This is a genomic window from Dactylosporangium sp. NPDC000521 (genome assembly GCF_042898305.1).
Lineage (GTDB): Bacteria > Actinomycetota > Actinomycetes > Mycobacteriales > Micromonosporaceae > Dactylosporangium.
The window spans coordinates 167,850-622,925 of the sequence record NZ_JBIAYW010000001.1; the positions used below are offsets into that span (position 1 = coordinate 167,850).

Here is a 455,076-nt window from a genome sequence, read left to right on the forward strand (position 1 = left end):
CCGGGCCGAGATTCGCGGTCAGCGCGGGGTCCACGGCCAGGGCGAAGGGGTTGGGCAGCCGGCGCGGTTCGCCGGGCAGCTCCAGCCACCGCTCGGGCCAGCCGGCCGCCTCCCGGTGCAGCGGCTGGCCCGGATCGAGGCGGTGCAGCAGGTGCCGGCGCAGCACCTCGGCGACGGGCATCGGCTCCAGCTTGGGTTCGCCGGCCCAGCCGGCGAGCAGCCCGCGCACGACCGCCGCGCAGATGGCGGCGAAGCTGTCCCGGTCGCAGGCCGTCACCAGGCGGCGGTCGACTCCGGTCACCTTCGCCTGCGGCACGCCGGCGAGCAGCGCCGACAGCACCCGGTGGTCGAGGAAGCTGCCGCCGACGACCTCCTGGAAGGTGATCCAGGATCCGTCCCCGACCCGGATCGGCTCGCCGAACGGCGCGCTGAGGTGTGCCTTGGCGTAGTCCGGCGCGTCGGCGAGCGCGTCCTTGTGCCGGGCGAACTCGGCCAGGTCCAGATGCCCGCTGTCCGCGACGTCGTGCTTGAGCATCAGCTTGCGCGCCGGGCCCGTGCCGACCTGGAAGACGGCGGCGACGTTCGCGGTGGAGCGGCCGTTGACGAACCAGCCTGCGTAGCGGTACTCGAGCCCCCGCAAGGCGGCCGACTCGGCCAGCGCGGTCGCGGCGGCCGGGCCCAGCTTGTCGGCGAGCCGTGGGTCAATCCAAGTTTGCATGCGGTCGTGCTCCTCGATGATCCGCCGGGCGGCTCCGGCCGGCCGGTCGTTGGCGCAGTGCGTCGAGATCAGCCCGGTTGGCGGCGGTGTCCCGGTGCCGCGGGCCGAGCACCCGGCGCCGACCGTCCAGTGCGATCCTGAGCTCTTCCTCCGCCGCCTGGTACACGCCGCGGCGGGCCAGGATCTGCCCGAGCCGGTGCCGGGTCGCGAGGGTGGCCGGGTGCTCGTCGCCGAGGGTGCGCCGCCGCGCGTCCAGCAGCGACCGGACCGCGGTCTCCGCCTCGTCGAGCTCGCCCAGGTCGGCCCGGACGTCGATGAGCGCGTGCAGGCTGGTGAGCGTGCGCGGGTGCTCACCGCCGAGGACCCGCCGGCTGACCTCGACGAGCTCGGTCAGACCGTCGGCGGCGGCCCGCAGGTCGCCGCGGTCGCGGGCGAGCAAAGCCAGGTGGTAGCGGGTGACGAGCGCCGCCGGGTGCTCCGCGCCGAGGATCCGCCGCTGCGCGGTGAACACCGCGTCAAGCTCCGATCCGGCGAGGTCGTGGCGGCCGCGGGCACGCAGCACGTCGGCGGCGACGTTGCGGGTCGTCAGCGTGTCCGGGTGGTCCTCGCCGAGGACCTTCCGGCGCAGCCGTAGCGTGTCGCTGAGGAGCCCTTCGGCACGGCCGAGCTCGCCCCGGTCGCGTAGGACGCGGGCCAGGTAGTGCTGGGTCGTCAGCGTGTCCGGGTCCTCCGGGCCGAGCACCCGCACCCGCGCCGCGTGGACGGCGCGCAGCTCGCGGACCGCGGTGTCGAGCCGGCCGAGGTCGTACTGGACCCGGCCGTGCTCGTGGGCGACGCCGAGGACCTGCGGGTGCTCGGCATCGAACACCTGCTGCCCGATCCGCAGCATCCGCTCCTGCGCGGCGGCGGCGCGCCGCAGCTGTCCGGTGGCCCGCAGGAAGCGGGTCGCCTGGATGGCCGGCGCCAGCAGGTCCGGTGGCACGTCCCGAGCGTGGATCTTGTACTCCTGGACGAGGCTGAGTGGGCTCTGGCAGTGCTCGGCGAGCACCTGCCAGCGCTCCCACGACGTCAGGTCGCGCGGGTCGAGGGCAGCCGTCACCCGGTCCAGCAGCCGCGCCAGCAGCGCCAGGTACCGGTGGACGTCGGCCCGCAGGTCGGGCTGGTGGCGGGAGGTCTCCCGCACGAGCGGGTGGATGGCGAGCGCGGTGGCGAGTGCGGGGTCGGTGGACTCGGTGTGGACCACCTCGACCAGCCCGAGGCCGTGCAGCGCGCGCAGCGCCTCCCACAGTTGATACCGGTCCGCGTGCGGAAACAGCGCCGAGTCGGCCAGCAGCTTCGGCACCAGCAGCAGCCCGTGCGGTACCGGCCCGGGCTCGAAGCAGGCCAGCAGGCGCAGCAACGCCCGGGCGTGCGGCACGCCCCGCTCGCCGAGCAGCTCGAGCGACGGCTCCCAGGCACGACCGATCAGGTCGCGGGCGCGCCGGTCCGCGGTGCCGGCGGCCTCCGACGGATGGGTGAACAGCTCCTCGTGGCGCCCCTCGGCGAGCGCGTCGGCGAACGCGCGGAACGTCTGGACGGGCCGCGGACCGGCCAGCGCGGGCGGGATCCGGCCGGCCTGCGACAGGAACTGCCCGGCGAGGCGCAGCGCGAGCGGCAGGCCGCCGAGCCGTTCGGCGAGGTCCTCTGCGTCCTGCCGGCTGCCGACGGCGGGTCCGGCAAGCTCGGTGAGGACCAGTCCACCGTCCTGTTCGGACAGTGGGCCGACCGGCACCAGCCGCAGCCACGGCGGCGGCGGGTCGCCCCAGGTGACGGCTCGGCCGTCGCGGGTCGTGAGCAGCACCATGCCGTGCCGGCCCTCGATCGGCCGCAGCCAGCCGGTGCCGTCGGTGAGCTCGCTGCCCGGCAGGGCGAGTCCGCCGCGCGGGTCGTCGACGTTGTCGATGATCAGCAGCCACGGCTCGGGGTGCTCGGCCAGCAGCCGCCACAGCAGGTCCGGGGAGCTGCCCGTGCTCAGCTGGTCGGGGCTCGCGCCCAGCTCGGCGGCGAGGGCGAGCATGCCGGCCCAGACGGACTCGGCGCCGCCGGCGAACACCCACCAGGTCCTGACGCTGCGGGCCAGTGCCTCCTTGGCGACGGCCAGGGCGATCGTGGTCTTGCCGCTGCCGCCGAGCCCGTGCAGCACGTAGGCGGGGCGCGGGACATCGACGCCGCCGGCCTGTCCGGGGATGTCGGGCCCGTCGGTGCTGTCGGGGTCGGTGGCGCTGAGCCCGGCCACCAGCTGCGCGACGAACTCGTCACGGCCGCGAAGGGTCGGCTCCACCGCGAGCCGGCCCACCGGCGGGCGGGTCGAGACCAGCGCCGTGCGCCGGAAGCGGCCCGGCCCGTCCGCCTCGGCCGGCGGCTCGGCCCGCTGTCGCGGGACGTACGCCGGCGACGAGGTCCCGCCGGGACTGCCGTCCGACGGGTGCGAGAGCCGGGTCCCGACGGGCGGATCGGCGTCGGCGGGCCATGCGCCGCCGGCACCATCGCCGGCACCATCGCCGGGGCCGGGCTGGTGTCCGGGCTGGTGTCCGGGGCGGACCCGTCGCAGCGCGTCCTCCCACTGGGCGACCGTGGACTCGTCGGTGATGCCGCACGCCGCCAGGAGCCGCCGGAGGATGTCCGGCGGATTGCGGCCCGGCAGGTGCTTGCCGCCGAAGTAGCCGCCGACGGTGCTGACCGGCAGTCCGGTCGCCGCCGCCACCTCCCGCACCGTGAGACCCGCGGCCCGCCGGGCCAGGACGAGCTGGTGGGTGAACTGCTGACGGCTGACGATGGCGGCGGGGGAGTCGGTGGTCTGCTTCACGGCGCCCCGCCCTGCGAGGTCGTCGACCGCGCCGGTGGCGCCCCGGTGGGCACCGCGGTGCCCGGCATCGGCGCGTGCTGCAGCATCAGGACGGTCAGGGCGAGCAGCCCGCCGGAGACCAGGAGCCGGGCCGGCCAGGGCGCGGGCTGCGGCTGGTACCTCGTGCTGGACTGCCCGGCGAAGGCCCTGAAGAGGATCACCGCGGCGCCGATGATGACCGCGACCAACAGCGGAGAGGTCGCGGTGAGCCCGGCCGCGACGGGGACGAGCGTGCCGACGGCGAGGTGCAGCACGTACGCCACCATGACCAGCCGCCCGGTCACCGCCGCGCCGATGCGGACGAGTCGCGGCCCGGTCCCCGTCCCCGTCGTCTTGCGGGCGAGGTTGAGGCAGACCAGGACGACCGCCGCGACGCCCAGTAGGCCAGCCCACCGTGCCGCCTCCGGCACCAGGTCGGCGATCCAGGCGGCCAGCGGGTCGGCCGCGCCGGTGACCGCGGCGGGCACGTGCGGCTGCAGCCGGTACACCCCGGTCCAGATCAGGTCGGACAGCTGGGGCATGTCACCGGGCCAGCTGGACAGCATCGGCCGCACGCTGAGCGCCTCCACGACGGCCAGCAGGACCACCACGAGCCACGGCGCGGTGTGCTGCCCGGCCCGGCCGTCCAGCCGGGACAGGACCCGGCCGACCGAGGACGGCACCGCGAAGCCCGCCGAGGGGTCGCGCCGGGCGGCGCGGCGCGCGGCGGACAGCGCCCGCTGGTAGTCCCGCGCGAACGGGCGCAGCGCGCCGGCGACGATGACTGCGGCGAGCCCGTCGGCGGCAGCCGGATCGGCTCGCATGGCGGCCCGGCGGCGCAGGCGCCACCACGGCTCGGCAGGACCCCTGGTGATGAAGAGCCGCCGGCGGCGCTGCACGACCGCCTCGACCCCGGTCGCCAGCAGGATCGCGTCCGCGCACAGGTCCCGCTCGACGGCGTCGGTCAGCACCCGGCCGGCCGGGCCCAGCCTCGCCGCCTGCTCCGCGTCGTTGTCGCCGAACTCGGCGGGCAGCGACGCCAGGCTGTTGGCCGCGATCGTGACCGCGCGCGGCAGCCGCCGGCCGAGTTCGGCGAGGACCTGGCACCTGTCGTTGCCGGCGGAGGCGCCGGCGGAGCAGCCGGGGTGCTCGCACCGGTGCCGGGCGGCGTAGGGCAGCACACCGTGGCGGACGATCTCGACGAGCAGCTGATGGCGGGCCGGGTCGCCGGCGAGCGCCCGGAGCCGGTCGACGGTGACCGGCTGCCCGCGGTAGCGCGGCGGGTATTCAGCGAGGTACGTGGCGGCGAACGCGACCACCGCGACGTGGGCCGCGATGCGGTTGCCGGCCCGGTCGCCGGCGATGTCGGCCAGCAGCCCCCGGTCGAACCGGTTGTCGGCGACGTCGTCGGCGAGCCAGTCGCGCAGCCTGGCCGCCCCGGCGCCGCTGAGCCACTCGGCCGCCTCCTCGCTCGCGTCGAGCATCGCGGCGGCGAGCGCCTGGGGGTCGCGGAACGGGGTGCTGGCGAACGTGATGGGCGCGCTGACGACGGACGTGGTGCGGCGGCGCACCGGGATCTTCCGGCCGGCGAGCCAGCCGCGGACCTCGGCGCCCCCCCACCGGTCGTCCGGGCGGCGGGTGAGGAGCCCGGCGACGAGGTCCTGCCAGGCGTCCGGCAGCTCCGCCACGTCGGGCTCGTCGAGGACCAGCGCGACCCGCATGGTGTCCTCGGTGAGGTCGGAGCCGTATACGAGGTGCCCGGTGAGCAGCTGGAAGCAGATCACGCCGAGGCTCCAGTACGGGCCGCGCGGGTCGTTGAGGCCGGCCAGGGCCTCCGGCGACATGTACGCGGCCTTCGCCATGAAGTCACCGAACCGTTCGCTGGCGCCGGTGCTGCGTACCCCACCGAGATCACCGAGCACGAGCTGCGGCTGCGGGCCGTCGGAGCGGACCAGCACGTTGCCCGGCGACAGGTCGGTCTGGCGCCGCTTGACGATGGTCTCCCAGAAGTCGAGCGCGTCGACGAGCTCTGCCAGGACCGCCCGCAGCCGCGGCTCGGGGAGGCGCAGCCCGTCGGGTGCCTCGCGGCGGACGAGGTCGGTGAGCGAGCCCTGCGGGAAGTACTCCATCGCCTCCCAGCCGACCCCGATGCCGTCGGCGGTGTGCGCGACGCCGTAGCCGAAGAGCCGGGGCAGGTAGCGGTGCAGCGCGGGGTTGTCGAGGCGTCGGCGGAGCCCGTCGTCGAACGGGTCGCCCGGGCGGTACACCTTCAACGCGACCGGCACGGCGAGGTTGTCGACGGCGTGGGCGTACCAGACGGTGGCCTCGCCGCCGCTGCCAAGCTGATGCCCGATGACGTAGCGGTCCAGCAGTTCCTGGGGGACGAACTGCCCAGCACCGGTGGTGGTGGCAGTGTCCCGCCCGATCCGGGGACCGGGCTGCAGACGGGTCACGGCCGGGCCGTCGTCACCGGCCGGCCGGGGGGTCGGAGCCCTCTGGATTCTGGTCGCTCCCGGCTGGAGCTCGGTCCGCGGTGCGGCGGACGGTCCGCGCCGGGTCTGCTGCTGCAGGCGGGTCGGCGGGTCGTTCAGCGGCGCTTCCTCTGGTGTCACGTCGGTTCTCCGTACTCGTTGAGCTGCACGATCTGACATGGCACGTCGAGTCCGAGCCGCAGCTGCTGACCGGGCTTCAGGGCCGTCGGCGTCTCGGTGCCGACCGGCACGCCGTCCACGAAGGTGCCGTTGGCGGAGTGCAGGTCCAGGATGTGGAGCTGCCCGTCCTGCCAGAGCAGGCGGGCGTGGACGCGGGAGACCTGGTCGAACGCGTCGATGCCGCCGCCACGGAACGACGGGGCCGATCGGCCGATCTCCAGGCCGGTGCCGGGGATGTCGACCATCTGACCCCAGGGACAGTCGAGCGCGAGACCGGACGGCGGCGCCTCCGGCTCGGGCCGGGGCTCGGGCTCGCGCCCGGGCGGGGGCTCGATCTGCTCGCGGACGAGCGGGACGAGGTCGACACGGCACTGGCCCGGGCGGTCGCGGCGGACCGTGCAGTCCGGGACCGGGCACACCCACGTCACGGCCGCCATGACGGCCGCCCGAGCTTGACGCCGGCGGTCCGGACGGACTGTTCCATCCGGACGAGGTCGCCGGTCCTGGGCACCCCGACGTAGGACACGGTGTGCTCGTCGACGACGACCTGGATGGGTGGCCGGTCCGGCCGGTGCGTCATGAACCTGGCGTAACGCTGCCGGCCGAGGTCGCTGGTCAGGTGCAGCCGCTGGTTCGCCGAACCGCGCCAGATCAGGGTGGTCGGCTCCGCCACCCGGAACGGACCGGTGATGACCGCGTCCACCAGGCCGAGGCCGCCCGGGACGAGCGCCTCGAAGTCCTCCAGCTCCCGGCCCGTGTAGACGAGCACGTCGGCCGGGTCGGCGCCGGGCGGCACCGCGGCGGACCGCACCGCGCGCAGCAGGGCCAGCAGCGCCTCCGGCTGCTCGGTCGGCTCACCGCCGCTGACCGTGAGGCCTGTCGCGCCGCGGGTCGAGGCCGCCGCCCACACGTCGCCGAACCACGCGTCGGGGACCTCGCGGCCGCCGTCGGCGGTCCAGGTGTCCCGCGACATGCAGCCGGGGCAGGCGATCGGGCAGCCCTGGAACCACACGCCGAGACGCCGGCCGGGCCCGAGGGCCGTCACCGGGAAGAAGGATCGCGCCACCCTGGCCATCAGCCGACCTCCACGTGCCACTCATCGTCGATGCCGACGATCGACGTCAGCGTGATGACGGACCCGGGCAGCGGCGCCTTCTCGAAGATCCAGCGGCCGAGCGGGTTGACGACCACCGTCTCGACCACGGTGCCGATGCCGCGGCCGCCGTCGGCGAGCCGCTCCACGACGATGTCGTTGAGTTTCGTCTCGACCTCCGGCGAGACTTCCAGGCGCAGGTCGTGGACCCGCTCGACACGGTCGGCGACCGACCGCAGCGCCTTGGCGACGATGCGGGGCGCGACGTGGGGACGGATGTAGTCGAGCACCACGTAGCTGTCGCCGAAGCGGTTGCGCAGCTCCGGGCGGCCGAGCGTCTGGTTGAAGAACGTCGTGAAGGCGTCGCGCAGCAGCCGCTCCACCTGCGCCGGCTGGGTGTGGTAGCTGACGGCCGGGGGTCCGCCCGGCGGGGTGCCCGGTGCGCCCGGGGACGTGCCCTGCTGCCCGCTCACGCCGAGGTTGGAGGTGAAGACGAGGAAGCACTCGGTGAAGTAGACGGTCGCGCCGCGGCCGTCGGTGAGCCGGCCGTCCTCGAGGATCTGCAGGAACAGGTCGAAGATTCTCGGGTGTGCCTTGTCGATCTCGTCGAAGAGCAGGACGCAGACGGGGTTGGCGCGCACGGCGTTGGTGAGCTCCCCGCCGGCCGCGTAGCCGACGTAGCCGGGCGGTGCGCCGATGAGCCGCTGATGGGCCTCGTCGGCGCGGAACTCGCTCATGTCGAAGCGCAGCGGCTCCGCACCAGCGCCCAGGACCAGGCTCGCGATCGCCTTCGCCAGCTCGGTCTTGCCGACGCCGGTCGGCCCGGCGAGGAACAGCACGCCCCGCGGCCGGCTCGGGGAGCTGGACACGTGGGCGCCGTTGAGACCGACCGCGGAGCGGATCAGGATGTCGACGGCCTTGCGCACCGCCCGCTCCTGCCCGACGACGCGCTCGTTGAGGTACGCCTCGGCGGTGCCGATCTTCTCCCGGAGCCGGTCCGCAGACCACGGATCGTCGGTGATGCCGACCTGCAGGAGCCGGGCGGCGTCGGCGTACCGCTCGGCCGGCATGCCGCGGTCGCGGGCGAGGCGGCCGCAGGCGACCAGGTCGCGGACCGTCATGCCGTGCGTCACCTCGGCCATCGCCCGCGCCCGGCCCGCCCGTTCGTCGTCGGAGGCGTCGGTGAAGAGCGTGGCGGCCGCGGCCGCCCGCACGTCCAGGGTCGGGCGGGGGACCGGCACGACCCGTAGCGCGCGGCTGCCGATGGCGAACGCGGGGTGCAGTTCCTCCTGCCGCTCGCAGACCCAGACCGTGGTGTTGTACGGCGCCATCGCGGTCCTCGGCCCGGCCCCGCGGGTCGGTACGGCCTGGTGGCCCAGCGCCTCGGCCCGGCCCAGCAGCGCCCGGTCGGCCGGGTCGAGCATGCCGTCCGCCGGCGCGAGCCGGGCAGTGTACGGCAGGACCAGCGCGACCGGTGCCTCCCGGTTCTGCACCACCCGGACCAGCAGCTCGCTGATCGCGGCGGGGGTCTCGTAGGTGGCCTGCAGCAGCGGGGTGATCCACGACGGCGGGTCGTCATCGACGGCGCGCGCGTCAAGCTTCGCGGTGACCGGGTCGAGCAGCAGCATCGCCGAGTAGCCGCGGGCGAGTATGACCCGCCAGAGCATCTCGGCCAGGTCGACGAGGTCGATCTCGACGCCGTCCCCGGTCGGGGTGGCCACCGGGTACAGGTCGCGGACATTGCCGCTGAGCAGGATCTGCGGGTGCAGGGGCAGCGACAGGTCGATCTCTCGGGCCCAGGCCGGCATCGCCGCGTCGTGTTCCAGCGACTTCACGCCGACCTCCCGCTCGTGCGCTGACCGGCCTGCCGCTGCCGTTCGTGCTCAGCCGCCCGCCGTCGCTGCTCCTGCTCCTGCGCCTGTTGCTGGGCGTCGATCTGGGCCTGGGTCTGCTGTGCCGGCCAGTGCCGCGCCGGCATCGTCGGGACCTGCGCCCGCGGCGGGCGGCGCAGCACAGCGCGCAGCTGCACGCCGCCGGTGGCGACCACCTCCTCGACACGGGCGAGGTCGGCGCAGACGAGCTGCTGGGCGCGCTGGTCACCACCGTCGTCGACGTCGTCGCGACGCACGATGGTCGTCAGGATCTGGTCGCGGTGCTCATCGACGGTGACGCGGACGCCGTAGCCCGGCGCGTTCGTCGACGTCAGCAGCCGCACGTCCCGTCCGTCGGCGAGCATGTCCTCGAACGACTCGCCGACCTCGTACCCCTGCGCCCGCAGCGCCGAGAGGACCTGCTCGGCGACCTCGGTCCGGGACCGGCGGCGGCGTTCACCGGCGGCGGCCTGCTCGATCACCGGCCGTAGCCCGGCCAGGTCCCGGTCGTCGGTCGCGGCCAGCCGCTCGCGTAGCTCCGTCCGCTCCTGCTGGCCCAGCTCCCCCGTCAGGCACAACAGCTCGGCGCGCAGCTGCTCGGCGGCCTCCCGGTCGCGGCGGCCCCGGATCGACGTCGTCACCCGCGACTCGAGATCGGTCAGCGCGCGGCGGGCGTGCGCGACGTCCATCCCGGCCACCCGCCCGGCCAGGTCGGTCAGCGTGGACAGGTCGTCCTCGGCGCAGCGCGGGGCCTCGGTCTCGACCAGCTCCACGGCGGCGCCGGCGAGCCTGGTCACCATGGCGGCCTGCTCCTTCGCCCGCGCCTCGGCCAGCGCGGCGCTGAGCGACGGCTCCTGCGGCAGCTCCGTCACCGCAGCCGGCAGCGCCGCCCAGCGCGCCGCCCGCTCCTGCGCGCGCCGCGAGGTCGCGTTGTCGAGCCGCTCCTGCAGGGCGTCGAGGCCGGAGCGGGCCTCCGTCACCACGATGCTCAGCTGCGCCGATGTCGCGTCCTGTGGCACGTCAGCGATGCGCGGCAGCTCGGCGCGGATGCCCTGGGACGCCAGTGCGGCGTGGAGCCGGCTCAGCGACCGGCTCCGGGCACGCAGACGCTCCAGCTCGGCGCGGAGCTCCGCCTGCCGCTGCAGCTCCCGTTCGCGCTCGTACGCCCAGTCGTATGACGTTCCGGAACTCAACGCGGCACCCCCGAGCATGTGGTGGGACCCATCGACTGCCGTTGACAGCCACAGACCGTACGTGAATCGTTCGGTGTCCATGACGAGGTCCGCCGAACTCTGACCACGGCGGCGGGTGGGTGCAGCCGGACGACGGGATCGCCGGACCGGCACATCCGCCTGCCGCCGCCGGTCGGCCCATTCAACGGCCCAGATGGGTGAAGCCGGCCCAGCGGTACGGCTCCACCAATCGGTCCAGGTTGACCTGGCGCACGAGCGCCGAAGCGCCCTCCGGCAGCCGCCGCCCGGGATCGAGCATCCACAGCTGCGCCCGGTGCAGCGCCTCGCCCGGGTCGTCGGGCGCCTCCCGCAGGAAGTGGTGGAGCATGTACATCATCAGGCCGGTGCTGGCGCTCGGCACCGCCCACATCGAGCCGACGACCGACGCGGCGCCGGCGACGAGGAACGCCGTGGACAGGGTCAGCGCCTCGTCGTATTCGGTGCCGCCGACATTGGTGGTGCACGCGGCGAGCACCACCGTGCCGATCCTGCGGTGCCCGACGGACAGCCGGATGAGGTCGTCGGCGCGCAGCGCCCCACCGGCGAGGCGCAGGTGGGACTGCGCCGGCCGCTCTGCGTCCACGACGCCGTGGCACGCGACGTGCAGCACCGCGGCGGGCGGCGCATCGGCGGCGGCGAGCCAGCCGCGGACCTCCGCGGGGGTGCCCGCCCCGGACGCCATCGCCCCGGGCTGCCCGAGGTACCCGCCGTCGGAGTAGAACGCCCGATGGACGGCGACCGCCTCGTCGACGCCGCTGGGCAGGTCACCCGTCGGGTCGCCGATCACCAACGACGCGCCCGAGGTCACCGGCGGGCGCCGGACCGTCTCGCACCACATGCGCGCCGATGGGGCGTAGGACACCGCGACGTCCTGCACCGCGTACCGGCGCTCGGCCCGGCCGACCAGCCGCCACGCGGCGTGCCACGGCACGATGGCGAGCATGCCGGTCGGGATCAGCACCAGCCGCGGTGGACGGTCCGGCACCAGCTCACGGCAGCGCTCCACGAGCGCCCCCATGGCGGCCCGCCACGCCCACGCGGACAGCTGGCTCAGTGACCAGCGCCAGACGTCGAGGTCGCCGCCGGCAAGCACCTGGGCGCCGTGGAACGTGTGCAGATACCACCCGAGCGGCGAGTCGTCGGCGCGCAGCGCGGGCAGCGGCAGCAGCTCGACGGCGCCGTCCGCGGGCACGAGGACCGCGAAGCCCGGCCCGGTCTCATCGCCGGCGACCAGGTAGACGAGTATGTCCCGGCGGGACCCGGCGAGCGCCGCGCCGATTTCCTCGACCGTCACCGGCGCCAGCAGCGACACGTCGTCTGCGTCCTGCGCGAGCCCGCTCACCACCCGGTGCCGCAGGTCGGCGAGGTCGAACAGCGCATCGGGGCCATCGAGCCGGTCGCCGGCCAGCCACTCCGCGGCGAGTTCCGGCTTCCCCCGGGCGACCAGCGCGTCATGGATGGCGCCGCCCGCGGCGGCAACCCCGAGCACCATGCCGCGACCGGCGTCCAGCGCCTGCACTAGGTCGGCCAGGATCGGCCCGCGGCCGGCGGCGTCGGAGGCGACTGCGTCGGCATGACACCACCGGGTCACCATCCGCACGTCGTCGGCCTGCCGCCGAGCGGCCTGCAGGCCGTAGTCGACGCCCGACTGCAGCACGATCTGCCAGGTGCGTCCGTGCATGGCGGCCAGGCCGTAGGCGCGGGACTCCGCGAGATCGTCGGCGCGGCCCCGCCGCCGGTGCCACCGGGCGAGGTTGAGTCGCGCGGACGCCCACATCCGGTCGCTGGGCTGCCGGCAGCGCTGCACGCTCTCCCGCGCCCAGCGCTGCGCCGCGTCCTCGATCACCGGGTCGGGATGATGTTCGAGCAGGCTGAACGCCAGGCTTCCGCCGAGGACCAGCAGATCACCGCGGACCGGCTGGGACCGGCTCACGGCGTCGACCGCCTCGACGAAGGCGCGGCCGGCGGCCTCCATCTCGGCCGGCACCCCCGTGGCGTAGGCCGGGACGCAGCGGGCCGCGCAGAGCACGGCCTGCATCAACTGATGCATCTGATAGCCGAACAGCCCGGCGGTGGCGGACGCGGTGCCGTTCGCCATGGCGTCGAACATCGCCGTGAACCCGGCCGCAGCGCGCTCGCCGCCGGGTGCCGCCTGCACGCGCAGCAGCGCGTCGAGGTACCGGCCGGAGACGTCCGCAGTGCTGCCGTCCCCGGCGATCGAGGCCAGGGCCTCCGCCGACTGGGTTCCCAGCAGGGTCGTGCTGCTGGTGGAGCTGGTGCGGGCCAGCACGGCGAACGACTGCATCATCTCCAGGTGCTGCGCGAGCGCGGGGTTGCCGGCCGCGTCCTTGTGCGCCTGGTAGAGCCCGCTCATCGCGCTGTCCAGGTCGCGCATGTCGCCGGTGTGGGTGCCCCGCATGTACTTCGCCATGGACACCATCCGGCGCAGCTCACCGGTCGTCTCGGTGTCGAACTCCGGCATCCGTAGCGCCTCGACCAGCGCGGGCAGGCCGTAGTCGCCGCCCTCCGCGCCGTCTCGCGCCTCGTACATGCCGATCGCGCTCTCGGCGATCGCGAGCATGTGCGGCCACTGTTCGTTGTCGACCGGGTGCTCGCGGGCGATGACCAGCAGCCCGCGCAGGTCGACGGTGTCCGGGGTCAGCAGCTCGCTGCCGACCGCCTTCACCAGCTGCCCGAGCACCATGCCCGCCAGGCGGGAGCGCATCTGCCCGTCCTCGCCCGGCTCGCCGCGCACCGCCTGGTGTGCGGCCTCGACCATGGCGGCCCGCGCGGCGAGGGCATCGGACTCCTCGACCTCACCGGCGGCAACCCGTCGCCGGTCGAGCTCGATCTGCGCGCCGAGGCGGTAGCGGTGGGCCATCAGCAGCATGTCGCGGTCCGGTGTCCCGGCGTCGATCATGCCGGTGAGCGCGTCGACGAGCCGCCCGGCGTCGTCGGCGTCTTCGAACATCTCCCAGCTCATCAGGAACGCGACGCACTGCGAGAGCCGCGGATACCACGAGTCGTCGCCGTCCGGGTCGAGGTTGGTGGCCACGCCGGCCCACAGCGCCGCGGCAGCGAGATCGTCGGCGTCCTGGTACAACTCGCCACGGTCGATGAGCAGCTCCGACAGCGCCATCGCCAGTTCGGGATCCGGCTGCTCGGACAGGTCGGCGGCGTGCCGCAGGCACCGGATCGCCTCGTCACGGTCGCGGTGGTCCTCGGCGCGTTCCAGCCGCAGGGACAGCATGAGGTACTGCGACCACCGCAGGTTGATCACCCGGGGCTCCCGCGGATCGAGCCGGGCGGCGGTCCGTTCGGCGATCTCGACGGCGAGGTCGATGCTCTTCGGGTCCTCGTCCAGTTCGCTGCGGCGGTAGTACGCGGTGCACAGCGCCAGCGCACCGGCGGCGAGCTCCGGAATCCCGGCCGGGAGGTCGTCGACCGTGGGCGCCAGGCAGGCGATGGCCATGTCGAGGTCGGCCCGCGCCTCGCCGCTGGTGAACCGCTCGGCGTACGCCGCGCCGAGCATCATCCGCAGGTTGTCCCGCACGTACGGGTCGGCGTCGTCGACCTGGATCCGCGCGAGGGCGTCGACGAGCACGTCGAGGTGCTGCGCTGCGCCGGGCTCGTCCCGCTGCTCGGCGTACCGGCCCCAGTAGTAGTCACCGAGCATCACGGCGACCGTGCCGCGGTCCACTGTCCCCGGCCCCGCACCCTCGAACGCCCGCTCGCCCCAGGCGATCGCCAGCGCGGCGTCCTCCGGCGTGCCCTCATCGCAGCGGTACGCGTGGGCGATCGACCTCGCGTAGCACCAGAACGGCAGGTCCGGGTGGTCGCCGCCGTCCTCGGTGGCCGCGGTCAGCTCCTCGAGCGCCACCGCCAGATCGGCGTCGTCGAGGCCGAGCTCGTACGCCTCCAGGTGCTCCATGCCCCGCTGCGCCCGGCTCGCGGCCGCGGTCTCGCCGGGCCCGTGCGGGTCGGTCAACACTGCGTCGGTCCCCTCCCTGTGCTGGCGTACTCCGCGTTCGCAACCCCGTGACCGTATGCAAATACAGCCGAGCGCCGGACCTGTGAACAGGGCCGCCGCCGGGTCCGTACAAAGTCCGTACAACGTGCCGTCCGGGCGGCGGTCCGTACACGGACAAGCCGTCCGACCTTGTACGGACATCGCCCCACCTGTTCCCCGCCGGCCCCGCTCCCGCCGACCATCGGACCCCGGCGGCCCGGTGCGCACCCCGCACCGCCGCCTCAACCGACGTCCCGCACGGCGCTTCCGCGGCGTGTGGGCACAGACGACAGGAGACCACCTTGAAGTACTGGCAGCGGATCGCCGTCGCCCTCACCGCGCTGCTGGTGAGCGTCGGCGTTGGACTCACCACCACCACGCCCGCGTACGCGGACACCAAGGGCTGCACGGTCTACGGCACGCGGACGGTGGCGGGCTACTCCGTCCCGGGCGGTAGCTACTGCGCGACGATCGTCGGCAGCGGCACCTGGGTCAGCGGCGTTCAGGGCGAGTTCTACGCGCCCAACCTGTGCAACTGGGACGTCACCGCCGAGTTCTTCGACAACGCCTGGAACTGGAAGACGACCTACGTCTCCGGCCACAACTACAACTGCAGCTACGGCACTGCCTGGGCGCCCTACATCGGCGTGTCCCGCAGCATCTCCAGCCTGACCGGCACCCAGAGCGGCTACATGTGCAGCACGCTGCGGGTCGGCTTCCAACGCGTCACGAGCGTCTGCAACTACATCTACTGAACCCACTCCCGCCGCGCCGGCCACCCGCTCCGGGTGGCCGGCGCGTTTCGCCATCCGACATGCGAGCCATTCTCGCTCTACACCGCTTCGAGACCAGCCGCTACACGTGATGGATATCGCTCACAGTTGCTCGAATTCGGGCTGCTCGGCCCGGCGGGCATACGTCAGCACCCGGTCCGCGGGAGATTCCGTGGCGCCACAACCCCAATTCGTGCCATGTGAACAGACTCGCAGGTAGGGCGATCCCGGCCAAATCATCACTAGGGTGGTCGGTAGGGTTTCCCCTCGCCGCACGCCGGTCGGCGTCCGTTCTGCGAGGTGAGACCGCGTTTCCGGTGATCACGGGCCCTTTGACCGCAGTGGATGCACACGAGAATGCCCCTTGATTGGTGCGGCATTATTTCGAGCAGGAAAACGGCTAACGCACGGCCGTCTGAAATTGGGGAGGGCTGGCGTGTTTCAGCGTGTCCACGAGCAGGTCGAAGACCAGGCAAGGCGCACACCGGACCGGGTTGCCGTGATCGCCGGCACCGTCCGGATGCGCTACGCGGAGCTCGACGCCCGCGCGAACCAGATCGCCCGGGAGCTGTCCCGGGCCGGGGCCGGTCCCGGTGAGCTCGTGGGCGTGTGCCTGGGCCGTGACGAGCACCTGCTCCCGGCGCTGCTGGGCGTGCTGAAGACCGGCGCCGCGTACGTGCCGATGGACCCGGCGTACCCGGCGGAGCGGCTGGCATACATCGCCGCCGACACGAAGATGCGGCTCGTCGCCACGACCCGTGCCGCGGCGTGGCCCGGCCTGGACGCTGTCGCGGTGGCGGTCGACGAGATCGGCGAGGACGCCGACGCGACCCCGCTCGACCAACCCGGCGACGGCACCGACGCGGCGTACGTCATCTACACGTCGGGCTCCACCGGCCGCCCCAAGGGCGTCGTCGTCGAGCACCGCAACACGATGAACCTGCTGCGGTACGAGGCCGAGGCGTACACCGCCGAGGAGCTGCGCGGCCTGCTCGCCACCGCGTCGATCTGCTTCGACCCGTCGATCACCCAGCTGTTCCTGCCGCTGGTCACGGGTGGCACGGTCATCCTCGCCGAGAACGTCCTCGCCCTGCCCGCGCTGCCGGCCCGCGACGAGGTCACGACCGTCTACGGCGTACCGTCGGCGCTCGCCGCGCTGTTGCGGTCGCCGCTGCCGAGCGGTGTGCGGGCCGTGTTCGCCGGCGGGGAGCCGCTGACCCGGGCGCTGGTCGACCGGATCTACGCCAACCCCGGCGTGCGCCGGGTGCTCAACCTGTACGGCCCGACCGAGTGCACCACGACGTGCGCGATCGCCGAGGTCGGCCGCGACGACGTCGGCGAGCCGCCGATCGGGCACCCGATCGCCGGTGCCGTCATGTCCGTGCGCGACGCCGACGGGCAGCCGGTCGCCGACGGCGAGCTGGGTGAGCTGTGGATCGGTGGTCCGGTCGTCGCCCGCGGCTACCTGAACCGGGACAGCGGCGGGTTCGGCGACGGCTGGTACCGCTCCGGCGACCTGGTCCGCGCCGACGGCGGAGTGCTGCGGTTCGCCGGCCGCGCCGACGACCAGGTGAAGATCCGCGGCTACCGGGTCGAGCCCGGCGAGGTCGAGGCGGTCCTCGTCCGCCATCCGGCCGTGCGCCGCGCCGGCGTCGTCGCCGCCGCCGACGAGGACGGTGTGTCCTACCTGGTCGGGCACGTGGAGGCGACCGGCCTCGACGAGCGGAGCCTGCGCGCGTGGCTGCGCCGCCGGGTGCCGGAGCACCTGGTGCCGACGCGGTTGGCGATCACCGAGCGGCTGCCCTTGAGCCCGAACGGCAAGATCGACCGGGCGGCCCTGCCCGCGGTCGCGGCCCGGCGCGGGACCGAGACCGCGTTCGTCGCGCCCCGCACGCCCGCCGAGGAGCGGCTCGCCGCGATCGTCGGCGACGTGCTCGGCATCGACGAGGTCGGGGTCGACGACCGTTTCACCGACCTCGGCGGGCACTCGCTGGCCGCGGCCCGGGTCTGCGCGCTCGCCGGCCGCGAGTTCGCGACCACGGTGCCGCTGGCCGCGTTCCTCGCCGAGCCGACCGTCGCCGCGCTCGCCCTTCTCATGCGGACGGGTTCAGCCCCGGTCGCGAACGGTCCGGTGCGGCACGAGGGCGTCCTCGAGTACCCGCTCACCGCGACCCAGCGTGGCCTGTGGACGCTGCGGCAGGTCGGCTCGGTGCCGGCCGTGACCACGGTGGCGTTCCGGGTCCGGCTCACCGGGCCGGTCGAGGTGCCCGCCCTGCGCTCGGCGCTGGCCGCGCTGGTGTCGCGCCATGAGGTGCTGCGCAGCCGGATCGTCGAGCGCGACGGCGAGCCGATCGCGGTCGTGGGCGGGTGGACGGACGTCCCCGTCGTCGAGCACGACCTGCGCGACCGGCCCGCGGCCGAACGCGCCGGGCGGGCGGACGCGATCGCCGAGGCCGCCGCCCGTCACGCCTTCGACCTGACCGGCACCGCGCCGCTGCTGCGGGTCGAGCTCGTCCGGCTCGCCGCCGGGGTGTCGGAGCTGGTGGTCGTCGCCGACCACATGGCCTTCGACGGCTGGTCCACCGGCACGTTCCTCACCGAGCTCGCGACGGACCTGGCCGCGCCCGGGACCGTCGAGCCACCGCCGGTGCAGGTCGGTGACCTCGCCTTCACGCCCGGCGGCGCGACGGACGCGTGGCGGGACGAACTGGCCGGCGCGTCGCCGCCGAGCGAGCTGTTCTCGGGCACCGGAAGCTTCCGCGGTGAGCGGATCACCCGCCCGGTGCCGCCGGCGAGCGGCACCGCCGTCTTCGCGGACTGGCTGACCGCGCTCGGGCTGCTGCTGGCCGGGTTCACCGCCCGCCGGGACGTGCTGGTCGGCGTGGTCGCGGCCCGGCGCGCCGGGCCGGAGCTCGACCGGGTCATCGGCCCGCTCGTCGACGTGCTGCCGGTCCGGCTGCGGCTCGAGCCCGCGGCCACCGTCCGGGACACGGTCGCGGCCGCGTCGGCGACGACGGCCCGCGCGCTGGACCGGCCCCGGCCGTCCACGGAAGACCTGTTCGCGGCCGTCGGCACCCAGTCACGCGGGGCGATGCTCACCCCGGTGGTGCTCTCCGCGCAGCCGTCCGGGATGCCGGTCCGGGTCGAGCGGGGCGGGGTGCGGCTGGAGCTGCTCAGCGAGCTGGGGTGCGGCGGGGCGCAGAACCCGTTGACCGTCTTCGTGAACGAGACGGCCGACGGGGTCGAGCTTCAGGTGGAGTACGACACCGGCCTCACGAACCGCGAGTGGGTGGAGGAGTTCGCGGACCGGCTTCTGCGCATGCTCGCCGAGGTCACCGCGGACCCGGATCGCCCGCTGAACCGCCTGCCGCTGGTCACCGCGGCCGAGGAGGCGCAGCTGCTCGACCTGGCCGCCGGTCCGCCGGTCCCGGCCGGCGCGCCGGCCACGGCGGTGGAGGCGATCGAGCGGCAGGTGCGGGAGCGCCCCGACGAGGTGGCCGTCGTCGGTGCCGACGACGAGATGACGTTCCGGCAGCTGTGGGACGACTCGGCCGCGATCGCGGCGGTCCTGCTGGGTCAGGGCATCGGGCCCGGCGATGTCGTCGGCGTGTGCCTGCCGCGCGACCACCGGATGCCGGCGACGCTGCTCGGGGTGTGGCGGGCCGGGGCGACCTACCTGCCGCTGGAGCCGGAGCTGCCGGCCGAACGCCTGGCCTGGCTCGCCGCGGACGGCGGCGCGAAGACCGTGCTCTGCCGGTCCACGACCGCCGCCGCGGCCGGGTCTGGCGCGCTGGACCTGGACCTGGACCTGGACCGGGTGCCGGCTGTGCCCGCTGTCGAGCCCGCGGCCGGGCTCCCCGTCGTCGGGCCCGGCGATCGGGCCTACCTGCTGTACACCTCGGGCTCGACCGGCAAGCCGAAGGGCGTGGCCGTCGCGCAGTCCAGCGTCGCCGCGCTCACCGAGGCGCTGCGCTTCGAGCCCGGCTTCGGGCCCGGGGACCGGATGCTCGCCGTGGCCACGCTCAGCTTCGACGTCTCGTGCGCGGAGATCTGGTCCGCGCTCGGCGTCGGCGCCTGCTGCGTGGTCGTCGACCGCGACAGCGCGGTGGACGGGTACCGCCTCGGCCGCCAGATCGCCGAGCACCGCGTCAACGTGATGAACGTGCCCCCGACGATCCTGCGCACCCTGCTCGCGGCGGGCTGGACCGGCGGGGCGGACCTGCGCGTGTGGGCCGCCGGCGAGACACTCGACCCGGCCCTGGCCCGGGAGCTGCTGCCGGTGGTGCGGGAGCTGTGGAACACGTACGGCCCGACCGAGGCCACCGTGTTGTCGACCGCGTTCCGCGTCCTCGAGGTCGGCGACGCCGTGCCGATCGGGCACGCGATGCTCGGCGAGCGGCTGTACGTCATGGATCCGCTGGAACGGCTCGTCCCGGCGGGCGTCGTGGGCGAGCTGTGGATCGGCGGTGCCGGGCCGGCCATCGGCTACCACAACCGGCCGGACCTGACCGCGGCCGCGTTCGTGCCCGACCCTGTCGTGCCCGGCGGGCGGTGCTACCGCACCGGGGACCTGGTCCGCCGCCGGCCGGACGGCGAGATCGTGTTCTGCGGCCGGCGCGACCATCAGCTGAAGATTCGCGGCTACCGCGTCGAGCTCGGCGAGATCGAGGCCGCGCTGCGCGCCCACCCCGACGTCGAGCACGCGGTCGTCACCGCGCGGGGCCAGGGTGCGGAGGCGCACCTCGTCGGCTACGTCGCTGGCCCGGTCACCGCCGGGCAGATGGCCGCCCACCTGCGCGCGAGCCTGCCCGCCTACCTCGTGCCGCACCGCTGGGTGGTGCTCGACGCGCTGCCGATGACACCCAGCGGCAAGGTGGACCTGGGCGCGCTGCCCGAGCCTGGCGAGGACCGGCCGCACCGGCCGGCCGAGTCGATGATGGAGCAGCTGGTCGCCGACGTCTGGGCCGAGATCCTCACCGCCGATCGCATCGGCGCCGACGACAGCTTCTTCGGTCTCGGCGGGCACTCGCTGGCCGCGACCCGGGCTGTCGGCCGGCTGCGCGAGACGCTGGGCTGCGCGGTTCCCGTGCGGCTGCTGTTCGACCATCCGGTCCTCGCGAACTTCGCGGGGCAACTCGAGCGGCTTGTCATGAACGACATCGTGGCCGAACCGGCCACCGGCAAGTAGGGAAACGCAATGACCTTGTCTGACCAGGACAGTTTACGGGCCCTCATGGAGCGGCGGGTCGCGGCTGCCCGCGCCGCCGCCCGGGCCGACGCGGAGATCCCGCGCCGGTCCAACCCGGACGCGCCGCAGCCGCTGTCACCGTCGCAGGCCCGCCTGTGGTTCAACGCGCAGTTCGAGACCAACACGTCGATCTATCACGTGCCCACGGTGCTGCGGCTGACCGGCCCGCTCGACGCCGACGCGTTGCTGGCCGCGCTGCGCGAGGTCGCCGCCAGGCACGAGGTCCTGCGCAGCGTCATCACGCCGCCCGGGCACGCCGTCGCCGGCCCGGCCGACCGGATCGAACTGTCCCTTGTGGACATCGACGAGCCGGGGCTGGACGCGGCGCTGCGGACCGAGGTGAGCCGGCCGTTCGAGCTCGACCGCGAGCCGCCGATGCGGGCCGTGCTCTTCCGGCTCGGCGCCGAGCACCACGTGCTGGCCCTGACCGTGCACCACATCGCCACCGACGCGTGGTCGCGGGACCTGATCTTCGACGAGATCGGCGCGATCTACGCCGCCCGGCTCGGCCAGGGCGCGCCGCCGGCCCCGCCGCGGCTGCAGTACGCCGACATCACCGAGTGGCAGGCCACGCGGACCGCGGACGACCACGTCGGCTGGTGGGTCGAGCGGCTGGCCGGGCTCGCCCCGGTGCTCGCGCTCCCCGTCGACCGGCCCTACCCGGCGGTGGCCGACTGGAGCGGCGGCTACCTGCGGTTCAACCTGTCCCCGGCCCTGGCCGAGCGGGTGCGCGAGACCGCTCGGGAATGCAACGCGACGCCGTTCATGGTGGTGCTCGGGGCCTGGCAGGCACTGCTGGGCCGGCTCTGCGGCAGCGAGGACGTCGCTGTCGGCGTGCCCGAGTCCGGGCGCCACCACCGCGCGACCGAGAGCGTCGTCGGCTGCTTCATCAACACGCTCGTGATGCGCACCGACCTGTCCGGCGACCCGACCGGCCGGCAGCTGATCGACCGCGTCCGGGAGACCACCATCGAGGCGTTCGCGCACGCCACCGCGCCCTTCGAGCGGGTCGTGGAGGCCGTGGCGCCCGAGCGCTCCACCGCCACGACGCCGATCTTCCAGTCGATGCTGTACCTGATGGAGACCGCCCAGCGCGACCCGGTGCTGCCGGGCGTGCGCGCCGAGCGGCTCGACGCCCCGCTCGATTTCAACAAGTTCGACGTGAGCCTGTCGCTGGAGGCCGAGGGCGGCGGCTACGAGGGGGAGCTGCACTACCGCCGCGACCTGTTCGACCGGGCGACGGTCGAGCGGTGGGCGCGCTGGCTGCTGGCCCTGCTCGACGGGATGCTGGCCGAGCCCGACCGCCCGCTCTCGCAGCTCGACCTGCTGAGCGACGCCGAGCGGGCCGACCTGGTGGCCCTCGGCACCGGCCCCGACCTGCCCGCCGACGCGCCCGCGACGGTGCTCGACGCGGTCCTCGCCCAGGCCGACGCCCGCCCGGCGGCCGTCGCCGTCGACGCCGTCGACGGCACCCTGAGCTACGGTGACCTGGCCGGGGCCGCGGCCCGGATCGCGGCCGCGCTGCGCGAGCACGGGGCCGGGTCCGGCGCGCCCGTCGGCATCTGCCTGCCCCGCGCCCGGCACCTGCCCGCCGCGCTGGTCGGCGTCTGGCGGGCCGGATCGGCCTACGTGCCGCTGGAGCCCGATCACCCGGCCGAGCGGCTGCGGTACCAGCTCAGCGACTCCGGTGCCAAGGTCGTCCTCGCCGCCGCGGAGACGCTCGACGTGGCCCGCGCGCTCGTCGAGGGCACCGGAGCCGTCCTCGTCGACCTGGCCGACGCGCTGGCCGCCGAGCCCGGCGAACTCCCCGCGCCCGGCCCCGACGACCTCGCGTACATCCTCTACACCTCCGGCTCGACCGGCCGCCCCAAGGGGGTGGAGCTCAGCCACGGCGCCGTCGCCGCGTTCGTCGCGGCCAACTGTGAGCTGGTGCCGGTGACGCCCGACGACGTGATGCTCGGCCTGACCGCGCTCTCGTTCGACGTGGCCGGGATCGAGCTGTGGTGCGGCCTCGGCAAGGGCGCCCGGCTGGTGCTGCTGGAGCGCGGCGTGGCCGTCGACGGGCACCTGGTGGCGCAGCGCATCACCGAGTCCAAGGTGACCGTGATGACCGCGACCCCGACCACGTTCCGGATGCTCGTCGCGGCCGGCTGGCAGTCGCCGGAGGTGCGGGGGATCGCCATCGGCGAGGCCCTCGACCCCGCGCTCGGCCGCGAGCTCACGGTCCGGCTCGGCGAGTGCTGGAACGGCTACGGCCCGACCGAGACCGCCGTGGCGTCCACGATGTACCGCCTCACCGCCCCCGTCGGCGACACCGTGCCCATCGGCACCCCGATGGCGGGGGAGTGGGTGTACGTGATGGACGCCGCCGGCCGCCTCGCGCTGCCCGGGACCATCGGCGAGCTGTGGATCGGCGGGGCCGGGGTGGCCCGCGGGTACCACGGCCGGCCCGACCTGACCGAGGCCGCGTTCGTCGCCGACCCGGTCCGGCCCGGCGAGCGCTGCTACCGCACCGGTGACCTGGTGCGCTGGCGCACCGACGGGCTGCTGGACTTCCTCGGCCGCCGCGACCACCAGGTGAAGGTGCGCGGACACCGCATCGAGCTCGGCGAGATCGAGTCGCAGCTGCGCTCGGCGCCGGGCGTGGCCGAGGCGGTGGTGACCGTCGCCGACCCGACCGGCGACGCGCACCTCGTCGGCTACGTGGTGCCGCGGCCGGGGTCGACGCCGGACACGCAGGCCCTGGAGGCCCTGCTGCGGGCGACGCTGCCCGACTACATGGTCCCGCGCCGCTGGATGACGCTGGACGCGCTGCCGGTCAACGCGTCCGGGAAGGTCGACCGCACGGCGCTGCCCGAGCCGCGGGACGAGGTGCAGCAGCGGGTCGCGCCGCGCACCGAGGCGGAGCAGCTGGTCGCCGAGATGTGGAGCGCCGTGCTGAAGCGCGACGAGCTGTCGGTGTACGACAACTTCTTCGCGCTCGGCGGGCACTCCTTGTCGGCGACGCTGGTCGTGGGCCGGCTCCGCGACGCGCTGGACTTCCCGGTGCCGGTCCGGCTGCAGTTCGAGCAGCCGGTGCTGGCGAACTTCGCCGCCGCGCTGGAGGCGTTGCTGCTGGCCGAGGTGGAGCAGGCGTGACAGTCACCGACACCCAGCGCTCGCTGCTGCAGCAGCGGCTGGCCGGGGCACGCCGCAACGCCGCCCGCACCGCCAGCACCATTCCCGCGTCCCCCGACCGGGACTCGCCGTCGCCGCTGTCGCCGGCCCAGGCCCGGCTGTGGTTCCTGCACCAGCTGGAGCCGGACAGCGGCGCCTACCACGTGACGGCCACCGTGCGGCTGACCGGTCCGCTCGATGTGGCCGCGCTGGCCGCCGCGGTCCGGGATCTGGCCGTGCGCCACCACGTGCTGCGCACCCGGTTCGTGGACCGCGACGGCGAGCCGAGCGCGGTGCTGGGCAGCGCGGACGACGTGCTCGTCGAGACCGACGGGGACCTGGACGGCTTCCGGCAGCGGGCGTTCCGGCTCGAGGAGGAGCCGCCGCTGCGGGCGCTGATCCGCCGCGACGGGCCGGACGAGCACGTGCTGCTGCTCGTCGTGCACCACATCGCCTTCGACGAGTGGTCCGTCGACCTGGCCCTGCGCGAGCTCGCCGACCTGTACGCCGCCCGCCTCGACGGCCGCCCGGCGCCGGACGCGCCCGGGCTGCAGTACGCCGACTTCGCCCGCTGGCAGGCCGGCCGGGAGCCGTCGGCCGCGGCCCTGGACCGGTGGGTCGAGCGGCTGCAGGGCCTGGCGCCAGTGCTGGACCTGCCGACCGACCGGCCCCGCCCGGCGGTGGCCGGCCACGGGGCCGGGGAGGTGCCGGTGCACGTGCCCGCGGCGCTGGCCGGCCCGCTCGCCGGCCTCGCCGCCTCCTGCGGGGCCACCCCGTTCATGGTGCTGCTCACCGCGCTGCAGGCACTGCTGGCCCGGGTGTGCGGCACGGACGACATCCCGATCGGCGTCCCGAACGCGGGCCGGCACCACCCCGACGTCGAGAAGATGATCGGCTGCTTCATCGGCACGCTGGTCATGCGGACCGACTGCTCCGGTGACCCGACCGGACGCGAGCTGCTGAACCGGGTCCGCGAGGTGGCGATCGACGCACTCGCGCAGTCCGAGACCCCGTTCGAGCGGATCGTGGAGCGGCTGCAGCCCGAGCGCAACCTCGCCCACACGCCGATCTTCCAGGTGCTCCTCAACGTGCTGGAGCAGCCGGCCGCGCCGCCGCGCCTGCCGCACCTGGACGCGCAGGGCATCCTGCTGCCGACCCACACCGCCAAGTACGACCTCAACCTCACGCTGTCGCGCGTGGACGACGGCTACCGCGGCATGCTGGTGTTCCGCACCGACCTGTTCGACGAGGAGACCGCCCGGCGGCTGATGGACTGGTTCCTGGCGCTGCTGACGGGCCTGGTCACCGAGCCCGACCGCCCCGTCGGCGAGCTGGCGCTGGAGCCCGGCGTGCGGCCCGGGCCGGACGGCCCGCGGGTGTCCTACCCGCTGGACCGGCCGCTGCACGAGCTCATCGCCCGCCACGCCGGGTCGACGCCGGAGGCCACCGCGGTGATCGCGGCGGACGGCCGGCTGTCCTACGCGGAGCTGGACCGGCGCGCCGGTGCGGTGGCGGCCCGGTTGCTGGCGGCCGGTGTACGGCCCGAGGAACCGGTCGCGGTGCTCACCGAGCGCGGGACGGCCCTGCCCGTGGCGATGCTGGGCACGCTGAAGGCCGGCGCCGTCTACCTGCCCGTCGACCCCGGCTACCCGGACGGCCGAGTGGCGGAGATCCTTGATGCCGCCCAGGCCCGGTTCGTGCTCACCGAGGCGGCGTTCGCGGGCCGTGAACCGTGCCGTGTCCCGGGCCGCGAGGCGATCGTCGTCGCGGACGTGACCGGCGAGCCGGCCGAGGCCGTGGCGGTGCCGATGGACCACCTCGCGTACCTCATCTTCACGTCCGGCTCGACCGGGCGGCCGAAGGGCGTCATGGTCGAGCACCGCAACATCGCGCACTACCTGCACGCGGTGGCGGACCGCATCGGGCACCACGGGTCCTACGCCCTGGTGTCCACCCACGCGGCCGACCTCGGCATGACGAACCTGTTCGGGGCGCTCGCCACCGGCGGCGTGGCGCACCTCGTGGACCGCGAGACCGCCACGGACCCGGAGGCGTTCGCGGCCTACCTGGCCGAGCACCCGGTCGACGCGATGAAGCTGGTCCCGAGCCACCTGGAGCTGCTGGCCGCGCACGGCGAGCTCGCCGCGCTGCTGCCCCGCGAGCTGCTGGTCCTGGCCGGCGAGCCGTGTCCGTGGGAGCTGGTCGACCGCATCGAACGGGTCCGGCCGGACCTCGAGGTGCAGGTCCACTACGGCCCGACCGAGACGACCGTCTCCGTCCTCGGCTGCGACGTGCGCGAGGTTCCGGCCGAGCGCCGCATCGGCACCGTCCCCATCGGACGCCCGTTCGCGAACGTCGAGTGCCGGGTGACCGACCGGGCGGGCCGGCCGGTGCCGGACGGGGTGCCGGGCGAGCTGCGCATCGGTGGCCCGAGCGTGGCCCGCGGCTACCTGAACCTCGTCGACGACCGCTTCCAGCAGGGGTGGTACCGCTCCGGCGACCGCGTCCGCGTCGACGCCCACGGCCTGGTGCAGATCCTGGGCCGGGTCGACGACCAGGTGAAGATCCGCGGTTTCCGGGTCGAGCTCAACGAGGTCGCCTCCGCGGTGCGCGGGGTTCCCGGCGTTGGCGAGGCCGTGGTGCTGCCCGTCGGCGAGGCGCACACGCGCCGGCTGGCCGCCTGGATCACGCCCGCAACCGCCGATCCCGGGCTGGTGCGGGCCGCGCTGCGCGACCGGCTCCCGGACTACATGGTGCCGTCGGCGTTCGTCGTCCTCGACCGGCTCCCGCTGACCGCCAACGGCAAGGTGGACCGGACCGCGCTGCCCGCACCGCAGCCGCCGGGCGCCGCCACCCGGGTCGCGCCGGAGTCCCCGACGCAGCTGCGGGTCGCCGCGGCCTGGGCCGAGGTCCTCGACGGTGCCGAGATCGGGCTCGACGACGACTTCTTCGCCCTCGGCGGCGACTCGTTCAAGGCCGTGCGCGCCGTGCGGGCCATCGACCCGCAGCTGCGGGTCATCGACCTGTTCACCCGCCCGACCGTGCGCGAGCTGGCCGCCTATCTCGACGGCGACACCGGCTCGACCGGGCTGCTGCACCGTCTCGCCGGCCCGGCCGACGCGACGCTGACCGTTGTCTGCGTGCCCTACGGCGGCGGATCCGCCGCGGCCTACGGGCCGCTCGCCACCGAGCTCGCGCAGCGATTGCCGGGCGCAGCCGTGCTGGCGATCGAGCTGCCCGGGCACGACCCAGCCCGGCCCGACGAGCCGCCGCTGCCGATGGCCGAGCTGATCGACCGCGTGGTGGCGGACCTGCCGACCGGCCCGGTGCTGGTCTACGGCCACTGCGTCGGCTCGGCGGCCGCCACCGAGCTCGCCCTCCGCCTGGAGTCCGACGGCCGCGAGGTCGCCGGGCTGGTCGTCGGCGGCAGCTTCCCGGCGGCCCGGCTGCCGGGGCGGGTGTCGTCCTGGCTGCACCGGCGCTTCCACGCCACGTGGTTCACGTCCGACCGGGCGTACCGCGACTTCCTGCGTACACTCGGCGGCCTCGACGACGAGGGCCTCGACGCCGACGTGATCCTGCGCAGCCTGCGGCACGACGTGGACGAGTCGCAGACGTGGTTCACCCGCGAGCTGACCCGGCCCGACCGGCGGCGGCTGCGGGCGCCCGTGCTGTGCCTCATCGGGGCGCGGGACCGCTCGACGGAGCTGTACCAGGAACGCTATGCGGAATGGGGCGCCTTCGCGGACCGCGTCGCGCTGGCGGTCCTGCCCCGGGCCGGGCACTACTTCCTCAAGCACCAGGCGGCGGCCGCGGCCGACGAGATCGCCGGCACGCTGCGGGAGTGGGGCGCGGGCCGGGTGCCGGAGGCGGTCCACACCGCGGTCACCGGCGGCCGGGCCCGGCGCGACCTGCGCGAGTTCTACGTCATGACGGCCGGCCAGACCGCCTCGCTGATCGGTGCCGCACTCAGCTCGTTCGCCCTGGGCGTCTGGGCGTACCAGCAGAACGGCCGCGTCGCCGACTACGCCCTCGTCACGATGCTGGCGCTGCTGCCCTCGATCCTGCTGCTGCCGGTGGGCGGAGCCGTGGCGGACCGGATCGACCGGCGGCGCATCATGCTGGCCTGCAACGGGGCGGGCGCGGTGGTCATGTCCGCGGTGGTCACCCTGCTGGCGCTGGGCCGCCTGGAGATCTGGAGCGTCGGGCTGCTGGCCGGGCTGCTGTCCGCGGTGACCGCCTTCCACCGGCCCGCCTATCTGGCCGCGGTCGCGCAGCTGGTGCCGAAGCCGTACCTGGGCCAGGCCAACGCGCTGGCGAACCTCGGCCCGGGCATCGGCATGCTCATCGCCCCGCTGGCCGGCGGCGCGCTGATCACTGCGCTGGGCATGCCGTGGGTGGTCGCGGTCGACGTGGTGTCGCTGCTCGTCGGCGTCGGCACGCTGCTGCTGGTGCGCCTGCCCGACCGGCTCTTCCGCCGTCAGGAGGAGACCTTCGTCCGCGCGATCGTCGGCGGCTGGCGGTTCCTCGTCCGGCGCCGCCCGCTCATGATCATGATCGTGTTCTTCGTCGTCGAGAACTACCTCGCGATGCTCGCCCTCGCCGTGACCGTGCCGACCGTGTACGCGTTCGGCGGCACGACAGGGGTCAGCGTCGTCACCGCGTTCAGCGGCATCGGGGCCGCCCTCGGCGCGCTGGCCATGGTGCTGTGGGGCGGCGCCGAACGCCGCGCCACGGGCATGGTGGGCTTCGTCATCGGGGTCGGCCTCGGAGCCGCGCTCGTCGGGCTGCGGCCCTCGACGGCGCTCGCGGCGGCGGGCAGTCTCATCTGGTACGCCTCGCTCACCATCCTCAACGCCCACTGGCTCGCGATCATCCAGGTCAAGGTCGGGCTGGAGCTGCAGGGCCGGGTGCTCGCCACGAACCAGATGCTGGCCGTGGCGATGACGCCGGTCGCGTTCCTGACCGCGCCGCCGTTCACGGACGCGGTCGCGCCGCTGCTGCGGCCCGGGGGTGCGCTCGCGGACACCGTCGGGCGGGTCGTGGGGGTCGGGGATGCCCGCGGTACGGGGCTGATCCTGCTGGCCTGCGGCGTGCTGCTGGTGATCTGGGGCGCGGTGGGCCTGGCCTACCGTCCCCTGCACCGGATGGAGGACGACCTGCCGGACGCCTCAGCGGGTGCCGAGATCCCCGACTCGCTGGACGAGGTCCAGGCCCAGGCCGACGAACAGGTGCGCGTGTAGTCCGACGCGCTGGGCGGCCGCGACGTTCTCGACGCGGCCGCCCACGAACAGCATGCGATCGGGGCCAGGCCGAGCTCGCGGCAGCACCAGCGACATGCCGCAGGGTCCGGTCTGGTCCGCCCGCGGAGACCGGCGACAACATCAAGAACCTCAGATACGCGTTCGTAGCGGCAGCAACCCGGGCCCCGGTACCGCGTCCTGCGCGACCATCTCGAGGTGGCGCTCGCGAGCGCGCTGAAGACCGCTCGGACCTCATCGTTGCCGCCGTGCCCATGCGGCTACGAGGCGATGACTGAATCCGTCTTCGTGACGATCTGCCCGCGCAGCGGGGCCAGCGTCGCGCCGATCTGGGCCACCTGATCGTCGGCCACGCCGAGGTCGGTCAGCGTGCCGGCCAGGTGGGCCACGACCGCGTCGAAGTCGGCGTCGGTGATGTCCAGCCCGGCGTGCGCGGCGGCCATGTCGCGGCCGGCGAAGATCTGCGGGCCGCCGAGCGCCGCGGTGATGAACGCCCGCTGGTGCGTCTTGAGCCGCTGGATGTCGACGTCGGTGAAGAAGCCCTCGAGGCGGGGATCCGTGAGGACGCGGGTGTAGAACTGCTCGACGGCGGCCTGGACCGCTGCCGCTCCGCCGATGGTGTCGTAGATGCTCATGTCGCCTCCTGCCTTCTGGGCACCGCTCGGGGTGCGGCGCCGGTCATCACGCGGCCGACCGTAGGGCGGACACGTTGTCCCCGTGTTGGCGATCGGCGACGCAGGGACTACCAATGCCGCACAACGCCCGGTGGGGTGTCGTGAAAGGCGGACCGAGACCGTCCGGTCACGGCACTCGGTCCTACGGGTGGCTGCTCAGACACTGTACAAGTAAATCGCGAATCACATAGACAGCGTTACCGGAATGAATCTTTGTCCGCGCGCTGAGCGCGGTCAGGACGGGCCCGCCGCGCTCCCGCGGATGCGTCCCGAGGCGTAGTGGCCGACCTGGATGGTCGGCCCGGGTGTGGCCGACGGGTCATCGAGCGGCGGGCTGCGTCGCGGTCATCGTGGCGAGGACTGCGCCGGCCGGGACGGCGGGCCGCCCGATGACGGTCTCCAGGGTCGGGTCGGTGACGGCGAACTCGCCCCGGCGGGCGGCGCGGAACATGCCGAGGGTGAAGTCGGCGGCCTGCGGTGGCATGCCGCGCTCGACCGCCGCGGCCTTCCACTCCTCGTCGTCCACGACGACCCGTTCGATGGTGCGCCCCGCGAGGTTGCTGAGGATGCCGGCGACGGCCTCGAAGTCGAGTGTCTCGGGCGCGGTCAGCGGTGCGGTGACGCCGTCGAGGATGCCGTTGCCTGCCAGTACCGCCGCAGCCACCTCCGCCAGGTCGGCGTGGTCGGTCCAGGAGACCGGGCCGTCCTGGGGCGCGACGAGCCGGCCGGTTTCCAGGGCGGCGCCGATGTAGTGGCCGAGCGTGCTGGTGTAGAACCCGTTGCGCAGGGCGGTGAAGGCGATGCCCTGCCGGGCGAGGTGCTCTTCGGTCAAGGCGTGCGTGAGCTGCGGTGCGAAGAGTGAGTCCTTCGCCGCGGCCTGGTGGCTCGTGTACAGGATGCGCTGCGCTCCCGCCGCGCGTGCGGCGTCGATGGCGGCGATGTTGGCCGCGACCGCACCGGCGCCGCGGATCGCGGCGGAGATGACCAGCACCTGGCTGGCGCCCTCGAACGCGTGCCGGAGCGTGTCGGGGTCGGTGAAGTCGCCGGTTCGGACGCGGACGCCGCGTTCGGCGAGCGCGGCGGCCTTGCCGGCGTCGCGGACGCTGACGCCCACGGTGTCGGCGGGGACCAGTTCCAGCAGCCGGGTGACGATCCGGGATCCGAGGTTGCCGGTGGCTCCGGTGACGATGATCATGTCGCTCCTTGTTTCCGTTGATATGGGCAGGACGTTATCAGTGATTTTCCAACGGAAACAAGATGCTGTTATCCTCGATACATGGAGCAGACACAGGTCGCCGTCGTCCGCGACGAGAGCCGTTCCGCCGTCCTCGACGCGGCCGCGCGGCTGCTGGCCGAGCACGGCGCCCGCGGCGTGACGACCCGGGCGGTGGCCCAGGCCGCCGGCATGCAGGCGCCGACCATCTACCGGCTGTTCGGCGACAAGGACGGCCTCATCGATGCCCTCGCCGAGCACGTCATGGCCACCTACGTCGCCGGCAAGTCGGTCTCGGCGGCGCGGCCCAGCGGCGACCCCGTGGCCGACCTGCGCGCCGGATGGCAGCTGCACGTCGAGTTCGGACTGGCCAACCCGGAGCTGTACGCACTGCTCAACACCCCCGGCCGCGGTACGCCCTCACCGGCGACGACCGCCGGCATCGAGGTGCTGCGCACGCTGGTCCGGAGGCTCGCCGCCGCAGGCCGCCTGCGCGTCGACGAGCGACGAGCCGTGGCCATGATCCACGCCGCCGGCACCGGCACCGTCCTGGCCCTGCTGGGCATGCCCGCGGCACTGCGGGACCCCGGCCTGGCGGACGTGATGTTCGATGCCGTCGCCGACCGGATCCTCACGGCCGCACCCCCGGCGCCGGACGCCACCACGACCACGGTCACGGTCACGTTCGCCACCATGGTGCCCGAACTGCCCGCGCTCACCGACGCCGAACGAGCCCTGATGACGGAGTGGCTCAACCGTTCACTCGACCAGGCGCAGCGCCCGCGAGACTGAGACCCGCGAACCGCAAACGGCGCTGCCGTGCCGCGCGAAGCGGTTCTGCAGCGCCCGCCTGGTCATGGACACCTCCACCGTCCGCAGCGAGCTCAACGACTGCGACCCGAGCTGCGCCGACGGCACGATCCACACCACCACGTATCGCTGCAACGGCACCGACTGCGTCAAGCGGTAGCCCGGTACCGCGCGGGCAGGTCCCCGGCCGGATCCTCGGCGCCGGGTTCCTCGGTTGCGCCGGACATGGCACGATCTTCAGATGGTTTCGCCGGAGGAGGCCGCTCGACGGCGGCGGTTGCGCGACGCGTACAAGAACGCCGAGCGCGCTGCCCGGACGGCTCTCATGCCGCTGGACAGGGACGCGCTCGGCGACCTGGTCGACTTCGTCGACGCCCACGTTGTGGACGAGGGCTGTGACCACACGAGGCGGTTCACCGAGCGATGGGCGGCCAGGCATCAGGTGTCCATGGACCGGCTCGCCGAAGGGCTCGAGGAGTTCCACGGGTTTTGCGACTGTGAGGTCGCCATGAACTGCGATCCCGATCTGGTCTTCGGCACGGCGCAGCGCTGAGGCGCTCCCCGTGCCCGGCCCACCGTTCGCGTGATCCGGCCGAGGTGCACGACGTGTTCGCGCCTTGAGCGACACGAAACTGCTTTGCCGCGGGTGCCGTTGAGGTAGCCGGAGGAGGCGGCGAGGTGCCTCCATCCGGGGGCGGTGAACTGGGTCGTGTGCGCGAGCGCGACAGGCGCACAGTGCGGTGAACCCGCTGCGTCGCGGCCCCGCCGCTCGGTTGGTCCGGACCCGCGCCGCTGGTCGGTGCCGCGGGTCCGGCCGACGACGCCCTGCACCGTCGGCGGCCGGTGCCGGGTGGCGGGGCATCACAGCGTTGTGACGGTCCAGAGGTTGTTGGTGTTGCTGTTGGGTGCCCACAGCGCCACGGCGGAGCCGGCGGTGGTGCTGCCCATGCCGTCCAGCGCGGTCCCGGTGCCGCGGTTGACGATCCGCCGGCGGCCGCTGCCGGCGTCGTCGAGCCGCCACTGCTGGTTGTCACCGCCGCTCCACGTCGACTGCCGGCACGGGGCGCCGTTGGCGGCGTTGCCCTGGCTGTCCAGGACCAGGCCGTTGGTGCGGTTGACGATGCGGCACCAGCCGCCGCCGAGGTCGACGATCTGCCACTGCAGGTTGGTGCTGCCGTCCCAGTTCCACTGTTTGACGCCGCTGCCGGAGGCGACGTTCCCGCCGCTGTCCAGCACCAGGCCCGTGGTGGCGTTGGCGATCCGCACGTACCCCTGGACCTGCGTCTGGACCGTCAGGCGGTAGGTGCGCCCGGACAGGCCCGGCAGTTGCACGACGTCGGTCTCCGGCCGGGTCACGGTGACGGTGCCGCCGGTGGTGGTGTCGGTGACCGTGACGGTGCCGGTGAAGGCCCGGCACCGCACCTTGGCGGTGCCGTCTCGGTCGAACCGGATGGTGATCTCGGTGGCCTGGCCGCCGCTCCACCGGGCCCCGACGGTGTAGCCGCCCCGGCCGCGCAGGCCCTGCACCTGCCCATCCGGCCAGGCCGTGGGCAGCGCCGGCAGGACGTGCAGCTCGGCGTTGTGGCTGTGCAGCAGCATTTCGGCGATGCCGGAGGTGGCGCCGAAGTTGCCGTCGATCTGGAACGGCGGGTGCAGGTCGAACATGTTCGGTGCGAGCTTGGCCGGGGTGGCGAGGATGCGGATGAGGTCGTGGGCGCGGGTGCCCTCCTCCATCCGCGCCCAGTAGTTGATCTTCCAGGCGAGCGACCAGCCGGTGCCGTCGTCGCCACGCAGTTCCAGGGTGCGGCGTGCGGCGGTGTACAGCGTGGGCGTGCCGCGTTTGGTGATCTGGTTGCTCGGGTGCAGGCCGTACAGGTGGGAGATGTGCCGGTGCGTGCTTTCCGGCTCGACCCAGTCGTAGAGCCACTCCTGGATGTTGCCGCGGGACCCGACCTTCATGGGAGGCAGCCGGTCCCGCGCGGCCAGGACCCGGGTCCGGAAGTCGGCGTCCACGCCGAGCACCTGGCCGGCCTGGGCGACGCCGTTGAACAGGTCCCGCACGATCTGGTTGTCCATCGTCGGGCCGGCACAGACGCTGACGCCCGAATGGTGGGGCAGTTCCGGTGAGTTCGACGGGTTGGTGACCAGGTACCGCAGCGTCGGCTCCTCCACGAGGGTGTCGAGGAAGAACTGGGCCGCGCCTTTCAGCGCCGGGTAGTTCGCGCGCAGGAACTCGGTGTCGCCGGTGAAGCGGTAGTGGTCCCAGATCATGGTGGCCAGCCAGGCGCCGCCGGTCTGCCACATCCCCCACAGCGCGCCGTCGACGACGGAGGAGCCCCGCCAGGCGTCGGTGTTGTGGTGGGTGACCCAGCCGCCGGCGCCGTACTGCACCTGCGCCGTGCGCGCGCCGGTGACCGCGAGTTCGCCGATCATCTTGAACACCGGCTCGTAGCACTCCGACAGGTTGGTCGTGTCGGCCGGCCAGTAGTTCATCGGCAGGTTCGCGTTGATCGTGTACTTGGAGTCCCAGGACGGGGTCAGTGAGTCGTTCCAGATGCCCTGCAGGTTGGCCGGCTGCGTCCCGGGCCGCGAGGAGGAGATCAGCAGGTACCGGCCGAACTGGAACAGCAGCGCGGAGAACTGCGGGTCGTTGACGCTGGCGTGCTGCGTGATCCGCACGTCGGTGGGCTGGTCGGCCGCGGTGGTGCGACCGAGGTCGAGCGTCGTGCGGGCGAACAGCCGCTGGTGTTCGGCCACGTGCCGGCTGCGCAGGTCGTCGTAGGACCGGGTCCGGGCGGCGTCGAGGTTGCGCCGGGCGATGCCCTGGTGGTCGCCCGAGACGTCGCGGTAGTTGACGTAGCTCGAGCCGATGGAGATCAGCAGCGTCACGCTGTTGGCGCCGGTCACCTGCAGCGTGCCGCCGGAGCTGCTGACGGTGCCGCCGTCGGCGATCGCCCGGGCGAGTGCGAGGAACCGGACCTTGCCGGTGAGGCCGCGCTGGTCACCGGAGATGCCGTCGATGGCGACCGTCGCGCTGTCCGGGCTGGAGGCGGTGGTGCGCTGCGGGCTGTCGAACCGGGCGGTGAACGTGATGGAGGCGGATCTGTCGGCGGTCAGGCGCATCGCGATGACCTGGTCCGGTGTGCTCGCGAGCACCTCGCGCCGGTATCGCACGCCGTTCTGCAGGTACGACACCGCGGTGGTGGCGTTGGTCAGGTCGAGGTAGCGGGAGTACTCCGACACCCCGGTGGCGCTCGGGAAGGTGAGCCGCAGGTTGCCGACCGTCTGGTACGCCAGTTGCGCGGAGGGGATGCCGAGCATGTTCTGGTCGATGAGGGTCTGTGCCTGGCTCCACTGGTTGGCGAACACCAGCTGGCGGATCTGCGCCAACGCCCCGGCGCCGCGGGGGTTGCTCTGGTCGTAGGGTCCGCCGGCCCAGACGGTGTCCTCGTTGAGCTGGAGCCGCTCCACGTCGGTGTTGCCGAACACCATGGCGCCCAGCCGCCCGTTGCCGATCGGCAGTGCGCGCAGCCAGTCGGTGCCCGCGCTCCGGTCGTACCACAACGCGAGGTCGTTGGCGGCGCGCACCTCGGGCGGCGCCGCGGCGGCGGACGGGTCCGCCGCCCACGGCAACAGCGCGGCCCCGGCGCCGGCCGCGCTGAACATCAGCACTTGCCGTCGTGTCACATCAGGCATCTCGGGTCTCCAAAGCCGATGGGTCCTTGCGGCGGCAGACTCCGCGGCGGTGCGGCTACGGGTGCGGCGGCGACGAGACCGGCGGGGTTGCGCTCCGCGGCACCGATGGGAGTCCGGCAAGGTGACGGCCAGGCTACAAACATATGATGTATCACGTCAACGGTTGGTATAGATCGACCTAAAATGCCGCGACTCCGATGTCTGCGGGCGCGATACATCTGATGGCATTGGCCTGCCGTGGTCGGTGCCTGCGTGGGGTGGCGGGGCGTCCAGTCGGCGGCACCGTACCGCCGATGATAACGCCAACACTCGATCGAAAGCGCTGATAGTTCCGCCGAAAACGGAGCATGGGAAGTGTTATGAACGGCAGTGGCGCCGAGTCGTGTGCTGGTATTACATTCATGCGGGCCGTTTGAATGCGCGGCGGTGTGCCGAGACCAAGCTCCTGAGCTGGGAAGATGCCGAATGTGGCGATGCCCGTGCGGGCGGTGTCGGTGGCTGAAATCGGTCGGGCTCTTGAAGCGGGGGCAAGGTTCTGGCACTGTCATTGCACGCTTCCGCCATGCAACCTGGAGCTCCGCGCACCGCCACGCGTGTGAGCGCTAACAACCGTCCGTCACCGGTGCGGAATCCGTCATCCAGCGCGCCGGCCGGGACGCGCGCGTGCCGTGTGCCCCGGCCGGCCCGCCACAGCCGTCCTTTGGAGGACTCCCATGTCTCCATCCCCCGTCTCCCGGCGGACGTTCCTGACCGTGCTCGGCGCGACCGGAGCCGCGGCGGCCACCGCCGGTGCCGACATCGTCCGGGCGCTGCCCGCGTCCGCCGCCATTCCCGGACCGACGAGCTACTCCGCCACGTGGGCGTCGGTCGACCAGCACCCGCCCGCGGCCGAATGGTTCCAGGACGCCAAGTTCGGCATCTACTACCACTGGGGTGCGTTCAGCGTGCCCGCGTACGCCAACGAGTGGTACCCGCGCAACATGTACAACAACGGCTCGAACGAGAACAACCATCACAAGAGCGTGTACGGCGATCCGTCGGTGTGGCCGTACCACAACTTCGTCGACGGCGCCCGGGACAAGGCCGGCAACCTCGTGCAGTTCGCGCCGCGGCTGCGGTCGGCCGGCGGCAACTTCGACCCCAACGAGTGGGCGCAGCTGTTCCTCGACGCCGGTGCCCGCTTCGCCGGGCCGGTGGCCGAGCACCACGACGGCTTCTCGATGTGGAACAGCAGCGTCAACGAGTGGAACTCGGTCAACCGGGGACCCCGGCTCGACCTGCTGCGGCTGCACGCCGACGCGATCCGCGCCAAGGGTCTGAAGCTGCTGGTCGCGATGCACCACGCGTACAACTTCACCGGCTTCTACCAGTGGGCGCCGGCGCAGTCCGACGCGAGCCTGCGCAAGCTGTACGGCCAGCTCGGCGCCGCCGCCGAGCAGCAACTGTGGTACGACAAGCTGCGCGAGGTGATCGACGGCTACCAGCCGGACATCCTGTGGCAGGACTTCAACCTCTCGCAGCTGCCCGAGTCGCGGCGGCTGGATTTCCTGTCGTACTACTACAACCGCGCGGTCGCCTGGAACAAGGAGGTCGTCGCCACCTACAAGGACGGCTTCAACAACCGGGGCGAGGTCTTCGACTTCGAGCGCGGCGGCCCGGCCGGCATCCAGAGCCCATACTGGCTCACCGACGACAGCATCTCCAGCTCGAGCTGGTGCTACACGGTCGGCATCGGCTACTACCCGGCCAACGCGCTGCTGCACGCGTTGATCGACCGGGTCAGCAAGAACGGCAACATGGTGCTCAACATCGCGCCGATGGCCGACGGCACCATCCCGTCCGGGCAGCGCACCGTCCTGTTGAGCATCGGCGACCACCTGCGCCGCTTCGGTGAGTCCGTCTACAGCACGCGCGCCTGGAGCGTGTTCGGTGAGGGGCCGACACAGATGGGCGGCGGGACGTTCCAGACGCCGCGGACCGGCACCGCGCAGGACATCCGGTTCACCCGCAGCAAGGACAGCCGCGTGCTGTACGCGACGATCCTCGGCTGGCCCGGCAGTACGGTCACCATCACCACACTGGCGGCGAACCGGATCGACCTCAGCACCCTGACTTCGGTGCAGCTGCTGGGTTCCTCCGCCGGCACGTACATCAACCTGCCGACGCGGACCCAGGACGGCAGCGGGCTGCGGATCACGATGCCGTCGGGCACCGCACCGTTCAGCGCGCCGGCGTACGTGGTGAAGCTCGTCTTCTCCGGAGCGATCCCGGTCCTCGGCGGCGGCAGCGGCGTCCCGACCGGCTGGGCACGGATCACCAACGTCTCCACCGGGCTGGCGCTGGACAGCGGCGGCAGTGTCGCGTCCGGGTCGCAGCTCAAACAGTGGAGCTGGGACGGCAGCACCAACCTGCAGTGGCAGCTGGTCGACGCCGGCGGCGGCTGGTGCCGCATCGTGAACCGCACCAACGGGATGGTCGCCGACAGCTGGGGCAACACCGCGAACGGCGCGACCGCGATGCAGGCGCCGTGGAACGGCGGCAACAACCAGCAGTGGCGGCTCGACAGCGTCGGCAACGGCCGCTACCAGATCGTCAACCGCGGCACGGGAACCGTTCTGGACAGCGGCGGCGACACCACCGTCGGCGCGCGGGTGAAGCTGTGGGCGCCGGGCTCCAGCACCAACCTGCAGTGGACCATCACCGCGGTCTGACCGTCGGCGTTGGTGGCGAGAACATCAGATGTTATGGCCGAACTGTGCCGGTAGATTAGGTGACGGTGAGTGATCCGTGCAGGGCTATGGACAGCCATCGTCACCTCGTCTATAAATACATCTGATGTCTGGCGGATCTCTGATCAGTCAGGTCCGCCGTACGCCCCGCACAACACCCCGCGCGCCGCGTGCGCCACCACACCCCGACATCCGGTCCACGCTCCCGCGTCCGCGGGCAGCGGCGGTCGACCGTGCCGACCTGCGCTTCGCGGCGCGCACCCACATCGAAGCGCACCACGGAAGGAGTCCGGTGAACCGTAAAGCTCTGCTCGGCTGCGGTCTGGCTGTCGCGCTCGGCGCGGCCACGCTCACCACTGGCTGCGGCAACGACGGCGGGTCCGGGACCGGCACCACAGGAAGTTCAGCGCCGCTGGTCGGGGTCGACTACCCCCGCTCGGACACCGACTTCTGGAACTCCTACATCAAGTACGCGCCGCAGTTCGCCAAGGAACTGGGTGTCGACCTCAAGGCCACCAACTCGCAGAACGACATCGCGAACCTCATCTCCAACGCGCAGACCTTCATCAGCCAGGGCGTGAAGGGTGTCGTGATGGCGCCGCAGGACACGGCGGCGATCGCCCGGACGCTGGGCCAGCTGGAGGCGAAGAAGATCCCGGTGGTCACCATCGACACCAGGCCGGACACCGGCAAGGTGTTCATGGTGGTGCGGGCCGACAATCGCGCCTACGGCACCAAGGCGTGCCAGTTCCTGGGCGCGAAGCTCGGCGGCAAGGGCAAGGTCGTCATGCTGCAGGGTGACCTGGCCTCGATCAACGGCCGGGACCGCACCGAGGCGTTCAACGAGTGCATGAAGAAGGACTTCCCCGGCATCACGGTGTTCGGTGAGGCGACCGACTGGAAGGCCGACGTCGCCGCGGCGAAGCTGCAGACCCGGTTCGCGTCGGACCCGGACATCAAGGGCATCTACCTGCAGTCGTCGTTCGCGCTGTCGGGCACGCTGCAGATCCTCAAGCAGAAGGGGCTGCAGGTCCCGCCATCGGACCCGAAGCACGTCTTCATCGTCTCCAACGACGGCATCCCCGAGGAGCTCAAGGACATCGGCAACGGCTCGATCGACGCGACGGTCAGCCAGCCGGCCGACCTCTACGCCAAGTACGGGCTGTACTACGTCAAGGCGGCGATCGACGGCAAGACCTTCCAGCCCGGGCCGACCGACCACGGCAGCACCATCATCCAGGTCCGTGACGGCCTGCTCGAGGACCAGCTCGCGGCGCCGCTGGTGACCCAGGACGGCGCGACGATCGGCGGCCAGCCCACCCTGAAGTCCGACGACAAGTCCCTGTGGGGCAACACCGCATGAGCTCCACCCGGCAAGGTTCGACCGACGGGCCGGTCGCCGGCGACCGGCCCGTCGTCGAGGCCGTCAACATCACCAAACGGTTCGGCTCGACGGTTGCGCTGTCCGACGCCGGCATCGCGGTCCGCGACGGCGAGACCCATGCCCTGGTCGGCCGCAACGGCGCCGGCAAGTCGACCCTCGTCAGCATCCTCACCGGCCTGCAGGCCCCCGACGACGGCGCCGTCACCTTCGACGGCATGCCGGCGCCGCCGCTCGCGGACCGCGACGGGTGGCGGCAACGGGTGGCGTGCGTCTACCAGAAGTCCACCATCATCCCGGCGCTGACCGTGGCGGAGAACCTGTTCCTGAACCGGCACGCCCGCGGCGCGGACCGGCTCATCCGCTGGTCCGTCCTGCGGCGCGAGGCCGAGCAGCTGCTCGCCACGTGGGCGGTGGACGTCGACGTGCGCCAGCCGGCCGCGACGCTGTCGGTGGAGCAGCGGCAGTTCGTCGAGATCGCGCGGGCGCTGTCCTTCGGTGCGCGGTTCATCATCCTCGACGAGCCGACCGCGCAGCTGGACGCCGCCGGGATCGGCCGGCTGTTCGAGCGGATCCGGGACCTTCGCGCCCAAGGGGTCACGTTCCTGTTCATCAGCCACCACCTGCAGGAGATCTTCGAGATCTGCGACCAGGTGACGGTCTTCCGCGACGCCCGGCACGTGCTGACCGCACCGGTGGCCGAGCTCAGCCGCCAGGCCCTGGTGGCGGCGATGACCGGCGAGGACGTGAGCATGCCCGAGGCCGTCCACCGGCCGCCGGCGACCGGCACATCCGTGCTGCTGTCGGTGCGCGGGCTGACCACCCGCTCCGGCGCGGAGCTGTCGATGCAGGCCCGCGCGGGCGAGGTCGTCGGCATCGCGGGCGGGGGAGGCAGCGGCAAGGTGGAGGTCGCCGAGGCGATCGTCGGGCTGTCCCGGCCCGTGGCCGGGACGGTCACCCTCGACGGCCGGGTGCTGCGCCCCGGCGACATTTCTGATGCGCTCGCCGCCGGTGTCGGCCTGGTCCCGCAGGACCGGCACCGCGAGGGCCTGGTGCCGCAGCTGTCGATCGCGGAGAACGTGACGATGACCGTCCCGCACCGCGTCGGGCGCAACGGGTTCATCTCGCCCGCGCGGCGGGACGCCGTCGCCAGGGACGCCATCACCGACCTCGCCGTCAAGGCGCCCGGCCCGCACGCGCCGGTCGCCGAGCTCTCCGGGGGCAACCAGCAGAAGGTGGTGATGGGCCGGGCCCTGGCCGGCGACCCGAAGCTGCTCGTGCTCATCACGCCGACCGCCGGGGTCGACGTGCGCTCCAAGCAGACGCTGCTCGGCGTCGTGGAGAAGGTGCGTCGTCAAGGTACCGCCGTGCTCGTCGTCTCCGACGAGCTGGACGACCTGCGCCAGTGCGACCGGGTGCTGGTGATGTTCCGGGGCCGGGTGGTGGGGGAGAAGGCGCACGGCTGGACCGACAACGAACTGGTAGCCGCCATGGAGGGGGTCGATGTCGACCATGACTGACACGTTGTCCGAGACCGCGGTGTCCTCACCGTCCGAGGTGCGCCGGAGCCTGGCCTTCGCGCGGCTTCGGGACCTGGCGCTGGTTCCGGCGATCGTCGCCGTCGCCGTCGTCGGGTACCTCGTCAACCCGGTGTTCCTGCAGTCCGACAACATCGTCAACGTGCTGCAGAGCATGTCGGAGATCTCCGTGCTGGTGCTCGCCCAGACGATGGTCCTGATCACCGGCAAGATGGACCTGTCACTGGAGTCGACGTTCGGGCTCGCCCCCGGCATCGCCGCCTGGCTGGTCGTCGACCCGGCGGTCACCCACGGACTCGGTGTCCACGCGCTGCCGCCGGCGCTGGCCGTCCCGGTCGTGCTGCTCGTCGGCGTTCTGGTAGGGGCCTTCAACGGGCTGCTCATCGTCCGCTTCGGGCTCAACGGCTTCATCGTCACCCTCGGCATGCTGATCGTCCTGCGCGGCCTGCTGACCGGCGTCTCCGGCGGCAAGACGTTCTTCGCACTGCCGCCGGCGATGACGTATCTGGGCTCCGCCTCCTGGCTCGGTGTCCCGGCGTCGGTGTGGGTGTCGCTGCTGCTGTTCGTCGCCGGGATCGTCGTGCTCGGCTACACCCGCGCCGGCCGGGCGCTCTATGCGATCGGCGGCAACGTCGACGCGGCCCGCGCGGCGGGCATCCGCACCGACCGGATCCTGTGGATCACCCTCGTCGTGGCCAGCATGCTGGCGGCCCTCGCCGGCCTGCTGATGAGCGGCCGGCTCGCCGCCGTGCCCGCCGCGCAGGGCGACGGCGCGATCTTCCAGGTCTTCGCCGCGGCGGTCATCGGCGGAGTCAGCCTCAACGGCGGCCGGGGGACCGTCTTCGGTGCCTTCACCGGCGTCCTGCTGCTCTTCATGATCATCAACGTGCTGACGCTGGCCGGCGTGCCCGCCCAATGGACGAACTTCCTCAACGGCGCGGTCATCCTGGTCGCGCTGGTGGTCTCCCGCATCACCGGCGGCAAGGCGCAGACTTGACGTAGGCGGCCGCCCCTCAGAGAACACCGAACATCGCATGTTTCGCCGAGCGATGCGACTGTCGCGTTCGCGAAACCGGCCATCCGCAAGCACATGCCGGACAGTGCTGCATCGGCAACGTGCAAATACATCAGATGTGCGCGGACGGCTGTCGATACCTCCGTCGCATTCGACGTCGCCTGCCGGGTGCTGCCCGCGCGGCGACACAACTTCCAGGAGCATCGGTGACTGAGCGCATCTCGTCCGTGGACACCATCGACGTCAGGTTCCCCACCTCCCGGCACCGCGACGGGTCCGACGCGATGAACCCGTTCCCGGACTACTCCGCGGCCTACGTCGTGCTGCGCACCACCTCAGGGGCGGAGGGCCACGGGCTCGTGTTCACCGTGGGCCGCGGCACCGAGATCGAGGTCGCGGCGATGCGGTCACTCGCCGGGATGGTGGTCGGCCAGCCCGTCGACGCGCTGCTGGCCGACCCGGGCGCGCTGGCCCGCCGGCTCACCGGCGACAGCCAGATCCGCTGGCTCGGCCCGGAGAAGGGCGTCGTGCACATGGCCGCCGGCGGGCTGGTCAACGCCGTCTGGGACCTCGCCGCCCGCCGGGCCGGCGAACCGCTGTGGAAACTGCTGGCCGGCCTCACCCCCGAACAGCTGGTGGCCCAGATCGACTTCCGGTACCTGCGCGACGCGCTCACCGAGGACGAGGCGCTCGCGCTGCTGCGCGCCGCCGCCGGCGGCCGCGCCGACCGGGAGCGGACCCTGCTGCAGCACGGCTACCCGGCCTACACCACGACGCCGGGCTGGCTCGGCTACGACGACGACAAGCTCGCTCGGCTCTGCCGCGAAGCCGTCGAGGCCGGCTACGAACTGATCAAGCTCAAGGTCGGCGGCAACCTGGCCGACGACGTGCGCCGGCTGCGCATCGCCCGGGAGGCGGTCGGCCCGGCGATCCGCATCGCCGTGGACGCCAACCAGATCTGGGGCGTGCCCGACGCGATCGCGTGGATGCGCGAGCTCAGCGCCTTCGACCCGTACTGGATCGAGGAACCGACATCACCGGACGACGTGCTGGGCCACGCCGCGGTCCGCAGGGCACTCGCGCCGGTCAAGGTCGCCACCGGCGAGCACGGGCACAACGCCGTCATGTTCAAGCAGCTGCTGCAGGCCGAGGCGATCGACGTCGTGCAGATCGACGCGTGCCGGGTCGGCGGCGTCAACGAGAACCTCGCGATCCTGCTGCTCGCCGCGAAGTTCGGGGTGCCGGTCTGCCCGCACGCCGGCGGTGTGGGGCTGTGCGAGCTGGTGCAGCACCTGGCGATGTTCGACTTCGTCGCGGTCAGTGGCAGCACCAAGGACCGGGCCATCGAGTACGTCGACCACCTCCACGAGCACTTCGTGGACCCGGTGCGGATCAGCGGCGGACGCTACCTGGCACCTACCGCACCCGGCATGAGCGCGCAGATCGTCCCCGCCTCGCTGGACGCCTTCCGATTCCCGGACGGCCCGGAATGGGCGGGTGCGGCGGACCAACCGCTGACGACCGCCGCCTGAGCACCATCCGCAGACACCGCGACCACGGAGGCCATGTGATCATCGACGCCCACCACCACCTGTGGCAGCCGGAACAGGGCTACCACTGGCTCGACGGGCCGGGACTGGAGGCCATCCGCCGGCCGTTCACACCCGCCGACCTGACCGCGGAGCTCACCGCGGCCGGCGTCGCCGGCACCGTGCTCGTCGAGGGCGGGCGGTGCGACGTCGCCGAGGCGGCCGAGTTCCTGGGCAACGCCGCCGACACCCCCGCCATCGCCGGGGTCGTGGCGTGGATCGACGTGGCCGCCCCGGACGTGGCGGCGACCATCAGCCGGTACCGGCGGCTGCGCGGCGGTGATCTGCTGGTCGGGGTGCGCGCACAGGTGCAGGGCGAGGACGACCCCGACTACCTCGACCGGGCCGACGTGCGGCGCGGCCTCGCCGCGATCGCCGCGGCGGGCCTGGTGTTCGACCTGGTGATCCGGGCGGATCAGCTGCCGGCCGCCGCCCGCGCGGCGCAGGCGGTGCCGCAACTGCGCTTCGTGCTCGACCATCTCGGCAAGCCGCGCATCGCCGACGGCGACGAAGGGCTGCGGCGGTGGCGCGAACCGTTCGCGGCCCTGGCCGCCAACCCGAACGTCACCTGCAAGCTGTCCGGGATGGTCACCGAGGCGGGCCCGGGCTGGACCGTCGAAGCGCTGCGCCCGTTCGTCGCCGCCGCCGTGGAGTGCTTCGGCCCCGGACGTCTGATGTTCGGCTCGGACTGGCCCGTGTGCCTGCTGGTCGCGGACTACCGCGGCGTACTGCGGGCACTGCGGGACGCGCTCCCGCCGCTGTCCCGGCGGGGGCACGCCCAGATCTTCGCGGGCACCGCGATCCGCACCTACGACCTGTCAGGGCGGCTGCAGGCCGCGCGGCGGACCGGGGCGCCGGGATGACCCGCGGCGCGGTCGCGGCCGACCGGTCAGGCCTTGCCGGACCGGCGGGCGTCGGCGACGGGCGAGGACAGCACCGTGCGCAGCCACGCCTCCGAGGTGTTGACGTGCAGCAGGGCGCTGGCGTGGGCGAGCAGCTGGTCCCGCGAGCGCAGGGCGAGATAGATCGCGTGATGTTCGTCGATCGTCTTGTGCGCCGAGTTGCCCTCGATCAGGCCGCGCCACACCCGGGCCCGCAGGGTGCGGCTCGACAGCCCGTCCAGCAGCGACGTCAGCGTCTCGTTGCCGGTCGCCGCGACCACAGTGCGGTGAAACGCCGTGTCGAAGCCGATGAGCTTCTCCGCGTCGTCGGCGGCGCTGCGCATGTCCTGCAGGATCTGCGCGAGCTCGTCGAGGTCGTCGTCGGACATGCGCAGGGCCGCCAGGCCGGTCGCCACCGGCTCCAGCATGCGACGCACCTCCATGACCTCCAGCAGGGTGTCGTCGCGCAGCAGCTCCACCGCCACGCCGAGGCCTTCCAGCAGCAGCCGGGGCGCGAGGCTCGTCACGTAGGTGCCGTCACCGCGACGCACATCGAGCACGCGGGCCGACTCGAGCACCTTCACCGCTTCCCGCACGCCGCTGCGCGACAGCCCCATCTGCGCGGCCAGCTGCTGCTCCGGCGGCAGCCGGGAGCCGGGCGGCAGCTCACCGCTCTGGATCATGCTGCGAATCCTGGTGATCGCCTCATCGGTCAGTGCCACCGAGTGTCCTCCGAACCCCGTCCTGCGTTCACCGGCATCGGGACCTGTCCCGGCGCATCCCCACTATAGATACATCAGATGTTTGCGGCCGTCAGGCGCCGTACCACGGCGCGGCGACGACGGCGGAAAGGCATATGGCATCCAATGCGGTACCGCCCCCTCGGCCGCACCGACCCCATCGACCTCATCCAGTGCCACGACATCGAGTTCGGCGACGCCGGACAGATCGTCGAGGAGACCCTGCCCGCGCTCGCGGTGCTGCGCGAGGCGGGCAAGGTGCGGTTCATCGGCGTCACCGGATATCCGTTGCCGGCACTCACCCGAGTCGCGCAGGCGGCCCCGATCGACACGGTGCTGTCGTACTGCCGGTACACGCTGCTCGACCGGGCGCTCGGTGCGACGGCGCCGCTGTTGCACGCCGATGGCACTGCGGTGCTCAACGCGTCACCGCTGGCCATGGGGCTGCTCACCCGGCGGGGCGCACCCGGCTGGCATCCCGCGCCGCCGGCGGTGCGCGAGGCCGCCGCCGCGGCGGCCCGGCTGTGCGACGAGCGTGGCGCCGACATCGCACAGGTGGCGCTGCGCTTCGCCGCGGAGCCGGAGGCGTTCGCCACGACGTTCGCCGGCTCCGCCGACCCGCAGGAGGTGACCCGCAACGTCCGGGCGGCGCTGGCTGAACGGGCGGCCGTCACCGGTGGACATCCTGGTCAACAACGCGGGCACGATCCGCCGGGCGCCGGCCGCGGTGCACTCCGACGAGGACTGGGACCACGTCCTGGAGGTCGACCTGTCCGCCCAGTTCGTCCTCGCGCGGGAGGTCGGCCGGGGGATGCTCGCACGCAACGAAGGGAAGATCATCTTCACGGCGTCGATGCTGAGCTTCCAGGGCGGCGTGACGGTCCCCGGCTACGCCGCCGCGAAGTCCGGCATCGCCGGACTGACCCGGGCCCTGGCCAACGAATGGGCCGGGCAGGGAGTCAACGTCAACGCGATCGCGCCCGGCTACATCGCGACCGACAACACCCAGGCGCTGCGGGACCAGCCGGACCGCAACAAGGCCATCCTCGAGCGGATCCCGGCCGGGCGGTGGGGCCGCGCCGAGGACCTGGCCGGTGTCACGGTCTTTCTCGCATCCGACGCGTCGAGCTACGTGCACGGCGCGGTGATCCCGGTCGACGGCGGCTGGCTCGCCCGTTGACCGCGCCGCCGCCTTCGGGGGCGCGGCTCGGCGAAGCGGTGTGGCGGCAGGCTACCGCCACACCGCGGTCGAGGCGCCGGGGTGGTCGCCCGCAGGGCATGCGGCGTCAGCCGGTGGTGCACGCCGTGCCGTTGAGGGCGAACGACGACGGCTTCGTGGTGGTGCCGGAGTGGTTTGCCTGGAATCCGATGCTGACCGAGGCGCCCGGTGGGATCGAGCCGTTGTAGGAGACGTTGTGTGCGGTCACCGCCCCGGACTCATCCGTGGGGATCGTTAACATGTCCTCCGTTTCAATGCTGGGGACCCGGTGCGAGGTCTGCGGCCGAATCACCGGCGACCGACCCGGGGTGAGCGATCACATTTCAGTATTGGTCCGGCCTCGTAGTTCAATCTGGCGTCAACTCGGACCACTTTCTGAAGATGGGTCACCGCAGTGGGCGCCGTCCCAGTTCGGAAGCTGTTTGATGAGCTGTGCTGGGAATTGTTATGGACCCGGGGCCTCTTGAGTCGCAATTCCTGGTGCGGAAAGTTACATCCTTCCCTCGCCTGGTAGCGGCGGCAGATGTGGATGGCCACTTGAATGGACGGCGTATTTCTGACACCGTCGGTGCCTCGTCATTAGCGCTAACATCGACATCTTCAGGGGCGATCGACGCGGAACGGCATCAAAGACCAGAAAGGCACGACATGACACAGGATCAGAAGGAACCCGTGCACTCGGAGCGGCGGTCGCTGAGCCGGAGAACCGTGCTGACCACCATGGGGGCCGTGCCGGTCCTCACGGTCGCGGCGTCGGTGCTGCGGGCGACGGAGGCCGCGGCGGCGACGGCGAACATCAATCCGTCCGCGGCGCGGCAGACGATCCGGGGCTTCGGCGGCATGGCGCACGCGGCATGGATCGGCGACCTCACCGCCGCCCAGCGGACCACTGCGTTCGGTGGCGGTGACGGCCAGCTGGGGTTCTCCGTGCTGCGGATCCCCGTCGGGGAGAACCAGGCGGACTGGAGCCGCGACCTGGCGACGGCGAAACGCGCCGTCGAGCTCGGCGCGACCGTCATCGCCTCGCCCTGGAACCCGCCCGCGAGCATGATCGAAACCTTCACCCGCGGCAGCCAGACCAACGCGAAGCGCCTGCGGTACAGCTCCTACGGCGCCTACGCCCAGCACCTGAATGACTTCACCACCTACATGCGCAACAACGGAGTCAACCTGTACGGCATCTCGGTGCAGAACGAGCCTGACTACGCGACCGACTGGACGTGGTGGACCTCCGCCGAAATCGTCCGGTTCCTGCGGGAGAACGCCGGCTCGATCGGAACCAGGGTCATCGCCCCCGAGTCGTTCCAGTACGTGAAGTCGATGTCGGACCCGATCCTCAACGACGCCACGGCGCTGGCCAATGTGGACATCATCGGGGCCCACCTCTACGGCACGTCGTATGCGAACTTCCCGTACCCGCTGTTCAAGCAGAAGGGCGCGGGCAAGGAACTCTGGATGACCGAGGTCTACTACCCGAACAGTTCCGATTCGGGTGACCTCTGGCCGCAGGCCCTCGACGTGGGGGAGCACATCCACCACGCCATGGTCGACGCCGAGTTCCAGGCGTACATCTGGTGGACGATCCGCCGCAGTTACGGGCCGATGCGGGAGGACGGCCAGATCAGCAAGCGCGGCGCGATGATGGCGCAGTTCGCCAGGTTCGTGCGTCCGGGCTATGTGCGGGTCGACGCGACGGCGAACCCGGCGACGAACGTGTACGTCTCGGCGTACCGGGGCGGCAACACCGTGGTGATCGTCGCGGTCAACAAGAACACCTCGTCGGTGAGCCAGCAGTTCACCCTGGCGGGCACCACCGCGTCCGGCAGCGTCGCCAGCTGGCTGACCGACGCGAGCCGCAACGTCGCGCCGCAGAGCGCGCAGACGATGGCGAACGGCTCGGTCACCGTCACGCTTCCCGCCCGCAGCGTGACGACGTTCGTGACCAGCGTGAGCGGCACCCCGCCGACCAGCCCGTCGCCGAGCATCACGCTCTCTCCCACGCCCAGCCAGTCTCCCACCGGTGGCTCGGGTCCCCGGGTCGCGTACACGATGAACACCTGGAGCTCTGGGTTCACGGCCAGCATCAGCATCACCAACACCGGCTCCGCGACGTTCAACGGCTGGACGCTCCGCTTCACCCTGCCTTCAGGCCAGGCCATCACGTCGGGCTGGAACGCCACCTTCACACCGTCCAGCGGCCAGGTGAGCGCCACCAACGTCAGCTACAACGGGACCCTCGCGCCCGGGGCCACCGTCGACATCGGCTTCCAAGCCACCCACACCGGGAACACTGCCGAACCGACCGCCTTCACTCTCAACGGCATCCCCTGCACCGTGGTCTGACCGGTGGACTCAGCACCGTACGGAAGCCCGGCGTTGTGCGTGCCGTCGTCTGACCAGCCAGACCCGGGTCAGCACGGCCATCGCGACCGCGATCGCGCCGGGCTACGTCGCGACCGACAACACCCAGGCACTGCGGGACCCGCCGGACCGCATTCGGGGTGGCATGTCACACCCAGGACCTCACATCGAGCGACTTCGCATCTTCGGTCAACCCGCCCCGGACCGAACAGATATCGGATGAGGGATGGCGTCACGGTTGCTAGCGCTGTGTCCACGAACGTTGGCCGGGATTTTCCAGATCGTCTTCGACCACCAGGACCAGGCCGGCGCCCTTCCGGACTCCATCACCCACTCCGAGGTCCTGTACAACTTCGTCAAGCCGCCCATTCACGGCTGGGCCCTGCGCAAACTGCGCCGGCACCTGCCCGGCCTCGACGCCGAGGACCTGCGAGCGACCTACACCGCGATGGCTCGCTGGAGCACGTTCTGGCTCTCGGCCCGCCGCGCCCCCGGCGAGACCCTGCCGCACTACCAGCACGGCAACGACAGCGGCTGGGACAACGCGACCACCTTCGACCCGCACCGCCTGGTGCAGTCCGCAGACCTCGCCGCCTTCCTCATCCTGCAGCTCCGCGAGCTCACCGACCTTGCCACGACCCTCGGACTCGCGGAGGAGGCGGGGCGGTGGACCGAGACCGCCGACCAGCTGCGGGCCGCGATGCTCGACACCCTGTGGGCCGGCGACCGGTTCGCTGCCCGCCGTCCCGGCACCTCCACGACGTGGACCAGCGACAGCCTCCTGAACCTCATGGCCGTGGCCCTCGGAGACGACCTGCCGCCGGCCGTCAGCGCCGCACTGGCCGACCGCATCCGCACCCACCTCACCGCGTACGGGCCGGCGACGCAGCACCCCCGGTCCCCGCTGTACGAGCCCGACGGCTACTGGCGAGGTCCGATCTGGGCTCCGTCCACCCTGCTCATCGAGGACGGCCTGCGCCGGGCCGGTCACATCCAACTCGCGGACGACATCAGCCAACGGTTCCGCGCACTGTGCGAACGATCCGGATTCGCCGAGAACTTCGACGCCCTCACCGGCGCCGGACTCCGCGACCGGGCGTACACCTGGACCGCGAGCGTCTACCTCATCCTCGCCGCCGATCACACGCAACGCACCGCCGCCCACCGGGCCGGCGCCATGAGCGCGCCGCAACCCTGACAGCCTCCCGCGAGCAGTGCGGCGAGCGGAAACGCGACGAGGGCCAAGATTCTGAAGCGCCGAATGTACGGCCGAGCCGGACTCCTGCTTCTGGGCACCAGGCTGTCAGTAGCTGAAGGTCACGGCAGGGTCGTCGCCGATCCACTGCCACATCTGGACGGTGCCGCCGGCTTCCGCGTTGCCGCGGAATCCGGCCGGGTCGACCTTGCGGGCCTGCACGCAGATCGGGCAGACCAGGAATGTGCCGCCGGCCTTGGCGTAACGGTCGAGGAGATCCGCCAGTGGGGGGCAGCCGTCGCAGGCGACGGCCTGGGCGAATCCCTCGGTGGCCAGCCGGACCGCCTCCTTGGTCAGGAACATCAGCGTCGGTCGTCCCTGCTCGGCCGCCCCCACGGCGACGAGGAACGCGACGGTGACCGTCTCGGCGTCCTCCAGACCTGTGTTGAGACTGATCACTGCCTTGTTCATGGTGTCACCTCTCGGTTCAGCGCAATGGTCCTACGTCGGTGATCAGCGTGCTCCGAGGCGCACCACCGGTCATCCGTGCGCGGCACGGAAAACCGCACGGACGCCAGGTCCGTGGAGGGACAAGTGCTCCTGTGCGTGCCGGGCTGCAACCGGCGACGTCGGCCTGCGGCGGACGCGAAGCGTTGGACGCAGCGGAAGACGGTGGCGTGGCCGGCCTCAACGCCACGACGTCACGGCAGGAGAGGTGGTGCTGTCGCTGCCGTATCCGCCAGGCCCGCGGTGTGCCATCGGTCGATCGAGGGCGATACGGTGCGGGGCATGACAGCTACGGGGGACGAGATCACGCCGGGCGACACCGCCTCGGACGCCCTGCGCGACGCCGGCCGCCTCGTGTTCGAGCACGGGCCGGTCGGCTGGCGCACGGCCACGCTGTCGGTCGACCTGGTCGCCCGCGGGCACGGCGGTGAGGGAGTGCGGTACGTCGCCGAGGACGGCAGCGGCCTGTACAACCCCGAGATGCGCCACGACGCGGTCGCCGCACCGATGCTCGAACTGTTCGGCCGGCTCACCGAGGGAACGAAGTTCCGTCAGGCCATGGTGCACCTGACCGTCGACGCCGACGGACAGTTCGACGCGGTCGCCCGGTTCGGGCTGCGCGAGTCGAACGTCGGCAGCTCCTACACCGTGCAGCTACGTACCGGCGTGCCACCGGAAAGCCTCGACCCGGACCCGGTCCCGCTGGATCCCACGTACGCCGGCGACCCCGACCGTGCGGTCGCGCTGCTGCTGGAACAGAGCGGCGACGACCTGCCTCCGGGCGCGACCGAGGACGAGATCGCGGCAGCGGAGGCGAAGCTCGGCCACCGGCTGCCGCCGGACCTGCGGGCGTTGTTCGCGCTGGCGGACGGCGGCGGCACGATCGACGGCTGGCGCCGGTACCCGCTAGCCGAGGTCACCGGCATGCACGGGATCACCTCGGCGCCGGCCGGAGGCGGCTGGCCGGAGGTGTGGAACCGGGTCGTCCTCGACGCCGACCCGGCCGGCACGGTCCGCCGGGCGAGCGGCCACCCCGGCTGGATCCCGATCGCCGACGACGCCGGCGGCAACTTCCTCGCCGTCGACCTCGCCCCGGCCCGGCACGGCCGGCCGGGCCAGGTCATCAACGTGGGCGTCGACTGGAGCACCCGCCCCGGGTACGTCGCCGACTCCGTCACCACAGTGCTGGCCGGCCCGCCACGCCGGACCTCCCCGCGACCCGACCTCCGGCTGGAGAAGCGCGGCGGCGGCGAGATCGACCTCGAACCGCTGCGGCGGCTGCCCGACGTCCAGGAGCTGCGCCTGTACTACGGCACCGTGAACACCGCCGAGCTCGCCGGGCTCCACCGGCTGCGCGTGCTGGCGATGACCGTCCGCGCGGACCTCGCACCGCTGGGAGCGCTGCCGGTGGAGCATCTCATGGTGAACGGGGCGTCGGACCTGGCGCCGCTGGCCGGCCACCCGGCCCTGCGTTCACTGGCCCTGTTCGGGGGCACCGAACCGCGCGACCTGACGCCGCTGCGGAGCGTCCCGAACCTGCACGGACTGTCCCTCGCCCGCGCCGCCACGGCCGACCTCACCGTCCTTGCCGACCTGCCGTCGCTGCAGTACCTGGACCTGACGTTCGACCAGTGGCAACAGCTGCGACCGCTGCTGGACCGCATCGACCTGCACGCGGCCACCCTCAGCGGCGACCCTACGCCCCGGCAGGCCATCGCCTGGCGAGCCCTCTTCGACGCCGACGCGGCCGAGACGGCCCGGCACACCAGGTCTGCCCGCGGCCGCCTGTGACCGCTTCGAGCTCGCCGCTCCGCGAGGTCAGCACCACGCCGCACCACGCGGCACCGCGCTCAGCGTGACAGCCGATCACCAGGCCAGGGGGAGGGTCGACAGATGCCAGGACAGGGCGGTGGCGAGGACCTGGTGGTCGTGCAGGGACGGGTGCCAGTCGCAGCCCAGCAGGTCCAGGCCCAGGGCGGTGTTGTCGTAGTACAGCGACGAGACCCGGGCGTCGCCGGCGCTGTTGCGGGCCTGGACGATCTGCTGGATCGAGTCGGCGAAGGCCGTCGTCATGTACGTCAGGTCTGGGTATGTGAGCACGATCTGCGTGCTCGTGCCGTACCGGGTCCGCAGCCTGTCGATGAACGTCTGGTACGCCGCGCGGTAGTAGGCGGCGAGCGCGCCGGTCGTCGACCACTTCTCGCCGGACGTCAGCGCCGTGGAGAAGTCGTTGATGCCCAGGCCGACCACCACGACCTGCGGCCGCCACGTGCTCGGCACCGGCCACACGCCGCTGTTGTACAGCGCCTGCAGGTCCTTGTCGTAGTAGCTCGCCGGGAAGTTGTACGCGGTGTTCTGGCCGCCGTAGTTGCGGACCATGCCCATGCCGGACCAGGCGATGATCTGGTAGTCGGCGTTGAGACCCTTCGCGGTCAGCGCGCCGAACGACGCGTCGGCGTTGGAGTTGCGGGTCACGCCGCCGTTGCTGTTGCAGTCGCGGGTCGTCGACATGTTGCCGTAGCCGGCGGTCCACGAGTCGCCGATGAACTCGATCTGCCGGCTGCGCCTGGCGGCCTTCGCCAGGATCGCGCCGCCGGTGTCGGCGACCAGGCCGCCGAACTCGCCCGCGGCCCACGGGCTCTCGGTCCGCTTCGCCAGCCGTACGGTGTGCTCGCCGCCCGGTAGGCCGCGCACCCAGTACGTGGTCCGCCCCGGCGCCACCAGGTTCGCCACGGTCGTGCCGTCGACCTGCACGACGTAGTCGTTGTTGGCGTCGTTGAGCACCAGGCCGACGCCGGTACCGCGGAACCGGCCCTCGAAGTACGTGCCGGGCCACGTGAACTGCACGGCGGTCCCGGCCGCTCGGACCCGCCCCACCGTGCTGACCTGATCCAGCACGGTCCCCGCCGGAGCACTGCCGGAAGCGGTGGGCGATGCCGTCGGTGAGGTGGAAGTCGTGCTACCCGTACAGGCGACGCCGTTGAGCGCGAAGGTCCCCGGCACGGGGTTGGACGCGTCGTTCCAGGTGCCGCCGAAGCCGAAGTTCGTGGTGGCGCCGGTGCCGAGGGCGGCGTTCCACGCGGCATTCGTGACCGTCACGGCGGACCCCGACTGGCTCACCGTGCCGTTCCACAACTGTGTGACGGTCTGCCCGGCGGTGAACGACCACGTCAGCCGCCAGCCGGCGAGAGGATCGCCGAGGTTGGTGACGTCCACGCTCGCGCCGAAGCCGCCCTGCCACTGGCTCGTCACGGTGTACTTGACCCGGCATCCGGCGGCGGCGTGCGCGGCCAGCGTCGTCGCGAGCACCCCGGTCGACCCGACGATGACCGTGGCGGCCGCGACGATCGTCGTACGGGACCACATCCGCGCTGATCGCATGGGCGCTCCTCCTCGATAGTTGTCGATGCGCTTCGATGCTGCCCCGATGCCGCCGCCCGCGCACGCCGCCGGGACCGGATCGCGTGTTCGGACGGCGTTCAGCAGCGGCGACGCGGCCCGCCGCCGGGAAACGTTCACGGCGATGCGCGCCGCCGACCACGTGCCACAGCACTCGGCCATGCAGCTGTACCCGTGCACGTTCGAGCAGTACGCGGCCGTCGCCGCCACCGTGCGGGTGACCGGGCCGGTTGCGCCCGGTTGGTAGCGTCCGCGCGCATGGGTGGCATTGTGCTCTCGATCAGTTTTGATGGTGACGGCGACGTCGACGCGGCGCGCGTGGCGATGTGGGAGGAGATGCGGACGTTCGCGCAGTGGTTCCATGTGCTCGGCGGGAAGGCCTACGACGAGCTGGACGACTACCTCGACGAGCTCGAACCGGCCGCGGAGCCGCATCAAGCCGGCGACCGGCGGATGTACTGGCGGTTCCCCAACCCCGCCGGCTGCTGCCCGCGCTCAATGCTCGCGTGGGCGCACTGGTGCATGGTCGCTGTCGCTGTCGACTGGGAGCAGATCGGGTACGTCGCCGGGCGGCGCGGGGTCACCATCACCGGACCGCGGCCCGACGTGGCGGCGGGCGAGGAGCGGTTGGTGGTCGTGCGCGACCGGCTGTGGCTCGTGGACGACGACGGGCTGCGGGGCGACAACCTGCTGCTGTCGTTCGACGAGCTGACCGAAGAGGAGGCCGGCCGCGTCGACGCCGCGCGGGAGCGGTGCGGGTGCGTGGTCTGCGCCGGGGTGCGGCCGGATCCCGAGATCCTCGCGGCGGTGCTCGCCGACCTGCACGGGGCCGACGACGGCCGGGCCGTGCAGGCCGCGTGGTACCTCGAGCGGATGGACAGCGCCACGCCCGAGGTCCTGGAGGCGCTCGTGCGGGTCGGCGAGCAGACCAGGCGGTTCCACTACGACGACTTCAGCCACCCGATCACGCGCTACGCCGGCCGCGTGCCCGGCGCGTGGACGCAGCTGATGGCCCTCGCGCCCGAGGTGGGCCAAGACGGGAGAGACATGGCCCTGCAGGCGTTGTTCCCGCTGTACGGTGCGCCGCATCGTACCGAGGACGAGCGGGACGCCTACCGGGCGGCGCTGCAAGCCGCCCTCGCCGAGTACGGCAGCGACACCGCGTTCTACCTGCTCAAGGACCTGGACTAGACCGGCCCGGCTTCTCGCGTATCGAGGACGCGTTGGTGCGACGGCGAGGGCGGGCACAGGTTCACTTCGCGGCGGGGTGCTTCGCGGTGGCCCGGCGCCCGAGAGCGGTCGCGGCGGCGATGGTTGCGGCCAGGCCGGCGAATCCGATCAGCGTGATGACGTCGAAGACCCGGCTGTCGAGGTCGGCGGCGAGGCGGGGCCCGAGCAGTCCGCGCGGATCGACGACCACGTCGACCGCGGCTCCGGACTCGTACTCGACCGTGTCGCGGAACTCGCCCGGCAGCGGCTCGCCGGCTGCGTCGTGCAGCGTGTAGTTGTACAGGCATCGGCCGTCGCGGCTCTCCATGCAGGACACGTCGCGGACCGTCGCGGTGGTGCGGGTGCCGGCGGCACGCAGGTACCAGTCAGCAGGGCCGGCAAACGCGGTCAGCAGCAGCACGAACACGAAGCCGAGCGCCACCCAGGTCGGCCAGATCCGCTCGGCGCTGAGCCGGAACAGCAGGAACGGCACGACCAGCAGTGCCGCGCTCGGTACCGCCGCCACCACCCACCACAGCGACCCGCCCAGCGCGCCCGCGAACCCGGCGATCAGCCAGACCAGCGACGTGGCGGCAACCAGCAGCGCGGCGTGCGGCCATCTGCCAGGCGACATGAACCTCATCATGATCACATTGTGGTCCGGGTATCACGGCGGGGCTGTCGAAAATCGGTCGTTTCGTGTACGGATCGGCGGCCGGGACGCCGGGAAGCTCGCCGAGCGTGGGCAGCAACGCTGGACGCGGTCGCCGAGGCAGGCTTCGTCCGGGCCGGCGAAGCCCCTCGACCGCCGGCGGCGACCGGGTCAAAGATCACCCAACTATAGATCGGTCTCGGTTTCGATCATGCGGAGCCGGTGCCGGGCCATGGCGAGGTTGGCGCGGTGCTTGAGCAGCACCAGGTAGAAGAACGTGCCTTTGCCGTTGCGGCTGGTCAGCGGTCGCAGCAGGTGGTATTGGCCGCCGAGGGTGATCAGGATGTCCTCGATCTGCTCGGTGATGCCGAGCATCTCGATGGCGCGCAGTTTCGCGCGGACGACGTCGCTGTTGCCGGCCGCGGCGATCGTCAGGTCGAGGTCGCGACCACCTCCGGCGGTGCCCAGGGCCATGCCGCTGGTGTAGTCCACGAGCGCCGCGCCGACGGCGCCTTCGATCTGCATCGCTTCCTTGAGCGCGACGTCCAGGTCCGGCATGACGTGTCCTCTCGATCCGGGGCTGCGGCGGTACGCAGACGGTCACCTCCATCGGCGCAGCGGTGAACGAGCGCCGGGAGCAGCACAACCACTGACGCGGTCGAGCGTGCGGACCGAGCGCCGATCGCATGTCGATGACCGGCCGGGTTCAGGATCGGGTTCCCGGCCAACGCCGCGTCGCACACGGTGTGCGATTCCGGTCGCGCCGAAGGCGAGACGATCTATGTGTTCGAGGGCCGTGTGAAGACTTCTTCAACTGCGCAAGTCGTCAACCGGTTGGCCCGCGACAGCCGGCGCCGGTCAGGGCCGGCCACGGTCAGGCGAGGAGGCGGGGGTGCCGGTTCCGCTGCATCAGGCGAAGGCCGAGCTGTTCCGCACATTGGGCCACCCGGCACGGATCCGGGTGCTGGAGTTGCTGCAGAACGGGCCGCGGCCGGTCCGTGACCTCCTCGCGGAGATCGACGTCGAGGCGTCAAACCTGTCACAGCAGCTCGCCGTGCTGCGCCGTGCCGGGATCGTCACGTCCTACCGCGACGGGTCGCTGGTGATGTACCGGCTGAGCACGACCCACGTGGCCGACCTGCTCGCGGTCGGCCGGCGACTGCTCGGCGAGCTGCTCACCGACCGGGACGAGCTGCTGGTCCAGTTGCGCAGCGACACCACCACGCCATCCTGACCGGCGACCAGCGACGAGCACTGCCCACGGCAGTTCGGCGCATCCCGACGCCGCACTGCCGCCGGTTCGCCTGACCATTCGAGGAGGGTTTCCTCGGCGCGGCGGCGTTACTGCCCGGAGGGCGGGCGCCTCGAGGTGGGCGCCCGCCCGGCAGTCGTCGCGGATGTCGGCGGTCGCGTTATGCAGTGCAGGTCAGGGCGGGTACGGCGTTGGTGCCGTTCCAGGTGCCCGTGAACCCGAACGAGGTCGTGCCGTTGGCCGGGACGGCGCCGTTGTACGACACGTTCGTCACGGTGACGGCCGAGCCGGACGTGCTCAGCGTGCCGTTCCACAGTTGCGTGATCGTCTGGCCGTTGGCGAACGTCCACTTGACCGTCCACCGCGAGATGGCGGCGGTCCCGGCGCGTACCGTGACCGAGCCCTGGAATCCACCCTGCCACGAGTTGGTGACCGTGTACGTCGCGGAGCAGGCGCCACCCGCCGGCGGGGGAGAGTTCGGCGGCTGCGAGGTGCCACCGCCCGGGGTGGTCGGCGGCGGGGTGGTCGGGTTGGTCCCGCCGTCGGGGGCGACCGCCCGGCCGGTCTGCGGGGAGATCATGCCGGCGCAGAGGTTGCGCGACGCCAGGCCCTGGGCGATGCGCGGGATGGCGGCGACGGTGTTGGCCGGCCAGTCGTGCATGAGGATGATCTGGCCGTTGGTGAGCCGCCCGGCGGCCTGGACGATCGCGTCGACGCTGGCGTTGTTCCAGTCCTGCGAGTCGACGTCCCAGATGATCTGGGTCAGGCCGTAGCGCGACAGGACCGACTGCAGGGTCGAGTTGGTCTCGCCGTACGGCGGCCGGAAGAGCTTCGGTGTGCCGCCGCCGGCGTTGGCGATTGCCTGCTGGGTGCGGGAGACCTCCGAGTCGATCTGTGCCTGGCTCTGCTGGGTCAGGTGCGGGTGGGTGTAGCTGTGGTTGCCGACCCACATGCCGGCGTCGACCTGCGCGCGGACCTGGGCCGGATACTGGGCGGCGTACTGGCCCTCGTTGAACATCGTGGCCCGCAGCCCGTTCTGGCGCAGGGCGTTGAGCAGGTTGCCGGTGTTGGTGCCCGGACCGTCGTCGAACGTGAGCCCGACGTACCCGTTACAGGTCGCGGCGTTCGCCGGGGTGGCGGCCCAGGCGACGAAGGTGGTGAGAGCCGCGGCCGCCGTTACGGCGACAGCGGTGGCGAGCAGACGGCTACGCGTGTTCATGATGCGCGCGTTCCTCCTCAGGGCGGCGTGCGACGAACCGGTCGGCGTCCGGCTTTGACGGGTGTCGATGGCGCCAGTATTGGGCCGCCTTCGCATTGGTGTCAAAGGTTTCGAAATTCGCTTCGCCCGGGCGTCAAGGGCGGGACCGTCGTCAGCACGCCTCTTCGATGACGAGCATGATGTGTCGCTGCTCGTCGCGGAACTCGGCCAGAGGCGAGGGTTTCCCGGCACCATCGGTCCGACCGCGGCGGACGGCACTGCTCTCGGCCGGGCCGCGTGTTCCCGTGCAGTGGGCGGTCAAACCTGCCGAAGCCGTTGTGGCGTAACGGGATTCGCGCAGTACGGTGGGGACCGACGCACCGGAACCCCCTGATGGGTGGTAGGCCGATGAACGAGACCGTGACGCGGAAGCGTGTGTGGGACAGCCGGCGGACCGCCAAGCAGCGGCATGCAGACGGCAAGCTGATCCGCCCGGCCGAGCTGCGGCAGGTGCTGGAGGCCGTCATCCACCGGGTGACACGGTCGCCCTCGAGGGTGACAACCAGAAGCAGGCGGACTTCCTGTCCAGGATCTTGGCCGGCGGCGACCCCGGCCGGCACATGCTGATCGGGTCGGTGTCCCGTGCGGAGCACCTCGACCTGTTCGAGCGGGGCATCGCGTCGCGGCTGGATCTGGCGTACGCGGGCCCGCAGAGCGTCCGGATGGCGCACCTGGTCGCCGATGGCACGGTGGCGGTCGGCGCGATCCACACCCACGTCGAGCTGTACGCGCGGATGCTGGTGGACCTGCGGCCGGACGTGGCGCTGCTGTACGCGTCCGCGGCCGACCGGCACGGCAACCTGTACACCGGTCCGAACACCGAGGACACGCCGACGATCGCGGAGGCCACGTCCTGACCACGCTCGCCGCCGCGGTACGCCCGCACACCACCACCGACCTTGCGATCGGCGACCTCGGCGTCCCCGCCGTCGCGCACCGGCCGCACCGCGCGGGGATCGCCGCCTGAAGCGGGAGGCACGAGATGAAGACGTTGCGCAGCACCCCGGCACTCGCCGCGCTCGCCACGGTCCTGGCCGTGGCCAGCGCCGGCGTCATCGGCGCGGACGGCCCGCCACCACCGCGCGCCGCGGTCGCGGCACCCACCGCGGCGGCCTGCGCCGGGAAGCCGACGGTCGTGCTGGTCCACGGCGCGTGGGCGGGCACCTCCAGCTGGAACGGCGTGACCGATCGGCTGCTGCGCGAGGGGTACGTGGTGCGCGCCTTCGCCAACCCGCTGCGCGGCCTCACCGGCGACGCCGCGGACCTGGCCGCGTTCCTGAAGACGATCGACGGGCCGATCGTCCTCGTCGGGCACTCCTACGGCGGCTCCGTCATCACCAACGCCGCGGCGGGCAACCCGGCGGTGCGGCAGCTGGTCTACGTCGACGCCGCCGCACCCGCGATCGGCGAGACGACCGCGCAGCTCAGCGGCGCGACCTCCGCCCTCGGCGCCCAGCCCGGCACCCTGTACGACCAGGTTCCCTACGCGGGCGCACCGTCCGGCGACGCCGAGCTGTATCTGAAGCAGCCGGTGTTCCTGCAGTCCTTCGGCCAGGACCTGCCCAAGCCGGTCGCGATGACCCTGTGGGCCGGGCAGCGACCGGCCACGATGCGTGCGTTCACGACCCCGTCGAAGGCCGCGGCCTGGCAGGCGATCCCGTCCTGGTACGTCATCGGTACCGCGGACAAGATCATCACCCCGGAGTCGCAGCAGGCGATGGCCCGCCGCGCCAACGCGAAGATCCTGCAGGTGCCGGGCGGCTCCCACCTCACGCTTGTGTCCCACCCGGCCCCGGTCACCGGCCAGATCCTCGCCGCCGTCCACGCAGCCTGCCCATCGTCCTGATTCTCGGCCGCCGTCAGCAGGTCAGCGAGCACTCTGGCTCCCAGGCTCGGAAGCCAGGTAGGCGCGCCAGCCGCCGTGGCCGGTGATGTCGGGGGCGTCTTCGACGGCGACGGCTTCGCACAGGAAGCCGGTGACGGTCGAGCCGTCGTCGAGGTGTACCTTTCCCAGCGCCATGGGGGAGGGGAGCGCGGCCAGGAACGGGCCGACCGCGGCGTGCGGCAGTTCCCACAGTTCGCCGTCGATGGCGGCGCCACCGTCGGCGACGCGGACCAGCCCCGGTTTCGGTGGTTCGGTGGGCAGGGCGTGCAGCCGATACTGCGGTGCGGTGCGGACCTGGCGGAGCAGGCGGCCACCCGCCTCGGTGAGCTGGTGGTTGAGCGGCTGTCCGGTCAGGTGCGCGCCGACCACCATCACCGGCAGTCCCCGGTGGTGCGGGCCCGTCGGGGTTTCGCCGGCCAGCAGGGCGGCGATGTCGGCGGCGACCGCGTCGGCGAAGCCGCGGGCGATGACCTGGACGCCGAAGTTGGTGCCGCCGGCCTCGCCGGCTGGGACGGCGACGGCGCTGAGGCCGAACAGGTTGCAGAAGTTGGTGTAGGTGCCGACGGTGGCGTTGACCCCGATCGGGTCGGCGGTGACCTCGGCGATCGTCGGGTGGATTGGGGTGGTCGGCAGCAGGAGCGCGTCCGCGTCGCCCCAGGCGGTCATGGCTTCGCGGCGCAGGTGCGCGAGCCGTTCGGTGTCGGCGACGAGAACGTGGGCGGGGATGTCGCGGGCGGCGCTGATGATGGCCCGGACGGTCGGGTCGATGTCGTCGGGGTGCGCGTCGATGAAGGCGCCGACGGCGGCGTACCGTTCGGCGACGAACCCGCCGTCGTAGAGCAGCTTCGCCGCGGCGAGGAACGGCGCCAGCCGGATCGGCCGCAGCCGGGCGCCGTGGGCCTCCAAGGACTTCATGGCATGTTCGAACGCGTCGAGCCACGCCGGTGACATGCCGGTCAGGTCGTCGCGGTCCGGCACGGCGACGATCGGGTGCGGCGGCGCCGCGAGCGGTGCGTCCGCCGGGAACGCCGCGTCGCTCATGATGGCGACGGCGTGTGTTGCTTCGGCGACGGTACGGGCGAAGACGGTGACGCAGTCGAAACTGCGGCAGGCCGGCACGACCCCGGCGGTGGGGACGAGTCCCGGTGTCGGCTTGACGCCGACGATGCCCTGGAACGCGGCGGGTACGCGGCCGGAGCCGGCGGTGTCGGTGCCGACGGCCAGGTCGGCGATGCCGAGCGCGACGGCGACGGCGGAGCCGGAGCTGGATCCGCCGGCGACTCGGGCGGGGTCGCGAACGTCGCGGACCGCGCCGTACGGGCTGCGGGTGCCGACGAGGCCGGTGGCGAACTGGTCGAGGTTGGTCTTGCCGAGGATCAGCGCGCCGGCGTCGGCGAGGCGTTGCACGGCCGGGGCGCTGTGGTCGGGTTGGTAGGCGTAGGCGGGGCAGCCCGCTGTGGTGGGCAGGCCCGCGACGTCGATGTTGTCCTTGACGGCGACGAGGCGCCCGGCCAGCGGCAGGTGTTCGCCGGCGGCGAGGCGGGCTTCCACGGTGGCGGCGTCGGCGAGCACGTCGCGTTCGGGGCGCAGCGTGATCCAGGCTTCGGGGCGTTCGCCGAGGGCGAGGCGCGCGTAGGCGGCGCGGACGCGGTCGGTCGGTGTCATGCGAGCACCACCAGAGGGCTGCCCGGAGCGACCTGGGCTCCGGGGGTGACGAGGATGTCGGTGACCGTGCCGTCCCGTGGTGCGGTGACGACGCTCTCCAGTTTCATCGCTTCCAGGGCGAGCAGCGGCTGCCCGGCGGTGACCCGGTCGCCGGGGCGCACGTCGACGCGCCACACGCTGGCGACGAACGGCGCCTCGACCAGCGCGCCGCCCTCCGGCACGGAGACTGCGCCGGCGGCGGGCGGCGCCGGAGGTTCGGGGCGAGGGTCGAACTCGCCGGCCGCCGCCCACGCGTCGCGTTCGGCGCTGAACGCGGCGGCCTGCGCCGCCCGGAAGGCGGCGATCGAGGCGGCGTTGTCGGCGAGGAAAGCCTCGTGGTCGGCGAGACGGAAGGTGCCGTCGTCGATGCGCAGCCGGTGCCGGCCGGCGGCGACGTCGGCGCGCAGGTCGAGCAGTTCCTCCGCGCCGACCGGGTACCACTGGATGCGGTCGAAGTGGCGCAGCAGCCACGGGTCGCCGGCTTCTCGCCGCCAGCGGGACCAGACCTGCACGGTGCGGCCGACGAACTGGTAGCCGCCGGGGCCTTCCATGCCGTAGATGCACAGGTAGGCGCCGCCGATGCCGACGGCGTTCTCCGGGGTCCAGGTGCGGGCCGGGTTGTACTTCGTGGTGACGAGCCGGTGCCGCGGGTCGAGCGGGGTCGCGACGGGTGCGCCGAGGTAGACGTCGCCGAGGCCGAGGACGAGGTAGCTGGCGTCGTAGACGGTGCGGTGGACGTCGTCGACGGACGCGAGGCCGTTGACGCGGCGGATGAACTCGATGTTCCACGGGCACCAGGGGGCGTCGTCGCGGACACCGTTGATGTAGCGGGCGATGGCTTCACGGGTGGCGGGGTCGTCCCAGGACAGCGGCAGGTGCACGGTCCGGCTGGGCACGGCCAGGTCGCGGGTGGCGGGCAGGTCGGCCTGCAGTGCGCGGATCACGCCGAGGAGCTTGCGTACCGGCAGGCGGGCGGGGTCGGCGTGGACCTGCAGCGAGCGGATGCCGGGGGTGAGGTCGACGACGCCGTCGAGGCCTTCGGCGCGCAGCCGGTCCATGAGGGCGTGGGCGCGTAGCCGCAGGCCGAGGTCGAGGGTCATCGGGCCGTACTCGATGAGCAGGTTGTCGTCGCCGGATCGCCGGTAGGTGACGTCGTCGTCGCGGGCCAGGATGCCGTCGTCGACGGGCTGCACGAGCGGTGTGAAGTCGAGGTCGGAGACGGGCACGAACCGCACGGTGTCGCCGGGGGAGAGCTGGCCGAGTTTCCACCGTTCGGCGGTGATGACGGTGGCGGGGCAGACGAACCCGCCGAGACTGGGGCCGTCCGGGCCGAGCAGGATCGGTACGTCGCCGGTGAAGTCGACGGCGCCGACGGAGTACGGGGTGTCATGGATGTTCGACGGGTGCAGGCCCGCCTCGCCGCCGTCGGTGCGTGCCCACCGCGGTTTCGGGCCGACGAGCCGGACGCCGGTGCGCGCGGAGTTGAAGTGCACCTGCCACTGCGCGGCGTAGAACGCGTCGATGTCGTCGCGGGTGAAGAACTCCGGTGCGGCGTGCGGCCCTTCGGTCACCCTGATCTGCCAGTCGCGGCGGATCTGTGGTCGCTGCGCCGCCGGTACGGCAGTGGCCGCCGAAGCCGGTGAGGGAGTCGGGGCGGTGCGCAGGACGTCGCCGAGGCGCAGGGTCCGGCCGCCGTGCCCGCCGAACTGCCCGAGCGTGAACGTCGCCGCGCTGCCCAGGTACCGCGGGACGGCGAGCCCGCCGGCGAAGAGCACGTAGGTCCGCAGCCCGCCCTCGGTCGCCCGGCCCACGTCGAGGACCGAACCGGCGGGCACCCGTACCGGCTCCCACTGCGGCACCGGGACGCCGTCGACGCTGACGGGCATCGCGGCGCCGGTGACACAGATCGTGGTGTCGGCGGTGAACCGCAGCGCCGGCCCGTCGACGGTGCACTCCAGGCCGGGGGCGCCTTCGGGGTTGCCGAGTGCGGTGTTGCCGAGCCGGAACGACAGGTCGTCCATCGGCCCCGACGGTGGCACGCCGACCTCCCACAGCCCGGTGCGGCCGGGCCAGTCCTGCACGGCCGTCAGGGTGCCGGCCCGTTCCACGACGATGCGCGGCTCCGTGTCGTCCACGCCGGCGAGGGTCGCCGTGCAGTGCCGGGCGGCGAGCACGTCGCCGTTGCCGGCCGCTGCCCGCAGCAGGCCGAGGTTCGTTTCGATGCCGTCGACGCGGGTGGCGGCCAGGGCGCTGCGCAGGTTGGCGAACGCCTCGTCGCGGGTCGCCCCGGTGACGATGACTTTGGCGAGCATCGGGTCGTACGCGGTGCTCACCTCGGTGCCGGCTTCGACCCAGCCGTCGACCCGTACGCCCGCGGGGAACGCGACGTCGGTGACGAGGCCGGCGCTGGGCTGATGGTCCCGGGTGGGGTCCTCGGCGTAGACGCGGGCTTCGACGGCGGCGCCGGCACCGCCCCGGCGGGGCGTGTCCAGGACGGTGTCGTCGCCCTGGGCCAGGCGCAGCATCCACTCGACCAGGTCGACGCCGAGGACCTCCTCGGTGACCGGGTGCTCGACCTGCAGGCGCGCGTTGACCTCGAGGAAGGACGCCTGTTCGCGTTCGGCGTCGTAGACGAACTCGACGGTGCCCGCCGACCGGTAGTTCACCGACGCGCACAGCGCCGCCGCCGAGGTGTGCAGCCGCTCGCGGACCGCGCCGGACAGTCCGGGCGCGGGCGCCTCCTCGATCACCTTCTGGTTGCGGCGTTGCAGGCTGCAGTCGCGGTCGCCGAGCGCGACGACGCGGCCGTGGCCGTCGCCGAAGACCTGCACCTCGACGTGGCGGGCGCGCTGCACGAAGCGTTCCAGGAAGACGCCGCCGCTGCCGAAGCTGGCCAGGGCGAGGCGTTCCACCCGGTCGTAGGCGGCGGTGAGCTCGGCCGGTGTGTGGCACGCCTGCATGCCGATGCCGCCTCCGCCGCCGGTCGCCTTGACCATCACCGGGTAGCCGATCCGGTCGGCGGCGGCGAGGGCGTCGTCGAGTCCGGCGAGCAGGCCGGTGCCCTCGATCATCGGTACGCCGGCGGCGTGCGCCAGTTCGCGTGCAGTGTGTTTGGCGCCGAACGCGGTGAGCTGGGCGGGTGTCGGCCCGACGAAGGCGAGCCCGGCCGCTTCGACGGCGGTGGCGAAGGCCGCGTCCTCGGAGAGGAACCCGTAGCCGGGGTGCACCGCGCCGGCGCCGCTGGACAGCGCCGCGCCGAGGACCCGGTCGACCAGCAGGTAGCTCTGCCGGGCCGGGGCCGGGCCGATCCGTACGGCCTGGTCGGCGAGCCGTACGTGCGGGGCGCCGCGGTCCGGGTCGGAGAAGACCGCGACCGTCTTGAGGCCGAGCCGGGCGGCGGTGCGGATGATGCGGCAGGCGATCTCGCCGCGGTTGGCGACCAGCAGGGTGTCGAACACGCGCTACTCCCCGGTGACGATCATGCGGACCGGCGTCGGGTCGAAGCCGTTGCACGGGTTGTTGATCTGCGGACAGTTCGACACCAGCACCAGCACGTCCATCTCGGCGCGTACCGCGACCCGCAGGCCGGGGGCCGAGATGCCGTCGACGATGCCGAGGCTGCCGTCCGGGTCGACCGGCACGTTCATGTACCAGTTGATGTTGCTGACCAGGTCCCGTTTGCCGAGCCCCCACCGGGCACCTTCGATGAGGAAGTTCTCGACGCAGGCGTGCTGGTGCTTGGTGTGCTGCCCGTAGCGCAGGGTGTTCGACTCCCGGCTGCAGGCGCCGCCGACGGTGTCGTGCCGGCCGACCTCGTCGCCGACGACGGTCATCAGCGCCCGGCCCTCGTTGGAGCGCAGCACGCTGCCGGTGGTCAGGAAGATGCCGCCCTGCGCGGCGATCGTGTCCGGCGCCGAATAGCGTTCGGCGGAGTCGTCGGCGTTGTAGAGCAGGCAGTCGACGGCCTGGTTGCCGTGCAGGTCCACGATGGTCAGGACCTGGCCGCGGCGCACGATCGCCGACCAGGGCGCGCGGGCCGCGACGGTCTCGTCGAGCACGATCCGGCCGGCGACCAGCGCCGGTGCTGCGGTGGTGGTCATGCGTTCCCCCGGGCGGTCAGGTAGTCCGCGGTGTTGAGCAGCGCGCGTTCGCCCTCCGGCGACCGCGACCACAACGCGTCCGTCGGCGCGGTGGGTGCGCCGGGCCGGGCCTGCACGCGGACGGGTGTGCAGGTGTACGCCTCCCGCGGGTCGAGCGGGTGCGGCACGTTGGCGAGCAGCACGACCAGCGGCAGCTCCGCACGCAGCTCGACCGTCGCCCCGGGCCCGGCCGACCCGAGCCAGGCGAACGTGCCGTCGTCACCGACGCGGACCCCCTGGAAGAACGAGATGCTCGGCGGCAGGTCCCGGCGGGTCAGCCCGTGCTTGGCGGCGGCCAGGACGAACAGCTCCCGCCCGGCCGGTGTCCCGGTGTGCGGGGCGCCGCCGCCGTACCTGCCGGTGTTGCTCGCGAGCGTCGAGGTGCCGCAGAACGTGTCCGAACGGTCCGGGGCGCCGGCCGTCACCGAGGCGAGGACCCGCCCCTGGTCGGACAGCAGCAGGTGGCCCTCGCCGATGTACGCCTGCCACAGGACCTTGACGGTGTCGGCGACGTTGAGGCGCTCCCACGGCTCGTCGGCGTTGAACAGCAGCACCGACACGCAGGCGTCGCCGTACAGGTCGGTCAGTTGCAGTGTGGTGCCGCGGGCGAGCCGCTTGCTGGCGTAGCCACCACCCGGGACCGTCTCGGCCCAGCTGAGGCCCGCACCGGCCGGTACGGTCGGCATGCACTCCACGACGGTGCCGCCCTGGGCGCGGGCGTGCGCCCGCGCGCCGCTGGTCGTTGCCGTGCTCATGCGGTCTCTCCCGCGGCGATGGGCGCGGTGATCGGTGTGGTGACGGGCGCGGCGAACGCAGGTGTCGGGCGCAGGGCGGTGACCCGGGCGCGGTGGCGCAGGTATGCCGCGGCCCCGGCGAGCAGGGCGGCGCCGACGAACAGCAGCGGGAAGTAGTGCAGGTACCAGTGCTCGCCGGCCGGGTCGTACACCTCCTGCCGGGGCCAGCCGAGGTTCAGGATCATGCCGATGCCGTACAGGACGGCCAGGGCGTTGACGACGATGCCGAACCTGCCGAGGGAGAACAGCTTGCCGCCGCGCTCCGTGGCGGCGGCCTCCTCGCTGGCCGGCCAGCCCTTGCTGCGCCGGATCAGCAGCGGGATCGTCACCAGGGCGTAGGCGATGTACAGCATGACGATGCAGACGCTGGTCAGGGCGGTGAACAGGGCGGCCTGGCCGATGTTGACGAGCAGGACCGCGGCCGCGCCGACCCCGACGACGATCGCCGGCCACGCGGGGGTACCGGTGCGCGGGTTGACCTTGCTGAGCGCGCCGGAGAACGGCAGGACGCCGTCGCGCGCCATCGAGAAGATCATCCGGCTGCCGGCGGTCTGGATCGCGAGGGTGCAGACCGCGACCGCGATCGCCACGTCGATCAGCAGGATCCGTCCGCCGGTCTCACCGAGGCGGCTCGTCAGCACGTACGGCAGGCCTTCGGTGGCGAGCCGGCCGTCGGTCAGGCTCGGCGCGGCCATCAGCGCGACCAGCAGCATCAGGCCACCGCCGATGCCGGAGGCGGCGAGCGCCCGCAGGATCGTGCGTGGCGCGATGTGCCGCGGGTCGCGGGTCTCCTCGCTGAGCTCGCCGGCACTGTCGAACCCGACCACCACGTACGCCGCCATCAGCGCCGACACCAGGAACGGGCCGACGTAGGACAGGCCGCTGCCCATCCCGCCGGTGTCGAAGACGACGCCCGGTCCGCGCTCGATGTTGAACAGCAGCAGGATCACGACGGCCGCCACGCCGATGATCTCCAGGGTCACGCCAGCGCTGTTGACGATCGCCATGAGCCGCACGCCGATGACGTTCACCAGCGTCGTCAACGCGATCAGGATCGAGCCGAGGACGACGGCGTTGGTGGCGCCGCTGGTCGAGGTGAGCGCTGGATCGCCGCCGACGAGCTGGAAGCCGGACCAGATCTGCGGGAGCACGACCTGCAGGGCGATGGCGGCGGCGGCGACCGTGACGATCTGCGCGACGATCATGACCCATCCGGCGAACCAGCCGATCGTGGCGTTCGACAGCCGCCGCGACCACTGGTAGATGCAGCCGGAGAGCGGGTAGCGGGCGGCGAGCTCGGCGAAGTTGAGCGCCACCATGAACTGGCCGGCGAAGACCAGCGGCCAGGTCCAGAAGAAGGCCGGGCCGCCGAACGAGAATCCGAAGGCGAAGAGCTGGAAGACCGTCGTGAGGATCGAGACGAACGAGAACCCGGCGGCGAACGACGCATAGCTGCCGATGCTGCGGCGCAGCTCGGGCCGGTAGCCGAAACCACGCAGGTCCGCGGCGTCGGCCCGGTCGCTCGCCGGCGGCGCCGCCAGGGTTGGAGTAGTGGACAAGACCGCCTCCTCGACGCAGGCGGCGGCGGGTCTGGGGGTCCCGCCGCCCGAATACCTGTCGGGTGACAGATTTCTCGCCGTGAGATCGACAGGCGTTTCTCCGCCGTAAACGTTCGATTGCCGGATGTCTCGGCGCGGTTACGTCCCGCTCACATCGCCCCGGACCCCGATCGCGTGCGACGATGCGGGCGTGAGCTCCGCACCTTCCGTCGGCCGTCCCCGCTCCGGAGCGCGGCGCCTGCCCGCCGGCACCGCCCGCGAGGAGATCCTCGACGCCGCGGCCGAGCTCTTCTCCGAACGCGGGTACGCCGCCACCTCGACCCGCATGATCGCCGAGATGGTCGGGGTACGGCAGGCGTCGCTGTACTACCACTTCAGCACCAAGGAACAGATCCTCGCCGAACTGCTCGAATCCACCGTCCGCCCGTCGCTCACCTACGCCGAACAACTCGCCCAGCAGGCGCTGAACCCCGCCGAAGCACTGCAGGCGCTCGTCCGGTACGACGTCGGGATCCTGCTCGGCGCACGATGGAACGTCGGCATCCTGTACGCCCTTCCGGAGATCGCGACCGAACCGTTCACCCGGTTCCGCGCCGAACGCGAGCAGCTCAGGTCCGCGTACCGCCGCCTCGTCGCCGCCGTCGCCGGCACCCCCTCAGCGGACGTGACCGGCGACCTGGTCTTCGGCATGGTGGAGAGCGTCATCGGCATGCGCCGCGACCTGCCGGCACTGCCCCCGGCGGACCAGCTCGGCCAGTCGGTCGCCGCGGCGGCCCTGCGCCTCGCCACGCCCCCTCGTTGACCGCACGCAATACTGTCCGTCCATGGGGATGGAACTGGCGACGCTGCCGGAGTGGGGTGGGCGTCGGTGTTCGGGGTCGTGGCCGTGGGCGCCGCCGCGGCGGTGGGCATCGGCGTGTACCGGCGGAATCGTCGCATCCTGCGGCGAGGTGCGCGCATGACGGCCGAGATCGTCGCGATCGACGCCGCGCCCGTCGACACCAACTCCGAGCGCCGGACCGTGCGACTGCAACTGCGTTTCGAAGGTGTCGAGGAGCATGTCCTGGACTTCATCGGGTACCGTCTGCGCACCGCCGACGCCGCGGCACTGACACCGGGTGCGAAGCTGCAGGCCTGGGTGCTGCCGGACGACGGATCCGAGATCCGCGTCGCCCGGCCCGACGACCCGAACCGGATCCTGTCGCTGCAGGCCGCTCCCGAGGTGTCCGGCCACTACCCCGACGGCGGCATCGACGGCATCGGCAACCTACTGTTCCCCGGCTGAACCACGACGCGTCGACGGGTCGGTGGCGTCGATGGCCCAGTGCGGGTCCGTGCGGTCCGTCGGGTCGAAGCGCACGTCGCGCTGCTCGTGCTCGCGGTGCCCCCCGCGGGCGCCGACGGGCCCCGCAAGGATCGCAGCGTCGCGGTTTCCTCAGCCGAGCGCCTCCCTGATCCGCTGGAGTGCGCTGTTGAAGGGGTACGACTGCAGCACGGCCCGCACCAGCCGCGGCACTCCGTCACTGATGATGCCGTTCTCAAGCTCGGTGACGACCGCTGCCCAGAACAGCTCCGGCGTCGCAAAGGCGGTGAAGCTGGGGACGCGACCCGGTGGATAGTCGATGTCATCGAGGATGTGGTGGGCCGCGGCCGGGTGGGGGACGAGATCGGCGAGCGCCGTGACGAGCGTCTGCGTCTCGTGCGGTCCCAAGCCTGTCTGCCGGGCCGGATCAGCCAGCCGCCGGAGCCGTTCGTTCGGCAGTTGGCGATCGACGTGGTGCAGCGTGAGTGCCACGCCATCGCCCTCCTTCCTCGCGCCGACGATGATGCCGACCACAGCGTCGTGTTCGGGAGACCACAGCGGCGCACCGCCGAACGCGTGATTGATGCCCCTCTTGGAGCTCGGGTCCACCTGCACGAGACCGGAGGTCAAGGTCGCCACGATCGTCCCGTACGCGGCCATGCCGAATCGATCGCCGTGCTCCGGCATGCCGAAGCTCCACCAACGGTGCCCGACCAGGTCGCCGGGCTCAGGGAAGCCCAGGCGCGGCAGCCGGACCGATCCGGGAATCGGCTCTGCCAGGATCAGTACGACGGCGTCGACCTGGTCGGCGGCTTCGGGTCGCCGAACCTCAACGACCTCGATCGGCTCGCCGATCCCGGCCTTGTCGAACCGGACCTGCAACCTGGATCCGTCCCGTTCCATGTAGCCGGGGGTCAGGAGCCGGTTGCGGTCCAACGCGAACGCTGCCCCCCTCACCTCGCCGTTCGCGAGCACCGTCGCGATCCATGAATCGTTCGAGGGCCCGAGCTGGGCCGTCGCCGTCGGGACGACGGCGGGCGGCTTCGCGGGTGCGATCCTGGAGAGGTCCTGGAGGCGGGTGTCGATGAGGTGGGCCACGGTGTCGAGGGCGTAGCCGAGGGAGTCGGGGTCCGTCACACCCTGGAGCAGGACGGCGAGCTTCTCGCCGAACCCGAAGTAGGCGACGTAGGGCAGTTTCGTGCGTTCCAGGACCACCCTTGCGTCGACGCGGCGGGGGAGCCAGTCCGCGTAGAACTCGCCGAAGCGCTGAGCGGCGATGCTCAGCCACTCGTTGACGAACTCGAGCTCGGTGCGGCTGTCGAAGCGGGACAGCAGCGGCAGGACCAGCGCCGGCGGTCGGTCGTAGGCCAGAGCCTGGCGGCCCGCCTGGGCTCGGCGCAGCACGTCCACGACGCCGTCGACGTTCTGGCGGTTGGCGACGAACACCGGCACGATCAGGTCGGGCAGAGCGATCAGGCAGACGCCGCCGATGTCCGTGATGCCGGTCCGGCTGTCCACGAGCACGACGTCGAACTCGGTGAGCCAGTCGGCGCGCAGCTGCTCGAAGTACTGTCCGCCGCCGTGCAGGTCGAAGAACGCCGGCCAGTCGAAGGCCAGCACCCGGGCGGGGTAGCCGGTGTCCTGGCGGCCGGTGGTCATGAGCGTCAGCGACTCCGCCCCGATCCGGATCCGGGTGACATAATCGTGCCAGTCCGGCGGCTCGGAGCGTGGGCGACGCACGCGGTCGTGCAGCATGTCGAGCAGGCCGGGGCGTGAGTCCAGACCGGCGTGGATGTCCGCGAAGTACCGCCAGACCCCCGGAGCCTCGAGGTCGAAGTCCACGACGAGGACCCGGCGCCCGGCCTTCGCCAGCAGCACGGCGATGTTGGCCAGTGCCATGGTGCGGCCGGTGCCGCCCTTGAACGAGTAGAAGGTGGCGATCATGCCGGATCGCCGCCCAGGCTGGGAACGGTGCGCTGGAGGGTCCGCCTGCGGTGCAGCTCGATGAACTGTTCCGTGGCGAGCCCGCTCCATCCGGCGTCGTGTTCGGGGGTCTGTCGCAATGCGTTCGCCACGTGAGCCGCCAGCACTCGCACCCGGTTGGACAACTCCTCTGCTGTCGGGCTTCCCGCAGCCAGCCAGGGGTTCGCGTACTGCTGGATGTCGTACCGCTGGATGTCGCGCAGCTGCGTGGGCAAGTCGTCGCCGTCGTGGATCACCGCGGCCACGACCAGTGGCGGCGGCGCTCCGCGTCCGTTGCCGACCGCCTCCCGCCGCGCGAGCATGTGGCCCAGCTCGGCAAGGCACCACTCGCTGCTGAAGTATTCGCGCGACCACAGACACATCAGCAGCTTCGAGCCGGCGATCCCTTCGGCGAGCTTGTGCGGCCACGAATCGCCGGTCTCGATGACGTCAGCGTCGAAGAAGATCCGCGGTGACGCGTCCAGCTCGGCTCCGAGCCAGTGCCGGAACATCGGCAGGAACGTCTCGCTGACGAAGCGCGGCCAGGCATTCGCCCGCCGGTAGCTCACGAAGACGTCGTACGAATACGGCACAGGCGATCCCGGAGGGAGACGGCGTCGGACGTGCAGGCCGAGTGTAGCGGCAGCATCACGTCCGGAAGCGGCGCGGCTCGCCCTGCGACACCTCAGGCTGGTCCGGCGTGTCGGCCGGATGGCATCCGAATGCCCCACAGATACCTCGGCATCGATCAGCTGCCACGGCTTGCTGCACGAGGTCGGGTTGCGGTGTCGCGGGCCGCGGCGGCCTCCGTCTCACCACCTCGCCTCGTTGACCGGCACCCGCACAATGTGGTGTGACGCCGGGTCGAACCTCGAAGGGTGGCAGCCGTGACGACCTCCGCGCGAGACGAGCAGGACCGGCGCGACGAAGACAACCGCCTGTGGGCGCACGGCATCCACATCGATGACAGCATCGTCCAGCGTGGGAACTACTTTCTTGTGGCCCAGTCGATGCTGGTCGTCGCGTACTCGATCCTGCTGTCCGTGAGCCAGCAGGTGCACCGGCTGGCCGTCGCCGCCGCCATCATCGCTTTCGTCGGAGTGGTGCTGGCGGGAGTGTGGGGCTATGTGACCTGGTGGGGCGTGCAGTACCTCCGCCACGTCCAGGAGGCGGCAATCGACCGGTTGCCGGAGTACAAGCAGACCCGCGAGACCTGGCGGTCACGGCGCCGCGTCTCCGCGCTCGATGTGTTCACGTACGTCATGCCGGGCATCGCGGGCGTCATGTGGGGCGCATTCCTCGTCTTCATCTGAGCGCGGAAGCGGAGTGCGGGATGACGCCTTCCGGCCTTGCGCGCGGGTCGGCTCCGCGGCGGTGCTGGCCGCTCCCCGCGCCGCCCGCCGTGCCGGCCGAGCTCGCGCCCGCGTACGTGTTCTTCGCCTCGTTCTTCGCCTCGCAGGAGTCGAGCTACGTCACCGGTGAGGTCCTCGGCGTCACGGGCGGCCAGCCACTGCCCTGACGTCGCCGGTCTCGGTGCCGGCCAGCGGGCTATTCGCCGCGCAGCAGGTCGGTCCTTGGTGGCACCCATGGGGCCGGGAAGCGGGGGCAGCCGTCCTTGCCCGGGCGGGCCTCCACCTCGGCGAGTCCGAGTCCCGGCTCGCGGTCGAAGCGCAGGTCGCCGACGACCCAGCCGCCGTCCTTCCGCTCGGCGAAGGGGACCCGGGCGAACTGCAGCAGCGCGTGCACGGCGCAGGACTCCGACGACAGTTCGGCGAGCAGCTGGGCATCGACGGTCAGCTCACCGGCCCAGACGACCTCGTCGGTCGTCGGCGCGGCGACCGGTGTCAGCGTGGCGGTCGTGGCGGTGCCGGACAGGGAGAGCTCCCTGCACCGGTCCGCGGGGATCCATCCGGGCGCCAGCGAGTGGAAGGCGCGCCGCACGACGTAGTTGTCCGGGGTCCGCTGTACCGCCAGGACCTCGCGGCACAGCGGGTTGGCCGGCATCGGCGTCAGCACCGTGTCGAGGGTACGGGCGTCGGGGAAGCGCTCCGCGAGCAGTGCCTCGACCCGGTGCCGCGCTGCCTGGGTGGTGCCGGCCAGCGTGGCGGTGACCGCCAGCCAGGCGACGATGCCGGCGGCGAGCGCGGCCCGGGCGGGCGCGAAGCGGCTGACGGCGGCGAGGCCGAGGGTCAGCACGGTCACGGCGGCGGCGAGCGACGGTGGCACGAAGCCGCTGAACCAGCTCAGGCCGACCGCTGCCGCCGCCACGAGGGCGATCAGCACCCGTGCGGTCCGGCCGGGCAGGACGAACAGCAGCGCCGCCGCGCACGCCCACAGCAGCGGCTCGACGATGAAGACGGCATCGCCGTAGAACCACCTGCCGTCGAACGGCCAGAACGGGTGGACCCCGTAGTTGTTGGTGGAGTCGAGCGCGATGTGCAGCAGCGGAGCGAGGATCGCCAGCCCCGCGAGCAGCCCGAGATCCGCCGGCCGTGGCCCGATTCTGCGGTACCGCCACCACGACCACACCGCCGCGAAGAGCAGCAGCGACAGGCCCAGCGACCCGACGACGGTGTGGGTGTGCCCGCGGTGATGCAGCAGGTAGTCCGCCGTCGTGCCGGCCCATCCGGTGTAGATGACGTCGGCGTCGGGCAGGTTGCCGCCGACCGCCATGACGGTGATGGCAACGCCGCGGCGTGCCCGGTCGCTCAGCACCGCCGACGGCGGCAGCGACCGGTGGACCGCCTCTCCGACCAGGACGCTGATCAGTGTGTGCGTGACGTTGTCCATGGCTGGTCATCGTAGATCCACGGGCGACGCCACCGGCGGGCGACGACCGGGGAGGGGCCCTCGTCGGGCATCGCGGCACGCCTGATGGGTGGACAATGTTGTGGGTGGTTGACAGCCTCCCCACGGCTGGCCGATGACACCGCGCCCCACCGAAACTCTGGCGTATTCATCGGCCAGACCGCCTCGATCAGGTGCCCGGACATGCCGCCGGTCGCGTGCGATCGGCGACCGACGACCGTCATCCAGTCGGGCCGTGTCGAGTTCTGCGTAGCCCTACTCGTTGGGCAGCGGTTGATGTGCCAGCTCGATAGCGTAGGGGTCGGTCATTCAATGTCCGCGACTGCTCGTGCGGCGGCCGTGTGTTCTCCTCGCGCCCGAAGCAGGCGCACGAGGAAGTACAGGGCGGTCTTGTCACCGCGCTCAGCACGCTGACGCAGTTCGCCATCGCGGCTGTCCTCGAACAGGAACCGGTCCAAGCGGCGCCGTGCGTGCACATCCGCTTCCGCCCGATCGGCCAACTCATTGAACAGCCGGGCCTTCACGAGCAGTTCCATGTGCCACAGGTGTGCGTTGTGCCGGTGATGGTCGTGGCTGTAGCACTCAGCGTACTCACTGACCAGGGCGATCGCTGTGGCCCAGTCACCACGTGCTTCAGCCGCCTCCGCCGATGCCTGGTCGAACTGCGACATCACCGCGCCAGTATGACGTCCAGCCGCAGGCTGCGATGCCGGCAATCGCCCGGAGGTCGCGTCAGTTGGCCGGCACCGCGCCGCCTGCCTGCCAGGTGTTCCAGGGCACGTTCCAGTCGCCGTACCCGTCCCAGGTCGGCATCGTCGGGCCGCCGGTGCCGGTGTAGGTGATCGGGTCGCCGACCTGGGCGAAGTCGAAGTACGCCTTGGCGTTTGCCTCGGTCAGGTTGGTGCAGCCGTGGGAGGTGCTGCGCTGGCCGATGTTGCCGCCGTTCCAGCTGGCCGAGTGGACGTACTCGCCGGAGTTGGTGACCCGTACCGACCACGGCACCTGCTCGTCATAGCCGTCGCCGACCATGTGTTCGACCGCCTTCTTCTCCATGACGACCTTGGTGCCGTTGAACGTGGGGGTACTCGCCTTGCCCAGCGACACCGGGAAGTCGAAGACCTGCTTGCCGTCGGAGGTCACGACCATCCGCAGAGTCTTGCCGTCGACCTTGCCGACGTTCGCCGGCCCGGTCTTCATGTCGAGGGTCAGGCTGTTGTCGTACACCAGCCCGGCCCCGCCCGACTTGCCCTTCGTGTCGAGGTTCATGGTGACCTCGGCGTGCGCCGGCCAGAACTCGGCCGGGCGGTAGTGTGCCTCGATCGGGTAGCCGGCGTAGATCGTGGACTTCTGGAAGTACCACGCGCCCTGGGCCGGCGCCCCGTTGACGGTGACCTGGGTCGCCGCGTCGAAGTCCTTGGCGCTGGTGATCGACGCCGACAGGTACGCGATGATCGGCATGCCCACGCCGTACGTCGCCCCGTCCTTCTCGTACAGCCGCACGTGCACCGGCTTACCGCTCGGCGCCGGCGACACCGAAGGCGACGCGGCCCCGGCCGGCTGCTGGCCCGCCGACGGCGCCCCCGACCACGAGGCCTGCGGCGCGGAGTTCCCGCCGCACGCCGTCAACCCGAGACCAAGGCCGGCCAGCAGCGCCGCCACCCGCACGCCGTGAGAGGATCGCATAACCACGACGATGCCCCTTATGCGTGCCCGCCGCCACCGCTGTCCGGCTCGACCACATCACAATCGGCCGGATCGACCCCTACTGTGAGCACGCGGAACGTCCCTTTCAGCCTTCACCCCTCAGTACCGCCGGGCGACGGCTTGATGCAGCGGCAAGCCTTGATCAGCTGCACGCTCGTAGCCGCCGACCGGGCGCAGTAGCTTGCCGTCGATCATCACGCTCCGTACGCCGCTCCAGGCGGCCTGGCCCATGGGCCGGTACGCTCTCGTGCCGATAAAGTGCGTTCAGATCTGATCGAGTTCGATCGTGAAGTGTTGAGGCGCCTGTACGCCCGCCAGTGTCCATGCCCAGCCGGGAAGGGCGAGAGCCTCGGCGAAGAAGTCGTCGAGAGGCATGCCGAAGGACCACATGAGCCCGGACCCGAGCGCTTCGGTTTCGGCACTGGGAGTCCAGTGGTACGTGCAGCGCAGTTGCCACATCACGTCCTCGTCGTCGGCCTCGATGAACTGCCGGGTGAGATCTGCGCAGAACTCACGCACGCCATCGAAGTTGAACGTTCCGGACTGGGCGAGTACCCCGTCGCCGTCCTCCTGGGGCGGCGCGGCATCATCGACCGGGACGGCAGCGAATCGCCGGAAGACCTCGACCGTCGTCAGCACGTCGTCGGCAGCGGCCTTGCCGGGGCGTACCCCGGCATGGTCAAGCATCGACGTCAGCAGTAATTTTGTCTCGCTGATCAACACGATCTCATCATCCCGCGTCGTTGCCTCACGCCGCCCTGAGCATAGCGGTCCACACGAAGATCACATGCACACTTCTAGCCGCTCTCCGATCGCCATCTCCGGGGGAGCGTGCACGCTGACGCGTTCTGGTGTGTCGAACGGATCTAGGCTCATGGGTGTGGACGTGGACGACTTCTGGACCTTCATCGAGCTCTCGCGCCACTCAGGGCCGACCCAACGGGAGCGTGAGACCTTCCTGGGGGACCGACTCGGCCGGATCTCCCGCCGCCACCTGCTCGACTTCGTCCAGCACCTGTCTGCCACCCGCGAGCCGGCCAACACGTATCGGCTATGGCGAGCCGCGGACATCATCATGACCGCGCCCTGCAGCATGGACTCCTTCCACTACTTCCAGATGTGGCTCGTCGGCCTGGGCCGGCACGCCTACGAGGCGGCGATCATGGATCCCGACAGCCTGGCCGGTGTACCGGAGGTCGTTCGGCTGGCGTCTCTTCCCCAGCCATGGCAGAACGAGGACTACCCGGGCTGGGAGTCGCTGGAGTATGTGGCGTGCGAGATCGGCGAACTCCGGCCCGACATCGACGGCGACATCCGCGATGTGGTCACCGAGGAACGCCACGTCCGTCTGCGTATGGACCCCAATCCGGACGACGTCCAATGGGCACGCCTGTCTACAGCCGAGATCGCCCGCCGGTACCCCCGGTTGTGGAAGCTGTTCGGCGAGGCCTGGACCGAATAGAACCGGACCCCGGCGAGAGCCGGTCCGGACATCACCTGTCCACAGCGATCTCTGCACGCGCTTGCCGACCAAATTCTTGGTCCAGTATCCGGATCTGCCGCCGACGGAGCGCGTAGGCCCATCACGCGGTGTGACGGGCGTCCTGCGCCATCCGGTGCGCAGACACGCCGATGAGCGCGCATTCGGCCAGGATGATCCCGTTCGACGAACGGGAGGCTGCTGAGGGCGAGGCCATGTGACGTAGATCGACAGCGGCGCCTAGCGGCGGGTGTCGACTGGACCGGTCATCGGAACGTCTTGCGGCGAATCATGGCGTCGTACCGGCCATGTTTCCCGGCGCTGCGTCCGGGCGGGGCAGCGCGGACAACTCGCGGTACGCGGCGAGTACCGCCGCGGTCCGCTCCGCGACCTCGGCGACCACGTCAGGCCTGTCCGTGGCGCCCTCGTCCGCCCATCGGGCCCGGCGCAGCGCCCTGCGGGCCTGCTCGGCACGGTACTGCTGGTGAGCATGCTCGCTGGAAACCTCGGCGAGCATGCGCAGCGCCCCGAGCCGCTCGGCTATCCGCTCGCTCAGCTCCTCGAGCCGGCCCCCGAGTTCGACCCGGCGGACCGCAACCTCCGCACGCAGCGGTGCCTGCGCGGCCAAGCCACGCACGGCGTCGTCAAGGTCCTTCAGTGCCCGGGTCACTTCGGCCCGCCGGAACAGCAGCACGGCAAGGCCCCACCGGGCCTGGTCCAGTGCCGGGCCGATGTGGGCGGGGTCGGCCATCACGCCGAGGGCCGGCCATGCCGCGCGGATGCGCGTGATCGACTGCCTGGCCTCGTGCCACGCGCCCCGCTCGTTCTGAGGCACGAAGACCAGCCCGTGTCGCGGACGGAGCGTATACGGCGCCAGCCCGCGGGTACTGATGCCAAACCCGTACAGCGGCACTGTCAGACCGATCGCCAGCAGTGGCGAGATCGGCCACAGCGCCAGGCCGAGCGGCGGAAAAAGCCACCACCAGCGCCACAGCCGCAGAGCCCAGGGGGCGTCCGGATCGCCAACCACGAACTCCGCCGGCTCGCGGGATGTATGCCTACCCACGGGCAGATCATCCCCTACCGGCACCACCCACAGCCGCCCTCCTGAGCCGCGGCCAGGGCCAATGCCCAGAGTGCGCCGTTATCGCCGCCGCAGGCCCCAGCGATCTGCGGCCTGCAACCATCGACAGCGCTTGAGCAGCTGCGCGCGTAGCCGCAGGTGTCGCGCGGCGATGGACTCGGAGATCGTCACGCTTCGTGGCGGCGGGCCAGGCATCGAATACACGATAACGCTCGGTCGGCTGGTAGCGCTCATCCTGGGCGTTGCGTGGACGCCTGACCTTGTTGACGTCAAGGAGATCTGGCCGGCGGATCGGCGGCATGGTCCTGGCACAGAGCATCTGCCGCCACACCATGTGCGGTCCTGCGCCCGTCAACCATGAAGGCGACGCCCCAGGCCCGGTCTCCGTGCTCACCAACGAAGACGCCGGACGACGGCGAAGGACTTCGGCATCCTCGTCTGCCGCGATTTGCGCGGTTGCGATTGGCGCCCGCTCGGTTGCAATCTGTTTCGCCCTGCGCGTTGCTGCGGAGCGCGGCGCCGAGTCATCGATCGGCGGGGTCGGTCTTCGCTGCCGTGCGCTTCGTGCGCGCGCCTTTGCCGGAATGGCTGGGCTTGTCGCCGCCGTCGCCGCCGTCGCTGTCGTCGCTGCCGGACGGTACGGGGAGGCGGGAGGTCGCTTCGGCGTACTTGATGAGCAGGCGGGCGAACTCCAGCCGCTCGGCTTTCGGCCAGTCGCTGGTGATGTACTCGAACGCCTGCCGGTGCTGGTGGCGGAAGTGGTCGAGCAGCGCGTTGCCCTCGTCGGTGAGCTGGATGATGGTGCGTCTGCCGTCTTGTTGTGAGGCCGCGCGGACGAGGTAGCCGTGGGTGATGCAGTCGCTGGCCATGCGGCTGGCCACGGAGGGGTCGACCATGAGGTGGTCGGCGAGGCTGCCGACGGTCATCTCCCGGCCGGCAAGCTGCGCTTCCTCGACGAGGTTGAGGACCAGGTTGCGGGTGAGGTCCTTACGGCCGCTCGGCGGATCGACCGGGGCCTGCATGGTGCGTCGCCGCATCCGGGCGAAGGCTCCGCCCACCGCATCCAACAGGTCCTGTTCTCGCTGTTCGAGCCCGCTCTCCCTGGTCACAGACATAGCCTACGCGAGAGAGTGCCGGTGAGCACATGCGTGCACTGTTGCACATAATTGCGAAGGAGCATTAATCTCCAGTGCGGCACGTCCGAACAGTCCAGGAGACGAGGTACGGCATGGTTACCGCCATCACGAACGCACGGGTGTTCGACGGTGAGAAGGTGCTCGAATCGGCAACGGTCGTCATCGACGGCACCCGGATCGCCGCGGTCGGCGGGGAGCCGCCGGCCGCGGCGGAGATCATCGACGCGGCCGGGGCGACGCTGCTGCCGGGCCTGATCGACGCGCACACCCACAGCTCCGACGACGCTCTCGCGCTGGCGCTGCGATTCGGCGTCACGACCGAGCTCGAGATGCAGGGCATGAACACGCGGCCCAACCGGTCACACATCACCGGCAACGACGCCCTCGCGGATGTGCGCTCCGCGGGGTTCGGCATCACCCCGCCCGGCGGTCACCCCAGCGAACTGTTCCCGGACGACTTCCACTTCGACCCTAGGCCCGGCGACGACGACGAGCACGGTGGACCCGGCGGGCCGATGCCGCTGATGCCGTTCGCCACCACACCGGAGGAAGCGGTCCGCTTCATTCCTCAGCTGGTCGCGGCCGGCTCGGACTACATCAAGTTCATGGTCGACGACGGTTCCGTGGAAGGCCACCCCGGACTGCCGATGCTCGACCAGGCCACCCTCGACGCCGGCGTGGCGGAGGCGCGCCGGCACGGCATGCTCACCGTCGCCCACACGCTCACGGTCGACGCGACCCGGATGGCGGTCGACGCCGGCATCCACGGTCTCGCCCACCTGTTCATGGACCAGGCACACACCGGCGACATCATCGAACGGATCGCCGCCGCCGGCGTGTTCGTCGTCCCGTGCGTCGTACTGGACGCATCCATGATGGGAGTCACCGCATCAGCGCTGGCCGACGATCCCCGCGTCGCCGACCGCCTCGGCGAGGCCTGGACGGACCTGCTCCGCGGCAGCTACAACCGGTACCCGCAGGGCAAGCTGGAGGACGTGCTGCACTCGGTCAAAGCGCTGCACGACGCCGGCGTCGACATCCTCGTCGGAACTGACGCCGCCCCGTTCCCGCTGCCCTTCATGGCCGGAGTGGCGCACGGCGCGAGCGTCCACCATGAACTGCAGTACCTGGTCCAGGCCGGCCTCACGCCGGTCGAAGCGCTCCGCGCGGCGACGTCCACACCCGCCCGCCGCTTCGGACTCGACGACCGCGGGCGCATCGCCGCCGGCCTGCGCGCGGACCTGCTCCTCGTCGACGGCGACCCCACCACCCGGATCGGTGACACGCTGCACCTGCGTACGATCTGGCGGCGCGGCACCCCCACCCAGCTCACGATCGACTGAACAAGGCCACGCACCAAGGAAGATGCGGTGTGCCGGGGCCGAGGGTCCTGGCGATGGTCGGAGAGCAGCCCCCGGCGGCTATGCCGCGGCGGGCAGCCGTTCGGGTTCGGTGGCCTTGGCAGTGGCGGACACGACAAGGTGGGCGTGTTTCGCGGTAACACACGGCGCCGGCCAGCCGCAGCTCTTGCAGAGGCCGCCCGGCGCCGCCTCGTGCCGTTCCAGGACTTCGGCGGCGGTCGTTGCCAGGACGCTGCCCGCGGGGACGATAAAGGTCACGGAGCGGTCGATACCCCGCCCGCCGGGCCGCGAACTCGTTCCAGCTGTGGTGTTCGCCACGATCGTCGGGCGCCGCGCAAGGAAACGCCGCTGGCATGACCGGATGCTGGTGCGGCCACATCGCCCGGCCGAGGGCGTTCACCTGGCCATCGACGCACACGCGATGGAGGTACGCGACCTGACCCGCTGGCCTGCGGGTGTCGGCGGCGAGCCGGATTGCGGGACGGTTGCAGTACCGCGGACGGCTGTAGCGGTCCGCGCGGCGGGCTCAGGTCGTCCTGCCGCCGGCCGACTGGGCTCCCATGGCGCAACGGTCCCCGCTCGGTGAGCTCCTGCGTGACCCGGTGCTGCTCGGCCTCGGCGGGCTGGCCCTGGTCGTGCCGGTGTGGTTTCTCGCCGGGCCGGGTGGCGGCGCCGTCTCCTGGGGGATCCAGGCGGCCCTCGACGTGTCGATCGTGGTGTTCGCCCGCCGGCTGCGGGCGCAGGGCGGGACGGAACGGTACCAACGGCGCTTCTGGCGGGCGATGGCGGTCGGCGGCCTGCTGTGCGCCGTCGGGGACGGAACGCAGACCGCGCTGACGGTGGCTGACCCCGGTGCCCCGGTGAACATCGTGCAGTCGCTGTGCGTGGTGTGCGCGATGACGGTGATGGCAGTGGTGATGCTGCGTCACCCGCTCGGTGATGCCGGGCGGCAGCGGATGCGGCTGTGGCTCGACGCGGGCGCCGTGCTGATCGGTGTCGCCGTCTTCCTCTGGTACTTCTCGATCGGGGCCGAACTGGACAGCCCACGCCTGGGGGACCGGCTGGCCGCCGCGGCCGGCGCTGTCGTCATGCTCGTGATCGTGCTGGGCGTGCTGAAGCTGATCCTCAGCGGTACCGCCCCGTTCACCCGGCAGGCCGGCATCGCCGGCTGTGTCGGGGTCGGCGGCACGGCCGTCGGCACCTCCGTCGCCGCCATCCTGACCGGCGTCACCGACCCGCGGATCGAGGCCGTCGCGTCGCTGCTGCCGTGCATCCTCACCGTGGCGAGCCTCCGCGTGCAGGAGGTCCAGCAGCGGCGCCCGGCCGAACACGTCAAGGCGCAGCAGCGCCATTTCAGTGTCATGCCGTACGTCGCCGTCGTCGCCACCGAACTGCTGGGCATCGTCGCCCTGCACATCGCCGGCGCGGACGCACCCACCTGGGGCGTGATGGTCGGCATCGTGCTGATCACCGCCGTGGTCCTCACCCGCCAGCTGATCGCCTTCCACGACAACGACCGGCTGCTCACCGACCTCGACCGCAGCATGCTCGAGCTGCAGCGGCTGCACGGCGCGCTGCGCCACCAGGCGACGCACGACGCCCTGACCGGCCTCGCCAACCGGGCCCTGCTGACCGAGCGGCTCGCGGCGATCGACACCGCCGCGCAGCTGAGCGTGCTGGTCATCGACCTCGACGGCTTCAAACAGGTCAACGATGCCCACGGCCACCACGCCGGCGACGCGCTGCTCGTCCAGGTGGCCCGCCGCCTCGACACGGCCGCCGGCCCGGACGCCCTGGTCGCGCGCCTCGGCGGCGACGAGTTCGCGCTGCTCCTGCCGGGCGCCGACGCCGACGTCGCGCACCAGCACGCCGCCACGGTCAGCGCCGTCCTCACCCGCCCGTACCACCTGCCCGGCACCGTCGCGCACGTCGGCGCCAGCGTCGGCGTCGCCACCGGTACCCCGGCCGACGCCGAAGCGCTGCTGCGCCGCGCCGATGCCGAGATGTACCGCTGCAAGCGCCGGGTCCGGCTCGACCGCCAGGCAACCGAGGCGATCCGCACCTGAACCGACGGTCGCTGCCGCCCGGAGCCCGTCAGTCCAGGCGGTGCATGGCGCGGCCGCGAGGATCATCGCGCCGATCCGCAGCAGCGTAGACGGATCGGTGGAGTCGTCGGCCGAAGGCTCGTTCTGCCGGCCTTGGTGACGCATCACCGCCAGGTCGTCGACGGGACCAGGCACAAACGGCCTCGGCTGCGTGCCCGCCGGGACGGTGTGTCAGGCGATGGCGAGCCGGTCCACCAGCAGCTGCACCCTCAGCTCGGCGCACTCCGGTAGCAGGCGGCCCGCGCGGGTCAGGGTCGCCAGGCCGTGCAGGGACGCCCAGAACACCTCGGTGAACAGCCCTGGGTCGACGCCGTCCCCGGCGACCTCGCTCAGGCTCTCCATCAGCGCGGCGAAGGCGTCCTTCAGCGGTTCGGGGGTGTCGTCCTGCGCGTACGTCAGACCGCCGTCGAGCTGGAACAGGGCGTCGTAGACCGCAGGGTTGTGTGCGGCGAAGTCGAGATAGGCGCGGGCCAGGGCGGTGACCCGGGCGCGCGGGTTGTCCTCGGCGGAGGTCGCGGCCCGCACCGCTGCGGCCATCTCGGTGGCGCCTTGCAGGGCGACGGCGCCGATGATCTCCCGTTTGCCGCGGAAGTGGCTGTACAGGACGGGCTGGCTGTATTCGATGCGCTCGGCGAGGCGGCGGGTGGTGACCGCGTCCCAGCCCTGCTGCTCGGCGAGTTCGCGGGCCGTCGCCACGATGAGCCGCTCGCGGACCGCCTGCTCGCGCTGTTTGCGTTCCTGTGTCGCCATGAACTGATCCTAGCACTGCTAGACAATCGAGCAGTGGTACTGCTAGCGTTGCTCTGTCAGCTAGCGCTGCTAGATTTCGGAGGTACAGTCATGCTCAACGCTCTTGGGGTCGTCACCGTCGTCATCGTCGGGCTGATGGTGGGGGTGGAGTTCTCCGTCGCCTTCATCATGAGCCGGATCCTGAACGCGCTTCCCGGGGACAGCGGCCAGCTCGGCCACGCCCACGGCGGCCGGATGCTCGGCGCCCTGATGCCGTTCTGGTACATCGGCTCACTGCTGCTCAGCGCCGTCTGGGCCGTGGCCGGATGGCAGGACCACGGCGCCGGACTCGTCGTCACCGCCGCCGGCCTTCTGGTCGTCAGCGTGGTCATGTCGATGCTGCTGCTCGTCCCGATCAACAACCGGAACAGGACCTGGACCCCCGAAAACCGGCCCGCCGACTGGAAGCAGCAGCTGGGCAGGTGGAACCGCTACCACTACGTCCGCGTCGCCGTCATCATCGCCGCCTTCGCCCTGCTGGCCGCCGCGCTCGCCTGATGGTGGTCAACGGCCTGTTGATCATGCGCGAGACCCGCACGGCCGGGGCGGTTCGGGACACCACCGCCACCGTTTGACGGTCCGCACGGCGCTGATCACCGCAGGCAGCGGCCGCACCCTCGCGGGTTGTACCGTGCGCGGATGTCCCAGCCATCGCGCACCCCGGTAGCCCTCGGGCTGACCGCGGTCGGGTTCGCCGTCCTCGGCCTGGCGGTCCTGCTCTACGGCACTTACATCGGAGTCCGGGACATCCTCGAGGTCGTGGCCCAGGACGTCGGCGCCGACCTCCCCGCCGACGTGTCCGAGGCCATACTCACCGCCGACGTGTTCGAGGCCTTGCTGCCGGCGACCCTGCTGGTGGCGGGATTGCTGGTGTGCGCGGGACTGGTGCTGGCGGGCCGGGACGCCGGGCGCGCCGCGCTCGTGTGGCTGTGCGGCGTCGGGCCAGTCGTGACCCTGACGCTGTACGCCAATCGCGGGCGCCTGTTCGGCAGCTGGGATTTCGGCGGGTGGATCGGCTTACCGGCGTGGGTGGGTGTGCTCGGTGTGCTGGTGGCCATGATCGGGCTGGCCGGAGCGGCGGTCATCCTCGGCGTCCCGGCCGCCCGCCGGGCGTTCGCGGCGACCGGCACCGACCATGCCGGCATCGAGCAGGCGGGCTGGACCGGACCGCCGGCGCCGTTGCGGGCGGCCGTGTACCGGTTCGCGGTGGGAGGAGCGCTCAGTCTTGCCGGGCCCGTCTACACCATCAGCGACGGCCTCGTGGACGGCGACCTGGCGGACCTCGCCAACGCTGCCGGCCTCATCTTCCTGGCCGGCGCCGGCGCGATCGCTGTCGCGGCCGCCGGGGCGTCCTGCGCGGCGTGGGTCGCCGGGCGCGGCTGGCCGAACGGGGCGCACATCGCCCGGATCGCCGGGGTGCTGCTGCTGCTCCTGCAGGTGTTGTCCCTGTACTGGGCCACCCGCACCACCACCGCCGGCCTGCGCTTCGACTTCCTCGAGCTCAAGCTGATCGGCACGCTGATGCTCGGGACCGTCGTGGCCGGCATCGCGGCGACCCTCGGCGGGTTCGCCGGGCTGGCCGACCCGCGCAGCGAGCGGTTCCTGCGACCGGCCAGCCGCCCCCTGCATCAGGGTCGGCAGTCCTGGACGGCGGTCGATCCGCGGCCCGCGGACGACCCGGCGCCAGTGGACGGCTACACCGTTCCTTAAGCCTGTCACATCGGCGGAGTGCTTCGTATCGCGCGCGCGGTGCAAAGGTGAGTGGGTGGATGCCGTTCTTGAGGCACCAACCTCGGCAACGCCGCGTGACGCTGCTACCTCCGCGACGCCCTCGGCCCAGCATCAGGTAGGCGTCCAGTGCCGCGCTCAGCTGCTTGATCGGCTCGCCGGTGCGCTGCTGCGCGGCGGTGATGACCTGCTGGTCGCGTGGCCGGCCGCTGTTGATTCCGGCCCTGCCACCCGGCGAACGGCGTACCGTCGTGGGAGAGCACGCGTCGGCGCGCCCTCGGCGCGGTGGGCGATCGGCCCGTGAACTGGCCCCTGCTGTGCACCTGCCGTTAGCGACCAGGGCGCAGCTGCCGGGAAGGTAGCCGTCATATGAGCACGCGGGAGCCCGGCACGGTAGCGGCCTCTCCGGGACCGGTGGGGTCCTTGCGCCGGGCACGGCGATGGCCGCTGCGGTCGTATCTGGTCGGGTTGGTGGTGCTGTTCGTGGTCGCCGCCGGGGTAGGTATCTATGCGGGCTGGGTGCAGGCCCGCCACGACGCGGTCGCCGCAGCCCGGGCTGATGCGTCGATGGCGGCTGGTCTGGCGGCGCGGCAGATCGGCGAGCACCTCGCCGTCGTGCGCGGCACCGTCGACTCCGTCGCGACCAGCCCCGCCGTGACGCAGGTGTTCGTCGACCCCAGCGCCTGCCGGCTGGCGTTCTCCCTCGGCGGCGCCGACGACGGGCACCTGGACGTCCTGCGCCCGGACGGGACCATCGCCTGCTCGTCCAAGCCGCCGCCCGGCGGTACACCGGCGAACGTCTACACCAAGGCGTCCTGGCTGCCCGGCGCGGTGCGCGCGGCGCAGACCATGGCGCCGCTCCGTGACGACCGCACCGGACGGCCCGCCTTCCTGGTCACCGCCGTGGTCCCCGGGCTGGGGCTGGTAGCCGCGTTCGTGGACCTGCCCGCCCTCGGCGCGGCGGCCGGCAACCTGTTCGGCGGCCCCCGCCACCTCGAATTCGTGATCACCACCGGGGACCGCTCGACCGTGCTGACGCGGTGGCCCGACGGGTCGCGGTGGGCCGGCACCCCGGTCCGCGACACCCGGCTCACGATGCACGACGACGGTACCGGTGCGGGGGCCGACGTGACGGGGCGGAAGCGGTTGTACGGCAGGAGCGCCGTCGAGGGCACCGGCTGGCTGGTCCTCGCCGGCGCGGACCGGTCGGCTGCGCTGGCCGGCGCCGACCGGCTCGCCCGGCATCAGGCTCTGATCGTGGCGCTCGGCCTGCTCGCGGGGCTGCTGGCCACCATGCTCGTGCAGCGGCGTGTCACTGGCCCGATCGGCAGGCTCCGCACCGCCGTGCACACCGCCACCACCTCCGGCAACCTGGACACGACCGTCACGGTCACCGGCCCTCGGGAGGTCGCCGAACTCGGCGAGGAATTCAACACACTGCTGACCACCGTCGACCGGGAGCTGCGGGAACGTCGCCGCGCCGAGGAGGCTGCCCGGGAACACGAACGCAACTACCGGCAGATGTTCGACGCCAGCCCCAACCCCGTCGTGGTCTTCGACGCCGACACCCTCGACATCGTCGCCGCGAACGCCGCCGGCGTGACCTACTACGGCCGGTCTGAGGAAACCCTCCTCACCATGACCTACACCGACCTGCTCGCGCCGCAGGAACCCACCGCGCGGGACGCCGCCGCGGCGACAGGCGATCCGTTCGGCCGCGACCGGCCGCAGCGCCACCTCAGGCACGACGGCACGATCACCGAGGTGAGCGTCACCACCTACCTCGCGTCGTTCGCCGGGCGGAAGGTCCGCTGCGCCGTCATCACCGACGTCACCGAACGCGAACACCTGCAACGGCGGCTACGCCAGTCCGACCGGCTCGAGAGCCTCGGCCAGCTTGCCGCAGGCGTCGCACACGACTTCAACAACCTTCTCGGCATCATCAACGGCTACGCCGGCATGGCCGCAGCCGACCTGGCACCGGTGGCCGCAGCGGACCCCACCTGGCGCACCCTGCACGCCGACCTCACCGAGATCGTCGCCGCCGGCGACCGCGCCACCGCCCTCACCCGCCAGCTGCTGTCCTTCGCCCGCGCCGATCCCGCACCCGAGACCCGGACCCTGGACCTCAACGCCGTCGTCACCGGCCTCGGCACCCTGCTGCGGCGTGCCCTCGGCGCGGACATCGCCCTCACCACCAACCTCACCGCGCAGCCGTCGCCGATCAAGGCCGACCCCAGCCGCATCGAGCAGGTCCTGGTCAACCTGGCGGTCAACGCCCGCGACGCCATGCCCACCGGTGGCACCCTCACCATCGAAACCGCACCCGTCACCGTCGACGAGCACTACGCCGCCCAGCACCCGGGCGCACGAACCGGCCGCTACATGCGGCTGCGGGTCAGCGACACCGGCACCGGCATGGACAAGGCCACCCTGGAACGAGCGTTCGAACCGTTCTTCACCACGAAACCCAAGGGCCACGGCACCGGTCTGGGCCTGGCCACCATCTACGGCATCATCACCCAGGCCGGCGGCCACGCCCAGATCTACTCCGAACCCGGCCACGGCACCACCGTCACCGCGCTGCTCCCGGTCACCGACGACCGCACCGAACCGGACACCATCCCGGCGGAGCAGCACCGGCCGGGCGCCGGCGAGACGATCCTGCTCGTCGAGGACGACGACAGCCTCCGCGCGATCACCGAACGCGTCCTGCACAACGCCGGCTACACGGTCCTGTCCGCCGCCGAGGTCGCCGCCGCCCAACAGCTCGCCGCGGCGAACCCCGACATCGCACTCCTGATCACCGACGTCATCCTGCCCGGCATGCACGGGCCCGCCCTCGCCGCGATCCTGCACCGCAGCCGACCTGAACTCCCCGTCGTCTACCTGTCCGGCTACACCGAGACGATCCTCGCCGTCCGCAGCACCATCCCCGCGGGCGCGACCCTGCTCACCAAACCGGTCAGCGCCCACCAGCTCCTGCACACCGTCAGCCGCGTCCTGGACCAGAGCACAGTGCGGGCCCTTGCACCGCGGCCACACCGACGTGGCACCGCGGCGGTGTCGGCGAACAGCGACACCGGCGAGCAGCGCCGGCCCACCGCAGACCAGGGGCTTGCGGATCAATAGGGGGCTGTGTGCTGGTCACCGGCGACGAGGCGGATGGTGAAACCGTCAGCCTCACGTTGCAGGCTGACGTAGGCGCACAACTGGTGCATGAGCCACAGTCCCCGGCCGCCGGACGAGCGGTCGGCGACCGGCATGAGCCCGGCGAACGGGTCGGCGGGGCCCGGTCCGACGTCGCGGACAGCCACCACCATCCGGCCGCCGGCCGCCCAGATCCGCACGTCCATCGGCCCTGCCCCGTGCAACCCGGCGTTGGTGACGGCCTCGCTCACGGCGACTTCCAGGCCACCGAGGTCGTCCAACCGGAGCCGGGCAACGTCGGCGACGGCGTTGACCGCCGCGCGGGCCTGACCGGGTGACGGGTCCGTCAGGTACATCAGCGGCTGCTGCCGCTCGAGCGGGTCACGCCAGCCGGTCCTCGGCTCGGCAAGGACCGTGACCGGGTCGGTGAAGGCCGGGTTCGGGTGGTCCCCGGTCGCGGTCGCCACGTACGGGTGGGTGCGGCGCACGTCGTGCAGGACATGGGCCGGGGTGGTCCGGGTGTCGTAGGGGCAGAGCCCCCAGATCGGGTAGTCGTCGTAGGCGACGTTGACCGCCGCCTCGTAGCGGGCCCACCAGTCCCACAGCGCCCCCGTACCCGGATGCGGCACGTCCCCGCCGACGCGGATCTGCCCGGCGCCACTGGCGACGTAGTCGGCGAACATCGCCCGGTACTGCCGGATCGCGCCGGCCGGGCGCAGGTACTGCGCGTCGCCGTCGATGAACCGGATGTCGCTGCGGGCGCCGAACGCGTCGCGCACCAGCCGCTGGTTGGCCGGGGCGAAGGCGGACACGACCGGCTCGCCGGCCGCCAGGCCGTCGGTGAAGAACGGCACCACCAGCGCGAGGAACTCGTCGTCGGAGGCGTAGAACCCGGCCTGGTGGAAGTAGCCGCGATGGTCCGCGGCGGTGCCGGTCCTCATGCAGTTACCCGCAGCTCGCGCAGCTCCAGCAGCTCGACCATCGTGTGCAGCACACTGCCGTGGGTCGTGTACAGCACGCCGGTCGTGCCGGCGTCCCGCAGCCACGCCGCGAGCTGCAGCAGCCGCTGGTGGTCGATGAACGACAGACGCCGGGCGTCGATGACCAGCTCACCGCCGGCGCCCGGCAGGTCGACGACGCGCAGGGCCGAGGCGAACAGCGACTGCGCGGCGAGATCGACCTCGCCGGCGAGCACCACGCCGAACGGCGGCTGCCCGGTGCAGTACAGCTGGAACGGCACGGCCACCGACTCGATCCGCGGGTGCAGGCAGGCCACGGCCGCCAGTGCGTCGGGGCTGACGGCGTCGCGCCGGACGCCGCACATGCCGTGCACCGGATGTCCGCTCATGAACCGGTCGATCAGATGCTCGTATCGCAGGTATGCCTCGCCGTGCCGCGGGTCGCCGGCCAGCGCACTGACGTCCGCCGCGACCCGCAGCCCGGTGTAGCCGTCCGCCAGCGCCGTCCGGGCCGCTACCGCGAACAGGTCCACCTGCTCCTGCGGGTCGAACACCAGCCCGAGCTCGTACATCGCATCGACCGCCGCGACACTGGCCTGCCCGCTGAGCAGCGCCGTGGTGAACCCGTCGACGCCGGCCATGTCCGCGGACAGCCCGGCGGGATCTCCGGCACCGATGTACATGATGCGCTGACCAGCGGCCAGCCCCGCGGCCACGAACCGGCCGGAACGGACCCGGAACTCGCCCGGATCGTCGAAGACGACACAGTGATGCTCATGCGTGACCGGCGTGCCAGCTCCACCGAGCACCGGCGCCGATACCTCCACCACCAGCCAACGGTAACAGCGTCCAGCGTTCCGTACCCGGCTGGCGGGCGGCGGTTTGAGAACCCCCTGACGGCCGGATAGCCGCGCGCGCGATCCACTGTTCGGGCGACGCCTGGGGTCGCGTGCCGAACGAACGCTGTCGGCGCTTGATTGCGCAATAGTTGCCAAGCGGACAAACCTAAAGTTTTCCTTAATTCGGTCTTTACAGCCGTAAAGCGAGCGGGCTAGGGTTTCCGGCAGTTGGTGCCGCTCCCGCGAAGTTCGCTGCGGCCGGTGTCAACCGCCGCCGCGAGGGCCGGGTGCACTGCGCTTTGACCGCATTGCATGAAGCCGTCGTCCTGCTAGCGCCTCCGCCGCGGCCTCGCGCCCGTGCCCGGGTCGACCGGGCCGGCGACGGCCCCTCGGCCGAAATCGGACTCGATGACGCACTCGTCGTGCGGCGCTGCCGCGCTGCGTTCCTGGCGTCGCTCCTCGCGTCCGATCCCGCCAGCAGTCCGAACACCTGAAGGAGATTGGATGCGTACCCGCAGGCCCGCAGCGTTGACCGCGCTGATGGTGGGCTGCTTGGCGCTCGTCGCCACGACGGTCGGTGCGTGCGGTTCCGCCAAGCCGGGCCAGACGCAGCTCGTGGTCGAGATCTTCGGCGACCTGGGATACCGCGACCTGTACGCCAAGTACGAGCAGAGCCATCCCGGGGTCAAGATCGTCGAGCACGTCGTCTCGTACGACGACCACCACAAGAACCTGCAGGCGCACCTGCTGGGCGGATCGGGAACCGGCGACATCGAGGCCATCGACGGTGGCTACATCTCGCAGTTCAAGGTCATGTCCGACAAGTTCGTCGACTTCCGGGACTACGGCGCCGACCCGGGCCAGTGGCTGCCGTGGAAGTCGCAGCAGGCGACAGGTCCAGACGGCAGCCTGATGGGGCTGGGAGCCGACGTCGGCGGCCTGGCGATGTGCTACCGCCGGGATCTGTTCGCACAGGCCGGTCTGCCGACCGACCGCGACGAGGTGGCCGCGCTGTGGCCGGACTGGCAGTCGTACATCGCGACCGGCAAGCGGTTCAAGGCCAACGCGCCCGACGGCGTCGCCTGGTTCGACTCCGGTTCCAACGTCTTCAACGCCATGATCGGCCAGGCGCCGGTCGGCTACACCAACGCCGACAACGAGGTGGTGGTGGCGGACAACCCGGCCGTCAAGGAGGCGTTCGACCTCGCGGTCGAGGCCGTGCAGGCCGGTGAGTCGGCGAAGCTGGCGACGTTCAGCCAGCAGTGGAACGCCGGTTTCCAGCGGGGATCGTTCGCCACCGTGGCCTGCCCGGCGTGGATGACCGACACCATCAAGCAGAACGCGCCGCAGACCAGTGGCAAGTGGGACATCGCCAGGATCCCCGGCGGCAGCGGCAACTGGGGTGGCTCGTTCCTGACCGTGCCTAAGCAGAGCAAGCACCGCAAGGAGGCCGCCGAGCTCGCCAGGTTCCTGACCGCACCTGAGCAGGCGAGCTGGGTCTTCCGCACCCAGGGTCACCTGCCCAGCCAGGCGGCGCTCTACGACGACCCCGCGGTGCTCGGCAACACCAACGCGTTCTTCAACGACGCGCCCACCGGCCGGATCTTCACCGAGTCGGCGAACAGCCTGCGGCCGCAGTACCAGGGCCCCAAGGACGGCGACATCGGACCGCTGATCGGCCTCGGGATCAACCGGGTCGACAAGGGCAAGCAACGGCCCGACGCCGCGTGGCGCCAGGTCCTCAAAGACGTCGCGAATGCCACCGAGCCGTAGAAAGGAACGACGAGCCTGATGGCAGTGATCGCACCCCCACCGGTGCTGCCCGAGCGGCCGGACACCACGCCGCAGAAGGTCGAGCGGTGGACGAGCCTGCGCCGCAAGTTCGACACGAGTGGCACCCCGTACCTCTACATCGCACCGTTCTTCGTGGTGTTCGCGGCGTTCGGGCTGTTCCCGCTGCTGTACACGGGCTGGATGGCCGTCAACCAGTGGAACCGCGACATACCCGGCAGCGAGGACACGTTCGTCGGGCTGGGCAACTTCGCGCGGCTGCTGCACGACGACTACTTCTGGAACGCGCTACGCAACACCGCCGTGATCGGCGTGCTGGGCACCGTGCCGCAGCTGCTGCTCGCGATGTGGATCGCCCACCTGCTGCAACGCAAGATGCGTGGCCGCACCCTGCTGCGGATGGGCGTCCTGCTGCCGAACATCACCTCGGTCGCCGCGGTCGGCGTGATCTTCGCCCAGCTGTTCGGGCGGGACCTCGGCCTGATCAACTGGGTGCTCAGCCTGGTCGGTCTTGGCAAGGTCGACTGGCAGGACGGCACCTGGCAGTCGTGGGTGGCGCTGGCCGTCATCCTGACCTGGCGCTGGACCGGCTACAACGCACTGATCTACCTCGCCGCGCTGCAGGCCGTGTCGGACGACCTCTACGAGGCGGCGGACCTGGACGGCGCCGGCCAGTTCCGGAAGTTCCGGACGATCACCATCCCGGCGCTGCGTCCGACCATCATCTTCAGCGTGATCATGTCGACCATCGGCACGATCCAGCTGTTCACCGAACCGCTGCTGTTCAACCCGGGCATGAGCCCGACCGGCGGCGACTCCCGCCAGTTCCAGACCCTCGCCATGTACGTGTACGAGCAGTTCTGGACCCACGGCAAGTACTCCTACGCCGCCACGGTCTCCTGGGCCATGTTCATGATCATCGTGGTGGCGGTCGGCGCGAACTACCTGTTGTCCCGACGCATTCGGAGCTCCTCATGACGACCCTGATCCCGGTGTCCCGGGCCATGACCGGCGGCCGCCGCGTCCGCGGGCGGTCCGCGGCGCCGGGCCAGCGCCGCGCCGGAACGAGGACCTACCTGCTGCTGGGGCTCGTCGCCGCGGTGTCGGCGTTCCCGCTGTACTGGTCACTGGTCGCGGCGTCCAACGACAACTCCGTGGCGGGGAGCTGGCCGCCCCGGCTGCTGCCCGGCAGCCACCTGTGGGAGAACCTGCAGCGGGCGTACACCCAGGCGAACTTCAGCCTCGCCCTGGCCAACTCGATCATCGTCGCGACCGTGGTCACGGTCAGCGTCGTGCTCACCAGCACGCTGGCCGGTTTCGCGTTCGCCAAGCTGCGGTTCCGCGGCCGCAACGCCCTGCTCGGGTTCCTGCTCGTGACGATGATGGTGCCGGCCCAGCTGGGCATCATCCCGCTGTACATCATGATGTCGCAGTGGCTCGGCTGGACCGGGCACCTGCAGGCGGTCATCGTCCCCGCGGCCACGTCCGCGTTCGGCGTCTTCCTGATGCGCCAGTACCTCTCCGAGGCGCTGCCCGACGCGCTGCTGGAGGCGGGCCGGATGGACGGATGCTCGACGCACCGGCTGTACTGGCACGTCGTACTGCCGGCGGCCCGGCCCGTCGCCGCGGTCCTCGCACTGTTCACCTTCATGAACACCTGGAACGACTTCTTCTGGCCGCTGCTGGCGCTGGGCCAGAGCAACCCGACCACCCAGGTCGCACTGTCCACACTGGCCGGTGGCTACTACATGGACTACTCGCTCGTGCTCGCCGGAACCCTGATCAGCACGGCACCCGTGCTGCTGGTGTTCGTCCTGCTCGGCAAGCAGATCATCGGCGGGATCATGCAGGGGGCGGTGAAGGCGTGACCTGGACCGTCTGGCTCATCCCGCACTTCCACTACGACCCGGTGTGGTGGAACACCCAGTCCGCGTACACGCAGACCTGGGACCAATCGCAGGCACCTGACGAGGGCGAGGCGCGCTACGCCTGGCCCGGGCACAGCGCGTTCAGCCTTGTCAAGGCGCACCTGGCGAAGATCGGCGAGGATCCGCGGTACAGCGTGGTCCTCGCCGAGGTCGACTACCTCAAGCCGTACTGGGACACCTATCCCGAGGACCGCGAGCTCATCCGGCGACTGATCGCGGAAGGCCGCCTGGAGCTGGTCGGCGGCACCTACAACGAACCCAACACCAACCTCACCGGCATCGAGACGACGATCCGCAACGCCGTGCACGGCAACGGGTTCCAGCGGCACGTCGTCGGGGGAGTCCCGTCCACCGCGTGGCAACTGGACGTCTTCGGCCACGACCCGCAGTTCGCGCAGGTGATGGCCGGCTCGGGGCTGACCTCGATCGCGTTCGCCCGCGGCCCCTACCACCAGTGGGGGCCGATGCTGACCAGCTGGAACATCCGTGAGCACCGCAAGCCGTTCGCGCCGATCCAGTTCCCCACCGAGTTCGAGTGGGTGTCGCCCGGCGGGGACGGCCTGCTCACCCACTACATGGCCGGCCACTACTCGGCCGGCTTCAGCCTCGACGCCGCCCAGGACCCGCAGACCGCGGCGGCGGAGCTGCACGAACTGTTCACCGAGCTGAGCCCGGCCGCCGCGACCCGCAACGTCATGATCCCGCTCGGCAGCGACTTCAGCCCTCCCATGCGCTGGGTCACCGACCTGCACGCCGCCTGGGAGCAGCGGTACCCGCAGGTGCGGCTGCGGTACGGCCTGCCGCGCGACTTCTTCGCCGCCGTGCGGGACGAGCTCGCCGCCAGAGGCGTGCACGCCACGCCACAGACCCGCGACATGAACCCGATCTACACCGGCAAGGACGTCACCGCGATCGACACCAAGCAGGCCCACCGCCTGGTGGAGACACTGCTGCTGGACGCCGAGAAGTGGGCCACGTTCGCCGCGCTGCACGGCGCCGCCTACCCCGCCGCGGCCGTCGACAAGGCGTGGCGGCTGCTGCTGTTCGGCGCGCACCACGACGCGGTCACCGGCACCCAGTCCGACCAGGTCTACCTCGACCTGGTCGCCGGCTGGCGCGAGGCGTACGACCTGGCCGCCGACGTGGACCGGTCGGCCCGCCGGCACCTGACCCGGCACGTCGACACCCGCGGGGAGGGCACCGCGGTCGTCGTGTTCAACCCCCTCGCACACCCCCGGACGGACACCGTCGGCCTCGAGATCGACCTCGACCCGGCCGCGGGTGTCACGCTCACCGACGACGGCGGGGTCCCGATCCCGTGCCTCACCGAAACTCTGGAGCACGCCGCCGACGGCCGGCCGGGCCGGGCGGTGCTGCGGTGGGTCGCACACGACGTGCCGTCGATGGGCTACCGCACCTATCGCCTGCTGGCAGGCACCGCGCAGCCGTCGGCGTCCACGTGGCACGTCGTCGACGCGACCGCCATCGCCAACGACCGCTACCAGGTCCGTGCGGATCCCGCGCGGGGCGGCGCCCTGACCGAGATCACCGACCTCGCCGCCGGCCGGGACCTCCTGCCGCCGGGCCGGGTGGGCAACGAGCTCGTCTGCGTCGCCGAGCACCGCGACCACCCCGAATTCGGCGAGGGCCCGTGGCACCTGCTCCCACACGCCACCGCCTGGCGCAGCACGGACACCGCGGCGACCGTCACCGTCGAACACTGCCCGATCGGCGAACGCATCACCGCAACCGCGACCGTCGACGGATGCCGCTACACGCAGCAGACCACCCTCTGGTACGGCATCGACCGCATCGACTTCGCCACCGACATCGACGGGTTCGCCGCCACCGACCGGCTCCTGCGAGTGCGCATCCCCTGCGACGTCCCCGGCGGCATGCCCGTCAGCGAGACCGCCGCCGCCGTCATCGGCCGCGGCTACGCCCTGCTCGACGCCGACACGGCAGAGCACCCCCGGACCCTGGACAACACCGCGCACCAGTGGTTCGGCCTCGCGGCGGCGCTGACCGTCCACCTGCACGATCCGCAGGAGGGCTCCGAGCGCTCGCGAGCGGTGTCCATCGCCGAGCTCGTCGTCCCCGACGGCGACGAAGGCCTGCCCTCGACCCGGCGGCTCGCCGTCGGGCTGGCCCGGGCTGGTGTCACCGCCACCGTGACGAACGCGACGGGACACCGGTACGGCGCGCTGGACACCGACTCCAACCTCCCCGACTGCCGCGTCGCGGTCGGCACCCCGCAGCGCAACGGGTTCGTCGCCGAACTCCTCGACCGGGTGCCGGCGCCATACGCCGCCGAACTGGCCGCCCAGCTCGCGGCCACCGGCACGGCCCGCCTCTGGATACCGGCCGAACGACCGCTCGGCGAAATCTGGCGGCCGGGCGCCGACGTGCGCTCGATCCGGGACCTGCCCGTCCTGCTGATCGCCGGCACCGACGCGGACGCCGAACGGAAGGCCCTCACCGAACTCCTCGACGACCTCGGCGACGCGAACGTGCACGTCACGCAGCCGTCCGAGCTGCACCACAGCGAGACGACCGTCGAGGACCACGCCGTCGCGCTGCTCAACCGCGGCACCCCCGGCTTCGCGGTCGAGCCCGACGGCACGCTGAACATGTCGCTGACCCGTGCGTGCACCGGCTGGCCCACCGGAACCGCGACCAACTTCCCGGACCTCAACGCACCGGGCGGGCGCAGCTTCCAGCACCAGACCAGCCGACGCTTCGAATACCACCTGGTGAGCGGCGCCGGCGGATGGCGTACCGCCGGGTTCGTCGCCGCCGGCGAGTCCGTCAACCATCCGCTCACCGCGACCGCCGCACCGGCCGGCGACGGGACGCTGCCGGCCACCGGGTCCCTGCTGAGCGTCGAGCCCGCCGGGGACTTCGTCGTCACCACGGTCAAGCCGCAGGGGGAGCCGCTCGCCACCGGCTCCACGGTGCCCGCCGACGCGTGCGACAGCCTGATCGTCCGCGGCTACGAGCCCCACGGCCGCTCCGGCAGCGTCGCGATCCGCCTCGCCGGCGGTATCGCCTCGGCCACGACCGCCGACCTGCTCGACCGACCCGGCGCGCCCGTCGAGCACGACGGCCGGCAACTGCGGCTGGACGTCGAGGGGTACCGGATCACGTCGCTGGCCCTTACACCGGCTCGCGCCGAACGGGGCACGACACCACTCGCGGCGGGCACCGAACCGGTCCAGCCCGTGTTCACCCGGTACTGGCTGCACAACTGCGGCCCCGCCCCCATGGGGAACCTTCCGGTCACGCTCACCCTCCGGCCGGACGACCAGCCGCAAGACGCCGGCGTGCGGCTGTGCGCTCAGGTCGTCTGCGACGACGCTGACGCCGGCTACGACGGGGACCTGCTCGTCGAGGCGCCATCGGGGTGGACCGCTACCCCCGGGTCGAAGTCCGTGACGGTTGCCGCGGGCGGCCACGTCAGCGTGCCCGTCACCGTGACGGCTCCCGACGACACCGAACCCGGCTGGTACGCGGTCGCGGCGAGCATCACCCACCAGGGCCAGCGGCTGCAGGACGCCCTGGTCGTGCCCGTGGGCCGGCCCGCGCCGGGCCCGTCGCTGCACGCGCGCGCCGACGCCAGGGAACTCACGCTGGCCCCGGGGGAACGTGGTCACGTCCGCGTGCGGGTGAGCCACGACCTGCGGACGCCTCTGCAGGGGCACGCCCAGCTCATCACCCCGCACTACATCTGGCCGTTGACGGACGAGCCGATCCGCGGCTTCACCGTCGCGCCCGGCTCCACGCTGGACGTCGAGTTCCCCGTCGCCGTCCCGGTCGGGACGCCACCGGGGGAGTTCTGGGCCCAGCCCAAGATCAGCGCCTTCGGCCGGATCGCCTACAGCGAACCCGTTCGCATCGTCATCCGCGCCGCCCCCTGATCCGGGCCCACCGCCAACCCTCGGCCTTGCACGGCGCTGCCAGGCCGAGGGTCCTGTGGCGCCGCCCTCGGCACGCCGGCCGCGAAGGTCGGCCAGGTGCTGGCGGTGCGTCGCGGGCAGGTCGTCGGGCCGGGGCATCTATGCCGCCACCGCCACGAGGTCCTTGCGGCGATCCGCACCGTCCACCGAGACATCGAGCTGATCGTCGAGAGGTACGCTGGGTAGCAGAGCCAGGGTCACGGGACGCGAGGCGGCTGGTGATGGGGGCTGACGGAGACCTCGCCCAGGTCGTTGAGCAACAGGCCGCGCTGCGACGAGTCGCCACGCTGGTCGCGCGCGGCGTGCCGCCGACCGAGGTCTTCGACGCGGTCGCCGCGGAACTGGATCGGCTTATCGGCGCCGACGGCGCGGTAGTCGACCGCTATGAGGCAGACGGCACGATCACCGTGCTCGCAAGCAGTGGCTCGGGACTCCCGGTCGGCACCCGCGGACCGCTGCAGGGGAGCCCTGTTTCGGCTCAGGTGTGGCGCACCGGCCGTTCCGTCCGAGTCAACAGCTACGTGGGCGGTTCCGGCCCGCTCGCCGCGCAGATTCGCGAGTTGGGGATCCGCTCGGCGGTGGGCGCCCCGATCGCCGTTGAGGGACGCCTCTGGGGGCTGACCGTGGCCTTCACGAGGCAGGAAGAGCCAATGGCCGCCGACACCGAAGCGCGCGTCGCGGACTTCACCGACCTGGTCGGCACCGCGATCGCTAACGCCCAGGCCCGAGCCGACCTGGTCGCCTCCCGGGCCCGGGTGGTGATCGCGGCCGACCAGGCCCGCCGACGCATCGAACGAGACCTGCACGACGGCATCCAGCAGCGGCTGGTCTCGCTCGCCGTGACCGCGCGCATGGTCGAGGCGGACCTGCCGGCCGGCACGTCCGAGCTGCGGGCGCGGCTGTCCGCGCTCACCGATGGGCTGACCGGCGCGCTGGACGAACTGCGGGAGATCTCCCGCGGCATCCATCCGGCGATCCTGTCCGACGGAGGCCTGGGACCGGCACTCAAGTCCCTCGGCCGCCGTTCCGCCGTCGCGGTGCAGCTCGACGTGTGCTCTGACAGGCTGCCCGAACCGGTCGAGGTGGCCGGCTACTACGTCGTAGCCGAAGCGCTGGCCAACGCCGCCAAGTACGCACACGCCACCGTCGTGCACGTCGACACAGCGGTCAGCGACGGCCGACTGCACATGACGGTGCGCGACAACGGCATCGGCGGCGCCGACCCGGCGAGCGGGTCCGGCCTCACCGGGCTCACCGACCGGGTCGAAGCTCTGGGCGGCACCATCACGCTGGACAGCCCGATCGGTCACGGCACCTGCCTACAAGTCGAGCTTCCCCTCGCCGTTCACTGACCACCGGCAATCGCGGGCGGCGCGAGGACGTCCGCCTCACCATCGAGCCCGGCGTCGGCTCGTGGACCGGAGCCCGGTCTGTTCCCCGTCTTCGGTCTGCCGCCGTACGTGGCTTTGCCAGTAGCTGGGTAGAAGCAGATGCAGCGCCGACCACAGGAACGAGTACGACGCCCGCCAGAACTGCTTGTCCCGCTCTTGGGGACGGTCATCGCTGCGGCGCGGAGCGTCGTGGAGTGCTGCGCGTCTGGGCCCGCCGCGTGGCGGCTCGCAGCGGCCCGGGAACTCGCCGGTTGAGGTGCGGCGCAGCGCCAGGTTGCGGCAACGCCGGCGTAGATCTGCCGCGCCGGGAACTCGCCCGCAGAAGGTTTGTACCGCCGGCATGAGGAAATCCTCGGCTTGGCGCCGCCGCGGAAGGACCAGCCGGGGTGGCGCCGCAGGTGGACTTCGTTTGGCTGCCGACAGCGGCCACGAACCTTGAAGAAGGTGAAGCGCATGGCGAAGTACCTGTTCCGAAGCACCTACACCACCGAAGGTGTTCGGGGCCTCATCGACGAAGGTGGCAGCGGCCGCGTCAAGCAGACCGAGGAGTTGGTCAGCCGCGTCGGAGGCCACGTGGAGTCGTACTACTTCGGCTTCGGCGGTGCGGACACCTACATCATCGTGGACCTGCCCGACAACTCCACGGCCGCCGCGGTTCGCCTCGCCGTCACCGCCTCCGGCGCGGTCGAAACGGAGGTGATCGCACTGCTGACGCCCGACGAGATCGACCAGGCCACCCACCAGAAGGTCGGCTACCGAGCACCCGGAGCCAAGTAGGCCAGATATAGGACCGCCCCGTGCCCGGTTGGAGGGCGCCAGCGTTCTCGAGAGCCGTGATGACCCTCCAGCCCGGTGCCGGCGGGAGACTATCCCACCCTTGCCTGCCTGAGCGGCGTTCGGAGTTGCCCGCCGTTGGCGCGGTTCGACATCTCAGTCCACAACGTCACCGGCATTGAGGATACTGTTCGGATCCGAACGAGCTGAGCCGGAAGCGCAGGAACCGCTGGCCGGCGATCTCGATCTCTCCATCGGGCCGGAATCCGAACCGTCGCACGGCGGCGGCGGTGCCCCGGGTGGGTGGCAGCAGCACGGTCACGTCGTGCAAGCCGAGCGGGCCGAACGCCTCGGCCAGGATCCGCTCGGCGATCGCCCGCCCGTGGCCCCAGAACGCCGGGCGCAGCACGAGGGCCAGGTCGGCCTCGCCGTCCTCGGGCTGCAGGCCGCCCCAGCCGGCGAACGTGCCGTCGACCAGCAACGCCCATGGACCGTAGCCGTGGTCGCGCCACATTGCCTCCTTGGCGGCCACCCAGGCAGCGCAGTCCTCCGGGCCGAAACTGCCGGTGGCGAGCGGCATGTGCCGGCGGACCCGGGGATCGTTCATGAGGTCGATCAGGTCTGCGGGGTCCACCTCGGTCAGCCGGGCCAGGGTCATCATTCCCGTGACGCTACCGGCGCCGGCGCTGCGAGCGGACCGGCATTCACGCTCTGCGTCCGTCGAGATGTGACTCATGATCCGGACGCCGGGAGACTCCTCACTGGAACGCGCTTTGGACGGCGGCTTGTGTCGCGCTCCGAAGGGATTCCTTCTTCACCGCATCCGCCGGGCCGGAGAACTTGAACCTGCCTGAGGCCACGATCGGACCGCGACGGGCGGCGCAGAAGTAGACATGCACCGGGAAGCCCTCCCAGGCCGTGTCCCGGCTCCGGTCGCACCATTCGTCGACCTCTGCCGTCGCTTCCTGCACGACCGCATCGCACTTCGCCAAATTACACCGTGGGTAGTCCTGCATCTGGACGGCGGCGATCCGGGCGTTCTTGTGCCGGCACGCCATGTCGGTCTAGATTGTGTACAAAACTGTGCGAGGGCGGGCGGTGGCTGCTGGTGATCAGGAGGGTGTCGTGCGCACCAGGGGAGAGCCTGTGACCGTCAGAATCTGTGAGGTGGGCCCGCGTGACGGCCTGCAGAACGAGCCGGACCACCTGAGCCCCTCGGTGCGCGCGGAGTTCGTCGACCGGCTGTCGGCCACCGGACTGACGAGCGTCGAGGTGGTCAGCTTCGTCAATCCCGACCGGGTACCGCAGATGAGCGGCGCGGAGGAGCTCTGTGCCGCGGTGAAGCCGGTGGACGGCGTCGATCATGTCGCGTTGGTGCTCAACGAGCGCGGATACACGCGGCTGGCGGCGACGCGGTGCGTGGAGGCCCGGATGGCCTTCTGCGTGACGGAGACGTTCAATCAGCGTAACCAGGGGCGTGCCGTTGAGCGGTCGCTCGCCGAGGCCGCCGCGATCGTGGCCGCGGCGCACGCCGACGGCCGGCGGGCCAGCATCACGCTGGCCGCGTCGTTCGGCTGCCCCTTCGAAGGTGTGGTCGACCCGGGACGGGTGCTGGCCATCGCGGAGCAGGCCGCCGCCACCGGCGCGGACGAGCTCATCTTCGCCGACACGATCGGTGTCGGGGTGCCGCGGCAGGTCACCCGCCTGCTCACCGGTGCGGCCGGGCTCGGGATCCCCCTCGGGCTGCACCTGCACAACACCCGGAACACCGGTTACGCCAACGCGATCGCGGGACTGGAGGCGGGGGCGTCGGTGCTCGACAGTTCCGTCGCGGGTATCGGCGGCTGCCCGTTCGCGCCGAACGCGACCGGCAACATCGCCACCGAAGATCTCGTCTACCTGCTCGAAGGTCAGGGCGTGAGCACCGGCGTCGACCTCGACGCGCTGCTGTCCGTCTCGGCCTGGATCACCGGGGTGCTCGGCCGGCAGCTGCCCGGTCAGCTGTTGCGGGCCGGGCGGTTCCCGAAGCCCACGACTGCACCACACGATTGATTGTGTACAATCTTGCGACGGCGGGAAGAGGCGATGTACGCATGGGTCAGATGTCGAAGTTCGAGGGCCGATCGGGTGCCGAGTTCACGATGACGGTCGAGCGTGGCAAGATCCGCGAGTTCGCCGCCGCTGTCGGCTCTGACCATCCGCTGTACTCCGGCGACGACCCGATCTCCCCGCCCACCTTCCTGGCGTCGAGCGCGTTTTGGATGACGGACGCCAATGCACCGTGGGGCGACGAGCCGCCGGATCTGTCGCGGGTCCTCCACGGCGGCCAGCAGTACGTGTTCCACGGGCCGCCGCCACGGGCGGGCACCGTGCTGCACGGCCGCCAGCGCATCGACCGCGTCTACTCCAAGCAGGGCCGGCGCGGCGGCATGCTCGAGTTCGCCGACATCGTCACCGAGTTCCGCGACACCGAGGGACGGCTGGTCGCCGAGGCCCGGTCCACGCTCGTCGTGACGGAGCAGGCCCCGACGGCATCGGCGCCGGCCGAATGACGGCGCCGCGCCCGACGGTGGGCCCGCTGTGCGCGCCGCTGGTGCAGGGCCCGCTCACCGTCACCGACTTCGTGCGCTACCAGGGCGCGTCCGGTGACATGAACCCGATCCATCACGACGCCGAGTTCGCGCGTGCCGCCGGGTTCCCGACGGTGTTCGCCGTCGGGATGCGGCAGGCCGGCGTCCTGGCCGCGTTCGTCGCGGACCAGCTCGGCCCCGACAACATCCGCCGGTTCGAGGTGCAGTTCCGCGCCATGGCGTGGCCGGGCGACATCATCACCTACACCGGTGAGGTCACCGCCGTCGAGGAGACCGCGACGCACACGGTCTGCACGGTCGAGGTCCAGGCGACCCGGCAGACCGGCGAGGTCCACCTCGCGGGCACCGCGGTGTTCGAGGTGCCCGTTTAGAGTCGTTCCACGATGGTGGCGTTGGCCTGGCCGCCGGCCTCGCACATGGTCTGCAGCCCGTACCGGCCGCCGGTCTGTTCGAGGTGGTTCACCAGGGTCGCCATGAGCCGCACCCCGGAGCCGCCGAGGGGGTGGCCGAGCGCGATCGCGCCGCCGCGCGGGTTGAGCCGTTCCGGGTCCGCCCCGAGGTCGGCCGCCCAGGCGAGCGGGACCGGCGCGAACGCCTCGTTCACCTCGTAGGCGTCGATGTCGTCGATGGTCAGGCCTGCCTTGGCCAGCACCTTGCGGGTGGCCGGGATCGGCGCGGTCAGCATCATGACCGGATCGTCGCCGGCGAGGGCGAAGGCGTGGAACCGGGCCCGGGGGCGCAGCCCGAGCTCGGCCGCCCGGGTCGCGCTCATGATCAGTACGGCCGCCGCCCCGTCGGTCAGCGGCGAGGAGTTGCCGGCGGTGATGTGCCAGCCGATCTGCGGGAACCGCTCGCCGGAGGCGGCGTCGTAGAAGGCGGGCTTGAGCCCGGCCAGGCCGGCAGGTGTGGTCGCCGGGCGGATGGTCTCGTCCCGTGTCAGCGGAGCGTCGCGGCCCGGCACGTCGACCGGGACGATCTCGTCGGCGAATGCCCCGGCGTCGGCGGCCGCCGCGGCCAGCGCGTGCGAACGGGCGGCGTAGGCGTCCAGCTGCTCGCGGGTGAGGCCCCAGCGGGCGGTCACCAGCTCGGCCGCGATGCCCTGCGACACGAGGCCGTTGCCGGCCAGCCGCGCGGCCACCCCCGGGCCGAACGGGTCGGCGCCGCCGACCATGGCGGTGCCCATCGGGACCCGGCTCATGGATTCGACCCCGCACGCCACGACGACGTCGTACGCCCCGGCCATCACGCCCTGGGCGGCGAAGTGCATCGCCTGCTGGCCCGACCCGCAGGCCCGGTCGACGGTCGTGCCCGGGACGGTGAGCGGCCACCCCGCGGCCAGCACGGCGTTGCGCCCGATGTTGGCGGCCTGCTCGGCGGCCTGGCCGACGCAGCCGGTGATGACGTCGTCGATCAGCGCGGGCTCGACGCCGGTGCGCGCGACGAGTGCGTGCAGCACGGTGGCCAGCAGGTCCACGGGGTGGAGTCCGGACAGCGCACCGCCGGGCTTGCCGCGGCCCGTCGCGGAGCGGACGATGTCGACGATCACCGCGTCATGCATGGGAGTCCCCTTGTCAGTGAGCTGGAGTCGACGGCCACTGCGCGACCGCGGCGGCCAGTTCGGGTGTCGCGCCCCAGGCGCGCACGACGTCGGCGGCCGAAGCCGTCGCCGCCGCGTGGCCGAGGGGGAGCCGGGGCATCCCGTCGGCGAAGGCCGCGCGGGCCACCGCCTGGCCGTGCCGCGGCGCCTCGCTGAGGTCGAGCACGGGCGTGAGGCAGGCGTCGGTGCCGGCGGCGAGGGCGGCCCACTCGTCGCGGGTCCGGGTGAGCACCGCCGCGGCGATCGCCGCGCGCAGCGCCGGCCAGCGGGCCGGATCGTCGCGGTCCTCGCGCAGCTGCGGTTCGAGCCCGAGCAGATCGGCCAGCGCTGCGAAGAACTGGGGCTCGAGGGCGCCGATCGCGACATGGCGACCGTCGGCGCAGGCGTACACGTCGTAGTAGGGCGCGCCGGTGTCGAGCAGGTTCGTGCCGGCTTCGTCCTGCCACTGCCCGTCGCGGTGCATGCCGTACAACATCGACGCGAGGTAGGTGGTGCCGTCGGTGATCGCCACGTCCAGCACCCGTCCGGTGCCGGTGCGCGCGCGTTCGACCAGCGCGGCCAGGACCGCCGTGACGAGGTACATGCCGCCGCCGCCGAAGTCGCCGAGCAGGTTGGCCGGGGGAGTCGGCGGCTGGCCGGCCCGCGCGGCGGCGTGCAGGGCGCCGGTGACGGCGATGTAGTTGATGTCGTGCCCGGCCGTGGCGGCCAGCGGTCCGGTCTGCCCCCAGCCGGTCATCCGGCCGTAGACGAGCCGCGGGTTGATGGCGTGGCAGTCCTGCGGGCCGAGCCCGAGCCGCTCGGCGACGCCTGGGCGGTACCCCTCCAGGAGCACGTCCACCGTGGGCAGCAGTCCGCGTACGACGTCCGCGGTCTCGGTGTCCTTCAGGTTGACGCCGGCCACGGGCCGGCCCCGCTCCAGCCCGCCGCCGCCGGGCACCTGGCCGGGGCGGCGCAGCGCGAGCACGTCGGCGCCCAGGTCGGCCAGCAGCATGCCCGCGAAGGGTTCGGGTCCGATGCCGAGCAGTTCCAGAACCCGCACGCCGCGCAGTGGTCCGTCAGCCATGACGCTGTCCTTCCATGTTCGCGGCGGGCGGCGCGGCCGCGATGGCCGACCGCAGCGCCCGGTCGAGCTCGTCGGGGTCGTCGGGCTGGGTGAAGGTCGGCTCGAGGTGCCAGCCTGAGGCGATGCCGACCTGCGGGCCGCGGACGTCGATGACGCGGCCGGTGATGTCGCGCGTGTCCGGCCGGCAAAGCCAGGCGACGACGCGCGCCACCCAGTTCGGGTCGAGCTCTTCGCGCCGGCGGTCGGTGATCTCGCCCTCGTAGCGGCGCAGCGGCGCCTCGGTCAGGCGGGTGAGGGCGCTCGGGGCCACGCAGTTGGCACTCACCCCGTACGGCCGCAGCTCCTGAGCCGCGACGAGCGTGAACGCGGCGATGCCGGCCTTGGCCGCGGCGTAGTTCGACTGCCCGATGTTGCCGAACAGGCCGGAGGCGGAGGTCGTGGTGATCAGCCGGCCGTCGACGTCCGCGCCCGCCTTGGCCCTTGCCCGCCAGTGGGCGGCGGCGTGATGGGCGACGGTGAAGGTGCCCTTGAGGTGTACCGCGATGACGTCGTCCCACTCGGTCTCGGTCATCGACGCCAGGGTCCGGTCGCGCAGGATGCCGGCGTTGGCGACCACCACGTCGAGCCCGCCGAAGGTGTCGGCGGCGAGCCCGACGAGTTCGGCGGTGGCGGCGAAGTCCGTCACGTCGTGCCGGCTCAGCAGGGCGGTGCCGCCCGCGGTCTCGATCTCGGCGGCGACCGCCGCGGCGGGACCGTCGTCGGCGCCGAGGTCGTTGACGATGACGGCGTGGCCGGTGGCGGCGAGGGCCAGCGCGTAGGCCCGGCCGAGGCCGCGTGCGGCGCCGGTGACGATGGCCGTTCGGCGCGGGCTCATTGGGCGACGATCCCGCGCTGCAGGAGGTCGTCCCAGGCCTTGTCGTCCACCTCGGCCAGTTCGCCGAGCACGGCGCGGGTGTGCTCGCCCAGGCGTGGCCCCACCGTGGACACCTCGCCCGGGGTGCGGGTGAACTTCGGGACGATGCCGGCCATCGGCCCCGCGGGGCCGGCGGCGGTCTCCGGCCGCAGCACCATCTCCCGGGCGGCGTAGTGCGCGTCGGTGACCATGTCGGCCGCGGTGTAGATCTTTCCCGCCGGCACGCCGTGATCCGCGAGGGTCTGCAGCAGGTCCGGTGCGGGGAGCGAGGCGGTCCAGTGCTCGATCTCCTCGTCGAGGGCGGCCGAGTTGCGGCCGCGGGCCTCGTGGCCGTCGAAGCGCGGGTCGGTCGCCAGCTCCGGGCGGCCCATGGCGTCGCAGAGCCGGCGGTAGACCGCGTCGGCGTTGCCCGCGATCGCGATGTCGGCCCCGTCGGCGGTGCGGTACACATTGGACGGTGCGACACCGGGCAGGACGCTGCCGGTTCGCGTGCGCAGGGTGCCCGCCCGCTCGTAGTCGACCATCGTGGACTCCATGAGTGCCGCGACCGCCTCGTAGATGGCGACGTCGACCTCCTGGCCGCGGCCGCTCGCGGCGCGCTCGACCAGCGCTGTGGAGGTTCCCACGACGGCGAACAGTGCGGCCAGGGAGTCGCCGAGACTGATGCCGGTCCGGGCCGGGCGTGACCCGGGGTCGCCGGTCGTGAACCGGATGCCGCCCATGGCCTCGCCGATGCTGCCGAAGCCGGCCTCGCGCGACCGCGGGCCGGTCTGCCCCAGCCCGGAGACGTGCACGACGATGATGCCGGGGTTGATGGCGGCGAGCGTCTGGTAGCCCAGGCCCCAGGTGTCGAGGGTGCCTGGCCGGAAGTTCTCCAGGACGACGTCGCAGTGCGCGGCGAGGGCCCGCAGCACGGCCTGGCCGTCCGGGTCGCGCAGGTCCAGCGCGACCGACTTCTTGTTCCGGGCGATGGCCGGCCACCAGAGGCTCTGGCCGTCCTGCACGACACCCCAGCGGCGCATCGGGTCACCCCCGGCGGGCGGCTCGATCTTGATCACCTCGGCGCCGTAGTCGGCCAGCAGCTGGCCCGCGAACGGTCCCGCGATGAAGCTGCCGAGCTCGAGGACCCGGATGCCCGACAGCGGACCTGAAGAACCGTGCTTCGTCACGATTGCTCCCTCGAATGTGCACAATCTTATGGCAGGAGCACGTAGAACTGGCGTTTCGGCGGTGCTCGTCTGCACTATTGCACACAATCGACGACTGCGGCACACTCCGATGATGTACGCCGCACACATCGCGCAGGACCGTCCGGACCGGGTGGCGATCATCATGGCGGAGGCCGGCACGCGAATCACCTACGGTGAGTACGAGTCGGAGGCGAACCGGTTGGCGCAGCTCTTCCGGCGCAGCGGCCTGCGCTTCGGCGACCACGTGGCGATGCTCATGGAGAACAACCCGCGCCTGCTGGAGAGCGAGGCGGCCGCCGAACGCAGCGGCCTGTACTACACCTGCATCAACCACTACCTGTCCCCGGACGAGGCTGCGTACATCATCAACGACAGCACCGCCCGGATCGTGGTCACGTCGGCCGCCAAGCTCGACCTCGCCCGGCAGCTGCCGCAGCGGTGCCCCCGCGTCGAACGCTGGCTGATGGCCGACTGCGCCGACCCGCCGGCGCCGTTCGAGTCGTACGACAGGGCCGTCGCCGGCCTGCCACCGGATCCGATCCCGGACGAACAGCTGGGCATGGCCATGCTCTACTCGTCCGGCACCACGGGGCGCCCGAAGGGCATCTACCACCCGCTCGCGGTCGCGCACCCGTCCGAGGAGCCCCTCGGGTCACGCATCCAGAGCCAGCGGTGGGGGCTCGACGAGTCCAGCGTCTACCTGTCACCCGCTCCGCTGTACCACTCGGCCCCGCAGGGCAGCGTGTCCATGACGCTGCGGGCCGGCGGGACCGCCATCATCATGGAGTCGTTCGACGCGGAGCGGTACCTCGACCTCGTCGCCGCCCACCGCGTCACGCACTCGCAACTGGTCCCGACGATGTTCTCCCGCCTGCTGAAGCTGCCGGAGGAGCGCCGCAAGCGCGCCGACGTCTCGTCACTGCGCACGGTCATCCTCGCGTCGGCCCCGTGCCCGCCCCAGGTGAAGCGCCAGATGATCGACTGGTGGGGGCCGATCATCCTCGAGTTCTACGCCGCCAGCGAGGGCATCGGCTACACGTTCTGCACATCGCGGGAGTGGCTGGACCACCCGGGCACCGTCGGCCGGGCCGCGAGCGGCGAACTGCTCATCCGGGCCGAGGACGGGAGCCTGTGCCCGCCCGGCGTGACCGGCACGGTGTGGTTCCGGGGGCCGGCCGGCTTCCAGTACTTCAACGACCCCGGCAAGACGGCGGCGACCCGTGACGCCGAGCTCGGCGCCAGCTCGGTCGGCGACATCGGCTACCTGGACGACGAGGCGTACCTGTACCTCACCGACCGGGAGAGCTTCATGATCATCTCTGGTGGGGTGAACATCTACCCGCAGGAGACCGAGAACCTTCTGATCACCCACGAGAAGGTGGACGACGCCGCGGTGATCGGCGTCCCCGATGACGACCTGGGGGAGGTGGTCAAGGCGGTCGTGCAGCTCGCCCCCGGGGTGGACGCCGGCCCGGCGACCGCCGCGGAGCTGATCGCCTTCTGCCGGGCGTCGATCGCCCACTACAAATGCCCCCGCTCCGTGGACTTCGTGACCGAGCTGCCCCGGCTGCCCACCGGCAAGCTCTACAAGCGCAAGCTCAAGGACCAGTACTGGGCCGGACGAGAGACGTTGATCCGTTGACCGGCGACGAGCTCCGGCGGCGCGTCGCCGGCTTCATCCGCGACACCGGCGGCGCCGACCGGACGGCGGCGCTGGGGGCCCAGTTCGACGCCGGGCTGGCCTGGGTCCACCACCCGGCCGGGGCCGGTGGGCTCGGCCTCGCCCCGGACCGGCAGGCCGAGGTGGACGCCTTGCTCGCGGCGGCCGGCCGGCTGGAGTCCTGGGAGCGCAACCCCATGGGCATCGGCATGGTCGCGCCGGCGCTGATGGCCCACGGCACGCCGGCCCAGCAGGCGCTGCTGCGACCGATCTTCACGGCCGAGCACATCTGGTGCCAGCTGTTCTCCGAGCCCGGCGCCGGGTCGGACATCGCCGGGCTGGCCACGCGAGCCGTACGCGACAGCCGTGGAGGCTGGGTCGTCGACGGGCAGAAGACGTGGACGTCGCTGGCGCACACCGCCCGCTTCGGGCTGGCCCTGGCGCGCACCGATCCCGGCGCCCCGAAGCACGCCGGGCTGACCGCGTTCCTGATCGACATGCGGGCCGCGGGCGTGCAGGTGCGGCCGCTGCGCGACCTGACCGGGGGAACGCACTTCAACGAGGTCTTCCTGGACGGGGTGCGGCTGGGCGACGACGCCCGGCTCGGTGACGTCGGGGGCGGATGGGCGGTCGCCACCACCATGCTGGCGAGCGAGCGGGCCGCGATCGGCGGGTCGGCCGGGGAGCGCGGATCGGGGGCCATCGCCCTGGCGGTGGACACCTGGCGCCGGACCGGGTCCGACCCGGACCGGCGGGCCGAGCTGACCCGGCTGTGGGTCGAGGCCGAGGTGCTGCGCCTGTCCGCGCTGCGGGACCAGCAGACGCGGGCCGAAGGCGGGCCGGGGCCGGGCTCGTCCGGTCTCAAGCTGCGCCGGGCCCTGCTGGAGCAGCGCATCGCCCGCTTCACGATGGAGCTGCTCGGCCCGGCCGGGCTCGTCTATGACGCCGACGCCGTGCGGGCCGGCGGGCCGGCCCCGGGCGACCCGGTGTGGACGTGGCTGCAGTCGCAGGCCTACACGATCGCCGGCGGAACGTCGGACGTCATGCGCACGATCATCGGGGAGCGCCTGCTGCGGCTGCCCAAGGAGCCCGGCCTGCCCCGCGACACGCCCTGGGCGCAGATCCCGCGCTGACCGTTACGGCGATTGACCAGCGCGGCAGCGTCGATGTAAAACTGAAACTGACGTTAGAGTTAGCTAATTCGGAGGTGGCGTCCGTGCCGAGCCGAGACTTCGCCCAGCAGCGCCACGACGTGCGGCGCTTCGTCGACGAGGAGCTGATCCCGCGGGAACCGATCCTGGATCGCAACGACGCGAGCAGCGCCGAGGCGATGGCCGAACTGAAGAGCCTGGCCAAGCAGCGGGGCGTCTGGGCGCTCGGGCACCCGGCCGCGATCGGCGGCGGCGGCCTGCCGTTCATGGACTACGTCATGGTCAACGAGATCGTCGGGCGTTCGTACTGGGGAACGGAGGCCCTCGGCACACTGTCCTTTCAGGACTGTCTGATGCTGCTGGAGTTCGGCACCGAGGCCCAGCAGAAGCAGTGGATCCCGCTGCTGTTCGAGGGCGTGACCGGACCGACGATCGGCATGACCGAGCCCGAGGTCGCCGGCTCCGACCCGACGCTGATCCAGACCACCGCGGTGCTCGACGGCGACGAGTGGGTGATCAACGGCCACAAGTGGTTCACCTCCGGTGCCAACCGCGCCATGTACACCACCGTCTTCGCCAAGACGGATCCGGATGCGCCCAAGCACCAGCAGTTCTCGATGATCCTCGTGCCCACCGACACGCCTGGCTACAACATCGAGCGGGTCGTGCGGACCATGGGCCACTACGGCGGCAACCACTGCGAGGTCCGCTACGACAACGTGCGGGTGCCGGCCGAGAACCTGCTGGGGCCCCGGGGTGGCGGCTTCGCCGTGGCCCAGGCGCGGCTCGGGCCGGGCCGCATCACCCACAGCATGCGCTGGCTCGGGCAGGCCCAGCGCGCCTTCGAGTTGATGTGTGACCGCGCCAAGACCCGCTTCGCACACGGCTCGCTGCTGTCGGAGAAGGGCGAGGTCCAGCGCTACATCGCCGAGTCGGCCGCGCACATCCAGGCGGCCCGGCTGATGACCCTGGACGCGGCGCGGAAGATCGACGCCGGTCACGACGCCCGGATCGAGATCTCCCTCATCAAGTTCTTCGGCGCGCAGATGCTGCACGACGTCATCGACCGCGCGCTACAGGTGCACGGCGCGCTGGGCGTCACCGAGGACACACCGCTGGAGCGCATGTACCGCGACGCCCGCTACGCGCGCATCTACGACGGCCCGGACGAGGTGCACCGGATGGTGGTCGCCAAGCGTCTGCTGCGCAGCGACTACCGGGACCAGGCGCCGTGGTCGGACATCGTGCGCTGACCCCGCTCCGTGCTCACTGACCGAACTGACACCACTTGTAGGAGTCGCGATGACGACCGAACACCAGACCAGCCCGGCGGATGTCTCGCTCGCGCTGGCCGAGCGCCTGGCCGCGGCGATCGACGCCAACGACCTCGACGCCCTGCGCGACGAGATCTACACCCCCGACGTGGTGGTGTGGCACAACGACGATCAGCACGAGCAGCGCGTCGACGAGAACCTCAAGGTGCTGAACTGGCTGCACCGCAAGGTCGGCAACAAGCGCTATGAGGAAGTGGTGCGCCACGCGACGCCGACCGGCTACGTGGAGCAGCACGTGCTGCGGGGTACCGCGCCCAACGGCACCGAGTTCGAGATCCCAGCGTGCCTGGTGGTGACGGTGACCGGCGGGCGGATCTCGCGCATCGACGAGTACCTCGACAGCCAGGCCGCCGCCGCGCTGCGGCCATGAGCCGGCCATGAGTCAGCTCAGCACCGCCGAGCGCGACCAGTGGCGCTCCTCGGTGGCCGCCGTGGTCGCCCGCTGTACACCCGGCGGGAACTGGGATGCGCTGTTCGATCTCGGTGTCGCCGAGCTCGGGCTCGAGGACCTGGCGGTGGCGATCGAGGAGTGCGGCGCCGTGCCGGCCGCCACGCCGTTGCTGGGCCACATGTTCGGCGTGCGGGCGCTGCGTTGCGCGCCCGCGTCCCCGGAACGGGACCGGCTCCTGGCGGGCGCGATCAGCGGCCGGCATCGGGTCGCGCTCGTGCAGCCCGACGGCGAGCGGACCTACGTGCTGGAAGGGGGAGCGGCCGACACCTTCGTGATCGCGACGGGCCCGGATCTGTTCGTGGTGCCGGCCGATGCCCGCGGCGTCGTCCGGCGCCCGCTGCCCACGCTCGACCCGTCGCGGGTCCTGTGGCACGTCGAGTTCCGCGGGGCGGTGACGACGCCGCTCGGCCGGGACGGCGGATGGGCGGCCGAGCGGCTGCGGTCGGAGCTCGCCGCGCTGGTCGCGGCCGACTCCATCGGCGGGGCCCGGGCCGTGCTGCGGGGCGCCGTGGACTACGCCCGGCAGCGCATGCAGTTCGGCCGTCCCATCGGCTCGTTCCAGGCGGTCAAGCACCGCTTGGCCGACGTGTCGAGCCAGCTCGACGGGGCGGTGGCGGCGGTCGAGTACGCGGTGCGCCGGTTGGATGCCGGCTCCCCGGACTCGGCGCTGGCCGCCGCGGTCGCGAAGCTCGCCGCCGCCGACGCCTATCTGGCGGCGGCCGAGGGTGCGATCCAGACGTACGGCGGCATCGGCTTCACGTGGGAGCACCCCGCGCACATCTATCTCAAGCGGGCTCACTCCAACACTCAGCTCGCCGGCGGTGCGGCGCTGCACCTGGAACTGGTGGCCGACCGGGCCGGGATCGGCTCAATCACATGAAACCCTGGAGGGCGCAACATGGCCGAGCGAGAATTCGAGATCGGCGGCATCAACCACCTCGCGCTGGTGTGCAGCGACATGCGCCGCACGGTGGACTTCTACACCAACGTGCTCGGCCTGCCGTTGATCAAGACGGTCGAGCTGCCGAACGGGATGGGCCAGCACTTCTTCTTCGACTGCGGCGGTGGCAACGCCCTGGCGTTCTTCTGGTTCCCCGGTGCGCCGGACAAGGTGCCCGGTGTGACCCATCCCGGTGCGCTGCCCGGGGTCGGCGACATCGCCAGCGCGGTCGCGTCGATGAACCACGTCGCCCTGCAGATTCCGGCCGACAAGTTCGACGAGTACCGCGAGCGGCTGCAGGCCAAGGGCGTGGAGGTCGGGCACGTCGTGTTCCATGACGACAGCCCGTCCACGATCGCGCGGCGCATGCACGACGGCGTCTACGTCGGCTCGCTGTACTTCTTCGACCCGGACGGCATCCTGCTGGAGTTCGCGGCCTGGATGCGGGAGCTGACCCCGGACGACGTCCGCCACGAGCCGGCCGCGCCGGTGGTGAAGGCGGCTGCGAAAGCCTGAACGGCCCGCTGTTCCATTTTTCTAAAACTGATGTCAGTATCAGCCCACACCCCAATCCCTTTGCCTTGATGGAGGCATCCATGAGGACGCTGCGGACCCGCCTCGCTGCGGCGATGCTTGTACTGCCACTCGCGTTATCCGCCTGCAGCAACGACAAGACCAAGTCGAGCGCCGCCCCGGGCGGCGGCTCATCGGCGGCCGGCAATCCGGTGAAGGTCATGCTGATCTACGACGAGACCGGTTCCGGCGCCGCCCCCGAGCTCGTCGACGGCGCGAACGCCGGTCTGGCGCAGGTGAACGCGAACGGTGGCATCAAGGGCCGGCCGGTCGAGATGACCGTCTGCAAGACCGGAAACGACCCGAACATCGCGGACAACTGCGCCCGCCAGGCCCAGAGCCTCGGGGTCGCGGCCGTGGTCGGCGAACTCACCCTGCAGAAGGGCCACGAGAAGATCCTCCGGGAGGCGAAGATCCCGATCATCGGTGCCGTCACCTCCGGCACGGACCTGGCGGAGATCGCGCAGTTCCCCCTCGACGGCAGCACCCCGATCCAGACCGCGTCGCTGGCCAACGCGCTGGCCGCGCAGGGCTTCAAGAAGATCAGCATGGCCCGCATCCAGATCGACGGTGGCGGGGCCTTCAGTGGCTTCGCCAACCAGGGCCTCACGTCCGCCGGCCAGAAGATCCTTAACGACGTGCCCGTGCCGACCGGCGCCGCGGACATGGCGCCCTACGTCCAGGCCGTCCTCGCCAACGGCACCGACGCCATCCTGACCGTGCTGCCGGGCACCGACTCGACCGCCTTCATCAAGCAGCTCAAGAAGGACGCGCCGAACATCGGGATCGGCATCATCGGCACGCAGAAGGAGAAGGTCGCCGACGCGCTCGGGGCGGCCTCGGACGGCCTCTACGAGGCGCTGGGCTACCTGCCGCCGTCGTACGAGAACACGGCCACCAAGAACTACGTCGCGGCAATGTCGAAGCAGGGGATCAGCGAGACGCGGGGCTTCCGGCTCAACGCCTACGCCGCCGTCCTCGCCTTCGCCGAGGCGGCCAAGCGGGTGCCCGACCCGACCAGCACCGCCCTGTGGGACGCGCTGCCGACGATGAGCGGCATCGACATCGGCCTCACCCCGCCGATCCAGTGGCAGAAGGGCAACGTGGGCGGATACCCGCGGATCTTCACCTCCTGCGCCTTCATCGTGAAGTACAGCGGCGGCAAGGAACTGCCGGTGTACGACACCTTCCGCGACGCCTACACCGGTCAGAACTGCACCACTCCGCCGAAGAGCTGAGGATCGGGCCCACACATGCTGACTGACGTGATCAGGTTCGCCGTGCTCGGACTCGGGGCCGGCGCGATCTATGGCTTGTCCGCCCTCGGAATCGTGCTGATCTACCGCGGCTCCGGGATTCTGAACTTCAGCCAGGGCGCGGTCGGCATGGTGGGCGCCTACGTCTTCTACCTGCAACGCGAGGCCGGCATGGCCACGCCGGTGGCGGCGCTGCTCGCCATCGGCGTGGGCCTGGCCGTCGGCGCGCTGATCCATCAGCTCGTCATGCGACCGCTGCGGGACGCGCCGCCGGTGTCGCGGCTCATCGCGACCCTGGGTGTCTTCGCGTTCCTCTTCGGCCTGGGCCAGTACCTGTTCGGCGTGGGGAAGGCCCGGATCGTCACCTCGATCCTGCCGGACGGCTCGACGACCGTGCTGCCGGGCATCCGGATCGGGACCGACCGGCTCGCGATCCTCGGTGTCGGGCTGGTGCTGGCCGTCGTGCTCACGGTCGTGTACCGCTCCACCCGTTTCGGCCTCGCCACCTCTGCCGTCGCCGAGAACGGGCGGGCGAGCTCGGCGCTGGGCATCTCCCCGGACACCATCGCGACCGTGAACTGGATGGTGGGCTGCGCGCTCAGCGTCGTGTCGGCCGTGCTCATCGTCAGCATCGGCACGCTGCAGGTGGAGAACCTGGCGATGCTCATCGTGCCGGCCCTCGCCGCCGCCCTGCTCGGCGGCTTCAAGTCCTTCCCGCTGACGATGGCCGGCGGGCTGCTGATCGGCATGCTCGAGTCCGAGGTGGCCTGGATCGGCACCCGCCAGCACGCCGACGGCTGGGGCCAGACGGTGCCGTTCATCGTCATCATCCTCGTGCTCGTCATCTCCGGGCGTTCCCTGCCGCTGCGGGGCGAGGCGATCCAGCGCCCGCCCCAGCTCGGCACCGGCATCGTGCGCCCACCGGTGCTGATCGGCACCGGGCTCGTCGCCCTCGGACTGCTGTACTTCGTGTTCCCGCCGGCCCTGCTCAGCGCCACCGAGATCACCCTGGCGCTCGGCCTCGTCGTGCTGTCCCTGGTGGTCGTCACCGGCTACACGGGACAGTTGTCGCTGGCGCAGATGGCGCTCGCCGGTATGGGCGCCTGGATCGCCGCCCGCCTGGTCGCCGATCACGGCGTGCCGTTCTGGGCCGCGCTGCTGATCGGCGTGGTGGGCGCGGTCCCGGTCGGCATCATCGTCGGCCTGCCCGCGCTGCGGACCCGGGGCATGAACCTGGCCGTGGTGACGCTGTGCCTGGCCGTGGTGCTGGAGCACCAGATCTTCTCCTCGACCGAGCGCACCGGTGGGTTCACGGGCATCAACGTGGGCTCGCCGAAGATCTTCGGCATCGACATGGACACGTACTTCTGGCCCAGCCGCTACGCGATCTTCTGCCTGGTGGTGTTCATCCTGGCCGCCCTGATGGTCGCGAACCTCCGGCGGGGCCGGGCCGGCCGCCGCCTGGTGGCCGTCCGGTCGAACGAGCGCGCCGCGGCCAGCATCGGCATCAGCGTGGCCCGCGCCAAGATCTTCGCCTTCGGCATCTCGGCCGCACTGGCCGCGGCCGGCGGCGTCCTGCTGTCGTTCCGGCAGCCCAACGTCACCTTCATCCCGACGTACACCGCCTTCCAGTCCATCTTCGCGGTCGTGTTCTCGATCATCGGCGGTATCGGCTACCTCGTCGGTGCCGTCATCGGCGCCATGTACGCCCCGGCCGGGCTGCTCTCCGGGGTGATCTCGCAGCTCTTCCCCGGCACCGCGTTCGCGCAGTTCATCTCGCGCAACGAGGTCGGGCAGATGATCCTCGGCCTGACGCTGCTCATCGTGCTGCCGCAGCTGCCCAACGGCCTGGCCACGCAGCGGCTGCCCGCCCGGCTGATCCCCAAGTGGGTAACGGCGCGCAGCGGCCGCCGGGCGCGCCGGCGCGACGTCGCGGAGCTGGAGGGGGAGACGACGTTCAGCGTCGCCGAACGGCCGGTGGACGTGCGCGGGCTGACGGTGCGCTTCGGCGGCGTGACCGCGCTCGACGACGTGGCGCTCACGCTCGTGCCGGGGCAGGTCCACGGGCTCATCGGGCCGAACGGGGCGGGCAAGACGACCCTGATCGACGCGTTGACCGGGTTCGTGGACAGCCCGGGCGCCACGATGACCCTCGACGGCCAGGACATCGGCCGCTGGCCGGCCCAGCGCCGGGCCGCGGCCGGCATCAGCCGCTCCTTCCAGAGCCTCGAACTGTTCGAGACGATGACGGTCCGGGAGAACCTGCTCGCCGCCGGCGACCGCCAGGACTGGCCCGCGTTCCTGTCCAACCTCGTCCTTCCGGGCCGGGACCGGTACTCGCCGGCGGCGCTCGCCGCCATCCGCGAGTTCCACCTGGAGGACGACCTCGAACGCAAACCTGACGAGCTGCCGTACGGTCGCCGCCGGCTGCTGGCCATCGCCCGCTCGGTCGCCACCGGCGCCTCGGTCCTGCTGCTCGACGAGCCGGCCGCCGGTCTGGACGACGCCGAGACCGCCGAGCTCGGCCACCTCATCCGCCGGCTCGCCACCGAGCTGCGGATGGCGGTGCTGCTCGTGGAGCACAACGTCTCCGTCGTGCTGGACGTGAGCGACCAGGTCTCGGTCCTCAACTTCGGCAAGGTGATCGCGACCGGGACGCCCGCGGAGATCCGATCCGACCCGGCCGTCATCACCGCCTATCTCGGCACCCAGGACACTGCTGACGACGCCGCCGTCGAGACCGCCGGGTCCGCCGAACGGACAGGTCCGGTCGAGGTGATCGAGCGTGAAGCGGCGCCCGCGACCAGGGCGGCCGCGGACGGCGAGCCGCTCATCGAGGCCCGCGGGCTCAGCGCCGGATACGGGGACCTGGCCGCGCTGCGCGACCTCGACCTGGTGGTGCGGCCCGGCGAGATCGTGGCGCTGCTCGGACCCAACGGCGCGGGCAAGACCACGACGCTGCTGACCCTGGCCGGTGAGCTGAAGCCGCTGGCCGGCACCGTGCGGTGGCGCGGCAGACCGGCCTTGGCCCGGCTGCACCGGCGAGCGCGCGAGGGCATGGCCTTCGTACCCGAGGAACGCTCGGTGTTCATGCAGCTGACCGCGGCCGAGAACCTGCGCCTCGGCCGCGGGCCACGCTCGCTCGCGCTCGACGCGTTCCCCGAACTGACCCCGCTGCTCGACCGCCGGGCCGGCCTGCTGTCCGGTGGCGAGCAGCAGATCCTGACCCTCGCCCGGGCGCTCGCCGGACGGCCCGCCCTGCTGCTCGCCGACGAACTCTCCCTCGGCCTGGCGCCCCTGGTCGTCGACCGGCTGCTGCGGGCCATCCGGCAGGCCGCCGACGACGGACTGGGCGTCCTGCTCGTCGAACAGCAGGCGGCGCGGGCACTGGAGGTGGCCGACCGGGCGTACGTGCTGCGGCGCGGCCGGGTGATCACCGAAGGGGCCTCGGCCGAGCTCTCCAGGGACTGGTCGAAGCTGGAACGCAGCTACCTGAGCGAGGTCGCGAGTGGGTGAGCCCGCGCCGCAGGAATTGGACCCGGCCCGCGTGCTGCCCGGCCTGCTCCGCCGGCGGGCGACCGAGCTGGCGGAGCAGGACTTCCTGATCGACGTCGAGCGGGGCCCGGTCACCTACGGCGCGTTCCAGCGGCGGGTCGAGCAGTTCGCCGGGCTCCTGCTGCAGCAGGGTGTGCAGGCATCGGACCGGGTCGCGGTCCTGCTGCCCACGTGCGTCGACGAACAGGCGTTGTGGATCGCGTGCGGGTGGCTGCGCGCCGTGCAGGTGCCGATCAACCCGGCCTACCGCGGCGACATGCTCCGGCACGTGCTGCACGACTCCGGGCCCCGCCTGATCGTCACGGTCGCGGCCCGCGCCGACGAGCTCCGGCAGGCCGCGGACGCCGACGCCGCGGTCTTCGTCCTGGAAGTCGGGCAGCCACTGGCGTCCGACCCGGCGGTGCTGGCCGGGCTCGAGGACCCGAAACCGTGGGACACCGCCGCCATCATCTACACCTCCGGCACCACCGGGCCGTCCAAGGGCGTGCTCACACCGTGGGGCCAGCTCATCACCGGCATCGACGCCTTCGACGACGTCGGCCCCGGCGACGTGCTCTACGCACCGTTCGCCGCGTTCCACCTGGGTGGCAAGGTGCCGCTGCAGATCGTCGCGCACTGGGGCGGGACGTTCGTCTTCCGCGACGGCTTCAAGACCGACCGCTTCTGGCCGGATGTCCGCGCGCACGCCTGCAACCGCGCCTGGGCCTTCTACGCGATGGCGAACTTCCTCTGGCAGCAGCCGCCCCGCCCGGACGACCGGGACAACCCGGTCGAGAGCATCACCGGTGGCCCGCTGCTGCCCGACTACGCCGCGTTCGAGCAGCGGTTCGGGCTGCGCATGCGGACCAACTACGGGATGACCGAGGCCGGCTGGCCGATCGCGACCGGCGACCAGGTCGTCGACCATCGCAGCTGCGGCCGCGCCCGGGACGGATACGAGCTGCGCATCGTCGACGACTTCGACACCGAGGTCCCGGCCGGGCACATCGGTGAGCTGATCGTGCGCGCCGACCGGCCGTGGACGATGAACCAGGGCTACCTGGGCAGGCCCGTGGACACCGCGCGGGCGTGGCGCAACGGCTGGTACCACACCGGAGACGCCTTCCGCCGGGACGAGGCGGGCAACTACTACCTCGTCGACCGGGTGAAGGACGCGATCCGGCGGCGATCGGAGAACATCTCGTCGTTCGAGGTCGAGTCGATGGTCACCGCCCACCCCGACGTCCTGGAGTGCGCCGCGATCGGCGTGCCGTCCGACGACGGGGAGGAAGAGATCAAGATCTGTGTCGTGCCGATGCCGGAGGCGAAGCTCGACGCCCCGGCGCTGTCGGAGTTCCTCGCGGCCACGATGCCCCGGTTCATGGTTCCCCGCTACATCGAGCTCCTCGACGAACTGCCGAAGACCCCGACCAGCAAGGTGCGCAAGGTGGAGCTCAAACGCGACCCGTTCACCGCGGGCACGTGGGACCGGGTGGCCGATCGATGAACGAGACAGCCCTCACCGCGGCTCTCGGCGAGCCGGTGACCGGATTGGAGCGGCTGACCGGCGGCTCGTCCCGCGAGGTCTGGGCCTTCGAGGCCGCGGGTCGCGACCTCATCCTCCTGGCCGATCCGCCCGGTGAACGCCGCGGCGGTGGCGCCGCGTTCGAGGCGAGCGTCATCCGGGCCGCCCGCTCGGCCGGTGTCGCGGCACCCGAGGTGATCGCGGTCGTGCCCGGCGGACTCGTCCTGCAACGGCTCGACGGCGAGACGGTGCCGCGGCGGATCCTCGACGCCCTGACGACCGGCTCCGCCGGACCGCGGCTCGCCCGTCAGTGCGGCGACGCCCTCGGCCGGCTGCACACCGTCGATCCGGGCGCCGTCACGGCCCTGCCGGACGAGGACCGGCTCGTCGAATACCGGGCCACCCTCGACCGGCTCGACCCCGACCGGCCGGTGCTCGAGCTGGCCTACGGGTGGCTGCTGGAGCACCGGCCGCCGCGCCGCCGGACGACCCTGACCCACGGTGACTTCCGGCTCGGGAACTTCGTGGTCGACGGCGACGGCCTCGTCGGGGTCCTCGACTGGGAGTCGGCCCACCGCGGCGACCCCCTCGAGGACCTGGGCTGGATCGCGGTGCGCAGCTGGCGCTTCCGCGGACCGGGCGTGGTCGGCGGCTTCGGCGACGTCCAGGACTTCCTCGACGGGTACCGGGCCGCGGCGGGCGTCGACGTGTCCGACGCCGACTTCACGTGGGCAGTCGTGCTGGGCACGTGGATCTGGGCGGTCGGCTGCCTCCAGCAGGCCGACCGGCACCTGTCCGGGACGACCCGCTCGATCGACCTGGCGCTGGTCGGCCGGCGGGTGGTCGAGGTGGAGCACGACCTGCTCGGGCTGCTCCGGTGACGACGGGAGTACACATGCCATCGCACGCCGCGGTCCCCGACCACAACGAGCTGCTGACGGCCGTCGTGGAGACCTTGCGCACGGAGCTCCTGCCGCTGGTCAGCGGGCGCTCCCGATACCTGCTCAAGGCGTGCGCCGCCGCGCTCGAAGTGGTGCAGCGGGATCTGACCGCCGGGGCGGAGCGCCGCCAGGTCGACGGGGCGGTCTTCGCGCAGCTCGGCGTGCCGGACGAACAGGCCCTGGTCGCCGAGATCAGGGCCGGTCTCGCCCCGGACCGGTTCGCCGCGATCCTCGCGGCGCTGGGCCCGCGCACCGAGGTCGAGCTGCGCGTCCTCGGCCGTGACGATCGTTAGGCCGGGTCTTGGTCCTCCGGGCGCCAGTAGATGGCGTGATACCAGATGCCGGCGAGCGAGTCGATCGCCGCCTCCTCGTCGACGACGGAGTCGCCGTTGTCGCCGCCCTGAGCCAGCCACACGTAGCAGGACAGCTCGAGCATCGAGGACAGCGCGGACGAGGTCATCCGCACGTCGATGCCCGGGCAGTAGCCGTCCTTCTGGGCCCGTTCGATGCCGTGGGCGATGAAGTCGATGGCCGAGCGCCGGATGTCCCGCCAGCTCTCCAGGAAGGCCGGGTCCGCCATCGACGCCTGGAACACGCCGCTGAGCGCGCCGAGCCGGTCGCGGTAGGTCTCCCAGAAGATGGTGATCGCCCTCCGGATGGCTTCTTCGGGCGGGCGGCCCTCCTGGTACGGCACCGCGATCTGGGCGCGCGTGTCCTCGTGGAAGGCCTGGGCGAGGGCGGCGAGCACGTCGGCCTTGTCGGTGAAGTAGTTGTAGAAACTCGCCGGCGACCGCCCCGCGGTTCGCGCGATGTCCTCGACCTTCGTCGCGAGGTAACCGCGGGTCGCGAACTCCTTGCGGGCCGCCTCGAGGAACGTGGCCGCCGTGCGCGCCCCTTTGGAGTACTGGCGTGGCATCGCCCCTGCTTCCGTCCAACACCGAACTCTGAGAACTAAAAGTGATATTAACATCAAGTTTGCGCCCGAATTCGGGGCGTGCGACAGGAGACAACCGGCATGATCGAGACGCGCTTCACCCGTGAGTTCAACGTCCGGCACCCCATCGTGCAGGGCGGGATGCAATGGGTCGGCCGAGCCGAACTGGTGGCCCCTGTGGCGGACGCCGGTGCGCTCGGATTCCTCACCGCGCTCACCCAGCCGACACCTGAGGCGCTCGTCAAGGAGATCGCCCGCTGCCGGGAGCTGACCGACCAGGAGTTCGGCGTCAACCTCACGATCCTGCCGGCGATCTCGCCGCCCCCGTACGCCGAATACCGGGCCGCGATCATCGAGTCGGGGATCCGGACCGTTGAGACGGCCGGGTTCAGCCCGGAGGAGCACATGCCCGCCTTCAAAGCCGCGGGCATCAAGGTGATCCACAAGTGCACGAGCGTGCGGCACGCGGTCAAGGCCGAGTCGCTCGGGGTGGACGCCGTGAGCATCGACGGCTTCGAGTGCGCCGGACATCCGGGGGAGGACGACGTGCCCGGGCTCGTGCTCATCGCGGCCGCGGCCCGCCGGATCTCCGTGCCGATCGTCGCGTCCGGCGGGATCGCCGACGCCCGCGGTCTGATCGCCGCGCTGGCGCTGGGCGCCGACGCGGTGAACATGGGCACCCGGTTCCTGTGCACCGTGGAGGCCCCGGTGCACGAGAACGTCAAGCGGAAGATCGTCGAGGCGAACGAGCGCGACACCACCCTCATCTTCCGGACCCTGCACAACACCGCCCGCGTCGCGACGAACACCGTCAGCCGTGAGGTCGTCGAGATCCTGCGGGCCGGCGGTGAGTTCGCCGACGTGCGCGACCTCGTCGCCGGAGTCCGCGGCCGCGAGGTCTACGAGACCGGTGACATGGAGCGAGGGCTCTGGACCGTGGGACAGTCGCAGGCGCTGATCGACGACATCCCGACGGTTGCCGAACTGGTCACGCGCATCGTCGCCGAGGCCGAAGACCTCATCACCAGCCGCCTTTCCCCGCTGGTGTCGGCGGCGGGACGATGACCGGCGACGCCGTGCTGGTCACGACCGACGGCCCGGTCGCGACCGTCACCCTGAACCGCCCCGACCGGCTCAACGCCCTCGACCTCGCGGGCATGCGACTGCTGGGGAGCCGGCTGCGCGAAGCGGCCGGCCGCCCCGGCGTGCGCTGCATCCTGCTCACCGGGCAAGGGCGCGCCTTCTGCGCCGGCGCCGACGTCTCCCCGGCCGGCGCGGCGACCGGCGGCGCGGACGGCCGCGCGATCGTCGCCGCGGCCAACGACGCGGTCCTCGCCGTGATCCGAGCCGACGTCCCGGTCGTCGCCGCCGTGAACGGGCCGGCGGTCGGCGTCGGCGTCTCGTTCGCCCTCGCCTGCGACGCGGTCGTGGCCGCCGACACGAGCTGGTTCCAGCTGCCGTTCGTCAACATCGGGCTGGTGCCCGACGGGGGAGCGAGCCACCTGCTCCCGGCGGCGATCGGGCGGGTGCGGGCGAACCGGATGGCGCTGTTCGCCGAGCGCGTGCCGGCGCCGTCCGCGCTGGTGTGGGGCCTCGTCTCGGACGTCGTCCCGGCCGCCGACCTGCTCGACACCGCCCGCACATTGGCGGCCGGGACCGCCGGAGCGTCACGCGAAGCGCTGCGGCGCGCCAAACTGGCCCTCCGGCGGGCGGCGGCCGACGACCTCGAGGCGGCCATGCGCCGCGAGCTCGAGGACCAGGGCGAGCTGCTGGACGGCCCCGACTACGCGGAGGGTCTGGCCGCGCTGCGGGAGCGACGCGCCCCGGCCCATCCCGCGTAGGGACGTTCGTGGCGGAGTGCTTCGCGGGCGATGGAACGGCGGTGAACGACGCCGGGGCTGTCGGCGATGCGCAGGACCCGGGGCCACGCGGAGCGGTAGGCGAGCGGGGTGCCGTCGCTGCCCCCGGCGCCGCCGAACATCCCGATCGCCGGGTCGATGACCGCGGTCGTCATCGCCGGCACGGGCGTCCCCGCCGGCGCCCGCCGCACCCCCGCATCGCGGGCCACGTCGTTGCGGGCTCGGCAGCGCCTCGCCCGTCGGAGGCCGGCGCAGTACCACCGGACCAGCCGCACCGGTGAGCGCGAACGACGAGCGCGGCGGTGATGCGCGCGGCGATGCGCGCGTCCGATTGCCGGGTCGCCGTGTACCTCGAACCGATGGCGTCGTAGCTGACCATCCCGCCAGTCTCCACCTTGAGCCGGCCGACTCGGACTGCACCGTGCGTATGCTGACGGCCATTGATGCGGGGTCGGTGCCGCGGGATGTGGTGTTCAGCAGGGGGGTTTGCGGTGTTGGTGGTCTGGCAGCGCACAGGCTCGACTCCCATGCATGGCTATCACTGGGTGGACGGCCCGGTGGTGAAGAACGTCGGAAGGTTCAAACGCGGCGCACGGGCCGAATTGATCGGCCAGCGGCCATCGTTCCGCACGGCTGCCGCAGCGTCCCTGTTGAAGCTGTTCAGCTGACATGGCGGGCAGGCACGCGTTCACGTTCCCGGTGATCGACGAGATGCGGGACTACGTGTCATCGATCGTCGAGGAGATGGCCGGGACCTTCAACATCTCCGAGGCTGAGGCATTGTCGATCATCAACGATCACTGGGCATTCCACGAGATCGGACCGGACAACCTGCTCGGCCATGAAGAACCGGACTACTGGGCGCGCACGATTTACGAGCAGGACCGATACGAATGACCTATGCGCGTCGCTGACGGTGGGCGGGAATGCAGCTCACGGCGGTCGTGGTTCAGCCGGTGAATGATGGAGGCAGAGCGGCCGGCTCACCCAACCGGTGGCATGGGGCCGGGACTGGCGACCGCGCGCACCAGACGTTCCAGGTGGCCGGCCAGATCCCGCCGTTGCTCGGGGGTGAGCGCAGCGAGCAGCTCGTTCTCTCGGTCGAAGATGCGGCTGGCCACTCGGTCGACCAGTTCCCGGCCCGCGACAGTCAGGTGCACCAGCACCCGGCGGCCCTCACCGGGTTCCCGCGTCACCCACTCGTGCCGTTCCGCCCGAGTGAGGCGCTGGGAGATCGCGGCGGCCGTGACCAGGGTGTGCTCGGCCAGCTCGCGGGTCGTGAGAGTGTACGGCTCGCGGGAGCGCCGCAGGGTTCCGAGCAGGTCGAGCAGCGCCGGATCGACGTCGAGCGTGGCGAGCAGGCGGCGCCGCTCGTCGGCGAAGACCTTCGCCAGGTGCCAGATGCGGGTGATCACCGCGACCGACGAGGGGTCCAGGTCGGGGCGCTCGCGGCGCCACTGGTGATGTGCGCCGGCGGCAACCCGGCCATCGGCAGGCCTGATCCGGGCGACCTCAAGGGCGTTGCCGCCCTGCTGGACGAGACTCTTGCCAGCAATCTGCGGTCCGCCGCGCTGACCTGCGCCGCGGTGGAGCCGCACCTGGCCGACGGGGCATCCGTGGTGCTGTTCGGATCGATCGCCGCGGAGCGCGGCGTGGGTTTCTACGGCCCGGCCAAGGCGGCCGTCTCGGCATTCGCAGTTGGTCTGGCCGGCCGGCTGGGCCCGCGCGGCATCCGGGTCAACTGCGTGTCGCCCGGCTACATCGCGGACACCGAGTTCTTCCGCGGCGGCATGACCGCCGACCGGGACCAGCAGCTGCGCCAGCAGACGATGACCGGCCGCACCGGCCAAGGCTGTCGCGCCGGCAGAAGGCAGTGAACAAGGCGCACGCGAAGATCCGGGCCTGCGGCGAACGCGCGATCGCCACCCTCGACCTGGAAGATCCTGGCGACGCTGCGCTGCTGCCCACGCCGAGCCACCACGATCGTGCAAGCCATCCTCGCCCTGCACCGTGTCGAGACCAGCCGCTACACGGGATGAAAGTGGCTCACGTACCCTGACCGGCGACCACCACCTAGGGGAGCATCATCTTGCGCGCACTACATCGCATCGCGGTTCCGTTCGTCGCTGCGGCGGCCCTGCTGGCCGGCTGTGGGGAGTCGTCTCCGTCGGCCAACGCGACCGGGACACCGGCGACCACGGCGGCAGCGGCACCGGCCGCGTCGGCCTCGGCCAAGCCGGCGGCTGGGTCCGCCGAGTTCGAGGCGGCGATCGCCGATTTCGCCACGAAGCCGTATGCGTTCCTGACCAAGGCCAAGAGCGGCCCGCAGGTCAAGGGGTCGGTCGACCCCGCGGCCGGCAACGTGGCTCAGGTCGCCGACATCCCGGCCGCCAAGGTCAAGGTCAGCGTCACGGTCGTCGGCAAGGACTACTACGCCAAGCTCGACGGCGTCCAGATCCCGGGCGCGGCGAACAAGTGGATCCACTTCGAACCGGGAAAGCTGCAGTCACTCAACAAGCTGCTCATCAACACCGCGCAGGACCCGACCGGCCTGACGCTCATCGCGCAGGCCATCGTGACCGCCAAGAAGGACGGCACGAAGATCACCGGCACATTCGATGCGACGAAGGTCGGCGACGGCGTCGGTGGCATCGGCGCCGACTCGGTCGGCGCGCTCGGCGAAAAGGCCAAAGCGATCCCGTTCACCGCCACCCTCGACGCCGAGGGCAAGCTGACCGCAGTGTCCTTCACGGTGCCGGAGCACGGTGAAGAAAAGGCCGACACCATGACGACGACCTACTCGGCCGTCGGCACCGCTGTAAAGATCGTCAAGCCGACCCCGGTCGTCGAGGCCAACGAGCAAATCTACGCCGGACTCAACGGCTGACACGCCGCAGCGATGGTGGCCGTCGGATCGCGATGCACGGCGGCTACCTTCGATCCTGGAGCCCTGAGGGCGGCTGCGAAGAGTCTCAGGCGTTAGCATCGGGGACGTCGATCGATGCGCGGAGACGGGGGCACGCCATGGCCACTGCCGGTGAACTTGCCGACGAGCTGCTCGACGTGATGCTGGACCTGTCGCCGATCGGTGCGTCGCTGCTGGGGATTCCCGGGCGGGACGGGCAGCTGCGGGACTACTCCGAGGCTGCGGACGACGCCGCCAGGCAGCGGGCGGTGGCGATCGGGGCGCGGGCCGGGACGGCGGACGGTGACCCGGTCACGCGCGGGGTGGTGCTGCAGCAGGCGCAGTCCATTGTGGACAGCATCGATGTGCGGTACACCGAGTATTCGATCACCGACACGTGGACCGCGCCGGCGGTGGCGTTGCTCGCGCAGCTGCCGATGGTCGCGCTCGCCGACACGGCCCGGGCCGACGGATACCTGGCCCGGCTGGCGAAGCTGCCGGAGTCGTTCGCGCAGATCGCGCAGCGGCACCGCGACGGCGTCGCCGCCGGGCGCCGGCCGGTGCGGCACCTCGTGGAGGGTGCCGTCGCGCACCTCGACCGCTACCTCGCCGACCCGGACGGCGATCCGCTGCGCAGACCGGCCCCCAAGGACGACAACGGTTACGCCGAGCAGCGCGACCGGCTCGTCGACGAGGTGGTCCGGCCGGCGGTCGCGGCATACCGGGAGGTCCTCGCCACCGAGATCGCCCCCGCCTCCAGGGGGCTGGACGAGGCCGGGCTGTGTTTCCTGCCCGGCGGGGACGAGCTGTACCTGCGCCAGGTGCGACTGCACACGACGACCCACCGCACGCCGGACGAGCTGCACGCCATCGGCCGGGACCTGATCGCGTCGCTGCGGCGGGAGTTCGCGGAGATCGGCGCGGAGGCGTTCGGCACGGCGGACCCGGCAGAGGTCATGCACCGGCTGCGGACCGACCCGGCGCTGCGGTGGCGGGACGGCGACGAGATCCTCGCCGCGGCGCGGGCCACGATCGACCGCGCCGAGCAGGCCGCCCCCGACTGGTTCGGCACGCTGCCCCAGCAGCGGTGCACGGTCGAGGCGGTCCCGGCCGCCGAGGCGCCCGGCGCGCCGGCCGCCTACTACCTCGCCCCGGCGATCGACGGGAGCCGGCCCGGCATCTACTTCGCCAACACGTCCGAGCCGGCGGGCCGCGACCGCGCCGTGGCCGAGGCGACCGCCTTCCACGAGGGCGTCCCCGGACACCACCTGCAGCTCAGCCTGGCCCTGGAGCTGACCGGCCTGCCGCTGCTGCGCCGGATCGGCATGTTCACCGCGTACGGGGAGGGCTGGGGCCTGTACGCGGAGCGCCTCGCCGACGAGATGGGCCTCTACTCCGGGCCGCTCGCGAGGCTCGGCATGCTCGCCCTGGACTCGATGCGCGCGGCGCGGCTCGTCGTGGACACCGGCATCCACGCGAAGGGCTGGAGCCGCGACCAGGTCGTCGACTACCTGCGGGCCAACACCGTGATGGCCGAGGTCGAGATCCAGTCCGAGACCGACCGGTACATCGCCGACCCCGGCCAGGCGCTCGCGTACATGGTCGGCCGCCTGGAGATCCAGCGGCTGCGTGCGGAGGCCCGCGCCGCGATGGGCGACCGCTTCGACATCCGCGCCTTCCACGACACGGTCCTGACCTCCGGGCCGCTCCCGCTGGAGATTCTCGCCGAGGTCGTCCGGCGCTGGCAGGGCCAAGGCTGACCCCGGCAGCTCCGGCCGCTCATGGCCGGCCGGACCTGGCGAGGTCAACTCCGCGGTCCGGTCGGCCAACGGCATCCGGGTGCATGCCTGGCTCGCTGCCCTGACCGGGCTGACGGCCGCGACCGGCATCGATCATCATGGCGTACCGGATCCCGTCTGGACTATCGCCCTTCCCAGACCGGTGCCCGCTTCTCGGCGAAGGCGATCGGCCCCTCGACGGCGTCGCGGCTGCCGAACACGAGCGCGGCCGCCTCGTCGTTGACGGACCACGGCTCGCGGTGTGACCATTCCGGGTCCCAGTCCGAGCCGGACTCGGCCACCTGGTGCATGACCTTCTTGGTGTACTGCACCGACAGCGGCGCGTTCGCGGCGACGCGCTCGGCCAGCGCCATCGCCTCCTCGAGCGCGGCCCCGGGCCGGGCGACCACGTTGACCAGCCCCCACTCGGCTGCCTCCTGCACGTCGACGGCGTCACCGGTGAGCGCCATCTGCAGCGCGCGCTTGAGCGGGATCTGCCGCTGGAGCCGCACCACCCCGCCCGCGGCGGCGACCAGGCCCCGCTTGACCTCGGGCAGGCCCAGCCGGGCGTCCTCGGCCGCGACCACCAGGTCACAGGCGAGGGCGATCTCGGTGCCGCCGCCCATGGCGAACCCGTTGACGGCCGCGATCAGCGGCTTGTCGATCCAGTGCCGGACGATGCCGGCGAAGCCCCACTCCGGGTGCTCCGGCGCGGCGACCGAGCGCCCGGCCGCCAGCTCCTTGAGGTCGGCGCCGGCGCAGAAGGCCCGGCCGTTGCCGGTCAGGACCACGACCCGCACCTCGGGGTCGGCCGCCGCCCGCTCCAGCGCCTCGCCGGCCGCGGTGGACAGTGCCGCGTTGACGGCGTTCAGGGCCGCGGGCCGGTTCAGCCGGATCACGGCGATGTGCCCGGCCCGCTCGTACAACGCGGCCGGTTCGGCGTCGACGGTCGCCTTCGTGTCTGTCATCAGGTCTCCAGGACGTCGCGCGCGATGATGTGTTTCATGATCTCGGTGGTGCCGCCGTAGATGGTGGTGACGCGGGTGTCGGCGTACGCCCGGGCGATGGGGTACTCGAGCATGTATCCGTAGCCGCCGAACAGTTGGACGCAGCGGTCGACGAGTCGCTTGTGCATCTCCGTCGCCCACCACTTCGCCTTGGCCGCGTCCACCGCGTTCAGCTCGCCGCGGTTGAAGCGCAGCACGGCGTCGTCCACGTAGGCCTGGGACACCTCCAGCTCGGTCAGCATCTCGGCGATGGCGAACCGGGTGTTCTGGAACGACGCGATGCGCTGGCCGAACGCCTGCCGCTGCGTGACGTGTTCGAGGGTCCAGCCGAGCGCCGCCCGGGCTCCGGCGCATGCGGCGACCGCGATCCCCAGGCGCTCCAGCGGCAGGTGGCTCATCAGGTGGTGCAGCCCGCGGCCCACCTCGCCGAGCACGTTGCCGGCGGGGACGATCGCGTTGTCGAAGAACAGTTCCGCGGTGTCCTGGGATTTCAGGCCGACCTTGGCGAGCTTGCGGCCGCGTTCGAAGCCGGGTGTCCCGCGCTCCACGACCAGCAGGCTGAACGCGCGGCTTCCGGCGTCGGGGGCCGGGTCGGTCCGGGCGACCACGATCACGAGGTCGCTCAGGATGCCGTTGGTGATGAACGTCTTGGCGCCGTCGAGGACCCAGCTGTCGCCGTCGCGCCGAGCCGTGGTCCGGATGCCCTGCAGGTCCGAGCCGGTGCCCGGCTCGGTCATGGCGATGGCGCCGATGCTCTGGCCCGAGCACAGGGCCGGCACCCACCGTCCGGCCTGCTCCGGGGTGGCCAGATCGAAGAAGTACGGCAGCACGATGTCCGCGTGGGCGGAGAACCCCGAGCCGAGGGACGCGGCGCCGGCCTTGGCGAACTCCTCCATCATCGCGCACCGGAAGCCGAAGTCGGAGATGGCGCCGCCGCCGCCGTGCTCCTCGGGTGCGTTGATGCCGAGCAGCCCCTGCCGGCCGGCTTCGAGCCACGGCTCGCGCGGGATGATGCCCGCGTCGTCCCAGGATTCGACGTGTGCGGTGACGTGCCGGCTGAGGAACGTGGCGACGGTGGCGCGGAACGCCTCGTGGTCGCCGGTGAAGAACGGGCGCCGCGCCCACAGGTCCTTGGTCATGTCGTCCCGATCAGAGGCGTTCGATGACGGTGGCGTTGGCCAGGCCGCCGCCCTCGCACATGGTCTGCAGCCCGTAGCGGCCGCCGGTGGCCTCGAGGTGGTTGAGCATCGTGGCCATGAGCCGGATGCCGGAGGCGCCGAGCGGATGGCCCAGTGCGATGGCGCCGCCCCGGCAGTTGAGCCGTTCGAGGTCGCCGCCGAGCTCGGCCAGCCAGGCCAGCGGTACCGGTGCGAAGGCCTCGTTGACCTCGTAGGCGTCGATCGCGTCGATGCCCAGGCCGGCCCGTGCCAGCACCTGCCGCGTGGCGGGGATCGGTGCGGTGAGCATCAGCAGCGGGTCGTCGCCGGCGACCGCGAACGCGTGGAAGCGGGCCCGTGCGCGGAGGCCGAGTTTCGCGGCCACGTCCTCGCCCATGACGAGGGCCGCGGCGGCGCCGTCGGTCAGCGGTGAGGAGTTGCCCGCCGTGATCCGCCAGTCGAGGTCCGGGAACCGTTCGCGCATGTCGGGGGCGTCGAAGGACGGCCGGAGCGCGGCCAGGCCCTCGGGGCTCGTCGCTGGGCGGATCGTCTCGTCCGCCGCGAACCGGCCGTCGCCGTCGTCGCCGACCCGTACCGGCACGATCTCGTGGTCGAACCCGCCGGCGTTCGCGGTCTCGGCCGCGAGGCGGTGCGACCGGGCGGAGTACTCGTCGAGCCGTTCCCGCGAGAGCCCCCACTTCTGGGCGATGAGCTCGGCCGAGACGCCCTGGCCGACGAGCCCGTCCGGGTAGCGCCGGGCGACCCCGGGCCCCTGCGGGTCCTGACCCAGCGTGCTGACGCCCATGGGCACCCGGCTCATCGACTCCACACCGCCGGCGACGGCGATGTCGTAGGCGCCCGCCATCACGCCCTGCGCGGCGAAGTGCATCGCCTGCTGGCTGGACCCGCACTGCCGGTCGATGGTCGTGGCCGGCACCGACTCGGGCCAGCCCGCGGCGAGCACCGCGTTGCGGCCGATGTTCATCGCCTGCTGGCCGGCCTGGCCGACGCAGCCGGTGATGACGTCCTCGACCCGCCCGGGGTCCAGGTCGTTGCGTTCGGCGAGGGCGCGGAGCACGGTGGCGTAGAGGTCGACCGGGTGCACGCCGGACAGTGCGCCGCCCGGCTTGCCCTTGCCCGAGGCGGTGCGGACGATGTCGACGATGACCGCTTGACGCATGATCTCTTCCTTCCGTCGGTGACGCAGTCGGTGAGCCCGTCGGTGAGCCTGTCGGTGAGCCTGTCGGTGAGCGGGGCTCAGCGCGGGGCCATGCGGATGGCGCCGTCGAGGCGGATGGTCTCGCCGTTGAGCATCGGGTTGGCGACGATCGCCGCGACCAGCTGCGCGTACTCCGCAGGGCGGCCGAGCCGGCTCGGATGCGGCACCTGGGCGCCCAGCGAGTCGCGGACCTCCTGCGACAGCTGGCCCAGCAGCGGGGTCTCGAAGGTGCCCGGGGCGATGGTGACGACGCGGATCTTCAGGGTCGCCAGGTCGCGGGCGATCGGCAGGGTCATGCCGACGATGGCGCCCTTGGACGCCGAGTAGGCGGCCTGCCCGACCTGGCCGTCGAACGCGGCCACCGACGCGGTGTTGACGATGACCCCGCGCTCCTCGCCGGTCACCTCGTTCTCCGCCATCGCCGCGGCGGCCAGGCGCAGCACGTTGAACGTCCCGACCAGGTTCACCCGGATGACCCGCTCGAAGTCGGCGAGCGGGAACGGGCCGTGCTTGCCGACGGTCCGGAACGCGTTGCCGATGCCCGCGCAGTTGACCAGGACGGCGAGGCCGCCGTCGTCGTTGGCGAGCGCGACCGCCGATTGCACCGCCGCTTCGTCGGTCACGTCGGCGCCGGCGAACCGGACCGCGTCGCCCAGCGCGTCGAGCCGGCTGCGGTCGGCGTTCGGCAGGTCGAGGGCCACCACCCGGGCCCCCGCGGCCGCGAGGGTCTCGACCGTCGCCAGGCCGAGCCCGGACGCGCCTCCGGTCACCAGCGCCTGCTTGCCCCGGACATCCATGCCACGACCTCCGTATCTGGTCTACTTAGTTAGCGATCGCTAAGCTAGCCTTCGAGGGCCTGGGAAAGCAATCACTCGTGACGTATTTGGCGAGCCGGACAGAGACGGGGATGACAGTGAGCGACGACGCGTCCAGCTGGCGGGAGTACCCCCCACTCGAGCTGCACCCGCTGCTGGCGCTGGCCCTGGACGAGATCGTCGAGCACGGCTACGACGGCACGTCGGTGCGCAAGATAGCCAACCGGGCGGGCGTCACCGTGCCGGCGCTCTACTACCACTTCGAGAACAAGCAGGCCATGCTCCGGGAACTGCTCGACCACGCGATGCGGATCGTGCTCACCCACGCCCGGGCCGCCCTCGACGAGGCCGGCGCCGACTGCACGGCCCGGCTCAGTGCGCTGGTCGAGGCCATCGTCCTCTACACCGCCCACCATCGCGACCTGGCGTTCCTCGACTCCGAACGGCGCAGCCTCACCCCGGAGAACCGGGCGCACTACGTCGCCCGGCGCGACGAACTCGAGAGCGAACTGCGGGACACGATCCGCGGGGGAGTGCAGCAGGGTGTCTTCCACACCCCGCACCCGGACGAGTGCGGCCGGGCGATCCTGTCGATGTGCCAGGGCGTCGCCGGCTGGTTCCGGCCGGGCGGTCCGGTCGACGCGGCCACCATGGCCCGCCGGTACGCCGACCTCGCGCTCGCCACCGTGCAGTACCAGAAAGGAACAGGACGATGAGCGGGCCTCTCGACGCGTTCCGGCTCGACGGGCGGGTCGTCGTCATCACCGGCGCCAGCTCCGGGCTCGGGCTGGGTTTCGCCCGGGCGGTCGCGGCCGTCGGCGGTCTCCTCGTGCTCGGCGCCCGGCGCCTGGACCGGCTGCAGGAGGCCGCGGACGAGCTGCGGGCGCAGGGCGCGACCGTGCTCGTCCAAGCGGCGGACATCGCGGTGCCCGAGCAGTGCCAGGCCCTGGTGGACGCGGCCATGGCGGAGTTCGGGCGCGTCGACGTGCTGGTCAACAACGCCGGCCTTGCCGTCTCCGTGCCGGCCTCGAAGGAGACCCCCGACTCCTTCCGCCAGATCATCGACGTGAACCTCAACGGCGCGTTCTGGATGGCGCAGGCCTGCGCCCGGGTGATGCAGGCGGGCTCCTCCATCGTCAACGTGGCGAGCGTCCACGGCGTCGTGGCCTCACGGTTCCCGGGTGCCTCGTACGCCGCGAGCAAGGCGGGCTTGATCGGGCTGACCCGCGACCTCGCGCAGCAGTGGTCCGGCCGCAAAGGCATCAGGGTCAACGCCCTGTGCCCCGGCTACGTCGCGACCGAGATGACGGCGACGGGTGAGGACAAGCTCCGCGCCATGGTCGCCGAGCACAGCCTGCTGGGCCGCTTCGGCGAGCAGTCCGAGATCGACGGGGCGCTGCTGTTCCTGGCGAGCCCGGCGTCGTCCTACGTCACCGGCACGACCCTCGTCGTCGACGGCGGCCTCTCCGCCATCTGACGCGACCCGGGATGCGATGCTTGGCTTGCCCGATTCGGCGCGCCCCGCGGCCATTAGACTCGGCCGGATCCATGCCGACGAGTGACCGGGGAGTGCCGATGGCCAAGGCGGCCGAAACGGCGTACGAGGCCGTCCGCGCCGGCATCCTGTCCGGCGAGTTCGCCCGCGGGCAGCGGCTGCGCGAGGAGGAGCTCGCGCTGCGGGCCGGGGTGTCGCGCACACCCGTCCGCGAAGCGCTGCGCCGGCTGGACGCGGAGGGTCTCGTCGAGTTCACGCCGAACCGGGGCGCGCGGGTGGTCGCCTGGTCCGAGCAGGAGCTCGAGGACAACTACGAGCTCCGCGCGATGCTCGAGAGCTACGGTGCCCGCCTGGCCGCGGAGCGCATCACCGACGAGGAGCTCGACGCCATCGGGCAGATCGCGGCCCGGATGACCACGCTGAGCCGCAAGGGTGCGGCCGCCGCCGACGAGCTCACCGTGCTCAACGGCGACTTCCACCGCGCGATTCTGCGGGCCTCCCGGCACACGCAGCTCGACAGCATGGTCCGCGGCGTCATGGACACGCCGCTGATCTTCCGCACCTTCCAGCGCTACGACGCGGAGCGCATGCGCACCAGCGTGCGGCAGCACGCCGAGCTCGTCCAGGCGCTGCGGGTCCGCGACGGCGTGTGGGCCGAGGCGGTCATGCGCGCGCACATCCTCGCCGCGCGTTCGACGATCGTGCTGTCACTGCGCGACGAGGAGGACGGCGGCTGACGGTCAGGGTTGTGCCCGCCCCTTGAGCCAGTCCGCGAGCGTGTCGGCGACCGCGTCGCGGGCGTCCGCCGGCTCCATGAAGTAGTGGTCCCCGGGCAGCGTCACGAACTCCTTGTCCGCCGTCGCCGCCCCCTCGTAGAGGCCCTGCGCGTCGGAGGGGAAGACGCCGCTGTCGGCGTCCGGCTGCACGACGAGGGTGGGCAGGTCGAGGCGGGCCAGGTGCGGTGCGGCGACGCAGTCGGACTCCTGCAGGCTGAACATGTTGAGCCAGGTGCGCATCGTGCTCACCACGCCGACGCCGAGGACACCGTAGTTGGCCCGCCTGGGGTCGCCGAAGTAGCACAGCGGCGTCGGGCGGTTCGACGGGTCGATGCTCGGGTCGACGTACCGGGGGTCGGCCCACGTGCGGCCCATCGTGAAGATCCGGTCGCGGGCCGGCTTGTCCCGCGCGGCGTCGAGCTGCTCCTTGCACCACGCGGTCAGCCGGTGGTTGCGTTCGATCTGCGCGGCCCGGTAGCGGTCAAGGAACGCCGGGGTGAAGGAACCGCCGTGGCGCGGGTCGTACATGTCGAGGTCGGGATCGACCGCGTTCGGGTCGTTCTCGTCGACCACCGACGGGTCCATGGTCCGTGTGATCCACTCCGGCCGGCCGGGGTGCGCGGCCAGGAACACCATCAGGTCGCCGGGCGGCAGGTGCAGGGCCGGCTCGAACACCTTGGTCCGCCCGTACGGCGGGCGGATGTTCGGCTCGCGTGACTGGGAGTGGTACGCCGCCATCAGGGAGCCGCCGCCGGAGTTGCCGAGCAGGACGACCTTCTCGACGCCGCGGTCGCGCAGCAGTTGCACGCCGACGCCGATCTCGGCGAGGGCGTGGTCGAGGGTGAAGAGGTGCTCGGCCCCACGGAACCGGGTGTTCCAGCCGAGGAAGCCGTAGCCGCGCTCCGCCATGCGGGTCGCCATGTAGTGCTCGGAGAAGTCGACGTTGTAGTGCGCGGCGATGAAGGCGGTGCGCGGCGCCCGGCCGGACGGGGTGTAGTAGATGCCCTGGCACGGGTGGCCACCGGCGCCCGCCCGGCCGAGCGCCGGCGACGGAACCCCGATGAACTCTTGGTCGATGGTGGTCACGCGGAGTCCTCCCCGTGTTCGATGGGCCATGGTGGAAGATCGGTTGACGGGCGGCCGGTCCAGACCGGGCGGCGTTTGCGCAGGAACGCCTCGACCCCCTCGCGGGCGTCGGGGCGGTCGAGGAGCGCCTCCATCACCAGCCGCTCCTTGCGGCCGTGCTCGAACGGGTCGGCGTCCACGGCCTCCCAGAGCAGGCGCTTCGTCGCCGCGACCGCGACCGGCGCGGCGTGCTCGACGATGTCGCGCGCGAGGGCCTGCGCGCGCGGCAGGACGTGATCGGCCGGCAGCGCCGAGACGGCAAGCCCCCACGCGACCGCCTCGGTGCCGGTGAAGCGGCGGCCGGTGAGCAGCAGCTCCTGCGCCCGCCCGAGGCCCACGTGGCGGACGAGGTTCCAGTGGCCCATCCACTCCGCGGTCACGCCGAGCCGTACGAAGGGAAGCGCGAGCACGGCGTCGTCGGCGACGAACCGCACGTCGCACTGCATCGCCAGGGTGAGCCCGGCGCCCACCGCCGCGCCCTGGATCGCGGCGATCACCGGCTTGCGCACCTGGTGCGGCGCGATCCACTCGGTGCCCTGGCCCTGCGGCGCGGCCCCGCCGAAGCCGTCCCCGGTCATCTCCGAGCCGGCGCAGAAGGCCCGCCCGGCGCCGGTCAGCACGACCGCGCCGACCTCGTCGGTGGTGTCGCACCAGCGGAGCACGGCACTGAGCTCGTGGTTCGTCGTGCGGTCGATCGCGTTGAGCCGTTCGGGCCGGTTCAAGGTCACCGTGGCGACGCCGTCGCCGGTCGTGAGCAGCAGCCGGGTGAGCTCTTCGGGCCGCTGGGCGGCGGACGTGTCGGTCCAGGCGAACGTGGACTCCTCGTACCTCATGTGCTTGCTTCCGCGGGGTACGCGGCCGCGTCCGGGTCGTACCCGTGCGGGCCGAACCGGTGGAGCCCGCTGAGCACCTCGCCGGATTCGGTGATGCCGGCGGTCTCGCGGGCGAGCGCCTTCGCCGTCTCCATGTCGAAGTGGGCCGTGACGACCACCTTCTGGGCGTAGAGCCCACCGCCGGCCTGGATCACGGTCACGTGCTTCCAGCCGCCGTAGGCGTCGGCGGTGAAGTCGCGGATCGTGTGGAACAGGCGCATCCGGTAGCCGGCGTCGACACCGTCCATGGTGCGCATGTACTTGCGCAGGTCGGCTTCGGTCTCCGGGTTGCTCAGGTCGCGCAGGGACGGCGCCGTCAGCACCGAGCCGCCGGCGATGTCGTGCAGGTGGCGGACCATCGTGCTGAACTGCGCGGCCGCGTGGTACTTCGCGGCGTTGGTGAACAGCTCGTCGGGCGAGGCCCAGCCTTCCGGGGTGAAGGTGGCGTGGGTCATCGCGGCCTCGAACCCGGCCCGGATGAGCGTCGCGTAGATGATCATCTCGGCGATCTTGTCCTTGATGTGCCCGACCTTCAGCAGGCCGTTGGCCTCGGCGACGAGGTGCGCGAGCCCGACGAGGGTGTCGGCGAGGCGTACGTAGCTGCCGACGCTGCCGAGGCGCTCCCACAGGCCCAGGGAGTGGACGAAGGTCGCGGAGTGCTCCAGCTCTCCGGCCAGGAAGAGGCGTTCGTTGGGGACGAAGACGTCGTCGAAGACGATGAGTCCCTCGGTCATCACGTGCCGGGAGCTGTAGGGGTAGAAGTCCGGGTCCAGGTCGGGCCGCGGCGCGAACGAGGCGTTGATGACCCGCACCCCGGGGGAGTTGACCGGCACCGCGGCGGCCACGCTCCAGTCCTCCTCGCCCGGCTTCATCCGCTTGGTGGGCATGACCATGAGGTCGTGCGCGACCGCCGCCGAGGAGATGTGCAGCTTCGCGCCGCGGATGACGACGCCGTCGGGTCCCCGGTCGACGATGCGGACGTAGAGGTCCGGGTCGTCCTGCTTGCCCGGGGGCAGTGCGCGGTTGCCCTTCGAGTCGGTGATCGCCTGCACGATCCGGATGTCGCGGCGCTTGCTCTCCTCGAAGTAGGCGAGGGCCCGCTCGGCGTACTGGGGCTGCTGCGCGCGCATCCGGCTGGCCGCGGTGAGCACCATGAGCAGGCCGTTGGCGGTGGAGATGGTCGGGAAGTCCCAGTGCAGCTGCCGCTGCTGGGTCTCGCGCAGCTCCTCGACGGAGGTGGGGATGAAGAAGTACGGGCCGTGGACGTCGTCGCCGGGCCGGTAGTGCTTGTCGTAGCCGAGCGCCGCAGCCTGGGCGGGCCCTCGCAGCAGCGGTTCGGCGGTCACGTCGGGCACCGAGTGGCCGTTGACGAAGATGCGGCGGCCGTCGCGGAGAGATTCCAGGTACTGGTCTCCGGTGAGCATCAGGACGGCTCCTCAAGGTAGTGAACTGGTGAAGTCATGCGATCCGGCCCTCCGCCAGGAGTTCACGCAGCCGGAGTTTGTCGATCTTGCCGGCGGGGTTGCGCGGGAAGGTCGTGACGACGACGATGCGCTGCGGCACCTTGTAGCTGGCCAGCCGGCCGCGGCAGTGCTCCTTCACCTCGGCCGCCGACAGTGCGCCGTGGCCGTCGCGCAGTGCCACGACCGCGGTCACCACCTGGCCCCAGTGCGGGTCCGGCTCGCCGACGACCGCGATCTCGGCCACGGCCGCGTGCCCGCCGACCACGTCCTCGATCTCGACGGGATAGACGTTCTCGCCGCCCCGGATGATCATTTCGTCGGCCCTGCCGGCCAGGTGCAGGAAGCCCTCCTGGTCCTTCCAGGCCAGGTCGCCGGCGACGAACCACCCGTCGCGGACGGCGCGGGCGGTGAGGTCGGGCCGGTCCAGGTAGCCGCTCATCACCGTGTCGCCCCGGCTGGCGATGAGCCCGACCTCCCCGTCCGGCACCTCGGCGCCGTCGGGGTCCAGGAGCCGGACGTCGCAGCCGAACGCCGGCCGGCCGATCGTGCCGAGCAGCCACTCGTCGCCGGCGAGGGCCCGCCGGTGGTCCTCGGGCCGCAGGACCAGCTGGCCGCCCGCCTCGGTTCCGGCGCCGAACCCGTTGTGCAGGTCGCAGCCGAAGACGTCGGCCATGCGCCGCACGACCGAGGTCGGCATCGGCGCGCCGCCGTACATGATGGAGCGCAGTCCGGAGAAGTCCGCCTCCGCGAGCTTCGGATGTTCCAGCAGCTGGATGATCATGCTCGGGACGAGCGTCGCGTGCCGCACGCGCCCCGACCCGAGCCACGACAGCGCCAGGTCGGCGTCCCACTGCGGCATGATCACGGAGGCTCCGCCGCGGGCGACGCCGTAGAGCAGGTGCCCGAACCCGGCGGCGTGGAAGAGCGGGGCACCGGAGTAGATCAGGTCGCCCGGCCGGAGGCCGAGCTCGAGCACCCCCGACTGCGTGATCGCCTTGATCATGCGCTGCGACTGCAGCACGCCCTTCGGGGTGCCGGTCGTCCCGCTGGTGAACGAGATGCTCAGGATGTCGTCGTCGTCGCTGACGGCCGGGAGCTCGCCACCGTCCGGACCGCCGGCCAGGAACTCCTCGTAACCCGACTCGAACTGGACGGCGTACCGGAGCCGGCACTCGTCGACGATCTCCTGGTACCGGGCGCTGTGGAAGATGACCTGTGCGCCGCTGGCGGCCAGCACCGTGCGGATCTCCGCCGGCGACAGCCGGAAGTTGAGCGCCACGTAGGTCGCGCCCAGCTTCATGCAGGCCAGCAGCACCTCGACGTACTCGGGGGAGTCCACGGCGAGCAGCGCCACTCGGTCGCCGCGGCCGATCCCGATCCGCCGCAGCGCCCGGGCGAGCCGGGTGATCCGCTGCTCGCCCTCGGCGTACGTGCGGGTCCGCCCGTCCGCGGCCACCAGAAACGCGGCCTGCGGGGTGAAGCGAGCCTGCACGGTGACCCAGTCACCGGGCGCCAAACCGGAAAGCTGCACGGGGGTACCTCCTCATCCGCCGGCGACGTGCATACGGACCTCGTCGCCGTCCACCCATCCGTGTCGCCGGGCGTAATCGATCATGCCGTCGAACTCGCCGCGCCACCGCTGATCGCTCGCCCGCGCACCGGCCAGTTCCAGCAAGGTCCGCGTGCTCACCCAGACGTGGCCGTCCTCGCGGCGGCCCCAGGCGCCGACCGTGGCGTCCCCGGCGATGTGCGCGCTCAGCGACGTGAGGTCGTCGAGCTCCACCAGCGCGACGCCGCCCTCCTCGACCCGCAGGATCATCGGCCGGCCGTCCCGGCGTAGAACGAGGCCAGCTGGGTGTCCTCGCCGTGGGCCGCCAGCACGGACGCCGTCAGCAGCCGGGGCTGCTGACCCGTGGAGTCGAGCAGCTGCCGGTTCGACACCGCGCGCCGGTAGTACAGGTGGGCCGGGTGCTCCCATGTGAACCCGATGCCGCCGTGCAGGTGGATCGCCTCCCGGGTGATCTCGGCGCCGATCCGCCCGCAGTACATCCGCGCGACGGCCAGCCCGGCCAGCGACTCCGGCCGCCGGCCGATCGCGTCGTTGTGCTGCACCGAGCGCACGGCGACCGACAGGGCGGAGCGCGCCCGCTCCAGCGAGACCAGCAGGTCGGCGCACTTGTGCTTGACCGCCTGGAACGAACCGATCGGCCGGCCGAACTGGGTGCGCACCTTGACGTAGTCGACCGTCATCTCCAGCGCACGCTCGGCGGCGCCGACGCACTCGGCCGACATGCCGAGGATCGCGCCCTGGCGGATGGCGGCCACCCCGGCGCGGGCGCGGTCCTGCTCTGCGAGCAGTTCGGCCCGGGCGCCGGTCAGGCGGACCGCGCCCATGCGCCGGGTCAGGTCGAGCGTCTTCAACGGGACGACCTCGACGCCGGGGTCGTTCGCCTCGACCCAGAAGAACGCGTGGAACCCCTGATACTCGGCGAGCACGAGCAGGGCGTCGGCCGCGGTCGCGTCGACCACGCAGGGCAGTTCGCCGCGGATCTCGAAGTCGCCGCCGGCCGCGGCCTTGGCGTGCGGGTACTCCAGCGGGAACGTCTCCTCGATGGGCAGCACCGGCACGGCGACGAGGTCACCGGCGGCGATCCGGGCGAGCCGGTCGCGGTTGGCGTCGTCGTCGGCCAGTGCCACCAGCGCCGCGGCCACCAGCGAGGTGGTCAGGAACGGGCCGTCGTCGAGGGCCCGGCCCAGCTCGGTGTGGACGGCGACCTCTTCCGCCAGGCCCATGCCCGCGCCGCCGAACTCCTCGGGAATCCGGACCCCCGGCAAGCCCAGCTCGCTCGCCTGCCGCCGCCAGCGGTCGCGGTCGAGCCGCCGGGCCGCATCGGGGTCGAGGGAGCCGCCGCGCAGGGCCGCTCCGGGGTCCCGCTCGAGGTGGGCGCGGACCACCTGCCGCAACTGCTCGATGTCGTCCATGCTCAAGCACTCTTCTCGGGGACCGGGCGCTCCTCGCGCGGAAGACCGAGCACACGCTCGGCGAGGATGTTGCGTTGGATCTCGTCGCTGCCACCGGCGATGCGGTGGGACGGCGCGCTGAGCAGCAGCTGCGACCATGAGTAGGTGCCCCAGGCGCCGGTGTCGGCGACCATCCGGTACCCCAGGAGGCGGGCGGCGACGTCGGAGTAGTACTCCATGTCGGAGGTCGTCATGAGCTTGACCACGGAGCCCGGGGCGGGCCCGCCGGCATCGCGCAGCCGCGTGGCGGTCTCGTGCAGCACCTGCTCGCGGGCCCAGCACTCGGCCAGCAGATCCTGGATCGCCGGATCGTCGATGGCACCGGTGGAGCGGGCCAGGGCGAACAGGCGGATCACCGGCTCGATCATGATGCCGTTGTGGGCCCGGCCAAGCACGGAGCGCTCACTGCCGACCGTGGTCATCGCGATGTTCCAGCCGCCGTTCACCGGTCCGAGCCGCCGCGAGTCGGGCACCCGCACACCGTCGAGGAAGACCTCGTTGAAGTGCTCGGAACCGGTCACCTGGCGCAGCGGGCGGACATCGATCCCGGGCGAGTCCATGTCGATGAGGAACACGCTCAGTCCGCGGTGCCGGCTCTCCGGCGGTCCGGTGCGCACCAGCAGCTCCCCGAGCTGCGCGACGTGCGCGAAGGACGACCACACCTTCTGGCCGGTGACGATCCAGTCGTCGCCGTCGCGGACTGCGGTGGTGCGCAGGCTGGCGAGGTCGGAGCCGGCCTCCGGCTCGGAGAACAGCTGGCAGCAGATCAGGTCGCCGCGCCAGATCCCCGGCAGGAAGGCCTGCTGCTGCTCCTCGGTGCCGTGCGCCAGGATCGTCGGCGCCACGATCCCGTGGCTCACCATGTAGGTCGACGTGGAGGGCACCTGGTACTCCGCGGCGATGCCGGCGACCAGCTCGACGTAGTCGTGGGAGAGCCCGCGCCCGCCGAGCCGGGTGGGACCGTCGAGCCAGGCGAGCTTCGCGTCGAACAGTTCCCGCTGCCACTGCTGGGCCCGGGCGACCTCGGCCGCCTCGTCGTCCGGCTGGGTGAGCCCGACGCCGACCACGTCGTCGTCCCCGACGCCGTGCAGCATGCCGCGCCGCTCGCGCCGCGGCGCCCGGGCCGCGAAGAACGCGTGCGCTTCGGCGGCCACGGACTCGTGCGTCGCTGGCGTGGTCATCGGCTCCTCCTGCGGGCCTTGCACTGCTTCGTTGACCGGGCCGGCGTTCACACGCGGGCCCCGTCGTCGGACTCGTCCGCTTCGCGACCGAGGTAGGCGGAGATGACCCGGGGATCCCGGGCGACGTCCTGGGGCGTTCCCCGGGCGAGCACGGCGCCGGCCTCGAGCACGGTGACCCGGTCACACGTGCTGAGCACCAGGTCGACGTTGTGCTCGACGAGCAGGATGCTCATGTCCCAGTCCCGGGCGAGGGTACGGATGAGCGCGCCGAGCTCCCGGGCCTCCTCGTCGCTGAGCCCCGCCGCCGGCTCGTCCAGGAGCAGCACGCGCGGGTCGGACGCCACCGCCCGGGCGATCGCGACGAGCCGCCGCTTGCCGAACGCTAGCTCGCCGGGCTTGCGGTCGAGGTCGTCCTCGAGCCGGAACTCCCGGATGGCGGCGAGCGCGGGCGGCGTCAGCTGGATGCGGCCCGGCACGACGAGGTCGCTGACGTAGCGGCGGGCGCCGTCGTCATCACACGCGACCGCGAGGTTCTCGCGGACGGACAGGTCGGCGAAGAGCTCCAGGGACTGGAAGGACCGGGCCAGCCCGGCCCGGGCCCGGCGCCGCGCGCTCCACGGCGCGATCGAACTGTCGTCGAGTCTGATCGTGCCGCGGGTGGGGCGCACGAACCCGGTGAGCGCGTCGATGACCGTCGTCTTGCCGGCCCCGTTCGGTCCGATCAGGCCGTGCACCTCGCCAGGGACGAGGTCCAGCGACACGTCGTCGACGGCCACGACGCCGCCGAACTGCACCCGCAGGCCGGACACGTGCAGCGACCGCGGCGGACGGCGGTCGTGCGCCGGCGTGACGGGCTGCTCCGGCGTGGCCCGGGTTCGGGACGGGAAGGAAGGCACCCGCAGGAGCCGGCCGATCCGGCGCACGAGGTGGGCGTTCATCTCGTACAGGCCGTTGCGGCCGCTGCGCAGGACATAGAGCAGGAACAGCCCGCTGACCAGCGGCAGGTAGCGCTCCAGGTTGTCGACGCCGTGCAGGACCTGCGTGCCGACGCCGCCGGGCAGCAGCGTGGACGCCAGCAGCGCACCGCCGATGGTGCCGATGCCGCCGACGACCGCGACGCCGATGACCGTGATCGAGGTGAGCACGTCGAACTGGGCCGGCAGGACGGTGGCGCCCTGGAAGGCCAGCAGGACACCGGCGAGCGCGGCGAGCGCCGACGCGAGCGCGAAGGCGTACAGCTTGCCGACGAACACATTGACGCCGAGGGCGGCCGCCGCACGTTCGTTGGACCGGACCGCGAGCAGGCGCCGGCCGACCCGGCCGCGGCGCAGGTTGGCCACGGCCAGGGCGCTGAGGGTCAGCGCCGCGAGCGCCACGAGCCCGTAGTTGTAGGGGTGCTTGATCGCCCCGAAGTCCCAGCCGAAGATCGACGGCTCACCGATCGGGATGCCGGTGTCGCCGCCGGCGAACTTGAAGTCGCTGAGCACCAGGCTGAACAGCACGATGCCCATGCCGAGCGTCGCGATGGCGAGGTTGATGCCCCGGGTCCGCAGCGCCGGCAGCGCGACCAGCACGCCGACGAGCGCCGCGGCCACCATCGCGCCGATCAGCGCCGGCAGGAAGCCCCAGCCCGCGCGGGAGACGAACGTCGCCGCGGCGAACGCCCCCGACCCGGCGAGCACGTACTGGGCCAGCGACAGCTGCCCGGCGTACCCGGTGACGACGGTGACCGACAGGGTGAGGATCGCGAACGCCATCGTGACCGTCAGCGCCTGCGCCCACACCGGCGAGACCACGAAGGCGATGAGGAAGGCGAACACGCCGACGACGAGGACCGCCGGCACGACCCGGACGCGTCCGTCGCCGACGCTGGGCAGGCGCTCCAGCACGTGACTGCGCAGCGGCAGCGAGCTTCCCCGCAGCACCAGATAGGCCACGATCACGATGAAGGGCACGCTGTCGCCCCAGCCCGTCACCGTGACATAGCGGGTCGTCAGGGACTGCACGACACCGATCGCCAGCGCACCGGCGAAGGCGATCGGGAACGACACGAACCGGGCCAGCAGCGCGGCCGCGAGGGCCGGCACGATCAGCAGGGTGAGCTGCGTCGGCTGCAGGTAGGTGATCGGGCCGATCAGGGCACCGGCCAGCGCCGCGATACCGGCCGCGAGTGCCCAGTTGGCGGTCGCGATCCGGTCCGGTGAATGGCCCAGGCTCGCGACGGCCCGCTGGTTCTCGGCCATGGCGCTGGCCACCCGCCCGAACGACGTCCAGCGGAAGACGGCGTACAGCGCCGCCGTCAGCGCACCCCCGATCAGCAGGATGATGAGCCGGTCGACGCCGAGCGTCGCGCCGGGCAGCGGCTCGACGGCGGTGGTGGGCAGGAAGGACGGCACGCTGATCGGGCCCACCCCGTACCGCAGCACGGCGGCGGCCTGGAGGGTGAGCAGCACGCCCAGGGTCGCGATCACCCGCTCGATCGGTGACGAGGTGCGCATCGGCCGGAGGATCAGCAGCTGCACGGCGACGCCGAGCACGACGCCGACCGCGGTCGCGGCGACAACGGACGGGAACGCCGGCCACCCGGCCGCCACCCGGAACTCGTAGTACGCGTAGCCGCCGACCATCACGAACGAGCCCTGCGCGAAGTTCACGATCCCGGAGCCCCGGTAGATCAGCACCAGCCCCTGGCCGAGCAGGCTGTAAATGGCGCCGATGCCCAGGCCGAGCAGGAGGAACTGGACGATTTCCACGATCACCTGAAGGCTCCCGAGTAGCCCCCGGCTTCAGCCGTGGGGAAGTAAGGGAGTGTTCTAGGCATTGCGCTGGTTCTCGACATAGTGTTTGACGACCTCCAAGGTTGCGCCGTCAGTCGTGGCGACGAAGTACGAGTTGGTCCACAGCGTCGGCAGCCACGACTTGAGGTGCGGGAATTGCTGCCGCAGCAGCCGTGACTTACGGCCTGTGATCTGCTTGAGGCGCTGGTCGACCGGGCTGGTGATTGACCGGACGTCGATGCTTCGGACGCCGCACGACGTGGACGTGGCGTCGGTGGGCGACGGTGTTGTTCGACCTGACCTCGTCCGTCCTGGCGCGGTATAACTTGTTGTCATATGCTGTTTCGTGTGGAGGAGGTGGTGCGGTACAACTATCGTCTGCGTCCGGGTGCGACGGCGGTTGCCGCGCTGATGGCCGAGTGGGGCCGCTGCCGCTGGTTGTGGAACGAGGCCGTTCACCAGCAACGTAGCGGCGGTAAGCCCACGTTCGCGAAACTGTGCAGACTCCTCACCGAGGCTCGGGCCAGGAACGCTTGGCTTCGCGATGGATCGCAGGTCGTCCAGCAACAGGTGCTGCGAACCTACGGCCTCGCCCTGATGCACTCCTTCACGATCAAGGGCAGGGGTCGGCCCAGGCTGAAGAAGCGCTCCAGGACGTTGCCGACGCTGGACTACACGGTGCGCGGGTTCACGCTCCACGGCGGGCGTCTGAGGCTTGCGGGCGGCATCATCATCCCGGTGGTGTGGTCCCGTGACCTGCCGTCGAAACCGTCGAGTGTCCGCGTGTACCAGGACTGCCTCGGGCACTGGTACGCGTCGTTCGTCGTGCGCCGTGAACGCGCGGATGCACCTGAGGTGACCGGGTCGATCGGCATCGACTGGGGTGTCGCCACCACCGCGGCGACCACGGACCCCGCCTACGACCTGCCGTATCACGGGTTCCGCAAGCGGTGCGCCGCCGAACTGGCGAAAGCGCAACGTAAGATGGCCCGCCGCCGGCCACCGAACGGCCACGCCGGCAGCAAGGGTTACCTGCGGGCGAAGCGGCAAGCCGCGAAACTGCACAAGAGGGCCGCCCGGCAGAACCGGCACACTACCCGCATCTGGGCCAAGAGCGTGGTCGACAACCATCAGATCATCGCTGTGGAGGACTTCAAGCCCGCGTTCCTGGCGAAGTCCACGATGGCGCGCAAGGCCGCCGACGCCGCTATCGGCGCGGCGAAACGGGAATTGATCGAACGTGGCACGCGGGCGGGTCGGAAGGTGGTGCTGGTACCGCCCGCCTACACGACCATGACCTGCTCCGGGTGCTTCGCAAGAGCCACGCAAAGACTCGGACTGGGTGCGCGAACCTTCGTCTGCACGACCTGCGGTCACACCGCCGGGCGTGACGAGAATGCTGCGAGGGTCATCCTCGCCACGGTAGAGCGTGACCGTGCTGGTGTTGATGGCGTAAGACATGCGATCACCTCCTCCGGGAGCGGGTTGCATGCGGCCTGAGTCAGAAATCCCCCGGATTCATCCGTGGGGAAGCGTTAATCCGTTCCCGTCGCGGTGGCGTCGCCGAGGTAGAGGGACTCCACGGCCGTGATGCCGTCGGCGGCGTTCCCGGTCGCCGCGACGGCACCGCGCCGCAGCAGATACCAGCGGTCGGCGACCGCCATGGCCCGGCGGGCCTGCTGCTCGACCAGCAGCACGGCCACCCCGTCCCGGTCGGCCGCCTGCCGCAGCGCGGCGAACAGGCGGTCGACCACGAGCGGTGCGAGGCCGAGGGACAGCTCGTCGAGCAGCAGCGCGACCGGGTTCGCGGCGAGGGCCCGGGCCAGCGACAGCATCTGCTGCTCGCCGCCGGACAGCAGCCCGGCGCGGGTCGTGAGGAGCGGTTGGAGCTCGGGGAAGAGCTCCAGGGCCCGTTCGATGCGGCCCGGCCCGAGGAGCAGGTTGTCGCGCACGGACATGCTCATCAGCACCGAGCGCTCCTCGGGCACGAAGCTCATGCCCATGCGGGCCCGGACGTGGAGCGGGGCGGTCGTGACCGTCCCGCGCCACCGCACCTCGCCCCCGATCGGCGGCAGTTCGCCGGCCGCGGTGAGGATCGTCGTCGACTTGCCCGTCCCGTTGGCCCCGAGGAGCGCGACGATCTCGCCGCGCATCACCGTGAGGTCGACGTCGCGCACCACAGCCAGGTCGTCGTACCCCGCGCTCAGTCCGCGCAGCTCGAGGACGGGGGAGTCCTCGGCCGCCACTGCCGCCGATGCGTTCATCTACTTGGTGCCCAGCGGGTCGATCGCGTCGCCGTCCTGCTTGAGCGTTCCGCTCACGGCCTCGGACACGTACACCTTGAAGGTGGGCACCCGCGGGTAGGTCTGGACGATCGGCGGGTCGGGGATGCCGGCGTAGTCGGGCACGGTGCCCAGCACGATGGGCTTGTCGAGCTTGTCCAGCAGGCCGGTGATCGCGGCGGCCGAGACGTTGCCGCCCAGTCGTTTCACGATCTCGACGAGGAACGTGATCGAGGTCCAGGTGCCCAGGGAGCCGTTGTCGGTCACGGCTTCCGGGTGGTACTTGGCCATGTCGTCCAGGAACTGCTTCACCTGCGGGATCGACGTGTTGGTCACGGGTACCGCGGACGAGGTGATGAACACCTTGTCGGCGAGGTCACCGAGCGCCTTCTGGTCGGCGGGCTTGAAGATGTTCGCCAGGGTCGCGATGTTGCCCTTGAAGCCGGCCTGGCGGACGGCCCGGATGATCCGCGGCGCGTCGGTCGCGGTGGAGGCGACGGCGATGGCGTCGGGGGTCTTGGCCAGCGCCGAGGAGGCGACGGCGCTGAAGTCGGGCGCGCCGAGCGGGGCAAGGATCCGGTACGACTGGGCGCCGCCGGCCTTCGCCCCGTTGGCGATGTCGTCGGCGGCGGCGTAGGCGGCGGCCGCGTCGGCGACGATGACCGCGATGTTCTTGCCGCCCTTGTTGGCCAGCAGCCGGCCCAGGCCGACCTGCATCGACTGGGTGCCGCCGGTGATCGGGTACGACACCTTGCTCGTGCCCTCGGTGGGGCCGCCCGAGCCGGCGCCGGCCAGCCACGGGATACCCGCGGCCTCGAGCACGGGCAGTTCCGCGGGCGCCTGCGAGCTGGCCGCGCCGACCACGGCGACGACGCCGCTGCTGACGGCCTGGCGGGCGCAGGCCGCGCCGGTGTTGGCGTTGTACGCGTCGTTGCAGTACTCCACCTCGATCTTCCGGCCGTCGATGCCGCCGGCGGCGTTGATGGACTGCACGTGCGCGTCGAGGCCGGCCTTGGCGTCCTTCAGCGAGAGGTTCGGGCTTTCGAAGGTCCCGATCTGCATGATCTTGATCGGGCCGCTGCTGCTGGCGGTGGTGCTCGGGGTGTCCGCGCCGCGGCAGGCGGCGAGGCCGGCCACGAGCGCGAGGGTGGCTAACGGGACGAGGACATGACGGGGTGTGCGGAAGTGCATGTCGGTCCTTTCGGAGTATCCGAGCTGTCTCCGGCTTGGAGGGGGTGTCCAGCTCGGGACCAGGTCAGCGCAGGCTTTGGATGTTCGCGCCGGCGGGCAGTTCGCGGCCGGAGTCGGAGTAGGCCTTGGAGATCGCGGCCTGGGCCAGTGGCTTGTAGGACGGTCGCTTCTCGGTGACGACACGGGCGGACCGCTGCGCGGCCGTGAGCGTGCCCTGGAAGTGCGGCATGACGAAGCGGGCGAAGAGTTCGAGGCTGGTCAGCGCCTTCTCCCGGCTCGCCCAGTCATGCGTCATGATCATGAATCCGCCGAAGCCGCCGGTCTGATCGAGCATCCGCTCGATCGCCGCGATGGCGTCCGCGGGCGTGCCGATGATGGAGCTGTCGTCGGCGATCTCGTCGGCGAGGGTGTAGTCGTTCTCCAGACCCAGCACGGGCTTGAAGTACTGCTCCCGCTCCTCGGCCCGGCCCTTCTCGACGTCGCGGATCGCCTGCTCGCGGTCCTCGGCGAGGTGGACCCGCACGACCATCCGCCACTCGTCCCGGCTGATCGTCGTGCCGGCGTCCTTGGCCGCCTGCTCGGCGATCTCCCACTGCGCCTTCATGTCCTTCTTCCCGCCGATGAACCCGGCGCTCAGCGACAGGACACCGACGCCGTGCTTGCCGGCCGTGGTCACGCCCGACGGTGAGGTCGTGCTGGCCACGGCGATCGGGACGCCCTTCGGGCTGAGCGGCAGGAAGGCCAGCTGGGCCTCGCGCAGCTCGAACCATTCGGTGGACGCGGTGACGGTCTCGCCGTCGAGGAGCCGGATGATCACGTCCAGCGCCTCGTTCATCCGGGACCGCTGGGTCACCGGCGCGATGCCCATCATGTCGGCGTCGGAGATGAGCGCACCCGGCCCGACGCCGAGCATCGCGCGGCCGAAGCTCAGGTGGTCCAGCATGACGACGCGGTCGGCGACCAGCAGCGGGTGGTGGTACGGGAGGCTGACCACGCCCGTGCCGAGCCGGATCCGCGAGGTGCGCACGGCCGCCGCGGCCAGCGCCATGAACGGGTCGGCGATGCGCTCGACGCCGGTCGAGTGGTGCTCGCCGACCCATGCCTCGTCGTATCCGAGCCGGTCGGCGAGCTCGATGAGCGCCAGGTCGTGGCGCAGGCTGAGCATCGGACTGTCGTCGTTCGTGTGGAACGGGGCGATGAACACACCGAAAGTCATGGGCGCCGGACGAGCCATGGGGATCCCCCTCATACGCGGGTGTCGATCGAGAGCGGAGAAGTCGGAGGCGGAGGCCGTGCCCGTGTGACGACGGTCTCAAGCAAGTGATTGCTGAATCTACTCAGAAACTCGCCGAGCGCAAGAGACCTTCGGAAACCGGTTCAGCTCTGTTGGGTGGCGTGCAGTTCTGTGGATATGCCCGGATCTTGCCTCGTTGGGCGGTACCGCGGAACTCCGGAACGCTCCTGAATCTATTCAGATTCAGGGTGGCGTGCGCCACAGTGATGGCGTTATGGTTCTCCGGCGTTCACCACAGAGCCCTGGCGAAGAGGAGGGGAGCGGTATGCCGGAACTGCCCGACGAGCCCGAAGCGGCGCGCAGCAGGCGCCTGGAGCGGATCGCCGCCAACCTGCGGGGAGCGGTACGGCGCCAGGACGGGCGGGAGACACCGGTCGGCCCGCGCGCCATGCGCACCCGCAAGAAGCTGCTCGAGGTCGCCGAGCAACTCTTCGCCCGCGACGGCTACGCGAACATCTCCCTCAACGACATCGCCCAGCAGTCCGGAGTGAGCCTGGGGACCGTCTACCAGTACTTCGTCGACCGCGACGACATCGTGGCGACGCTCGCCGGCGAGAGCGCCCTGCGCATGCTGAACCTCGGCGCCGACTTCTGGGACGCGGCCACCGGCCGCCTCGGGCTGCGCCGGGCGATCAGCGCGATCGTGACCACGCAGTGGGAGAACCGCGACTTCTTCAGCCTCTGGGAGACCGCCAGCCACAGCGACGCCAGGCTGGCCGAGCTGCGCCGGGAATGGGTCGGCGACTTCCGCCGCTCCTTCGCGCGGTCCCTGGCCCGCGGGATGAAGAGCGGGCACGTCCGATCGGGCCTCGACCCGGAGGAGACGGCGCGCGCCCTGAGCCTCATGGTGAGCGCGTACTGCTACGACGCCTTCATCGCCGACCCGCCCGACCCGCCCCTGGACCCCGAGGGCGTGATCGACCACCTGACGACCCTGTGGGCGGACGCGATCGGCCTGCGTGAGGACCGCGAACTGCGGCCCGGAGACGCGTGAGCCCGATGGAGAGGACGACGATGTCGCTCGGCACCGCCCACCGGACGGCCGGCTCCGCCGACGACCCCGCCTGGTTCCGCCACGTCCTCGGGCAGTACCCCACCGGCGTCTGCGTGATCACCGCCCAGCCGGAGGACGGCCCGCCGATCGGCATGGTCGTCGGCTCCTTCTCCTCGGTGTCGCTGAACCCTCCGCTGGTCGGGTTCTACCCCAGCGTCACCTCTGAGACCTGGCCGCACCTGCAGCGGGCAAGCAACTGGTGCGTCAACATCCTCGCCGCCCACCAGACCGACGTGTGCCGCCGGATCGCGACGGCCCCGCTCGCCCAGCGGTTCGACGGCGTCCCCTGGCGCCCGGCCCCGTCCGGCGCCCCGATCATCGACGGCGCGGTGGCCTGGATCGACTGCGTCCCCGTCGCGGTGCACGACGCCGGCGACCACAAGATCGCACTCGCCGAGGTGCGGCACCTCGACACCGCGAGCACCGAACTGCCCCTGCTGTTCTTCCGCAGCGGCTACGGCAGCTTCGCGCCGCTCACCCTGACCGCCTACGACCCGGAGATGCGTCTCACCCGCCCGCTGCGGCACTTCGAGCTCATCCGCTCGATCGCGCAGGAGCTGCCCGACCAGGGTCTGCGCTGCCTGGTGACCGCACCCGTCAGCGACAGCGTCGTCGTGGTCGGCCAGCTCGACCCGCCCTCCGCGGCACCCTCGGCGCAGCCCACCACACTCGTCGGCCAGCGGCTGCCCTTCCGGCCGCACGGCCCCTCGATCTTCGAGGCGTGGGCGCCCGCGCCGGAGCAGGAGGCGTGGGTGGCCCGGTTCGCTCCGGACTCGCAGGAGGCAGAGATCCAGGCCCTGGCCCGGATCCGGGAGCGCGGGTTTTCCATCGGCCTCGGAAGCGAAGGCCACCGGCGCTTCGCCGCGGCCCTGGAGCGGCTCGCCGCCGAACCCGGCGCCGTGGCCAACGAGGAGCTCGACGCCCTGGTGGCCTCCCTCGACTACGAGCCCCCGGAGCTGTCCGACGAGATCCTGGCGCAGGCGCGCGTGATCTCCGCGCCGGTCTTCGACAACGAGGGACACCCGGTGCTGGCACTCACCGTCTTCGGCTTCAAAGCCCGGCCGGACGTCGTCCGCGCCGCGATCGCCGCCGTCACCGCGTGCGCCGCAAAGGCAACACGCTCGCTCGGGCCGTGATGTCGATCTGGACGGCTGACATCGCTGCAGTTCAATGGTGGTCCGCGTGCCGGGAGACCATCGACGGTCTCTCGTGCAAGCCTCGGTACGCTCTGATCGGCCTGTGTTGGTGCCATTGAGCATGCCGCATGCGTCGTTCGCGCTGCCGGGCGAGCCGGGATGCGACGCGGAGCGACGCGACGGCGCAGGCGAACGCGAGAACTGCGAGGACCAGGACGCCAGTCAGGACCACCTTGACCACCTCAGCGGGTCGTCCCGGGCGGTGGCTGGCCCGGGGCATGCCCCGGTGCTGCGTCTGGGATCTACCACTGCCAAATCTACTCGTGACCGGCTCGCGATCGGCGGCAGATCGCTGCAGCGGTGAGCCGCCGCCAGGCGATGTGCCCTGTGCCGTTCGTCTGTTACTCGTGGCGATTCGCCGGCGCGTAGGTTCCCGACGTGGCCGCGTCTCCTCCGCCGCGGTCCGGTGTGATGCCCAGTTGGGCCAGCTCGTTGGCGCGGGCCACGTCGCCGGGAGTCACGACTCCGGTCAACCGGCCGTTGGCCACGACCGGGACCAGCCGGCCGGCCAGCACCGCCGGGGCGGCGTCCATCAGGGGAACGGCCGGGTCCAGCACGCGGGTCCGGTCGACCGGTGCCGAGACGTCGGCCAGTCGTGTCCGTTCCCGGTCGGTGCTGGAAACCTTGGCGAGCCTGGTGAGGCTGACCAGGCCGACCAGGCGTCCGTCCAGGTCCAGGACCGGGAAGATGCGGTGCGGGTGGCGGCGCGCCACGGTGGCGACGAAGTCCGCGACGGACTGGCTGCTGTAGCCGCACGCGGCCGGTGCCGTCATGACGTCGCCGACCCGAACCCCGGCCAGCGTCTTGCGCAGCATCACGTCGGTGGCTTCCGCGCGGGCGGCCGACGCGACGAACCAGCCCAGCACCATCAGCCACAATCCGCTGAGATTGGCGGCCAGCAGCAGCTCGAGGAGGCCGGCGGTGATCAGCAGCGCGCCCAGCACCATCCCCACCCGGCCGGCGGCGCGGCGGGCGGCCGCCCGGTCACGCCACACCCACCACAGGACGGCGGCGAGCACCCGGCCGCCGTCCAGCGGTGCGCCAGGCAGCAGGTTGAACACCCCGAGAATGCCGTTGACGACGGCCAGCCACGCCAGCCCGGTCACCGCCAGCGGGCCGGCGCCCGATGCGGAGGCGACCGCCGCGCCGGCGGCGAACACCCCGGCACCGGCCAGGCTCACCACCGGCCCGGCCAACGCGATCAGCAGGTCGGCCCGGGCGTGCGGAGGCTCGCCGTCCAACTCGGACATGCCACCGAGCATCCACAGGGTGATGCCGCGTACCCGGACTCCGTAGTGCCGGGCGACCAGTGCGTGGCCGAGCTCGTGAGCCAGCAGCGCGGCCAGGAACAGCGCCGCCACGACCACCGCCACACCCCAGTACACGGCCGTCGCGTACCCCCGCGCGCCGCCGGGCAGGATCACCGACGCCAGCCCCTGCACCAGCAGCAGCATGATGACGAAAACGGACCAGTGCACCCCGATCGGAATACCGGCGAGCCGGCCCAGCCGGGCAGTCTGCCGCATCGCCACCACCGACCTCCCGTAACGGCGCCCCGGCCCGCAGCCGCACGGACCCGAGCCAGTGGCATCCTTCCGTTGCTACCCGCAGGCCGGCGACCTCGAACCGCCCCGCAACGGTTTACCCGGGCCGCCGAGGCGACTGAACCCAGATCGCCCACTGAGCGGTGACATGTAGCCGATCGGAAGATCGCTCACGGTCACCACAATGGTGAAGAGTTGGCGTGGATGCGAGTAGCACCATTCATTGAGGAAGGACTCGTCCTGAAGCGGGTCAGGGTCTCGTCGCCATGTGATGATCGCGTCGGTGCTGGTCAGATCGTTCCATGCGGTGACGGCGCCGCTGTAGCGCACGGGCCGTGACCGCGAAGGAGGAGCCCGGTGCCCGACTCGGCCGACCTGGCCTGTTACGACCATGAGCTCGTCCTGCCCCTCGGTTGGTTCATGCACGGGGACGGCCCGCAGAGCCGTTGGTTCTTCTACGCCGACGGCCGGCCCGGCCCGTCCCCGCAGCGCACGAGGGCACTGTGGCGGATGCTCGCCGAGCACGCCGGACACGACGTCCGGCTGCTCGGCGAGGAGACCGACTGGGCCGAGGCGTACGACTTCCCGCGCCTGCCCGACGTCGGCGGTCTCGGCGACATCGCGTTCGAGCAGTACCTGGACGGCTGGCCGCGCAGCAGGTCCGCGCCGGTCACCGGCCCGGACCTGCGGCCCGTGTCGCTGGTCAGCATCGAGGACGCGGTGGCAATGCCGCTCGGCTTGCTCGACGCGGCCGGGGCCCCGGACGAGCGCTACCTCGTGCAGCCGGACGGATCGCCGAGCGAGGGCGTCCCGCTGCTGACCCGCGCGGTGTGGCGGATGCTGGCCACGCACGTGTACCGCGACGTCCGCCTGGTGCTGGACGTCCCGAGCGGGTTCGAGCGGCTCGACGAGCACTTCGGCGTCGAGGCCTGGCCGGATGCGGACTGACCGGCCCCGCCGCGTTACCGGGCAATATCGAGCATCGCGCGCGGGTCGCCGATGTAGGCGGCTGCAGGAGCCAGCGTGCGAAACATCCTTCGTCCTGCAACTCGGTGTACCAGCGCACGGCGAGCCGGCACGCGGGGTGCCTGGCCGTCAGGGGCAGGCCGGAGTCGATGCCGCGGGTGGGTCGTCCGTGGGCTGCCTGGAGCGGTCCCGGGTGGGCCGGAAGAAGTGGGTCCGCGCCTACTGAGACACCCAGTCACCTTCGCGGCACCGACGCCGACGGTCACGCCGACACGCAGACGCAGATTCGAGGACTTCTCAAACACGTTCGGACACCGGAACGCTGCCCCCACAGCGGACGGACATCGGCAGTGTCCCTCCTTCGCAGTGTCTTCTTCGACCCTGGCCTGGGTCGCCATCGCCGAGGCGCGGACCCGGTCCGCCCGCATGCCGCCCCACCAGGCGCGGTCCTCGTCGTCGGCGAAGCACCACGTGCTGGCCGTCGCGGTGACGTCGGTGAAGCCCGCGCCCACGACAGCATCCGCCGGCGTCGGGCTCGCCGCCGTTGGCGCGGGCCATCTTCCGTGGCAGGTGATCAGGACCTTCGACAAGCCAGCTCATCCCAGACGGGAGGCACTTCCTCATCTCTGATCATGAACTGCGGACGGCCTTGACGAAGGGCCGAGGCCAACCGCTGATCACGCGGGCCGCGGTCGCCGCCTTTGCTGGTTTAGGTTCGCGCCGGTTCGGTAGAGAAGGCCGAGCAGCGGCCACGCGGGGGTGCGGATGTTGAAGGGCTTCAAGAACTTCATGATGCAGGGCGACCTGATCGTCGTCGCCGTCGGTCTGGTGGTCGCGCTGGCCTTCAGCACGTTGATCAAGGCCTTCACCGACAGCATCATCACGCCGCTGGTCAACGCGGCGGCAGGCGGCGGCGCGACGGGCAAGGGCATCGGCTGGACCGTGAACGGCCAGCGGATCGACCTGGGTGCGTTCATCGGCGCCCTGATCTACTTCGTCATCTTCATGGCCGTCATCTACTACCTGATCGTGGTGCCGTACCGGGCGTACATGCACAGGCGCGGCAAGACGGTGTTCGGCGACCCGCCCCCGACCAAGACCTGCCCGGACTGCCGGATGGAGGACGTGCCGGCGAGCGCGGTTCGCTGCCCGCACTGCACGAGCGCCCTCGCTGGCTGAGGCGGGCGCCGGCGTCAGCTTCCAGGTCAGGGCCTGTCGTTTCCGCCCGCCCCCTCGTACGGGGCCGCGGCGGAGCGGGTCCTCACCATGGCCGGGGCCACCGCGTTGCCCCGCACCGCCGTCAGCACGTCACCACTTGTTCTTGTCGCCGTACACGCTGTCCTGATAGGCCTTCTGGTAGTCCTGCTCCTTGGCCCACTCGCTGTACGTCTGGCCGCTGCCCGACGCCGACGATCCCTCCGACGCCGGCTCGCTCGTGGTGTCCGTGGTGTCCTCGGAGTAACCGGAAGCGGTGTCGTCGGAGTAATCGGAAGCGGTCTCGTCGGCATAGCCAACCGGGACGTCGTCAGGGGTCACGACCCCGTCGGCCACGCCGTCGCCGTCCTCGTCGTACACCGCGATGTCGCCGTAGCCGTCGCCGTCCACGTCGGCAACCACCAGCGTGCTGCCGTCACTATATTGGGTGACCTCGACGACGTCGTTCACACCGTCGCCGTCGACGTCGTACTCGTAGATCTCACTCATGCGACGGCACGGTAGGCCGTCGTGTCAATAGTGCCGTTTCAGGTCCCGCACGATCAGCAGCGGAACCGCCGCGATCTTCCCCTCGGCCAGCTCCGCCCGCTGCACGCGCCGTCGAGTGGGTCGTTGCCGGCTGCGTGGTGTGCGGCGGTACGGTGACGCTGATCCTGATCGGCATCGGCCTGCCGCCCAAACGAAAGCCTGACCGTCACCGGCCGGTCAGGCTCGGGACGGCGTGACTGCGGAGATCGCGGGGCGCCCGCCGTTGGCAGAGCCTGGTGCTGGACGTGACCCACAATGCGAGTGAGTCGCCGGGGTGGCTGGCCCTGTCCGGCAATCCGTTGGTGTCGTCGTTTCTCGACCCGGCGACCGGGCTCGACGAGCAGCGGCTGTGGCTGGAGGCGTTGTTCGCCTTCGCCGACCGCGTCAACCCCGGGTTCGGTCACATCAGCCTGTACTACGACGGGGGACGCACAGCGCTGGAGGATGCGGTGCCCACCACGATGCCGTTCGTGGCCCGGTACCGCGAGTACGCCCTCAACGAGTGCCGGCAGTACCTGCGGGGGTATTCGTGGGTGACGATCGTCCCGGAGGAGTTGCTGCCCCGCCTCGGCGGCGTGTCCCGGCTGCGGGACAGTGGCGCGTTCACGCAGGTACGCCCACTCGCCAGCGGCGGCGTCTGGCTGCAGGCGACTGACGACTACCGCGAGTTCGACGACGCTGCCCTCGGACCGGTCTTCGAGGCGGTGGCCCCGGCGCTGCGTCCCGGACTGCCCCGCGACCTGCCGACGATGCACGGCACGAACCCGTTGCGCGTCGTCCTGCGCGACGCCGCCGAACTCGGAGCGCAGTGACCCGGTGGGCACGAGCTACGAAACGCTCCTCGTGACCGCGAGCGGTTGAGGCGACCATCGTGCCCGTCGCCGACCGGCGGGTGGCGGTAGTACCCCGCAAGGGTGACCAGGATGTTGCCGACGCGCGGCGCTCGCGGCGGCGGTGAGCGGGCAACCGCACTGCGCCGTCCTGGTGTCCGAGGTGATGGACTCGGACCTGGTCGTGTGCCTGGTGTACCACGGCGGTCGCCGCGAGCACCGATACGTGTCGAAGATTTCATCGGGCTTACATCGAAGTAGGGCCGGCATCGGCAAAGTCAATGCGGCCGTCGGCGGCGCTCCCGGCCGGGAAGCGCACGGCAGAGCCACCCCGCGAGGTGGCCCGGCCGTGGTTTGGGTCGTCAGTCAGTGTGCGACTGCCGCCAGTCGCGGATCGCGTCGCGCATCTTGTCGAACACGGCGACCGGCGGACCGAGCACCACGTTGGCCACCGGAGACTCACCGGCGGCGGGGTGCGGACGGGTCGGCGAGACGGCCTCGGCGGCCCGCACGGCGCCGGCCATGCGGCGAAGCCGGTCGGGGTCGGTGTTGCGGCGCAGCTCGGGGAACTCGTCGCGCTCCTCGGACGTGGCGTGGGCGAGCACGGAACGCTCGAGCTCGGCGAACTTCGCCTCGAATCCGGGACCGTCGACACCGAGGTCGTACAGCTCGGACAACACGTGCTTCGCCTCGCTCTCCTCCCGCAGCCGGGCGTCGACGACCGCGTCGCCGGCCTGGTGGCGGGCCGCCGGGTGCACGACCTGCTCCTCGGCGCTCTCGTGCACGGCGAGCAGCCGGACCAGACGCTGGAACGCCTGCTCCTTCGCCTCGCCCTGGGCGGTACGCACGTCCGCGAACAGCGCCTTGATCTCGTTGTGCTGGGCGAGCAGAAGATCGACGACATCCTGCTCGTGTCGGGTGGTGGTCATGCCGTTCCCTCCGGTCGGATACGCGGGCCACCGGCCCGCTACCCGGTCCGTGAGCGGGTAAGCGGCGGGTGCGGAGGACCATCGCAAGCACATCGGCGAACCGGCGTCGGGTGGTCGACGGTCGCTGCTGGGCATGGGTCGTTGCCGCTGCGCGCCGCGGTCCTCGGGTGATTCTCGGCCGTCTCGAACACCGGCGCGCATCTGCGCCGAATCGGCGCTGCCCGGAGGCTGCGGTCAGGATGCCGCCGGCTCGGGGTGAACCGGTGCGGGCCACCGGTGCCGCGCACCCTTGAGGGCCATGCCCGCGGCGATGCACGCCGCCGCGGTCAGCGCGCCGGCCATGACGAGGGTCTGGCGCGGGCCGACCCATTCGGAGAGCCAGCCCAGCAGTGGAGCACCGAGGGCTCCGGCGAGCGAACCCGTCACCGACATGGCGGCCAGCATCCGGCCGCGCATCTCCGTGTGTGTGTCCAGCTGCACGCGAGCGGACACCGTGGTGTCGATCAGCACCGCGCCGGCGCCGATTAGCAGCATCGTGGCGGCGAAGCTCCACACGCCGATCGACAGCCCGGAGAAGAGTTGCAGCAGGCTGGTGGCCAGGCCGGTGCCGATCAGCGTCTGATAGCCCAGGTCCGATCGCCAGGCCGCGATGAGTGAGCCGAGCACCGTGCCGACCGCGAAGCACATGGACAACAGACCGTAGCCGGATGGCCCGATGTGCAGCGGACCCTTGCTCATCGCCGCCATGGTCACCTGGTAGTTGCGTCCCAGGCTGCCGAGCACCGTTGCTAGGCCGAGCGTGATCAGGATGACCGGTTGCCGGAGCAGGTACTGCAGGCCGGCCCGGACCCCGTGGGCGATCGCGACCTCGACGTCGTGGACGCTCGAGGAAAGCGATCTGCCGTGTGGCGGCGCGGTCGCCGCGCCGGAGACGCCGTGGTGGGGCCGGATGGCCAGCAGCGCTATGACCACCCCCAGGAAACTGGCCGCGTTCGCGGCGAAGAGCAGCGCCGGTCCTACCGTCGCGGCCGCGATGCCTCCCAGTGCCATGCCCAGAATCCGGCCGCACGAGTTGACCAGTGAGCCGAGCGACAATGCGTTGGTCAGCGCGGCCGGCGCGACGATCGTGGAGCCGAACCGACCCATTGCGGGCCCCTCGACGGCGTTGACGACACCCCCCACGGCGGAGATGGCGTACACGAGCCCGAGGCCACCCACGTGGCTCCAGGTGACGGCGGCCAGTGACGCGGCGAGTGCGGCATGGATCAGCTGGGTGCACAGCAACAGCGGCCGGCCGGGCAGGCGGTCGGCGATCGCGCCGGCCCAGGGGCTCAGCAGCAGCACCGGCAGTGACTGCAGCAGCACGGTCAGGCCCATCAGGCCGGCGGATCCCGTGGCCTGCAGCACGTACCAGTTGACTGCGAGCGACTGCATCCAGGTGCCGCTGACCGACACGAAGCCGGCGCCCATCCAGATCCGGAAGTTGCGTTCGCGTAGCGCTATGAAGATGGTGCGCAGGTTGTCGTCCGTTTCTCCTCGGTTGGACGGCAGCGGCCACCCGCTCGCGACGTCCGGCCGGTCACCGGCCTTCGGCGACCATGTCGAGGCGCGAACAGACGGCGTTATGCCCGAATCGCGCCTTCGGTCTGCATATGTTGCAGGCGTGGGGCCCGGTTCGGCACGGTCAGGGCTGACGATGGTGAAGCAATTCACGTTTCGGCCGCCGGCGGAGCGGGCGACCCGCTCGACAAGGGAAATGCCAGGGTTGCGACGGCTCGGAGGCCAAGTGCGTGCCGTCAGCCGGCGCCACCGTGCGATTCCGTGCGCGACGGCCAGACCCTTGCCCGACCACGGTCTCGGAGGCGTAACCGTCGGGCGCCGGGGTGGCCCCAGGATGGTGTACCTGTGGGCGGTGCCCCGGCCGTGGCAGCGAGCGGTGGCAGCAGGCCGTGGCAGGGCTCTGCCGAGGACGTCGCCACCGCGGAGTCAGCCCGTCGCGGTCAACGGATCGAATCCGCTGCACGACGACCGCGGCGCTCACACGCTACTGCCGGGGCTGCGTGACTCCTGTACGCGGGTGCGCCGTTCGCTGATGCGGGTGCCACCGAACTCGCCGCCGACAGCTACCGCGTACGGTGCTGTTCGCGCGGTCTGCGGCGGCGGTCAGCCGGTCAGCCTGCTGCCGCAGGGGCGGGGGTTGCGTCGCGGCGCGTGTTGACGGCGCGGACGAGGGCGATGCCGCCCGCGATGCCGAGCGCTGTCGGGACGAGCGCGGCGATCAGTGGCGCGGGGCCGCCGTCGCCGCGGGACACGATCGAGAGGACGATCAGCGGGATCAGGGCGGCCATGGTGGGGACGCCGAATGCCCACGCCACGCCCCGGACGGTCGTCGGGCGGCCGGGGCGGAGGAACAGCGCCGTGACGGCGAGCAGCGCGGCGGGGATGAGCGCAGGCAGCGAGTTGATGTCGTCCTCTGCCGGCATGGTCAGCCCGGCGCCCACGAGCAGCACCACCAGGACCCAGGCCCACGGGATGGCCAGCCTTCGGACGAGCTCACCGGCCGCGACGAGTTGCACGACCATGAGCGGGGCGAGCCACCACGGGAAGGGGGCGTCGTCGACGTCGAAGTGCGCGTCGACGGCGGCGGTGATGGCCAGGGCAAGCAGCAGGACCGCCGCGGCGGTCCCGGCGGCGAGCCAGGTGGCAAGCGGCCCCTTCCCGGCACGCTCAGGCGGGGGCGCCGCCGGCCGCTGCGCCACGGGTGCAGCCACCAGGGGTGGGGGAGTCACCGGCGCGGGCGCAGGCGGTGTGGGCGCAGGCGGTGCTGGCGTGGGCGGTGCGGGCGTGGGCGGTGCGGGCGTGGGCGGTGCTGGAGCGGGGCGCGTGCGGCTGCCGGTCAGGGCGCCCTCGCACACGACGAGTTGGGGTTGCTCCAGGATCACCGGCGGGAGACCCAGCTCGCGGTGCAGCATCGTCGCGATCTGTGGCATGAGGCTGCCGCCACCGACCAGGAACACCGCCGCGAGCTGTCCCTCGGCCAGGCGGCTCTCGCGCAGGGTCGCCGCCGCGGTGTAGACAGTGCGCCGCAGCAGTGGAGCTGCGGCCTCCTCCAACTCGGCGCGGGTGACCATCACGTCGCGGCCCAGGCCGCTGATGTGCATGGCGGTGCCCGGCTGGCGGGAGAGCAGTTCCTTGGTGTCGCAGGCGTCCTGCCACAGCAGGATGCGCTGGCGGCGCTGTTCGGCGTCGGTCGGGTCGAGCAGTTGCTGCCAGCGGTCCGTCTCCTCGGGGCGGACGGTTGCGGCGGCCAGCTGCACGACGACGGCGTCGAGGTCGAGACCGCCGACGTCGTCCAGGCCGCGGTAGGCGAGCGCCTCAAAGCCGGTCTCGGTGCGCCGGACGACGGTGGCGTCGAAGGTGCCGGCGCCCAGGTCGTACACCAGGACGCACTGTCCTTGCTGGACCTGCCGGCCGGCCAGACCGGCGAGGTAGGTGGCGGCCGCGACCGGTTCGGCGAGGAATGTCGGATCGGTGATGCCGGCGTCTGCCGCCGCCGCGGCGAGGACCGCGCGCCGGGCGGGACCCCAGGCCACCGGGTGCGTGACGGTGACGGGACCGATCGGCCCGCCGGCCGCCTGCTCCGCTTCGCGTACCACCCGGCCGATGGTGGCGGCGATCAGCTGCTGTACCGGATACGCCGTCTCGCCCAGCAGGACCTCGAGCTCGTCGATGCGCCGCTTGGGGTTGGGTTCGTAGCGGGCCGGGTCGTGCCGGGCGGACCGTAGCGCGTCGCGGCCGGTCAGCAGTCGCCCTGTGTCGTCGGCCCACACGGCCGAAGGGAGCAGCGGTGTGCCGTCGAACAGCAGCGGCCGGGTCCGGCCGTCGGGCCAGCGAAGCAACGCCACCGTGTTCGACGTACCGTAGTCGATCGCCAGATCAACGTCCCGCATCGCGCGAGCATAGGCAATCGCCCACGCCGTCAGGACCAACCGAACGGCGGAGTCTGGCCGCCGATACGTGCGGTTGGCGACCAGACCGGAACGCCGGATGCCAGCCAGCCGCATAGCGCGGACTGGGATGGAGCCGTGAGGACGTAGGCGCCGGCGACGTAGCGGTAGGAGTCGACGCGCGGCACCACGGAAGTGCGCGCAGTCCGCGCTCGCAGCGTGCTGTGGAGCGGTGGCGCTGATGGTGTCGCGGACGGGCGGCTGGAACCGCACTCACCCGGAAACGGGCGTCAGTACCGTAGAGGTGGGGTTTCGACCGTCCGCGGAGGTGCCGGATGGGAGCAGGCGTAGCGGGCCGGGTTCCGCCTGACCGCGTACTCCACGAGAGTGAGCGCACGAGGGTCAGTCGGGTGTCGGTCGGTGCGCGCGTGGTCATCTGCAAGGAGCCGCTGGGGCCGGACGCGTCGCAGCGGGTGCAGCACGAGGTCGCGATCCTCGAGCGCCTGCGCGGTGTCCGGGGCGTCGCACAGCTGGCGGAGGCGCCGCGGTGTCCGGGGTCGGTCTGCATGGCCGATGTCGGCGGCACGAGCCTGAGTGCGTTGACGAAGCCGCTGGCGGTCGCGGACCTGATCCCGCTCGCGACGGAGCTGGCCCGCGCGGTGGCGGGAATGCACCGCCGGGATGTGCTGCACCGTGACATCACGCCGGCGAACGTCCTGATCTGCCGGGACGGCGCGCCGTGCCTGGTCGACTTCGGCTTGGCCTCGTCACTGGCGCAGATCCGCCCGGAGTTCACCCACCACAGTGAGATCGTGGGGACGCTGGCGTACCTGGCGCCGGAGCAGACCGGGCGCACCGGCTGGCCGGTGGATCAGCGGGCCGACCTGTACGCGTTGGGTGCGACGCTGTACGAGCTGGCGACGGGTGAGCCGCCGTTCGGCTCCGGCGACCCGCTGCGGCTGACACACGATCATCTCGCTCGGGTGCCGGTGCCGCCGGCTCAGGTGAACCCGGCCCTGCCGGCGCCGTTGTCCGAGATCATCATGCACCTGCTGCAGAAGGAGCCGGGCAACCGGTATCAGACGGCCGATGGCCTGGTGTACGACCTGGAGCGGTTGCGTGACGCCGGCCCGGCGGCCGAGCTGCGGGTCGGCGAGCGTGATGTTCCGCTGCGGCTGATGCCGCCGTCGCACCTGGTGGGTCGCGACGCGGAGGTGGCGGCGCTGACGGCGGCGTTCGAGGAGGCGCTGGCCGGTCGGTGCCGTGGGGTGCTGATCAGCGGGGCTGCAGGGGTTGGTAAGACAGCCCTCGTCGATGAACTGCGCCCGGTGGTGACCGGCTGCGACGGCTGGTTCGTGACGGGCAAGTTCGACCGGTACCGGCGCGACCTGGAGTTCGACGCGTTGGTTCAGGCGTTTCGCGGGTTGGGTCAGCTGTTGCTGGCCGAGCCGGAGGACGAGCTGTCCGAGGTGTGCGAGCGGATGTTGCGTGCGGCCGGGCCGAACGCCGGCCAGCTGGCCGCGGTCGTGCCGGGGTTCGCGGCGCTGCTGGGGGTGCCGCCCGATCCTGGCGATCCGCTGACCGCGCAGGCGCGGGTGCAGCGCACGTCGGCGGAGGTGTTGCGGGCGGTCGCCTCGCGGAAGCGGCCGATGGTGGTGTTCGTGGACGACCTGCAGTGGGCGGGGCGCACGCCGCTGGGCATGGTCGATCTCATGCTGAGCGAGGAGCCGGTCGAGGGCCTGTTGCTGGTGGCCGCCTATCGGGAGGGTGAGGTGGACGCGGCCCATCCGCTGACGGCGCCGCTGAGTCGGTGGCAGGACCAGGCCGGGGTGCGGCACCTGCGGCTGGTCGACCTGCCTGTGCCCGGCACGGTCACCCTCGTCGCGGACATGCTCCGCGTGCCGCGGGCCGAGGCGGCCCGCCTGGTGGAGCTGCTCGACCCGTTTGTGTCCGGCAATCCGTACGAGACGGTGGAGCTGCTCAATGCGCTGCGGCGCGACGGTGCGCTGACCGCGACCGCTGCCGGGTGGCGGTGGGATTCGGCGTCTGTGCGGGCTCGGTTGGACCGGCCGGAGGTTTCCGGGTTGCCGGCGGTGGGTGTCGCGGCGGTGCCCGGGCCGTCGCGACGGGTGGTGGAGGCCATGGCGTGTCTCGGCGGGAGGAGCGAGCTGAGCCTGTTGCAGGCCGCCACCGGTGTACCGGACGGCGTGCTGGAACAGCTGCTGGCGCCGGCGCTCGCCGAGGGGCTGCTCGTGATGGAGCCCGGTGCGCATCAGGGCGTGCGGTTTCGTCACGACCGGATCCGCGACGGGGTCCTGGACGGGCTGACACCGGGGCAGCGAGCCACGTTGCATCTGGACATGGCGCGGCGGCTGGCGCGCGTGCCGGAGTTGTTCGCGGCGGCCGCGGAGCAGTACCTGCCGGTGATCGACGCCGTACAGGATGCCGATGAGCGCCGGCAGGTGGTGGGACTGTTGCGGCGAGCCGCCGGCCAGGCGGCCTTGATCGGCGACTACGTCCTGGTCAACGCGCTGCTGGCCGCCGCCGTACCGCTCATCGATCCCGGCGACACCACCACGCTCGTCGAGGTCAGCACCACCCGCCACCGCGCCCTGTACAGCGTGGGCCGCCTCGAGGAGGCGGACGAGGAGTACCGCACCATCGAGGGGCTGTGTCCCACGGCCCTGGATCGTGTGGACGCGACGGTGGTGCAGGCGCGCAGCCTGATGCACCGCAACCGCAGCCCGGAGGCGATCGCGCTCGGCCTGGAGTCGCTGCGGGAGCTCGGCCTCGCCGTCCCGGCCGCGGATCGGCTCGCCGCGGCCCTCGACCACCACATCACCTTTCTGTACCGGTGGCTGGAGCGCACCGAGGACGCCGATGAGCTGGCCCGGCCGGACCTCACCGACCCGACGCTGCTCGCCGCGTCCCGGCTGATCAGCGCGATCCTGGGGGCGGTCTACTTCGCCGCCGACCAAGCCACCTTCGACTGGTTGAGTCTGGAGTCGCTGCGGATCTGGATCGAGCACGGTCCCGCCCGTTCCCTGCTCGGCCCGGCCAGCCACACCGCCTTCACCGCCATGGAGACCTACAACGACTACGCCGCCGGGTGGCGGGTGATGCGGCGGGTCCTGGCAATGGGTGAGGCACGCGGCTATGAGCCCGAGACCTCACAGGTGCGCTTCCTGTCGTCACTGCTGAGCTGCTGGTGCGAACCGGTCGAACGCAGTGTCGAGGAGGCTCGGCGGGCCCGGGTGGGGCTTATCGCCGGGGGCGAGCTGGCCAACGCCCTGCACACGTACTTCGTGATCAGCGGGGCCCTGCTGGACTGCGCACCGCTGGACGCCTGCCTGGCCGAGGTGGACGCCGGGCTGGCCTTCGCGCAGCAGACCGGCGGCGCGCACATCGCTGAAACGCTCGACAGCTACCGGTGGCTGGTCGGCGTGCTGCGCGGCGGCCGCTCCGGCACGGCCGGCGAGGCACTGCCGGCGGAACGGTACGCCGGCAACCCGCTGGCCGCGCTCCACGCGCATGCGACCCGCGCGCTCGCCGCCGCCGTCTTCGGTGATCCGGCCGGCCTGACCCGGCACGCCACAGCGGCGATGCCGCTGCTGCCGGCTTCCCCGGGCGTGTACATCGCAGCCCTGGTCCATGTGCTGCACGGGCTGGCACTCGCCGGGCAGGTCCGTGCCGCCGCCGGGGGAGAACGGGACGGGCTGCTGCGTGAACTGGATGAGGAGACGCGTTGGATGGCCGCCCGGGCCAGGGACGCGCCGCCCAACTTCCAACACCTGGTGCGGCTGCTCGAGGGCGAACGGGCCTGGGCGGTCAGTGACTTCCGCGCCGCCGTCCGCGCCTTCGACGCCGCGCTGCGCGGCGTCGCCGAGCAGGAGCGCCCATGGCACCGCGCCCTGATCTCCGAACGCGCGGCCCGGTTCCTCCTCGACCACGGCGTCGAACGCTCCGGCTTCGGCCTGCTCGTCGAAGCCCGTCGCGAATACCTCGAATGGGGCGCCATCGCGAAAGTCACCCAACTGGACTGGGCTTACCCGAAACTGCGGCTCCAGCCCGATCCGAACGTCGGCCCGGCGGCCGACCTGTCCCGCCGCCGCTCCACCGTCACGACCGGCACGATCGACCTGCTCGGCATCGTCGCCGCCTCCCAGGCACTCAGCTCCGAAACCAGTATCGACGGACTCCACACCCGCCTGGTCAACGTCCTCAGCGCGCTGACCGGCGCCACCGGTGTACATCTCCTCATGCGCAGCGACGACCAACACGAATGGCTCCTGCCCGCACCCGGCCGCGTCGTCCCTGTCGCCGGCCCCGGCCACGAACAACTCGCACCACTGTCCGTCCTGCGATACGCCCAACGGACACACGCCCCGCTCGTCGTCGACGACGCCACCCGCGACGACCGCTTCTCCCGCGACCCCTACTTCACCGACGTCACCTGCTGCTCCCTGCTCGCCGTGCCGATCGTCAGCCGCGGCACCCTCCGCGCCGTGCTCCTGCTGGAGAACCGCCTCATCCGCGGCGCCTTCACCACCGACCGGCTCGACGCCGTCGAGCTCATCGCCGGTCAACTCGCCGTCTCCCTCGACAACGCCCACGTCTACGCCGAAAACCGCCGCATCGCCAGGGAACAGGCCGCCCTCCGACGCGTCGCCACCCTCGTCGCCCAGGGCGCCGGCCCCGGCCCCGTCTTCACCGCGGTGGCAGAGGAGGTCGCTGCCCTCTTCGGGGCCGACAACACGGCAATCGTCCGGTTCGAGCCGGACGGCGAGGTGACCGTCATGGGAGGCTACCCGCTGGAAGTCCCACGATCAGCTCCACGTGCCAAGCTCGACGCCGGCTCGGTGCTGGCATCGGTCCAGTCCACCGGCCGGGCGGCCCGCCGCGACGTGGCCCGGCCCAACTGGGCGGACCTTCACATCCCGAGCCGCTGGGCGGTCGCCAGCCCGATCGCTGTCGAAAGCGCGCTCTGGGGCGCCATCGGCGTCGGATCCCGGCATCAGCCGCTGCCCCAGGACACCGAACACCGTCTGGGCGACTTCACCGAGCTCGTGGCCACCGCGATCGCCAACACCGAGAGCCGTGCCGAGCTCACCACCTCCCGCGCCCGCATCGTCGCCACCGCCGACCAGACGCGCCGACGCATTGAACGTGACCTGCACGACGGCGCCCAACAGCGCCTCATCGCGCTCGCTCTGCAGCTGCGCGCGGCCCAGGCAGCGCTCCCACCTCACCTCGACACGCTCGCTCAGCAACTCGAACAGGCCGTCGCCACAGCCGCCACCGCAGCCAACGAGCTCCGCGAGACCGCGCGCGGCATCCATCCCTCGATCCTCACCCACGGCGGACTCGGCCCGGCCCTGCGCGCACTCGCCCGCCGCTCACCGATCCCCGTCGAGCTGAACCTGCACAGCGTGGGACGGCTACCGGAACCGATCGAGGTCAGCGCCTACTACATCGTTGCCGAGGCACTCACCAACGCCGCGAAACACTCCCACGCCTCAACCATCGCCGTCACCATCATCACCGACCCCGCCCTGCGCGTCACCGTCCAGGACGACGGCATCGGCGGCGCCGACTTCACCCACGGCACCGGCCTCCTCGGTCTCAAGGACCGCGTCGAAGCACTCGGCGGCCGCATCACCCTGCACAGCCCACACGGCGCCGGTACCCGTCTCACCGTCGACATACCGCTCACGGCCGCGGACGGCGCCCCCGAGCAGCGACCGGCCCCGTAGGCCCAGCCGCGCGGTCCCGCACGCCGGTACGGCTTGCGTTCCGCCATGTCGATCACGGACCAGGCGCTGGCCACAACGCGCTGGGCGTGAGGGGGACTTCTCGCCGTATTGGATCCGGCCAGCGGCAGCTCGGCGGCCGTACCGGTGTGCCTGTTCAGGTTTCACCGAATGACCAGTCGGCCTCCGAACTCCGGCGGTCCTGGCCGCCCATCGGCAGCCGCGCGTCGACGGTCGCGCCTCGGCTGGCGGGGCTCGTCAGCGTCAGCGTCCCGCCGAGTGCCTCGACGCGGTCGCGTACACCGGCCAGACCGGCATCCCGGTCCGCGCCGCCCTCGCCGTCGTCGTGAATCCTCACGCTGAGGACCTCGTCCTGCACGGTCGCGTCCGTTGCCGACTCCTCGGTGATGACGCCGAACTCGACCTCGATCGCCGAGGTTCCCGCGTGTTCGGCCGAGTCGGCGAGCGCCTCGGCGACCACGTGGTAGGCGGCGACCTCGACGAAGCCTGGCAGGCGACCATGCGGCCCGCCGCGGACCGTCACCGGGACCGGGCAACGGCGAGCGAGCGCCTTGACCGCGGGGACGAGCCCGCCCTGGGACAGCAGCGACGGATGGATGCCGCGGACGATCCCCTGGAGGGCCTCGAAGGCGCCGGCCAGCCCCGCGGCGGTGTCCGACAGCCGGGACCGCAGCTCGCCGAGCTCCTCGGGGACCAGCGCCTCGGCCACGCGCAACTCGAGCCCGAGCGAGATGAGCCGCTGCTGCACACGGTCGTGGAGTTCGCGTTCGATGCCGCGGCGAGCGTCGTCCGCGGCGAAGACGAGGCGGGCCCGTGACGCGGTGAGCTCCGCACGGCTCTCGGTGTTGACGATCGCGGTCGCGACGAGGTCGGTGAACTGGGCGAGCTCATGCTCGGTGCCGGAGGGCGGTGGACCGGTCCAGCCCCAGTATCCGATGAGGACACCCCAGACCTGGCCGTCGACGATGATCGGCGCGCCGACGGAGGCGCGGAGGCCCTCGGCATGGGCGATGTCGACGACTGGGCCGCTGCTGTCCTGGTAGGAGTCCAGGCGAGCCGGACGGGCGTCGCGCAGCACCAGGTCCGTGACTCCACCGGAGACGTCGAGCCGCTTGCCCAGCAGCAGCAGGACTCCCGGCCTCCTGCTCCACTCGGCGACGACAGTCACCGTACTGGGGCCTTCCCGGCGCAGCACTCGGACGGCGTCCGCGTCGAACAGTTCAGCTGCCTCGGCGGCAACCGCGGCGACCAGCTTGGCCGGAGCGACGCCGCGGGCCACGAGCTCCGCCACCCGCCGCAACGCCGCCTGTTGCGTGAGCAGCGCCTCCAATTCAGTCCGGCTCGCCTGCAGCGTCCTGCCGGCCCGCAACACCGTCGCCAGCCCGGGCACCACACCGTCGCGCAGGCGCCCCATGACACGGTCCGGCAGATCCGCGGACACGACGAGCGCGCCCGGTTGCAGCGGCAGCTGCACCCGGCCCTCGTGCGGGGGTACGGCGTCGAGCTCGATCGCCGCGTACGGCAGACGCATGGCCTGCGCGATCCGGGCGGAGGCCTCCGGAAGGACCGCTCGTACATCGTCGGCGCCGAGGATGAGCCGGGTCACCTCGGCGACCGCGTCGCTCTCCCGGCGCCGCTCGATGGTCTCGATCGCCCCCGCGCGGGCCAGCTGCGCCACCGAACTGGCGACCCCGGCCACCATGAGGTAGACCGAGAGCCCGAGCCAGTCCCGCCAGTCCTCCGTCTCGAACTGCCAGACCGGCGGAGTGTAGAAAAAGTCGAATGCGATCGTGCTGGCGATCGACGTCGCCACACCCAGCCACAGGCCCCACACCGTGGAGACGACGAGGACACCGGGCAGGTAGACGATGGCCAGGGCCTCCACGGCGGCGATGTGCCGGAGCGGGAAGACCAGCAGCGTCTCCATGACGATCAACCCGACGCCGACCGCGATTCCTGTGGCGAGTGGCGGTGGTCCCAGCCGTACCAGCCACGCCGCCAAGCGTGCCTGCATCATCGGTCTCCTTCTCCCGCGGTTCCGTGTGTCGGATCGGACGGAAACCGGTCGAGCGGAGTCAACCATTCGATGCTACGGCGTTTTTTGGTAGGTCGGTTCGTTCGGACACGTCGCGGTCCGCAGCCGCAGGCCACCCCTGGGTCACCCCTCCACCAGCGCGGGTCCGGTTCGCGCTGTTCGGTGTCTGTGCGGTGGCGTAGCCGTCTGGTCAACCATTCAGTGCCGCTGTACAGTCAGCTCACTTGTGCTCGAACGGTTCGCCGAACCCCCCTCGGCGAATCAGCACATGGCCATGCGGCGCATTCCACGCCCCTGGGTGCGCCGCGCGGTCACGTCCAACAGCAGCTGACGCTGTCCACGCCGTCCTCAACGCGCGGCGCGCCGGGCACGCAATCCCGTAGAGGGACAGCTCCGCGAACCAGCGCCGGCCGCGGTGCCTGCCACCGCCACCGTGGCCGCGGAGTGCCATACGCCAGGCAACGATCGCGACAACCACTCGATGCGAACTGCCCGCCCTGTGGGCCCGGATCGCTCTATCTATGGTCAGGTAGGTCGTACCGGCGCGGTTTAGAGCGGCCGGTCGTCCAGATGACCTCGTCCGGATCCATGCTCAGGACCGGTCCGCCGGCGGCGATCGCCTCCAGCGCGGTGGCCAATTGATGCGCCTTCGCGTCATCGAGCCGCGCGACGTCAAGGGGTTCGCTGACCCCCAGGCGCAACTCGCGAGCCTTGAAGGTCCACCGAGCGTAACTGCGAACCGACGTCAGCAGCGGCGGCCCGTCCGTCGGCAAGGGCGACGTCCGCCCGTTCCCCCGCCCACTCACATTCCACAGCGCGTGCTCGGCGAGGACCACGGTGTTCTGGACCGACCAGCCGCTGCCGAGTTCCCGTACCACGTAGAAGTACGCCTCGCGAGCTTCGTAGCCATGACCGCTCATGCCTCCGCTGCGCCAGAAGGACCGTTCCTTCACCACCGCCACGGCTTCCGCCGGTACTCGGCGAGCGACCAAGGAAGCCTCCGCCGCCACGATGGCGGCGCGGATCCGGCTGGGCATGGCAGCCCGCACCTCGTCCTGCCGCCGCTGTTTGTCGGCGCGGCTCTTCGCCTCCTTCTCTTGCTGCGCCCGCTTGAGCGGGCCGAGGCAGGCACCACACGTGCGGGCCCCCTGATAGAGCGTCGAGTGCCCGACCTCCCCGCAGACGTACGCCCCGCAGTGAACGCACTGGCCGATCGCGAATGTGCCGCACGCGCAGGTTTCGCCCGATGTCGACGGCGTTCCCTCGCGGTACCGATGGTTGCAGGAACCGAACATCGGGGTCTGCCGACTGCCGTAGCCCTGCATGCCGACGAGCACGCTGGACACGCACTCGTAGTACCCCGGCGCGATCAGCTGCCGTTCCCTGCCTCCGCACTTCGGACACATGCTTGGTATCCCACCAGTCGCTCGGTGCAGGGAATATCGGCTGTCCGGCCGGAGACAGCGACCGCCGGGCACGGGCCACTCGCTATCTGGCGTACGCCAAGGCTTGTATCGGCTGCGGCGAGTTGAACGGGAACAGGGGTTCACTCGGTGGCATCGAGGTACCCATCAAATACTGACGCCGCGCCTGCCCGTCAGCCGGCGTCGTCCCGCCGGCTGACGGGTTTGCGTCGGTCCGGCGTGCGGCTCAGGTAGCGTGCCGACACATGAGCTATGACCTCACGTTCTCGCTGAAGCACTCGGCTTCACCGTCCGACGCTGAGGATGTCGAGGACGACGAGGGCTGGGACGACGATGACGACGACGAGGCGTTGGCGGCGCCGGACGGCGCGGCCTGGGAGCGCATCGTCGAGGAGTCGCGGAGCGTCCTGGGCGACCTCGACGTTCGTCGGCATGATGGCTACTTCGAGCTTGACCACGAGCCCACCGGCATTCAGGTGAGCCTGTACGCGGACGAGGCCGACGTGACGGTCCCGTACTGGTATTCGGGGGCCGAGGCCGAGGCGATCGTCCGGGTGATGTATCAGATCGGCGAGATCGTGGAACGCTGCACGGGGATGGTCGGACGGGATGAGCAGGTCGGCCTGCCGGTGGCCGACGCTGCTGGCCGGCAGCAGCTCGCGGTCTCCGTCTTCAACCACGTGTCGGGCACGGTTGTCCGCCCCCAAGCTGAGCAGTAGAGCGCCGCGGAGCGGTCGGCCGGCTTCCCGCTGCTGCCGTGTTCGGCGGTCGATGATGGACGACCGGCGGCCGCCGGCCAGGCGGGCGGGAGGCCTTCGATCTACCGGTCCCGCGCCCGCCGCTCCTCCACCACCTGACCCACCGTCCGTCCGACCTCATCCAGCGGGCTGACGGGGGACCGCTCGGACCTCCTCGCCGGTGCGGGTGACGCGGCGCTGGGCCGGGGCCGGGCACAGGTCGCCGGCGGCGAGGACGACAGGGGCTCTGCGGAGCGCCGCGGCCTCCAGTACCAGTACCCGTATCGTGTCAGCCCCAGCCGTTTTCGAGTTTCAGGATTCGATGACGTCGCGTCGTGACGTCGTCAGGTACGTCACCAGGCCGACGACGACCACGAGGAAGGACGGTACCGAGGCCGAGACCGCCGTCGGCGCGCGCTTGGGACAGCCAGTCGCCGAGTGAAGCGCCGAGCGGCCGGGTGAGCACGTATGCCGCCCAGAACGCGAACACGCCGCCGAGCATGGTGAAACGGTAGCCGATCGCGATCACCACGATGAGCGCTGCGAAGATCGCGGCCGAGGGCAGGTAGCCGAGGCTGAGCCGCTCCGCGACGAGGTCACCGGCGGCGGTGCCGAGCGCGAACGTGAACAGGATCGCCGCCCAGTAGAACCATTCGCGGCGACACGTGGTGATGGAGTGGATCGAAAGGGTGCGTTCGCTGCGGTACCAGAGGACGAACGTCGCGGCGAGCAGGACGCTGAACACGATGGTGGTGACGACGAGGGAGACGCCGAAGCTGTCGGTGAGGTTGTCGGTGACGAGCGTGCCGGCGACGCTGACGAGGATGACGACCAGCCAGTACCGCCATGGGACGTAGCGGTCGGCGCGCAGTTGCAGCGTCAGTGCGATTGCGAGGGCCACGGCCATGATGCCGGTGGTCGCGCCGAGCCCGATGCCGAGGTTGAAGTTGAGCAGGTCCGCGGCGGTCTCCCCGACGGTGGTGGCGAGCACCTTGATGATCCAGAACCAGACCGTGACCTCGGGGACCTTGTTCGCCAATCCGCGCAGGGCAGGCCGCATCCAGACGCGGTCGACGTTCGTGTCTCGATTCATACGGCACAGGCTCACACTTCGTACCTGAACGGCCGCTGAAAACGTCATGACCTGGGTCCCGCCTGTGTGACCCGGAATCCCGGTGGCGTCACCGAGACGGATCCGGTGGCGGACGGCGCGTTGAGCGCGGCGCACGACGTCGCCCGTGATCTGCGCCCTCGCGTTCACCGTACGGGTGGCGCAATCGCCGATCGTTGGAACGATCGCCAGGAGTAGTCCAGGCATCCGATGAAGCCGACCGGGTCGTCGGCGAAGCCATCGAGCAGCACCGCTGCTCCTGGCGGCGCGACTTCCGCGACGGTTCCCGTCAGGTGTCACCGATGCTCACGGTCGCCATGAACGCCGTGAGGGCTTGGCCGTCTTCCATCGTCTTCATGATTCCAGGGCGCTCGCAGGGCGTTCAAATGGCGATGCCCTCGACACGGTTCCGGCGCGCAACCCGTCACTCGGCAGCGGGTCGGGGAACGCGACCTTCGGCGATGCGTCGGGAGATCAGTTTGGTATGCCATCCGTGCGGCCCCGTCACATGAATGGTTCTTCGACTGGTCGCCTGACCGCGCCGGGGCGAGCGGCATCCGCCGGTCCTGTGATGATGGCGCCGCGCTGAGTCCTCACCAGTCGGTCGTCGCCCCAACGCCGAAGGTCGGCGCCGGTCAGCGGCGCTCGGCGGTCTTCTCGAAGTCGATGGCGTCCGGGGCGCCGCCGAACTCGTCGGCGACCTCGCCGGCCACGTCGTCGGCGGTGCCGTGCAGCGTGCCGGTCGCCATGGCGGCGTCGGCCGCGGCGAGCGGCTTGTGGCCGGTGGACAGCACGAGGACGCCGAGCAAGACGGCGACCGCGCCGACGACGAACGGCACGTGGATGTTCCACTGGTCGACCATCTTGCCGGCGGCGAAGGGGGCCAGGCCACCGCCGATGAAGCGGACGAACCCGTACGCGGCGGAGGCGATCGGCCGTTCGACCGGTGAGACCAGCATGACGGCCTGGGTGGTCAGCGTGTTGTTGATGCCGGCCATGACGCCGGACAACACGACGCAGACGATGACGGTCCAGCGGCTCTCGGTGAACACGCCGATCAGCAGGATCAGCACCGCGAACGCGCTGAGCGCGCCGTAGAGCGATGGTGCGGTGCCGAACCTGCGCTGCAGCCAGGGCGCGCCGGTGATGGAGAAGAAGGCCAGCAGCAGCCCCCAGGCGAAGAAGACGAACCCGAGCTGGATCTCGTTGAGCTTCATCGGGTAGGGGGCGTAGCCGAGCATCGTGAAGAAGCCCCAGTTGTACAGCAGCGCGGTGATGCCCATGGTGAGCAGGCTCCGGTGCCGCAGGGCCCGGATCGGCGCGGACAGCGGGGTGGGCCGGGCCGGTTTCGGGGTCGGCTCGACCAGGATCACGGTGGCCAGCAGGGCGATCGCCATGAGCACGGCGACGCCGAAGAACGGGCCGCGCCAGCTGATGTTGCCCAGCATGCCGCCGATGAGCGGGCCGGCGGCGATGCCGAGGCCCAGGGCCGCCTCGTAGAGCACGATGGCGCCGGCGAAGCCGCCGGTGGCGGAGGCGACGATGACCGCCAGGCTGGTGGCGATGAACAGCGCGTTGCCCAGCCCCCAACCGGCCCGGAAGCCCACGATGCCGCCGATCGAGCCGGACAGCCCGGCCAGCGCGGCGAAGACGACGATGAGACTGAGGCCGGTGATGAGGGTCGCCTTGGCGCCGATGCGGCTGGCGACCCAGCCGGTGAAGAGCATGGCGACCGCGGTGACCAGCAGGTAGCTGGTGAACAGCAGGCTGACCTGGCTGGGCGTGGCGCGCAGCTTCTCCGACAGTGCCGGCAGGATCGGATCGACCAGCCCGATGCCCATGAAGCTGACCACACAGGCGAAGGCGACCGCGAAGACCGCCCGGGGCTGCTTGAACAACGACTGACCGGCAGCGGAACTCACCGGTTCACCTCCGCGGAGACAGGATGCCGGCGGTGCGCGACGTCGAGCCGTCGTTCGGTGCAGCCGCCAAGAAGGAACATCAGCGGCTTCCACTCTAGATGCATAATGGGGTTATGCAAACGGAGATCGGTACGAGTCCCGGGTCACAGCTGCTGCCGGTGCTGTCAGGACTGGTCGACCTGCTACGCCAGCTGCAAGAGCCGGACCAGCCGAGCTCGGTCGCGCTGACCGTGCTGCGGCTGCTGTCGGAGCACGGCGCCGGACGGGTGACCGACCTGGCGCGGCTGGCCCGGGTCTCCCAGCCGGGCATGACGCAACTGGTCGGCCGGATGGAGAAGGCCGGACTGGTACGGCGCGTCGCCGACCCCGGCGACGGGCGGGTCGTGCTCGTGGAGCTCACCGCGGCCGGTCGCGAACAGCGCGTCCGCACGTTCGCGTACCACGCCGCAACCCTCGACGCGCTGTTCGAGCAACTGGATCCGCACGACAGCGACGCCATCAGGCAGGCGCTACCAGCCCTGACCCGTCTGGTCGACGCGGGGCAGCGGGGTATGGCAGCGGAGACGCAGTCAGCCGAACCAGTGCCGGCCCGTCCCGTCCGGTAAGGCGACTGCACGGTCCGCCCGCGGGCACCGCGGCCGGTCGGCGCCGGCCGGGGATTCGTCACGCTGTACCGATGATCGTGATCAAGCTCGTGTCGCGTGGCGCTGCGGAGCTCCGCTCCGGACTGCCCCCGCACATCGCGGCCAATGTCTGCGGCCACACGACGATCGACACCACGATGGGGTATGCCGCGATCTACCCCGAGGACGTGATCGCGCATCACCGGGCCGTCCAGGCGCCGATCTTCGCATCTCCCGGCAGTCACTCACTTTTCGCCGTCGACGTGAGGTGCTGCAGCCCGCCGGCGCTTGGCAGAGAGGGGGCCGCAATCGCTGTAGGCACGGGCTGGTCATGCAGATCCACGGCCACTCGAGCCGATACTCGCAATGACGTCGACCGGCAGGACTCGGCAGCGGTACCATCCTGGTTCGATGTGGCGCGAAGCAACCCCGCCGACGACGACTCAGGTCCGCGACGCCTTCGGTGTCGAGGTGGGCGAGTTGCGGCCGCATCCGGGCGGGTTCGAAGCGGATGCGTTCACCGACGGGCGCTGGTTCGTGAAACTCTGGCGCCAGCAGCCCGACAGCGACGCCGCGCTGGCGCTGACCGCTGAGCTGGCGGCTCGGGGCATTCCCGTTCCTGCGGCGCGCCAAGCGCTCGACGGCTCGTACACCTCCAAGCACCATGGCCGGCGCTACGCGCTGTTCCCGTTCGTCGACGGCCGCCAGGCAACGTGGAACGACGCCGACGCGATCGCGCGGGCGATGCGCACCGTGCACGAGATCGCCGACCTCGTCCTGCCCCGCACCGATATGGACGAGTGGTGCATCGAGGTGCTGCGCGACCGGCACGACCACCCGTGGATCGTCGACCGCCGCGACGAGGTCATGGCCAACGTCGACCGGCTCGAAGCGGTGATCGAACGGGCCCGCGCGATCGACGTGCCTCACATCGTGTGCCACCACGACCTGTTCCCTCACAACGTCCTCGTCGACCGCGACGGTCGCGTCGCAACGCTGCTCGACTGGGGTCAGACGATGCTGGCACCGCGCGAGCACGACCTGTTCACCGCCTTGTGCGGACCCGACCCTGCGCGCTTCCTGCACGCCTACGGCGCGCAGCGACTCGACCTCACCCACCTCGAGTACGCCCGGCTCGCCCGTTCGCTGCATGACCTCGCAGCTCGCATCTACAACGAGGTCGACCTGGACGGCGTCAACACGTGGGGTTTCGACTTGTTGCGCCGAGTGGACGCCGACCTCGCACTCGCCCGACCATTCTGCGACCGCTGAGGCCGCCCGATGCGCCGTGATTCCGCGGGAGGACTCGTACGATGTCGCGGACCTGCGGCCGATCGCGGTGGCGGTGAGCCGGCTGCTGGGTTGTGCGGTGCTGACGTCGGTGGTGTTCGACTCGGACCTCGTCGAATGCTGGGTGTACCGGGACGGTGAGCGGGTCCACCGGTACATGTCCGAAGTGGGTGCGGCCGTGGAGTGGTTCGAGGACGACGACGGTGAGTTCAAGGCCAGCTTCGACGGCGTGGTCATCGCCGACGGTGAGCCGGTGCCGCAGCGGCCGCTGGGCGTCGACGCCGCCGCGTTCACGTCGTTCGTGGACGGCACGCCGGACACGGAGCAGATCGAGGCGGCGCTGCGCGGCGCCGAGGACCGGCTGCCCGCCGAACTGCAGCACCGAGTCATCATCGAGAGCCTCGGCCTGCCTCCGGAGGCGTTGACCCTTGGCGCCCGCCATGTCGACCTGCGCAGGTTCCCTGCAGCGCACGTGTGTGCCGTCAGCAGGTAATTGTCGTCGGCACGCGGCGCCCCGGTTCCGGAGGAGGTCCTATGGAACGACATCTGGAGCGGGAACCAGGGGCCCACCGGCAGCGGAGACCGGGGGCCCACGGACGTCTGCCCCTTCTGAGTCAGTGAGCCTTTCCGGGTCACCCCGGGCAAGCACCGTCCTCGAACGCGGTACCGACGGACACGACTAGGATGCAGCTTCGGCGCATGCCTCGGTTGCCGAATGAGTTCGGGGATGAGGTTGATGTCGAGCTCATCCGTGACCTGCGTGAGGTGACTGCGTGACCACGACGGACCTGCCGCCGACGACCGATCCGGCGGCCATTGGGCACGGCGGGCTGCCGGATGTGCTCGTCACCCCGCCGTGGTCCCGCCGCCGCGAGCCGGTCGTGGTGCCCGGCCTGACCCGCTCCGCGCCGCTGGCGTCCGACGGCACGCCGGGAGCCGACGCGCTGCACGCCGTGCCGGACCTCGTCGCGTTGTCGCGGGAGATGGTCACCGAGACGACGCTGCGGCTGCTGCCGTTCACCGGCCCGGAGCTGGCTGACCTGATGATGGAACTGCGGGTGAAGTCCCGGTCGGCGTGGACCCGCGACCTCGCGCGGCAGTGGCTGACCCGCCACCCGGCCGCCGCCGCCCGCGATCTCGTGCCGCCGGCCCTGGAGGAGCCCGGCCCGCGCCGCGAACTCGCCGAGCACGCACTGCTGGCGCTCGCCGCGGACGGTCACCGAGATCTGGTGCTCACCGCCGCCGACAACTACGGTTCGGCGGCCGGCGCCGCGATCCGGGCGATGCTCGACACGGACCCGCTCGAGCTGCTGCCCTCGACGTTGCCGAAGATCCCGCGCTGGGTCGGCGTGCCGACGCTGCCGACGATTCGGCTGCGGGACGGCGTGCGGACCCTGCCGGTCGAGTCGGCGCGGCACGTGGTCACCATGCTCTCGCTGTCCCAGCCCGCCCTGCCGTACGCGGGTCTGGAGATCGTGAAGGACGTCTGCGACCCCGGCTCGCTGGCCGCCTTCGGCCGGGCTCTCCTGCTGCGCTGGGTCGACGCCAACTGTCCGTCGGTCGGCCGATGGGCGCTCGACATGCAGGGCCTCATCGGCGACGACGAGACGGCCCGCAGGCTGGGTCCGCTGATCCGCTCCTGGCCCGGTCACGGCGACCACACCCGGGCCGCGCGCGGCCTCGACGTGCTCACCGCGATCGGCACCGACGTGGCGCTCATGCACATCCAGGGTGTCGCCGACAAAGCCTCCAAGCACAGCACCCGCCGGCTCGCCAAGGAGCGGCTGGAAACCCTGGCCCGGGACACCGGCCTCACCCTGGAGCAGCTCGCGGACCGCCTCGTGCCCGACTTCGGTCTCGACACCGACGGCAGCCTCAGCCTCGACTACGGGCCGCGTCGGTTCGTCGTCGGCTTCGACGAGCACCTCATGCCCTTTGTCACGGACGCCGCCGGTACCCGCCGCGCCGCGCTGCCCAGGCCCGGAGTGAAGGACGACCCGGTCGCCGCGCCCGCCGCGTACCAGCGGTTCCTCGGGTTGAAGAAGGACGTGCGGACCGTGGCGGCCGACCAGATCCGCCGCCTCGAGCGCGCCATGGCCGACCAGCGGCGGTGGAGCAGTGCGGAGTTCCACCGGTACCTGGTGGGACATCCGCTGCTGTGGCACGTCGCGCGCCGGCTGCTCTGGGTGACGTCCGAGGGCCCCGACGGTGGCGAGGCGTGCTTCCGGGTGGCCGAGGACCGCACGTACGCCGACGTGGAAGACGAGCCGATCGTCGTCACCGCGACCGCAACGGTGTGGCTCGCGCACCCGCTCCGGCTCGGTGACCGGTTGGCGGCGTGGGCGGAGGTGTTCGCCGACTACGAGGTCCTGCAGCCGTTCGCGCAGCTGAGTCGCGACGTCCACGTGCTGACCGACAACGAGCGCACTGCCCACAGCCTCGACCGGCAGGTCGGCCGCACCGTCCACGTCGGACAGCTCCTCGGGCTGGTGCGCCGCGGCTGGCGGATGGGCGAGGTCGGCGACGGCGGCATGGTGTGCACGCTGGAGCGCGACCTGCCCGGCGGCGTCGTCGCCTCGATCGACCTCGACCCCGGCATGTTCATCGGCGACGTCACCGCCGAACAGCAGCAGACCCTCGGCAACGTGTGGCTGCCCACCCACGCCGACGGCAAGCTTGTCCCCGGCTTCGGCGCGATCGACCCGGTCGCCGTGTCGGAGCTCATCCATGATCTGCAGGAAGTCAGCAGCAGGTAAGGCGGCACCCTGCCGGTCGACCGATCGTCCGGGTGCTGTCCCGTGTGCGGTGCGGTCTCGCCCGGGGTGACGCCGTCGACCTGTTCCGCGGCGCCTCGGACGCCCGGCCGCGCGGTCTCCAGCTCGGCGGCCGGGTCGGGGTCGTCGCACCCGAGCCCGAGCTGGATGACCTCGGCCAACGCCTCGGTCGTGCCGGCGCGGAAGGCGGGTGCCGCTGCCGGCCTGGTACCACCTGACGTCGTGGCGGCGGCATCTCGCCGACGCGGAACAGCGGCGTCAAGCGGCTGCCGGCCGGGCGCCGAATTGTGCTCAACCTTCCCGGGCTGGTCGTCGCGGCCTGTCGCCTTCCTGTGCTCCCGTCCGTTGTGCCCTGTCGGTGGGAGCGGGCGTGTCCTGGGTGACCGTTGCCCGGAGGCAGAACGTCAGGAGGAACGAGAGGCAGAAGGTGTAGAGCACCGGATACCAGACCAGGGCATCGAACAGGACCGGTACGAACGCTGTTCCGCCTTCTTCGCTCCATCCGCGGTACGGCAGCATGTTGACCCAGTACGCCAGCCATGGGTTGCCCGTCGGTCCGGCGCCATTGATCAGCACCAGCATCGTCGTCGCGAGCTGGGGCAGCGTGAAGGCCCCGATCGCCGCGGCCGTCAGCGCGGCCGTGCGCCGGTTGCGGCGAACCAAGGCGACCACCAGTGCGGCCAGTCCGGCCGCGGCCGCAACGAACGCCGCCGTGCTCGCGACCTCCGCGCTGCGATCGATCCGCCCGGCCAGCAACTGGACCAGGTGGGGCGAGGTGAAGAGCGCCAGCACGGCGCCGATGACAACGGCCGCCGGGCCGAATCCGCCGCCCCTTCTGGCGCAGAGCATGCCGCCGGCGAGCCCGACGGGGACGATGGCTGACGGCACCGTGCTGAACCCCAGCAGCGGCACTGCCAGGCACGCCAGCACGGTGGCGGCGGTGACCGTCAGCCGTCGGGGCGTGCGCCGTAGCACATCGGGTAGGTCGGCTGTCATCATCTTCTCTGCTCGATCGGTCAGCGCGGACCAGGCGACGTCGGTGAGGTCGCGCACCGGGGTGCGCGACTGTTCCAGCAGCGCGGCGATCTCCTCGCCGTAGCGCTTGCGTACTGCTGGGGGGTACAGCGCGAGCACTGCCGCGTGCAGCCGGCGCATCAGGTCACCGCCAGGCGACGTAGGCCCACTGCGGCCACCGACCTGGTGCGCTCCAGTTCCGCCTGGAGCATCTGCCTTCCCACAGGAGTGAGCTGATAGGGCTTACGTCTGTCCTGGGCTGCCAGGGCCTCGATGAGCCCACGCTCTTGCAGGCGCTTGATCGCCCCGTACAGCGTGCCCGGTCCGGGGCGATCGCCGGTAACCATGCCGATGTCCTCCTGGATGGCATAGCCGTGCTTCGGGCCGTCCGCCAGACTGACCAGGACAAGCAGCCCGGGCTCGGAGAACCTGCCCAGCTCGGAAAGGCTCACGGGAGTCACCTCCTACTACGCAGAACGTAGTATCGCCGGGCGTAGTAGCAACGTCAAGCTGTCGAGGCATGCCCGGACTGTACCCGCCTCTTGCATTGTCACAATGCATTGCGACAGAGTGGAGCGGTGATCTCCTTCATCTGGGCTTCATTGCGAGGCCGTGCGGCGAGGTCGGTGGCGCTCCTGCTCGGCGTGCTCACCGCGACCACCGGATTCACCGTGCTGACCGGCGCCACCGACACCGCGCGGCTGCAGGTCACCGGCGAGGTCGACAGCAGCGCCAAAGCCGCCTACGAGATCCTGGTCCGGCCCAAGGGCACTCGCACGGTGCTGGAGAACGAACGCGCCCTCATCCGGCCCAACTCGCTGTCCGGCATCTACGGCGGGCTGACGTTCGACGACGTCGACAAGGTCGCCGCGGTGCCCGGAGTGGACGTCGCCGCGCCCATCGCGATGGCCGGTTACGCCAACGCGGGGATCACCGTCAGCGTCGACATCACCGACCTGATCGACACGAGCCTCGACCGGCAGGTGATCCGCCTCGACCGCACGTTTCTCGCCGACCGAGGGCTTTCCACCGTGAACGCCCGCCCGCTGTACGTCTACGTCACCACGCACGAGATCTCCTGGCCCGTGCTTGAGAACCGCGGCACGACGGTCCGGTTCACCGGCGGCGAGGCCCTTCCCGTCGATCAACTGTGCGGCGGCTTCGCGGTGCTGGAGGACGGCGTGCCGCTCTGCGTCTGGCTGACCCGGGCGACCATGTCCGACCTGATGACCGACCGCGAATACACCGACGTGCAGGTCCTGCAACTGACCCGGGACGGCCGGTTCGAGCAGCACCCTCCGGCGCCGGCCTCCGACCGGGCGACCGCCTGGCTCACCTGGCATGTGCCGCTGCTCGTCGCCGGCGTCGACCCCGTCGCCGAAGAGCGGCTGGTCGGGTTGCGTCAGGCCCTCACCGGCGGCCGGTACCTCGACAGCACCGACCGGACGCGGTCCGACAGCGTCAACAGGATCCTGCCGGTCATCGCGACGGACAGGGCGTACCCGGACAACAGCGCGATCGTCACGATGACCCGGACGGCGCTCGACCGACCGCCGCCCGGGACGTCGGCCCAGGACGCGCTCGCGATGCTCGACGGCCTGCACGGCCAGCAGCTGGCAACCCGCAGCTTCACCGCCGAGCAGGCATTCGCGGACACTCTCGCCAAGGGTGGCTACCAGCCGGACCTCATCCAGTTCATGCAGGTCGGTGGCGTGCGGTACCGCGCCGCCGCAGACGGCACGCTGATCGCCGAGACCATCGACGCTGACCCGGATGCGTGGCGTACCCCGGAGGTCCGCGGACTCGCCGTGCCGTGGCAGATCGACGACACCGGGTTCCGGGACATCGGCCAGGTCAAGTGGAACACCACGAGCGTCTTCCACAGCACCGAAGTCGTGGGAACGTTCGACCCGCGCAAGCTCGCCACGTTCGACCCGCTCAGCCGCGTGTCGATGGAGACCTACCAGGCGCCCGAGGCGCTCGGCGCCGACCAGCGCACCCGTGACCTGCTCGGCGACCAGGCACTGCGACCCAACGGCAACCCGGCCGGCTACCTCTCCTCCCCGCCGATGCTGCTCACCACGCTGGAAGCGCTGGCCGAGACCTTGCAGGAAACCGGCGCACCCAACAAGGACGCCCCGATCAGCGCCGTTCGCGTGCGGGTCGCCGGCGTGCAAGGCTTCACGCCGACCTCCCGCGAGCGGGTCCGGATCGTCGCAGAGCAGATTGCCGCAGCGACCGGGCTCGACGTAGACATCGCCTACGGCTCGTCGCCGGCGCCACAGACGGTGACCCTGGCCGCAGGCAAGTACCAACGACCCGAACTGCGGGTCACCGAGCTCTGGACGCAGAAGGGTGTCGCCGCGGCCATCGTCAGCGCCGTCGACCGCAAGAGCGTGGTGTTGTTCGCGCTGGTACTGGTCGTGTGCGCGCTGTTTCTGACCAACGCGGTCGCCGCCGGGGTCCGCGACCGGCGTGCCGAACTGTCCACGCTCACCGCACTTGGCTGGCCGGCCCGCCAGGTCTTCACCGCGGTGCTCGGCGAGATCGCCGCAATCGGCCTGGTCGGCGGGGCCGGCACGGTGGTGCTGGCCGCGCCACTCGGGCTGCTGCTCGACATTCGCGTGACGTGGTCGCAGGCGCTGCTCGCCGTACCGATCGCGCTCGCGCTTGCGCTGCTGGCCGGCGCCGTGCCGGCGGCGAACGCGGCGCGGATGCGGCCGGCCCGGGGGCTGCGTCCCGCCGTGGATCTGCGTCGCCGGACCGGAAGCCCACGCGGTCCGTTCATGCTCGGGCTGGCGAACCTGCGCAGAGTGCCGGGGCGGACGCTGCTCGGGGCATCGGCACTGGCTGTCGGCACCACCGCGGCCACGCTGCTGGGAGCGGTCACGTTCGCCTTCCACGGCGCGATCGTCGGAACGCTGCTCGGCGACGCGGTGTCGCTCCAGGTCCGGACGGTCGACACGATCGCCGTGGTGGCGACGGTGCTGCTGGGCGCGTTCGCCGTCGCCGACGTGCTGTATCTCAACATCCGCGACCGCGCCGCCGAGCTGGCGACACTGCGCGCGATCGGCTGGACCCCCGCGGTGCTGGCGCGACTGATCGCCGCCGAAGGCTTCGGCATCGGGGTGCTCGGCAGCGCGTTCGGCGCCGGCCTGGGTCTTGCCGGGGCCGCCTGGCTGGTCGGCGGCATCACCACTGGCCTCGTCATGACCGCGGTCGCCGCCGTCGTGGCCGGCGCGCTGTCGGCCACCGCCGCCGCGCTCGTGCCTGCCCTGCTCGTCCAGCGCATGCCCACCGCCCGACTGCTCGCCGAGGAGTGACCGATGCCAACAGGTGCCGCACTGAACCATCTCCGGACTTACGAGACCTACCACTGGAGCGTCTGGACCTCCGTGTACTCCAGCACCCCTTCGAGGCCGAACTCCCGGCCGATGCCGGAGCGGCCGAACCCGCCGAACGGCAGCCGCACGTCCGCGGCCGCCCCGTCGTTCACGCTCACCCGGCCGGCGCCGGCACGAACATCCAGGACGGCACGGTCGTGCACGCCAACAACCGGCACGCCACCCGCGTCGGCGACCGCTGCGTCGTCGGGCACCTGGTCCACCTCGAGGGCTGCGTCATCGAGGACGGCGCGCTGATCGGCTCGCAGGCCGTCGTGCTCTCCGGCGCCGTCGTCGGGGCCGGCGCGCTGGTCGGCGCCTCGGCGCTGGTGCCGCCCCGGTTCGCCGTGCCGCCCCGCACCACGGCCCTCGGCGTGCCGGTGCGGATCCGCGACACCCCGCCCGACGCCGAACACCTGCGGATCAACGCCGAGCGGTACGTCGAGATGGCCCGCCGGTACCGCACGCAACTGCGCCGGATCGAGTCAACTACCCACCCATGAGTGGGCGGGCTTGCGGGTCACTTCCTCGCTGGCTGCGAGGTCAGGCCGCGTGCGGGCGATTGACTGCGCCCCGGTCCACATCGCCCGCCGCGGCGAACCCTGCAGCTCCGGCCTCGGCATCTACCGGTAGGCCGTCGAGCGAACCATCGCCCCCGCCGCGACGGGCGGCGGAGGCGACAGGTGCACACCCGCGCCCGCGTCGCCGGGGTGTCGCGGGCGGCAGCGTTGTGGGACCGGCGAAGGCGGCGGCCAGCCTCGGGCGCTGCGGCATCGGGGAGCCTGATGGCGACGGCGCGCCTGTTCTGAAGGCGCTATTCCGTGCCGCAGACGTCATGGTCGGGGACGATCGACGAGCTCATCGTGCCCGGCCTGCAGCGCCGGCGGAGGTCGGGGCCTTGGCGAACTCCTGCACGATGCGCTCACAGAACGCGGGCAGGTCGTCGGGCGACCGGCTCGTGGTGATGTTGCCGTCGGTGACGACCTGCTCGTCGACCACCTCCGCCCCGGCGTTGCGCAGGTCGGTGCGCACGCTCGGCCACGAGGTCAGCCGGCGACCCCGCGCGACGTCGGCCTCGACGAAGTTCCACGGGCCGTGGCAGATGGAAGCGACCGGCTTGCCCGACTGGACGAAGTCCCGGACGAACCGCACCGCGGCAGGTTCCATCCGCAGCTTGTCCGGGTTCACGGTCCCGCCCGGCAGGAGCAGCGCCTCGTAGTCGTCGACCGAAGCCTTGCCGACCAGTTGGTCGACCGTGAAGCTGCCGGCGTCGTCGAGGTCGTGGTCGCGGGCCCGGATCTCGCCGGTGGCGATGGAGACGACGGCAGTGTGAGCGCCGGCGTCCTCCAGCGCCTGCCGCGGCCGCTCCAGCTCGACCCGCTCCACGCCGTCGGCCGCGAGGATGGCGACGCGGCGTCCGTTCAGCGGCCCAGCCATGTCACGCACCCGCCCCCGCCATCGCCGGGTGCAGGACGACCTTCGTCCAGCCCTCGTCCCGCTTGTCGAAACGCTCGTACGCCTCCGGCGCGCGGTCGAGGGGCAGCTCGTGGCTGACGATGAAGGACGGCTCGGCCTTGCCCCCGGCGATGAGGTCGCGCAGCTGGCGGTTGTACTTCTTGACCGGCGCCTGGCCGCTGCCGATGTGCTGGCCCTTGAACCAGAACATGCCGTAGTCGAAGGCGATCTTGCCCTGCTTCGCCAGCTCGCCTTTGGCTCCGGGGTCCTGCGGCATGAAGACGCCGACATTGCCGATCTTGCCGGTGAAGCGTACCGAGGCGACCAACCGGTTCATCGTCAGGTTGGGCTGCTCCTGGCCGTCGGGCTCGTGCGCCTGGTAGCCGACGCACTCGCAGCCGTTGTCCGCGCCCAGCCCCATCGTCTCGTCCAGAACGGCCTGCACCGGGTCGACCTTCGAGTCGTCGATGGCGATCGCGCCGATCGACTCGGCCAGTCGCAGCCGGTCCGGGTGCCGGTCGACGACCATGACCTTGCCCGCCCCGCGGATGGTCGCCGAGAGGGCGGCCATCAGCCCGACCGGGCCCGCGCCGTAGATGACCGTCTGGTCACCGGGCTGCACGCCCGCCATCTCGGTGGCGTGGTAGCCGGTCGGGAAGATGTCGGCAAGCATCACGTAGTCCGTCTGGCGCTGTTCGGCGTCCTCACCCAGCCGCAGGCAGTTGAAGTCCCCCCAGGGCACGCGCAACAGCTCCGCCTGCCCGCCGCCGTACGGGCCCATGTCGGCGAAGCCGTACGCGGCGCCGGCCAACTTCGGCTCCGGCTGGGCGGTCAGGCAGTAGTTCGTCAGCTGCCGCTCGCAGTTCTTGCAGTGTCCGCACGCGATGTTGAAGGGCAGGACGACCCAGTCGCCCACCCGAATCTTGTCGACGCCGTCGCCGACCTCGACCACCTGACCGAGGTTCTCGTGCCCGAACCAGCGACCCCGCTCGAAATCGGTCCGGCCCTCGTACATGTGCAGGTCCGAGCCGCAGATGTTCGCCGACGTGATCCGCACCAGGACGTCGGTCGGGCGCTCGATCCGCGCGTCCGGCACATCCTTGACACTGACCTTCCGCGGTCCCTCGTAGACCACTGCCTTCATTCCCGCTCCCCGTTCGTAGATGTCTCCGTCGGCTCCGGACCTGGGCCGAGATTTTCAGTACATACTCGACATACTCGGAGCGAATCGCCCCGTGCCGGTACCGGCGTTGTGCAACCGACCTGGCTCGGGATCCGGCGGTTCCGCGATCGAGCCAGCCAAGCGTTGCGCTGCGCCACGTCGAGAACCTGACCTACGGCGAGTGAAAAGGACCGACGCCTTCGGTTCGGTGACACTGCCCGGTCGCCGGGATCTTCGGCTGTTCGCATCTGACGGCGACTTCGCGGGCGGTCAGGCGCAGTACGCACGGGTGCCGTTCGCGGACGTGAGTCCGCTGAACCGCGACGGCCCCGGCGAGCGCAGCGGCCCATCGCGGCATCCAACGGTCCAGTGCACCTCCGCGTCCACCCGCTCGGCGAGCCGATCGGTCAGTTCGGCGGCGAGCCGCGCAACCACCTTGGCCGGGTGGTCCGGTGGGGTCGCCACCAGGCCGACGACGATCTCCGGACGGCGCCGAGCAACGGTGGCCATCAATACCCCTCACTCGATTGCCGACCGAGATCATCCGCCCGACTACCCGGGCACGGCAGAGTGATGCGGGGAGGGTCGCCATTCCCGGCCGATCTTGGTTGTCGAGAGCCAGTTTCAGCACCTCGTTCATCGCCGGCGGCCGGCCGCGGGATGTGTCGCCGCACCAGTGCGGGGTAGCCGGGTCACATGCGCACATCCGAAGTCCCGCGGCTTCCGGCCGCCGTCGCCCTGACCGCTGTGGGAGCCGGTGCGATCGCCGGCTTCGCCGTGGTCGCCAGGCGGCGTCGGGCCGTCGAACCAGACCGTTGGCACAGTGTCACCATCAACTGCTCGCCCGAGAAGCTCGACCCGCTGCCGGCGCCGCTGGACGAGCTCGGATTCCCGGTGGAGGTCCGCGTCCAGCCGGCACCGGGGGACCGGGGCACGGAGCTGGCGGCCCGGGTCGCACCCGGCGCCGATCCCGAGCGCGTGCGGCGGTTGCGAGCGGCGCTGCGCGGAGCGCGGTCGCTTGCCGAGATCGGTGAGGTGCTCCTGCCGGACGCACCGGCGACCACGAAGCCGACGCTGCGGTCCGCCCCGCTGGCGTACGCGACGAAGCACGGACGTGAGGAGGGCCGGTTGTGAGGGCGTTGCTGTGGCAGGGCGTGAACAAGGTCGGCGTGGAGACAGTGCCGGATCCGCAGATCCGCAACAGCGGCGACGTCATCGTGAAGGTCGGCCGGTCGGTGACGTGCGGCTCGGACCTGCACCTGCTGGGCGGGTACATCCCGTTCATGCGGCAGGGTGACGTCATCGGCCACGAGTTCCTCGGCGAGGTCGTGGAGGTCGGGCCGGGCGTGCGCAAGCACAGCGTCGGCGACCGGGTGGTCGTGTCGTCCTTCATCGCGTGCGGGCAGTGCTGGTACTGCCGCCGCGAGGAGTACTCGCTGTGCGACAACGGCAACACCAATCCGGCGATCACCGAGGCCTTGTGGGGTGCGGCGCCGGGCGGCTGCTACGGCTACTCCCACGCGATGGGCGGCAACGCCGGCAGCCACGCGGAGTACGTCCGGGTGCCGTTCGCCGACGTCGGGGCGTTCACCGTGCCCGAGGCGGTCAGTGACGAGCGTGCCCTGTTCGCGTCCGACTCGGCCGCGACCGGCTGGATGGGCGCGGATCTCGGCGGCGTGCGCCCCGGCGACGTGGTGGCGGTCTGGGGAGCCGGCGCCGTCGGGCAGATGGCCGCCCGCGCCGCCCTGCTGCTCGGCGCGGAGCGGGTGGTCTGTATCGACCGGTACGACTACCGGCTCGAGATGGTCCGCAAGCACATCGGCGCCGAGACGATCGACTACACCGCCACCGATGTGGGGGCCGAGCTGCTCGAGCGCACCGGCGGGCGCGGCCCGGACGTATGCATCGAGGCGGTCGGCATGGAGGCCCACACGCCCGGCCCGCAGCACGTGTACGACAAGGCGAAGCAGCAGCTGCGCCTCGAGACCGACCGCCCGGCCGCGGTGCGCGAGGCGATCTACAACTGCCGCAAGGGCGGCAGCGTCTTCGTGCTCGGCGTCTTCGCCGGGTTCGTGGACAAGTTCCCGCTGGGTGCCCTGATGAACAAGGGCCTGACGGTGCGGGGGGCGCAGATGCACGGTCAGCGGTACATCCCCATGCTCCTGGACCGCATGGCGAAGGACGAGCTCAAGACCGAGCACCTGGCGACCCACACCATGCCGCTGGAACAGGGCCAGGCCGGCTACGACATCTTCAAGAACAAGGAGGACGGCTGCGTCCGGAGCGTCTTCGTGCCGTGAGGCATGCCGGTGAATCGCGGCCCCGGCCTGTCCGGCGAAGCTCGGACGGGCCGGGCGGAGGGGACATCGTCATCGAAGGTCTGCCGGACGTGTGAGTCGGCGGGAGGTACGCGACATCGCCGCGGCCCGCTCTTGGCGGCCCGGTGAGAGCCGGAGGCGGGTGGCGTGCGCGGAGGTCGGCTATCTGGATGAGTCTGCCGGTAGCCGGCCGAGCATCTCGCGGGCCCGGTCTGCCACGTCGGCGTCGACGGTGATGGTGTAGGCGTCGGCTTGCAGTGTCGGGGTGGAGGTGAAGTCGCGCTGTCCCCGGGTCATGGCGTGGGCGAGCGCGCCGAAGGCGGCGCCCCAGACCGCGCCGGCGACGACCGCGAAGAGCAAGACCCGCCACCAGGCGCCGACGGCGAACGCGCCGAGGAGGATGCCGATCAGCAGACCGAACCAGGCGCCGGTGCCGGCGCCGGCGAGTGCCGCCCGGCCGGTCGTCATCCGGCCGTGGACCTGTTCGACCAGCCGGAGGTCGGAGCCGACGATCCGGACGCGGTCGACCGGGAATCTGCTGTCGGAGAGGAAGTCGACGGCCCGTTGTGCGTGGGCGTAGTCGGGGTAGCTGGCGACCGCTATGGTGGCCCGTTCGGTGCTGGCTCGTCTGTCAGCGGTGTTGTCGTCGCGGGTTGCCGGGCCGGTGCCTGACGGCCCCCGTGGCATGGTGTCGTTGTTGCGCAGTCTGGATGCGCTGCTGCGGTTCGGGTAGGTCATGTCCGTCCTCCTGCCGCTCCGGGTCGAGCTCCGGGCTCCTCCTGGGCCCTCCCTCCGTGCCCTGTGGCTGTTGGTAGGTCTGGGTGTGACACGGCCACCCTCTCTCTGTCAGCGCGGGGCGGGGCCGGTCAGCGTTGCGGCGGCGGCGGGAGCGGGAAGCGCAGTGCGGCCGCGACATGGTGCGGGCGCAGCTGCGGGTTGTCCGCGACGTGTTCCACCGCGCCGCCCTCCTCGATGACGAACTCGGCCAGCTCGTCGAGGACGTCCGGTGTCTCCCGGGTGGACCGCCCGCACAGCGGGCACTGCCGGCCGGTGGTGCCCAGCCAGCCGGACTCGTCGCAGACCACACCGGGAACGGCCGTACCCTCGTCGATCACGAGGTGTTGCACGGCCGCCACGGAGCCGGCCCAGAGGCACGGCTCCAGTCCGATCGCGGCGGGCCGGCCTTCCGCGGCCGCCTCGAAGATCTCGCCGACCAGCCGTTGTTCCTCTTGGCGCTCGTAGCGTTCCATGATGGCCTCGGCGCTGCGCCGGATGTCGGCTGCGGTCGCGGTGTCCGGGTCGACGGCGAAGGTTCCGGCCACCCGGGAGGCCACGTCGCGGGTCAGGAACCCGGTGACGGCCGTCATCTCGTGCGGATGCCCGCCGAGGGCGACCACGTCGAAGCCTTCGGTGCGCAGCAGTTCGTCGAGCATGGAGCCGACCCGCCGGTAGTGGTGCTTGCTCAGCTCATCGGCCTTGTTGCGGACCCTGGACTCCGCCATGCCGGCGGCGAAGTTGGGTTTGCGCAGCGCCGGGTCCTTGATCTGGGTGACTTCCCGCATCTCGCCCAGGTAGAGTTCCCAGACCTGCGCCCAGGCCTTGTCCACCAGCACCACACACATGCGGTGGAACTCGTCGAGGACCGCCAGCATCGGCCGGACCCACGGCGTCGCGTCCACCACGATGCGGTCCCGGACGGGCCGGGGCAGCGAGACCTGCTCGAACAGTCCGTTGCCGCTGCTGGCGAAGATGCCGAGGCCACCGGGTTGCAGCCGTTCCTCGTGGGCGAGCGCGTCGATGCGCTGCAGATCGGCCCGTACCGACAGCCGTACGTCGTGTTCCAGCGACGTGTCCTCGCTCAGCGGTTTGATCTGGTGCAGCAGGCTCGCGACCTGGCTGGGAGCGGACTTGTCCGGCCCGATCCCGACATACATCGAGATCACCGGGAAGCGGCCGCCCTGGAACCGGATGATGCGGTTGACGACGTCTTGGGAGATCATGCGAAGGTCCCTCCGGTGGTGGGACCGCACGGCATGGGTCGCGCGGGGAACTCGGCGCTGCTACCCGGATCGGCAGCGCCTAACCACGCCTGCGGCCGCGCACTGCGACGGAAGATCCGGGCGAATCGGCGTCCGCTTCTCTGCCGGCATCCGAAGCGCGATGCGCCAGGTGCAGCAGCTCGCACGCCATGGTTCCCGGATGCGCAATGGATGAGCGGCGCCCGTCAGCCGAGCGCGTCGGTGATGGGCGTGTCCGCAGGCATGGTCACGACCAGTTTCCGGTTGGCGAACTCCTTGAAGCCGATCGAGGACAGCTCCCGCCCGTACCCCGACAGCTTGATGCCGCCGAACGGCAGATGCGGCTCGGAGGACGTCGGGTGGTTGATCCACACCATCCCGCTGTCGATCCGGCGCGCGACCGACCGGGCCCGCGCCAGGTCGCTGCCGAGCACGGCACCGCCGAGGCCGTAGGGCGAGTCGTTGGCGAGCGCGACCGCCTCGTCATCGCTGTCCACCTGATGGACAACGGCGACCGGACCGAACAGCTCCTCGCGGTAGGCGCGCATCGTCGGGGTCACGCCGACGAGGACCGTGGGTTGCATGAACGCGCCGGGGCGATCGACCCGTCCGCCCCCGACGACCGCGATGGCGCCCTTGTCGAGGGCATCGAGGACCTGGTCCGACAGCTTCTCGGCGGCGCGCTCCGAGGACAGCGGCGCCAGCGTGGTGGCCTCGTCGGCAGGATCACCGGGCCGCAGCACGCGCATACGCTGCGCAAGCGCGGTCACGAACCGGTCGAACGCGCCTGACAGCACGATCATCCGCTTGGCGCTCACGCAGCTCTGCCCCATGTTGTGCATGCGCCCCGCCATGGCCGCATCGACGGTGTGCTCGAGGTTGTCGCCGTCGAGGACGACGAACGGATCGCTGCCGCCCAGTTCCAGGACGCTCTTCTTCATGCTGCGCCCGGCCGCGGCCCCGACGCTGGTGCCGCCGCGCTCACTGCCGGTCAGCGACGCGCCGCGCACGACGTCGAGTGCCACGACGCGATCGACCTCCGAGCCGGTGATCAGCAGGTTGGTGTACACCCCTTGTGGTATCCCCGCGTCGGCGAACAGCCGTTCCATGGCGATCGCCGACTGCGGGGTGTTGCTCGCGTGCTTGAGCAGGATCGTGTTGCCCAGCACCAGATTCGGTCCGGCGAACCGGACCACCTGGTACACCGGGAAGTTCCACGGCTGGGCGCCCACGATCACGCCAAGGGGATCGTTGACGACGGCGGCCGACCCGCCGTCGAGCTCCAACGTCTCGTCGGCGAGCAGCCCGGGCCCCTCATCGGCGCAGTACTGCAGGATCCTCGCGGACAGGTCCATTTCGGCGCGACTGTGCCCGATGAGCTTGCCCATCTCCAGCGTCACCAGCTGGGCCAGCTCCTCGCCGCGCTCGCGGAGCAGCCGTGCGGCCCGGCCGACCAGCCTGGCCCGTTCCTCGACGCCGACCCGGCGCCAGGACTGGAACGCGTGGTGGGCGTGCTGCGCCGCGTTGTCGACGGCTTCCCGGCTCATCGGCGGGAACTCACGGACGAGCTGGTTGTTGTAGGGGTTGACGGTGGCGATCGGGCTGTGCCGGACAGCGGAGGACGTGGACATGGGGGACTCCCTCACGCAACGATTGGGGGAACCCCGACTGCTACCCCGCGAGCACCGCCTGAACCAACCGGCGTTTGCCCACCCGAAGCCGAGGTAGTGCGCTGCGACGAAGACGTTGAGCATGCGGATGGTGGACCTGCCGGCCGGCGCGTGACCAGGCGGAACGTGCCGCCGTGCCGGGATCTGACGTCGGCGCACACCTGCATGACCGCCACAACCGCGGGTAGGCCCCGCGCATGAGCGGTGAGATCGTCGTCTGCTCGCACTGCGGGCGCCGCAACCGCGTCCCCGCGGCGTCCCCCGGCGTCCCGCGGTGCGGCAACTGCCATCAGCCGCTGCCGTGGATCGCCGACGCGACCGACACCACGTTCGCCACAGTGGCCGAGCAGTCGGCCCTCCCGGTGGTAGTCGACCTGTGGGCGGCCTGGTGCGGGCCTTGCCGCATGGTGACGCCCGCCCTGGAGCAGGTCGCCCGGGAGCTCGCCGGCAACCTGAAGCTCGTCAAGGTCGACGTGGACGCCGCTCCGACGCTGTCCCGACGCTTCGACGTGAAGGCGGTGCCGACACTGCTGATCATGCACGACGGCAAGGTCCTGGCGCGCAAGTCGGGCGCCGCGCCCGCCCCTGCGTTGCGGCAATGGGCCGACACGGCCCTCGCGGGCATCCGCTGATCACTCGGGTGGCCAGGTGCCCTGCGGGACGCGATGGACGTCGCTTCGAGCGCTGACCGGTCAGCGGACCGCATGTCGTGGTCGTTCCTGTGCCGGCGTCGGTTCGGGCCGGCTTACCCGCCGGGTTCGGGCGGGAGCGCGCCGCCGTCCACGGTGCCGGTCGGTCGCCCTGTGCGGACACTCGTTGCGGCACGTAGGTGTACTCACTGGCGGAGCTGGAATTCGCCGTCGACGAGGCCGCCGCGGACGCCGAACGCTGAAGCCGGCGGCACGTACAGGCCCGCCGCGACAACGCGAGGCTGACGCCCTGAGCCGATGACCTGCCGGCATGCGCGCCCCGATCGCGGGTAGCACCCGAGAACTCGACAGCACAGGAGGTGCCGTGATGCCGGTGGTGGCCATTGATCGGTTTGAGCGCTTCTTCCGGGCGGCGGCGAGCCTGGACGTGGACAGGAACGACCTCAAACGCTATGGGGACTTCGTCGATGAGAAGGTCTACGACCTGCTGCTGATCGCACAGGCGAAGGCGAAGGCGAACGGTCGCGACGTCATCGCGGCCCACGACGTACCGGTGACGAAGGGCCTGCAGGAGCGTATCCACGAGTTCCGGAAGCTGGACCAGGAGATCGAGCTGCGGCCCATCCTGGACTCGCTCACCGCCCGGCCGCCGCTGGATCTGGCACTCGGCGACGACGCCGAGCGCCGGCTGCCGGACATCGTCGGTGGCCTGAGCGTCGCGCTCGCGCGTACCTTCAAGATCATGGACCCGGAACTGAAGAACCCGCAGACCGCACACTGGGAGGGGGCGCTGCGGATCTTCAACCTGCTGCTCTGAAGGTGATGCACCAACCGGTCGCTTCGACCACCGGCGGCAGCATCGCCCGTGGCGTCGCACGAGCTGCCGCCGCACCGGTGCCGGAGGGCTGCGAGCACTTCGACAAGCGCGAGCGCGGCCGGACCATGGTGATTATGCACCGGGACCTCTGACGCGGAACGAAGGGGTTACGGGCGACGCTTCGGGTAGCTCGCATTCCTGCTTTCAGGGGGTGGAATCGAACATGCTGGTCGAAACGCCGGACCGTGAAGGAGCCTATCCCCGCTTGGAGGATGCCCACATCCAAGCCCTGGCCGCGGAGGGGCAACGCCACCATGCGCAGACCGGCGAGGTACTCATCCGGGAGGGTGAGGAGCACTACGACTTCTTCGTGGTGCTCGCCGGCAAGGTGGCCGACGTCGAGGGGTTCGGCGGCGACGAACGCGTCCTCAGCGTGCACGGCCCCAAGCGGTTTCTGGGAGAGCTGAGCTTGATCACCGGTGAGGCGGCCTTCTGCACCTCGCAGGTGCGCGAGCCCGGCGAGGTCCTCAGGGTGCCGGTGGACCGTCTCAAGGCCGTTGTCGCGCAGGATTCCACCCTGGGTGACCTGATCCTGAAGGCGTACCTGAGCCGCCGTTCCCTGCTCATCGGCCGCGGCGCCGGGCTGCGGATCATCGGATCCCAGTTCTCGTCCGACAACCGGCGGCTGCGCGAGTTCGCGGCTCGTAACCGCATTCCCTACCAGTGGGTCGATCTGGAGAAGGATCAGGACGCCGAGACGCTGCTGCGCGAGCTGCACGTGCGACCGGAGCAGACCCCGGTGGTGATCTGCCCGGCCGGGCAGGTGCTGCGGAACCCGAGCAACGCGGAGCTGGCACACGCGGTAGGCCTGCCCGCACCCGGACCGGGCGTCACGGTGTGCGACCTTGCCGTCGTCGGGGCCGGCCCGGCCGGCCTCGCCGCCGCCGTCTACAGCGCCTCGGAAGGGCTGGTGACGGTCACCCTCGACGAGTTCGCCACCGGCGGTCAGGCCGGCCGAACGTCGCGGATCGAGAACTATCCCGGCTTTCCCACTGGGATCTCCGGCGGGGAGCTGGCCGAACGGGCGGTCGTGCAGGCGGAGAAGTTCGGAGCCGCGTTCAGTGTGCCGGCTCGGGCGAGCGGGTTGCAGGAACGCGATGGCAACCATGTCATCAAGCTCGACAACGGTGGTGAGATCACGGCCCGGACCGTCCTGATCGCCACCGGCGTCCGGTATCGCAAACTCGACGTTCCGCGGTTCGAAGAGTTCGAAGCGAGCAGCATCTACTACGCGGCGACCCTGTCCGAGGCCTTGTTCTGCCGCGACGACCGGGTCGCGGTCGTGGGTGGTGGAAACTCGGCGGGCCAGGCGGCGCTGTTCCTGTCGAGGTACGCGCGGGTCGTGCACCTGCTTGCCCGCAGGGACCTCGACGAGACCATGTCGCGTTACCTGGTTGACCGGATCGGGACGTCACCGGGCATTGAGACGCACGTCGGCACCGAGGTGCGCGAACTGCTGGGCGGCGGCTGCCTCGAAAGGCTCGTGGTGGAGGACAAGGGCACCGGGCAGCGCCGCGAACTTCCCGCCCGTGCGCTGTTCGTCTTCATCGGTGCGCGGCCGTGCACCGACTGGCTCGCCGGCGAGGTCACCACGGACGAGGACGGCTTCATCCTCACCGGCCCGGACAGTGAGGAGCCGGGCACGCAGCGACGGCCTCTGCTGCAGACCAACCTGCCCGGCGTGTTCGCCGCCGGTGACGTGCGCAGCGGGTCGATCAAGCGGGTCACCTCCGCCGTGGGCGAAGGCGCCACGGCAGTGCAACTGGTGTGGAAGTACCTGCAAAGCACCGGCCGCGCGGCCGACGACACCGCCGCCACCCTCACGTAGTCACCGGCGTCCGTGCCGACCCAGACAGGGTCGCGGATCGTGCTTCCCACAGTCGTGATGCCAATTGGGATTACCGGTCACCTCACTCTTTCCGGGTGGTTCCGCGTCGGGCGGGTCGAAGAACCGTTGAACGGGGTCCGACGGAAGAGCAGCACCCGAGGAGCAGCACGGGGAGCAGACATGAGCACCGCGACCTTCACACGCGCAGACGCCGACATCGAGCGGGACGTGATCGAGGAACTGCGGTGGGATTCCCGCCTGCAGCCCAACGAAATAGCGGTTGGGGTACACCACGGCGTGGTGACATTGGCCGGATGGGTCGACAGCTACCCGAAGAAGCTGGCCGCCGAGCGTGCGGTGCACCGGATCCGCGGGGTGAAGGCGGTCGCCGACGACATCGAGGTCCGGTTGCCGATCGCGGCGCAGCTGCCGGATTCCGAGATCGCCGCGTCAGCCGTCCGCGCGTTGGAGTGGGACGCGTTCATCCCGATCGAGCGCGTCGAGGTGACGGTGTCCAGAGGCTGGGTCACGCTGCGTGGCGAGGTCGAATGGGAGCATCAGCGCAGGGCCGCGCAACGCGCCGTGGACAAGCTGCCCGGTGTGCGCGGAGTGACCAATCTGCTCTCGGTACGTCCGCGTCCGCGGGTGCAGCCGTCACCGAAAGACCTGCGCACGCGGATCGAGGAGGCACTGGTACGCAGCGCCGAGACCGACGCCGAGCACGTGAACGTCGACGTGCAGAACGACAAGGTCGTGCTCACCGGTCAGGTCCGTTCGTGGGCCGAGCGGGAGGAAGCCGAACGGGTCGCCTGGTCGGCGCCGGGCGTGACCGCCGTCGAGAACCACATCGTCATCGCCCCGTGAGGTGGATCGCCGTAGCCGCGGTCGTGGATCGCCGAGGCGGTCGTCGGCGACCTCAGACCCGAGCACCGAGCCGTGCCCGCGCGGCGGATGGATCAGAGCATCAGTCATCTGCGTCGGAGGAAGTCGCCCTACTGCGAGCACAACAGGCTTTCGGCGACGCACCAGCCGTATCCCGAAAGGAGCCGGTCATGGCCAGAGCGGTAGGTATCGATCTCGGCACGACCAATTCGGTGATCGCCGCGTTCGAGGGTGGCCAGCCGACCGTCGTGCCGAATGCGGAGGGCAGCCGGACGACGCCGTCGGTCGTCGCGTACACCGACACCGGTGAGCGGCTCGTCGGTCAGCTCGCCAGACGGCAGTCGGTGCTGAACCCCAAGGGCACCGTGTACTCCGCGAAGCGGTTCATCGGCCGGAAGTTCGACGAGATCACCGAAGAGGCCAGGACGGTCACGTACGACGTCGTGCCCGGGCCCGACGGGATGGTCCGGTTCGACATCCGCGGCAAGCAGGTCTCGCCGGAGGAGGTCTCCGCACAGATCCTGCGCAAGCTCGCCGACGACGCCGCGAAGTACCTCGGCGAGAAGGTCACCGAAGCCGTCATCACCGTCCCGGCCTACTTCAACGACGCTCAACGGCAGGCCACCAAGGATGCCGGCCGGATCGCCGGCCTCGAAGTCCTGCGGATCATCAACGAGCCCACCGCGGCCGCCCTCGCCTACGGCCTGGACAAGAAGGGCCACGAGACGGTCCTCGTCTTCGACCTCGGTGGCGGCACGTTCGACGTGAGCATCCTCGACGTCGGCGACGGCGTCGTCGAGGTCCGGGCCACGGCCGGCGACACCCACCTCGGCGGCGACAACTTCGACCACCGCCTGGTCGACCACCTCGCCGATACGTTCCGCAAGGAGCAGGGCATCGACCTGCGTCAGGACCCGCAGGCGCTGCAGCGGCTCACGGAGGCCGCCGAACGGGCGAAGATCGAGCTGTCGTCGGTGACCCAGACCCAGGTGAACCTGCCGTTCATCACCGCCGACGCGTCCGGCCCGAAGCACCTCACGGCGACCGTCACCCGCTCGACGTTCGAGGGGCTCACCCACGATCTGCTGGAGCGTACCAACGGCCCGGTGCGCCAAGCGATGAGCGACGCCGGCGTCAAGGCCGACGACCTCGACGAGGTGATCCTCGTCGGCGGCGCGACCCGGATGCCGGCGGTGCAGGCACTGGTCCGCCGGCTCACCGGTGGCAAGGACCCCAACATGACGGTGAACCCGGACGAGGTCGTCGCGCTCGGCGCCGCGATCCAGGCCGGCGTGCTCAAGGGCGACGTCCGGGACGTCGTGCTGCTCGACGTCACCCCGCTGTCGCTGGGCGTGGAGACCCTCGGTGGGCTGATGACGAAGGTCATCGACCGGAACACGACGATCCCGACCCGCCGCACCGAGACGTTCTCCACGGCGCAGGACAACCAGCCCGCCGTCGACGTGGTGGTGCTGCAGGGCGAGCGGGAACGAGCCGCCGACAACCGGGTCCTGGGCCGGATGCGGCTGGAGAACATCCGCCCGGCGCCGCGCGGCGAACCACAGATCGAGGTCACCTACGACATCGACGCCAACGGCATCCTCAACGTGTCCGCACGCGACAAGGACACCGGCGCCGAGCAGAAGATCACCGTCACCGAGAGCGGCACGCTGGACAAGGGCGAGGTCGAGCGGATGGTGCGCGAGGCCGAGCAGCACCGCGCCGCGGACCAGCGGGCGCGTCAGGAGATCGACGCCCGCAACGAGCTCGACAGTGTCGCCCACCAGGTGCGGCGCCGACTCGACGAACTCGGCGACCAGGTCCCCGAACACGAGCGGGCCCGCGCCGACATGCTCGCGCAGGAAGCCCGGCAGGCCGTCGACGGGCAGGCGCCGATGGCTCAGGTGCAGAACCTCACCAACGACCTCCGGCAGATCCTGTTCGCGCTGCAGTCCGCCGCGCAGCAACCGGCCGGTGGGGGACAGCCCACAGGCCAGGAAGCAGGGCAGGCCGCTGGGCGGTCCGGCGGGTCGGCTCCGGCCGATGACGTCATCGACGCCGACTTCAGCGGGGGGTGAGCCATGGCCGAGCCCAACGGCGAGAGGATCCACACTGCCACCGACGACCCGGCCACAGAGGCGAACCGGCCCGGGACCGAGGCGGCGGCCCGGCCGGAGGACCCGGCGCTCGCCGAGGTGCGGGAGCGGGCGCAGCGGGCGATCGCCGACGCCGACAACGCCCGCAAGCGGGCCGAGCGGACGGCCGCCGAGCGGGTCACCGCCGAGCGGCAGCGGGTCGCCGCGGCGTGGCTGCCCGTGCTGGACAACCTCGACCTCGCGCTGCGCCACGCCGGCGCGGACCCCGAGGCGATCGTGCAGGGCGTGGCACAGGTCAGGGAACAGGCCGCGGACATCCTGGCCCGGCTCGGCTTCGGCCCGGTCGGCGCGGTCGGTGAGCCGTTCGACCCGGCCCGGCACGAGGCGGCCGAAGCGGTCGAGGAACCGGACGTACCGGCCGGCACGATCGTGCGGGTCATCCGCCCGGGTTACGGCGGCGACACGCTCCTGCTGCGCCCGGCCGTCGTAGCCGTGGCCCGCGCCGGCGGTGGGGGTGCCGAGAGGGCGGACGCGGATCGGGGCTCCGATGGTGGCTGACCGGCGCGACTTCTACGCGGTCCTCGGTGTCCCGCGGACCGCGACGGCGGAGGAGATCCAGCGCGCGTACCGCACGCTGGCCCGCCGCAACCATCCGGACGTCAACAAGGAGCCGGGCGCCGAGGACCGGTTCAAAGACATCACCGAGGCCTACGACGTGCTCTCGGATCCGAAGAGCCGCCGCAAGTACGACCGGTTCGGCGCCCAGTGGCGGCAGGTGCCCGACGACGTCGAGCAGCGCGCCGGGGCCCGGCAGCGTGCGTCGGCCGGCGCCGGGTTCCCCGGTCAGGGCGCCGGCTTCGGCGGCCGGAGCGGCATCGGCGAGGAAGTCGACCTCGAGGACCTGCTCGGCAGCATCTTCGGCGGGGGACAGCGCCGTGGCGGCGACCGTTTCGGACGCGGGCCGGTGCCCGGCGCCGACACCGAGGCCGAGATCACCATCAGTGTCGAGGACGCCTACCACGGCGGCCGGCGCAGGATCACGCTACCCGGTGCCGCCGGCGGCCGTGCCCGCGAGTACGAGGTGAGCATCCCGGCCGGGGTCACCGAGGGGCAGCGGATCCGGCTCGCGGGCCAAGGTTCCGGCGGCGCCCGCGGCGGCCCGCCCGGCGACCTGTACCTGGTGGTGCACATCGCGCCGCACGCCCGGTACAAGGTCAGCGGCCGCAACATCACAGTGGAAACCCCGGTGGCTCCGTGGGAGGCGGCGCTGGGCGCCACGGTGCCGGTCGAGACGCCCGGCGGCGCCGTGCGGGTCGAGGTCCCGCCAGGCACGTCGTCCGGGCGGCGGCTGCGGCTGCGCGGCCGGGGCCTGCCGAACCCGCGCGGCGCCCCCGGCGACTTCTACGCCGAGATCAGGATGATGGTGCCGGCACAGCTGAGCGACGCCGAACGGCGCCTGTTCGAGGAACTCGCGACGGTGTCGTCATACAACCCGCGAGGTGACCGATGACCTACGCCCTGATGTGCCGCCCCTACCTGTCCACGGACGCGTTCGCCGCCGCCGCCGGCCTGCACCCGAACATGATCTCCCGGCTGGTCGCGCTCGGCCTGCTGGAACCACACGTCGACGAGGCCGGCCGCCGCTGGTTCGCCCAGACGCAACTCAAGCGGCTCGCCCGGATCCGCCGGCTGCACGCCGGACTGCCGCTGAACTACGCGGCGGTCGGCATCGTGCTCGACCTGCTCACCCGCATCGACGAACTCGAGGCGCAACTCAGGAGGCGGACATGGACCTGAACCGACTCACCGAGAAGTCCCAGCAGGCGCTGCACGACGCCCAGACGAAAGCGATGCGGCACGGCCACACCGAAGTCGACGGCGAGCACCTGCTGCTCGGCCTGCTCGACCAGCCCGACGGCGTCACGGTGCGGCTGCTCACCGGCCTGGGCGTCGACATCGAACAGCTGCGCGAACGCGTCGAACGCGACCTGCGGCGCCGGCCGAGCGTGACCGGGCCCGGCGCTCAGCCCGGCCAGGTGACGGTCACCCGCCGGCTCGCCGCGGACCTCGACGCCGCCGAACGTGAGGCCGGCCGGCTCAAGGACGAGTACATCTCTGTCGAGCACCTGCTCCTGGCGCTCGTCGACGAGGGTGCCTCCACCGACGCCGGCCGGGCCCTGCACGACCTCGGCATCACCCGGGAGCGGCTGCTCAACCAGCTCACCCAGCTGCGCGGGGCGCAGCGGGTCACCTCCGCGAACCCGGAGGTCGCCTACGAGGCCCTCACCAAGTACGGCCGGGACCTTGTCGCCGACGCCCGCGCCGGCCGGCTCGACCCCGTCATCGGGCGCGACGAGGAGATCCGCCGCGTCGTGCAGATCGTGTCGCGCAAGACGAAGAACAACCCCGTCCTCATCGGCGACCCGGGTGTGGGCAAGACCGCGATCGTCGAGGGCCTCGCCCAGCGGATCGTCAACAACGACGTGCCGGAAGGGCTGCGCGACAAGACGGTCTTCGCGTTGGACATGGGCTCCCTGGTGGCCGGGGCGAAGTACCGCGGCGAGTTCGAGGAGCGGCTCAAGGCCGTGCTCGCCGAGGTGACCGCCGCGCAGGGCCGGATCCTGCTGTTCGTCGACGAACTGCACACCGTGCTGGGCGCCGGCGCCGCCGAAGGGTCGATGGACGCCGGGAACATGCTCAAGCCGATGCTCGCCCGCGGCGAGCTGCGCATGATCGGGGCGACCACCCTCGACGAGTACCGCAAGCACATCGAGAAGGACGCCGCGTTCGAACGCCGGGTCCAGCCCATCCTGGTGCCGGAACCCAGCCCGGACGACGCGGTCACCATCCTCCGCGGGCTGCGGGAACGCCTCGAGGTGTTCCACGGCGTACGCATCCAGGACGGCGCCCTCATCGCCGCGGTCCAGCTGTCCCACCGGTACATCGCCGACCGGTTCCTGCCGGACAAGGCCATCGACCTCGTCGACGAGGCCTGCGCGATGCTGCGCACCGAGATCGACTCACAGCCGGCCGAACTCGACGCGGCCGCCCGGCGCCTGCTGCGGCTGGAGATGGAGGAGACCGCACTGTCCAAGGAGGACGACCCGGCCAGCACCGCCCGGCTGGACCAGATCCGGCGGGAGATCACCGACCTGCGCGGCGAGGTCGATGCGATGCGCGCCCAGTGGAACGCCGAACGCCAGGCGATCCGCAAGGTGCAGAGCCTGCGCGAGGAGACCGAGCGGATCCGGCGGGAGGCGGAGGCGGCCGAACGCGGCTACGACCTGGACCGCGCCGCCGAGCTGCGCCTGGGCAGGCTGCCGGAGCTGGAGCGTCGGCTGCGCGCGGAGGAGGAGCGGCTCACCGCCAAGCAGGGCGGGCACCGGCTGCTGCGCGAGGTCGTCACGCCCGACGAGATCGCCGGGATCGTGGCCCGCTGGACCGGCATCCCCGTCAATCGGCTGCTGGAGGGCGAACGGGACAAGCTGCTGCGCCTGGAGGACATCCTGCACGAGCGGGTCGTCGGCCAGGACGAGGCCGTCCAGGTCGTCGCGGACGCTGTCATCCGCGCCCGCTCCGGAATCAAGGACCCGCGCCGCCCGATCGGCTCGTTCCTGTTCCTGGGCCCCACCGGCGTCGGCAAGACCGAGCTGGCCAAGGCCCTCGCCGCGGCGCTGTTCGACACCGAGGACAACATGGTCCGGCTCGACATGAGCGAGTACCAGGAACGGCACACCGTCTCCCGGCTCGTCGGCGCGCCGCCCGGCTACGTCGGCTACGAGGAGGGCGGACAGCTGACCGAGGCGGTGCGCCGCAAGCCCTATTCGGTCGTCCTGCTCGACGAGATCGAGAAGGCCCACCCCGACGTGTTCAACACTCTGCTGCAGCTGCTCGACGACGGACGACTCACCGACGCGCAAGGGCGCACCGTCGACTTCCGCAACACCGTCGTCATCATGACCAGCAACCTCGGATCGCAGCACCTCCTGCAGGGCGTCACACCGGACGGGCAGCTCACCGACGAGGCCCGCACCGCGGTCATGACGGCACTGCGCGAATACTTCCGCCCGGAGTTCCTCAACCGCATCGACGAGACGGTGCTGTTCAAGCCCTTGACCCTGCCGGAGATCGAACGGATCGTCGACCTGCTCCTCGACGACCTCCGCGCCCGCCTCGCAGACCGGCGGATCACCGTCGAGGTCACCGAAGCGGCCCGACGCTTCATCGCCGAAGCCGGGTTCGACCCGGTCTTCGGCGCCCGCCCACTGCGCCGCTTCCTGCAGCGCGAGGTCGAGACCCGCATCGCCCGCACCCTGCTGACCGGCGACGTCCTCGACGGCGCGACCATCACCGTCGACCGAGGGCCGGCCGGGATCGACATCGACTGGACCAACGAGCCGGCGACGGCCCCGGCGACCGCCTGACCGTCCGGCTCGCGCCGCGACGAGCAGCGAGGACGCTGCCGCGATCATGGTCGGCCTGGTACCGACGACCGCCCGCCCGTGCAGCGTCCTCAGACCCGCTCCGGCCCGTCACGCCGTGCAGTGGTGGGCGGCAATGGGGAGGCCGTGTCTTTTGGGCTGTCGCCGATGACGGGCGGCTCGGCCATTCGCCTCAGCGCTTGTGCGACGGCTTACGGACGCGCTCACGGGAGAGGATCCACAGCGCCTCGACGCCGTCCTTCCAGGTGATCTTCTTGCCCTCTTCGCGGGTGCGGGCGCGGTAGCTGATCGGCACCTCGTAGGGCCGGTGCCGGTTGCGCAGCAGCTTGCCGGTGACCTCGGCCTCCATGCCGAAGCCGGCGGACTTGATCTGCAGCGACCGGTACAGCTCGACGGGCATGAGCTTGAAGCAGGTCTCGAGGTCGCCGAGGTAGCAGTTGTACAGCATGTTGGCGGCGGTGGTGACGGCCTTGTTGCCCATGACGTACCAGAACGAGAAGGAGCTGTGGCTGCCGAAGGTGCGGTTGCCGTAGACGACGGTGGCACGGCCGTCGAGGACGGGCTCGAGCAGCTTGGGGATGTCCTGCGGGTCGTATTCGAGGTCCGCGTCGAGGATGACCATGTAGTCGCCGGTGGCGTGCTCGACCGCGGTGCGGATGGCCGCGCCCTTGCCCTTGTTCCGCGGGTGGATGACGACGCGGAGGCGCTCGTCGTGCAGCCCGTTGAGGATTTCGGCGGTGCGGTCCCGGCTGCCGTCGTCGACGATGACAAGCTCGGTCTCCGTCGGGTAGTCCACGTCGAGCGCCTGTTTGACGGCGTCGGCGACGCGGACCTCCTCGTTGTAGACCGGCATCAGGATCGACAGCTTCATCAGGTGCTCCGGGGGTAGGTCGATGTGAGTGCCGGGACCGGTGGGTCCGGTTGGACGGTGGGGTCCGGGCGGATCGCGGTGAGCAGCGGGGTGAGGGCGGTGACACCCCAGCAGGCGGAGCTGGCGCAGGCCAGGACGGCCAGGACGATGGTGACCCGGTCGACCGACGTCCGGAGGTGCCAGAGCAGGTCGTACGGGGTGACGGTGTAGATCAGGACGAGGCCGGCGGTGTGCATGGCGGCGATGGCCCAGAGCCAGCCGTCGGGGCCGAGGTCGAGCTCGGCGCGCTGCCGGCGCAGCAGGGCGTTGCCGAGCACGGCCGCGGCGACAGCGAGCAGCGCGAGCCAGCCGATGCGGTCGGCGAACTTGGTGGCGATGAGGGAGAGGCGGTCGAGGGTGTCGGGGTCGCCGTGCAGGAGGGCGGAGAAGCCGCCGGAGGCGAGGACGTCGGTCTCCGCGTGCAGCAGCCGGGCGGTCACCGACCACAGAGCGGTGACGCCGAGAGGGATCCACAGTGGCGCGGCACGGCGCAGCTCGCGGCGGTACTTGACGGTTCCGACGACGGCGAGGGCGGCGACGAGACTGACGCCTTCGTTCTTCATGAGCGCGGCGGTGGAGGCGAGGAAGACCGCGAGGGTCAGCTGGCCGGGTGCCGGGCGGGCGAAGAGGATGAGCACGGCGGCGGCGGCGAACGCGCAGGCGCACATGGCGTCGCTGAACCCGTCCGTGGGGCTGCGCCACAGCGGCGTCCAGGCGGCGTACCCGGCGGCGATCGCGGCTGGCCACGACAGCAGCGCGGGGCCGAGGGCGGTGGCGACGCGCACGGCGTACACGACCATCGCGATGGCGGAGAAGGTCAGGAACCCGGTGACGAGGTGCGCCGGGTAGAAGGTGCGGATGTCCAGCAGCTCCCAGACGAGCGCGACGGGCGCCGAGGCCAGCGGCGGGTAGTCGGGATGGGAGAAGGTGAGGGCGGGGTTGCTGATGGCGTCGCGGGCGTACTGGCCGCCGTGGGTGAACCAGCCGGCGTGCAGCCACCAGATGAGGTGGGCGTCAGTGCCGACGGGTGCGGTGGCGAGGGGGAGCATCGGCGGTACGAGCGGGACGCTCACCAGCAGCGCGTCACGCCAGCCGCTCACGGGCACCCGCGGCCGGTGCCGCAGCCGCCACGCGAGGGCACCGGTCAGCGCGTACACGGGAACGAACCACGCGACCAGCGGGCCGGTGAACGCCAGCATGAGCAGCACGGCGGCGGCGGCGGCGGCAGCGCCGGCGATGGGCGCGACGACGAGCGCGAGCGGCACGGCGCGGGTGAGTGCGTAGCCGAGCGGCAGTCCGGCCGCGACCAGGATGAGCACGGCAAGGATGACGTCGGTCATGCGGTGGCCAACTGTTCGGTCTTGAGCCACATGCCGTGCGGCGCGGTGGGGTCCTTGTGCAGGTAAACCTTCACGGTGGCGTGCTCGCTGACGACGAGGCCGTGCAGCACGGCGAACTCGATCAGCCGCAGCTGCAGGTCCTGGTTCTCCTCGACGATGCGGACCTTGGTGCCGGGTGCCACCTGCCGGCGCAGTTCGGCGCTGAGGTACTCGATGAGCTCGAAGTACTGCCGGGCGGTGGGCGGCTGGTGACCGGTTCGTACCGTGTAGACGCCCGTTCGCCCGGATTGCACCGCCGGCCGCACGGCGAGTAGCAGCGCCGCGCCGCAGACGGCGGCGACGAGCAGACTCACGGCGACTTGCACGGTCGGTAATCGGCGCATCGGGACACCTTAGGGCCTCGCCCCGTGCGGTCGGCAAGAGGCAGGCACAGTTTGACCAGCACCTATTGGTACAGCGACGGTGGCTTACCCCGGTTACGGAGCGTCACCGGAGCATGCGGGGGTTCGACCATGGCGGCGAAGGCGCATCGGGGTTCACGCGTCGATCGCCGGGACGCTGCCGTCAGCCGCGGAGCGAAGGAGCGGGACAGTGGCATGATCGACGCGGCGTTCAGCACGATCGCGACGGTGACTACGAGCGGCACGCCGTTCGAAGGCGCCTGCTCCCACGACTGAGGCGGGATGCGCAAACCTATGGCTACGCAGAAGTACCGCAGGTGGGAGGCCCCGCCGCTGCTGGCCGGGGCACTCCTCGCCGTTGGCTTCCCGGTGGCGGTGCTGGTGAACTGGCCACACCAGCCGGTGAAGCCGCCGCTGCTGGCAGCATGTGCGGTCGCCGTACTGCTGGTGCTGTGTTACCTCGACGGGCCCGCCGTGTGGGTGTCGGTGGGTCCGGAACGGGTGACCGTAGCCAACTGGCTGGTCATCCACCGGGTGCCGAGGGACCTGGTGGACCGGGTCGAGGAGGTCGACCGGCTGGGGATGGACCTGGTCCTGACGGACGGCGCGAGGATCGGGCTGGGCGCGTGGCAGCCCAGCCTGGTCCCGGCGGCCTCCCGCTCCCGCGGCCGCAGCGCGCACCGGTCGCGGCGGCTGATGGCGCTGTTCGCCGACCTGCCGGCGGCCCCGACCGGAGGCGTCGTCCGGCGTCGGCCACGGCTGGTGAACATCGCGCTGCTCGCGGCGCCCATCGTGGGGTTCTGGATCGTCCTGGGGCTGTGAGCGGCGCTCAGGCCGTGGCTTCGGCCGGCGTTCGGTGAGCCGGCAGTCGACCGGCGGGCTCTGCTTCGCGATGTACGCCAACGCTGGGGCCGAGATTGGCCTGTGACGGGCAACTGGCGCCCGTCATGGTCGGCGAAGGGATGACGGGTGGCGCAGGGCGATTGGGTGCCTGATGAACTGGATCTGCCGTACCTGACCCAGTTCGACGTGCGGACGCTCGTGGCGGGTGTCCCGGCCGGTCCGGTGGAGGCGGACGACCCGGTGTGGGAAGCGTTGCATGACAACGGGCTGCCGCCGTCCAGGGTTCGTGATGCCATCGAGGGTGTGCGTGGTAGTGGCCCCGCTGATCTGGGTGACGCGCTGGCCCAGCTTGCTTGGAAGGTGTGCGATGACGGCAACACGAGTGCGTCGGGCGCCTTCGTCGTGCCGATGTTGCTCCGTATCTTGGCAGAGAGGGGATACGACGTCTCCCTCGCGTGCATTCGCGCTGGAACTTGTCGGTTGCTTGGCGCGGGAGCGCGCGCTGGAGATGGTGGACGTGTGCTTCGAGCATTGCGGCGGGCAGCGGCGTGTCTGCGGGGCGCCCTCACGTCGCATGTGTCGTACTCCGCTCGATCCCTTACAGGTTGACTTCACTTGATGCGGGACATTCCGCCGAGTGCTGTTGGAGTTGGCGGTTGGGGGAGGAAGTGCCTTGCAACTTCTCTACATCTTCTCCACGTCTTCCGATCGGTTCGGGACCTCGTAACACGTGAGACAGCATCTACACTCCGAGCGCCATGATCGTCCAGCTGGATGTGTCACCAACGTTCCGAGACTGATCCGTCACCGACAGCTCGATCCGATGTCACATCTCCCCCTCATCGAGGAACCTTGTGAATCTGCGTCCTCAGCGCCGGACCGCTCAGCGTCTCCTGACCTCCCTGGCTGCTCTTAGCCTCGTCACCCTCGGTAACGCCATGTTCGCCGGCCCCGCGTCGGCGGCCGACGGCGTCGACCTGCATCCCGTCTTCTCTGACGTCAAGTTCGGCGCGGGCAGCACTGTTGTTATCGAACCGTTGAAGCTCAAGAATGCGGGCACGGCCAAGGCCACCGGCGTCGTGCTCACGCTCGAGCTGGTCAGCGAGTCCGGCCCAGCGCCTCTGCGCTTCGTCGCAGGCTCCGACTGCACGGACGTCAGCGCCACCCGGGTCAGGTGCCCAATGCCCGACGTGCCGGCCGGTGCCACGATCGACGTGCAGTATGGCGGGGTCTACATCAAGTCGCTGGAGACGAACCCGGTGCCGGGATCGCCGAACCCGACGTCTATGCCGGCGCACGTCAAGGTTGGTCTCTCGGCCGCCGAGCCCGAGCTGAACCCCGCTGACAACACGGTCGACTCACCCAAGATCCTGCGAACCGTCAAGGTTGGCGCCCGGGACTGGTCGATCGCAACCCAGCCGGTCAGCGGCAAGGTCGGCGACGTGGTCGACGTGCCGATCACGGTCGACTACAAGGGGCCTGGTGGCATAGGGCAAGGCGAGACTGTCACCCACTTCGTGCTGCCGGACGGTGCCGAATTCGTCGAGCAACTGCAGGGCTGCGCCGACGCGCCGTCCGGCGTCGAGCGGGTGTGCACGTCGACGGGCTTCCTGGAGCAGCCCTACGACCGTCCGTACACCTACCGCCTGCGAATCAAGATTGTGAAGGCGATTGTGGCCGACGGTAAGGTACACATCGAAGGCATGGGCGGCGACCTCAAGCCGGCCGACAACACGGCGAAGATCGTCATCAACGTCGACGGGGTGGTGCGGCCCACAGCGAGCATCCCCACGGGCACGTCGGCGACCGCCTCGCACAGCGCCGCACCCGCGCCGGGGCTGCCGGTCACCGGCGACAAGACCACGATTGTCGCGGCGACCGGCGCTGCGGTGCTCATCGTCGGCGCCGTGCTGCTGGTCCTGGGGCGGCGCCGGCGCGTGCGTCTCGAGCTGCCGCGCGACTGACCCGTCACCGATCATCACGGCGGCCCTCGCGATGGCGGGGGCCGCCGTCTGTTCGCGTCCCTCGCCGCGAGCGTTGCAAGCCGTCGCCTTGCGAAGATCGTCCAGTACTCCAACGCGTGGGATTCTGCGCTGGTAGTGGTATCGGCGGGCGCGGGCTTGGACGATTCGTCGCCAGAGTGACCAACGCAGCACGTGGCTGGGATCGGCGGGTGGGTTGAGGGCCACGGTGTTGGGGAGTCTCCTCATACCAGCGAGCATCAATAGGCGCCGCACCCACGATCGAGGCGTGTGTGCCATCCTCCTCCTGCCGAGATCCACAACCACGCGGAGCCCGTCTTACACACGCGCCGAAGACTGACCGCGCTGACCCTCGCCCTGGCCGCCGCCGCGACGCTCGCCGCCGGCTGTGAGGGCACCCGTAGCGCCAACGCGCCCGCCGCGAGCGCGGCCGGCAGCGCGGGCACGGCACCCGACGCGAGCACCGCACCCGGCGTCACCGTCGCGTCGGTGTGCCAGGCGATCGACGACGTCTACGCGCCAGAGCGGCTGACCCTGATAAGCACGTGGGGCAAGTACGTCACCGCCACGAATCAGGGCGACACGACCAAGGCCGCCGAGCTGAAGGCGAAGCTCGAGGAGATGGTTCCGCGGCTGAGCAATGCGGCCCGCGCCGAGGTCGCGAAGTCGCCGGACGCCGGCCAGCGGGCGGCCCTGGAGGAGTACTTGGACGCGGTCGACGCGTGGTACAGCAGGCCCTCCGCCGACGACGCCGTCACCCGCCTGGAGAAGGCCGTCGAGGCCGCGCAGCAGTACTGCCCGAAAATCCGCTGACCCTTCGCCGCCGCCGAACCTCCAGGCCGCGTGCGGCTGCCGGGGGAAGCAGGCGGCAGCGGAGGTCGGCAAGGTTGATGCCGAGGTTGTGCAGGACCTTGGCGGCCAGGCCTCCGCACTCGCGCAGGCCGCCGAGCGGTACACCTGCGGCGACTTCTGCATCGCGACTCGGGACCGGCTCGACACGGCATTGGCGTGCCGCCGTGCCGGTCTCGATCCATCCATCCGGATCGACCACGCTGCTGCGGTCCATGACTGGATCGAGGTGCGGGCAAGCGCTACCGGGTGGAGAGGCCGTCCAGGATGACGTTGATGGCGCGCGTGAGCATCTGTGCCGGGACCGGTCTGGCTGCGGTGGTCTGGGCCAAACCGCGAATGAGCAGGTAGAGCGCTTCGACGTCGACATCCGGCCGCACTGCGCCAGCGGCTTGGGCACGCCGTAGTGCCTTGTCGACTGCGGTCTTCAGCTCGCCTGCCACGGCGACGACGGCCGGTGGGGCATCGTCCAGCATCGAGGCCAAGGTGAGTTTGCTCGCGCCGCGCTCGATCATCTCGCAAATCAGCGCGGGCAACGCCGCCGTCGGATCGGGCGCGGCGGCAGCTGCCCGGGTTCGGTCGAGCAGATCGGTGAGATGTCGCACCAACGTGGCCTCGATCAGCGCCTCCTTGGTCGGGAAGTGGCGGAACACGGTCGCGATGCCCACGCCGGCCAGCCGCGCCACCTCCTCGGTGGAGCCCGACTCGCCCTTCGTGCCGAAGACCTGGTCGGCGGCAACGAGAATGCGCTCGCGGTTCTCCCGAGCATCCTGGCGCATGTGACCATTGTAACCGAAGTGCAGACTTCGGTACTGTAACCGGAGTCCAGACTTCGATAGGAGGAGTGCCATGCGTACGCCCGAGGAAACCGTCCGCGCCGTGGCCGCCGGCGTCTGTCGCCTCATGCGCGGCGGGCTCACCGTCGCCGAGGAAGCGGCGCAGCTCGACGAACTGGCAGCCTGCTACGCCGAGCGCACCGACGTACGGCATCCGTTCAACCCGATCGGCGACACCCCGCTCAGCAGCCGGGCCAGGGTGCGAGAGCATTTCGGCGCAGGCGGCCGCCCGGCCGGCGTGGAACGCTACGACGTCGTTGACGACCACGTTCATCAGACACCGGATCCCGAGGTGGTCATCTTCGAGTTCCAGTACGCCGGCGTGATTGACGGCCGCGCATTCACGCTTCCCTGCGTCTTCGTGGTCCGGGTCCGAGACGGCGAGATCATCGAGTCTCGCGACTACGTTGACCACGTGGCCGCCGCCCGTGCTTTTGGTCGCCTGCCTGCTCTGGCCGCCGCCCTCACTGCGGCTCAGGCCCAGTCGTAGTGCCGATCGTCCGAGTAGTGAGGCATCCGCGTCGGAGAGCCGTTCCCGGCCGGCCAGATGGGTCCGCGGGCGCGGCGGCCCCTGCTACGTCGCACCCGCTGGACATGCGCGACTCCGGCCTGACTGCAGATGCCAACCGGCCGCGTAGGCCATCGGCCGCCAAGGACTCGGGTCAACCGCCAGGCCCGACATTGCCGCCGATCGGCCCCGCCAGCAGCGGACAGAACAATGAGAAGGGGCTGGCCGTAACCCGCTCCGGTCAGCGATCGACGTGGGCGCCGCTGTTTCGTGGTCCCGTCGGCGCACTGCTGGACATCAACCACCTACAGTAATCGGTCAGGTCGCCGGCATGCTGGAAGTCATGGTCAAGCTCGAACTGTCGCACGGCCGCTGGTCGTGCCAGCGATTGGCCTCGACCCAGCGACCATGATCTCCTATGGCAGCGTGGCCGCTGCCGGCAACTCCGCCGCCGTTGGTTGACGGCCGGAGAAGCCGCTATGTGGTCGCGCCGGCCGAACAACCCCGGGGCCGGCACTTCAGGCAGGTGCATTACTAGAGAATGCTTCTCATGAAGCCGTCGCTTGCCACGCCTCCACTGTTCGCGGCGCTCGAACCGGCGCGCCGAGTCCTGCTGGCAGGGGCGGGTGGCGGATTCGACGTGTACGCCGGGCTTCCGCTGGCGCTGGCGTTGTGGGATCGAAACGTCGAGGTATACCTGGCCAACTTGTCGTTCGCGCCGTTGACGCTCGTGCCTGACGAAGGGTGGCTGGATCCGAACGTCGCTGCCGTCACGCCGGACGTCGCCCGGCATGTCTCGTACTTTCCGGAACTGGCCCTCGCGCACTGGCTGGCCGAGCGGGGACTGCCGTCGACGGTGTATGCCCTGCGCCGCACCGGGGTGCAGCCGCTGCGCACCGCGTACCGCAATCTCGTCTCCTCCTTGGAAGTGGATGCGATCGTCCTGATCGACGGGGGCACCGACATTCTGCTTCGGGGTGACGAGTCGAGGCTGGGTACCCCGGTCGAGGACATCGGCAGCCTCGCAGCGGTGGCCGGACTCGACGTACCGATCAAACTTGTCACGTGCCTGGGCTTCGGTATCGACGCCTTCCACGGCGTGAACCATGTCCAGGTCCTGGAAAATCTTGCAGCGCTCGACCGCGACGGCGGCTATCTCGGCGCGCTGTCCATCCCCAGCGGCAGCCGTGAGGCGGCCCTGTACCGCGACGCTGTAGCCGCCGCGCAAGCCGCGACGCCGCAGCGGCCGAGCATCGTCAACGGCCAGATCGCCGCGGCGTTGAGCGGCGACACCGGCTTCATCCGCCGCCTGTCCGGACCCACGCTGTTCGTGAACCCGCTGATGGCCATCTACTTCACCGTGGACCTCATGGCGCTCGCAGCCGGATGCCTGTACCTGGATTGGCTGGAAAAGACACTCACGGTCCGGGAGATCGAGGCCCAGATCGAGCAGTTCCGCAGTGGCATCGGAAAGCGCATCCCCAGGACTTTCCCGCACTAGACGCTCCGGAACGCATGGACCTGCGAGGTGCAGGCGCTGCCTTTCCCCGATCCACCACTCAAAGATGGTTTCGTCTTGTTGCGTCCGTGGCGAAGGATGGACACGCAGCAGCGATACGAAGGATTCGCGGATGGTCTGTGCCAGCGCTTCTCGTCGCCACGGATCGAGCCGACCACTGAGGCCGATGTTGCTGCTGCGTACGAGCGCAATGAGCAGGAGCGCCTCGCTGGCGAGGCGCTCAACTTCGCCATTGTTGATGCCGCTCGGCCTGAGCGCGTGTGGGGTGCCATGTCAGTGTATGACGTCGATGCTTCCAACCAGCGAGCAGCCATCGGATACTGGGTTGCGTCCTGGGAGCGTGGGCGCGGTGTCGCGACTCGGTCCCTGCGACTGCTTGCCCGGTGGTCCTTCGCGCGACTGAATGTGGAGCGGCTGGAGTTGACGTGCGCGCCGGACAATATTGCTTCCGCGCGAGTCGCGGAGCGGTGCGGCTTCGTGCGCGAGGGACTGCTGCGGTCACACCTTCGTTTCAAGAATAGGCGTCGTGACACCGTGATGTTCAGCTTGCTGCCCGGCGAGCTCGAGCAAGACCGCTGAGCACTGCTGGCTTCGGCTGCCTGTCGCGGCAACGGTCACGAACGCATTTGTCATCAGCACGAGCGAACGCCGTCCCGCGGAGCGCCGCCAACTGTGGCGACGGACAGTGCGTGACGGTCGCTGGTGGTCCGACGCCCGCTACGCGGCCATGAGCGCGTGCCGTTGTACCGTGTCGCGCCAGCATGTGTGAGCATTCCGCAGTGGTCATGGAACCAATCCCCAGCTATGAAGACCTCGTCTGGCTGTTCGAGGCGGAGCCGACATATCCGAATGCCGTGCACGAGCGTCCGGCTGACGAACCGGACGGCTGGCGAACCCCTTGGCCGTACACGACGGTGACGTTCCGGACCGTGCGGGCTGGATACGGCATCGAGCTGAACATCGAGCCGGCCCACGAACAAATCCGGCTGCGGCTGAGAGCGGCAATGGACGGCCAGTTCCTGGTAGACCTCGAGCTGGCCGGTGTCCAAGCCGTCGGGATCGATCGCACGCACGGCCATGAACTGCTACGGGTGGACTTCGCTGACGATGCGCCCGCCGCCACGCTTTGGCTACGGATGAAGCCGGACGTCTTCTTGCACTGGTCGTACGACTCCATGAGCTAGCCTGCGACCGCACTCACAGCATGGGCGCGAGCCGCGGTGTCAGGTCCCGGAGGGCATGTAGGCGGCGAGGATGTAGTTGGGGTGGCGGTCGAGGTTGTTGCGTGCCCGGTCGTAGCGCATCGTCGTGCGGGGGTCGGCGTGGCGGGCGGCGATCTGCACGTCGCGGAAGCTGACCCCGGCGTCGAGCATGGTCGTGACGAACGTGTGCCGCAGCATGTGCGGGTGCATCCTGGGCATCCGCACACCGGCGGCCGCGGCGAGGTGCCTGAGCCGCCGGGACGCGGCGTGGCGATCCATCCGCCCGCCGGGCATGTTCCGCAGGATCGGCCCGTCGACCCGCCCGGGCGACCGCTGGTGGCAGCGGGATGGATCTTGGGCTTCGGGCTGCGAGTGGAGATCGGCTCGTGTCCGAAGCCCAAGATGCCGGCGGCGTCAGTTGGGTTCGGGGACGCGGAGCTTGATGCAGTGCTTGGGCGGGTTCAGGCCCCGGTAGGACCAGGTGCAGGCGTGGCCCCATGCCGTGCCGGTGACGTTCGTGTCCGGCAGGTCGACGCCAAGGTCGTACTGGGAGCAGATGGACGCGGTCGACGGTGGGGTGGCATTGAGGACGGTGCCCGAACCGCAGGCGGGCTCGAGGAGCGTCAGCCAGGACTGGATCCAGCGCTGTCCGGACGGCGTGTCGTCCCACCCGAAGTAGTCGAAGTGGACATCACCGATGGTGATCCACGCGCCCCAGTCCTCACCCGAGTAGCCGTCGTAGTACTTCCAGTGCGCGCCGTTGCCCTCGGTGCGGATGAACTCGTCGGTGTCGGACGAAGGCACATCAATGACGTTGCAGTTGGTCTTGTTGTCGTGGGTGGTGGAGTCGCGGCACAGGACGGCGGTGACGGCGTTGGTCGAGGTCGGCAGTCCGGTGATCTGCACCGTGGTGCCGCTGCCGCAGGCCCAGTGCTCGGTCGTGGCGGCCGCGGTCCACTTGACATAGGCACACTTGCCGTCGGCGACGGTGTCGGTGATGTTCAGGACGAAGGCGCGCACACCGAGGGCGTCCCAGCCGTTCGCCACCAGCTTCGCGCCCGGCACGTCCAACGTGACCTGGATGCTGGTGCCGCCGGTGTACTCCCAGAAGCCGGACCAGCCGGTGCCGGACGGAATGGCGAACGCGGGCTGGGGTGCGATCCCCACTGCCGCCGCGGCGGTGACCGCGATGACAAGGACTCGAGTCAATTTCATAGCCAGCGAGTCTGTGCGGCAACGGAATTAGACGCCCGTGACTGTCGTTGTTGTGACCCGGCGCCCGGCAACTCCGCGCTTCCTGGTGGTCGGCATCGAGCACGATCGGCGGCCAGATGAGGATGCGCCAACGCCACGGCGACACCATGTGACAGTCGCCGCTGTGACCTTCCCGCTCGAGACGAGGTCGTCGGCCGTCGAGGACCGCGCTCACAATTGGACCGTGCTGGGCATGCGGTGGCAGGTGCGGACGATGGAACCGAATTGCGGGAAGGCGTTCGTCAACGCGCAGTTCGATTCAGCGGCCTGAGTCGTCGAGATCGCGGTACGGAGCAGCGGCGAGGCCGACCTGGACACCGGCCATCTGCCCGACGACCGGATCGTCAACAAGCACTACGACCTGACCGGCCGGGCCGATCTCGTCGTCCTACTTGATGAGCTCAGCGCTCTCCTGCTTCGTAATGCGCGGTTGTCCCCCGCCACGGGCCGTACGGCTGCCCCGAGCGGCCAGCCCGCCGATAGTCAACGTGGCATGTGCGGGCACGCCGACCTTCACCTCTGGCCGCGCAAACTCGGGGCGCGGTTACGGACGCGATCACTCCCGCTCGAGAATGTTCACCTTGCCGTCGTTGTCGCGGGTGAACTGGGCGCTGGCTCGCCAACGAGGCAACTTCCGCTGTAGCCCACGAACTATCTCGATCGTCTCCGCGCCGCTGAAACCGTGAAGCGGCAGTCCAGACCCGAGCCGACCGCATCACTCACAACAACGATCTCGACCGCCAGCAGAGTCCGTCGCCAGTCCTCGGCATGTCCGCTCGCCATGACGCTCCGCAACGAGCTCGCGTTTTACGGGGGCGGTGTTGACGTTGGTGTGGCCCGCAGCCCCTCCAGCAGCGCCAGGAGGTAGCGGCGGGCTGTGGCGGTCCGCTCGGCCGGTGTCTCGCAATGGACCTCGACGGCGTAGGCGATCCCGCACATCAGCGGCACCAGGTCGGACGCGGTCAGATCGGCGCGCACCACCCCGGCGTCGTGGGCGCGCCCCAGCAGTGTGGTGCCCGCCGACCGCAGCGACCGCTTGAGTTCCGTGGTGCGCGGCAGGGCGTCGCGCGCGGTGGCGGAGACGGCGGCCAGGGAAGGATCGCTGACCTGGGCCTCCACCGTGTGCAGCAGGAAGCTCGCCAGCGCCCGCCACGGATCGGTGTCGTGCACCGCCTCCTCGCCGTGCCCGGCGAGCGCCTCCAGGCACGGTAGCGCGACGGTCTCCAGCAGCGCCTCGGGCGTGGGGAAGTGCCGATAGACGGTGCCGACACCCAGTCCGGCGCGGCGGGCGACGTCGTTGAGCTGCAGCGGCGTGTGCTCGTCGACCAGGCCGCGGGCCACGGCGACGATCCGGTCCCAGTTGCGGGCGGCGTCTTTGCGCAGTGGCGGGCTGGTCATGGGATCAGCTTATTCCGTCCGCACGCCCCCAGATCCGTCGCTAGGCCACGGTCAACGGCGCATGACGCTCGCTCAGCCGGCGCACGGCGGCAACGATGCGACGCTCCGTCGCGGGCCGGAACGGCGCCACCGGCTGAGCGTCCGCGCCGATCACGACACCGGTCCGGCCATCGAGTGCCGCTGCGGTGCCGGCGAAGATCGACGGCCGGGCGGCCACCGACGCCGGGCCGGCGGTCGATCGGGCGAACTTGCGCCGCACCAGCGGCCACAGCAGGCGCAGGCCCGGCGAGACGATCCGCGGGTCGGCCATCGTGCCGTTGGTCATGTCGGTCGCCGCGCCACCGGGGTCGGCGGCGAAGACCGATACCCCCGACCCGTCCAGCCGCGCGGCCAGATCGAGGGTGTAGGCCAGGTTGGCGAGCTTCGCGCGGCCGTACCAGTGGAAGCCGTAGTAGCCGCCGGGCGGCTCGACCGCGTCGAACACGCGCTTGGCCACACCGACCGCGCCCGAGGTCACGTTGACGATCCGGCTTGGCGCGCCGGCCGACAGTGTGGGCAGGAGCAGCTCGGTGAGCAAGTACGGGGACAGGTGGTTGACCACGAACGAGGCCTCGACACCACCGACGTTCCGGCGTTCGGAGAACATCGCGCCGACGTTGTTGACGAGCACCTTCAGCGGTTCCCCCGAGCCGGCGTGCTCGGCGGCGATGCGCTCGGCGAGCGCCCGGACCTCGTCGAGCGAGGCGAGATCGGCGGGCAGGAAACGGGCCGGGTGCGCCGGTGCCGTCGCCGTGATCCGCTCGACCGCCCGGGCACCCTGGCTGGCGTCGCGGCCGATGACCGTGACGGCGAAGCCGGCCGCCGCCAGCCCGAGCGCCGTTTCCAAGCCGATGCCGCCAGTACCCGCCGTGACGATCGCATGGTGTTGCACAGCCACTCCCCATAATCGGATAGAGAATCCACTTGGAGCGACCGTAGCAAATAATCGGATTCTCTATCCGTTTCTGGGGGTGTGGTGCGGGTCATGCCGAGCGAAGGAGACCCGACCAGCCTGCCCGGCAACGGATGCGGGCGCGCAGGCCAGCTGATCTCTGCCGAGGTGCCCGACTTCGATACCACTCGCGGACAGCTGCAGCTGTCGCGTCGCGCCAGGCATAGCGGACCCCCTTCACACGTCAGTCCTGACCCGACAGGCGGCGCCCACAGAACGATGGCGCCGGGGCGGCTGGTGTGGCGTGGCTGGATGAACCGGTCGGTTGGCTTTAGCGACAGACATTGCTGCTCCCAGGTGAACACCCCGCGGACCGGACGCAACCGTCGTACACGTCGCCGCTGGCGGTCATCGGCCAGCCCCGATCACGCAAGGCCGCAGCGGCGCGGGCCACGACCTGCGCGGCCGCCGTGCCGTGCCGGCTCCACACTGCGTAAAGCGTTCGCACGGCAACAGTCTCGGCGGCATACGCACGGTAACCACGCTGATCGCCGACGCACCCGTGTCAGCGCTTCGACGCGGGGTGTTACGCCAGCACGCGGCAGTGGCATGATGTAACGACATAGTTGATGCCGGAAGTGTTCATGCCTCGCCGATCAGCGAGTCAGATCAGGATGCTGTCGCCCTGCCGCCGCCGCTGGTATCTGGTCCCCGCATCACACGTGCCGTTGCCCGCCAACCTGTCAACCTCGACCGGGCACCAGATACGCGACTTCGAACGTCGTCACGGCCTCGACTCCGAGCAGGTCGCACGAGCGTTGCTTCGGTGGACCGGTTGGGCCCGATGTCCGCGGCCAGACCGATGGCGTTACGGATGGCAGCTCAGCCCACCTTTTGCCGACGATCGTGCGTTGCTGGAGGCTCTGCTCGCCGAACTCCGTCGACCAGCACGCCGACAGCTCTGGCCGATCGTGGCGACGCTGGACGCGCGCTACCGCGCCGTGACGGTTCACGATCCCTTCACGCCCGCCTACCTGCCGTGGTGGCGCCGCCGGACAGAACTTTGACTCCCGTCTCCGGCCGCCGACCCCATCCTCACATCGACCGGACAGCAAGCCTCGGCGTCGTCGCTCCCGTCACTGATGGTGATTAGCACGGTCCTGCCGACGCACCGCAGTCGCGGCATGAGCGGGCACTGGATCACCATCCATGCGCCGATCTAGGAGTTCAGCGGTCTTCCACGGTCGGGTCGACGCAGCCCGAGAACAACCATCGAGACGACCGTCGTCCCCGCCGCCAGGCCCAGCAACAGCAGGATCATGCCGACGCCGTACAGGCCGGTGTCGTCGGTCGAGGCCGCAGTGGCGGTCCAGGCAGCGGTGAACGCCACGGTCATCGCCGGTGCGGCGACGAACCACCGGACCCGCCCGAGCAGCGCGGCGACGAGTAGGATCAGTAGCGATCCGCCGCACCCGACCACCTGCCACGCCTCGTAGGGGCCGCTGGCCTCCTGGGTCCGCGGATCGATCTGATACTGGTGATCCCAGCCCATCCAGGCGAACCACGACCCCGCCGACAGGATCGCGACGCTCAGCCCGCCGAGAACCTGGGCCCACGGCCGCGGGTGGGGACGGTTTGCAACCTGGGTTGTCATGCATCGAAGCTATGGCCGGCCCGGACACGGCACATGAGCTCGGATACTCAAACGGCGCTGAGTCATGGACGGCAGGCAGGCAGGCAGCCAGCGCGGCGACCATAGGCGGACCGAACGAGCACGTATGCCGGCGGGCCACGGCTCGGTGCAAGGCGGTTGCCCGCTTTGCCGTGGTGTCGTCGGAGTCGAGCGCGATCCACACGATGTCGTCGGATGCCAGCCCCGATGCACGGAGTAAGCCCCCGTGCCGATCGGAACCCAGGGCGCCGGCTCCTCGATGAAGACGGTGAAGTCCGTGGCGAACTCCTCGTCCGCGCGCAGCGCGTCAACGTCCCAGGCACGCACAACCACCCCGCTCTGCGCGAGTTCGACGCTGCTGCTAGCGGCAACGCTGGCCGTCGGCGGCGCGTTCACGGTATCGAGCGACGCAGACTCTCAGGCCACCACCTTCGGGGGCGCCGCAGTCGTCATGTCGATCCTGCTGGTACTCGCGGCACGTCGCCGGTTCGTCAACGCCGTCACCGTCCCAGCGCTGTGGCACCGCCCCCGCACCTGGGCAATTACCGAGGACGCACTCGAGTCCCACACAGATCTCAGCTCGCAGCGGTGGACATGGGCAGCGATTCAGCGCGTCGAGCAACGACCGGAGGCGTACCTGTTCTGGCAGGCCGGCCCGACCATGTTCGACCTACTCCGGGCACCGTTGAGCACCGCCCAAGAAACCGAACTTCAGGCACATTCGTCCAGTTGGGGCTGTTGCGACCGATCGCAGCAGCCACCCGCCGGGCACCATCTGCCACCGACAGAGCCGGAACCTGAACGCGCGGCCGGACAGCGGCAGATCCGGACGGTCGACGTTTGCCGCCGTGTGTCCGTCGAGTCCGTCGGACGGAGCACACGGCTGGGCGTTACGTCACCACCAGAGCCACTGGGCACTGCGGCGATGCTGCTGGATGGTGGGGATCGTGTCGACGATCCCGTCGCCGCGATACTCCTTGGCGGCGTTTCGGCATGCGACTCGCGCTGCCTGACGTTCTCTACTGGTCCAGACGTGGTCGACGAACCACTTGGGCGGACCGGCGCCACCGACGAGAAGTCGCAAGCCAGTCCGCGGGTGATGCGGACCGTCCTTGTCCGTACGAGACATGTTGACCCCTTCCGGGGCCGCAACTGCGGCCACCTAAAGGGGGTGGAACGCCGCGCTCAATGCCGTACGGAGGTCCACAACCACGACTCCAGGATAGGCCACGCCGTCCGCCCAGTTACGGACGTCCTCGGCTCCACCGGGCCGGTCACCCGTAGAACCGTCCTCGGTCGCCGCCAGCCGAATCTCAACGGCCCGCTCCAACGATCCCACGAGCACCACCCGGCCTGGGAAGTTGTCGTGAGGAGGCCCCGGCACTGCCGGCCGCTCACGCCATCGGCACGTTGCTACGGCCGGTGACGCACCGCAGGTGGACGTCCGCGCCGTGACAGTGGCAGAACAGTACGCCTGTCTGAGCCCGGGCGGTGCCGGTCAGGTCAGCCAGAGGTTATCGTGTTCCTGGTAGAACGCGGCGCGTTCCTCCTCGCCCATCTGCGCGACCCGGACCAGCCCTTCGAAGTAGCCCTCACGGGGCGCGCCCGGCGAGAAGTGCAGCAGCATCGACGCTGGCGCTCCGGACTCGTTCTTGAACCCATGAATACCGCCCGCCGGGACGTGCACGTAGTCTCCGGGCTCGGCGTCGATCCAGCGCCTTCCGTCATAGATTCGGATGGTGCCGGACAGAATGTAGAAGGACTCCGTCAACGACCGATGGAAGTGCGGATCCGGTCCGGTCACGTCGGGTCCGCATTCCCATCGGTACAGACCGAACAGGCCACCGGTCGACGTGCCGGTGGACAGATAATGCAGTCGAGTGCCGTTCGGATAGACGAGGTCCGGCGTGGTGCCGTCCGGGCGGTAGGCTGCGCTGATCTCGCCGTTCTTGTCGTGGTACAGCGGAGCAGGATAGGTCACGGAAACATCATGCACGCCAAGGGCCGGACCGCCCAGGTGTTGATCGGATATCCGCTCATCGGCCATGTCTGCGCACCGGATGGCGCAGGACGCCCGTCACACCGCGTGATGGGCCTACGCGCTCCGTCTGATCAGGTCTGCGTTCGTTGCCAGCCGGTCAAGTTCATGGCGTGGGTTGGAGCTGAACAAGGATCATCCAGTTGTCACCATCGGCGCGGTACGTCGCCCGGACCCGGTATGCGCTCGGCTCCAGATCGATGACGAGGTGGTTCTCCGGCTCCAGCTCTGATCCGGGCCGTAGTCCCCCAGTCCTCCACAGGTCCGTCCGTGCTGGCAGCGCCGGTCCAAAGCGACAGCGCCGATTGCGGAGCGACAAGCAGCGGTCCACCAGCTGACGAAACCCACGTGCACGGCAACGGCTCCACCTCCCGTATCGATCTTGTCAGACCGCGGCAATGCACGGCTGCCCGCCAAGCGGCGGTAGAACGTCATCAACGCCGGAGCCTCGACCGCACGATGCCGCAGCCAGGCGATCAGCGGGCACGGACGGTGACGGCCACCTCGGCAACAGCCGTGCGATGACAGCGGAAACGTGATCAGCAGAAACGGGTTGAGCATCACGGCTGTGGGAAAAGTGCCGCGACGACCAGCAACTGGAGGAGGCCCGAAGCCGTGATTGCCGACCAGCGGACCCGCGCTGCGATCGAGGAGCACTGGCGGGCGTCAGAGGCGGGCGAGCTCGCGGCGGAGCACGCCCTGTACGCCGAGGACGCGATCCTGGACTACCCCCAATCGGGCGAACGGTTCCGCAGCCGCACCACGATCGCCGCCCAGCGCGGCGCCAATCCCGCTGACCGTCACTTCACCGTGCTGCGTATCAGCGGCAGTGGCGACCTGTGGGTGAGCGAATGCGTCATCACCTATGACGGCGCGCCCACCTACTCGGTGAGCATCATGGAGTTCACCGACGGCCGGGTCGCGCACGAGACCCAGTACTTCGCGGTCCCCTTCCCGGCGCCGCAGTCCCGTGCAGGGTTCGCCGAGCGAATTTCGGCCTGACCACCACCCTGGCAACGCGTTGCGGTCAATGGAGCATGTATTCGTCCCGGGTCGCGCTGGACGGCCGGGTGTAGGGGGCCCGGTTCGGTCCGGATGTGGTCGATCACGAGGTCGTCGGCGCCTGCATGTCAAGTTCGGTAGTGAGATCGGCCAGTTCGGGGGCGCTGGCACGCGCGGACAGCCTGCCTGACTTGCTGACCCACACCCGGTCTGTGTTCCTGGGCGCCTGTCAACGCGCGCCCGGAACGAGTGATTCACCGCACGGCCAGCCACCGGTGCGCGTACCGCGCCACGGCAGGCAGACGAACGGCTCCGCTACGGGTGCTCACTGAGCGTGACGCACGTGTATACCTTTAGACATGCGCTGGTTGATGGGGATCTGGGGCACGTTCCTGGTGGTCGTGCTGGGGTTGGCGCTGTGGCAGACGTGGGAGGACGCCCACGGCGGCGAGGCCGTTGCCACCGCGCAGCGGGTCGAGCTGCAGCCGCTCACCGTCGGCTCGGTGACCGTCGATCAGCCGCCGCGGTACGCCGCGGTGTTCGTCCTGCCTGACGGCACCCGTTGTGAGGCCACCCCCACGAAGCTCTTCCCGGACCTCGACAACATCGCGGCCGGCGACACCGTCACCGTGCACTACTCGCGTTGGCTGCCATGCGACAACGTCCGGCGGGCCGACGAGTGGCATCCGACGCTGGCCGGGGTGCTCATCGTGGGTGTCGGCGTGCTGGTCGTCAGCGGGACGGTGTTCGCCGGGCTGATCAGGCGCGCGCGGGCCCGCGGCAACGACCCGGACGCCACGTCGGAGGACGACGGCCCAGGCTTCGAGACGGGACCGGAGGATCACGGGCCGGCCGGGTTCATGCGGAAGCTCCCGGGTTGGCACTCGTAGGGTCGGCCGGCGCCGATGTACACGAACATGTTGCCGCCGGGCTGTTCGCTGGCCTGGGCGAGCGCGGCGGACGGGCTTGGCCGTGCGCACCTTCCGGTGGTTGGCGGTCATCAGTTCGGTCGCGCCGTGGTTGACGGGAGGGCCGCCGCCGGCGGCGGCCATCGTCGAGCCGGACCACAGCAGGCCGCGGCCGTGCCCGGCGGGCCGGGTGGCCGGCCAGGAGCGGCGTGGTGGTCCCAGCGGTGGGCGGACTTGGTTGGACGACTGCGATGTGCTCGCCCATCGGCAGGTGGAGGCCGGACGGGACAGTCCGCAGCCCGACAGACTCCAACACAAGCGCGTGCCCGCGGTCGGTTGACCTTGCCGGATCGGCTCGCCGTCTCAGGGATTTGTCGGCGCGGCTTGCTCGCCGAGCTGTCGGATTCTTCAGCCTGTTGTTCGTGATCGTGATCCTGATCAGCGGCCGTTGACGGCAGCGCTGCCGTAGCGACGCGGTCGCAGCGAACGCTGCTGCCGCTACCAGCCTTCCAGCATGCCGTCGAACACCGCGCGTTCCGGGTCGGGCTGGGCCACGCCGGCCGGCATCACCAGGTGCACGGCACCCGGTAGATCGACCGAACGGCCTCCCGAACCCATGTTGCATCCAACGCAGCAATGTGGGGGCTGCTGACGTCCCGCCAGGTCACGCCCACCGAACGTATACCGTCAGTTGTGCTGAAACCGTTGCCGTGCAACAGTTTTTGAGAGACGACAGTGTTGCATCTGTTGCAATAGCGGCTTGTAGGTTCTCGTTGATCTTGTCGGTGGGAACCACTGCGACCTGCATGGACGGTGTGGCGTCTCATGGGTTTGTCGCTGCCTTCGTCTCACGTGAATGTCGCTTCCTTTGGACGCGCGCCTTTGTGCGCTTCTGCCTGGTCCGATATGACCGCTCGGCACCGACCTGCTGGGCAGTGTCATAGGGTGAGCTTCGTTGGCGGAGGTGGTGATTGGCAGGTGTGGCCGAGTGTCATCGCGTGTTCGGTGAGGCCCGTCGAGAAGCGGCATGCTGGGACGTCAGGAATGTGCGAGGAGTCCGACGTGTGATCCAGCTTCACGGATGCGTGTCGACCTGGAGCTCCGTGCCGGCCGGAGGAGGGTGTATGGCAGCGTCTGAGCCGCTGCTGGTGGTGCGAGAGGCCGGCGTGACCGACGCGGAGGCAATCGCAGACCTCGCGCTCGAATTGAGCTATCAGATCGACGCCTCGGATGTGCGCCACGGACAGGCGGGACTTGCGACCGGTCATGTGGTCTTCGTGGCGACGACATCGGAACGCGTCATTGGGTGGTTGCATGGGTTTCAGAGCACGAGCTTGCTGCACGGGGATCGCGTGGAGGTCGCCGGTTTGACGATCGCGAGCGATCACCAGGGGCATGGCGTGGGGACTGCACTTGTCGCGCGTCTGGAGCAGTGGGCTGTCGGGCGTGGTGTCGCGGCGGTGCGGGTGTTGTCGGGCAGTGAACGGTCCGCGGCGCATCGGTTCTACCTCGCTCGCGGCTATCGGAATCTGAAATCGGAGCAGGTGTTCATCAAGTCGCTTCGTATCGAATGAGCCTCGTTTGCCTGTTCGTCTACCGGCCGTGGTGCAGCGTTGGCAGTGCGACGCTCCGCTTAATTCGTAGGTTCCCGGTTCGGGTCCGAGGCGGCTCATCAGTTGACCTGCGGTTACGGCTCGTTCCGTCCGATGTGGACGATGGTTGCTCGCCGTGCACTTCTTCCCGCTCCCGCTCTTCCTTGATCCTTTCGGACGGTATGCGGTGGTTTGACCTGAGGTTTTCACGGTTCGTGGGTCGCTCCGGAGCGCCGAGTGTCGCGGATCGGGCGCCGTGGTCGCCGTACTCGTTGCGCCGCTTCTTGATCTGTTTCCGACGGCGCGGGCGGCGGCGAGGACGAGATTGGTGGTGGCCGCTTCGGCTCGACCGCCATCGTCGTTCTGTGTCTAATGTGACTTTCCGGCCTTATAGCAACGAGATCCCTAGGGGTCATCGCCCGAAGTAGCCTAAATGCCGGTTTTATCCCCCGCCGGTTGCGCCACTCTCAATTATCAGGCAACTAACGATTCCTAAAGTTCTTGCCATCGGGCTATGTTGCTTCTCAATGGCCACCGAACTCGGGGAGAAATGAAGGCTGGTAAGAGGTTCGCTGTTTCCGTTGCCGCAATGGCTGCGGGAATTCTCCTGTTGCCGTCGGCGGCGGAAGCCGCCAGCGGCAAAGAGGATGCGGTCGCGAAGGCGCCCACGGTGTCGATCGTGCCCGCAACGGCAACTGACATGCCGAAAGGGAAAACGGCATTCGGGCCGGATGCGGCGTCGCCGAGCGGCTCCATTGTGGCGGCGGACTGGGTCTGCACGGTATATGCGAGCGACATCTGGCAATCCGGAGACTGGGCGGAGGGCGAGGGCTCGCAGTGGTGCAGCGGCTCTGGCTGGGGCCCGCAGATGATCCGGACCCAGATCCAACGTGAACGGTGGTGGGGCTGGGAGACCGTCAAGACGGACACCTCGTCTTGGACTACTGCGTATTTCCTGACACTCCTGCCCGGGTATGACTGCGATGGCGACGGGACCTACACGTATCGCCTCGTGACGACGGGCTGGGCGGCGGGCGGTAGCCGTTCGCAAGATGTGCAGTCGTTGAACTACGTGAGATTCTCCTGCTGAGAAACGCACCGTTCGAACGGCAAGGCTGAGTGAGGAAATGCATGCCCCAGGTGCATTGCGGGCTGCATTTCCTCCTTGCCATTGACATCTCTCCAGTTTGGTCGGGACCGTCGCCGATCGGATACGATTAGTGCCATGGCGGACCTCGATCTCAGGCATGTCACTGCAGCCGTCCACGCGCGTGCGGCCGGGTGGGAGAATGCCGGCGTGCGCTGGAGTGTCACCATCGGATCGGAGATGGACAGGTCCGCGGCATCGATCACCTGCGAGACAAGCGGTGCCCTAGCCCACCTTACCGTCTGGGCCGACGGTGACGCCAAAATGAACGTCGTCAGCCGGCCCGGCAAGCTGTCCAGCCTGTTCTATTACCGCTTGGCGACCACCGACGATGTCGCACACTGCCTGGACGAACTTACCCAACACCTCCTTTAGCGGTGTGCTGATAGGAGCGGACGTAGGTGGTGTTGGTGTGGCGGAACAGCCGGTGGCGCCGTGGCGGTCAGCGCTGCGTCGCTGAGGTTACCGGGGCGTAGCGGTCGAGCAGTTGCTGGATCTCTGGTCTGCCGAGCAGTTCGAGGAGTTGCCGGCCGCGGCGGGTTCCTCTCGGCGATCTTGTCGGCGGCAGTCGGCTGACCTTGGCCGCGCCGAAGTGTCTCACCGGTTTGTCGGTCGTTTTTCTCATCGATCTGTCGTTGGACAGCTGCACACATGCGGATAGTCGGGTGAGCCGGTGACGGTGAACCGGATCCTCCCGCATAGGCAGCCGCTGGAGCGGGTCTGTGTATCGGTCGTGGTCTCGGGCATCAGTGCAGTTCCTCAGCGTTCGACAAGGTCGGATGGACTTGAGGTACTGCGCGATCTCGGAGTACGGCGCCCGGCGCACGGACGTCGAGCGGACTCCGGCTCCGGCAAGACGACGCTGGTCGAGGCGCTGCTCGCGGCGACCGGCACGATCGGCCGGCCGGGCGGGCGTTGCGGTCAGAGGGCGGAGCAGGAGCTCGGACGTCGCCGCGACGGGGGCACATGCGCTCCCGAGGACCCGGCTGCCGCCGGCCGTGATCAGCCCTCCTCCCGCTCGAGCTCCTCCAGCCACATCTGCGCGGATTCGTCGTTCCAACGGCCGCCAGGGTCGGCGACGATCCGCACCACCGCCAGGAGTTCCGTCTTCTCGGCCGCGGTGCGCTCGCCTGGGCGGTAGTAGATGGCCGCAAGCCCGTCCAGGATCGACGTGATGGACCAGGAGTTGTCGGCCGTTCGCGCCATCGCCAGCAGTTGCTCCCACGCGCCGGGCAGCATCAGCGCGCAGAACTGGACCGGGTCGCTGAGATAGTAGTGAGCGTCGGGACCGTTGAGCCTGGCCGCGGCCTGGATCAGGCTCTCCAGGACCTCCGGGGTGGTGCGGCCCATCCAGCCCAGGAGCGCGGCCGAGCGTCTGATGTCCTCGGCGTCACCGCCGCGCAACTGCGCGAGGGTCGCGGCGAACGCGTCCTCGTCGGGGCGCAGGAACTCGCACACGCCGCACGCGCACAGTTCCCGGGCGGCCTCGTAGGCGGCCCGCTCGTCTGCGGAGAGCTCCTCGATCGAGAGTCGCTCGTCGTCGCCGTAGAGGCCGTCGTCGACCTGCCAGAGCACGCCACGCAGCACGACGAACCGGTCACCGGCCGGCGCGGCCTCGCCCCGCTCGGGCCGCTCCTGCGTGATGGTCACACCCAGGTCGCGGGCTTTCACCCGCACATAGGGCCATTCGACGGCGACGGCGAGCCCGAACCAGTGCAGCCACGCGCTTGCCGACCGGTGGCAGACGCCGGTCAGGTCGGGAAACCACCAGTACGCGATCGTCTCCCCGGAATCCTGCGGGCTGCCGGCCGGGTCGGTGTGCTCCAGGTAGGAGCGCAGCTCGTCGTACTGCGGCCCAACCGTGTAGTTGCGCACGAAATTCTGGACAAGATTCCAGGTCGCCTCCCGGAACGCATCGACGTGCCCGTCACCGCTGACGCGGATCGCATAACCCACTGCTCCCATGGGCGGCCACAATAGCGATCTTGCGCAACCCCGGGGTCCGGCAAGCCTCGAGCCCAGGGCGCCGCCCCGCGTCCCGGTGGGTCATGATCTTTTCGCGGCACCGCCGCAAGGGCGGTGGGCAGCAGGGAATCGTGGAGTTCTGGGCCTGGTGGGCGACCGCGCGGCCACGGGTGGAGGCGGCCATCACGGCGCGGGACATCGAGCCGATCGCGCCGGAGATGAGCGCGGGTACGGGCCATCCATCCGGGGCTCGCCTGGGAGTTCTCCACCGCGCGCGAGGCCGGGAGCTGGGCGGGCGCGAGGCCGGGCACGCCCTGGTCATGTCCGCCGGCGGGCCGGCCAAGCTGCGCAGCCTGGCCGCGCGGTGGCGGGCGCCTGCGCAAGATCAACCAGCGCGCCGACGTCTGGAGGCGGACCTGCGCCGCACACGACGATGCACGGCAGACTTCCTGCTTCCGAACCCGTCATGCGACGGCGCCGATGGAAGTCGCGTATTCAAGCACCTGCCATTGCAGCGGACTGGGACAACGGCGGCAGGAGTTCGGCGACCAACTTACAGTAAGGCTGGTGACGACCGTAGGTCCCGCGTTGAGTGTGGCCGTGAACGGCGATGCGACAACGGCAACGAGACCAAACAGGATCGCGCGCCGATCCACGCCGTCGCCCTCCTCCGCTGTCCAGATGCCGGTGTGCGGTACGTCTTCAACGTAATGGTGACCGACAGGTGCTGCCGGTGGCGTTACCAACGGTGGCGCTGACAGGTTCGCCAGGGAGCCTCAGGCATCAAGCCGTCCATGCTGCAACCTGCTGATCTTGGCTGGCGCCACTGGACCAGGCTTCGGGAGACTCGCAACAGCTTTGCGAGCGGGCCACACGACTCAGGTGCTGATGCTCACGACGCCCGTGGCGAAGAAGGCTGCGGCGATCAGGAAGTACCGGTTGCCGGGGAGCAGGAGCCACAGCCGCACCCCGGTCGGGCCTTGCGGCCCGGGGTCGGCGAGCTGGGCCTTCCGGCCGCGCGGACGGTTGCGCTCGCTGCGCCGAGCACCCCGACCGGCGAGGACGGCTGCTCCGCCGTGCAGGAGGCCGGTGAGCATCGCGATGCCGAACGCCACCTGGATCGCGCCGGACGGCTTGTTCGCGTGGCCGGCCACCTGCTGCTCGACTGTGATCGAGACGATGCCCGCGACGAAGCACACGCCGGAGGTCAACGCCCAGGTGAGCGCCCGCACGCTGTGACTGATCCCCAGGTCGTCCCAGGTCGTTGCCGTATTTTGCAGGTCCTCGTCGATGGTGTCGGGGGTCTCGTCGAGCCAGCGGGCCAGCGGCCGGCGGAACGGCCGGCCGAGGTGCCGGCCCAGGTCGAGCGACATCGCCGTCGACCTGGGCCGCAGTTTCTTCGTCACTGGCCGAGGATACGAATCTTTGCCGCTGGATTCAGTACCTCGAGCAGCCGGTGCCGACCCGGTAGGCGCCCCACACGACACTATGAGACGAGGCCGCGGCGGAACGCTTCGGCGACCGCGCCGGCCCGGTCCCGTACGCCCAGCTTGTCGTAGATGTGCAGCAGGTGGGTCTTGATGCTCGCCTCGCTGATGAGCAGGCCGGCGGCCGCCTCGCGGTTGCTGGCGCCGTCGGCGATGAGCTTGAGCACCTGCAGCTCGCGCTGGCTCAGTGTGCCTGACACCGGGCGGCGGACCCGGTTCATCAGCCGCCCGGCCACTGCCGGCGCCAGCACGGACTCGCCCCGTGCGGCTGAGCGCACCGCGCGCAGCAGGTCCTCCACGGGGGCGTCCTTCAACAGGTATCCGGTGGCGCCGGCCTCGATCGCGGGCAGCACGTCGTGGTCGGTGTCGAATGTGGTGAGCACCAGTACCCGCACCTGCGGTGCCCGCTGTCGCAGCCGCCGGATCGCCTCGGCGCCGTCCACCACCGGCATGCGCAGGTCCATGAGCACGACGTCGGGCCGCAGTTCGACGGCCCGCTCGACCGCGGCGGCGCCGTCGCCGGCGACGCCGACGACCTCGAACTCGGCGGTGCCGGTGAACGCGCCCCGCAGCCCGTCGCGCACGATCGGATGGTCGTCGACGATGAGCAGGCGGATGGGGTGGGTCACGTCGGCCTCGTTTCCGGGGTCAGCGCCGGCACGGTGACGTTGAGCGTAGTCCCGTCGCCGGGCTCGCTCTCGACGGTGAGGGTGCCCTGCACGCGCTCCGCCCGCTGCCGTACGCCGTGCAGGCCGAAGCCGCTGCCGTCGGCGCCGCCGCCGGGCGGTACCGCCGCCGGATCGAAGCCGGCGCCGTCGTCGCGTACGTCGAGCATCACCACGTCGTCCAGGTAGGACAGCGTGACGGCCACCCGGCCGGCGCCGGCGTGCTTGGCCACGTTGGCCAGCGCCTCCTGCGCGGCGCGGAACAGCGTGACCTCGATCTCGGTGTGCAGGGTGCGCGCCTCCCCGGTGGTCTCCAGCTGTACCGGCACGCCGGAGGTCCGGGACCACCGTGCGGCGAGGTCGGCCAGGGCGTCGGGCAGCCGGGCGTCCTCCAACTCCCGCGGGCCGAGCGCGGCGACCGAGCGGCGGGCCGCGGCCAGGCTCTCCCGGGCCAGTGCGTGGACCTGGTCGACGTGGTGGCGCCACAGCCGCGGATCGTCGCGTACCCGCTCGGCGGCCTGCAGCTGCGTGATGATGCCGGTCAGTCCCTGGGCGAGGGTGTCGTGGATCTCGCGGGCCATCCGCTGCCGCTCGTGGTGGATGCCGGCCTCCCGGGCCTGCTCGAGCAGCTGCGCGTGCAGGCCGGCGTTCTCGGCGAGCGCGGTCCGCAGCTGCGCCACCGCCCGGTGACGCTGCTCGGTCTCGTCGCTGAAGCGGTACCCCAGGTAGCCGAACCAGCCGATGAGGAACGTCTGCAGGGCCACGATCAGCACCACCATCGTGGCCCACTCCGCGGTGTCGGGCACGCCGCCCGGCAGCACGTTGACCAGGCAGGAGGTCAGGAAGATGCTGACGAACGCCCACCGCGGCGGCAGCACCTCGTAGGCCTGCACGAGGCCGATGATGCCGAAGACGAAGAAGGCCGGTCGCCAGGACATCAGCACCGCCGCCAGGGCCAGCTGCACGCCGACGTACAGCAGCATCGGACCGGTCCGCTGCGTCCACGACGGCGGGCGCAGGGTGTACATGCCCAGCGCCCAGGCGGCGGTCACCGCGACCAGGGCGACGGTGACCAGCCGATCGCCCGCGCTCTGGCCGGGGCTCAGCAGGGCCAGCACCGCCGACACGCCGAGCAGGATGTACGGCAGCGGCACCAGCAGCCGCTGCAGGCGCAGCCGGGACGCTGGAGTCTCGGGCAGCTCGACCGGCACGCTCGTCATGGCCCCACCCCACCGCACATTCAGTCCCAGCGGAAGCACCGGATCGCGAGCAGCGCGGTGAGCACCGCGTACGCGGCCAGCACCGCGACGCCCTGGACGGACGGCCAGCCGCCGTCCGTGGTGTCGCGCAGCCCCTGCACCGCCGCGCCGAGCGGGGTGAAGTCGCTGACGCGGACCAGCGCGTCCGGCATCGCCTCGCGCGGCACCCACAGGCCGGCGAAGAACATCAGCGGGAAGAACAGCGCGGTGCCGATGCCGCTCGCCGCGCGGCTGGAAGGCGCCACCGCGCCGACGAACAGGCCCAGCCCGAACATCGCCGCCGCGGTGAGCAGGAGTACCAGTACGAGCCCGAGGACCTGCCCCGGCGGGTGCACGTCGAAGGCGAGACCGGCCACCGCGTACAGCACCAGCAGCGTGGCGACGGCGAGCAACGCCTGCACCGCGACCTGCGCGCCGAGCACCCGCCCGGGGCCAATCGGCGTCGTGGCCAGCCGGCGCAGCACGCCCTTCTCACGGTACTGCCCGAGAAACAGCGGCGTCACCAGCAGCGCCATGGCGGCCAGACCCATGATCGCGATGACCGGCACGTACAGGTCGATGACCCGCAAACCGTCCAGCGCCGGATCCGGGCGGCGGAACGGCGGTACGTTACCCAACGCCACGAGCAGCACCACGGGGAAGGCCGTGCACCAGACGTAGGCGCTCGGTTCACGCAGGAACAACCGCAGCTCCGCCACGGCCAATCGGTACAGTGCCGGCACCTCAGGCTCCCCGCTCATCCGGTTGCGTCCCGGCCCGGCGCCCGGTCAGCGCCAGGAATGCGTCGTCCAGACCGGACTGGTCCACCCGCAGGTCGGCGGCGATGATCTGGTTGCGCGCCAGCACGGCGGTCACGGCGTGCACCAGGTTGCCGGTGCCGGTCACGATCACCTGCGTGCCCTGCCGGGTCACGCCGGTGACCTCGGGCAGCTCGGTGAGCAGCCGGTCGTCCAGCGGGCTCGCCGGGCGGAACCGCATCCGCTGCGGAGCGTCCACTCTGGACACCAGCCCGGCGGGGGAGTCGAGCGCGACAACCCGGCCGGCGTCGATGAGCGCCACCCGGTCGCACAGCCGCTCCGCCTCGTCCATGAAGTGGGTGACGAGCACGACCGTCACGCCGCGCGAGCGGACCTGCTCGACCACCTCCCAGGCGTCGCGGCGCGCCTGCGGGTCCAGGCCGGTCGTCAGCTCGTCGAGCACCGCCACCCGCGGGTTGCCGACCAGCGCGAGCGCGATCGACACCCGCTGCTTCTGCCCGCCGGAGAGCTTGCCGAACCGGGTGCGCCGCTGCTCGGACAGGCCCAGGTCGGACAGCAGCGCCCGCCAGTCGGCCGGGTCGCGGTAGAAGCTCGAGTACAGCCGCAACGCCTCGGCGACGGTGATCCGGTCCGGCAGGTGACTCTCCTGCAGCTGCATGCCCAGCCGGTGCCGCAGCTCGCCCCCGTCGCGGTGCGGGTCCAGCCCCAGCACGCTGATCGTGCCGCCGTCGGGCCGCCGCAGGCCGGCGATGCACTCGACCGTGGTGGTCTTGCCCGCACCGTTCGGGCCGAGGATCCCGAAGATCTCACCCTCCCGCACGGCGAACGAGACGCCGTCGACCACGTCCCGCTCACCGTACCGCTTCCGCAGATCGGTGACTGTGATGATGTCCACGCCGTCCAGCCTGCGCGGCCGCGCGCCGCAGCGGATCGACCGCGCGACACGTCGATCGGTGAGCCACCGGATCAACCGATCAGTGGATGCGATCAACCGTCCGGCTTCAATGATCGCGTCCCGGACCGGCCTGGTGCCGCTGTGGCCGCCTGCAACGGGTCCGGTCCCCGAGCCAGGCCGCTTCGAGGATCGCGGTGAGGCTGGCGGTGTCGGTCGGGCCTGGGTGGTTCTGCATCAAGCGGGTGATGCCGCCGGCCGTCTCCGCGAAGCGTGGGAGGTCGGCGCGTGCCACCCCGATGTCCGCCAAGGTGGCAGGAATGCCGATGTCGGCGAGGAGCCCGTCGAGCCAGGTGAGGAACGCGTCTGCGCCCTCGGCATCCGAGGCGTCGGTCACGTCGAGCCCGCACACGCCGGCGAGGATGGTCAGCCGGTCGTCGATGGCGTCCCTGGCCGCGTCCAGCGCGTAGGGCAGCAGCAGCCCGACGCCCAGGCCGTGCGGCGTGTGGGTGGCCGCGCCGATGAGGTACTGGAATGCGTGCGGGGCCGCGTTGCCGGCGTGGGAGAAGGCGATCCCGGCGAGCATGGACCCGTAGGACATGTCTGCGCGCGCGTCCGTGTCGCCTCCGTCCCTGACGGCGCGGCGCAGGCTGCGGGCGATCCGCTCCGCGGCCAGCAGCGCGTAGTGGTCGGTGACCGGGTTGCGGCCGAGGAAGACCTGCTCCACCGGGTCGCGCGGGCTGTGGGCACGGGGCCGCGCGGTGAAGCTCTCCACCGCGTGGCAGAACGCGTCGATGCCGGAGTGGGCGGTGACGGTCGCGGGGCAGGTGTAGGTGAGTTCGGGGTCCACGATGGCGAAGTCGGGCACGATGTGGACGCTGGAGACACCCACCTTCAGCGCGCGGTCAGGGTCGGTCAGCACCGAGACCGGCGTGAGCTCCGAGCCGGTGCCTGACGTGGTCGGGACCGCGACGAGAGGAATCGTCGGCCCCGGCACCTTCGACTCGCCGTAGAAGTCGCGTGGTGTGCCGCCGTGGCGCCGGATGACGCCGACGATCTTGGCGAGGTCGATCACCGTACCGCCGCCGATGGCGAGGATGACGTCGGCGTCCACCTCCGCGGCGACCGATACGGCCAGGGCGACGTCGGTGAGTGGCACGTCCGGGGTCGCGTCGGCGAACACCGCGACGGCCTTGGCCTTCTCCCGTACGGCGGCCACGATCTCGGCGACGCCCGGCTGTCCCAGAAGAGTCCGGTCGGTCACGACGAGGACCCGGGAGCCGCACTCGGCCACCACGCGTGGGATGTTCTGCGCGACCCCTTCGCCCACGATCAGCTGGCGTGGTCCGCGGACGGTCTCAAGCATGTCAGGGCCTCTCTGGAACGTCGGCGGCGATGTGCTGGGCGGGCGGCGAGCTGGTCACGGCAGGTCGATCGCCGCGTAGGTGACGTCGAGGTACTCGCGGATGCCCTCGTGCGAGCCCTCCTTGCCGATCCCGGACTGCTTCACGCCCCCGAACGGAGCTGACGGGTCCGAGATCAGGCCACGGTTGATGCCGAGCATCCCCGTCTGCAGCCCTTCGGTGAACCGCAGCGCCCGTTGGAGGTCCCGGGTGAAGACGTATCCGACCAGGCCGTACTCGGTGTCGTTGGCCTTGGCCAGCACCTCGTCGTCGGACGTGAACGACATGATCGGCGCCACCGGGCCGAAGATCTCCGCCTGCAGCATCCGCGCGTCGTCGGGCACGTCGACGAGGACCGTCGGCGGGTAGAAGTGGCCCGGTCCGTCCGGGCGCTCGCCGCCCACCAGGACGCGGGCGCCGCGGTCGACCGCGTCGGCGACGAGCTCGTCGATCTTGGTGACCGACGGCTCGTCGATCAGCGCCCCGACGTCCACGCCGTCGTCGAGGCCGTGGCCCACCGAGAGCGCGGCCATCCGCTCGGCGAAGCGCGCCGCGAACTCCTCGTGCACCGGCTCCTCGACGTAGATCCGGTTGGCGGCGATGCAGGACTCCCCGATGTTGCGCATCTTGGCCACCATGGCGCCGTCGACTGCGACGTCCAGGTCCGCGTCGGCGCACACGATCAGGGCCGCGTTGCCGCCCAGTTCCATGGAGGTGCGCAGCACGTTGTCCGCCGCCTGGCGGAGCAGCACGCGCCCGACCTCGGTCGACCCGGTGAACGAGAGTTTGCGGGTCCGGCGGTCTGCCAGCAGCGCTGAGACGACCGCGCCGGCACGCTTGGTGGTGACCACGTTGACGACGCCCGGGGGAACGCCGACCTCCTCCATGATGCGGGCCAGCAACAGCATGGTGAGTGGTGTCTGGGCGGCCGGCTTGGTGATCGTCGTGCAGCCCGCCGCCAGCGCGGGAGCGATCTTTCGGGCACCCATGGCCAACGGGAAGTTCCAGGGCGTCACGAAGACGCACGGCCCGACCGGCTTCGGCACGGTGAGGATGCGGTACCCGCCGACCGGAGCGGTGTTGTAGCGCCCCTCGACGCGTACCGCCTCCTCGGCGAACCAGCGGAAGAACTCGGCGCCGTAGGCCACCTCCCCGCGGGCCTCGGCGAGCGTCTTGCCCATCTCGAGCGTGATCAGCCGGGCGACCTCCTCGGATCGTTCGGTCAGTGCCCGGTACGTCGCGGTCAGCAGCTCCGATCGTTTTCGCGGCGGGGTCGCCGCCCACTGCGCCATCGCCGTGCTCGCCGCGTCCAGAGCGGCGAGCCCGTCGGCGACGCCGGCGTCCGCCACTTCGGCGATGGTCTTGCCGGTGGCCGGGTCCTCGACGGCGAAGGTGGCTCCGCCGGCGGCGTCGCGCCAGGCGTCGCCGATCCGGAGCCGCCGGTGCTCGGGGGCCAGGACGTCCATCGGGTCACGCATTGGGGGTCGCCTCCTGTGACGTTCGTGGTGATGGGCAGCGTGAGCTCAGCAGGTCGCGCCATGCGCGTTGAGGAACGGCACACCGGTGACGGTCCGCCGGGGGCGCTACGCGGCTACCTGCCGGCCTCGGGCAGCGCCAGCCCGGTGTCGGCGTCGAACAGGTGCGCACGGTCCAGGTCGACCGTGACGCGCAGCCGCTCGCCCGGCGTGCCGGTGACGGTGGGCCGGGCCTTGACCTTGAGCATCTCCGTCCCCACCCGGACGTCGACCACGGTCCGGTCGCCGAGCGGTTCGAGCCCGTAGAGCTCACCCTCCAGTGACGCGTCCCCGCGCTGCTCGACGGACAGGTCCTCGGCGCGTACGCCCAGCAACAGCTGACGACCGTCCTCGGCCGTGGTCCAGCGGGGCCGCGGCAGGGTCCAGCCTGCCGCCCCGACCAGGCGGTCTCCCTCGGCGTGGCAGGCGAGCAGGCTGATCCGGGGGCTCCCGACGAAGCCCGCGACCCACTGGTTGGCCGGCCGCTCGTACACCTCGGTCGGCGTCCCGACCTGTTGCACCGTGCCCTCCTTGAGGACCGCGACCTGGTCGGCCATGGACAGGGCCTCGACCTGGTCGTTGGTCACGTAGACGAACGTCGCCCCGAGGCTGCGGTGGATGCGGGTGAGCTCGGTGCGCATCTCGACGCGGAGCTTGAGGTCGAGGTTCGTCAGCGGCTCGTCCATGAGGAACGCGCGGGGGCGGCGGACCAGCGCCCGGGCGAGGGCGACCCGCTGCATCTCGCCGCCGGACAGTTGAGCGGGACGGCGCCGCAGCAGCCGTTCGATGTGCAGCAGTTTCGCCACCTGCTCGACGGCGGCGGCGATCTCGCCGGCTGTCTGGCGGCGTGCCCGCAACGGTGAGGCGATGTTCTCGTACACCGTGTGCCGTGGGTAGAGGGCGTAGCTCTGGAAGACCATGGCCAGGTCGCGTGCGGCCGGTTCGTCGCCGGTCGCGTCCCTGCCGTCCAGGTGGACCGATCCGGCGTCGAGCTTGTCCAGGCCGGCGATCGCTCGCAGGGTGGTCGTCTTGCCTGCCCCGGAGGGCCCGAGCACGACGAAGAACGAGCCGTCGGGGACGTCCAGTGTCACCCCGTCCAGGGCCTGGACCTCACCGAAGGACTTGCGCAGCCCGTGTACTGCCACGGTTCCCATCAGGCCACCAGCTCTTCCGTGCTCACGTCGTAGACCGTCGGGGTGCCGCCGGAGTGCCGCAGCCCGACCGGTGCGTCAACGGCGAAACGGATCGTCGGTGGCATCCGGACGCGGACGTCGCGCCGGCCGCCGTGGTCGATCACGTAGATGATCTCGTCGCCCAGCCCTTCCGCCGCGACGACCCGGGCCGGGACGGAACGTTCCGCCCCTGGTGCGGTGACTTCGAGCGCCTCCGGCCGGACGCCTGCGATGAGGCCGCGGTCGCGCGGCATGCCCGGCGGTGGCGCGAAGTCGAGCCCGCCCTGGCTGCGCAGCTTCCCGTCGGCCACCTCCACCTCGATGAGGTTCATCGGCGGGGAGCCGATGAACGCGGCGCAGAACAGGCTCGCGGGACGGTCGTAGACCTCCAGCGGTGTGCCGATCTGCTCGACGCGGCCCTTGTTGAGGATGGCGATCCGGTGACCGAGCGACATCGCCTCGACCTGGTCGTGGGTGACGTAGACCATCGTCGTGCCGAGCTGCCCCTGCAGGTGTTTGATCTCCGTGCGCATGTCCGCTCGCAGTTCCGCGTCCAGGTTGGTGAGCGGTTCGTCCATGAGGAATGCGCGCGGTCGCCGTACGAGGGCACGAGCGAGCGCGACGCGCTGCTGCTCCCCGCCGGACAGCCGGCGCGGCCGCCGGTCCATGAGCGGGCCGAGCCGCATCAGCCTGGCGGCCTCGTCGACCCGCTTGCGGACCTCCGGCTCGGGCAGTCCCTCGGCCCGCAGCGGGAACGCCAGGTTGTCGCGGGTCCGCAGATGCGGGTAGAGCGCGTAGAACTGGAACACCATGGCGATGTCGCGCTCGGCGGGCGGCAGGTCGTTGACCAGTGTGTTGCCGATGCGGATGTCGCCGGTCGTCTGCCGCTCCAGGCCGGCGATGGCCCGCAGCGTGGTCGTCTTGCCGCAGCCGGAAGGGCCGAGCATCACGAACAGCTCGCCGTCGCCGATGGACAGGTCCACGTGCTCGACCGCGACCGTCCCGTCCGGGTAGCGCTTGTGCAGCGCGGTCACCTCGATGCCGGCCATCAGCGTCGCACCGCCCCGAGCGTCACGCCGGCGATGAGGTGCTTGCGCACCAGGTAGGCGAAGACGAGCACCGGCAGGGCGAACACCACGGAGGCGGCGGCCACGAGACCCCAGTCCACGGTGGTGCCCCCGATGAGGCCGGCGATGGCGGGCGGGGCGGTCCGCACGTCGTCGCTGGAGGTGAGGAAGATGGCGAACACGAACTCGTTCCAGGAGAAGATGAGGGCGAAGACCGCCGTCGCGGCGATGCCGGGCACGAGCAGGGGGAGGGTGAACTTCCGGAACGCCTGCAGGCGGGTGTAGCCGTCGAGCATGGCGGCGTCCTCGTACTCGGCGGGGACCTCGTCGACGAACCCCTTCATCATCCAGATCGTGAACGGGACGTTGAACGCGGTGTAGATGAGGATCAGGCCGAGCTGGGTGTTGATGAGCCCGACCTGGCGGTACATGAGGAAGATCGGGATCACGACCACCACGGGCGGCATGAAGCGGGTGGACAGGATGAAGAACAGCTGGTCCTTCTTGGCCTTCATGGCGAAGCGTGAGTAAGCCCAGGCCGCCGGGACACCCAGCACGGTGGCCAGCACCGTGGAGACCCCGGCGACCACGACGGAGTTGAGGAACGCTGCCGACAGGCCCGAGCGGCCGTTGCCGGAGGAGACGAACACGTCCTTGAAATGGCCGATGGTGACGGTGAAGTCGAAGAACTTGGCCGGCACGGCGTAGACGTCCCGGTTCTGCTTGATCGACGTCTCGATCATCCACAGCACCGGGAAGAGCATGACGACGGCCAGTGCGGCCAGCAGCACGACCTCCACCACGGCACGGCCCCGGCCGCCGAAGCGGCGCGTGGGCGGCGGGTGGTCCTGGACCGGACCGGTGGACACGGCGTCGTCGACGGAGATCGCCATCAGTCCTCCTTGAGCTTGTTCAGGTAGCGCAGGTAGAGCTGCGTGAGGACGATGACGACGAGGACCATGAGGATCCCGTACGCCGACGCGGTTCCGGTGTTGAAGCCCAGGAACGCGACCTTGTAGACGTGGAACGACAACGTCTCGGTCGACACCCCCGGACCTCCGCTGGTGAGGATGTAGACGAGGTCGAACTGCCGGAACGCCTCGATGGCCCGGAACAGCACGGCGATGAGCAGCAGCGGCCACACCAGCGGCAGCGTGATGGTGCGGAACCGGAACCACTCGGACGCCCGGTCGATCGAGGCGGCCTCGTACAGGTACTTGGGGACCGCGGTGAGCCCCGCGAGCGCGATCAGCATGATGAACGGCGTCCACTGCCAGGTGTCGACCACGATCAGGGAGAGCAGCGCCGTGCGCTGCCGGGTGAGCCACTCCACCTGCTCCAGGCCGAGCGAGCCGAGCATGCTGTTGACCACGCCGAACTGCGCGTCGAGCATGAACCGCCAGAACAGCCCGACCACGACCGGCGACAGCATCATCGGCACCAGGAACAGCGTGGTCAGCAGCCCCCGGCCGCAGGTGCGCCGGGAGATCAGGTAGGCGATCGCGAAGCCGAGCACGGTCTGGAGGGCGACCGCGCCGACGACGAAGATCAGCGTCGTCAGGGTCCGCTGGTGCACCTGCGCCGACGTCAGGATGGCGGTGTAGTTGCCGAACCCGATGAACTCGGCGGGCCCGCCGCGGGTGGCCGAGTAGTCGGTGAACGACAGGTACAGCGTCCACAGCAGCGGAAACACCGACATGGCGAGCAGCAGCAGCAACGCGGGGGCGGTGAAGACCACGGCGAGCCCGCGGTCGCTCAGCCGGCGCGGCCGGCGCCGGGGCCGGCCCAGGGCAGGCGCCGTCGCGGACGCCGCCTGCCCGGAGTCGTCGGTCTTCAGCGGGACGGGGTCACTCACAGCCCGCCGCCGCCCTTGCGGTTGCTCGAGTCGAGCACCTTCTGCTGCTCCTTGGCGATGTCGTTGAGCGCGTCCTTCGGCTGCTTCGCGCCGTTGAGCGCCGCGTTCACGTTGGTGTTCTCGATGTCGACGAGGCGCGCGTACTCGGGCACGTTCCACATGTCCCGCATCCGCGGCACCGAGTCCGCGTACACCTGGTTGAACGGCGAGGCGTTGAGGAACTCGGGCGACTGCAGCGCGTCCGTGCGCGCCGGCACGCCGCCGGCCGCGGCCCACTTCTTCTGGATGTCTGCCTGCTCGAACCACTTCATGAAGTTCAGGGCCTCCGCCTGGTTCGGCTTGGCGGAGTAGGCCGAGATGTGCATCCCCATGCCGCCGAGCGGCACCAGGTTCGTCTTCTGCGCCGGCAGGGTGGCGAAGCCGAGCTTGGTGAGGATCTGCTCCCGCGTGGTGCCGAGCGTCGACTGCTTCGGGTCGAGCAGGCCACCGCTCGCGGCGATCCACTGGAACGCGATGCAGGCCTTGCCCTGGGCGACCGACGCGTTCACCTCGTCGATGAACCAGTTGCCGGATCCCTTGGCGGTCAACGGCTTCATCTTGTTGACCAGGACGTCCATCGCCTCCTGCCCGGCCTGGTCGTTGAGGACGCCGTCGATCTTGCGGTCCTTGGCGTTCCAGAGGTTGCCGCCGTAGACGCCGTTGACCGTGTTGTAGGTGACGGCCGCGGCGTCGGAGCCGTTGGCCTGGTGGAACGCCAGCCCGCTGACGCCGGGGTTGTCCGCCTGGCACTTCTCGGCGGCCGAGATCATCTGGTCCCAGGTCTGCGGCGGCTTGTCGCCGATGAGGTCCTTGCGGTAGATCATCGTCCACGTGTCGCCGAGCAGCGGCAGGCCGTACAGGCTGGCGTTCTCGTCGCGCTTGCCGGTCTCCGCCTGGGGGAACTGGCCGTAGGCCGCCAGCAGGTACGGGTTGTAGGCCTTGACGTCGATGTTCTTGTTGACGAAGTCGGTGATGTCGAGGATGTTGCCGTTCGTCACGGCCTCGCCGATGTGTTGCGAGTCCAGGATCGCGATGTCGAAGTCGGTCTTGCGCGCGGCGAACTGGGTGAACATCGCGTCGTGCCAGTTTGCGTTCGGTACGGTGTTGACCTTGATGGTGACGTTCGGCCGTTCCTTCTTGTACTCCGCGTTCGCGAAGTCCTCCAGTGCGTGGGCGGGCGGCCAGTCGAACCAGATGAAGCTGAGGGTCAGCGGGTCCTGGGTGAGCGCCGGGATGCTCGCCGGCGCCTTGGGGGCGCCCGCCTTCGCGTCGTCGTCCTGGCCGCCGCACGCCGCCACGGTCGTGGCCAGCAGTAAGGCCACCGCCGCGAGCTGCGCCTTCCGGCCGGGAACGGACAGTCGTCCTGTTCGCTTTGGGTACCGCATCCTCTGCCTGCTTTCTCGGTGGGGACTTCGGGAGCGTTGCTGCGTGCTTCGCCGAGCAGGTGCCGGGGTGTCCAGGCGTGTTGCCGGCCCGTCGCGAGGGCCTTACCGCAGACCGGCGTCACGGGTACGCCGCGAGTTCGAATGTCGTTCGGTCCTTGGTCGGCGTGCCGGTGGCGGGCCGAGCGGGACGTCGAGCATGCTCGTGGAGCCTCAGGTGATCGAAGTTGCGTGCTGGCGGGCGGTTCCGCGAGGGTGCAGGATGACTGGCATCCTCACTTTTCCTATACGATCTGAGTGGCCGTCAGCATGCAGCAGCTCTGCGATCGATGTCAACAGGCTCGCGAAGACGCACGAAGGGGACCTCACGTCACGATGGACGACGAAGCGACGCTCGGCTGGGGCCACGGTGCCATGACAGGCGCGATGCCGCCGGGAAGATCTCGCGGCCGGCTCGCCGACGAGGTGTACGACACGCTGCTCGGACAGCTGATGTCGCTACGGATCGAGCCCGGCTCCCGCGTCACGATCGACGTCCTGGCGCGCGAGCTGGGGGTCTCGCAGACGCCGATCCGCGACGCGCTGAACAGGATGGAGGCCGAGGGTCTGGTCGTGCGGGTGCCGCATGCCGGATACCGCATTCCCCCGCAGATCACCCGGCAACGGTTCGAGGACATGGTCGAGATCCGCCTGCTCCTGGAGCCGGCGGCGGCGCGCAGATGCGCCGAGCGCGCATCCCCGGAGCAGGTGGCCGGCCTGCGGAGCATGCTGGAGGAGATGGCGGAGCTGGAGCGGGGCGTCGGGCCCATGGCCTACGGCGCCTTCGGGCTGCGCGACGCCGCCTTTCACGATCTCATCGCCCTGAGCGCGGAGAACCAGGTCATCCGCGAAGCGCTCGCTCGCCTGCACACCCACGTGCACCTGTTCCGGCTGCACCACGACATGCAGGTCGCCCACCTGGCGATGGCCGAGCACGAAGCGATCGTGGCCGCAGTCGCCGCGCGTGACCCCGACGCCGCCGCCTACGCCATGCGCCGGCACATCCTGCGCTCCGGCGATCGGTTCCGACGACTCTTCGACGGGATGGCGGTGGAGGCTTGACGGGCAGGCCGCCCCGAGGAATGCTGACGCAACCGGATCGGATCGTATTGGATTGGTTCACCCGTCCCCCAGATGCGAGGAGAAGCAGGTGCCCAGAGCACTGCTCCTGACCGGCGACGCCGCCGAAGAGCTCGACACCATGTACCCCTACTACCGCGTGCAGGAGGGCGGCTGGGACGTTGACGTCTCGTCACGGACGATGCGCGACGTGCAGCTGGTCATCCACGAGTTCGACCCCAACTCCGACGCCTACGTGGAGAAGAACGGCCGGAAGCTGCCGGTCGACGTGCCCTGGTCCGAGGTCGACGTCGAGCGCTACGACGCCCTGATCATCCCCGGCGGACGCGCCCCCGAGTGGATCCGGGTCGACGCCCACGTCAGGCGCATCACCGAGCACTTCTTCGCACGGAACCTCCCGATCGCGCTGGTGTGCCACGGCGCGCAGGTGCCGGCGGTGTACGGGCTGCTGAAGGGCCGCAAGACGGCATGCTTCCCGCCCATCACCGGTGACATGGAGAACGCGGGCGCGACGGTCATCGACGCCCCCGACGTCGTGGACGGCAACCTCGTCTCCTGCCGCGGCTGGCCCGACATGCCGCAGTTCGGCCGGGCGATGATGGAGCTGTTCGCGAAGTCCGTCAACGCCGACCCGGCATGAGCACTCCTGGCCTGCCCCGGTGACGGCACTTCGGACCGTCACCGTCGACGGATCCGGTGTCCACGTCATGGAGGACGGCACGGGGCCCGCGGTGCTGATGCTCCACGGCTCCGGACCCGGCACGACCGGGTCCGGCGCCTGGGCAACGACGGCGCAGGCGCTGGGCACATCCTGGCACCTGGTGGCTCCCGACCAGGCGGGGTTCGGCCGTACACCGGTCCCGGCGGGCGCCAGCGGCGGGCTCCGGCTGTGGACGGAGCAGGCCGCGGGCCTGATGGACGCGCTCGGTGTCGAGCACTACGCCGTGGTGGGCCACTCCATGGGCGGCGCCGTGGCGCTGGCATTGGCGGCCGCGCGTCCCCAGCAGGTCACCCGGGTCGTGGCGGTCTCGACGATGGGCGCCCCCGGGGCGCCGCTGTCCGCCGACCTCGACGCGATCTGGGCCGCCCCCGCCGGCCCGCTCGGGGCGCGGGACATGTTGCGTCGCCTCGTCTTCGACCAGGCGCTGGTGACCGAGCCGGCAGTCGATGCCCGCGCCGCCGCGATGCGAGCGGGGGAGGCCGCGTTCGCGTCGCTGTTCCCACCACCCAGAGCACGCTGGGCCGACGCGCTCGCCCTCCCGGCGCAGACGCTGGCAGCGATCCGCGCGCCCGTGCTGCTCGTCCACGGCGCCGAGGACCGGGTCACCCCGATCGAGACGGCCGCGCTGCCCCTGCTCGGACACCTGGCCGATGTCCGGCTGCACGTGTTCGGGCGATGCGGCCACGTACCGGCGATCGAGCACCCACACGACTTCAGGCGACTCCTGTCGTGCTTCCTCGCCGGGGACGAGGCCACGAGAAGGCCGGTGTGAACGGTCAGCGGTGAACGCGGCCGCGCTGCTGCTGACCACCGGCGCCCCGGCATGGTGCAGCGACTGCCGCTCTGCGACGGGTGCGTCACCACCGCGACGCCGGTCGAGGAGGCGCAGCGTCGTCTCGACCGGGCGGTCGAGCTCGGCCTGGCCCGGCGTCGCTGACGAGGGCCGGGCCGATGACGTGGGTGCGGGCGTACTTGATCGCGGTTGGCGTGTCCGGGAAGATCAGCTCGTCACGGCGCAGCCGCTCGGCGACCCCGAGCGTGGCAAGCACCTGGTCGTGGCCCGGCGCGATGCCCGACATCAGCACGGTGATGCCGCGCCGCTGCAGCCGGGTGATGGCGTCGCCGAGCACGTGCGCGCCGGTCGCGTCGATGGTCGACACCCGTGACATCCGCAGGATCACCACCCGCACGTCGGCGACCTCGGACAGCTCGATCAGGAAGTGGTGGGCGGCCGCGAAGAACAGCGGGCCGTCGAGACGGTACGCGACGATGTGCTCCGACAGCAGCTGATGCTCCTCGGCGCTGTGGTCACCGGGCTCCAGCGGCACCTGCTCCAGCCGGGCGGTGCGGGCCACCGCCCGCAGCGCGAGCACGACCGCCACGCCGATGCCGACCGCGACGGCCATGACGAGGTCGAACACGACCGTCACCGCGAAGGTCAGGGCCAGCACCAGGGCGTCGCCACGGGTCGACCGGGCCAGGGCGACCAGGGCGCTGGCCTCGACCATCCGCACCGTCGTGGCCAGCAGCACGCCGGCCAGGGCGGCGAGCGGGATCCGGGACACCAGCGGTGCGGCGGCCAGGACGATCGCGGCGAGGGCCACCGCGTGGGTGAGCGACGCCAGCTTCGACCGTGCACCCGCACGGACGTTGACCGCCGTCCGGGCGATCGCGGCGGTCGCCGGGATGCCGCCGAACAGCGGAGCGGCCAGGTTCGCCAGCCCCTGGCCGAACAGTTCACGGTCCGGGTCGTGCCGCTCGCCGACGCTCATCCCGTCGGCCACGGTCGCCGACAGCAGGCTCTCCAACGCGGCCAGGGCCGCGACGGCCAGCGCGGACGGCAGCAGCGTCCCGATGGCCGAAAGGTCGAGGAACGCCGTCGAGGGCGCCGGAAACCCGGTGGGCAGCGCGCCGATGCGGGTCAGCTCGATCGGCGCCGCCTCGGCCAGCCCGGTCGCCGCCGCGACCGCCAGCAGCGAGAACGGCAGCCCCGGACGCCACCGCGCGCCGAGCAGCAGCACGGCCGCGACGCCGACGGCCACCGCGACGGCAGCGGGATGGGGGTGACGGACGAACCGTGCCAGCGCGTCGCCGGCGACCGCCCACACCTTCTCGCCGTGCGCGTCGGTGACCCCGAGCGCCGCCGGGACCTGCTGCAGGGCGATCACGACCGCGATCCCGGCGGTGAACCCCTCGACCACCGGGGTGGGCAGGTACCGCACATACCGGCCCAGGCGCGCCACCGCCAGCCCGAGCAGCACCAGGCCCGCCATCGCACCGACCATCAGCACGCCGGACGCGCCGAACCGCTGGATCACCGGCACCAGCACGACGGTCATCGCGCCGGTCGGCCCGGACACCTGCAGGTTGGACCCCCCGAAGACCGCGGCGACCGCGCCCGCCACCACGGCGGTGACCAGCCCGGCCTGCGCGCCGAGCCCGGAGGTGACGCCGAACGCGAGCGCCAGTGGCAGCGCGACCACGGCCACCGTGAGCCCCGCGACCAGATCGGCCCGCGGGCTGCGACGCACCGCGTCCCAGTCCGACCGCTGCGGCAGCAGCCCGGTCAACCGCGCGACGGCCGACCGGGCCGCCCCGGACTGTCGGCCCGTAACTTCTTCCGGCATCGCCGACCCCTTCGCCTCACCCGCGCCAAGTTTAGCAGTTGCTAATATCGTAAAGTCGTCAACCGACCTGGCCGTGTTGTCACACCCCCGCGAGCAGCACCCGGTGGCCGGCGCCGGTCCAGCAGTGGTACTGGCCACACCGCCTGCCACGTTCGCCGTCAACCACTTGCAAAGATGTTCAATTGCTCAGCCCGGAAGCTGGAGGATGGATGGACGCCCCGCTGGATCACCCGAAGAGCGCCCCGTGAGCACCGGCTTGAACGGGCCACCCATCAGGACCGGCGGGCAGGAGCCTCGGCACCACCAGCCGGTCGGCGCGGAACCGGCGACGCACACGAGCCCGGCGGCCCGGCGGGCGGCATGGGCCGCCTACCTCGCCGTGACCGGCGCACTGCTGAGCGCGGTGCGTGACCCGGCGGCGCACCCCAAGGCCCTCGACACCCGGCTGGGCGCGGCCGCCCGGCACGTCGTGCGGTCGGCGCCGCTCTGGGAGGAAGACGGGCCGATGCTGATCAGCGCCGTGCACGCCGCCGTCGGGATGTGCCACGCGGACGCCCGCGCCGACCTGACCCGCGGCATCGCCGACCGGCTGTACGTCCTGTCCGCCGGGCCGCCACGGGCGCGGACTGCGCCCCGCAACCGCGCCGCGTGGTAGCCGGACGGCGGGCCGGCGCTACTTCGTCGAGACCGGCTTCGAGGCCGATGAGGATGGTGAGGCGGACGCGCGGAGGTCCGCCAGCAGTCCGGCCTGCCCCGACAGGACGCCGGTCAGGATCTTCCGCGCCACGGCGAGCAGCTCAGCGACGTCCGGGCTGGTGAGCGCGTAGAAGACCGCCGAGCCTTCCTTGCGTGACACGACAAGGTTCGCCCGTCGCAGGATGGCCAGCTGCTGCGACAGGTGGGCCGGCTCGATTCCGACCTCGGGCAGCATCTCCGAGACGGCGTGCTCCCGTTCGCTGAGCAGCTCCAGCACCCTGATGCGGGCGGGGTGCGCCAGCGTCTTGAAGAACTCGGCCTTCAGCTGGTACAGCGGCGGGCTTGCCACACCCACCCCCTTCACCGGCGTCCGGGACCTGCGCCCGTCCGCCCTTGTGCGAAGTTTAGCAAGTCGTTGCCGGCCCGCCGCCGCCACGGCCACGACGGATCGGCGTCGTGCCTGCTCATGGGCATGGCAGGCAGTGGGCCGCCGCCGGGTCGTGGCCGGCGCCGTCCAGGCGGTCCGCGGTGCCGGCCGTCACCGTCTCGTCGGCGCCGAAGCTGCGTGCGGCATCAGTCCGGTGTACGAGAGAATCCATCGCCACCACCCGGGATGCGCCGGCCACGCGGTCGGCGTGGGCGGCGCCGTCGCGACGAGCCGGGTCATCGAGCCGCCACCGTCCGCGGCGTGACCGTCCACTGTGGAACCCCCGGTTCCGTTGCCACACCCCTGGTCGATCTCCACCGTTCACCGTTCATCACCCGGACGGCCTGTCGTGCCTGCCCCACGGCCGCCGCCAACGGCGCCGTGGGGACACCGTGCGACGTCGACCACCGTCCACAAGGGAGCTATTTGTGACATCTCAGCGCCTTGTCCGTCGTACCGCCTACGCTGCGGCTACCGGTGGCCGGGCAGCCCGTCGAGGCGGGCCAGGCGCTCGACGACGTGATCGAGCGGCGGCTGGTGCCGGATGGTGTCCTGCACTCGGGCGGGGTGGTCTACGGCGACGACTACCTGAACCTGCACCGGTCCGGCGTGGCGCGGGCGCTGCTGGACGAAGCGCTCGACCGGGGCTGGCGGCCGGCCGATCCCCACACACGCCATTTGCGACGGCTGGGACATGTTCAGTGCGGTGGTGGCCAGGCTGCGGGCCTCGCCGGAACGGCAGCGCGGCTCAGGTGGTGGGGTGGGTGGAGAGGCCGTGCATGGTGAGGGTGACGACGGCGGACACGATGTCTGAAGTGGGGGATGGGCGGGAAGGGTCGGGGCGGTACCACTCGGTGATGGAGTTGACCATGCCGAAGAGGAGGCGGGTGGCGAGGCGGGGGTCGATGTCGGCGCGGATCTCGCCGGCGTCGGCGGCGGCGCGGACCATGGCGGCGACGCGGGTGTCGAGGTCGCGGCGGCGGCGGAGGGCGTCGCGCTCGACGGTCGTGTTGCCGCGGACGCGCAGCAGCAGGGTGACGCAGGGCAGCTCGGCCAGGAGGACCTCGGCGGTACGGCGCAGCACGTGTTCGAGGCGCTGCGCCGGGCGGCCGGAGAGCGACGCGGGCTCGGCGAGCACCGCGGTGAGGGCGTCGAGGGCACGGCCGACGCCGAGGCCCAGCAGCTCTTCCTTGCCGGTGAAGTGGTGGTAGAAGGACGACTTGTTCAGGCCGGTCGCGCGGGCGAGGTCCTCCATCGAGGTGGCCTCGTAGCCGCGCTCGTTGAACTCGGCGACGACCCTCGCGAGCAGCTCGTCGCGGCTAAATCTGGGAGGGCGGCCGCGGCCGGGGCGCTGCCCGACCTCGACGGCGCCGCTCGTGTCGCCCGAGGCGCCCGGCTGGGCGCTCACCCGGCGGGCTTCGCGACCAGGGTCAGCACGTCGTACTTCGCCACGGATTCGCCGTCCTGGCGGGTGACGTCGGCGTCCCAGCGGACCTCGCCGTAGTCGGCGGACTCCCGCGGGGTGATCTGCTTGCAGGTGAGCGTCACGGTGAGCTCGTCGCCGAACTTGACGGGGGACAGGAAGCGCAGCGAGTCGACGCCGAAGTTCGCCAGGACCGGGCCCGGGTCGGGGTCGACGAAGAGGCCGGCGGCGAGGCTTACGACGAGGTACCCGTGCGCGACCCGCTCACCGAAGAGCGGGTTGGCGGCGGCGGCCTCGGCGTCCATGTGGGCGTAGAACGTGTCCCCGGTGAACTCGGCGAAGTGCTCCACGTCCTCCTGCGTGACCCGGCGCGGGCCGGCGACGATGGTGTCGCCGGGGCGCAGCTCGGCGAGGTTCTTGCGGAACGGGTGGATGTCGTCGACGCGCCGCTGCGCGCCGGCGACCCAGCGGCCGGTGACCGCGGCGAGCGTGTCGGGGTCGGCCTGGACGGCGGTGCGCTGCATGTGGTGCAGGACGCCGCGGATGCCGCCCATCTCCTCGCCGCCGCCGGCGCGGCCGGGGCCGCCGTGGACGAGCATCGGCAGCGGCGAGCCGTGGCCGGTGGACTCCTTGGCGTCGCGGTCGTTGAGGATCAGCAGCCGGCCGTGCCAGGGTGCGACGCCGAGGACGACGTCGCGGGCGAACGCGGTGTCGGCGGTGACGACCGAGCCGGCGAGGCTGCCCTGGCCGCGGGCGGCGTAGTCGACGAGCTGGTCGGTGGTGTCGTAGGGCATGACGGTGGCGACGGGGCCGAACGCCTCGACCTCGTGTGGCTCGGCCCGGTCGGGGTCGCCGACGAGGAGGATCGGGGACAGGAAGGCGCCGCGCTGCGGGTCGGCGTCGAGCACGTCGACCTTCTCCGGGTCGCCGTACACGATCCGGCCGGCACCGGTGAGTGCCCCGACGCTGCGCCGGACCTCGTCGCGCTGGTCGATGCTGGCGAGGGCGCCCATCCGTACACCTTCCGCGGCCGGATTGCCGACCACTGTCTTGGCGAGCCGGGCGGTCGCCGCCTCGACCACGGCCTCGACGAGCCCTGAAGGCACGAAGGCCCGCCGGATCGCGGTGCACTTCTGGCCGGCCTTCACGGTCATCTCGGCGACGAGCGCCTTGACGAACAGGTCGAACTCGGGCGTGCCGGGGACGGCGTCGGGGCCGAGCGCCGACAGGTTGAGCGAGTCGGCCTCGGCGTTGAACCGGACGGCGTTGCGGACCAGCGCGGAGTGGGTGCGCAGCAGCTGCGCGGTCGACGCCGAACCGGTGAAGGAGACGAGGTCCTGGCCGGTGAGGTGGTCGAACGTGTCGCCGAGGCCGCCGGCGACGAACTGCAGGGCGCCGGCGGGCAGGATGCCGGACTCGACGATGACCTCGATGAGCTCGGCGGTGAGGAACGCGGTCGGCGTGGCCGGCTTGACGATGGTGGGGACGCCGGCGAGGAACGCCGGTGCGAACTTCTCCAGTGGCCCCCAGACCGGGAAGTTGAACGCGTTGATCTGCACCGCGACGCCGCGCAGCGGCACGCAGACGTGCTGGCCGAGGAACGTGCCGCCCTTCCCGAGTGGCTCGACGGGCCCGTCGACGTACACCGTGTCGTTGGGCAGCTCGCGCTTGGCCTTGCTGGCGTAGGACAGCAGGACGCCCATGCCGCCGTCGATGTCGAACTTGGAGTCGCCGAGTGTCGCCCCGGTCCTGGCGGACACGGCGTAAAGCCGCTCCCGCTGCTCGCGGATGTGCAGGCCGAGCGCCTTGAGCAGCGCGGCGCGCTGGTGGAAGGTGAGCTCCCGCAGCGCCGGGCCGCCGGTGCGCCGGCCGTGGTCGAGGGCGGCGGCGAAGTCGACGCCGCTGGACGAGACCCGCGCGATCTCCTCGCCGGTGACCGCGTCGTGGACGGGCTTGCCGTCGTCGTCGGCGGTGTGCCAGGCGCCGAGGACGTGGCTCCGGAGCAGGGGAGTGGGCATGCGGCTCTCCTCGAGCGACGAGAACTAACCGAACGTTCAGTCGAATAATAGACCCCCGCCGGATGCCCGCTGTCAACGCCTTGAAACTTTCCATCAGGACGTCGATCGCTATCGAAGTCCGCCACCTGCGCGAACGCCGCCAGGGTGGGCGAACGAAACGGCAGAACATTGACCGGTTTCACGGTCGCTCCTACGCTCCGCGCCGGAAGTATCGAAGCGTATGGAAGAAAGTTTCCAGGCATTTCGCCCCCAATGGAGCTGCCATGCGAAGAGCCTCTGGGCTGACTGCCGCGGTCTGGGACGGCCGGATGAACGACGCCGCGACGACCGGCCTGCTGCGCGACGCGAGCGTCAAGCTCGTCCGCTACCCGGGCGGTGGCTACGGCGACGGGTACCACTGGCAGACGCACCCCGTCGAGGGCGGCGGCTACGTGGCGGGCAACACCGAGTTCGACCCGTTCGTCGCGATGGCGCACGCCGCCGGCGCGCAGCCGATCATCACCGCCAACGCCTGGAACGCGACGGTGACGCAGACCGGCAACGCCGTGACCGCCAGGAACCTGTCCTGCAACGCCACCATCCCGGCCGGTGGCAGCACCTCGTTCGGCTTCCAGGGCACCTGGACCACCGGCGACGCCGACCCGGGCACCTTCACCCTCAACGGCACCACCTGCGCCATCGGCTGAGGCGGCACACACCACAGAGGAGGTGGTCGCACCATGAGACACGATATCACCCGGCGCCGGCTGCTCGCGGCCGCGGTCGCCGTCCCGCCCCTGACCGCGTGCGGCGGCGGAGGCGGCAAGAACGGCGGCCCCGGCACGACCGGCGCCGAAGCCCTCAGGAAAGCCCTGCCCGACCACCTCCCGAGCAGGGCCGTCACCGCCGACATCCCGGGCGTGCCCGGCGTCGGCGGGGCCGCCCACGTTCATCGTCGTGTCCGCGCTCGGCGGCTACGACAGCTACTGGGCGCTGATCCTGCCCAGCGCCGTGTCCGTGTTCAACATCATCGTGATGCGCGGCTTCTTCATGAACACCGCCCAGGACCTGATCGACTCCGCCCGCGTCGACGGCGCCGGCGACTGGCGGACCCTGTGGTCGATCGTGCTGCCCGTCTCCCGCGCGGTCGTCGCCGTGATCACGCTGTTCTACGCGGTCGGCTACTGGAACTCGTTCTTCGACGCGCTGCTGTACCTGCCGGACGACTCCAAGTGGCCGCTGCAGATGATCGTCTACACGTACACCCTCCTCGGCAACCCGACCCCGGGCGCCGGCATCACCGGCGGCCAGCTCGCCGGGCACCAGGCCCTGGCGCCGCTGTCGCTGCAGATGGCGGTCGTCACCATCACCCTGATCCCGATCCTCGTCGTCCACCCCTTCGTCCAGCGGCACTTCGCCACAGGCACGCTGACCGGCGCGATCAAAGGCTGAAGCATTGAGCACACCGACAAACCCCGTCGTCGCCGGGTTCTACCCGGACCCGAGCGTCTGCCGGGCCGGCGACGACTACTACCTCGCCTGCTCCAGTTTCGAGTACTTCCCGGGCGTGCCGATCCTGCGCAGCCGTGACCTCGTGCACTGGACGCAGATCGGCAACGCCCTGGACCGGCCCAGCCAGCTGCGGCTGCCGCCGGGCACCCGGTCGTCAGGCGGCATCTACGCGCCGACACTGCGCCACCACGACGGCCGGTTCTGGCTCGTCGTCACGAACGTCAGCGCCGGCGGCAACCAGCTCTTCACCGCCACCGACCCGGCCGGTCCCTGGTCGGAGCCCGTGCCGCTGCCGGACGTCGCCGGCATCGACCCGGACCTCGTGTGGGACACCGACGGTACGTGCTACTGCACCGTGGCCGGCGTGTCGCAGATGCAGCTCGATCCGCTCACCGGGGACTCCGGTGCGCCGCGACGGATTTGGTCGGGCACGCCGGGAGCGAAGGCACCTGAGGCGCCGCACCTTTACCGAATTGCTGATTACTGGTATCTGGTAATCGCCGAGGGCGGCACCGAGCGCTGCCACGCCGTGTCGATCGCCCGGGGGCCGTCGCCGTCCGGGCCGTTCGAACCCTGCCCGGACAACCCGATTCTGACACACCGCGGGACCGACCACCCGATCCAGAACACCGGCCACGCCGACCTGGTGCAGGCGCCCGACGGCTCGTGGTGGATGGTGCTGCTCGGGGTCCGGCCGGGCGGCGGCACACCCGGATGGCATGTCATCGGCCGGGAGACGTTCCTCGCGCCGGTCCGGTGGGTCGACGGCTGGCCGGTCGCCGGGCCGCTGACCCTGGACCTGCCCGAGGTGGGCTGGCCGCTGCACCCCGTCGCCCCGGACCCCGTCCGGGACGACTTCTCATCCGCTGCGCTGCATCCGCGGTGGGTGTCGCTGCGTCGGCCGCCCGCGCTCGCCGCGGACGGGTCCGGCGGGCTGACGCTGCGGGCGGCCGGCGGGTCGCTGGACGACCTGGACGTCACGCTGGTCGGCCGGCGCCAGCAGCACCTCGCGTGCCAGGTCCGGACGCTGATCGACCCCGGGTCGGGGCGCGGGGGTCTCGTGGTCCGGCTCGACGAGGACCACCACTACGAGATCGAGGTCTTCGCCGGTACGGCGACCGTGCTGGCCCGCATCGGTCCGCTGCGTACCGTGGTGGCTTCCGCGCCGGTGCCGGCCGGGTTCGTCGTGCTCGGGGTCGACGTGACGCCCGCGCCGCCCACCTGGGACCCCCGCCAAGGACCCGACGCGCTGGAGTTCGGCATCGGATCGCCCGCCGGGACGTTCACGGCCCTCGCCACGCTCGACGGCCGCTACCTGTCCACCGAGGTCGCCGGCGGCTTCACCGGGCGGGTCATCGGCATGTACTGCGTCGACGGCACCGTCCGGTTCGAGTGGTTCGACTACGCCTATCCTGGCCAGTAAGCTGCGTGGAGGGATCGATCGTGCCGCAGGAGGAACCGCGCGACCCGTCCACGCCGGTCACCATCGCCTACATCGCCGAGACCGCGGGCGTGTCCGTGCCGACCGTGTCGAAGGTCGTCAACGGGCGCTCCGGGGTTGCCGCCGACACCCGCGCCCGCGTCGAGGCGCTCATCAACGAGTACGGCTACCGCAGGCCCAACCCCGCCAACCGCACCGACCTGATGGAGCTGGTGTTCGAGGAGCTTCACCACATGTGGGGCACCGAGATCATCCGCGGCGTGCAGCGGGTCGCCCGGCAGCACCACGTCGGCGTCGTGCCGTCGGAGTTCGGCCCGCAGGGCAGCGCCATCCGGTACTGGATCGACGACGCCATCGAGCGCCGCCCCGCCTGCGTGGTGACGGTCGCGCAGCTCTCCCAGGAGCAGCGCGACCAGCTGCGGGCCCGCGGCATCCCGTTCGTGGTGTTCGACCCGATGGCCGAGCTGCCCGACGACGTGCCCTTCGTCGGCGCCACCAACTGGTCCGGCGGCCGCGCCGCCACCCGCCACCTGACCGGCCTCGGCCACCGGCGGGTCGCGATGATCGGCGGGCCGGAGCGCGTCCTGTACTGCCGGGCCCGCCTCGACGGCTACCGCTCCGCGCTGGACGCGGCCGGCCTGCCGGTCGACATGGGCCTCGTCGTGAGCGCGGAGCTGACCCTCGACGGCGGCTACGGGGCCGCCCGCGCCCTGCTCGCCCGCCCCGTCCGCGCCCCGCTCACCCCACCCGCCCGCCCGACGGCCGTCTTCGCCGCCAACGACCTGCAGGCCCTGGGCGTCTACCAGGCGGCGCGGGAGGCGGGGCTGCGCATCCCGGAGGACCTGTCGGTGGTCGGCTTCGACGACCTGCCGGTCGCCGCGCTGGTGGACCCGCCGCTGACCACGGTCCACCAGCCGCTCGTCGAGATGGCCGCCGCCGCCACCGAGCTCGCCCTCGCCCTCGGCCGCGGCGAGCAGCCCCCACAGGCCGGCGTCGAGCTCGCCACCACGTTGAAGGTGCGCGCGAGCACCGCCCCGCCGCCCGCCTGACGCCCTACGAGCGGGGGATCGCGACGGGAGCGGCCGGGCGGCCCGCGCGGTACTGGGGTGGCCACACCAGGTCGTCGCCCAGCTCCAGGGCGGCGCGCTGCGGCCACGACGGCTCGCGCAGTAGCGCGCGGCCGAGCAGGATCACGTCGGCGGACTCCTCGGCGAGGATCTTCTCCGCCTGGGCGGGCTCGGTGATGAGCCCGACCGCGCCCACCGGCAGGCCGCTGCGCTCGCGGACCGCCCGGGCGAACGGCACCTGGTAGCCGGGGCCGGCGACGATCTGCTGACCGGCGTGGTTGCCGCCGCTGGACACGTCGACCAGGTCGACGCCGTGCCCGGCGAGGACGGCGGCCACCTCGGCGATCTCGTCGACGGTGAGACCACCCTCGACCCAGTCGGTGGCGCTGACCCGCACGAGCAGCGGCAGCCGGTCCGGGACCGCGGCGCGGACCGCGTCGACGGTCTCCAGCAGCAGCCGGGACCGGCCGGTCAGGTCACCGCCGTAGGCGTCGGTGCGCAGGTTGGACAGCGGGGACAGGAACTCGTGCAGCAGGTAGCCGTGCGCGGCGTGGAGCTCGATGACCTCGAAGCCGGCGTCGACCGCGCGCCGGGCGGCCGCGGCCCAGTCCCGCACGAGCGCGCCGATCTCGCCGGTGGACAGCTCCGCGGGTGTGGCGTAGCCGTCGAACGGCACCGCGGACGGCGCGACCGTCGGCCAGCCGCCCTCGGCCGCCGGCACGCTGCCCTTGCCCCGCCACGGCGCGAACGTCGACGCCTTGCGCCCCGCGTGCGCCAGCTGGATGCCGGGCACCGAGCCCTGGCCGCGGATGAACGCGGTGATCCTGGCGTAGTCCGCGGCCTGCTCGTCGCTCCAGATGCCGGCGTCCTGCGGGGAGATCCGGCCGTCGGGGCGCACCGCGGTCGCCTCGGCGATGACCGCGCCGGCCCCGCCGCGGGCGATGCCGCCGAGGTGCACCAGGTGCCAGTCGGTGGGGTGCCCGTCGACGGACGAGTACTGGCACATCGGCGCCGCCCAGACGCGGTTGGGGAACGTGACGCCACGCAGGGTCACCGGAGCGAAGAGTCGGCTCATGACGCCGGTAACACTCGGTCCGACGCCGCGTCTTCCGCACTATGACGTAGGCAACACCGCTCGCCAGGTTTTCCTATTAAGTCAGTCGATCTTATATGTAATATGCATCCGTGACCGTCGTTACCCCCGCGACGACCGCGGTGCCCGTGCGGCTGCGCGGCGTCGGCAAGTCGTGGGCCGGGCACGTCGTGCTCCGCGACGTGGACCTCGACCTCGAGGCCGGTCGGGTCGTCGCCCTCCTCGGCGCGTCCGGCAGCGGCAAGTCGACGCTGCTCCGCCTCGTCGCCGGCCTGGACGCGCCGACCGCCGGCACGGTCACCGTCGACGGCCGTCAGGTGCGCGGCATCGAGGCCCGCTGCGCCGTCATGTTCCAGGAGCCACGCCTGCTGCCGTGGCGCACCCTGGCCGGCAACGTCGCATACGGCCTGCCCCGTGGCACCGGCCGCCGTGGGCCCGGCAGTCCGGCTAAGCCTCCACATGGGACAGTGGCCCGGCGGGAGGCCGCCGCGGAGGTGGCGGCGCTGCTCGAGGTGGTCGGGCTGGCCGACTTCGCCCGGCACCGCCCCCGGCAGGTCTCCGGCGGGATGGCGCAGCGGACGGCACTCGCGCGGGCGCTCGCCCGGCACCCGGGTGTGCTGCTGCTGGACGAGCCGTTCGCGGCGCTCGACGCCCTGACCCGGCTGCGGATGCAGGACCTGGTCGACAGCGTCCAGCGCCGAGTCGGCACCACCGTGCTGCTCGTGACCCACGACGTCGACGAGGCACTGCGGCTCGCCGACCACGTGGTGCTGCTGGGCGCCGAACCCGGCCGCCCCGGCGCCACCGCCGTCCACACCGTCGACGTGCCCGGCACCCGCCCCCGCGACCGCGGCGACACCGCCCTCGCCGGCCTCCGCACCGACCTCCTCACCCGCCTCGGCGTCCCACCGAACGCCGACCCGCTCGCCCGTACGGCCGACCCGAAGAAGGCAGATCCCCTGATGACGGAGGACCAACGATGAAGCGTGCCATCCTCGGCACCGTCCTGGCCGCGGCCACGCTCGTGTTGGCCGGGTGCGTGGAGGGGGAGGGCAGCAAGCCCGCGACGCCCGCGGCGGCGAGCGGTGCGGCCGCCCCGTCGGAGCTGCGCCTGGACTACGCGTACTACAACCCGGCCAGCCTCGTCCTGCGGGAGCAGCAGTGGCTGGAGAAGGAGCTCGCCGCGTCGGGGACGAAGGTGACGTGGGTGCTGTCCGCCGGCAGCAACAAGGCCAACGAGTCGCTGCGGGCCAACGCCGTCGACTTCGGGTCGACCGCCGGTGCCGCCGCGCTGCTCGCCCGGGCGAACGCCACACCGATCAAGGTCGTGTCGCTGTACAGCCAGCCGGAGTGGGCCGCGATCGTCGTCGGCAAGACCTCGCAGGTGACGTCGGTGGCGCAGCTCAAGGGCAAGAAGGTGGCCGCGACGAAGGGCACCGACCCGTACTTCTTCCTGCTGCAGTCGCTCAAGGAGGTCGGGCTGACGTCGAAGGACATCGAGGTGGTCAACCTCCAGCACGCCGACGGCAAGGCCGCCCTGGAGCGCGGTGACGTCGACGCGTGGGCCGGCCTCGACCCGATCATGGCGCAGACGCAGCTCGACAGCGGCTCGAAGCTCATCTACCGCAACAAGGGCTTCAACTCCTACGGCACGCTCAACGCGCGTGAGGACTTCCTGGCCAAGTACCCGGCCACCGCGCAGATCGTCGTCGACGCCTACGAGAAGGCCAAGGCGTGGATCGCGAAGAACCCCGACCAGGCCGTCGAGCTGCTCGCCCGCGAGTCGAAGGTGTCCACCGCCGTCGCGAGGCTCGTCCTCACCGAGCGGACGACGCTCGACCTCGACCCGGTGCCGGGCACGGCGCAGCGGACGGTGCTGCAGACGATCCTGCCGGTGCTCGTCGCCGACGGCAACATCAAGACCGCCGAGGCCGGCCAGGCCGCGCTCGACTCGCTGTTCGAGCCGAAGTTCGCCCAGGCGAGAGCCAAGCCGTGACGGCCGTGGCAGGCGAAGGCCCGGCCGCGACCGACAAGACCGGGAAGTCCGCCGAGGTTCCCGCCGTGGTTCCCGCCATGGGACTGGTACGGCGGGTGCCGGCCCTCCTGGCCGGTGCGGTGCTCCCGCTGGCCCTGCTCGCGGTGTGGCAGGCGGTCACCGCGAGCGGCGCCTGGTCGCCCAGCCAGCTGCCGCCGCCGGCGGACGTCGTGGCGGCGCTGCGCGAGCTCGCCGGCCGTGGCGAGCTCGGGCACCACATCGCGATCAGCCTCCAACGGGTGCTGATCGGCTTCGGCGCGGGCTCCGCCGCCGGCCTCGCCCTGGGCGGCCTCGTCGGCCTGTCGCGGGCGGCGCGGGCGTTGCTGAGCCCGACTGTCCAGGCGCTGCGGGCGGTGCCGTCGCTCGCGTGGGTGCCGCTGCTGCTGCTCTGGCTCGGCATCGACGAGACCCCGAAGATCACCCTGGTGGCGATCGGGGCGTTCTTCCCCGTGTACACGACGGTCGCCGCCGCCCTGGAGCAGGTCGACCCGCACCTGGTCGAGGTCGGCCGCGCCTACGGCCGGTCCGGGGTGGCGCTGCTGACCAGCGTGCTGTTCCCGGCCGCGACACCGGCGGTGGTGTCGGGGCTGCGGCTGGGGCTGGCGCAGGGCTGGCTGTTCCTCGTCGCGGCGGAGCTCATCGCGTCGTCGATGGGCCTGGGCTTCTTGCTCATCGACAGCCAGAACACCGGCCGCACCGACGTGATGCTGCTGGCGATCCTGCTGCTGGCGCTCATCGGCAAAGCGACCGACTCGCTGCTCGCCCTCGCGGAGCGCGCCATCCGCCGCTGACCGGCGATGGTCATCACCGCGTCGACGTCGACGACGATGAGCAGGCTCGGTGCGTCGCCGGCGGAGATCGGCGACGTCGTCAAGGTGATCACGTCCATCGCCGAGCAGACCGACCTGCTCGCACTCAACGCCACGATCGAGGCCGCCCGCGCCGGCGACGCGGGCAAGGGTTTCGCGGTCGTCGCGTCCGAGGTGAAGGATCTCGCGCAGGAGACCGCCGGGCCACCGACGACATCGCCCGGCGCGTCGAGGCGTCCCGCGTCACCAGCCAGGGCGTCACCGAGTCCCAGCAGACGACCGCCGAGCCGGCCAGGGTGTCCTCGGAGCTGTCGACCCTCGTGGCGAGCTTCAGGTACTGACGTCGCGGGCGCCACGCAGCGTGAACAGGGCCGTCCCGGCGGCGAACACCAGCGCGGCGCAGACCGCACCGCCGGCGTCGCCGGCCGGGCGGCCCGGCCAGATCCACGGCGTCGTCAGGGCGGGGCCGTGCCACTGGGTGTACAGCGCGTACACGCCGGCCATCGCGTAGCCGAGGGGCCCGGCCCACGCGGGGGCGCCGCCGAGCAGGACCGCGCACAGCAGGCCGACGCCGACCAGGCCGGCCAGGTCACGCACGCCGCGGAGCGTGCCGCCGGCCGCGAGCAGGGCGCCGGCGGCGACCCCGGTCAGCGCCAGCGCGGTGCCGAGGCGCAGACACGACAGCCGGCTGCCGGTGGCGCGCTCCGGCTCGCCGAACGGGCTCGCGGAGGTGACGGCGATCGCCGCGGCGCAGCCGGTCTCGAACAGCAGTGGCAGCTGCAGCGCCCCGTAGTCCTTCCACTGCCACAGCAGCGCGACCCGCAGCCCGGCGGCACAGGCCAGGATCACCGCGAGCGCGGCCGGCACCCGCCGCCCGACCGCGTGCAGCCATACCAGCCGCGCCACGACGCCACCCCCGGCCCGCCGCCACGGCCGCGCGATGAAGCCATCGGTCCGCCGCCAGGGCCGTGCAGGCGAGGTCATGGCAGCTGCTCCACGGTCAGGGTGCCGGCGCGCAGCGCGTCCAGGTGTCCGGCGAGCCAGGCCCGTCGGGCTTCCAGTGGTAGCGCGGCGAGCCGCCGGGCCGCCGCGGCCGCGTCCGGGTCGGTCACCGCCGCAGGGGTGCCGAGCAGGGCGGCGACGACCGCGTCCTGCGCCGGGGTGGCGTCGCGGGCCGCGCCGATGACCGAGGCGACGATGTCGTGGCCGGCGTCCGCCCGTACCGCCGCCGCGACCTCGTCCAGGGTCAGCGTCCGGCCCGGCAGCTGGCTCGGCAGCAGCAGCCGATACTCCGGCGGGGTCCGGCCCCACGCCTCGCCGGCCCGTGCCACGCCGATGCCGCCGGACCCGGACCGGTAGGTGGTGGCGGCCTGCGTGACGCGGACCGGCGCGCCGGGCAGCCCCGCCACCGCGCCGAGCACCGGCGCGAGCGCCTCCGTCACGGCCGGCAGGTACACCGCGTACGCCGGATGCAGGCAGACCGGGACCGGCGTGCCGCCGCAGATGGGGGTGTACGGCACCGGCCGGTCGTCTGCGGCGTCGTGCAGGACGGGGATGGCGACCATCCCGTGCGGGTCGATCCGCGCGGTGCCGGCCAGGGCGGCGGCGGTCCCGGCGGCGAGGAGCCCGGCCGCGGTGACGGCGGCGGCGGACCGGCGCAGCCACGGCCTGCCGGACCCGGCCGGCAGGCCCAGCAGGCCGAGCAGCGCCGCGGTCCACCCGGCGAGGAACAGCAGCTGCGCGATCGGCAGGTCCGGCAGGTACGGGTAGAACGTCGCCACCCCTTGGTCGGCGCCGAGGTTCCAGGGGTTCGCGACCAGCGGCGAGATCTGCCAGTGCGACCTGTCGCCGTGGATGAGCTGGACGGTGAGCTGCAGCGCGAGGAACACACCGACGGCGGCGACGGGTGCGGTGAGCCGGCTCGGGCGCAGCGCACCGGCGGCGAACCCGGCCGCGGCGAACGCGGGCAGGCTCGCGGCGCCGACCGTCGCGGGCCACCACAGCGGCCCGCCCCACGCACCCTGCGCGGCGGTCACGCCGTACAGGACGCCGACACACACCAGGTAGGCCAGCAGCGCCCAGCAGGTGGTGGCGGCCCACGCGACGGCCTGCCGGGCCCACCGCGGCCGGGCGGTGGAGGACAGCAGGCCGGTCATGCCGTGGCGGCCCTCCCGTGACCCGATCCACGCCGCGACCCCGACCACGCTCGGCGCGAACACCGACACGGCGGCGGTCTGCATGCTCGTCGCCCGGATGTTCCACAGTGGCGGGTAGGCGACGCTGCGCCGGAAGGCGACGAGCCAGAACAGCGCGCCGAGCAGCGGCAGCATCCACACCATCGCGTTGCGGCGCAGCTCCAGCCGCAGCAGCCGCGCCGTCACGGCCGCACCTGCGCGGGGCCGGTGCCCGGCTGCGAGGCCGCCGCGAGGACGGCGCTGTAGCCGCGTTCGAGGGGCGCGTCGCCGGCGGCGTCGGTGCCCTCGCCCCGTGCGGTCAGCTCGCCGGGGGTGCCCCGGAAGACCAGCTTCCCCTGCCGCAGCAGCGCGACGTCGGTGCAGGCGGCGCCGACGTCCTCGACCAGGTGCGTGCTGACGACGACCGTGCCGGTCTCGCCGAGGTCGCGCAGCAGCGCCCGGAACGCCACCCGCTGCTCCGGGTCCAGGCCCGCGGTGGGTTCGTCGAGCAGGATCAGGTCGGGCTCGTTGACGATCGCCTGCGCGATGCCGACCCGGCGCAGCATCCCGCCGGACAGCGTCCGTAGCTTCGCGCGGGCGTGCTCGCCCAGGCCGACCCGTTCGACGGCGGCGGCCACCGCGCGGGGCACCGCGGCGGCCGGCATCTCCTTCAGCAGCGCGAAGTACTCGACGAACTCCACGACCGTGAACGCCGGGTAGTAGCCGAGGTGCTGCGGCAGGTAGCCGAGCCGGCGCCGGATCCGCCGGCGCTCCCCGTGGTCGCCGGGGTCCAGGCCGAGCAGCCGGATCCGCCCCGACGACGGCGGCAGGACGGTGGCGAGCATCCGCAGCAGCGAGGTCTTGCCGGCCCCGTTCGGGCCGAGCAGGCCGAGCACTCCGGGCCCGGCGGTCAGCGTCACCCCGGCCACCGCCTGGGTGCGGCCCAGCCGCCGGGTCAGGTCCGTGATCTCGACGTTCATGACACTCCATCCGTGTACCGGCCGGTCGCGTTCATGCGGCGCCTCGCGTGAGCCGGGTGGCGAGGAGGACGATGGTCGCGCCGCAGGCGGCGACCGTCAGGTACGGGACGATCAGCGCCGCCTCGGTGACGGCGGCCGTCATCCGCCCGGCGGCGACCCGGCCCGACAGGACGGTGATGACCCAGCCCGCGACGCCCGCCGCGACGCCGGCGTTCGCCGAGCGGGCGAGCGTCGCGGCGGCGAGGGCGAGGGCGCACACCGCGGTCATCGGGACCAGCCAGCCGAACGTGACCGCCGTGGCCGTGCCGGACGCGACCGACGCGCCGAGGCCGAGCAGCGCGTTGAGCCCGAAGACGGCGAGGGCCCGGACCAGCAGCACGAGCCGGTCGCTGACCGCCATGCTGCACGACAGCTCCCACGCGGGGTCGATGCCCGGCCCGTACGCGTAGGCGATGCCGGCGGCGGCGACCGCCGGCGCGCACAGGGCGACGTACGGCGTCCCTGTCCCGCGCGTCGCCAGGACTCCGGCGGCGAGCACGACGACCGTGGCGATCACCCAGCCGAGCAGCAGCGACGGGGTGGTGACGAGCGCCCGCGCCAGCCCGGCCGAGCGCAGCAGCCGCCCGGCGAGCCGCTCCACGGGGCCTGGCCGGCGGCGCCACACCTGCGCGGCCACACCGACCCAGACGCGACCCAGATCGACGTCGTCAGGCACCCTCACTGTGCACCTCCGCCCTGCAGCGCGGCCCGCAGCAGCCGGCGGATCTGGTGCGCGCGGCTCTTCACCGTGCCCGCCGGGACGCCCATCAGCTTCGCCACCTCGGCCACGGTCCGGTCCTCCTCGTACATCAGCCGCCAGGTCTCGCGCTGCGGGCTGCCCTGCGGTCCCAGGGTCTCGACCGCACCGGCGAGCTCGACCCTGGACAGCGCCGCGTCGATGGGGTCGGGCTGCTCCTCGAGCGTGGCGAGGACCGTCTCCGGGCGGCCGCGCCGGCGCAGCCACAGGGCGGCCTGCCGCCGGGCGATGCCCCACAGCCAGCCGCCCGCACCTTCCCGCCGGTACCTGCCGGCGCCCCGCCACGCGCCGAGGAACGTCTCCTGCAGCACGTCCTCGACGTCGGCGGCGGGCAGCACCGCGCGCAGGCGGGCGGCCAGCCACGGCGCGTGCCGTGAGAACAGCACCCGCAGCGCGGTGTCGTCGCCGCCGGCCATCGCGGCGATCAGCGCATCGTCGTCCATCACCTACTCTGTTGCGTGGCGGCGGCCTCAGGTTCGCCGATGCTCTCAGTTTTCCGTTTGCCGGCGCAGGTGTCGTACCGACGACGGCGCCAGCGACAGGAGCACGGTGGCGGCCATGACGGTCGCGGCGACCACCAGCCAGGTGCGCTCGCCGGCCGCCGCCGCGACGGGTCCGGTGAGCGCCAGGCCGAGCGGGCGCATGACGAACGAGCCGACCTGGTCGAAGGCGAACACCCGGGCGAGCTTGTCGGGCGCGACGTTCTGCTGGATGGCCAGGTCCCAGTTGACGCTGAACACCTCGAGGCCGAGGCCGTGCAGGAACGCGCCGGCCATCACGACGGACAGCGGGACCGGCAGCGCCATGGCCAGGGGGAAGCAGGCGGTCATCGCGAGGAACGCGGTGCCAGCGAGCAGCATCCGGCGCGGCCGGTACCGCAGGGTGACGACCCCGCCGACCATGAAGCCGGCCATCAGCGCGGCGAGGGCCCAGCCCCACGCCGCGTCGCCGAATTGGCGGGTCATCAGGACCGGCCCGAGGACGCCCTGCACGCCGCCGTAGACCAGGTGGTAGATCAGCGCCTGGACCAGCAGCGTCCACAGCCACGTGTGCCGGACGACCTCGCGGGCGCCACCGGTCAGGTCGTCGAGCAGCGAGCGGGCCGCCGCCTTCTGCTGCCCCGTCACCCGCATGGCGGTGAAGCAGGCCGCGGCGGCGGCGAACGTCGCGGCGTCCACGGCGATCGCCCAGCCCGGCCCGAACAGCCCGACGAGCAGGCCGGCGAGGCTGAAGCCGAGGATCATCGCCGTGTTCTGCGACAGGCGCAGCACCGACACGGCGGTCGGCAGCGCGGCGGCGGGCACGGTCTGCGGGACGACGGCGCGGGAGCTCGGCCCGGCGACCGCGGCGAGGCCGCCGTTGACGGCGCTCATGACGGCGAGCATCGGCACGGTCGCCGCGCCGGTCGCCAGGCTCACCGCGACGGCGGCCTGCGACAGGCACGAGAGGGTGGCGGCGGCCCGCATGAGCAGCGCGCGGGAGAACCGGTCGCCGAGCACCCCGGCGAACAGGGTGGTGACCACGTCGACCAGCGCGTACGCCGCGACGACCAGGCCCAGCTCGGTCGCCGAGCCGCCCAGGTGCAGCACCGCCAGGGCCATCGCCACGGGTGTGATCGCCGACCCGAGCCCGATCAGGGTCCGGCCGGTGAGCAGCCACCGGAACGGCACCGAGTCCCACGGTTTGGTCGCCTGCCTGTCGAGCACCTCCAGCATCGCCCGACGGTATTTCGCTGGCGAACAATTTGTCAACGAACTGTTCGCTGGCTAACGAATGGTAGGATGTGGGCATGGGGCAGGACTTCGCCGACCGTCACATCGCCCGCTGGCGGGACCACTGGATCGACATCCCGTTCGACGACGCGATCGAGGCGGCCACCGTGCGCCTGGCCCGGATCGCCCGCCACTTCCGCGACACCATCCAGACCGCCGCGGCGGAGGTGGGGCTGCAGCAGTTCGAGTACGAGACGCTGCACCACCTGATGGTCCGCGACACCCCCGGCCACGCCTCGCCGCGCGCGCTCGCCGACGACCTCGGCGTCTCCCCGGCGGGCATGACCGGCCGCCTCGACACCCTGGAGAAGGCCGGCTACATCAAGCGCACCCCCAGCCCCACCGACCGCCGCAGCGTGAACATCGAGGCCACCACCGCCGGCGTCGCCATCTGGCGCCGCGCGATGATGCTCCGCGGCCGCGCCGAGGAGGAGCTGCTCGGCGCCCTCTCCGAGCGCGAGCTCGCCACCCTCAACCGCCTGCTGAAGAAGCTCACCACCGCGACCGGGACCGGGTAGTGCCTACGGTTCGGCCTGGCGTTCGGCCGCCGGGGCCGTCGTGAGCTCCTCCTCGGGCAGCGGCCTGACCGGCAGTTCGTCGGGGTTGAGGGCAAGGAACACGGCACCGGCCACGGCACCGGCGAGCAGCTGGAAGACGATGTAGAGCACGGCGGTGTACCACGTGAGCAGGCCCATCATCCAGACGCCGACGGTGACCGCCGGGTTGAACGCGGCGCCGGAGATCCGCCCGACGGCGATGGCTCCCGCGGCGGCGGTGAAGCCGATCGCCAGGCCGTAGAAGGAATTGTTCGGATTGGTCTTGCTCGTGGCCACATTGAGCATGACGTACACCAGCGCGAAGGTGAACAGCACTTCGACCAGCAGCGCCGTGAACAGGTCCCGGCCGTACAGGTGAAGTTCAGCGACGTTGCGCGGGTTCACCACGAAGACGGTCACGACGGCACCGGCCAGCGCCGCGATGACCTGCGCGACCCAGTAGGCGACGGCATCGGGAATCGTCAGCCGGCGCCGGACGAGGACACCCGTGGTCACCGACGGGTTGTAGTGCCCGCCGGAGACGTGGCCACCGGCGTAGACCATGACCATGAGCACCGCGCCGATGGCCAGTGGAGCGAGCGGGGTTCCGGTCAGCACGCTGGTGCCGACCGTGAAGACCAGGAAGAACGTCCCGATGAGCTCCGTGATGTAGGCGGCGTGCTTGTGCATGACTGCCTCCTCGGCACTGACGGGTCTTGCTCCGGTGCCGCGATCCGGACCCGCAGGCAGCCGGAGCGTGCCGGCCTGATGCCCGCCGCGGGCCCGGTTAGGCCGGCCGGTGCCGCCGGAAATGCCGCGACGCGGCCGACACGGTGCTCCACGGCGGGTGTATCGCGGCTGTGCGGGGTAGGAGTCCGTCACGCTGCATCCGTCGACAGCCGGGGCGGATGCAGCGGCCGACCCTCGTCACGGGCGGCCGTCGGTGAGGACGGCGTCGAGGGGGTGCGGGACCCGGTCGAGGCCGACCGTCTCGACGAGCAGGCGGGCGTAGCGCAGCTTGCGCCGGGCACCGCTGGCGAAGAACCGGCGCAGCTGCGCGCCGGGCGGGCGGTCGCGCCACACCGGCTGGTGCTGCATGGTGCGGAACGGGCCGAGGTCGCCGTGCTCGTCCAGGAGCGCCTCGATCGCCGGGACACCGATCGCGCGGATCAGCTCGTCCTCCAGGTCGGCGACGCACACGTGGAACCCCAGCGCCGCCATCTCCGCCCGCGTCGCCGGGGCGCCGATCCCCGCCCGGGCGAGGCCGCGCCGGAAGACGTGCTCCTCGCCGGCGTCGCACAGGCCCGCCAGTCGTACACCCTGCGGCCCGAACCGGGCGAGGAACCTCGGGACCGCGTGCGCGCCGCCGACCGGCAGCACCACGACCCGCTCGGCGTCCAGGTCCCGGCCCCGGCGCCCGGCCAGGGCCTCGAGGGCGATCTGGTCGCTCAGCCCCTCCACCAGCAGGATCGCCGCGGCGCCCTCGGCCTTCGCCAGCGCCCGGGCGGTCGCCTGCACGCCGGCCTCCGGGCCGCCCAGCTCCGCGTCGTCCACCCGCTCGATGCAACGCCTACGGCCGCGTCCCGGCCACCGATTTTCTCAGCCGGGCCAGCCCGGCAGGGTCGGCAGCAGACGCTCGGCGATCTGGGTGGCGCGGTCGACGAACGGGCACAGCTCCTGCGACTTGCGCATCTCCGGGTCGGTCGAGTCCACCTTCGGCACCACGCCGGCGTCGGCGCGGCCGGGGTTCGGGTCCCAGCGGCCCGTCAGGACTCCGCCCGCGGAGACGGCGATCGCCACGGTGATGACGGCCGGCAGGATCCAGCCGAGGAGAGGGCTGCGTCGCATGGCCGGAGCGCGTACTGGACGGTGACTACGCGTGGGTCAGGCGGTCGATCGAATCGTCCGTGTCGCTGTCCTCGGCGTCCGCCCGGACGTCGATCTCCCAGCCGCGGGCCTCGGCCCTCGCACCCGCCTCCAGGAAGCCCGAACTGCCCGGCGTCAGCTGCAGCACGACGCTGTCGTCGCGCCAGTCGGACGTCACGGTGACGACGCCGCGGTCGCCGTCAGCCATGAACGCGGCCATCCCGCGCAGCACCGTGCACGCCCACACGAGCGTCGGGAGCCGGAAGTCGGCCCGCGACTCGAACTCGACGACGAGCGCGGCGGTGGCTTCGTCGTACCGCAGCAGCAAACCATCGTCGATGAGGCCGAGCAGCACGTCGGCATGGTCGCCGTCGAGCCACGTGTCGCACTCGGCGATCGCGGCGGGCAGCTCGTCGCGGTCCTCGTGCCCGCCGGTGACGCCGGCCCAGTCCGCCGGCGACCAGCTGGACGCCTTGTTGGCCGGCGCGGTCAGGTACGCCCGCAGGCGTGACCGCTCGATCCTGACCGCCGCCGTGACGCAGACTGACTCTGACACGGCGACACTGTAGACCGTTAGGAGATTCCGGTGCGCAACCCCGCTGTCGAAGCGCTCGACGTCCTGGTCGGCCGGTGGCGCCTGACGCTGAGCGACGCCTGGTTCCTGGACCCGGCCGACCTGCCCAGGCACGGCACCGCCACGGCACGGTGGCTCGGAGAAGCGTTCGTCGAGCTGGAGGCCGAGCTGGGGGAGGGGGCGACGTGGCACTTCGTCTTCGGCCGCAGCGACGCCAACAACCAGCTCGTCGCCCTGTACCACGACGAGCGGCCGACGTCGCGGGTGTTCCGCACGACGTTCGCCGGCGGCGAGTGGGTGATGCTCCGCGAGGACCCGGACTTCCACCAGCGCTACGTCGCCACCGTCACCCCGGACCGCATCACCGGTCACTGGGACGCCTCCGACGACGGCGGCGTCACGTGGCGCAAGGACTTCGACCTGACCTTCGAGCGGCTGTGAGGCTCATTGTCCGGCGTACGGGTCGGCCCAGTCGAACCGGTCGGCGGCGTCGAGCCGGGCCAACTGCTCGGGGCTGAGCGCGAGCGCGACGCCGTCGAGCGCCGAGTCGAGCTGGTCCACCTTGCTGCCGCCCAGCATCGGCCGGACACCGTGGCTGAGCAGCCAGGCCAGCACCACCTGCCCGCGGGCCGCCCCGGTCTCCGCGGCCACCGCGTCCAGGGCGGCGATCCTGGCCGTGTTGCCAGGGTGGTCGTACACGTCGGGAATCCGCTTCGACGGGTTGTCATACGCGCCGGAGAGCAGCGGCGTGTACGCCCACACGTCCATGCCGTGCTCCTTGGCGTAGTCCGCCTGCTCGTCGCTGAGCACCCCGAAGCGGTGCACGACCCCCGGCGGCAGCGTGCCGGGCCGCGGCCGCAGGTAGGTCGCGTTGAGCTGCAGCGCGTCGAACGGCTGCACACCGGCCGCCTCCGCGTGCGCGCGCCCGCGCTCCACCAGCCACGCCGGGTGGTTGGACACCCCGAACCGGTCCGCGGCCAGGCCCTGCAGCGCGTCGACGGTGTCCTCGATGCGCACCGACCGGTCCTCCTGATGCAGCCACAACAGGTCGACCCGCTCGACGCCGAGCCGCTCCAGGCTTCCGTCGAACGCCTTCCGGACCGCGCCCGGCGACAGCCCCGCCCGCCGCTGCGGCCACGACCCGGGCTCGACCGGCTCGGCGCCGAGCTTCGTCGCGATCCGTACCGTCGTGCCGGGCCGGGCCTTGAGCCACCGCCCGATGACCCGCTCACTGTCCCCGCCGCGCCCGCTGTCACTGGCCCAGAACGCGTAGCAGTCCGCCGTGTCGACCCACACCCCGCCCCGCTCGACGAACCGGTCGAGCAGCGCGAACGCCGTCCGCTCGTCGACCGTCGTCCCGAACATCATCGCCCCGAGCACCAGCGGCACCCGCTTCTCGTCGTCCATGCCACGACCCTCACACCTGGAGCGCGCTCCAGGTCAACCCCTTGTGCGATCATGCCGCAGTGGGCTTCTTCGGTGGTTTCCTGTACGACGGCCGGTCCTGGACCGAGACCGACCACTCCGGCATGACGGCGCCGTCCGGCCCGTGGCTGCACGTCGACATCCACGACAGCGACTTCGCCGTCCTCACGTACCGCCCCGCGGGCCCGGGCACCGGAACCGCGTTCATCGGCTACACCCCCAGCGTGTACTTCGGCGAACCCGACGCCAGTCCACCCACCGACGCGCCCCGCGAGGCCGCCGGCCTGGCCGCCTGGTGGTCCGGCCTGAACCCGTCCGCCTCCGCGGCCGACCGTGACACCATGGCCGCCACCCTGCTGCCGTACCTCGCCACCGACGAACCCCAGGACGACGAGGACGACGAGGACGACGACGAGTTCGAGGACGAGGACGAGGACGACGGCACCTCCCCGTTCGTCGAGGACAAGGTGGACGACTTCCTCACCGCCCTGGGCCTGCCCTCGTTCCGCACCGCCCCCTGAGCCCCGTCGCACCCCGAGGGCGGCGGCCCGGCTTTCCGGCCGTGCGGTAGCGTCGCGCGGCATGGGGGAGCCGGACTGGGTGGTGGACACGCGGGCGTCGTACGACACGGTCGCGGTCAGCTACGGCGAGATGCTGAAGGACGCCATGGACGGGCAGCCCGTGGTGCGGCACCTGCTGGCGCTGTTCGCGGAGCTGGTGCTGGGCGCCGGAGGCGGCCCTGTCGTCGATGTCGGCTGCGGTACCGGACGGGTCACCGCCCACCTGCGAACGCTGGGCCTCGACGCGTCCGGCGTGGACCTGTCACCGGGCATGATCGAGGTCGCGCGGCATAACCATCCGGGGTTCAGGTTCGAGGTGGGGTCGATGACGAGCCTGGACCTCGCCGACGGGTCGGTGCGGGGGATCCTCGCCTGGTTCTCGATCATCCACGTGCCTGACGACGCGGTCCGGCAGGCGTTCCGCGAGTTCCGGCGGGTGCTGCGGGACGGCGGGGTGGTGCTGGTCGGCTTCTACGTCGGTGACGCAACGACGCTGAAGACCGAAGGCTACGGCGGCCATCCGATGAAGGTGCACGTCCACCGCCGCCCCGTCGAGCGGGTCGTCGCGTGGCTCGCCGAGGCGGGCCTGCGCACCGAGGTCGAGGTGCTGCACCACGTGAGCGACACCGCGACCGGCGGCATACTCATCGCGCACACCTGACGGCGCTGGCTTCGGGTGCGGCCGCCCGCCGCGGCCGGGTCGCGATGGCAGCGGGGTGAGGAACAGCCTGCCGGCCGCGATCCTCACCCACGTCGTCGTGAATCTGGTCGTGAACGGTCCACTGAGGACAGACCGTCCCGACATCGTCTCCGCCAGGCCCGAGGCTGAGGCCGGCCCCCGGCATGGTCATCGAGCGCCTCAGGCCATGACCGGCCGCCACGGGGCAGTGCAGTGCTCAGCGTGGCGAGCCGGGCACGTCCGCCGCGTGCGGGCGCAGCCGGACGACGGCGATCCGGCGGCGCACCTTGGCCTGGTAGCCCTCGTACGCGGCGAGGGATGCGACGAGCCGGGCCCACAGGGCGCCGCGCTGCTCGCCCTGCACCTCCGACGCGGTCACCCTCAGTCGTTCGCCGCGGGTCTCGACGACGGCGTTCGGGTCGGCCAGCAGGTTCAGCCACCACTGCGGTTCCCGGTCGATACCGCCGTTGGAGGCGGCCACGATGTAGTCGGTGCCGTCGCGCAGGTACAGCGTCGGCACGGTGAACTGCCGGCCCGAGCGCCGGCCGCGGACGGTCAGCAGCAGCACGTCACAGCCGCGGAAGCGGTGGCCTATGCGGCCGTTGCTGCGGCGGAACAGGGCGATGTGTATCCGGGCCGCGTTCTTGCTCACCCAGGTGAACAGGCGGTCTCGAGGGGCGACGCGGGTGTGTGTGCTCATGGCCGGCGGTGCGACGTAATGGAAGGTGCGGCGCTCGGCGCGGGCGAACCGCCGGACGAGGAGCCCTCCGACGGCGCGCAGGACGGGACCGCCGGGGATCCGCCGTACGGCGTGCGGCGGGAGGCCGTGCATCACCCAGGCGAGCACCGCGGGGACGTCGCGGGCGCCGTACTGCGGCGCGAAATGCTCCTTGTCGAGCCGCTCCCAGTCGTGCTGGGTGAGGTGGGCCTGGACGAGCGCCATCGCGTCACGCTCCTCGTGGGCGAGGTGGGCCTCGAGCCGGTCGCGCAGTTCGGTGACCTGCCCGACGAGCACCTCGCGCGTGTCGGCGGCGCCGGTGGTCCCGGCGGCCAGGCCGGCGAACCCGGCGCCGCAGGCCTGCAGCAGCGGATCGATGTGCTCGTGCTCGGCGGCCATTGCGCGCAGTACGGCGGCGTCCTCGCTACCGGCCGTGCGCCGCAGCAGCAGCGGCCAGAGCCCGGAATCCTCACCGTGGTGGTGCTTGTGCAGCGCGCCTGAGAACAGCGCCCACCGGCGCTTGAGCCGCTTCCAGCAGGCCTGGTCCCCGGTCGGGGTGGCGGCGGTGGCCGCGGTGAAGAGGGCGAGGTCGCGCCGGAACGCGTGGTGCATCACGTACATGGCTGCGGCATCGACGGGGCCGCCGGGTGCGGCCGTCTGGCCGGGAAGGACGAGCTGCTCGACGTCGAGGGCGCCGTCCGGGCGGATCGAGGTTGTCATGATCTCTCCTTTCGCTTGAGTCAAGGTACTATGAATTGGTCCCTGATAAAGTCAATAAGTGGTCGAAGGAAAGCGGACATATCACTCAAAGATCCGTGCGCAGCAGGCTGAGCGGACTCGAAGCGCCGTGATCGCCGCCGCCGCGGAGTGCTTCACCCGGTTCGGATTCGCCGAGACGACCATGAAAGCCATCGCGGCGCATGCGGGTGTCTCGGCGCAGACCGTCTTCGCGCACGGCGGCAAGGCCGCATTGCTGCTCGCCGCGGTCGACCGGAGCATCGCCGGCGACGGTGTGCCACTGCTCGCACAGGACCGGTTCCAGCAGATGCTGAACGCGCGCGCCAAGGATGAGAAACTCCGCATGCTGCGCGAGATCACGGTGGACTGGCTGCCGGCGGCCGGGCCGATCCTGCGGTCGTTCCGCGAGGCGGCGCCCGGTGATCCCGAGATCGCCGCGGCGTGGGAGGAGTACGAACGCCGCCGCTACAGCGACGCGAGGGCCATCATCGAGTCCTGCTCGCACCTGCTGCGGTCCGGGCTGACAGTCGAGCGCGCCACCGACATCTACTGGGCGGCCCTCAACCTGCAGACGGCGGACGCACTCCTGCTCGGCCGGGGGTGGTCGTTGGCCGACTACGCCGACTGGCTCATGGACGGCATGGACCGCCTGCTGTTCCGATGACCCCGTCACGTCCGCGCCGGCGGCATCATGAGCAGCGCAGCGGACACCACCTCACGCGGGCCGACCTGGCCTCACCGCACCGAGCGCTTAGCGGCGGCGGAAGAAGCCACGCTTCGGGGGCTTCGGCCGCACGAGCTCCTCGATCAGGGAGTGGATCGTGTCGAACGTCAGCACGGTCGGGTTCCGGTCGGCTGATGCGAGCAGGCCCAGGCAGCGCAGGTGGAACTCGCGGGTGCCGCGCTGCTCGACGGTGAAGACGGGGCCGCCCGCGAAGCCGTCGGGCAGCGTGCCCTGCCAGCGGACCACGCCGTCCGGGTCCCGGGCGACCCTGGAGGTGGCGATGGCCAGCGGCCGCTCCTCACCCGGTTCGTCCGGTTCCCGGGTGACGTGGCCCAGGGCGTACGCCGGGCACGGCTGCGCACCGACGGCGCGCACGTGCTCGGCCTTGGCGACGGCGCCGTCGGTGACCTGCGTGGTCGACCAGGACCAGCCCTTCCTCGCCGCGTGTTCGTGGAGGAACGCCGTGCTGGTCACCGCCACGCCGGAGCGCCGCGACCACATCTGCTCGAAGTCGGGCACGGCCAGGTGGTCCGGCGCGGCGCCGGTGGGCTCGATCAGCTCGGGCCGCAGCCGCACCTCGCCAACCTTGGTCCGCGTCAACCGGTCGGCGGTCAGCCACCATTCACGGACCTGCTCGCCGTCGGGCGTGGTCTCCACCAGCTCGTTGTAGAAGAACGCCGTCCCCGGGCTCGAGCGCGGCCCCACCGGCAGCGTGCTCGCGCTCCAGTGCTCCAGGACCAGGTCTGCGAGTGGATCATCGTCGGTCACGGCTGACATCATGCCTGCCGCACGTCCGCGCCGGCGACCCCGGACACCGCCGCTCGACACGCTGGCTTCGAGTCGGCGGTGTCATGGTCACGAGGAGCGGACCTGCCGTTCGATCTGCATGAGCTTGTCGACGTCGAGGTCGGTCTCGTAGCAGGTCGGGCCCGGGTCGGTGAAGAGTTCCGGGTGCACGACGAGCCGCCGCTCGCCGTCGAGGCTGGCCTCGATCGTGCCGATGACCAGGACCGCGCCGGCTGGGATCCGGTCGGGCTGGATGACGACGCTGTGCAGGGCGTCGGGGTGGGTGCGGCGGTACTCCCAGCTCTGGTACGCCGTGATCAGCGACGACCACGTGCGGCTGTCGCGGGTGCCGCGCTGGTCGGCAGGGCATTCGCCGGGCTTGTGGCCGGGCAGGACGATGGCGTGGATGCCGGCCTTCCGCAGCGCCTCGGTGGCGCCGGCCGGGTCGCCGGCGTCGTTGATCGTGAACGTCACCGAGCCGTCGCCGTTCGGGCTCAGCGCGTACGCGGGCTTCGCGTCGGGCTGGGTCACGGCCAGCGCCACGGCGGTCGCGGCGACGGTGATGGCGGCGGCGACGACGCCGGCCATGGCGAAAGCCCGGCGGGGGCGCGGTGCGGGTGCGGGCTGCAGTTCGAGGAAGGCGGTCATGACCTGCTCCTTTCGGGCGAGGAGCCGGTCGGCGGGGAAGTCGGGCGGTTCGGGCCTCATCGGATCTGGTCTCATCGCGTCCCTCCCAGGGCCGGCCGGGACGGCGCTGCGCCGTCATCAGGTTCGTGTCCGTGGCGCCCGGCCGCTTCCCGGGCGCCGTCCTCGCCGATCTCGCGGCGCAGGCGGGCGCGGGCCCGCGACAGCCGGGAGTGGACGGTCCCGACCGGGATGCCCAGCGCCGTGGCCGCGTCCGGCGGGCTGAGCCCCATCCACGCGCACAGCTGCAGCACCTCCAGCTCGCGCTCGGGCAGCCGTTCGCAGGCCCGCCGCACGGCCGCCATCCGGCGCTCCGCGTCGACCCGGGCCGCGACGTCCTCGACGTGGTCGGGGCTGTCGCGCAGCGGGGGGAGCCGGGCCAGCGCGGCCCGCCGCCGCCGGTTGGACCGCCACTGGTTGCGCACCAGGTTGTGCGCCACCCCGAGCAGCCACGGCAGCAGGCTGGCCTCGGTGAGCTCGGTCCGGCCGCGCGCCGCCCACACCTCGAGGAAGACGGCGGCGCTCAGGTCCTCGGCGAGCGCGGCGTCCCCGGTACGCCAGAAGCAGAAGGTGTACACCTGCCGCGCATGCCGCGCGTACAGGTCGCCGAACGCGGCGGCGTCGCCGGCCCGCGCCCGGTCCCACAACAGTCGGTCGTCGTCATCCATCACCATTGCGGTGTCCGCCGCCGCCCTCCGCTTCCCGCGCCGGGATCACGGTTGCATAACGCCGCAGTCGGTACGGATGCCGGGGGTCACTCCGCGTCGGGAAGCGGCACGGTGTCACAGGACGGCGGGCTGTCTCGTCCCGGAGAGGAGTACAGAGGAACGCGGGACGAGGAGGACGGGCATGCGAGTGTTCGTGGCAGGCGGGACCGGGGTCATGGGGCGCCGGCTGGTGCCGCTGCTGGTGGCGCGCGGGCACCAGGTGACCGCGACGACCACGACCGCGGCGAAGGTCGGGCTGCTGGAAGAGCTCGGCGCGAAGGGGGTCGTGATGGACGGGCTCGACGCGGCAGCCGTCGGCGAGGCGGTGGCGGCGGCCGCGCCGGACACCATCGTGCACCAGATGACCGCGCTGTCGGCCGGGCACTCCGGCAAGCCCAACCCGCGGCGGCCCGACCGGTTCTTCGCGCTCACCAACCGGCTGCGCAGCGAAGGTATCGACCACCTGCTCGCCGCGGCCGAGGCGACCGGCGGCGCGCACGTCGTGGCGCAGGGGCACGCGAGCATGAACGGCGGGCGCGACGGCGGCTGGGTGAAGACCGAGGACGACCCCCTGGAGATCGTGGAGGGAACCAAGGCGATCAGCCACCTCGAGTCGTCGGTCGTCGCGGCCGGCGGCGCGGTCCTGCGCTACGGCGGCTTCTACGGCGCCGGCTCCCATGACGAGCAGGTCCACCTGGTCCGCCGGCGGCTCGTGCCGATCGTCGGGCGCGGCACCGGGCACGTCTCGTGGGTGCATGTCGACGACGCCGCGGCCGCGACCGTCCTCGCCGTCGAGCAGCGGGCGCACGGGGTCTTCAACATCGTCGACGACGAGCCGGCCCCGGTCGCGGTGTGGCTGCCGTACCTGGCGGAGTGCGTCGGGGCCAAGCCGCCGCGGCGCATCCCGGTCTGGCTGGCAAGGCTCGTCGCCGGGGAGATGGCCGTCGGCGCGCTCGTGGAAGGGCGTGGCTTCTCCAACGCGAAGGCGAAGCGGGAGCTCGGCTGGCAGCTGCGGTACCCGTCGTGGCGGCAGGGCTTCAAGGAGGAGATGGCGTGACGAAGGTGGAGGAGTTCGAGGAGCTGCGGCCGCTGCTGTTCGCGATCGCGTACCGGATCCTCGGCAGCGTCGCCGAGGCGGAGGACGCGGTCCAGGAGACCTGGCTGCGCTACGAGCAGACCGGCACCCGGCCCGCCTCGGCGAAGGCGTTCCTGTCGGCGGTGGTCACGCGGATCTCGATCGACGTGCTGCGCTCCGCGAGGGTGCGGCGGGAGGCGTACGTGGGGGACTGGATGCCCGAGCCGCTGCTCGCCGACCCGTACGACGACCCGGAACGCAGCGCGGAGCTCGCCGACTCCGTCTCGATGGCGGCGTTGCTGCTGCTGGAGCGCCTGACGCCGCTCGAACGGGCGGTGTTCGTGCTGCGGGAGGTGTTCGGGTTCGGCTTCGCCGAGGTCGCCGCCGCCGTCGGCCGGTCCGAGGCGGCGTGCCGGCAGCTGACCGTGCGGGCGCGGCGGCACATGGACGTCGGCCGCCCCCGCTTCGAGGCCGACCGCCGGGAACGCGACGAGCTCGCCGCCCGGTTCTTCGACGCCCTCCGCGACGGCGACGTCGACGCGCTGCGCGAGCTGCTCTCCGCCGACGTGCAGATGGTCGGCGACGGCGGCGGCAAGGCACCCGCTCTCGCCAACACGATCGCCGGCGCCGACAAGGTGGCGCGCCTGCTCGCCGCGTACTTCCCGGCGGTGTTCCGTGCGGACCTGGGCCTGGAGCAGTGCACGATCAACGGCCAGCCCGGCGCCGTGTTCCGCGACGGGAACGGCAACGTCGCCGGTACCGTGTCACTCGACGTCCTCGACGGCCGGATCCAGACGATCCGCTCGGTGGTGAACCCGGACAAGCTGGGCCACCTGGGCCCCGTCGCGGACGGGTGGGCCCTCGCCCGCGAGGTGAAACAGGCCCGGGTGGCAGGGGAGTGACCGATGATGACGACCACTTCGTCGTCAAGGGCCGTCGCTGGCGGGCGACCGACCCCGCCATCCCGCCGGAGGTCGCCGTGGAGCTCCGGCAGCTGCTGATGGCGGCCCGCCGGACGTCGGTGCGGCGCTGCGGGCGGGCGAGGACCCGGCGCCGGAGCCGCTGGGAGCGGGGCCTGCGGAAGGGCTAAGCCTCGATCCACCGACGGACATCGAGATGTGATGGTGTCGGGGGTTTTGGAAATTCCCTCTGAGCTGGGATGACGGGAGTTCTCTACGCTTCCGTCATTGTGCTCGAGAGGGCATCGCGTAGGTGCGATTGCTAAATGTCGGCCGTGCGGTGGGCGCGGTGTTCGATGAGGCGAATGTGGTGTCGTGTGCCGGGCTGGTACCGGTGATGGGGCTGGCCTATCTACGCCGGGAGAAACCCGGTGCCCTACGCGATCGACTTCGTCGTCGCCTCGCGGAGCTGTGCCGAGTGCCCGCCAATGGTGGTGCACGTCGTGGTAGACAATTGCCAGTGACCACCGACGCGTTGACGGCCGTGACGGCGCTGGCTGGCTCGCCGCCGGCGCCGACGCGGCCCGTGCCGCAGCAGACGCTCGAGACGGTGTTCGGCATGCCGCTGCCGACCGACTATGTGCGGTATGTGCGCACCGTGCCGCCGGGGGTCTACCGTGACACGCTCGCGGTCGACCAGCCCGACGGTGACGGCTCGACGGCAGAGCTGGAGGCCGCCCTGGAGTTCCGCCGCGGGCTGCTGCGCGACGACGACGCACCGGAGCGGCTTGTCCCGTGGGCGACGCTCGGCCGCGACTACCTGGTCTGCTGGATCGCGGACGGCGACGCGCCCGGCGACTGGCAGGTGGCCGTCTACGAACCCAATCCGTTCACCGGCGGTACGATGTATCCCTTCGCCGGCGGCTGTGTCGACTTCGTGCTGGCGTTCGCGGCCGGCACCACAGGTCTGGCCGTGCTCGACTACGCCTACGGGCATGACCCAGGCCAGCTGTTCACTGCATTTCCTGATCGCAGCTGAGCGCCGCGCCTGCCAGCGGCCGGCAGCGGGGGGACGGCCTAGGGTGGCGCGGTGGTCCGGATTCGGGGCTGCACCCGGCGGCGGTCGACGTCGGCAGGTGGTTGAAGCTGCCGCCAGCCCGGACCCCGGTGTAGCTGCCGTCGGCGGCCTGCAGTTTTGAGGTAGGCCGCCCAGTTGTTCTTCGAGGTCGTGATCTGTGCCGGGGGCGACGTCGCGTGCGCCGGGATGGCGGTGGCCAGTACGGCAGCGACACTCAATGCGGCGATGACGGTGGGTCTGTGACGCATCGGTGCTCCTTCGGAATCAGGGCACGATGCTGCCTCGATCCGAAGACCCGAACCCGGAAGCCTGGGCGCCACGGAGCAGGTGGTCGGCACCTCACCGAACATGCCGGCGCCCCCCCACGCCTTCCTCAGCATGCCGGGCGTCGTCCCGCACGCCAGGGCCGCCCGAGCGGAGATCACCGGCTTCCTCCACGGCCGCCTGACCTGACCGGCCCGCATCGCCGGGTGGCATCATGCGGTCATGGAGATCGAGGTGGTGCTCGGGGACATCGTCGAGGAGCAGGTGGACGCGATCGGACCGCGGCCAACGAGTCGCTGCTCGGCGGCGGCGGTGTCGACGGGGCCGTGCACCGGGCCGCCGGGCCGCGGCTGGCGGAGGCGGGCGCGGCGATCGCCCCGTGCGACCCGGGCGACGCGAAGGCGACGCCGGCGTTCGCGCTCGACCCGCCCGTGCGGTACGTCATCCACACCGTCGGACCGGTCTGGGAAGGCGGCGGATACGACGAGGCCGCCGTCCTCGCCTCCTGCTACCGCCGCTGCCTGGCGGTCGCCGACGACCTCGGCGTCCGCAGCCTCGCGTTCCCCGCCATCGCGACCGGCGTCTACGGCTTCCCGCCGGAGGCCGCGGCCAGGATCGCGGTCGACACGCTGCGCACCGCCCGCACGTCGGTCGAGCGCGTGCGCCTGGTCGCGTTCGACGAGGAAGCCGTGGACCTCCTGACCGCCGCGCTCGCCCGGGAGCCGTCGTGACGATCGAGGTGCCGGCGTGGGCGGGGGAGGCCGCCCGCGGGCTGGCCCGTCCGCTGCTGTTCGCGACGGTCAGCGGGGCGCACCTGTACGGGTTCGCGTCCGTCGACTCCGACCTCGACCTGCGCGGCGCGCACCTGCTCGCCGCGAAGCGCGAGGCCGAGCATGGGCCGCTGCCCGCCGGCGCCGCCGCGCACCTGGCCGCCGGCGTCCCGCGGCTGCGCGCCGCGTTAGAGGCCGCCCGCGAGGCGTCGCACCTGCCAGACCGGCCGGCCCCGGCGGCCGTCGACGCGCTGCACGACCTGGTGGTGCGGACCCGGCTTCAGCCGAACCAGGTCATCGCCTGACCGTGAGGCCTGGTCCACGCGAGAGGGTGGCCGTCGAGGGCCAGCACGTTGTGCAGCGTGTCGTCCGGTGCCGCCGGGATCCGCCCGTACGGAAGGACGTCCGCGCCTTCCACCGCGATCCAGTGGCCGGGCAGCCGCCGTACCACCTCCGCGAACGCCAGACGGCGAGCCGGTGGCACCTGATAGAGCACCGAGGTGTGGAAGACGACCAGGGTCGCGTCGCCGGGCGCCCGCGCCGCCAGGCCCGGCAGGTCGTCGACGAGGTCACCGCGGCGCAGGACCGGCGGGTCGGCGGCGGCGACGGCGGCCGCGGCGCGCAACCGGTCGCGGCGGTGCTGGTGCTCCGGCCAGATCAGCGACTCCAGCCAGGCGACGTCGGCCGGGTCCGTGACGTCGAGCGGGTTCAGGTCGATGCCGGCCCGCCACACCACCTCCGGCAGCCGTCGCGGCGGTGCCGTGCCGGTGAGCGCGCAGTCGAGCACCGGACCGTCCTCGCCGATGACGTCGCCGCCGTTGTACCGGTAGCGGTACCGGTCCGGGTAGAGCCCCAGACCCGCGGACGCCCCCACCTCGAGCAGCGCCAGGGGCTGCGGCAGCGTGGCGAGGACCGGCAGCAGCAACGCGCACCGCCCGGCCTCGTTGGTCTGCGTGGCGCGCCGCCGCAGCCCGGTCTCCACGGCGGCCCAGTTCGCCACCGTGAAGTCGTGGAACGCACCCGGATCCTCCACCGGCCCGCCGAGCAGCCGCACCACGCCGAGCAGCAGGTTCGGCTGCCGCTTCGGCTCCGGCACCGTCTCCAGCAGCGCCACGACCTCGGCGTCCCGGGCGATGGCGTGGCACAGTCGCTCGTACACCGGCGAGACACCCCGCGCTTCCCTCGCCGCGAATTCGGTGAACGTCGATGCGGTGCTCATCCGGTGATCGTCGCACGACTGTGTGGCACGATCGGGGTCGTGGATGACGTGTCGCGGGGACCTGTGCTGGTGATCGGGCTCGACCCCGAACGGATCCCGGGCTGGGATCCCGAGCCCGTCGTGGCGGCGATCGCCCGCGGCCAGGCCCGCTTCGCCGAGCACGGCATCGAGTCCGACCTGTGCCTCCTCGCTCCCGACGAGGACCCCGGCACCGCGATCACCGAGGCCCTGACCGCCAAGCCCTACACCTGCGTCGTGGTCGGCGGCGGCATCCGCAAGCACGAGCCGCTGCTGCTCCTCTTCGAGCAGGCCGTCAACCTCGTCCGCCGGCACGCGCCGGAGGCGGCGATCGCCTTCAACAGCACCCCCGAGGACACCGCCGACGCCGCCCTCCGCTGGCTCCGGTGACCACCTGCTGGTTCCGCCCGCTCGGCGACCCTGGGCGGCATCAAGAGGTGCGCCTGGAGGACCTTGCGGCCTTCTACGACTCGCCGGAGGCGGGCCCGGGCTCCGCCTTCCGCTGCGACAGCCCCACGGCCTCGGTGATCGTGGCCCTCGTCGGCGACACCCACTGCCTGGTGGCGCTGCGCTCTCGGGGGACGGACGACCAGTTCCTGGTCGAGCCCGGCAACGACGAGACGTCGGTGGTGCTGTCCGGCGTCCGGACGGCCGTGCTCGCCGGCGCCGTCGTGCCCCGCCACCGCGGCCTCGACGCCCTCCAGGGCATCGACGACGTGCAGCGGCTGCGCGCCGCGCACTCCTGGCGGGCCGTGCCACGCTGGCAGCACGACCCGCTGTGCGACCGGCTCGGCGACGTCGTCGAGGCCCTGATCGACCGCGCCTACGCCGCCCCACCGGACGCCCCGGCCGGGCTGCTCCATCTCAAACACCTCATGCTGATGCACGACGAGGCACAGGCCAACGGTCTCTCGCCGCAGTTGGCCGAGGACGCCGCCCTCGGCGCGGACCACTTCGACCTGCCCGACCTCGCCGTCCTCCTCCGCGGGATCCACGCGGACGAGGACCTCGACTGGCGGCACTACGCGAGGTACCAGGAGTGCTCAAGCCCGTTCGGCGACGACGCCGGGGCGATCCGGGCCGCGGTGGCGCGCCGGTTCGACACGTCCCCGGGCGACTTCGGCGCCGACGACGGGCAGCGGCCGTTCGGCTAACCTGCTGCCGTGGCCGGCTTCCCGCCGTGTGACGACCTGTGTGGTGCGCTGGAGGAGCACGTCCGGTGGTTCTTCAGTCCCCGTCCAGTTGAGGTGCTGACGTGGGAGGCGGGGCCGATCCGCGCCGTGAACCCGCACTTCCGGGTGCTGCGTGTCGCTCCCGCTGAGCCCGGCGGGCTGTGGGAGTACGTGTCGACGGGCGGCTGGGCCGCCACCGCCGAGCGTGCGGGCCGCTGGCCGGCGCGTCGCCGGCCAGCGGCCCCGGTCCGTCACTGGCCGTCGCGGAGCCAGCGCCAGGCGACGGCGCCGACCCAGACCTCGAACGCCAGGGTGCTCAGCGCGAGCAGCGGGAACATCGCCCCCGCCACCAGGGTCGCGCTGCCGGCGAGGCTGAGCACGACGATGACGACGGCCGCGCGGACCAGCCACGGGTTCCGGCCCCCGGCCCGCAGCGCGAGCGCGATGGACCCCATGAAGAACACCCGGGCGAACACCGAGAACGCCAGCCCGAACGGTGCGACCGAGTCCCACCCCGCGAGGATCCGCAGGTCCGCCCCGGCGGAGGCGGCCTCCAGGGCCACGTCGTGCAGCATCCCGCCCAGCGGCCAGATCAGCGCCAGCAGCGCACCCGCCGCGACCGCGACGGTGGCGAGGACCCCGCTGCCGTCGGCCCGCCGCAGCCGCACGTGCACCGCCCCGAGGAACCCGAGCAGCAGCGTGCCCGCGGCCATGAAGGCGAAGTTGCCGATGCGGTACAGCTGTGAGGCGTCGAGGACGCTCTGACCGCGCTCCAGCGCGGGGTCGGTCGGCGAGCCGCCGTGCGGGAGGACGAACACCGTCATCGCCACCATCACGAGCAACTGGCAGACGGTGAAGGCGATCCCGAAGCGGGTGCTGGCGCGGGTCACGTCGACGGCCGGCGCCTGGGGGCGGCCGGTTTCGGTCAAGGTCATGGCGATTCCTCAAGGTTCGGTGGAGGTCCGCGAGCTGCGGATGCCGCCACCGTACGAACGGCGCCGGCCGACTCGCATCGACCCAGGGGCTGCTCCGACGATCAGCCCGTGGGATGAGGCCCGCGACGCTGGTCATGGCCTACGCTCGCGGCGTGAACGCAAGGCTGGACCGGCTGCACGTGACACGGCTGGACGTCGTCCTGACCGCCGTGCTGACGGTCGCCGGGCTCGTCCAGGCGCTGGTGCTGCCGTTCGCCGCGCCGGGGGTCGGCGAGCTGTACGTCATCGGCTCGACGCTGCCGCTCGCGTGGCGCCGCCGGCACCCGGTCGAAGCGGCCGCGGTGTCGAGCGCGTTCTGGCTCATCTCGATGGACGGGTTCCCGCTGCTGGGCTTCGTCACGGCGATGCTGCAGTACTACGCCCTCGGCGCCTACGGCTCGCCCCGCGTGGCGGTGTGGGCGGTGTCGGTGTGGGCGTGCGTGACGGGGGTCGTCGGCACGCTGCTCGGCCCGGAGGCCCCGGCGGCGGCGATCGGCGCGGTCCTCGTCGTCGTCGCACCGGTCCTCGCCGGGCGCGTCGTGCGCCGGCAGCGGCAGCAGCACCAGGCGCTGCTGGACCTGGCCCGCGAGCTGGAGGCGGAGAAGCGCAAGGTGCAGGAGGCCGCGGTCAGCGAGGAGCGGGCCCGGGTCGCCCGCGAGCTGCACGACGTCCTCGGTCACGAGCTGACGCTGATCGCCGTGCAGGCGGAGGCGGCGTCGGCGGCGCTGCGGCTCGCCCCCGACCGGGCCGCCGCGCCGGTCGAGGCGATCCGCGAGACCGCGCACCGGACGCTGCGCGAGATCCGCGCCGCCCTGGACGTCGTGGCGCCGCCGACCGACCCCACCGACGCGACCCCCGCGGGCCTCACCGACCTCGCCCGCCGGGCGCGGGAGGCAGGGATCGCGAACTCGCTCACCGTCACCGGCACGCCGTGGGCCGGTCACACGTCGGTGTGGCTCGCGGTCCACCGGATCGTCCGCGAGTGCCTGACCAACGCCGGCCGGCACGCGCCCGGCACGCCCGTGACGGTCAGCGTGCACTGGGCGCCGGACACGGTCACGGTCACGGCGGCGAACGCCGCCGGCGCCGGCCCGCCGGCACGGTCGGCGGACGGTGGCAGGATCGCGGAAGGAGACCGGACCACCGACCGGGAGGGCCGTGGCCTTGCCGGCATGCGGCACAGGGCCGAGCTTCTCGGCGGCACCTTCGCGGCGACCAAGGGCGGCGGGCGCTTCGAGGTACACGTGACGCTCCCGCAACCAGGAGCGGCGACATGATCCGCGTCGTCATCGCCGACGATCAGGAACTGGTCCGGCACGGGCTGCGGCTCATCCTCGAGCTGGCCGGGTTCGAGGTGGTCGCGGAGGCAGCCGACGGTGCGGAGGCGGTCGCCGTGGTGGCCGCGCACGCGCCGGACGTGGTGCTCATGGACCTGCGGATGCCGGTGATGGACGGCGTCGAGGCGACCCGGCGGATCGTCGAGAGCACCGCAGGGCGCACGCGGGTGCTGGCGCTGACCACGTTCGACACCGACCAGCACGTCGTCGACGCCCTGCGGGCAGGGGCGGCCGGCTTCCTGCTCAAGGACGTCACGTCCGACGGGCTGAGCGACGCGGTCCGCCACGCCGTCGCCGGCGAGCCCGTCCTCGCGCCGAGCGTCCTGGCCCGCGTCCTGGACCACTTCACCGCCCGGCCGCCGGACCCGGCGGCACCGGCGGAGCCGCCGCCCGGCCTGAGTGAGCTCAGCGAGCGCGAGCTGGAGGTCCTCGGCCGCATCGGCGCCGGGCTGTCCAACGCGGAGATCGCCGCCGACCTGGTCATCAGCATGGCGACGGTGAAGACGCACGTCCGGCACATCCTCGCCAAGCTCGACGTCAGGGACCGCGCCCAGGCCATCGTGGTCGCCCACGACGCCGGCCTCCGCCGCGGCGCGACGCGCCCGGCAGGCGGTGTGTGAGCGCATCAGCATGCTGCAGGCGCCCCGCCATCGGACGTGTCAAGCAGCGGACGGATCCGCCGCTCAAAGCTGACACGGGGGCCGAGACCAGGAACTTATGATCATGGCTCGGACAGCCGGAGGCGTTGACATGACCGTGCAAGTGCAGACATCGACACTGTCGCGTGGCGTCGAGTGGGCCCGCCGGCTGGGTGTCGCCGCCCTGGCGGGCGGCATCGCCGGGCTGGTCGCCGGAGGCATCGGCGGGCGGCTGTTCATGCTCGCCCTGGCCCGTATGAACCGCCCCCGGGCAACTGGGGTGCTCAGCGACGACGGCTTCGTCATCGGCCAGTTCACCCTCGCCGGCACCATCAACCTCCTGCTGGCCACCACCGTCTTGGGCGCGATCGGTGGGCTGGTCTGGGTCGCCATCCGGGGTCTGCGCTTCGGTCCGCTGTGGTGGCGGCGGGTCAGCGTGCCGCTCGGAGCCACGCTCGTCATCGGGTCGATGATGGTCCACAGCGACGGCGTCGACTTCACGCTGCTCGACCCGCCACTCGTCGCCGTTGGCCTCTGCCTTTGTGTCCCGCTGCTCGCGACAGTCCTCGTCACCTGGCTCGGCGACCGCTGGATCGGCAGCGACCAGACCGTCTGGCAACGGATGCCGGCGGCGGTCACCTGGATCGCCAGGGGCGCCCTGACCCTGCTCGCCGGCTGGGCCCTGGTCGACCTCGTCACCAAGATCAGCCAGATCCTCTGACGAACGCCCGCCGGTGCTCCGTTCTCGTTCGCTCCCTAAAGATGAACAACAGGTGAAGCGGACGCGAACTCCCTTCCTGGCCCTCGGCACCGGGCGTTCAGGGTCCTACGGTCGTACCTATGACGACCATGGTGCGGCAGCGGGTCGACGTCACCGCGGCCAGGGGCCTCGCTGAGGCCCTGCTCACCGACCTGCCGCAGCGCTGGGCGCACACCGCCGGCGTCGCCGCCCGCGCTGCTGAGCTGTGCGCCGCCCTGGGCCCCGCGATGTCCCCGGCCGACCGCGACCGCGTCGTCGCCGCCGCCTGGCTGCACGACATCGGCTACGCCGGCCCGGTGCGCGACACCGGCTTCCACCCGCTGGACGGCGCCCGGTTCCTGCGCGGCGCCGGCTGGTCCGCCCGGATCAACGCCCTGGTCGCCCACCACTCGGGCGCCTGCCATGTCGCGGAGATCCGCGGCCTGCGCCACGAGCTGGCGGAGTTCCCGCGCGAGCTGTCCCTGGTCGCCGACGCCCTCACGTACGCCGACCAGACCGTCGGCCCGGACGGCACCCGCGTCGACGTCCGCACCCGCATGGCCGAGATGCTGTCCCGGCACGGCGCGACCTCCGACAACGCCCGGGTCCACCACCTGCGCGCCCCGGACATCCTCGCCACCGCGGCCCGCGTCGAACACCACCTCCGCCTCGCCACCGCGTAGCACCCGCCAAGCGCCGCCGGTTCACGGGACGACGCGGACGGCGCGGTAGTCGAAGCCGTCCTGGCCGGGGGACTCCCAGTCGAGGCGGACCACCTGGCCCCGCTCCAGGGCCCGGAAACCGGGCATGTCGATCTGGCTGAAGTGCGTCCAGCACCCGCCCGGCGTGTCCGGCGAGTCGAGGACACCCCAACCCTCGTCGACCCGCCACTCGCGCGTCGTCGCCGTCGTCGTGCCGGTGCGCGCATGTTCAGTCACCCGCGAAGCGTAAGCGTGGCGTGCCGCCAGCATCGTGGGGGGACCAGGCGCTGCACCTGCTGGTGAAGATCGCCGACGCGATCCGCGAGCCGGCCGGGTGACGTGAGGCGTGGCGGCGGGCGGTAAGACGCTGGAGCGATGGCCGAGCCGAGCCGGGGCGGTTCGGGCTCGGGCCACCCCGGCGTGGACGCAGGGCTTCGACGGGCCGGCCGCGCCGTCGGTCAGGTGGTGTCCGAGGGGGCGGCGGTGCGGTGGCGGGCGAGGAAGGCGGCGATGGGGAGCGCGGCGGCGGTGCCGCTGAGGAGGACGGCGGCCAGGGCGCCGAGGACGGTCGGTGCGTTGTCGAAGGCGAGGCTGACCGCGGCGAGGGCCGGGCCGATGTTGCGGACCGCGGCGACGCCGCCCATGGTGGTGCGCCGGCGTGGAAGGCCGGTGGACAGCAGCGTGCCGAGGGCGAACGACACGGCGGAGAACAGGAAGCCGGCCAGCAGGGTCCGGGTGCCGAGCAGAGCGACGACGTCGGTCCAGTTGCCCAGCAGCATGCCGGCGAGGACCATCAGGAACGTCACGTTCGACACCTTGACCGTGACGGGGTGCCATGCGAGGGCGGTCGGCGTCGCGTACCGGCGCAGCAGCAGGCCGATCAGGAACGGCACCAGTTGCAGGAGCGCGACGCTGCGCACGAGCGCGCCGACGTCCAGCGCGGCGCCGCTGCCGACGCCGGCGAACCGGAGCAGCGCGTTGGCGGTGAAGCCGAAGGTGATGCTGCCGACGGCGGCGAGCAGGACCTGCATCGCGGCGGCGGCGGTGACGTCACCGCCCTGGATCTCGCCCAGCTTGGCGGCGAAGGGTCCGCCGGGTGAGGACGCGGTCAGCAGCAGCGCGACGAACGGCGCCGCCGCCAGGCTGAACAGCGCCGCCATGCCCCAGCCGAGCAGCGGGACGACGATGAGGTTGGCCAGCAGCACGAGCAGCAGCAGCGGCACGTCGCTGAAGGTTGCGCGCAGCGCGGGCACCGTCGCGCCGAGGCCGGCGCCGAACATGGTGCCGGCGATGAAGATGACCGTGACGGCGTTGAGCAGCTGATGCAGGTCCACGGCCGCGCCCTCAGGCCCGCTGCTCGCCGAGCCAGCGCAGCGCGGTGATGCCGGGCAGGAACGCGTACTCACCGCCGCGGGTGGTGACGAAGTTGGGCATGCCCCGCAGCTTCCGGCGCACCGGCCGCCGCGGGATCGTGTAATCCGCCACGCCCGGGCCGCCGGTGGCGGCGATCGGGTCGCGGGCGTCGCCGGCGCCGAAGAAGACGCCGTTGTTCAGCCACTCGGTCTGCACGAACTCGAACTGGCGCCCCAGGTGCGCGCCGACGAACGCGAACAGCAGGCCCCGGTCCGCGCCGTCGTCGTCGAGGACGCCTTCGGGCAGGGACGGGCCGTAGGCGGTACCGCGGCGGATCATGCGATGCAGCCGGACCTCGCCCGCCACGGCCGAGTCGCGGGGGTTGGCCCGGCGGATGTGGCTGCCGCCGGGCGTCGTGAACCCGCCGGGGTCCTTGCCGGCGAAGAGGAAAGCGTTGGCGCGGCCCAGCGCGGGGTCGTCGCGCTCGGGCGCGAGCGCCAGCGGCGCGCCGCTGCGCCACCGGCCCATGAGCTTGGCCGCGACAAGCTCCTCGCCGTCCGTGTCCGCGCTCGCCCGCAGGAACCGGCGGAACGCGGCCACGTCCTGCCGGAGCTTGCGGAACGCGACGTAGCTGCCGTTGCGGCCGAGGACGTCGGGGGCGGTGGTCTGCACGCCGCCGAGCTCGTCGGGGTACCCGAGCACGAACTCGCCGGCCTTGAGCGGCGCCTCGAGGGGGTTCGTCCCGGGGAAACCGCTGCCCTCCACCGCGGGGTGGCTGATGCCGTCGCGGTAGCCGAACGGCTCGGTCTCCGACGGCGGCGCGTGGCAGTCCTGCCGCCAGATCGCGGTGACGCCGGGCAGCCGCTCGTACGCGGGGCGGGCCCGGTCGATCGCGGCGTCCAGCGTCGCCGTGTCCGGCGCGAGGGCGACCAGGACCACGTGCACGTTCGGTGACCCGAGCGGCGGCTCCCACGCCTCCGGCGCGCTCGGCCCGGTGTCCCCGAGCGCCGTCGCGCGGGCCGCCATGCCCTGGCGGAACTCCCACGCCATCGAGTCGAGGGATCGCTCCGGTACGCCCAGCGCCCGCAGCCCGCTGCAGGTGACGGCGGCGCTGACCCACGTCTCGCCGAGCGGGCTGGTCGAGTCGGCGGCGGAGGTGACGACGGCCGCGGCACGGCGCATCAGCTCCCGGCCGTCGGCGCGGTCGTCGATCCGGAACGCGAGGTACCTCGCCGCGTACGGTGACGGCCGCGGGCTGAGCACGCCGCGCTGGATGTCGTGCAGGTCCATGGTCGCGGACTCCCGTCACCTGGTGACGACGTTGCGCCAGAAGTTGCGAAGGCTCTCGTCGGCACCGAAGAGCGTGCTGAAGATCGTCGAGTCGGCCATGAGGACGTGACCGGCGCGCGAACCGGCCGGCGGGAGCCACACGAAGGTGGTGAACTCGGTGTTGCCCGCCTCGGTGAAGGGGTGCGGCGGCCGGGTGAGGTCGATCGGCTGGCGGGCCAGCACCTTCGCGACCCGCTCGTCGGTGACCGCGTAGTGCGGCAGGTGCATGTGGAAGTTGAAGCTGGTGACCCCGGTCAGCCAGCCGTGCGTGTCGAGGTCCCGGTCGATCGACAGCGGAGCGACTTTGCCGGGTTCGACGACGGCCGGTCGCAGCCCGTACCGATGCCGCACCGGCACATCGAGACCTTCCATGAGCGACCGGGTGTACCGGCCGAACCGCTGCCGGCGGGGCACGAGCGCGTCACCGTGGTGCCGGTACTCCTGGTCGCGCACCGTGAGGTCGTCGCCGGCGCCGACGTCGTGGTGCGGGCCCAGCACCAGGCGGCTGCCCTCCCGGCCCACCCAGTCACGGACCGCCTCGATCTCGCCGGCGGTGGCCTCCTGCCCGGTGACGAGGTGGTCGAGGCCGAACACCAGCAGCGTGTCGGTGTCCTCCAGCACCCGCTCGTCCAGCGGCGTCAGGTACCCGGCCTGGTCGACGCGCTGGTACACCGCCACCGGGTGACCCGTGGCCTCGGCGGTGAAGTCCTGGAAAGGCGTCCACGCCCGGAAGAACAGCTCGAGCGAGCCGGCGACGCCCTGCTGGAACCGAGCCGGATCGGCGAATTCGGGGTCCTCGTACGCGGGCCACGCCACCCGGCGCACCTCGGTCATCGTCGAGAACCGGTCGTCGAGCTCCTGCGGGTCGCGCCCCGCCTCGGCCGGGTAGCTCCACGCCACATAGATGCTCACCCGGCGTTGTCCCGTCGTGTACGGGCGGCGCTGGTGCCTCGTGTTGTAGACCCGTTGCCCGTTCACTGCAGCTGATCAAGCATCTCGGACATGGCGGCCTTCACCCGCAGCGCCTTCTTGATCTCATCCGCCGTGACGTACGGGTACTCGCCGTACTCGATGAAGCTCGGGCACTGGTGCTCCCGGACGAACCGCACGAACGCCTCCGGGTTGGTCCGCCAGTCCTCCGGGAACCCGACAAGGCTCTCGAACGAGGTGCTCACCCCCGCCTTCGTGAACAGCGCGACAGCGTCCTCGGTGTACTTGTCGAAGTCGGTGTCGAAGATCCCCTGGTACATGAACCGTGTGTCGTCGTCGAACAGCACCCACCGCAGGTAGTGCAGCTTCAGCGGTGCCAGCAGGTACGGGTCGGCCTCGAGCGCCTTGGCCAGCGTCTGCCCGTACTCCCGCAGCACCTCGGCGTGGCCCGGCTTCACGTCCGCGATGATCGTGAACCCGTGACACGCGGGCGTGCGCGGGAAGATCGGACCATACTTACCCTGCGGAAGGTGGCTGGTGTCCTTCGGCAGCGCCACCGCCGCCGGCCTGATTTCCACAGCGCTCCTCCGTTTCACGAGCGCGACCTTCTGCCCCCGACCGCCGGTCACAAACCCGCGGCACCGCGCTTCGCCCACCGCCCCACCACGCGGGGTACCCGCGAGCGGGCCGATGCCCGCACAATGATGTCGTGATCCCGCCGCCGCCAGCGCCTGATGCCGTGTTGTTCCGTAGCTCCGTGGGCCGTGCCGTCGCGTTCCATGCCTGGCTCGCCGTCTTCAGCTGGGTGACCGCCGGCGGGTTCTACGTGGGGCTGGCGGCGCTGCTCGGCGGGCCGGTCGACCGCATGGTCGACTACTTCATCTCCTGGCTGTTCATCGTCCCACTCCTCATCGGTGTCGGACTGTCGCTCGGGATGCCGCTCCGCAGCCCGCACTGGGTCCGGGTGTCCGCCGCCGGCGTGGAGATCGGCACGACCCGCGCCCAGGCGGTCCTGATCCCGTGGTCGGGCGTCGAGTCGGCGACGGTCCGCGGCCGGTCGATCTTCGCGAACCTCGACCTCGTCCCGCACCCCGCGGTGCCGCCCTCGTTCCAGGACACGAAAAAGGGCCGGGCCCCCCGGATGCGCACGCGCGGCGGCCGGCGGGGCTACCCCGTGCAGGCCGGGCTGTTCCCGGGCGGCCCGGGAGCGGTGCTGGCCGCACTGCGCGCCCGGGGCGTCCCGGACTCCCGGCTGCCCTCACCCGCGGTCAGCGCCAGCGGCCCTGCGCCGATCGGTTGACCTTCCCTGTGGGTGCCGTGCGCTCTACGCTGCCGGGATGATGTCCGCGATCCTCGCCGGCACCGCCCGCCATCCTCGCCGGGTGCTCGGCGGCGCGGTGGCCTTTGCCGGTGTGTCCGTGGGGTGCACCAGCTGTCGGCGCCGGAGAGTGGCGTCAGGTTCGCGATCCCGGTGCTGGGGTCCGTGCTCGCCGTCGCGGCAGTCTTCCTGGCGGGCTCCGCGTTGAAGCGGTGGCGGCCGGCGGCGTTCACGGTCGACGCCGCGGCGGGCGCGTTCCGGACCCTGCCGCAGCCGAACCATGTACTCCAAGCCGTCGGCATGGCCTTGATGAGCGCGAACATGACTACATTCACGGTCAACTTCCACACGATGGAACCCGACCCGCCGATCCGGGACCCGTTCGGGCACTCCATGGGCGACGTGATGGTCGTCCTGGCCGTCATGCTCGTCGTGTTGACCGCGCTGCAGATCGCCGGAGTGTGGCGGGGCATCGGTGTGCAGCTGGGGCCGGACGGCCTGAAGGACCGCAGCCTGCTCGGCACGCTCACCGTCCCGTGGGACGCCTTGACGACGGCCTCGCTGCCGCCGACCACGCCAACGGCGCTGGTGCTGCGGCTCACGTACGCCAGACCCGAGCTGGTCCGCGTCGCCGGCCTGCCCCTGACCCGGCGCCAGATCAGGACCGACACCGTCAACGCGCTGTTCCTGGCCCACGCCGTCCACCACTACCTCGTGCATCCCGAGCGTCGCCAAGGCATCGGCACGGCCGCCGGATACACCGAGCTGATCTCCGCGCTGTACGGCGCGGCTCACCGCCCCGGTCTCAGCCGTTCCTGAGGTCCCGCACCAGCCGGCGGTACATCGGCCGCAGCTCGACGTCCGTCGCCGCGGACTCGTCAGGATCGGCCGCCACCGTCGCCGGCGCCTCGGCGAGCACTTCGATGCGGCGGCCGAGCGGCGGCGTGACCGCGAACGGTGACACGGCACGGGCCACGTCGGCGTCGCACAGTGCGGGCATCGACGGCGCGTTCTTCGCCACGACGCCGGCGGCGAGGGCCGGCCAGCCGGCGACGACCACTTCAGGCTCGTCCCGCCGGACCGCACCGGACCGGTCGCCGGCGCGGGCGTCGCGGCGCAGGACCGTCACCACCGACTCGGCGAGCAGCCGCGTGGCGAGCACCGACCGGACCTCCGGCGCGCCGGCCACCCCGGCCGCCCGGGCATCGGCGGCCAGCACCGCCCGGAACGCCTCGGGCTGCAGCAGCGTCAGGTAGCCGAGGCGGACGAGACCGAACACGCCGTGCATGAGCGCCACGAATGGGCGTACGAGGTCGCCGGCGAGGTTCGTGTACGACTGCGCGTGCTGCTGGCCGATCCGCGTCGGGTTCGCCGCCATCATCTTGGTGACGTCGTCCTCGCGGCCGGCGTGCAGCAGCTTGTCCGCGGCGGGCTCGAACACGGCGACCATGGTCGCGAGGGTGCGTTCGACGGTGCCGGTGAGCGCGGCCCGGCTCGGGTCGCCGCCGCCGAACCGGGCCAGCTCCAGGGCCACCAGCGCGGTGCGCTGCGCGGGGTCGAGCACCGCCCAGAGCGGGGCGCCGATGCGCAGGTACCGGCGGCGCAGGAACCCGGCGAAGCCCGAGTCGGCGGCGAACCGGTCGTCCAGCACCACCAGGTGGGGCCGGGGCACGCCCAGCGCGGCGGCGACCCGGTCGACCAGCGCGTGCAGCGCGGGCATGTCGGCGCGGCGGGCGGTGACGGCGTCGCGGGGCAGGGTGGCCGGGCGGGGCAGGGTCAGCACGCCGAAGAGGACGAGCACGGCGCCGGGCAGCAGCGCGACGCTGGGGAACCGCACCGTGCACAGCCAGGCACCGCACAGCAGGGTCGCGAAGGCACCGGCCTGCACGACGGCGGCGACGGCCACGGTGGCGGCCCGGCGCAGGCGGCTCGGTGCCGGCTCGGCCCGGACCTGCCGGCCGGCCCGCCGGTGCAGCCGCACGTCGAGCCACCGCCAGCCGATGCCGTCCACGCTGTCCGTCATGCGTGCATTATCCGCCACCGTCGTTCAGGAGCGCCGCCCCGTTGAGAGCGCGTTCCCATTCACCGATCAACCAGACGGTCAATTGGATGATCTTCTCGCACGGTGACCCTCTCCAGCTGACCGCACATGCCCCGACCATCCGGAGGCCTGTCGGTGTTCGCCTTGACGAACAGCGTGGCGATGTGGTCGATCGCGGCGCCCGGTAGGTGCACGGTCGGGGTGAAGCCGTCCGGTAGGTCGGGGCCGACGAACACGGACATGCCGCAGGCGCGCAGCATCGGCACGTCGCCGTGGCTGTCGCCGACCGCGGCGACGTCGGCGAGGGACCAGCCGCGGGCCGCCGCGTACTGCTCGAGCAGCAGCGGCTTCGACGACGGGAAGACGTGCCGGAAGCCGCCGCCGGCGAGGATCTCGGTCGCGATGACCGTGCCGACGCCGAGCCGGTCGGCGAAGTGCGTGACGTGCGGGGCGAAGCTCAGCGACACGATCACCACGTCGATCCCGGCGGCGTGCAGGGCCGCGATCCCGGCCGCGGCGCCCGGGGCGAGCGGGATGTCGGCCAGGGGAGCGGTCAGCTGCTCGGGGGTCCAGCCGCACAGCAGCGCCCAGACGGCGTCACGGATCTCGATGATGGCGTCGTCGCCGCGGGCCCGTTCCCAGATCGCCATCTGCTCGGCGAACCCGTGCCTGGCCGCCGTCGCCTCCAGGCACGTCGGGCCCCGGGTCAGCGTCCCGTCGAGATCGAACGCCACCAACCGCACGGTCATGCGAACAGTCTGGCGCACCGCCGCTGGAGAGCGAACGCCGCGTCCGATCGCCGCCAGACGGGGGCCGCGCCGCGCGGAAGGCTGGTCCGCATGACGACGAACACGCTTGAAGGCAAGGTGGCCCTGGTGACCGGCGGAGGGCGCGGGATCGGCGCCGCCGTGGTGCGGCGCCTCGCGGCCCAGGGCGCCGACGTGGCGTTCACGTTCCAGCACGACGAGCGGCGGGCGAAGGAGACCACCGAGGCCGTTGCCGCGGCCGGGCGCCGGGCCGTCGCGATCCAGGCCGACAGCGCCGACCCCGCCGCGGTCGCCGGCGCCGTCGACCGCACCGCCGCGGAGCTCGGCCGCCTCGACATCCTGGTGAACAACGCCGGCGCCTTCCTCCTCGGACCCCTCGAGGAGCTGGGCCTGGCGGCGTTCGAGGAGACGGTCGCGGTCAACGTCCGCGCGCCGTTCGTCGCCAGTCAGGCGGCGGTGCGGCACATGGCGGCCGGCGGCAGGATCATCAACATCGGCAGCAACACGGCCGAGCGGCTCGTGTTTCCCGGATTCAGCCTGTACGCGATGAGCAAGACCGCGCTGATCGGCCTGACGAAGTCGCTCGGCCGGGAGCTGGGCCCGCGCGCGATCACGGTCAACCTCGTCAACCCGGGCGCCACCGACACGGAGCTCAACCCGGCCGACGGCCCGAACGCGGCCACCATCAACGGTTTCACCGCACTCGGGCACTACGCCGACCCGGCCGACGTGGCGGCCACGGTCGCGTTCCTGGCCGGCCCCGACAGCCGGTACATCACCGGCGCCACCGTCAACGTCGACGGCGGCTTCACCATCTGAACCGTCGACGGCCTGAAGCATCGACGGCAAGGACGGTCAGGAGTCGAAGCCGAGGCCGAGCCGGTCCAGGGTGCGCAGCCACAGATTGCGGCGGCCGTCGTTCGCGTCGGCGCGGGCGATCGACCAGCGGGTCAGCTGGATCACCCCGGACCGGACCGGCTCCGGCGGGAACGGCACCGGCTTCGAGCGCACCATTCGCAGCCGGGTCAGCGGCGTCGGCTCACCGGCCAGCAGGTCCAGCATCACCTGCGCGCCGAAGCGCGTCGCGCCGACGCCGAGGCCGGTGAAGCCCGCCGCGTACGCGAGCCGGCCGCCGTGCCCGGTGCCGAAGAACGCGCAGAACCGCGAACAGGTGTCGACGACACCGCCCCACGCGTGCGTGAACCGCAGCCCTTCCAGTTGCGGGAACGTCTCGAAGAAGTGGGTGGCGAGCTTGTCCGATGTGGACGGTCGCTGGTCGTACGCGGGACGGATCGCGCCGCCGTTGTTGTAGACGGCGTCGTAGCCACCCCACAGGATGCGGTCGTCGTCGGTGCGGCGGTAGTAGTGGAACTGGTTCGCGGCGTCGGCGATGCCCTGCCGCCGGGCCCAGCCGATCGACGCCAGCTGCCCGGCGGTGAGCGGCTCGGTCATCAGCGCGTAGTCGTACACGGGGACGATGAACGGCCGGACCCGCCGCAGCGGTGACCGGAACGCCCCCGTCCCGAGCGCGACCTTCGCCGCGGTGACCGAACCGTCCGGGGTGCGCAGCCGCAGCCCCGCGCCGGCCGGGGCGATGCCGGTGACCCGCGTGCCCTCGTGGAAACGCACCCCGAGCGCGGCGCACGCGTCGGCGAGCCCCCACGCGAGGCGGGCCGGGTCGAGCATCGCCGTGCCGTCATGGTCCCAGACGGCGGCCTCATAGGTCGCGCCGTGGACCTCCGCCCGGATCGCGTCCCGGTCCAGGAACCCGACCCGGCGCCCCAGCCGCTCGGACAGCCGCTGCTGCTCGAGGAGCCCCGGCACCTGCCAGGGGGCCGTGGCCACCGACAGCTCACCGGTGCGTTCGAAGCCGCAGTCGATGCTGTACCGGTGGAGCGTCGCCTCGATGCCGTCGAGGTTGGCCCGCCCGAGCGCTTCGAGGGTCTCGATCTCGTCGGGGAAGCGCTCCGCGCCGTTCGCGAGGCCGTGGGTGAGGCTACCGGCGCAGAACCCGCCGTTGCGCCCGCTGGCGGCCCACCCGATCCGGCGGCCCTCCAGCACGAGGACGTCGAGCCCCGGGTCGCGCTCCTTCGCCAGCAGCGCCGTCCACAGCCCGCTGAACCCGCCGCCGACGACCGCCAGGTCCGCTTCCTCCGCCCCACGCAGCGGCGGGTGCGGTGGCCGCTGCGGCCGGTCCAGCCAGAACGGCGTGCCGGCGGCGTCGCGCAGCGCTGGGTGGCCCATCGCCGAACTGTACCGGCGCATCACCCGACGACAGTGGTGTTCGAGCATGTGGGTTGCCGGGCGCGTCGATACACTGGCGTCGTGGCCGCGGACGACCTGCTGTTCGTCGTGCTCGACGGCGCCGCCGGCTGTCTCGTGGCGCTCGACGAGCCGAGCTTCGCCGGGCCGGTGTCCCGCGCCGGCCGCGACGGCATCATCCATCTCATCCCGTCCCGTGCCGCGGACCGTCCCGGGCCGCCCCGGCGCAGGTCGCTGCGGCTGGCGACAGGCACCGCCGCCGGTGCGTCCGCCGCCGCCACCGTGCTGCTCACGCCGCTGGCCGGCGCCGCACTGGGCGCGGCAGCGCTGGCCCTCGGCGCGGCCGGTCGGGCCCGGGTGAGCTGGGAGGACCGGCGGGTCGTCCTGCGCCGGCCCGCGGACACCGCCGTGTTCGCGGCGGCGTTCAGCGCCGCGCAGGCGATCCTGCTGGTGTGGCCGCGCCTGCGTGACCTGGTGCCCGTGCCCGCCCCGAGCGAGCCGCTCGCCGCGTCGCTGTGGACGCTCGCCGGCCTCCTGGACGACCGCGCCGCCGCCGGCCGGCGGCTCACCGACCTGACCCGCGCCGCGGCCGGCCTGCCCACCGGTCCCGCGTCGGCGGCGCTGCACGCGTCGCTCGCCGACCGGCGCGCCCGCGTCGGCGAGACGCTGACCGGCCTCGACGCCGAGATCGACCGCCGGGTGCGGGCCCTGGAAGCGCTCGCCGGGGAGTGCGTCGACCTGGTCCGCGACGAGCGGGCCGTCCGCGCGGCCGTCGACGCCGTCCGGCGGGCCGACGGCCTGCTCGACCGGCTGCTCCCGGCCCATGACCCGGCTGTCGAGTTCGCCGACCTGACCAGCTCGATCATCGGCGCGTACCGGGAGCTGACCCACCTTCCTTGACCTTGACACAGTGACAAGCCGTTCACTGTGCCGCAGGAGGTGGTCGCGATGACCATGCAGGCCGTCCAGGCACTGGAGCACCAGAGTTCGTCGGTACGGCTGAAGGCGGCCCTCGCCGTCGGCACCGCTCCCGACCCGGCGCTCGTCGAGACGCTGGTCACCCGGTGCGCGGTCGAGCCCGACTTCTTCGTGCGGGACATGCTCACCTGGGCGCTCACCCGCCACCCGGCGGCGGCGACGGTCCCCAGGCTGATCGGCGAGCTGCGGTCGGAGCGGGCGCAGGCGCGCAGCCAGGCGCTGCACACGCTGTCGAAGATCGGCGACCGGCAGGCGTGGCCGGCGATCACCCGTGACCTGCTGACCGACGCCGACGACGGGGTCGCGCGCACCGCGTGGCGGACGGCGGTCGCGCTCGTGCCCCCCGGCGCCGAGGGTGAGCTGGTCGACGTGCTGGTGACCCAGCTCGGGCGCGGCGACCGCGAGACGCGGCTGAGCCTCAGCCGGGCGCTGGTCGCGCTCGGTGAGATGATCGAGCCGGCCCTGCACGCCGCGGCTTCGAGTGCGCAGCCGCACGTACGGCAGCACGCCGCCGCCACGGAGCGGCTGCTGCGCGACCCGGACGCCGGGTTCGCGCTCGCGGTCGAGGAGGCGAAGCGCGTCCGGGCGCTGGGCCCGGATGCCGCTGCCCAGGAGGAGTGACCCGCATTGCTGATCGGTGACGTGGCCCGGCGGTCCGGCGTGAGCGCCCGCATGCTCAGGCACTACGAATCGCTGGGCCTGGTGCGGCCGACCGGCCGGACCGTCGGCGGGTACCGCGAGTACTCCGACGACGACATCCGCCGGATCTTCCACATCGAGAGCCTGCGGACGCTGGGCCTGTCGCTGCGTGAGGTCGGGCGGGCCCTGGACGACCCCGGCTTCACCCCGTCGGACCTCGTCACCGACCTCATCCGCCAGACCACCGACCGCATCGCGGCGGAGACCGACCTGCTCACCCGGCTGCGCCGGATCGACGCCGCGGAGCCCGCCGCCTGGGAGGACGTCCTGCAGATCGTCTCCCTCCTGCAGGCCCTGGGCTCCGACAGCGCCGGCCGCCGCCAGCGCGCGGCCCTGGCCTCGTCCCCGGACGCACCGCTCCCCGTGGAGGCGCTGGTCGAGGCGGCGCTGAGCGAGTCCGACCCGAATGTCGCCGGGGCGCTGCGCTGGGCCCTCGCACAGTCCGGCGACAGCGGCGTGGCCCTGCTCGCCGAGGGCCTCGCCGCGCCGGACCCGATCGTGCGCGAACGCGCCGTCCGGTCCGTCGCGGAGATCCCGGACACGGCCGCGACGACCCTGCTGCGGGCCGCGCTCACCGACGCCGACCTCACCGTCCGCCGGCGTGCGGCCCTCGCGCTCGGCCCTCGCGGCGCCGCCGAGGCGATCCCGGCCCTCGTCGACATGGTCGTCGACGGCGCGAACGACGTCGACGCGGGCGACGCGCTGGCCGTCCTGGCGGGGGACCCCGCGCTGGCCGAGCCGATCGCGGCCGGGCTCGTGGCCCGCCTCACGCCCGGCGCGGACGCATCCGCGGCCCGTCGCCGGGTGGCCCAGGCCCTCGCGGACATCCCGGGCGGCACCGCCTCGGACGCCCTCACGGCACTCGCCGGCGACGAGGACCGTGGCGTCGCCCTCACCGCGGCGTACGTCCTGCAGCTCCGCGCCGGGCGAGCGGCGGAGGCTCAGGAGTAGCCGCGCGGGTGCCGCGCGTCAGACCGCCGCCACCGGCTCGGGACGCTGGGTCGCTCCGGCGGGCTTGGTCAGCCGGCCGGCGACGAACAGCCCCGTGGAGACCAGCAGCGAGCCGACGGCGAGGATGCCCATCGCGATTGCCGGCGTGACCTGCTGTGCGATGAGGCCGCCGAGGGTGGCGCCGACCGCCTGCATGGCGAGCAGCCCGGAGCCGAACAGGCCGAGTGCCTGGCCGTGCAGCGACTCGGGGGTCGTGGCGAGGAGGCGGTCCTGCAGCAGGAGCGTCGCGCCGTACCCGACGGACGCGACGCCGGCGACCGCCACCGCGACCGGCAGCGGCGGGTCGAGGAAGAACAGCAGGTACGGGGCGGCCAGGAGCCAGCGCAGCGGCCCGCTGAGCCGGTAGCGCAGCCGCGGCGGCACGAACCGGCCCGCGATCGCGTCGCCGGCGAGCATGCCGATCGCGGCGGCGACGAACAGGACGCTGGCCGCGGCGGGGGAGTAGGGCACGAACAGCGCCTCGCAGCCGACGATGAGGCCGTTCGGCACCCACATCGCGATGTAGACGGCGGGCTGCCAGACCTTGCGGTTGCCGTGCCAGGTCGCCCGCACCGACGGCCGGTCCGTCGCCCGCGGCGGCCGCGCCGTCAGGCCGAAGCGGGCGATGAGCGCCGACACCGCCTGCAGGGCCGCCCCGGCGACCAGCGCGCCGCGCGGGGACACGGCCGCGACGAGGGCGCCGCCGGCGGCGAAGCCGAGGATCTGCATCGCGCCGACGGACATGTTCAGCAGCGAACGGCCCAGGATGTAGCCGTCGGCCGGGAGGATCTCGGCGAGCAGCCCGTACCGGACGCCACCGCCGACCGAGGCGGCGAGGCCCTGCGCGAGCACGACCGCGAACACGGCGGCGATCGGCAGGCCCGGGACGGCCAGGACGGCGGTCGTGACCGCGGCGAACACGGCCAGGCCGGTGAGCGCGGCCCGCGGCGGCACCCGGTCCGCCCACGACAGCAGCGTCGCCGCGCCGATCAGCTGTGCGAACGACGCGCCGAACATGCTCAGCGCCGACAGCAGCGGCGAGTCGGTGGCCGCGAAGACGAGGGTGCCGAGCCCGATGCCCGCCACGGTCCCCGCCGCGACCTGCCCGGACAGGGTCGCGAACAGGGCGGTGAACTCGGGTGTGCGGAACAGTTGCCGGTACGTGCGCATGATCGGCATCGTGCTGCGCCTGTACCGCCGCACGGTACAGTTTCGGATGGAGGCGAAACGTGGGGTTCTGGCAGATCGGCACGGACGTGCTCGCCGGCAGCCGGTTCGTCGTGTCGCCGCTCGCCGAGACGGTCGCGTGCCTGTCCGCGCTCGGCGGCCAGCACGCGGTGTCCGCGCCGCAGCGGGAGTGGCTCGCCGCGCACCGGCCGGCGTTCGACGCCCACTACGCCGGCGACCCGTTCGTGCGGCCGTTCCTGCGCGCCGCGATCCGCCCCGGCTGGATCGCCGACTTCCTCGTCACGCCACCGCAGACCCCCGGCGAGACGTTCGAGACCGAGCTCGCCCGGCTGCGCGCCACCCCTGCCGCGGTCGCTCAGGCACACCTCGGCCTCGGCGACACCGTGCCGGACGTGCTGAGCACCGGTGACCTCGCCGGCCGCGCCGCCGACCTCGTCGAGTGGGTGTGGTCCAACCTGGTCCGGCCGGGCTGGCCCCGCCTGCGCCGCGTCTTCGAGGCGGACATCGTCTCCCGCACCGACCGGCTCAGCACCGGCGGGTGGGCCGCCGTCCTGGACGGGATGCGGCCCGGCATGCGCTGGCTCGGCGACGGACGGTTGCAGATCAACACGTACGACTACGCGCCGCTCGACGTCACCGGCGCCGCGCTGCTGTTCATCCCCACGACCGCCGCCCGCGGCTGGGTCGGCTGGGACGAGGCGGCCACCTCGTACTCCGTCATCTACCCCTGCACCGGCTGGCTCGCCGACACCGGCGCCGCACCCACCGACGCGCTCGCCCGGCTCCTCGGCCCGCTGCGCGCCACCGTGCTGACGCTCCTCTCCGCACCGCTGAGCACCACCCAGCTGGTCGCCCTGACCGGCACCACCCTCGGCTCCGTCGGCGGCCACCTCAAGGTCCTCCTCGACGCCGGCCTCGTCACCAGACGCCGCTCCGGCCGCTCGGTCCTCTACTACCGCACCGCGACCGGCGACGCCCTCCTCGACGCACCCTCGCAAGCGTCCAGATGATGGGGCCGTGCCGTGGACCGGTCTTTGAGGTGGCCCCGGCCGGCGGCCTTCGATGAGGAGGACTGAGCGCGGGCGTGGGTGTGCCCCACTGGAAAAACGTGGCCGCGGATGCATCCGACCGGCGGGTGGCGGGTAGAGGGCCCACTCCGAACCCGTACCAGGAGGAGGACGCAATGGGCATCATGGACCGAGCCAAGAAGCTCGCCGACAAGCACGACGACAAGGTCGACGAGGCCATCGAGAAGGGCGGCGAGCAGGCCGACAAGCGCACCGGCGGCAAGTACGGCGACCAGATCGACAAGGGCGTCGACATCGCGCAGCAGCACACCGGGCAGGGCGACACGCGGCCACGGGGCGAGGCGTCCTGAACGTCGGCGCGGTCACCGCCGTGGCCGCCCGGCGACCCGCCGAGGCGGACCGGTGACACCTGCTGTGCGGAACTTGGTCTCCGGAGCGCTGCTGGGAGTCGGAATCGCCGCGTTCGTCGACGAGACCGTCTTCCATCAGCTGCTGCACTGGCACCACTTCTACGACCGCGGCACCCCCGCCGCCGGCCTGGTCTCCGACGGGATCTTCCACGCGTTCGGCTGGTTCGCCACCGTCGCGGGGCTGTTCCTCTTCGCCGACCTGCGCCGGCGGCGGGCGGTCGACCCGGGCCGCTGGTGGTCCGGGCTGCTGCTCGGCGCCGGGGCGTTCCAGCTGTACGACGGGACCGTGCAGCACAAGGTCCTGCGGCTGCACCAGATCCGCTACGTCCCCGACATCGCCCGCTACGACTGGACGTGGAACATCATCGCCGTGCTGATGCTGCTCGCCGGCGCGGCGCTGCTCCTCCGGGCGCGGCGGCTTCCCCGGGAGCGGCATCCGGATGCATGACCCGCACCCTGAGGTCGTCGGTCTGCTGCTGCTCGCGGGCCTGTGCGGCTACCCGGCCGCGCTGCTGCTGCCCCGCCGCCGGCGGCCGTGGCCGGTGTGGCGGACCCTGAGCTGGTCCGCCGGCCTGCTGCTCGCCGCCGCCGCGGCGCTGTACGGCGGCCATCACGGCTTCACCGCCCACGCGGCCTGTCACGTGGTGCTCGGCATGATCGCCCCGCTGCTGCTGTGCCTGTCGGCGCCGGTGACGCTGCTGCTGCGCGCCCTGCCGCCGAGGCCCGCCCGGGGGCTGTCCCGGGCGCTACGCTCCACCCCGGTCCGGCTCCTCACCCACCCGACGACGGCGCTGCTGCTCGACGCCGGTGGGCTGTGGCTGCTGTACGCGACGCCGCTGCACACCCGCATCGGCGACCACCCGCTGGTCCACGCGCACGTGTTCCTCGCCGGCTGCCTGCTCACCTGGTCCCTGGTCGGCCGGGACCCGGCACCGCACCGCGCCGCGTGGAGCACCCGGGCGGCGGTCCTGGTCGCGTTCATCGCCGCCCACGGCATGCTGGCGAAGTACCTCTACGCCCACGACCCGGCCGCGGCGACCGGCGCCCAGCTCATGTACTACGCCGGCGACGCCGTCGACGTCACGCTGCTCGTCCTGCTGTTCCGCGCCGCGGACCGCCGCACGTGCCGGCTGAGGCTTCTGACCGGCGCCACCCGCGGCGGCTCCTCCGCGCCGGCCGCGGTCGTGGACCCTGGAGCACGTGCCCCCAGATGAGGCAGGCTGCGGCGCTCCCGGCGGCGTGCCAGGGCCGGCCGCCGGGGGACCGCGGCACCACCGGCGGGCACGGGTAGGCGCCGGTCTGGAGTTCGCGGGCCACCGGCTCCCGGTCGCACCCGGGTCGGTGGCCCGCAGCCACGGTGCCGTGCGGTCGCGGCCCGCGTCGCCGTCTCGATCGGTCCGGAGCCGGTGACGTCCGTGCCCGTCTGATGCTGCGTCGCGGTCCGCCGCATCCGGCGGTGGGTGCGGTGGCACCGGTGCCGGCAGACACCGGTGCCACGCGCGTCGTGCCGTCCGGGTCCTGGCTCCGGTTGGCCCGCCGGAGGGGACGGCGGTGACGGATCCCAGTGAAACCGGCAGGACTTGTGAGCGGATTGCGCCCGTGTGTCGGCGATCCGTCACGGCGAAGTGCATGAGCTGGGCGTCAGGTGGCGGCGGGTCTCGGATGGCTGGTCCGACCGCTCACGCTGATGGCCGTGGGCTGTCCGCCTCGAGTATGAGCACAGCCATGTCCAGGATTCGCTGGTAGTACTCGCGGCCTTCGTCGTCCAGCTCCGGAATGACGCGAAGCAGCCGCTGTTCGTAATCGGCGAGGATGTTCCATCGCCAATCATCCAGGGCACCAGCCTGCGCCAGCCAGACAGAGATACAACCGCTCGGGAAGCTGTCGAGCATGATCATGTCGAAGCCCGCCACGTCGGCACCGCGCCATCGGCTCGGGAACGGCGCATCGCAGTGCGCCTCGTAGCGGGCTGCGACCGCCGCCAACCGGTCCGCGAAATCCAACGGCTTCGCCCCTTTTAGGTCAACGCGGAATCGTACGCGCCCGCGCTCATCGGCTTCTTGTCTCCTGGTGGTACGACCGGGCGCTGGCCAGCGGACCAACGCCGACCGAGCGGCAGTACGCAGCATGACAGCCACCGGCGATCCACAGCGTTCGGTCGGCGGTAGATCCGGATGCGACAGGGTCTCGTAAGGCTCGTCGCGCGGCATCCGGCGGCACGGGACCGACTTGGTATGGTCTGGCAGTGGAGTGGGCGGTCTTCTGGCGCACCGTCGAGAGCGCCCGAGCTGAGGCGGGCAGTGACACCGAACGCGTCGCTCAGGTGCTTCTTCGTCGCCTTCGCGCGTTGACTCCGGACGAGATTGAACAGTTCGAGGAGCTCTGGTTCCAAGCACAGGACGAGCTCTACCGCTGGCCCATCCGGGACGCTGCCACGCTGTTGTTGGGTCCCTTCGACGATGATGACTTCCTCGCGATACAGGACTGGATCGTGTCGCATGGGCGGCAAACCATGCGACGGGTCCAAGACGACCCTGACAACCTTGTCGAGTTGGCGCCCGACCGGCACAACGCGCGGATCGACTGGTTCTGCGGCCTTCCGCTCGAGGCGCACATCGCCGCAACCGGGGCTCCCTTGCCGGCCCATGGGCCTTCCGGACCCGGCACACCGGTCGGAACTTCGGCCGACCTCACCGACGAAAACCGTACGAGGCAACGTTTCCCCAAGCTCACGGCCTACCTCGACGACAATCCGTGGATCGAGCGTCCGTGGGAACGCGCAGCCAGCTGATCACCGCATGCGCTCATCGGCTACGTCAGGACACTGAGTGGACAACTCTCCGTCACGGTGAATTGCGAGCGGATCGCGGCAAGAGCGTTAACGTGATCAGGAGTCGGCTACCGGGATTTGCCGGTGGCCCTGAGTCCGGATAGGGGGCCTGCCGGACCGCACTGCAGGCTCGGCCCTCGTCAAGGTGATCAGCCGGTACGGTGGTGCACCGACCTCAGGAGGGCCTCATGTATGACGACGCGGTTCGGCGTGCCTTCCCGGGCGTTGCGCTGGATTCGTTCTGGGATGACGGAGAGTACGCGCTCGACGCCTACGTCGACGAGCCGCCCTCGGCCGAGTTGGTCGCTTCGGTGCAGGCTGAGCTCGGATACCGCTTACCCCAGTCCTACGTGACCCTGATGAAGTCGCACAACGGCGGTATTCCTAGGAGCGGGTGCTGCCCTGCGCCCAGCCGAACGACGTGGGCCGAGGACCATGTCGGCGTGCACGGGATCATGGGAATCGGCCGGAACAAGCGCTATTCGCTGGCGGGCGCCGCGGGCCAGCGGCTGTGGCTGGACGGATGGGGTTACCCGCCGATCGGGGTCTACTTCGCGGACTGCCCTTCGGCCGGTCACGACATGATCGCGTTCGACTACAGCGAGTGCGGTCCGGCCGGCGAGCCGAGGGTGGTCCACGTCGACCAGGAGTGGGATTACCGGATAACAGTGCTGGCGTCCGACTTCGTGTCCTTCGTGCAGAATCTACGGCCGGAAAGCGAGTACGACTGCGATTAGTGGCCGCTTAGCGCATTGCATGGTGCCCCTCGGTGTATCCGCTCACCTGCATATCAAACAGATCCGGATGCGGTGGCGGCGGACATAGCTAACCCAAAGTGACGACCTGTCGTCTGGCGCCCATGCCGAGGACCGCGCCAGCGGGAAGCGTTCCGGGCGAACCGCTGCGCCGATCGTCCCGAACCGGCCGGAGCCGCCTTGCGCACCTAGTCACAGCCTTGACCAGGTCGCTCGATGCTCCGGATCGACCGGAGTGCATTGAGCTATCCGTCCACTGTGGATCCCTTTGCGATCGCCTCCGGCGACAGTGTGTCTCAGGTGGCTCTGAGCACGGATGGACGCGTGCGGCGGGCTGTCGAGGTACACATCACTCGGTGACCGAGAGTCGGCAATTGCTGAGTCCGCGACGCCCCGCGTCGGTAGGTGTACACCCAGACGCTGATCTTGCCTGCCTGGTCAGCGAACGCGGTTGGCCCAAGCCCAGTTCGCTGTGAAACCGCCGATGGTGGAGCCGAAAAAGTACGACCAGATGTGCGAGGCGGCGTGCGGACCGATGCGCTCGAACACGGCCTTGCACTCTTCGCGGCGACCGGAGAGTGCGTAGGCGATGGCGAGCCAATTCTCGCAAATGAGCGCCTTTGCATGGGTTGGCGAGCCGGGCGAGCGCCACTTCGTCACGCACTCATCGAGTTCGCGCTGGACATCGGGGCGCCGGAAGTATCGACGGCAGTCGACCAGCGCGCTCGTGCTGACCTTGCCCCACGAGTACTGCCGCATCGCATATTCGAGATGGGCGAGCAGTGGCAGCATCGTAACCCCGGTTCCCGGTGGAGCCTCCGACGCCGTCTCGCGGGCGGCGGCGAACATCGCGTCGTGCGAGCCGAACCACTTCTCACAGAGAAACGTCACCGCGGTCGAGTGCACCTCGAAGTCGAACCGGTCACGTCGCTTTGCCTCCGCCAGTACCTCACGGAATGCGCCACGGTGTTCAGCGTCGCCGAACATTGAGCCCAGCAGGATGTTGCACGGCACCGGGTCGTCGGCAGTGAGCGTGACCGCGCGTTGCGCCTGGACCCTGGCCTGCGCCGACAGCTCGCCGAATGAGCGGAACTGGTCCTGCGACGTCCGCGCGGCCGGCGCAGCGCCTCGCGCCCGGCCGGCCCGCTCGCTGAGCGCTGCCGCATACAGGGTCACCGCGGTGGGGTCGTCCGGAGTCGCCGACAGCCACGCGTCAAGCCACTCACCGGCGTTGTCCGGTGCGGCCTCGGCCAACACCCAGATCCGATGCCCGCGACGCTCCCAGCCGACGCCGGCCGCGGCGATGACGTCGCGGGCAGCTGTCCAGTCACCGGCAACCGCCCGGGCACGCATGAAGCGCAAGTCGTGGTCATCGAGCGCACGATCGCGGTCGAGGACCGGCATGACAGGCACTGGACCGCGCCTGAAGAGACGTCTGAACACGCGTGCAGCATACGGACCGCAGAAACGGATGTCCCCAGTCCGGCAGGGTGTCGGCGCGCAGTCCGTATGCGTCGAAGAGCTCGACGACGGTGAGCCCGTCGAGCCCGGCCAGGCCGGCGGCGCCATGCAGCTCTCCCGGCGGTTTCTGCCACCGTACGCGCAGCGACCGCAGCCCCGGCAGCGCCTCACGCAGCCCCGCCACCGACACCGTTCCCGCTCCTTGGAGCTCCGCCGTCGTCACCTGGTCGAGGCCGCCGGGCAGTACCGTACCGACGCCGGCACCGGCGACCGTGAGCCGGCATCGGCCCTGTGTGACCACCCTGCCGGGCAGGCCCGCGCCGTCGAGCGTAAGGTGCTGCAGCGCGTCCGGGAGCAGCACCAGCGAGACCGCCGGACCGGACAGGTGCAGATTCGCCAGCTCGGTCCCGCTCAGGTCCACTGTGGACGGCGCGTCTGTCCACATGAGCGTGTCGACGCACGGCCCGGCGGCCAGGGCGGCGGCCAGGCCGCGGTCGGCGCCGGTCCAGGTCAGCCCGGTGCAGCTGGGGAAGCCGTCCAGCGCCCGCCAGTCGACCGCGCCGGTGTGTGGCACGGCGCCCGGGGCGGTCAGGTCCAGCCGTCGGGCGTTCGTGCTGACCTGCAGCAGGCCGGCGCCGAAGTCGCCGGGCACGGCGGAGCGGCCCGACAGGAACGCCGCCCGCGCGGCCGGCGGCACATGCGCGTCCCACCGGTGCTGCGCCGCCACGGTGTGCTGCAGGGTGGCCCACCCCGCGTAGGTCAGCGGCGGCTCGCGCAGCTCGGCGGGGACCGGGAGGCGGCCGATCCACTGGAACTCGGGCGGGATCGGGTCGACGCCGGCGTCGAGGTGCTCGATGCGCCCGCCCTGCCCGTGGTGCGTCGGCTCCAGCGGCCCGGCGTCGCGGAGGTCGTCGAGAGTGGGCGGCTCAGGGGACCACCAGTCCAGCGCGACCACGGCGGAGCCGGACGTCACCTGGCACGCGCCGAACCCGCCACCGGGCAGTGGCATGACCGCCACGCTGCCCGCGTGCCGCTGCGCCTCGTACACGTGCCGATCCTACGAAGAACGCCCGCCGACCCTACGAGGAGCAGGTGGTGTCATGTAAGGAACTCCGGTGCTTGATCAGCCCGGTGGTCCTGGGATGAGGGCGAGGGCCTGGTGCTCGTCGCGGGCGGCGATGGCGTCGACGAGGGCGGCGTGCAGGTCGTGGCGGCTCTGGATGTGCTCGGGGAGGGGCTGGTCGTCCAGGGGCTGCACGGCGAGGGTGTGCGACTCGATGATCTCCAGCAGGCTGAGGTAGAACGAGCGGAGCATGGCATTCGGGGTCACGTCGGCGATGCGGGCGTGCAGGGCCCAGTTCGCGTGGATGAAGGCGATGCCGTCCAGGTCCGCGGCGGCGGCCAGGGCGGCGAGCTGCTCGGCCGCCTGCTCGGGGCGGCGCAGCGCTGAGGCCGCGGCGGTCCCGCGCTCCCAGTCGGCGCGGCGCAGCGCGGGCGGGTCGGCAACCATCAGCGCCTCCAGCGCCGGTCGGACCCCTCCCGGAAAACTGCCATGCTGATTTGGCCCGGAACGCTTGATGTGCGACCACACCCGATCCCAAGCTGGCTGAACCAGCATGGTGGTTTGAAGGGAGCGATCATGCGGGATCTCATGGCCGGCGTGTGCGCGCCGGTCATGTCGTGACCACCGCCGACGGCGACTGGCTGGTCCTGTTCGTCGTCCTCGACGGCGACGGCGCGCTCACCGACGAGTTCGTCGCCCAGGCCCCGCCGCGGCACGTCCCCGACGACGTCATCGCCGTGCCCGCCATCCCGCACGCCCGCACCGGCAAGAAGCTCGAGGTGCCCGTCAAGCGGCTCATCCAGGGTCACCCGCTGGACCAGGTCGCCGCTCGCCCGGTTCGCCGCCTTCGCCGGAGGAGTTCCCTATTGATCCGATCGGATTAGGCGGGTTAGGGTCTGCGGCATGCAGACATCGATGCTCTCCCGCCGCCTGCTGCTCGCCTCCGCGGGCGCCGGCGCCGTCAGCGTGCTCGCGCTGCCCGGCCGCGCCGAGGCCACCGGCAGTCGCGTGGACACGCTGCTGGAGTGGTACGACCTGACCGCCGCGACCGTCGGTGTCATCACCGGCTCGCAGCAGGTCACGAACAGCCGCACCTGGGCGGTCGCCTGGATCGCCGCCGGCCGGGCAGTCGCCGCCACGCGCAGCGAGCTGGCGCTGGCCGCCGCCGTCCACCACACGCTCGTGACGATCACGCCGGCCGCCGCCGCGACCCTCGACGCGGCGCTCGCCGCCACCGTCGCGCGGATCGGCGGGCGGCACGCCGACCGGGCCGTGCGGGCAGGGGTCGATGCCGCCACGGCCGTGCTCGCCGAGCGCACCGGCGACGGGCTCGACCTCGCCTCGGTCAACCGGCCGTTCACCGTGCCGCCGGCCGCGCCGGGCGTGTGGCAGCCGACGCCGCCCGCGTTCGCCGCGCCGGTCCAGGCCGGCCAGGGCGACGGCCGGCCGTTCCTCGTCCGTGACGTCGAGCCACTGCAGCCGGGCCCGCCGCCGGCCCTGGACAGCGCCGTGCACCAGCGCGACCTCGCCGAGATCCGGGCGGTCGGCGCCGCCGCGAGCACCGTGCGCACCGCGCGGCAGACCGCCGTCGCCAGGTTCTGGGCGCAGACGTCGCTCAACGGGTACACCGGGGCGCTGCGCACCACGCTCGCGCCGCAGGGCTCGCACGGCGCCGCACGCCGCTCCCTGGCCGACCGGATCGCCCTCGTCGCGGTCTTCCACGCCGCCACCATCGACGCGCAGATCACCACCTACCGCGCCAAGTACCGGCACCTGGCCTGGCGCCCGGTCACCGAGATCCGCACCGGCGCGGTCGCCCCCGACCCGGCGTGGACGCCGCTGCTCGCCACGCCCGCGCACCCCGAGTACCCGAGCGGACACACCACCTACGCGGGCGCCGCGCAGGCCGTCCTCGACGCCGTCGCCGGCCCGCCGCGCGCGGCGTTCGACCTGAGCAGCACCGCCGCGGCGGACGTGACGCTGCGGTACTCGTCCTGGCACCAGCTGACCCGCGACAACATCGACGCCCGCGTCTGGGAGGGCGTGCACTACCGCACCACCGACGAGGTCGGCGCCGCCGTCGGCCGCCGCGCCGCACTGGCCGCGCTGTCCCGCTGGCACGGCCGCACCCTGTGACCCTCACGGTGTGGGCGCCGCCCGCGGTGCCCACACCGACCGGCCAGTGTGGGTGTGACGCGATCTCGCGGCGGCTCAGCGGTCGGCGCCGGTGAGGAACTGCTGGCGGGACAGGAGGCTGGACACGCTCTCGGCGGTCATCGGGCGGGCGAGGTGGTAGCCCTGGCCGACGGTGTAGCCGAGCTCGCGGAGCACCACCGCCTGCTCGGCGCTCTCGATGCCCTCGGCGACCGTGTCCAGGCCGAGGGTGTGGGCGAGCTGGACGACGGCGCGGGCGACCGCCTGGCGGGCGTTGACCGCGGCGGGCTGGCCGTCGTCGATCTCGACGCCGTCGACGAAGGACTTGTCGAGCTTGACGATCGCGGCGGGGAACGCGCGCAGGAGGCTCAGCGACGACTCGCCCGTGCCGAAGTCGTCCAGGGCCAGGCGGATGCCCATCCGGTCGAGCTCGTACAGCGTCCGGGACACCTGCTGCCCGCGCAGCACCGCGGACTCGGTCACCTCGAGCACCAGCCGCTCGCAGGGCAGGCCGCTGTCGGCGAGGGCGGCGGTGACGTCGGCGACGAAGTCGGGGTCGTGCAGCTGCCGGGCGGAGACGTTGGCGGCCGCCCGCAGCGGCGCGTCCGGGCCGAACTCGGCCAGCCACTTCGCGGCCTGCCGGCAGGTCTCACGCAGCACGTACCGGCCGAGCGGGACGATCAGTCCGGTCCGCTCCGCCGCAGGGATGAACTCCGCGGGACCGACCACGCCACGGGTCGGGTGGTGCCAGCGGACCAGGGCCTCGACGCCGACGAGCCGGTGGTCGTCGAGGCGCAGGATCGGTTGGTAGAGCACGCGGAGCTCGCCGCCGTCGAGGGCCCGCCGCAGCTCGCCGCCGAGCTGCATGTGGGCCAGGACGGGCTCGCCCATGCCGTCGACGTAGCGCACGAAGCCGGCCTTGCCGCGTTGTTTGGCGGTGTACATGGCGACGTCGGCGTCGCGCAGCACCGCGTCGACGGTGGCGCCGGGTGTCACCGCGGCGATGCCGATGCTGGCCTGCACGAGCAGCCGGTGCTCGCTGATCGGCTGGTCGAGCGCGGCCAGGATCCTGGCGGCGAGGTTCTCCGGGTCCGCGCCCGGGCCGGCGAGCAGCACCGCGAACTCGTCGCCGCCGACGCGCACCGGCAGGCCGGCGGTGCCGGCCTCGGCCTGCAGCAGCTGCGCGACGGAGACCAGCAGGCGGTCGCCGACGCCGTGGCCGAGCAGGTCGTTGACGGCCTTGAAGTCGTCCAGGTCGACCAGCAGCACCCACGCCGGGTCCGGCGAGGTCAGCGCCGTCGCGATCCGGCCCCGGAACAGTGCCCGGTTGGCGAGGCCGCTGAGGGCGTCGTGGCTCACCTCGTACCGCAGGCGCTCCTCCTGGTCGCGCATGTCGGCGAGCAGCCGCGTGTTGTCCTGGAACGCGAGGTACTGCCGGGCCGTGACCAGCGCCGTCACCAGCACGGCGGCGATCACCACGACGCGGCCGGGCCAGTCCAGCGGCGCGCCGAACGCCATCGCGACCAGCGGCAGGTCGACCGCGATCACCGCCAGGTACGGCAGCCACCTGCCGCTGCGGGCGCTGCCGCGGCGCAGCCCCAGGTTGGCCCGCCACTGCGCCGCGACGCCCAGCGTGGCCAGCACCGGCGTCAGCGGCATCACGACCGCCTGCGCGGGCACGGCGGCGACGAACCCGAACCGCACGGCGAGCACCGCGACGATCCCGGCGGTGACGCCGCCGCTGGCCGCGATGAGCCGGACCGCGGTCCGGTCGACCGGGCCGCCGGCGATGTACGACACCTTCGTCGCGGCGCCGACCGCGGCCAGGAACGCCAGCCCGACCAGCACCATCGCCTGCCGGCTCCACGGCTCCCGGGCCGACAGCATGGGGGCCAGCCCCGCGTACCAGAGGACCGCCGCGCAACCGAGGAACCCGATCGTGCGGTCCAGCAGCATCCGCCACCACTCGACGCCGCCGGTCGGCATCACCGGCACCCGGGCCACCGCCCACAACGCGGCCAGGAACCCGATCCCGACGCTCGCGGCCGCGAGGACCGGCATCGTGCGGGTATGGGCCTCGGCGGCGTGCGTGAGCATGTCGAGCGCCAGCCACGCGTACCCGATCGTGATCAATGCCATGGCGGCCCGCAGCCCGCGCCAGAACCGCCTGGCGACGGGGTCGAGCCCGCCGCCGAGCAGCATGTGGTGCACGGACGCGGTGGCCAGGACCCCGCCGACCGGCACGAAGACGTAGGCGAATGCCTCGGAGCCGACCCAGCCGGCCAGGAACGCGGCCCACCAGACGGTCCCGAGCAGCATGACGACGACGGCCGCCTGCACGTACCGCCACGCGACCATGCCGGCCGCGGGACCCGCCGACCGGAGCACCTCCCGCGTCACGGGCACGACACTATCGTGCCGGTTACGTCCCCGATCTCACCCGAACGTTCGAGGTTCACCGATTTGCGCCCTGCCATCGCCGTCGCCCGGCCGCCCCCGAACCGGCCGGTTCGGCGGGTGCCGCTCGGGGTGGTCCTGGCCTTCGGCGGACCGGACGCCGTGTCCGCGGACCCGCTGGGGCGGCGTGGTCCGCCCCAGCGGTTAGAGCTGGTTGACCTGGATCGGGGTGCCGTCGGCGCCGACCAGCAGCCGCGCGCCGAGCGGTGCGGCGAGGCGCATCTCGTACTCGGCGGTGCGCAGTATCGCCAGGTGCCCGCAGCTGTCGTTCGCCGGGCCGGGAGCCGTGCCGCTGACCACCGCCCGCAGCCCGATCGCGACCACCCGCGGCGACTCCACCACGACCGGCTCGTACCGGTGCTCCGGCCGTCCCGGGCAGGCCGGTTCGGGCGCCTCGAGCCGGATCGTGACGGTGCTGCCGCGGGCGGTCGCCGGGCCGAGCGGTGGCGCCTGGACCTTGGCGGGCGCCAGCACGTAGCCGTCGGCGGCGAGGGCGGGCCACAGCACCGGTCCGCCGCCGCCCTCGACCGTGAACACCCAGACGGGCAGGCTCGCGTCGCCCCGGTCCGTCCGGAACATCGCCGAGCCGTACGTCACCGCGGTGATCCGCACGACGCCCGTCGACCTGGGCGCAACGGTGCCCGGCGTGGCGCCGCTGAGAGCGGCGAACGCCTCCTGCGCGCCGAGGGAGGGCAGTTGCGCGGCCGGCTGCCCGGGCAGCGTGACGGCGACGGTCCCCGCCGGCGCCTGCGGCAACGGCTCCTGGATCGCGAGCAGGTACCGACCGTGCCGGAAGGCGTCCTGGGTGGCGCCGTCGGAGAACCCTGACGACAGCGGCAGCTCGTCCAGCAGCACGAGCGGCCGCGGCGTCCGGTCCGCCGGGAACTGCGCCCACCGCGTCACGGCCTCGGGTGCCACGCCCGACGGCAGCGGGCCCGGCGCGTCCGGCGTGCTTGCCGTCCCGCCACCGCACCCGGCGGCTCCCACCAGGGCGGCCAGCACCACCCCGACGCCCACGGCCCCCCACCGTCTCCTCATGACGTTCGATGTTACGTACCTGTTCTCAGCCGAACGTTCGAGGTGCACCGATCTACGCCCCGCGATCGACGGCCGGGATCGGCCGTTCGGCGATCTCGATGCGACGCATCGGGCGGCGACGGAACCCGCTCTGGCGGTGGCGGCGGGCGATCGGCTGGTTTCAGCGCGGAGTGATCGCAAGTTGGCGGTGCGTGTCGATACCCTCTCGGCCGGAGGTGGCGTGATGGCGGTTTCGGCGTTGGTACGGGGCGCGAACACCACGATCGACGAGACGATCGTGCAGGTGCTGGTGGCATGGCGGACCGGGTCGGTGGTGGACCCGTGCGCGCTGGTGCTGAACGCGAGCGGCAAGGTCCGCTCGGACGCCGACTTCGTGTTCTACAACCAGCCGAGCGGGGCAGCGGGCGCGGTCGAGCTGAGCACCGACGGGCAGTGCACCGCCAGCGTCGCGGTCGACCTGGGCCGCCTGCCGTCCGATGTGGACAAGGTGGTCATCGCCGGTTCCATGGACACGGGCACGTTCGACACGGTGCCGGGGCTGAAGGTCACGGTCACCGGGCAGCACGGGCGCGAGCTGGCGAGCTTCCCGCTCCTGGACGTCGAACGGGTCGCGGCGGTCGTGTTCGGCGAGCTGTACCGGCGCAACAACGGCTGGAAGTTCAGGGCGGTCGGCCAGGGCTGGGACAGCGGCCTCGCCGGCCTCGCGACGGACTACGGCGTCACCGTCGACGAGGACGACGACGCGCCGGCCACGGAGGCCCCGGCCACGCCCGCGCGGCAGGCGACAGAGCGGCCGGCCGACTGGTACGCCGCGCCCGGCAAGCCCGGCACGCTGCGCTGGTGGACCGGCGAGGAGTGGAGCGTGCAGGAGGTCCCGGACCTGCAGGACACCGTCACCAGGTGCGGGCGCTGCGGTGGGCCGAAGTACCGGCTGTCCGGGCACGACTCCGCCACCTGCGGCCGCTGCGAGCCGGAGATCGCGAACATCCTCGGCGTGTGGCGCACCAAGGCGGCCGGCGTCCTCGCCTCGACCGGGCCGAGCGGGCCGGCCTGGGATGCGCTGTGGGCGGAGCTGCGCTACCACCGCGTCCCGGAGAGCAACGGCCGGGAGATCCTGCGGCCGGTGGCACTGCACCACCTGCACCGGGTGCTGACGTTCGCGTTCGCCGACGACATCATCGAGCAGCACGAGATCGACGGGTTCGACGAGGCGGTCCGGCAGCTCGGCATCGCCGACCCGGCCATCAACGAGATGCGCCGGCGGATGCAGCGCGGCCTGGAGATCGGGCTGATCAGCAATGGCGAGGTGCCGCGGGTGCAGCAGACGACGCTGCACCTCGACGCCGGCGAGATCCTGCACCTGGAGGTGCCGGCGGTGCAGGTGCGGTACCTGTCGAGCGGCCCGAAGCGCACCAACGGCCGGCTCATCGCCACGAACTCGAAGCTCCGCTTCCTCGGCGACAGCGGCGGCGCCGACCTGGCCTGGTCGAAGGTCCTCGAGGTCCGTCCCGAGTACACCAACGTCGTCATCGCCGCGACCGTCAACAAGGGCGCCGGCACGTACGAGGTCAGTGACCCCGAGTACGTGTCGGCCGTGCTCACCGGGACGCTGCGGGTCGCGAAACGCATCGCGGCCGTGCCGGCGCAGCGCGACTCCCGGTCGGTGCCGCCCGCGGTACGGGCGGAGGTGTGGCGGCGCGACGGCGGTGCGTGTGTGGAGTGCCAGGCCACCGAGTACCTGGAGTTCGACCACGTCATCCCGTGGAGCCGCGGCGGCGCGACCAGTGTCGGAAATCTGCAGCTGCTGTGCCGGCGCTGCAACCTCGCCAAGGGCGCCCGCATCTGAGCGTCCTTTAGCTCACCGGCGCGGCTTGCGCAGGCGGACTTGCGACAGTCCGCCCGCGCAACCGCCGGGCCGTGCTGGTCGTCTGACCCGACGTCCTTTGTCAGCGATCATCGGGTAGGTGTACGGCCATGGCAGATCCGCGGTTCGCGGTCCTGGGGCGACTGGAGGTGACGATCGGCGGCGAGCAGGTGGACCTCGGCGGGCTGCGCCCGCGCATGCTGCTCGCGTTGCTGCTCAGCGCCGGTGGGCAGGAGGTGCCGTTCCACCGGGTCGTGGAGGTGCTGTGGGGCGCCGAGCCGCCCGCGACCGCGCTCGGCACCGTCCACAGCCACCTCGCCCGGCTCCGCCGCGCCCTCGAACCCGACCGGCCGCCCCGGTCGCCGGCACGGGTCCTGGTGCGGGTCGGCGGCGGCTACGCGGTGCGTCCCGCGCCCGGTGCGTTCGACGCCGACGTGTTCAGCGCGCTCGCGGCCGAGGGGCAGGACCTCATCGCGCACGGGCGGCTCGAGCAGGGGCGGGCCGCGCTGGACCGCGCCCTGGGGTTGTGGCGGGGCGGCGCGTACGCCGACTTCCCCGACGCCTCGTTCGCCCTGGTCGCGGGGCGTCGCCTCGAGGAGGAGCGGGTCCAGGCGCGCATCGGCCGGGTGACCGCCGACGTGGGTCTCGGGCGGCACGAGGCGGTGATCCCGGAGCTGTCGGGGCTGGCCCGCGAGCACCCCGGCCGGGAGCAGCTCTGGCAGTTGCTGGCGGTCGCGTTGTACCGGTCGGGCCGGCAGGTCGACGCCCTCGACGTGCTGCGGGAGGCCCGCGAGACGCTTGCCGGCCGGTTCGGTGTCGACGCCGGGCCGGGGCTGCGCGGCCTCGAGACGGCGATCCTGCGCCACGAGCCGCTGGCCGCCGGCGGTCCGGCCATCGTGGTCAGTGCCGACATCCCGCCGCCGGAGACGGACTTCGTGGGGCGTGCCGCGGAGCTGGTGGCCGTCGCCGAGCTGCTGCGGTCGGCGCGGGTCGTCACCGTGACCGGACCGCCGGGGGTCGGCAAGCGTCGCCTGGTGCTGGAGTACGGGCAGCGGCACGCCGACCTGACGGGGATCCCCACGGTCCGGTGGCCGGAGGATCCCGGCCCGGCGACCCGGCTGCTCGTGGTCGACGGGAACGCCGACCCGCACGACCTGGCCGCCGTCCTGGAACGCGCCGCTTCCTCCGGGCCGCGGGTGCTCGTCGCCGCCCGGGAGCCGCTCGGCGTGACCGGCGAGGCGCTGCTGGAGCTGGCGCCGCTGCCGGTCGGCGAGGCGGTCGACCTGTTCCTCGCGCGGGCGCCGGGCTTCGTCGCGCGGGCGCCGGGCACCGCGGACCGGCGGCTGGCCGCCGCGGTCTGCACCGCGGTCGGCTGCCTGCCGGCGGCGATCGAGCGGGCCGCGACGCTGTCCCGCGCGCTGCCGCTGTCCGCGCTCGCCGCGCACCTGCGCGAGGACCCCACCGCGCTGCTGGGACCGGCCACCGACCCGCTCGGCGGGGCGCTCACGCCGGTGGACGCGACGCTGCTCGGGCAGCTCGCCGTCTTCGAGGGCGGGTTCGACCTCGACGCGATGGGCGCGGTCGCACCGGGCGGGCACGGGCGGCTGCCGGGGCTCGTCGACCGGTCGCTGATCCAGGTCCACCGCGACGGCCGGACCGCGCACCGGTTCCGCATGGGCCGGCCGCTGCGCCAGTACGCCAGACACCTCATCGACGACGACGAGGCCGCCCGTGCCGTCCGCCGGCACCGGGAGTGGGTGCGGCGCATGGCCGGCGAGGCCGCGACCGAGCTGCGGACCAGCGCCGCCGACGAGTGGCTGCGCCGCCTGCACACCGAGCGCCGCAACGTGCGGGCCGCGCTGCGGAGTGCGCTCGCCGACGGGGACGGCGCCGCGGCCGTCGACATCGCCGGCGGGGTCGCCTGGTACTGGTTTCACGACGCCGCGACCGCGGAGGGCACCGCGTGGCTCCGGGCCGCGCTCGCCGCCGGCGGGCAGGACCGGTCGGCGGCCGGCCAGTCGGCACGGAGCCGGGCCAAGCTGGGCCTGTCGGCGCTGCGGTCGATCGCCGGTGACGTGCCCGACGCCGTCGCCCAGGCGCACGAGGCGGTGTGGGACGCCGAACGCGCCGGCCACGACTACCTGCGTGCCGACGCCCTGTGCTGCCTGTCGTTCGTGGCGGCGGCGTCCGGCGACGCGACGTTCGCCGGCGAGGCCGCCGCGCGGGCGCACCGCGCCGCGGAGAGGGTCGGCTGGCCGGACCTGCTCGCGCAGGGCCGGATGGTGTCCGGGCACGCCCGGTACCTGGCCGGCGACCTCAACGGCGCGGCGGAGCTGCTCGCCGCGGCCCGCGCCGAGGCCCGCGAGTGCGGCTACGGCTGGGTGGTGACCGTGGCCAGCTGGCTCGGCGTCGAGGTGGCCCTCGACCAGGCCCGCTACGACGACGCCCGGGAGGCCGCGCTGCGGCTCACCACCCGGCTCGACGACGCCCCGACGGTGAGCTCCTGGCTGGTGACGTCGCTGTCGCTGGCCCGCGCCCTGACCCTCACCGGCGACGGCGAGGCGGGCGCGCTGCTGTGGGGCGCGGTCACCGGCATCGGCCGACGGGTCGGCCTCACCGCCCAGGCCATCGGCCGCGCGAACGCCCACCGCAACCGCCACGGCGCCCCGGCCCCCCGCCACGCCGACGCCTACGTCCGCGGCCTGGACATGTCCCGCACCGAGGCCGGCGCCCTCATCTCCACCCTCACCCCGTGACGACGCGGCGTCGTGCCCCGGCACGACGCCGCCGGTCCGGCGTCCATCTCCGTGAAGCGCCGTGGCACTCCCCGGCACCCCTTGGCGCATCGCGGGCTTGGCGGGAGAATGCGCGGTGATGTTCGTGTGCGGGGGATGCGGGGCCGAGCTGACCGTGCCGGTGTCGGAGGTCGCGCTGCCGGTCCACACCCATCAGCACCCGTGGCACGAGCTGCTCGGTGTGCTGATGGAGCCCGGCACGTTCGCCGTGGATCCGGGCTCGTTCGGACCGCCCTGGCCGCCAGACCGGTATGTGCCGCCGGCGGACCTGCCGGGCGGGCCGAGCGGCGCGGTCGTCATCGCGCCCGGTGACGTCCGCGGCACCGTGTTCAGCGAGGTTGCCGCCGAAGGGGAGTGTTTCGGCCCCGACGGCCGGGACGGGCCCAACCTGGCGTGCGAACGCTGCGGCCGCCTGGTCGCGACGCGCATCGACGACTGCGGCCACTGGCAGGCGGTGTGGCTCGACCCGCGTGCGGTGCGCCACGTCAGCGGTGCCGTCGCGCCGGCCCTCACCTGGGACGAGCTCAGGGCGCAACGGCCCGGCGTCGGCCCGGTGGAGCAGCTGGGCTATTGGAGTCCACTGTGGTCGGCCGCGTTCGCGGCGGCGATGGCCCGGCTGCTGGCGTTGTCGGGCGGTGTACCGGTGGCCGTACCCGACGGCACGCTGGCAGAGCTGCTGCGACCGGCGCTCACGGCGATGCTGCCGGGCGGCGCGCCGGGCAGGACACTGACGCTCGCCGGACCGGGCCTGCCGGCCGGCGACGTGGACATCGCCCTGGTGCCACGGCATCCGCAGACCGGCGCGGTGTGGTCGCTGCCTGGCGCGGGCGACGGGGTGCCGCTGGAGTGGGACGTGTGGGCGCACCTGGCGCACCGGCCGAGACGCGGGCCGGTCGCGCTGCCCGCCGCGGAGCGCCGCGACGACCCGGCGCCGCTGCTGCCGGACAGGCCGTTCCACCTCGACCGGCACGTGTTCGTGGCGGCGCTGGGGCGGCTGCCGGAAGTGCGTGAGCCGTGGCTGCGGTCGGTGTACGACAAGGCCCGCCACCCCGGCAGCTTCGCGATGGTGTGGTGAGCGGGGCTCGCCACCTGGACCACCATGCCGCGCACGGACTGCTGCGCGGCCGGCACCGCCGCACGGAGCACCCTGATCGCCGCCAGATACACGAACCGGCTGGCCGACTGGCGACTGCGCCGTCGCGCCGAAGGTGCCCATAGTGAAGCCGACACAGGCTCGGAACAGGCTCCGACCAGGGGGACACGGCATGGGACAGGTGGGGTTCGCGGCGGGGTTCGCGCAGCACACGACGTACGGGACGGTCGAGGTCATCGTGCCCTGGCCGGCGGGCGGGTTCGCGCTGTACTGGTTCGACCGGGCCGCTGGGCGGTGGAGCGGGCCGTGGCCGTGCGTGCCGCCGTCGGCCGGAGTCGTCGACTCGGTCAGCTGGCACGAGGGTGACTACCAGAGCCAGGACGGCGAGCACAACAACTTCGAGCTGGTGACGGTCGAGTCGGGCCGGACCGTGCACTGGTTCCGGGACAACGGGCCGCCGAACCGGTGGACCCGCGCCCGCGTGGGACTGGGCGGGGACCTCGCCGACGCGGCGAGCGCGACGCTCACCCGTACCCACTGGGCGCCCGTCGACGGGGACAGCTCGCCGCGGCACAACCTGCTCCTGGTCTCCGCACCCCGCAAGGGTGGTGGTATCTACCAGCAGCGCCAGCTCATGACGCTGCACTCCACGGTGTACGACTGGACCGGCGGCCCGTTCGAGGAGATCGTCCAGCTGTACGCGGTGAGCGCCGACACCGAGCCCGTCACCGGACCGTTCGACGGTGTCGGCTGGGTGCTCGGGACGGTCGGCACCCACGACACGGACTTCGAGGACAACTACCGGGGCCGGGAGATGTACGTCGCGGTCCGTGGCGACGGCACGCTGCGCACGTTCGAGGAGAACCGGTACCCGCAGGACATCGGCCGCGGGGTGCGGGGGCGGCCCGCGATCATCCAGAGCGACCGCGGGCGCTCCGACCCGTACTTCGGCTTCGGCCGGCACGGCAACTACGAGCTGTTCGCGCCGTCGCGGACCGGCGGCATCCGGCACTTCTGGCGGCCGAACCCCGGCTACGCGCACGAGAACAACGACTGGGTCGAGGCGGGCACCGTCGGCACCGGGTTCTACGACGAGGTGTCGGTCGTGCAGCTGCGCGACGAGGACACACCCGACGGGGACAGCAGCGCGCCGCTGTGGCTGTTCGCGCGGTGCGACGGACAGCCATGGGTGGACCTGTTCCAGCAGCGGCACATCGCCGACGGGTTCCGCTGGGAGCAGCTGCCGGCGCTCGGCGACCCGGCCCGCCCGCGGGTGCGGCTCACCGTCGAGGAGGACTTCGTCGTGGTGTCGCCGCTCAAGCGCGGCGAGGTGCGGCGGATCCGGTACACCTGCTTCGAGGGCAGCCCGGTCATCTGGCTCTCCTCGGAGCCGGGTGTCTGGCAGTCGTACGCGGGGGAGGCCCTCCGGGCGCGGATGCGGGCGTCGACGGTCCGCACGCGGGGCGAGGCGGCGGCGGAGGAAGGCCTGGACACGTTCGAGCGGACCGGCCACCTGGACACGCCGCTGCTGACCGCCGGCACCGTGGTGCGGGTCTGGGGCACCACCGACCCGTCGGCCGACCCGCACGTGACGCCGCCGCCGCGCGCCGAGGTGGCGTACGTCATCGCGACCGGCCGGCCCGGGAACCTGATCCAGGAAGGCGCCGTGCTCGCGTCGCCCGCGGCGGACCGGGTCCGCCTCGAGGTCACGAACGACGCGCGGCCGGTCTGCCTCATCGCCGAGATCGGCGAGGGCGAGCCGGCGGCGCGCCGCCCGTACGGGCACACGTACCACGCGTTCGACAGTTGCTCGGGCCGCCTGGTGCTGGGCGAGCTGCGGCAGGCGTGGCAGGAGGACCTCGTCCAGGCGCCCGGCCACGAGCTGCGCCCCGGCGCCACGTACACCGTGATCGTGCGGGTCATGGACACCCGCGGCTACTGGGCGGAGACGGTCGCGCCGGTGACGCTGCGCCAGCGGCGGGTCGACGTCACCGTCGACAGGGTCGAGATCGTCGCGTCCGGTGACTCCGGCGCCGCCGACGGCTGGTTCAGCGCCGAGGTGTACTCGGGGCTGGTCCGGCAGGGCGTCGTCGAACGGGTCCAGCGGTGGCAGTTCGGCGACGAGGACAACTGGGCGGAGCTGGAGGCCGGCGACGTCTTCGGCACCGGCGGCTCGGTCCACCCCGGCGGTCCGCCGTGGACGGCGACGATCGGCCCCGGCCCGGCCGCGGTGCGCCCGTTCGGTGTACGGCTGGAGATCTTCGACGAAGACGGGCTGTTCGAGCCCGACGAGCACGCCAGCGGCGCCTGGGAGACCGAAGACGACCGGCCGGTCGTCGACGCGCCGTTCACCGTCCGCACCGACCGGGAGCCGTCCTACGCCACGGCGTCGGCGAGCGGGCGGTACACCGTCGCCTACGTCAGCCCGCCCGGCCATCCGGACCGGCTCGACTGGCGGGCCGCGCAGGTCGACACGAGCGCGGACCTGCCCGCCGGCGCGGACTACGACGGCGACGGCGTCCCCGACCGCGGCGTGTGGCGCCCGTGGCCCGGCGCGTGGGTGATCGAACCGTCCAGCGGCGGCCTGCGGACGTACGACCTCGGCGGACCGGGCGACCTGCCGGTGCCGGGCCCGTACGCGGGCACGCCGGGCGCCGAGCCGGCGGTGTGGCGCTCCGGCGTGCTGAGGACCCTCGCGGAGCCGTCCGGGACGACGCTGGCGGACCTGACGCCGCTCCGGGTCGGTGTCCTCGCCGCGTCCCTCGCCGCCCTCGTCGCGGCACTGCGCGCGGAAGGCCGCGACGCGACCGCCGCCGAGGCCGAGCTCGCGCAGGTGGAGATGGCCGCCTACGCGACGGCGGCGCTCTGGGTGACCCGCGCCCAGGCGGCCCACCCCACGGACATCCCCGCGCAGCTCGCGGCCGCCGGCAACGCGTGGGACGTCGTCGCCCGGCTCGCGGCGTCACCCGCCGTGACCCCGGAGCGGCTGCGGATCCTGGCGGCGCAGCTCGACCTGCTCGCGCGGCTGCTCGCCTTCGGCTCGACCGACTCGTCGGCGGGCGTGCGCGCCGCCACGCTCGCCCGCGAGCTGCACGCCCGGCTCGGCGGTCACGACCTGGAGATCGCCCGGTCCTGGTCCAACCAGGCGCTGACCCACCACGAGGTCGCGTTCCACCCCGCCCAGCCGCACCCGCAGGAGGAGCTGGCCGCGCAGCGGGAGGCGGCCGGGCACGCCGCCGACGCCTACGCGGCGGCGCTGCGCGGGCCGCTCGACGCCGCGCAGCGCCTCGCCGTCGCCCACGAGCTGGACCGGGTCGCCCGGCTGCGGGTCTTCGGCTCCGCCGACTCAGCACCCATGTCCGCGATCCTCCAGGTGGGCCGCGCGGTCTACGCGGACCTGCCCGGCGACCACCGGGCTGACCTCGGGGCGTCCTACACCAGTGAGGCCATCACCCACCACGAGATCGCGTTCCACCCGCAGCAGCAGCGCGCGGCCGCGGAGCTCACCGCCCAGCGGGCCGCCGCGAGACAGGCCGCCGAGCGCTACTTCGACCTGCTGCCCGCCGCCCTCGGCACGCTGCCCGAGGGTGACGTGCGGGCGATCGCCGGCAACCTGCGGCAGCTCACCGGCCTGCTCGCCTTCGGTCTCGACGACGCCGACACCAGCCCGGCCGCGTCGTGGGCGCGGGCCGCCGTGGTCCGGGCCGCCGACCTCGCCGCCCAGCTCGACCGGTGAGGCCCGTCCGGTGATCTCACCGCGCAGGCCGGCCCCGGCCCGTCGGTACCGACGCCGCGACGGCCACCGGAGCACCGGTCCCGGACGGGTTGGTGACGGGTTGGTCAGGTGCGGAACGACGGGAAGGTCACCTCGACGACCAGGCCGCCGCCCGGGCGCGGACTGGCTTCCAGCGTGGCGGCGTGCGCGGTGGCGATCGCGCGCACGATGGACAGGCCGAGGCCGTGGTGACCGTCGTCGGCGGTGCGCTGCATGCGCTGGAACGGCTCGAACAGCCGGTCGACCTGGTCCGGCGGGACGACCGGTCCGGTGTTGGCGATCGCGAAGCACACCCGGCCGACGAGCGCCCGGACCGCGACCTCGACCCGGCCGCCGGGCGCGTTGTAGTGGATCGCGTTGTCGCAGAGGTTCGCGACGAGGCGCGCGACGAGCAGCGGGTCGCCGTGGATGCGGGCCGGCTCGAGCGACGGCACCGCGCGCAGGCCGGCGCGGTCGAGGTCGCCGGACCGCTCGGCGAGTGCCTCCGCGGCGATCGCGGCCAGGTCGAAGGGCTCGTCGCGCGGCTGGTCGTGCTCGGTGCTGGACAGGGTGAGCAGCGACTCGAGCAGCCGCGCGCGGCCGGCGCTGATCTTCATCAGCCGCTGGAAGTTGGCCCGGAACGCCTCCACGTCGGCGTCGGGGTCGATGAGCGGCTCCTCCAGCAGCGCGTGCTCGACGGTCAGTGGGGTGCGCAGCTCGTGCGCGGCGTTGGCGACGAACCGCTTGTGCGCGTCCAGCGACGTCTCCAGGCGGCCGAGCAGGCCGTCGACGGTGTCCGCGAGGTCCTTGAGCTCGTCGCGGGGGCCGGTGACGGCGAGGCGCTCGTGGACGTTGCGCTCGGAGATGTGCTGCAGCCGCTCCGCCATCGTGCGCACCGGTCGCAGCAGCCGGCCGGCGATCAGCCAGCCGAACACCAGCGACAGCGCCGTCATGATGGCCAGGGCGAGGGCGGGCACCTTGAGCAGCGAATCCTGCTCGTGCACCGGGCCGACGACGTCCGGGCGGGCCACCGGACCCATCCCCGGGCCCGCCGGCGGCACCGGCGCCTTCTGCGGCAGGAAGCTCCGCACGTCACCGTCGAGACCCTGGGCGATGCTGTACATGATGACCAGCAGCACCGCGCCCGACACCACGGCGACCAGGCAGATGACCAGGGTGAGACGCCAGCGGAGGCGGTGCGGCCCGTTGCGCATCTCAGATCCGGTACCCGGCCCGGGGCACGGTCTCGATCAGCGGCGGGTCGCCGAGCTTCGCGCGCAGCCGGTTCATCGTCGCCTTCACCGTGGTCGTGAACGGGTCGGCCGCCTCGTCCCACACGCGATCGAGGAGCTCCTCGGCCGACACGACCCGGCCGCGGCAGGTGAGCAGGTACTCGAGCACCGCGAACTCCTTCGGGCTCAACGTCAGCCGCTCGCCGGCCCGCGCCGCGACGCGCTGCGCCGGGTCGAGCCGCAGGTCGCCGTGGGTCAGGACGGGCGGCGTCGCCGGCCGTGACCGCCGGCCGACGGCGCGCACCCGGGCGACCAGCTCCGCGTAGGCGAACGGCTTCGGCAGGTAGTCGTCGGCGCCGAGCCCCAGCCCTTCGACCCGCTCGGCGATCGTGCCCGAGGCGGTCAGCATCAGCACCCGCGCGGGGGAGCCCTGCGCGACGAGCGTGCGGCACACCTGGTCGCCGTGCACGCCCGGCAGGTCACGGTCGAGCACCACCACGTCGTAGTCGACCACCGACGTGCGCTCCAGCGCGGCGCCGCCGTCGTAGGCGACGTCGACCGCCATGCCCTCGCGCCGCAGCACCCGCGCCACCGAGTCGGCCAGCTCCGGTTGGTCCTCCACCACCAGCACCCGCATCGGCAGAAGGGTAGCCACGGCGCGGTCACAGCCCGGTCACAGCCGCGCGGACCGTGCCGTGACCGCCCGGCGCCTAGAACTTGACCTCGACACGATCCAACCACGATCCAACCACGATCCAACGAGGACTAGGAGCCGGCGATGACAGCGGTCATCGAAACCCAGGCACTCGGCAAGCGCTACGGGCACGTCACGGCGCTCACCGACTGCACCCTCAGCGTCCCGGAAGGGCGCGTCGTCGGGCTGGTCGGCCCGAACGGCGCCGGCAAGTCGACCCTCCTCGGGCTGGTCTGCGGGCTGATCGCACCGAGCGACGGCAGCATCGCCGTGCTCGGCAACCGGCCCGCCGCGAGCGCGACGCAGCTGGCCCGGGTCGGGTTCGTCGCGCAGGACGCCCCGATCTACGGCAACCTCACCGTCGCCGACCACCTGCGGCTCGGCGCCCACCTGAACCCGCGCTGGGACGCCGCGCTCGCCGAACGCCGAATCCGGCAGCGCAACCTGGACCCGCGGCAGAAGGCCGGCCGGCTCTCCGGCGGGCAACGGGCCCAGCTCGCGCTGACCCTCGCCGCCGCGAAACGCGCCGACCTGCTCATCCTCGACGAGCCCGTCGCCGCGCTCGACCCCCTCGCCCGGCGCGCGTTCCTGCAGGACCTGCTCGACTTCGTCGGCGAACTCGGCGTCAGCGTCGTGCTCTCCTCCCACCTGCTCGGCGACCTCGAGCGGGTCTGCGACCACCTCATCGTGCTCGCCTCGGCGCGCGTGCAGCTCAACGGCGACGTCGCTCAGCTGCTCGCGGAGCACCAGCGGCTCACCGGCGCGCCGCCCGGGTTCGACCGGCTGCCCGCCGGCGCCGACATCATCCACGCCGAGCAGAACACGATGATCGTCCGCACGGCCACCCCGATCGACGGCGCCGACCGCGTCGACCTCGAGGACCTCGTCCTCGCCTACCTCACCCGCGCCGCGAGCTTCGACGGCGCCCCGATGCTCGCGGCGGCGAACCGATGACCGGCGTGGAGCGGAGCAGAGGGCTGGGCATCATGAGCGCAGGGTGCGGGTCAGGCCGGCGCCGCAGCGCAGCGGAGGTGACGGCGTGACCTGGCTCACTTGGAGACAGTTCCGTGTGCAGGCCATGGTGACCGCGGCCGCCCTCGCCGCCCTCACCGTGTACCTGCTGGTGCTCGGGTTCGGCATCCGCGCCGCGTACGACACCGACATCGCCGCCTGCACCCCTGCCACGTGCAGCGCGGCGGTCGAGCACTTCACCGACACGTACGCCGCACAGATCGGCATCGTCGGCATGCTGCTGCTGGCGATCCCCGCCCTCGTCGGCATCTTCTGGGGCGCGCCGCTGGTCGCCCGGGAGCTGGAGGAGAAGACCGACAAGCTGGTCTGGAACCAGAGCGTCACCCGGGCCCGCTGGCTCGCGGTCAAGCTCGGCCTCCTCGGCGCCGTGACCGTGCTCGTCAGCGGCGTGCTCAGCCTCCTGCTGACGTGGAGCGCCAGCCGCTACGACCAGGTCACCGGCGACCGCTTCGCCGCGCTGAACTTCGCCGCCCGCAACGTCGTGCCCGTCGGCTACGCCCTCTTCGCCTTCACCCTCGGCGCGGTCACCGGCATGATCGTGCGGCGCACCCTGCCGGCGATGGCGATCACCTTGGCCGTGTTCGCGCTGGTACAGGTGGCGGTGCCCAACGGCGTCCGCCAGCACATCATGCCGCCGGTCACCGAGACGGTGACGGTCGACGCGGCGGTCATGGAGCGCATCAACGGCCTCGGCATCAGGGGCACCGAGGGCGCGTTCGTGACGGGGTACAGCGCGCCCGGCGTGTGGTCGCTCAGCGAGGAGACGAAGCTGTTCAAGCCGGACGGGTCGCCGTACCTCGAGGCCGACGCCGTGCCGTGCATGGCCGCCGGCAGCTTCGCGAAGGCCAAGGCGTGCACGGCGAGCCAGAACCTGCACTTCTCCTACGTCTACCAGCCGGGCTCCCGGTACTGGCCCTTCCAGTGGATCGAGCTGTCCGCCTTCCTGGCCCTGACCCTGCTGCTGACCGCCCTCGGCTTCCTGTGGATCCGCCGCCGCACCAGCTGACGCGTTTCTGACAGGCGCCGCACGTGGATTGCAGGTGGCTTGCAATTGGTGCGGTGCATGCTGCCCGAATGATCGAGACGGGTACCGCTGCACCGCACCGCCTTGCGACGACCGGCTGGGTGGTGATCGGCGCGCTCGGCGTGGCCGCACTGGCGCACGCGTACACCATCGTCGACTCGGCCCGCGGGCCTGCGACCGGCACCGGCGAGGTCGTCGCGTCCGAGTCCAGCTTCACCCTCGGCATCTTCACCAACGCCGACACCCAGTCGATCGTGCTCAACGCGGCCCGGCTGCTGGTGCTCGCCGCCCTCATCGTCTGGCTGTACCTGGTCCGCGACAACTTCGACCGGCGCGACGAGACCAGCGTCCGGTGGCCCAAGGCGTTCACGATCGCCGGCTGGTTCATCCCCGTCGCCAACATCGTCATCCCGCAGCAGGTGGTCAAGGAGCTGTACGCCCGCAGCAACCCCGACCGGTCGTGGACCCCGACCGGCGTGGTCAGCTCCTGGTGGCTGTTGCTGCTGATCAGCCTGTTCGCGTCCACCGAGACGAAGGTCTACGCCGACGGCTTCAAAGACGTGCACACCCCGGTCGAGGTCGCATACGTCACCGGCGGCGCGGGCATCCTCGCCGCGCTCCTCGCCGCGTTCATCGTCTGGCGCATCAGCACCTGGCAGGACAACGCCCAGGTCTGACAGGGCAAGCTGACGACGGCGTCGCCGGGGAGCGCGGCGGGACGTCGCCCGGGTGACCTGTCCGTCCGTGGTGCCGTGCGGCACCATGACGCCATGGATCTCCCGACCCTGGTGGCCACGCTGAGCGACCCGCGGCCACAGGACCGGGCCTGGGCCGCCCTGGCGACCGACCATGCGGTCTCCGAGCGCCTGATCCGGGCCGCCGAACACCCCCGCGCCTTCGACCACGCCTGCCGGACGCCGCCCGCGCACTGGCCACACCCCGGCGAGCCGCACGAGGCGCTGATCACCGCCGTCTGCGACCGGGTCGACGAGTTCGAGCGGCTGCTGAACGCCGCCCTGGCCGCCGCCGAGCTGCGGGACGCGTCGTTCGGGCCGTACCTGCGCGTCGCGTTCCCCTCGGGCCTCGTCGAAGACGGCACGGCATCGGCCGAGCAGGCTTGTTTCGCACGGGCGCTCACGGCCCGTGACGACGTGTGGGACCCGGCCCGGCGTGCGGTGTTCGCCGCTGCCGGCCTCCCGCACGACCGCGACCGCTGGTGCGCGGTCCGCGTCCCGGAAGTGCTCGACGACCGCGGCCGGCCGACCTACTCCTCGGCGAGCATCGTGATCCTTCCCGTCGACCGGCACCTGCGCAGCAACCCGCGGATGTACCTGGGCCGGGAGCGTTCCGATCCTCGCCTGCTCGGCGCGCTGCTGGACGCCATCCGGCGCGACGGTCTTCGTGTCGACGTCGAAGGGCCGTTGCGCTTCGCGGTGACCGGTGGTCCCGACGACCCGCGGCCTGACCCCGAGGACCTGGTCACCGGCCCGATGCCCTGGCAGCCGCGGCTGTTCGGGGTCAGGACCGCGGCGGCGTTCAGCCTGGGGGTGACGGTCCACCAGTGGGTCGACGGCATCGCGTACCGGCAGCAGTTCGTCGACGGCATGCCGGTGGGGCCTCGCGAGACGATCGGCCCTGCCGACCACGAGGACGGCTTCCACATCGTGTTCGAGCTCGACCAGGAGTGGCTGCCGGCCGGTGCGCGGCTTCCAGGCTGACGTGGCAGTGGGTCGGTGCGGTTGTTCCCCCGTCGGCCGCGCCGGGGGCGGTCGCACCATCCGCGTGGGGTGAGCGGGCGGCGCGGCAGCGGGCGGCGCGGCAGCGGGCGGCGCGGCAGCGGGCGGCGCGGCGGCTCATCCGGCAGGATGAAGCGCAGGAACACGTCCGGTGAAAACTTGAACTGTTCCAGACTAGTGGTCTATGTTGATCGTGTGACGTTCGACTTCGAGGCGCAGTTGCGGGCGGCCTCGTTGCGGGTGACGAAGCCGCGGCTGGCGGTCCTCGCCGCGCTGCGCGAGCACCGGCACGTCGACACGGACACCGTGATCGCCCTCGTGCGCGCCGAACATCCCATGGTCTCCCACCAGGCGGTCTACGATGTTCTGCGGGCGCTCACCGACGCCGGTCTGGTGCGGCGCATCGAGCCGGCCGGCACGACCGCCCGCTACGAGTCCCGGGTGGCGGACAACCACCACCACGTCGTGTGCCGTTCGTGTGGCGCGATCGCCGATGTCGACTGCGCCGCCGGCCACGTTCCTTGTCTCACCGCCTCGGACGACCACGGCTATGTGGTCGACGAGGCGGAAGTCGTCTATTGGGGCACCTGCCCCGACTGCGCTTCGAAATGATTCGGTCCGTTCGGACGAAAGACGGAAGGAAGTACATGAGCGACACCCAGGACCAGGCCCCGGCCAGCGCGCAGGGCGTGGACCAGAAGGCCGCGGCCGGCTGCCCGGTCGCGCACGACTCCGTGACGGCACACGGCAGCGAGAGCGAAAACCCGGCGATCGACTCGCCGACCCCGAAGACCGGCGTCCGTCCGCGCACCAACCGCGACTGGTGGCCCAACCAGCTCGACCTTTCCGTGCTGCACGCCCACTCGTCCAAGGGCAACCCGCTCGGGCCGGACTTCAGCTACGCCAAGGAGTTCCAGAAGCTCGACGTCGAGGCGCTCAAGCGGGACATCACCGAGGTGCTGACCACGTCGCAGGACTGGTGGCCGGCCGACTTCGGGCACTACGGCGGCCTGATGATCCGGATGAGCTGGCACGCCGCCGGCACGTACCGGATCCACGACGGCCGCGGCGGCGCCGGCGACGGCGGCCAGCGCTTCGCCCCGCTCAACAGCTGGCCCGACAACGCCAACCTCGACAAGGCCCGCCGGCTGCTGTGGCCGGTGAAGGCCAAGTACGGCCAGAAGATCTCGTGGGCCGACCTGCTCGTGCTCGCCGGCAACGTGGCCCTGGAGTCGATGGGCTTCAAGACCTTCGGCTTCGGCTTCGGCCGTGAGGACGTCTGGGAGCCCGAGGAGATCTTCTGGGGACCCGAGGACGCCTGGCTCGGCGACGAGCGGTACGTCGGCGAGGCCGAGATGGCGTCCGACGTCGGCGCGACCGAGATGGGCCTCATCTACGTCAACCCCGAGGGCCCGCGCGGCAACGCCGACCCGCTCGCCGCGGCGCACTTCATCCGTGAGACGTTCGGCCGCATGGCGATGAACGACGAGGAGACCGTCGCCCTCATCGCCGGTGGCCACACGTTCGGCAAGACCCACGGCGCCGGCGTCGCCGACGACCACGTGGGCCCGGAGCCCGAGGGCGCCCCGATCGAGGCGCAGGGCCTCGGCTGGCTGAGCACGCACGGCTCCGGCAAGGGCGCCGACACGATCACCAGCGGCCTCGAGGTCACCTGGACCGACAAGCCGACCCAGTGGAGCAACCGCTTCTTCGAGATCCTCTTCGGCTACGAGTGGGAGCTCACCACCAGCCCGGGCGGCGCGAAGCAGTGGGTCGCCAAGGACGCCGAGGCGATCATCCCGGACGCGCACGACCCGTCCAAGAAGCACAAGCCCACCATGCTCACCACCGACCTCTCGCTGCGGGTGGATCCGGCGTACGAGAAGATCTCCCGCCGCTTCCTCGAAAACCCCGACGAGTTCGCGCTCGCCTTCGCCAAGGCCTGGTACAAGCTGCTGCACCGCGACATGGGGCCGGTCAGCCGCTTCCTGGGCCCGTGGGTCCCGGAGCAGCAGCTGTGGCAGGACCCGATCCCGGCCGTCGAGGGCCAGCTCGTCGGCGACGCCGACGTCGCCGCGCTCAAGGCGAAGGTCCTCGACTCGGGCCTCAGCGTCGCGCAGCTGGTCTCCACCGCGTGGGCGTCGGCGGCGAGCTTCCGCTACACCGACAAGCGCGGCGGTGCCAACGGCGCCCGCATCCGCCTGGAGCCCCAGCGCAGCTGGGAGGTCAACCAGCCGGCGCAGCTCGCCGAGGTCCTCGGCAAGCTCGAGGGCATCCAGCAGGAGTTCAACGCCGCGGGCGGCGCGCAGATCTCCCTCGCCGACCTCATCGTGCTGGCCGGCTCGGCCGCCGTGGAGAAGGCGGCCCGCGACGCGGGCGTCGAGGTGACCGTGCCGTTCCGGGCCGGCCGCACCGACGCCACCCAGGAGCAGACCGACGTCGAGTCGTTCCGCGTCCTGGAGCCCCGCGCCGACGGCTTCCGCAACTACCTGCGCCCCGGCGAGAAGACCCAGCCGGAGATCCTGCTCGTCGACCGCGCGTACATGCTGAACCTCACCGCTCCCGAGATGACCGTCCTCGTCGGCGGCCTGCGGGCGCTGGGCAACAACGTCGGCGGCGCCGCGCACGGTGTCCTCACCGACCGCCCGGGCGTGCTCACCAACGACTTCTTCGCCAACCTGCTCTCCCCGGGCACCAAGTGGAAGGCGTCGTCGGAGGAGCACGTCTACGAGATCCGCGACCTGGCCACCGACGAGGTGAAGTGGACCGCCACCGCGGTCGACCTCATCTTCGGCTCCAACTCGCAGCTGCGCGCCCTCGCCGAGGTCTACGCCAGCGCCGACGCCCGCGAGAAGTTCGTCACCGACTTCGTCGCGGCCTGGACGAAGGTCATGGAGCTGGACCGCTTCGACCTGTCCTGAACCGGCATTGAGAAGGGCCCGGTCGTCGCGTACGGCCGGGCCCGTCTTCATGGGCGGCGCAAGTGGTTCGGGTTGCGCTCCGCCAGCCGCAGCAGCGTCTCGATGCGGGCGCTCAGGACGAGGCCCATCGCGCCCTCGACGCGGACACCGACCAGCGGGCTGCCCGGGGGCTGCGCCAGCCGGACCAGCAGCGGCGGTGTGCCCGCCAGGGGGTATTCGAAGCCGTCCAGCGTGGTGTGCAGCGCCGCCGCGTCGAGATCGTCGTAGCGGTACCCGATGAGCAGGCTGATCTCGTGGAACAGCCGCACCAGGTGGTCCTCGTCCACCGACCCCGCGACAGACCCGACGCCGTCCACGTCCGCCGGTGCACGGCCGGCCGGCGGGGCCGGGGCCAGCAGGTCGCACTGCGGGTCGTAGCAGTCGAGGCCGTATGCGCCGGCGAGGGCCGGCAGCGCGTCGGTCGGCGGCCAGCCGTACGCGAGGGTCAGCACCACGTAACGGTGGGCCTCGTCGGTCGGCCCGGACCTTCGCGGCGCGTCCACGTCGGTGTGCCATGGCTCGATCCTGCTCGTCAGCTCCGGCCACCGGCGCAGCAGCTCGGCGCGGAACCGCAGGACCCGCGGGTCGGGCTTGAGCCGCCCCGGCCTGCCCTCCGCGAGCCGGTCGGCGAGCCGGCGAGCGTTCCGCGTGGCGCCGGCAGGCCAGAAGTACAGGTCGTAGCTCACTGTCCGTAGCTTAGAACGGCACGTCGGTGGCGATGCACGGACCGCCATCTTTGATCTCGACGGACACGGTGATGGTGGCGGGCGGCGCGTCGGTGAAGGTGAGCTGGACCTTGTACCACGTGCCGTGGCCGTCGAGCAGCGACGACCAGTCCGACGAGCCGGTGACGGTGAACGAGGCGATGTGCGGCATCCGCCGGCCCGCCTCGTAGATGCCGGGCAGGTCGACGGGGCCGGTCATGTCGTCCCCGCCGCAGAGCATCGCCTCGGCCTGGGCGCGTTCGCCCTGCTGCCCGAGGAGCAGGTACCGGCGCAGCTCGGCCTCGGCGGCGCGGGCCTGCCTGGCGTCGCCGACCCGCACGGCGAGGACGGACAGCCCGCAGAGCAGCGTGACACCGCCCACGGCGAGCAGCCACGCCCGCCCTCGCCTGCCGATCGTCACGGCTGGTGATCGTAGCCGTCTGCCGGCTGCTCGGGGTCCCGGGGCAGTGCCGCGCCGCCGGTGGTGGCGAGCCGGCGGGCGAAGATGCCGCCGCAGACCGTGACGGCGAGGACCAGCGGCACCGAGTACATCAGGCCGGGGAACATCCCGACGCCCTGCAACGTCGCGGCGATGCCCGCGTTGAGGCCGCCCAGCGCCGCGACCGCCGCCACGACCGGCAGCCCCCGCCAGGCCCGCCTGCGGACCATCGGCGCCAGGCCGAGCACGAGGATGACCGCGGCCACGCCGGCGCCGACCAGCGGCGGCAGGCCGGTGAGCGACGGCGCGGCGAGCGACGGCGGTGGCTCGTAGAAGCAGCAGCCCTCGCCGGAGTCGGGCGAGCCGAGCCGGTGCCACGCTCCCCGCACGTCCCGGTAGAGCAGCCCGTCCCGCCCGTCGGCGACGAAGACCACGTGCCCGCCCGGCACGGCGTGCACGACCAGCGACCGCGACGACAGGTGCCGGGCCGGATCGCCCAGGTGCGGATACCTCGCGCCGAGTCTGGTGTACGCGTCGCCGCTCACCTCCCACACCGTGCCGAACGTGGTGCCGCCGTCGGCGCTCCGCTCGACCCGCAGCGCATCACCCGGCACCCGGTAGCAGAGGTCCTGCTGGCATTGCCGTGCCTGCGGCGTACCGGCGGCGACATCGCCCTCGATCCACTCGACGGCCTCGCCGGAGTCCTCGACCCGCCACGCGGTCGTGTCCCCGCGCCGCACCACGTGGACCACGACGGCGCCCGGCGCCGCGTCCAGGACCGCGGTCACCTCGCCGAGCTCGTCCGCGCGCCGCCCGGCGGTCCCGGACGTGCACGACCACAGCAACCCGGACAGCAACACCCCGCCGACCAGGACGACCAGCGTCTGCCCCCGCCTGTGCACCCGCCCAGGATCCCAGCGATCGACAACGCTCAGAGCACGCCCCAGCCACGATCGTGCACAGGAACAGCGGGGATGCGAACTACACGGCGGCGGCGACGGCGATGGTCTGCATGGCGCGGGCCCAGGACTCCGCGAGGGCCGGGGCGAGGTGGTGGGTGTCGAAGACGATACGCACCAGGACGGCGTCAGCGGCGTCCTCGATGTTCACCATGAGCGGCTCGTGCGGGTCGTCGCGGGCGACCGGCCAGTCGAAGCGGGTCGCGGCCAGCGCGGCGGCCATCTGCGGCAGGGGCACCGCGGCGGACGGTGAGGTGCGGTCGCCGGTGCGGCGGTCGTTGAAGAGCACGGACAGGTCGATGGTGGTGCCGCGCTCCCGCTCCACGTCGGCGACGACGGTGGCGAGCTGCAGCGGGTCGAAGCTGGCCTACTTGTAGGTCGACAGGACCGCGCCACGGACCCGCTCCAGCAGCGAAGGGAACGCGACGCCGAGCGCGTCGACGACGAGCAGGCCGGCCTGGTTGACGGGGCACACGACGCCGGCGAGGCCGGGCCAGAAGCGGTTGCCGACGATCGGGCGGATCACGACCGGGTCGACGCCGGTGACGCGGGCGGTCGCGGCCGCGAACACCGCCAGGAGCACGGTCGCCGAGTCCACGCCGTGCCGGTCGGCCAGGGTGCCCAGCGCCAGCCGGAGCGCGGGGGAGTGCAGCAGCCCCTCGCGGTAGCGCGGCTCGCACCTGTCCGCTGATTCCGGCACGGTACGGGCGGGCACCGTCAGCAGGGTCCGCCGCCAGTAGCGCAGTGCCGCCTCGTTCTGCCGGCGGCCGGCGGGCGAACGCTGCCGCCGCACCTGGTCGAGGGGCTGCAGGCCGGCGACCGGGGCGGGCTCCCGCCGGGTCACCTCGTCCATCATCACGACCCCGCCGAGCGCGTCGGTGACGAGGTGCGTGACGACGGAGACCTGGTGGGTGAGCGCGCCGCGGTGGCGGACGACGCCGACCCGCAGCGGCCAGTCCTTGACGTAGTCGTAGTCCCAGGTCCGGAACCAGTCGAAGACGGCGCCGGCGAACTGCGCGGGGTCCGCGCCGTCGGGCGCGTCGAAGACCTCGATGGTGAACGTGCCGGACGACGACACCTCCTGCCGCACCGCCCCGCCGGGCGGGAAGCGCAGCCGGGTGCGCATCGTCTGGTACCGCCCGATCGTGTACCGCAGGTCGTCCACGACGTCGTCGAGGGTGGTGCCGGGGCGCAGGGTGCTCGGCCCGCCGATCGGGATCCAGCTGCGCTGCCGCTGCATCGCGAGCCAGATCTCCTGCTGCCCCCACGACAGCTCGTCTTCGCCGGCCCCCTCGCCGGCGAAGTCGAACCGGACCAGCTCCGACGGCACGAATGCGGTCATCACGCGCTCACCGCCAGGCGGGCCCGCAGCCGGCGGTCGGCCGCGGCGGCGTTGCGGTGCAGGCGGTCGGTCTCGGCGCTGAGCAGGTCGAGACCCGGCGTGGTGAGGCGGTAGTAGCGCCGCAGCCGCGAGGCGACGACCTCCTCGTGGTCCACCTCGATGAGCCCGTCGCCGCGGAGCCGGTCGAGGATGCCGTACAGGGTGCCGGGCTGCAGGCGGACCCGGTCCTCCGAGATGCGCCGCACGTCCTCCAGGACGCTGTACCCGTGCTGCGGCGCGCCGGCCAGCGCGGCCAGGATCAGGAACGTCGGTTCACGCAGCGGCACGACCGGCGACTCCTTTCAGGAGAACGGGGGAGCTGCCCGACGCTAACACCGTCGATGCGAGCGCGGTCGATACAAAAACCGATACAGCGCGCGGCCGTATCGCGCCCCGTAGCGCCGTCCGTATCGCCGGTTCACCTCGCGGTGCGAACGCCGCCGCTGAACCAATGGATGCACATCCACACACCGGAGGCATCGCATGCACGTGGGAACCGGAAAGCGTCGAGCACTCGTGGCGGTGGCCGGGCTGGTCGCCGCCCTGCTGCCCGCCGCGGCCGCGCACGCCGCGCCGTCCACCTTCACCCCCGCCGCCACGTACAACGGCGGCGGCACCCGCTACCTCAGCACCCAGGTCACCGCCCCCGAGGGGCAGTACCAGGTGGCGACGAACCTGTGGAACCCGGCCGTCAGCGGCGGGTTCACGATGAACCACGACACCGCCAGCACAGCGTTCTCGGTCACCAACTACACCGCCAACTCCTACTTCGGCACCGACCCGAACACCGGGCCGGCCTGCACCAACGGGACCGACCCGCTCGACCCGAACTGCGACTGGGCCGGCACCGGCGACCCGTGGGTCAACCCCAACTCCGGCGTGCGCGACCAGTACGCGACGACCGGCGGCACCGCACCGTTCGTGGCGCAGCAGCCGCCGAACGACGGCGTCAACCACACCACCGGCACCGCCAACGAGTTCAGCCACCAGATCCACGCGCCGGCCGCGTACCCGAGCATCATCTCCGGCTGCCACTGGGGCACCTGCTCGCCGTCGGGCACGACCCCGGCCGGTGCGCCGTTCCCGAAGCAGACCGCCGGCGTGGCCCGGATGGACTCGGTCTGGAACATCACCGTCCCGGCGACCCCGGGCGGCAACGAGGCCTGGGACGCCTCCTACGACATCTGGTTCGACTCCAACTGCCGCCCGCAGCCGAGCACCTGCGCGACGCAGGGCAGCACGCTGCCGACGAACCCGCAGCTGCTGAACAACCCGGGCCAGAACGACGGCGCCGAGATCATGATCTGGGTCAACAACCAGGGGTACGTGAACGCCCTGCCCGGCGATGCGCAGAACCCGACGGCGTACGCCGCCCACGCCGGCAAGATCCAGCCGGCCGGCATGCCGCTCGTCGTCGACGTGAAGATCCCCGGCATCCGCACCACGGTGAACGGCGTCGCGACCGACACTACGTTCGACGTGTGGGGCGGCCGCGTCCGCAGCTTCGACAACGGCGTGCGGTGGAACGTCATCTCGTTCGTCGCCCGTACGAAGGGTACGGGGCTGGTCGGTGACCCGGCCGTGCCCGGCACCGTCCCGGCCAACGGCGGCTTCGACAGCCACATCTTCACGAAGTACGCCGCGAGCCTCGACGACATGGGCATCTACTGCTCCACGGACCCCGGCTCGCCGATCACCCCCGAGCGGACGATCTGCCTCGAGCCGAAGTGGTGGGTCACCTCGGTGCAGGCCGGCTTCGAGATCTGGAACCTGCCGCAGACCTCGACCCTGTCCACCACCAGGTTCAGCGTGAACCCGGTCGCCGTCAGCGGCGGCATCAACACCGGCGGCCGGGCGACGCCCGACGGCACGCCGCTCGTGCACTGGGACGACGTGTTCACCATCAACGCGACCGGCTGCACCCCGGCCACGAGCGCCACGTGGACGATCGTCGGGCGCAACTACAACACGACCCCGCCGACGGAAGGGTTCCGGCTCAACGGCACCCTGACCCACGTCGGGTCCGGCAACTACGCGGCGACCGGGGTCGGCCCGCTGCGCAACCCCGCCGCCGGGTACGTGCTGCACGACGAGGCGCAGGTCATCATCACGATCGTGTGCAACGGCGTCACGTTCACCAGCACCGGCAACCTCTTCATCGACCCGAGCGGGAAGGTGTCCGACACGGCGGGGGCGCCGATCAGCGGGGCGACGGTGACGCTGTACCGCTCGGCGACGCAGACCGGCACGTACACCGCGGTCCCCAACGGCAGCACCACGATCATGTCGCCGCGCAACCGGGCGAACCCGTCGCTCACCAACGGCTACGGCTTCTACCGGTGGGACGTCTCACCCGGCTGGTACAAGGTGCGGGTGACGAAGGCCGGCTGCACGGCGCCCGGCAGCTCGCAGACGTTCGTGGAATCCCCCGCCAAGCAGGTCTCGGCGAACCTGCCGCCGGTGACGAACCTGGACCTGACGATGTACTGCGGTGAGCAGTCCACGCTGCCCGCCACCGTCGTCGTCCGCCCGCCCGGCGTGCGCCCGATCAGCCAGGGCGGCTACTGCGCCGACGTGTACGTCACCAACACCACCGGTGTGGCGAAGGAGTGGTTCGCGAACTTCGCGATCCCGGCCGGCCAGCACATCAGCCAGACCTGGAACATGGTCCTGACCCAGCAGGGCGCGAACGCGGTCAACGCCCACGCCGACCCGGCGAACCCGTGGAACAAGATCCTCCAGCCCGGCCAGACCACGTCTGACGTCGGCTTCTGCACCGGCCCGTAACGCCCTTCAAGTACGGGTCCGTACCTCGTGGGGAGGTACGGGCCCGCTTGCCGGTGCGTCGACCGGGGCCGGACCCTGCAATTTTCACGGTTCGTGACGCCGATAAACGGGTGATACCGGACACCCGATTGCCTCGGCATCGACTCGTCTCTACGTTCCCAGGAAAGCGCTTTCCCGCCCTGGCGGGGGGCGATCCACTCCCGGAAAGTGAGACACGGATGAGACGACCAGTCGCCGTACGGTGGCTAGCTGCGGGAGCCGCCGCGGTCGCAGCCGCCGGTGTCACGCTGACGCTGCAGATGCCCCAGGCCGCGGCAGCCGACAACCTGAGCCTCGGCGCCGGCGCCGACGGCTCCAGCAAGGCCAGCGGCACCAGCTACGGCAATGTCAAAGACGGCAACACCAGCACCTACTGGGCGCCGGACGGCTCGACCGGCTCGATCTCGATCAAGTGGGGCAGCGCGACGACGGTGGCCTCGGCGGTCATCCGGCAGGCCTCGGGCGGCGGGTCCATCGGCGCCTGGCGGGTCCTCAACCACGACACGAGTGCCGTCCTGGCCAGCGGCAGCGGCAGCCCGAGCACCATCAACTTCTCCTCGGTCTCGCTGAAGAAGATCACCTTCGAGATCACCAGCGCGTCCGGCGCGCCGCGGATCGCCGAGTTCGAGACGTACGCCGGCGGCGGCTCGAACCCGACGTCCAACCCCACCGGCAACCCGACGCCCACCTCGACCGGTGGCGGTGGCGGCAACCCGACCACGTCGTGGCCGGCGTCGCAGGGCAACGTGAAGATCTCCGGCACGGTCAACGTCTCCGGCACGTTCGACGGCGGCATGAAGACCTACTGCTGCATCGGTGACGGTGGCCAGTCGGAGAGCCAGGACCCGATGTTCAAGATCGCCAACGGTGGCACCCTGCAGAACGTAATCCTGGGCTCGCCCGCCGGTGACGGTGTGCACTGCGAGGGCACCTGCACGCTCAGGAACGTGTGGTGGAACGACATCGGTGAGGACGCCGCCACGTTCAAGGGCACCGGCGGCGGCACCTCGTACGTGATCGGCGGCGGCGCCCGGTCGGGCTCCGACAAGACGTTCCAGCACAACGGCAACGGCACCGTGAGCATCAGCGGCTTCTACCTCAAGGGCACCGGCAAGCTGTACCGGGCGTGCGGGAACTGCTCCAGCTCGTACCAGCGGCACGTGCGGATCGACAACGTGATCGTCGACGACGTGGACATGGTCGCCGGCATCAACTCCAACTGGGGCGACACCGCGACGATCACGCGGGTCACGGTCTACAACGGCTCCAGCACCACGGTGTGCGGCAAGTACAAGGGCGTCAGCAAGGGCTCCGAGCCGACCTACCTCGGCGAGGGCTGGAACGACGCCAACTGCAAGGTGAACAAGAGCGACATCACTTACAAGTGACCTGACCGGCCAGGGGCGCCCATCTGATCCAGGGGCGCCCCTTCGCCATCGACGGCATGGCCCGGCTGGCACGGCAGCAGCCGATGCGAGGTCGCCTGCTACGTCTGCTGTGCCCGCTCGGCGTCGGCGTCGATCCTGACGTCGCGAAAGTCCATGACCGCTTCCCGGGCGAAGCGAATGAGCTCCGCAAGATTGCCGTGTGCCAGCAGCAGCACGTCGTCGAGCACGCGCTCAGGTATCTCGAGCTCGCGCGGGCCGTAGCAGTCGTGCCACGCCATGTCGGTCAATTCCAGCAGATCCAGCGCTGTCTCGACCTCCTGCGGATCGAATTGTCTCATGATCCGAGGTCGCCGATCCCGACGGCGCTGATCACGGCCGATCGCCATGCGACCTCCCCAGGCTGCGACGACAGAGTCGCCCACGAGCGCGTGCGTCAGAACAGGCCTCACTCCTGTCGCGCCGGTCATCGCGGTTCGTCCACGTCAATTGGCAGCCAGGCGTCGCGGACGCCGTGCTGGAGGAGAACACGTCCCGGTTCCTCCGCAACATGTTCCGCAAGAACGAGCCTCCCCGGGAGCCTCGCGAGGTCGGAACGACTGACCGAATTCGTGCCGGACGTGGAAGTGGTCAATCTCGACTGCGGCCACTGGATCCAGCAGGAAAAGCCGGAAGAAGCAACCCAGGCGATGCTCAAGTGGCTGGACCAGCGGGAGACCACTTGATGTGTGGCCGCGTTCCTGCCCGCTCGTGTGACTCCCGCCGTCCGCAGTTCCGCCGGCTGCGAAACGCCTCCGTAGCGACACGGAGACACTGGTAACGCTGCGATGCCGTTCCGGCGCGGCGTCGAGCGAACATGCCGTACGACTCGCTCAGCTCATCGAGGCGTACGGCATACCGGCCGCAATCGCCGCCATGACCGACATCCCAGGCAGATGATCCGGTTGTACGGCAGGTAGGTGCCGTTGCCGCTGTTCAACAGCACCCACTCCTACGGACCTCTCTGGCATGATCATGCGACCGCAGCGCGGCCGGTGTGGCGCTGCCAGGATCGAGGTGGTGCAGTGGGACTCTTCAAGCGGCGTCCGCGGACTCCCGTCATGCGGCTCATGGCAGCCGCCGGGCTGCCGACCGCAGGCGGTGAGATCCCCGTGCCGGACGTTGTCATGGAGGTGGCGCGGCGCGGCAGTGGGCGGGTCGCGGCGACGTTCGCCGTGGTCGAGGACCTGATCGTTGAGGAGGACTATGTGCCGCGTGTCGTGCTCAAGTTCCTTGAGGAGCTGCAGAACGCGACGTCGCACGGCACCGAGGGCTTCCTCACCACGGAGGAGCTGTTGCCGTTGCGGGGGCGTCGGACGGTGGCTGCTTGGGAAACGGTGGACCGGTTCTGGTCCGCTGTCGTCGTCTGGTGCGACGACGCAGGGGTTGAGCTCGAGTCGAGCGCATCCCTGCGCGTGGTCGAGCATTCGCGACTTCGATCGATCATGTGGCCGTCGTGCCGGAGCCTCGCCGACGGGCGATGGGTGGGCGTCAGCGAGGTCCTGCTGTACGAGAAGATGACCGGCGCGTCGATGACCGACTTCAAGCACCACCCGACAGTGTGACGGAGCCGCGGCGCACGTGCGCGCATGACGCGGGTCAGGCGCGCCGGCTCGCCGGCAACCGTCACGCTGGTCACGGGAACCGTTGGGCGATGCGGCGGAGCGGCGTACGTTCCGGCACCCAGGACATCGCTTCGACGGCGCATGGGCGGGTGAAGACGACGACGGACTCGTCGAGGGGTGCCAGACGAGCCGGCCGGACAGGTCTTCGTCTGCCTCGCCGGTGGGCGCATCGTATGGTTCACGGATGCACGCCCTGGATGACCCGTCGAACTCGGTCAGAGTCGCGGAGTTTCTGGCGGCTCGCGGTGAGCGTTGGGCGATGACCTCGGTGCGGCAGATCCGCTCGTCGACGACCGCCGACGGGCCAGACGGTCCGCTTCCTGTCGTGCCGGATGAGCCGATCGCGGCCGCCATCGCGTTCGAGGAGCGTTACGGAGGACTCGCGTATCGGCTGAAGCGGGGCGGGAACCACATGGAGTACGGCCTCGACGGCGAGGCGTACTTCTCCTGGAATGCCGAGTTCGGGTGGTCGATGCCGGCCTGATCGACGGCTCCTGGACCTGGATGCTTGCGGTCCTGCTCGACGGCCGGACCATCATGGGGCCCGGGGAATGGCCCGATCGGGTGATCGACCGCACCGTGCAGCAGCGGCTGGAGAAGCATGCGCTGTTGACGGAGGTCTCGGGTTGGCCGCACGTCAGCTTCGAGTACGTGAGCGACACCGGAGTGCTCCCCGACATCGGCCTATCCGGCATCCCGCCGATCCCGGAAGCCACGGGGCCTGCCGATCATTGGTGGTTCGACGGCGAGTCAGCGTTTCACCTGACACTCACGGGCTGGCCCGTGGGCCAGGACTCTTGAACGCTACGGTGCTTCGCGCGCGCGGAACAGCACCTGCCCGACGTGCTGGCCCGGGTCGGCCGTCCCGGGTCGATCGACACCTGGTGCTCGATCTGCTGCCGCCTTCTCCAGCCAACACTTTCAGTACTCGGCACCCAGCTCTATTCGCCGCAGGGCGCTCTCGGCCAGTGCCTGCCAACCTCGCCTGACCGGTAGCGGTTCCACGACGGCAGTGTGCCACCGCGATCAGCCCAACGCGACAGAGGCACGCCGCGTCGCAGCGTAGAGAGAGCCGGCGGTCGGGCACGCACGGGTGGCTCGAAGGTGCATGAGGCCGTTGGCGTGCCGTGGCCCGCCGGAGGTGCAAACCCTCTCCCTGAGCTGGACACGTGCCCGTCTATCGGCTCGAGCCGAGCTTGCCGTGCCGCACCGTCCCATCGGGCTCTGGCCCGATCCGTGTGACGCGTGGCTACTCGGCGCAGTAGCCGAGCACCCGGTCGGGGGTCAGGCGGATTACGACCCGCACGATGTCTGGTGGCAGTTGGCGGTACGCCTCGCCCGCGCCGGGTCCCTCGTACTCCTCGGCGAGGCGGGCCGCGACTGACCGGTTGAGATCGTCCGTCACGGTGGCGTGGCCGCGGACCTCGATGTAGCGCAACGAGTCGTTGCGGTCGAGGACTGTCAGGCTCGCACGAGGGTCGCGCCGGAGGTTCTTGTCCTTGCGGCGGCCGGCCTGCGTCGAGATCAGCAGGTCGTCGCCGTCCCGGGTGACCCAGACGACCGAGGTCTGCGGGCTGCCGTCCGGGTTGATGGTCGCCAGGATCGCTGGGTTCTGGCCGTCGATGAGGCCTCGGGCGTTCTCGCTCAACGTCGTGGTCACCGCGCGAGCGTACCGAGGGCAGATGAAGGCGGTGGGCACCGGCTGGGGTCAGCCGGCGCCCACCGGTTCGTGCTGCGCGTCCAGTCCGCCCGCCGCGCCCCGGGCCCACGCCCGGGCGACCGGTTCGTCGCCCAGGTGCCGCCGGACCACGGCGAGGTCACGCGCCTGGCAGGCCCGCTCCACCGGGTCCATGAGCACGCGTGACACCGCGGAGATCGCGCCGAAGAGGCCGGCCGCGCGCACCAGGTCGTGTTCCGCGACCGCCACGCCCGCCAGTCCGGCGAGCGAGCGCACGACCCCGTCACGGTCGGCCTCCGCACGGTTCAGCGCCAGGCAGCGCCCGAAGCACTCCCTGGCACGTTCGAGGTTGCCGGTGGCGAGCGCGGCCCGGCCGAGGTGGGCGACCGCGGTCGCCACGCCCCACGTGCTGCCGAGCTCGCCGAACAGCTCCAGCGCCCGCGCGAAGCGCTCCTCGGCCGCCGCGTGGTCGCCCTGGACCAGGCCGGCGAGGCCGAGGTGGTCGAGGGTGATCACGGCGCCCCACGCGTGGCCGAGGCGGCCGAAGATGGTGTGTGCCGCCTCGAACAGCGCCTCGGCGCCGGCCGGGTCGTCGAGCGCGAGCCGGCCCTCACCCAGATGGTCCAGCGACCAGGCGATGCCCTCGTCGTCGCCGAGCCCGCGGTACAGCTCCAGACTCTCCTCGAACAGGGTGAGCGCCTGCCGGCCGGAGCCGGACGCCTGCAGCATCACGCCGACGCCGTGCAGCGCCTCCGCGATCCCGCGCGGGTCGGCGAGCCGCCGGCACAGGTTGAGGCTCTCGCCGAAGCAGGCGCGGGCCAGGAGGTGATCGCCGCGGTCGACCGCGATCCAGCCGGCGCCGTACAGCACGCGCGCCCGCACCGCCGGGTCGTGCTCGCCGGTCAGGTGCAGCGCGAGGGTCGTCCACCGGCCCGCCTCCGTGTGGTGCGAGCGGATGTGCCAGAACTTCCACAGGGCCGCCACGAGCCGCAGCCCGCCCTCGGCGTCGTCGCTCTGCACGTGCCACTCCAGGGCGGCGCGCAGGTTGTTGTGCTCGGCGTCGAGACGGCTCAGCCACTGCTCCTGCGCGGCGCCGCCGAGCTGCCCGTGCGCGATCTCGGCCAGGTCGAGGAAGTAGCGGGCGTGCGCGGCGCGGATCCGGTCCTCCTCGCCGGACGCGACGAGTCGCTCCAGGGCGTACTCGCGGATCATGTCGAAGAAGACGGCGTAGCGCTCGCCGTCGCCGCGGACCTCCTGCCGCACGAGGTTCTTGTCGGCGAGGCCGGTCAGCCCGTGCAGGATCGTCCCGGGCCGCTCCCCGTCGAGCCCGGCGACCTGCTCGGCGCTGGCGACGGTGCAGCCGCCGGTGAAGACCGCCAGCCGCGCGAAGAGCCGCTGCTCCGCCGGGTCGAGCAGGTCGTAGCTCCAGTCGATGGTCCGCCGCAGCGTCTGCTGCCGCTCCGGCAGGTCCCGCGGCCCGTCGGTGAGCAGGGCGAGCCGGTCGGCGAGGCGGGCCAGGATCGCCGGTGGGCTCAGCAGCGTGATCCGCGCCGCGACCAGCTCGATCGCGAGGGGCAGCCCGTCGACGCCGGCGCAGATCGCGGCGACGTCGGCGGCGTTGGCGTCGGTGAGGGCGAAGTGCGGGTCGACGGCGTGGGCGCGTTCGACGAACAGCTCGACGGCGGCGGCGCGGGCGGCGCGCTCCGCGGTCAGCGCCGGCCCGTCGTCCGCCAGCCGCAGCGGTGGCACGGGAAACAGCCGCTCACCCCGCAGGTGCAGCGGCGCCCGGCTGGTCGCCAGCACCCGCAGCTGCGGGCCGGCCGACAGCATCTCCGCGACCAGCCTCGCCGCGCCGGGCAGGTGCTCGCAGTCGTCGAGCAGGAGCAGCAGCCGCCGGGTCCGCAGGTGGTCCAGCAGCGCCGTGCCCAGCGGTGTGCCCGGCACCTCCCGCACGCCGAGGGCGGTGGCGATGCTCGGGACCAGCAGCGCCTCGTCGCCGAGCGGGGCGAGCGCCACGAAGTGCACGCCGTCGGGGAACAGCGGGCGGACCTCCGCCGCGACCTCGACGCTGAGCCGGCTCTTGCCGATGCCGGGCGGGCCGACGAGCGTCAGCATCCGGCTGTCCTGCCGCAGCAGCTCGGTGCGCACCGCGGCCTGCTCGTGGCCGCGGCCGATCAGGCGGGTCGGCGGCGTCGGCAGGTTGGTGGGGGTGTCGCGGTCGTCGGCCCAGCCGGCCTGGCGGCGGGCCAGCCCGATGAACGCGCCCTGCCGGTCGGGCGCGATGTGCAGGCACTTCGCGAGGCGCTCGGCCAGCTCCCGCGACGGCCGGCGCTCGTCGGTCTCCACCTTCCGGATGGTGATCACCGAGTAGCCGACCTGGCTGGCGAGGTCCTGCTGGGTCAGGTCGAGCGCGCGCCGCCGGGTCTTCACGAGCTGCCCGAACGTCGCGTCGACGGTCACCGTCCGCCTCCAGATGTCATCGTTTCGTCGCCGCGCGGCCGGCCCGCGCATCGGCGCGGTCGGGCAGCACGACGAAACATGCTCGGCACACAGTGGCTGGGCGGTATGCGCAGCGTCATGAGTGGCGGCCACTCAGATTCGCGGCGGCGCACCACTCAGTTCGTTGCGGCCGTGCAGGCCGAGCTTGAGATAGACGTGGGCGAGGTGGTTCTCGACCGTGCGGAACGACAGCGTCAGCCGCTCCGCGATGTCCCGGTTGCTGAACCCGGCGGCGGCCAATGAGGCGATCTCCCGCTCCCGCGGGGTGAGCCGGTGCTCGACGTCGACCGCGGCCAGCAGCGGGGTGCGCAGTCCCGGGCAGCGTGCCGTGTAGGCGGCGACGGCGGCGGCGAGCCGGTTGAGGTCACGGGCCGGGCCCTGCACCGCCCATGCGGCCGCCGCCGCGTCCGCCGCGTACACGGTGAACCCGAGCTCGTCGAAGCGCCTGGCCGCCGCCTCCAGCCCGGGGCCGTCGCCGCCGGCCATCGCCCGCACGAACGCCGCGACGGTCTCGCCGAGCGGCCACCCGTGCCCCCACTGCGTGACGGTGCCGCCGAGGATCGCCGCGGCCTGCCGGGCGCCGCCGAGCCTGGCCAGGTCGTTGCAGAGCACCACGGCGGGCAGCAGCGCGCCCCAGTCCCACCAGTGCCTGGCCCGCGCCGCGAGCCGGTGCCGGGCCCGCTCCGGGTCGCCGGTCAGCGTCTCGTGCCAGGCGAGCGCCCGGTCGATCTCGTAGTGGTACAGCTGCACCTGCCGCTGCTCGGGCCGGGTCGCGGCCAGCTCCGCGGCGATCGTCGCCGCCCGCGCCGGGTCGCCCTCGTGGACGGCGACGAGCAGCCCGATGGCGAGCACCCAGCCGAGCCCGATCGGCGAGCTGACCTGCCGGAAATAGGCGGCGGCCTCGATCGCGTGGCCGCGGGCGGCCTCGAGGTCACCGGCCGGCAGCTCGAGGCTCGCCAGGCCCGCCGTGATCCAGGCGAGGCCGTGCGCGTCGCCCTTGCCCGCGGCGGTACGCAGGACCGTCTCGCCGAAGCGGCGGGCCTCGGCGGCGTGGCCGGCGTCGGTCATCACCCGCACGCACAGCCCGGCGAGACCGGTGAGGACGCCGATGTCCTGGTGCGCCCGCTCGGCGCTGGTCGCGAGCCGGTGCGCGCGGCGGGCCAGGCGGGTCGCCTCCGGGAACCGGCCGGCCAGCATGTACGCCAGGCCCCCGGCCGCCGACGCCCGCAGGGGGACGGCATCGTCGGCGCCGAGGACCGGCTCCAGGAGGGCCAGCGCGTCGTTCGGGGCACCCGACGCGGCGAGCAGCATGCTGCGCTGCGTGGTGAGCGCCGCCCGCCACTCCGGGTCGGCGACCACCGTCTCGGCCCGCTCCAGGGTGGCCAGGGCCTCGTCGAGCCGGCCCGCGCCCCACCCGAGGTAGAACGCCCGGGCGAGCGCGGCGCCGGCCCGGTCCTCGTCGGCGTCGGCGGCCGCGGCGATCCGGTCGAGGACCGCGTAGCCGTCGCCGGACCGGCCCGCGTCGAACAGCGCCGCCACCAGCAGCAGCCCGGCCTCCGCCGCGCCGGTCGCCTGCCACGCGTGCCTGGCCAGGCGCTCCCGGACGGCGACCCGGGCCCGCAGCAGGGTGGCGAGGCGGGCCGCGTCGGTCATCCATGCCGCGTTGACCGGCCCGCCGCCGGTGAGCCGCCACACCGCCCAGCGCAGCAGGTCCTCGCGGCGCCGCGCACCGGTGCGCTCCCACAGGTCGGCGAGGGTGCGGCTGTGCCGCAGGCGGACCGACACCGGCAGGGTCGTGCGCAGGATCTCCCCGTACAGCGGGTGCGCGAGCGCGGCGTAGGTGCGCCGGCCGTCCTGCCGGACGGTGATCAGCCCGCGCCGCTCGAGCCCTTCGACGGCGTCGTGGTCGCTCAGCCCGTACACCTGCGAAAGGCCGAGCTGACCGGCGATCGCCAGCAGCTCCAGGGCCGGCCGCTCCTGCCGGATGGTGCTGCGCAGCCGGGCGTTGAGCAGGTCGGTGAGGCGCGGCGACGCGGCCGGCAGCTGCCGCAGGTGCCACAGGCCGTCGACGACGGCGAGGGCGCCGGACTCCACCGCGTCGGTCAGCAGCTCGTGCACGTACAGCGGGTTGCCGGCTGACAGCCGCTGCACGTGCGCGACGGTGATGCTGGAGACCGGCCCGTCGAGGACGGCGGCGACCAGTTCGGCGACGCCCGCCGCGGTCAGCGGGCCGAGGTCGACGCGCTCCAGCCGCCCGGTGCGCATCAGCGCGGTGACGAACGCGGGCAGCTCGACGCCGGCGCGGACGGTGGCGACGACGTCGAGGAGGCCGTTGGCGACGATCTGGTGCACCGCGGCCGCCGACATCGGGTCGAGCAGGTCGACGTCGTCGACGAACAGCAGCCCCCGCCCGTGCCCGGGGACCAGCGCCCGCAGCACAGCCGCGACGTCCTTGGGCGGCTGCGCCGGCAGCAGCGGGCCGAGCGCGCCGAGCGGCAGGTCCCGCGCCGCCTCCGACGCGTGCACCCGCATGGCCCGGTGCCCCTGCCGGCCGGCGGCGGTGACGACCTCGTCGGCGAGCCGGCTCTTGCCGATGCCCGCCGGGCCGATCAGCAGCGCACCGCCGGGCTCCGCGCCGGTGATCGCGCGTTCGACGACGGCCCGCTCCGGGTCGCGGGCCACGAACGGCCGGCGCATCGCGCTACCTCCCGCTTCTCACTCCTGCCGTGAGCGAAGCATTCCGTGAGCGAAGTGTGCCACCCTGTTTCAAGCGCGGCCGCCACCCTGCTGCAAGCGTGGAGACCACCCGGCTTCAAACGTGGAGACCACCCGGCTTCAAGCGCGGACGCCGCCCTGTTTCAAGCGCGGACGCCGCCCTGCTTCAAGCGCGGACGCCACCAGTTCGCGGTGCCGAGCAGGGACATGGTGGCGGGCAGCAGCAGGCCGCGGACCACGGTGACGTCCAGCAGCACGGCGACGGTCATGCCGACACCGATCTCCTTCACCGCGATCAGGTCGCCGAGCGCGAAGCCCAGGAAGACGATGCCGATCGCCAGGGCGGCCGTCGTCACGACGGGGCCGGTCGCGGTGATCCCGGCGAGCACCGCGCGGTCGTTCGCGGCCCGGTCGTCGCTCGTGCGGGCGTCCCACTCCTCCTTGATGCGGGCGAGGAGGAAGACCTCGTAGTCCATCGACAGCCCGAAGATGAACACGAACAGCAGCAACGGCGTGGTGATGTCCAGGGCGCCCCACGGCTCGAACCCGAGCAGCGCCGACCCCCAGCCCCACTGGAACACGGCGACGAGCACGCCGAGGGTGGCGACGAGCGTGAGGACGTTCATGCAGAGCGCCTTCACCGGCACGACGACCGAGCGGGTGAGCGCGAACAGCAGGATCGCGGTGGCGACGACGATGACGGCCACCGCGATCGGCAGCCGCGACGCCGTCGAGTTCCGCGCGTCGACGAGCTCGGCCGCGGGACCGGCCACGAGCACCGGCACCTGCGAGTCGAGGGCGCGCACCTGGCCGACGAGGCGCTCGCCGGACCCGGCCGGGTGCAGGTCGACCACGGTGACGCCGGTGGGCAGGCCGGTGCGCAGGTCGAGCTCGGCCTCGCCGGTCAGGGCGCGGATCCGCTCCAGCACCGGCACCACCGGCGCGTCGCCGGCGCCGCCCTCGATGAGGACGGTGACCGGCTGGGTCGTCCACTTGGCGAAGTCGCGCTCGACCGCCTCGTACGCGCGGCGCTCCTCGCTCTTCGTGGGCAGCGACCGGGCGTCGGAGTCGGCGACGGTGAGGTGCAGCAGGGGCAGGCTCAGCAGGACCAGGCCGGCGGTCACGCCGAGCGCCACGGCCGCCGGGCGGCGCTGCGCGGATGCGGCGAGCCGCGCCAGGACTCCGGGTCGTGATTTCCGCGTCGGTACGGGTAGCGCCGGGATCCTCTGGTGCGCGACCGCGATCAGCGCCGGGACCAGCGTGAGGCCGGCGACGGTGGCGAGGCAGACGACGAGCGCGCCGCCGAGCGCCATCGCGGCGAGAAGCGGCTCCGCGAACGCGAACAGCCCGGCGAGCGCGGCCCCCACCGCGAGCCCGGAGACGAGCACGGCCCGACCGGCGGTCGCGACGGTCGTGGCGAGCAGGTCCGGCAGCGCCGCCTTGCGGTTCGCGGCGCGCTCCTCCCGGAACCGGGTCAGGATCAGCAGGCTGTAGTCGACGGCGAGGCCCAGGCCGAGGAGGGTGACGACGTTGACCGCGTATTCGCTGACCGGCACCGCGCCGGCGAGCCCGGCCAGCGCGAGCAGCGTCGCGGCGACCGTGCCGAGCGCGGCGGCGAGCGGCAGGGCGCCGGCCACGATCCCGCGGAGGATGACGGCGAGGGCGCCGCACAGCACGACGAGCGCGACCCCTTCGCCGATCGCGGCGTCCTTGACCGCCTGCTCGCCGAACGTCCGCTCGGCGAGCAGTTCCCCGCCGACGAGCACCTGGGGTGCGTCGATGCGGTGCAGCGCGGCCTTGACCTTGTCCGCGACGGCGAGCGCCTCGGCGTCGGTGAGGTCCGGTTTGAGCTCGACGGTCACGAGGGAGCTCTGGTTGTCGCTCGACACCTGCCCCGACCCGGCGGTGTACGCGTCGGTGACCTTCGCGACCCCGGGGATGGCCCTGATGTCGAACATGACCCGGCTGGCGTTGTCCACGAGCGCGGTCGAGTTGAAGTCCCGTCCTGCGATGACGGCGACGACCCGCTCACCCTCCGGTGCGAGCCGGTCGATGCGTGCCCGCGCGACCGAGGACTCCACGTCGGGCCGCAGCCCGTCCACCGACTGGGTCCGGTCGTAGACCGTGCCGCCGAACACGGCACCGGCGAGGGCGATCACGGCCCACCCGGCGAGGACGAGCATCCGGTGGTCGGCGGTCCACCGGCCGAGCAGTGCGAGCACCGCGGCCTCCTTGCGCTGCCGACATCCAACATCGACATCGACCGTTCCGCAATAGGCGACTACACGCGGTGGGCGCCGGCCAGGGTCTCGGCCCGCTCGGGCGGCATCGGCTCCTCGACCACCCCGTGCCGTCCCGGCGACGCGTGGATGACCGTGCCCGGTGTGACCACGATGCCGACGTGGTGGGCGGGCCGGCCCGGGCGGGCGAAGAAGTACAGGTCGCCGGGGCGCTCCTCGCCGGGCAGCACCGGCGTGGTGGCGGCCTGCTGCTGGTGGGCGTCGCGGGGGAGGCGCACGCCGAGCCGCCGCCAGACGAGGTGGACGAGGCCGGAGCAGTCGAGGCCGTGCGGGGACAGGCCGCCCCAGACGTAGGTCACGCCGAGCAGGCTCCGGGCCGCGGCCAGGACCTCGTCGCCGGTCGGGGGCACCGCCGCCGGAGCGGGGGCCCGGTCGTCCGAAGCGGGTGCGGTGGTCAGGTGGGCGGTGCGGATCCAGCCGGGGTAGTCGTGCTGGCCGGGGACCGCCACCCTGGACCAGCCGTCGGGGCGGCTCTCCTCGACGGTGACCCGGTCGCCGAGGAGGGCCTGGGTCACGACGTCGCTGCTGGTCTGCTCGTCGGGGGTCATCGCCGCGACCCAGGCGGCGATGTCCGGCTCGTCGCGCAGCGCCGCGGCGTCGCACGGGCGGGTCTTCTCAGGCGCGGCCCACAGGGTGGCGACCGGCACGCGTACCAGGTTCAGTACCAGGTTCAACGCTGCTCCAAGGACACGCCGAGGCCGGGGGCGTCGGGGAGGTGGACGCGGTCCCGCTCGTACACGGGGCCGCCCTGGACGGGGGAGGACGCCAGCCACCAGGCGGCGTCGAGGTCGGAGACGGCGGTGGTGCCGTAGGCGGCGACGAGGCTCGCGGCCGCGCCGACGCCGACCTGGGTCTCCATCATCGAGCCGACCAGCGTGCCCATGTCGTGCGCGGCGGCGAGGTCGAGCAGCGTGCGGGCCGGGCCGATGCCGCCGCACTTCGCGAGCTTCACGTTGACGAGGTCGGCGGCGCGGCGGCGGATCACCTCGACGAGGTCACGGACGCCGAACACGGCCTCGTCGGCGAGGATCGGCACGCCGACGCGGTCGCTGACCCAGGCGAGCCCGTCGAGGTCGTGCCGGGAGACGGGCTGCTCGACGAGCTCGACGTCCAGGCCGGCGTCCTCGATGCCGCGGATGACGGTGACGGCCTCGCGCGGGGTCCAGCCCTGGTTGGCGTCGAGGCGCAGCACAACGTCGGGGCCGACGGCGGCGCGCAGCTCGCGGACGCGCGCGAGGTCGCCGCCGATGCCGACCTTGACCTTCAGCACCCGGAACCCTTCGGCGGCCCGGGCTCGCGCGGCATCGACCATGGCCTCGGCGGAGAGGGTGACGTCGGTCGGCACCGACGTGGCCGTCCCGCCGAGGAACCGGACCAGGGGCAGGCCCAGGCGGCGCGCGGCGAGGTCGTGCAGGGCGACGTCGACGGCCGCCTTGGCGCCCTCGTTGCGCTGGGCCGCACGCTGTACGAGCCGCGTGTTGCCGGTCAGGTCGTCGGCGTCCCGGCCGGTGATCAGCGGGCCCAGGAGCTGCTGGACGCAGGCCTCGGCCCCGGCGACGGACCCGCCGGTCACCTGCCACACCTGCGGCGCCTCGCCGTAGCCGCTGCGCCCGTCGCCGTCGACGACCTCGACGATCAGCGACTCGGCGGCGGTGGCGCGGCGCAGCGCGGTGACGAACGGCGTGTGGAACGGCGCCGACACCCGATGCGTGCGCACCTCCTTGATCGTCACAGTCGCTCCTCCCAGACGGTTTTCGACACGTTCGCGATGACCGCCGCGGCGTCGGGGACGCCGGTGGTGCACACGGCGAGCACGTACGGCGGCGCGTCGGCGGGCAGCACGACGCCCGCGCTGTGCCGGACCCCGTCGACCCAGCCGCTCTTGTACGCGACCCGCACGCCGGCCGGGACGCCGAGTGCGAGATCTTCGCGGTACTCCTGCGCGGCGAGGACGTCGAGCATCTCCGCGCACGCCGCGGGTGAGGCGACCGTCCCGGCGAGGAGACCACCGAACAGCAGGGCGAGGTCGGCCGCCGTGACCGTGTTGGTGATCCCGGCCTCCGACGCGGCGGAGTCCTCGATGCCGCGGCCGGTGACGCTGCGGGTCGCGCCCGCCACCCGCCACGCCTCGGCGACCGCGGGCAGCCCGACCAGCGCGAGCAGGAGGTTGGTCGCGAGGTTGCTGGACCGCACGATCATGCGGCGCGCCAGCCAGCGGGCGGGTGCCGCGCTGCCCAGGCGGTCCCACACGGCGTGCTCGTTGTCGTAGCCGGGGTCGCAGCTGTACGTGGAGCCGGTCGCCGAGGTGAAGGCGTTGGCGACCGGCACCGGTGCGTCGAGGTCGAGGGTGCCGGCGTCCGCCGCCCGGTGGAGCGCGACGAACACCGGCACCTTCATCATGCTGGCCGCGTAGTGCGGCGCGTCCTCCAGCCGCGCCGCACCGGGCCTCGCCACCGACAGAAGTCCGGTCACGCCGCCACCTCCGCTACGCTCCGGCGCCGACCTGACCCAACCCTGCGATCCCGGTTCGCGGCCTCTCCGCTGCGCTCCGGGCCACTCACTGCTTCACGAAGGCGTTGGTGACCGCGACGCTGCCCCAGATCGAGTCGATGAACAGGCCGCCGACCTTGGAGCCGTGGATGGTGAACATGACGTCGACGTACAGCGGCACGACCGGCGCGTACTCCAGCATGATCTTCTCGTCGAGCTTGCCCCACTCGGCGCCCTGCTCACCGACGGGCAGCGCCAGGATGCGGTCGAACTCGGCGTTGAGCGCGGGCGCGTTGAGGTAGGACGCGCCGTTGTTGCTGCCGCCGTCCTTGATGGCGCGGCCGTCGTAGAGCACCGGCAGGATCGACGCGCCGCTGGGCCAGTCAGCGCCCCACGAGCCGATGTACAGATCCCACGGGTTGTCCTTCTTCTTGGTCTCGTCGAGGAACGTGTCGGCGGCGATCGGCTTCAGCGTGATCTTGAAGCCGGCCTTCTCCAGGTTGCTCTTCAGGGTGGTGCTGAGCTCCTGGTTGCGGGAGTCGTCGGGGAAGCCCAGGACCAGCTCGACGCTCTTGCCGCCGAGCAGCTCCTTCGCCTTCTCCGGGTTGCCGCTCTTGCCGGCCGGGTAGGCCTCGTAGTTCTTCCAGCCGATCGTCGCCGGCGGCATGAGTGTGGTGACGGCCCGCGCGACGGTGTCGCCGCCGAGGGTCTTCACGATGCCGTCCCGGTCGATGGCGGTGTTGAGCGCCTGGCGGACCTTCAGGTCGGTGACCCGGTTGTTGTTGATGGTCAGCGTGTACTCGCTGGGCGTCGGCTCCTGCAGGGTGCGGGACATCAGCGCGGGGTCGCCGACCACCTTGGACACCAGCGAGGCGTCGACACCGTTGAACGACACGGCGGCCGCGTCGGCGCCGCTGTCGGCGATGATGCGGTTGGTCTGGGTGACGATGTTGGCGCCGAACTCGTAGACGTAGCTGTCCGGGTACTGGTGGCGCATCGCGTCGGTCGCCGGGTCCCAGAACTGGTTGCGCTCGAAGGTGAGCCGCGTGCCGGCCTCGTTCTTCGTCAGCTTGTAGGGGCCGGAGGAGAACGGCTGCTTGTCGTAGTCGGTGCCGGTGTCCTTGGCCGGCGGCACGGGCGCGGTCGCCGGCAACGACGCCGCGAACGGCAGGTCGCAGTGCGGCTTGGCGAACGTGAACCGCAGCGTCCTGGGGTCCGGGGTGCTCAGGCCGGGCGGCAGCGCCGTCTTGTCCGCGGCGAAGTTGAACTTCGTGTCGAACTGGGGCGTGTCGGCAAGCCACTCCTGGATGTACGTGGGACCGCCGGTCAGCGCCAGGTCGAACGAGCGGGCGATGCCGTAGGCGATCTCCTTGGACGTGATGGCGCTGCCGTCCTCGAACTTCACCCCGTCCTTGATCTTGAACTCCCAGGTCTTGCAGTTCTTGTCGACGTCGGTGCCGGGCGTCTCGGCCAGGTCGCCGACGAGGACCACCTTGCCCTTGCCGTCGTCCTTGTACGTGGTGAGCCGCCGCGCGTACAGCTGCGACGCGGTGAGGCCGACGAACGAGTACACGCGCTGCGGGTCGAGGTGGGAGACCTTGCTCTGCCGCAGGACGGTGACGGTGCCGCCCTTGGCCGCGCCGGGGACCTCCGCGGCCGGGCCCTTCGAGTCCTTCGGGTCGGTGGCGATCGATCCGCTCGCCTGCCGGTCGGCGTCGGGCCGGGCGTCTTCGTCGGTCCGCTTGTTGTTGCTGCACGCGCCGAGCCCGGCGACGAGCGTGAGCAGCACCAGCGCTGTCAAAGGTTTGCGCGACATGTGGTCCTCCCTGATGAGTTCACCGCAACCGGACCCGTGGGTCGATGAAGGTGTAGAGCACGTCGACGACGACGTTGGCGACGACGATGAACGCCGCCGCGAGCAGGACGGTGCCCATGATCGTCGGCAGGTCGCCGTCCTTGACCGCGTCGATCGCGGTGCGTCCGAGCCCGCGGAGCCCGAACGTCGTCTCGGTGATCACCGTGCCGCCGAGCGCGGCGCCGATCTCGACCCCGGCGGTGGTGACCAGGGGCGTGATCGCGGCCCGCAGCGCGTGCCGGCGGATGACGGTGCGCGACGGCAGACCCTTGGCGTGCGCGGTGCGGACGTAGTCCTCCGACAGCGTCTCCAGCATCTGCGCGCGCGACAGCCGGGCGTAGACGGCGGAGAACAGGAACGCCAGGGCGCACCACGGCAGGATCAGCGCCGTCGCCCAGTCCCACGGGTTGTCCAGGATCGGTGTGTACCGCGGGTACGGCAGGATCTTCAGCGTGTAGACGAAGACGAGCAGCAGGACCCCGCCGACGAAGTACAGCTGCAGCGAGGCGCCGGTCAGGGACACGCCGATGGCGAGCCGGTCGAACACGGTGCCGAGGCGCAGCGCCGACAGCATGCCCAGGCCGATGCCGACGGTGAGCCACAGCACCGACGCGGGGACCACGATGCTGAGCGTCACCGGGACGACCCGCACGATGGTCTCGGTCACCGGTTCGCTGTTGACGTACGAGTAGCCGAGGCAGGGCGCGTCGCAGTGCCCGCCCTGCGCGGCGCCGAGGTCGCGCCCGGCGAAGATGCCCTTCACGTAGTGCAGGTACTGCACGTGCTTGGGGTCGTTGAGCCCGAGCTCGTCGCGGACGCGCTCGAGGCGGGCCGCGTCGCAGTTCTTCGGGCACATCGCGGTCGCGGGGTCGCGGGGGAGCGCGAAGAACATCAGGAACGTCAGCACGCTCACCGCGAACAGGGTGAGCACGGCGAGCAGGATGCGCCGGATCAGGAAGTTGAGCATCGCGGTCCTACCGGGTCGATCTCGGGTCGAGCGCGTCGCGGACCGCGTCACCGAACAGGTTGAAGGCGAGGACCAGCACGAAGATCGTCACGCCGGGGAAGAACACGTACGCCGGGTCGGTCTGCAGGTAGTTGAGGCTGCGGAAGATGGTGCGCCCGAAGTCGGGCGTCGGCTCCAGCATCCCGATGCCGAGGAAGGACAGCGCCGCCTCGCTGGTGATGTACGCCGGGATCGACAGCGAGAACACGACGATGATCGGCGCCCACAGGTTCGGCAGCAGCTCCTTGAACAGGATCCGCGAGGTCCGGGCGCCGGTGGCCCGGGCGGCCTCGACGAACTCGCGCTCCCGCAGCGACAGCACCTGGCCGCGCACGAGGCGGGCGGTGCTGGTCCAGCCGAACGCGGCGAACAGCCCGATCAGCACGACGACCCGGAACCAGCCCGGCACCGCCTCGCGCGGGCCGTAGAAGGCGAGCTCCAGGGGGCGGATCAGGGCGAGGGTGAAGATGAGGAACGGCAGCGCGAGGGCGACGTCGGTGATCCAGTTGATGATCGCGTCGACCCAGCCGCCGAGGTATCCGGAGACGATGCCGGTGAGCACACCGAGCGTGGTGGTGACCAGCGCCGCGGCGAAGGCGATGCCCAGCGAGGTGCGCATCCCGTAGACCATCTGGATGAACAGGTCCCGGCCGAGGCCGGGCTCGAGGCCGAACCAGTGGGTGCCCGTGACGCCGCCGGCCACCCCGTACGGCATGCCGTAGCGGTCCAGGTCGTCCTTGAACGAGTCCAGCGGGCTGATCCCGTACACCTGCTCGATCAGCGGCGCGGCGAGGCCCACGACGACGAGCAGCGCCGACACGACGCCACTGGCCAGGGCGGTGCGGTCGCGGCGCAGCCGCAGCCAGACCGCCTGCGTCAGCGACCGCGCGGCGATCCCGCCGGCCGGCTCGCGGTCCACGGCCGGCGGGTCCACCCGCTCCGATTCCAGTGGTACGACGCTCATGACGCCACCCACCTCCCCGGCATCGACGACATCGACTGTAGGTAACCGTCGACGTGCGACGTACCAGTGAAGGTAATCTACAAACCTCCCGGCGTCACTGGTCGGCTGTAACGGATCTGCATACCTTGTCGTCCGTTCGTGTTCCCACTGATTCCGGCAAATCCGCCCCAACCTCCGGCGGATCCCGTAGGTTCTTTACGCCTCGGGGCACCTGGCCGCAAGGGATTGACGTAAAAGATTGCTATGCGTCACGCTGTGCCCAGCCATCCGCAGTCAGGAGGTCCGATGCGCCTTCGTCGCAGGTCCCTCACCATCGGCGCCGCGGTAGTCCTGGCGTCCGCCGCCGCCGCGATGCCCGTGTCCACCGCCACCGCAGCTCCCGCCACCCGCCAGGCCGCCTACGCCGACGCCTCCGCCACCTGGGGCGTCCCGGTCGGCGTCCTGCTCGCCGTGTCCTATCTGGAGTCCCGCTGGGACACCAACCGCGGCGCGCCCAGCACCAGCGCCGGCTACGGCCCGATGCACCTCACCGACGCCGCCGGGCTCGCCGCTTCAGCGCCCGCCGGCGCCGCCTCGGCGCACGTCGACGCGGGTGAGGACCCGCGCGGCGACGACTCCCGCGACCCGAAGACCGTCCCGGCCGCCACCGCGGGTGCGGGCGGGCCGGCGCTGCAGACCCTCGACCGCGCCGCCGAGCTCACCGGCGCGTCGGAGGCGGCGCTGCGCACCGACCCGGTCGCCAACATCAACGGCGGTGCCGCGCTGCTCGCGGCGTACCAGCGCGACGCCGGCGGGCCCGCGGGCGCCGCCAGCGACCCGGCCGCCTGGTACGGCGCGGTCGCGAAGTACAGCGGCGCCGACACCACCGACGCCGCGGCCGCGTTCGCCGACGAGGTGTACGCGACGCTGCGGGACGGCGCCACCCGTACCACCGACGACGGCCAGCTCGTGACACTCACCGCGCAGCCCCGGATCAGCCCCGTCACGGCGTGGCTGGACCGGCTCGGCCTGCGCCGGCCGCCGGCCCGCCCGGACGGCCTCGAGTGCCCCATGGACATCTCGTGCGAGTGGATACCCGCACCGTACGAGCAGTACGGGCCGGGCGCGGGACAGTACGGCAACCACGACCTCAGCGACCGTCCGAGCCGGCAGCGGATCGAGTACATCGTCATCCACGACACCGAGACCAGCTACGACGCCACGCTGGGCCTCGTGCAGGACCCGACGTACGTCAGCTGGCACTACACGCTGCGCTCCGCCGACGGGCACGTCGCCCAGCACGTGAAGACCAAGGACGTCGCGTGGCACGCCGGCAACTGGTACGTCAACGCCAAGTCCGTCGGCCTGGAGCACGAGGGCTACGCCGCGCAGCAGGGCGCCTGGTACACCGAGGCGATGTACCGCGCGTCGGCGAAGCTCGTGCGCTACCTCGCGGCGCGCCTGGCCATCCCGCTCGACCGGCAGCACATCGTCGGCCACGACAACGTGCCGGGGACCGTGCCGTCGACGGTGAAGGGGATGCACTGGGACCCGGGCCCGTACTGGGACTGGAGCCACTACTTCGACCTGCTGCACGCGCCGTTCGTCCAGTTCGGCACGCCGCGGACCGGCCTCGTCACGTTCGACCCGGACTACGCGCAGAACCAGCTGCCGTTCACCGGGTGCACAGGTACGGCGGACACCCCCTGCCCGCCCCACGGCTCCTCGTCGGTGCTGCTGCGCACCGCGCCCGCCGCCGACGCGCCGCTGCTCAGCGACATCGGCCTGCGCCCCGGCGGCGGACCGGCCACCATGCAGGTCGCCGACCACGGCGCCCGCGCCGCCGCCGGGCAGACCTACGCCGTCGCCGACCGGCAGGGCGACTGGACCGCGATCTGGTACCTCGGCCAGAAGGGCTGGTTCCTCAACCCGCCGGCACACCCTGCGGCGAAGTGGTCCACCGGCCTGGTCGTGACCCCCAAGGCCGGCAAGGCGACCATCCCGGTCTACGGCCGCGCCTACCCGGAGGCCGCCGCCTACCCGGCCGGGGCGCCGGTCCAGGCGATCACGCCGCTGCAGTACACGTTCGCCGCCGGCCAGCGGTACGCCCTCGGCGGGATCGTGCCCGGCGAGTACTACCGGGCCACCACCTTCGCCGGCTCCTCGCCCGGCGACTGGACCGTGATCCGCGGCCAGAACCGGTACGCGCAGGTCCAGTTCGGACACCGGGTCATGTTCGTGAACCTGGACGACGTGCAGATCCTGCCGTCGTTCCTTCCCTAGGAGCCGTCATGAGCGGTCAGCGGAGCGGCTCGGGCCGCTCATCAGAATCGCAGTTCAAGTTCAGGCCGGTGCCGGAGCGCAGCGGAGGCGGCGGCATGAGACGAACCGTTGCCATAGCTGTGCTCGCCGTCGCGTCGCTGCTCCCGGCGGCGCCCGCGGTGGCGAAGCCCGGACCCGTCCACGACGAGCAGATCACCTTCCACAGCTGGCGGAGCTTCCCCCAATGGCGCAGCGGCACCGCCGAGGGCACCCGGGCGGTGCCGGGCCACAAGCCGTACCTGACGATCGACCGGCCCGCCGGCACCGCCGACGGCTGGGACCACGCGACCTGGACCTCGCCGGTGCAGCACATCGGCTTCGGCGCCAGCGAGCTCGTCGCGTCCTGGAACGCCGACACCCCGGCCGGGACCTGGCTGCAGGTGGAGCTGGAGGGCACCTACACCGACGGCCGGGCGACCCCGCGGTACGTCATGGGCAAGTGGGCGAGCGGTGACCAGGACATCCACCGCGCCACCGTCGACGGCCAGAGCGACGGCGTCTCGTCGATCTGGACCGACACCTTCTCCATCGACGACGCCTCGGCCGGCGTGCTGCTGCAGTCCTACCGGCTGCGGCTCACCCTGTACCGCAAGGCGGGCACGACCGCGGCGCCGCGCGTCTACCTCGCCGGGGCCATGGCCTCCAACGTGCCGGACCGCTTCACCGTGCCGGCCAGCGCCGGGCACATCGCCTGGGGCAGGGAGCTGGCGGTCCCGCGCTACTCGCAGAACATCCACGAGGGCCACTACCCCGAGTACGACAACGGCGGCGAGGCCTGGTGCTCGCCGACGTCCACGGAGATGGTCGTCGAGTACTGGGGCAAGCACCCCCGCCCGGAGGACCTCGCCTGGGTCGACCCCACCGACCCGGACCCGCAGGTCGACAACGCGGCCCGCAGCACCTACGACTACACCTACGAGGGCGCCGGCAACTGGCCGTTCAACACCGCCTACGCGGCGACCTACGGCCTGACCGGCATCGTGACCCGGCTGCACTCCCTCGACGAGGCCGAGCGCTTCATCGCGGCCGGCATCCCAGTCGTCACCTCGCAGTCGTTCCTCGCCACCGAGCTGACCGGCGCGAACTACTCCACGTCCGGGCACCTGTTCGTCATCGTCGGCTTCACCGCGACCGGTGACGTGATCGTCAACGACCCGGCGTCCTCGTCGAACGACGCGGTCCGCAACGTCTACAGCCGCACGGAGTTCGAGCAGGTGTGGCTGCGCACGAAGCGGTACCGCGCGAACGGCACCGTCGCCTCCGGCAGTGGCGGCATCGCCTACCTGATCGCCCCGTCCACGGCGCACTGGCCGCGGGTCCCGGGCTCGTCCAACTGGCTCTCCTGAAGGTGATCATGTGATGTTCGCCCGTCTTTCCGCCTTACTCTGTCTGGCCGCCGCGTTCGTGGCGACCGCACCCGCGTCCGCCGCGGTGGCCACCGAACCCTCCGTCGAACCCACGGTCTGCGTGACGAACCCGGCCACGCCGAAGCACCAGATGCGGGCCATGTGGATCGCCAGCGTCGTCAACATCGACTGGCCCTCCGCGCCCGGCAAGTCCGAGGCCGAGCTGAAGGCCGAATACGACGGCTGGCTCGACCTCGCCCAGTCGCTCAACTACAACGCCGTCATCGTGCAGGTCCGCCCGCACGCCGACGCGTTCTGGCCGTCACCGCTGGAGCCGTGGTCGCAGTACCTCACCGGCGTCGCCGGCCAGGACCCCGGCTGGGACCCCCTCGCGTACCTGGTGTCCGAGGCGCACGCGCGCAACCTGGAGTTCCACGCCTGGTTCAACCCGTACCGGGCGAGCATGCCCGCACCCGGCGGCGCCGGCAACGACCTGTCGAAGCTGCCGGCGAACAGCCCGCTGCGCGTCCACCCCGAGTGGGCCGTGCCGTACCCGGTGAACAACGCCGCCGGCCGGCTCTACTTCAACCCCGGCATCCCCGAGGTCCGCGCCTTCGTCGAGGACGCCGTCATGGACGCGGTCACGAAGTACGACATCGACGGCGTGCACTTCGACGACTACTTCTACCCGTACCCGGCCGCCGGCCAGGACTTCGGCGACGACGCGACCTTCGCCCAGTACGGCGCCGGCTTCGCCACCAAGGCCGACTGGCGCCGCGACAACATCGACCAGCTCATCCGCGAGCTCGACGGCCGCATCCACGCCGCCAAGCCGTGGGTCCGCTTCGGCGTCAGCCCCTTCGGCATCTGGCGCAACAAGGCCGCCGACCCGCTCGGCTCCGACACGAACGGCACCCAGTCCTACGACGCCAACTCCGCCGACACCCGCAAGTGGGTGAAGGAGGGCTGGATCGACTACATCGTGCCGCAGGTGTACTGGAACATCGGCTTCGCCGTCGCCGACTACGCGAAGCTGGTGCCGTGGTGGGCGGACGTCGTCGCCGGCACCGACGTGCAGCTCTACATCGGCCAGGCCGACTACAAGGTCGCCGCCGCGGGGCAGCCCGCCGCCTGGTTCGACCCCAACGAGTTGTCCAGGCATCTCACCTTCAACCGCCAGTACTCGCAGGTCCTCGGCGACGTGCACTTCAGCGCCGTCCAGGTCCGCGCGAACCGGCTCGGGTCCGAGACGATCCTCGCCGCCGAGCACCACACCCGCCCGGCGTTCCCGCCGGCATGGGGGCCCGCCAAGCCGCTGCTCTTCCCGGTCATCACCGGCGCCCGCCGCACCTCGGCCGGCGCGGAGCTGCGGTGGCGGCCCACGGCGAATGGCGCAGGCCCGTTCGCCGAGGTCACGTCGTACGGCGTGTACCGCCTCGACGGCACGACCGCCGCCCGGGCCTGCGACCTGGCCGACGCCACGCACCTGATCGCCACGGTCCGCGGCACCACGTACACCGACACCACCGCCGAACCCGGCAAGCACTACACCTACGTCGTGACGGCGCTGGACCGCCGCTGGCACGAGAGCCCCGCCAGCCCGCCCCGCCGGATCTGACCGAACACCGTCAGGCCCGCACCTGGTCGCCGGACCGGGTGCGGGCCTGACGCTTGCGACAATCTCCCGGCGGATCGCGCCGCTCACCCTCCAGCCTGACCTGATCATGGCGACCGCCTACGACGTCGTCGACCCCGCCGGCCAGATCCAGCTGGCCGGCGACCGGATCATGGTCGCCGGCGACCGCGACGCCGGTCCGCCGGTCCGTGAGCGGCGTGTTCTCCGCGTTCGACTAGCCCGGCGGGGTGCTGTACCAGTCGGCGGACGGCAGGCACTTCACCCAGGTTCCCGCTGGGGTAGGTCACCTGCCGGTGAGCTGCTGCCGGGGGCGGCGCAGGACGACTGCGGCGGCGCCGCCGAGCGGGAGCAGCAGCCAGCACGAAAGCAGGCGGTAGAGCAGCACGGCAGCGGTCGCGGCGATGGCGGTCGCGCCCGACGCGGTCAGGCCCGCGACCAGGGCGGTCTCGATCACGCCGATGCCGCCCGGGGACAGCGGCACCTGCCGGACGATCTGGACGCCGAGGTAGATGCCGGCCAGCGCGGGCAGGGCGACCGGCAGGCCCAGCGCGTACGTGCAGGCGGCCAGGCAGCACAGGTCGGTCAGCCAGTTCGCGGCGGCGTAGGCGATCACGGCCCACCAGTCGCGGGCGCGCAGACCGGCACCGGCCCGCCATGCTTCCCGGGCGGAGGTGAGGAGGCGCTGCGCGTACCGGCGGACCCTGCCCTTCGCCGGGGGGCGCTGCGGGTCGGTGGGCGGGGCGCCGAGGAGGCGCCGGCCGAGGACGACGACGGCGGCCGTCACGGCGACGATCCCGGCCACGATGGCCAGGGGCCGCCAGGTCAGGGACGTCGTGGTGCCGTACGCGGCCAGGGCGGCGCCGCCGACGACGTACATGAGCGCGAGGCCGCCGATCGAGGCGAGCCCGGACACGATCGCGGTGACCGCGCCGAGCTCCTTGGGGGCGCCGGCGCGCTCGTATTCGCGGATCGCGTAGCCGGTGGAGACCGCGGCGCCGGCCGGGACCGAGATCGAGATCGCGGTGCGGGCCATGGTGATCGCCAGCACGCGACGGCGGCGGACCCGGACGCCGAGCGCCGCGAACAGGTACTGCTGCTGCCCGGCGAACGCGGCGAGCGACCCGGCCTGCAGCAGCACGGCCAGGGCGACCCAGCCCCACGAGGCGCTGGTCAGCGAGTTGAGCAGGTCCTGCGGGTCGGGGAGCCGCCCGCGGAGGCCGATCGCCGCCAGCACCACCACGGCGACGACGACGAGCAGCAGCCGCAGCCACCGGCTCCGCCAGGTCCCGGCGGCGGCCGTCTCCTCCGGTACTGCTTCTTGCCGGCGTGCTGCTTCTTGCTCGGATGCTGCTTTCTGCTCGGGTGCTGCTTTCTGCTCGCGTGCTGCTTGTTGTTCGGGCGCTGTTTCCAGATCGGGTGCCGCCATGAGTCCGGGTGCGGTCTCGTCGTCGGGCGGTGTCGCTTCCTGAGACGATGTCGACGGCATGATCCGATCTTTGCAAACGGTCCGGCCGGACCGACCCGCACCCCCGTTGAGCAGCACCGGCGGCCACGATCGTCGCACGGAACTGTCCGTTCAGGCGGCACCCACGGCTCGCCGGGCGACCTCGGCCCTGTCGAGAAGTCGAGTGGAGCATCGATTTAGCTGAGGCCGCCGGGCACGACGCCCGCATAGGCTCGGCGCCATGCACGTGACACACCCCGATCGCTGGCGGCCGGTACCATGACGGCACGTGCCTTCACCGTCCTGCTGGACGAGCGGGACTACCGGTATGGCACCGGTGAGCTGCGCATCCGGGTCGAGTTCGTCGACCGCGCGAGCGCCATCGAGCTCGACGGTGAGCCGTGGCTCCAGATCCGCGGCGTCCGCCTGCGCCGCGACGGCACCGAGATGGGCCCGCTCCAACTCCTCGTCCGCGCCGCTCGGCTCCCTGCGGTGTAACGCTTTCGCGCCGTATATCGCTACAGCTCGGCCCCGTGTACAGCGGCGGGCTTACTGGTTACCTTCTTTACCATGCGCCGGATACTCGCTGTGCTCGCCGCGCTACTCACCCTGGTCGCCGCCGTGATCGTCGTCTCTGCCGGCCCCGCCGCCGCGGCAGTGACGCCTCCGCAGATCTACGGCGCGTGGCACTGCGGCAACGACTTCTGCACCTGGGGCACCGCCCGGACCGTAGCGGAGTTCGACGCCCAGAACCACTGGCTGGTCGACCGCGGCGACGGCCGGCCGTCGGTCAACGTCGTGGTGCTGAGCTTCGTCGACCCGCAGAAGCTGCTGCACCTCACCGACGACGCGACGACGGTGGCCGGCGTGCCGCGCGGCATGACGCCGGAGATCGTCGGCTACTTCACCGGCCGCGGGATCCGCGTCATGCTGTCGATCGGCGGCATCACCTACACCGACGCGTGGAACGCGGCCCTCGCTTCGAACGCCGCGCAGCTCGGCCGCAACGCCGCTGCCGTCGCCCGCCGGCTCGGCGTCGGCATCGAGATCGACTACGAGGAGAACACCGCCCCCAACCTCGCCGGACTGCAGGCCTTCATCGACGCGTACCGCGCGGCGCTGCCCTACGACGCGTCCGGCGCCGACCCGGCGGCCCGCCTGACCATCGACGTCGCGGCCGGCGACCGGTGGCTCATCGCCCTCAACCGCAAGGCCACTGCCGACTGGCTGCGCACCGACCGCCCCGTCCTCGACTACGCCAACGCCATGGTGCCCTCGAAGCAGCCCTCCATGAGCGCGGCGATCGCCAACTGGCAGGAACACATCGACGGCAAACCCACCTACAACCCCGTGGTGCCGCCCCTCGCTCCGGCCAAGTTCACCGGCGGCCTGTACGTCGCCCAGGGCAGCCGCCCCCTGCCCGAGTGCACCGACTTCTCCACCTCGCTGCAGCGCTCCACCGGCACCTTCGTCCAGTCGGCCGCCCCGAACGGCGCCGGCACCACCGCCGGCCTGCTCGGCTACATGTTCTGGGCCGCCGAACGTCCCGCCGTCCGCGGCATCGGCACCGTCCCCCCGAACACCTGCGAACGCGGCATCGGCACGGGCGCCACCACCTACCAGATCCCCATCCCCCTGCCCCCACTCCGCCAGAGCTGACCACCACACGGGGACACGCGAGCGCGACCGGCGTCACCACCGGAGAGGGGGCCAGGTGGCGACCCCGGTCGCGCCGCGGATCAGCAGGACCGCCGGGCGTCACTCGCAGCCGAACATGTACCAGGTCACCCACCTGCGCGGGCCGTACTTGTACAGCTGGGCTCCGGCGCAGGCCGGGCCTCGGCCGTCGACCATCGAGGAGTAGACCAGGTTGTAGTCGTCGAGGTTCTTCGAGTACTGGTCGGTGCCGGTCTTGCCCTGCTCCCACGCCGACGGCTCGACGGTGTGGTTGGCCCACACAATCTCGTTGGCGTACCAGAATTCGCTCCAGTTGGTTTGGCACTTCGGCGACCAGGCCAGGTAGCCGTAACCGACCAGCGTCGACTCGTCGTACACGTAGGTCTCGTGCATCCGTAGGACCTGGTTGCTCTCGGTCCAGGTGCCGCAGGCGCCCGCGCCGAACGGGTCCTTGCCGCTCCAGTTCGACACCGCCTGGGCCGGTTCCGGGACGGCGGCGCCGGCCAGTACGACACCTGCTGCCGCGATCGTCGCCAGCATCCGGCGGAACCGTGTGGTCATCATGCGCTCCTTCGAATGGGGGTGCGGTCGTCGACGGGGCTCACGCCTCCCCTCCATGCGTGAGCCCCGCCGCTGGGCCGTCGGCCACAGACGTGCTGCGGACCACAGTCGGCAGTCGCGGCACCGCGTGTCGAGGTGCGGGGCAGATCTCCGGACAACCCCGTACACACAGGTCAGTGGCTGCAGGGTGACACGTACGCGGATCTGGGCAGCGGGCTCACCGTGCCGGTGCGGGTCTGGCCGAGCCGGTCACGGCAGTCGACGAGCAGCCTCGATGCGACCGTGACGTCATCGATGACAACCTGGCGTGCCGGCGCACCACGGGCCGCCGGCAGCGGGCGGTCACCGCACCAGGCGGCGCAAGGCCAGGCGGGCGACCGGCAGGTAGGCGAGGACGACGGGCGCGAAGCCTTCCACGATGAGCTCCGTCCGCGTGCCGCCCCCGGTGGACCGGACCGTATGGCGGAGGTGCAGCCGAACCCCGGCCGCCTGCACCGTCCACGACCAGGCACGGACCGGCCCGGCGTCGTCGACGTCAAGGATCTGGAAGGGCACCCGCAGTCCGGCGGGACCGTGCACGACCCCGGACGTTCCCGGCGCCAGGCGCTCCCGTGCGTAGTCGACCGAGCGGATCTGGGGCGACCACTCCGGCCATCGCGCGGGCCTGACGTACCGGTCCCAGACATCGCCGGCGTCACGCGAACCCTCGACACCGACCTCGCGCCGCAGTGCCATCCACCCATCATGCCCGCAGGCCGGGGCACGGCGCGGTGTACACAGGCATGCCGGCCTCATGGAGCCAGGATGCCCGACGTGGTGCGGATCGTCGAAGGGGTCAGCGAGCGCGTGCCGAGGTTCCAGCTGGACGTCTACGGAGGCCCGCGCCGTGGAAGGGCTCAAGTAGCTCGCTCCTCGTCGTTGCTGTCCGTCACGTACAGGTGCCCAAACATGCGGGAACGCCGCGATCCGTTCACCGTCTGTACGATCTGTGGCGATCGATGACCACTCGACCACGGGGCGGAGCACATGGACGACGACCTGAGCAGCGAGCGGCCGGCGCCGCGCACGCCCGACGTGGCCGGCGCACCGGAGGGCGCCGGCGACTCGTCCGAGGTCGCCGGGGCGCCGGAGGCGGCCGACCGTGCGCCGGGCGCTGCCCGTACACCGGAAGCCGCTGACAAAGGAGCGGCCAAGGGCCGGCGGAGGCGGTGGCGGAAGGTCCTGCTCAGGTCGGCGCTGGTGCTCGTCCTCATCGCCGGGCTCGGGCTGGCCGGGGGCACGTACTACTACGACAACGTCGCGATGCCCGAGGACATCGCCATGGACCGGACGACGACGATCTACTACGCCGACGGCACGACGCCGATGGCGCGGATCGGCGACGTGAACCGCACGCTGGTCGCGATCGAGGACATCCCGGTCGACGTGCAGCACGCGTTCGTCGCGGCGCAGGACCCGTCGTTCTACTCCAACAGCGGCGTCGACTACTGGGAGGCGGCCGGCGCGGTGTGGAACCACGTCGCCGGCGACGGCAAGCACGGCGGGTCGACGATCAGCCAGCAGTACGCGCGGCGCTGGGCCGACCTCGAAGGCACGTCGTTCGCGCGGAAGGCGCGTGAGGCCGTCATCGCGACCAAGCTGAACCAGCAGTACACCAAGGACCAGATCCTCGTGCAGTACCTCAACATCATGTACTTCGGTCGCGGCGCGTACGGGCTGCAGGCGGCGGGTCAGGCGTACTTCGGCAAAGCCGCGAAGGAGCTGACGGCGGCCGAGGGCGCGGTGCTCGCCGCGCTGATCGACAACCCGGAGGGCGACGGCTCGGGCAGCCCGTTCGACCCGACCGTGGACGAGCGGCGGGCCCACGAGCGCTTCGACGAGATCAAGCGGCAGATGGTCGACCTCGGCTTCGTGAAGCCGGCCGAGGCGGACCAGAAGATGGCCTTCCCGGCCAAGGTGCTCACCGCGGCGCAGGCCCGCGCGAACGCGGTCCACGTGTCCGGCGGCCTGAGCGCGCCCGAGGGCCTGATCGTCCACCACGTGCTCGGCGAGGTGGCGGCGCTGACCGACCCGAGGACCGGGCGGCTGCTGTACGAGGGGACCGCGCCCGACGGCAAGAAGCACTTCGACCGGATCCGCAACGGCGGGCTGAAGATCGTGACCACCGTCGACAAGACCGCGCAGGAGATCGCGGTGCGCGAGGCGGGCCGCAACGCCGGGTCCAACATGGACAAGCAGCCCGCCAACCTGCAGGCCGCGCTCGTCGCGATCGAGCCCGGCACCGGCGCGGTCAAGGCGTACTACGGCGGCGACAGCGGCAACGGCGGCGACTACGCCGGCTTCTACGCAGACCCGGTGCTCGGCGACGGCGCCGACAGCTGCTGTGGCGGCCACCCGGCCGGCGCCTCGTTCGACGTGTACACCCTCGCGGCCGGCCTGGCTGCCGGGTACTCCATCGACTCGTTCTGGAACGGCGAGTCGCCGCAGGAGTTCCCGGGCCGCGGCCGGACGCTGCGCAACAACAACCCGGTCAGGAACGCCGGCGAGAACCCGGCGGCCGCGCCGGCGTGCAAGTCGGGCTCGCCGAAGTGGTGCACGCTCGACGAGGCCACCGTGCTCGCCCTCAACACGCCGTACTTCGCGCTCGCCGACGCGGCCGGCCCCGCCAAGGTGATCGACACGGCCCGCGCGGCGGGGATCGCGAGCATGTGGACCTACGCCGGCGACAGGTACCAGCGGATCGACCTGACGAAGACGCCGGGCAATGACGCCTTCCCGAAGTACTTCAACACGGAGGTCGGCTTCGGCCAGTACCCGGTGACCGTGCTCGACCACGCCGCCGGCATGGCGACGTTCGCCAACCGGGGGATCGCCACGAAGACGCACTTCCTCAAGGAGGTGTGGACCGACGGCAAGAAGACCTTCGCCGAGGTCGTCCGCCCGGTGCGGATCCCGGGCTTCACCGAGGCCATGGCCGACGACCTGAGCACCGTCCTGCAGGGCGTGCCGCAGCGGTACGGCCTGCGCACCCACGACGACCGCCAGCTCGCCGGCGCCGCCGGGGCGTGGCAGCTCGCCCAGACCGGCGACAACGCCAACGCGTGGATGGCCGGCTACACCGCCTCCGACCCCGCCAAGAAGTCCGCCGGTCTCGCCGTCGCCGTGTGGGTCGGCAACAAGGCTCAGGAGCAGAAGATCGTCGACCGGGACGGCAAGCCGATCATCGGCGGCACCCTGCCCGGCGCGATCTGGCGCGACTTCCTCGACGGCGCGCTGACCGCGCTGAACGTCCCGGTCGCCACGTTCCCCCCGGCGACGCACACCGGCGACAAGCTGCTCGGCACGGGCGTGAAACCGTAGCGGCGCCGGCTCGTCGATGGAGGGCGGTCCACACTCGCCCCTCATCGGCGTGCGCCCTGACCTCTTCGCAGCTTGGCACAGGACGACTTCAGCGCCAGCCACCGTGGCGCGGTTCCGAGGACTCACCCTCCGGGTTGTACCTGTCACGGGATCGTTCGAGGTGCTGAGCGGAGCGACGACCACAGCAGCAGGCCGATCTCCGGGCTTACTGCTCGGGAACGTGCAGCCGTGCTGCCAACGCCCGATAGGCGTCCCATGCCTGTTCGCGGTACAGGGTGTCGATCAGCTCGTACTTGTCATTGATCGAGCTGAGGTCGGCGACGAGCCCGCGAAGTGCCTGTTCCGCGGCGGCCGATGCGCCGGGCGTTTCCGGAGCGATCGCTTCGACCGCGCGCCATGCTCGTGCGTATGCGGCAGCGGCTGCCCGCCCGAAGCCTTTGGAGTCCTCGATCCAGTCCCGGAACGGGTTGTCCATGTGCGCTGCCAACCAGGACTCCCCTTTGGCGCCGCTGACCGACACCGTGACGGCGCTGCCCTTGAACCTGGCCTTCACCGCAGCGGCCGTCGTACGCCTGGTCCCGCTGAGTTCCAGCAGGCGTAGCCCTGACAGGTCGGGGAACCCTTCGGGGTCCAGCCCAAACGCGTCATCCAGCCGCAGCGTGCGCAGCCGGTGGTGCCTGCGCAGCTCGCTCAGCTCGGTCAGCGTGCCCGGGGATTGTCGAAGGTGACCGTCAGCTGCTCGAGGTCCGGCAAGTGGGACAGCGCCGCCGCCGAAACCGCACCGCCGACCCGAAGCCAAAGCGTGCGCGTGCGCCGCAGCAGCTGCAAGCGGTGGCGGGGCCGCTGGGCTGGGGCGTGGAGGATCTGACGGCCCTCGTGGGTGAGCCGCTGCGGTCCCTGGACCACGGTCCGATTCGGTGTCACCACGTCGGCGCGGTGTTCCTGGCCGCCGTCCCCCGCACGACCGGGCAACTGGTGCGCGCCGCCCATGAGGCGGACCGGCTGAGCGCGCGTGAGGGCCATGGTGCCTGGCGGCCGGTCCCGTACGGTATCGGCGACTGCCTGGACTCGTAGAACATTGTCGTCTAAGGCGCGGATCGTCGGGGTGTACAGCGGCGGATGGAGCAACCACCACGCCGGGGGCGACCTGTCCGGCCGGCCGGGCGAGGCGTTTCGCTACTGGTCGGGTGGCAGGCCGTACACCGGCGGAGAACGCGGAACAGATCAGCTCAGGTTGGCGACGAGGAGGGTGCCGGTCGCCTCGAGGTGGGTGCGCATGGCGGCCTCGGCGGCGTGGCCGTCGCGGGCGATGACGGCGGCGACGACCGGCTCGTGCTCGGCGTGGATCTGGGCCAGGGTGCGGCCGCTGGCGGTGGTCGGCGGGCCGAGCAGTGCGGTCGTGGAGCGCAGCTGGGCGACGATGGCGGCGGCGCGGGCGTTGCCGGCGGCGTGCAGCAGCAGGTCGTGCAGCGCCCGGTCGGCGGGCCAGAAGGCGGCCTCGTCGTCGCGGGCCGCCGCGGCCGCCATGGCGTCCAGGGCCGTCCGGATCGCCGCGTGCTGCTCGTCGGTCGCGAGGGTGGCGGCCTTCCGTGCGGCCGGTGGCTCCAGTGCGAGCCGGATCTCGATGATCTCCTCGACGTCGTGGGCGGTGGGCAGCAGGACGCTGAAGCCGCGGTTGCGCCGGATCGCGACCAGGCCCGCCTCGGCCAGGCGGAGCATCCCCTCCCGGACCGGGCTGCGGGAGACGCCGAGCAGGTCGGCCAGCTGATACACCGAGTACGTCTCGCCCGGCACGAGCTCACCGGCCGCGATGCCGTCGCGCACCGCCTGGGCGACGGCGTCGGCGAGGGAGGGGGCCTCGGGGGACAGGCGCAGCGACGGCATGAGTAACATGTTACCTATGACTGACGTGGTGGCGGCGCTGGAGGCGGCCGGGCTCGAGGTCCGCGCGGACGCGGGCACCCGGGGGATGTACGCCTCGGACGCCTCGCTGTACCGGATCCCGCCGCTCGCCGTGGTGCGGCCGCGGCACGTGGACGAGGTCGCCGCCGCCCTCGCCGTCGCGCGGGAGACGGGCGTGCCGGTCACGTCCCGCGGCGCCGGCACGTCGGTGGCCGGCAACGCCGTCGGCCGGGGCATCGTCCTGGACTTCTCCCGCCACCTGAACCGGGTCCTCAGCGTCGACCCGGAGGCGCGGACCGCCGTCGTCGAGCCCGGCACCGTGCACGCCGTCCTGCAGAAGGCCGTCATGCCGCACGGCGTGCGCTTCGGCCCCGACCCGTCGACCCACCCGCGCTGCACGATCGGCGGGATGATCGGCAACAACGCGTGCGGCTCGCGCTCCCTGGCATACGGGCGGACCTCCGACAACGTCGCCGGCCTGACGGTGCTGACGGCGGCGGGGGAGGAGCTCGTCACCGGACCCACGATCAGCGGCGCGTCGTCGACCGTCGAGGCGGTGCGTGCCGTCGTCGGCAAGCACCTCAAGACCGCCAGGACGGAGTTCGACCGGTTCGGCCGCCAGGTCTCCGGCTACGCGGTGCAGCACCTGCTCCCCGAGCGCTTCGACCTCACCCAGGCGCTCGTCGGCTCCGAAGGCACCCTCGCCGTCATCACCCAGGCGACCGTGAAGCTCGTCGTCGACGCGCCGGTCCGCGTCGTCGTGGTCCTCGGCTTCCGCGACATCGTCGCCGCCGGTGAGGCCGCCCCGGCCGTCGTCGCGCACGGCCCCACCTCCTGCGAAGGGCTCGACTCGCGGCTGCTCGACGTGCTGCGCGCCCGCCGGGGGCCGGCCGCCGTGCCGCCGCTGCCGGCGGGCGGCGCGTGGCTCTTCGTCGAGCTCGCCGGCGACGACCTGGGCGAGGTCTCGGCGCGTGCGCAGAAGCTGGCCGCCGACGGGATCGCCCCGGAGTCGCTCGTCGTCACCGACCCGGTCGTGCAGGCGCAGCTGTGGCGGATCCGCGAGGACGGCGCGGGCCTCGCCGGCCGGGCGCCCTCCGACCGGCCGGCGTGGCCCGGCTGGGAGGACGCCGCCGTGCCACCCGCGAAGCTCGGCGCCTACCTGGCGCGGTTCGACGAGCTCGTCGCGTCGTACAAGATGACCTCGGCGCCGTTCGGCCACTTCGGCGACGGCTGCATGCACGTGCGCCTCGACTACCCCCTCGACGAGCCGGGCGGCACCAAGGTCCTGCGCGACTTCCTCACCGACGCGGCCAAGCTCGTCGGCGAGTTCGGCGGCTCGCTCTCCGGCGAGCACGGCGACGGGCGCGCCCGCTCCGAGCTTCTGCCGCACATGTACTCGCCCGACGCGATCGCCCTGTTCGCCGGGGTCAAACACGCCTTCGACCCCGGCAACCTCCTCAACCCCGGGGTCCTCGTCGACCCTGATCCCGTTGACGCCGATGTACGACCGGCCGGCCGCTTCCCGCTCAAGGGGCTGGCCCTCGCCTACCCGCACGACGGCGGCGACCTCGCGCAGGCGGTGCACCGCTGCACGGGCGTCGGCAAGTGCCGCGCCGACAACTCCGCCGCCGGTGGCGTCATGTGCCCGTCCTACCTGGCGACCCGCGAGGAGAAGGACTCCACCCGCGGCCGGGCCCGGGTGCTGCAGGAGGTGGTCCGCGGCGAGCTCACCTGGTCCGACCCGGCCGTGCACGACGCCCTCGACCTGTGCCTGTCGTGCAAGGGCTGCGCCTCGGACTGCCCGACCGGCATCGACATGGCCACCTACAAGTCCGAGGTGCTGCACCAGACGTACCGCGGGCGACTGCGGCCGCGCTCGCACTACACCCTCGGGAAGCTGCCCTTCTGGGCGCGCCTGGCGGGGTGGACGCCGCGACTGGCGAACCTCGGCATCCGCCTGCCCGTGCTGGGCGGGTTCTTCCTGTGGCTGGCGGGCGTCGACAAGCGTCGCTCCGTGCCCCGCTTCGCCCGCCGCCCGTTCCGGCGCACGTTCAAGCCTTCTTCGGGGGCCGGCAAGCCGGTCGTGCTGTTCGCGGACTCGTTCTCCGACGCGTTCTCGCCGTCCGTGGCGGCTGCCACCGTCCGGGTCCTGCGCGCGGCCGGCTACGAGCCACGCCTGCCGTCGGGGAAGGTGTGCTGCGGCCTGACCTGGATCACCACCGGCCAGCTCGACTCCGCCCGCACGATCCTGACGCGCACCGTGGCCGCGCTCGCCCCCGACGCCCACGCCGGTGTGCCCATCGTCGGCATCGAGCCGTCCTGTACCGCCGTGCTCCGCTCCGACATCCACGAGCTGCTGCCCGACTCGCCGGACGCTCCGGTGGTCGCCTCGGCGGTCCGCACCCTCGCCGAGCTGCTCGCCGAGACCCCGGACTGGACCCCGCCGGACCTGTCCGGCGTCGAGGTGGTCGCGCAGCCGCACTGCCACCACCACGCCGTGCTCGGCTGGAAGGCCGACGCCGACCTGCTGAAGTCCACCGGCGCGCAGGTCCGCCGCCTCTCCGGGTGCTGCGGCCTGGCCGGCAACTTCGGCGTCGAGATCGGCCACTACGACGTGTCAGTGGCCGTCGCCTCGCAGCAGCTGCTGCCGGCCCTGGACGCGGCCCCGTCCGCGGTCGTCCTCGCCGACGGTTTCTCCTGCCGCACCCAGGTCGCCGACCTGCGCGACCGCCCCGCCGTCCACCTGGCCGAGCTGCTGGACCCATCGCGCTGACCGATCGTCTTCAGTAGCGTTCATCGCTTTTCACGGCAGGTTCGTCGTGCCTACGGTGACTCGCATGTTCGACTACGACGCCGAGCTCCGCCCGCACACGGCCCACCTGCGCGCCGCCGCCGCGGTGGGCCCCCGCGACCGGGTGCTCGACGTCGGCTGCGGCACGGGCCAGACGACGCGCGAGGCCGCTCGTGCCGCGCCCGCCGGCAGCGCCCTCGGCGTCGACATCTCCGGCCCGGCGCTGTCGGCGGCCCGCGCTCTCAGCGAAGGCTTGAGCAACATCGCCTTCGAGCAGGCCGATGCCGCGGTGTACGCCTTCCCGCCGGCCTGCTTCGACGTGTGCCTCAGCCGCTTCGGCACGATGTTCTTCACGGACCCGGCGGCCGCCTTCACCAACATCGCCCTGGCCCTGCGCCCCGGCGCCCGCCTGGCCCTGCTCGTCTGGCAGTCCGCCGACCGCAACGAATGGTCGACCGTGATCAGCGACGCCCTGTCGGTCCCGTCCCGCCCGGCTGCGTTCTCCCTGGCCGACCCGGACTCCACCCGCGCCCTCCTGACCGGTGCCGGTTTCTCGGACATCGCCTTCACCGACGTGCACGAGCCCGTCTATTACGGTCCGGACCCTTCGGCCGCCTTCGACGCCGTCCTGCACCTCCAGCGGGCCGCCGGCGCCGACCCGGGGCCGGCGGCCCGGCGCCGCCTGCACCGGGCCGTCACCGCACACGCCGGCCCCGCCGGCGTCACGTTCGACTCCCGCGCCTGGCTGGTCACCGCCCGCCGCACCTGACGCGGGTGCGGCCCTACCCGTGGCCCGGCAGGGGGAGCAGCGCCAGGGGGACGTGGTGCTGGCCGGCGTGGATGTCGCGGTCGTGCAGGCTGCCCTGCGAGACCGGGCGCGGGAACGAGATCTTGACGACATTGAGCGACGGGATGCGGAAGATCTGGACGGTGCCGAGCGGCACCCCGTACAGGCGGGAGATCACCGGCGCGTCGACGAACGCGACCGCGGCGAACCCGGCTTCGTCGCGCATGAAGAGCTCCATCGTCACCCAGAACGGGCCGGCGTTCTTGGAGCGCACCTCGATGGCCAGGTCGCCGACGGTACGGGACATCACGACGCCTCCGGAAGGGTGATGCGGAACAGGGCGGTGGGGGAGTCCACGACGACGAAGTGGTTGAGGGCGAACTCGTAGGTGGCGCCGCGTTCGGTCTCGGCGGGCGACGTCGCGAACGCCAGGCTCGGCAGGTGCTGCATGTCCGGCGTCGGCAGGTGCAGCATGAGCGGGTTCGCCACCTTCGCGACGGCGGTGGCGGTCGCCTGGTCGGCGGCGTTCACGAGCAGCATCACGCCGACCTCGCGGGGCGGCCGGGTGTCGGGGTCCAGCGGGCCGAGGACCGCGTCGTAGCCGTACAGGCGGATGTCGAACGAGTAGCCGTCGTGCAGGCCGAGCGTCTGCGCGACCCGGTCGGTGAGGACCTTGCGCAGCAGCGCGGCCCACGTGGTGATCTGGCCGAGGATGTGCGGGTCGCGGATCGCGGTGAACGACATTGTCTGGTAGCCGGTGATGCGCGAGCCTTCGAGCTTCACCGTGTACTGCGCGGCCGGCTCGAAGCGGGAGCCCTCCACCCGCACCCGGCGGTGGTCCAGGGCGCGGTACGTCGCGGCGGCCACCTGCAGCGTCCCGGCGGGCTCGCGCATGGTGAAGGGGTCGGCCGTCTCGTACAACATGTGCGCCGCGACCGACGTCGGCGTGCACGCCACCGCGGGGTCGAGCGGTTCGATGGTGAAGCCGGTGGCGTCGACCGTGGCGAGGACGCCGCTGGAGCGGGGGTCCGTGGTGCACTGCGCGCCGCACTCGACGATCTTCGCGGCGTGCCAGGCGGGGCCGGCGGGCAGGCCGCGCATGAGCGGGACGGCCGCGGCGAGCGCGGTGTCGGTGGCGCGGCCGGCGAGCACGACCTCGGCGCCGGCGGCGAGCGCTGCCGCGATCGGTTCGTGGCCCATCATGGCGACGATGTGCTCGCAGCTGTCGAGGGTCGCGGCGTCCAGGTCGCCGGCCGGCGGCAGGGGATGGATCCGGCCCTGGCCGAGGAGCGGGACGAGGTCCGCGGCCCGCTGCTCGCTGTAGATCGTGGCCACCCGCAGCGACAGGCCCTCGTCGGCCATGACCTCGCGGGTGATGCCGGCGACCCAGTCGACGCCGGCGTCGGTGCCGCTGGTGCCGCACGAGCCGATGACCAGCGGGATGCCGGCCGTGGCCACCGCGTGCAGCAGCGGGCGCAGGTCACGGGCCACGGCCGCGGCGGCGGTCTTCGCGGTGCCGGTGCCGAGGTAGTAGGGGCCGGAGTCGGTGGAGCCGCCGTCGAGGGCGATCACGTCGGCGCCGAGCTCCAGCCCGCGGGCGATGATCTCGGGCGGGAACCCGGAGCCGAGCATGCCGGACGGCACGAGGATGCGGACGGTCACATGATCTCCTGTTCTGAGGGGATTGCTTCGGTACGCCGCTCCAGGTGCTGGAGGCGGGCGATCACGGCGATGGCGAGCGCGGCGAGGACCGCGATGTCCAGCAGCATCCCGGCCCAGCCGGTGAGGTCGACGACGGCGCCGATGAGCGCCGGTCCGCCGAAGCCGCCGAGGTACCAGGTGACCGCGTACAGCCCGGTGTAGGTGCCGACGACCTGGCTGGACGGGGCCAGGTTCCACAGCGCGACGATCGCGTTGATGGTGAACGCGGCGGCGCCGGCGGCCGCGACGCAGAACACGACGACCGTCCCGGTGGCGGTCTGCACGACGGTGCCGGCGGCGAGCGCGACCACGAAGACGACCATGCCGGCGGCCATGGTGCGCAGCCGCCCGAAGCGCTCGGCGGCGAGAGCGGCCGGGTAGCAGGCGAGCAGGTACGCCACGCCGCTGGGCAGGGTCAGCCCGCCGGCCTCGCCGCGGGTGAGGCCGAGGGCCTGCATCCCGTACGGCGTGATGAGCGACCGCGAGGCGAACCACGCCCCGCCGAACAGCAGCACGGTGAGCAGCAGCAGGAGCCGGCGGCGGTCCGGATCGCGGGCCAGCTCACCGAACACCTGACGGGTCTTCCTGCCGGCTCCGTCGGCCCTCGCCTCGGCGACCGCGGCCTGGTACCCGGGCGACCGGCTGTCGCGCACCTTGGCCACGAGGACCGCCGTGGCGACCAGCATGATCACGGCGGGGATGACGAACGCGCCCTTCGGGTGCTCGTCGACCACGAGCAGGCTGATCAGCGACGCGACGATGATGGTCAGCGAGGTCGCGATCTTCACGGCGGCGGTCGCCCGGCTGCGGCGTTCGGGGGCGATGAAGTCCGGCACCAGCGACTCGGCGAGGGGGCGGGTGCTGTTGGCGACCAGTGCGTACAGGAACATCACCGCGACCAGCGCCGCCAGTGACGTCGCCCAGGGCAGCAGCAGGAAGATCAGCGCGGCGAGGGGCATGCCGACCGCGATGTACGGCATCCGCCGCCCCCACCGCGTCCGGGTGTTGTCCGACCGGTTGCCGATCCACGGCTGGACGAACATGCCCACCAGGTTGTCCGAGCCCATGAGCAGGCCGACGACCGCCGCGCTGGAGACGTGCTCGCGCAGCAGGGCGGGCACCTGGTTGTCGTAGAAGTTCCAGGTCGACTCCTGCGCGAAGAGTGCCAGGGCGACGAAGAACGTGATGCCGCGCTCGGACACCGTGCCGTCGCGGACCTTCGGTTCGGCCATGCCGTGCCTCCTTGGGGGTGTCCGGCGTGACGCTAATTTGCTATAGCAAAACCGTCAACAGTTGCAACGGTCGTTCGTGATGGCATGCGCTAGAGTGCGTGGCATGCCCGCCGAGACGCTCGCCGACCAGGCGTACCGCCACGTCCGCACCGCCATCGCCACCGGCGAGCTCGCGGCGGGGGAGAAGGTCACCGAGCGCGGCGTGGCGTCCCGCCTGGCGATCAGCCCGACCCCCGTCCGCGAGGCGCTGCGCCGGCTGGAGCTCGACGGCCTCATCGAACGCATCGGCCCGCGGACCGTCCTCGTCGCCGCGATCCGAGACGCCGCCGTCGACGACCTGACCGAGGTGGAGATCGGCCTGCGCGGCCTGGTCGCCCGCTTCGCCGCCCGGCACGCCACCACCGACCAGCTCGACGCCCTGGACGCGATCCTCGACCGCGCCGACGACCTGCTCATCCTGCTCAAGGACCGCAGCCGGCACGAGCAGCCCACCGACCGGCACCTCAACGCGCTGCTGGACACCATGCAGGAGTTCAACGACACGGTCGACGCCTGCGCCCACAACCCCGTGCTCATCCGCATGCTCGACCAGAGCCGCGTCTTCTCCCGCCCGCAGCGCCGCGAGCTGCTGCTGCGGCGGGTCGCGGAGGACGAGTCGTTCGGCCTCGAGCGGTACACCAGCCACCGCGCCCTCGTCAGGGCCCTGCGCGCCCGCGACTCCGCCACCGCCGAGCGCATCGCCCTCGAGGACTCCCAGGGCGGCCTGGCCGCCCTCCGCGACACCCACTGACCGCGCTCCTTCTTTGCGCCGCGGCAAGCTTCGCAGGCACGGTGACCAGGGGGGCGGGCCCCGAAAGGCTGCCATCTCGTCGATGTCCCACCGCCGGCCGGTGGGAAGGGTTAGCGTGGCCGGATGACTGCAGCGGAAGAACACCGGAGCATCGCCGGCACGTTCACCGACCGGGTCCGTGGCGTGCCGGCCGGTGGCTGGGACCGACCGGCGCCGTGCGACGGCTGGGTGGCCCGGGACGTCGTGGGGCACCTCGTCGGATGGCTGCCCGGATTCCTGCACGCCGGTGCCGGCATCGAGCTGCCGCAGGGGCCGCCGGTCGCCGAGGACCCGGTCGCCGCCTGGCAGGTGCACACCGACGCCGTGCAGGCGCTGCTGGACGACCCGTCCACCGCGGACCGGATGCTGTCCAACCCGCACATCGGCGAGCTGCCGGTCAGCACGGCGATCAGCCAGTTCTACACCTCCGACGTGTTCCTGCACACGTGGGACCTGGCGCGTGCGACCGGCCAGGACGAACGGCTCGACCCGGAGCGCTGCGCGGCGATGCTGGAGGGCATGCTGCCGATGGAGGAGGTGATGCGCAGCAGCGGCCATTACGGCCCGCGGGTCGAGGTCCCCGCCGACGCCGACGCGCAGACCCGGCTGCTGGCCTTCATCGGCCGCGACCCTTCCCAGTAGCCGATGCCGCCCGGCCAGTCCCGGCGCGGGCCGGGACCGACCGGGCGTCGCGGGTCAGGTGAAATTTCGCTGCCACAATTCGGCGTCGGAGGCGTCGTACCAGCGAGTGAACCCGCAGGCCCAGGCCACCGGATCGGTCAACGGTGTCCCACCGAAACGAGGCTCGCCGGAGACCAGCAGCCGCGATCCGATCGCGAACGGCGCCACATCCAGGCTGACGCCGCCCGTCGGATTCGGCAGTTCGACAGTGACGCTTTCGGCTGAGCCGCCCCGGAACCATCGGTGAACCTTGAAAGTCACCGGAAGGAACATGCTTGTCCCGGCATCGGTGGTGCCGATTCCGGTCACCGACCCGTCGAACGCGAAACTGCGCCGGGCAAGTGACTGTGCCGAATACGACTCGACACAACTCTGGCTCGCCGAAGTGCCCGCGAAGACGTCGCCGCGACGCGTGCCGGACGGTGACCCGGGCCCCGACGCCGACTCGGCCCCCGGCGGCGACCCGGGCCCCGCCGGTCCCTGTGGCAGGCCGTTCAGGGCGATGGCGAGGGCAAGGACCGCCGCCGTCGCGGTCGTGGCGGCCACGCCGATGGTCAACGCCCAACGGCGGCGAGGTCGTGGTGCTGCCGGCGGACTGTTGACGATCCTTTCGAGGAGCTCCTGCCTGGCGCGGGCATCACCAAGTGCCTCCGTGCGCGCCGCGTCCAGCGCCATCGCCTGCCTGACATGACCGGAGAGTCGTTCGTCCTTCACCGTTGCCACCTCCTGGCACTCCATGTCCGCCACCCGGCGGTGCGTTACATCTCGATGCCCTCGGCGTTCAGCTCACGCGCGAACCGGGACCGGGCACGATGCAGCCTCACCCGCACATACACCGCCGGACGACCCAGCGCCCGGGCGATCTCGGTGGGCGTGAGCCCTTCCACCGCGACGAGACCGAGAATGTCTTGATCCTCGGGGCGCAGGCGGTCAAAAGCGGCGGCGACGGCACCATCGGGGTCACGCGCCTCAGTCGCCGTCGAGGTGGTCCCCGTCGCGAGGACCCGAGCCGCGAGCCGGTCATAGCGGCGCCTGGAGCGCGCATGGTTCGCCAAGACCCGGCGGGCGATACCGTACAGCCAGAGAACTGTCTCTTCATCGTCCGGCATGTCGTCGACGCGCCGCCAAGCGGTCAGGAAGACATCCGCGACGACATCCGACGCATCCTGCACCGAATCGGTGCGGCGCAGCACGTAGGCAAAGATTGGCTCATAGTGGGCGGCATATGCTCGCTCAAACCGGGCCGATCGCATACCCGCTCCATGTCCACCAACACCCCGTGCGTTACACCCGCTTCACAAGCATCTGCCGTACCGACGACGCCGACGCTATCCCGGCGCCGCCACGAGTGCGTCGCCGAGCGGGGTGCGGCGGTAGAGCACGGAGCGGCCCGAGCGGGCGCGGTGGACGAGGCCCGAGCGGTGCAGGACGGCGAGGTGGTCGCCGACGGCGCCGGTGGCCATGCCGTACGCCCGGGCGAGCTGACTCGTGCTGGCGGGGTCGCCGAGGGTGGCCAGCAGCAGCGCCCGGGACCGGCCGAGCAGCGCCGAAAGGTGCGCGGGCGGCTCGGGCGGGCCGTGCTCGAGCAGCGTCCCGACGCCGCGGGCGGGGTAGACGATCGCCTTGGGCCAGGGGTCGTCGGCGTACACGGCGATCTCCGGCCACACAAACACCGACGGGACGAGCAGCAGCCCGCCCCCGCCGAGCGCGGTCTCACCGGTGCTCCGGACGCGCACGTCGATGCCGCCGTCACGCCAGCGGACCTTCGGGTGGAGCCCGGCGAGGGCGGCGGCCCAGCCGGCGCGGCCGAGCTCGCCGACGCGGTGCACGACGTCGCGCTCGCACAGCAGCCGCAGCCGCGGCCAGTCGTCTTCGAGCAGCGCCGTCCACGCCGCGGCCAGCACGTCGGCGAGGCGATCCAGGGCGTCCGGCGCCATCAGTACCGACCGCGCGGCGCCCGACACGTCGCGGCGGTGCCGCAGATAGAAGTCGATCTCCGCCCGCACGCCGTCGGCCGGTGCGGCGCGCATCGTGGCGAGGTCGTCCTCGATGGTCTGCAGTCGCGGCGGCGGGGAGAAGAACGTCGCGCCGGCCCGCGGCGTGTGCAGCGCGTCGATCGCCTCCAGGCCCGGCCCGTGCCGCTCGGTCAGCTCGGTGAACCGCGGGCGCAGCCGGGCCAGCCACGCCTCGGGCACACCCTGCGGGCGCGGGCTCCGCAGGGCGCGGATCAGGTGGTGCAGCTCGAAGATCGGCGACAGCGCGAACCTGGTGCGCACCAGGTCCTCCGCACCCACCACGAACCGCAGCACGCCCTCAACCTTACGCCGTGTGGCGAATCATTCGGCTTCCGTGCCGGCCGTCGGCACGCTCGTGGGCATGACTGTCGTCGACCGCCCGGCCACGTACCGCGAGGTGTTCGCGGAGCCGTCGTTCCGCGCCCTGTTCGTCGCGCGGACCCTGGCGATCGGCGCGAACTCCCTGCAGATCTTCGCGCTGTCCGTCCTCGTGTACGCGGGCACCGGCTCCCCGCTGCTCAGCGCACTCGCCTTCGGTGCGGGCTTCCTGCCGCAGGTCGTCGGCGGGCTGCTGCTCGGATCGCTGACCGACCGCCTGCGCCCGCGGCCGCTCATCGTCGCCGGGTACGCGGTCGAGGCCCTCCTCGCGGCCGCGCTCGCCCTGCTCGACCTGCCGGTCGCGGCGAGCCTGTCGCTGGTCGCCGTGGTCGCCTGCGGCACGCCGGTGTTCGCGGGCTCGGCGGCCCGCGTCATCGCCGAGCAGCTGACGGGCGACGCGTACGTCCTCGGCCGCTCCGTGTCGAACATGTCGTCCTCCGCCGCCCAGCTGCTCGGCCTCGCGGGCGGCGGCGTCGCGGTGGCCGCCGCGGGCCCCCGCCACGCGCTGCTCTTCGCCGCCGCCTGCCACGTCGCCGCCGCCGTCCTGGTCCGCTTCGGCCTGCCGGCGTCGATCTCCCGCGGCTCCATCCTGCCGGCTGCTGGCTCCCGCGGCGACGGCCGTTCCCGCGGCGGTGCGGTCCGGGACAGCCTGGCCGGGGCGTCGGCGCTGTTCGGCGACCGCACCGTCCGCCGGCTGCTGCTCGCCCAATGGCTGCCGTCCGCGTTCGCCGCCGGCGCCGAGGCGCTGCTCGTCGCGTACGCCGGCCGCCGCGGCTTCCCGTCCGGCTCCGGCGCCGTCCTCATGGCCGCCCCGGCCGCCGGCATGCTCCTGGGCAACTTCGTCGCCGGCCGCTTCCTCCGCCCGACCCTGCGCGAACGCCTCTCCGCCCCGCTGCTCCTCCTGCTCGGCACCCCGCTCATCGCCGTGCTCGCCGCGCCACCCCTACCGGTCCTGGCGGCGCTGCTCGTCGTCGCCGGGACGGGCTTCGCGTACGGCCTCGGCCTGCAGCGCGCCTTCCTCGCCGCCGCCCCCGAGGACCGCCGAGGCCAGCTCTTCGCCCTGCTCTCCACCGGCATGATGGCCCTGCAGGGCCTCAGCCCCCTGCTGCTGGGCACCGTCGCGGAGCTCACTTCACCGGCCCTGGCCATCGCTTCAGCGGGAGCCGCCACGGTACTGGTGACCCCCCTGCTGCGCCGCGGCCGGCTCAGCTGACCCAGATCGCCTGGGACGGTGCGGGGGCTCCGGTGAAGCGGAACGTGGTGGAGGCGCGGCGGGTGAAGCCGAGCCGCTCGTACAGGCGGATCGCGGAGACACGGTCGGGGCGGGACGTCAGGTCGACGGAGCGGGCGCCTTCGGCCTCGGCGAGGCGCAGGGCCTCCCGCATGAGCGCGGCGCCGGCGCCGTGGCCCCGGGCGGACTCGTCGACGACGACGTCCTCGATCCTGGCGCGCAGGCCCGTCGGGACGGGGAACGTGACGAGCGTCAGCACGCCGACCACCCTTCCGTCGACGCGGGCGGCCAGGATGCGGTTGCCCGGCCAGGTGAGCAGCGCCTCGAGGGCCGCGGCGTCCAGTGGGGTGGCGGAGGCGGACAGCTGGGGCAGCAGGCGGGCGAACGCCTCGACCGTCTCGTCGGTGGCGGCGGTCAGGCGCTCGATCGCGACGTCCATGCCAGCACTGTAACGGCGGGTCAGTGGAGCTCGCGGTTGCGTTGGGTGCGGCGCAGGACGGCGTTGGTACTCGCGGTGACCTGGTCGATCTGGTCGGCCAGGCCGGGGTGGTGGTCCAGGTGCCGGCGGGCGGCGGCCAGCAGAGCGGGCAGTGCGGTGGCATCGGGCTCGGCGAGGGCCTGGTGGAGGCGGTCGAAGTCCTCGGTCGCGCCGGCGGGCGCGTCCGCGAGGCCGGCCACCTGTCCGGCGAGGCGGCGCAGGTCGGCGGTGTTGTCGGCGGTCCACTGGGCGACCGCGCGCACACCCGCCCGGTGGTCGCGCTCGGCGCGGACGCGGTCCTCGCGGGTGGCGCCGCCGGTGGTGGACGCGGCCCGCAGGTAGCGGCGCTCGGCGGCCTGGCGGCTGGCGACGCCGAGCGCCGGGGCGAGGGCCTGCCAGCTGACGCCGGCGCGCCTGGCCGCGGCGATCAGCACCGGCTCGGCCCCCGCCAGCTGGTCCTGCGCCCAGCGCAGCAGGACGAGGGAATCCAGGATGGCGGCCGGGTCGGCATCGTCGGTGGCGGTGCGCTCCGTCATCGCGGCGACGACGGCGACGGCCGCGGTCAGGCCAGTGTTTGTGCTGCTCGTCATGGGGGTCCTGTTCTGCGTCATAGTTTCGTTGACGTTTGAGTTGTCATCGGAACGATGACATGGTACAAACAAGATATCGCGCATTGACCAACCAGTCGAGACCCAGGAGGTGGCACCAATGTTGATGCGCAGCGAACCCTTCACCGAGGTCAACCGGCTTGCCCAGCAGCTGTTCGGCGCACCGGCGACCGGCACGTGGTCCCGGCCGACGGCGATGCCGGCCGACGCGTACCGCAACGGCGACGAGTTCGTGATCGTGTTCGACCTGCCCGGCGTGGACAAGGACGCGATCGACATCGACATCGAGCGCAACGTGCTGACCGTCCGCGCGGAGCGCCGCCCCGTCGACCTCGGTGAGCACGCGCAGGCGACCCTGAGCGAGCGTCCGCTCGGCGTCTTCTCCCGCCAGATGTTCCTCGGCGACGCGCTCGACACGGACCGCGTCGACGCGACGTACCACAACGGCGTCCTCGCGCTGCGGATCCCGATCGCGGAGAAGGCCAAGCCCCGCAAGATCTCGGTCGGCGGGCGCGCCGAGCACGAGCAGAAGGTCCTGAACGGCTGATCCCAGCCGCGCAGAGGTGGTGAGCCGTGATGCACACCGGGCTGTCCCCAGAGTGGGACCGGGGATTCGACGAGGCGTTCACCGACCTCGTCAGCGATGACGACGACCTCGTCCGCGCCGAGTTCACCAGCCTGATCCAGGCCACAGGGCTCGTCCAGCCGCCGGCGCGACCGCCCGGCGACCCGTGCGACGAGCCCCACGGGCCGGACGCCTGAACCATGAGCGGCCGGTGGCACGAATCCGAGCCACCGGCCGCCGACGCGTCTCAACCCGGGGGGCGGCGTCGCCGCCGCCCGCATCCACCTCGACGAGGTCCGGGCCGCTGCCGGCATCTAAATTCGAGTCCTGCATTAAGGTTGCTTTAGATACCTGTCGGGCACGGGCCGGCGGCACCTAGGATCACGGCGGCCGTGATCGTCCGCTGGTGGGGAGTGTCCTGTTGTCGTACGCGTCGAACCACGGCGTCACCTGGCGGTCCGGCCGGAGCAAGGTGGTGATGGCGGCGGCGGGACTGATCGTCGTCGCCGGCGTGGCGGCCGTCCACCTCGCCACGTCGCCCGGCTCGGCGGAGCCGTCCCCGGTCGCGGCTGCGTCGTCGGTACCGGCGGAATCCGGCGCTGTGATCGGCGCCGCGCCCGCACCGTCCACGTCGGCGCCGGCATCCGCCAGCGCGGCCGCGTCGAAGTCCGCCACGGCGAAGGCGCCCGCGACGGGGTGGATCCCGGTCGACGCCGCGGCGTGGAAGGCGCAGGTCGACGCGTACCAGGCGCTGAAGACCGACCCCGTGCCGGCGGGCGTCGGCAACCTGCCGGAGTTCCGGGCGGACTGCCAGTACAGCCACACCCTCGCCGACGACCCGATCGTCTTCCCCGGGCTCGCCGGGTCGTCCCACATGCACTCGTTCGTCGGCAACAAGGCCGTCACCGCCGGCACGACGCCCGAGGACCTGATGAAGTTCACGGCCACCACGTGCAAGCCGGTGCAGGACCACTCCGCGTACTGGGTGCCGACGCTGTACGACGCCGCGACGAACAAGCCCGTCGAGACCACCGGCTTCCGGGTCTACTACCGGTCGCTGATGAACACCTCGGCCGGCCAGCTGCCGATGCCGAACGGCCTGCGGATGATCAGCGGCGACGCCACGAAGCGGCAGCCGACGCCGCGCGGCGCGCAGGGCCAGTTCTACTGCGCCTTCTACGGCCCCGGCGACCTCGACGGCGTCGCGCGCAGCACCAACGGCAACTGGCCGATCTGCGGCGGCGACGCCACCCTGCACTTCATCCTGCAGTTCCCGGACTGCTGGGACGGCAAGCACCTGGACAGCCCCAACCACAAGGACCACGTCAGGCACGGCTCCGGCAACGCCTGCCCGGCCAGCCACCCGGTGAAGATCCCGGCGATCACCTTCGACATCCAGTACGGCGCGAAGGGCACCCAGCAGGGCTACTACCTGTCCTCCGACAAGGAGGGCCGCAGCGCCTCCTCGATGCACGGCGACGCGTTCGTGACGTGGGACGCCGCCACCATGAACAAGCGCACGAAGAACTGCATCCTGCAGCGCCGTACCTGCGACAACAACGGCTACCAGCACTAGGGTTAGGCTCTCCTTACTGTTGCCACAGGGGGGATAGCCCGTGCCATTCGTGAACGTCGGTGCCGTGACGCTGCACTACGAGGAGTCCGGCAGCGGCGACGCCGTGGTGCTGGTCGCCGGCACCGCGGCACGCGGTCGCACGTGGCGGATGTATCAGGTGCCCGCGCTGGTCGCCGCCGGCTACCGGGCGATCACCGTGGACAATCGTGGCGTGTCGCCCAGCGACCCGGCGAAGACCGGGCTCACCATCGACGACCTCGTCGCCGACACGGCCGGGCTGGTCGAGCGGCTCGTCGGCGGGCCGTGCCGGCTCGTCGGCTCGTCGATGGGCTCGTACATCGTGCAGGAGCTGCTGCTGTCCCGGCCCGACCTGGCCACCCAGGCGGTGCTGATGGCGAGCCGGGGCCGCCCCGACGCGATGTCCCGGGCCTTCGCCGCCGCCGAGCGCGCACTGTACGACGAGCGCGTCCGCCTCCCGGCCGGGTATGACGCGGCGATGCGTGTCGTGCAGAACCTGTCGCCGAGGACGCTGCTCGACGAGCAGGCGGTGCAGGACTGGCTCGACCTGTTCGAGATGTCCCCGCCCGACGTGACCGACGCCGGCCTGCGCCCGCAGCTGGACGTCGACGTCGACACGGACCGGCTCGGCGTGTACCGGCGGATCTGCACCCCGACGCTGGTGCTGTCGTTCGCCGACGATGTGGTGGCGCCGGCGGTCCGCGGGCGTGAGCTCGCCGAAGCGATCCCCGGCGCCCGCTACGCCGAGATCCCGGCCGCCGGCCACTACGGCTACCTGGAGCAGCCCGACGCCGTCAACGACGCGATGCTGACGTTCTTCAAGGACTGATCAGCGGACCACCAGTTGCACCAGCAGCAGGTGGCCGGCGTGCGTCTCGACCTCGAACAGGCCGGTCGTGTCGGCGCGGAACTCCAGCGTCGCCGGCCGGCCCGCCTCGAGGACGGCCCTGCGGTCGTAGCCGTGGACGTGCAGCTCGTCGGGCACGTCGGAGGTGACGGTGAGCCGGATCGTGCTGCCCTTGCCCACCTCGACCCGGCCCACGGGCGGCTGGACCCGGCCGCCGGTGATCGACACGGTGATCGACCGGTCCTGTGGTGCTGTGTCGCCGGTACCGCCGCGGAACAGCACCCAGGCGACGACGCCGGCGGCGATCAGGATGGCGACGGCGACGAGCCGGAGAACGGCGTCGCGCGATCGGACGGGCGCGGCATCGGTGGCGGTAGCGGGCACGGCGGGTTCCTTACGGGAGCACGACAGGGCAGACCCGGAGCGCCGCACACCGGTAGCCCGCCCCGGCCGCCGAGCCGGATACGCGGACGGGCGTAAGCCTAACGGCCCGCCCGCGCCCCGGCGAGGGTCACTTCACGCGGCGCCGCCCGCCGCACAGCGTCACTTGGTGCGGCGCCGCCGCTGCCAGATCGCGATGCCGGCGGCGACCACCGCGGCCGCGCCCAGTGCCGCCCACAGCAGCCCGGCACTGCCACCGTCCTCGTCCTCGTCCTTGGCCGCCGGCTGCGCGGCGGCCGGTGACGGGGGCGCGCTGGAAGGGGCGGCGGACGGGGAAGGCGACGGTGCCGCACTCGTCGGGGCCGGTGCGGCGTTGGTGAACGTGAACCTGCCTTCCAGCGGGTGCCCGTCGCCGGCGGCGGTGCGCCAGACGACCGTCACCTGGCCCGGTGGCAGCGGCCGGACCGCCTGCGTGAGGGTCTTGTTCACCGACTTGGGTGTGCCCTCGCTGTACGAGACGCCGTCGGCGCCGGTCACCTCGATGGTGCTCGCCTGCTGCTTCACCATCTCCGTGAACGTCAGCGTCACCGCGGCGACCGGCGCGCTGACCGTGGCGCCCGCGGCCGGGTCGCTTCTGGTGAGGGTCGTGTGGGCCCACGCGGGAGCCGGTGGCAGCAGCACCAGGAGCGTCGCCGCGGCGGCGGCCAGGATCGCGCGGAGCGTCGCGTGCAGTCGCATACGCCAATCCTGGACTCCTGCCCGCGCCCGCCGTCGCACGGGGGGCGCGAATCGTGGAAACCGGTGGTCACAGCGGGCCGCATCCACTGTGACCACCGGCGCTCGGATGGTGTTACCTGCGGAACACGAACCAGTCGACGTTGACGAAGTCGGCCGGCTGGCCGCTGCTGAAGCGCAGGAACACCGTGTGCCGGCCGGTGACCTGCGACGTCAGGTTGCCCGGGATCTCGCGGAAGCTGCTCCAGCCGCCGGTGTTGGCGACGGAGAAGCTCGCGACCGGGGCGTTGCCGACGCTGTCGAGGCGGACCTCGACGGTGCCGCTGACACCGCCGGCGGCGCCGGACGAGACGCGGGCGAGGAAGTCCTTCGGCGAGGCGCTGCCGAAGTCGACGTTGTCGTAGCGGGTCCAGTCACCGTTGGCGAGGTACCCGATCTGGTCGCTGCCGGCCACCACGCCGGACTGCGCGTTGTAGGACTCGGCCTGGATGGTGCTGTAGGCGCTGCGGCCGCCACCCGTCTGGGTCGCCGTCGGGGTCGGCGTCGCCGTGGCGGTCGGCGTCGGGTTCGAGCCGCCGCCCTTGGTGTACACGGCGACGTAGTCGACCAGCATCGGCATGCCGGACGTGGTGCTGCCGGTGGGGGTGGAGTAGCCGGCGACGCCGTTGGGGAAGGCGCCGCCCATGGCGACGTTGAGCAGGATGAAGTAGCCCTCGTGACTGGTCATGTCCGACCAGTACGAGCCGACCTGGCTCTGGCTCACGGAGAAGAACTGGACGCCGTCGACGTACCAGCGCAGCACCTGGGGGCTGACGCTCGCGTCCCACTCGATCGCGTAGGTGTGGAAGTTGCCCTGGCAGGCGCTGGTCGGGCAGGTCCGGGTCCCGCCGAGGCCGGTGGTCTCGTTGCACGGACCGCCGGGGTTGACGCCGCAGTGCAGCGTCCCCCAGACCTGGTTCACGCCGTTGACGTTCTCCATGATGTCCAGCTCGCCGATGCCGGGCCAGTTCCAGTAGTTGCCCCGGTAGGGCGAGCCGAGGGCCCAGAACGCCGGCCAGTACCCCGCGGCGGCGGCGCCGGTGACGTTCGGCATCTGCAGGCGGCCCTCGATGCGCATGACGCCGCCGGACGGCGCCTTGAAGTTCGTCCGTCGCGTCTCGATGCGGGCGGACGTCCACTGCCCGGAGCCGGACCTGATCGGGGTGATCTTCAGGTTGCCGGAGCCGTCGAGGGCGAGGTTCTGCGTGCTGGTGGTGTAGCTCTGGATCTCACCGGTGCCGAAGTTGGCCGGCCCGTTCGGGTACTGGGTGCCGGTGGTGTAGAGCCAGTTCGTCGATGACGGCAGGGTGCCGGCCGAGCCGGTGAAGTCGTCGCTCCACTGCAGCGTCCAGCCGGACGGGGCCGACGGGACGGCAGCGTAGGCGTTGACGGTGACGGCGGCGGTCGCGGCCAGGACGGCGGCGAGCGCCAGGGGGCGCACAGCAGGGGGCATTGGCGGAATCCTCCAAGAGCGGGGGTGTCTCGTGAGAGCGCTCTCAAGCTTTGTAGCGAGCATGCGATCCTGGTGTCAATGATTGTTTTACCTGTTCAGAGTGTTAACAGAAGTGCATGTGGGCCCGCTCCAAAGGGTTGGAGAGAGCGCTCTCTCGGCTGCTCGCGCGACGGATGGGCGCATGGCGCAACCGGTACCGCAACCGGTCCCAGATCCGGTGTTCCCGCCCGGTTCACCGAAGACGGCCGCCACGGTTGCCGATACGGAGAGCGGAGGTGGCCATGGGCGGGCGGTGCGCGCCGCGGACCGCCGCTTCGCCGTGCTGTTCCTCGACCTCGACGGGTTCAAGCAGGTCAACGACCGGCTCGGCCACGCCGCCGGCGACGAACTGCTCGTCCACGTCGCCGAGCGGATCCGCCGCTCCCTGCGCACCGGCGACGTGGCGGCCCGCTTCGGCGGCGACGAGTTCGTCGTGCTCGTCGCCGAGGTCGCCGCGCCGGAGCAGCTCGACCGCATCGCGGACCGGCTCAAGGCGTCGATCGCCGCGCCCTGCACCGTCGCGGGCCGCGCCGTGCGCGTCGGCGTCAGCATCGGCTGCACACCGTGCGGCGACCGCACCAGCGCCGACGAGATCCTCTCCGCCGCCGACGCCGCCATGTACCAGGCGAAGACAGCGGGCCGCTGAGGCGGCTACTCGGCGCCGGAGCCCCGATAGGTGCCGGACTCGTCCGCGGCGTCGGCGAACTCCCAGAAGCTCAGGTTCGCGATGCTGAGGTTGGCGGAGACATCGGCGTACCAGCTAGGCGGCACCCGGAACGTCCGGCCGGGCTCGTCGAACAGATCGACGGCCAGCAGCCGCCGCTCGGCGTCGGCCATGGTGGCCGCGTCGGCGATGAACAGGTACGTCAGCTTGTCGTCCTCGGCAGCGGCGGCATCCACATCGACGAGCGCCTGGATGGTCACGCCGGCGTAGCGGCGGTCGCTGACGTAGGTCGCGCCGTCGTCGCCGACAGCGGCCAGAACCTCAGCCCAAGCGGCGTCATCGGTGAAGTCGGTTCGAAGCACGAGCGAACTCAGGTCGTCGGGCTGAGGCAGCGGGAGCACGCCGCCGATCATCCCACCTCCACCGGCGAAGGCGAGCTTGTCGCGGCAAGGAGTGCCTGACGGCTCAGCCCGTACCGGCGACGCGGCCACCCAGTCAGGGCAGGTTCCGGCGCAGGATGTGGTTGAGGCCGAAGTCCGTGTCGGTGGAGCGGACGTCGACGTAGCCGAGCCGGTGATAGAAGGCGTGCGCGGTGATGCTCGCGCCGGTCTCCATGTGGTCGTAGCCGTCGGAGACGGCCAGCGCCTCGATGTGACGCATCAAGGCGCGGCCGATGCCGCGTCCGGCGGCTCGCAGGTGCACGAACATGGTGTAGACCTTGTTGCCGTCGCGGGAGACCGTCCCGACGATCCCGTCCGCTTCAGCGACGAACACCTCCCGCCGCGTGGCGAGTTCCCTGATCCGGTGCTCGGTGAAGTGCGCACACATCCGCTCGATGATCTCGGCCGGATAGTCGCGGCTGTTGACCTCGCGGAGGCAGCGTTCGATGAGCGCCGCCACGGCCGGCGCATCGGCGTGCTGGAGCTGTCGTATCGTCGCCATCGATCCCATCATGCCTGCCCTCGCAACATGTTCATGGGCTGGTCGCCGTCGACGAACTCGCGGACCTTGATCAGCCCGGTGAACCGCAGCCCGATCAGCGCCCAGCGATCGAAGTCGACGCCGGACACGCCCGCCACGCGGCGCTCGCGCTGGCTGTCGTGCCATTCGGTGAAGTCCGCCGCACCGGCCTTGGACACCTCGACCACGGCGCCGCCCACGTTGACGATCACTGCGGCCTCAAGCTGGGAGCGGGCCGGCACGGAGGTCTTTGACCGAGCCGGTCAGGACGTCGTTGCCGGACGCCGCCACCACGACGCAGCCGGTCCGGTGGCCGTCGCGCGGCGTGGTCAGCCAGTCTGACCGCAGATCGCGGCGGGTTGCGAACTCGTCGGGGGTCAGCCCCAGGTAGGCCGCGGCGGCCTGCCGGCAGCTGGTGTCGTGGTCGCCGCCGTCGGCAACGGACCCGACGTACTCCGCCGAGTGCGCCTCGGCGCACGTCAGGTACTTCAGCGTGCCGCCGGTGTAGTGGCCGCAGGTGATCGCCATCGGCCGGTCCCCGCTCATGGCGCCCCGCAGGCTCCCGGTGTGTACCGCATCGGTACCTTCGGAGTCGCTGACGACGATCAGCGCGCACGCCAGCGAGGTGAAGTCCTCGCGTTCGTAGTTGAGCAGGCGAAGTTCGATCCGGGCGTCCGCGAGCGGCCCGCCGAGGAAGTCCTCGGCCGACCGGTGACAGCCCGCGTCGGCGCCGTCGGGGTAGAAGAAGTCGACCATCTCGGCCTCGTGCGGCTCGCCGCAGCGCGAGGGCGCGACCGTGTCGGCGTCGGTCGTGCTCGCGTAACAGCCTTTGTCGCCGGAGGCGTGATGATTCGGGGCGAAGCGCCGGTACAGCGCGAAACCGCAGCACGACACCACGAGTGCGACAGCCACCCCGATCGCGATCTTCAACTTCACGCGCGGAAGATACACGTCGTGGTGGCCGCCGGCCACAGCGTAAATCCTGCCGCGTGATGGCCGGTGTCCGAGGAAGTGCTGGCCCGCATCGGTGCGGGCATGCGGGCGGCGCCGTCGCCGGGCGGATCGCCAAGATCCGGTGGCTGCGGGCTATGGCAAGATTTTACATATCCGGGTGTCCGGTTCGTGCACTACAGTGGACTTCTGTTCATAGAGTGCCATCTTTATAGATGCAAGTCTTTACTTTTGCTCACCCCGTACATAAGTTGGCAGCGAATCGACAGAAGTCGATTGATGTCCACGTGACGGGGATGCCTGGCGGTGATCGAGCCTGCCCAGGCGCGTGCACCCCCCTCGCGCGAGACCGAAGGGGGATGGATGTTCCGTCGACGTACGTCGCGAAGATCGATGCTGGTCGGGGGTGCCCTGGCGGCATCGGCGGCCGGGCTCGGCACCGCGCTGACGCCCGCGCTCGCCCGGTCCCCGCAGCACCAGGGCCTACCCGCGATGGCCGTGGGGGCGACCCGCCGGGTGACGATCTACGCCGAGGCGCTGCCGGGCAACCTGTACGGCTACGGGCTCGCCCCCGGGCAGGCCACCGTCCCGGGGCCGACGCTGGAGATGTACGAGGGGGACACGCTCGAGGTCACCCTGGTCAACACGACGAACCAGCGGCTGTCGATCCACCCGCACGGCGTCGACTACAGCACCGAGTCCGACGGCAGCCCGCTGCACAACTCGTTCAACAATCCGGGCGAGACCAGGACCTACACCTGGCGGTCGCACGAGATGACCGCCGCGGCGGGGCGGCGGTTCATGCCCGGCAGCGCCGGCTACTGGCACTACCACGACCACGCGATGGGCACCGACCACGGCACCGGGGGCGTGGCGCGCGGGCTGTACGGCGCGCTGACCGTCCGGCGCCGCGGCGACATCCTGCCCGACAAGCAGTTCACCGTCGTGTTCAACGACATGCAGATCAACAACCGGGTGGCGCCGGACACGCCGATGTTCGAGGCGAACCTCGGGCAGCGGGTCGAGTGGACCGCCATCGGTCACGGCAGCCTCTTCCACACGTTCCACCTGCACGCCCACCGGTGGGCGGACAACCGCACCGGGATGCTGGAGGGCCCGGCCGACCCGAGCCTCGTCATCGACAACAAGGACCTCAACCCGGGCAGCTCGTTCGGGTTCCAGGTGCTCGCCGGGGAGGGCGTCGGGCCGGGCGCGTGGATGTACCACTGCCACGTCCAGGCCCACTCCGACACCGGGATGGCCGGCCTGTTCCTGGTGCGCGACGCCGACGGCAGCATGCCGCCCGGCGCACAGGAGGCCATCGACCGCTTCCACGGCCACGCGCACGACCCCGCCATCCACGTCCACGGCGGCTGAGCCGCCAACCGACGAAGGAGCCTCATGAGGTTCACCACCTGGCGGCGCACGGTCGCCGCCGCCGTCGCGCTGACCCTTCTGAACACCGCCCAACCGATCTTCAAAGCCGAACCCGCAGCCGCGGTGCCCGCCGAACAGCCGAAGGTCCTGCTGTTCCACGGCCCCGCCACCGAACAGCTGGATCCGGTGTCCCGCGCCGCCGAAGAGATCACCGAGGTGGCGGCCGACAGCGGCATCGAGGTGACCGAGTCGGAGAACCCCGCCGACTTCACCGCCGACAGCCTCGCCAAGTACCGCGGCGTGGTCTTCCTCTCCGCCACCGGTGCGGTGCTCAGCCGCGACCAGGAGAGCGCGCTGCAGTCCTACGTCAAGGCCGGCGGCGGCTTCCTCGGCATCGGCGACGCCGCCAAGGCCCAGCCGGACTCGACCTGGTTCACCGGGCTCATCGGCACCCGGCCCGTCGGCGCGATCCCCAACGCGCTGCCCGTCGGCGCCGTGACCGCCAGCGCCGAGAACCCGCCGAACGAGACGAAGGAGAAGCTGGCCGACGGCAACTCCGGCACGAAGTGGCTGACGTTCGCCACGACCGGCTGGGTCGCGTACCAGCTGAGCACCCCGACGGCCGTGAACGGCTACGCGCTGACGGCGGCCAACGACTTCCCCGGCCGCGACCCGAAGGACTGGACCCTGCAGGGCTCCACCGACGGGCAGACCTGGGTCGACCTGGACCGGCGGACCGGGCAGACGTTCGCCGAGCGGTTCCAGACCCGCCGGTTCGACGTCACCAACACGACGGTGTACCCGCGGTACCGGCTGAACATCACCGCCAACAGCGGCGAGCCGATCATCCAGCTCGCCGACCTGCGCCTCTTCGCCGGTGACGCCGAGCCGCCCGCCCCGCCGGCCGTGCAGAGCAGCGTCGTGGACGTCCTGGACCGGCAGCACCCGGCGACCGCGTCGCTGCCGCTGAAGCTGACCCGCTCCGACCGCTGGTACAACTGGGACCCGAACCCCGTCGGCACGGTGCACACCGTGGCGCAGGTCGAGGAGTGGAAGCACACCGCCGGCGCGGGCGCCAACGGCGCGTTCCACCCGGTGTCGTGGTGCCGTGACTACGACGGCGGCCGGTCCTTCTACACCGGCATGGGCCACACCGAGGGCAGCTACGCCGAGCGGGACTTCCGCGCCCACCTCGGCGGCGCGCTGCGCTGGACCACGGGTGTCGAGCGCGGCGACTGCCAGGCGACGATCGCCGCCAACTACCGCGTCGAGCGGCTCACCGCCGCGAACCAGACCGGCCAGCTGGACCAGATCGGCGAGGCGCACGGCCTGACCGTCGCGCCCGACGGGTCGGTCTTCTACGTCGGCAAGGCCGCCTGCCCGGGCGGGCCGGTCGTCGACTGGGCCGACCCGAACGTCGGCCTCGGCTGCGGCACCATCCACCGGTACGACCCGGCGGCGAAGACGGTCAAGCTCCTGACGACCCTGCCGGTGATGGGCAACCGCGGCAGCGGCTCGGAGCTGGTGAAGAACGAGGAGGGGCTGCTCGGCGTCGTCGCCGACCCCGGCTTCGCCCAGAACGGCTGGCTGTACGTGTACTGGATGCCGCACGCCTCCATCGACCGGCAGACGCGGATCGGCCGGCGGACCATCTCGCGGTTCACCTACGACAGGGCCGCGCAGAGCATCGACCAGGCCACCCGCAAGGACCTGATCCAGTGGCCGGTGCAGATCCACAGCTGCTGCCACGCCGGCGGCGGGATGGCGTTCGACGAGGCCGGCAACCTGTACGTCGGCTCCGGCGACAGCAACTCCTCCGAGGGCTCCAGCGGCTACTCCGGCAACAACTGGACCGCGGAGTTCGCGGGCACGTCGTTCCAGGACGCGCGGCGCACCGCCGGCAACACCAACGACCTCAACGGCAAGATCCTGCGCATCCACCCTGAGCCCGGCGGCACGTACACGATCCCGGCCGGGAACCTGTTCCCGCCCGGCACCGACAAGACCCGCCCCGAGATCTACGTGATGGGCGTGCGCAACATCGCCCGGCTGCAGTGGGACCCGGTCCGCCACTGGCTCACGGCCGCGTGGGTCGGCCCGGACGCGGCGTCGCCGAGCCCGACGCTCGGTCCCGCGAAGTACGAGACCGCGACCGTCATCACCGAGGCCGGCAACCACGGCTGGCCGTACTGCATGGGCAACAGCCAGCCGTACCGCGACCGCAGCGACACCGACGCGACGGTCCTCACCGGCTGGTACGACTGCGCCCACCCGCGCAACACCTCGCCCCGCAACACCGGCCTGGTCGACCTGCCGCCGGTGAAGAACAACATGATCTGGTACTCGCCCGACGGCGGCGGCCCGGTCTTCCCGCCGCGCGCCGACGGCAGCGGCGTCCCGACGTACGTCGCGGCCGACGCCACCTACACGCAGCCCTACCTGCGCGGCGGCGGGCAGGCCGTCATGTCCGGGCCCAGCTACCACCGCTCGCTGGTGAACCAGAACAGCGGCGTCGCGTGGCCGGCGTACTGGGACGGCAAGTGGTTCATCGGCGACGAGTCCAACGCCGCCAACCGGATCGCGGTGACCGTCGACCCGGCCGGGGTGGCCGCGGCTGCGCCGCCGGTGTTCGCCGAGTCGCTGCGCGCCATCATCCCGTCCGGCAGCGGTGACAACCGGCTGCAGAGCTGGATGGACGCGAAGTTCGGCGCGGACGGCGCCCTCTACCTGCTCGACTACGGCGGCGGCTTCTTCAGCCTGCACCCCAACCAGAAGCTGATCCGGGTGGCGTACCAGGGCGGCCCGGCGACCCCGGTGCCGGCGGCGACGGCGGTGGCGGTGCACAACAAGCCGCTCACCTACGCGTTCAACGGCGCCCGCTCCGGCGGCGTCTCCTGGCGCTGGGACTTCGGCGACGGCGGCACCTCCACCGAGGCGAACCCGCGGCACACGTTTGCCCGCGTCGGCTCGTACACCGCGAAACTCACCGTCACCTACGCCGGCGGGTCGACGGTGGAGGTGCGCACCACTGTCGACGTCGACTGCCCCGTGCCGGACAGCGGCGCCACGGTCCGCATCGGCGACACCGACACCGGCGTCGCCAACCGCACCGCCGGCGGGCACTGCACCGTCGACGACCTCATCGACGACGAGAGCACCTGGGCCGACCACGACGGCTTCGTGCGGCACGTCTCCGCCGTCGCCGACCGCCTGGTCGCCGCCGGGGTGCTCAACGGGCGGGAGGCGGGGGCGCTCACCCGTACCGCCGCCGCGGGACCGATCGGACGGACCGGCCACACCGGTTACGAGGCGATCTTCGACGGCACCCCGGAGTCGCTGCGCGGATGGGTGCAGGCACCGTCGGGGCAGTTCGTGCTCCAGGCCGACGGGACGCTGCGCACCGACGGCGGGCTCGGGATGCTCTGGTACGGCGCCCGGGAATTCGGGGACTTCTCGTTCAAGCTCCAGTTCCGGGACATTGCCCCGGGGACGGCCCGCGCCAACAGCGGCGTCTTCGCCCGGTTCCCCGACCCGCGGACACCCCTGGAGCAGCGGCCCGCGGGCAGCTGCGGGACCGTCGGCTCGGCCCGGACGTCGCCGGCCTGGGTCGCCATCTACTGCGGCCACGAGATCCAGCTGTACGACGGCGACACCGGCGAACCGCAGAAGACCGGCTCCATCTACAACTTCGACCCGGTGCCGGCGCTCGGGAGCGCGACCGCCAAGGGCGTGTGGAACGAGTACGAGGTCCGCGTCGTCGGGCAGCACTACACGATCGCCCGCAACGGCGTGGTCATCAACGAGTTCGACAACACGCCGGGCAAGCAGTCCTCCCGCGCCGGTGACCCGTCCACGGACCTGCGGCAGTTCACCAGCGGCTTCCTCGGCCTGCAGAACCACGGCACCACCGACGTCATGGAGTTTCGCAACCTGCGGGTGAGGTCGCTGTGAAGCTGCGCCGGATAGTGCTGATCGTCATCGTGCTGCTGGGCGGCGCGCTGCCGGCGTCGACCGCGCACGCCGCCGACCAGGTCCTCACCTGGACGACCGACGGGGAGATCACCCGGTACAAGACGGCGCCCAGCGAGGCCGTCGCCGGACCCGCCACGATCGTGTTCGAGAACAGCGCGGCGACCGGCAACACCACCGGGATGCCGCACACGCTCACCTTCGACACCTCGACGGAGGGGTACAACCACGACGTCACCGTCAACATCCTCGCCAACCCGTTCGACGCGAGCAACGGACGGCACCAGGTCGACGTCACGCTGACACCCGGCCGGTACCGCTACTTCTGCTCCATCCCCGGGCACAGCCTGATGGTCGGCGAGCTCGTGGTCACCGGCGGCGGAGGCGGCGACACCACCCCGCCGACGGTCACCGCGACCGTCACCGGCACTTTCGCGAAGACCGTCACGGTCACCGCCACCGACAGCGGCTCAGGGGTGGCGTCGGTGGAGTACCAGCTCGACGACACCGGCTTCCAGCCGTACACCGCGCCGGTGGTGGTGACCGCGGTCGGCGACCACTCGGTGCAGTACCGCGCCACGGACGTCGCGGGCAACCTGTCGGCGACCGGGTCGGTGCGGTTCAGCGTCACCGAACCCGGCCCGGTGGACACCACGCCGCCCACCGTGACCGCGGCTGTCGCCGGAGACGGCACCAGGTCCGCGACGGTGACGGTCACGGCGACCGACGGCGAGTCAGGGGTCGCCCGCGTGGAGACGTCGCTGGACGGTGGCGCCTGGGTGGCGTACACGACGCCGGTCACCGTCACCGCTCCCGGCGCGCACATGCTGCACTACCGGGCCAGGGACGTGGCCGGGAACCTCTCGCCGGAGGGGATGGTGACGTTCACCGTCACCGAGCCGCCGGTGGAGGACACCACGCCGCCCTCCGTGACCGCGACGGTGACCGGGACCGGCCCGGCGACCGTCACGATCACCGCGACCGACACGCAGTCCGGGGTCCGCTCCGTCGAGTACGCGCTCGACGGCGGGGACTGGACCGTGTACAGCGGGCCTGTCGTCGTCAGCGCCGCCGGTCCGCACAGCGTCCGTTACCGCGCCACCGACCAGGCGTCGAACGTCTCCGCACCGCGGACCGTGACGTTCACCGTCGTGCCGCCCGGCACCGACGCCTGCCCGAACTCCGACGACCGGCCGACGGTCGTCATCGGCGGGATCGACTCCGGGGTCGCCAACGCCGACACCGGCGACGGGTGCACGGTCAACGACCTGATCGCCGAGCACGGCTCCTACCCCGACCACGCGGCATTCGTCCGGCACGTCGACGCCGTCACCGCGCCGCTGGTGACCAGTGGCGTGCTCACCCGCCGGGACCAGGGCGCGATCGTGCGCGCCGCGTCCCGCTCCGCGATTCCCTTCGCTCTCCGAGGAGTGTCCTGATGCGCCGTTCTCTCGTGACGGGTGCCGCCCTGTCGCTCGCCGCCACCGCCGCGCTGGTCGGGTCCGCCGCCCAGCAGGCGAACGCCGGGCTGGTGACCTACTGCGTCGGCACCGGCGGCGCGGTCACCGTGCCGAACGACCTGTACGTCCCGGCGGGGGAGTCGTGCTCCCTGGAGGGGACCACGATCACCGGCAACGTCCAGGTCGCCGCGGGCGCCAACCTGGTCGTGAACAACGGCAGCATCAGCGGCGAGGTCCGCGTCGGCGCCGACGGCTACCTCGACGCGACCGGCACCAGCATCGGCGGCCAGGTCGTCCTCGCCGCCGGAGGGTTCGGCGTGTACCTGCGCGACGGCTCCAGCGGCACGGTGACGCTGCGCCCCAAGGGCACGACCACGATCGAGGGCTTCCTGTTCGTGGAGGGCACGACGATCACCGGCAACGTCTCCGTCAGCGTCGGCGAGGCCCGCCTCGACCAGCTCACCCAGGTCACCGGCAACGTCAGCAGCAGCGGCGCCTACTACACCGACGTCCACGACTCCTTCATCGACGGCACCCTGTCGGTCCTCAACACCGCCACCGGCAGCGTCGTCTGCGGCAGCGCCGTGAAGGGCAAGGCCACCTTCGCCGGCAACCTCGGCGGCGTCCAGCTCGGTCCGAACGGCACCCTCGACGGCTGCGCCTCCGGCGGCTACTTCGGCCGGGACGTCAGCATCACCAACACCACCGGCGGCGTCTCCCTGGAGGACAACATCATCAACGGCCAGCTCCAGCTCGCCGGCAACACCCCAGCCGCCCGGGTCGCCGCCGGCAACCGCATCCGCGGCGGCGTGACCGGCGAGCAGTCCCTGGCGGCCGCGCGGGCCTCGGCGGTCGCCGCGGACCGTGACCCGGCCGGTGAACGGCGTGCGACGGACCGCCGCGCCGGCGCCGTCGGCGAGGCGGTCGCGGCGGGACCCGCCCGCCTCTGACCGTCGTGAGGGCCGCGGACGCACCGTCCGCGGCCCAGCTCGGCTCACCAGATCTGGAACATGAACCTGGTGTTGTTGGGCAGGTTGTCGGCCTGGATGAAGCCGGCGCCGCCCGAGGGGTCCCCGGTCGTTGCGTGCGCCGGTGCCGGGGACGCCAGCAGGCCGGCGGCGGCCACCGTGACAGCGAGTGCCGGGTGGCGGATGCGAAGTGTGGTTGTCATGCGAGCCACTGTCGGCGCGCGGCCTTCGGTGAACCTTCGGGGAACCTTGCATCGCCGGCTGGCGTGGGTCAGGGGCGCGTCGCGACGACGCGTTCGGCGCCGGCGCTGAACGCGTAGGCGCCCGGCGGCGTGACGAACCGGCTCTCGCCGGCCGACCAGTAGGCCAGGGCGGTGGGCGGGATCTCGAACCGTACGTCGGCCGACGCGCCCGCGGTCAGGTGCACCCGTTCGAACCCGATGAGCTTCCGCGCCGGGGCCGGCACGGGCCAGCACCGCGGCGTGACGTAGAGCTGGACGACCTCGTCGCCGTCGCGGGGGCCGGTGTTGGTGACCGTGACGGTCGCGGTGGAGCCGGTGACGGTGAGGCGACTGTACTCGAAGGTGGTGTAGGACAGGCCGTGGCCGAAGGGGTAGAGGACCGGGCCGCGATGGTACTGGTAGGTCCAGCCGGAGCCGATGATGTCGTGGTCGGTCGGTGCCGGGAGCTCGGTGCCGGCGCGGTACCAGGTCTGCGGCAGCCTGCCGCCCGGGTTGTGCGCGCCGAGGAGCGCGCCGGCGACCGCGGTGCCGAGCTCCTGGCCCGCATGTGAGGTCCACAGGATCGCCGGGACGTGCTCCTGCGCCCAGTCGATCGCGTACGGGTAGCTCGACACCAGCGCCAGCACCGTGTCCGGGTTCGCGGCGAGCACCGCGCGCAGCAGCGTCTCCTGCTCCGGGGGCAGCAGCAGGGTCGAGCGGTCGACGGTCTCCCGGCCGTTGATGTGCGGGTCGTTGCCGAGCACCACGACGACCCGGTCGGCGGCGCGGGCGGCGGCGACGGCCGCGTCCACGCCGGACGTCACCAGCTCCCGGACGAACCGTAGCGCACCGTCCGCCGCGTCCGCGACGAGGCGACCGTCGGGGCCTTCGCTCACGTACCGGCCGAGCGCGTTGGACCAGAGCAGGAACTCACCGGGGCCGGCGGGGTGCAGCTCCCACAGCTCCCGCACCACCCACCCGTCGGGGGTCACCGCGGTGGCGGCGACCGTGCCGTCGTCGCCGACGGTCAGGTAGTGGCCGGAAACGGTGTCCTGCAACGTGTGCACGGCGACCGGGCACTGCACACTGGTGCCCCAGTCGTGCTGCGCGAAGACCGTTCCCTCGCCCAGGGTCCCGTCCGCGCCGAGGCGCCGGCCGTCCGGTGTGGACAGTCGGATGAGGTCGGCGCCGTCCACTGTGGAGACGGTGCCGAGCTCGGCGCGCAGCGCGCCGGCGACGGTGACCGCGTAGGGCAGGGTGCCGCTGTACCAGTCGGTGAGCACCCGGTCGCCGAGGTGCCCGATGACCGCGACGCTGCCGGGATCCGCCCACGGCAACGCACCGGGGGAGTTCTTCAGCAGCACGACCCCCGCGTGGGCGGCGCGGGCGGCCAGCCGGGCGTGCGCGTCACAGGCGATGACGTCGCGGCGGATCCCGGTGTACGGGTCGTGCGCCGGGTCGAACTCGCCGGTGCCGGCCCGCATCCGCAGGATCCGGCCGACCGCGGCGTCGACGTCGGCCTCAGTGATCAGCCCCTGCCGCAACGCCGACGTGAAGCGGGCGATCGTCGGTCCCGGGTCGGGGCCGTTGTCGGTGTAGCTGTCGACCCCGGCGCGCAGCGCGGCGGCGTGCGACTCGGCGTGGTCCGTGAAGTACCGCTCGGTGTCCACGAGGTTCGACGGTGCCTGCGCGTCGGAGCACACGACGAGGTCGGGCGCGACCGCCCGCAGCTGCGACCGCAGGAGCGGATGCACGTGGTTCGGGACGCCGTTGACCAGGTTGTAGGCGGGCATCACCCCGGCCGCCACGCCGGCGCGCAGCGGGGCGAGGAACCCCGGCAGCTCGTACTCGTGCAGCACCCGGGCAGGCACGGCGATGTCGGCGACGTCCCGGGCGGTCTCCACGTTGTACGCGAGGAAGTGCTTGAGGACCGGGGCGGTGCGCCACACGTGGGGGTGGTCGCCGCGCAGCCCGGTGCAGAACGCGACCGCGAGCTCGGCGGTGGCGAACGGGTCCTCGCTGTAACCCTCCTCGTTGCGCCCCCACCGCGGGTCGCGCAGCAGGTTCACCACCGGCGCCCACACGTTGAGCGAGGCCTGCCGCTCCGGCTCCGGCGGGTCGTGGTGGAAGGCGCGGACCTCCGTCGACGCGGCCTCGCCGACGGCCCGCACCAGTGCCCGGTCCCAGGTCGCGCCCAGCCCGACGGCCTGCGGGAAGACGGTGGCCCGGCCGAGCCACGCGACGCCGTGCAGCACCTCGCAGCCGGTGTGGAACGCGGCGATCCCGAGCCGCGGCACGGCCGGCTGCCGCTGGTGCAGCATCGCGACCTTCTCCGCGAGCGTGAGTCGCCGCAGCAGGTCCGGCTCGATCATACGTCCTCACTCTGCAGGAGCACCACGAACAGGGGCTGTCGAAGCGCTTCGATGATCTGCCGCGCGGCGGTGGCTGTCAAACGGCACGAAACTTTCACGCTCGACGGCACGGTTCGCTCGGGGGGACGGCGGGCGTCGTCGATGTCCTTGTCCGACGGCGGTCGATGCCCTACGGTCTGGCAGTCGAACGCCGTCGAAGCGCTTCGACAGTGCTCGGACTGTGCCTCGGCAGTTTTCCGACAGCAGCGCGTGGCGTTTGACAGTGCCCCGATCGCCCATCGTGCACCTCGATCACCCGGAGGGTGGAACCACCATGCAAAGCGGAGCGACCCCGGGGATGAGCCGGCGAAGCCTGCTCACCTCCGCCGCCGTCATCGCGGCCGTGCCGCTGCTCGACGCCTGCGGCAGCCCCAAGGAGAAGTCCACGGGCACCACCGGCGAGGGCGACCTGGCCAAGGCCCTGCCCGCCCACGCGCCGAGCGACCTGGTCAAGCCCGACATCCCAGTGATCGCCGGCGTCAACGGCGCGTCCACCGACCCGGCGTTCCTCGCCTACCCGGCCAGCCCGCCGAAGACCGTCACCGGCCAGGTCGGCAAGGGCGGCACGTACACGACGATGACCCCGCTGTGGGGTGCGATCCCGCCCTCCAGCGGCAACGCGTACTACGAGGCGGTCAACAAGGAGCTCGGCGCGACCCTGAAGCTGCAGCCGGCCGACGGCAACACCTACGCGGACCTGCTGCCGCCGCTGTTCGCCGCCGACAAGCTCCCTGACTGGATCAACATCCCGACCTGGACCATGACGCGGCTCAACTTCGGCGAGGCGGTCCGCACGAAGCTCGCCGACCTGACCCCCTACCTGGCCGGCGACAAGATCAAGCAGTACCCGAACCTCGCCGCGCTCTCCACCAACGCGTGGGTGGCCGGGGTGTGGAACGGCAAGCTCTACGGCCTGCCGATCTACTCCTCCAACGCGGTCATCGCCGGCATGTACTACTACCGCAAGGACCTCTTCGACAAGGCCGGCGTCTCCGCCGATGTCAAGAGCGCCGCCGACCTCGAGGCGATCGGGAAGGCGCTGACGAACGCGAGCGCCGGGCAGTGGGCGTTCGACGACCTGTTCGGCAACGACGCCGCGTACATCTGCCAGATGTTCGGCTTCCCCGCCACAGGCTACCCGTGGACCACCGACTCCGGCGGCAAGCTCCAGCACCGGTACGAGACGGAAGGCATCGTCGAGGCGCTCAACTGGCACGCCAAGATGGTGAAGGCCGGCTACCTGCACCCCGACGCCGTCGCCAACAACAGCCAGAACGGCAAGCAGCGCTTCTGGAGCGGCAAGGTCGCCGTCTGCGCCGACGGCACCGGCGCCTGGAACGGCGACGACGCCAAGTCCGGCTCGGCCGCCGCCCCCGGGTACAACCGGCAGGCGTTCAAGCTGTTCAGCGCCGACGGCGGCAAGCCCACCGTCGACCTCGGCAACGGCGCGGGCATGTACAGCTTCCTGAACAAGAAGCTCAACGACGGCCAGATCAAGGAGCTGCTGGCGATCGCCAACTACCTGGCCGCGCCCTACGGCTCCGCCGAGTGGCTGACCGTCAACTTCGGCACCGCCGGCACCCACTACACGATGACCGACGGCAACCCGCTGCTGACCGAGCAGGGCAGCAAGGAGATCGCCACCACCTACCAGTTCCTCGCCTGCCCGGCGGCGGCGAGCACCGTGCAGTCCGGTGCGGTCCAGGTGACCAAGGACGCCGCCGCGTGGCAGGCGGACATGGTCAAGTACGCCGTGAAGCCGCTGTTCTACGGCATGAACGTCAGCGAACCGGCCCAGTTCTCCTCGCTCGGCCTGCCGATGATCGACATGATCACCGACGTCAAGCTCGGCCGGAAGCCGATCTCGGCGTGGACCGACGCGGTCGCGAGCTGGCGCAAGCAGGGCGGCGACGACCTGCGCAAGTTCTACGACGGCATCCGCGAGAAGTACGGCACCGGCAAGTGAACGTCCTGACCACCGGCAACGTCCTGACCACCGGCTCGGTGCCACGGGCGCAGGCCGCCCCGGAGGCACGGTGACGATCACGAGGCCGGCCGCGGTGACGCGGCCGGCCGCCGACGCACCCGCACCGAAGCTGTGGCGGATCCGGTTACGCCGCGACCGCTCACTGCTGCTCATGACGCTACCCGCGGTGGCGCTGCTCGCCGTGTTCGCCTACGCGCCGATGTTCGGCCTCGTCACCGCGTTCCAGAGCTACGACATCTACTCCGGGTTCTGGTACAGCCCGTTCGTCGGGTTCGACAACTTCGAGCGGCTCTTCACCGACTCGATCTTCTGGCACGCGCTGAGCAACACGCTCGTCATCAGCGCCGTGCAGCTCGTCCTGTACTTCCCGGTGCCGATCGCGCTCGCCCTGGTGTTCAACGAGGTCGCCAACGCCCGGATCCGCTCGTTCGTGCAGTCCGTGGTGTACCTGCCGCACTTCTTCTCCTGGGTCCTGGTCGTCACCGTCTTCCAGGAGATGCTCGGCGGCGCTGGCGCGCTGAACACGATGCTGCGCCGGCACGGCTGGGCGACCTGGGACATCATGACCAACCCGGACGCGTTCAAGTACCTCGTCACCGCGCAGGCCGTGTGGAAGGAGGCCGGCTGGGGCATCATCGTCTTCCTCGCCGCGCTCGCCGCCATCGACCAGAGCCTCTACGAGGCGGCCGCCGCCGACGGTGCCGGGCGGTGGCGCCGGCTGTGGCACATCACGCTGCCCGGCATGCGCGGCGTCATCATGCTCATGCTCGTCCTGCGGCTCGGCAACGCCCTCACCGTCGGCTTCGAGCAGATGCTGATCCAGCGGCAGGCCGTCGGCCGGGACGCCTCCGAGGTGCTCGACACGTTCGCCTACTACTACGGCGTCGTCAACAACAACTTCAGCTACGGCGCCGCCGCCGGCCTGTTCAAGGGCGTCCTGTCACTGATCCTGGTGCTCGCCGCCAACAAGCTCGCACACGCCTTCGGCGAGGATGGGTTGTACCGAAAATGACCGCTGTCGCCCCAAGGCGCCGACATGCCGGACCCGTCTGGCAGGAGCCGCCGACCCCCGCCGGGACGGCCGGCAAGGGCATCGTGCTGTTCCTCGTCGTGGCGGTGATCCTGGTGCCGCTGTACTCGATCGTGCTCACCAGCTTCTCCACGCAGGCGGCGATCAACGAGGCCGGCGGCCTCGTCATGGTGCCGGCGGAGCTGACGGTGGAGGCGTACCGGCAGATCTTCACCAACCAGCTCGTCACGCACTCGCTGCTGGTCAGCCTCGTCCTCACCGCCGTCGGCACGGTCCTGTCGATGGTGGTGACCGTGCTGTGCGCCTACGGGCTGTCGCGGCGCGGGTCGGTCGCGCACCGCGGCATCCTGCTGTTCCTCGTCGTCACCATGTTCTTCAGCGGCGGGCTCATCCCGTCGTTCCTCGTCGTCACCGCCCTGGGCGGCTACGGCGAGTACTGGACGATGGTCCTGCCGGCCGCGGTGTCGGTCTTCAACATCCTGGTGATGCGCGGCTTCTTCAGCGGCACCGCGCCCGAGCTCATCGACGCGGCCCGCATGGACGGTGCGGGGGAGTGGCGCATCCTGTGGTCGGTGGTGCTGCCGACGTCCCGCGCGGTGACCGCCGTCATCGCCCTCTTCTACGCCGTCGGCTACTGGAACTCGTTCTTCAACGCGCTGCTCTACCTGCCCGACAACGGCAAGTGGCCGCTGCAGATGATCCTCTACACCTACACGCTGCAGGGCAGCTCGATGCCCGGCGGCGGGGTCACCGGCACCGGGCAGTACGCCGGCCATCAGCAGATCGCCCAGCTGTCGCTGCAGATGGCGGTCGTCACGCTCACGCTCATCCCGATCGTGGTGGCGTACCCGTTCGTGCAGCGGCACTTCACCAAGGGCATGCTCACCGGCGCGATCAAGGGCTGAACGGTGCCGGGACTGCACGACGTCACGCGCGGGCGGCTGCTGTACGGCGGCGACTACAACCCCGAACAGTGGCCGCCGCACGTGTGGGCCGACGACGTGCGGCTCATGCGGGAGGCCGGCGTCAACCTGGTCACCGTCGGCGTCTTCGCGTGGGCGGCGCTGCAGCCCGCCCCGGACCGCTACACGTTCGACTGGCTCGACACGGTCCTGGACCTGCTGCACGACGGCGGCATCGGCGTCGCCCTCGCCACGCCGACCGCCTCGCCGCCGCCGTGGCTGGGGCACCGGCACCCCGACACGCTGCCACAGGGGCCCGACGGCATCCGCCGCCTGTACGGGTCGCGCAACCAGTACTGCCCCTGCGCCCCCGCGTACCGGGCGGCCGCGTTGGAGGTCAGCGACGCGGTCGCCGCCCGCTACGCCCACCACCCGGCGCTGCGCCTGTGGCACGTCGGCAACGAGTACGGGACCGTCTGCCACTGCGAGCACTGCGCCGGCCGGTTCCGGGAATGGCTGCGCCGCCGGTACGGGGACCTCGACGGCCTCAACGACGCGTGGGGCACGGCCGTGTGGTCGCAGCGGTACGGCGACTGGGCGGAGGTGCTGCCGCCGAGGCGCGTCCAGTACGTCATCAACCCGCTGCAGGACCTCGACTACCAGCGCTTCTGCGACGACATGCTCCTGGAGTGCTTCACCGCCGAACGCGACGCGGTCCGCGCCCACAACCCCGCGATCCCGGTCACCACCAACTTCATGGACCTCTACCGGCACACCGACGGCTGGCGCTGGGCGGCCGCCGAGGACCTCGTGTCCCTGGACACCTATCCGGACCCGAACGACCCCGGCGCGGCCATGCGCGCCGCCATGTCGAAGGACGTCGTCCGCTCCCTCGGCGGCGGGCCGTGGCTGCTGGCCGAGCAGTCGCCGGGCGCCGCCAGCTGGCGGCCGGTCGCCACCCCGAAACGCCCGGGCCTCAACCGGCTGTGGTCCATGCAGGCGGTCGCCCGCGGCGCCGACGGGGTCCTGCACTTCCAGTGGCGCGCGTCCCGGCAGGGCGCCGAACGCTTCCACGGGGCGATGCTCCCGCACGCCGGCCCCGACTCACGCGTGTTCCGGGAGATCTGCGCGCTCGGCCGCGAGCTCGCCGCGCTCTCGTCCGTCGTGGGCTCGCCCGTGCCGGCGGACGTGGCGATCGTGCTGGACTGGGACGCGTGGCGGGCGGTCGAGCTGGACCACCTGCCGCACGCCGGGTTCCGCTACACCGACCGGCTCACCGACTACTACGCTCCACTGTGGAGCGACAACGTCACGTGCGACTTCGTGCCGGGCACGGGCGCGCTCGGCGGCTACCGGCTGGTGCTGGTGCCGAACCTGTACCAGGTGAGCGCCCGCACCGCCGCGCACCTGGCCTCCTACGTCGCCGGCGGCGGGACGCTCGTGGTCGGGCCGTTCAGCGGGGTCACCGACCCGTCCGAGCGCGTGTACACCGGCGGCTGGCCCGGACCGTGGCAGGACCTCCTCGGGGTGCGGGTGGAGGAGCACTGGCCGGTGGACGCGCCGCTCACGGTCCGCTCCGACGCACTCGGCGACTTCACCGCGACGATGTGGGCGGAGTGGACCACGGCGCGCGGCGCGGACACCGTCGCGGCCGTCCGCGGCGGACCCCTGGACGGGCGGCCCGTGGTGCTGCGCAACGGCTTCGGTGCCGGGACCGCCTGGTACGTCGCCACGATCCCCGCGCCGGACGCGATGCGCCGGCTGCTGCGCCGGGTCTGCGCCGAGGCGGGGGTGGCGCCGGTGCTGCCGGACCTGCCGCCGGGCGTGGAGGCGGTGCGCCGCGGCGACCTGGTGTTCCTGCTGCACCACGACACCGGCGAGGTCGAGATCCGGCGGGCGTCATGAGCCGGCACCTGCTGTCGTCGCCCGCACCCGCCGCGGAGTTCCACGACGGGTTCCCGCTCGGCAACGGCCACCTGGGCGCGATGCTGCACGGGCGGCCCGGCAGCGAACGGATCGACCTCAACGCCGACACGTTCTGGTCCGGCGGGCCGCCGCGGGACGCGCCCGTGCCCGACCCTGCGGCGCTGCCCCGGCTGCGGGAGGCGATCGCCGCCGGGGACCACGCGGCCGCCGAGGCCCTGGCCGGGCAGTTGCAGGGGGCGGCGTGGACCCAGTCGTTCCAGCCCCTCGGCCGCATCGAGTGGGACTACGCCGCCGCCGAGGACGTCACCGGGTACGGGCGCGAACTGCACCTCGCCGACGCGCTCGCCGTCACCGGCTACGACACGGGCGGCGACTGGGTGCGGCTCACCGCGTTCGTCTCCGCGCCCGACGGCGTCCTCGTCGTGTCCGCGACCGGACCCGGCAGCCTTGCCGCGGCCGTGCCACCGCGCTTCCGCACGCCGCATCCCGTGACGCCCGCCGTCGTCGACGCCGGCGCCGGGCCGTGCCTGGTGTGGACCGGGCGGGCACCGGCGCACGTGCTGCCCAACTACGTCCCGGCCGAGCCGGGCGTCGAGTACGCCGCCGACCACTGCGACGCCGACGGCACCGTGGCCGCCGGGATGGGCTTCGCCGTCGCCGCCGCCGTCCGGCACACCGCCGGCGAGACGCGGCTCATCGTCGCGGCCGCCACCGGCTTCCGCGGCCCCTTCGCGCGGCCTGGCGCCGACCTCGCCGCCATCGCCGGTGCGGCCCTCGCGGCGGTGACCGCGGCGCTCGGCGCGCCGACGCCCGTGCTCCGGGCGCGGCACGTCGCCGACCACCGCCAGTACTACGACCGGGCCGACCTGGAGCTCCCCGGCGTCGACCGGTTCTTCCACCTCGGCCGGTACCTGCTGATCGCCGGCTCCCGCCCCGGCACGCAGCCGCTGAACCTGCAGGGCATCTGGAACGCCGACGTGCGGCCCGGATGGAGCAGCAACTGGACCACGAACATCAACGCGCAGATGAACTACTGGGCCGCCGAGCCGACCGGCCTCGCCGACCTGCACGAGCCGCTGCTCACGCTGACCCGTGACCTCGCCGCCGCGGGCACCTCGACCGCCGCCGGGTACTACGCTGCCCGCGGCGCCGCCGCGCACCACAACACCGACCTGTGGCGCTTCACCGCACCCGTGCCGGGCGACCCGCAGTGGGCGAACTGGCCGTCGGCGCTGCTGTGGCTGTCCGCGCACCTCTGGGACCACCGCGACTACGGCGGCACCGTCGACGTCCTGCCGGTCATCGAGGCGGCCGCCCGGTTCACCCTCGACATGCTGGTGCCCGACCCTTCCGGCGCCCTGGTGTTCAGCCCGTCCACGTCGCCGGAGCACCCCTTCCTCGAGGGCTCCGTCTCGTGGGGCTGCGCGCTGGACCAGGAGCTGGCGCGGGAGGTGCTCGCCCGGTACGTCGCCCTCACCGGCTCCGCCGAGGCGGCCACGGCCCTGCGGGCGCTGCGACCCGTCCAGGTCGGCACCGACGGCTGCCTGCTGGAGTGGTACGACCAGCGCCTGCCCCGCGAACCCGGGCACCGGCACCTGTCGCACCTGTACGGCCTGTACCCGGGCACCCGGATCACCGAGACCGGCACGCCCGCGCACTTCGAGGCCGCCCGGCGGGCGCTGCTGCTGCGGCTCGCGCACGGCACCGGGCACACCGGCTGGAGCCGCGCCTGGGTGCTGTGCCTCGCCGCGCGGCTGCGCTGCGGCGCCCTCGCCGAGCAGTCGCTGACCGCGTTCGCCGCCGAGCTGTGCTCCGCGTCGCTGCTGAGCCTGCACCCCGACGCGGGGCGCGCCAGCGGCTGGATCTTCCAGATCGACGGCAACCTGGGCGCCGCCGCCGGCATCGTCGAAACCCTGGTGCAGAGCCACGCCGGCGCCGTCAGCCTCCTGCCGGCGCTGCCGCCGTCCTGGCACACGGGCAGGGTCCGCGGCATCCGCTGCCGTGGCGGCCACGTCGTGGACATGGCCTGGTCCGACGGGCGCCTCTCGTCGGCCCGGATCGTCGCCGGCCGCAGCGGCCCGCTCGTGGTGGAGCTGCCGTCACGGCTCGGCGTCACGACCGCGGCCGGCGGTCCGGTCGTCGCGACTGCGGGCGGCGGTCCGGTTGCCGTGACCGGCGCGGCCGGTGCTCCGGCGGACAGGTGCCGGGTGCGGTGGCCGGCCGTCGCCGGTCAGGAGTACCGGCTCGCCTGACCGCGCGGTGTGGTCTCAGGCCGACGGCCAGGCGGGCGGCGGCGGGGCCTGCGTGGGGACGATGGGGCTGCCGGTCGGCACGGGCCGCGGCGGGAACGGCGGCTGGCCGGGCACCGTGAACGGCACCTGCGGTGCGGCGGCGTCGCGCCGGCCGCCGATGGCGCACGCCGCGGCCGCGATCATCAGGCCGATGCCGCCCAGGATGAAGTTGGTCGCGATGGTCAGGTCACCGCCGGTCAGCTCACCCCGGCAGTTCTGCGGATCGCCCTGCCGCGCCGGCGCGTAACACGTCCACTGCGCGTTCTTCGAGTCGTCCCCCTCGGCCATGGACCCGAGCACGCCGAACGCGATGGCGAACGTGCCCGCGATGATGAACAGGATCTGCATTGCCTTGGCGCCTGCTGACATTCCCGCGACCTTAAAGCAAACCGCCGCGGGCCGCTGCCCGCCCCGACCGCCTCCGAACAAGGTCACACCGGCCGGCCGGCATGGGCGCGCGCCCATACTGCCAGGCTGGCCGAGGCACCGGATGCGGCGCCTTCGGATCAACCGAAGCGGATGCCGGGCCGGTCACACCAGGGTCACCACCACCGTTGCGACTGTCACCGGTGTGCTCCGCACACCCGTACAGATGCGGCGGGAGCGCTGATCGTCGCACCGCTTGACAATAGGCAGGTAAAAACCTGCATAATGCGGAGGTGGACCTGGTGTTCAAGGCGCTGGCCGACCCGACCCGCCGGAGCATGCTCGACAGCCTGCGCCGGCAGGACGGGCAGACGCTGAGCATGCTCTGCGCGGGCCTGTCGATGGCCCGCCAGTCCGCCACGCAGCACCTGCAGGTGCTGCAGGACGCCAACCTCGTCACCGTCGTGCGCCGGGGGCGCGAGAAGCTGCACTACCTCAACCCCGTGCCCATCCACGAGCTGCGGCGCCGGTGGATCGCGGCGTACGAGGAGCCGCGGCTGCGCACCCTGGACGCCGTCAAACGCCACGCGGAGGGAAGTTCGATGCAGACCGGGATACCGACGTACGTGTACGTCACCTACATCAAGGCGACCGCGGAGCAGGTGTGGCACGCCCTGACGGACGCCAACCTGACCGCCGAGTACTGGGGGCACGCCAACGTCTCCGACTGGCAGCCCGGCTCGACGTGGGAGCACCGCCGCACCGACGGCTCCGGCATCGCCGACGCCGGCGGCACGATTCTGGAGGCCGTCCCGCCGACCCGCCTGGTCATGACGTTCGACGACTCCACCGTGACGTTCACCGTCGAGCAGAGCCAGGACATCGTCCGGCTCACCGTGACGCACGAGAAGCTGGCGACGAAGGAGGACCTGGACGCGATCTCCCTGGGCTGGCCCGCCGTCCTCGCGAACCTCAAGTCGCTGCTGGAGACCGGCCGCCCGCTGCCGCAGGCCCCGTGGGAGATGCCGGTCTGACAGGGCCGCCGATGGTGAGGAACGGCAGCGGGCAGTCGGCGCAGGTGCAGTTGGTCAGGCTGTCGCAGCGGGCGTCGACGACCTCGGTCAGCGTGGCCCGGATGGCGGTGAGGTCGGCGATCCTCGCGTCGACCTCCGCGATCTTGTCCAGCGCGCGCTGCCGGAGGTCCGGGGTCGGGTGCCGGCGGCGACCGGCGTCGAGCAGGTCGGCGACCTCGTCGAGGGTGAACCCGAGCCGCTGCGCGGCCTTGATGACCGTGAGCAGGGCGACGGTGTCCGGCGGGTACAGCCGGTGCCCGCCGTTCGTGCGGACGGGCTCGGTGAGCAGCCCGCGGCGCTCGTAGTACCGCAGCGTCTGGATGTTCACGCCGGCCTGCTCGGCGACCTCGCCCGAGCGCAGCCCCGCCTGCTGCTGTGACATGGTTGGAGCGTAAACCCGTACCCAGGTGCCGGATGCAACCAGCCGCGGAGGTCAGGGCGATGGTGGACGAGCGGCGGGGACGGGCGAGCCGTGAGCTCGTGTATCACAGTCCTGATGAGCTGAGCCCGCCGCCGTGGCCGCCGCAGGAGGGTCTTGATCCGCCCGATCCCGGCGACGCGTCCGGCGCTCGTGAGCCCAGCCCGCCAGGTCCGCGCGATGGCGGGCCCGCGACGGGCGGAGCACTGCCGGGTTAGAGCGTGCGGCGGGCCCGCTTCGCGGCGTACAGGGCGGCGTCCGCGCTGGTGTACAGGTCGCGGGCGGTGTGCGCCTGGCTCGGGGCGTGCGCCGCGCCCACGCTGATCGAGACCGGCACGACCCGCCCGTCGGGCAGCGTCAGCGGGCGGGCGCGCACCGCGTCGACGAAGTCCTTCGCGCGGGCGACGGCGATGTCGAACGAGCAGCCGGGCATCAGCACCGCGAGCTCGTCGCCGCCCAGCCGGGCCAGCACGTCCACGGCGCGGCACCGCTCGATCAGCCTCGCCGCGATGTGCGTGAGAGCGTCGTCGCCGACGGCGTGCCCGTACGTGTCGTTGATCTCCTTGAACCAGTCGACGTCGATGAGCACCAGCGCGGTCTCGGCGGCGTCGCGGTCGACGGCGCGCTGGGCCGCGTCGTCGAGGATCCGCCGCGTCGCCAGGCCGGTCAGCGGGTCGACGTCCGCCAGGCGTCGCAGCTGCCCGACGAGCCGGTCCTGCGCGACGCCGGCCCGGGCCGCCGCGGCCGCCATCAGCAAGAGCGTGCTGCCGACGAGCGCCAGGTCGAGAGCCGCGTCGGCGACTGGCATCAGCGACAGCACGCGGCCGCCGTCAGCAAGAGCGTGCTGCCGACGAGCGCCAGGTCGAGAGCCGCGTCGGCGACCGGCATCAGCGACAGCGTGACCACCGCCTCGCCGGTGAGGGCGGCGGCGGTGACGGCGATGACCCCCGGCAGCCGCAGGTGGACGGCGGCGAGGAGGACCGGCACGGAGAAGTACAGCAGCCCGGTGCCGGCGGCGTTGCCGGTGCCGAGGTCCAGCAGGACGATCGATCCGCAGCCGATGACGGCGGCCGGCATCTGGAGCAGCCCGACGGCCCGGCGCGTGCCGGTGAAGATCGGCACGGCGCCCAGCGCGGCGAGCGCCGCGCCGGCGCCGGTGAGCGCCGGGTCGAGCCGCCGCGGGCCGAGGACCGCCTCGCCGATGTAGATGAACGACGGCGTCGCCGCCAGCAGGCCCGTCGCCACGTTGCGCTCTGGGCCGCTACGGCGCGGACCGGCCGCCCGGAGCGCCGCGGAGATCGGCTTCACACGGTCAGATGCGGAACGTGGCGACGACGGTCCGCAGCTCCGACGACATGCGCTCCAGTTCGCCGTTGAGCCGCAGCGCATCGGCGACGCCGTCCTGGGCCGTGCGGGCCGCGTCGGCGACGCCGTTGATGCTCTGGGCGATGTCCGACGAGCCGGTGGCGGCGGCGTTGACGCTGCGGTCCATCTCCGCGGTCGTCGCCGCCTGCTCCTCGACGGCCGCCGCGATCGTCTGCTGATACTCGTTGATCTTCGAGATGATGCCGGTGATCTGCCCGATCGCGTCGACGGCGTTCTGCGTGTCCTGCTGGATCGCCTCGACCCGGCGGGAGATGTCCTCCGTCGCCTTCGCCGTCTCCTGCGCCAGGTCCTTCACCTCGCCGGCGACGACCGCGAACCCCTTGCCGGCGTCGCCGGCGCGGGCGGCCTCGATCGTGGCGTTGAGGGCGAGAAGGTTCGTCTGCTCGGCGATCGACGTGATCACCTTGACGACGTTGCCGATCTCGGTCGACGACTCGCCGAGCCGGGCCACGGTCGCGTTCGTCGACGTCGCGGCCTGCACCGCGTCGTCGCCGACCCGCACCGCCTGGGCCGCGTTCTGCGCGATCTCGCGGATCGACGCGCTCATCTCGTTGGACGCGGTGGCGACCGTGTCGACGTTGCGGGACACCTGCTCGGCGGCGGTCACGATGCCCTGCGCCTGGCTGCTGGACTGGTTGGCGTTGCGGGCGAAGCCCTGGCTCACGTCGCGCAGCTCGCCGGACGCGCCGGACAGTGCGGTGGCCGACGCGTCCAGGGTGCGGATGACGCCGTGGATCGACCCGGTCGCCTGGTTCAGCGCGTCGGCGATGAGCCCGAACTCGTCCTTGCGGTTGAGGTCGAGCCGGCGGGTCAGGTCGCCGGTGACCATCGCGTCCAGGTGCGCCAGGACCTTCCCGGCCGACTGCAGCAGCGGCCGGATCCCGAGGTACGCGGAGAACGCGTTCATCACGGTCAGCACCGCGATGAACGCGACCGCGGAGCCGAAGCCGATGTCGACGGCCCCGGTCGCGTTCATGAGCCAGATGCCGAGGGCGCCGACGCCGATGGTCGACACGGCCTGGCCCATGACCCCGACGAACATGATCGACCGGGCGGGCCGACGGGTCTGCTGGTAGCTGTCCGGCACAGCGCTCTCCTCCGCACGAAACGTCCTCCGGCGGATCGGCACAGTTCAGGCCGCGTTGAGGAAATCCAGCCCGAGTCCTCGCCGGCCGATCTCGTTCAGGTCGGCCTCGTGGAAGCGGTTGGGCCAGTCCTTCTCGTAGTGTTCGGCGGGGAAGTCGCTCGGGCTTTCCCCGGAGCGGAACGCCTCGCGGACCGATGCCGCGTACTGCTCGTTGCGGGGGCACCAGGGGGCGGCCGGGATGTACATGACGTTGCCCCAGCCGCGCTGCGCCTCGACCGGCGCCACGCTGTGGATCATGTCGCAGTGCCACCAGACGGAGTCGCCGGCCTTCACGTCGGGGATGCCGGACAGCGCCTCCATGAGCGGGGCGTGCCACTTGTGGCCGGCCGGGAAGACCTGGTTGACGGTGACGCCGCACATGTCGTCGTCCGGCACGTCCGGCAGCAGCGGGCGCAGCATCAGGTACGCCATCGCCTCCGGGATCGGCACGGTGTGCAGCACGCCCTGGTCGTGGTCCATGTCGGACAGCGCCGTCCAGCCCTGGAACGTGCGGAACGCCGAGCACATCGTCGATCCGGGGTACTGCGGGCCGGCGGTGCGGTGGGCGGCGTCCCACGGGTCGTACTGCTCGACGCTGCCGTCGAACAGGTGCCGGAACGCCTGCTGGTAGGCCCGCGTCATCCACAGGTCCAGGGTGCCCGGGTCGAGGTGCGTGCCGAGGCCGGCGGAGTCGGCGCCCTCCGGCCGGCGGCGGATCCGGTCCGGGTACAGCGAGTCGCGCTCCGGGTCGAACCACCGCACGCCGTCCGACTCGTGCTTCCACTGGCTGTTCAGGAACGCCTGCACCGTCGCCATGCGCTCGCTCTGCCGGGCTTGCATCTGCGCCGGCGACCAGTAGATCGGGTAGATCTCGGGCTTGGAGCCGACGCTGCCGAAGAAGTCGTCGCCGGGGCCGCGGTACTGCTCGAAGAACCGGTTGCTCTCGACGTAGTCGACGATGTCGCGGTCCCAGCCGAGGGCCTGCTCCCGCTCGAAGTGCCCGCGCACGACGAGGCAGCCGCGCCGCTTGAGGCGGGCCAGGTCGGCGGGGGAGACGGTGCCGGCGGCGATGTCGGCGTAGTCGATCACCGGCCAGATCGTCTCGCCGCGCCGGCGGGCCGCGCCGATCTCGTCGACGGCGTCCTGCACGCGGCGCTCGACGACCGCGAACACCTCCTCGACGGTCCGGCCGGACGCGGCGATGCGCTCGCGCAGGGCCGCCTTGATCTCGCGGGTCGCCGCCCTGAGGTCGGCGGGCGTCTCCTCCCAGTGCGGCAGCGTCACGGCCGTCTCCTTTCTAGGTAGGTGCCCTTACTTGTAGCACCCGGCCGTTCTTCAAGGCAAGGCTCCTGACTAGAATGCGTGGCGTGGATCTGGTCCGGTCGGCGACCGACGAGCACGTGCTGCGCGCACTCATGGAGCACCGGCGCCTGACCAGGGCCGAGCTCGCCACGGCGATCGGCATCTCGAAGCCGACGGCGGGGGAGAGCGTGCGCCGCCTCGAGGAGCGCGGCCTGGTGTCCGACACCGGCGAACGCACCCCCGGCGGCCGCGGCCGTGGCCGGGTGGGCTCCTACTACGCGCTCGCCCCCGGCGTCGGGCTCGCGCTCGCCGTCACCATCGCGCCGTCGGGTGTCGTGGCGGTGTGCCTGAACGCCCACGGCGACACCCTGGCCCGCGACGCCCGCCCGATCGGCCGCCCGGCCCACCCCGACGAGGTCGCTGCCGCCCTGCGCACCGCCGTCTCCACGGTCTCGTCCGTCGCGTTCGCGTTTGCGGCCGATGTACCGGCTGCCGCCCCTCGTGTCGCCACCGCGGACGGCAGCTCCACCATGAACGGCGACTTCGGCGGCCCCAACGGTTCCGGTCATGGGGGCCCGGTGCGGGTGGCCGTCGTCGGCGCCGCAGACCCGGTGGACCGGGCGACCGGCCGGCTGGTGCAGCTGCCCGACGCGCCGTTCCTCGTCGGCGAGCTGGACCCCGTCGCCGTCCTGACCCGGTTCGTGGCCGGCCCGGTGATCGTCGACAACGACGTCAACTGGCTCGCCCGCGCCGAACGCGACCACGCCGGTGACCGTGGCGACTTCGCCTACCTGTACCTCGGGGAGGGCCTCGGCTGCGCGATCGTCAACGACGGCGAGATCCGCCGCGGCCGCACCGGACTGACCGGCGAGATCGCGCACCTGCTGACCGTCGGCCCGCACGGCCGGGCCGTCCGCTTCATCGAGCTGTTCGCCGAGCTCGGCCTGCGCCGCGACGACTCCACCGCCATCGACGTCGACCGTCTCCTGGACCGCTGCACCCCGGGTTCACCGGCCGGCACCGCCGTGTGCGACGCGGTCGCCGGCGTCGTCGCCGCGACCGTCGCCCTCGCCGACCCGCAGGAGATCGTCATCGGCGGCACGTGGGGGCCGGCGCTCATCGAGGGCATCCGCGCCGCGACCGCCCGCACCCCCCGCCCCGTCGACCTGCGCGCCGCGACCGTGACCACCGAACCGGTCCTGACCGGCGTCCGCGCCGAAGCCCTCACCCGCCTGCGCGCCGCCATCACCACCGCCGCGCTGTAAAGCGCCCCCATCACGGCCGCCGCGAGGGAAGAGCCCCCATCACCGCCGCCGCGCGGGAAGAGCCGCCGTCACCGCTGCCGCGCTGGAAGGGCGCCCATCACCGCTGCCGCGCTGAAGGGACAGTGCAGGCCGGGTGCCGGCCGGGAGCAGCCGGCACCCCGCCACCACGACTGCCGCCGTCCTCTGGGGCGCCCCTGCCCTGCCGGTGCGTCAGAGGGCGTCGCGCTGGAAGCAGCTGCCATCACTACCCTGCCGGTGTGGTCAGAGGGTGTCGCGCAGGAGCAGGACGGGGCAGTCGGCGCGGAGCAGGAGGTGGTGGTTGACCGGGTCCAGGGACGGGCCGGAGCCGGCGTCGAGCACGACGAGCTGGGCGCTGCGGGACGCCGCCACCAGGACGTCCGCCGGGCTGCCCGTGGTGAGCTCGACCTCCACCGGCACCGTCGGGAACAGCGTCCGCAGGCGGGTGACGGTCTCGCTCACGTCGGCCCTGACCAGCGTGCCCAGTCCGGCCGAGGGTGCTTCCGCCGGCGTCGGGGTGAGGGCGCGGACCGCGACAAGGGCGCAGCCACGCCGGTGCGCCTCCTCGAAGCCGGCGGCGAGGACCCGCTCCGCCGACGCGGGGTCGGCGATGCCGGCGACCACCGTCCCGATCGCGGTGTCGGCGCGGCCCCGGACCACGGCGACCGGGCCGGTCGCGTGCGTGGCGACGTGCACCCCGACCGACCCCAGCAGCGCCGACGCGAGCGCGCCGCGGCCCTGCGAGCCGACGACGAGCATCGCCGCCGTCCGCGCCTCGGCCAGCAGCACGTCACCAGGGGCGCCGGGCAGCGCGGTGCCCCGCACGTCGAGCGCCGGCCGGCCGCCGCGGGCGTCGGCGACGGCGGTGGTCACGACGGCCCACGCCCGCTCGCGGCCGCTCACGTCGGAGCCGGCGGGCGTGCCCGGCAGGCGGTGGTGGACGGACACGACCCGCAGCCGCGCACCGGTCCGCGCCGCCTGGCTCGCCGCCCAGCGGACGGCCCACGTCCCGCCCGCCCCGCCGTCGGTCCCGACGACGATGTCGTTGTGCTCCATCAATGCTCCAAGGTGACGGCGGCGGTTGGCTGCCTCCACCCTCGCCGGTGACAACGGGCACCGGCAGGGCCGAAGGTCCCGTGCTGGGTCACCAGCCGCCGTCGATGAACGCCGCGAAGGCGGGGTCCGGGTCCAGGGCGGTGCCGACGTTCGCCGCGACCACCACCGCGAGGGCGAGCGCCACGACCGCGAACAGCACGCCGTGCGCGGCGAGGACCCGGCGCGCCGGTCCCGAAGGCCCGCGGCGCCGCCAGAGCACCACACCGAGCGACAGCAGCCCCGCGGCGACGACCGCGGCGATCACCGCGATCACCCAGTGGTACAGCGCGTAGTCGTCGATCATGCGGGCCAGCGCGGGTGACGGTGCCTGGCGCGCGTCCACGACGCCGGTCAGCTGCTGCCGGACGTCGGACAGCACGCCGGCGAGCGGGGCGTCGGGCGGGGTGTCGACGAGCAGCGGCATCAGCGACGCGAACGGCTCCGCCGCGCCCTGCAGGTTGGCCATCACGAGCACCAGCGCCGCAAGGGCGAGCCCGGTGACGAGAACGCCGGCGAGGAGCAGCCGGCGGCGCGGAGCGCCCACGTACATCCGCCACAACCGCACACCGAGCGGCACCAGCACGACGAGCAGCAGCGCGGCGATGACCGCCTTCGCGAGGTGGTAGCGCAGCCAGTAGTCGGCGATCCGCCGCATCGCCGGGGTCAGCTCGCCGCCGCCGGAGCCCCAGAACCCCGCGAACGCCCCGCGGACCGTGCCGCGCAGTGCGCGCTCGCTGGTGTAGTCGCCGCCCGCGAGGTAGGCCGGTGCGACGACGAACAGGACGACGAGTGTCGCCGCCGCCGCCACTGTACGAGTGGGCCATAGCCGGCCATCGGTGCTGCGCAAGGTGCGTCCTCCGGTCTCGTTCGGTCGTGTCCCTCGACGGTATGAGCGGCCCGTGGGCGCTCCCTCGGCCGCGTGGACGATCCGCGCGCAACTTTGGATTCCTTTCGCCGGGACCGCCCACGCGGCGGTCTAGGGTGGGTCTGCGAACGGGAGGTGATCATGGAGCTGCTGCGCAGGCCGAGGGTGGCCGACGCGCTGCTGGCCTGCGGGCTCGCCGTGGCGATGGTCCTGCTGCGGCAGAGTGCCGGCCCGCCGGACTGGCCGCGGGCGCCGTTCTCGCCCGCCGACCCGGGGACCGCCGCCGCACTGTGGACGCTGCTCGTCGCGCAGGCCGCGCCGATGCTGTGGCGGCGCACGCACCCGTGGCCGGTGATGGTCGCGGTCAGCGTCGCCTACGTCGCGTTCGAGCTGGTCGACCCGGCCATCAGCTTCCGCGACGGGCTGCCGCTCGGGTTCGGGGTCTACGCCGTCGCCCGGTACGCGCCGCCGCCGGCGAGCCTGCTGTCCGTCGCCGTCGCGGGGTTCGCCATGTTCGGCCACGACCTGCTGGTCCGGCCGATCGCCGGCCCGCCGCTGCCGCCGGCGCTGCGCCCGGGGATCATCGAGGTCACGGTGGCCGTCGGGCTGCTGGCCGGGCTGTGGCAGCTGGGCAGGTCGCAGCGGCACATCCACTCCGACGCCGCCGCGCTGCGGGACCTGACCGCGCGGCTGCGCGCCGAGCAGCAGCGCAGCGCCGCCCGCGCCGTCACCGCCGAACGCGCCCGCATCGCCCGCGACCTGCACGACCTGGTCGCGCACCACGTCAGCGCGATCGCCGTGCAAGCCCGGGCGAAGGCCGAGGTCCTGCCCGACGACCCGATGGTGGCCGGCATCGGGACCGCCGCCGACACGGCGCTGACCGAGATGCGCCGCCTGCTGCGGCTGCTGGCGGACGACGACGCCGCGCAGGACCTCCAGCCGGAGCCTTCGCTGGAACACCTGCGGCAGCTCACGGACGTCGCGACGGCCGCCGGCTGCGAGACCGACCTGGACGTGTCGATCGGTCCCGGCATTCCCGCCGCCGTGCAGGTCTCGGCGTACCGGGTCGTTCAGGAGTCGCTGACCAACGTGCTGAAGCACGCGGGTCCGGTGGCGGTGCGGGTGGTCGTACACCAGGAGAAGCACCAACTGGAGATCAGCGTGACCAACGATCCGCCGGCCGCCGGGCACCAGCCCATGCCCGGCGCGGGGCTCGGCCTGATCGGGATGCGGGAGCGGGTCACCCTGTTCGGCGGCACCCTGTCGACCGGTCCGCTGGCCGACGGACGCTGGCGGGTCGAGGCGACGCTCCCATGGGAAGGGGAGGGCGGGCCGTGACGGTCACCGTGCTCATCGCCGACGACCAGGACATGGTCCGCGCCGCGCTGCGCGCCATCCTCGACCGGCGGCCCGACCTCGAGGTCGTCGGCGAGGCGGCCGACGGCGAGCGGGCCGTGACCCTCGCCGCCGAGCTGCGCCCCGACGTCGTGCTCATGGACGTGCGCATGCCCGGCCTGACCGGTGTCGAGGCGACCAGGCGCATCCTCGGCGCGGCGGTGCCGTCGAAGATCCTCGTGCTGACGACGTTCGACCTCGACGAGTACGTGCAGTCCGCGCTGCGGGCGGGGGCGAGCGGATTCCTGCTGAAGAACGCGTCGCCGGACCAGCTCTGCGACGCGATCCGGGCCGTCGCCGCGGGCAACGCGGTCCTCGCGCCAGCCGTCACCCGCCGCATCGCCGAGGCGTTCCAGGCACCGCCCGCGACGGCCGCCGTCGACGGCCTCACCGCCCTCACCGCCCGGGAGCTGGAGGTGCTGGTGCTGGTCGGGCGCGGGCTGTCCAACGCGCGGATCGCCAGGACCCTGGACCTGTCGGAGTCCGGCGTGAAGAGCCGCGTCAACCGCATCCTCACCCGGCTCGGCCTGGAGAACCGCGTCCAGGCCGCGCTCCTCGCCCGGGAGGCCGGCCTGCTCGACGAGCTACCCTGACGCATGCCCATCGATGAGACGCTCGGCGTCCTCGCGCACCGCGGCGGGCTCGTCGTGCGGCGGCCCGAGCTCAGCGTCGGCATCGTCGGCGCCGTCTCCCGCCCCACCGGCCTCGAGGTGGAGCTGCTCGCCCGCCAACCCCTCGACCGCCGCGGCGCGACCGAGCGCCAGGCCGGCATCCGCGCCGGACGTGACCGCGTCGTGCCGGCGCCGCGGCGCCTGCTGCCGGCGTACGACGAAGGCCTCGACCTCCGCGTCGGCCGGCTCGACCAGGACGGGCGCGCACACTGGGTGTTCGGGTCGCGCACCAGCTCCAGCGGCGGCGACCACTTCGGCGGCACCCACGGTCCGAGCCTGCGCACGACGCTGCGTTTTCCGCCACTGTACGACCATGCCTCGCTCGTCCTGGCGTGGCCCGAGATCGGGTTCCCGGAGTCCGTCGTGGACCTCTCGCTGCCACCGCAGGACTCCGTGGAGCGTGGCACGGTCTCGATCTGGGACGCGCCGGTGGACGCCGGACCGGTGCCCGCGTCGCTGCGCCACCGCACGCACGACGGCCCGCGCGGCGAGCCGCCCGTCGAGGCGGGCCGGATCGTCGCCGGTCCGCGCGTGCTGAGCCGCGGCGCCGACGCCGTGGTCGCGCTGACCCGCCTCACCGCCGTCGACGGGGCCCTGTCGGCGGAGCTGCTGAGTGTGGCCCGCGGCCCACGAGCGGCCGCCATGTCGGTGGTCCCGGGCCCGGACCGGCCACCGGAGCTCCCCGGCGCGAGGGTCGGCGTCGTCCACGACGGGGAGGCGGTCTGGGCGCCGCACGGCAGCGGCTCGGCCGGCGGGGGCCCGGACGCCTTCCGGTCCCGGATCGAGTTCGTCCTGCCCGACCCCGGCGGCGCCTCGCTCGACCTGCTGTGCGCCTGGCCGGACGCCGGCCTGCCCGACGTCCTGGTCCCGCTGCCGCTCGACGGCCGCTGAGCGGCCGCGGTCCGTCAGAGAGGGGACACCGGTAGGAGGACCCATGGGCATCAACTACACCCGGCCCACACCCGCCCAGTCCGCGTCGGCGTTCCCGAGCCAGCCGGCCGTGCCCGCCCCGCCGGCGCAGCCCGGGCCCTGGCCCGGACGCACCGACATCGACGCGGCGGTCGCCGCCTGCCCGCCGGACGTCCGGCAGGAGCTGGCCGGCCCCTGCGCGCAAGCCCTCACGCTGCTGCGCGACCACCTGCCGGCGGCGGCGGAGGAGGTCCGGCACCTCTGCGGCGGCGCCGTGACCTGGATGGACAGCCCGATCAACAGCGTGTTCGCGCTGACGTCCCGGCGGCTGCTGTTCGTCGCGCCCGCCCCGCAGGTGCTGACCTTCGACCTGACGACCGTCGAGTCGACCCAGCACACCACCAAGATCTTCCACCGCACCGCCGACGGTTCGAAGTACCAGCTTGGCATCAGCCCGACCCACGGCGGCCACTTCGAGCGGGAGACCTCCCTCGCCGTCGCCGTCGCCAAGCTCGCCCACGGCTGAGCGCCCCGCGACGCCAGAGCACGCGGAACGGGGAGAATGCGGCGATGGAACGGTTCATCACGGCGGAGCGGACGTGGGCCGAGCGGAGCCGGTGGCACGTGTACGTGCTGCCCGACCTCGACACCGACCCGGACCTGCGGCGGCTGGTGGCGCAGAGCAACGAGGTCCTGGCGCGGTACCCGTCGGCGCTGTCGGTCGTGTCGGAGCCGTGGCTGCACGCCACCATGCAGATGGTCACCGGTGTGGCCGGTGACGACGTCGGCGAGGCGCGGCGGGCGGCGCTGATCAGCGCGCTGCACGACGAGGTCGGCGGGCTCCCGCCGTTCACCGCGACCGCCGGCGCCGTGCAGGCCGGCCGTGCCGGCGTGGCGGTCGACCTGGACCAGGACCTGCCGGGTGAGCCGTTCGCGGTCCTCGGCGAGCGGGTCCGGGCCGCGATCCGGGCGCCCGATCGGCAGGTCCGGCGGGTGGTGTCAGCGGCGGGCAACCAGCCGCCGGTCAGCCCGGCCGCTCCCGCATCACGGTGCCGTGCCCGTCGACGACCACCCGGCCGGCGAGCGGCTGCCGCAGGGTGACGGTCCGGTCCGCGGAAACCCCGCCACCGGGAGTGTTGTCGCTCGCCCTGCGGACCCACACCGAGATCCGCACCCGGGTGTCGTCCTCGGCGACCTCGTGCCGCAGGACCCGGTCGCCCGGGCCGATCGTGAGACGCACCGTCACGACCCGGGGATCGGTGCCGCGCTCGTACTCGCTGGTCATCGCCAGGTAGCCGGTGTCGCGGGCCCGCCAGTACACCAGACCCGCCGCGGCCGCCAGGAGCACCACGGCCGTCACCGCGATCAGGACACGCCGCCGTGACCGCCGTGGCATCGTCACACCGTCTTCAACGTGCCGGGGAAGGCGTAGAAGGCGTCCCAGATGTCGGTGAACACGCTGAAACACGGGTCGGTCGCGCCGCCCCAGGCGTCACTGCCGCCACCCCCTCCGCCGCTGAAGATGCCCTTCGCGGCGATACCGAGCGCGATGTCACCGCGGTACGTGCCCTGCCCGGTCAGGTACACGGTGCCGGTGCCGTTGTTCCAGCTCTCGCGGCTGTTCGGGGTGACAAGCCCCATCGCGTGCACGGGGGTCAGGACGGTGCCACCCGTGGGGGAGCAGTGCCCGGCGGTGACCATCATCGGCGTCGACCCGGACACCCACGGAAACGCGCTGGTGCAGGTGTACTGCGCCTTGTTCTGGGCCCCGCCCCAGAACGGGCTGCCGTCGTAGTTGCGGTCCGCCAGCGGCTGCGTCTTGGGCCGGTTCCCGTCGACCCGCACGACGATCGCCTCGGTGCCGTACCGCTTCGCCAACGCGTTGAGCAATGCGTCGGACTCCCGTTCCACGGTGACGATCACCCGGTTGCCCGCGCCGTCCGGCACCGTCTCCCAGATCGTCTCACCGTCTGGCACATCCGCGGAGGTCAGGCCGATGATCTCGTGCTTGAGCGCTTCCAACTGGGCGAAGCTGCGTTTGACGGTGCGGGTCCGCAGCGCCGCGGCCGGGCCGCGGGCCGAGCGGAACTGCTGGGCGAACCGCTCACCCGCCGCGCCGACGCCGTCGACGACCACGCCGGAGGCGTCCGCCCACGGGTACCCGAGCAGGTCCGGGTGCTGCTCGGCGCGTTCCCACGCGTCGTGCAGCGCAGTCGCGACCGTGTCCGGTGCCGCCTTCGGCGGGGTCGTCTGCGGTGCGGCTACCAGCAGGCCGCTGGCATGGCGGTGGGCGGGCGCCGGTGTCGTGCCCGGCGCGGCGTAGGCCGGCGCGGCGGACAGCGCGACACCGCACACCACGCTGAGGGCGACCGCCAGGAGCGGCGTTCTTGTCATGGAAACCTCCGGCAGGGAAGCCGGAGACCCCTGTGTTCACCTCCGGCCGCCGCACCGTACGGCGACCGGCGTCGATCCCGCTGCCCCACCTCCACAGATCAATGGCGGCGCGCAGCTGGCTGGACGACGGCGGCTGCCGGAGCAACTCGAACGCGGCATCGGCGGCCGCGCGGCCGGCCTGGTCGCCGTCGATCGACACCACGAGGCCCGTCTCGGCCCCGGGCAGTTGCCGACGGTCGGCGCGGAGATCCCTGACACGCTCGACGAGGTGCGGGACGCGCTGCTTCAGCGGGGGTTGGCGGACCGCCAGGCGACGTAGTCGGCGACCGCGGCGGCCGTGTCGAACTCCGGCTTGAAGCCGGTGTCCTCGGTGAGGCGGGTGATGTCGAGGTACGGGTGGGCGCCGGCACCCCCGGACCGCACCGGCGCCCCGAGCGCGTCCGCGACCTCCCGGTAGGTGAACGGGCGGCCGCTGGACACGTTGTACGTGTCGTACCGCAGGTTCGGGGCGGTCATGAGCAGGGCGATCGCGCGGCCCGCGTCCGGCGCGTAGCAGGTGTCGCCGCCGTCGTCGGCGAGGAGCGGCGGCGGCTCCTCGCCACGGAGCACGGCGCTGATGTACGGCGGGATCGGGTTGAACGGCGATTCGGGGTCCATGAGCGGCCCCCACGTGCTGCCGATCCGCAGCAGCACCGGCTGGACGCCGGTGCCGTGCAGGGCGTGGGTGACGAGCGGCTCGACGGCCTTCTTGAACGCGACGATCAGGTGCGGCAGGTGCGCGGCGGGCAGCGGCAGGCCCTCGTGCCACGGGATCTCGGGCCGGCCGATGTACACGCCGATGCTGCTCGCGACGGCGAACCTGCGCACCGTCCACGTGCGGGCCGCGTCGAGGGCGTTGAGCAGCCCGGCCATGTCCCGGCGGAAGTAGCCGACCGGGTCGTCACCGCCGGGGATCGATCCGGCGAGATGGACGATGTCGCTGATCCGGTGGCGGCCGGCGAGGGCGAGGAAGGCGTCGCGGTCGGTGACGTCGAGGGTCTCGACGGTGACCCGGCCGGGGAGGAACGACGGCACCTCCGCACGCCGGTGCGCGGTGACGACGACCTGATGCCCGAGGTCGGCGAGCGCGCGGGCGGTGTGGGCGCCGATCATGCCGAGCCCACCGGTGACGAGGATCATGACGTGATCAGATACCGCGGGCTCCGGCCGGGTCTTGAACGAATCGCGCACGGCGGCCCTTGAGGAACGGCCCGTAGGAGGCCGAGTGGTCGTGGCCGCACGCGCAGCGGTCGACCTCGCCGCCGAGCAGGTCGCGCGGGGTGAGACCGGTCAGCCTCAGGCACTCCCGGCTGAGGTGCGCCTGGTCCGCGTAGCCGAGGTCGGCCGCGAGGCCCGCGACGCCGGCCGCGCCCGCTTGGGCCAGGGCCAGGAACCCCTGGAACCGCAGCGTCCGCTGCAGGACCTTCGGGCTCAGCCCGACCGCCCGCAGGCAGCGGCGGCGCAGCTGGCTCACCGACAGCGCCAGGTGGCCGGCCACGGCGTCGACGGTGACCGGCGACCATGGCATCAGCGCCCGCACGGCCTCCCGTACCAGCGGATCCACGCGCGCGTCGCCGTGGAGCTCGCGCAGGAGGTGCCGCTGCAGGAGCGCGAGCGCCCGCTCCGGCGTCCGGGCGCCGGCCATCGCCTCCGCCAGGCGGTCGGCCGTGGCTCCCCACAGGTCGGTCAGGCCGGGGCGCTGGTCGAGCAGGTCGTCGAGGGCCACGGGCAGGGGCGGCGGGGTCCCGGGCAGGAACCGCACGCCCACCACCGTGGTCCGCGCGGGGATCACCTCGACCTGCGGACCGGTCAGCGGGCCGAGCAGACGCGGGCGCCCGCCGATCGGGAAGTGCAGCTCCACCCCACCGGTCGGCAGGTGCCGCTGCGCGTACGCCACGTCGCCGGTCCGCTGGATCCACACCGTGCGGACGACCTCCGCCAACGCGGCCACCGGCGGGTGCTCGACGTACGACTCCATCGGCCGCCATCCTCGCACTCCGGTATCTTGCTGCGACGTCCGGTCGCCAACAGGGAGGCACGCACATGAGCACGGTCCCGGTCCCCGACGCGCGGACGCGGTACTCATCCCGGCGGTCCAGCTCGCCGGACGACACCCAGGCGTGGCCGGCGTTCGGCGAGGAGGACCGCGCCCTGCTGGAGGCGGCCGGACAGGTGGTGCACCCGTCGCCGGGCGAGGTGCTGTGGGAGGGCGGCGAGCCCTACGACCTGTACGTCGTGGAGACCGGCGGGCTGTGCCTGGTGGACCGCCGGGACGACCGGGTCGTGGTCGTCGTGGAGCCCGGCGACTTCGTCGGCGAGCTCGGCATGCTCATGGGGCAGTCGGCGTTCCTCGCCGGGGTGGCGATGCCGGGCACCACGCTGCTGCGGGTGCCCATCGAGGAGCTGCGCCGGCTGATCGCCACCACCGTGGACCTCGGCGACCTGCTGATCTCCGCGTTCGACGCCCGGCGGCGCATGCTGAGCCGCTGGGGCGAGGGCGGCCTCGTCCTCGCCGGCGACGACGACCACCACCTGCGCCGGCTGCGGGAGTTCGCCTCGCGCAACCACATCCCGTTCCGGGTCGTGCTGCGCTCCGACCCGCCCGCCTGGGGCGAGGTCGCGGCGGAGTGCGCGCTGCCGGCCCAGGGCGCCGCGGTGGTGACCGGGGAGGGGCGGGTCCTGGCCGACCCGAGCCCCCGCGACCTCGCGACGGCCGTCGGCCTCGACCTGTGCGGGCTGCCCGAGCACGCGCGGTGCGACCTGCTCGTCGTCGGCGCCGGCCCGGCCGGTCTGGCCGCCGCCGTCTACGGCGCCTCCGAAGGCCTGGACGTCGTGGTCGTCGAGGACGTCGCCCCCGGCGGGCAGGCCGGCACGTCGTCGCGGATCGAGAACTACCTGGGCTTCCCGCGCGGGATCGCCGGCGGCGAGCTGGCCCGCTCGGCGATGCTGCAGGCCGTCAAGTTCGGGGCCCGGCTCGTCTCGCCCCGATCCGTCACCGGCCTGGCGCGGGACCAGGACGGGTTCCGGGTCAGGCTCGACGACGACACCGACGTGGCCGCCCGTGCCGTGGTCGTCGCCAGCGGCGTCCGGTACCGGCGGCTGACGGTCCCCGGCGTCGCCGAGCTCGAGGGGCGCGGCGTCTCGTACGCGGCCACGGAGATCGACGCACGTGCCTGCCTCGGCCGCGACGTCGTGGTGGTCGGGGGAGCCAACTCGGCCGGCCAGGCCGCGCTGTTCCTCGCCCGGCAGGCCGGCCGCGTGCACGTCCTCATCCGCCGCGACGACCTGACCGAGACGATGTCGAGCTACCTCGCGAAGCGGCTCCTGCACCACGAGCGGATCACCGTCCACTCGCGGTCGGAGCTGACCGGCGCGCGGGGCGGCGACCGGCTCACCCACCTCACCTGGCGGGACGGGGCGACGGGGCGGGAGGTCGAGATCGAGGCCGGCGGGCTGTTCCTGATGATCGGGGCGCAGCCGCGCACCACCTGGCTGCACGACGTGGGCGCGGACCTCGACGAGAAGGGTTTCGTGGTGACCCGCGGCGCGTTCGAGACGTCGGTGCCGGGCCTGTTCGCCGTCGGCGACGTCCGGGCCGGATCGGTCAAGCGGGTCGCCTCCGCCGTCGGCGAGGGCTCGGTGGTGGTCTCGGCGGTGCACGCGTACCTGGCCGGGACCGGCTGACCGATCCGGCCCGGCAAGGGCACGCTCGGGCTGCCCGTCCCCGCCCAGATCGCCGCCGTCACCGCCGCGACGGCGCCGGCGAGCAGGCGATGGCCGCCGCCGTCAAGGCCCGCCTGAGCGACGTCCCGCACGGTGCCGGCCTGCGGTCCGGCGCCGCGCGCCCATATGCTCGGCAGCATGACGATCAAGCGCATGGACAACGTCGGCATCGTCGTGGACGACCTCGACGCCGCCGTCGCGTTCTTCACCGAGCTCGGCATGGAGCTGGAGGGCAGGACGCCGATCGAGGGCAGCTGGGCGGGGAAGGTCGTCGGGATCGACGGCATGCGGAGCGAGATCGCGATGATGCGGATCCCGGGCGCCCCGGGCCGGCTGGAGCTGGCGACGTACCACAGCCCGAAGTCGATCGTCCCCGAGCCGGCGGTCACCCCGGCGAACACGCTGGGCCTGCACCGCGTCATGTTCGCCGTGGACGACATCGAGGACACCCTCGCCCGCCTCCGCCCGCACGGCGCGGAGCTGGTCGGTGAGGTGACCCGCTTCGAGGACGTCTACCTGCTCTGCTACCTCCGCGGGCCGGGCGGCATCATCCTCGCTCTCGCCGAAGAGTTGCCGGGAGCTGCCGGAAGGGCGTGACAGGTGAGCTGAGCCGGGTCAGCCCGGCAGCGTGATCCGCAGCATGACCCGGTCCCGGCGGCGGCGGGTGGCGAGGCGTTCGATGAGCATCACCAGGCGGTACTCGAGGCCGTACTTGCGCCGGACCAGGTCCGTCAGGCGGGCGGCCTCACGCGGGTCGGTGACGATCTCGGCGGTGCCCTCGACCGGCGGTCCGGTGGCGTCGACCTTGCCGGTGCGGGTGCAGGGGACCAGCCGCACGCGGGGGTTGCGGCGCAGGCGCTTGACCTTGTAGCTGGCGGCGTGCGTGGTCACGACGAGGGTGTCGCCGTCCGGAGTGATCCACACGGGCGTGGCGACCGGGGTGCCGTCCCGCTTGAACGTGGTGAGCTCGACGAAGCGCTGCGCGCCGAGCGCTGCCGTCGTGGAGGCCTGGGTCATCCTCTCCGGGTACCCGGCGAGTGGCCGGTGATGCGGATCGCCGCGGCGGGGATCAGGTGGTGCTCAGCCGCCGGCCGTGGGCGACGACGGGTCGGACGCCGCCGAGGGTGAGGTCGTCGCGGAGGTCCGCGCGGACCAGGGTGTCGACGAGCAGGAGCGCCCCGGCAGGCATGACGTGGTGGTCGCCCCGCCGGTGCCACGCGGTGTGGTCCGCGTTGCAGACGACGCGCTCGGTGACGGGCAGGACGGCGCGGTTGAGCCCGGCGGTCTCCTGGTCGACGTTGGCCGGGACGCCGGCGCCGTTGGCGCCGTCGGTGCCCTCGGTGCCGTCGAGCTCGATGAACGCCGTGTCGAGGTGAAGCGCGAGGCGGACAGCAGCGTGGAGGCGCCGGAGAACGCGGGCGCCGCGGCGAGGCCCCGCAGGGCGGCACGGCGGGACAGCCGGAGGTCGGTCATGGGACTTCTCCAAGGTGAGGGGTGTGTTGAAACGTGACGAGTCGTCCAACAAGTTCAAACTCGAAGACTCAAAGTCACCACAGCAAACGGCAACATGTCATCGTTGGCAGGTCGCTCTACGGGATCGGGTTCGACGGATGTCGCGTGGCATAGCGGCTCCTTGACACCCTCATGATCAAGATGTTCAATGGCTGCAAAGTCGCGCACGTATCAACGTAAGTCAACGCCGCCGTTGTTGACAACGTTGACATCCGAGGCGCCGCCCAGCTCGCCCCGTCCGAGGTTCCGCCAACCCTCCGGAGGACGACCCCCCATGCGACATCACAAGTCCCTGCTCCGCGGCACGCTCGTGCTCGCGGTGCTGACCGCGGGCATCGCGTTCGCGGTGAAGCCCGCGTCGGCCGCGACCAGCTGGACGGTCACCGGGCCGTCCGCCGGTTCCCCGACGGCCGCCCAGGTCACGCTCAACGACAACGGGACGCTGAGCTTCTCCGTGTCCAACCAGGGCCGCACGATCCTGTCCCCGTCGGCGATCGGCATCGTGACCGGCACCGCCGACCTGACGAAGAGCCTGACCTTCACGGCCCGCACCAACCGGACCGTCACCGAGGCCTACTCGATGACCACCGGGAAGCAGCGCAACCGGTCGACCACCTACTCGGAGTCGACGCTGTCGTTCACCGGCGCCGGCGGCGCCCGGCTCGACGTGGTCGTCCGTGCCTCCGACACCGGCGCGGCCTACCGGTACGTGCTGCCCGGCAGTGGCACCGTGACCGTGCAGCGCGAGGCCTCGTCCTGGACCGTGCCGGCCGGCACCAACGCGTGGCTGGTGCCGTCGCACCGCGAGGACCAGGGCTACTGGTTCCAGACGACCGCCGGCGCGGCGGCGACCGCCACCTTCCGCAACCCGGCGCTGTTCGACGTCGCCGGGACGTACGCGCTGGTCGCCGAGGCCGACCTCGACGGCCGGTACGCGGCGATGAGCCTGGCGCACCAGAGCGGGTCCGGCACCTACACCGCCTCGCTCGGCAGCGCGATCACCGCCAGCCTGCCGCTGTCCACGCCGTGGCGCACCGCGGCCGTCGGCTCGCTGGCCGGCGTGACCACCTCGACCATCGTCGACGACCTCTCCGCGCCGTCCCGGGTGGGCAACACGTCGTGGGTCAGGCCCGACACCGTCACCTGGTCATGGCTGACCGAGCACGCCAGCCCCTCGGACGCCAACCGGCAGAAGCAGTACATCGACTTCGCCGCCCGCAACGGCTGGGGCTACCTGCTCATCGACGAGGGCTGGCAGTCCAGCTGGGCGCCGGACGTGGTGTCGTACGCGAGGGCCCGCAACGTGCAGGTGATCCTGTGGTTCAACTCCAACGCCCTGTGGACCTCCGCGCAGCGCGAGCAGTGGCTACCGCTGATCAAGAGCTGGGGCGTCGCCGGCGTGAAGGTCGACTTCTCCTACGAGTTCACGCAGCCGACGCTGCAGTGGTACGACGCGATCCTCGCCCGCACCGCCGAGCTCCAGCTGATGATCAACTTCCACGGGTCGGCGACGCCGCGCGGCATGCAGCGCACCTGGCCGCACGTCATGACGGCGGAGGCGGTGCACGGCGCCGAGCAGTACCTGCGGGCCGGGCTCAACACGATCCTGCCGTTCACCCGCAACGCCATCGCCAGCATGGACTTCACGCCGGTCATCTTCAGCCCGTACAACCGCGACACCACCCGGGCGCACGAGCTCGCGACCGCGATCGTCTTCGAGTCCGGCTGGCAGCACCTCGGCGACAACCCGGAGAGCTACGAGTCGCAGCCCGAGGCGATGCGGATCCTCAACCAGCTGCCGACCGCCTGGGACGAGACCCGGCTGCTCGGCGGCAGTCCCGGCCGGGAGGCGTACTTCGCCCGGCGCAACGGCGGCACCTGGTACCTCGGCGGCATCTCCGCCATCGCCGCGAAGACGTTCCAGACCCCGCTGTCCTTCCTCGGCTCCGGCCAGTGGTTCCTGGAGACCGTGCGGGACAACGGCGGCAACCTGCTGCGCGAGACCCGGACCGTCACGAGCGCCGACACCCTGTCGGTGGCGCTGCTGGAGCGGGGCGGGTTCGCGTCGGTGGTCTGCCCGTACACCTCGGGCATGACCACCTGCGGGACGCCGCTCAGCGGCTCCGTCATCCGCGGCGTGCAGTCCGGACGCTGCGTCGACGTGCCCAATAACACCACCACCAGCGGCACCCTCGTCGCGCTGTGGGACTGCAACGGCGGCGCCAACCAGCGGTGGACGGCGACGAGTTCGCGGCAGCTGCAGGTGTACGGGAACAAGTGCCTGGACGTGGTGGGTGCGTCGACCGCCGACGGGGCGGCCGTGCAGATCTGGGACTGCAACGGCGGCACCAACCAGCAGTGGACGCTCAACAGCGACGGCACCATCGTCGGCACCGGCTCCGGCAAGTGCCTCGACGCCTACGACAACGGCACCGCCAACGGCACCAAGCTGATCATCTGGCCCTGCAACGGCGGTACCAACCAGCAGTGGAGGAGGAGCTGACCACTGCGGCGCGATCCCGGCCGGGCCGCCACCCGGTCCGGCCGGGCACGACGTCCGATCTCCGCCGGCCACAGGCGAGCGCCGGACAGGCAGCGGCCGGGTGATCGGCGGGCGCCGCCGGGCCGCCGGCCACGTCAGCCGGTGTACGGCTGGCCGGCGGTCATGCGGACCGTGCAGCCGGTCACGGTCCGGTGGAGCGTGATGTGGCTGCAGGACTGGTGGGCGATCCACAGATCATCGCGGCGAGGTCGGCGACGGTGCTCAGCGAGGTGTGCAGGATCGCGTCGGCGCCCGCGCGCTCCGCGTACCGGTGCAGGTGCAGCAGCGCGCGGTGATCGACGAACCGCAGGCCGGCGGCGTCGAAGACGATGGCCCCGGCGGTCGGCTGCGGCCGGACGTGGGCGAGGACGGCCGCCCCGCCGGGCACGGTGATGGTCACGCTGTCCGCCGGGTCGTCGAAGCCGGCCACGTACCCGGTGCCGGAGAACCCCGGCACGGTGACACCCTGCAGGACGCCGTCCTCCGCCTCGTAGACGGCCACAGCGGTGGACGCGGCGGTGGATGCGGCGGTGGGCCGCGGCGGGTTGGACGGCGAGGACGGTGGGCAGTACAAGGACCGCGGCGAGCACGATCGAGCGTTGAGGCCGCACAGAACGCTCCCAGGATCCGACACAATCGATCACAATCGATCGGGGTCGAACTGTATGAGCCACATTTCTGCACGGTCGAGGTGGGCCGGGGGACGTTTCGAAACCCCGCGCGGGTGGTGTGAAGGTCCCATCGACCGATGCGACGCCACGGCGGCGACAGCGGGCGGCCGTGGCCTTGATGTCGACGCGACGCGTCGCGTTCAACCGGGCCTCATCTCGCTGGCGCACTGTACGCGCATGTGGCTGCGGGACTGGCGGCGCTGGCTGGGGGTCGCCCTCACCGTGGCCGCGGCGGCGGTGGCGTTCGTGCTGCTGCGCGGGTCCCTGCCCGATCCCGGCACCGTGCTGCGGTCGCTGCTGGCGGCCCAGTGGTGGTGGCTCGCGGTGGCGCTGCTCGTCCAGGCCGGGTCGGTGCTCATGTACGCGGTGCAGCAGCGTCACCTCCTGGCCGCCTACGGTGGCGCGATGTCGACCGGCCGGGCGGTGGGCGTCTCGCTCGCCCGGACCGCCCTGTCCACGGCGATGCCGGCCGGCGGGCCGGTGTCGACCGCGTTCGCCGTCCGCCAGTTCCGCGCGCACGGCCTGACGAGCGCGGCCGCCCTCGCCACCACGGTCCTCGCCAGCGTCCAGGCGAGCGCGGCGATCGTGCTCGTCTACCTCGCCTGGTGCCTGGTGGCCGTGTCCACCAGCGTGACCGGCCTCCTGGCGGTGACGGCCACCGGGGCGCTGCTGGGTGCGGCCGCGGTCGTGCTCCGCCGCCGGTGCCGAGGCACCCGGCCGCGCACCGTGCCGGACCGTGCGGACGCCCCGCCCGCCGGCGGCGGGCGTGCCCTGATCCGCACGCTGATCCGCCTCGGCGTGGACACGACCCGGGCCTGCTGGTCGCTGCCGGCCAGGTGCTGGCTCACCGCCGGCGGCGCGGCCGCCGCGCGCAGGGTGTGCGACCTGGCGTGCTTCGTCGCGGTCGCCCAGGCGTTCCGCCTCGACGCCGGCACGGTGGCGCTCGTCGGCGCCTACCTGACCGGACAGCTCGTCCGCCAGATCCCGCTCGTCGCGGGCGGTGCCGGCCTCGTCGAGGCGAGCCTGCTCGCGTCGCTGGTCGCCGCCGGCGCCGGCGACGCCTCGGCCGCGGCGGCCGCCGTCCTGGCCTACCGCCTGCTGTCCTGCTGGCTCATCGCGCTCGTCGGGCTGCCGGTCGTGGTGGGCCTGAGCGCGACCGGGCGGCCCGCCGCCGCACCGCGGCGCTCCCGTGGCCCCCGTGGCCTCCGTGAGCTCCGGGCCCGCCTGTCCGCGCCGCTGGCGGTGGGCGACTCGTGACGGCCGGCCGCGCGACAACGTCGACATAGCGATCGGTCATCGTCTGGCGGGCCGAGCACGCCCCACGGCGATCCTGGAGACCGTTGTGCGCATGGCAAGGACGGGCCCTCCGTGCGGCTGGTGATGTTCCTGGCCAAGATGGCGGGCGCCTGGCTGGTCCTGCTCGTGGTGGCCTGGGCGGCGGAGGCGCCGCGGTTCTGGTCCTGGGGCGCCGCGCTGCTGGTCGCGCTGGTGGTCCAGGCGGCGGCCCGGGTCGCTGTGTGGCTGGTCGACTCGGTGCGGTGCGCCGGCGTCACGACGGCAGTGCGCGGGCTGGCGTGGGTCGCCGTCCGGTGCGGTGTGCCGGCGTTCGGACTGGCCGCGGCCGCGGACCTGGTGTCCGGGGCGGCCGTGCCGGCGAGGTGGCCCGGCCTGTCGGCGGTCTGGCCGCTGTTCCTGCTGGCCGGGGCGTTCAGCACCCGGCCGCGGCGCGGCGCGGCCTGCGCGATCGAGGTGGTGGCGAGACGCTGATCGCGGTCGGCGACTGGGGCACCGCGTCGGGCTGGTCGAGCCGGCCACGAAGGCCTGCCGCGGCGTGCTGGGCAGGACCGCCCTGGTGCTGCCCGCCTCGGGCATGGTGCACGCCCTGTGCGAGGTGCGGGCGGGGGACCGGCCGCTTGCTGGCGGCGGCAGCGACGATCGCGTCATCCGCCGGTGGGATCCGGTGACCGGCGGCGGGTCCACGCGCTGACCGGGCACCGCGGTGCCGTCCACGCGCTGTGTGCCCTCGAGGTCGACGGTGCGCCGCGACTCGCCAGCGGTGGCGACGACGGCACCCTCGTGCTCCGGGATCCCGTCACCGGCAGGGCCTCGGCTCGGCTGGGCCGCGGCGCCGGGGCTGCCCGGTGCCGGTCGCCGGTGCGACCCTGCTCGCCTCCGTCAGCACCGACGGCGGGATCCGCCTGTGGGACCCGCGGACCTGGCAGCTCGTGCGGGTGCTGGCCGGCGCCCGGGGTGCGCTCCAGGCGGTGTGCGCGGTGCGGGCCGGCGACCGCGTGCTGGTCGCGACGGCGGGGCAGGACGGGCACGGGCACGGGTGGGACGCGGAGACGGGTGAGCATCCGCACGCCCTTGCCGGCCTCGGGCATCCGGTGTACGCCGTGTGCCGGGTCGAGGTCGGCGGCCGGACCATGCTGGCGTCGGCGGGGTGCGGCTGCGGGACCCGCTGTCCGGGGAGCAGGCCGGCGTCCTGAGCGCCGACGGGCGGCGCCGGCTGGTACCGGGCACTGTGTGAGGCGCGGGTCGGCGACACGACGTTCGTCGTCGGCGCGGGGTACGGCCTGTTCGTGGAGATCTGGTCGGCCGGCGATGAGGATGCCGCAGTGGCCACCCCCGAAGGGTGGTCCGGAGACCCGGCATGACGCCGCGCACGGCATGGCCCGGGCGCTCGTCCCGGGCCATCCCACCGTGCTCGGCACCCTCGGAGTGCGCGAACTGATCGCGGCCTGGCGCGGAGGCGCCTAACGGCTCGGCGGCGGGCCGCTCGGACGAGGGCCGCCAGGTCCGCCGGAGCCGCCGCCGGGGCCGCCGCCGGGAGGGGCGCCGCCGGCGGTCGGGGTCGTCGTGGTGTCGACCTTTGCCGTCAGGGAGACCGCGTAGCCGCTGGTGACGTCGCCGGTGACAGTGCCGAGCTGGAGGGCGCCGGCGTCGTCGCCGAAGACGTTGTCGTTCTGCAGGGTGACCTGGGACAGGTTCTGGACCGAGGCGGAGTAGCCGGTGGTGGCGTAGACCTTGTCGCAGACGTCCTTCGGCAGGGCGACCTGGGAGGTCGCGATCGCCTTGGACGCGTCGGTGATGCTCGCCTGGTCCGGGTACACCTCGAAGTGGATGTGCGGCCAGCGGCCCGAGTAGCAGGCCGGGAAGACGCTGGTGAACTTCACCTTGCCCTGGGCGTCGGCGACCTGCACGCCGCGCAGGTAGTTCTGGTCGGTGACGCCCTCGGAGTACAGCGAGTAGCGGCCTTCCCGGTCGCAGTGCCAGACGTAGACCGCCACGCCGGCGAACGGCGTGGCCGCACCCTTGGCGAGGTCGACGATGCTGAGCTCCAGGGTCATCGGCACGCCCGCCGCGGTGCCGCTCGCGGTGCCGAAGGACGAGCGGATGTCGCTGCGCACGACGCCGCTCGTGGTGAGCACGTTCGGCCCGTTGGAGCCGTCGCCCGGATACGGGCCGGCGGTCTCGTCGGGGATCTCACCGGTCGCGGACGACGCGGCCGACGAACTAGCGCCGCCGCTGGGCGTACTGCTGCCGCCGCTGCCGCCGTCGCCGGAGTCGCAGGCGGCGGTCAGGCCGATCGCCGCGGCGCCGAGGCCGAAGACCCGCAGCAACTGCCGCCGCCGCACCATCGTGCCGAGGTCGAAGCCCAGCCCCTGGTCGAACAGGTCCTCCTCGGGCCGGGTGTACGCGCGGCCTTCGTATGACGGTGCTTGTTCCACGTTCGAAACCTCCCTGGTGGTCGCTTGCCCTCACAACCTGACCGCCGAAGCTGGCAGCCGCCTGGCAGTGGCCTGCGACCCACCTTCGTAAGTGTCCGACTGTTAAGCGCAGCCGTGCCCGGAGCTGGGTGGCCCTCGCCGCCCTGTCCGCGGGCCTGTTCACCGCCCTGTCCGCCCCGCCCCCGGCGGCCGCCGCCGCCACCGGCTTCAGCACCGGCTTCGAGGCCGGCGACCCGCAGCCCACCTAGACCAACTACCTGCCCGGCTGCTACGGCGGCACCATCCACGAGATGCGCGAGACCTACGACGCGAACCTGGGCCAGTACGCGCACGCCAACGACGAGACGCAGCCGGCCGAGCTGCATCTGCTCGCCTGACCGCCCGATCGGGCCGGTCGCATGATGCGGCCGGCCCGTGGGTTAGGCTGCGGGGAGCGTCGCGTGCCGGTGGCAGACCGTGCCAGGCATGGAGGCGCCGGACCGAGGGAGACCGACGATGCTGACGTCGATTCCTTCGTCTTCGCGTGACTGAGCGCGAGACGACCAGGCTGGTCGCCTGGAGCCGTGAGCTTCGCCAGGTGCACGCGCGCCTGCGCGAGGCGCTGGACCTCATCCGCGGGGCGGTCGCAGACGGCAGGGCCGGTGATCCGGCGACCCGCGAGCTGCTGCTGTTCTGCCACGGGTTCTGCACCGCCCTCGACGGGCACCACCGGGGCGAGGACCGCACCCTGTTCCCGGCGATCGAGGCGGCGCACCCTGAGCTCGGGCCGGTGCTGCGCAAGCTCACCCAGGACCACTCCATGATCGCGCACCTGCTCGGCGGCCTGCAGGCCGCGGTCGGCCGGGCCGCGCCGGTCGCCGAGCTGGACCGTCACCTGGAGGGCGTCGCCGCCATCATGGAGAGCCACTTCCGGTACGAGGAGCGCCAGCTGCTCGGCGTGCTGGCGACCCTCGCGCTGGACGCGCCGCCCGAGGAGGTGCTGGGCCCGCTGTGAACGGCCGGGGGCCGTGCTCAGCGGGACTGCGCGAGCAGATGGTCGACGACCGTCGCGGTGAAGGCCGGTGACAGCGACGGCACGTGGCCGCCGTCCGGGATCGACCACAGCGCCACCCGGCCGCCGGCACGGCAGTCCTCGTACGCGGTCACGACGGTTTCGGCGCCGGGCAGGCCGGAGTCGAGGTCCAGCGGCGCGGCCCGGGCCGCGGCCCGGTCCGAGCAGCCGTTGTACCGGCGCCACCGCTCGACCGAGGCCGCGGCGGACGGGTACGGCCGGTTCCCGTTCAGGCCCCCGTCGAAGCGGATGGTGTCGTCGGCGGTGCCGTGGATCTGCAGGACGCCGACCGGCCGGGACGGTGCGCACCCGGCGGCATCCTGCGCCACGGCACCGGCGAGAGAGACGATCGCGGTGACGGTGTCCGCGTGCTCGCAGGCCATCCGGTACGCCATGAAGCCGCCGTTGGAGTGCCCGACGAGGTAGACCCGGCCCGGGTCCACGGGGTACGCGGACTTCACGGTGTCGATGAGCCGCCGCAGGTATCCGGAGTCGTCGGTGCCGGCGCGCCCGAAGTCGCAGCACGCGTCGGTCGCGTTCCAGAACCGCCGGCCACTGCCGTTCTTCGTGCCGTCGGGCATCGCGGTGAGGAACCCGCGGCGGTCGGCCTCGGCGGTGAGCCCGAAGTACCGCTCCGCCTCGCCCGCGTCGGACCCGTACCCGTGCAGCAGCACCACCAGCGGCAGCTTCGTCCCGGCAGCGTACGAGGTGGGCAGGTGCAGCTTGAACGGCCGGCCGTCGAGGGCGACGGTCAGCGTCGACCCCGGCACGTCCGCCGGCCGCTCGACCGCCGGGGCCGCGGAACACGCCGGCAGGCACCATGCCAGCACGGCGGCGATCAGCAGGCGGGTCCTCGTCATGCCGTCGATCCTGCCCCGCCCCTCCGGCACAAACCAGAGGGGCGTCGATTCGCCTGCGGCCGGCCGGTCGCCCGGGGGACAGCGGACCGGGCTGCTGGAGGCCGCGACCTTCCGCTGCGCCGGCGTGGATGGGCCGGGCAGCCGGGTCACGGCCGAGCCCTGGTACGCGGAGGTGCGGGAGGCGTTCGCCGCGTACGCGGCGGAGCCGGACGACTGGACCGGCGAGGACTTCCTGGGCTGGGGCCGGCGCGGGGTCACCGACCGGCGGGTCAAGGCGCTGGGATCGGCCGGGCCGGCGATCTACGACGAGGACCGTGCCATGGCCATGACCATCGCGTTCGCTCCGGCCGAGCTGATCGCCGACCCGCGGCTCCTCGAGCCGGACGTGCAGCTCCACACGCTCGGCCTGGTCCCGCACGACCGTGATCCCCACCGCGACGGCCGCGCCGAGGGCCACCACCAGCCGCGGACGCGAAGACATCGGCTGATCGTAATGTGCCGCGACCTTCCGGCGGTGTCCCGTCGTGAGAGCGTCAGCGGCGGTGGCGGCCGGCGAGCTCGGCCGGGATGCTCGCCACGCCGCGGGGGCGGGCGCCGGTGCGCAGCAGGGCGGTGAGGTGCTCGGCGGGGGCGGGCAGGCCGAGGTGGTAGCCCTGCGCGAAGCGGACGCCGAGCTGCCGCAGCGCCTCCAGCTGCTCGTCGGCCTCGACGCCTTCGGCGGTGACGTCGATGCCGACGCTGCGGCCCAGGTCGCCGAGGAGCTTGACGACGGCGAAGTCGTTGCGGTTGTCGAGCATGCCCGCGACGAACGACCGGTCGATCTTCACGCCGGTGACGGGCAGCGCGGAGAGGTTGCGCAGGGTCGCCGAGCCGGCGCCCATGTCGTCGAGCACGATGCCGACGCCCGCGTCGCGCAGGTCCCGCAGCTGGTGGACGGTGCCCTGCAGCTGGGCGAAGTCCGCCGACTCGGGCAGCTCGACCCGCAGCCGGCTCGGCGCGGAGCCGTTGCGGCGCAACGAGTCCAGCACGAGTGAGGTCAGCTCGGCGGCACCGAGCGTGTCGATGGTGAGGTTGACGTTGACGGACTGCGGCGCCCGGTCGCCGAGCACCGCGTCCCACCGCGCGACGTCGGCGCAGGCGCGGTCGAGCACCCAGCGGTCCAGCGCCGGCAGCTGCCGGACCCGCCGCAGCTCCGGCAGGAACAGGTCCGGGGTGAGCAGACCCCGCTGCGGGTGCTGCCACCGCACAAGGGCCTCCACCGACCAGACGCGCCCGTCGTCGATGCCGATGATCGGCTGGTAGAACAGCCGCAGCTCGCCCCGGTCCATCGCGGCGAGCACGTCGTCGCCGTGGCCGTCGGCGAGCGCCCCGACGCCGTGGACCGCCTGGACGCGGTCGGCGCCGGCCTGCTTCGCGCGGTACATGGCGGCGTCGGCCTCCCGCAGCAGCGTCGCACCGTCGGCTCTGGGGCCGGCCACGGCGACGCCGACGCTCGCCGTGCTGTGCGCGCCCGCGGGCAGCGCGGGATCGGTCGCGGCGACGGCCCGGCGGAACCGCTCGCCCAGGGCGAGCGCCGCGTGGTCCTGACGGGAGCCGGCGCCGAGGCGGGTCAGGACCGCGAACTCGTCGCCGCCGAGCCGCGCGACGACGCTGCCGGGGTCGGCGGCCGCGGTGAGCCGGTGCGCGACGGAGACGATCAGCCGGTCGCCGACCGCGTGCCCGAGCGTGTCGTTGACGTGCTTCATGCGGTCGAGGTCGAGGTACACGACGGTGATGCCGGACCGGTCGCCGTCGCGGCAGGCGGCGGTCAGCCGGTGCAGGAACCGCGCCCGGTTCGCCAGCCCGCTGAGCGGGTCGCGGATCGCCTGGACGGCCATGAGGGCGGCGAGCGTCTCGTACAGCCGGGCGGCGGACACCCGCGCGAGCCGGCCGCCGGGGCGGCGGACCAGCACGTCGTCGTAGCGGCGGACCTGATCCCGGCGGCTCACCTGCTCGCACACGTCGGCGACGAGCGCGGTCTCCTCGACGATCATCGGGGCGGGGTCGGCGGTCCGCCCGGCCGGGGTCCTCGCCCACAGCGCCCGCCCGTACCCGAACGGGCCCGACATCAGCTGGGCGAACCTGGCGCGGTTGATGAGGCCGATGCCGCCGTCGAGGTACATGACCGCGACGCTGTGCAGCGACGGGTCCGCACGGAACATCAGGTCGAGGTCCTCGCACCGCATGGTGGACTCGACGACACCGACCGGCCGCGCGAGTGGCCCGACCGTGTCGGACGGCAGTGCGGCATCCCCGTGATCCACGGCGTCAATCATCAGCGACCGGACCCGCGTCACCAAGGGCTGCACTCGCCGGTAATCGGCCTGTCAGCTGCTGTTCAACCGGCGCGGCGGCCCGCATCCGCACCGCCACCGACGGTGTCCGCGAGACGGCCCGGAAACAACGAAAGGCAAGGAGACAACCCCTCGCCACTTCTAACGTATACCGCACCGGGGGTCTTGCGGCAAGACCCGGGTCCTGGCGCAGAATCGTCGGCCGGAGCGAGGGGGGATGCACAATGCCGGAGCAGTACGTGCTGGGCCTGGACGAGGTCGACGAGGCGCGCATCGGTGCGGTCGGCGGCAAGGGCGCACATCTTGGTGCGCTGACGCGGATCGACGGTGTCCGCGTGCCGGCCGGCTTCTGCGTGACCACGGCCGCCTTCCGGCGGGTCATGGCGGCGTTGCCGCCGCTGGACGAGCTGTCGCGGCCGGACGCGGACGACCCGGCCGCGGCGAACGCGCGGATCCGCCGTGCGATCGAGGAGGCCGCCGTTCCCGACGACGTGGTGGCCGCGATCACCGGCGCACTGCGGCGGCTCGGGGAGCAGGAGGCGTACGCCGTGCGGTCGAGCGCGACGGCGGAGGACCTGCCGTCGGCGTCGTTCGCCGGGCAGCAGGACACCTACCTGAACGTGACCGGCCCGGAGGCGGTGCTCCGGCACGTCCGCCGGTGCTGGGCGTCGCTCTTCACCGACCGGGCCGTCTCGTACCGGCGACGCAACGGCATCGAGCACGGCACGGTCCAGATGGCCGTCGTCGTCCAGCGGATGGTGTTCCCGGCGGCGGCCGGCGTCCTGTTCACCGCCGACCCCGTCACCGGCGACCGGCGGGACGTCCGGGTCGAGGCGGTCCACGGTCTCGGTGAGGCGCTCGTGTCCGGTCTCGTGAACGCGGACTCGTTCACGGTGCGCGACGACGCCGTCGTCGCTAGGACCATCGGCGTCAAGGCGCTCGCCGTCGACGCCGCGCCGGCGGGCGGGACGCTGGAACGGGCGGTCGACCCCGCCGAGCAGACGCGGCCCGCGCTCACCGACGCGCAGGTCGTGCGGCTCGCGCGGCTCGGCCGGCGGATCGAGGCGCACTTCGGCCGCCCGCAGGACATCGAGTGGTGCCTGTCCGGCGACGACGTCCACGTCGTGCAGAGCCGGCCGATCACCACCCTGTTCCCGGTCCCCGAGACCGGCGACGGGGGCAACCACGTCTACCTCTCCGTCGGCCACCAGCAGATGATGACCGACGCGATGAAGCCGCTCGGGCTCTCGTTCTGGCAGATGACGACCCCGGCGCCGATGGCGGAGGCCGGCGGCCGGCTGTTCGTCGACGTGACCGCGCGGGTCGCCTCGCCGGCCGGCCGGGCCGCGCTGCTGGAGATGATCGGCAGGTCCGACCCGCTGACCGGCGACGCGCTGCGGACCGTCCTCGACCGCGACGGGTACATCGCGCCGGCACCGGACGGGGAAGCCCCTGCCCCGCTACCGGCCGGTGCCACACCGGAGCAGCTCCCGACCGACCCGGCCGTGGTCACCGAGCTGATCGCCCAGCACCAGGCCTCGATCGCCGAACTGCGGGAGGCCATCCGCCCGCTGTCCGGGACGGCGCTGCTCGACTTCATCCAGGCCGACCTGCAGGAGCTGCGGCGGCTCCTGTTCGACCGGCGCAGCCACCACGTGTTCATGTCGGCGATGGAGGCCGCGTGGTGGCTCAACGAGCGGCTCGAGGAGTGGCTGGGGGAGAAGAACGCCTCCGACCCGCTCACCCAGTCGGTGCCGCACAACATCACGTCGGAGATGGGCCTGGCGCTGCTGGACGTCGCCGACGTGATCCGCCCGCACCCGGAGCTGGTGGCCTACCTGGAGCGCGCCGACCTCTCGTTGGAGGACATGGCGAAGCTGCCCGGCGGCCAGGAGGCCCGCGACGCCATCGAGGCGTGGCTCGACACGTACGGGATGCGCTGCGCCGGCGAGATCGACATCACCCGCCCGCGGTGGAGCGAGCAGCCCTCGACCCTCCTGCCGGTGATCCTCGGCAACGTCAGGAACTTCCAGCCGGGCGCCGCCGCCCGGCGCTTCGAGGAGGGCCGGCGGGAGGCGCTGGCGAAGGAGCAGGAGATCCTGGCGCGGCTGCGCGGCCTGCCCGACGGCGCGGCGAAGGCCGAGGAGACCCGACAGAAGATCGACCGGGTGCGGACGTTCATCGGGTATCGCGAGTACCCGAAGTACGGGATGGTCAGCCGCTACTTCATCTACAAGCAGGCGCTGCTGGGGGAGGCCGACCGCCTCGTCCGGTCCGGCGTGCTCCGCGACCGCGAGGACATCTTCCACCTGCGCTTCGACGAGCTGCACGAGGTCGTGCGGACCGGCCACGCCGACGCGTCGTTGATCGACCGCCGCAAGGAGGAGTTCCGCTCGTACGGGACGCTCACCCCACCCCGCGTGCTCACCTCGGACGGCGAGGCCATCACCGGCGCGTACCGCCGCGACGACCTCCCGCCGGGCGCCCTGGCCGGCCTGCCGGTGTCCGCCGGCGTCGTCGAGGGCCGCGCCCGCGTAGTGCTCGACCTGGCGGAGGCCGACCTCGAACCGGGCGACATCCTGGTGACCGCCTACACGGACCCCAGCTGGACCCCGCTGTTCGTGGCGGTCGCCGGCCTGGTCACGGAGGTCGGCGGCCAGATGACCCACGGCGCCGTCATCGCCCGCGAGTACGGCCTGCCGGCGGTCGTCGCCGTCGTCGGCGCCACCACCTCCATCCAGGACGGCCAGCGCATCCGCGTCGACGGCACCGACGGCTACGTCGAGATCCTGTCCTGAGGCGGGGTGCCCGACCCGGACGGATGCGGCGCCCTGGAGGCGCCCTGGAGGCGCCATGTGGACGACGGTGCCGGGTGATCACTGCGGGTCGCGGGCCTGACAGGATGTTCGTCCACGACGAGGGGGCCTGTGAGTTGAACATGCTGGAAGTGCTCGACGATCCGGTGGGGCAGTCGCTGCGCGGCGCGCACGCACACCTCGCCCGGTGGTCGGGCAACGCCGCGACGTACCAGGAGGGCGTTTCGACGTTCGTGGCGGTGCCCGTGCGGCCGACGCCGGCGGACTGGGACGACCTGGCGCAGCTGCTGGGCAGCGGCGGGTTCGCCGACCTGTTCAGCGCCGACGTCACGCCTCCGGCGTCGTGGGAGCCGGTGTTCGAGCTGGACGGGTTCCAGATGGTCTTCGACGGGCCACGGCCGGAAGCTCGTGCCGAAGGGGTGGTGGAGCTCGGGGCGGGCGACGTCGAGGACATGCTGGCGCTCACCGAGCTGGCGCGGCCCGGGCCGTTCTGGGCGCGGACCGCCGAGCTCGGCGCGTTCCACGGTGTGCGTGAGGACGGGGTGCTGGTCGCCATGGCGGGCGAGCGGCTGCGGCCGCCGGGCTGGACCGAGATCAGCGCCGTGTGCACCGCCCCGCACGCCCGTGGGCGCGGGCTCGCCGCACACGTGACGCGGGCGGCCGTCGACCGGATCGCCGGCCGTGGCGAGCGCCCGTTCCTGCACGTCGCGGCGAGCAACACCGGCGCGATCCGGGTGTACGAACGGCTCGGCTTCGTGGTCCGCCGGCCCGTCCGGTTCCACGGCTACCGCGTCCCCTGACCGACCTGAGCGTCCGGCCCGCTGGCGTGAGCGTCCGGCCCGCTGGCGTGAGCGTCCGGCCCGCTGGCGTGAGCGTCCGGCCCGCTGGCGTGAGCGTCCGGCCCGCCGGCGTCAGCGGGGGGCGGCGCGGAGCGGGCCGGGAGGCGGCCGGTGGACCGGGGCGGCGGTGAGGGCGTGGCGGCGCGGCGGGCGCGCAGGAGGGCCCAGCCGACGAGGGCGGCGGCGGCCGTCGTCAGCGTCAGGCCGGCGACCGTGACCGCCTCGTCGAACTGGGCGGTCACCGCGGCGCTCCAGTGCGCGGCCGTGACGGTGCCGGTGAAGAGGGCGGCGAGGATGGTGCCCGTGACGGCGACGCCCGCGCCGGCGGTCACCTCGGTGGCGGTGTCGGTGAGGGCCGCGCCGATCGTGGTGCGCTCCGGCGGCAGGCCGCGCAGCACGTTCACGCCGGCGACGACGCCGACGACGCGCAGGCCGGCGGCGACCAGTACCAGCGCGGCGGCGACGAACACGTAGCCGAGGCCGTGCAGGAGGGTGAAGACGGCGAGGCCGGCCACGACCGCGGTGGCGCTGATCCAGGCGGCCCGCTCGAGGCCGGCCCGCCGCACGAACGGGTCGACGAACAGCCCGCCCGCGATCAGGACGGCGACCTGCGGCAGCATGCCGAGCGCGGCGTGCGCGGGCGTCCAGCCCCGGGCGAGCTGGAGGTCGAGGGTCACCATGTACCCGAGGCCGGCCGTCGCCAGCCCCGCGGCGGCCTTGTACGCCAGGCCGCTCGACACCAGCGGACGGGCGACGAGGCTCAGGTCGAGCAGCGGGTGCCGGGCGGTCCGCTCCCGCACGACGAACAGGGCCGCCGCCGCCACGCCCCCGGCGGTCGCCGCCCAACCGGCCCGCGGGCCGTCCTCGACGAACAGGGTCGGCGCGAGGAGCGCCAGGGCGATCGTGGCCGTGCCGAGCAGCGCGCCGGGGACGTCCACCGGGTCGCGGTGCAGCCCGGCCGGCGTGTCCGGGGCGATGCCCGCTCGTACACCGGCGATGGCGAGGACCGCGATGGGCGCGTTGACCAGCAGGAGCGTCTGCCAGGGCGCGACGGCGAGCACGAAGCCGCCCGTGGACGGGCCGATCGCGAGGCCGGCGAGGCCGACGGTCGAGATGAGGGTCATCGCGCGCACGCGCAGGCCGTCGTCGTCGAACAGCCGGAAGGCGAGGGCGGCGGAGCCGGGGGTCGTCATCGCCGCGGCGACGCCCATGAGCGCCCGGACGGCGATGAGCTGCCCGGCGGTTGTGACCAGCGCCGTCGCCAGGCTCGCGGCGCCGAGCAGGGTGAGGCCGGCGAACATGACGCGGCGGCGGCCGAACCGGTCGGCGACGGCGCCGAAGGCGAGCATCAGCCCGCCGAACGCGACCGAGTACGCGCCGGTGACCCACTGCAGCGCGACCGTGGAGGCGTGCAGGTCGCGGCCGATGGTGGGCAGCGCGACGGTGAGGATCGAGTTGTCGAGCATCTCGACCAGGAACACGGCGGAGAGCCCGGTCAGGGCGGGCCACGCCTGGCGGAGCGAGGTGGGGGACATGAGTGGAGCGTAGCCCAAACTTGGGGCGCACCCTAGAAATGTGGTTCGGTACACTGCAGGGGTGGCTGGCACCGGACTCCGTGACCTGAAGAAGGCGCGCACCCGCCGGCTCATCGCCGAGACCGCGGCCCGGCTCTTCGCGGAGCGGGGCTACGAGCGGGTGACGGTGAGCGAGGTCGCCCGCGCGGCGGAGGTGGCGGAGCAGACGCTCTACAACTACTTCCCGACCAAGGAGCACCTGGTCACCGACCGCGAGCAGCAGATACAGGACCAGCTGGGCGACCTGATCCGCGCCCGGCCGGCGGGGACCAGCCCGGCCGCCGCCGTGCGCGGCTTCGTCCTGGAGACGGTGGCGGCGATCCGCGACATGCCGGCGGAGTTCGCCCGCGGCAACCTCGGATACCTGGCGGCGATCAGCCCCGCCGTCCACCGCCTCGCCCTGGAGATGAGCGACCGGCAGGCCACGGCGCTCGGCGCCGCCATCGCCGAGACGTCCGGCGTCGCGCCGGAGATCGCCCGCCTGCAGGGGATCGCCCTCGCCGGCGTCTTCCAGATCCTCATCAGCGAGTCGGGGCGCCGCACCCGCGACGGCGAGACGCCCGCTGAGATCGCTGACGCGCTGTATCCGCAGGTGGACGGCCTGCTGGCCGAGCTGGACCGCTGGCTGCGGTAGCCGGGATCTGCGCGCTGTCAGTGTGCTGTCAGCGCGGCTCGCGATGGTCCCTTGTGCACGCCAGAGCGGCGGGCACACGGATCAGAGAAGCGAGCCCACCATGCAGACGTTTCGACACCCCCGCCCCCATCTCCGCCGTCCTCGACATCCCCGCCGGCCGTGTGCGGTTCATCGCCGGCACGAAGTCCTTCGCCCAGTGCGCGCTCGCCGTCGTGGTGCCGCCCATCATGACGGGACGGCCGGCGAGGTGGCGATGTGCTACAAACACGTCCGTAACGGGGGGAGGAACGGCATGCGCCGTCAGTTCGTGGTGCTCGCAGCGGTGCTCGCCGGGCTGGCGGGCTGCGGTCCGGGCGGCGGCTCGAAGGGGTCGCACGGCGCGTCGGGCGCACCGTCGAAGCAGCCGCCGCCGAAGGTCGCGGGCAAGCTGCTCGTCGAAACGGGCGCCGGGCTCAAGCTGCTGACGCAGGAGGCCGACGGGCACCTGTCGACCGCGCCGTTCGACGTGCCGCGCTCCGGCGACTTCGAGTACGAGATCTCCGCCGACCACACGTTGTTCGTCTACCGCAGCGGCAAGGTCGTGACCGCCCGCACCATCGCCGACGGCAGCGAGCGCAGGATCGCCGGCGACGCGTCCGGCAACAAGGTGTGCCTGCGCGTCTCCCCGGACAGCAAGCGGGTCTCGTACATCCGCGGCGAGGAGCTTGTCGTCGCCGACCTCACTGGCAAGGTGACCGTCGTCGACAAGGTCAAGAAGGCGAAGTACACCCTCGGCACGCAGACGGTGACGGCCACGACCGAGCTGGACTGCGGCGAGTGGCTGGACGACACGCACCTGAAGTTCGACCGGCGCAGGACGACCCCGGACAGCATCTCGGTCGAGATCACCGCCACGGCGCCCGTCATCAAGGCCGACACCACGACGATCGCGGTGCTCGGCGGCAAGACCCCGAAGCTGATCGACGCGCCGAGCATGTGGGACCCCACCGCCGTGTGCGGCAAGCGGATCGCGGTCACCGTCGGCACCATCAAGGACCCGCTGCACCTGCGTGAGCGCACCGGCGACGCCGAGCTGAGCAAGGCCGGCGCGTTCGACGGCCCCGACAGCGCCCTGGCCGGCACCGGTCGCAGCACCCACCGTGTGCTGTTCGTCCCCGGCACCTGCCGCCCGGTGCTGTACACCCTGGACGCCCGCACGATCCAGCCGATCGACCCGGCGACCAGGGCGATCGGCGCCGAGCCCATCGTCACCCTGCCCAAGGAAGGCCTCGACGTCCAGCTGTGGAGCGACCCGGCGACCTGGCAGCCGGCGAAGGACACCGAGGTGCTCGCCGCAGTCCTCGACAAGCAGATCGTCGTCATCGACCTCGCCGCCCGCACCGCGAGGACCGCCCCCGCCGACGGCCTCGACGCCAGTTCCCGGGTCATCGCCTGGCTCCCGTAACCCTTGCCGCTCGGGTGCCCTCGGAGCCCCAGGGGGCGCCTGTGAGGAACACCTGGCACGCTCGCGCACCAGGTGACCGAGAGTGCTGTCACTTCGGTGGATTGACAGCCGGCGCGACGATCCGCACCCTGATCGAGCACAGTCTGTAGTCGCGCTCCGGGGGTCGCCGCCTGATGCCGTACCGTCACCGGGCGTACATCGCCGTCGTCGTCCTCCTCGCCGCTGTGTTGGTGTGGGTGGCGCCGCGGACCTCCGAGGGGAGCGCCCCCGACGGCGTGCTGGACGTGCTGTTCGTCGGCAACAGCCTGCTCGGCTCGTTCAGCACGGCGACCGGCGAGGACACGCCCGCGCTGGTCCGGCGGCTGGCGTCGTCCGCCGGCCGTACCGTCGACGTCACCGAAGTGATCCACTCCGGCTACACGCTGCGGCAGACCTGGGACGACGGCCTCGTCGCGCGGGCGGTCGGCGGCGGGAAGCGGTTCGACGTCATCGTGCTGCAGGAGTACAGCACGCTCGTCGCCACCGACCTGGCCGCGGCGAAGCGCACCCTGCTCGGCCTGTACGCGCCGGCCTTCCGCCACACCCTGAAGCCCGGCGGCCGGGTGGTGCTGTTCAAGAACTGGGCCCTGGCCGACCCGACCCCGTTCCCGTCCCGTGCCGCGGCCAAGACGGCGATCGACGCCAACTACGCGGCCCTGTCAGCGGCCCTGTCAGCGGCCCTGTCAGCGGCCCTTCCGGCGCCGAACGTCCTGGCCCCGATCGCCGACGCGTTCGAGACGCTGATCGCCACCCACGGCACCCCGTTCCTCATCGACCCGGACGGCAAGCACCCCAACGACACCGCCCGCTACCTGGACGCGGTCACCCTCTACGGCATCGTCTTCCGCGACTCGCCCCGCGACCTCGCCGACCTGTACCTGCCCGCCCCGATCGCCGCGGAGCTCCGCTCGGTCGCCGCCACCGCGATCGGCTTCTGAAGCCGCTCGTGCGAGAGTGGTGCATGCCGTTGGGTGCGTATCCCGTCAGGACCTCGATCGCCGTGTCCGACATTCAGCGGGCGGTGGCGTTCTACGAGGGCAAGCTGGGCCTGCGGGCGGTGTGGTCCGGGCCCAGTGCCCACATCGCCGGCGGTAGCCGCGTCTACGAGTCCGGTGGCGGGCCGGCGCTGAACGTGTACCAGTCGGTGACCGCCGGGCAGACCTCGGCCACCCTCGCCACGTGGTACGTCGACGACATCGACGCGGTCGTCGACGAGCTGGTCGCGGCCGGCGTCGAGGTCAGCCGGTACGAGCAGTACGAGCACGACGCGAAGGGGATCACCGCCCGGGCCGGCGGTGGGCGGATCGCATGGTTCCAGGACCCGGATGGCAACACCTTCGCCGTCGAGGCGGACGCCTGACCCTGCGGGCGGCAACGCTCAAGCCGGGCGCCACGCGGCCGATTGGCGGGGCAAGGAGGTGCGTTGGGATGGTTCGGAACCTTCCGATCGCCGGGAAGCTGGCGTCGACGGTGGCCGTGGTGTGCCTGCTGCTCGTGGCGGTGGGGATGCTCGGGGTCAGCCAGCTCGGCGCCGCCCAGGACCGGCTGCACGGCATGTATACCGACAATCTGCAGGACATCGCCGACCTCGACGACGTCGCGCTGCACTTCCTGACGGTGCAGAACCAGGTCGCGAACCTGGCGATGGTCACCTCCGATGCCGACCAGCGGGCCGCGGTGGCCGCGATCGACGAGGCAAACGCCTCGCTGGACCGGGCGTGGGACGCGTTCAAGGTGCTGCCCGCGGCAGGCGAACCGGCCGACCACACCCGGTTCGAGGAGGCCCTCGCGGGGTACCGTGCGGTGCTCACGCAGGAGCTGCTGCCGCTGGCGAAGGCCGACGATTCGGACCTGGGGCAGCTCACCGCGCTGCGCAAGACGAAGGCCGACCCGCTGCTGGCGGCCGGCCAGCAGGCCCTGGACCGGCTCGACGCGGCCGTCGTCGCCAAGGCGGAGAACACCCTCGCGACGTCGCGGCGCGCGTACGAGCGGTCCCGGGCACTCATCGCCGGGATGATCGTGGCGGCGGTGCTGCTGACCGCGGCACTCGTCTGGGCGATCAGCCGGATGATCGCCAAACCGCTGCACGCCACGGTCGGCGTCCTGGAGTCGATGGCCGAGGGTGACCTCGGCGGCCGGCTCGACGTGTCCGGCCGGGACGAGGTCGGCAGGATGGGCGCCGCGCTCAACCGCGGCCTCGAGCGCCTCGGTGAGTCGCTGCGCGGGGTGGACGAGCTCGTCGGGCGGGTCTCGACCGCGTCCGAGCGGCTCAGCCAGGCCGCCGGCGGCATGAGCGGCAGCGCCGAGCGCTCGGCGGTCGAGGCCCGGGCGGCGTCGCGTGAGACGGAGCAGATCAGCCAGGACATCGGTTCGGTCGCCGCGGGGTCGGAGGAGATCGGCGCCTCGATCCGGGAGATCGCCCGCAGCACCTCGGACGCGGCCGGGACCGCCGACCGGGCCGTCCGGGAGGCCACCGACGCCGCGGGCGTGCTGCACCGCCTGAGCCAGTCCTCCGGTGAGATCGAGACCGTGGTCAAGCTCATCACCTCGATCGCGGAGCAGACGAACCTGCTCGCCCTGAACGCGACCATCGAGGCCGCGCGGGCCGGCGACGCGGGCAAGGGCTTCGCGGTCGTCGCCACCGAGGTGAAGGACCTGGCTCAGGAGACGGCCCGGGCCACCGAGGACATCGCCCAGCGGGTGGCGGCGATCCAGCGCGACTCGACCGCCGCGGTCACCGCCATCGAGCAGATCAGCGGCGTCATCACCACCATCCGCGACGCCCAGACGAGCATCGCGGCGGCGGTCGAGCAGCAGTCGGCGACGACGAACGAGATGAACCGCACGGTGAGCCAGGTCGCCGGCCGCGCCCACCAGATCAACGCCAACGTCACCAACGTGGCCACCGTCGCCGACGAGACCACCGGCGTCGCCCAGGGCACGGCGGACACCGCCGCGGACCTCAACAGCATCGCCGCCGACCTGCGCCGCACGGTGTCCGTCTTCCGGTACTGACGAGGTCCCCGCCGGCGCAGGTCGGCGGCGAAGTAGTCGTACACGACCCCCATCAGGGGATCGTGCCAAGGGTTTACGGCCGTCGATACCGGGTGAGGACCGCGGCGCCGACCTGCTCGACCGACACGGTGTCCAGATGGGTGGATGGGCCGTCCGCGGGGAAGAGCCGCCGGCCGGTGCCGAGCACGGTCGGGAAGGTCAGCAGCCGGTACTCGTCGATCAGGTCCGCCGCCATCAGCGTGCGCACGACGCTCAGGCTCCCGGCGACGACGATGTCGCGCTCCTCCTGCTTGACGGTGGCGACGAGGTCGCCGTCCAGGATCCGGGAGTTGGCCCACGCCGCGGTGTCGGCCGATGTACGGGTGGCGACCAGCTTCGGCACGGCGTTCATCCGGGTGGAGAACGGGTCGTCGCGCTTGGGCCAGAGCGTGGAGAACAGCTGCCACGTGGTGCGGCCCAGCAGCATGACCCCGTCGTCCAGCAGCGGCCCGAGGCGGAACTTGTCGCCGGCGACGGAGGCCGGGCCGTGCCGGAACGCCCAGCCGCCCGCCGGGGTGCCGTCCGACCCGTCCGGGTCGGAGACGATCCCGTCGAGGGTGATGAACTCGATGACGATGACGCTCATGATGGTCCCTTCTGCCGGTGCTCACCCGTACATACCGGTGGCACCGGCGGAACTCATCGCAGCTTCGGCAGATCGAACAGTTCGAGCACGGCCGGGTCGGCGAACGTGACGTTGTGCGCGACGCGACCGTCGACGACGGTGAGCACCTGCAGCGTGTGCAGGTGGTGTACGCCGTGGGCCTGCGGTGCGTACGCGGCGAGCGCGGGCTGGCCGTTGGCGCTCACCCGCGCCATGACCCAGCCGGTGCCACGCATCTGGAAGACCCGCTCGATGAACCGCCCGTAGTCCCGGCGCCCGCGGTACCACAGCGGCACCGGCGGCATCTCCAGCACGGCGTCGTCGGTCAGCAGCCGCACCAGTGCCGGCACGTCGGCGGCCTCGAACGCCCGGGCGTACCGGTCGACGGTCCCACGGACCCGGGAGTCGTCCGGTTCGGCGACGGAGCCCGCCTCACACGAGGCGACCGCCGCCCGCGCCCGCTGCAGGGCGCTGTTGACCGCCGGCACGGTGGTGCCCAGCTGCGCGGCGACCTCCGCGGCGCTGAACTGCAGGACATCGCGGAGCACGAGCGCGGCCCGCTGGCGCGCCGACAGGGTCTGCATGGCCGCGATCAGCGCCAGCCGCAGGTCGGTCCGGGCGTCGGTGTCGAACCTCGCGTCGGGGAACGGCTGCAGCCATGGGATGTCGGTCGCGGGCGTGAGCGGCGCGCCGGGGTCGTCGCTCGGCGCGCCCAGCCCCGACGGTAGCGGCCGCCGCGCCCGCCCTTCCAGCGCGGTCAGGCACACGTTGGTGGCGATGCGGTAGAGCCATGTCCGCACCGACGCGCGATCGCTGTCGTACCGGTCCCGCGCCTTCCATGCCCGCAGCATCGTCTCCTGCACCAGGTCTTCGGCGTCGTGGAACGAGCCCAGCATCCGGTAGCAGTACGCGATCAGCTCGACCCGGTACGGTTCCAGTTCCACGCCGCCCATCCTGCCCCACGCGCTCCGCTGGCATCATGACCGGATGCGGACACGGCTGCTCTTCGTGCGGCACGGCGAGTCGGTGCTCAAGACGGACGCGGTCGTCGGCGGTCCGAACGGCTGCCGGGGACTGACGGAGACCGGCCACGCAGTCCTGGACATCGCGCACCGGCACCGGGGCGGCACCGCGATCCTGGTCGGCCACGCCGAGACGGTCGAGAGCTCCTTCCACGCCCTCGCCGCCCAGCCGCTCGACCGGGCGTTCGACCTGGCGGTGGCCCCGGCGTCGGTCACGGAGTGGACGACCGCCGCCGACCCGACCGCCTGGCCGCCGCCGCGCTGGACGCTGCGCCGCTGCAACGACGTCCGCTGAGGGCCCAGGACTCCGATCGTTCCGGACCTTCCGGGGAGACGGCGCTCAGGCCTCTTCGAGGGCCTGTTCGGCGCGCTCCGGGCTGCCCTCGGCGAGGCCGCGGTCGATGGCGCGGCGGGAGGCGAGCCACAGCACGACGCCGGCGAGCAGCACGGTGGCCTCGGTGACCGTGAGGGCCCAGATGATGCCGGGCAGGCCGAACCACAGGTTGCCGAGCAGGACCACCGGGATGAACAGGACGCCCTGCGTCATGGACATCACCGTCGCGGCGACGGCCCGGCCGGTCGCCTGGAACAGCGACGTGAGCAGGCCGGTGAAGCCGTTCGCGACCATGGCGACGAGCTGCGCCGTGAGGATCGTGACGCCGGTCGTCAGCACCGACGGGTCGGCGACGAAGGCGGAGAACACCTGGTCGCGAAGCGCGAACACGAGGGCCGAGAAGGTCACGGCGATGCCGCCGACCGTGATCGCCGAGCCGCGCAGCGCGGCGGTGAGGCGCTTCCGGTCGCCCTTGCCGTAGGAGTAGGCGAGCAGCGGCAGCACCCCGAGCGTCACGCCCATGACCAGGAACTCCGGGATCTGCGCGATGCGGACCGCGACGCCCATCGCGGCGAGGGGGCCGTCGCCGTAGGCGGCCGCGAGGTTGTTGAGCACCAACGACGTGACGATCAGGAACGCCGACTGCAGCAGGGTGCCGACACCCACGCCGAGGACCGGTGCCACGACGGCGCGGTCGAGGGTGAACCAGCGCGGCGCGATGCTCATGTACTGGCTGTTTCGGTGCAGCCAGGTCGCGAAGTACGCGATGACGCCGAGGTTGGCCAAGCCCATGGCGAGCGCCGCGCCGGCGACGCCCCAGTGCAGGACGAGGATGAACAGCACGTCGAAGACCAGGTTCGCGACCGTGGACGCGATGAGCCCGATCATCACCTGCCGGGCGGCGCCCTCCGCGCGCACCAGCTGCTCGAGGCAGACCGCGGCGGCGAGCACGGGCACGAACGCGAGCATCACACCGACGTAGGCCGTCGTCGCCGGCACCGCCGCGGCGTCGGCGCCGAGCAGCGACACGAGCGGGTGCAGCAGGGCCAGGCCGAGCCCGCCGAGCACGGCGCCGACGATGACGGAGCCCCAGACGGAGAACGCCGCGACGGGCCGGATCCCGCCGGCCTTCGCCGGGTCGTGCTCGGCGGCGCCGAGCAGCCGCGAGACGAGGGCGCCGCCGCCGACGCCGAACACGTTGCCGATCGCCATGACCAGCCCGAGGATCGGCGCGCCGTACGTGAGCGCGGCCAGCAGCGCGGTGTCGTGGAGCGTGCCGATGAACCCGGCGTTGACGAGGTTGTAGACGGCGGTGACGATCATCGCGGCGGCCATCGGCACGCACAGGTGCACGAGGGCACGGACGATCGGCGCGGACGACAGGTACCAGCGGTTGGTGCCGGCGGCGTCGGTGCTCACCGGGGACTCGACGGTTGCGCTGCTCATGACCGCTCCTTTCCAGGGCAGGTTCGAGCGCACGCCGACGGAGCGCCGGCGCGGCGACAGGTTCGAGCGCACGCCGGCGGAGCGCCGGCGCGGCGACAGGTTCGGGTGTGCGCCGGCGGAGCCGCCGGCGCGGTCAGAGCTGCTGGGGGCCTACGGCCCGGTCACGACCGCGTGGGCTGCGGCAGGTCCGAGGTGATTTTCGTGAGCAGGGCGTGCAGGGTGGCCCGCTCCGCCTGGTCCAGCGGCGCGAGGATCGACTCCTCGGCCGCGGCCATCGCGGTGTCGAACCCGGCGATCAGCTCGGCGCCCGCCGTGGTGGCGTAGACGCGCTTGCTGCGCTCGTTGCCGGGCTCCGTCCGGCGCTCGACCAGCTCACGGCGCTCGAGCCCCTGGAGGAGACTCGTGACGCTCGCGGCGCTGGTACGGGTGATCTCGGCGATGTCGCGCTGGATCGCGCCGGGGTGCTGGACCAGGTAGCCGAGCACGAAGCCCTGCTCGTGGCTGAGCTCGCGGGCCCGGATCCAGTCCTCGCCGGCCTTCCGCTGCGCCCAACCGATCCAGCGGAGCAGGTCGAGGGTCGTGGTGAGTCTCGGCGCGTCCATGATGAGAACTCTAAAGGTTAGAGTTCTAACAGTCAAGGCTCGAACTCGGCTGGCGGCAGGATGCCACGGGCCATGGCGGTGGTGACCGCGGCGGTGCGGTCCTTCACGCCCAGCTTGTCGAAGATGCGCATGACGTGGCTCTTCACCGTCGCCTCGCTGACGAACAGCTCGCGGCCGGTCTCCGGGTTCGACAGGCCACGGGCGACGCACCGCAGCACCTGCAGCTCCCGCGCCGTCAGCTGTGGCACGGCGCCGCGCATGTGCCGGGCCAGCCGGGTCGCCGCCGGCGCGGCGATCGCGGTCTCGCCCCGGGCCGCCGCCCTGATCGCCGCCGTGAGCTCCTCCCGGGAGCAGCCCTTCAGCAGGTAGCCCGTGGCGCCTGCGGCGACCGCCCGGACGACGTCGCCGTCGGTGTCGTACGTGGTGAGCACCAGCACCGCCGCGTGCCCGGCCGTGGTGATCCGCGCGATGGCGGTGATGCCGTCGAGGTCGGGCAGCCGCAGGTCCATGAGCACCAGGTCCGGGCGCAGCTCCCCGGCCAGCCGGACCGCGTCGTGCCCGCCGCCGCAGTCCGCGACGACGGTGAGGTCCGGCTCGCCGTCGAGGACCGCCCGCAGCCCCTCCCGGACGATCGGGTGGTCGTCGACAATCA

Annotated in this window: 411 protein-coding genes and 9 pseudogenes (3 of these 420 only partly in view); 216 read left to right on the forward strand and 204 right to left on the reverse strand. The window is 72.1% G+C overall.

The genetic code is table 11. The features are described 5' to 3' along the window. The 8 genes from ACFY3L_RS00840 to ACFY3L_RS00875 form a co-directional block, all read right to left on the reverse strand. On the reverse strand, positions 1 to 718 hold the beginning of the coding sequence (locus tag ACFY3L_RS00840; RefSeq protein ID WP_389317015.1) for a hypothetical protein. It extends 911 nt beyond the left edge of the window; only the first 718 of its 1,629 coding nucleotides appear in the window; the start codon lies at positions 716 to 718; its stop codon lies off the left edge, out of view. Next, entirely contained in the window at positions 702 to 3,563 is a 2,862-nt protein-coding gene (locus ACFY3L_RS00845) for a tetratricopeptide repeat protein (RefSeq protein WP_389317018.1), read from the reverse strand. Before ACFY3L_RS00845 ends, ACFY3L_RS00840 begins: the two co-directional genes overlap by 17 nt. After that, positions 3,560 to 6,034: a hypothetical protein gene (locus ACFY3L_RS00850; protein WP_389317021.1), complete on the reverse strand. Its 2,475-nt coding sequence runs from the start codon at positions 6,032 to 6,034 to the stop codon at positions 3,560 to 3,562. Before ACFY3L_RS00850 ends, ACFY3L_RS00845 begins: the two co-directional genes overlap by 4 nt. A gap of 155 nt (positions 6,035 to 6,189) precedes the next feature. Further along, on the reverse strand, positions 6,190 to 6,669 hold the full coding sequence (locus ACFY3L_RS00855) for an FHA domain-containing protein (RefSeq protein WP_389317024.1): 480 nt from the start codon (positions 6,667 to 6,669) through the stop codon (positions 6,190 to 6,192). Then, on the reverse strand, positions 6,657 to 7,307 hold the full coding sequence (locus tag ACFY3L_RS00860; RefSeq protein WP_389317027.1) for a 4Fe-4S single cluster domain-containing protein: 651 nt from the start codon (positions 7,305 to 7,307) through the stop codon (positions 6,657 to 6,659). The genes ACFY3L_RS00855 and ACFY3L_RS00860 overlap by 13 nt, the downstream gene beginning before the upstream one ends. Next, a complete protein-coding gene (locus ACFY3L_RS00865; RefSeq protein ID WP_389317030.1) occupies positions 7,307 to 9,160 on the reverse strand; it encodes an AAA family ATPase in 1,854 nt (617 codons plus the stop codon). The genes ACFY3L_RS00860 and ACFY3L_RS00865 overlap by 1 nt, the downstream gene beginning before the upstream one ends. Then, on the reverse strand, positions 9,157 to 10,389 hold the full coding sequence (locus tag ACFY3L_RS00870) for a hypothetical protein (protein ID WP_389317033.1): 1,233 nt from the start codon (positions 10,387 to 10,389) through the stop codon (positions 9,157 to 9,159). Before ACFY3L_RS00870 ends, ACFY3L_RS00865 begins: the two co-directional genes overlap by 4 nt. Positions 10,390 to 10,570: 181 nt before the next feature. Continuing rightward, positions 10,571 to 14,416: a CHAT domain-containing protein gene (locus tag ACFY3L_RS00875; RefSeq protein WP_389317036.1), complete on the reverse strand. Its 3,846-nt coding sequence runs from the start codon at positions 14,414 to 14,416 to the stop codon at positions 10,571 to 10,573. A gap of 323 nt (positions 14,417 to 14,739) precedes the next feature. On the opposite strand from ACFY3L_RS00875, the gene ACFY3L_RS00880 reads away from it, so the two are divergent. From ACFY3L_RS00880 to ACFY3L_RS00895, 4 genes are all read left to right on the forward strand, one after another. Next, complete coding sequence (locus ACFY3L_RS00880; RefSeq protein ID WP_389317039.1) at positions 14,740 to 15,192, forward strand: hypothetical protein; 453 nt, start codon at positions 14,740 to 14,742, stop codon at positions 15,190 to 15,192. 454 nt (positions 15,193 to 15,646) lie between these two features. Further along, positions 15,647 to 20,398, forward strand: coding sequence for an amino acid adenylation domain-containing protein (locus ACFY3L_RS00885; protein ID WP_389317041.1), 4,752 nt, complete (start codon positions 15,647 to 15,649; stop codon positions 20,396 to 20,398). A 9-nt stretch (positions 20,399 to 20,407) separates the two neighbouring features. Then, positions 20,408 to 23,596, forward strand: coding sequence for an amino acid adenylation domain-containing protein (locus ACFY3L_RS00890; protein WP_389317044.1), 3,189 nt, complete (start codon positions 20,408 to 20,410; stop codon positions 23,594 to 23,596). Continuing rightward, the gene (locus ACFY3L_RS00895; protein WP_389317047.1) at positions 23,593 to 28,857 is read left to right on the forward strand and encodes an amino acid adenylation domain-containing protein; all 5,265 of its coding nucleotides are present in this window, start codon (positions 23,593 to 23,595) and stop codon (positions 28,855 to 28,857) included. Before ACFY3L_RS00890 ends, ACFY3L_RS00895 begins: the two co-directional genes overlap by 4 nt. 278 nt (positions 28,858 to 29,135) lie before the next feature. Here the strand turns inward: ACFY3L_RS00895 and ACFY3L_RS00900 are convergent, their stop codons facing one another. Then, on the reverse strand, positions 29,136 to 29,510 hold the full coding sequence (locus ACFY3L_RS00900; protein ID WP_389317050.1) for a group 1 truncated hemoglobin: 375 nt from the start codon (positions 29,508 to 29,510) through the stop codon (positions 29,136 to 29,138). Between the two features lie 358 nt (positions 29,511 to 29,868). Then, entirely contained in the window at positions 29,869 to 30,744 is an 876-nt protein-coding gene (locus ACFY3L_RS00905) for an NAD(P)H-binding protein (RefSeq protein WP_389317053.1), read from the reverse strand. An 81-nt stretch (positions 30,745 to 30,825) separates the two neighbouring features. Here ACFY3L_RS00905 and ACFY3L_RS00910 point away from each other — a divergent pair, with 81 nt between their 5' ends. Both ACFY3L_RS00910 and ACFY3L_RS00915 read left to right on the forward strand, forming a co-directional pair. Further along, positions 30,826 to 31,554, forward strand: coding sequence for a TetR/AcrR family transcriptional regulator (locus ACFY3L_RS00910; RefSeq protein WP_389317056.1), 729 nt, complete (start codon positions 30,826 to 30,828; stop codon positions 31,552 to 31,554). A gap of 259 nt (positions 31,555 to 31,813) precedes the next feature. Continuing rightward, the gene (locus tag ACFY3L_RS00915; RefSeq protein ID WP_389317059.1) at positions 31,814 to 32,125 is read left to right on the forward strand and encodes a DUF2695 domain-containing protein; all 312 of its coding nucleotides are present in this window, start codon (positions 31,814 to 31,816) and stop codon (positions 32,123 to 32,125) included. Between the two features lie 308 nt (positions 32,126 to 32,433). Here ACFY3L_RS00915 and ACFY3L_RS00920 read toward each other — a convergent pair whose 3' ends face one another. After that, positions 32,434 to 35,268, reverse strand: a complete 2,835-nt coding sequence (locus ACFY3L_RS00920) for a glycoside hydrolase N-terminal domain-containing protein (RefSeq protein WP_389317061.1) — start codon at positions 35,266 to 35,268, stop codon at positions 32,434 to 32,436. Between the two features lie 713 nt (positions 35,269 to 35,981). Between ACFY3L_RS00920 and ACFY3L_RS00925 the strand changes: the two genes are divergently transcribed. The 6 genes from ACFY3L_RS00925 (at position 35,982) to ACFY3L_RS00950 (ending at position 44,383) form a co-directional block, all read left to right on the forward strand. Beyond that, entirely contained in the window at positions 35,982 to 37,979 is a 1,998-nt protein-coding gene (locus ACFY3L_RS00925) for an alpha-L-fucosidase (RefSeq protein ID WP_389317064.1), read from the forward strand. Positions 37,980 to 38,289: 310 nt separating this feature from the next. Next, on the forward strand, positions 38,290 to 39,360 hold the full coding sequence (locus tag ACFY3L_RS00930; protein WP_389317066.1) for a sugar ABC transporter substrate-binding protein: 1,071 nt from the start codon (positions 38,290 to 38,292) through the stop codon (positions 39,358 to 39,360). Next, positions 39,357 to 40,898, forward strand: coding sequence for a sugar ABC transporter ATP-binding protein (locus ACFY3L_RS00935; protein ID WP_389317068.1), 1,542 nt, complete (start codon positions 39,357 to 39,359; stop codon positions 40,896 to 40,898). The genes ACFY3L_RS00930 and ACFY3L_RS00935 overlap by 4 nt, the downstream gene beginning before the upstream one ends. Beyond that, a complete protein-coding gene (locus ACFY3L_RS00940; RefSeq protein WP_389317071.1) occupies positions 40,891 to 41,913 on the forward strand; it encodes an ABC transporter permease in 1,023 nt (340 codons plus the stop codon). The genes ACFY3L_RS00935 and ACFY3L_RS00940 overlap by 8 nt, the downstream gene beginning before the upstream one ends. A gap of 224 nt (positions 41,914 to 42,137) precedes the next feature. Further along, positions 42,138 to 43,463, forward strand: coding sequence for an enolase C-terminal domain-like protein (locus ACFY3L_RS00945; RefSeq protein WP_389317074.1), 1,326 nt, complete (start codon positions 42,138 to 42,140; stop codon positions 43,461 to 43,463). Between the two features lie 35 nt (positions 43,464 to 43,498). Continuing rightward, positions 43,499 to 44,383 carry an amidohydrolase family protein gene (locus ACFY3L_RS00950; RefSeq protein ID WP_389317077.1) on the forward strand — a complete coding sequence of 295 codons (885 nt, stop codon included), beginning with the start codon at positions 43,499 to 43,501 and terminating at the stop codon, positions 44,381 to 44,383. Between the two features lie 26 nt (positions 44,384 to 44,409). Here the strand turns inward: ACFY3L_RS00950 and ACFY3L_RS00955 are convergent, their stop codons facing one another. Then, a complete protein-coding gene (locus tag ACFY3L_RS00955; RefSeq protein ID WP_389317079.1) occupies positions 44,410 to 45,123 on the reverse strand; it encodes a FadR/GntR family transcriptional regulator in 714 nt (237 codons plus the stop codon). Between the two features lie 144 nt (positions 45,124 to 45,267). On the opposite strand from ACFY3L_RS00955, the pseudogene ACFY3L_RS00960 reads away from it, so the two are divergent. Beyond that, positions 45,268 to 45,732: pseudogene (locus ACFY3L_RS00960) on the forward strand (aldo/keto reductase); the annotation flags it as partial. Positions 45,733 to 45,817: 85 nt separating this feature from the next. Next, positions 45,818 to 46,321, forward strand: a complete 504-nt coding sequence (locus tag ACFY3L_RS00965) for an SDR family oxidoreductase (protein ID WP_389317082.1) — start codon at positions 45,818 to 45,820, stop codon at positions 46,319 to 46,321. Between the two features lie 106 nt (positions 46,322 to 46,427). Here ACFY3L_RS00965 and ACFY3L_RS00970 read toward each other — a convergent pair. After that, a pseudogene (locus tag ACFY3L_RS00970) lies at positions 46,428 to 46,577 on the reverse strand (cellulose binding domain-containing protein); the annotation flags it as partial. 503 nt (positions 46,578 to 47,080) lie between these two features. Here ACFY3L_RS00970 and ACFY3L_RS00975 point away from each other — a divergent pair. Together ACFY3L_RS00975 and ACFY3L_RS00980 are read left to right on the forward strand one after the other, a co-directional pair. Next, the gene (locus ACFY3L_RS00975; RefSeq protein ID WP_389319117.1) at positions 47,081 to 48,703 is read left to right on the forward strand and encodes a cellulose binding domain-containing protein; all 1,623 of its coding nucleotides are present in this window, start codon (positions 47,081 to 47,083) and stop codon (positions 48,701 to 48,703) included. A 280-nt stretch (positions 48,704 to 48,983) separates the two neighbouring features. Next, positions 48,984 to 49,919, forward strand: a complete 936-nt coding sequence (locus ACFY3L_RS00980; protein WP_389317085.1) for an amylo-alpha-1,6-glucosidase — start codon at positions 48,984 to 48,986, stop codon at positions 49,917 to 49,919. 105 nt (positions 49,920 to 50,024) lie between these two features. Here ACFY3L_RS00980 and ACFY3L_RS00985 read toward each other — a convergent pair whose 3' ends face one another. Continuing rightward, entirely contained in the window at positions 50,025 to 50,387 is a 363-nt protein-coding gene (locus tag ACFY3L_RS00985) for a DsrE family protein (RefSeq protein ID WP_389317087.1), read from the reverse strand. A 318-nt stretch (positions 50,388 to 50,705) separates the two neighbouring features. Between ACFY3L_RS00985 and ACFY3L_RS00990 the strand changes: the two genes are divergently transcribed. Continuing rightward, entirely contained in the window at positions 50,706 to 52,214 is a 1,509-nt protein-coding gene (locus ACFY3L_RS00990) for an SMI1/KNR4 family protein (protein WP_389317090.1), read from the forward strand. 75 nt (positions 52,215 to 52,289) lie between these two features. On the opposite strand, the gene ACFY3L_RS00995 is transcribed toward ACFY3L_RS00990, so the two are convergent. Next, positions 52,290 to 53,804, reverse strand: coding sequence for a cellulose binding domain-containing protein (locus ACFY3L_RS00995; protein WP_389317093.1), 1,515 nt, complete (start codon positions 53,802 to 53,804; stop codon positions 52,290 to 52,292). A gap of 25 nt (positions 53,805 to 53,829) precedes the next feature. Between ACFY3L_RS00995 and ACFY3L_RS01000 the strand changes: the two genes are divergently transcribed. Together ACFY3L_RS01000 and ACFY3L_RS01005 are read left to right on the forward strand one after the other, a co-directional pair. Continuing rightward, entirely contained in the window at positions 53,830 to 54,069 is a 240-nt protein-coding gene (locus ACFY3L_RS01000) for a hypothetical protein (protein ID WP_389317096.1), read from the forward strand. Between the two features lie 11 nt (positions 54,070 to 54,080). Then, on the forward strand, positions 54,081 to 55,013 hold the full coding sequence (locus tag ACFY3L_RS01005) for a hypothetical protein (protein WP_389317099.1): 933 nt from the start codon (positions 54,081 to 54,083) through the stop codon (positions 55,011 to 55,013). Positions 55,014 to 55,074: 61 nt separating this feature from the next. Here the strand turns inward: ACFY3L_RS01005 and ACFY3L_RS01010 are convergent, their stop codons facing one another. Beyond that, positions 55,075 to 55,665, reverse strand: coding sequence for a hypothetical protein (locus ACFY3L_RS01010; protein ID WP_389317102.1), 591 nt, complete (start codon positions 55,663 to 55,665; stop codon positions 55,075 to 55,077). Positions 55,666 to 55,869: 204 nt separating this feature from the next. Further along, positions 55,870 to 56,241 (reverse strand): hypothetical protein, encoded by a 372-nt coding sequence (locus ACFY3L_RS01015; protein WP_389317105.1) that lies wholly within the window; start codon positions 56,239 to 56,241, stop codon positions 55,870 to 55,872. 334 nt (positions 56,242 to 56,575) lie between these two features. On the opposite strand from ACFY3L_RS01015, the gene ACFY3L_RS01020 reads away from it, so the two are divergent. Continuing rightward, positions 56,576 to 56,917, forward strand: a complete 342-nt coding sequence (locus ACFY3L_RS01020; RefSeq protein WP_389317108.1) for an ArsR/SmtB family transcription factor — start codon at positions 56,576 to 56,578, stop codon at positions 56,915 to 56,917. Positions 56,918 to 57,095: 178 nt separating this feature from the next. Here ACFY3L_RS01020 and ACFY3L_RS01025 read toward each other — a convergent pair whose 3' ends face one another. Continuing rightward, entirely contained in the window at positions 57,096 to 58,154 is a 1,059-nt protein-coding gene (locus ACFY3L_RS01025) for a polysaccharide deacetylase family protein (RefSeq protein WP_389317111.1), read from the reverse strand. 416 nt (positions 58,155 to 58,570) lie between these two features. On the opposite strand from ACFY3L_RS01025, the gene ACFY3L_RS01030 reads away from it, so the two are divergent. Next, entirely contained in the window at positions 58,571 to 59,050 is a 480-nt protein-coding gene (locus ACFY3L_RS01030) for a malonate decarboxylase subunit alpha (protein ID WP_389317113.1), read from the forward strand. Positions 59,051 to 59,175: 125 nt separating this feature from the next. Further along, positions 59,176 to 60,039 carry an alpha/beta fold hydrolase gene (locus ACFY3L_RS01035; protein WP_389317116.1) on the forward strand — a complete coding sequence of 288 codons (864 nt, stop codon included), beginning with the start codon at positions 59,176 to 59,178 and terminating at the stop codon, positions 60,037 to 60,039. A gap of 21 nt (positions 60,040 to 60,060) precedes the next feature. Here ACFY3L_RS01035 and atzF read toward each other — a convergent pair whose 3' ends face one another. From atzF to ACFY3L_RS01065, 6 genes and pseudogenes are all read right to left on the reverse strand, one after another. Further along, complete coding sequence (gene atzF / locus ACFY3L_RS01040) at positions 60,061 to 61,743, reverse strand: allophanate hydrolase (protein WP_389317119.1); 1,683 nt, start codon at positions 61,741 to 61,743, stop codon at positions 60,061 to 60,063. Continuing rightward, positions 61,740 to 63,917 carry a 5-oxoprolinase/urea amidolyase family protein gene (locus tag ACFY3L_RS01045; RefSeq protein ID WP_389319119.1) on the reverse strand — a complete coding sequence of 726 codons (2,178 nt, stop codon included), beginning with the start codon at positions 63,915 to 63,917 and terminating at the stop codon, positions 61,740 to 61,742. Before ACFY3L_RS01045 ends, atzF begins: the two co-directional genes overlap by 4 nt. Before the next feature lie 3 nt (positions 63,918 to 63,920). Then, a pseudogene (locus ACFY3L_RS01050) lies at positions 63,921 to 65,240 on the reverse strand (biotin carboxylase N-terminal domain-containing protein); the annotation flags it as partial. A 3-nt stretch (positions 65,241 to 65,243) separates the two neighbouring features. Continuing rightward, positions 65,244 to 65,882, reverse strand: coding sequence for an urea amidolyase associated protein UAAP2 (locus ACFY3L_RS01055; protein WP_389317122.1), 639 nt, complete (start codon positions 65,880 to 65,882; stop codon positions 65,244 to 65,246). Then, positions 65,879 to 66,676 carry an urea amidolyase associated protein UAAP1 gene (locus ACFY3L_RS01060; RefSeq protein WP_389317125.1) on the reverse strand — a complete coding sequence of 266 codons (798 nt, stop codon included), beginning with the start codon at positions 66,674 to 66,676 and terminating at the stop codon, positions 65,879 to 65,881. Before ACFY3L_RS01060 ends, ACFY3L_RS01055 begins: the two co-directional genes overlap by 4 nt. Further along, positions 66,673 to 68,274, reverse strand: coding sequence for an amino acid permease (locus ACFY3L_RS01065; RefSeq protein WP_389317128.1), 1,602 nt, complete (start codon positions 68,272 to 68,274; stop codon positions 66,673 to 66,675). The genes ACFY3L_RS01060 and ACFY3L_RS01065 overlap by 4 nt, the downstream gene beginning before the upstream one ends. A 190-nt stretch (positions 68,275 to 68,464) precedes the next feature. On the opposite strand from ACFY3L_RS01065, the gene ACFY3L_RS01070 reads away from it, so the two are divergent. Beyond that, positions 68,465 to 69,076: a TetR/AcrR family transcriptional regulator gene (locus ACFY3L_RS01070; protein WP_389317130.1), complete on the forward strand. Its 612-nt coding sequence runs from the start codon at positions 68,465 to 68,467 to the stop codon at positions 69,074 to 69,076. A gap of 66 nt (positions 69,077 to 69,142) precedes the next feature. Then, the gene (locus ACFY3L_RS01075) at positions 69,143 to 69,559 is read left to right on the forward strand and encodes a DUF3592 domain-containing protein (protein ID WP_389317133.1); all 417 of its coding nucleotides are present in this window, start codon (positions 69,143 to 69,145) and stop codon (positions 69,557 to 69,559) included. A 150-nt stretch (positions 69,560 to 69,709) separates the two neighbouring features. On the opposite strand, the gene ACFY3L_RS01080 is transcribed toward ACFY3L_RS01075, so the two are convergent. Both ACFY3L_RS01080 and ACFY3L_RS01085 read right to left on the reverse strand, forming a co-directional pair. Next, positions 69,710 to 71,521, reverse strand: coding sequence for a KGGVGR-motif variant AAA ATPase (locus ACFY3L_RS01080; RefSeq protein WP_389317136.1), 1,812 nt, complete (start codon positions 71,519 to 71,521; stop codon positions 69,710 to 69,712). Continuing rightward, the gene (locus ACFY3L_RS01085) at positions 71,518 to 72,108 is read right to left on the reverse strand and encodes a toll/interleukin-1 receptor domain-containing protein (protein WP_389317139.1); all 591 of its coding nucleotides are present in this window, start codon (positions 72,106 to 72,108) and stop codon (positions 71,518 to 71,520) included. The genes ACFY3L_RS01080 and ACFY3L_RS01085 overlap by 4 nt, the downstream gene beginning before the upstream one ends. A 318-nt stretch (positions 72,109 to 72,426) precedes the next feature. On the opposite strand from ACFY3L_RS01085, the gene ACFY3L_RS01090 reads away from it, so the two are divergent. Both ACFY3L_RS01090 and ACFY3L_RS01095 read left to right on the forward strand, forming a co-directional pair. Then, the gene (locus ACFY3L_RS01090; RefSeq protein ID WP_389317141.1) at positions 72,427 to 72,852 is read left to right on the forward strand and encodes a hypothetical protein; all 426 of its coding nucleotides are present in this window, start codon (positions 72,427 to 72,429) and stop codon (positions 72,850 to 72,852) included. 20 nt (positions 72,853 to 72,872) lie between these two features. Further along, complete coding sequence (locus tag ACFY3L_RS01095) at positions 72,873 to 73,058, forward strand: hypothetical protein (RefSeq protein WP_389319169.1); 186 nt, start codon at positions 72,873 to 72,875, stop codon at positions 73,056 to 73,058. A gap of 29 nt (positions 73,059 to 73,087) precedes the next feature. On the opposite strand, the gene ACFY3L_RS01100 is transcribed toward ACFY3L_RS01095, so the two are convergent. The 3 genes from ACFY3L_RS01100 to ACFY3L_RS01110 all read right to left on the reverse strand — a co-directional run bounded on the left by ACFY3L_RS01100 (position 73,088) and on the right by ACFY3L_RS01110 (position 75,805). Then, positions 73,088 to 74,329, reverse strand: coding sequence for a metal-dependent hydrolase (locus ACFY3L_RS01100; RefSeq protein ID WP_389317144.1), 1,242 nt, complete (start codon positions 74,327 to 74,329; stop codon positions 73,088 to 73,090). Positions 74,330 to 74,652: 323 nt separating this feature from the next. After that, a complete protein-coding gene (locus ACFY3L_RS01105; RefSeq protein ID WP_389317147.1) occupies positions 74,653 to 75,021 on the reverse strand; it encodes a hypothetical protein in 369 nt (122 codons plus the stop codon). 58 nt (positions 75,022 to 75,079) lie between these two features. Then, positions 75,080 to 75,805, reverse strand: coding sequence for a L,D-transpeptidase (locus ACFY3L_RS01110; RefSeq protein ID WP_389317150.1), 726 nt, complete (start codon positions 75,803 to 75,805; stop codon positions 75,080 to 75,082). On the opposite strand from ACFY3L_RS01110, the gene ACFY3L_RS01115 reads away from it, so the two are divergent. Beyond that, complete coding sequence (locus ACFY3L_RS01115) at positions 75,804 to 76,019, forward strand: hypothetical protein (RefSeq protein ID WP_389317153.1); 216 nt, start codon at positions 75,804 to 75,806, stop codon at positions 76,017 to 76,019. The genes ACFY3L_RS01110 and ACFY3L_RS01115 overlap by 2 nt on opposite strands. A 296-nt stretch (positions 76,020 to 76,315) precedes the next feature. Here ACFY3L_RS01115 and ACFY3L_RS01120 read toward each other — a convergent pair whose 3' ends face one another. Further along, on the reverse strand, positions 76,316 to 76,774 hold the full coding sequence (locus tag ACFY3L_RS01120; protein ID WP_389317156.1) for a hypothetical protein: 459 nt from the start codon (positions 76,772 to 76,774) through the stop codon (positions 76,316 to 76,318). A 157-nt stretch (positions 76,775 to 76,931) separates the two neighbouring features. Here ACFY3L_RS01120 and ACFY3L_RS01125 point away from each other — a divergent pair, with 157 nt between their 5' ends. Beyond that, positions 76,932 to 77,513 carry a DUF4240 domain-containing protein gene (locus ACFY3L_RS01125; protein ID WP_389317159.1) on the forward strand — a complete coding sequence of 194 codons (582 nt, stop codon included), beginning with the start codon at positions 76,932 to 76,934 and terminating at the stop codon, positions 77,511 to 77,513. Positions 77,514 to 77,820: 307 nt separating this feature from the next. Here ACFY3L_RS01125 and ACFY3L_RS01130 read toward each other — a convergent pair whose 3' ends face one another. Further along, complete coding sequence (locus ACFY3L_RS01130; RefSeq protein ID WP_389317162.1) at positions 77,821 to 78,561, reverse strand: hypothetical protein; 741 nt, start codon at positions 78,559 to 78,561, stop codon at positions 77,821 to 77,823. A 578-nt stretch (positions 78,562 to 79,139) separates the two neighbouring features. After that, a complete protein-coding gene (locus ACFY3L_RS01135; protein ID WP_389317164.1) occupies positions 79,140 to 79,724 on the reverse strand; it encodes a MarR family winged helix-turn-helix transcriptional regulator in 585 nt (194 codons plus the stop codon). 119 nt (positions 79,725 to 79,843) lie between these two features. Here ACFY3L_RS01135 and ACFY3L_RS01140 point away from each other — a divergent pair, with 119 nt between their 5' ends. Both ACFY3L_RS01140 and ACFY3L_RS01145 read left to right on the forward strand, forming a co-directional pair. Next, positions 79,844 to 81,094 carry an amidohydrolase family protein gene (locus tag ACFY3L_RS01140; protein WP_389317167.1) on the forward strand — a complete coding sequence of 417 codons (1,251 nt, stop codon included), beginning with the start codon at positions 79,844 to 79,846 and terminating at the stop codon, positions 81,092 to 81,094. A 578-nt stretch (positions 81,095 to 81,672) separates the two neighbouring features. Continuing rightward, positions 81,673 to 83,178, forward strand: coding sequence for a diguanylate cyclase domain-containing protein (locus ACFY3L_RS01145; RefSeq protein WP_389317170.1), 1,506 nt, complete (start codon positions 81,673 to 81,675; stop codon positions 83,176 to 83,178). A gap of 210 nt (positions 83,179 to 83,388) precedes the next feature. On the opposite strand, the gene ACFY3L_RS01150 is transcribed toward ACFY3L_RS01145, so the two are convergent. Then, positions 83,389 to 83,967, reverse strand: a complete 579-nt coding sequence (locus ACFY3L_RS01150; RefSeq protein WP_389317173.1) for a TetR/AcrR family transcriptional regulator — start codon at positions 83,965 to 83,967, stop codon at positions 83,389 to 83,391. A gap of 90 nt (positions 83,968 to 84,057) precedes the next feature. Between ACFY3L_RS01150 and ACFY3L_RS01155 the strand changes: the two genes are divergently transcribed. The 3 genes from ACFY3L_RS01155 (at position 84,058) to ACFY3L_RS01165 (ending at position 88,866) form a co-directional block, all read left to right on the forward strand. Beyond that, entirely contained in the window at positions 84,058 to 84,504 is a 447-nt protein-coding gene (locus ACFY3L_RS01155; RefSeq protein ID WP_389317176.1) for an anthrone oxygenase family protein, read from the forward strand. Positions 84,505 to 84,645: 141 nt separating this feature from the next. Continuing rightward, positions 84,646 to 85,716: a hypothetical protein gene (locus tag ACFY3L_RS01160; protein WP_389317179.1), complete on the forward strand. Its 1,071-nt coding sequence runs from the start codon at positions 84,646 to 84,648 to the stop codon at positions 85,714 to 85,716. 489 nt (positions 85,717 to 86,205) lie between these two features. Then, positions 86,206 to 88,866, forward strand: a complete 2,661-nt coding sequence (locus ACFY3L_RS01165) for an ATP-binding protein (RefSeq protein ID WP_389317182.1) — start codon at positions 86,206 to 86,208, stop codon at positions 88,864 to 88,866. On the opposite strand, the gene ACFY3L_RS01170 is transcribed toward ACFY3L_RS01165, so the two are convergent. Beyond that, positions 88,860 to 89,825 carry an anti-sigma factor RsbA family regulatory protein gene (locus tag ACFY3L_RS01170; protein ID WP_389317185.1) on the reverse strand — a complete coding sequence of 322 codons (966 nt, stop codon included), beginning with the start codon at positions 89,823 to 89,825 and terminating at the stop codon, positions 88,860 to 88,862. The genes ACFY3L_RS01165 and ACFY3L_RS01170 overlap by 7 nt on opposite strands. Continuing rightward, positions 89,822 to 90,673, reverse strand: coding sequence for an MEDS domain-containing protein (locus tag ACFY3L_RS01175; RefSeq protein WP_389317188.1), 852 nt, complete (start codon positions 90,671 to 90,673; stop codon positions 89,822 to 89,824). The genes ACFY3L_RS01170 and ACFY3L_RS01175 overlap by 4 nt, the downstream gene beginning before the upstream one ends. Before the next feature lie 513 nt (positions 90,674 to 91,186). On the opposite strand from ACFY3L_RS01175, the gene ACFY3L_RS01180 reads away from it, so the two are divergent. The 6 genes from ACFY3L_RS01180 (at position 91,187) to ACFY3L_RS01205 (ending at position 100,525) form a co-directional block, all read left to right on the forward strand. Beyond that, the gene (locus ACFY3L_RS01180) at positions 91,187 to 92,455 is read left to right on the forward strand and encodes an ABC transporter substrate-binding protein (protein WP_389317191.1); all 1,269 of its coding nucleotides are present in this window, start codon (positions 91,187 to 91,189) and stop codon (positions 92,453 to 92,455) included. A gap of 18 nt (positions 92,456 to 92,473) precedes the next feature. Beyond that, positions 92,474 to 93,451, forward strand: coding sequence for a carbohydrate ABC transporter permease (locus ACFY3L_RS01185; protein ID WP_389317194.1), 978 nt, complete (start codon positions 92,474 to 92,476; stop codon positions 93,449 to 93,451). A 26-nt stretch (positions 93,452 to 93,477) separates the two neighbouring features. Beyond that, a complete protein-coding gene (locus ACFY3L_RS01190) occupies positions 93,478 to 94,341 on the forward strand; it encodes a carbohydrate ABC transporter permease (RefSeq protein WP_389319121.1) in 864 nt (287 codons plus the stop codon). Beyond that, complete coding sequence (locus ACFY3L_RS01195; RefSeq protein ID WP_389317196.1) at positions 94,338 to 98,318, forward strand: glycoside hydrolase family 38 C-terminal domain-containing protein; 3,981 nt, start codon at positions 94,338 to 94,340, stop codon at positions 98,316 to 98,318. The genes ACFY3L_RS01190 and ACFY3L_RS01195 overlap by 4 nt, the downstream gene beginning before the upstream one ends. 260 nt (positions 98,319 to 98,578) lie before the next feature. Next, on the forward strand, positions 98,579 to 99,709 hold the full coding sequence (locus ACFY3L_RS01200) for a GAF domain-containing sensor histidine kinase (RefSeq protein ID WP_389317199.1): 1,131 nt from the start codon (positions 98,579 to 98,581) through the stop codon (positions 99,707 to 99,709). A gap of 492 nt (positions 99,710 to 100,201) precedes the next feature. Next, complete coding sequence (locus ACFY3L_RS01205; RefSeq protein ID WP_389317202.1) at positions 100,202 to 100,525, forward strand: GYD domain-containing protein; 324 nt, start codon at positions 100,202 to 100,204, stop codon at positions 100,523 to 100,525. 166 nt (positions 100,526 to 100,691) lie between these two features. Here the strand turns inward: ACFY3L_RS01205 and ACFY3L_RS01210 are convergent, their stop codons facing one another. Beyond that, positions 100,692 to 101,183: a GNAT family N-acetyltransferase gene (locus ACFY3L_RS01210; RefSeq protein ID WP_389317204.1), complete on the reverse strand. Its 492-nt coding sequence runs from the start codon at positions 101,181 to 101,183 to the stop codon at positions 100,692 to 100,694. Positions 101,184 to 101,280: 97 nt separating this feature from the next. Next, entirely contained in the window at positions 101,281 to 101,580 is a 300-nt protein-coding gene (locus ACFY3L_RS01215; RefSeq protein ID WP_389317207.1) for a hypothetical protein, read from the reverse strand. 88 nt (positions 101,581 to 101,668) lie between these two features. On the opposite strand from ACFY3L_RS01215, the gene ACFY3L_RS01220 reads away from it, so the two are divergent. From ACFY3L_RS01220 to ACFY3L_RS01230, 3 genes are read left to right on the forward strand one after another with little or no spacing between them, the layout of a single operon-like run. Next, on the forward strand, positions 101,669 to 102,574 hold the full coding sequence (locus tag ACFY3L_RS01220; protein ID WP_389317209.1) for a hydroxymethylglutaryl-CoA lyase: 906 nt from the start codon (positions 101,669 to 101,671) through the stop codon (positions 102,572 to 102,574). A 50-nt stretch (positions 102,575 to 102,624) separates the two neighbouring features. Next, a complete protein-coding gene (locus ACFY3L_RS01225) occupies positions 102,625 to 103,074 on the forward strand; it encodes a MaoC family dehydratase N-terminal domain-containing protein (RefSeq protein ID WP_389317212.1) in 450 nt (149 codons plus the stop codon). Then, entirely contained in the window at positions 103,071 to 103,484 is a 414-nt protein-coding gene (locus ACFY3L_RS01230) for a MaoC/PaaZ C-terminal domain-containing protein (protein WP_389317215.1), read from the forward strand. Before ACFY3L_RS01225 ends, ACFY3L_RS01230 begins: the two co-directional genes overlap by 4 nt. Here ACFY3L_RS01230 and ACFY3L_RS01235 read toward each other — a convergent pair. From ACFY3L_RS01235 to ACFY3L_RS01250, 4 genes are read right to left on the reverse strand one after another with little or no spacing between them, the layout of a single operon-like run. Further along, positions 103,481 to 104,671 (reverse strand): thiolase family protein, encoded by a 1,191-nt coding sequence (locus ACFY3L_RS01235; RefSeq protein WP_389317218.1) that lies wholly within the window; start codon positions 104,669 to 104,671, stop codon positions 103,481 to 103,483. The genes ACFY3L_RS01230 and ACFY3L_RS01235 overlap by 4 nt on opposite strands. Positions 104,672 to 104,684: 13 nt before the next feature. Beyond that, positions 104,685 to 105,773: a CaiB/BaiF CoA transferase family protein gene (locus tag ACFY3L_RS01240; RefSeq protein WP_389317221.1), complete on the reverse strand. Its 1,089-nt coding sequence runs from the start codon at positions 105,771 to 105,773 to the stop codon at positions 104,685 to 104,687. Next, positions 105,766 to 106,647: an SDR family NAD(P)-dependent oxidoreductase gene (locus ACFY3L_RS01245; protein WP_389317223.1), complete on the reverse strand. Its 882-nt coding sequence runs from the start codon at positions 106,645 to 106,647 to the stop codon at positions 105,766 to 105,768. Before ACFY3L_RS01245 ends, ACFY3L_RS01240 begins: the two co-directional genes overlap by 8 nt. Beyond that, positions 106,644 to 107,855, reverse strand: a complete 1,212-nt coding sequence (locus tag ACFY3L_RS01250; protein WP_389317226.1) for a CaiB/BaiF CoA transferase family protein — start codon at positions 107,853 to 107,855, stop codon at positions 106,644 to 106,646. Before ACFY3L_RS01250 ends, ACFY3L_RS01245 begins: the two co-directional genes overlap by 4 nt. Positions 107,856 to 107,967: 112 nt before the next feature. On the opposite strand from ACFY3L_RS01250, the gene ACFY3L_RS01255 reads away from it, so the two are divergent. The 11 genes from ACFY3L_RS01255 (at position 107,968) to ACFY3L_RS01305 (ending at position 121,534) form a co-directional block, all read left to right on the forward strand. After that, positions 107,968 to 109,518, forward strand: coding sequence for an AMP-binding protein (locus tag ACFY3L_RS01255; protein WP_389317229.1), 1,551 nt, complete (start codon positions 107,968 to 107,970; stop codon positions 109,516 to 109,518). Then, positions 109,515 to 110,669 carry an acyl-CoA dehydrogenase family protein gene (locus ACFY3L_RS01260; protein ID WP_389317232.1) on the forward strand — a complete coding sequence of 385 codons (1,155 nt, stop codon included), beginning with the start codon at positions 109,515 to 109,517 and terminating at the stop codon, positions 110,667 to 110,669. The genes ACFY3L_RS01255 and ACFY3L_RS01260 overlap by 4 nt, the downstream gene beginning before the upstream one ends. A gap of 83 nt (positions 110,670 to 110,752) precedes the next feature. Beyond that, positions 110,753 to 111,940, forward strand: a complete 1,188-nt coding sequence (locus ACFY3L_RS01265) for an acyl-CoA dehydrogenase family protein (protein ID WP_389317235.1) — start codon at positions 110,753 to 110,755, stop codon at positions 111,938 to 111,940. 49 nt (positions 111,941 to 111,989) lie between these two features. Next, positions 111,990 to 112,391, forward strand: coding sequence for a nuclear transport factor 2 family protein (locus tag ACFY3L_RS01270; RefSeq protein ID WP_389317237.1), 402 nt, complete (start codon positions 111,990 to 111,992; stop codon positions 112,389 to 112,391). Between the two features lie 7 nt (positions 112,392 to 112,398). Beyond that, positions 112,399 to 113,352, forward strand: a complete 954-nt coding sequence (locus ACFY3L_RS01275) for an acyl-CoA dehydrogenase family protein (protein WP_389317240.1) — start codon at positions 112,399 to 112,401, stop codon at positions 113,350 to 113,352. Between the two features lie 18 nt (positions 113,353 to 113,370). Next, positions 113,371 to 113,928: a VOC family protein gene (locus tag ACFY3L_RS01280; RefSeq protein WP_389317243.1), complete on the forward strand. Its 558-nt coding sequence runs from the start codon at positions 113,371 to 113,373 to the stop codon at positions 113,926 to 113,928. A gap of 80 nt (positions 113,929 to 114,008) precedes the next feature. Continuing rightward, entirely contained in the window at positions 114,009 to 115,223 is a 1,215-nt protein-coding gene (locus tag ACFY3L_RS01285; RefSeq protein WP_389317246.1) for an ABC transporter substrate-binding protein, read from the forward strand. Between the two features lie 15 nt (positions 115,224 to 115,238). Beyond that, positions 115,239 to 118,757 (forward strand): ATP-binding cassette domain-containing protein, encoded by a 3,519-nt coding sequence (locus ACFY3L_RS01290; RefSeq protein ID WP_389317249.1) that lies wholly within the window; start codon positions 115,239 to 115,241, stop codon positions 118,755 to 118,757. Continuing rightward, on the forward strand, positions 118,750 to 120,282 hold the full coding sequence (locus ACFY3L_RS01295) for an AMP-binding protein (protein ID WP_389317252.1): 1,533 nt from the start codon (positions 118,750 to 118,752) through the stop codon (positions 120,280 to 120,282). The genes ACFY3L_RS01290 and ACFY3L_RS01295 overlap by 8 nt, the downstream gene beginning before the upstream one ends. Beyond that, entirely contained in the window at positions 120,279 to 121,181 is a 903-nt protein-coding gene (locus ACFY3L_RS01300; protein ID WP_389317255.1) for a phosphotransferase family protein, read from the forward strand. The genes ACFY3L_RS01295 and ACFY3L_RS01300 overlap by 4 nt, the downstream gene beginning before the upstream one ends. Before the next feature lie 14 nt (positions 121,182 to 121,195). After that, positions 121,196 to 121,534, forward strand: a complete 339-nt coding sequence (locus ACFY3L_RS01305) for a DUF6285 domain-containing protein (RefSeq protein WP_389317258.1) — start codon at positions 121,196 to 121,198, stop codon at positions 121,532 to 121,534. On the opposite strand, the gene ACFY3L_RS01310 is transcribed toward ACFY3L_RS01305, so the two are convergent. Continuing rightward, positions 121,531 to 122,157 carry a TetR/AcrR family transcriptional regulator gene (locus tag ACFY3L_RS01310; protein ID WP_389317261.1) on the reverse strand — a complete coding sequence of 209 codons (627 nt, stop codon included), beginning with the start codon at positions 122,155 to 122,157 and terminating at the stop codon, positions 121,531 to 121,533. The genes ACFY3L_RS01305 and ACFY3L_RS01310 overlap by 4 nt on opposite strands. Before the next feature lie 99 nt (positions 122,158 to 122,256). Here ACFY3L_RS01310 and ACFY3L_RS01315 point away from each other — a divergent pair, with 99 nt between their 5' ends. From ACFY3L_RS01315 to ACFY3L_RS01335, 5 genes are all read left to right on the forward strand, one after another. Then, on the forward strand, positions 122,257 to 123,240 hold the full coding sequence (locus tag ACFY3L_RS01315; RefSeq protein ID WP_389317263.1) for an NAD(P)H-dependent flavin oxidoreductase: 984 nt from the start codon (positions 122,257 to 122,259) through the stop codon (positions 123,238 to 123,240). Then, positions 123,237 to 124,016 (forward strand): enoyl-CoA hydratase-related protein, encoded by a 780-nt coding sequence (locus ACFY3L_RS01320; protein ID WP_389317266.1) that lies wholly within the window; start codon positions 123,237 to 123,239, stop codon positions 124,014 to 124,016. The genes ACFY3L_RS01315 and ACFY3L_RS01320 overlap by 4 nt, the downstream gene beginning before the upstream one ends. A gap of 108 nt (positions 124,017 to 124,124) precedes the next feature. Further along, positions 124,125 to 124,340: a hypothetical protein gene (locus ACFY3L_RS01325; RefSeq protein ID WP_389317269.1), complete on the forward strand. Its 216-nt coding sequence runs from the start codon at positions 124,125 to 124,127 to the stop codon at positions 124,338 to 124,340. A 185-nt stretch (positions 124,341 to 124,525) separates the two neighbouring features. After that, positions 124,526 to 124,702 carry a hypothetical protein gene (locus ACFY3L_RS01330; RefSeq protein ID WP_389317272.1) on the forward strand — a complete coding sequence of 59 codons (177 nt, stop codon included), beginning with the start codon at positions 124,526 to 124,528 and terminating at the stop codon, positions 124,700 to 124,702. A gap of 1 nt (position 124,703) precedes the next feature. Beyond that, the gene (locus tag ACFY3L_RS01335; protein ID WP_389317275.1) at positions 124,704 to 124,931 is read left to right on the forward strand and encodes a hypothetical protein; all 228 of its coding nucleotides are present in this window, start codon (positions 124,704 to 124,706) and stop codon (positions 124,929 to 124,931) included. 335 nt (positions 124,932 to 125,266) lie between these two features. On the opposite strand, the pseudogene ACFY3L_RS01340 reads toward ACFY3L_RS01335, so the two are convergent. Then, positions 125,267 to 125,449: pseudogene (locus ACFY3L_RS01340) on the reverse strand (MarR family transcriptional regulator); the annotation flags it as partial. 48 nt (positions 125,450 to 125,497) lie between these two features. Between ACFY3L_RS01340 and ACFY3L_RS01345 the strand changes: the two are divergent. From ACFY3L_RS01345 to ACFY3L_RS01360, 4 genes and pseudogenes are all read left to right on the forward strand, one after another. Beyond that, positions 125,498 to 125,911, forward strand: a complete 414-nt coding sequence (locus ACFY3L_RS01345; protein ID WP_389317278.1) for an SDR family oxidoreductase — start codon at positions 125,498 to 125,500, stop codon at positions 125,909 to 125,911. Further along, positions 125,875 to 126,073 (forward strand): annotated as a pseudogene (locus tag ACFY3L_RS01350) (transposase family protein); the annotation flags it as partial. The gene ACFY3L_RS01345 and the pseudogene ACFY3L_RS01350, both read left to right, overlap by 37 nt. A gap of 50 nt (positions 126,074 to 126,123) precedes the next feature. Further along, positions 126,124 to 126,921 (forward strand): hypothetical protein, encoded by a 798-nt coding sequence (locus tag ACFY3L_RS01355; RefSeq protein WP_389317281.1) that lies wholly within the window; start codon positions 126,124 to 126,126, stop codon positions 126,919 to 126,921. 137 nt (positions 126,922 to 127,058) lie between these two features. Further along, entirely contained in the window at positions 127,059 to 128,699 is a 1,641-nt protein-coding gene (locus ACFY3L_RS01360) for a DUF885 domain-containing protein (protein ID WP_389317284.1), read from the forward strand. A 161-nt stretch (positions 128,700 to 128,860) separates the two neighbouring features. Here the strand turns inward: ACFY3L_RS01360 and ACFY3L_RS01365 are convergent, their stop codons facing one another. From ACFY3L_RS01365 to ACFY3L_RS01380, 4 genes are all read right to left on the reverse strand, one after another. Beyond that, the gene (locus ACFY3L_RS01365; protein WP_389317287.1) at positions 128,861 to 129,685 is read right to left on the reverse strand and encodes a crotonase/enoyl-CoA hydratase family protein; all 825 of its coding nucleotides are present in this window, start codon (positions 129,683 to 129,685) and stop codon (positions 128,861 to 128,863) included. After that, on the reverse strand, positions 129,685 to 130,863 hold the full coding sequence (locus ACFY3L_RS01370) for an acyl-CoA dehydrogenase family protein (protein ID WP_389317290.1): 1,179 nt from the start codon (positions 130,861 to 130,863) through the stop codon (positions 129,685 to 129,687). The genes ACFY3L_RS01365 and ACFY3L_RS01370 overlap by 1 nt, the downstream gene beginning before the upstream one ends. A gap of 10 nt (positions 130,864 to 130,873) precedes the next feature. After that, a complete protein-coding gene (locus ACFY3L_RS01375) occupies positions 130,874 to 132,061 on the reverse strand; it encodes a thiolase family protein (protein WP_389317293.1) in 1,188 nt (395 codons plus the stop codon). A gap of 77 nt (positions 132,062 to 132,138) precedes the next feature. Beyond that, entirely contained in the window at positions 132,139 to 132,897 is a 759-nt protein-coding gene (locus ACFY3L_RS01380; RefSeq protein ID WP_389317296.1) for a 3-hydroxyacyl-CoA dehydrogenase, read from the reverse strand. Positions 132,898 to 133,007: 110 nt separating this feature from the next. Here ACFY3L_RS01380 and ACFY3L_RS01385 point away from each other — a divergent pair, with 110 nt between their 5' ends. The 3 genes from ACFY3L_RS01385 (at position 133,008) to ACFY3L_RS01395 (ending at position 135,147) form a co-directional block, all read left to right on the forward strand. After that, the gene (locus ACFY3L_RS01385) at positions 133,008 to 133,631 is read left to right on the forward strand and encodes a TetR/AcrR family transcriptional regulator (RefSeq protein WP_389317299.1); all 624 of its coding nucleotides are present in this window, start codon (positions 133,008 to 133,010) and stop codon (positions 133,629 to 133,631) included. Beyond that, on the forward strand, positions 133,628 to 134,392 hold the full coding sequence (locus tag ACFY3L_RS01390) for an SDR family NAD(P)-dependent oxidoreductase (RefSeq protein WP_389317302.1): 765 nt from the start codon (positions 133,628 to 133,630) through the stop codon (positions 134,390 to 134,392). Before ACFY3L_RS01385 ends, ACFY3L_RS01390 begins: the two co-directional genes overlap by 4 nt. A 98-nt stretch (positions 134,393 to 134,490) precedes the next feature. Further along, positions 134,491 to 135,147: a GntR family transcriptional regulator gene (locus ACFY3L_RS01395; protein ID WP_389317305.1), complete on the forward strand. Its 657-nt coding sequence runs from the start codon at positions 134,491 to 134,493 to the stop codon at positions 135,145 to 135,147. A 3-nt stretch (positions 135,148 to 135,150) separates the two neighbouring features. Here the strand turns inward: ACFY3L_RS01395 and ACFY3L_RS01400 are convergent, their stop codons facing one another. The 9 genes and pseudogenes from ACFY3L_RS01400 to ACFY3L_RS01440 all read right to left on the reverse strand — a co-directional run. Further along, positions 135,151 to 136,272, reverse strand: a complete 1,122-nt coding sequence (locus tag ACFY3L_RS01400) for a hypothetical protein (protein ID WP_389317308.1) — start codon at positions 136,270 to 136,272, stop codon at positions 135,151 to 135,153. Beyond that, the gene (locus ACFY3L_RS01405) at positions 136,269 to 137,144 is read right to left on the reverse strand and encodes an enoyl-CoA hydratase/isomerase family protein (RefSeq protein WP_389317311.1); all 876 of its coding nucleotides are present in this window, start codon (positions 137,142 to 137,144) and stop codon (positions 136,269 to 136,271) included. The genes ACFY3L_RS01400 and ACFY3L_RS01405 overlap by 4 nt, the downstream gene beginning before the upstream one ends. Then, the gene (locus ACFY3L_RS01410) at positions 137,141 to 138,607 is read right to left on the reverse strand and encodes a 4-hydroxyphenylacetate 3-hydroxylase N-terminal domain-containing protein (protein ID WP_389317314.1); all 1,467 of its coding nucleotides are present in this window, start codon (positions 138,605 to 138,607) and stop codon (positions 137,141 to 137,143) included. Before ACFY3L_RS01410 ends, ACFY3L_RS01405 begins: the two co-directional genes overlap by 4 nt. A gap of 34 nt (positions 138,608 to 138,641) precedes the next feature. Continuing rightward, on the reverse strand, positions 138,642 to 140,177 hold the full coding sequence (locus ACFY3L_RS01415) for a class I adenylate-forming enzyme family protein (protein ID WP_389317317.1): 1,536 nt from the start codon (positions 140,175 to 140,177) through the stop codon (positions 138,642 to 138,644). Between the two features lie 12 nt (positions 140,178 to 140,189). Further along, positions 140,190 to 140,465: a hypothetical protein gene (locus tag ACFY3L_RS01420; RefSeq protein ID WP_389317320.1), complete on the reverse strand. Its 276-nt coding sequence runs from the start codon at positions 140,463 to 140,465 to the stop codon at positions 140,190 to 140,192. Further along, positions 140,462 to 141,628 carry an acyl-CoA dehydrogenase family protein gene (locus ACFY3L_RS01425; RefSeq protein WP_389319123.1) on the reverse strand — a complete coding sequence of 389 codons (1,167 nt, stop codon included), beginning with the start codon at positions 141,626 to 141,628 and terminating at the stop codon, positions 140,462 to 140,464. The genes ACFY3L_RS01420 and ACFY3L_RS01425 overlap by 4 nt, the downstream gene beginning before the upstream one ends. Positions 141,629 to 141,630: 2 nt before the next feature. Continuing rightward, positions 141,631 to 142,848: an acyl-CoA dehydrogenase family protein gene (locus tag ACFY3L_RS01430; protein WP_389317323.1), complete on the reverse strand. Its 1,218-nt coding sequence runs from the start codon at positions 142,846 to 142,848 to the stop codon at positions 141,631 to 141,633. A 47-nt stretch (positions 142,849 to 142,895) separates the two neighbouring features. Then, the gene (locus tag ACFY3L_RS01435) at positions 142,896 to 145,607 is read right to left on the reverse strand and encodes an ATP-binding cassette domain-containing protein (RefSeq protein ID WP_389317326.1); all 2,712 of its coding nucleotides are present in this window, start codon (positions 145,605 to 145,607) and stop codon (positions 142,896 to 142,898) included. Between the two features lie 54 nt (positions 145,608 to 145,661). After that, positions 145,662 to 145,826, reverse strand: a pseudogene (locus tag ACFY3L_RS01440) (transposase); the annotation flags it as partial. A gap of 147 nt (positions 145,827 to 145,973) precedes the next feature. Here ACFY3L_RS01440 and ACFY3L_RS01445 point away from each other — a divergent pair. Beyond that, positions 145,974 to 147,125: an RNA-guided endonuclease InsQ/TnpB family protein gene (locus ACFY3L_RS01445; RefSeq protein ID WP_389317328.1), complete on the forward strand. Its 1,152-nt coding sequence runs from the start codon at positions 145,974 to 145,976 to the stop codon at positions 147,123 to 147,125. A gap of 35 nt (positions 147,126 to 147,160) precedes the next feature. On the opposite strand, the gene ACFY3L_RS01450 is transcribed toward ACFY3L_RS01445, so the two are convergent. The 3 genes from ACFY3L_RS01450 to ACFY3L_RS01460 form a co-directional block, all read right to left on the reverse strand. Then, positions 147,161 to 147,889, reverse strand: a complete 729-nt coding sequence (locus tag ACFY3L_RS01450) for an ABC transporter ATP-binding protein (RefSeq protein WP_389317331.1) — start codon at positions 147,887 to 147,889, stop codon at positions 147,161 to 147,163. Then, entirely contained in the window at positions 147,890 to 149,098 is a 1,209-nt protein-coding gene (locus ACFY3L_RS01455; protein ID WP_389317334.1) for an ABC transporter substrate-binding protein, read from the reverse strand. It lies immediately after the preceding gene. A gap of 64 nt (positions 149,099 to 149,162) precedes the next feature. Continuing rightward, entirely contained in the window at positions 149,163 to 150,314 is a 1,152-nt protein-coding gene (locus tag ACFY3L_RS01460; RefSeq protein WP_389317337.1) for an LLM class flavin-dependent oxidoreductase, read from the reverse strand. Between the two features lie 343 nt (positions 150,315 to 150,657). On the opposite strand from ACFY3L_RS01460, the gene ACFY3L_RS01465 reads away from it, so the two are divergent. Together ACFY3L_RS01465 and ACFY3L_RS01470 are read left to right on the forward strand one after the other, a co-directional pair. Continuing rightward, entirely contained in the window at positions 150,658 to 151,386 is a 729-nt protein-coding gene (locus tag ACFY3L_RS01465) for a TetR/AcrR family transcriptional regulator (protein WP_389317340.1), read from the forward strand. A gap of 5 nt (positions 151,387 to 151,391) precedes the next feature. Next, positions 151,392 to 152,582, forward strand: coding sequence for a flavin reductase (locus ACFY3L_RS01470; protein WP_389317343.1), 1,191 nt, complete (start codon positions 151,392 to 151,394; stop codon positions 152,580 to 152,582). 401 nt (positions 152,583 to 152,983) lie between these two features. Here ACFY3L_RS01470 and ACFY3L_RS01475 read toward each other — a convergent pair whose 3' ends face one another. Continuing rightward, positions 152,984 to 154,168 carry a site-2 protease family protein gene (locus ACFY3L_RS01475; RefSeq protein ID WP_389317345.1) on the reverse strand — a complete coding sequence of 395 codons (1,185 nt, stop codon included), beginning with the start codon at positions 154,166 to 154,168 and terminating at the stop codon, positions 152,984 to 152,986. 375 nt (positions 154,169 to 154,543) lie between these two features. Between ACFY3L_RS01475 and ACFY3L_RS01480 the strand changes: the two genes are divergently transcribed. Together ACFY3L_RS01480 and ACFY3L_RS01485 are read left to right on the forward strand one after the other, a co-directional pair. After that, on the forward strand, positions 154,544 to 155,134 hold the full coding sequence (locus ACFY3L_RS01480; protein ID WP_389317348.1) for a hypothetical protein: 591 nt from the start codon (positions 154,544 to 154,546) through the stop codon (positions 155,132 to 155,134). Positions 155,135 to 155,917: 783 nt separating this feature from the next. After that, positions 155,918 to 156,331: an MscL family protein gene (locus tag ACFY3L_RS01485; RefSeq protein WP_389317350.1), complete on the forward strand. Its 414-nt coding sequence runs from the start codon at positions 155,918 to 155,920 to the stop codon at positions 156,329 to 156,331. Between the two features lie 129 nt (positions 156,332 to 156,460). Here the strand turns inward: ACFY3L_RS01485 and ACFY3L_RS01490 are convergent, their stop codons facing one another. Next, positions 156,461 to 156,856, reverse strand: coding sequence for a hypothetical protein (locus tag ACFY3L_RS01490; RefSeq protein ID WP_389317353.1), 396 nt, complete (start codon positions 156,854 to 156,856; stop codon positions 156,461 to 156,463). Between the two features lie 284 nt (positions 156,857 to 157,140). Here ACFY3L_RS01490 and ACFY3L_RS01495 point away from each other — a divergent pair, with 284 nt between their 5' ends. After that, entirely contained in the window at positions 157,141 to 157,707 is a 567-nt protein-coding gene (locus ACFY3L_RS01495; RefSeq protein WP_389317356.1) for a type VI immunity family protein, read from the forward strand. A gap of 380 nt (positions 157,708 to 158,087) precedes the next feature. On the opposite strand, the gene ACFY3L_RS01500 is transcribed toward ACFY3L_RS01495, so the two are convergent. The 3 genes from ACFY3L_RS01500 to ACFY3L_RS01510 all read right to left on the reverse strand — a co-directional run bounded on the left by ACFY3L_RS01500 (position 158,088) and on the right by ACFY3L_RS01510 (position 162,604). Next, positions 158,088 to 158,654 (reverse strand): hemerythrin domain-containing protein, encoded by a 567-nt coding sequence (locus ACFY3L_RS01500; RefSeq protein ID WP_389317359.1) that lies wholly within the window; start codon positions 158,652 to 158,654, stop codon positions 158,088 to 158,090. Positions 158,655 to 158,888: 234 nt separating this feature from the next. Further along, a complete protein-coding gene (locus tag ACFY3L_RS01505) occupies positions 158,889 to 160,124 on the reverse strand; it encodes an MFS transporter (RefSeq protein WP_389317362.1) in 1,236 nt (411 codons plus the stop codon). Between the two features lie 701 nt (positions 160,125 to 160,825). Beyond that, positions 160,826 to 162,604, reverse strand: coding sequence for an Hsp70 family protein (locus tag ACFY3L_RS01510; RefSeq protein WP_389317364.1), 1,779 nt, complete (start codon positions 162,602 to 162,604; stop codon positions 160,826 to 160,828). A gap of 407 nt (positions 162,605 to 163,011) precedes the next feature. Here ACFY3L_RS01510 and ACFY3L_RS01515 point away from each other — a divergent pair, with 407 nt between their 5' ends. Beyond that, positions 163,012 to 168,354, forward strand: a complete 5,343-nt coding sequence (locus ACFY3L_RS01515; protein ID WP_389317367.1) for an AAA family ATPase — start codon at positions 163,012 to 163,014, stop codon at positions 168,352 to 168,354. Between the two features lie 154 nt (positions 168,355 to 168,508). Here ACFY3L_RS01515 and ACFY3L_RS01520 read toward each other — a convergent pair whose 3' ends face one another. Next, a complete protein-coding gene (locus tag ACFY3L_RS01520; protein WP_389317370.1) occupies positions 168,509 to 170,389 on the reverse strand; it encodes a DUF4118 domain-containing protein in 1,881 nt (626 codons plus the stop codon). A 533-nt stretch (positions 170,390 to 170,922) separates the two neighbouring features. After that, entirely contained in the window at positions 170,923 to 171,753 is an 831-nt protein-coding gene (locus tag ACFY3L_RS01525) for a hypothetical protein (protein WP_389317373.1), read from the reverse strand. 323 nt (positions 171,754 to 172,076) lie between these two features. On the opposite strand from ACFY3L_RS01525, the gene ACFY3L_RS01530 reads away from it, so the two are divergent. Further along, positions 172,077 to 172,550 (forward strand): hypothetical protein, encoded by a 474-nt coding sequence (locus ACFY3L_RS01530; protein ID WP_389317376.1) that lies wholly within the window; start codon positions 172,077 to 172,079, stop codon positions 172,548 to 172,550. 307 nt (positions 172,551 to 172,857) lie between these two features. On the opposite strand, the gene ACFY3L_RS01535 is transcribed toward ACFY3L_RS01530, so the two are convergent. Together ACFY3L_RS01535 and ACFY3L_RS01540 are read right to left on the reverse strand one after the other, a co-directional pair. Further along, complete coding sequence (locus ACFY3L_RS01535) at positions 172,858 to 173,661, reverse strand: hypothetical protein (RefSeq protein WP_389317379.1); 804 nt, start codon at positions 173,659 to 173,661, stop codon at positions 172,858 to 172,860. A 653-nt stretch (positions 173,662 to 174,314) separates the two neighbouring features. Continuing rightward, complete coding sequence (locus ACFY3L_RS01540) at positions 174,315 to 175,601, reverse strand: MFS transporter (protein WP_389317382.1); 1,287 nt, start codon at positions 175,599 to 175,601, stop codon at positions 174,315 to 174,317. 113 nt (positions 175,602 to 175,714) lie between these two features. On the opposite strand from ACFY3L_RS01540, the gene ACFY3L_RS01545 reads away from it, so the two are divergent. From ACFY3L_RS01545 to ACFY3L_RS01560, 4 genes are all read left to right on the forward strand, one after another. Next, complete coding sequence (locus ACFY3L_RS01545) at positions 175,715 to 176,206, forward strand: MarR family winged helix-turn-helix transcriptional regulator (RefSeq protein ID WP_389317385.1); 492 nt, start codon at positions 175,715 to 175,717, stop codon at positions 176,204 to 176,206. Between the two features lie 384 nt (positions 176,207 to 176,590). Beyond that, complete coding sequence (locus tag ACFY3L_RS01550; protein ID WP_389317388.1) at positions 176,591 to 177,496, forward strand: phosphotransferase enzyme family protein; 906 nt, start codon at positions 176,591 to 176,593, stop codon at positions 177,494 to 177,496. Between the two features lie 16 nt (positions 177,497 to 177,512). Beyond that, positions 177,513 to 178,007, forward strand: a complete 495-nt coding sequence (locus tag ACFY3L_RS01555) for a hypothetical protein (RefSeq protein ID WP_389317391.1) — start codon at positions 177,513 to 177,515, stop codon at positions 178,005 to 178,007. Between the two features lie 280 nt (positions 178,008 to 178,287). Continuing rightward, on the forward strand, positions 178,288 to 180,270 hold the full coding sequence (locus ACFY3L_RS01560; protein ID WP_389317393.1) for a DUF4132 domain-containing protein: 1,983 nt from the start codon (positions 178,288 to 178,290) through the stop codon (positions 180,268 to 180,270). 309 nt (positions 180,271 to 180,579) lie between these two features. Here ACFY3L_RS01560 and ACFY3L_RS01565 read toward each other — a convergent pair whose 3' ends face one another. Continuing rightward, entirely contained in the window at positions 180,580 to 181,443 is an 864-nt protein-coding gene (locus ACFY3L_RS01565) for a hypothetical protein (protein ID WP_389317396.1), read from the reverse strand. After that, positions 181,443 to 181,754 (reverse strand): PadR family transcriptional regulator, encoded by a 312-nt coding sequence (locus ACFY3L_RS01570; RefSeq protein WP_389317398.1) that lies wholly within the window; start codon positions 181,752 to 181,754, stop codon positions 181,443 to 181,445. The genes ACFY3L_RS01565 and ACFY3L_RS01570 overlap by 1 nt, the downstream gene beginning before the upstream one ends. A 174-nt stretch (positions 181,755 to 181,928) precedes the next feature. Here ACFY3L_RS01570 and ACFY3L_RS01575 point away from each other — a divergent pair, with 174 nt between their 5' ends. Continuing rightward, entirely contained in the window at positions 181,929 to 184,625 is a 2,697-nt protein-coding gene (locus tag ACFY3L_RS01575) for an FtsX-like permease family protein (RefSeq protein WP_389317401.1), read from the forward strand. A gap of 47 nt (positions 184,626 to 184,672) precedes the next feature. Here ACFY3L_RS01575 and ACFY3L_RS01580 read toward each other — a convergent pair whose 3' ends face one another. Beyond that, the gene (locus ACFY3L_RS01580) at positions 184,673 to 184,849 is read right to left on the reverse strand and encodes an aldehyde dehydrogenase family protein (RefSeq protein WP_389317404.1); all 177 of its coding nucleotides are present in this window, start codon (positions 184,847 to 184,849) and stop codon (positions 184,673 to 184,675) included. Between ACFY3L_RS01580 and ACFY3L_RS01585 the strand changes: the two genes are divergently transcribed. Next, positions 184,844 to 185,188, forward strand: a complete 345-nt coding sequence (locus ACFY3L_RS01585; RefSeq protein ID WP_389317407.1) for a gamma carbonic anhydrase family protein — start codon at positions 184,844 to 184,846, stop codon at positions 185,186 to 185,188. The two genes, ACFY3L_RS01580 and ACFY3L_RS01585, sit on opposite strands and share 6 nt — an antisense overlap. Positions 185,189 to 185,543: 355 nt before the next feature. On the opposite strand, the gene ACFY3L_RS01590 is transcribed toward ACFY3L_RS01585, so the two are convergent. The 3 genes from ACFY3L_RS01590 to ACFY3L_RS01600 form a co-directional block, all read right to left on the reverse strand. Further along, positions 185,544 to 186,122, reverse strand: coding sequence for a type 1 glutamine amidotransferase domain-containing protein (locus tag ACFY3L_RS01590; RefSeq protein ID WP_389317409.1), 579 nt, complete (start codon positions 186,120 to 186,122; stop codon positions 185,544 to 185,546). A 1-nt stretch (position 186,123) separates the two neighbouring features. Continuing rightward, positions 186,124 to 187,284 carry a glutathione-independent formaldehyde dehydrogenase gene (locus ACFY3L_RS01595; RefSeq protein WP_389317412.1) on the reverse strand — a complete coding sequence of 387 codons (1,161 nt, stop codon included), beginning with the start codon at positions 187,282 to 187,284 and terminating at the stop codon, positions 186,124 to 186,126. A 288-nt stretch (positions 187,285 to 187,572) separates the two neighbouring features. Further along, complete coding sequence (locus ACFY3L_RS01600) at positions 187,573 to 187,812, reverse strand: hypothetical protein (RefSeq protein WP_389317415.1); 240 nt, start codon at positions 187,810 to 187,812, stop codon at positions 187,573 to 187,575. A gap of 186 nt (positions 187,813 to 187,998) precedes the next feature. Here ACFY3L_RS01600 and ACFY3L_RS01605 point away from each other — a divergent pair, with 186 nt between their 5' ends. Both ACFY3L_RS01605 and ACFY3L_RS01610 read left to right on the forward strand, forming a co-directional pair. Then, the gene (locus ACFY3L_RS01605) at positions 187,999 to 188,436 is read left to right on the forward strand and encodes a hypothetical protein (RefSeq protein WP_389317418.1); all 438 of its coding nucleotides are present in this window, start codon (positions 187,999 to 188,001) and stop codon (positions 188,434 to 188,436) included. Next, positions 188,433 to 189,602: a zinc-dependent alcohol dehydrogenase gene (locus tag ACFY3L_RS01610; RefSeq protein ID WP_389317421.1), complete on the forward strand. Its 1,170-nt coding sequence runs from the start codon at positions 188,433 to 188,435 to the stop codon at positions 189,600 to 189,602. The genes ACFY3L_RS01605 and ACFY3L_RS01610 overlap by 4 nt, the downstream gene beginning before the upstream one ends. Before the next feature lie 180 nt (positions 189,603 to 189,782). Here the strand turns inward: ACFY3L_RS01610 and ACFY3L_RS01615 are convergent, their stop codons facing one another. The 3 genes from ACFY3L_RS01615 to ACFY3L_RS01625 form a co-directional block, all read right to left on the reverse strand. Next, entirely contained in the window at positions 189,783 to 190,358 is a 576-nt protein-coding gene (locus ACFY3L_RS01615; RefSeq protein WP_389317425.1) for a general stress protein, read from the reverse strand. A gap of 128 nt (positions 190,359 to 190,486) precedes the next feature. Next, a complete protein-coding gene (locus ACFY3L_RS01620; RefSeq protein ID WP_389317428.1) occupies positions 190,487 to 191,620 on the reverse strand; it encodes a hypothetical protein in 1,134 nt (377 codons plus the stop codon). A 224-nt stretch (positions 191,621 to 191,844) separates the two neighbouring features. Further along, positions 191,845 to 193,269 carry an NAD-dependent succinate-semialdehyde dehydrogenase gene (locus ACFY3L_RS01625; protein ID WP_389317430.1) on the reverse strand — a complete coding sequence of 475 codons (1,425 nt, stop codon included), beginning with the start codon at positions 193,267 to 193,269 and terminating at the stop codon, positions 191,845 to 191,847. Positions 193,270 to 193,505: 236 nt separating this feature from the next. Between ACFY3L_RS01625 and trxA the strand changes: the two genes are divergently transcribed. From trxA to clpB, 9 genes are all read left to right on the forward strand, one after another. Further along, the gene (trxA, locus tag ACFY3L_RS01630) at positions 193,506 to 193,940 is read left to right on the forward strand and encodes a thioredoxin (protein ID WP_389317433.1); all 435 of its coding nucleotides are present in this window, start codon (positions 193,506 to 193,508) and stop codon (positions 193,938 to 193,940) included. A gap of 385 nt (positions 193,941 to 194,325) precedes the next feature. Further along, positions 194,326 to 194,775: a DUF1931 family protein gene (locus ACFY3L_RS01635; RefSeq protein ID WP_389319125.1), complete on the forward strand. Its 450-nt coding sequence runs from the start codon at positions 194,326 to 194,328 to the stop codon at positions 194,773 to 194,775. 223 nt (positions 194,776 to 194,998) lie between these two features. Then, a complete protein-coding gene (locus ACFY3L_RS01640; RefSeq protein ID WP_389317436.1) occupies positions 194,999 to 196,663 on the forward strand; it encodes an FAD-dependent oxidoreductase in 1,665 nt (554 codons plus the stop codon). Between the two features lie 180 nt (positions 196,664 to 196,843). Then, positions 196,844 to 197,527 carry a BON domain-containing protein gene (locus tag ACFY3L_RS01645; RefSeq protein ID WP_389319127.1) on the forward strand — a complete coding sequence of 228 codons (684 nt, stop codon included), beginning with the start codon at positions 196,844 to 196,846 and terminating at the stop codon, positions 197,525 to 197,527. Between the two features lie 188 nt (positions 197,528 to 197,715). Further along, on the forward strand, positions 197,716 to 199,623 hold the full coding sequence (dnaK, locus tag ACFY3L_RS01650; RefSeq protein WP_389317439.1) for a molecular chaperone DnaK: 1,908 nt from the start codon (positions 197,716 to 197,718) through the stop codon (positions 199,621 to 199,623). 3 nt (positions 199,624 to 199,626) lie between these two features. Next, positions 199,627 to 200,199 carry a nucleotide exchange factor GrpE gene (locus tag ACFY3L_RS01655; protein ID WP_389317442.1) on the forward strand — a complete coding sequence of 191 codons (573 nt, stop codon included), beginning with the start codon at positions 199,627 to 199,629 and terminating at the stop codon, positions 200,197 to 200,199. Then, a complete protein-coding gene (locus tag ACFY3L_RS01660) occupies positions 200,189 to 201,151 on the forward strand; it encodes a DnaJ C-terminal domain-containing protein (protein WP_389317445.1) in 963 nt (320 codons plus the stop codon). The genes ACFY3L_RS01655 and ACFY3L_RS01660 overlap by 11 nt, the downstream gene beginning before the upstream one ends. Beyond that, positions 201,148 to 201,438, forward strand: coding sequence for a chaperone modulator CbpM (locus ACFY3L_RS01665; protein WP_389317448.1), 291 nt, complete (start codon positions 201,148 to 201,150; stop codon positions 201,436 to 201,438). Before ACFY3L_RS01660 ends, ACFY3L_RS01665 begins: the two co-directional genes overlap by 4 nt. Continuing rightward, positions 201,429 to 204,065 (forward strand): ATP-dependent chaperone ClpB, encoded by a 2,637-nt coding sequence (gene clpB, locus ACFY3L_RS01670; RefSeq protein WP_389317451.1) that lies wholly within the window; start codon positions 201,429 to 201,431, stop codon positions 204,063 to 204,065. The genes ACFY3L_RS01665 and clpB overlap by 10 nt, the downstream gene beginning before the upstream one ends. A 190-nt stretch (positions 204,066 to 204,255) precedes the next feature. Here the strand turns inward: clpB and ACFY3L_RS01675 are convergent, their stop codons facing one another. Genes ACFY3L_RS01675 through ACFY3L_RS01685 form a run of 3 tightly spaced genes read right to left on the reverse strand, consistent with a single transcriptional unit; the run spans position 204,256 to position 206,716 of the window. Further along, the gene (locus ACFY3L_RS01675; protein ID WP_389317454.1) at positions 204,256 to 204,954 is read right to left on the reverse strand and encodes a glycosyltransferase family 2 protein; all 699 of its coding nucleotides are present in this window, start codon (positions 204,952 to 204,954) and stop codon (positions 204,256 to 204,258) included. Then, the gene (locus tag ACFY3L_RS01680; protein WP_389317456.1) at positions 204,954 to 206,333 is read right to left on the reverse strand and encodes a hypothetical protein; all 1,380 of its coding nucleotides are present in this window, start codon (positions 206,331 to 206,333) and stop codon (positions 204,954 to 204,956) included. The genes ACFY3L_RS01675 and ACFY3L_RS01680 overlap by 1 nt, the downstream gene beginning before the upstream one ends. Continuing rightward, positions 206,330 to 206,716, reverse strand: a complete 387-nt coding sequence (locus ACFY3L_RS01685; RefSeq protein WP_389317459.1) for a hypothetical protein — start codon at positions 206,714 to 206,716, stop codon at positions 206,330 to 206,332. The genes ACFY3L_RS01680 and ACFY3L_RS01685 overlap by 4 nt, the downstream gene beginning before the upstream one ends. A gap of 129 nt (positions 206,717 to 206,845) precedes the next feature. Here ACFY3L_RS01685 and ACFY3L_RS01690 point away from each other — a divergent pair, with 129 nt between their 5' ends. The 5 genes from ACFY3L_RS01690 (at position 206,846) to ACFY3L_RS01710 (ending at position 210,372) form a co-directional block, all read left to right on the forward strand. After that, the gene (locus ACFY3L_RS01690; protein WP_389317462.1) at positions 206,846 to 207,010 is read left to right on the forward strand and encodes a hypothetical protein; all 165 of its coding nucleotides are present in this window, start codon (positions 206,846 to 206,848) and stop codon (positions 207,008 to 207,010) included. An 18-nt stretch (positions 207,011 to 207,028) separates the two neighbouring features. Continuing rightward, the gene (locus tag ACFY3L_RS01695; protein WP_389317465.1) at positions 207,029 to 207,556 is read left to right on the forward strand and encodes a hypothetical protein; all 528 of its coding nucleotides are present in this window, start codon (positions 207,029 to 207,031) and stop codon (positions 207,554 to 207,556) included. Between the two features lie 147 nt (positions 207,557 to 207,703). Next, a complete protein-coding gene (locus ACFY3L_RS01700) occupies positions 207,704 to 208,186 on the forward strand; it encodes a hypothetical protein (protein WP_389317468.1) in 483 nt (160 codons plus the stop codon). A 245-nt stretch (positions 208,187 to 208,431) separates the two neighbouring features. After that, entirely contained in the window at positions 208,432 to 209,541 is a 1,110-nt protein-coding gene (locus ACFY3L_RS01705) for an LPXTG cell wall anchor domain-containing protein (protein ID WP_389317471.1), read from the forward strand. A gap of 288 nt (positions 209,542 to 209,829) precedes the next feature. Next, on the forward strand, positions 209,830 to 210,372 hold the full coding sequence (locus ACFY3L_RS01710) for a hypothetical protein (RefSeq protein ID WP_389317474.1): 543 nt from the start codon (positions 209,830 to 209,832) through the stop codon (positions 210,370 to 210,372). A 278-nt stretch (positions 210,373 to 210,650) separates the two neighbouring features. Here the strand turns inward: ACFY3L_RS01710 and ACFY3L_RS01715 are convergent, their stop codons facing one another. After that, positions 210,651 to 211,187, reverse strand: coding sequence for a TetR/AcrR family transcriptional regulator (locus ACFY3L_RS01715; protein ID WP_389317477.1), 537 nt, complete (start codon positions 211,185 to 211,187; stop codon positions 210,651 to 210,653). 70 nt (positions 211,188 to 211,257) lie between these two features. On the opposite strand from ACFY3L_RS01715, the gene ACFY3L_RS01720 reads away from it, so the two are divergent. From ACFY3L_RS01720 to ACFY3L_RS01735, 4 genes are all read left to right on the forward strand, one after another. Then, positions 211,258 to 211,734: a nuclear transport factor 2 family protein gene (locus ACFY3L_RS01720; protein WP_389317480.1), complete on the forward strand. Its 477-nt coding sequence runs from the start codon at positions 211,258 to 211,260 to the stop codon at positions 211,732 to 211,734. Between the two features lie 568 nt (positions 211,735 to 212,302). Next, on the forward strand, positions 212,303 to 213,253 hold the full coding sequence (locus tag ACFY3L_RS01725) for a DUF1152 domain-containing protein (RefSeq protein ID WP_389317482.1): 951 nt from the start codon (positions 212,303 to 212,305) through the stop codon (positions 213,251 to 213,253). Positions 213,254 to 213,280: 27 nt separating this feature from the next. Further along, positions 213,281 to 213,850: a GNAT family N-acetyltransferase gene (locus ACFY3L_RS01730; RefSeq protein ID WP_389317484.1), complete on the forward strand. Its 570-nt coding sequence runs from the start codon at positions 213,281 to 213,283 to the stop codon at positions 213,848 to 213,850. A gap of 200 nt (positions 213,851 to 214,050) precedes the next feature. Beyond that, entirely contained in the window at positions 214,051 to 214,455 is a 405-nt protein-coding gene (locus ACFY3L_RS01735; protein ID WP_389317487.1) for a hypothetical protein, read from the forward strand. A gap of 39 nt (positions 214,456 to 214,494) precedes the next feature. On the opposite strand, the gene ACFY3L_RS01740 is transcribed toward ACFY3L_RS01735, so the two are convergent. Then, on the reverse strand, positions 214,495 to 214,767 hold the full coding sequence (locus ACFY3L_RS01740) for a tyrosine-type recombinase/integrase (protein WP_389317490.1): 273 nt from the start codon (positions 214,765 to 214,767) through the stop codon (positions 214,495 to 214,497). A 120-nt stretch (positions 214,768 to 214,887) separates the two neighbouring features. Beyond that, positions 214,888 to 215,688 carry a hypothetical protein gene (locus ACFY3L_RS01745; RefSeq protein WP_389317493.1) on the reverse strand — a complete coding sequence of 267 codons (801 nt, stop codon included), beginning with the start codon at positions 215,686 to 215,688 and terminating at the stop codon, positions 214,888 to 214,890. Between the two features lie 163 nt (positions 215,689 to 215,851). Between ACFY3L_RS01745 and ACFY3L_RS01750 the strand changes: the two genes are divergently transcribed. Continuing rightward, on the forward strand, positions 215,852 to 215,998 hold the full coding sequence (locus ACFY3L_RS01750; protein ID WP_389317496.1) for a hypothetical protein: 147 nt from the start codon (positions 215,852 to 215,854) through the stop codon (positions 215,996 to 215,998). 536 nt (positions 215,999 to 216,534) lie between these two features. Here ACFY3L_RS01750 and ACFY3L_RS01755 read toward each other — a convergent pair. Further along, a complete protein-coding gene (locus ACFY3L_RS01755; protein ID WP_389317499.1) occupies positions 216,535 to 217,125 on the reverse strand; it encodes a TetR/AcrR family transcriptional regulator in 591 nt (196 codons plus the stop codon). A gap of 40 nt (positions 217,126 to 217,165) precedes the next feature. Beyond that, positions 217,166 to 218,056 carry an SDR family NAD(P)-dependent oxidoreductase gene (locus ACFY3L_RS01760; RefSeq protein WP_389317502.1) on the reverse strand — a complete coding sequence of 297 codons (891 nt, stop codon included), beginning with the start codon at positions 218,054 to 218,056 and terminating at the stop codon, positions 217,166 to 217,168. 911 nt (positions 218,057 to 218,967) lie between these two features. On the opposite strand from ACFY3L_RS01760, the gene ACFY3L_RS01765 reads away from it, so the two are divergent. Next, entirely contained in the window at positions 218,968 to 219,123 is a 156-nt protein-coding gene (locus tag ACFY3L_RS01765) for a hypothetical protein (RefSeq protein ID WP_389317505.1), read from the forward strand. 152 nt (positions 219,124 to 219,275) lie between these two features. Here the strand turns inward: ACFY3L_RS01765 and ACFY3L_RS01770 are convergent, their stop codons facing one another. From ACFY3L_RS01770 to ACFY3L_RS01780, 3 genes are all read right to left on the reverse strand, one after another. Next, complete coding sequence (locus ACFY3L_RS01770; protein ID WP_389317508.1) at positions 219,276 to 219,710, reverse strand: hypothetical protein; 435 nt, start codon at positions 219,708 to 219,710, stop codon at positions 219,276 to 219,278. Between the two features lie 1,516 nt (positions 219,711 to 221,226). After that, positions 221,227 to 221,775 carry a cupin domain-containing protein gene (locus ACFY3L_RS01775; protein WP_389317511.1) on the reverse strand — a complete coding sequence of 183 codons (549 nt, stop codon included), beginning with the start codon at positions 221,773 to 221,775 and terminating at the stop codon, positions 221,227 to 221,229. 137 nt (positions 221,776 to 221,912) lie between these two features. Then, positions 221,913 to 222,170, reverse strand: coding sequence for an Imm21 family immunity protein (locus tag ACFY3L_RS01780; RefSeq protein ID WP_389317514.1), 258 nt, complete (start codon positions 222,168 to 222,170; stop codon positions 221,913 to 221,915). Between the two features lie 211 nt (positions 222,171 to 222,381). Between ACFY3L_RS01780 and ACFY3L_RS01785 the strand changes: the two genes are divergently transcribed. The 5 genes from ACFY3L_RS01785 (at position 222,382) to ACFY3L_RS01805 (ending at position 226,790) form a co-directional block, all read left to right on the forward strand. Further along, positions 222,382 to 222,768 (forward strand): nuclear transport factor 2 family protein, encoded by a 387-nt coding sequence (locus ACFY3L_RS01785; RefSeq protein WP_389317517.1) that lies wholly within the window; start codon positions 222,382 to 222,384, stop codon positions 222,766 to 222,768. A 359-nt stretch (positions 222,769 to 223,127) separates the two neighbouring features. Beyond that, the gene (locus ACFY3L_RS01790; RefSeq protein WP_389317519.1) at positions 223,128 to 223,658 is read left to right on the forward strand and encodes a hypothetical protein; all 531 of its coding nucleotides are present in this window, start codon (positions 223,128 to 223,130) and stop codon (positions 223,656 to 223,658) included. 1,142 nt (positions 223,659 to 224,800) lie between these two features. After that, a complete protein-coding gene (locus tag ACFY3L_RS01795; RefSeq protein ID WP_389317522.1) occupies positions 224,801 to 225,250 on the forward strand; it encodes a GNAT family N-acetyltransferase in 450 nt (149 codons plus the stop codon). Between the two features lie 532 nt (positions 225,251 to 225,782). After that, entirely contained in the window at positions 225,783 to 226,358 is a 576-nt protein-coding gene (locus ACFY3L_RS01800; protein ID WP_389317525.1) for a hypothetical protein, read from the forward strand. Between the two features lie 135 nt (positions 226,359 to 226,493). Further along, positions 226,494 to 226,790, forward strand: a complete 297-nt coding sequence (locus ACFY3L_RS01805) for a hypothetical protein (protein WP_389317528.1) — start codon at positions 226,494 to 226,496, stop codon at positions 226,788 to 226,790. 627 nt (positions 226,791 to 227,417) lie between these two features. Here ACFY3L_RS01805 and ACFY3L_RS01810 read toward each other — a convergent pair. The 13 genes from ACFY3L_RS01810 to ACFY3L_RS01870 all read right to left on the reverse strand — a co-directional run bounded on the left by ACFY3L_RS01810 (position 227,418) and on the right by ACFY3L_RS01870 (position 241,813). Beyond that, a complete protein-coding gene (locus ACFY3L_RS01810; protein WP_389317531.1) occupies positions 227,418 to 228,380 on the reverse strand; it encodes a hypothetical protein in 963 nt (320 codons plus the stop codon). An 878-nt stretch (positions 228,381 to 229,258) separates the two neighbouring features. Beyond that, positions 229,259 to 229,786, reverse strand: a complete 528-nt coding sequence (locus tag ACFY3L_RS01815) for a hypothetical protein (protein WP_389317533.1) — start codon at positions 229,784 to 229,786, stop codon at positions 229,259 to 229,261. An 80-nt stretch (positions 229,787 to 229,866) separates the two neighbouring features. After that, entirely contained in the window at positions 229,867 to 230,496 is a 630-nt protein-coding gene (locus ACFY3L_RS01820) for a response regulator (RefSeq protein WP_389317536.1), read from the reverse strand. Further along, positions 230,493 to 231,752 carry a sensor histidine kinase gene (locus ACFY3L_RS01825; protein WP_389317539.1) on the reverse strand — a complete coding sequence of 420 codons (1,260 nt, stop codon included), beginning with the start codon at positions 231,750 to 231,752 and terminating at the stop codon, positions 230,493 to 230,495. The genes ACFY3L_RS01820 and ACFY3L_RS01825 overlap by 4 nt, the downstream gene beginning before the upstream one ends. Positions 231,753 to 231,772: 20 nt before the next feature. Next, entirely contained in the window at positions 231,773 to 232,513 is a 741-nt protein-coding gene (locus ACFY3L_RS01830; protein WP_389317542.1) for an ABC transporter permease, read from the reverse strand. Between the two features lies 1 nt (position 232,514). Next, positions 232,515 to 233,444: an ABC transporter ATP-binding protein gene (locus ACFY3L_RS01835; protein ID WP_389317545.1), complete on the reverse strand. Its 930-nt coding sequence runs from the start codon at positions 233,442 to 233,444 to the stop codon at positions 232,515 to 232,517. 106 nt (positions 233,445 to 233,550) lie between these two features. Beyond that, complete coding sequence (locus tag ACFY3L_RS01840) at positions 233,551 to 234,807, reverse strand: iron-containing alcohol dehydrogenase (protein WP_389317548.1); 1,257 nt, start codon at positions 234,805 to 234,807, stop codon at positions 233,551 to 233,553. Between the two features lie 54 nt (positions 234,808 to 234,861). Next, positions 234,862 to 236,322, reverse strand: a complete 1,461-nt coding sequence (locus tag ACFY3L_RS01845) for an NAD-dependent succinate-semialdehyde dehydrogenase (protein WP_389317551.1) — start codon at positions 236,320 to 236,322, stop codon at positions 234,862 to 234,864. A gap of 113 nt (positions 236,323 to 236,435) precedes the next feature. Continuing rightward, positions 236,436 to 237,512, reverse strand: coding sequence for an ABC transporter ATP-binding protein (locus ACFY3L_RS01850; RefSeq protein ID WP_389317554.1), 1,077 nt, complete (start codon positions 237,510 to 237,512; stop codon positions 236,436 to 236,438). Then, positions 237,512 to 238,579, reverse strand: a complete 1,068-nt coding sequence (locus ACFY3L_RS01855; RefSeq protein ID WP_389317557.1) for an ABC transporter ATP-binding protein — start codon at positions 238,577 to 238,579, stop codon at positions 237,512 to 237,514. Before ACFY3L_RS01855 ends, ACFY3L_RS01850 begins: the two co-directional genes overlap by 1 nt. Beyond that, positions 238,579 to 239,490: a carbohydrate ABC transporter permease gene (locus ACFY3L_RS01860; RefSeq protein WP_389317560.1), complete on the reverse strand. Its 912-nt coding sequence runs from the start codon at positions 239,488 to 239,490 to the stop codon at positions 238,579 to 238,581. The genes ACFY3L_RS01855 and ACFY3L_RS01860 overlap by 1 nt, the downstream gene beginning before the upstream one ends. After that, the gene (locus ACFY3L_RS01865; protein ID WP_389317563.1) at positions 239,490 to 240,452 is read right to left on the reverse strand and encodes a carbohydrate ABC transporter permease; all 963 of its coding nucleotides are present in this window, start codon (positions 240,450 to 240,452) and stop codon (positions 239,490 to 239,492) included. The genes ACFY3L_RS01860 and ACFY3L_RS01865 overlap by 1 nt, the downstream gene beginning before the upstream one ends. Then, on the reverse strand, positions 240,449 to 241,813 hold the full coding sequence (locus tag ACFY3L_RS01870; RefSeq protein WP_389317566.1) for an extracellular solute-binding protein: 1,365 nt from the start codon (positions 241,811 to 241,813) through the stop codon (positions 240,449 to 240,451). The genes ACFY3L_RS01865 and ACFY3L_RS01870 overlap by 4 nt, the downstream gene beginning before the upstream one ends. Positions 241,814 to 242,170: 357 nt before the next feature. Between ACFY3L_RS01870 and ACFY3L_RS01875 the strand changes: the two genes are divergently transcribed. The 3 genes from ACFY3L_RS01875 to ACFY3L_RS01885 all read left to right on the forward strand — a co-directional run bounded on the left by ACFY3L_RS01875 (position 242,171) and on the right by ACFY3L_RS01885 (position 244,485). Beyond that, on the forward strand, positions 242,171 to 242,974 hold the full coding sequence (locus ACFY3L_RS01875; RefSeq protein ID WP_389317569.1) for a GntR family transcriptional regulator: 804 nt from the start codon (positions 242,171 to 242,173) through the stop codon (positions 242,972 to 242,974). 88 nt (positions 242,975 to 243,062) lie between these two features. Then, entirely contained in the window at positions 243,063 to 243,632 is a 570-nt protein-coding gene (locus ACFY3L_RS01880) for a DJ-1/PfpI family protein (RefSeq protein ID WP_360570618.1), read from the forward strand. Positions 243,633 to 243,651: 19 nt separating this feature from the next. Next, positions 243,652 to 244,485, forward strand: coding sequence for an alpha/beta fold hydrolase (locus ACFY3L_RS01885; protein WP_389317572.1), 834 nt, complete (start codon positions 243,652 to 243,654; stop codon positions 244,483 to 244,485). Between the two features lie 85 nt (positions 244,486 to 244,570). Here ACFY3L_RS01885 and ACFY3L_RS01890 read toward each other — a convergent pair whose 3' ends face one another. Continuing rightward, positions 244,571 to 246,340 (reverse strand): SulP family inorganic anion transporter, encoded by a 1,770-nt coding sequence (locus ACFY3L_RS01890; protein ID WP_389317575.1) that lies wholly within the window; start codon positions 246,338 to 246,340, stop codon positions 244,571 to 244,573. A 244-nt stretch (positions 246,341 to 246,584) separates the two neighbouring features. Here ACFY3L_RS01890 and ACFY3L_RS01895 point away from each other — a divergent pair, with 244 nt between their 5' ends. After that, positions 246,585 to 246,995, forward strand: coding sequence for a hypothetical protein (locus ACFY3L_RS01895; protein WP_389317577.1), 411 nt, complete (start codon positions 246,585 to 246,587; stop codon positions 246,993 to 246,995). An 18-nt stretch (positions 246,996 to 247,013) separates the two neighbouring features. Here ACFY3L_RS01895 and ACFY3L_RS01900 read toward each other — a convergent pair whose 3' ends face one another. After that, complete coding sequence (locus ACFY3L_RS01900) at positions 247,014 to 247,385, reverse strand: ArsR/SmtB family transcription factor (RefSeq protein ID WP_389317580.1); 372 nt, start codon at positions 247,383 to 247,385, stop codon at positions 247,014 to 247,016. A 555-nt stretch (positions 247,386 to 247,940) separates the two neighbouring features. Between ACFY3L_RS01900 and ACFY3L_RS01905 the strand changes: the two genes are divergently transcribed. Continuing rightward, entirely contained in the window at positions 247,941 to 248,249 is a 309-nt protein-coding gene (locus tag ACFY3L_RS01905) for a hypothetical protein (RefSeq protein WP_389317583.1), read from the forward strand. Here the strand turns inward: ACFY3L_RS01905 and ACFY3L_RS01910 are convergent. Beyond that, positions 248,212 to 248,871 carry a TetR family transcriptional regulator gene (locus ACFY3L_RS01910; protein ID WP_389317586.1) on the reverse strand — a complete coding sequence of 220 codons (660 nt, stop codon included), beginning with the start codon at positions 248,869 to 248,871 and terminating at the stop codon, positions 248,212 to 248,214. The two genes, ACFY3L_RS01905 and ACFY3L_RS01910, sit on opposite strands and share 38 nt — an antisense overlap. Further along, positions 248,868 to 250,904, reverse strand: a complete 2,037-nt coding sequence (gene paaZ, locus ACFY3L_RS01915; protein ID WP_389317589.1) for a phenylacetic acid degradation bifunctional protein PaaZ — start codon at positions 250,902 to 250,904, stop codon at positions 248,868 to 248,870. The genes ACFY3L_RS01910 and paaZ overlap by 4 nt, the downstream gene beginning before the upstream one ends. A gap of 263 nt (positions 250,905 to 251,167) precedes the next feature. Between paaZ and ACFY3L_RS01920 the strand changes: the two genes are divergently transcribed. The 4 genes from ACFY3L_RS01920 (at position 251,168) to ACFY3L_RS01935 (ending at position 254,885) form a co-directional block, all read left to right on the forward strand. Further along, positions 251,168 to 251,590, forward strand: coding sequence for a cellulose binding domain-containing protein (locus tag ACFY3L_RS01920; RefSeq protein WP_389317592.1), 423 nt, complete (start codon positions 251,168 to 251,170; stop codon positions 251,588 to 251,590). A gap of 250 nt (positions 251,591 to 251,840) precedes the next feature. Next, a complete protein-coding gene (locus tag ACFY3L_RS01925) occupies positions 251,841 to 252,335 on the forward strand; it encodes a carbohydrate ABC transporter permease (protein ID WP_389317595.1) in 495 nt (164 codons plus the stop codon). A gap of 4 nt (positions 252,336 to 252,339) precedes the next feature. After that, complete coding sequence (locus ACFY3L_RS01930; protein WP_389317598.1) at positions 252,340 to 253,818, forward strand: glycoside hydrolase family 43 protein; 1,479 nt, start codon at positions 252,340 to 252,342, stop codon at positions 253,816 to 253,818. Positions 253,819 to 253,838: 20 nt separating this feature from the next. Then, positions 253,839 to 254,885, forward strand: a complete 1,047-nt coding sequence (locus ACFY3L_RS01935) for a LacI family DNA-binding transcriptional regulator (protein ID WP_389317600.1) — start codon at positions 253,839 to 253,841, stop codon at positions 254,883 to 254,885. 4 nt (positions 254,886 to 254,889) lie between these two features. Here ACFY3L_RS01935 and ACFY3L_RS01940 read toward each other — a convergent pair whose 3' ends face one another. Further along, complete coding sequence (locus tag ACFY3L_RS01940) at positions 254,890 to 255,978, reverse strand: NADH:flavin oxidoreductase/NADH oxidase (protein WP_389317603.1); 1,089 nt, start codon at positions 255,976 to 255,978, stop codon at positions 254,890 to 254,892. A 110-nt stretch (positions 255,979 to 256,088) separates the two neighbouring features. Between ACFY3L_RS01940 and ACFY3L_RS01945 the strand changes: the two genes are divergently transcribed. The 4 genes and pseudogenes from ACFY3L_RS01945 to ACFY3L_RS01960 form a co-directional block, all read left to right on the forward strand. Continuing rightward, entirely contained in the window at positions 256,089 to 256,979 is an 891-nt protein-coding gene (locus ACFY3L_RS01945; protein WP_389317605.1) for an ABC transporter ATP-binding protein, read from the forward strand. Then, a complete protein-coding gene (locus ACFY3L_RS01950) occupies positions 256,976 to 257,992 on the forward strand; it encodes an aliphatic sulfonate ABC transporter substrate-binding protein (protein WP_389317608.1) in 1,017 nt (338 codons plus the stop codon). Before ACFY3L_RS01945 ends, ACFY3L_RS01950 begins: the two co-directional genes overlap by 4 nt. Then, positions 257,989 to 258,822, forward strand: coding sequence for an ABC transporter permease (locus ACFY3L_RS01955; protein WP_389317611.1), 834 nt, complete (start codon positions 257,989 to 257,991; stop codon positions 258,820 to 258,822). The genes ACFY3L_RS01950 and ACFY3L_RS01955 overlap by 4 nt, the downstream gene beginning before the upstream one ends. Before the next feature lie 30 nt (positions 258,823 to 258,852). Beyond that, positions 258,853 to 259,181 (forward strand): annotated as a pseudogene (locus ACFY3L_RS01960) (methyl-accepting chemotaxis protein); the annotation flags it as partial. Here the strand turns inward: ACFY3L_RS01960 and ACFY3L_RS01965 are convergent. From ACFY3L_RS01965 to ACFY3L_RS01990, 6 genes are read right to left on the reverse strand one after another with little or no spacing between them, the layout of a single operon-like run. Continuing rightward, a complete protein-coding gene (locus tag ACFY3L_RS01965) occupies positions 259,171 to 259,824 on the reverse strand; it encodes a hypothetical protein (RefSeq protein ID WP_389317614.1) in 654 nt (217 codons plus the stop codon). The pseudogene ACFY3L_RS01960 and the gene ACFY3L_RS01965 overlap by 11 nt on opposite strands. Next, a complete protein-coding gene (locus tag ACFY3L_RS01970; RefSeq protein ID WP_389317617.1) occupies positions 259,821 to 261,221 on the reverse strand; it encodes a hypothetical protein in 1,401 nt (466 codons plus the stop codon). Before ACFY3L_RS01970 ends, ACFY3L_RS01965 begins: the two co-directional genes overlap by 4 nt. After that, complete coding sequence (locus ACFY3L_RS01975) at positions 261,218 to 261,994, reverse strand: ATP-binding cassette domain-containing protein (RefSeq protein WP_389317620.1); 777 nt, start codon at positions 261,992 to 261,994, stop codon at positions 261,218 to 261,220. Before ACFY3L_RS01975 ends, ACFY3L_RS01970 begins: the two co-directional genes overlap by 4 nt. Before the next feature lie 31 nt (positions 261,995 to 262,025). Further along, positions 262,026 to 262,709, reverse strand: coding sequence for a hypothetical protein (locus tag ACFY3L_RS01980; protein ID WP_389317623.1), 684 nt, complete (start codon positions 262,707 to 262,709; stop codon positions 262,026 to 262,028). A gap of 2 nt (positions 262,710 to 262,711) precedes the next feature. Next, complete coding sequence (locus ACFY3L_RS01985) at positions 262,712 to 263,233, reverse strand: RNA polymerase sigma factor (protein ID WP_389317626.1); 522 nt, start codon at positions 263,231 to 263,233, stop codon at positions 262,712 to 262,714. A 45-nt stretch (positions 263,234 to 263,278) separates the two neighbouring features. Further along, a complete protein-coding gene (locus tag ACFY3L_RS01990) occupies positions 263,279 to 264,505 on the reverse strand; it encodes an MFS transporter (protein WP_389317629.1) in 1,227 nt (408 codons plus the stop codon). A 74-nt stretch (positions 264,506 to 264,579) separates the two neighbouring features. Here ACFY3L_RS01990 and ACFY3L_RS01995 point away from each other — a divergent pair, with 74 nt between their 5' ends. Continuing rightward, positions 264,580 to 265,080, forward strand: coding sequence for a MarR family winged helix-turn-helix transcriptional regulator (locus tag ACFY3L_RS01995; protein WP_389317632.1), 501 nt, complete (start codon positions 264,580 to 264,582; stop codon positions 265,078 to 265,080). Positions 265,081 to 265,083: 3 nt separating this feature from the next. Here ACFY3L_RS01995 and ACFY3L_RS02000 read toward each other — a convergent pair whose 3' ends face one another. The 4 genes from ACFY3L_RS02000 to ACFY3L_RS02015 all read right to left on the reverse strand — a co-directional run bounded on the left by ACFY3L_RS02000 (position 265,084) and on the right by ACFY3L_RS02015 (position 267,520). Next, a complete protein-coding gene (locus ACFY3L_RS02000) occupies positions 265,084 to 265,788 on the reverse strand; it encodes an MIP/aquaporin family protein (protein WP_389317634.1) in 705 nt (234 codons plus the stop codon). A gap of 237 nt (positions 265,789 to 266,025) precedes the next feature. Then, positions 266,026 to 266,652 carry a TOPRIM nucleotidyl transferase/hydrolase domain-containing protein gene (locus tag ACFY3L_RS02005; protein WP_389317636.1) on the reverse strand — a complete coding sequence of 209 codons (627 nt, stop codon included), beginning with the start codon at positions 266,650 to 266,652 and terminating at the stop codon, positions 266,026 to 266,028. A gap of 45 nt (positions 266,653 to 266,697) precedes the next feature. Then, positions 266,698 to 266,946, reverse strand: a complete 249-nt coding sequence (locus tag ACFY3L_RS02010) for a hypothetical protein (protein WP_389317638.1) — start codon at positions 266,944 to 266,946, stop codon at positions 266,698 to 266,700. Between the two features lie 25 nt (positions 266,947 to 266,971). Continuing rightward, the gene (locus ACFY3L_RS02015) at positions 266,972 to 267,520 is read right to left on the reverse strand and encodes a hypothetical protein (RefSeq protein ID WP_389317640.1); all 549 of its coding nucleotides are present in this window, start codon (positions 267,518 to 267,520) and stop codon (positions 266,972 to 266,974) included. A gap of 30 nt (positions 267,521 to 267,550) precedes the next feature. On the opposite strand from ACFY3L_RS02015, the gene ACFY3L_RS02020 reads away from it, so the two are divergent. Further along, positions 267,551 to 267,979 carry a hypothetical protein gene (locus tag ACFY3L_RS02020; protein WP_389317642.1) on the forward strand — a complete coding sequence of 143 codons (429 nt, stop codon included), beginning with the start codon at positions 267,551 to 267,553 and terminating at the stop codon, positions 267,977 to 267,979. Positions 267,980 to 267,982: 3 nt separating this feature from the next. Here the strand turns inward: ACFY3L_RS02020 and ACFY3L_RS02025 are convergent, their stop codons facing one another. Further along, positions 267,983 to 268,945, reverse strand: a complete 963-nt coding sequence (locus ACFY3L_RS02025; RefSeq protein ID WP_389317645.1) for an aldo/keto reductase — start codon at positions 268,943 to 268,945, stop codon at positions 267,983 to 267,985. Between the two features lie 59 nt (positions 268,946 to 269,004). Between ACFY3L_RS02025 and ACFY3L_RS02030 the strand changes: the two genes are divergently transcribed. Together ACFY3L_RS02030 and ACFY3L_RS02035 are read left to right on the forward strand one after the other, a co-directional pair. Further along, positions 269,005 to 269,484, forward strand: coding sequence for a hypothetical protein (locus ACFY3L_RS02030; protein ID WP_389317648.1), 480 nt, complete (start codon positions 269,005 to 269,007; stop codon positions 269,482 to 269,484). Positions 269,485 to 269,545: 61 nt separating this feature from the next. Next, positions 269,546 to 270,184, forward strand: a complete 639-nt coding sequence (locus tag ACFY3L_RS02035) for a class I SAM-dependent methyltransferase (protein WP_389317651.1) — start codon at positions 269,546 to 269,548, stop codon at positions 270,182 to 270,184. Positions 270,185 to 270,419: 235 nt separating this feature from the next. On the opposite strand, the gene ACFY3L_RS02040 is transcribed toward ACFY3L_RS02035, so the two are convergent. Continuing rightward, positions 270,420 to 271,640: a nitroreductase/quinone reductase family protein gene (locus tag ACFY3L_RS02040; protein ID WP_389317654.1), complete on the reverse strand. Its 1,221-nt coding sequence runs from the start codon at positions 271,638 to 271,640 to the stop codon at positions 270,420 to 270,422. Positions 271,641 to 271,767: 127 nt separating this feature from the next. Here ACFY3L_RS02040 and ACFY3L_RS02045 point away from each other — a divergent pair, with 127 nt between their 5' ends. Continuing rightward, positions 271,768 to 272,322: a TetR/AcrR family transcriptional regulator gene (locus tag ACFY3L_RS02045; RefSeq protein ID WP_389317657.1), complete on the forward strand. Its 555-nt coding sequence runs from the start codon at positions 271,768 to 271,770 to the stop codon at positions 272,320 to 272,322. 87 nt (positions 272,323 to 272,409) lie between these two features. Here ACFY3L_RS02045 and ACFY3L_RS02050 read toward each other — a convergent pair whose 3' ends face one another. From ACFY3L_RS02050 to ACFY3L_RS02060, 3 genes are all read right to left on the reverse strand, one after another. Then, entirely contained in the window at positions 272,410 to 273,150 is a 741-nt protein-coding gene (locus ACFY3L_RS02050; protein ID WP_389317660.1) for a hypothetical protein, read from the reverse strand. Positions 273,151 to 273,237: 87 nt separating this feature from the next. Then, entirely contained in the window at positions 273,238 to 273,816 is a 579-nt protein-coding gene (locus ACFY3L_RS02055; protein ID WP_389317662.1) for a hypothetical protein, read from the reverse strand. Positions 273,817 to 273,887: 71 nt separating this feature from the next. Beyond that, a complete protein-coding gene (locus tag ACFY3L_RS02060; RefSeq protein ID WP_389317665.1) occupies positions 273,888 to 274,520 on the reverse strand; it encodes an RNA polymerase sigma factor in 633 nt (210 codons plus the stop codon). A 181-nt stretch (positions 274,521 to 274,701) separates the two neighbouring features. Between ACFY3L_RS02060 and ACFY3L_RS02065 the strand changes: the two genes are divergently transcribed. From ACFY3L_RS02065 to ACFY3L_RS02090, 6 genes and pseudogenes are all read left to right on the forward strand, one after another. Beyond that, complete coding sequence (locus ACFY3L_RS02065) at positions 274,702 to 275,616, forward strand: NAD-dependent epimerase/dehydratase family protein (RefSeq protein WP_389317668.1); 915 nt, start codon at positions 274,702 to 274,704, stop codon at positions 275,614 to 275,616. After that, positions 275,613 to 276,536: an RNA polymerase sigma-70 factor gene (locus tag ACFY3L_RS02070; RefSeq protein WP_389317671.1), complete on the forward strand. Its 924-nt coding sequence runs from the start codon at positions 275,613 to 275,615 to the stop codon at positions 276,534 to 276,536. Before ACFY3L_RS02065 ends, ACFY3L_RS02070 begins: the two co-directional genes overlap by 4 nt. After that, positions 276,533 to 276,724, forward strand: coding sequence for a hypothetical protein (locus ACFY3L_RS02075; protein ID WP_389317673.1), 192 nt, complete (start codon positions 276,533 to 276,535; stop codon positions 276,722 to 276,724). The genes ACFY3L_RS02070 and ACFY3L_RS02075 overlap by 4 nt, the downstream gene beginning before the upstream one ends. A 329-nt stretch (positions 276,725 to 277,053) precedes the next feature. Then, a complete protein-coding gene (locus ACFY3L_RS02080; RefSeq protein WP_389317676.1) occupies positions 277,054 to 277,572 on the forward strand; it encodes a hypothetical protein in 519 nt (172 codons plus the stop codon). A gap of 525 nt (positions 277,573 to 278,097) precedes the next feature. Then, positions 278,098 to 278,606, forward strand: a pseudogene (locus ACFY3L_RS02085) (O-acetyl-ADP-ribose deacetylase). Next, entirely contained in the window at positions 278,603 to 278,950 is a 348-nt protein-coding gene (locus tag ACFY3L_RS02090) for a DNA polymerase beta superfamily protein (protein ID WP_389317679.1), read from the forward strand. Before ACFY3L_RS02085 ends, ACFY3L_RS02090 begins: the two are co-directional and overlap by 4 nt. Here ACFY3L_RS02090 and ACFY3L_RS02095 read toward each other — a convergent pair. Continuing rightward, on the reverse strand, positions 278,926 to 279,864 hold the full coding sequence (locus ACFY3L_RS02095; protein WP_389317681.1) for a DUF2332 domain-containing protein: 939 nt from the start codon (positions 279,862 to 279,864) through the stop codon (positions 278,926 to 278,928). The two genes, ACFY3L_RS02090 and ACFY3L_RS02095, sit on opposite strands and share 25 nt — an antisense overlap. A 39-nt stretch (positions 279,865 to 279,903) precedes the next feature. Here ACFY3L_RS02095 and ACFY3L_RS02100 point away from each other — a divergent pair, with 39 nt between their 5' ends. Both ACFY3L_RS02100 and ACFY3L_RS02105 read left to right on the forward strand, forming a co-directional pair. Further along, positions 279,904 to 280,272 (forward strand): hypothetical protein, encoded by a 369-nt coding sequence (locus ACFY3L_RS02100; RefSeq protein ID WP_389317684.1) that lies wholly within the window; start codon positions 279,904 to 279,906, stop codon positions 280,270 to 280,272. Continuing rightward, on the forward strand, positions 280,269 to 281,036 hold the full coding sequence (locus tag ACFY3L_RS02105) for a hypothetical protein (RefSeq protein ID WP_389317687.1): 768 nt from the start codon (positions 280,269 to 280,271) through the stop codon (positions 281,034 to 281,036). Before ACFY3L_RS02100 ends, ACFY3L_RS02105 begins: the two co-directional genes overlap by 4 nt. Positions 281,037 to 281,305: 269 nt before the next feature. Here ACFY3L_RS02105 and ACFY3L_RS02110 read toward each other — a convergent pair whose 3' ends face one another. Then, positions 281,306 to 281,989 carry a hypothetical protein gene (locus tag ACFY3L_RS02110; protein ID WP_389317689.1) on the reverse strand — a complete coding sequence of 228 codons (684 nt, stop codon included), beginning with the start codon at positions 281,987 to 281,989 and terminating at the stop codon, positions 281,306 to 281,308. A gap of 152 nt (positions 281,990 to 282,141) precedes the next feature. Here ACFY3L_RS02110 and ACFY3L_RS02115 point away from each other — a divergent pair, with 152 nt between their 5' ends. The 4 genes from ACFY3L_RS02115 to ACFY3L_RS02130 all read left to right on the forward strand — a co-directional run bounded on the left by ACFY3L_RS02115 (position 282,142) and on the right by ACFY3L_RS02130 (position 285,425). Then, the gene (locus ACFY3L_RS02115) at positions 282,142 to 283,305 is read left to right on the forward strand and encodes a sensor histidine kinase (protein WP_389317692.1); all 1,164 of its coding nucleotides are present in this window, start codon (positions 282,142 to 282,144) and stop codon (positions 283,303 to 283,305) included. Then, on the forward strand, positions 283,302 to 283,985 hold the full coding sequence (locus ACFY3L_RS02120) for a response regulator (RefSeq protein WP_389317695.1): 684 nt from the start codon (positions 283,302 to 283,304) through the stop codon (positions 283,983 to 283,985). Before ACFY3L_RS02115 ends, ACFY3L_RS02120 begins: the two co-directional genes overlap by 4 nt. 130 nt (positions 283,986 to 284,115) lie before the next feature. Beyond that, entirely contained in the window at positions 284,116 to 284,724 is a 609-nt protein-coding gene (locus ACFY3L_RS02125; RefSeq protein WP_389317698.1) for a hypothetical protein, read from the forward strand. Between the two features lie 119 nt (positions 284,725 to 284,843). Then, positions 284,844 to 285,425 carry an HD domain-containing protein gene (locus tag ACFY3L_RS02130; protein ID WP_389317701.1) on the forward strand — a complete coding sequence of 194 codons (582 nt, stop codon included), beginning with the start codon at positions 284,844 to 284,846 and terminating at the stop codon, positions 285,423 to 285,425. A 21-nt stretch (positions 285,426 to 285,446) separates the two neighbouring features. On the opposite strand, the gene ACFY3L_RS02135 is transcribed toward ACFY3L_RS02130, so the two are convergent. The 5 genes from ACFY3L_RS02135 to ACFY3L_RS02155 all read right to left on the reverse strand — a co-directional run bounded on the left by ACFY3L_RS02135 (position 285,447) and on the right by ACFY3L_RS02155 (position 289,633). Next, the gene (locus ACFY3L_RS02135; RefSeq protein WP_389317704.1) at positions 285,447 to 285,680 is read right to left on the reverse strand and encodes a cold shock domain-containing protein; all 234 of its coding nucleotides are present in this window, start codon (positions 285,678 to 285,680) and stop codon (positions 285,447 to 285,449) included. A 221-nt stretch (positions 285,681 to 285,901) separates the two neighbouring features. Beyond that, positions 285,902 to 286,777 carry a bile acid:sodium symporter family protein gene (locus ACFY3L_RS02140; protein WP_389317707.1) on the reverse strand — a complete coding sequence of 292 codons (876 nt, stop codon included), beginning with the start codon at positions 286,775 to 286,777 and terminating at the stop codon, positions 285,902 to 285,904. A gap of 10 nt (positions 286,778 to 286,787) precedes the next feature. Further along, a complete protein-coding gene (locus ACFY3L_RS02145) occupies positions 286,788 to 288,086 on the reverse strand; it encodes a Dyp-type peroxidase (RefSeq protein WP_389317710.1) in 1,299 nt (432 codons plus the stop codon). A 15-nt stretch (positions 288,087 to 288,101) separates the two neighbouring features. Then, positions 288,102 to 289,037, reverse strand: coding sequence for a hypothetical protein (locus ACFY3L_RS02150; protein WP_389317713.1), 936 nt, complete (start codon positions 289,035 to 289,037; stop codon positions 288,102 to 288,104). A gap of 62 nt (positions 289,038 to 289,099) precedes the next feature. After that, positions 289,100 to 289,633: a hypothetical protein gene (locus ACFY3L_RS02155; protein WP_389317715.1), complete on the reverse strand. Its 534-nt coding sequence runs from the start codon at positions 289,631 to 289,633 to the stop codon at positions 289,100 to 289,102. Between the two features lie 179 nt (positions 289,634 to 289,812). Between ACFY3L_RS02155 and ACFY3L_RS02160 the strand changes: the two genes are divergently transcribed. Then, on the forward strand, positions 289,813 to 290,355 hold the full coding sequence (locus ACFY3L_RS02160; RefSeq protein WP_389317718.1) for a hypothetical protein: 543 nt from the start codon (positions 289,813 to 289,815) through the stop codon (positions 290,353 to 290,355). A 171-nt stretch (positions 290,356 to 290,526) separates the two neighbouring features. Continuing rightward, positions 290,527 to 291,192 (forward strand): hypothetical protein, encoded by a 666-nt coding sequence (locus ACFY3L_RS02165; protein ID WP_389317721.1) that lies wholly within the window; start codon positions 290,527 to 290,529, stop codon positions 291,190 to 291,192. Here ACFY3L_RS02165 and ACFY3L_RS02170 read toward each other — a convergent pair. Then, entirely contained in the window at positions 291,179 to 292,396 is a 1,218-nt protein-coding gene (locus ACFY3L_RS02170) for a hypothetical protein (RefSeq protein ID WP_389317724.1), read from the reverse strand. The genes ACFY3L_RS02165 and ACFY3L_RS02170 overlap by 14 nt on opposite strands. Before the next feature lie 59 nt (positions 292,397 to 292,455). Continuing rightward, on the reverse strand, positions 292,456 to 293,163 hold the full coding sequence (locus ACFY3L_RS02175; RefSeq protein WP_389317727.1) for an HAD family hydrolase: 708 nt from the start codon (positions 293,161 to 293,163) through the stop codon (positions 292,456 to 292,458). A gap of 90 nt (positions 293,164 to 293,253) precedes the next feature. Between ACFY3L_RS02175 and ACFY3L_RS02180 the strand changes: the two genes are divergently transcribed. Next, entirely contained in the window at positions 293,254 to 294,000 is a 747-nt protein-coding gene (locus tag ACFY3L_RS02180) for an SDR family NAD(P)-dependent oxidoreductase (protein ID WP_389317730.1), read from the forward strand. A 36-nt stretch (positions 294,001 to 294,036) separates the two neighbouring features. Here the strand turns inward: ACFY3L_RS02180 and ACFY3L_RS02185 are convergent, their stop codons facing one another. Continuing rightward, a complete protein-coding gene (locus ACFY3L_RS02185) occupies positions 294,037 to 295,425 on the reverse strand; it encodes an NAD(P)/FAD-dependent oxidoreductase (protein WP_389317733.1) in 1,389 nt (462 codons plus the stop codon). Between the two features lie 81 nt (positions 295,426 to 295,506). Between ACFY3L_RS02185 and ACFY3L_RS02190 the strand changes: the two genes are divergently transcribed. The 3 genes from ACFY3L_RS02190 to ACFY3L_RS02200 are packed head-to-tail and all read left to right on the forward strand — an operon-like array spanning position 295,507 to position 298,071. After that, positions 295,507 to 296,343: a hypothetical protein gene (locus ACFY3L_RS02190; protein WP_389317736.1), complete on the forward strand. Its 837-nt coding sequence runs from the start codon at positions 295,507 to 295,509 to the stop codon at positions 296,341 to 296,343. A 48-nt stretch (positions 296,344 to 296,391) separates the two neighbouring features. After that, positions 296,392 to 297,042: a HEAT repeat domain-containing protein gene (locus ACFY3L_RS02195; protein WP_389317739.1), complete on the forward strand. Its 651-nt coding sequence runs from the start codon at positions 296,392 to 296,394 to the stop codon at positions 297,040 to 297,042. A gap of 6 nt (positions 297,043 to 297,048) precedes the next feature. Then, positions 297,049 to 298,071 carry a HEAT repeat domain-containing protein gene (locus ACFY3L_RS02200; protein WP_389317742.1) on the forward strand — a complete coding sequence of 341 codons (1,023 nt, stop codon included), beginning with the start codon at positions 297,049 to 297,051 and terminating at the stop codon, positions 298,069 to 298,071. 18 nt (positions 298,072 to 298,089) lie between these two features. On the opposite strand, the gene ACFY3L_RS02205 is transcribed toward ACFY3L_RS02200, so the two are convergent. After that, positions 298,090 to 299,280, reverse strand: coding sequence for an MFS transporter (locus ACFY3L_RS02205; RefSeq protein WP_389317745.1), 1,191 nt, complete (start codon positions 299,278 to 299,280; stop codon positions 298,090 to 298,092). A gap of 59 nt (positions 299,281 to 299,339) precedes the next feature. Here ACFY3L_RS02205 and ACFY3L_RS02210 point away from each other — a divergent pair, with 59 nt between their 5' ends. The 4 genes from ACFY3L_RS02210 to ACFY3L_RS02225 all read left to right on the forward strand — a co-directional run bounded on the left by ACFY3L_RS02210 (position 299,340) and on the right by ACFY3L_RS02225 (position 301,950). Next, positions 299,340 to 300,308 carry a transcriptional regulator gene (locus tag ACFY3L_RS02210; RefSeq protein ID WP_389317747.1) on the forward strand — a complete coding sequence of 323 codons (969 nt, stop codon included), beginning with the start codon at positions 299,340 to 299,342 and terminating at the stop codon, positions 300,306 to 300,308. Between the two features lie 173 nt (positions 300,309 to 300,481). Beyond that, positions 300,482 to 300,676, forward strand: coding sequence for an antitoxin (locus ACFY3L_RS02215; RefSeq protein ID WP_389317750.1), 195 nt, complete (start codon positions 300,482 to 300,484; stop codon positions 300,674 to 300,676). A 64-nt stretch (positions 300,677 to 300,740) separates the two neighbouring features. Beyond that, entirely contained in the window at positions 300,741 to 301,184 is a 444-nt protein-coding gene (locus ACFY3L_RS02220) for a DUF2243 domain-containing protein (protein ID WP_389317753.1), read from the forward strand. Beyond that, positions 301,177 to 301,950: a cytochrome c oxidase assembly protein gene (locus ACFY3L_RS02225; RefSeq protein WP_389317756.1), complete on the forward strand. Its 774-nt coding sequence runs from the start codon at positions 301,177 to 301,179 to the stop codon at positions 301,948 to 301,950. Before ACFY3L_RS02220 ends, ACFY3L_RS02225 begins: the two co-directional genes overlap by 8 nt. A 465-nt stretch (positions 301,951 to 302,415) precedes the next feature. Here the strand turns inward: ACFY3L_RS02225 and ACFY3L_RS02230 are convergent, their stop codons facing one another. Beyond that, positions 302,416 to 302,739 carry a hypothetical protein gene (locus ACFY3L_RS02230; protein WP_389317759.1) on the reverse strand — a complete coding sequence of 108 codons (324 nt, stop codon included), beginning with the start codon at positions 302,737 to 302,739 and terminating at the stop codon, positions 302,416 to 302,418. A 242-nt stretch (positions 302,740 to 302,981) separates the two neighbouring features. Between ACFY3L_RS02230 and ACFY3L_RS02235 the strand changes: the two genes are divergently transcribed. Both ACFY3L_RS02235 and ACFY3L_RS02240 read left to right on the forward strand, forming a co-directional pair. Beyond that, a complete protein-coding gene (locus ACFY3L_RS02235; RefSeq protein WP_389317761.1) occupies positions 302,982 to 303,527 on the forward strand; it encodes a DUF4240 domain-containing protein in 546 nt (181 codons plus the stop codon). Positions 303,528 to 303,754: 227 nt separating this feature from the next. Further along, complete coding sequence (locus ACFY3L_RS02240) at positions 303,755 to 304,303, forward strand: SMI1/KNR4 family protein (RefSeq protein ID WP_389317764.1); 549 nt, start codon at positions 303,755 to 303,757, stop codon at positions 304,301 to 304,303. Between the two features lie 456 nt (positions 304,304 to 304,759). Here ACFY3L_RS02240 and ACFY3L_RS02245 read toward each other — a convergent pair whose 3' ends face one another. The 3 genes from ACFY3L_RS02245 to ACFY3L_RS02255 all read right to left on the reverse strand — a co-directional run bounded on the left by ACFY3L_RS02245 (position 304,760) and on the right by ACFY3L_RS02255 (position 307,292). After that, positions 304,760 to 305,725, reverse strand: a complete 966-nt coding sequence (locus ACFY3L_RS02245; protein ID WP_389317767.1) for a hypothetical protein — start codon at positions 305,723 to 305,725, stop codon at positions 304,760 to 304,762. Next, on the reverse strand, positions 305,691 to 306,830 hold the full coding sequence (locus tag ACFY3L_RS02250; RefSeq protein ID WP_389317770.1) for a hypothetical protein: 1,140 nt from the start codon (positions 306,828 to 306,830) through the stop codon (positions 305,691 to 305,693). The genes ACFY3L_RS02245 and ACFY3L_RS02250 overlap by 35 nt, the downstream gene beginning before the upstream one ends. A gap of 75 nt (positions 306,831 to 306,905) precedes the next feature. Beyond that, positions 306,906 to 307,292: an FCD domain-containing protein gene (locus ACFY3L_RS02255; RefSeq protein ID WP_389317773.1), complete on the reverse strand. Its 387-nt coding sequence runs from the start codon at positions 307,290 to 307,292 to the stop codon at positions 306,906 to 306,908. A 170-nt stretch (positions 307,293 to 307,462) separates the two neighbouring features. On the opposite strand from ACFY3L_RS02255, the gene ACFY3L_RS02260 reads away from it, so the two are divergent. Both ACFY3L_RS02260 and ACFY3L_RS02265 read left to right on the forward strand, forming a co-directional pair. Next, positions 307,463 to 307,729: a hypothetical protein gene (locus ACFY3L_RS02260; RefSeq protein ID WP_389317776.1), complete on the forward strand. Its 267-nt coding sequence runs from the start codon at positions 307,463 to 307,465 to the stop codon at positions 307,727 to 307,729. Positions 307,730 to 307,748: 19 nt separating this feature from the next. Beyond that, positions 307,749 to 308,981 carry a vanadium-dependent haloperoxidase gene (locus tag ACFY3L_RS02265; RefSeq protein ID WP_389317779.1) on the forward strand — a complete coding sequence of 411 codons (1,233 nt, stop codon included), beginning with the start codon at positions 307,749 to 307,751 and terminating at the stop codon, positions 308,979 to 308,981. 75 nt (positions 308,982 to 309,056) lie between these two features. Here the strand turns inward: ACFY3L_RS02265 and ACFY3L_RS02270 are convergent, their stop codons facing one another. Together ACFY3L_RS02270 and ACFY3L_RS02275 are read right to left on the reverse strand one after the other, a co-directional pair. Next, positions 309,057 to 311,405: a putative bifunctional diguanylate cyclase/phosphodiesterase gene (locus ACFY3L_RS02270; RefSeq protein WP_389317782.1), complete on the reverse strand. Its 2,349-nt coding sequence runs from the start codon at positions 311,403 to 311,405 to the stop codon at positions 309,057 to 309,059. A gap of 195 nt (positions 311,406 to 311,600) precedes the next feature. Continuing rightward, on the reverse strand, positions 311,601 to 312,494 hold the full coding sequence (locus tag ACFY3L_RS02275) for a hypothetical protein (RefSeq protein ID WP_389317785.1): 894 nt from the start codon (positions 312,492 to 312,494) through the stop codon (positions 311,601 to 311,603). Positions 312,495 to 312,717: 223 nt separating this feature from the next. On the opposite strand from ACFY3L_RS02275, the gene ACFY3L_RS02280 reads away from it, so the two are divergent. The 4 genes from ACFY3L_RS02280 to ACFY3L_RS02295 all read left to right on the forward strand — a co-directional run bounded on the left by ACFY3L_RS02280 (position 312,718) and on the right by ACFY3L_RS02295 (position 321,982). Beyond that, on the forward strand, positions 312,718 to 314,340 hold the full coding sequence (locus ACFY3L_RS02280; RefSeq protein ID WP_389317788.1) for a TerD family protein: 1,623 nt from the start codon (positions 312,718 to 312,720) through the stop codon (positions 314,338 to 314,340). Positions 314,341 to 314,468: 128 nt separating this feature from the next. Then, positions 314,469 to 317,114: a BTAD domain-containing putative transcriptional regulator gene (locus tag ACFY3L_RS02285; RefSeq protein WP_389317791.1), complete on the forward strand. Its 2,646-nt coding sequence runs from the start codon at positions 314,469 to 314,471 to the stop codon at positions 317,112 to 317,114. Positions 317,115 to 317,232: 118 nt separating this feature from the next. Continuing rightward, complete coding sequence (locus ACFY3L_RS02290) at positions 317,233 to 318,228, forward strand: hypothetical protein (protein ID WP_389319129.1); 996 nt, start codon at positions 317,233 to 317,235, stop codon at positions 318,226 to 318,228. A 190-nt stretch (positions 318,229 to 318,418) separates the two neighbouring features. Further along, positions 318,419 to 321,982 carry a hypothetical protein gene (locus ACFY3L_RS02295; RefSeq protein ID WP_389317794.1) on the forward strand — a complete coding sequence of 1,188 codons (3,564 nt, stop codon included), beginning with the start codon at positions 318,419 to 318,421 and terminating at the stop codon, positions 321,980 to 321,982. A 104-nt stretch (positions 321,983 to 322,086) separates the two neighbouring features. Here ACFY3L_RS02295 and ACFY3L_RS02300 read toward each other — a convergent pair whose 3' ends face one another. Both ACFY3L_RS02300 and ACFY3L_RS02305 read right to left on the reverse strand, forming a co-directional pair. Then, on the reverse strand, positions 322,087 to 323,214 hold the full coding sequence (locus ACFY3L_RS02300; protein WP_389317797.1) for a sensor histidine kinase: 1,128 nt from the start codon (positions 323,212 to 323,214) through the stop codon (positions 322,087 to 322,089). Position 323,215: 1 nt separating this feature from the next. Then, the gene (locus tag ACFY3L_RS02305; protein ID WP_389317800.1) at positions 323,216 to 323,869 is read right to left on the reverse strand and encodes a response regulator transcription factor; all 654 of its coding nucleotides are present in this window, start codon (positions 323,867 to 323,869) and stop codon (positions 323,216 to 323,218) included. Between the two features lie 141 nt (positions 323,870 to 324,010). On the opposite strand from ACFY3L_RS02305, the gene ACFY3L_RS02310 reads away from it, so the two are divergent. The 6 genes from ACFY3L_RS02310 (at position 324,011) to katG (ending at position 330,639) form a co-directional block, all read left to right on the forward strand. Continuing rightward, positions 324,011 to 324,880 carry an ABC transporter ATP-binding protein gene (locus tag ACFY3L_RS02310; RefSeq protein ID WP_389317803.1) on the forward strand — a complete coding sequence of 290 codons (870 nt, stop codon included), beginning with the start codon at positions 324,011 to 324,013 and terminating at the stop codon, positions 324,878 to 324,880. Between the two features lie 85 nt (positions 324,881 to 324,965). Continuing rightward, positions 324,966 to 325,964 carry a transmembrane transport protein gene (locus ACFY3L_RS02315; protein WP_389317806.1) on the forward strand — a complete coding sequence of 333 codons (999 nt, stop codon included), beginning with the start codon at positions 324,966 to 324,968 and terminating at the stop codon, positions 325,962 to 325,964. A 68-nt stretch (positions 325,965 to 326,032) separates the two neighbouring features. Further along, positions 326,033 to 326,659 carry a DUF4328 domain-containing protein gene (locus ACFY3L_RS02320; protein ID WP_389317809.1) on the forward strand — a complete coding sequence of 209 codons (627 nt, stop codon included), beginning with the start codon at positions 326,033 to 326,035 and terminating at the stop codon, positions 326,657 to 326,659. Between the two features lie 93 nt (positions 326,660 to 326,752). Beyond that, positions 326,753 to 327,700, forward strand: coding sequence for a hypothetical protein (locus tag ACFY3L_RS02325; protein WP_389317812.1), 948 nt, complete (start codon positions 326,753 to 326,755; stop codon positions 327,698 to 327,700). Positions 327,701 to 327,913: 213 nt separating this feature from the next. Further along, complete coding sequence (locus tag ACFY3L_RS02330) at positions 327,914 to 328,330, forward strand: Fur family transcriptional regulator (RefSeq protein ID WP_389319131.1); 417 nt, start codon at positions 327,914 to 327,916, stop codon at positions 328,328 to 328,330. A gap of 35 nt (positions 328,331 to 328,365) precedes the next feature. Beyond that, positions 328,366 to 330,639 carry a catalase/peroxidase HPI gene (gene katG, locus ACFY3L_RS02335; RefSeq protein WP_389317815.1) on the forward strand — a complete coding sequence of 758 codons (2,274 nt, stop codon included), beginning with the start codon at positions 328,366 to 328,368 and terminating at the stop codon, positions 330,637 to 330,639. Between the two features lie 47 nt (positions 330,640 to 330,686). Here the strand turns inward: katG and ACFY3L_RS02340 are convergent, their stop codons facing one another. The 6 genes from ACFY3L_RS02340 to ACFY3L_RS02365 all read right to left on the reverse strand — a co-directional run bounded on the left by ACFY3L_RS02340 (position 330,687) and on the right by ACFY3L_RS02365 (position 334,448). After that, positions 330,687 to 331,364: a hypothetical protein gene (locus ACFY3L_RS02340; RefSeq protein WP_389317817.1), complete on the reverse strand. Its 678-nt coding sequence runs from the start codon at positions 331,362 to 331,364 to the stop codon at positions 330,687 to 330,689. A gap of 10 nt (positions 331,365 to 331,374) precedes the next feature. Next, positions 331,375 to 331,803 (reverse strand): hypothetical protein, encoded by a 429-nt coding sequence (locus ACFY3L_RS02345; protein WP_389317820.1) that lies wholly within the window; start codon positions 331,801 to 331,803, stop codon positions 331,375 to 331,377. After that, entirely contained in the window at positions 331,800 to 332,723 is a 924-nt protein-coding gene (locus ACFY3L_RS02350) for a hypothetical protein (protein WP_389317823.1), read from the reverse strand. The genes ACFY3L_RS02345 and ACFY3L_RS02350 overlap by 4 nt, the downstream gene beginning before the upstream one ends. A gap of 79 nt (positions 332,724 to 332,802) precedes the next feature. After that, positions 332,803 to 333,105, reverse strand: coding sequence for a hypothetical protein (locus ACFY3L_RS02355; protein ID WP_389317826.1), 303 nt, complete (start codon positions 333,103 to 333,105; stop codon positions 332,803 to 332,805). A gap of 42 nt (positions 333,106 to 333,147) precedes the next feature. Then, positions 333,148 to 334,122, reverse strand: coding sequence for a condensation domain-containing protein (locus tag ACFY3L_RS02360; protein ID WP_389317829.1), 975 nt, complete (start codon positions 334,120 to 334,122; stop codon positions 333,148 to 333,150). After that, positions 334,122 to 334,448, reverse strand: coding sequence for a PadR family transcriptional regulator (locus ACFY3L_RS02365; protein WP_389317832.1), 327 nt, complete (start codon positions 334,446 to 334,448; stop codon positions 334,122 to 334,124). Before ACFY3L_RS02365 ends, ACFY3L_RS02360 begins: the two co-directional genes overlap by 1 nt. A gap of 229 nt (positions 334,449 to 334,677) precedes the next feature. On the opposite strand from ACFY3L_RS02365, the gene ACFY3L_RS02370 reads away from it, so the two are divergent. Together ACFY3L_RS02370 and ACFY3L_RS02375 are read left to right on the forward strand one after the other, a co-directional pair. Continuing rightward, positions 334,678 to 336,948: a cellulose binding domain-containing protein gene (locus ACFY3L_RS02370; protein WP_389317834.1), complete on the forward strand. Its 2,271-nt coding sequence runs from the start codon at positions 334,678 to 334,680 to the stop codon at positions 336,946 to 336,948. A gap of 218 nt (positions 336,949 to 337,166) precedes the next feature. Beyond that, a complete protein-coding gene (locus tag ACFY3L_RS02375) occupies positions 337,167 to 338,375 on the forward strand; it encodes a pectate lyase (protein ID WP_389317837.1) in 1,209 nt (402 codons plus the stop codon). A 98-nt stretch (positions 338,376 to 338,473) separates the two neighbouring features. On the opposite strand, the gene ACFY3L_RS02380 is transcribed toward ACFY3L_RS02375, so the two are convergent. Then, the gene (locus tag ACFY3L_RS02380) at positions 338,474 to 338,761 is read right to left on the reverse strand and encodes a hypothetical protein (RefSeq protein WP_389317840.1); all 288 of its coding nucleotides are present in this window, start codon (positions 338,759 to 338,761) and stop codon (positions 338,474 to 338,476) included. 222 nt (positions 338,762 to 338,983) lie between these two features. Here ACFY3L_RS02380 and ACFY3L_RS02385 point away from each other — a divergent pair, with 222 nt between their 5' ends. From ACFY3L_RS02385 to ACFY3L_RS02400, 4 genes are all read left to right on the forward strand, one after another. Further along, positions 338,984 to 339,097, forward strand: coding sequence for an alpha/beta fold hydrolase (locus ACFY3L_RS02385; RefSeq protein ID WP_389317843.1), 114 nt, complete (start codon positions 338,984 to 338,986; stop codon positions 339,095 to 339,097). 384 nt (positions 339,098 to 339,481) lie between these two features. Continuing rightward, positions 339,482 to 339,976: a hypothetical protein gene (locus tag ACFY3L_RS02390; protein WP_389317846.1), complete on the forward strand. Its 495-nt coding sequence runs from the start codon at positions 339,482 to 339,484 to the stop codon at positions 339,974 to 339,976. A gap of 244 nt (positions 339,977 to 340,220) precedes the next feature. Beyond that, on the forward strand, positions 340,221 to 340,520 hold the full coding sequence (locus ACFY3L_RS02395) for a hypothetical protein (protein ID WP_389317848.1): 300 nt from the start codon (positions 340,221 to 340,223) through the stop codon (positions 340,518 to 340,520). Then, the gene (locus ACFY3L_RS02400) at positions 340,502 to 340,837 is read left to right on the forward strand and encodes a hypothetical protein (protein ID WP_389317851.1); all 336 of its coding nucleotides are present in this window, start codon (positions 340,502 to 340,504) and stop codon (positions 340,835 to 340,837) included. The genes ACFY3L_RS02395 and ACFY3L_RS02400 overlap by 19 nt, the downstream gene beginning before the upstream one ends. Before the next feature lie 448 nt (positions 340,838 to 341,285). Here ACFY3L_RS02400 and ACFY3L_RS02405 read toward each other — a convergent pair whose 3' ends face one another. From ACFY3L_RS02405 to ACFY3L_RS02450, 10 genes are all read right to left on the reverse strand, one after another. Next, entirely contained in the window at positions 341,286 to 341,696 is a 411-nt protein-coding gene (locus ACFY3L_RS02405) for a PPOX class F420-dependent oxidoreductase (RefSeq protein ID WP_389317854.1), read from the reverse strand. 48 nt (positions 341,697 to 341,744) lie between these two features. After that, positions 341,745 to 344,174, reverse strand: coding sequence for a tetratricopeptide repeat protein (locus ACFY3L_RS02410; protein WP_389317857.1), 2,430 nt, complete (start codon positions 344,172 to 344,174; stop codon positions 341,745 to 341,747). Positions 344,175 to 344,306: 132 nt separating this feature from the next. Continuing rightward, a complete protein-coding gene (locus ACFY3L_RS02415; protein WP_389317860.1) occupies positions 344,307 to 346,910 on the reverse strand; it encodes a LuxR C-terminal-related transcriptional regulator in 2,604 nt (867 codons plus the stop codon). 161 nt (positions 346,911 to 347,071) lie between these two features. Beyond that, on the reverse strand, positions 347,072 to 349,150 hold the full coding sequence (locus ACFY3L_RS02420) for an MMPL family transporter (protein ID WP_389317863.1): 2,079 nt from the start codon (positions 349,148 to 349,150) through the stop codon (positions 347,072 to 347,074). A gap of 59 nt (positions 349,151 to 349,209) precedes the next feature. Next, positions 349,210 to 349,902: a C40 family peptidase gene (locus ACFY3L_RS02425; RefSeq protein WP_389317866.1), complete on the reverse strand. Its 693-nt coding sequence runs from the start codon at positions 349,900 to 349,902 to the stop codon at positions 349,210 to 349,212. Next, positions 349,899 to 350,960, reverse strand: a complete 1,062-nt coding sequence (locus ACFY3L_RS02430; RefSeq protein ID WP_389317869.1) for a mandelate racemase/muconate lactonizing enzyme family protein — start codon at positions 350,958 to 350,960, stop codon at positions 349,899 to 349,901. Before ACFY3L_RS02430 ends, ACFY3L_RS02425 begins: the two co-directional genes overlap by 4 nt. Continuing rightward, a complete protein-coding gene (locus ACFY3L_RS02435; protein ID WP_389317872.1) occupies positions 350,957 to 351,700 on the reverse strand; it encodes a serine hydrolase in 744 nt (247 codons plus the stop codon). Before ACFY3L_RS02435 ends, ACFY3L_RS02430 begins: the two co-directional genes overlap by 4 nt. A gap of 85 nt (positions 351,701 to 351,785) precedes the next feature. Continuing rightward, a complete protein-coding gene (locus tag ACFY3L_RS02440; RefSeq protein WP_389317875.1) occupies positions 351,786 to 353,534 on the reverse strand; it encodes an ABC transporter substrate-binding protein in 1,749 nt (582 codons plus the stop codon). Between the two features lie 19 nt (positions 353,535 to 353,553). Then, positions 353,554 to 354,540 (reverse strand): ABC transporter permease, encoded by a 987-nt coding sequence (locus tag ACFY3L_RS02445; RefSeq protein ID WP_389317878.1) that lies wholly within the window; start codon positions 354,538 to 354,540, stop codon positions 353,554 to 353,556. A gap of 7 nt (positions 354,541 to 354,547) precedes the next feature. Further along, positions 354,548 to 355,543 (reverse strand): ABC transporter permease, encoded by a 996-nt coding sequence (locus ACFY3L_RS02450; RefSeq protein ID WP_389317881.1) that lies wholly within the window; start codon positions 355,541 to 355,543, stop codon positions 354,548 to 354,550. Positions 355,544 to 355,828: 285 nt separating this feature from the next. On the opposite strand from ACFY3L_RS02450, the gene ACFY3L_RS02455 reads away from it, so the two are divergent. The 3 genes from ACFY3L_RS02455 (at position 355,829) to ACFY3L_RS02465 (ending at position 360,808) form a co-directional block, all read left to right on the forward strand. Next, positions 355,829 to 357,805: an N-acetylmuramoyl-L-alanine amidase gene (locus ACFY3L_RS02455; protein WP_389317884.1), complete on the forward strand. Its 1,977-nt coding sequence runs from the start codon at positions 355,829 to 355,831 to the stop codon at positions 357,803 to 357,805. 95 nt (positions 357,806 to 357,900) lie between these two features. After that, the gene (locus ACFY3L_RS02460) at positions 357,901 to 359,190 is read left to right on the forward strand and encodes a C39 family peptidase (RefSeq protein WP_389317887.1); all 1,290 of its coding nucleotides are present in this window, start codon (positions 357,901 to 357,903) and stop codon (positions 359,188 to 359,190) included. 13 nt (positions 359,191 to 359,203) lie between these two features. Further along, entirely contained in the window at positions 359,204 to 360,808 is a 1,605-nt protein-coding gene (locus tag ACFY3L_RS02465; protein WP_389317890.1) for a glycoside hydrolase family 10 protein, read from the forward strand. A gap of 301 nt (positions 360,809 to 361,109) precedes the next feature. On the opposite strand, the gene ACFY3L_RS02470 is transcribed toward ACFY3L_RS02465, so the two are convergent. Continuing rightward, positions 361,110 to 362,312, reverse strand: a complete 1,203-nt coding sequence (locus tag ACFY3L_RS02470) for a YbhN family protein (RefSeq protein WP_389317893.1) — start codon at positions 362,310 to 362,312, stop codon at positions 361,110 to 361,112. A gap of 237 nt (positions 362,313 to 362,549) precedes the next feature. Here ACFY3L_RS02470 and ACFY3L_RS02475 point away from each other — a divergent pair, with 237 nt between their 5' ends. Then, positions 362,550 to 362,768 carry a hypothetical protein gene (locus ACFY3L_RS02475; RefSeq protein ID WP_389317896.1) on the forward strand — a complete coding sequence of 73 codons (219 nt, stop codon included), beginning with the start codon at positions 362,550 to 362,552 and terminating at the stop codon, positions 362,766 to 362,768. Positions 362,769 to 362,840: 72 nt separating this feature from the next. Further along, positions 362,841 to 363,929 (forward strand): hypothetical protein, encoded by a 1,089-nt coding sequence (locus ACFY3L_RS02480; RefSeq protein WP_389317899.1) that lies wholly within the window; start codon positions 362,841 to 362,843, stop codon positions 363,927 to 363,929. A gap of 99 nt (positions 363,930 to 364,028) precedes the next feature. Here ACFY3L_RS02480 and ACFY3L_RS02485 read toward each other — a convergent pair whose 3' ends face one another. Together ACFY3L_RS02485 and ACFY3L_RS02490 are read right to left on the reverse strand one after the other, a co-directional pair. Further along, positions 364,029 to 364,508 carry a DUF2690 domain-containing protein gene (locus ACFY3L_RS02485; RefSeq protein WP_389317902.1) on the reverse strand — a complete coding sequence of 160 codons (480 nt, stop codon included), beginning with the start codon at positions 364,506 to 364,508 and terminating at the stop codon, positions 364,029 to 364,031. Positions 364,509 to 364,850: 342 nt separating this feature from the next. Beyond that, entirely contained in the window at positions 364,851 to 365,243 is a 393-nt protein-coding gene (locus ACFY3L_RS02490) for an SRPBCC family protein (RefSeq protein ID WP_389317905.1), read from the reverse strand. Between the two features lie 291 nt (positions 365,244 to 365,534). Between ACFY3L_RS02490 and ACFY3L_RS02495 the strand changes: the two genes are divergently transcribed. Further along, a complete protein-coding gene (locus ACFY3L_RS02495) occupies positions 365,535 to 367,868 on the forward strand; it encodes a transglycosylase domain-containing protein (RefSeq protein WP_389317908.1) in 2,334 nt (777 codons plus the stop codon). A 205-nt stretch (positions 367,869 to 368,073) separates the two neighbouring features. On the opposite strand, the gene ACFY3L_RS02500 is transcribed toward ACFY3L_RS02495, so the two are convergent. Further along, the gene (locus tag ACFY3L_RS02500; protein WP_389317912.1) at positions 368,074 to 368,421 is read right to left on the reverse strand and encodes a hypothetical protein; all 348 of its coding nucleotides are present in this window, start codon (positions 368,419 to 368,421) and stop codon (positions 368,074 to 368,076) included. A 278-nt stretch (positions 368,422 to 368,699) separates the two neighbouring features. On the opposite strand from ACFY3L_RS02500, the gene ACFY3L_RS02505 reads away from it, so the two are divergent. Then, entirely contained in the window at positions 368,700 to 368,942 is a 243-nt protein-coding gene (locus ACFY3L_RS02505) for a hypothetical protein (protein WP_389317915.1), read from the forward strand. A 150-nt stretch (positions 368,943 to 369,092) separates the two neighbouring features. Here ACFY3L_RS02505 and ACFY3L_RS02510 read toward each other — a convergent pair whose 3' ends face one another. Beyond that, positions 369,093 to 369,752, reverse strand: coding sequence for a GntR family transcriptional regulator (locus ACFY3L_RS02510; protein ID WP_389317918.1), 660 nt, complete (start codon positions 369,750 to 369,752; stop codon positions 369,093 to 369,095). A gap of 16 nt (positions 369,753 to 369,768) precedes the next feature. On the opposite strand from ACFY3L_RS02510, the gene ACFY3L_RS02515 reads away from it, so the two are divergent. Beyond that, complete coding sequence (locus tag ACFY3L_RS02515; protein ID WP_389317921.1) at positions 369,769 to 372,543, forward strand: FAD-binding and (Fe-S)-binding domain-containing protein; 2,775 nt, start codon at positions 369,769 to 369,771, stop codon at positions 372,541 to 372,543. A gap of 64 nt (positions 372,544 to 372,607) precedes the next feature. Further along, positions 372,608 to 373,330 (forward strand): class I SAM-dependent methyltransferase, encoded by a 723-nt coding sequence (locus ACFY3L_RS02520; RefSeq protein ID WP_389317924.1) that lies wholly within the window; start codon positions 372,608 to 372,610, stop codon positions 373,328 to 373,330. 13 nt (positions 373,331 to 373,343) lie between these two features. Here the strand turns inward: ACFY3L_RS02520 and ACFY3L_RS02525 are convergent, their stop codons facing one another. The 3 genes from ACFY3L_RS02525 to ACFY3L_RS02535 are packed head-to-tail and all read right to left on the reverse strand — an operon-like array spanning position 373,344 to position 376,281. Beyond that, the gene (locus ACFY3L_RS02525; protein ID WP_389317927.1) at positions 373,344 to 373,655 is read right to left on the reverse strand and encodes a DUF4387 family protein; all 312 of its coding nucleotides are present in this window, start codon (positions 373,653 to 373,655) and stop codon (positions 373,344 to 373,346) included. Next, positions 373,655 to 375,010 (reverse strand): acyclic terpene utilization AtuA family protein, encoded by a 1,356-nt coding sequence (locus ACFY3L_RS02530; RefSeq protein ID WP_389317930.1) that lies wholly within the window; start codon positions 375,008 to 375,010, stop codon positions 373,655 to 373,657. The genes ACFY3L_RS02525 and ACFY3L_RS02530 overlap by 1 nt, the downstream gene beginning before the upstream one ends. Continuing rightward, positions 375,007 to 376,281 carry an MFS transporter gene (locus ACFY3L_RS02535; protein WP_389317933.1) on the reverse strand — a complete coding sequence of 425 codons (1,275 nt, stop codon included), beginning with the start codon at positions 376,279 to 376,281 and terminating at the stop codon, positions 375,007 to 375,009. Before ACFY3L_RS02535 ends, ACFY3L_RS02530 begins: the two co-directional genes overlap by 4 nt. Positions 376,282 to 376,384: 103 nt before the next feature. On the opposite strand from ACFY3L_RS02535, the gene ACFY3L_RS02540 reads away from it, so the two are divergent. Together ACFY3L_RS02540 and ACFY3L_RS02545 are read left to right on the forward strand one after the other, a co-directional pair. Next, complete coding sequence (locus ACFY3L_RS02540; RefSeq protein ID WP_389317936.1) at positions 376,385 to 377,071, forward strand: GntR family transcriptional regulator; 687 nt, start codon at positions 376,385 to 376,387, stop codon at positions 377,069 to 377,071. A 123-nt stretch (positions 377,072 to 377,194) separates the two neighbouring features. Beyond that, the gene (locus ACFY3L_RS02545) at positions 377,195 to 377,752 is read left to right on the forward strand and encodes a TIGR03086 family metal-binding protein (protein WP_389317939.1); all 558 of its coding nucleotides are present in this window, start codon (positions 377,195 to 377,197) and stop codon (positions 377,750 to 377,752) included. A gap of 54 nt (positions 377,753 to 377,806) precedes the next feature. Here ACFY3L_RS02545 and ACFY3L_RS02550 read toward each other — a convergent pair whose 3' ends face one another. The 3 genes from ACFY3L_RS02550 to ACFY3L_RS02560 all read right to left on the reverse strand — a co-directional run bounded on the left by ACFY3L_RS02550 (position 377,807) and on the right by ACFY3L_RS02560 (position 380,100). Then, on the reverse strand, positions 377,807 to 378,505 hold the full coding sequence (locus ACFY3L_RS02550) for a hypothetical protein (protein ID WP_389317942.1): 699 nt from the start codon (positions 378,503 to 378,505) through the stop codon (positions 377,807 to 377,809). A 44-nt stretch (positions 378,506 to 378,549) separates the two neighbouring features. Then, positions 378,550 to 379,044, reverse strand: coding sequence for an RNA polymerase sigma factor (locus ACFY3L_RS02555; protein ID WP_389317945.1), 495 nt, complete (start codon positions 379,042 to 379,044; stop codon positions 378,550 to 378,552). A gap of 75 nt (positions 379,045 to 379,119) precedes the next feature. Further along, a complete protein-coding gene (locus tag ACFY3L_RS02560) occupies positions 379,120 to 380,100 on the reverse strand; it encodes an ArsR/SmtB family transcription factor (protein ID WP_389317948.1) in 981 nt (326 codons plus the stop codon). 67 nt (positions 380,101 to 380,167) lie between these two features. On the opposite strand from ACFY3L_RS02560, the gene ACFY3L_RS02565 reads away from it, so the two are divergent. Beyond that, entirely contained in the window at positions 380,168 to 381,397 is a 1,230-nt protein-coding gene (locus tag ACFY3L_RS02565; protein WP_389317951.1) for an MFS transporter, read from the forward strand. On the opposite strand, the gene ACFY3L_RS02570 is transcribed toward ACFY3L_RS02565, so the two are convergent. Beyond that, positions 381,390 to 381,854 (reverse strand): GNAT family N-acetyltransferase, encoded by a 465-nt coding sequence (locus ACFY3L_RS02570; RefSeq protein ID WP_389317954.1) that lies wholly within the window; start codon positions 381,852 to 381,854, stop codon positions 381,390 to 381,392. The two genes, ACFY3L_RS02565 and ACFY3L_RS02570, sit on opposite strands and share 8 nt — an antisense overlap. A gap of 20 nt (positions 381,855 to 381,874) precedes the next feature. Beyond that, positions 381,875 to 382,483 (reverse strand): hypothetical protein, encoded by a 609-nt coding sequence (locus ACFY3L_RS02575; protein WP_389317957.1) that lies wholly within the window; start codon positions 382,481 to 382,483, stop codon positions 381,875 to 381,877. Between the two features lie 118 nt (positions 382,484 to 382,601). Here ACFY3L_RS02575 and ACFY3L_RS02580 point away from each other — a divergent pair, with 118 nt between their 5' ends. The 4 genes from ACFY3L_RS02580 to ACFY3L_RS02595 all read left to right on the forward strand — a co-directional run bounded on the left by ACFY3L_RS02580 (position 382,602) and on the right by ACFY3L_RS02595 (position 385,489). Continuing rightward, positions 382,602 to 383,048: an Hsp20/alpha crystallin family protein gene (locus ACFY3L_RS02580; protein WP_389317960.1), complete on the forward strand. Its 447-nt coding sequence runs from the start codon at positions 382,602 to 382,604 to the stop codon at positions 383,046 to 383,048. A gap of 26 nt (positions 383,049 to 383,074) precedes the next feature. Then, the gene (locus tag ACFY3L_RS02585) at positions 383,075 to 383,263 is read left to right on the forward strand and encodes a hypothetical protein (RefSeq protein WP_389317963.1); all 189 of its coding nucleotides are present in this window, start codon (positions 383,075 to 383,077) and stop codon (positions 383,261 to 383,263) included. Between the two features lie 209 nt (positions 383,264 to 383,472). Further along, the gene (locus tag ACFY3L_RS02590) at positions 383,473 to 384,642 is read left to right on the forward strand and encodes a DUF1996 domain-containing protein (RefSeq protein WP_389317965.1); all 1,170 of its coding nucleotides are present in this window, start codon (positions 383,473 to 383,475) and stop codon (positions 384,640 to 384,642) included. Positions 384,643 to 384,682: 40 nt separating this feature from the next. After that, entirely contained in the window at positions 384,683 to 385,489 is an 807-nt protein-coding gene (locus ACFY3L_RS02595) for an alpha/beta fold hydrolase (protein ID WP_389317968.1), read from the forward strand. Here the strand turns inward: ACFY3L_RS02595 and ACFY3L_RS02600 are convergent, their stop codons facing one another. From ACFY3L_RS02600 to ACFY3L_RS02610, 3 genes are all read right to left on the reverse strand, one after another. Beyond that, complete coding sequence (locus tag ACFY3L_RS02600) at positions 385,490 to 385,891, reverse strand: hypothetical protein (protein WP_389317970.1); 402 nt, start codon at positions 385,889 to 385,891, stop codon at positions 385,490 to 385,492. Between the two features lie 159 nt (positions 385,892 to 386,050). Continuing rightward, positions 386,051 to 386,626, reverse strand: a complete 576-nt coding sequence (locus ACFY3L_RS02605) for a copper resistance protein CopC (RefSeq protein WP_389317971.1) — start codon at positions 386,624 to 386,626, stop codon at positions 386,051 to 386,053. 112 nt (positions 386,627 to 386,738) lie between these two features. After that, on the reverse strand, positions 386,739 to 388,115 hold the full coding sequence (locus ACFY3L_RS02610) for a carbohydrate-binding protein (RefSeq protein WP_389317973.1): 1,377 nt from the start codon (positions 388,113 to 388,115) through the stop codon (positions 386,739 to 386,741). Between the two features lie 292 nt (positions 388,116 to 388,407). On the opposite strand from ACFY3L_RS02610, the gene ACFY3L_RS02615 reads away from it, so the two are divergent. Continuing rightward, positions 388,408 to 388,800, forward strand: coding sequence for a diguanylate cyclase (locus ACFY3L_RS02615; protein WP_389317975.1), 393 nt, complete (start codon positions 388,408 to 388,410; stop codon positions 388,798 to 388,800). Between the two features lie 5 nt (positions 388,801 to 388,805). Here ACFY3L_RS02615 and ACFY3L_RS02620 read toward each other — a convergent pair whose 3' ends face one another. From ACFY3L_RS02620 to ACFY3L_RS02635, 4 genes are all read right to left on the reverse strand, one after another. Further along, a complete protein-coding gene (locus ACFY3L_RS02620) occupies positions 388,806 to 389,231 on the reverse strand; it encodes a DUF6924 domain-containing protein (protein ID WP_389317977.1) in 426 nt (141 codons plus the stop codon). Between the two features lie 82 nt (positions 389,232 to 389,313). After that, positions 389,314 to 389,760 (reverse strand): GNAT family N-acetyltransferase, encoded by a 447-nt coding sequence (locus ACFY3L_RS02625; RefSeq protein ID WP_389317979.1) that lies wholly within the window; start codon positions 389,758 to 389,760, stop codon positions 389,314 to 389,316. A gap of 8 nt (positions 389,761 to 389,768) precedes the next feature. Then, entirely contained in the window at positions 389,769 to 390,020 is a 252-nt protein-coding gene (locus ACFY3L_RS02630; protein WP_389317981.1) for a hypothetical protein, read from the reverse strand. Then, positions 389,998 to 390,714, reverse strand: a complete 717-nt coding sequence (locus ACFY3L_RS02635) for a septum formation family protein (RefSeq protein ID WP_389317983.1) — start codon at positions 390,712 to 390,714, stop codon at positions 389,998 to 390,000. Before ACFY3L_RS02635 ends, ACFY3L_RS02630 begins: the two co-directional genes overlap by 23 nt. Positions 390,715 to 391,122: 408 nt before the next feature. Between ACFY3L_RS02635 and ACFY3L_RS02640 the strand changes: the two genes are divergently transcribed. The 4 genes and pseudogenes from ACFY3L_RS02640 (at position 391,123) to ACFY3L_RS02655 (ending at position 398,485) form a co-directional block, all read left to right on the forward strand. Then, the gene (locus ACFY3L_RS02640) at positions 391,123 to 392,106 is read left to right on the forward strand and encodes a multicopper oxidase domain-containing protein (RefSeq protein WP_389317985.1); all 984 of its coding nucleotides are present in this window, start codon (positions 391,123 to 391,125) and stop codon (positions 392,104 to 392,106) included. 24 nt (positions 392,107 to 392,130) lie between these two features. Further along, entirely contained in the window at positions 392,131 to 396,057 is a 3,927-nt protein-coding gene (locus tag ACFY3L_RS02645; protein ID WP_389317986.1) for a ThuA domain-containing protein, read from the forward strand. Positions 396,058 to 396,101: 44 nt separating this feature from the next. Then, a pseudogene (locus ACFY3L_RS02650) lies at positions 396,102 to 397,253 on the forward strand (OmpL47-type beta-barrel domain-containing protein); the annotation flags it as partial. A 260-nt stretch (positions 397,254 to 397,513) separates the two neighbouring features. After that, complete coding sequence (locus ACFY3L_RS02655; RefSeq protein WP_389317988.1) at positions 397,514 to 398,485, forward strand: hypothetical protein; 972 nt, start codon at positions 397,514 to 397,516, stop codon at positions 398,483 to 398,485. A gap of 44 nt (positions 398,486 to 398,529) precedes the next feature. On the opposite strand, the gene ACFY3L_RS02660 is transcribed toward ACFY3L_RS02655, so the two are convergent. After that, a complete protein-coding gene (locus ACFY3L_RS02660; protein WP_389317990.1) occupies positions 398,530 to 398,706 on the reverse strand; it encodes a hypothetical protein in 177 nt (58 codons plus the stop codon). A gap of 68 nt (positions 398,707 to 398,774) precedes the next feature. Then, on the reverse strand, positions 398,775 to 401,096 hold the full coding sequence (locus ACFY3L_RS02665; RefSeq protein ID WP_389317992.1) for a glycoside hydrolase family 3 C-terminal domain-containing protein: 2,322 nt from the start codon (positions 401,094 to 401,096) through the stop codon (positions 398,775 to 398,777). A gap of 337 nt (positions 401,097 to 401,433) precedes the next feature. Between ACFY3L_RS02665 and ACFY3L_RS02670 the strand changes: the two genes are divergently transcribed. From ACFY3L_RS02670 to ACFY3L_RS02690, 5 genes are all read left to right on the forward strand, one after another. After that, positions 401,434 to 403,101, forward strand: coding sequence for a hypothetical protein (locus ACFY3L_RS02670; RefSeq protein ID WP_389317994.1), 1,668 nt, complete (start codon positions 401,434 to 401,436; stop codon positions 403,099 to 403,101). Positions 403,102 to 403,171: 70 nt separating this feature from the next. Further along, on the forward strand, positions 403,172 to 404,134 hold the full coding sequence (locus ACFY3L_RS02675; RefSeq protein WP_389317996.1) for an ABC transporter permease: 963 nt from the start codon (positions 403,172 to 403,174) through the stop codon (positions 404,132 to 404,134). Then, complete coding sequence (locus tag ACFY3L_RS02680) at positions 404,131 to 405,057, forward strand: carbohydrate ABC transporter permease (RefSeq protein ID WP_389317997.1); 927 nt, start codon at positions 404,131 to 404,133, stop codon at positions 405,055 to 405,057. The genes ACFY3L_RS02675 and ACFY3L_RS02680 overlap by 4 nt, the downstream gene beginning before the upstream one ends. Positions 405,058 to 405,060: 3 nt before the next feature. Then, positions 405,061 to 406,959 carry a beta-galactosidase gene (locus ACFY3L_RS02685; protein ID WP_389317999.1) on the forward strand — a complete coding sequence of 633 codons (1,899 nt, stop codon included), beginning with the start codon at positions 405,061 to 405,063 and terminating at the stop codon, positions 406,957 to 406,959. Then, positions 406,956 to 409,232, forward strand: coding sequence for a glycoside hydrolase N-terminal domain-containing protein (locus tag ACFY3L_RS02690; RefSeq protein WP_389318001.1), 2,277 nt, complete (start codon positions 406,956 to 406,958; stop codon positions 409,230 to 409,232). Before ACFY3L_RS02685 ends, ACFY3L_RS02690 begins: the two co-directional genes overlap by 4 nt. Positions 409,233 to 409,247: 15 nt before the next feature. On the opposite strand, the gene ACFY3L_RS02695 is transcribed toward ACFY3L_RS02690, so the two are convergent. Then, positions 409,248 to 409,640 carry a hypothetical protein gene (locus tag ACFY3L_RS02695; protein WP_389318003.1) on the reverse strand — a complete coding sequence of 131 codons (393 nt, stop codon included), beginning with the start codon at positions 409,638 to 409,640 and terminating at the stop codon, positions 409,248 to 409,250. A 290-nt stretch (positions 409,641 to 409,930) separates the two neighbouring features. Between ACFY3L_RS02695 and ACFY3L_RS02700 the strand changes: the two genes are divergently transcribed. Further along, positions 409,931 to 410,671 (forward strand): ArsR/SmtB family transcription factor, encoded by a 741-nt coding sequence (locus tag ACFY3L_RS02700; protein WP_389318005.1) that lies wholly within the window; start codon positions 409,931 to 409,933, stop codon positions 410,669 to 410,671. Here ACFY3L_RS02700 and ACFY3L_RS02705 read toward each other — a convergent pair. The 5 genes from ACFY3L_RS02705 to ACFY3L_RS02725 form a co-directional block, all read right to left on the reverse strand. Then, positions 410,610 to 411,092, reverse strand: a complete 483-nt coding sequence (locus tag ACFY3L_RS02705; RefSeq protein ID WP_389318009.1) for a MerR family transcriptional regulator — start codon at positions 411,090 to 411,092, stop codon at positions 410,610 to 410,612. The two genes, ACFY3L_RS02700 and ACFY3L_RS02705, sit on opposite strands and share 62 nt — an antisense overlap. Positions 411,093 to 411,342: 250 nt before the next feature. Further along, positions 411,343 to 411,936, reverse strand: a complete 594-nt coding sequence (locus tag ACFY3L_RS02710; protein ID WP_389318011.1) for a GGDEF domain-containing protein — start codon at positions 411,934 to 411,936, stop codon at positions 411,343 to 411,345. Further along, complete coding sequence (locus ACFY3L_RS02715) at positions 411,936 to 412,373, reverse strand: hypothetical protein (RefSeq protein ID WP_389318013.1); 438 nt, start codon at positions 412,371 to 412,373, stop codon at positions 411,936 to 411,938. Before ACFY3L_RS02715 ends, ACFY3L_RS02710 begins: the two co-directional genes overlap by 1 nt. 67 nt (positions 412,374 to 412,440) lie before the next feature. After that, positions 412,441 to 413,601, reverse strand: coding sequence for a methyl-accepting chemotaxis protein (locus tag ACFY3L_RS02720; protein WP_389318015.1), 1,161 nt, complete (start codon positions 413,599 to 413,601; stop codon positions 412,441 to 412,443). A 45-nt stretch (positions 413,602 to 413,646) separates the two neighbouring features. Next, complete coding sequence (locus ACFY3L_RS02725) at positions 413,647 to 414,924, reverse strand: DUF1479 domain-containing protein (protein ID WP_389318017.1); 1,278 nt, start codon at positions 414,922 to 414,924, stop codon at positions 413,647 to 413,649. Positions 414,925 to 415,007: 83 nt separating this feature from the next. Between ACFY3L_RS02725 and ACFY3L_RS02730 the strand changes: the two genes are divergently transcribed. Then, positions 415,008 to 416,207: an ROK family protein gene (locus ACFY3L_RS02730; RefSeq protein ID WP_389318019.1), complete on the forward strand. Its 1,200-nt coding sequence runs from the start codon at positions 415,008 to 415,010 to the stop codon at positions 416,205 to 416,207. A gap of 261 nt (positions 416,208 to 416,468) precedes the next feature. Here the strand turns inward: ACFY3L_RS02730 and ACFY3L_RS02735 are convergent, their stop codons facing one another. Together ACFY3L_RS02735 and ACFY3L_RS02740 are read right to left on the reverse strand one after the other, a co-directional pair. Next, the gene (locus ACFY3L_RS02735; RefSeq protein ID WP_389318021.1) at positions 416,469 to 417,281 is read right to left on the reverse strand and encodes a universal stress protein; all 813 of its coding nucleotides are present in this window, start codon (positions 417,279 to 417,281) and stop codon (positions 416,469 to 416,471) included. An 88-nt stretch (positions 417,282 to 417,369) separates the two neighbouring features. Continuing rightward, positions 417,370 to 418,167: a hypothetical protein gene (locus tag ACFY3L_RS02740; protein ID WP_389318023.1), complete on the reverse strand. Its 798-nt coding sequence runs from the start codon at positions 418,165 to 418,167 to the stop codon at positions 417,370 to 417,372. Positions 418,168 to 418,326: 159 nt separating this feature from the next. Here ACFY3L_RS02740 and ACFY3L_RS02745 point away from each other — a divergent pair, with 159 nt between their 5' ends. The 5 genes from ACFY3L_RS02745 to ACFY3L_RS02765 are packed head-to-tail and all read left to right on the forward strand — an operon-like array spanning position 418,327 to position 422,261. Then, complete coding sequence (locus tag ACFY3L_RS02745) at positions 418,327 to 419,523, forward strand: sensor histidine kinase (RefSeq protein WP_389318025.1); 1,197 nt, start codon at positions 418,327 to 418,329, stop codon at positions 419,521 to 419,523. After that, positions 419,520 to 420,173, forward strand: a complete 654-nt coding sequence (locus ACFY3L_RS02750; RefSeq protein WP_389318027.1) for a response regulator — start codon at positions 419,520 to 419,522, stop codon at positions 420,171 to 420,173. The genes ACFY3L_RS02745 and ACFY3L_RS02750 overlap by 4 nt, the downstream gene beginning before the upstream one ends. Positions 420,174 to 420,176: 3 nt before the next feature. Continuing rightward, the gene (locus tag ACFY3L_RS02755; RefSeq protein WP_389318029.1) at positions 420,177 to 421,142 is read left to right on the forward strand and encodes a hypothetical protein; all 966 of its coding nucleotides are present in this window, start codon (positions 420,177 to 420,179) and stop codon (positions 421,140 to 421,142) included. A 43-nt stretch (positions 421,143 to 421,185) separates the two neighbouring features. Beyond that, positions 421,186 to 421,686: a hypothetical protein gene (locus tag ACFY3L_RS02760; protein ID WP_389318030.1), complete on the forward strand. Its 501-nt coding sequence runs from the start codon at positions 421,186 to 421,188 to the stop codon at positions 421,684 to 421,686. A 44-nt stretch (positions 421,687 to 421,730) separates the two neighbouring features. Next, complete coding sequence (locus tag ACFY3L_RS02765) at positions 421,731 to 422,261, forward strand: hypothetical protein (RefSeq protein WP_389318032.1); 531 nt, start codon at positions 421,731 to 421,733, stop codon at positions 422,259 to 422,261. On the opposite strand, the gene ACFY3L_RS02770 is transcribed toward ACFY3L_RS02765, so the two are convergent. Together ACFY3L_RS02770 and ACFY3L_RS02775 are read right to left on the reverse strand one after the other, a co-directional pair. Further along, positions 422,185 to 422,556 (reverse strand): hypothetical protein, encoded by a 372-nt coding sequence (locus ACFY3L_RS02770; protein WP_389318034.1) that lies wholly within the window; start codon positions 422,554 to 422,556, stop codon positions 422,185 to 422,187. The two genes, ACFY3L_RS02765 and ACFY3L_RS02770, sit on opposite strands and share 77 nt — an antisense overlap. Positions 422,557 to 422,558: 2 nt before the next feature. Next, complete coding sequence (locus tag ACFY3L_RS02775) at positions 422,559 to 423,554, reverse strand: hypothetical protein (RefSeq protein ID WP_389318036.1); 996 nt, start codon at positions 423,552 to 423,554, stop codon at positions 422,559 to 422,561. On the opposite strand from ACFY3L_RS02775, the gene ACFY3L_RS02780 reads away from it, so the two are divergent. Next, the gene (locus ACFY3L_RS02780) at positions 423,553 to 423,873 is read left to right on the forward strand and encodes a hypothetical protein (RefSeq protein ID WP_389318038.1); all 321 of its coding nucleotides are present in this window, start codon (positions 423,553 to 423,555) and stop codon (positions 423,871 to 423,873) included. The genes ACFY3L_RS02775 and ACFY3L_RS02780 overlap by 2 nt on opposite strands. Here the strand turns inward: ACFY3L_RS02780 and ACFY3L_RS02785 are convergent. Further along, on the reverse strand, positions 423,840 to 424,733 hold the full coding sequence (locus ACFY3L_RS02785; protein WP_389318040.1) for an NAD-dependent epimerase/dehydratase family protein: 894 nt from the start codon (positions 424,731 to 424,733) through the stop codon (positions 423,840 to 423,842). The two genes, ACFY3L_RS02780 and ACFY3L_RS02785, sit on opposite strands and share 34 nt — an antisense overlap. A gap of 7 nt (positions 424,734 to 424,740) precedes the next feature. Beyond that, positions 424,741 to 425,571 (reverse strand): helix-turn-helix domain-containing protein, encoded by an 831-nt coding sequence (locus ACFY3L_RS02790; RefSeq protein ID WP_389318042.1) that lies wholly within the window; start codon positions 425,569 to 425,571, stop codon positions 424,741 to 424,743. A gap of 65 nt (positions 425,572 to 425,636) precedes the next feature. Here ACFY3L_RS02790 and ACFY3L_RS02795 point away from each other — a divergent pair, with 65 nt between their 5' ends. Together ACFY3L_RS02795 and ACFY3L_RS02800 are read left to right on the forward strand one after the other, a co-directional pair. Further along, a complete protein-coding gene (locus ACFY3L_RS02795; RefSeq protein ID WP_389318044.1) occupies positions 425,637 to 427,277 on the forward strand; it encodes an FAD-dependent oxidoreductase in 1,641 nt (546 codons plus the stop codon). A 177-nt stretch (positions 427,278 to 427,454) separates the two neighbouring features. After that, positions 427,455 to 427,913: a VOC family protein gene (locus ACFY3L_RS02800; RefSeq protein ID WP_389318046.1), complete on the forward strand. Its 459-nt coding sequence runs from the start codon at positions 427,455 to 427,457 to the stop codon at positions 427,911 to 427,913. A gap of 18 nt (positions 427,914 to 427,931) precedes the next feature. On the opposite strand, the gene ACFY3L_RS02805 is transcribed toward ACFY3L_RS02800, so the two are convergent. Next, complete coding sequence (locus ACFY3L_RS02805) at positions 427,932 to 428,333, reverse strand: PPOX class F420-dependent oxidoreductase (protein WP_389318048.1); 402 nt, start codon at positions 428,331 to 428,333, stop codon at positions 427,932 to 427,934. A gap of 52 nt (positions 428,334 to 428,385) precedes the next feature. Beyond that, positions 428,386 to 428,802, reverse strand: a complete 417-nt coding sequence (locus tag ACFY3L_RS02810; RefSeq protein ID WP_389318050.1) for a hypothetical protein — start codon at positions 428,800 to 428,802, stop codon at positions 428,386 to 428,388. 300 nt (positions 428,803 to 429,102) lie between these two features. Here ACFY3L_RS02810 and ACFY3L_RS02815 point away from each other — a divergent pair, with 300 nt between their 5' ends. Next, positions 429,103 to 431,331, forward strand: coding sequence for a glycoside hydrolase family 97 catalytic domain-containing protein (locus ACFY3L_RS02815; RefSeq protein ID WP_389318052.1), 2,229 nt, complete (start codon positions 429,103 to 429,105; stop codon positions 431,329 to 431,331). 181 nt (positions 431,332 to 431,512) lie between these two features. Here ACFY3L_RS02815 and ACFY3L_RS02820 read toward each other — a convergent pair whose 3' ends face one another. Next, positions 431,513 to 431,872: a hypothetical protein gene (locus tag ACFY3L_RS02820; protein WP_389318054.1), complete on the reverse strand. Its 360-nt coding sequence runs from the start codon at positions 431,870 to 431,872 to the stop codon at positions 431,513 to 431,515. A gap of 346 nt (positions 431,873 to 432,218) precedes the next feature. Here ACFY3L_RS02820 and ACFY3L_RS02825 point away from each other — a divergent pair, with 346 nt between their 5' ends. The 3 genes from ACFY3L_RS02825 to ACFY3L_RS02835 all read left to right on the forward strand — a co-directional run bounded on the left by ACFY3L_RS02825 (position 432,219) and on the right by ACFY3L_RS02835 (position 434,530). Further along, on the forward strand, positions 432,219 to 433,298 hold the full coding sequence (locus tag ACFY3L_RS02825; RefSeq protein WP_389318056.1) for a lysylphosphatidylglycerol synthase domain-containing protein: 1,080 nt from the start codon (positions 432,219 to 432,221) through the stop codon (positions 433,296 to 433,298). A gap of 111 nt (positions 433,299 to 433,409) precedes the next feature. After that, on the forward strand, positions 433,410 to 433,808 hold the full coding sequence (locus tag ACFY3L_RS02830; protein ID WP_389318057.1) for a hypothetical protein: 399 nt from the start codon (positions 433,410 to 433,412) through the stop codon (positions 433,806 to 433,808). A 374-nt stretch (positions 433,809 to 434,182) separates the two neighbouring features. Next, the gene (locus tag ACFY3L_RS02835) at positions 434,183 to 434,530 is read left to right on the forward strand and encodes a WD40 repeat domain-containing protein (protein ID WP_389318059.1); all 348 of its coding nucleotides are present in this window, start codon (positions 434,183 to 434,185) and stop codon (positions 434,528 to 434,530) included. Positions 434,531 to 434,797: 267 nt separating this feature from the next. Here the strand turns inward: ACFY3L_RS02835 and ACFY3L_RS02840 are convergent, their stop codons facing one another. After that, a complete protein-coding gene (locus ACFY3L_RS02840) occupies positions 434,798 to 435,772 on the reverse strand; it encodes an intradiol ring-cleavage dioxygenase (RefSeq protein WP_389318060.1) in 975 nt (324 codons plus the stop codon). Between the two features lie 523 nt (positions 435,773 to 436,295). On the opposite strand from ACFY3L_RS02840, the gene ACFY3L_RS02845 reads away from it, so the two are divergent. Continuing rightward, positions 436,296 to 436,766 carry a hemerythrin domain-containing protein gene (locus ACFY3L_RS02845; protein ID WP_389318062.1) on the forward strand — a complete coding sequence of 157 codons (471 nt, stop codon included), beginning with the start codon at positions 436,296 to 436,298 and terminating at the stop codon, positions 436,764 to 436,766. A gap of 17 nt (positions 436,767 to 436,783) precedes the next feature. Here ACFY3L_RS02845 and ACFY3L_RS02850 read toward each other — a convergent pair whose 3' ends face one another. Further along, positions 436,784 to 437,683, reverse strand: coding sequence for an alpha/beta hydrolase family esterase (locus ACFY3L_RS02850; protein ID WP_389318064.1), 900 nt, complete (start codon positions 437,681 to 437,683; stop codon positions 436,784 to 436,786). Between ACFY3L_RS02850 and ACFY3L_RS02855 the strand changes: the two genes are divergently transcribed. Then, the gene (locus ACFY3L_RS02855) at positions 437,682 to 438,299 is read left to right on the forward strand and encodes a hypothetical protein (RefSeq protein ID WP_389318066.1); all 618 of its coding nucleotides are present in this window, start codon (positions 437,682 to 437,684) and stop codon (positions 438,297 to 438,299) included. The two genes, ACFY3L_RS02850 and ACFY3L_RS02855, sit on opposite strands and share 2 nt — an antisense overlap. On the opposite strand, the gene ACFY3L_RS02860 is transcribed toward ACFY3L_RS02855, so the two are convergent. Continuing rightward, positions 438,217 to 439,986, reverse strand: a complete 1,770-nt coding sequence (locus tag ACFY3L_RS02860; protein WP_389318068.1) for a putative bifunctional diguanylate cyclase/phosphodiesterase — start codon at positions 439,984 to 439,986, stop codon at positions 438,217 to 438,219. The two genes, ACFY3L_RS02855 and ACFY3L_RS02860, sit on opposite strands and share 83 nt — an antisense overlap. Before the next feature lie 254 nt (positions 439,987 to 440,240). Between ACFY3L_RS02860 and rph the strand changes: the two genes are divergently transcribed. Both rph and ACFY3L_RS02870 read left to right on the forward strand, forming a co-directional pair. After that, on the forward strand, positions 440,241 to 442,814 hold the full coding sequence (gene rph / locus ACFY3L_RS02865) for a rifamycin-inactivating phosphotransferase (protein WP_389318069.1): 2,574 nt from the start codon (positions 440,241 to 440,243) through the stop codon (positions 442,812 to 442,814). 140 nt (positions 442,815 to 442,954) lie between these two features. Beyond that, a complete protein-coding gene (locus ACFY3L_RS02870) occupies positions 442,955 to 443,632 on the forward strand; it encodes a GNAT family N-acetyltransferase (protein ID WP_389318071.1) in 678 nt (225 codons plus the stop codon). Here ACFY3L_RS02870 and ACFY3L_RS02875 read toward each other — a convergent pair. Continuing rightward, a complete protein-coding gene (locus ACFY3L_RS02875) occupies positions 443,617 to 445,206 on the reverse strand; it encodes an MFS transporter (RefSeq protein ID WP_389318073.1) in 1,590 nt (529 codons plus the stop codon). The genes ACFY3L_RS02870 and ACFY3L_RS02875 overlap by 16 nt on opposite strands. A 61-nt stretch (positions 445,207 to 445,267) precedes the next feature. On the opposite strand from ACFY3L_RS02875, the gene ACFY3L_RS02880 reads away from it, so the two are divergent. From ACFY3L_RS02880 to ACFY3L_RS02900, 5 genes are all read left to right on the forward strand, one after another. Next, positions 445,268 to 445,879, forward strand: a complete 612-nt coding sequence (locus ACFY3L_RS02880) for a TetR/AcrR family transcriptional regulator (protein WP_389318075.1) — start codon at positions 445,268 to 445,270, stop codon at positions 445,877 to 445,879. Between the two features lie 292 nt (positions 445,880 to 446,171). Beyond that, positions 446,172 to 447,323: a hypothetical protein gene (locus tag ACFY3L_RS02885; protein ID WP_389318077.1), complete on the forward strand. Its 1,152-nt coding sequence runs from the start codon at positions 446,172 to 446,174 to the stop codon at positions 447,321 to 447,323. Between the two features lie 173 nt (positions 447,324 to 447,496). After that, positions 447,497 to 448,300 (forward strand): hypothetical protein, encoded by an 804-nt coding sequence (locus tag ACFY3L_RS02890; protein ID WP_389318079.1) that lies wholly within the window; start codon positions 447,497 to 447,499, stop codon positions 448,298 to 448,300. Between the two features lie 62 nt (positions 448,301 to 448,362). Beyond that, positions 448,363 to 448,722, forward strand: a complete 360-nt coding sequence (locus tag ACFY3L_RS02895; RefSeq protein ID WP_389318081.1) for a VOC family protein — start codon at positions 448,363 to 448,365, stop codon at positions 448,720 to 448,722. A 68-nt stretch (positions 448,723 to 448,790) separates the two neighbouring features. Then, positions 448,791 to 450,377, forward strand: a complete 1,587-nt coding sequence (locus ACFY3L_RS02900) for a methyl-accepting chemotaxis protein (protein ID WP_389318083.1) — start codon at positions 448,791 to 448,793, stop codon at positions 450,375 to 450,377. Between the two features lie 73 nt (positions 450,378 to 450,450). On the opposite strand, the gene ACFY3L_RS02905 is transcribed toward ACFY3L_RS02900, so the two are convergent. Together ACFY3L_RS02905 and ACFY3L_RS02910 are read right to left on the reverse strand one after the other, a co-directional pair. After that, positions 450,451 to 451,002 carry a dihydrofolate reductase family protein gene (locus tag ACFY3L_RS02905; protein ID WP_389318085.1) on the reverse strand — a complete coding sequence of 184 codons (552 nt, stop codon included), beginning with the start codon at positions 451,000 to 451,002 and terminating at the stop codon, positions 450,451 to 450,453. Positions 451,003 to 451,055: 53 nt separating this feature from the next. Then, positions 451,056 to 451,964: a sigma-70 family RNA polymerase sigma factor gene (locus ACFY3L_RS02910; RefSeq protein WP_389318087.1), complete on the reverse strand. Its 909-nt coding sequence runs from the start codon at positions 451,962 to 451,964 to the stop codon at positions 451,056 to 451,058. Between the two features lie 43 nt (positions 451,965 to 452,007). Here ACFY3L_RS02910 and ACFY3L_RS02915 point away from each other — a divergent pair, with 43 nt between their 5' ends. Further along, complete coding sequence (locus ACFY3L_RS02915; protein ID WP_389318089.1) at positions 452,008 to 452,337, forward strand: hypothetical protein; 330 nt, start codon at positions 452,008 to 452,010, stop codon at positions 452,335 to 452,337. Positions 452,338 to 452,382: 45 nt separating this feature from the next. Here the strand turns inward: ACFY3L_RS02915 and ACFY3L_RS02920 are convergent, their stop codons facing one another. Further along, on the reverse strand, positions 452,383 to 453,822 hold the full coding sequence (locus tag ACFY3L_RS02920) for an MATE family efflux transporter (RefSeq protein ID WP_389318090.1): 1,440 nt from the start codon (positions 453,820 to 453,822) through the stop codon (positions 452,383 to 452,385). 161 nt (positions 453,823 to 453,983) lie between these two features. Further along, the gene (locus ACFY3L_RS02925; RefSeq protein ID WP_389318092.1) at positions 453,984 to 454,424 is read right to left on the reverse strand and encodes a MarR family winged helix-turn-helix transcriptional regulator; all 441 of its coding nucleotides are present in this window, start codon (positions 454,422 to 454,424) and stop codon (positions 453,984 to 453,986) included. A 32-nt stretch (positions 454,425 to 454,456) separates the two neighbouring features. Further along, positions 454,457 to 455,076, reverse strand: the 3' portion of a protein-coding gene (locus ACFY3L_RS02930) for a response regulator (protein WP_389318093.1). The gene runs 10 nt beyond the window's last position; 620 of the gene's 630 nt are visible here — the last part of the coding sequence; its start codon lies beyond the right edge, outside the window; its stop codon occupies positions 454,457 to 454,459. Further along, positions 455,074 to 455,076, reverse strand: the 3' portion of a protein-coding gene (locus ACFY3L_RS02935) for a sensor histidine kinase (RefSeq protein WP_389318095.1). It continues 1,215 nt past the right edge of the window; the window shows 3 of its 1,218 coding nt (coding positions 1,216–1,218); its start codon lies beyond the right edge, outside the window; its stop codon occupies positions 455,074 to 455,076. Before ACFY3L_RS02935 ends, ACFY3L_RS02930 begins: the two co-directional genes overlap by 13 nt.

Excerpts from the sequence above, each read along its gene's own strand:
- ACFY3L_RS01000 (WP_389317096.1), top strand. The coding sequence starts at position 53,830 with ATGCGCTTCGATGCTGCCCCGATGCCGCCGCCCGCGCACGCCGCCGGG.
- ACFY3L_RS02580 (WP_389317960.1), top strand. The coding sequence starts at position 382,602 with ATGTTGATGCGCAGCGAACCCTTCACCGAGGTCAACCGGCTTGCCCAG.
- ACFY3L_RS01280 (WP_389317243.1), top strand. The coding sequence starts at position 113,371 with ATGGCCGAGCGAGAATTCGAGATCGGCGGCATCAACCACCTCGCGCTG.
- ACFY3L_RS02305 (WP_389317800.1), bottom strand. The coding sequence starts at position 323,869 with ATGCGGGTGCTGGTGGTGGAGGACCAACCGGAGCTGGCCGACTCGGTG.
- ACFY3L_RS02465 (WP_389317890.1), top strand. The coding sequence starts at position 359,204 with ATGTTCGCCCGTCTTTCCGCCTTACTCTGTCTGGCCGCCGCGTTCGTG.
- ACFY3L_RS02180 (WP_389317730.1), top strand. The coding sequence starts at position 293,254 with ATGACGACGAACACGCTTGAAGGCAAGGTGGCCCTGGTGACCGGCGGA.
- ACFY3L_RS01725 (WP_389317482.1), top strand. The coding sequence starts at position 212,303 with ATGAAGCCGTCGCTTGCCACGCCTCCACTGTTCGCGGCGCTCGAACCG.
- ACFY3L_RS02670 (WP_389317994.1), top strand. The coding sequence starts at position 401,434 with ATGAGCCGGCGAAGCCTGCTCACCTCCGCCGCCGTCATCGCGGCCGTG.
- ACFY3L_RS02905 (WP_389318085.1), bottom strand. The coding sequence starts at position 451,002 with ATGAGCGTCATCGTCATCGAGTTCATCACCCTCGACGGGATCGTCTCC.
- ACFY3L_RS02130 (WP_389317701.1), top strand. The coding sequence starts at position 284,844 with ATGACGACCATGGTGCGGCAGCGGGTCGACGTCACCGCGGCCAGGGGC.
- ACFY3L_RS01510 (WP_389317364.1), bottom strand. The coding sequence starts at position 162,604 with ATGCGGGACGTTGATCTGGCGATCGACTACGGTACGTCGAACACGGTG.
- ACFY3L_RS02310 (WP_389317803.1), top strand. The coding sequence starts at position 324,011 with ATGACAGCGGTCATCGAAACCCAGGCACTCGGCAAGCGCTACGGGCAC.
- ACFY3L_RS02795 (WP_389318044.1), top strand. The coding sequence starts at position 425,637 with ATGAGCACGGTCCCGGTCCCCGACGCGCGGACGCGGTACTCATCCCGG.
- ACFY3L_RS02735 (WP_389318021.1), bottom strand. The coding sequence starts at position 417,281 with ATGGAGCACAACGACATCGTCGTCGGGACCGACGGCGGGGCGGGCGGG.
- ACFY3L_RS01200 (WP_389317199.1), top strand. The coding sequence starts at position 98,579 with ATGGGGGCTGACGGAGACCTCGCCCAGGTCGTTGAGCAACAGGCCGCG.
- ACFY3L_RS01335 (WP_389317275.1), top strand. The coding sequence starts at position 124,704 with ATGGCGGGCAGGCACGCGTTCACGTTCCCGGTGATCGACGAGATGCGG.
- ACFY3L_RS01465 (WP_389317340.1), top strand. The coding sequence starts at position 150,658 with ATGCCGGAACTGCCCGACGAGCCCGAAGCGGCGCGCAGCAGGCGCCTG.
- ACFY3L_RS02620 (WP_389317977.1), bottom strand. The coding sequence starts at position 389,231 with ATGATCGGCGGCGTGCTCCCGCTGCCTCAGCCCGACGACCTGAGTTCG.
- ACFY3L_RS02255 (WP_389317773.1), bottom strand. The coding sequence starts at position 307,292 with ATGGTTGCCGACCCGCCCGCGCTGCGCCGCGCCGACTGGGAGCGCGGG.
- rph (WP_389318069.1), top strand. The coding sequence starts at position 440,241 with ATGCCGGAGCAGTACGTGCTGGGCCTGGACGAGGTCGACGAGGCGCGC.
- ACFY3L_RS01845 (WP_389317551.1), bottom strand. The coding sequence starts at position 236,322 with ATGCGTGACCCGATGGACGTCCTGGCCCCCGAGCACCGGCGGCTCCGG.
- ACFY3L_RS02110 (WP_389317689.1), bottom strand. The coding sequence starts at position 281,989 with ATGACCTTGACCGAAACCGGCCGCCCCCAGGCGCCGGCCGTCGACGTG.
- ACFY3L_RS01640 (WP_389317436.1), top strand. The coding sequence starts at position 194,999 with ATGCTGGTCGAAACGCCGGACCGTGAAGGAGCCTATCCCCGCTTGGAG.
- ACFY3L_RS01080 (WP_389317136.1), bottom strand. The coding sequence starts at position 71,521 with ATGATCGCCACCTTCTACTCGTTCAAGGGCGGCACCGGCCGCACCATG.
- ACFY3L_RS02360 (WP_389317829.1), bottom strand. The coding sequence starts at position 334,122 with ATGACCGCATTCGTGCCGTCGGAGCTGGTCCGGTTCGACTTCGCCGGC.
- ACFY3L_RS02120 (WP_389317695.1), top strand. The coding sequence starts at position 283,302 with ATGATCCGCGTCGTCATCGCCGACGATCAGGAACTGGTCCGGCACGGG.
- ACFY3L_RS01620 (WP_389317428.1), bottom strand. The coding sequence starts at position 191,620 with ATGATCTCCCAAGACGTCGTCAACCGCATCATCCGGTTCCAGGGCGGC.
- ACFY3L_RS01490 (WP_389317353.1), bottom strand. The coding sequence starts at position 156,856 with ATGAGTGAGATCTACGAGTACGACGTCGACGGCGACGGTGTGAACGAC.
- ACFY3L_RS01010 (WP_389317102.1), bottom strand. The coding sequence starts at position 55,665 with ATGTCGCCTGGCAGATGGCCGCACGCCGCGCTGCTGGTTGCCGCCACG.
- ACFY3L_RS01110 (WP_389317150.1), bottom strand. The coding sequence starts at position 75,805 with ATGCCGATCATCGCGTACCTGTCGGCGTCGATCACCAGCGCCAAGGAC.
- ACFY3L_RS01300 (WP_389317255.1), top strand. The coding sequence starts at position 120,279 with ATGAACGAGACAGCCCTCACCGCGGCTCTCGGCGAGCCGGTGACCGGA.
- ACFY3L_RS01140 (WP_389317167.1), top strand. The coding sequence starts at position 79,844 with ATGGTTACCGCCATCACGAACGCACGGGTGTTCGACGGTGAGAAGGTG.
- ACFY3L_RS02265 (WP_389317779.1), top strand. The coding sequence starts at position 307,749 with ATGCAGACATCGATGCTCTCCCGCCGCCTGCTGCTCGCCTCCGCGGGC.
- ACFY3L_RS00905 (WP_389317053.1), bottom strand. The coding sequence starts at position 30,744 with ATGATCATCGTCACCGGAGCCACCGGCAACCTCGGATCCCGGATCGTC.
- ACFY3L_RS01155 (WP_389317176.1), top strand. The coding sequence starts at position 84,058 with ATGCTCAACGCTCTTGGGGTCGTCACCGTCGTCATCGTCGGGCTGATG.
- ACFY3L_RS02850 (WP_389318064.1), bottom strand. The coding sequence starts at position 437,683 with ATGACGAGGACCCGCCTGCTGATCGCCGCCGTGCTGGCATGGTGCCTG.
- ACFY3L_RS01375 (WP_389317293.1), bottom strand. The coding sequence starts at position 132,061 with ATGCGTCAAGCGGTCATCGTCGACATCGTCCGCACCGCCTCGGGCAAG.
- ACFY3L_RS01170 (WP_389317185.1), bottom strand. The coding sequence starts at position 89,825 with ATGAGGACCGGCACCGCCGCGGACCATCGCGGCTACTTCCACCAGGCC.
- ACFY3L_RS02570 (WP_389317954.1), bottom strand. The coding sequence starts at position 381,854 with ATGGACGTCGCGATCGAGCGCCTGACCGCCGCCACCGACGAGACGGTC.
- ACFY3L_RS01230 (WP_389317215.1), top strand. The coding sequence starts at position 103,071 with ATGACGGCGCCGCGCCCGACGGTGGGCCCGCTGTGCGCGCCGCTGGTG.
- ACFY3L_RS01850 (WP_389317554.1), bottom strand. The coding sequence starts at position 237,512 with ATGGGAACCGTGGCAGTACACGGGCTGCGCAAGTCCTTCGGTGAGGTC.
- ACFY3L_RS01995 (WP_389317632.1), top strand. The coding sequence starts at position 264,580 with ATGGGGCAGGACTTCGCCGACCGTCACATCGCCCGCTGGCGGGACCAC.
- ACFY3L_RS02215 (WP_389317750.1), top strand. The coding sequence starts at position 300,482 with ATGGGCATCATGGACCGAGCCAAGAAGCTCGCCGACAAGCACGACGAC.
- ACFY3L_RS02765 (WP_389318032.1), top strand. The coding sequence starts at position 421,731 with ATGGAACGGTTCATCACGGCGGAGCGGACGTGGGCCGAGCGGAGCCGG.
- ACFY3L_RS01345 (WP_389317278.1), top strand. The coding sequence starts at position 125,498 with ATGTGCGCCGGCGGCAACCCGGCCATCGGCAGGCCTGATCCGGGCGAC.
- dnaK (WP_389317439.1), top strand. The coding sequence starts at position 197,716 with ATGGCCAGAGCGGTAGGTATCGATCTCGGCACGACCAATTCGGTGATC.
- ACFY3L_RS02520 (WP_389317924.1), top strand. The coding sequence starts at position 372,608 with ATGTTCGACTACGACGCCGAGCTCCGCCCGCACACGGCCCACCTGCGC.
- ACFY3L_RS01635 (WP_389319125.1), top strand. The coding sequence starts at position 194,326 with ATGCCGGTGGTGGCCATTGATCGGTTTGAGCGCTTCTTCCGGGCGGCG.
- ACFY3L_RS01270 (WP_389317237.1), top strand. The coding sequence starts at position 111,990 with ATGACGACCGAACACCAGACCAGCCCGGCGGATGTCTCGCTCGCGCTG.
- ACFY3L_RS01645 (WP_389319127.1), top strand. The coding sequence starts at position 196,844 with ATGAGCACCGCGACCTTCACACGCGCAGACGCCGACATCGAGCGGGAC.
- ACFY3L_RS01745 (WP_389317493.1), bottom strand. The coding sequence starts at position 215,688 with ATGAAATTGACTCGAGTCCTTGTCATCGCGGTCACCGCCGCGGCGGCA.
- ACFY3L_RS02510 (WP_389317918.1), bottom strand. The coding sequence starts at position 369,752 with ATGCCGTCGCTGCGCCTGTCCCCCGAGGCCCCCTCCCTCGCCGACGCC.
- ACFY3L_RS02025 (WP_389317645.1), bottom strand. The coding sequence starts at position 268,945 with ATGGACGACGAGAAGCGGGTGCCGCTGGTGCTCGGGGCGATGATGTTC.
- ACFY3L_RS01680 (WP_389317456.1), bottom strand. The coding sequence starts at position 206,333 with ATGACCGACGTCATCCTTGCCGTGCTCATCCTGGTCGCGGCCGGACTG.
- ACFY3L_RS01205 (WP_389317202.1), top strand. The coding sequence starts at position 100,202 with ATGGCGAAGTACCTGTTCCGAAGCACCTACACCACCGAAGGTGTTCGG.
- ACFY3L_RS01100 (WP_389317144.1), bottom strand. The coding sequence starts at position 74,329 with ATGGACAACGTCACGCACACACTGATCAGCGTCCTGGTCGGAGAGGCG.
- ACFY3L_RS02010 (WP_389317638.1), bottom strand. The coding sequence starts at position 266,946 with ATGCGACGCAGCCCTCTCCTCGGCTGGATCCTGCCGGCCGTCATCACC.
- ACFY3L_RS01715 (WP_389317477.1), bottom strand. The coding sequence starts at position 211,187 with ATGCGCCAGGATGCTCGGGAGAACCGCGAGCGCATTCTCGTTGCCGCC.
- ACFY3L_RS02145 (WP_389317710.1), bottom strand. The coding sequence starts at position 288,086 with ATGGACCTGCACGACATCCAGCGCGGCGTGCTCAGCCCGCGGCCGTCA.
- ACFY3L_RS00900 (WP_389317050.1), bottom strand. The coding sequence starts at position 29,510 with ATGAGCATCTACGACACCATCGGCGGAGCGGCAGCGGTCCAGGCCGCC.
- ACFY3L_RS02395 (WP_389317848.1), top strand. The coding sequence starts at position 340,221 with ATGCACGCCCTGGATGACCCGTCGAACTCGGTCAGAGTCGCGGAGTTT.
- ACFY3L_RS00940 (WP_389317071.1), top strand. The coding sequence starts at position 40,891 with ATGACTGACACGTTGTCCGAGACCGCGGTGTCCTCACCGTCCGAGGTG.
- ACFY3L_RS02660 (WP_389317990.1), bottom strand. The coding sequence starts at position 398,706 with ATGACAACCACACTTCGCATCCGCCACCCGGCACTCGCTGTCACGGTG.
- ACFY3L_RS01800 (WP_389317525.1), top strand. The coding sequence starts at position 225,783 with ATGTTGCTTCTCAATGGCCACCGAACTCGGGGAGAAATGAAGGCTGGT.
- ACFY3L_RS01720 (WP_389317480.1), top strand. The coding sequence starts at position 211,258 with ATGCGTACGCCCGAGGAAACCGTCCGCGCCGTGGCCGCCGGCGTCTGT.
- ACFY3L_RS02540 (WP_389317936.1), top strand. The coding sequence starts at position 376,385 with ATGCCCGCCGAGACGCTCGCCGACCAGGCGTACCGCCACGTCCGCACC.
- ACFY3L_RS02800 (WP_389318046.1), top strand. The coding sequence starts at position 427,455 with ATGACGATCAAGCGCATGGACAACGTCGGCATCGTCGTGGACGACCTC.
- ACFY3L_RS01595 (WP_389317412.1), bottom strand. The coding sequence starts at position 187,284 with ATGAAGGCAGTGGTCTACGAGGGACCGCGGAAGGTCAGTGTCAAGGAT.
- ACFY3L_RS01825 (WP_389317539.1), bottom strand. The coding sequence starts at position 231,752 with ATGACGAGCGTGCCGGTCGAGCTGCCCGAGACTCCAGCGTCCCGGCTG.
- ACFY3L_RS02655 (WP_389317988.1), top strand. The coding sequence starts at position 397,514 with ATGCGCCGTTCTCTCGTGACGGGTGCCGCCCTGTCGCTCGCCGCCACC.
- ACFY3L_RS02535 (WP_389317933.1), bottom strand. The coding sequence starts at position 376,281 with ATGGCCGAACCGAAGGTCCGCGACGGCACGGTGTCCGAGCGCGGCATC.
- ACFY3L_RS02790 (WP_389318042.1), bottom strand. The coding sequence starts at position 425,571 with ATGGAGTCGTACGTCGAGCACCCGCCGGTGGCCGCGTTGGCGGAGGTC.
- ACFY3L_RS01370 (WP_389317290.1), bottom strand. The coding sequence starts at position 130,863 with ATGACCAAGGACCTGTGGGCGCGGCGCCCGTTCTTCACCGGCGACCAC.
- ACFY3L_RS02445 (WP_389317878.1), bottom strand. The coding sequence starts at position 354,540 with ATGCTCAACTTCCTGATCCGGCGCATCCTGCTCGCCGTGCTCACCCTG.
- ACFY3L_RS02545 (WP_389317939.1), top strand. The coding sequence starts at position 377,195 with ATGACTGCAGCGGAAGAACACCGGAGCATCGCCGGCACGTTCACCGAC.
- ACFY3L_RS02485 (WP_389317902.1), bottom strand. The coding sequence starts at position 364,508 with ATGACCACACGGTTCCGCCGGATGCTGGCGACGATCGCGGCAGCAGGT.
- ACFY3L_RS01475 (WP_389317345.1), bottom strand. The coding sequence starts at position 154,168 with ATGCGGCAGACTGCCCGGCTGGGCCGGCTCGCCGGTATTCCGATCGGG.
- ACFY3L_RS00860 (WP_389317027.1), bottom strand. The coding sequence starts at position 7,307 with ATGGCCAGGGTGGCGCGATCCTTCTTCCCGGTGACGGCCCTCGGGCCC.
- ACFY3L_RS02460 (WP_389317887.1), top strand. The coding sequence starts at position 357,901 with ATGAGACGAACCGTTGCCATAGCTGTGCTCGCCGTCGCGTCGCTGCTC.
- ACFY3L_RS02805 (WP_389318048.1), bottom strand. The coding sequence starts at position 428,333 with ATGACCCAGGCCTCCACGACGGCAGCGCTCGGCGCGCAGCGCTTCGTC.
- ACFY3L_RS01660 (WP_389317445.1), top strand. The coding sequence starts at position 200,189 with ATGGTGGCTGACCGGCGCGACTTCTACGCGGTCCTCGGTGTCCCGCGG.
- ACFY3L_RS02780 (WP_389318038.1), top strand. The coding sequence starts at position 423,553 with ATGGAAACCTCCGGCAGGGAAGCCGGAGACCCCTGTGTTCACCTCCGG.
- ACFY3L_RS01965 (WP_389317614.1), bottom strand. The coding sequence starts at position 259,824 with ATGACCTCGCCTGCACGGCCCTGGCGGCGGACCGATGGCTTCATCGCG.
- ACFY3L_RS02890 (WP_389318079.1), top strand. The coding sequence starts at position 447,497 with ATGCCGTACCGTCACCGGGCGTACATCGCCGTCGTCGTCCTCCTCGCC.
- ACFY3L_RS01600 (WP_389317415.1), bottom strand. The coding sequence starts at position 187,812 with ATGGCCACCGTTGCTCGGCGCCGTCCGGAGATCGTCGTCGGCCTGGTG.
- ACFY3L_RS01675 (WP_389317454.1), bottom strand. The coding sequence starts at position 204,954 with ATGAAGCTGTCGATCCTGATGCCGGTCTACAACGAGGAGGTCCGCGTC.
- ACFY3L_RS01060 (WP_389317125.1), bottom strand. The coding sequence starts at position 66,676 with ATGAGCACGGCAACGACCAGCGGCGCGCGGGCGCACGCCCGCGCCCAG.
- ACFY3L_RS00915 (WP_389317059.1), top strand. The coding sequence starts at position 31,814 with ATGGTTTCGCCGGAGGAGGCCGCTCGACGGCGGCGGTTGCGCGACGCG.
- ACFY3L_RS02665 (WP_389317992.1), bottom strand. The coding sequence starts at position 401,096 with ATGATCGAGCCGGACCTGCTGCGGCGACTCACGCTCGCGGAGAAGGTC.
- ACFY3L_RS01460 (WP_389317337.1), bottom strand. The coding sequence starts at position 150,314 with ATGACTTTCGGTGTGTTCATCGCCCCGTTCCACACGAACGACGACAGT.
- ACFY3L_RS01025 (WP_389317111.1), bottom strand. The coding sequence starts at position 58,154 with ATGAACACGCGTAGCCGTCTGCTCGCCACCGCTGTCGCCGTAACGGCG.
- ACFY3L_RS01420 (WP_389317320.1), bottom strand. The coding sequence starts at position 140,465 with ATGATCCTGCGGGTCGAGGAGGGCGGCGTCGCGCTGGTGGAGCTCGAC.
- ACFY3L_RS02195 (WP_389317739.1), top strand. The coding sequence starts at position 296,392 with ATGACCATGCAGGCCGTCCAGGCACTGGAGCACCAGAGTTCGTCGGTA.
- ACFY3L_RS02225 (WP_389317756.1), top strand. The coding sequence starts at position 301,177 with ATGCATGACCCGCACCCTGAGGTCGTCGGTCTGCTGCTGCTCGCGGGC.
- ACFY3L_RS02285 (WP_389317791.1), top strand. The coding sequence starts at position 314,469 with ATGGCAGATCCGCGGTTCGCGGTCCTGGGGCGACTGGAGGTGACGATC.
- ACFY3L_RS01390 (WP_389317302.1), top strand. The coding sequence starts at position 133,628 with ATGAGCGGGCCTCTCGACGCGTTCCGGCTCGACGGGCGGGTCGTCGTC.
- ACFY3L_RS02390 (WP_389317846.1), top strand. The coding sequence starts at position 339,482 with ATGGCAGCCGCCGGGCTGCCGACCGCAGGCGGTGAGATCCCCGTGCCG.
- ACFY3L_RS01315 (WP_389317263.1), top strand. The coding sequence starts at position 122,257 with ATGATCGAGACGCGCTTCACCCGTGAGTTCAACGTCCGGCACCCCATC.
- ACFY3L_RS01190 (WP_389319121.1), top strand. The coding sequence starts at position 93,478 with ATGACCGGCGGCCGCCGCGTCCGCGGGCGGTCCGCGGCGCCGGGCCAG.
- trxA (WP_389317433.1), top strand. The coding sequence starts at position 193,506 with ATGAGCGGTGAGATCGTCGTCTGCTCGCACTGCGGGCGCCGCAACCGC.
- ACFY3L_RS01565 (WP_389317396.1), bottom strand. The coding sequence starts at position 181,443 with ATGCGCCGGCTGCACGCGGCAGTGCTCGCGCTGTACCCCCCAGCAGTA.
- ACFY3L_RS02915 (WP_389318089.1), top strand. The coding sequence starts at position 452,008 with ATGCGGACACGGCTGCTCTTCGTGCGGCACGGCGAGTCGGTGCTCAAG.
- ACFY3L_RS02275 (WP_389317785.1), bottom strand. The coding sequence starts at position 312,494 with ATGAGGAGACGGTGGGGGGCCGTGGGCGTCGGGGTGGTGCTGGCCGCC.
- ACFY3L_RS01150 (WP_389317173.1), bottom strand. The coding sequence starts at position 83,967 with ATGGCGACACAGGAACGCAAACAGCGCGAGCAGGCGGTCCGCGAGCGG.
- ACFY3L_RS01655 (WP_389317442.1), top strand. The coding sequence starts at position 199,627 with ATGGCCGAGCCCAACGGCGAGAGGATCCACACTGCCACCGACGACCCG.
- clpB (WP_389317451.1), top strand. The coding sequence starts at position 201,429 with ATGGACCTGAACCGACTCACCGAGAAGTCCCAGCAGGCGCTGCACGAC.
- ACFY3L_RS02525 (WP_389317927.1), bottom strand. The coding sequence starts at position 373,655 with ATGTCCCGTACCGTCGGCGACCTGGCCATCGAGGTGCGCTCCAAGAAC.
- ACFY3L_RS01425 (WP_389319123.1), bottom strand. The coding sequence starts at position 141,628 with ATGGACGACATCGAGCAGTTGCGGCAGGTGGTCCGCGCCCACCTCGAG.
- ACFY3L_RS02770 (WP_389318034.1), bottom strand. The coding sequence starts at position 422,556 with ATGCCACGGCGGTCACGGCGGCGTGTCCTGATCGCGGTGACGGCCGTG.
- ACFY3L_RS01255 (WP_389317229.1), top strand. The coding sequence starts at position 107,968 with ATGTACGCCGCACACATCGCGCAGGACCGTCCGGACCGGGTGGCGATC.
- ACFY3L_RS02690 (WP_389318001.1), top strand. The coding sequence starts at position 406,956 with ATGAGCCGGCACCTGCTGTCGTCGCCCGCACCCGCCGCGGAGTTCCAC.
- ACFY3L_RS01985 (WP_389317626.1), bottom strand. The coding sequence starts at position 263,233 with ATGGACGACGATGCGCTGATCGCCGCGATGGCCGGCGGCGACGACACC.
- ACFY3L_RS01055 (WP_389317122.1), bottom strand. The coding sequence starts at position 65,882 with ATGACCACCACCGCAGCACCGGCGCTGGTCGCCGGCCGGATCGTGCTC.
- ACFY3L_RS02170 (WP_389317724.1), bottom strand. The coding sequence starts at position 292,396 with ATGACGGACAGCGTGGACGGCATCGGCTGGCGGTGGCTCGACGTGCGG.
- ACFY3L_RS01385 (WP_389317299.1), top strand. The coding sequence starts at position 133,008 with ATGACAGTGAGCGACGACGCGTCCAGCTGGCGGGAGTACCCCCCACTC.
- ACFY3L_RS01775 (WP_389317511.1), bottom strand. The coding sequence starts at position 221,775 with ATGGCCGATGAGCGGATATCCGATCAACACCTGGGCGGTCCGGCCCTT.
- ACFY3L_RS01405 (WP_389317311.1), bottom strand. The coding sequence starts at position 137,144 with ATGAGGTACGAGGAGTCCACGTTCGCCTGGACCGACACGTCCGCCGCC.
- ACFY3L_RS02825 (WP_389318056.1), top strand. The coding sequence starts at position 432,219 with ATGTGGCTGCGGGACTGGCGGCGCTGGCTGGGGGTCGCCCTCACCGTG.
- atzF (WP_389317119.1), bottom strand. The coding sequence starts at position 61,743 with ATGACACCGACCGACCGCGTCCGCGCCGCCTACGCGCGCCTCGCCCTC.
- ACFY3L_RS01095 (WP_389319169.1), top strand. The coding sequence starts at position 72,873 with ATGACGCCTTCCGGCCTTGCGCGCGGGTCGGCTCCGCGGCGGTGCTGG.
- ACFY3L_RS02885 (WP_389318077.1), top strand. The coding sequence starts at position 446,172 with ATGCGCCGTCAGTTCGTGGTGCTCGCAGCGGTGCTCGCCGGGCTGGCG.
- ACFY3L_RS01855 (WP_389317557.1), bottom strand. The coding sequence starts at position 238,579 with ATGGCCGGCATCGAGGTGACCGCGCTGCACAAGCGCTACCCGGACGGG.
- ACFY3L_RS01225 (WP_389317212.1), top strand. The coding sequence starts at position 102,625 with ATGTCGAAGTTCGAGGGCCGATCGGGTGCCGAGTTCACGATGACGGTC.
- ACFY3L_RS02450 (WP_389317881.1), bottom strand. The coding sequence starts at position 355,543 with ATGAGCGTCGTACCACTGGAATCGGAGCGGGTGGACCCGCCGGCCGTG.
- ACFY3L_RS02925 (WP_389318092.1), bottom strand. The coding sequence starts at position 454,424 with ATGGACGCGCCGAGACTCACCACGACCCTCGACCTGCTCCGCTGGATC.
- ACFY3L_RS02175 (WP_389317727.1), bottom strand. The coding sequence starts at position 293,163 with ATGACCGTGCGGTTGGTGGCGTTCGATCTCGACGGGACGCTGACCCGG.
- ACFY3L_RS01275 (WP_389317240.1), top strand. The coding sequence starts at position 112,399 with ATGAGTCAGCTCAGCACCGCCGAGCGCGACCAGTGGCGCTCCTCGGTG.
- ACFY3L_RS02470 (WP_389317893.1), bottom strand. The coding sequence starts at position 362,312 with ATGCCGTCGACATCGTCTCAGGAAGCGACACCGCCCGACGACGAGACC.
- ACFY3L_RS02060 (WP_389317665.1), bottom strand. The coding sequence starts at position 274,520 with ATGGATGACGACGACCGACTGTTGTGGGACCGGGCGCGGGCCGGCGAC.
- ACFY3L_RS00985 (WP_389317087.1), bottom strand. The coding sequence starts at position 50,387 with ATGAACAAGGCAGTGATCAGTCTCAACACAGGTCTGGAGGACGCCGAG.
- ACFY3L_RS01305 (WP_389317258.1), top strand. The coding sequence starts at position 121,196 with ATGCCATCGCACGCCGCGGTCCCCGACCACAACGAGCTGCTGACGGCC.
- ACFY3L_RS01950 (WP_389317608.1), top strand. The coding sequence starts at position 256,976 with ATGAAGCGTGCCATCCTCGGCACCGTCCTGGCCGCGGCCACGCTCGTG.
- ACFY3L_RS01485 (WP_389317350.1), top strand. The coding sequence starts at position 155,918 with ATGTTGAAGGGCTTCAAGAACTTCATGATGCAGGGCGACCTGATCGTC.
- ACFY3L_RS01180 (WP_389317191.1), top strand. The coding sequence starts at position 91,187 with ATGCGTACCCGCAGGCCCGCAGCGTTGACCGCGCTGATGGTGGGCTGC.
- ACFY3L_RS01770 (WP_389317508.1), bottom strand. The coding sequence starts at position 219,710 with ATGACAACCCAGGTTGCAAACCGTCCCCACCCGCGGCCGTGGGCCCAG.
- ACFY3L_RS01535 (WP_389317379.1), bottom strand. The coding sequence starts at position 173,661 with ATGAATCGAGACACGAACGTCGACCGCGTCTGGATGCGGCCTGCCCTG.
- ACFY3L_RS01590 (WP_389317409.1), bottom strand. The coding sequence starts at position 186,122 with ATGGCTGGGCCGCTGAACGGACGCCGCGTCGCCATCCTCGCGGCCGAC.
- ACFY3L_RS00975 (WP_389319117.1), top strand. The coding sequence starts at position 47,081 with ATGGGGGCCGTGCCGGTCCTCACGGTCGCGGCGTCGGTGCTGCGGGCG.
- ACFY3L_RS02705 (WP_389318009.1), bottom strand. The coding sequence starts at position 411,092 with ATGTCACAGCAGCAGGCGGGGCTGCGCTCGGGCGAGGTCGCCGAGCAG.
- ACFY3L_RS01500 (WP_389317359.1), bottom strand. The coding sequence starts at position 158,654 with ATGACCACCACCCGACACGAGCAGGATGTCGTCGATCTTCTGCTCGCC.
- ACFY3L_RS02760 (WP_389318030.1), top strand. The coding sequence starts at position 421,186 with ATGGGCATCAACTACACCCGGCCCACACCCGCCCAGTCCGCGTCGGCG.
- ACFY3L_RS01320 (WP_389317266.1), top strand. The coding sequence starts at position 123,237 with ATGACCGGCGACGCCGTGCTGGTCACGACCGACGGCCCGGTCGCGACC.
- ACFY3L_RS01920 (WP_389317592.1), top strand. The coding sequence starts at position 251,168 with ATGCGAAGAGCCTCTGGGCTGACTGCCGCGGTCTGGGACGGCCGGATG.
- ACFY3L_RS01840 (WP_389317548.1), bottom strand. The coding sequence starts at position 234,807 with ATGCTTGAGACCGTCCGCGGACCACGCCAGCTGATCGTGGGCGAAGGG.
- ACFY3L_RS02495 (WP_389317908.1), top strand. The coding sequence starts at position 365,535 with ATGGACGACGACCTGAGCAGCGAGCGGCCGGCGCCGCGCACGCCCGAC.
- ACFY3L_RS01790 (WP_389317519.1), top strand. The coding sequence starts at position 223,128 with ATGCGCTGGTTGATGGGGATCTGGGGCACGTTCCTGGTGGTCGTGCTG.
- ACFY3L_RS02415 (WP_389317860.1), bottom strand. The coding sequence starts at position 346,910 with ATGCGCCGGCCGTTCGTGGCCCGCGACCCGGAGCGGGCCGTCGTCGAA.
- ACFY3L_RS02055 (WP_389317662.1), bottom strand. The coding sequence starts at position 273,816 with ATGACCGCCTTCCTCGAACTGCAGCCCGCACCCGCACCGCGCCCCCGC.
- ACFY3L_RS02575 (WP_389317957.1), bottom strand. The coding sequence starts at position 382,483 with ATGACGAGCAGCACAAACACTGGCCTGACCGCGGCCGTCGCCGTCGTC.
- ACFY3L_RS01470 (WP_389317343.1), top strand. The coding sequence starts at position 151,392 with ATGGAGAGGACGACGATGTCGCTCGGCACCGCCCACCGGACGGCCGGC.
- ACFY3L_RS02745 (WP_389318025.1), top strand. The coding sequence starts at position 418,327 with ATGGAGCTGCTGCGCAGGCCGAGGGTGGCCGACGCGCTGCTGGCCTGC.
- ACFY3L_RS02605 (WP_389317971.1), bottom strand. The coding sequence starts at position 386,626 with ATGCGACTGCACGCGACGCTCCGCGCGATCCTGGCCGCCGCCGCGGCG.
- ACFY3L_RS02125 (WP_389317698.1), top strand. The coding sequence starts at position 284,116 with ATGACCGTGCAAGTGCAGACATCGACACTGTCGCGTGGCGTCGAGTGG.
- ACFY3L_RS02695 (WP_389318003.1), bottom strand. The coding sequence starts at position 409,640 with ATGTCAGCAGGCGCCAAGGCAATGCAGATCCTGTTCATCATCGCGGGC.
- ACFY3L_RS01805 (WP_389317528.1), top strand. The coding sequence starts at position 226,494 with ATGGCGGACCTCGATCTCAGGCATGTCACTGCAGCCGTCCACGCGCGT.
- ACFY3L_RS02870 (WP_389318071.1), top strand. The coding sequence starts at position 442,955 with ATGCTGGAAGTGCTCGACGATCCGGTGGGGCAGTCGCTGCGCGGCGCG.
- ACFY3L_RS01455 (WP_389317334.1), bottom strand. The coding sequence starts at position 149,098 with ATGCACTTCCGCACACCCCGTCATGTCCTCGTCCCGTTAGCCACCCTC.
- ACFY3L_RS02205 (WP_389317745.1), bottom strand. The coding sequence starts at position 299,280 with ATGCGCACGTACCGGCAACTGTTCCGCACACCCGAGTTCACCGCCCTG.
- ACFY3L_RS01430 (WP_389317323.1), bottom strand. The coding sequence starts at position 142,848 with ATGACCACGCCAGCGACGCACGAGTCCGTGGCCGCCGAAGCGCACGCG.
- ACFY3L_RS01695 (WP_389317465.1), top strand. The coding sequence starts at position 207,029 with ATGGCTACGCAGAAGTACCGCAGGTGGGAGGCCCCGCCGCTGCTGGCC.
- ACFY3L_RS01115 (WP_389317153.1), top strand. The coding sequence starts at position 75,804 with ATGCCCACGCCGTACGTCGCCCCGTCCTTCTCGTACAGCCGCACGTGC.
- katG (WP_389317815.1), top strand. The coding sequence starts at position 328,366 with ATGAGCGACACCCAGGACCAGGCCCCGGCCAGCGCGCAGGGCGTGGAC.
- ACFY3L_RS02785 (WP_389318040.1), bottom strand. The coding sequence starts at position 424,733 with ATGATCCTCGTCACCGGTGGGCTCGGCATGATCGGCGCCCACACCGCC.
- ACFY3L_RS02900 (WP_389318083.1), top strand. The coding sequence starts at position 448,791 with ATGGTTCGGAACCTTCCGATCGCCGGGAAGCTGGCGTCGACGGTGGCC.
- ACFY3L_RS02040 (WP_389317654.1), bottom strand. The coding sequence starts at position 271,640 with ATGACAACCTCGATCCGCCCGGACGGCGCCCTCGACGTCGAGCAGCTC.
- ACFY3L_RS01505 (WP_389317362.1), bottom strand. The coding sequence starts at position 160,124 with ATGGGCGCCGGCTTCGTGTCGGTCAGCGGCACCTGGATGCAGTCGCTC.
- ACFY3L_RS01145 (WP_389317170.1), top strand. The coding sequence starts at position 81,673 with ATGGCGCAACGGTCCCCGCTCGGTGAGCTCCTGCGTGACCCGGTGCTG.
- ACFY3L_RS01605 (WP_389317418.1), top strand. The coding sequence starts at position 187,999 with ATGCGCACATCCGAAGTCCCGCGGCTTCCGGCCGCCGTCGCCCTGACC.
- ACFY3L_RS02095 (WP_389317681.1), bottom strand. The coding sequence starts at position 279,864 with ATGAGCACCGCATCGACGTTCACCGAATTCGCGGCGAGGGAAGCGCGG.
- ACFY3L_RS00910 (WP_389317056.1), top strand. The coding sequence starts at position 30,826 with ATGGAGCAGACACAGGTCGCCGTCGTCCGCGACGAGAGCCGTTCCGCC.
- ACFY3L_RS02755 (WP_389318029.1), top strand. The coding sequence starts at position 420,177 with ATGCCCATCGATGAGACGCTCGGCGTCCTCGCGCACCGCGGCGGGCTC.
- ACFY3L_RS00890 (WP_389317044.1), top strand. The coding sequence starts at position 20,408 with ATGACCTTGTCTGACCAGGACAGTTTACGGGCCCTCATGGAGCGGCGG.
- ACFY3L_RS02680 (WP_389317997.1), top strand. The coding sequence starts at position 404,131 with ATGACCGCTGTCGCCCCAAGGCGCCGACATGCCGGACCCGTCTGGCAG.
- ACFY3L_RS02290 (WP_389319129.1), top strand. The coding sequence starts at position 317,233 with ATGTTCGTGTGCGGGGGATGCGGGGCCGAGCTGACCGTGCCGGTGTCG.
- ACFY3L_RS02610 (WP_389317973.1), bottom strand. The coding sequence starts at position 388,115 with ATGCCCCCTGCTGTGCGCCCCCTGGCGCTCGCCGCCGTCCTGGCCGCG.
- ACFY3L_RS01690 (WP_389317462.1), top strand. The coding sequence starts at position 206,846 with ATGGCGGCGAAGGCGCATCGGGGTTCACGCGTCGATCGCCGGGACGCT.
- ACFY3L_RS01860 (WP_389317560.1), bottom strand. The coding sequence starts at position 239,490 with ATGGCGATCTCCGTCGACGACGCCGTGTCCACCGGTCCGGTCCAGGAC.
- ACFY3L_RS02455 (WP_389317884.1), top strand. The coding sequence starts at position 355,829 with ATGCGCCTTCGTCGCAGGTCCCTCACCATCGGCGCCGCGGTAGTCCTG.
- ACFY3L_RS01035 (WP_389317116.1), top strand. The coding sequence starts at position 59,176 with ATGAAGACGTTGCGCAGCACCCCGGCACTCGCCGCGCTCGCCACGGTC.
- ACFY3L_RS02320 (WP_389317809.1), top strand. The coding sequence starts at position 326,033 with ATGATCGAGACGGGTACCGCTGCACCGCACCGCCTTGCGACGACCGGC.
- ACFY3L_RS02295 (WP_389317794.1), top strand. The coding sequence starts at position 318,419 with ATGGGACAGGTGGGGTTCGCGGCGGGGTTCGCGCAGCACACGACGTAC.
- ACFY3L_RS02300 (WP_389317797.1), bottom strand. The coding sequence starts at position 323,214 with ATGCGCAACGGGCCGCACCGCCTCCGCTGGCGTCTCACCCTGGTCATC.
- ACFY3L_RS02815 (WP_389318052.1), top strand. The coding sequence starts at position 429,103 with ATGCGACATCACAAGTCCCTGCTCCGCGGCACGCTCGTGCTCGCGGTG.
- ACFY3L_RS02035 (WP_389317651.1), top strand. The coding sequence starts at position 269,546 with ATGGGGGAGCCGGACTGGGTGGTGGACACGCGGGCGTCGTACGACACG.
- ACFY3L_RS01380 (WP_389317296.1), bottom strand. The coding sequence starts at position 132,897 with ATGGATGTCCGGGGCAAGCAGGCGCTGGTGACCGGAGGCGCGTCCGGG.
- ACFY3L_RS01665 (WP_389317448.1), top strand. The coding sequence starts at position 201,148 with ATGACCTACGCCCTGATGTGCCGCCCCTACCTGTCCACGGACGCGTTC.
- ACFY3L_RS00920 (WP_389317061.1), bottom strand. The coding sequence starts at position 35,268 with ATGCCTGATGTGACACGACGGCAAGTGCTGATGTTCAGCGCGGCCGGC.
- ACFY3L_RS02475 (WP_389317896.1), top strand. The coding sequence starts at position 362,550 with ATGACGGCACGTGCCTTCACCGTCCTGCTGGACGAGCGGGACTACCGG.
- ACFY3L_RS01015 (WP_389317105.1), bottom strand. The coding sequence starts at position 56,241 with ATGCCGGACCTGGACGTCGCGCTCAAGGAAGCGATGCAGATCGAAGGC.
- ACFY3L_RS01450 (WP_389317331.1), bottom strand. The coding sequence starts at position 147,889 with ATGAACGCATCGGCGGCAGTGGCGGCCGAGGACTCCCCCGTCCTCGAG.
- ACFY3L_RS00925 (WP_389317064.1), top strand. The coding sequence starts at position 35,982 with ATGTCTCCATCCCCCGTCTCCCGGCGGACGTTCCTGACCGTGCTCGGC.
- ACFY3L_RS02625 (WP_389317979.1), bottom strand. The coding sequence starts at position 389,760 with ATGGCGACGATACGACAGCTCCAGCACGCCGATGCGCCGGCCGTGGCG.
- ACFY3L_RS01740 (WP_389317490.1), bottom strand. The coding sequence starts at position 214,767 with ATGCCCGGCGGGCGGATGGATCGCCACGCCGCGTCCCGGCGGCTCAGG.
- ACFY3L_RS02065 (WP_389317668.1), top strand. The coding sequence starts at position 274,702 with ATGCGAGTGTTCGTGGCAGGCGGGACCGGGGTCATGGGGCGCCGGCTG.
- ACFY3L_RS01795 (WP_389317522.1), top strand. The coding sequence starts at position 224,801 with ATGGCAGCGTCTGAGCCGCTGCTGGTGGTGCGAGAGGCCGGCGTGACC.
- ACFY3L_RS01975 (WP_389317620.1), bottom strand. The coding sequence starts at position 261,994 with ATGAACGTCGAGATCACGGACCTGACCCGGCGGCTGGGCCGCACCCAG.
- ACFY3L_RS02875 (WP_389318073.1), bottom strand. The coding sequence starts at position 445,206 with ATGTCCCCCACCTCGCTCCGCCAGGCGTGGCCCGCCCTGACCGGGCTC.
- ACFY3L_RS01410 (WP_389317314.1), bottom strand. The coding sequence starts at position 138,607 with ATGCTCACCGGAGACCAGTACCTGGAATCTCTCCGCGACGGCCGCCGC.
- ACFY3L_RS01005 (WP_389317099.1), top strand. The coding sequence starts at position 54,081 with ATGGGTGGCATTGTGCTCTCGATCAGTTTTGATGGTGACGGCGACGTC.
- ACFY3L_RS01990 (WP_389317629.1), bottom strand. The coding sequence starts at position 264,505 with ATGCTGGAGGTGCTCGACAGGCAGGCGACCAAACCGTGGGACTCGGTG.
- ACFY3L_RS02640 (WP_389317985.1), top strand. The coding sequence starts at position 391,123 with ATGCTGGTCGGGGGTGCCCTGGCGGCATCGGCGGCCGGGCTCGGCACC.
- ACFY3L_RS02775 (WP_389318036.1), bottom strand. The coding sequence starts at position 423,554 with ATGACAAGAACGCCGCTCCTGGCGGTCGCCCTCAGCGTGGTGTGCGGT.
- ACFY3L_RS01245 (WP_389317223.1), bottom strand. The coding sequence starts at position 106,647 with ATGAGCCCGCGCCGAACGGCCATCGTCACCGGCGCCGCACGCGGCCTC.
- ACFY3L_RS01310 (WP_389317261.1), bottom strand. The coding sequence starts at position 122,157 with ATGCCACGCCAGTACTCCAAAGGGGCGCGCACGGCGGCCACGTTCCTC.
- ACFY3L_RS01235 (WP_389317218.1), bottom strand. The coding sequence starts at position 104,671 with ATGCATGACGCGGTGATCGTCGACATCGTCCGCTCCGCGACGGGCCGC.
- ACFY3L_RS01625 (WP_389317430.1), bottom strand. The coding sequence starts at position 193,269 with ATGTCCACGTCCTCCGCTGTCCGGCACAGCCCGATCGCCACCGTCAAC.
- ACFY3L_RS01290 (WP_389317249.1), top strand. The coding sequence starts at position 115,239 with ATGCTGACTGACGTGATCAGGTTCGCCGTGCTCGGACTCGGGGCCGGC.
- paaZ (WP_389317589.1), bottom strand. The coding sequence starts at position 250,904 with ATGCCCACTCCCCTGCTCCGGAGCCACGTCCTCGGCGCCTGGCACACC.
- ACFY3L_RS00990 (WP_389317090.1), top strand. The coding sequence starts at position 50,706 with ATGACAGCTACGGGGGACGAGATCACGCCGGGCGACACCGCCTCGGAC.
- ACFY3L_RS02565 (WP_389317951.1), top strand. The coding sequence starts at position 380,168 with ATGACTGTCGTCGACCGCCCGGCCACGTACCGCGAGGTGTTCGCGGAG.
- ACFY3L_RS01940 (WP_389317603.1), bottom strand. The coding sequence starts at position 255,978 with ATGAGCCGACTCTTCGCTCCGGTGACCCTGCGTGGCGTCACGTTCCCC.
- ACFY3L_RS01395 (WP_389317305.1), top strand. The coding sequence starts at position 134,491 with ATGGCCAAGGCGGCCGAAACGGCGTACGAGGCCGTCCGCGCCGGCATC.
- ACFY3L_RS02855 (WP_389318066.1), top strand. The coding sequence starts at position 437,682 with ATGCCGTCGATCCTGCCCCGCCCCTCCGGCACAAACCAGAGGGGCGTC.
- ACFY3L_RS00995 (WP_389317093.1), bottom strand. The coding sequence starts at position 53,804 with ATGCGATCAGCGCGGATGTGGTCCCGTACGACGATCGTCGCGGCCGCC.
- ACFY3L_RS02280 (WP_389317788.1), top strand. The coding sequence starts at position 312,718 with ATGGCGGTTTCGGCGTTGGTACGGGGCGCGAACACCACGATCGACGAG.
- ACFY3L_RS02555 (WP_389317945.1), bottom strand. The coding sequence starts at position 379,044 with ATGCGATCGGCCCGGTTTGAGCGAGCATATGCCGCCCACTATGAGCCA.
- ACFY3L_RS01520 (WP_389317370.1), bottom strand. The coding sequence starts at position 170,389 with ATGATGCAGGCACGCTTGGCGGCGTGGCTGGTACGGCTGGGACCACCG.
- ACFY3L_RS02325 (WP_389317812.1), top strand. The coding sequence starts at position 326,753 with ATGGATCTCCCGACCCTGGTGGCCACGCTGAGCGACCCGCGGCCACAG.
- ACFY3L_RS02000 (WP_389317634.1), bottom strand. The coding sequence starts at position 265,788 with ATGCACAAGCACGCCGCCTACATCACGGAGCTCATCGGGACGTTCTTC.
- ACFY3L_RS01685 (WP_389317459.1), bottom strand. The coding sequence starts at position 206,716 with ATGCGCCGATTACCGACCGTGCAAGTCGCCGTGAGTCTGCTCGTCGCC.
- ACFY3L_RS01240 (WP_389317221.1), bottom strand. The coding sequence starts at position 105,773 with ATGGCTGACGGACCACTGCGCGGCGTGCGGGTTCTGGAACTGCTCGGC.
- ACFY3L_RS00935 (WP_389317068.1), top strand. The coding sequence starts at position 39,357 with ATGAGCTCCACCCGGCAAGGTTCGACCGACGGGCCGGTCGCCGGCGAC.
- ACFY3L_RS02920 (WP_389318090.1), bottom strand. The coding sequence starts at position 453,822 with ATGAGCAGCGCAACCGTCGAGTCCCCGGTGAGCACCGACGCCGCCGGC.
- ACFY3L_RS01215 (WP_389317207.1), bottom strand. The coding sequence starts at position 101,580 with ATGGCGTGCCGGCACAAGAACGCCCGGATCGCCGCCGTCCAGATGCAG.
- ACFY3L_RS02515 (WP_389317921.1), top strand. The coding sequence starts at position 369,769 with ATGACTGACGTGGTGGCGGCGCTGGAGGCGGCCGGGCTCGAGGTCCGC.
- ACFY3L_RS01810 (WP_389317531.1), bottom strand. The coding sequence starts at position 228,380 with ATGGGAGCAGTGGGTTATGCGATCCGCGTCAGCGGTGACGGGCACGTC.
- ACFY3L_RS02480 (WP_389317899.1), top strand. The coding sequence starts at position 362,841 with ATGCGCCGGATACTCGCTGTGCTCGCCGCGCTACTCACCCTGGTCGCC.
- ACFY3L_RS02245 (WP_389317767.1), bottom strand. The coding sequence starts at position 305,725 with ATGCCGGTCCTCGACCGCGATCGTGCGCTCGATGACCACGACTTGCGC.
- ACFY3L_RS01160 (WP_389317179.1), top strand. The coding sequence starts at position 84,646 with ATGTCCCAGCCATCGCGCACCCCGGTAGCCCTCGGGCTGACCGCGGTC.
- ACFY3L_RS02240 (WP_389317764.1), top strand. The coding sequence starts at position 303,755 with ATGTATGACGACGCGGTTCGGCGTGCCTTCCCGGGCGTTGCGCTGGAT.
- ACFY3L_RS01285 (WP_389317246.1), top strand. The coding sequence starts at position 114,009 with ATGAGGACGCTGCGGACCCGCCTCGCTGCGGCGATGCTTGTACTGCCA.
- ACFY3L_RS02375 (WP_389317837.1), top strand. The coding sequence starts at position 337,167 with ATGAGACGACCAGTCGCCGTACGGTGGCTAGCTGCGGGAGCCGCCGCG.
- ACFY3L_RS01365 (WP_389317287.1), bottom strand. The coding sequence starts at position 129,685 with ATGACAGACACGAAGGCGACCGTCGACGCCGAACCGGCCGCGTTGTAC.
- ACFY3L_RS01210 (WP_389317204.1), bottom strand. The coding sequence starts at position 101,183 with ATGATGACCCTGGCCCGGCTGACCGAGGTGGACCCCGCAGACCTGATC.
- ACFY3L_RS02710 (WP_389318011.1), bottom strand. The coding sequence starts at position 411,936 with ATGCCAGTCGCCGACGCGGCTCTCGACCTGGCGCTCGTCGGCAGCACG.
- ACFY3L_RS01360 (WP_389317284.1), top strand. The coding sequence starts at position 127,059 with ATGGCCACTGCCGGTGAACTTGCCGACGAGCTGCTCGACGTGATGCTG.
- ACFY3L_RS01185 (WP_389317194.1), top strand. The coding sequence starts at position 92,474 with ATGGCAGTGATCGCACCCCCACCGGTGCTGCCCGAGCGGCCGGACACC.
- ACFY3L_RS02490 (WP_389317905.1), bottom strand. The coding sequence starts at position 365,243 with ATGGCACTGCGGCGCGAGGTCGGTGTCGAGGGTTCGCGTGACGCCGGC.
- ACFY3L_RS01755 (WP_389317499.1), bottom strand. The coding sequence starts at position 217,125 with ATGACCAGCCCGCCACTGCGCAAAGACGCCGCCCGCAACTGGGACCGG.
- ACFY3L_RS02440 (WP_389317875.1), bottom strand. The coding sequence starts at position 353,534 with ATGTCGCGCAAACCTTTGACAGCGCTGGTGCTGCTCACGCTCGTCGCC.
- ACFY3L_RS00855 (WP_389317024.1), bottom strand. The coding sequence starts at position 6,669 with ATGGCGGCCGTGACGTGGGTGTGCCCGGTCCCGGACTGCACGGTCCGC.
- ACFY3L_RS01550 (WP_389317388.1), top strand. The coding sequence starts at position 176,591 with ATGACGTCGACCGGCAGGACTCGGCAGCGGTACCATCCTGGTTCGATG.
- ACFY3L_RS01615 (WP_389317425.1), bottom strand. The coding sequence starts at position 190,358 with ATGACCTACCCGAACCGCAGCAGCGCATCCAGACTGCGCAACAACGAC.
- ACFY3L_RS02645 (WP_389317986.1), top strand. The coding sequence starts at position 392,131 with ATGAGGTTCACCACCTGGCGGCGCACGGTCGCCGCCGCCGTCGCGCTG.
- ACFY3L_RS02185 (WP_389317733.1), bottom strand. The coding sequence starts at position 295,425 with ATGGGCCACCCAGCGCTGCGCGACGCCGCCGGCACGCCGTTCTGGCTG.
- ACFY3L_RS01890 (WP_389317575.1), bottom strand. The coding sequence starts at position 246,340 with ATGCCGGAAGAAGTTACGGGCCGACAGTCCGGGGCGGCCCGGTCGGCC.
- ACFY3L_RS01545 (WP_389317385.1), top strand. The coding sequence starts at position 175,715 with ATGCAAACGGAGATCGGTACGAGTCCCGGGTCACAGCTGCTGCCGGTG.
- ACFY3L_RS01530 (WP_389317376.1), top strand. The coding sequence starts at position 172,077 with ATGAGCTATGACCTCACGTTCTCGCTGAAGCACTCGGCTTCACCGTCC.
- ACFY3L_RS02380 (WP_389317840.1), bottom strand. The coding sequence starts at position 338,761 with ATGGCGATCGGCCGTGATCAGCGCCGTCGGGATCGGCGACCTCGGATC.